Below are 461,373 nucleotides of genomic sequence, written 5' to 3'. Positions count from 1 at the left end.
ACCCATTCATGAAGTCGAAACCAAGCGCTAATATGACTAATAGCGCTACTACCCAAAAAGCTACTTCTGTCGCTGGCAATTTAATTCGCCTTAAGAGTTTTCAAGAACGATGCCTTCAACCAAATTGGCAACATCTTCACATTTATCAGTAACTTCCTCGAGCAATTCGTAAATACGCTGGCACTTAATGAGTTCGCGCACTTCAATATCTTCGCGGAATAATCTTGTAATAGCAGTTGATAGCAAGCGATCAGCGCCAGATTCAAGATGGTCAATTTCATCACAAGTCTTAAGGGCTGCCTTAGCAACCTCTGGATCAGAAATATCCTTTAAGGCAGCAACTGCATTTCTGACGCTAAGGCAGCACTAGTTACATAACTCAGCCATCTGCAGCATTTCAGGAGTCGTTTGCTTGACATCGTACAAATGCATTGCTTCTGTACCATTCTGCAATAAGTCAGCCACATCATCCATCGTATTGATCAGTGAAAAAATTTGATCACGATCAATCGGGGTGATGAATGTTTTATGTAGGCGGCGATGTACTTCTTTCACTACATCATCACAGGCATGCTCTGCCTTATCCACCTCTTGCGTGTACTTTGCACGAAGGGCTTCATCGTTATAGTGTTCAACAAACTTTAAAAAAGATTCTGACGCTTCAACAATACTGTTAGCGTGCTGATTGAACAGCTCGAAGAAATTACCATCGTGAGGCATTAACTTACTGAAGAACATAAATCACGATCCTTTGGGAACAAAAAATACGGGTTTTGTTAGGTTTGCTGACATTCTAAACAAAAGCTTAATTAGTAACGGGAAAGCCGGCATCTGTTATAAGCTGGCTGGCCTGGGCCTGGGATAGAGTGGTATCAAGGGAGACGGTCTGAGTAGCTAGATCTGCTTGAACCTTGGCGCCTGGGTCCTGGGCTTGAATCGCCCGAGTAACAGCATTAATACAGCCCCCACAAGTCATTCCAGATACTTTTAAACTCAACATATAAGCCTCTTATTAGTGAATAGGGTCGTATGGAGTAGATTATCTTCTATATGAACACCCAAAAAGAGATCAATTCTGAGTTATTTACTCTAGATATAGGCGGAATGACCTGCGCATCCTGTGTGGGTAGGGTTGAAAAAGCGCTAGATAAGATCCCCGGGGTTGAAGCTGCAAGTGTCAATCTAGCGACTGAACAGGCCAGAATTCGTCTGAATGCATCATCGCCGACAAAAATTGAAGAAGTCATTGCGGCAGTACAAAAAACTGGTTATGAGGCCCAACTAAGCAGCTCTCACGCAATTGCTGCAGGCAAGCCCTCGCAATCTTTTTGGGGCAGTGATGGCCTGGGAAGGGTGTTACTAGGTTTTGCTCTTTCGGCCCCATTATTTTTACCAATGCTTCTCATGCCGTTCGGGATTCATTGGGCGCTCTCACCAAAATGGCAATTACTATTAGCAAGTCCAGTGCAGTTCTTTTTAGGGTGGCGCTTTTATAGAGCCGGTTTTAAGTCCCTCATGTCTGGCGCTGGCAATATGGATCTACTAGTTGCACTGGGAACTAGTGCTGCCTATGGTTTAAGTATTTATCAAATGCTAGCTTCAACCCATGCAGCACATGAACTGTATTTTGAGGGATCAGCAGTCATCATTTGTATGGTCCTTTTGGGCAAGTGGCTAGAGGCTCGCGCCAAACAACAAACCAGTGAAGCCATTCGAGCGCTTCAAAAGCTATGGCCAGAGCATGCCAAAGTTCTCAACCCTAACATCGAAGTCGCAGAGGGTGCCCCACTAGATCAATATCGCGACCTACCACTAGAGCAGGCCTTTCCTCAAGATCGTGTGTTGGTATTACCAGGCGAACGGATTCCAGTGGATGGTCTAATTCTGCTTGGTAGTAGCCATGTAGATGAATCACTGCTGACTGGTGAAAGTGCTCCCGTCAAAAAATCCATTGGCCTCAAAGTCATCGGCGGATCCCTTAATGGTGAAGGCGTCCTAGTCATTGAAGCCAAAGCTGTCGGCGTTGAAAGCGTCCTCTCTAAAATTATCTCTTTAGTAGAGGATGCGCAAACTCAGAAAGCACCAATTCAAAAATTAGTTGACCAAGTCAGCGCAATTTTTGTGCCGAGTGTCATTGTGATTGCCATCATCACAGGATTAGTCAATTGGTTTTATTTGGATTCTGCATCAATCGCAATCTTAAGAGCAGTGTCTGTGCTGGTGATTGCTTGCCCATGCGCTCTTGGTTTAGCAACACCTGCGGCAATTATGGCGGGAACTGGCGTTGCGGCACGCTTTGGTATTTTGATTAAAGATCCCCAAGTACTTGAACTTGCGCATCGCTTGAACATTATTGCCTTTGATAAAACAGGAACACTGACGATTGGCAAACCCAGACTTCTCAATTTAATCTCATTTACCAGCTCGATTGATGATGACACCATCTTAGCTAGCGCTGCAGGTTTGCAATTAGGCAGTGAACACCCTTTGGCTAAAGCCTTGCTAGATGCAGCCAAGCAAAAAGGAGTGAGCCCCATCCCACCTTCAGAAAGCAAAGCACTACCAGGCATAGGCATTAGCGGCAAACCTGGTACTGGACCATGGGCTGGTCAAAACCTCTACTTACAAAGCATTGCGTCACTAGAGGCAAATCCCAATCAGGCGAGCATTATCCAAAAAGCTCAAGCTTGCTTTGAGGCGGGGCAGACTGTCTCTGTATTAATGAATGAATCCACATCAACACCAATTGCGATTATCGCTTTTGGCGATGAGCTTAAAAGTAATGCCAGCGAGTCCATTGCTACCTTACATAAACTACACATTCGTACCGTCATGCTCTCTGGAGACAATACTGCAGCAGCAAATCGAGTGGGTCACCTCATCGGTATTGATGAAGTCTTTGCGCAGGTCATGCCAAATCACAAAGCAGACATTATTCGTCAATTACAAGCATCTGGAAAGAATGGTCAACAACATTGGGTTGCAATGGTGGGTGATGGTGTAAATGATGCACCTGCTCTTGCTACAGCAGATGTTGGCATGGCGATGTCTACTGGCACAGATGTTGCCATGCAGGCCGCAGGAATTACTTTGATGCGTGGAGACCCTAGCTTAGTTGCTGATGCTATTGATATCTCCAAACGCACTTGGAAAAAAATTCAGCAAAACTTATTTTGGGCTTTCATATTCAACTCCACTGGAATTCCCCTTGCTGCTCTAGGCTATCTATCGCCAATGCTGGCAGGAAGCGCCATGGCACTTTCCAGCTTTTGCGTACTCAGCAATGCATTGCTACTAAAACGCTGGCGCCCCGCTCACCCCTAAGAAATCTTTATTTAGAATTTTTGCGAATGAGTTCAATATCGCCGTAAATAGCGCGCGCTTCTGATTTCGTATTATCGGTATCAGTCAACAAGGCGATTCCAATAATCTCGCCCGGAGCTTCGCCATAAGCTAGTTTGTAATCAGCAGCAAGATCACGCTGATGTTTGTGCCAGCTGCCTAAATTTTCCCAACCAGAGTCGACCACAATCATCTTGATGCGCGAGGTGTGCGCATTGGTAATAATGGTATCTACCGGAGATTTACCAGACCAGATATACATTAGCGTTGCATAAGGCATCTCTTGACCGCTAATGAGGTTGGCCATTTCAAAGTTCATTTTTTCTTTTAAAGGCAACTTGGATTTATTGCCATCAAACGCCACCAGAATTCTGAGAGGTGCATCATCATGGTAACGCTCTGAATTGTCTGCTTCGGGAATAGCGCTCAATGCTTTCCACTCCCACTGTAGCCATAAATTATTTGCTTGCCTTGGACGCAGCTTTACCGCCAAACCTGATGCAGATGTTTTCGAATTAGCGCTTAGAACAGTCCTACCTTGATAATTCTCGAGGCGGTAAACGGTATTCTTTTTATGGGGTGCTATACGATAAAAATTCCAGCCATTTGGGATGCCAGCACGAGCAGTCTCAGCAGAAAATTTAGGCAACTCATCCTGCGCTGTAAGCTTATTAGAATCAAAAGCCTGCCCAGACTCATCTTGAACTGACCCGCCGCCAAAACCGGCACAGCCAGCCAAAGCTAGCAGCACAGAGAGCATCAAGAGAGATAAAACACGTTTGATCATATTGTTAATTGTCCCAAAGAATTCCCTGAGTAAGTCTAAAATCGGTTTATGCGTCATCAATCACCTTCAAGCTGGGCCGCAATCTGCATTTGCCTAGCAGCGCTAGTGCATTTTGCCCTGGGTTTCTCAATTGAATTCTCAGTTGATGAAGCGCACTACGCCTTATATGCTCAGCATTTAGCTTGGAGCTATTTTGATCACCCGCCATTGGTAGGCTGGATCCAGTGGCCACTGGTTGCCCTTACCTCATCGGAGGGCTTAATTCGCTTAGCGCCTGAATTTCTCTGGGCACTCGCCTGTTTTTTGGTTTACCAAGTCACATTAGAAATTCACCACTTCATCCAAGGTAGAAACTCGGGCTATCTCACCAGCGCACTGCCTTCTGCCAACACTTGTGGTCTGATGGCTGTTCTAACTATTATTGCTGCGCCAATGCCTCATGTTCTGGCAATTGGTTTGTTACCAGATACTTTGTTGGCACCCTTAAGTCTTGGTCTGATGTTGATGGCACTGCGTTGGTTAATTCAAGATCACTTCACGATTGGCGATTGGCTCTTGACCGGCGCATTACTTGGATTAGCTGGTCTAAGCAAATACACCGCCATCTTTACCGCCTTTGCTCTTCTACTGGTATTTGTTAGCGCTCGTCGAAAGCCTTGGATTGGAAAAATAGGGTTTTGGCTAGCCGCCCTTCTAGCCCTACTCTTCATTGGTCCTGTCCTGTATTGGAATTGGGTCAATGACTGGGTTTCATTCAAATACCAGATCGCTCATGGTAGCGGTGGTGAATGGTTGTGGCGCAGATTAGGTGCATTCCTTGGCATCCAGATTATTGCGTTTGGCCCACTACTTATCGTGGGTAGCTACGTCTTTCTCAAAGACTGTATGCATACAACCAAGCTTTCTTTACTGTCTTTGCTTGGATTCTTCTTTATTCCTTTTATTATTTTTGCAAGTCTTTCTGGTGGTGGTGGACTACCCCACTGGACAACTCCTGCATGGTTTTGTTTGGCGCCATTTGCCGGCATTGGTTTAGCAAAGGCGTGGTCCATTCAACATCGCACCGTCATACGTCTTTTATTGATATTGCAAATTACGCTTTGCCTAATCGGCTTTGCATTTGTCTTATCTGGCGGTATTAGCTCAGCATCCATGAAATCCAATCCAATTGCCGATCTTTATGGTTGGAAAAGCGCGGGGCAAAAAGCAGCTGAATTAACTCAAGCTACTAAAGCAGATGGCATTGCCGTACAAAACTGGACATTGGGCAGCCGCGCTGCCTGGTACGCAAAACCGATCCCGGTATTTGTGCTTGATCAAAGAAAAGACCAATTTGATCTCTGGTTTGGACAACTTCCTTCGGGAGCAAATATCCTGCTAATCAATTGGTCTGGCATGGCGTTTTCGCCCCCCATTGCTCAGAAAGCAGGCTTTGAACGCTGCGAGCCTCTAGATAGCCTAGAAATCCAGCGCTTTGGCCAGGTATTGTCCAAATTTGACTTTAGCCTGTGCAGTAATTGGCAAGGGCCGTCCACAACAGAGTAATTCCCCTCAAATTCAGGACCTTAGGCGCCCAAGGCATTATCCTTACGCCTATGAGTTCAATACCGCAATCCACCCCTAAAACCCCTTCCGGGTGGAAATCAGTTCTTAAGCGCGCATGGCCGACGATCCGGATTTTGCTTTCAATTGCACTTCTTTGGAAGGCAACTAGCGGAATTGATTGGCATGCTCTTTTAGATTCAGAAATCAAAATGGAGCCAATTTGGTTTTTAGCTGCTCTGGCTAGCATGATGACCGCCTTTGTTTGTGGTGGTTACCGCTGGGGATTATTTATGCAGGCAGTCGGATTTCCACGTCGTATTCATTCCTATATCGGCCTGTATTTTGCAGGTGGATTAATTAACCAAGGCCTACCAAGTACATTGGGCGGTGATAGCTATCGCGCCATCACAGCAACCCATCTTACAAGCTCAGGAAACTTCAGTGACCGCAAAGAGTTGGACGAAGAGCTTCATCATGCAGTTGATCTGGGGCATGCAACCCCTAAACTCCGCCTAAGCTTTGCAATGACTTTAGTTGATCGCCTTTTGGGTCTAGCTGGAAATAATTTATTAGGTGGTATTGGTTTAATCATAGGCGGCGCAACTCTTGCTGCCTGGGGTCAAGATTTAGGCTATGCCGTCTTAGGCATCATGCTTTTGGCAGGAGTCCTGATCGCCTTCATCCTGGCATGGTCCAAAACCAGACAGCTATTACAAACAATGTTAGACCGTCTGCAAATGAGTAATGCAATGCCGGGCATTCGACTGGCATTTTCTTGGCCAACCAATATTGCACAGGCCTTTTTAGCTGTTGGAATTCACTGCCTGACCATTCTGACGCTATTGTTCTGCATGAAGGCCTATGGAGTTGATGCGCCAATTGAGGGTTTGATGATTGGCCTACCGGCATTGAGCCTGCTACTCATGTTGCCCATTAGCATTTCAGGATGGGGCTTGCGGGAAGCGACTCTTTCCTCTGTATTAGCACTATGGGGTGTTAGCCCCTCATTAACAGTGTTGGCGTCTATTAGCTATGGTGCAATTACTGTTTTATCAGTGCTACCTGGCGCATACTTTTTACTAAAACGAAAATAATTTCTTTAGAGCAAAACTATGACTATTAGCGTCAACACCATGCGTGCAATCGATCATTGGGTCGGTGTGCCGCTCTGCGCAATCGCTAGTCCTCTAGTCGCTGTCATGGATGGAGTAAAGAATATCTTTGGTAGCGAGCCGGAGACTCCCAAGAAATTACTTTTTATTGAACTCTCAGAAATGGGCAGTGCAATTTTAGTTGACCCGGCTATGCGTAATGCGCAGGCCCGTGGCGCTGAACTTTTCTTTCTCATTTTTAAGAGTAATCGCGCCAGCCTAACTCTACTCAATACTGTCAAACCAGAAAATATTTTTACGATTGATTCCTCTAGCTTGGGTGGCTTGATTAAAGACACCTTACGTTTTTTAATCATCGCCCGACGTCATCGCATTGATACTGTGATTGATTTAGAACTATTTTCACGTTTTACTGCCCTACTAACTGGCTTATGTGGCGCCAGACGTCGCGTGGGTTATCACATCTTTCATGGTGAAGGCTTGTGGCGCGGCTTTATGCTTACCCGTAAGGTGCACTACAACCCACATATTCACATTACTAAGAACTTTCTTTCTTTAATTCATGCTGCTTTTGCGAAACACATTGAAGTGCCATTTAGCAAAATTCAGATCCCAGATTCTGAAGTGCGCTTAGAGCAAGCCGTGATCAACCCAACAGTCCTTGAGAATGTTCGAGAGCGAATTGAAAAATTAGCTAATGAAGCTGGGGTTGAATATATTCCTGGCAAGAATCGCTTAATTCTGATTAATCCCAATGCTAGTGATTTATTACCACAACGCCGTTGGGCACAACAGCGCTTTTCAGAATTGATTCAAGGAGTTCATCAACAATATCCGAGTGATCTCATTTTGATCACAGGATCTCCTGCTGAATTTGCTTATGTTGAAAAAGTTCGCACAGTCGCTAATGTCAAAAATGCCCTCAACTTTGCTGGTCAAGTGAGTTTTGCAGAGTTGCCGCCGCTTTATACCCTTTCAGATGTTATGGTGACGAATGACTCTGGCCCAGGCCACTTCTCAGCAGTGACGCCATTAAGAACAGTTGTTCTCTTTGGACCGGAAACCCCAGCTCTATATGGCTCCATAGGAAATTCTATTGCAATCACAGCCAACTTAGCATGCTCTCCATGCGTCAGTGCTGCAAATCATCGCAAAACACCCTGTCACGATAATGTCTGCATGCAAGCGATTACCGTTGCTCAAGTTTTAGAAAAAGTTGCCATTCAATTACAAGATGCAGATCAGGCTAAGGGTCGCTAAGCAGGATGGGTAAAAAGGCAATTCCAGCATTAGCTTGGTTCATTCCATTAGCCCCGCTAGCACTCGCATTTGCAATCTATTTTGGTGAACTCCAAAACAGTAGCTTTCTATTTCTGAATCAGTTAGCAAGATCGCTGCCAGATACACTTTGGGCATGGCTGACATTCTTGGGTAATGGATGGGGGGTATTTGCGATTGCATTTCCGCTCCTTTTGCTGGCACCTCGTGCATTGAGTGCAGCAGTTTTTGCCGGCGTTCTCAGCGCCCTTACCAGTCCACTGCTAAAAAATTATTTTGCCCTCCCAAGACCTGCTGGAGTTTTAACGGAGGGTAGCTTTTACCGCCTTGGGGAGCCACTGCTTCATAATGCATTCCCCTCTGGCCACACTATCACTGCTTTTGCTACGGCCACTGCACTATATTTTTCTTGCGATAAAGACAAACGCAAACCGGCATTGCTCCTCTTTTTTATTGCAGCTCTTGTTGGTTTATCTCGTAGCGCCGTTGGGGCTCACTGGGTAACGGATGTATTGGGTGGCGCAGGATTTGGGATGTGGTGCGGGATGCTCGGGGCTTTATTGGCCAGCCGCGTCCCTGAAAAATACCTCTCTCCTCAAGGCATCTGCTTACGCATTGTGGCGATTGGCGGCATTGCTGCCATCTATGCCCATCTCACGCAAATCATGGATCATCAGCTCAACCAGCCGCTGCAATATGCCTCCGTGGTCATTTTGCTCATAACCTTGGTTTTATTTATTAAAGCTCAGTTTAATAAATCGCCCACTCGCTCAGAGTGATTCACTATGTTTAGCTACCGACATGCGTTCCACGCCGGCAGTCACGCCGATATTCTGAAGCACCTCACACTGATTCATTTGGTTGAATATCTTCAGGAAAAACCTGGTGCCCTAACGATTGTTGATACCCATGCTGGTGCCGGAATCTACAGCTTAAAAGATGGCTTTGCTGCTGTGAGTAATGAGGCTGAGGGTGGAATATTTCGACTACTCAAATTTATTGAAGCAGGCAATCCAGCTGTAGAGAGTATTCGCAAGTATTTGGAGTTTTTTTATGCAGAAAATGTGGATGGCGAACTTGCTACCTATCCAGGCTCTCCTTTTATCTTAGCTCGCCTACTTCGGTCACAAGACCGGCTCAAGTTATTTGAACTTCACCCCAAAGAAATTGACATTCTTCGGCACAATATTGGCGAGCTAGAGCAAGCTAAGCAAATCGATGTTTATGCCGCAGACAGCTTTAGCAGACTCAAAGGTTTGCTTCCGCCGCCCAGCAGGCGTGGGCTAGTTCTGATTGATCCTTCTTACGAAGACAAACAAGACTACCGTTATCTTGAAGCGGCGATGGAAGAAGCTCTGCAACGCTTTGCTACTGGCTGTTATGCAATTTGGTATCCCATTCTCTCTAGGAGAGAATCGGCAGCACTCCCAGATCGCATGAAAAAAATTGCTGCGAGCCATAAACGCTCATGGCTTCATACGGAGTTGAGGGTTGAGAATGCACCTGGTGAGCGACGTCTTCAGGCAAGCGGCATGTTCATCATCAATCCACCCTGGACCCTAGAAAAACATTTATCAGAGGCTCTCCCCATTCTGACTAAAGCATTAGGGGTAGATGGTGGCGCTCAATTTTTACTGAAAAGCTTCGAAGCTTAGAGAATTCACTACAAGAAGTTGCTAGTCGCGAATATCAATCATGATTTCATTGCGACGCATAAAAGGTATCGACCAGGGTGGGTTATAACGAGCAAATCTCGGAACGCCAACTGCTTGAAGATTTTTACTCCGCATCCACTCTTCTAGCTCTAATGTTTTTTCAGCGACCTTATTCTCACTATTAAAGCCAGTAAACATAATCACTGCACGCTTTACAGCTGGGATCTGACGCAACTGAACTCTCGGATTCAGAGGCTTTGGCAGGCTTTCCATGGTGTATTCAGATGGCATTACAAATGAAACGGTCCATTTGCCAGCATTTGATTCAATATTCACCGGGGCTGTCATGGCAATCTTTGCACTCTTAGGCGCTTGCTCTTCAACCGCCACTGGTACGGTCATCGCAATTTTTTCACTGACCTGATTCTGCCCAAAGATATAGCCAGCAATCAGTCGAAAGCCCTGACTTGAGGCCTCGTCTAAGCTGCCTTCTGTTTGCGCTTCAGCCAATATCATTGGCGCATATGACCTCAGTTCAAATGGAGGTGTTTTTTCTAAAACAGAATATTTAGGCTCTTCGATTGCCATTACAGCCCCCATAAAAGTCAGCGCAATAGCGCTTAGAATAATTCTCGAAAGAAGCGATCTTAAGCACATTTACCAGGTTGCTTTAATGGTAAATCCGCTAGGACTGTAATCAAGGGTTGCTTGAGCACCCATAGGTAATGTGAGCTTGTTGGCTTGATGACCAAATGGTAGATCCGTCAGCATTGGAATACTCTCCGGCAAACGCTTACGGATTGCCTCAATTGCACTCTCTAATGAATACTCTTTGTCGTTATCGTATAAACGATAAGCAGAGAAGCCCCCTAGAAGGATGGCTGATTGGTTACTGAGTATGTTGGCATCCAGTAACTGCATCAGCATGCGCTCTATACGATAAGGATGCTCATTCACATCCTCTAAAAATAAAATGCCATTCTGGGTTTGCTGCTGAGATGGTAAATAGGGAGTTCCCACGAGACCAGCTAAGACCGTCAGGTTGCCACCCCATAACATCCCTGTAATTTTGCTGCTACCGGAGTTCGCCAGAAATGATTGTGATACAGATACGCTGCAATCGAGTTTTCGCTCTTGAATGGAAGATTGAAAGTGTTGCCACATAAAGCCATCAGGCTCAATTGCCTTGCCAGCCTCATCAATCTTGCCAAAATCAAAATTTAGCATTGGTCCGGATAAAGTGATAGCGCCGGTTTTAGCCAACAAACCCAGTTGAAATGCTGTGAAATCACTGTGCCCGCAAATTTGCAATCCGCTGGCAATTGCTTTAGAAATACCAGCCCAATCAATCCTGGGAAGCAAGCGATGAATACCATAACCACCACGCATCGCCATTACTAGAGTCTGAGGATCTAGAGTCACGAGATTATTCAAATCACTTAAGCGCACCTCGTCGCTTCCTGCAAAACGCTCATGTACACGCTTCACACATTCTGCATTCTCAATAGCGATACCTTGACGCTTTAGCCAGTCGATCCCAGCTAAAGGACTTTTATCATCGAGACTTGCTCCAGAAGGAGCAATCAAGTGAATAGCTTTCAACGTCGCTCCTTAAAGAAATCACGTAATAATTGACCGCACTCCTCACCCATCACCCCACCCTCAATAGCAGTCTGATGATTGATTTGTTTGGATGAGAATACATCTAAAACACTACCAGCGGCACCTGTTTTTGGATCCGCAGCCCCATACACAATACGGTCTACTCTAGCATGCAGCATGGCACCAGCGCACATTGTGCAAGGCTCCAAGGTGACATAAAGAGTGGTCCCCGGTAAGCGGTAATTTTCTTCAGATAAAGCCGCTTGTCGAAGCGCTAACATTTCAGCATGGGCGCTAGGATCATGATTGGTGATGGGCTTATTAAATGCTTTAGAAAGCACTACTCCATTACGCACGATGACAGCACCCACAGGAACTTCACCAGCAATGGCAGCTAACTGAGCCTGCTCTAGAGCCTGCTCCATAAATTGGCGATCAAGCTCTGCTTGTTTCATTTAAGGGTGATGTACATCAGCCCAACAATTGGGGGTCTCGTATAAACGGAGAGCAGAAAGCTCAAGGCGCCCACCAAAAGCCTTACTAAAAACTGGCTGCAAAATACCAAAGGCGGCATTGGCTAAATTTTCAACAGTAGGAACATGCTCCATCACTACGGTCTTGTGATTGGGTAATGTTGACAAAAATGCAACCAAACCTTCATCCTCTTTGGCCACCAAAAATGCATGGTCCCAAAGGTCAACAACGTATTGATTGGTGAGGCGCTTGATATCCCCAAAATCGAGGACCATACCATCATCAGCTTTGCCAGGATGGTCTGCAACTTCCCCGGTTAGAGTGACTTCAATCGCATAACGATGCCCATGCAAATGCCTACATTGCCCATCATGATTGGGAATGCGATGTCCTGAGTCAAATTCAAGACGCCGGGTAATGGAAATTGCAGGTTGTTTACTTGTCATTCAGGTCTAATCAATACGTTACTGGACTTAGCTAGATTATCGAATACTTTAGCGAATACCGATGAGTTTATGGGATTGGAGGCTTAATCTCCAAAGCGGACGTTTTTGACAGAGGCTAATGGCTAATTCAGTATTCATTTTGAGGTTTGGCCCATCCATGGGCTGTAAGAAGCGATTGCGATAGTCCATCTTCTCAAAACGAGCCAATAACTTCTCCAATGAGTCTTGTCCTTCTTGGGGAATTACTAACTTAAGCTCATTCGCCTGAAGAACAATTAAGTCAGAACCTGCTTTGGGGCTGACACAAACCCAATCAACCCCTTTGGGAACCTTGATGGTGCCGTTTGTTTCAATTGCAATTTCAAAGCCTTTTTCATGCAGCTCTGCAATGAGCTCGTCATCTAACTGCAAAAGTGGCTCTCCGCCTGTAAATACGACATAGCGCTGCTGAGGTCCTGCTGAAGTACTTTTCCACGCAGACTCAATTGCATTTGCGAGATCAATAGCAGATTCAAACTTTCCACCGCCATCACCATCGCTACCTATAAAGTCGGTGTCGCAAAATTTACAGATGGCAGTCGCCCGATCCTCCTCGCGACCACTCCATAAATTGCATCCAGCAAAACGGCAAAAAACGGCAGCTCGTCCAGTGTGGGTGCCTTCGCCCTGAAGCGTAGGAAAGAGTTCTTTAACGGTATACACAATGCCTCTATTTTAAGCGCATTGTTACTTCCAGGAGATTAGCTCCCATTGGAGATAATCTTCCCAGTAAGCAGTGGTCCAAAAGTCACCAGACATTAAATAGCGTCCATACCCTCTGCGTATGACCCAGCGCCCAATTTCGGGGGCAAGCCATAGATCCTCTTGACGATAACTTGCCATCCTAAAGACGTCATCACTTTCAAAAGAAGGTATTTCATTATGGTATTGAATCGTCAGAAACTTTCCTGCTGGAACTTGGATTTGCTCCCAATTATTCGCCACCATGCTTAGCCCCCAATAATAATTAGCGTTTGGGTAATTCAGCACTTGATACTTGGTGTTATAGAACCGAGACCAACCTACTTGTAATTGCTCCGGCCAAAGAGGGATTCCTTTTTGAAATGTCTGGGGAGGATTCCAATGGGGATCTTGCAAAATGACGCCCCAAGGCGATTGGATTTCATCTGGTAGTTGACCGGCATTCATTCCCGATCTTGCAATACGAACTTCATTACCAACCGAGACAACTCTCTCAGTTACGGTATCAATAATGGCTTGATTAAATACATTGCGAACCTGATATACCCATTCCTGCCCAACTTTGGGCGCCCTAACGACAGGTGGAGATGTTGGCTGCGCTACGTTCACGCCCTCAGGAAATGGTTGCGCAGATATACACCCCGCCAAAATAATTGGCAGGAGCAAAACTAGAAATTTTCGTAAGCGGTCTGTTTTCATTATTTATAAGAGCTTAGTTGCCACTGATAACTACCCTCTTGAAACACAGCACCGATTGAACCTGCTATTTGATAGGAGCCTGATGCCTCTCTTGCGACCCAACGGCCAATTTGAGGAGCAAACCAAACTGTTTCTTTGCGAATGCAATCAACGATATTCGGATCCGAATTTTCAAAATTGATCAGAGTTTGAAAACGGAGTGCAATAAAAACTCCTGCAGGAACTGTAATCTGCTCCCAGCCCTGCACGCTCATATACTCCTGCCAATTCATTCTTGACTCAGAAAAACCAGGAATACTGTACTTGGTAGTAAATTGCTTGCTCCAAGCAGTTGAGAGTTCAAGCGGCCATAGCGGTAATGAGGGGCTAAAGTTCAGCAAGCGTGGCCATTGCGTATCAGTAGCCACCATGCCCCAAGAGGTTTGAATCTCACTAGGGAGCATCGCACCATCTGCAGAACTGCGATCGAGGACAATAGTCGAGCCAATTTTTGAAATACGCTCCGTAATAATCCCAAGAGTCTTTCCATTAAAAACATCTTTCTTGATGTATGTCCACTCTTGACCAATTTGTGGAGGACGAATCATCGGAGTCGGCTTGGGAGAAGCAACGGGAAGACCCCTCTCATAGGATAGAGGCACGCCACATGCTACCGGAGCTAATGCGGCCGATGCAATGAATGTTCGACGAGATAAATTCATATATTCTCCAGACGTTTTCTAATTATGTTCCAAGTAGACTTAATTCTTCAGTAGTAAATCCTGCTTCCTTGCGAGCCTCTAAATTAAATGGCCCCCTTAATGCAGGAGCACGATAGGCTTTAGCTAAATCTTTATAGGCTTTGATTGGCGATAGCCCGTCCTTGACGCATAAGAAATTAAACCATTGATTGCCAATCAACACATGCCCCACTTCATCTCTTAGGATAATTTCTAAAATCTCAACAACTTGAGCATCCTTAACTTGTTTAAAGCGATCACGAATAGCAGGCACCGCATCCAAGCCTCTGGCCTCCATAGTCCTAGGGACCAAAGCCATTCTGGCAATGACTGCATCTGCAGTCCTCTCAACCATCTCCCACAAACTATTGTGCGCAGGAAAATCACCGTAAGCAACACCGACAGATTGCAAATGATCTTCTATCAAACTAAAGTGGTAAGCCTCTTCCTTTGCGACCTTCAGCCAATCTGCGTAGTATTGCGTTGGCATATCAGGAAATCGCCAGATTGCATCCAGCGCAAGATTCATCGCATTAAATTCAATGTGGGCCAGTGAGTGCAGCAAAGACAGCCTGCCTTCAACGGTATCCATCTTTCTTTTGGGGACGGTTAATGGAGGAACTAACTCCGGCTTTTGCGGGCGCCCAGGAAGCATGAGATCTTTTGAATTTAAAGCAGCAGAAACATCCAGAGCAATGTGCTGTTGATCATAATCATCAAATAGTTTCTGAACCCGAGAAACCTTCGTTTTCGGATCTGTGATAACTAATATTTCAAGGGCGGTTTGGCGTAGCTCCAACATTTACAACAGATATCTCAAATTCAATGGGGGAAAACAAAAGTGCACAAGGCTGACTAGTGCAATTTTACAATTGAATGTGTTCTACGATGAATCAATCGACTTAGGGTGTCTAGAAAAACCTTAAACCAACCATGCAAAGCTAACTGATGTAGCTTGTAGAGGCTGATATACATCAATTTGGCGAATAATCCCTCAACCATCAGACTTCCGCCAATGAGACCGCCCATCATGCTCCCCACGCTGCTGTACTCCCCAAGCGAAACCAAGGAGCCAAAATCTCGATACTGATAAGGTTTTAGGGGTTGATGATGAATAATTCGGTTGATTTGTTTATAGAGGTGCGATGCCTGTTGATGGGCTGCTTGGGCCCGCGGCGGCACAATACCTCCCTTGCCATTATTTGCCTCAGGCCAAGGGCATGCAGCACAGTCGCCAATAGCAAAAATATTTTCATCTAAAGTAGTTTGCAATGTTGGTAAGACTAAAAGCTGATTGACGTGATTAGTCTCTAAGCCGCCTATACCTTTTAGAAAATCGGGGGCCTTCACTCCTGCAGCCCAAACAATCAGCTCAGCTGGTATCTCCTGACCATCGGCAAGCACTACCTTATCTGCTTGAACTTGTTGCACCTTGGCATTTGTCATTACCTTCACGCCAAGATCAGTCAATAGTTTCTCTGCCGCAAGCGAGATCCGCTCTGAAAGGGCTGGCAAGATTTTAGGAGCGGCTTCGATGAGGACTACTTTCAGATCTTTTTCAGGATCAACTCTATCCATTCCGAAAGAAATGATGGCGCGCGTTGTGCGATGCAGCTCGGCCGCAAGCTCAACGCCAGTAGCTCCTGCTCCAATAATCGCAACCTTTAATTGATGCGGGGCTAATGCGCTAGTTTGAGCTTGGGCCCTTAGGCAAGCATTCACTAGGCGAAGATGAAAACGTTTAGCGTCGCCCAAGGACTCTAGTCTTTGAGCATATTGCTCAACACCCCGAGTTCCAAAGTCATTGGTGAGGCTACCAATTGAAATGACTAGTGTGTCATAAGGAATGGCTTGGGTAGGTGTAACCAACTCACCCGACTCATCTATATAGGGCGCTACCTGAATTTCTTTCTTTTCCCTATCGATGCCAACTAGCTCACCCAATCGAAACCTGAAATGGTGCCAATGGGCTTGAGCAATGTAATCTAGCTCTTGATCGGCAAGATCCATCGATCCCGCTGCTACTTCATGCAGCTTTGGTTTCCAGATATGCGTTCTATTTTTATCAACTAGGGTGACGGCTATCTTATCGGCACTATAGCTATCGCCCAACTTGGTGGCTAATTCAAGCCCACCTGCCCCACCACCTACAATCACTATTCGATGCGCACGAGACATATTAAGATTTTGAACTAGCGCAATCGCTCAACGTAAAAAGTGGCTTTCTCCAGCGCATCCTCAGCATCCATTCCCACCATATCTGCGCCGAGATCATCGATGAGCTCAGGAAATTGATTAAATACTGGGCTGCCTATGATGACACCTACATTGGGATTCTTTGATTTAGCTTTGATGCTCTTAATCAACTCTTTGAGTTGCGGAAATTGCTCCCGAACGCTGGCTGATAAACCTACAACATCAAACCATTCATTGGCAGCCATCTGAATAATTTCTTCTTCTGTCGCAGCCAACTCGCCCCAAATTCGCCATCCAGCTTTGGCAAAGAATTCAGAAACCATAAACAGGCCTAAGTTGTGCTGAGAGCCAGGCAACGGTACCAACATAATGCTAGAGCCCGTTTTATTTTGCTCAGCATACTGTTGGAATATCGGACTTAAGTCATACATCAACTGCTTAATACGCCAAAGTCCTATGGTCACATCTGTAAAACTGGATTCATCCTCCTCCCACATTTCCCCGAGCTTTCGAGCAACTGGGGTTAGCAAGAGCAAATAAATATCTTCTAAGCTTGTTCCTGAGGCATGAATCTCTTTTACGAAATTAACGGAGGCACGCGCATCCTCCTGGAGGACTAAAGCAGTTAACTCAGCAATAATTTTTTCATCGGCAATTGCCTTTGCTTGCAAATCCTCAGGAATGGAAGACTCAAGATGCTGCTCAATGATATGGGGCAGTATGTTGCCCTCAATCGTTTTGACTAGGGACTCGAGATACTCACTTTCTGTACAAGCTTTTTCAAGCGGGTGGATATCTTGCTCTTTTTTAAAAGTTGTCTGCGATGGCGCATTAGATACCAGGCAATCTTCCCACATCCTATCTGATGTCTTTGATGACTGTTGTTGGTCCAACTTAAAGTCATCCCGCTTGGATTTCTTTATAAACCCTGCAATGCTCACCAGCCTAGATAAATTCATGAACATCACCAGATCAAGTCACGGTCTCAAAAAGACTTTTGAAAATTACCGTGGCTGCCTAAGAGCCTATTAATTAGAATCCTTACGTTATAAATTCTTTCTGAGAAATTCACAAACACTTAACTGTAGGTGCTTTCCCTAGAGTCCTTGATTTCATCGTTTCTAGGTTCTAATCCGTACTTCCGGACAACTTGCCAAACATGACTTGGCACCATATTCTTAATTTTGTGCGGCGCAATATTACGCAAATGAATGACGGACTCAATAGCCTTCATTTCAACTCTCGCTTTTGCAAACTCCAGACCACGAGGTCCAAATCTCGGCATCACCCAGGCAAAAATACTTCTCATAAAGTTAGGCATTCGTTGCAGGGGTAAGCCTCCAGCAGCCAACTCGACATTCTTCATAAAGCCTTTTACTGGTCCCAAGCGGTTTCCGGCTGACTGCAAAGCTTCAAGATGGATTTCCAGGCCCAATAACTTGGCAAGTTCCTGGCCGCGCGCATTCCGTACAATTAACCACTGCTCTCCTGTGCCGGCCATATACCCAACCGTAATATCCGAAAGCGAATTGACGTAGTCAACACAGGTCTTACAAGTGGTCGGGAAAAAATCACCTGGCAAATCTGAAAGTGGCAGCTTCAAAAAAGGAATCTCCTGAATACGTCCATCTGCAAAACGTAACTCGACGTGGTAATCGGCTCTAAATTCTAAGTAAGTGATTTCTTCTGGCTTCTGAGATAGCAAGCCTAAAAAATGGTGAAAATTTTCTGTGGTTGTGTTGTCCGAGCAAGGTGAGCCAATAATGAATAATTTTTCAAAGCCCAATTCTTTCTCAAGCGCTCTGGCGGCGTAAACCTGGCACGGTATGCCAACCATCGCAACCCTTTGGTGACCCAGCTCTTTGGCTTGTTCGAGGTATTGAACAATGGGTGCGTAACCCATTTTCATTCCCCTACAAAGCTTCATATCCTGAGCGCGATTAATAATCACTGGTTGAGGTCGCCATTTATCCTCTGGATCGGATGCCATCGTGATCACCGCATCCACAAGGCCCCGCTCTAACAATAGCTCACATAATCGAGTAATAATTCCAGTCCACTGAGCACCTTCTAAAGGTTGATTTAATCGGGCCCTATACATCTGTAGATAAGTACCAAAAAAGACTTCATCTGAGTCTCCAGCATTGCGAACTCTGCCATGTGTCGAGATCTCAAATTGTGGGTAATTTGGTTGAATAAATTGACAAGCAGTGGCACAACGCTTTGGTTGTTTTGTTCTAGATACTCCGCAGTCAGTACACAACTCGCGAAATGGGGCAATCTCAATGGACTCCATTGTCGATTAACTCTTAGAGGAATCGAGCTGCAACTCTTTGCTTCATTTTTTCGGATGAGAGCCCATAGAGATCTAATAAGAAATTGACATCGCCATGTTCAACATACTCATCGGGCAAGCCCATTTGTAAAGATTCAATTTGAATATTTTGATCGGCCAGGACCTCAAGGCAGGCGCTACCTGCTCCGCCCTTCACAGCACTGTCTTCAACAAACACTAAGGCATCGTGAGTACGGGCGATATCACACAGTAAACCCTCATCCAAAGGCTTCACGAAACGCATATCAACAACGGTTGCATTGATCTCTTTTGCAACTGATAGAGCGTTATAAAGCAGCGGCCCAAAGCAAATAAAGGCAATCTTTTTCTGAGGGAGAAGTTGTTCAGATATTGACCTGACAACGAGGCCCTTACCAATTGGCAAAGACTCTAATGCTTGGCCAGAAGTCTCAAGTCCGATGCCAGATCCGCGGGGATAGCGGACAGCCGCAGGACCATCATGCTCAAAGCCGGTTGTGAGCATTGCTCGGCACTCTTGCTCATTGGATGGTGTCATGAGAACTAAATTAGGCAAGCAACGCAAAAAGGCGACATCAAATGCGCCTGCATGCGTTGCGCCGTCTGCGCCAACCATGCCAGCACGATCAATTGCAAATACTACTGGTAAGTTTTGCAGAGTGACATCGTGGATTAGTTGATCGTAACCTCGCTGTAAAAAAGTCGAGTAAATAGCAACGACCGGCTTTAATCCTTCACAAGCAATGCCCGCTGCGAATGTCACAGCGTGTTGCTCTGCAATGCCTACATCAAAATATCGCTCAGGAAAGCGCTTTTCAAATTCCACCAATCCGGAGCCTTCACGCATCGCAGGGGTAATGGCCATTAATCGCTCATCTGCCTCACCCATATCGCATAGCCACTCTCCAAAAACCTGAGTGTAGGTTTTTTTGCTAGCAGGCTTAGCTTGTATACCGACGATTGGATCAAATGGGCTTGGGCCATGATAAGCAATAGGATCGGCCTCTGCTAGCGTGTAGCCCTTGCCCTTTTTGGTAATGACATGAAGAAACTGTGGCCCTTCTGTTTGAGCAAGAACCTTAATATTTTCTAGTGTAGATACCAAAACATTCAAATTATGTCCATCAATAGGACCGTAGTAATCAAACCCAAACTCTTCAAAAATCGTTGCTGGCCCCAACATGCCCTTTGTATGGCCCTCAAGTCTTTTGGCAAACTCACGAATCGGCGGAGCTACAGAAAGAACTTTATCTAACCCTCTCTTCGTAGCAGCGTACATAGAGCCAGAAATTAATTTCACCAAATAGCGATTCAATGCTCCCACCGCCGGGGAAATCGACATCTCGTTATCATTAAGGATCACAATGAGGGGAACTTTTTTATTGACGCCAGCATTATTCATGGCCTCAAATGCCATGCCGGCACTCATCGCCCCATCACCAATAATGGCTACGACATTGCGCTGCTCATTTTTATTTTTTGCCGCTACTGCCATACCCAAAGCAGCTGAAATACTAGTAGATGAGTGAGCCGTACCAAATGCATCGTACTCACTCTCACTTCTCTTAGGAAAACCTGAAATACCGTCAAACTGGCGCAGTCCCGACATTGCCTCTCGGCGACCCGTCAATATTTTATGGGCATAACTTTGATGACCTACATCCCAGACCAGGCGATCATAAGGCGTATCAAATACGTAGTGAAGCGCTAACGCTAATTCCACTGTTCCCAGGTTTGATGAGAGATGTCCGCCAGTGCCCGAAACAGAAGTTAATATGAAATTACGCAGTTCTTGAGCAATTTGGGGGAGCTTGGAAACCTCTAACCCCCTTAATTCATCGGGGGCTGATATGGTCTCAAGGAAGTTTGTCATTTTTAGCATAGCAACCTCACTTCGATGAGTAGATTTTGGAAATAATTTTTTTATATTCTTCTAAATTTTCATCAGAAGACTGCTTCAAAGCATGAATTGGGGCATGCATAAACTTATTAGCAAGCGCTATAGCCATATGGGAGAGAACCACCATCGGATCATCGCCATTTGCAATTCTTCTGCTTGCCTTTTCTAGCTCAATCTTTTGATATTGCTCACCTACATCTTGGATTGACCTAATGATGGGCACTACTGCCCTCTTCTCCAGAGTTTCATAAAACTCTATGACCCCTTTTTCAATAATCTTTTCTGCCTCACCGATTGATTCAAGTCGGTTAGCCTTTCCAGCATTGACGATTTCACCGAGATCATCGATGGAGTAGAGATAAGCATTTTTTAAACTCTTAATTTCAGGCTCAAAATCTCTTGGCACCGCCAAATCAATCAGGGCTATCGGGCGAGACTGCCGGGCTTTTAGTGCGGTTTTGACCATTCCCATGCCTACAATCGGCAAGGAGCTCGCCGTACAGGAGACCACCACATCATATTGATGCAAGTGTTGAGGCAATTCAGCCAAAGGAAAGACTTCGGTCTGTAAATTTTGGCTGGCAAAGGTCTGAATTAATTCACTACCGCGATCAATGGTGCGGTTGGAGATCGCAATCTTTTTAGGATTTTTACCTGCAAAATGATTTGCGCACAAGCCGATCATCTCACCGGCGCCAATGAATAAAACATTGCATTCACTAATTGGTCCAAAGATACGCTCCACTAACTTGATAGAGGCGCCTGCCATTGAAACAGAATTCGAACCTATTTGCGTATTTCCGCGAACCACTTTTGCTACAGAAAATGTCTTATCAAACAGCGGCTTTAAATAGGTTCCTAAAGTCCCGACTTGGTTTGCATTCTCAATCGCTTTTTTCATTTGCCCTAGGATTTGAGTTTCACCTAAGACCATCGAATCCAAGCCACTACCTACTCTGAAAGCATGCTTGACTGCATCACTCTCCTTGGCGGAGTAAATATAAGGACGCAGCTCATTTTTATGCACATTGTTCTGAGCAGCCAGCCATTCAAAGGCACGACTCTCTAAATGATGATCCTCGTAATCAACATCATTGGCAGCACAATAGATTTCCATGCGATTACAGGTAGAAAGAATTGCCACCTCTGGCTGATGCTCTGCATTCTCTCTGTGCAAGTACTTACGTAAGTCAATTAAAGAATCTTGCAAAACTTCAGGCGCAACTGCCACACTCTCCCGAATATCAATTGGGGCAGTATGATGATTCACGCCGAGGTTGAGCAATTTCATGCTTGGCATATGCTTAGTAGGCCCCAGGGTTCAGGACAAGTGTTTCCCAATTGAGGCACATGGCAATCGTTACCCAAATTAAGTACGGGAACATCAGGTATGCAGCGAGTCTACGAATTGGCCACATCACGAAAATAATGGCGAGTACAGATCCCCATAGGAAAAATGCCTCTATCAATGACCAATCAGGATGCTGCATCCGGAAATATAGGACGCTCCAAAGCACATTGAAAAAGCCATTCAACCAAAAAAGAATGGTGATTTTGTTTTTCTGAGACTGACTAGCGCCACCATTGAAAGCAATCATCCATGCTAATGCAGAGAGAATGAAAATAGTGGTCCAGACGATACCAAATGCCCAATCTGGTGGTTTCCAAGGTGGCTGAATCAAGGAAAAGTACCATGGCCCCAACTTCGTGGCCAAGCCACCCAAGACTGAAGTGGTCACCATCCAAGCTGCAATTAGCCAGAGATACTTCTGTTGAAAAAACATCGTCATACTTTAGCTAGGCCCAATAGATGCCCCATATCCTTAATAAAGATTTTGAGATGCGCCATTGGCTTCTTGCGAACGAGCTTTTTGTTCATATAAGACTCAAATGTGAGTTTTTGAACGTCTTTGTCCTCACACATCTTGACGAAACTCTCACGTCTTTTATCGGTCGAGTACCAAAAATATTGCATGATGCCCAAAACAATAAAGGTCATGCGATGCTCTTTCATGAATCGCTTGCGAGCCAACTTCAGTTTTGCTGGATCATTGCTTTCTACAAATTCAGCAACAGCTTCACCAGCCAGTTGACCACCAAGCATCGCGTAATAAATACCTTCGCCAGATGCTGGAGCAACTACTCCAGCAGCATCACCTGCTAAAACTACTTGCTGGCCGTCATCCCATTTTTTTAAAGGCTTCATTGGTAATGGTGCCCCTTCATGCCGAATCAATTCAGCGCCTTCTAAGCCAATATCAGCACGTAACTTTGCTACCGCATTTCTCAGAGAAAAGCCTTTATCAGCACTTCCAGTGCCGATGCTGATAGTGTCGCCATGAGGAAAGACCCAACCATAAAAATCAGGGGAAACTGGCTTTTGATACAAAACATCGCAGCGACTTGCATCAAAAGAATTTGGCGCATTAGGTGGGGTTTTAATAATCTCGTGATAGGCGAACACATAATTTGCCTCAGCACATCCCTGCACGCCTGCACTTCTTCCTACCTGAGATTTAGCGCCATCGGCACCAATGACTGCTTTAGCCAAAACACTCTTTAAGCTGCCATGATCGCCATCGCGAGCACCTCGTGTGCGATAGTAAATGCGGGCATAAGGACCTTCTCTGGTGAGACTCTCAAATAAACCATCCTCGCGAGTCGCTCCTGCAGTAACTGCGCGCTGTCTTAACCACTCATCAAAGTGAGATCGATCGACCATCCCTACAAAGCCGTTCTCAATAGGTATATCCACTGTTTTTCCTAATGGAGATACCATCCGGGCGGATTTTGCTTTCGCTACCAGCAACTCATCTGGAATCTGAAAATCTTTGATTAAACGCGGAGGAATCGCACCGCCGCACGGTTTAATACGCCCACGCTTATCCAGCAGCAAGACCTGCTTTCCTTTTTGCGCAAGTGTTTGAGCCGCAGTAGCCCCAGCAGGACCACCACCAACAACTACTGCGTCATAAATAAATTCAGTTGTCATGTTTCACCTCACTCCACTAGAACTACCAGTTTTGCTCTCAACTTGAGATGCCATATATGCAGAAGCAACAAACAGAATTGCTTCAATGAAAAAAACAGATGCGTATGCGTATGCAGGGCTTGTAAAAATAGATCGCGCAAGATCACTAGCGCCAGCGCCTAGAAGACCACCTAAGCCAAAAGCAATTGCTTGAGCTCCACCCCAAAGGCCAATCCTGACGCCCTCTTTTCCGCCTCCACCCACAACTGCTAAACGCATCATTGAAGCGATGGCAGCGATAGAGAAAGCGCCGTTCGCTAATCCCAAAATAAATACATTCAGCTTTAATGGCCAATTGCCTTCCAAGATTCCAGCAATCACTAAGCCAAACATTGCTAGCGCAGAGGCGAGGCAGCCATAGATCATCCAAGATCTCAGGGACCCAAAGTAAGGCCGCAATCTGCTGGAACCACAAACTGCCACCAATAGCATTCCGGTGAGCACTCCTGAGTGCTGAATGCCAGATAGGCTAGTTGTCTCACCTAAAGAATAGTTAAAAATCATTCCAGCAAAAGGTTCCAAAATCAAATCCTGTGCACTAAATGCAAACATGGATAGGAAAATGAAGATGGTGAATTTCTTAGTATCGGAATCGGCCAAAATATCGCTTAGCGCCTTTCTGAAAGGCACCTTTTGAGCGTTACTTGCTGAGGTATTTTGTAGCTCGCGCCCCTCTAATTTATAGAGTGCTACTACTGTAATAAAACACGCTATTGATGAAATGATTCCTGAAATGAGAATGACTTTCTCTGGCGAGTAAGGGTCAAGAAATTTACCTGCAATACCACTCGTAAGAGCAAAGCCAAAAATCATCATGAGCCATACAGTGGTTGCTGCTGCAGCCCTTCTCTCATCGCTAACACCCTTTGCCAACAGCGCTAGTAAAGAAGTACCACTCATACTCACGCCGATACCAATGAAGAAGAAGGCAACGATTGCTGCTGCAATACCAAGGATTAAGTGAATACCCATGAGTGATGTGGCAATAGCTGCACCAAATCCACCCAGAGCTAGTAAACCTACGCCGCCAATAATCCATGGGGTTCTTTTGGCTCCGCTATCAGACTCAAATCCCATCCGCGGTCTAATCACTTGCACAAAATAATGAATTGCTACTAACAAGCCAGGCAGACTGGCAGGCAGCGCTAACTCAACCACCATGATACGATTTAAAGTGGAGGTCGTCATCACGACTATGGCGCCAATGCATGCTTGCACTAAGCCAAGACGCACAATACTGAGCCAACCAAAGGTTGATGACTGATAGAGTGACTGTGTCATAGCAATACTCATGACTCAATCCCCATGCCATTGACTGCAAATGCGGCCACCATCATTCCGGAGACCAAGATTGGAACGCCAAAGCCGCTATAAAAGAGAGCTTTCTCAACTGGTCTTTTGAGGAAGTCTCTTAATAAAACGATTTGTCCTAATATCAATCCACCAATCACCATTGCGTAGATAGGCTTACCCCACATCAGCAGTAAAGCCAATACGATCACTTGTGGGATCAACATAAAGGCTGCAGATACTTGGGCCGCTTTCATTGCGCCGAGTTGCACGGGCAAGGATCGCACACCCATTTGTCGATCACCTTCAATCGCCTTGAAATCATTCAAGGTCATGATTCCATGTGCACTAGCGCTATATAGACCAGCAAGTAAGAGTGATGGCTTGCTTGGTAGCACTCCTCCGGAGAGTAAAGTTGCTCCAGTAATCCAAGCTAAACCTTCATAACTTACACCGCACGCAAGATTGCCAAACCAACCGTTATTTTTAAAACGCATCGGTGGCATGCTGTAGAACCAGGCCAACACTAAAGCGAGCAAGGTAGCCAGAAATCCAATGGGGCCCAAGTAAGTTCCGACCCACAATGAAATCAGTGACCACAGTATTGCGATATAGAGACCCCATCGACCAGGAATACGTCCTGACGGAATGGGTCGATTAGGTTCATTAATAGCATCAACATGTCTGTCGTACCAATCATTTACCGCCTGACTGGAAGCACACACAAGAGGCCCAGTAAGCAATAAACCGAGGAAAAAGATTGGCAAATTTTCAGCAATCTTGTCAGTACCAGTGATAGATCCGCAGGCAAATGCCCACATTGGCGGAAACCAAGTGATCGGCTTTAAAAGCGTCAAAATTGCTCGTGGCTCTGGCAGATTCATGTAAATGATTTTGTCATTGACATATTAAAGTGTCAATTAAATTTGACACTTTTAAGCCTGATTTTTACCAGTGAAAACCCTTATATATCAAGGGAAAAGGCGAATTTAGGGGGTTTAGGCCGCTTCCAGCAAACCCTTAGGGAGGGAAAAATTCACGATTTCCTCAATCCCTAGCATTGGGACTACTGAACCCCGATAAAGACCGTTGATTGCCTCAATTATTTGGGCTGTCAAAGCCTCAGGTGCAGATGCGCCCGCCGTGACCCCAACGCTATTCATCGATTGAAACCACTCAGCCTGAATCTGCTTTGGATCATCAACCAAATACGCCGGGACATTCATGCTACTTGCTAATTCTTGTAGTCGCTTTGAGTTGGAGCTATTTTGACTGCCAACTACAACGACCACATCCACATGGGGAAGCATCGCCTTAACAGCATCCTGGCGATTCTGAGTGGCGTAACAAATATCCTGACGCTTAGGCGCATGAATCTGTGGATACTTCTTCATCAGGGCAGCAGTAATTTCTTGTGTCTCATCAACGGATAATGTTGTTTGAGTGACATAAGCAATTAATTCATTCTCATCAAAAGAAAGTTTATCGACATCTTGTACATGCTCTATCAGATGAATTGAGGAATCAACCTGTCCCATAGTGCCCTCAACTTCTGGGTGACCACGATGTCCAATCATAATGATCTGATAGCCACGTTCTTTTAAACGGACGACTTCTGCATGGACCTTGGCAACCAATGGGCAAGTGGCATCAAATACTTGGAATTGGCGTTCATCTGCTTCATATCGAACGGCCTTAGATACGCCATGTGCACTAAAAATCAGAATTGCGCCCTTAGGCACCGCATCTAGCTCATTAATGAAGATGACGCCACGCGACTCAAAATCTTTCACGACATAAGCATTGTGAATAATTTCATGTCTGACATAAATTGGAGCGCCATATTTCTTCAGCGCCTCCTCAACGATGAGAATGGCCCTCTCTACTCCCGCACAAAAGCCGCGCGGCTGGGCTAGATAGATAGTTTTATTCGAACGCATAGATTCTGATTGCTCAACGATGGTTCTTATAACCCCACTTCCACAACAACTCACTAGGAAATGGCATGATCAAGAATAAATGCTCTAACAATCCAAGCGCCAATAGCGTACCAAGCAATGCTGATGAGGTCATCTCATAGACTGATGACTCAGATGCTGCATGCGACCAAATGGGCACTAAGAAAACTACTGAAACCAAAATAGAGAATGGCATCAGCAAATTCATTGCCTTACGTCTGAAATAAGTAATGAGATATTTCAAATGCTGAGGCAAGAAGGCTTCATTGAAATTCAAGACGCCTAAGAAGATATTGATTTTGGTGCTTTGGCGCATTCCCCAGAGGATGATGTAAGTCCAAAAACCAGTCTGATTGACGGCTTCTAGATTCATCAAGAACAAGACAATACCGAGACTGAGCAAAGTCAGCTCATGGTAATTAATAGTTTGGAATGCATACCAAGCACGCCTCATTCCACTCAGGCCATGAGGGCAATCCGAACGTCTTGATCCAGTAATGTAGCCTAGTAAAAAAGCAAGCTCTTGCCAACCCCAAATCACAATTGCACAAGTGAAGGAGCAATAGGCTCCTGCAACCGTGGCTTGTTGACTCGAGATTTGTAATCCCCAAAACGCCATCAATAAGACGCCAATCGAAAGCGCAAAGATTGCCTTAAAGTAATGTCTTGGCAAGCTATTAATTTTCAGAATAAAGCCCGTACTAAACCACCACACAAAGATGGTAAAGATTAAGGGGCTTATCCAAAAATACATGAAAAATTACCAAACAGGCACTAAGCGAATATCTGTTGGCAGCTCATTTGGAACGACTGGCAATAGATAAATACGCAAGAAGGTGGTAGCCGCAGCAACCGCTAATCCACCACGCTTAATCGCAGACAGAACTCCACCCCTCTGCTTAAGTTCTTCCACCTCATCCGATATCTTTCTCAGTTTTTCAAAGCCTTCCCAAACTCTTGGATCATCCAGATTAATGGTGAAGGGGAATACTTGCTTAGAAATATCAGAGGTGATTTGTAGAACTTGACGGTCATAGTCTGTTGGAGAAACGCCTAATGCCTTATGAAATTCTGGTCTGGAATGATCGCGAACATACATCGTTGCGTAAACAGCGATCAGGAAAAAACGGATCCACAGACGATTCACACCACTGAGCAACTTCGGATTAGAGCGCATTAGCAATGCAAATGCTTCGCCATGACGGAATTCATCATTGCACCATTTTTCAAACCACAAAAATATCGGGTGAAAACGCAACTCAGGTTTCTTTTGAATAATGCGATAAATCATGATGTAGCGTGCATAACCGATCTTCTCAGAAAGATAGGTTGCATAAAAAATAAACTTAGGCTTAAAGAATGTATATTTTTTGGTTCTCGCTAAAAATCCTAAATCCACGCCGATACCAAAATCCTTAAGCCATTGATTGATGAAGCCAGCATGTCTACTCTCATCCCGGGCCATATAGGTAAATAGGCTTTTCAGTTCTGGATTATTGATGGATTTCTTAATCTCTGAATAAAGTACACAACCTGAGAATTCAGAAGTAATCGAGCTAATTAAAAAGTCTAAGAATTCTTGATAGAGACCTTCTGGAAGATGCGAGTAGTCCTTAGACATATCTTCAGGACGCTGAAAATGGGCTTGATTAATATCTTGGTCAAATTCCTGCATTAAGCGATCCCACTCTGGCTTCACAGAGGAGATATCAAAACGGTCCATTTCATCAAAGTCAGTTGTATAAAAGCGCGGACTCAGAATGGTATTTTCAAGGGCCCGGTCAGTTGACTCGTTAATAGGACGTCCCATTGGCATGGTTGGCGCATTTGCACTCATACCTTCACTCCTTCATTCAAAATAATTGGGGCAATTTCTTGACTAGGTGCTGGGCGAGGATATTTCTTAGCCTTACTAAATCGGGTTGTCGAGAAACTTACCTCATACAGCATAGTGACCTCTAATCTTGCAGTGAGGTACACCCAAAGACGTGAAAAAATACCTGCTTTAGAAACAGTGGCGGTTCTGTCGTAACTCAATACTTCGCCAAATGAGATATCGGTAATAGGGTCGTGAACCAGAACTTCGTCTCCCGGTCCTACTTGAACCCCATTCAAGTCTACGTGAGCGTATAGAAACTCAGAGGTATTCGACATATCAACGTGACATTGAACCTTTTGCTTTGACATAGTTATCTCGCGCTAGTTAAAAAAGCAGCAAACTCAGCTGCGTTATCTTTTCCGAATGACTCCAAATCAATTCGATTATTTGTTGCTAAATCAATCAAGGTCAACCTTCCATCGGAACGACTGACTAATTCAAACGCATCATCACTAGAAATCTGACGAATCCGACGATCACGAGCTAATGCTCTCAAAATTCCCCTCACAAAGCCAGCCTGACCTTCAACCTGGGCAATCATTTGTCCATTATCCGCAGAAATCACGCCAACCGCACCATTCGGAAGGTCTCTAAAGTGCAGGGTTTTCTTGGTAATTACAGCAGCATCAACCTGAGGCTCTAACTTTCCAGACTGAACATAATTTGCGATCAACAGAATGATTGCCATCAACAATGAAGCAATAAACAATGCAATATAGTTTTGCATCTGAGTGGCATTCATACGCAAAATCATGCTGTTTCAATTCCTGAGTAAGGACTCTTTGAATTTACTTCTTTTGACTCATTCTTCTGTACTGTGCGAGCAATGACATTATTTTGGGCTGCCCATGCATCTACCAAGATCTGAGCTACTTCAGAGCAATTCTTAATACTTCTAAAGGTTGGCTGAGGGACGGTCCACTTACCCGGTCTTGCGTGAGGCCATAAGTGGAAAATTGCAATTTTGGTGCCCTTGCTTAACTTGAGATAAATATCGCCAGAGCCCTGCTTGGCGACACCACAATCCGCTGATTCAATCATCTTGAGCGGAAAATTAAAGGTCATATTCAGCACAATTCCAATCCGCATCACAACGCGCTTATTGGTAATCGTATAAATCGCTGTTGAAGCCATTAAATAGGCAATGAGTGCAACCAAACCCAAGCCCAAACCTGAGAGAGCCACAATATTGAGGGCGGCAAACAGAATTTCAGTGAAGGCTTCACCCTCACTGAAACCAGTTATCAAGCGATAAGCCAATAGCAGACCAAAATAGATGCCTAACATTTTGAAATGAAAGACTCTAAACAGGAGCGCCTTAGTATCAGGCGATCCTTGCCACAAAATACGCTCCCCCTGCGGCAATCTTTCTGGAAGACCTAGCTCAGGTTCGAACTCATGCTCTGGACTGTTATGGATATCGAGACTCATGCCAATGGCTCCTGACGCTCAGGTGTGGCATACAAAGTACCTGCTCCAAAGTAAGCCATGATTTTTTCTTCTTCCAGCAAAGTAACCTCTTCTGGATGCTTGGTTTTTGGTACCAGTGCAAATTGATCTGACAAGATCGATTGCACCTGAATATCATGCTTACCAATACGTGAAAAGTTAATTGGTAACAGTACCTTATTACCATTTGCATCAAGCTCAAGATAACGAATCATCATTTCCATATGGTCTACCCATACGTCAGTTACCGTGCCGCCTTTATTACCATCTGCGCCAATAACATCCAGACCAATCGGATTGATATCGATGGTTGAGATGGCAATATGCGGAAGCTTGCGCAATGGTCGAATACGGGCATGACCCTCTAAGTCATAATCCACATGATCTGCCCGATTTGCATAGGAGCCAGGACCAACACCTGCCAACAATGGATTGCCGACTGGAGATAAAGGCGCGCCATTCCATGGATGAATAGGAACTGCAGAGACTTTTTCTGGCTCTGGAGGAGTTTGAAGCGGAGCGTAATATGTTTTACCAAACTCCGTCACAAATTTTTTCACTCTTGGCATACCTAAAATGCCGTCTTCACAACGCACTTGGCCATAACGCTCGGTTTCCAATGGAAATCCTTCGCGCTTACTTTCTAGTGTTAGATAGATAATCAATCCAACAAAGAAAAGTAAAAATATATAAAAAACGACTTGAGCCACGTCGATATATTGTGTAATTGCACCCGTACCCATATTTCTCCCCTTCCTTAAAAACTAGCCTGGAAAATCAGCTAGGCCAAACTTACCGATTTTTGAAACCCCTAAACTTGTCCTTATTGCAACTAAAGGACCTAATGCAATCAAAGTAATAAACAACAAATAAATCTCAATGTGATAAACAAAGCTATAACCAATGGCTGGACTCATTAAGGCGGAGCCAATTGCTCCACTCGTTGCCAATTGACCTACGAGATCCCGAATGCCACCGCCCAAGGACATACCAATACCTGAACAAGTGGCAGTAACGGCGCCCCAAGCACCTATTACCATGCCACTCATATTGTCTTGTTCCATACTCATTGCGATGGTTAGAGTGCTGACAGCAAATAAGCCTCCACTAAAGCCAATCAAGAGCGCACCCAATCTAAATAGATTTGGGGAGCCTAGTGGCTCAGAAAAAATCACCATACTGAATGCGATTAAACCCAGCAATAGACCTAATGCAGCAATTCTGTGTGCGTTGTGACCACGGCTTAGCCATCTTGCTGAAAGTGAAAAAGCCAATAAGGATCCGAATGCAATGAGGGCTGTTAAAAAACTGGTTGCAGAAACATCAAGCTGCAATATCTCACCGCCATATGGCTCCAAAATAATGTCTTGCATGCTAAAGGCGGTTGTCCCGAGACCCAGCATGACTAAAAACCGACGTACGTTCGGCTTTCTGATGAACTCATGCCAGCTCTCGGTAAATTTAGGCTGAGGAATTTCGGGAGAGGTATTTCTTGGCTGCCGAGCTTCTTGCTTCCACAAAGCAAAAAGATTGAGTAATAAAGTGAGGATAGCTACACCCTGTATCACCCTGATTAATTGCATTGGGCTAAAGGGATTCAAAAATACACTGAATAGAATTCCACTAAACACCATACCCACTAGCAACATGACATACATCATGGCAACAACGCGGGGTCTATTTTTCTCATCCGCTAAATCAGTTGCTAAGGCCAAACCAGCAGTTTGAGTAGTTTGCATACCTGCACCAACTAGCAAAAACGCTAAAGTGCTGCCAAGGTAACTGAACCAGATAGGCCAGTGGGTATCGCCAGATAACAAGATGAGGGCAAATGGCATGATGGCAAGCCCGCCAAACTGTAACCAAGTACCAATCCAGATATAAGGAACTCTTCTCCAACCCAATATCGAGCGGTGAGTATCAGACTTATGACCAATCAAGGCTCTAAATGGGGCAAAGACCAAAGGTAAAGCCACCATTAAGGCCACTATCCATGCGTCTATGTTCATCTCAACAATCATGACTCGATTGAGTGTGCCAACTAGTAATGAGGTAGCCATACCAACAGATACCTGAAACAAAGATAGTCTGAGCAGGCGCCCCAAAGGTAAGCTAGGAGTCGCCACATCGGCAAAAGGCAAATAACGAGGATTAATCCTCGTCCATGCTTTGGCGATCTTGAACATGCCCATCATGATTTCTTTTGCAACTCCATCAATTGAGATTTATAAAACCCACTTGAAACTAGATGTGTAAATGGCACTTCCCAATCAACAAACCAAGGGGACTCCTTGATTGCTTGATGCAACCTAGTTTGGCTAATAGGCTCAATGAATGGAGCCCTATCTCTTCTTGGAAATAGGCGACCAACCCGAATCATGAGCTCAAGCGGCAATGTGCTTGGGGCAAAGGTAAAGAGAATTTTTTCACTAACGCGTGAGGATAATTTCTCTAGTACTACTTGCATATCCTTGGCGCAGTAATGAATCATAGAATCCATGCCGATGACATAATCAAAGTCACCGTAAGCCTCATCCAACATGTCGCCAGCATAGAACTGAATGTTCTGGCGATCGGATTCAGGAATTCTGCTTTTTGCAAGTTCAATGAGATTAGGCGACAGATCAACTGCGGTAACTAAAGCCCCCTTATTAGCAAGCTCAAGCGCTACAGCACCAGTTCCACAACCCGCATCTAGGACTCTTTTACCTGTGAGATTTTCGGGTAATCGACTAATAATGCTGTTACGCATTTGGTCGCGCCCTGCTCTCACAGTAGCCCGAATGCCACTAACTGGAGCATCTGATGTCAGCTTTGCCCAAGCGTCGTTAGCAGTACGATCAAAATAGTCCTGTAACTTACTGCGTCTAGTTAAATAAGAAATAGCATCCATGATTAATCAAATCCTAGTAAGTCAAAGATTTCACGGTCTTTTAGAGATTCCATCAACAAAGGATCGTCATCTAAAAGTAGACTAGCTGCTAAGCGGAGATACTCCTCTTTCACCGCCTCAATTTCAGGCGTAGACTCCATCTCAAATATTGTGCATTTCTTTAAACGGCTCTTACGAATAGCATCTAGATCAGGGAAATGAGCCATTTTCTTCAGGCCAACTCGATCATTGAATTTATCGATCTGATCGGTATCTTGGCTGCGATTGGCAATCACACCGCCTAAGCGAACGTTATAGTTTTTTGCCTTTGCGCTAATTGCTTGAACGATACGATTCATCGCAAAGATGGAGTCAAAGTCATTTGCGGCCACAATCAGTGCGCGGTCAGCATGCTGTAATGGAGCTGCAAAACCACCGCACACAACGTCACCTAGCACATCAAAAATGACAATGTCGGTGTCTTCTAGTAAATGATGCTCTTTTAAGAGCTTTACAGTTTGACCGACTACATAACCACCGCAGCCAGTTCCTGCTGGAGGGCCACCAGCCTCAACGCACATTACGCCGTTAAAGCCTTCGTAAACGAAATCTTCAACACGCAACTCTTCAGAGTGAAAATCAACCGACTCTAGAATATCGATCACTGTTGGAACCAACTTTTTAGTGAGCGTAAAGGTGGAGTCATGCTTCGGATCGCAACCAATCTGAATAACCCGTTTTCCTAACAAGGAAAAGGCTGCAGAGAGATTAGAAGAAGTTGTACTTTTCCCGATCCCACCTTTGCCATAAATCGCGAATACCTTCGCATTGCCAATTTTCTCGTTTGGATCAAGGTGAACTTGCAAACTGCCCTCACCGTCCAATGGCTTACTTCGAGAATTAATTGAAGAAATTGGTACGTTAACAGTTTCCATTAAATAGGTACTCCCTCATATACACCTTCAAGTCGATCTTCAAAGTCATTGGCAACGCGACGTAATGTCTCTAATACCGATGGCTCTGGCTTCCAATAATTTCTTTCTGATGCTTCTAATAAACGGCTCGCTACTTTCGCCGATGATGCAGGGTTAAGACTCATTAAACGCTCACGCATTTCTGGATCTAATATGAATGTTTGGGTAAGGTGCTGATATACCCAAGGCTCGACTTGCCCGGTGGTTGCAGACCAACCTACCGTATTTGTAAGATGACTCTCTAATTGGCGCACGCCTTCGTAACCATGCTTCAACATGCCCTCATACCATTTAGGATTGAGCATGCGTGAGCGAGTCTCTAATGAAACCTGCTCATTTAGGGTCCGTACTACTGCATCGCCCTTAGTCTGATCGCCGATATATACCGGCGCTGCTTTGCCACCCTTTGCTCGGCGTACAGCACGACTCACGCCACCTAAGGTATCAAAGTAGGTATCAATGGTTGTTACGCCTAATTCAATTGAATCAAGATTTTGATAGGTCAACTCGACATCCGCAAGAATGGAATTTAATAATTCACTTTGAACTACCGGCCTACCAGATCTTCCGTAAGCAAAGCTTTTACGACGGGTATAGGTTTCTGCTAATTCATTTTCGTCTTGCCACAAGCCGTTATCAATCATCATATTGACGTTGGCACCATAGGCACTTTCAGCATTACCAAATACACGCAACGCAGCTGTTTCAAGATCACAGTTATTGCTAGCTTGATAAGCAAGAGCATGCTTGCGAATGAAATTCTGCTCAATTGTCTCATCAGCCGCTGCCGCTAAATAAGCGGCCTCAGCCAGAATCTTGATTTGCAATGGCATGAGGTCTCTGAAGATTCCAGAAATTGACACCATCACATCGATCCGTGGACGACCTAACTCTTCTAGCGGCACAAGTTGAGCGCCCGCTAATCTACCGAAGCTATCAAAACGTGGTTGTGCGCCCATTAAGGCAAAGATTTGCGCAATTGGGCCGCCCTCTGTTTTTAGGTTATCAGTACCCCAAAGAACCATAGCGATCGATTCTGGCAATGGATTTCCATCGGCTTGATATCTTTCTAAAATTTTATTGGCCTGGTATTCACCATCCTTCATCGCAAACTTACTAGGAATGCGGAATGGATCAAAGCCGTGAACATTTCTACCAGTAGGAAGTACTTGAGGATTTCTGAGTACATCGCCGCCTGGTGCAGGACGGATATAGCGACCCTCCAGCGCTTTCAGAATGCCTTGCATTTCGCTATCGGAATGTAGGTCACGATACATATTCAATACCTGGTTTAGCTCCTCTTGCAAGCTAGACGTCAAGGTAAGCTTTTGCTCTTTAGCAAGCTGCTCAATACTTTGGCAGTGAATCAGTGCACTCATCGACTCTCTAGACAAATCTTGAATCTGCCCTTCCTGAACAGACGCATAGCTCATCAACATATCCAGGCTTTGATCTTCACTCATTTGGCCGCCCAGTATGTGCAAGCCATAAGGAATCAATGTGTACTCTAATTCCAGGATTTGCTCGCTTAAATGCATCACTGCTTTATTGACTGTGTCTGCATCCAAAGTTTTCCATACCGGCTCAGCAGATACAAACTCCAATTCGACCGCCTGTGCTTGGAGAGAATCCAACAGTTCCTCTGCATTAGCATCCCAAACTTGAGTATTAGCTTGGCCATCGTCCTTAGGTACTGCTTTACGCCAATGTTCGACAGCCTCTTTGAGCTCTAACAAGCCTTGATACAGACCTGCCTGAGAAACGGGTGGAGTTAAGTAACTGATGAGTGTTGCACCAGCACGTCTCTTCGCAATCGCTCCTTCTGAGGGATTGTTTGAGGCGTAAATATATAAATTAGGTAAATCATTAATGAGGCGATCTGGCCAGCAAGAACCGGACATACCAGATTGCTTGCCTGGCATAAACTCAAGCGCACCATGCGTACCAAAATGCAAGACTGCTGAAGCAGCAAAATCTTCTCTTAGATAACGATAAAAGGCTGAGAATGCATGAGTGGGCGCAAATCCCTTTTCATAAAGTAATCTCATTGGATCGCCTTCATAGCCAAAGCCAGGCTGAAGTGCCACAAACACATTACCAAATTGTTTACCCAAGACAAAAATGGATGATCCATTGGTCAGGAGTTTTCCTGGAGCTGGACCCCATTGAGCCTCAATCTCTTTTAACCAAGGCTCGCGCTTAATATGATCATCAGTACTAATTTGGCTATGCACATTCGCATCTGTGCCAAATTGCTTAGCATTTCCGATCAGAATCTGATCCCTGAATTCGTCTAAAGAGTTAGGAATATCAACTGTATAGCCTTCTGCTTTCAAGCTCTTCAGCGTATTGAAGACAGATTCAAATACACTTAAATGTGCAGCTGTTCCAACTCTTCCTGCGTTTGGTGGGAAATTAAACATTACTAAAGCCACCTTACGATTAGCGCGCTCAGATTTACGCAATGCAATGAGTTTGCTAACACGTGCCGCCAACATCGCAGTACGCTCTACACAAGTGTGCATGTCGTGGCGATTAATACTGGCTTCAAATACACATGCTTTATGACATCCTGTGCACTGTACATCTGCCTCACCAGCACGACCACCAAATACCATTGGGACAATCGCGCCATCCAACTCCGGAATCGCGATCATGAGAGTGTTCTCAACTGGCAATAAGCCACGATCTGAACCACCCCAATCATTTAAGGTTTGGAACTCAAGAGGTTGCGCCGCAAGATAAGGCACATCCAGTGAAGCCAATACCTCTTCTGCAGCCTTCGCATCGTTATAAGCAGGACCGCCCACTAGAGAAAAACCGGTCAAGGAAACCACAGCATCTACTGTATTTTTTCCGTTTTGGAAAAAGAATTGCTCAATCGCCGGTCTTGCATCTAGGCCGACTGCAAAAATCGGTAACACTTGTAGGCCTTGAGCCTCTAGAGCAGCAATTGCTGAATCATAGTGAAGAGTGTTGCCAGCCAAGATGTAGGATCTCAACAATAAAAGACCTACTCTGCCTTTGGATTTCTTATCACTTACGAGCTTTGGTAAATCAGCTAGCGATTCACTCATGCGACCCTGTAGGCGTGGATGATAAATACCATTGTCTGGATAGATTACTGGCTCAACTAACTTCTCTTTAGTTTTAAATACCTCACGCTCACCAGTAGCGTAACGATTCACTAAATTCTTGACCATGTGGTATAGATTCTCTTCGGAACCACCCAACCAATATTGCAAGGTTAAGAAATAGGCTCTGACATCTTGAGCGCCACCAGGAATAAACCTTAAAATTTTTGGCAAACGACGCAACATTCTCATTTGCGCTGCACCACCAGTTTGAGATTTTTCTTTATTTCCTCTGAGTCGCTTAAGCAAACCAAGTAGGCCGCTAGCAGGTTTACCCATGTCAAAGCCACCCATGCGGGTTAGACTCACCACCTCGCCTGCTGACATTGCACAAACCATTGCATCACAATGGTCACGCCTTGCTTTGAGCGCTTCGATCACTGGTTTAAAGTGGTCTTCCATAAAGAGCATGGTCACAATCAAGATATCGGCTGATTCAATATCCTCAATACAGCTTGCTAAAGCTTTGCTATCTACTGTCCAACTTGATGCCGCATGAATTGTTAATTCCAGACCAGGCATTTTCTTTTTGAGAGCATAGCGAGCCCGCTCGGTCGCGCTAGCCAAGTGCGTATCCATAGTCACGATAGTGACTCTCATTGAAATACGCTTATCTGCCATAGTGAGCCTTTGCGTCATAGAGAGTTTCGATCGTAATTTGACTAATGCCATGCTCTACTGCAAATTTTTCAGTATTACGTCGCGCCTTACCTCTCACAAAGAATGGAATCTTTCCCAATTCTTTTTCAGCAGCAGCATCCCAAAGATTGGCTGGATTACCACCATTAAAGACTTCAGCATTGACTTGGGCTGATTGAGCGGGAACTGCATTGTTAGTGTTTGCTACAGCCGGAGCATGCTCTTTTACACTAGGGCTTCCGTGACCCAAGTGAGATGGAGCTGCTTTAGCAGTAAATTCAAAGTCATCCCGGAACATCATGATGAGATGCTCTTCCAAGCCCATCATGAGAGGATGAATCCAGGTGTCAAATAAAACATTGGCGCCCTCAAATCCCATTTGAGGAGAGTAGCGTGCAGGGAAATCTTGTACGTGTACTGGAGCTGAAATCACTGCGCAAGGAACGCCTAATCTCTTGGCGATGTGGCGCTCCATCTGAGTTCCCAAAACTAAGTCTGGACTTAACTCGGCAACCTTTTGCTCAACTTCTAAATAGTCATCTGTAATCAGCGCTTCAACATCGTAAGTTTTTGCAGCTTCACGGACTTCACGTGCAAATTCACGACTATAAGTTCCCAGACCAACTACTTTGAAACCAATTTCTTCTGCGGCAACCTTTGCTGCTGCAATGGCATGGCTGGCATCGCCAAAGATGAATACTCGCTTATCGGTTAAATAGGTTGAGTCAACTGACTTGGCATACCAGTGCGCTCTTTCTTCTTGAGCTGCTAGCGTAGCTTCAGGATTGAGATTAGCAAGCTGTGCCACCTCTTGAATAAATGCCTTAGTTGCCTTGGTGCCAATCGGAATAGTCTTTGTGAATGGCTGACCGAAAGTTTTAGTGAGCCAAGTACAAGTCAACTGGCTAATTTCAGGGTAAAGCGATACGTTGAAGTCGGCTTCTGTGATCCTAGCGAGATCAGATACGGATGCATTTAATGGTGCTACTACCCTCACCTCTATGCCCATAGATTCAAGTAAGCCGCGAATCTCCTGCACATCATCACGATTCCTAAAGCCTAAGGCTGTTGGCCCCAAGATATTGCAGCTGGGTTTTTGGCCTTCTTGCTTGCTCGCAACACGCTTCTCTTGATACTGCTGTGCTGAAATGGATTTATCAACACTCACCAAGCCACGAACAATGTGATAGAAGGTTTCTGATGCTCCCCAGTTTTCCTTTTTCTGATACGAAGGCAATTCCAAAGGAATAACTGGAATAGGCAGGCTCAATGCTCTTGCCAAACCACCTGGATCGTCTTGAATCAATTCAGCAGTACATGAGGCACCAACAATCATTGCCTTTGGTTGAAAACGCTGATACGCATCATTCACGGAGTCTTGGAATAATTGCGCTGTATCACCACCCAAGTCTCTTGCCTGAAAAGTAGTGTAGGTAACTGGAGGACGCTTGCGTGAACGTCCAATCATCGTAAATAAAAGATCTGCGTAGGTATCCCCCTGAGGGGAGTGCAGAACATAATGCATATCTGTCATTGAAGTTGCAATGCGCATTGCTCCAATGTGAGGAGGTCCTTCATATGTCCACAGAGTTAATTGCATAGGATTCCTTAAGCAGCCAATCTCATACTGCGATTCAAAGGACGTGCAAATAGCTCTGCTAAGTCTGCAGCCTGCTCATAGCCGTGCACGGGACTAAACACCAACTCAATCGACCACTTGGTTGTAATGCCCTCTGCTTCCAGTGGATTGGCCAGCCCTAGACCACAAACCACAATATCGGGCTTATCACTACGACATCTATCTAATTGCTTCTCGACATCTTGGCCTTCCACGATTCTGGAATGCTCAGGCAATAATTCCAACTCTGCTTCAAGATGCTGTTTATGCAGATAAGGTGTTCCAATTTCCAGCACCTTCATGCCACATTCTTGTGACAGAAAACGTGCCAATGGAATCTCTAATTGAGAGTCCGGGAAGAAAGAGATACTTTTGTTTTCCAACATTGGTAAATAGCGCGCCAAACTCTTTCTAGCGCGCTCTATTCTGGCTTGCGTGACCTGCTCGAAATGGGATGAAGTAATACCCCACTCATTCGCTGCAGCCTTTAACCAAGCGGTAGTTCCCTCAACACCAAATGGGAATGGTGCAGAGATTCTTTTAGCGCCCCGCTCTTCAATTAATCTGGCTGTTTCAGCCAAAAATGGCTGTGCAAGCAAGTATTGTGTATTGCCATCAATCTCAATTTTTTGCTGAGAATTTTTAGGCGGGAAAAATGAAACTTGACCAATACCAAGCTCAGTAAATAGACGCTGAAATTGATCTTCCACAACATCTGGCAAACAACCGACAACCAATAACTTTTTCTCACCCACTGCCGTTGGTTTTGGAATCTCATTCACCAAAGAGGCCAAGCATGCATCCTCTCCTTGGGTAAAAGTGGTTTCAATACCGCTTCCTGAGTAACTCAAGATGCGACAGTGATTTAAAAACTCTTTGTTTAATCGTTGCGCAGCCCTTGAGAGGTCTAACTTAATGACCTCAGACGGACATGAACCTACTAAAAACAGCATTTTGATATCAGGACGACGTGCAAGTAAGGCCTTCACAACCCGATCTAATTCTTCATGTGCATCCGCAATTCCAGCAAGATCACGATCATCAATAATGGCAGTAGCAAAACGTGGCTCAGCAAATATCATCACGCCAGCAGCGGATTGAACCAAATGGGCACAGGTGCGAGAACCCACTACCAGGAAGAATGCATCCTGAATCTTGCGGTGCAACCAAATAATTCCGGTAAGCCCACAAAACACTTCTCTTTGTCCGCGCTCTTTATAGATAGGAATATTTTTTCCCACTAAGCCCGTGTGATCTTTTGGTAAATCTACGATGGCATTCATGCGGCAACCCCTTTATTCATCTGCAAACGAGCGATGCGCAGTTTGTAAATGAATTGACCTGCATTAATAAAGTAAGAGGCGTAGGCTGCCAAAGCAAGATACATCAAGCCACGCTGACCCATATCTCCTAAGATAAGGAAATAGAGATAGAGGGTATGCAGAAAAATAACCAACATACTAAAAACATCTTCCCAGAAGAAGCTTTCTGCAAAAAGATATTTTCCAAAAACTACTTTCTCCCAAATACTTCCTGTAAGCATGATTAAGTAGAGAAACACGGTCTTAATCACTACGGAAATAGTTGCCAATTCATAACCATTTCCAGTAACGAGATATCTCAGCACCAAACAAAGACTCACAAGACAAACTAAAAACTGAATTGGGGCCAGAATTCCCTGAACTAATGTCCAGATAGTGGCATCGCGTCTTGCGCGTTGTTCTGGGTTATATAGGGGCTTACTTGTCTTCATTTTTTGAGGCTGCCTTGTTGGCTTTGTGTAAACAAAACTTTACGCCAAAATTGCCTTACAAAAACTAGTATTTACCCTGATATTTATAGGTATAAACCCTATTTTTAGCAAAATAATTGCCTTATTCTGATTACAAGTGTAATAATTATTTTACATTTTCATTATCGCTCATGACGCAATTACTATCCTAAGGGCTATTTAGTGAATAGATTAGCTAAGAAAGAACTGATCAGGGAAGTGGTCAGCACTCAATTACCAGTCTTAATTGGGGAGATTGAACGCAAAGTAGACGGCTCAGCGTCTAGGACCTCCTCTAATCAAAATTGGCTTCAGGCCCCATCAGATAAGCATGGCAAAGCCACCAACGCTCTCGATGAAGAAGAAGTTAATAGAATCGCCAACCTTTTACTCAATGCTGAAGAAGGAGCATTTGAGCTGGCGATCACAACCCATAAAGCCCATGGGGTAGCAATTGACTACATTGTTTTAGAGCTGATACCAGAGCTTGCTCGAAAACTAGGAAAGCACTGGGAGGAAGATAGCCTGAGCTTTGCGGATGTATCCATTGGCGTCAATAAGCTCGAAAGAGTTATTTACAAATTAGATTACCTATTTCAGGCAAATCAGCTAGAGCGGCAACAAAATAAATCCATCTTTATCTCTGGCTGCCCTGGCTCTCAGCATTCGCTTGGCACGCTCATCTTCGCTAACTTTCTGACATATTCTGGCTGGCAGGTGCATCGACCAAATAAAGTCAATATTGACTCCATGGTTGAAGGAGTCGAGTCAAAAATATATCAGGCGCTTGCGATCTCAGTTTCGACGAATGAGCAACTTGAAGAACTTCCAAAGTTGATAAATTTACTCAGACAAAAATCAAAGAACCCAAAAATCGTTGTTCTCATTGGGGGGCCGCTTTATAATAAGGCGCCCGATACGTTTGATCATATTCAGGCAGATATAAAGGCTTGTAGTCCTGAGGAATCGGTTTATCAACTTGAGCAGTATCTCAGCCAATTAGAACAAAAAACTTAGATGAATAAGTAGAAGACACTGTGACCAAAATTTATCATTCAGATTCTTCAAAACTAAATAATATCGATATTCATTTAGCGGCTGAGCTGCTTGCCTACTCAGTTGACATAGCACTCATCATTGATAAATCTGGCGTGATTGAAAAAGTAATCGATGGTGCCAAACCCATTTCTAGCAATACAGCATCTTTAACCAATAAAAAATGGCTAGATACCGTTGCCATTGATAGTCAACCAAAGATTAACGCTCTTCTCAAAACTAATGAAGATCGTGACGAGCAAAAATGGCGTCAAGTAAATCAAGAAATAGATGGATCTAACTCAATTCCCATTCAATACAGCACCGTCTTTTTCCCGAAAGAAAATAAGTTAGTTGCGATTGGTAAAGATCTCAGCAGTATTTCTACCCTACAGCAGAAATTAGTTGAGTCTCAACAAGAGATTGAGCGTGATTATGCAAATCTTCACGCGATTCAAAATCGTTATCTACAGCTTTTCAATAGCATTGATCAAGCCTATTTAATTGTAGATAGCCAAACTTTAAAAATTATTGAAGTCAATAAATCAGCCGGTTTTTTAGTGGGTGATCTGAAGAAAATTCAGGGCAAACTCTTCGTCAATTTATTTCCTGCAAAAGATCATGAAGCGATTCAAAGCTACTTGCTAGAATCTAAGTCTGGAATATTGCAATCTTCCATTCAAACAACTCTTGAGAATCTAAAAGAGAATGTTGAAGTTTCGAGCGCACTTCTGCGCGAGGGAAATCAAAATATATGTCTCGTATCCATTAAGCCAAAATCTCAAGCTGCCCATCTTGGGACAGTCAATGAGCAGGCAACATTACTTGCCCAAGCAATGGAGGATTTTCAAGACGGCTTTATCGTTTGTAGCACCAATGGGGTTGTGCTTACCACCAACAACACGTTTGTATCGATGTCCCAATCCACCCAAAAAGAGGGCATCTTAGGCAAGTCACTAGAAATATGGCTTGGAAGAGCCAGCATTGATCTCAAGATTATTCTCGGCACAGTGCGTGAATACGGCTCCATCAAAGATTATGCAAGTACGATTACTGCGGATGATGGCAGCTCGCCTTTAGATGTCCGCATTTCTGCTGTAGGTTTTAATAGCGGAAAATTGTCACTCGTTGCAATTGGTATCCATCAATTTTCTAAAGCTTCGAATCAGCCGACCGATAAGCCAGAGAATCTCGGTAAGAACGCTAAAGAATTAACGCAATTAGTTGGCAAGGTACCGCTCAAACAAATCGTTACCGAGACCACCGACATCATTGAAAAACTCTGTATTTTGGCTGCGCTCGACCTCACCATGACAAATAGAGCATCGGCAGCTGAGTTGCTCGGCTTATCACGCCAAGGTCTGTACATCAAAATGAGACGTTTCGGTATTGTTGACAGCAATGCCAACGATGATGCTGACGCCTAAGATCGAATGAATGAGCAGACAGCAGTATTAGGCTTAATTGATATTGCTCCCAATGCCAGAGGATGGGGATTTTCTCGGTACATCTTAGGTAAACGCCCCTTTAATCACATTCCCGGTTTGCAATTTTGTAAAGTGCTGGGCTCCGGCATGAATGGTGGATTTAGCACCACACCTAGCCTTACTAAACAAGGCTTCTTCTGTGTCTTTGATTCTGCGCAAAATGCCACACGGTTTGAGGAATCATCATCGATTCTGAAGGCCTATCAAGATCATGCTAAAGAGTTTTTTCTGACCTCGGTTCAGCCCTACTCTAGTCGTGGCTCTTGGTCTGACTTCTCCTTATCATGCTCAGACCCAAATCCTCCGGCATTAGGTCCCATTGCATCCTTGACCAGAGCCTCTATTAGACCAAGTAAAGCAATGCAATTTTGGGCAAAGGCAAAACCAGCAGAAGATGCTATTAATCTTGCTTCAGGAAAAATTCTGACAGCGGGAGTTGGTGAGGCCCCGTACTTTCGTCAGGCCACCTTCACTATTTGGGATAGCGCTCAGTCGCTTGATCAATATGCTCAGCAAGGCGCGCATCTATCAGCAATTAAAGCGGCTTATGGACAGGCATATTTTTCTGAATCAATGTTTACAAGATTCAGGGTAATTAAGGCGCAAGGTATTTGGCAAGGTAAATATGTCCAAATCTCCTAAGATCCTTGTTGTTGGGGCAGGTATTGGTGGACTCACTGCCGCACTTGAGCTTGCGCATCGCGGTCTTGATGTCACTGTATTGGAAAAAAGTAATGCTCCCGGAGGAAAGATTCGGGCCATTAAAGTAGATGATGCACCGATTGATTCTGGGCCCACCGTATTTACGATGCGCTGGATCTTCGAACAACTCTTTGCTGACTGCGGTGAAAGTTTTGATGCAGAGTTTGAATTAGAGGCGCTGGATATTCTGGCTCGGCATAGCTGGGGAGATGCACCACTTGATCTCTATGCGGATACTCAAAAAAGCGCTGATGTGATTGCTCAATTCTCCAGCCCTAAGCAAGCTCAGTTATTTTTAGAGTTTTGCAAGACAGCGAAAAAAGTGTATGAGTCACTAAAAGATCCGTTTATTGAATCTCCGCGTCCAAACTTACTCGGCATGATGTCTGCACTAGGTATCCAAAAGAGCAAAGTACTTTGGGATATTGGGCCGTTTAGTAATCTTTGGTCTGCGCTTGCAAACTATTTTCCAGATCCGCGTTTACACCAATTATTTGGTCGCTATGCAACCTACTGTGGCTCATCCCCCTATCTGGCACCAGCTACCCTCATGCTCATTGCTGAGGTAGAAATGAAAGGAGTATGGTCCATTAAAGGTGGCATGACTAAAATTCCGGAGGTTATAGCCCGTTTAGCAGAGAAAAAAGGGTGTCATTTTCAATATGGCGCTGAGGTTCAATCGCTCCAATTTTCGGGATCCAAGATAAGCGGCGTTCAACTCACTTCTGGCGAGGTAATTGAATGCGATTATCTGATCTTTAATGGCGATATCAACGCCCTGCAACATGGCTTACTGGGTAAGCAGGCAAATGCTGCCATTCCCCAGAATTTAAAGCAAACCGATTCACTTTCAGCAGTGACCTGGTCTATGCGCGTCAAAGCATCAGGCTTTCCACTGGTAAGACATAACGTATTCTTTAACCAGCCCTACCAAAGTGAATTTACCGATATTTTTGAAAAGAAAAAATTACCTAGCAATCCTACTGTCTATATTTGTGCTCAAGACAGAACGGACTTTGCAAGTGAAAATAATGACTATGAAAGAATTTTTTGCTTAGTCAATGCGCCTGCTAATGGCGATATTCAATCTGATGATGAGGAAATAGAACGATGCGAACAAAAAGCTTTTTCACTCATGCGCCAGTATGGCCTTCAACTGCAGGATGCGCAGATTACGCGAACCTCACCCCAGCAATTTGCCAAACTCTTTCCGGGGCGAGGTGGAGCTCTTTATGGCCAAGCAACCCACGGTTGGATGAGTTCCTTTCAACGATTAGGTTCTCAGTCTCAAATTCAGAATCTACTTCTAGCAGGGGGCAGCACTCATCCGGGTCCGGGAGTGCCAATGGCAGCTATGTCAGGACGACTGGCGGCCGCAACCTTAATGGAACGCCTCGGTTTGATCAAGCAGTAGATCCTGGCAACTATCTCTGGTGGTATATCGACGGCCTCAGTGATGATGGGCTCTATGGATTTAGCATTATTGCTTTTGTAGGCAGTGTCTTTTCACCCTACTATGCCTGGGCTAACAAAACAAAACTGGCGCCTGCAGATGATTACTGCGCAATTAATGTAGCGCTCTATACCCCCACAAAAAAATACTGGACCATGACTGAACGTGGTCAAAATGCGATTGATAGAAAAGCTCATCAATTTACTGTTGGGCCTAGTCATTTGCGCTGGGAAAATGATGTTTTAACTATTCAGATTGATGAACGCGCTCCTCTATTAGGGACAAAAGTTCAAGGAAGCATCAAAGTATTCCCCGAGCAACTCTTTAATCATGTTGTAGCACTTGATGACCATCAAAAGCATCGCTGGGGCCCTATCGCGCCGTCAGCAAGAGTGGAGGTTTCCTTTACAAACCCCTCTCTTCAATGGCAAGGAAATGCCTATTTTGATTCTAATGAGGGTGATGAGGCCATCAGCAAGCCTTTTAGTGAATGGGATTGGTCAAGAGCCCATCTCAAAGATGGCAGTACAGCAGTCATCTACGATGTGAGACAAAAAAATGGTAACGAGCGCATCATTGCGAGCAAATTTAATCCCAACGGGACTATAGAGTCCTTTGAGCCACCAGCAAGAGTGTTGCTTCGAAAAACAGGTTGGGGCATTAAACGCAATATGCGCTCCGAGCAGCCCGGGAAAGAACCCGCCGTGACTCTTTTGAATACCTATGAAGACACGCCCTTTTATGCACGCTCAATGATCAAATCCCACTTACTAGGTGAGGAGGTCGTTTCTATGCATGAGACGCTCAATGTCAAGCGCTTAGAGTCCAATATTGTGCAATTTATGCTGCCCTGGAGAATGCCCAGAAACCCAACTCGCCTGTTTTAATTAGCAGTGTGGGAATGTTGTTAATGCTGGGCTAGGGAGTTGTAGGACTGCACTTTGCGACGCTCTATCTTTTCCATCAGCCCAACAACCCAAATCAACCGATCTTCTACTGAACCACTGTAGTGAGCATAAGGCTCTTCAGGCTCAACCGCATCTACCAGGAATTGAATTGATGGAATTTTGCTGAGGCTATGATTTAATTTTGAGCTGTAGATAGTCGATTGCAAAGACTTGAGCAATAGCAATATTTTTTTCTGCTTAGAAACCACCGCCCTATTGCTAATACTATCAAGCCCTTGCCGCTCAATTTGTCGACTAATCTCAGAGTAAATTAAGCTAGCAGCAGAAATGGCGGAGCGACAATTGCGTGGTAAGCCAACGATGCCATATGAGGCACGCTCATACATTTCATCTGCGTGCGATATGAGTCTTTGAATCACTCTGGATATCGCATCGTTAAAGACTGGATTTTGTAACCAAGTATCTGGATCAATATTTTCAGCCTCAAGCCACTCTCTTGGCAAATATAAGCGATGATTTCTGGCATCCTCGCCGACATCTCGAGCAATATTAGTGAGCTGCATTGCTAAACCTAACTCACATGCACGCTCTAAGATATCGCGATCACGAACACCCATGATGAGCGTCATCATTGCGCCCACTGTCGAGGCAACTCTTGCGGCATAGTCACAGAGCTCATCAATTGTTTGATACTGACGTCCGCTGCGATCCCATCTAAACCCCTCTACTAAGGCTTCTAATATCTCACGGGGAATTAAAAACCGTGAGACCACAATTGCTAAGGCTCTGTCAGCCGGAATATCTACTGGATTTTGTGCATAGATACGATCAAGACGATATTCGATTTGTTTAATCACATCTTCAGGAGCATGCTGATCATCCACCATATCATCAAGCATGCGACAAAATGCATACAAGGCTATGGCTGAATCACGAATCTTCGTTGGCAGTATTCTGGCTGCAGAAAAAAAGGATTTAGAACCATCCCGCATCAGATTCTCGCAAGTCTCTAGATCAATCTGAAACCCATACTCAGAGGTAATAGCCCTATCTAGCATGATTGGATACCATTTTTGCCGGGGTAATGAGTGAATCTAATGCTTTTGCTGAAGATAAGACTCCCGGAATTCCGGCGCCTGGGTGTGTGCTTGCACCAACCATATAGAGGCCTTCAATATCTTCACTGCGATTGTGAGGTCGGAACCAAGCACTTTGTGTCAGGAGCGGCTCCAGGCCAAACGCAGCGCCTTTATAAGAAAGGAGTCGATCCTGAAAGTCTTGTGGTGTCATCACAAATGATTCCACTAGATTCTCTTCTAAACCAGGCAGAACCGTTTCGCCAAGCATCTTAGCAATCGCTTTTCTGTATGACTCGGCCTCTTCGCTCCAATCAGTTCCGCTATCCAAATGTGGCACTGGTGACAAGACATAGAAAGTATCGCAACCCTCTGGAGCCAAACTAGGGTCTGTAGCAGTAGGACGATGCAAATAGAGGCTGAAGTCTTTTGCCAAATGATGGCGCTTAAAGATATCCTCTAATAGTTCTTTATAGCGCTCACCCAACAACATCATATGGTGCGGCACTTGAGGATATTGTTTTTTAGTCCCGAAGTACCAAACAAATAAACTCATTGAGTACTTGCCATTTTCAATTTTTTTATCTGTCCAAACTTTACGATATTCAGGATCAATCAGATTCTTATAGGTCCAAGCAGTATCAGCATTTGACACCACTTTGTTGGCATATAAAACATCGCCATTTTCTAAGGTCACACCAGTGACTTTGTTCTCAACAATATTAATTTTCTTGACAGTACTTGCATAACGGATGGTGACGCCTAGGCTGTTTAATAAACCAACCATACCTTTAATAATGGAACCTGTCCCACCCATTGCGGAATGAACTCCCCATTTACGCTCTAGAGAATTGATTAACGCATAAGCAGAGCTGACAGAAAAAGGATTGCCGCCAATCAATAGAGGATGAAAACTCATTACTTCACGTAATTGAGGGTCTTTAATATACTTTGCTACCACGCTATACAAACTCTTCCAGGCGCGCATCTTAACCAAATTGGGCATGGCTTTTACCAAGTCCTTAACATTATCAAATGCAACATCGCCCAAATCTTCAAAAGCCAGCTTGTAGCAACTCTCTGCCTCATCTAAAAATCGGAGATAACCAGGCAAATCTTTGGGGCTAAATTTAGCGACTTCTTCTTTCATGCGCTCTAAATCGCCGGTGTAGTTAAAAACACGTCCATCAGCAAAGCGAATTTGGTAGAAAGGATCCATTGCCCGAAGGTCAACGTCATCTGACATTTTTTTACCGCACATATCCCATAGCTCCTCTAGCAAGAATGGTGCAGTAATGATGGTTGGACCCGCATCGAATGTAAATCCATTCCGACGATGAACGTATGCACGCCCACCTGCGCTGCCGAGCCTTTCAAGGACCTGAACATCGTAGCCTTTGAGTGCTAACCGAATTGCTACCGCAAGGCCACCAAATCCTGCGCCAATCACCAAAGCGCGCTCAGAATTATTGACATGGCTGTAAGCCACTACATTTTCTGGAATCTTAAAATGATCGACCTTTTGGTCCATCAGGTGCCCTTTAAATTAAACCCCCATCGATCTAATCGATGGATGGGGGTTTGGTCATTAGTTTTTTGCAACTTGATTACCGTCTTTTGACTTGTTATTGCTTGGAGCCAAGAATGGGTAATCTGGCAACATACTCTTGCCTAAAAGTGGCTTATTAACGCCCTGGTGACAAGTGGCACAGTTTGCTTTACCAACATCCCCATCAGGTCCCTTGCGATGAGCAGGGGATATAGAAGCCAGAGGTGAGATAAAGGTTGTGTTGACATCTTTCAGCATCTGAATACCGTGCCAAGCCTGGATACGCTGTGGAGTACTCTCCTCCCAACTATTAAATGCACGACTGTTATGACAGTAGGTGCAATTCACCCCAAGAGAATGCGACATATGCGACATCACACCATAAACATTCTCGGTGCTTTGCAAGGAGCCCTTATTGCCTGTGGGCAATGCAGTATCTCCGATGATGCGAGCGGCACCAGCATTTGCTACAAAGTAACTTGAAAAGGGTTGATTAGGCAATGAAGAGTAGCCGTTCGTTTTTTGCGGATCATTTTGACCATTGGCATTGCCCAGCATATTGCCACCCCGTTTTTCAACGGTATTAAACCAAACATTTTGCGGGATGTTGTTACCACGGTGGCAGGTATAGCAGGTTACACCAGTAGTCTTAACGTGATCACCCCAATTGCCATTAATGCTTTGATTCATCTGAATCATTCTTCTCGCAACGTTTTTGGTGTAAAGCGAGTCATCAGCAAAATTTTGGACGTTGTGACAGTAGGCGCAACCTTGCTCAGGAGCAACCCAAGAGGTCATAGTCACCATAAAGTTAGTAAATTGTGCGGTACTTAAATTATTTAATACCTTGACATTTTGATATACCGCACCAGCTCTAGGGCCATCAGCTGAGGCTGGAATCCCGGGAGGTATTTCATTAATTTTTTCGAGTTGCGCTTGTGTCCGCGGATTAATGATTTGATCCATACCAGTTCCACGATAGCCTGTTTGCTTTGCATCTATCGGCGGTCTCTCGCAGGCAGTCAATGTCACCATTGCAAAGATACTCAATGCAATCGAAATTTTTTGAGTCAAATTTTTCATTTTTTGTCCCCTTTAGCTACTGGGGCTGTCGGCGCTTTTAAAGCTGGGTCAGCTACAGTCCCATAAATCGCTGGATAGGCAGGAGCAATATTGTGTTTCACTCCCCACAAATACCAGTTGTCCACTACCGTACCGGTTAACAAAATTCCAATACCACCGGTTAATGGGGTTAAGACTGCAAACCACCAAGCCCAGCGATGGATAGATTCCATGGTTGCATTAAAGCCCATAGTCCATCTCCAGAACAATGCAGCTCTTTCAGATGCAGTTCCACGATCAACAATCTGTTCAATCTCTCTTTCACCACCAAAGCGACTTACCGCAAGAATGGTAGCGCCATGCATTGCAAACAACAGCACTGAACCGTAGAGGAAAACGATTGAGAGCATGTGAAATGGGTTGTAGAACAGATTTCCGTAGCGAATGGATAAAGCGGATGTCCAATCTAAGTGAGAGAAGATTCCAAAGGGAACGCCCTCACTCCAACTACCCATCAATACCGGACGGAATAAACCAAGCACTAAAAATAGCCAAATTGCGGAGGCAAATGCCCAAGGTACATGAGTACCCATTCCCAATGCTTGTGCCCTACGGAATGTACGCAGCCACCACAACATAATGGAGATTGTGGTGAATAAACCAACAATCAACCACCATCCCCCCTCATTCATTGGCGGAAATGTCAGCCCATATTTTGGCGCTGGTGCATCAAGTGATAACCAGAATAGTTTTTTTACAAACTGCAGTGGATTCCAGTTCACTTGCGCCAGCATATTCATGCCAATAATGAAAAAGGCAGTCATGCCAAACATCAATGACGCGACGCCAAGACGTCCAAGATAGATAGGGCCTAGTTGCGCATTGCCGATTCGCCCCATGAGATGACTAAAACCAATGGTCTTAGTTCTTTCGCGCATATCGTATGCGTTAATTGGAACGCCATGACTAGCGGGGCCGGTTACTTGCGTTTGTGTAAATAGATTTTGATATTCCATCATGCTCTCCGCATTTTCAATTGAGCTAAAACTATCCCCAGATTGGTAAATTCAACCACCATGTCCACCATTCTGGCCATCCTTTAGTCCAGAATGGTCCACTAATGACGATACATACTGCGCTCCAAAATACTGCTGCTAGAGCTAGAAATAAACCTAAGCGATGGATACCCAAGGTGCCAACAGAGTAGCCCACAATATCCCTAAAGAATGTGTCTTCGTGCTCAGGCGTTCTAACCGTGTGTCCAGGCTGAGGATTGGTTGACGACAAGATCAATGCGCCATGCAATGACAGTGCTAATGTTGTTGTAAAGAACAATGTCACTGCAATCATATGTGCAGGGTTGTAATGAAAGTGCAGATACTGATAACCCGTATTCGATACCCAGTCTAGATGACTCAAGATTCCATACGGAAAACCAAAATGCCATGCACCCATCAAAATTGGTCTGATGACTACTAGAGTGAAGTAGGCAAAGATCGCCATACTAAAAGCAGCAGGTACATGTAAGCCCATGCCTAATTTGCGAGAAATCTCAACCTCACGCATTGCCCAGGATCCAAAAGCGCCTAAGGCACAGATGGTGATGAGCTGCCACAGTCCACCCTCCATTAATGGCGCTACCCCTAGTCCATACTTAAGATCTGGCGGAGCAATATTGATCTGCCAAATATTCCACACTCCCATTTGAGAAGTGCCCCATAAAATCATCGCGGTACCTAAGAATGCGAAAAATATGGTTGTTACACCAAAAAATCCAACATAAAAAGGACCTACCCAGAAATCAAAAAGATCTCCACCAATAAGGGTTCCACCGCGAACGCGGTATTTCTTTTCAAAGTTGAGCATGGCCATTTTGTGCTCCTAACATGATGAGAATTTTTCTCAAAATAAATTAATCGTACGTAGACGAATGGCTATTTCTAGATATTCGTCTACGGTTTTCACTTCTAATTACTTCTTCGCTGCTGAGATTGCTGCTTTGTACTGCTCTTGACTCATTCCATCCAACCATTTGTATTGAACTGTGCTCAATAAAATGAGATGAATCATGGCCGCCAAAGCAAAAAGAAAAACGCCCTGTGCAACCATCGCACGTAACGGGTCGTATAACTTCCATACTCTCCACATAATATTTCTCCTAATTTAAGTAAGACATAAAGCTGTAAACGCCTGACTCAACTGACTTTAAAAATGATGCGCCGTCAGATTCAGAAAATAACCAACTTTTCTGAGAGGAAGGCAACACAACCAAAATGAGGGCAACGATAAAGATCACCACATAACTAACTAAGAAAATGAACTTGAAGGACATGGTGTCCTGAAAATCATTTTTATTCATTAAATCTGTATTGGTCTTCATATTCACTACTCCTTTTAGCTGCGCTATTTACTATGTACTTACTACTGCATCAAAAGAACCATGGACGCCATGCCCATACAAGTATGTGCGCGACGACTGCGATAGCAACAAACCCTAAAAGACCTTGCACATAAAATGCATGGAATTCTTGAGCCTCTGCATCGGTAAGCCCAGATATAGATCTGTTTTCACTCATGATGACAACTCCTTGAAACTGACCTTGCGGTCTTTTCTACATCACCCCTGTAGATTTGAGGATATGACCTGGAAAAGTCATATTGGTTTAACCCTTGATCAGGGTAATTTCTTTGTGCTGAGCTCATACAACCTCTCCTGCTGTAATGGAGAACGATGACTTCTGCACACAATCTACTGTGACTCTTTCGATATTCTGTTTACGTGCCTCAAGCTCTGCCTCATCTCGCATTCTTTTCGCTGCAGAGATTTGCGTAAGTACAGGTTGATTGCTAATTAACTTATTAAGTAGAGCCTGGGCTTCCTGCTCCCAAGGCATTGTCTTGATCGAGCTTTGTACTTTGGCAGGTGTTTTATCAACCTTATCCATCTCCGAGCCTAGCGGGAGAATATTGAATAAGGCATCAAACAGAGAGTTACAAACTTCTTGGATCAAGTAGACGGAGCCTCCATAGCCCATGAAGGGGGTGCCAGTATGTCTACGAATAATTGCCCCGGGTAATGAAGCAGGAATGTAGGAGAAGCGTGCGCCGATTTCACTGCCATACATGCGTTCGTTATAACTTCCAAACATGACTAGCGGTGTTTTCTTCTGCACTAACTCACGAATCTCAACGTTATTCGTTTTATTCCCTGGCATTCTAGAAACTGCGAAATTACAAGGAAGTCCCATTTCCTCTTCGAGGAAATTTCGAATTCCTCGGGTATAGGTTTCATTAGCAACAATGGCAAAACTGGCAGTGCCAAAAAAGTCTTGAGTAACAGAGCGCCACAAATCCCAAATGGGCTTGAGTGTGGTGTGTTTTTCTTTTTCAATAAACTCCTCTACATCGAGTTCACAGAGCTCTCCTAACTTTCTCAGGAAAGCCGTTGTGGATTGCATACCAATTGGGGCTTGTAGATAAGGGCGTTCTAAAGTTTCACAAAGTAAACGTCCATATTCGCGATACATGCAAACATTGACATCAGCATCAGCTAGCTTGGGAACATCGGCAAGATGCGATCCAAGCGGGAATACCATATTGACTTCTGCGCCGATGCCCTCAATCAAGCGTCGTATTTCGGCTAAGTCACTATATAAATTAAAGCTGCCATAGGAAGGGCCAATAATATTGACTCTCGGTTTTTCGCCGGCAACTCTTTTACGTTCTGGGATTTTTTTAAGACCGTACTCTGTCCATAACCAATTCATTGCACGATTTGCACATTGCCACTGGTCTTCATCAATGGTTCTTGGTAAGAAGCGCTTAATCCCTGTGCCCTCTGGAGTCACGCCGCCGCCAATCATTTCAGCGATCGATCCTGTGACTACTACCGCTGGCAAATCCGGATCCAATACTTTATGGGCACGCTTCATTGACTCTTCTGTGCCCTCTCTACCTAACTGCTCCTCAGCTAAACCTGTTACTACGATAGGCAGCTCATGGGGAGGTAAAGCATCGGTGTAATGCAATACGGATGTCACAGGCAAGTTTTCGCAGCCAACAGGACCGTCAATCACCACCTGTAAACCCTTCACAGCGGTGAAAACATATACTGCGCCCCAATAGCCGCCAGCGCGATCGTGATCAAGAACTAGCATTAGCCCATCTCCTCAGCTTTTTGCTTGGCCTTCGCTTTTTCCATGCGACGCCTTACATCCGCTTTAAATTCAGGACGATCAACGGGCACAGACTCCCAAACACCCGTTGCATGCTCTTTCCCAACACCTTCAAAGAAAGAGTTCATCGCATCAAAGCGATTTTGATTTGCTAAGGCAGCATTGATGACTTGAGCTAATGAGCCAGCTCCAGCTGCACCCATTAATGGTCTTGCAGAAATCAAGTTCGTGAAATATAGAGAAGGGATTGCCAATTCTTTGGCTTTTTGTACAACCGGCGTTGTACCGATCACCAGATCTGGCTCAAACTCTTTCATAGCAGCAAGATCTTGCTCGAGAGAGGCGCGATACTCTACATGCACACCATGCTGCTCTAGCCAATCTAGGTCGCTACTACTCCAAGCTGTTTTTGGACATGCGCTACCAACATAACGAACATCCGCTCCACTCTCAACCAATAAACGGGCTACCAATAACTCTGAACCTTCGTAGCCACTAAGCGTGATCCTACCTTTGATCGGCTTAGCTTTGAGCGCTGCTTGGATCATTGGCAGGAACTTATCTTTTGCATTCCCAATTTTTGCTGTACTGACACCAGAGGCAGCTCCGATATTCTCGAGCCACTGCGCTGTACCCTCATATCCAATTGGTGCCGATCCGACGATCGCGCGACCAGCACTTTCAAACTCACGAATGCTAGCGGTATAGAAAGGATGTATTGCAGCTACTACTTTGGAATCCATGGCTTGATAGAGTTCACGCCATTCTCTAGTAGGCACTACAGGACCAACTGCTAAATCCATTGGTTCTAACATCATGCCGATACTGATTGGGTCAACTGGGAACATCTCACCTAACAAGGTGATAGTAGGCTTATCGGAAACTCCATTACGTGGCGCGGAAACTGGGCCACTTTCAATTTCTGTGCGGGCATAGCGCAACATCGCACTTGCTAAAACATCTTTTGCTTCCGCATGAGTTGGAACGCCGAAGCCTGGAACATCAATACCGATAATACGTACGCCATTAATTTCTTTTGGCAACAGCTGCAATGGAACACCACTAGCAGTTGGAACACAGAGATTGATGATGACAATCGCATCATAAAGCTCTGGATTCGCTTCCTTGTATACCGCATCTCGAATATCTTCGAAGAGTTTTCCTGTCACCAAAGACTCGGAGTTAAATGGCACATAACCAACGCTACGGCGCGCACCATAAAAATGGGAAGTAAAGGTCAAGCCATATACGCAACAAGCGGATCCCGACAAGATCGTTGCTGTACGACGCATTCTCAAACCAACGCGCAATGATCCAAATGCTGGACACATGCTTTGCGGCTGATCATGCGGACCTTTTGGATAGTCTTTAGCGTACTGACCTAAGATTTCACTCTTATTCGCTGATTTAGCGGCAGCTAATAAATCCTCCGCCCCCGAGTGGCAGGAAATCCCAGACGTATTATTGGTCTGGTCTTGTATCGGGATGACTTTATTGGATTTCACGATGAGTTCGCTCTTTACGCTTTGTCGTAAATCACTTCGAGGGTTGGCTTAATAACTTCATTTTTGCCAACCATGTCAAAAATCGTTGCAGGCTCGAGAACTACGTCTCTACCCACTTGATTGGCCGCAAACAAACCTAGCAAGTCATCTGGAGTCATCGGCTTAGGTCTAACAGGCGGTGCCGCAGCAACATTACTTGCCAAACCTTCGAAAAGAGGTCCCCATTGAGAATCAGGCTTGCCAATAATTTCGTAGCTCGCACTCTTTCTTCGAATGTCATCATTTGCAGGAATCACAGAAAGAACTGGAATACCAACTTGCTCTGCAAAGGCTGTTGCCTCACCAGTACCATCATCTCTATTGATGACCATGCCTGCCACGCCCACATTGCCGCCTAATTTTCGGAAATATTCGACTGCAGAGCAAACGTTATTGGCAACATATAGGGATTGCAGGTCGTTACTAGCAACGACAATCACTTTTTGACACATATCTCTAGCGATAGGTAATCCAAAACCGCCGCAAACTACGTCGCCCAAGAAGTCGAGCAAGACATAATCAAAGCCCCAATCATGGAAGCCTAGTTTTTCTAAGGTTTCAAAACCGTGGATGATTCCGCGACCACCACAGCCCCTACCAACTTCTGGACCACCAAGCTCCATCGCATACACGCCATCTCGCTTAAAGCAAACATCCCCAATCTTGACTTCTTCTCCAGCCAATTTCTTTTTAGAGGAGGTCTCGATAATGGTTGGGCAGGCTTTACCGCCAAAGAGTAATGAGGTGGTATCGCTTTTCGGATCGCAACCAATGAGCAGTACTTTCTTGCCCTGTTGAGCCATCATGTAGGACAAGTTGGCAAGCGTAAAGCTCTTACCAATTCCGCCCTTGCCATAAATGGCAATAATCTGAGTCTCTTTTTTGATTTCGCCGGTATGAACCTTATCAGGTTCAATTGCAGCCTCTTTTTTCAATTGTGCAAATTGAATTGTGATTTCTTTTGGGACATTTGGCGCATTCATAATGCTTCTCTCCAATCAACAACCATTTTGAGACAGCTAGGATCTTCAAATGCAGTCCGATAAACTTCATCAATTGAAGACGGCTTGCGATGATGGGTAATCAAGCCACTGAGACTTAACTTTCCATGTGCAATAAGTTGTTTTACATCTAGTAAATCTTGAGGGGCCCACTGCGCAGCAATCCGGAATTTGGCTTCCTTCATAAATGCTTTGGGGAAATTAAACTGAATATCTTTGTCGTAAAAACCTGCGAGAGCAATCTCGCCACCAAATTGCAATTGGCTAATTAATTTATTCAAGACGCTTACTTGTCCGCTAGCATCACAAATATTTTTATATTTATTTTCTTGATCATCGCTAGGATGCAGAACTGTGTAACCTTCCGCACCACCCATACGATCTGTATCGATCTCCCAAACTACGGGCTTATGCCCCAATAGCACGGCGATTCTGGCTATGAGTCTTCCCAATACGCCATGACCTACTATGAGATCAGGCTGTAATGCTTTTTTACCTTGAGTGACGTGATAGGCTGTTGCTGCTAGTGCCAATAACACGCCCTCTTCACCAATGGCTTCCGGGAGTGCAACCACTCTGTCACCCGGCACTACAACATGAGATGCAGCTCCACCAAATAAACCTTTGACATCTCCAAAACATTTGGCGCCGGGCACAAACACTCGTTGATGAAGATCTAACTTAGAATTTTTCCCGGCTCGAGTCACTCTTCCGACCGATTCATAACCAGGTACTAAGGGGTAACCCATTCCTGGAAAATCTGGCATCGTTCCATTCCACAGCATCTTTTCAGTTCCTGTGCTGATGCCACTCCATTCAATTTGCACGACTACATCCGCATCTGTTGGTTCATCCAACAAAAGACGTTTAAGCCTGAGCTCCCGGGGGGACTCAAGCAAAACTGCGGTTGAATGTAGTTGACTAAGCATATGTATATTTTAATTTACTCTCTTTATGTAAACTAATTTATACACTAATAAAGCTCTAGTCATTAGTAATTACCCTGATTTATTTGCTAATTAGCAAAACTTGGGCATTAATTGGCATGCTGCAGCGCAATACTTCTACCCCCTTAAATCCAGCATGTACCGCTAAATTGCTTATTTCTTGAATGGTTCTAGGCCTACCCCTGCCCATGGCTAGCAAATAGAAGCCAAAATAGGCATGTCCCATGGCGGGATGCTCGGGTGTATCAGCCATCGGCTCTGCTACCAATAACTTGCCACCTGCTGGCAAAGCCTCAAATATTGACTTCAATAGAATTTTGACTCGCTCATCATCGTGGTCAAAAATCACACGAATTAAGGTAATTAAATCTGCGCCAGTTGGCAGTGAGTCTTTGAAAAAATCCCCTGAGTGCACTTCAATACTCTGATGATCGGGAGCAACCAAAAAATTATCTTTAGCCAGGTTAGCAACGCCTGGAAGATCAAATAGTTTTCTTTGCAGTTGTGGAGCACTTGAGAAAACCCGCTTTAAAAATGTTCCTTGTCCACCACCAACATCCATTAAGCATTGATGCTGAGAAAAATCATATGCATCTACTACTTGGTCTGCCACTAATGGCAAAGAAGCTGACATCAAATCAGAATAATTTTTGACACGCTCTTTATCTTTCAATGCCTCTTGATCTTGTTGGTCAGGAGAAACGTAAGGCCAAAACTTCTCCATCCTCTTAATCTCAACATCACCAGAGAGAAGCAATAGTGGATCACGCAGGTCTTCATAGAGAACGGTATGGTGTTCGATCATGGCTGATAGCGCAGTGTTACCCACCATCGGTGCACCTAATTTACCTAAACCATATCGTTGTTGCGAACGCATCTCCAATAATTGAATCGAGGCAGCTGCATCCAATAATTTTTTTAAAGGGATCGCATCAAGACTGCAACTCTTTTTGATATCCGCTAAATCTAATGGACCATCTTTTAAAAGATTAAAGAGATTTAAACGTACGCATGAGAGAAGTATTTGTGTGTACACAAATCCAGCCATGACATCAAATAATTGATTGGCTCTTTTTTTGGCAATATTTTTTAAGAAAGGAATTTTTGCAACACGATTTTGAAATCGCGTATCTGCAATTAACCGATCTCTAAGAATGCAAAGTCGCTCCCAAAGACTGTAGTCGTGTTGACTATCTGGAATCGACAGAGATTGAGTTTGAGCCATTCTTACAAAGTATTTGTTTTAAGCTGCTTGTCTTTGAACGGCAATCGCGACTTGTCTTTCTCCGCGCTCAAACCAAGAGGAAGGCAATAATCTTTCAGCTTCAAAAGTAACGAGTTTCTTTAGATAGCCATCACCCGGACAATTAGGAATGGAGCCAATTGCCTTGCTAACGAGATGATCAAAATGTTCGACGGCGCCATTTAAGCCCAACTCTTTAGCTGAGCTTGGGCGATGATGTTCTTGATCTTGTCCAGAAGGCTTTCCAAGAAACTGTGCATCACCGAGTACATCGCGAATGTCATCTGCAACTTGGTACGCTTCTCCAAGCCACTCACCTAAACCTTTCCAAGTTTCGGCGTCTGATCCTGCTGCTTGAGCACCCGCTGCCGTTGCTGCGGAGAATAATGCGCCCGTCTTAGCTCTCTGATAATCACTCAGAACTGCTTGATTCTCACACTCCCAAGCCTGTCCAGCGATGATTCCAAACGGAGCACCAACCCCCTGTGAAATGGTTTGAATGATCGGCGCTAAGCGCTGTGAGGATCTTCTTGAGGCTGCGGCAATCGTTTGATACGCCATCACAATGAGCGCATCGCCGGTGAGTACCGCCAATCTTTCGCCATATTCTTTATGGACAGAAGTTTGACCACGACGCATGTCTGCATCATCAAAACAGGGCAAATCGTCATGTACTAGAGAGGCGCAATGAATCATCTCCACCGCAATCGCACTAGCCATCGACAGCTGTGGATCATCATTGCCACAAGCTTGGGCTACTGCTAAAGTGAGCTGAGGTCGAATGCGCGCACCCCCCGGAAAAACGGCGTGCCGAATCGCTTTACTCAATAGCGCTGGACCCTTGGCGGATTCATGCGACTTCAAGGCGTGCTCAAGAGCTCTCTCTAAATGCTTGATGGGTGACATGACTTTTACCCCTTTAAAAGAAATAGGTTTCTTTGTCTAATTTAAAATACAATTTACTATGTAAAAAAATATAGACACTATTTCTGTCACTGTCAAACCAAAATACAAGGGTTTACCCTGATAAAAAATGGTTTTTAAAGAAGATGATTACTGGAATACCAGAAAATTGGCCCAATAGATCCTTCAGCCGCAATATTCAGACTGGAGATTTATCTTGGCACGTGCAAATAGCAGGTAACTCACCTGTTCACGTACTTCTTCTTCATGGCACCGGATCCTCTGCTCATACCTGGGGAAATTTATTTACCGATCTGGCAAAAAATTACACTGTAATTGCGCCAGACCTGCCGGGTCATGGATTTACCAAAAATCATGGCAAGAAAGATCTCAACCTAGATGCTCTAGCTGACAAACTCTCAGAACTCAGAGAGGCTCTCAAGATTGAGTATTTCGACCACATCATCGGTCACTCAGCAGGAGCTACCTTAGCTCTGAGTTACACGCTCAAAAAAAAGCAAGCAAAGACCATTGTGGGCCTAAATCCATCGCTCATTAGTTTGCCGAGTTTTTATCATAAATTTGTCGCGCCATTTTTAAATCCGATAGTGACATCCTCATTCTTTACTGCCGTACTGAGTGATCTCCTGCCTCACACCAAAATGATCGATAGCCTCATTGACTCAACCAATACCAAGCTGGATGCTGAGAAGCGAGAGAGATACAAAACCTTATTTAAGAATGCTCATCATCTCAATGGATCTATGAGCTTCATGGCGGGCACGGATATACCAGGCTTACTTGAGAAATGCAGTCAAATTAAATCTCAACTGACGTTCATCTTGACTGAGGATGATGGCTGGATTCCAGCGCCAGCTTTACGCCAAGTGATTCAGGAGTCTTTCAATCAAGCAAAGATAATTGAAATTAAAGGGGGGCATATGTTTCATGAGGGGAATGAAAAACTTGCTCTTAAATTAATTAAAGAAGCTTTACATGAACAAGGAGGAAGCCATGTCCACAGTAGTTAATATCTTGTTGGGTTTAGGTGTACTTGCTGGCTTGGGACTTTTTGCCAATGCTTATTTCAGAGGTCAAAAAGTTCTTAAAAAATTATCGCAAAAGAAAATACATTAATAATTTGCCAGCTGAATCGCTGCCTGCGATATTTTTTTACCAGAGCTAGTAAATGGCAACGGAAAATATTGTGCAGCCATAGCACTGGATAATTCTTGAGCTAACACCTCGGGCTGAGGCGAAGTATCGACAAACAAGAGTCGATGTTTTTTAATGCGTAGTTCTTTGGCCGCCATCAAAGCATCGCTGTGAGCGCCCGCCCTTCCTCCAACACCATTGAGATTCACATTGGCTTTGCCATCACTCATGATGACAATAATGGGCGTTAAACCTTTGCGCTCAAGTGAAATGGCCATCTCATTAGCGACTCGAAAACCTGCAGCTAGAGGTGTACCGCCCCCGCCTGGAAGGGTCGCTAAATTCCTTTTGGCCCTAGCAAGTGATCGTGTGGGTGGTAGAACAATTTCTGCCTTGGCACCGCGCATTGAAACCATGGCAACTTCATCGCGCCGGATATAGCACTCAGCTAATAATTCTTCTAAGGCGCCTTTGGCTTCAGCTAAACGCTGCGTTGCAGAAGACCCAGAAGCGTCAACCAAGAAAATAGTGACGGTCCCTCGTCTTCTTAAATACTGCTTAATGTGGAGATCTTCTGATCTAAAGTCGATCTTGCTGCGGACTGTTTTCTGATGACTATCACTAAGCGCCATACCTCGTAATCGCTGCCAAGGTATAGCCGCTCTAATGCTTTTAAGAATATCGAGGCGCCTGCCATCATTAGGCCTGCCCTTGCAGGAAGTGAGCGGCCTCCCACTGAAGAAGCTTTTCTGAACAGCTCCCGACTTTCCTGAGCTGTTTGAAGCAGTCTTACCAGACCGCGTGCTTTGCTTGGCTTGGCGTAAAAACTGAGGCGGAATTGAAGCCTTAACAGCCTCCACAATAATATCCTCCAAATCTTCTTTAGATGGCTGCTCCTGATTCTGCTCATCCGATGTCTCTGGCTCGTTTTGAGAATCTTCAGGTTGATTATTCGAATCGCGGCCATCTTGATGATCATCAGCATTTTGATCCGCCTGATCATTCTGCTCCAGCTCGGGAGGAATTTGCATACGTTTAGAGGGGGTGTATACCAAACGTGCAGCATCAATCACTTCACTCTGACCAACCTCCTGCAAACCTCTCAATGCGGCCAAGGTTTTTGCCGTCTCTAGTGCAAATAGATTGGCCCTTAAGGAGATCACGCCAAGACTAAGACCTGCTTTTGTCATTACCTCGACATACTCGTCATCACACTTGACTGAAGGCAAAAGTTTTCTTGCCTCATGAATATCTTGCGCATCAACCTCAAGAGATTGACTGATATCAGCCATCGAAAATTGGTCTAAGTAAAGCTCAAAGGCTAGCCTGTCTAAGAGTCGTGGACTAATAAGCTCATCCGCACTATCCGACTCATCAAATGCAATGACTCCAAAATGCTTATCTGCATCAACAGCATTTTTTTCATCAAGGGCTTGGGAGATCAGCGCTATTACCTGTAAATCCATGCGCTCTACCATGGGGAGCAAAAGGAGATTACCTTCTACCCTCTCTAAAAGACCCTTACTCATGATTAATGAGCCTGCCTGTAGACTGGCCTCAATATCCAATGCACCCATGAGTTGCTCAGCCGAAATATTGGCGGGAGCTTTGAGTATTTGCATGCCGCACGCTGCAGATAAATCCTTTGCATACCCAAGCCACGCATCTCTTATTGGGCCAAATTGACTTTTGACCGCAACTCCCTTGAGACCCCTGGGATTAATTGCCACCAGAATGGCAATTAAATTTGCATCAAACCAAGCTGTTTGATCTGGTTTCACTTTGTTGCAAAGAACTCTTGCATAGCACGATCAATACGTGCTCCTGAAGAACTATCATCAAGTGGATTACGTCGTAATCGGTGACCGAGAGCAAGGGGAGCAATTTTTTTCAGGTGCTCGAGATTGGCTTTCTTCTTGCCCTCAAATGCCGCTAAGGCTCTAACACCTCTTAATAGCGTCAACTCACCCCTTAAGCCATCAGTTCCTAAATGGGCGCAAAGCTTGGTAGCAACCTCTAGCAAGCTATCATCTACCTCCACCTTGTCTAACAGTTTTTGAGACTTCAGAATTTTTTTCTTGAAATCTTCTTCTGCATTGTTCCACTTGGCAATAAAGAGCTCTGGATTTCTTTCAAATTCATCGCGTCTTTTAATGATCTCTACTCGCTCTTTAAAGTCACTGGGTGTCCTTACTTCGGTAGATAGACCAAAGCGATCTAGCATCTGCGGGCGCAACTCACCCTCTTCAGGATTGCCACTGCCAATCAATACAAAGCGTGCAGGATGACGAATACTTAAACCCTCGCGCTCAATAATATTTTCACCGGAAGCGGCTACGTCAATCAATAGATCAACCAAGTGATCTTCGAGTAAATTGACTTCATCGATATATAGATAACCACGATTGGCTTTTGCAAGAAGCCCTGGTTCAAAAGATTTAATACCTTGTGTCAGGGCTTTTTCAATATCCAATGCGCCGACTACTCTGTCTTCTGTCGCACCAAGCGGTAAGTCTACGACCGGCACAGCAATGCTCTCCACTTTTAACTTAATACCCTGCGCTTTTTTAGCCTCACACTCGGTACAAAGATTTTTTGATTCTGGGTTGCAGTGGTACTGGCATCCGGCAATCGATTTCATGGAAGGTAACAGTGCCGCCAGGGAACGAATAGTGGTGGACTTTCCAGTTCCGCGATCGCCAAAGATCAGAACGCCACCGATCAAGGGATCGATTGTGCAGAGCGTAATCGCTAGCTTCATTTCCGCTTGTGAAACAATTGCTGTAAAAGGAAAGTTCAGGGGCATTGCTATTCCAAGACAAATTAATATTGAAGATCAAATTTAGTTTAGTCTAACTAAATGTTAATGTTTCAATTGCTTATTAGTAATATCCTCTAGATTTAGAAAAAAAATTAGTGATATTTAATTAAATGCTATGTCCCAAACCCTAAATTCCCCCTCTGGCACTACCCCTGCGGCCCCCAAGCGCCTAGTCATTGCCTCCCGCGAAAGCCGCCTAGCCATGTGGCAGGCCCAGCACCTGCAAGCCTGCCTGCAAAAGCTCTATCCAGGCTGTGATGTCCAGATTTTGGGGATGACCACCCGGGGGGACCAGATTTTGGATAAGGCCTTATCTAAAGTGGGTGGTAAGGGTCTGTTTGTCAAAGAGCTCGAAACTGCCCTAGAAGACGGCAGAGCGGATTTGGCAGTCCATTCCTTAAAAGATGTACCCATGGTCATGCCAGACGGTTTTGATTTAACGTGCGTGATGGCTAGAGAAGATGCCAGGGACGCCTTTGTTTCTAATGACTATGCCAGTCTTGAAGATCTTCCAAAAGGTGCCATTGTGGGGACATCGAGTCTGCGCCGTGAGTCAGTGCTGCGAGCAAAGTTTCCCCATCTAGTGATTGAGCCACTACGCGGTAATTTAGATACCCGCATGGGTAAGCTAGATCGTGGTGAGTACCAAGCCATTATTTTGGCAGCAGCTGGCTTAAAGCGTTTAGGCCTTGCCTCTCGCATTAGAGCCTTCTTGCCGTACGATCCCTATACCCCAGCTGCTGGCCAAGGCGCCCTAGGTATTGAGACTCTTACTGCCCACCCGCATATCAAAGACTGGTTGGCCCCCTTAAATGACATGCCAACGCTGTTGGCAGTGTCTGCCGAGCGGATGGTCTCTCGCCAGTTAGGTGGATCTTGTGAAGTGCCCTTAGCTGCTCACGCTACTTGGGATCAAAACCAACTACAAATCCGCTCTTTTGTGGCTAGTACCGATGGCAAAGCCATTTGCCTCGCCCATGGCAAAGGAGTGGTGCAATCGCTTGCTGATGCAGAAGCACTAGGCTTAGCTGTTGCCCAAGACTTACTCGCGCAAGGTGCGGCGGATTTGATTCCGAAGCCCCTATAAAATCGCTAGAATTAAACCTATGTATCAACTTTGACTCACCCCAACATCAAGAGGTAGACATGTTCTCCAAAACAATTATTAGCCTTGCGTTTCTGTTCATCATGTTGCTCGGTCTCATCCTAGCGATACGAGATCAGGAATATACCCTCTTTGTTATTGGCCTAGGTGGGTATTTTCTGTCTGCTATCACTCCAAGTTTATGCAAGTGCTACAGAAAATTAAACTCATCTAATGAGTAGTTGACAGCATGAGCAATACCAAAAATAAATTTCATTTTTGGCGCTTCATTCCTTACTTGCTTGCCAGCATTATTGGGTTTGGCTATGGGTTTAAGTTTGGTTACGAAATCAGTGGAACAGGTCTCGCCGTTCTGACCGGCATAGTCACCGCACTCATTTGTAATTTCATGATGGAGTATGTGGTGCACAAAATATTCGGCCCACAATAAACACCTCACATATCAATATGAGGTGTTTCAAGTAAATCTTTTACTTGTATTTGCTAGTGAGGCCTTTTGCCATTGATGCAATAGTAATAAGGCAAACAATTACCCAAGCTGTTAATAAAATTCCAGTTACATTCATCTCTGTCTCCTCGAATAAAACGCATACTTCATAAAATAGATACAACGCCTAAAGAGGATTTTATTTCCTCTTCGGCAAAAGCGTTGCCATAGAAAAAATTGTAGCAATCAATAGACCAATTTCCAAGAAATATACAAAAGAATAGCCTGTGGCTGGGCCTATTACCCCCTCAGGGAGCCAATTTGTGGCGCCAATTGCAACAACAATATCCCGAATTACCCCGCCCAGGCCAATTGCAATCCCGGCTGCGGTTGCCTGTACCGCGCCCCATGCCCCCAATGCAAGCCCCCTTTGATTAGAAGGAGCCAACTGCATCGTTGCAGTTAAAGTCCCGTGACTGAAAAGACCGCCACCAAAACCAATCAAAAAAGTACCTAATAAGAAGAGCGCTGTCATAGCCAGTGGTGCAGACAACGCAATCAATAGAAATGCTGGAATACCCACTAGTGCGCCCATAGTGGCCATATAGAACGGATCAGTGCCTTTACCAAGCACACGAGATGCCCAGCTAAATCCAATTAATCCCCCAAGCGCTAGGATTGCAGTGAGCATGGTGGTATCACTCACACTCATACCTAAAATCTGCCCACCATAAGGCTCAAGTAGAACTTCATTCATACTAAAAGCCATTGTTCCAAACCCAACAGCAACCAGCCTTCTCTTGGCATTACCCCCTTGCGCAAAAGTGTGCCAAGAATCTAAGAACGAAGGCTCTCTAGAAGATTTCTTTTCTACTTGACCTCTAGGCTCTTGTTTCCATAAGGAGATGACATTCAGTAGTAGCGTAATAATCGCAGCTGCTTGAATGACCTGAATTAATTTGCCGGGGCTAAATTCATTTAAAGCCAAACCAAATACCAAGGCACTCACAATCATGCCCAGCAGTTGCATCACGTACATCAATCCAACTACTTTAGGCTGATCGACTTCAGGGGCTAAATCTGTCGCTAAGGCCAATCCTACTGTCTGAGTAATATGGATGCCAGCGCCTACTAGCAAAAATGCCAGGCCAGATGCAGCCCAACCAATCCAAACTGGCGCTTGTGCAGATTGTCCAGCACCCGATAAAACCAGCAATGCGAACGGCATAATGGATAGTCCGCCAAATTGAACTAAGGTACCCATCCAGATAAAGGGCACTCTTCGCCATCCAAACGCAGATTTATGGTTATCCGAACGAAAGCCTATGAGAGCTCTAAAAGGGGCAAAGATGATTGGCAATGAAATCATCACCGAAACAATCGAAGCTGGCACATGCAGCTCCACAATCATCACGCGGTTTAAGGTGCCAACCAGTAAAACCAATGCCATCCCTGAGGAGGCCTGAAAAAGAGAGAGTCTTAGTAATCTTGATAGAGGTAAGTCATCTGAAGCAGCATCCGCAAAGGGAAGATATCGAGGCCCAAGATTAGACCAGGACTGCATGAGCATTTTTGTCACTCGCTTCATTTAATAAATTCTACCTTAGTGACCTAGAAATATATATATGAAGTAATGCTGATGATTTTATGTAAACGTAGAAACTAAAAAGGCTGGTGTTAAGCCAGCCTTGATAGTGGTCTAAAGCGTTTTACTTTTTAACCGGTGCCGCGGGTGCCGTTGCTACTGCCGCCGTCTTGGCGCCACCCTCTAAGAAACCACTAACCCAAGTTGTATGAGTCAAGATTGCTAAGTGCACACTAAAAGAACCGATTGCCACTGCTGCTAGCATGATCGGAACTCCAACTGTAGGCTTCACTACCGTCCACATTTTTCCGTAAATCATATTGATCTCCCTTTCCCTTATTTAAGCCAAGGCGAATAAATATAAGCAAGCAAATGTGCTAGTGCTGCAATCATCCCAAAAAACTGGGTCCCCTGAATCAGATTCCGATGCAACTCCTCTGATTGTTCCTCCGTCAGGCCGGTAAGGCTAATTTTTCCATCTGACATAGTTTGCGTCTCCCTATAGAAAAGACTAACTAAACGTGCAACCCCGCACGCAGGGTAGTGACCAAAATCACTGCTTCCAATTACTACATGTGTAATCTATTAAATACACTTAGAATTGTCAAGGTTAATATACATTCTTAATTTAGAATAAGTAATTTATCTATAAAAATCAGTTACTTATAGAACAATTAAATTTCTAATTGATTTTTGATTGTTGTAAAAATATATACAAAATTAGTATTTACCCTAATATAAAAATCGTCAAGATTTCTATAGCGATAAATGACTACCTATGGCAAATGGCCATAGCTTTGTAACGATTGGGGAAGGACTTACAGCCGCGCTTCGTAAATCTGAAGATAAGCTGCGTGACTATTCGCTGAAGTCACAATTCGTTGGACTGAAGCCAACAATGAATATCAAGAAGTCTTTAGATAATTGCCAAATGCAAATACTGAGTTTGGACCTAAGCGTGGCTTGGTCTTCTTCAACTCTTTCTTCTTCTGTGGAGCAGTAAAAACCTGAGTAGATGGACTAGGTTTGGCATGGTTAAAGCCTTTTGTGCCTTGCTCAATGGTAATGAATGACTTTTGCATCGCCTCAGATAAAGTCATCTGCTGCATCTGAATACTCATATGCTTATCAAGATCGGACCAAAAAATGGAGCCCAAATCCTCACGAGTACTTTCATTTCCTCCCATTAGGCATACAACGTCATACAAAGAAATATCCTTTGACTCTTTACTCAAAGAGTAACCGCCCCCTGGACCACGGTGACTTCTAATCATCCCAGCAACCCTCAATTGGGAGAAGATGGTCTCTAAATAAGAATGGGATAGTTTGTGCCGATGACACATGAGCGGAATAGAAATCGCACGGCCATGCGCAGTATGGGCTGCAATGTCCAAAAGAATTTGGAAGGCAATTTTGCTTTTACTAGAGATTCTCATGCTTTCAATATACCTCCAATAGACTCAAAGTAAAACCCCCACTATTTCAGCAGGGATTTGTTTAGATCAAAAATCTGGCCAGAGTAAAAAAGGTCATTCCCAATAATATGGTCGCCAAGATACTGTTGGTCACTAAAAATCCAATCGCCCCACCAATGGCTCCAAATAACTGGGGTGAATACAGGTTTAATTCAAATAATTGTGTTGCTGGATCTTTTACAAACAGCACATCTGGTAGAACAATCGCAATCAGCGCCGCAGTAGGTGCATAGCGCAAGAACTCATGAACAGTTCTGGGAATGGGAAATTTAGAGCCCACTAAAAGAAAAGAGCCTCTGCTCAGTAAGCTAACGAGCATTAAGCCAAAAAAAGCAATCCAAAGTTCTACTGTATTCATATGCTCTTCTTTTGAGATTGTTTATCCACCAATACTGCAGCCATCACACCCGCAATCACTGAGCAAACAATCGTTAAGCGATACGGCAAATTAATTGTTAAGACGCAAGTGACAGCTGCTGTTAGCGCTGAGATAACAGCGGTTTTATGTTTAATGGCAGGAATGATCAAGGCGATCAATGCGAGAGGCCCAGCAAACCCAAGACCCCAAGAGCTCGGAATGTAGGATCCACCAAAAATGGCGATCAATGCACCGATCTGCCAAAAAAACCAATGCGCTAAAACCATCCCCATGAAATAGAGCAGTTGAACCTGACTCCCCTGGGGATTTTCTGGTGAAGGAAACTTTTCTATGAATTTCGCAAAACTCATATCCGTGTTTAAGCCTCCGATACCCAACCTTTGCCAGAAAGAATAACGTTGGAAGTGTGGCTGAATGACTGCGCTAAAAATAACAAAGCGGGACATCACAATTAATGCTGTTAACCAAACAGTCCAAAACGGATAATCTCCAGCAATCAATGGCATCACAGCCAATTGTGAAGACCCAGCGTAGACCAAAATATTGAACCAGAATGTATTAACCGGGCTAAGCCCCGCACTCAGCAGACTAATACTCGTAACTAGCGACCAAGCGATGATCCCCGGAGATGACTCGAGCATCACTTTGAAGCCCTGAATAAAAGGGGGTTGCTGGAAAAATTTCAAGGGACTTAATGCTTTTTAGCGGATTGGATGGTGACTCAGTGGCGAGTATCTATTCCAACTCAATAGTTGCAGTCGCCAAAAGGAGTGCGTACAACTTTTGTGTAACTTGACTGAGTTGGGACTGTTTGTAATAGAGTAAAGTCCTATTCCTTTTCAATGCTTTATTCTAACGCTGTTAAACAGGTTGAAAAACTACATGAAAGCTTTCTTTTCAAAATATTAGGAGGATTAATTTATATTAAAAATCAATTACTTGTTGTGTAAAAAATTTTTGTTCGTATTGAGAAATAGAATTAAAAGCATCAAATTGAATTTTTTGTTTTAACGAATTATCTTTAATAAGCTTCAGACAACTATCAACCAAATCTTCATACTTTGAGGGGTAGATACCCTCCTTATATAAGCTACTAATAGATGTTGAATCATTGACTTCACCAACAACTGCTATAGAGTTACTTAATAAATAAAAAACTCTTACAATTTCAAAAATATGCGAATTATAATAATGATGATTCAGAACTATTTGTGACCTTCCAATCCATTCATCACGCTCTTTTCCATAAACACCAAATAAAGTCTTGACTCTCAGCCCCCTGTTTATAAGCCCATTAATTATTTCAGCCCTTCTTTCATTTATTGACCCATAAAATAAAACATCAATATCTTTATTCGTTGACATATTAATTCTACGCAGTTCTTTTTGATACCCAATCTTAAGCAACTTAACTCTATCAACACCTAACGATTTGAGTTTTTCAATATTTAATTCGCTGTAATCCCAAACTTCAAAATTTTTAACCCATACAAAAATATTACTATTCCAGCTAGTTGTATCGTTATATATTTGTTCAGTATTTACAATAATTGTGGATTTAGGGACTTGCTTTATATAACTGGGATCCAGCAGATGACATCCTATAAGGATATTCTTAACATTAAACGTTAAGTTGTTAAATCCGATTGAAACCTCATAGCCAAGTTCTTTCAATGAAAAAAAAATCAACTCCCCTAACTCAATAAAAGCATAAGAATGAATATAGTCATCAGGCTTGACCATACATATATTTATTTTTTTCATATTATTTCGAATGGCGCCTAAAGTTTGAATTTTAAGAAATAGCCAGTAGGCTAATTTTAAAATTCTGCCCAAGAAATCTAAAATTACTTAAAGCTTCCTTCACTCCCACTCAATCGTTGCAGGTGGCTTGCCACTGATGTCGTACACCACTCGATTGATGCCACGGACTTCATTGATGATGCGATTGGAAACTTTACCTAATAACTCATGGGGTAAATGTGCCCAGTGCGCCGTCATAAAGTCTTGTGTTTGCACTGCCCTGAGCGCAACAACATATTCGTAGGTTCTGCCGTCACCCATCACACCAACTGACTTGACTGGGAGAAATACTGCAAAAGCCTGACTCGTTAGGTCATACCAAGACTTTTGGCTGTCCTCATCAATCGTGTTGCGTAACTCTTCAATAAAGATCGCATCAGCACGTTGCAAGAGGCTTGCAAACTCTGCCTTCACTTCACCCAATATACGCACACCCAGACCTGGGCCCGGGAACGGATGGCGATAAACCATTTCACGCGGCAAACCCAATGCCACGCCGAGTTCACGTACTTCATCTTTGAAGAGCTCACGCAATGGCTCTAGTAACTTGAGGTGCATATCCTCAGGCAAGCCACCGACATTGTGATGGCTTTTAATAGTATGCGCGCCCTTTTTGCCTTTACCAGCAGACTCAATCACGTCTGGATAGATGGTGCCTTGGGCAAGCCACTTGGCATTTTGAATCTTGCCAGATTCACTCTGGAAAATTTCTACAAATTCTTTACCGATGATCTTGCGCTTTGCTTCAGGGTCAGAAACGCCTGCCAACTTACCCATAAAGGTATCTTTTGCATCTACCCGAATCACTTTGACACCGAGATTACGAGCAAACATTTCCATGACCATATCGCCCTCGTTCAAACGCAGTAGCCCGTGGTCAACAAATACACAAGTTAATTGATCCCCAATCGCACGATGAATCAGAGCAGCAGCAACGCTGGAGTCAACGCCGCCTGATAAACCCAGAATGACTTCTTCATCACCCACTTGCTTACGAATATTTTCAACAGCTTCGCTGATGTAATCACCCATCACCCAGTCAGGCTTGCATTTGCAAATCTCATGTACAAAGCGCTCAATAATTGCAGTGCCTTGGATGGTATGGGTAACTTCTGGATGAAATTGGAATGCATAAAAACGGCGATATTCATCTGCCATTCCAGCGATAGGACAAGACTCAGTGGAAGCCATCAACTTAAAGGCTGGAGGCATAGTGGTAACAGAGTCACCGTGGCTCATCCACACCTTGAGGATGCCATGCCCTTCGCTGGTAGAAAAATCCTGAATGCCTTTGAGTAAATTAGTATGCCCATGAGCACGCACTTCTGAGTAACCAAATTCACGGGCCTTACCGAGTGACTCCGCAGAAGCTACTGCACCACCCAATTGGGTTGCCATTGTTTGCATGCCATAGCAAATACCTAATACAGGAACACCTAATTCAAAAACAATTTGGGGCGCCCGAGGGCTGCCAGCCTCTGTTACCGAACTTGGACCGCCAGAAAGAATGATTCCTTTGCCGCCCTTTTCTTGGATAAATTGACGAATGAATTCTGGATCGCAATCGTAGGGATGAATCTCCGAATAGACTCGTGCATCACGCACACGCCTAGCAATTAATTGAGTTACCTGTGAACCAAAGTCGAGAATCAGTATTTTGTCGTGCACGAAAGAAACAGCCTTAATCAATGTGGTAATTCGGCGCTTCCTTAGTGATCTTCACATCATGAACGTGTGACTCGCGTACACCTGCTGAAGTGATTTCCACAAAATTGGCTTTTTCATGTAACTCGTCAATCGTTTTGCAACCGAGGTAACCCATCGAAGAACGAATGCCTCCAGTGAGTTGATGCAAGATTGCCAGAACGCTACCCTTATAGGGCACTTGACCTTCAATACCCTCTGGAACGAGCTTCTCCGCATTGGCAACGATGTCGCTCTGGAAATAGCGATCGGCAGAACCATCAGCCATCGCGCCCAAGGAACCCATGCCACGGTAACTCTTGTATGAGCGTCCTTGATACAGGAACACTTCTCCAGGGGCTTCTTCAGTGCCAGCAAACATACCGCCCATCATGACAGAGCTTGCGCCAGCAGCGAGTGCTTTTGCAACGTCACCGGAATAACGTACGCCACCATCTGCAATTAATGGAATGCCTGTGCCTTTGAGTGCATTAGCCACATTCACGATCGCTGTGATTTGCGGAACGCCGACACCCGCAACAATTCGGGTGGTACAAATTGAACCAGGGCCAATACCCACCTTCACACCATCAGCACCATGATCAGCTAAAGCTTTAGCCGCATCACCGGTAGCAATATTGCCACCAATCACTTGAACATGAGGGAAGGTTTTCTTTACCCATTTAACGCGATCGAGAACACCTTGGCTATGACCGTGCGCAGTATCCACGACGATTACGTCAACACCTGCACGAACTAACAATTCAATACGCTCATCATTATCAGGACCAACGCCAACCGCTGCACCTACGCGCAGCTTACCTTCGCTGTCTTTGCAGGCATTAGGATGCTCGGTGGCCTTCAGAATATCTTTAACAGTAATCAGGCCACGCAATTCAAATTTGTCATTGACAACCAATACGCGCTCTAAGCGATATTGACTCATCAAACGCTTTGCTTCTTCTAACGAGCAACCCTCTTTAACGGTTACCAAACGCTCACGTGGAGTCATCTTCGTTTTTACTGGAGCATCTAAGTCTTCTTCAAAACGCAAATCGCGGTTAGTAATAATGCCGACGACTTCTTTGCCAACCAATACTGGGAATCCAGAGAAACCATGTTCGCGAGAAAGCTGAATCACTTGGCGCAGAGTCACTTCTGGCGCAATCGTAATTGGATCGCGCAAAACGCCAGATTCATAGCGCTTTACTTTTGCTACTTCGCGCGCTTGCTCAGCTGGCGTTAAGTTTTTATGAATGATTCCAATACCACCTTCGCTGGCCATGGCAATTGCCAAACGACCTTCAGTCACAGTATCCATAGCAGCAGATACCAGCGGTGTATTAAGAGAAATTTCTCGAGTTAACTTACTTGCCAGACTGGCATCTCGAGGGAGTACCGAAGAATAGGCCGGTACGAGGAGCACATCGTCAAAAGTGAGTGCTTTTTGAATGAGTCGCATGCAAAACCCCTAGTCGCAAAAACAGATTATAGCCTCCTAGCCTTTCTTTTAGCTGCGGCAGCCTGGAATTTGGCATCCTGGTTCTGATTAGCCTTCTTACGCCTAACGCTCTTAGGGTCTATTAATAGCGGGGAATAGAGCTCTAATCGATCTCCCGAGTAAATTGGGCTATCCCAGTCCTTGCGCTTCCCAAAGACCCCAAAACAGCCTTTTCTAGCCAGAGCTGGATCATCCTGACCAGTAGCAATCCCAGCTTTCACCAAAGCCAAACCTACGGTAGGAAGCTCACCATCCTGCAGAATTAACTGAAATGGACTCAGAACTGGCTCACCCTTCCTGGCATCGCATAGTAGGAGATCTAGACTATGGCTGGCCATCAAGATCCTCTGCTCTTTTTACAAAGCAATCTACAAAGGTCCCAGCAATATGCCCGAAAACTGGGCCAATGATCTTATCCAGAATGGCGCTCTTAAATTCCCAATGCAGCTTAAATTCCACTTTGCAGGCATCCTCTTTTAGGGGAATGAAATTCCATTGCCCGGAAAAATGCTTGAATGGGCCATCGACGAAGACCATATCGATGGTTTCTGGGCGGTGATTGACGTTGCGGGTATGAAAGAACTGATTAATACCCTTGAAATTGATATTGATTTTGGCATCCAACACGGTCTCGGTCTGCTCAAAAATTTCCACCCCGCCACACCAAGGCAAAAACTCGGGGTATCGGGCCACATCAGTTACCAGACCATACATTCGGTCGGCTGATTGGCCAATTAAAACGGTCTTGTGGACGTCTGCCATAATCGATCTTGGAAGCTAAATAACTATGAGTATCGTCGATAACAAAAAAGCCTTCTTCGATTATTTTATCGAGGAACGCTTCGAGGCAGGGCTTGTTCTGGAGGGTTGGGAAGTCAAAGCCATCCGCGCAGGCCGCGTGCACATCAAGGAAGCGTATGTCGTCATTCGCAAGGCGGAGCTTTTCCTCATCGGTTGCCATATCACCCCCCTGCTTTCAGCCTCCACTCATATCGTTCCTGATAGCACTCGCACCAGAAAGCTTCTACTCAATGCCATTGAGATTCGCAAGTTAATTGGCAAGGTCGAGCAAAAGGGCTACACCCTTGTTCCCCTCAACCTTCATTTTTCCAAAGGGAATGTGAAGTGCGAAATTGGGCTAGCAAGAGGTAAAAAACAACATGACAAGCGAGCTGCCACCAAAGAGCGGGAATGGGAAGTTCAAAAAGGCCGCATTGCGAGAGGCGATTTAAACGCCTAGTAGGCCAAACTCTGGGGTAGACTGCCCATAGCATCAATATCTGAGCATATATGCACTTTTATAGTGCAATACAGCACCAAGCCGCTTCAAATCCCCAAATCCAATCTTTTTAAAGGCATTAGTTTTATAACTATGAAATTGCCTTTTGATGAAATGCTCGACGCTGCAGGTAAAGCACGTCCCCACTACCAAATTTTTCATAATTGGTTAAAGCAGCAGAGCGATTCCCTGATGGGTCTGAAGCGCGCTGAGGCCGATCTCATCTTTAGACGTGTAGGCATTACTTTCGCGGTCTATGGTGATGACCTTGGAGCAGAAAGAACTATTCCCTTTGATCAAGTGCCTCGCATCTTTACCGCCAAAGAATGGGAACAGCTAGAAGCCGGCTTGCGTCAACGGGTTAAAGCACTTAATCGATTTATCTATGACGTTTATCACGACGAAGAAATCATCAAGGCAGGCATTGTTCCGGCTGAACAAATTTATAACAATGCGCAATACCGCCCAGAAATGCGCAACGTTAATGTGCCACGTGATATCTACGCACAAATTGCTGGCATTGATATTGTTCGTGCAGGTGAAGGTGAGTTCTATGTATTAGAAGATAACTTACGTGTTCCATCTGGCGTGTCATACATGGTTGAAGATCGCAAGATGATGATGCGACTCTTCCCAGATCTCTTTCAAAAATATCGCATCGCTCCTGTTGAACACTACCCAGATCTTTTATTGGAGTGTTTGAAATCGGTTAAGCCCAACGACATTAAGAAACCAAACGTAGTGGTTCTAACACCAGGGATGTATAACTCCGCATATTTTGAACATAGCTATCTCGCACAACAAATGGGGGTTGAACTCGTAGAGGGCAAAGATTTGTTTGTAAAGAACGAACAGGTCTTTATGCGGACAACTCAAGGCCCTGAGAGAGTGGATGTGATCTATCGGCGTGTAGATGATGACTTCTTAGACCCGCTTGCGTTCCGATCTGACTCCACCCTGGGGGTTGCTGGGCTTTTGTCAGCGTATCGTGCTGGGAATGTGACATTGGCCAATGCAATTGGTACTGGCATTGCCGATGACAAATCGATCTACCCATACGTTCCAGAAATGATTGAGTTTTATCTTGGTGAAAAACCGATTCTGAATAACGTACCAACCTTTCAATGCCGTAAGACTGATGATCTTGCCTATACCTTGGCTAATTTAGAAAAGCTTGTTGTAAAACTCACTCATGGTGCAGGCGGCTATGGAATGTTAGTTGGGCCTGCATCCACCAAAGCTGAGATCGAAGAATTCAGAAAGCATTTGATTGCCAATCCCGATAAATATATTGCCCAACCCACTCTAGCTCTCTCCACCTGCCCTACTTTTGTCGAGTCTGGTGTTGCCCCAAGGCATATTGATTTACGACCTTTTGTGCTCTCTGGCAAAACCATCAAGATGGTGCCAGGCGGATTAACTAGGGTTGCCCTCAAAGAAGGATCTTTGGTCGTGAACTCCTCCCAAGGCGGCGGAACTAAAGATACCTGGGTACTAGAAGCGTAGAGGGATAAGAAAAAATGTTAAGCCGTACCGCTGATTGTCTCTACTGGATGGCCCGTTATACCGAGCGCGCAGAAAATACTGCCCGCATGCTCGATGTGAATCATCAAACCTCCCTGTTGCCACAACCCAAAGAGTTCCTTGAGCAAAGCTGGAAGAAATTACTCACCATCTCCAAGCTAGAAGATGCTTTTCTGAGTAAATATGATGTTGTGAATCGTGAGAATGTTTTAGATTTCATGATTTATGAAACCAGCAACCCATCGAGCATCGTTTCCTGCCTCTATGCTGCCCGTGAAAATGCCCGTGTGATTCGCGGCAAAATTACTTCCGAAGTTTGGGAAACCCAAAATACCACTTGGTTAGAGTTGCAACGCATTCTCGAAGCTAGACATCAGGCTGACCATAGTAGACTTCTTGAGTGGGTGAAACACCGCTGCCACCTCTTCAGAGGGGTGTTGCATGGCACGATGCTGAAAAATGAAGCCTTCTACTTCATTAATGTAGGAACACTCTTAGAGCGGGCTGACAATACTGGCCGTATTCTAGAAAACAAATATGAAGATCAAGCAGCGCTTAAAGTTCTCAATCCCAAAAAAGGTGCTGATGATGGCAGCGATGGTGAGTTCTTTGATTTCTATCACTGGGCTGCACTACTGCGCTCCGTTTCTGCTTTTGAGATCTACCGTCAAATCTATTCTGATCAAGTAACTCCTAAACAGGTTGCCGAACTACTGATTTTCAATAAACAAATGCCGCGCTCATTAGTCTGCTGTGTGAATGAACTCATTCCCTTAATTTCTGAAGTAAAGAATCAGCAATCGAAAGAGATTGAGCGTTTATTGGGCAAGCTCAAGGCTAGTCTAGACTTCTCCGATATTGATGAAGTCTTTGAGCAAGGTTTAGAGGAATTTATTGAAGTCTTTCTAGAGCGCATCAACCATATCGCCGATGAGTTTAGCAATGCTTATCTCATCCCATTAGCAACTAACTAAGAGTTAGTAAAACATGCGCTTAAAAATTCGTCATCGTACTGAATACCGTTATGAGACTCCCGTACGTTATTCCATCCAGGAGTTACGTCTGACCCCGCCATCCACTAAGGGTCAAGAGATTGATAAATGGAAGGTGAGCACCCCCATTAAATCTGCAAGCTCAATCGATACTTTTGGAAATGTGTGCAACGTATTTGTTCAAGAGAGTCCCTACACCTCAATGATGATTGAAGCCGAGGGTGAAGTCCACACTCAAGATGCCTTTGAGTTTATTGATGATGCTAAGGCAGTTTCACCCTACTATCTGTTACAGCAAACCCATTTGACCGAACCTACCGAAGAGATGCTGAAATATTTTTCAGCCAGCCTTCCAAAAATAAATTCTGTGGATGAGATTTTGAAGCTAGCTGCTGCGGTCCAAAAAACTATTGAATATTCACCAGGGCAAACAAACTTTGCCACCACTGCCGCTCAATCGTTTGCTATGAAATCGGGTGTATGCCAAGATCATGCGCACATCATGCTTGGACTATGCCGTGCATCCAACATCCCAGCGCGTTATGTCAGTGGATATTTCTTTGCTGAGGAGTCCCCCAATCTTGCGAGCCATGCTTGGATAGACTTTTGCAGTGATATTGATCGAGGTGTTTGGATCAGCGTTGATATTACTCACGCATGTCTAGTGGATTCACGCCATATTCGATTGGCTATTGGCCGTGACTACTACTCTGCAGCACCAGTCAAAGGCGTTCGATCTGGCGGCGGTGGAGAGGAGCTCAGTGCCAGCATCTCTATTCAACAAGTCACCTAGCAGCTCTATCGAGATAATTAAGGGATAATTTCAGAAAATGATAAATAAGGGCTAGGGTATGACGTACTGTATTGGACTTTGTCTAAAAGACGGCTTGGTTTTTCTCTCAGATACCCGCACTAATGCCGGCGTAGACCAAATCGGCACCTTCAGAAAAATGAGCATTTTCCAAAAGGGGAATGACCGTTTCTTTGTAATGATGAGCGCCGGTAATCTAGCAATCACCCAGTCCGTTAAAGAGATACTGCTGCAAGGACAACTATTTAAAGGCAAGAATCTCTGGACTGCCAAAAACTCCTATGAAGCAGCGGTGGTTGTGGGTGATGCTATCAAGCAAGTTTATGACCGTGATCATGTGGCACTTGAAAAAGCCGGTCTTGAATTTAATTGCAATATGATTTTTGGCGGCCAGGTAAAGGGTGAGGCGCCACGCCTATTTAATATTTACTCGGCTGGTAACTTTATTGAAGCTACCCCAGAGACCTGCTACTTCCAAATTGGCGAGTCCAAATATGGCAAGCCGATCTTGGATCGAGTACTCAATTTCACTACGCCACTAAACCTTGCAACTAAGTGTGCCTTGATTTCGATGGACTCCACTCTGAAAAGTAATATTTCAGTAGGGCTGCCTTTAGATATGCTGGTTTATGAAAAAAACTCTCTCAAAGCAACCAAGCTTGTTACTCTAGATGATAGAAATCCCTATTTCGCCATGATTCATCAATCCTGGGGCGAGAAGTTGCGTGAGGCCTTTAATTCGATACCTGAGCCCAGCTGGAGTGGCGCACATAAATCAAGTGCTATCTCTATTCCTGCAAAGAAAATAGGGGCTGTTCCAATTAACCATCCGCCATCAAAATCAAGGGCAAAGACTACAACCAATAAACCTACTCAGAAAGTAGCAAGCAAAAAGGTAGCCGCTAAGAAAAAGTAAATTTAATAGAGCTAATAAAAAAGCCTAGATTCAATCTAGGCTTTTTTATCACTATCGCTTACTACAATTTGCTTAGGCTTTTAAACTCTTACCCAACATTTCCCAAGTTTCGACTACGCTATCTGGATTCAATGAGATGGAAGTAATACCTTTCTCAACTAGCCAACGCGCAAAGTCTGGGTGATCTGATGGGCCTTGGCCGCAAATACCCACGTACTTGTTTTGCTTACGGCAAGCATCAATAGAGCGTGCAATCATAAACTCCACTGCTGGATCACGCTCATCAAAATCAATTGCCAGCAATTCCATGCCGGAGTCACGATCCAAGCCTAGGGTAAGCTGAGTCATGTCGTTAGAGCCGATAGAGAAGCCATCAAAATACTCAAGGAACTGATCGGCCAGAATTGCATTCGATGGAATCTCGCACATCATGATGAGACGCAAGCCATTAACACCACGCTTGAGGCCCAATTTCTCCATCATATCGATCACACGCTTCGCCTGATTGATAGTGCGAACAAATGGAACCATGATCTCTACGTTATCAAGGCCCATATCTTCACGCACACGCTTCATTGCTGCGCACTCGAGAGCAAAGGCTTCGCCAAAATCCTCGGATACGTAGCGTGATGCGCCACGGAAGCCCAGCATTGGATTTTCTTCATCAGGCTCATAGCGTGAGCCGCCAATCAACTTCTTGTACTCATTGGACTTGAAATCAGATAAACGCACAATCACTGGCTTTGGATAGAAAGCCGCCGCAATCGTTGCTACACCCTCAACTAATTTATCTTCATAGAACTGGCGTGGGCTGGCATAACCACGAGCCACACTCTCCACTGCGCGTTTCAGATCTGGATCAATATTTGGATACTCCAGAACCGCACGCGGATGAACGCCAATGTAGTTGTTAATGATGAATTCGAGACGAGCAAGACCTACACCTGCATTCGGAATTTGGCAGAAATCAAATGCCAACTGAGGATTACCAATATTCATGGTGATCTTCACTGGAATCTCTGGCAATACACCACGAGATACTTCGGTCACTTCAGTCTCGATTAAGCCATCATAAATATGACCTTCGTCACCTTCAGAACAAGAAACGGTTACCATCATGCCATCCTGCAAATGCTCAGTGGCATCACCGCAACCTACAACCGCAGGTACACCTAATTCACGCGCAATAATTGCAGCGTGGCAAGTACGACCACCACGGTTAGTAACAATTGCTGAAGCACGCTTCATGACTGGCTCCCAGTTAGGATCGGTCATATCAGCCACTAAAACATCGCCTGGCTGAACGCGATCCATTTCGCTTGGGTCACGAATAATGCGCACTGGGCCCGCGCCAATCTTTTGACCAATTGCGCGACCTTTTGCTAATACCTTAGAGCTGCCCTTGAGCTTATAGCGCATCTCAACTTGACCAGCCGCCTGACTCTTCACAGTCTCAGGACGGGCTTGCAGAATGTAGATACGGCCATCTTGGCCATCTTTACCCCACTCGATATCCATTGGGCGACCGTAGTGCTTCTCAATAATGACTGCATACTTAGCCAACTCAGTAATGTCAGCATCTTCCAAAGAAAAACGATTGCGCTTTTCTGGAGTTACGTCGACTGTTTGCACTTTCTCGGCAGAACCTTTAGGTGCAAATTGCATCTGAATGAGTTTAGAGCCCAAAGAGCGACGAATGATTGCTTTTTTATCTTGGGCTAATGTGGTTTTAAATACATAAAACTCATCAGGATTTACCGCACCCTGAACCACTGTCTCACCTAAACCGTAGCTTGAGGTGATGAAGACTACATCTTCAAATCCAGATTCGGTATCTAGAGTAAACATCACGCCTGCAGCGCCAAGATCAGAACGAACCATGCGCTGAATACCAGCAGATAAGGCTACTTCGGCATGGGCAAAGCCCTTGTGGACACGGTAGGAGATTGCGCGATCGTTATAAAGAGAGGCAAACACTTCGCGAATCTTCTTTAAAACATCCTCAATGCCTTCGACGTTTAAGAAGGTTTCTTGTTGTCCAGCAAAAGAGGCATCGGGCAAGTCTTCTGCAGTAGCAGATGAACGTACCGCAAATGAACCTTTACCAGAATCATCCAATACGGCAAATGCCTTACGAATTTCTTCTTCAAGCTTTGGCTGAAATGGCGCAGTCTCAATCCAATTACGAATTTCAGCACCAGCTTCAGCCAATGCGCGCACATCATCAATATTTAAACCTTCTAAACGCTTTTGAATGCGCTCTGTCAGGTTGCTATGCGTCAGGAAATCACGAAACGCCAATGCAGTAGTCGCAAAACCTGTTGGGACACGAACTCCCGTGGAAGCTAATTGAGAAATCATCTCACCTAATGAAGCGTTTTTGCCGCCGACGGACTCAACATCCGTCATGCGAAGCTGCTCAAAAGGCAAAACATAGGCATCTGCCATACTGCTATTTTGTTGCTGTTGGTTGGACATAAAATACTCTCTAAGGATGGGAAAACTGGTCAGGCAGCCACTCAAAATGGGGCATACTTCAATAAATCCTATTGTAGTGCTGACCCCGACCCTTAGACCAAAACCATGTCCACCGAAACCCGTATAGTTTTTATTGTTTCTGACGGAACCGGCATCACCGCCGAGAACTTCAGCCAGTCGATTTTGGCCCAATTTGAGGCTAGTTTTAAGCACATCCGCATCCCTTTTGTGGATAGCGTCGATAAGGCTCATGAAGCCGTTAGCAGCATTAATCAAGCATTCAATAAATATGGGGTGCAGCCTATCGTATTCACCACTTTGGTGAATACAGAACTCAACAATATTGTCGCTAAGGCGAATGGCCTCATTTTGGATATGTTCCAAACTTTTGTGGCGCCACTTGAGGCTGCCTTGGGCCTGAAATCTACTCACGCCATGAATCGGCTACACCACAATGCCGATACCGATGCCTACAAAAATCGTATTGAAGCCATCAACTACTCCTTGGCTCACGATGATGGGCAATCGAATCAAAATCTTGCAGATGCTGATGTGATTCTGGTTGGCATCTCACGGGTTGGAAAAACACCGACCAGTCTTTACTTAGCAATGCAATATGGATTAAAAGCCGCAAACTATCCATTGATTCCCGAGGATTTCGAGCGCGGCCAGCTTCCTAAAGACTTGATACCCTTCCGGCAAAAGATTTTTGGACTCATGATTGATGCCGAAAGACTTTCAGAGATTCGCAATGAACGACGTCCGGGCAGTAATTACGCCAAACTTGAAAACTGTCGCTATGAAATTAATGAGGCGACTGCGATGATGAAAAAACAATCCATTCCTTGGGTTTTAACAACAAGCAAGTCAATTGAAGAGATTGCAACTACCGTTTTACAGGCCATCAAATCCGATAAAACAATACTGGGTTAGCTTTACTTAGCTGCGCCTGACACGCATGGTCTCAAATAAGCAGACGGCCGCGGCGGTAGAAACATTCAGGGATTCAACTCTGGGGTCTATGGGAATAGATACCCCTTTGGCTTGAGCTAGAAGATCTTCAGAGACTCCTTGACCCTCGCTACCCATAATCCAGGCAACTGGGTGAATTAAATCTTTTTTGAGCGAGAAGAGTTCTTGTTCTGCATCTGCAGTGGCTGCCAACATCGGCGCAGTTACTGCGCTGAGTGCTTGCTGATTAGACCAGCCTTCATACAAATCCAATAAACGGTGTGCGCCCATACCAGCACGTAAAACTTTGCTCGACCATAAATGTGCGCAACCCGTTGTAGCGATTACTTGAGTAAAACCTGCAGCAGCTGCAGTACGCAATATGGAACCTACATTACCGGCATCCTGAATGCGATCCAAGATCACAACATCACCCTCCAATGTCGCAATCGATTGCGGTGGAGTCAAGCACGATTTTGGAAGATCAAGAAGGCCTGCGATATGCGGAGCATTCACTAGATCACTTAGTAAATCCCATAAGGCGCTATCTAGTTGATAAACTTTAGTATCTGGGCATATTTCTATATGTTCATAGACTGCCTGTGAGATTTCTACATTCTTGAGACCAAGCTCAGAGGTAAGGAGGGTTTTCAGAGCAGGATCACCAACCCAAGTCTGCACAAGATGAATACCCTCTAACAAAGCCTGACCACCAGCCAGCCTTGCTTTCTGGCCCTTAGAACCGGTTGCTTGGAGATTACGAATCTCCTTAAATAAAAGATTCTCTTTGGAGGTAATGAGGTCAAAGCTCATGCTAGTTCACCATACCCTCAAGAACTTTTCGTACAGGAGAAAAGCTTCTACGATGCTGATCACAGACACCAAACTCCTTTAAAGCTGCAAAGTGAGCTTCAGTTGGATAGCCCATGTGCTGTGCAAATCCATATTGCGGATAACGATTGTGCAATTCTTGCATCTGGTGATCACGCGTTACTTTTGCAATGATAGATGCCGCCGAAATTGCCTGCTCTTTAGAATCCCCTTTAATGATTGCCTCAGAAGGTATTGGCAACTCAGGGCAACGATTACCATCAATCAGAGCTTTGTCTGGCCAAGCGCCTAGTCTGGCAGTTAAATCCTCAACAGCACGACGCATCGCCAACATCGTGGCTTGCAAAATATTAATATCGTCGATTTCTGCAGGACTGGCCTCACCAAGACCCCAGGCTTTTGCCTTTTCCATGATCTGCTCGTAGAGAAAATCGCGGCGTACAGCAGTCAGTTTTTTGGAGTCTTTCAAACCTGCAATTGGATTACTTGGGTCTAGCACTACTGCGCCTGCCACAACCGATCCAACAAGTGGCCCACGCCCTGCTTCATCAACACCACAGATCCAAATCAGACTCACGAGCTCACTCTTTTCTGACGGCTATTTGCAATGGTTTGAGCAACCGCTTGTGCGACCAAAAGACCAGTTGGTCGGCGAAGTGTTTCATGCATTTGAGCAAAGCGTGCTTTTAGTTCAGCAACTTTACCGGGATTATCTAGCCACACTTGCAGTGCCTTGGCCAATTTTTGAGGAGTAGCATCATCTTGCAACAGCTCTGGCACCACAAACTCACCACATAAAATATTTGGCAATCCCACATAAGGCAAATAGCCTTGGCGCTTCATGATTTGCGCAGTAAGCCAAGGCACCTTATAAGAAATCACCATTGGTTTTTTCCATAAAGCCGCTTGTAAAGTGGCTGTACCGCTGGCAATTAACACTACATCAGAGGCTTCCAATACTTCATCAGCCATACCATCGAGTAAATGAATCTGAATATCTGGATTTTTGGTTTTGGTTTTGATGAGAAGCTCTTCAAGTGGCGTACGCAGTCTTGGTGTTGCTACCGGAATCAAAAAATGAAGTTTTTGACCCTTGAGCTGCTCTACTATTAGTGCCATCGTTTCAAAAAACACCGGCGCTATCAGTTCAATCTCTGAACTACGACTACCCGGTAAAACTGCAATCACAATTCCATCAAGCGCATTACTAGGAAGCTTTTGTAGATTCGTAATTTTTGCTCGAGCTTGATTTACATTTGGCTCAGGCGGAATTTCGCTTGCAAGGGGGTGGCCTACATAGGTTGATGCCACACCTGCACGATCATAAATTTCTGTTTCGAATGGAAAAATACAGAGCATCCGCTCGACAGCCTGAGAAATTTTCTTGATACGCCCGGCTCTCCACGCCCAAATGGATGGAGACACAAAATGTAAAGTCGGAATACCTGCTTTACGTAAGTGAAGCTCAACACCTAAATTAAAATCCGGCGCATCTATTCCCAAATAAACATCGGGGCGCCCCTCGCCCGTTAGATTTTGGATGAGCTCTTTGCGAAGCTTGAGAATGGCAGGAAGCTGTTTGATTGCCTCAACATAACCTCGAACACTCAAGGTCTCCATGGGCCAATCAGAACGCATGCCTTCCGCTTGCATACGAGGACCACCGATGCCATAGACCTCTAGGCCAGCCATATCCGGAATTTGATTTAAGGCACTGAGTACTGGTGCAGCAAGCAAATCACCAGAAGGTTCGCCAGCTACACAAGCTAACTTAGGCAAAGCGGAACCTTACCGAATGATGCCGCGCGTAGAGGCGGCAATGAAATCATGAAACTGGGTCAGTTTTTCTGCAGTAGCAGTATCAGCCGTATTTGCAGTAATCATTTTTTTGATTTCTACCTTAGCATCCTCAAAACTTAAGCCATCTTTGTAGAGAACTTTATATGCCTGACGTAATGCAGAAATTGTTTCACTGGAGAAACCACGGCGCTTCAAACCTTCAACGTTGATGCCATGTGGGCTGGCCTTATCACCAGCCGCAATCACAAATGGCGGGATATCTTGCACTAAAGCAGATGCACCGCCTAGCATGGCGTGTTGACCAATGCGAACAAATTGGTGAACGCCAGACATGCCACCCATGATTGCCCAGTCTTCAACTTGGACATGGCCCGCAATTTGAGCATTACTAGAGAAAATAGTGTGATTACCAACTTGGCAGTCATGCGCAATATGCACATATGCCATGATCCAATTGTCATTACCAATACTAGTAATACCTAAGTCTTGGGATGTACCGGTATGGATCGTAGTGAACTCACGAATGGTATTGCGATCGCCAATTATTAACTGGGTTGGTTCACCACGGTATTTCATATCCTGTGGAGCGCCGCCAATTGCAGCGAAATGTGCAAAATGATTGTCTTTACCAATGGTTGTGTAGCCCTCGATGACGGTATGTGAGCCCACCTTCGAACCGGCACCAATTTTCACGTTAGGCCCAATTACAGAATACGGGCCAATCTCAACATCGCCAGCTAACTCGGCTTTACTATCAACGACAGCTGATGCATGAATTCGATTCATTACGCGCCTTTCGAACGAACTGCACAGGTAATATTTCCCTCAGCAGCAATCTCACCATCTACAGTTGCCTGAACAGCAAATTTATAGATGCCTGCACGTCCACGCTCTAACTTGGCAGTCATGATCAACTGATCGCCCGGCAATACCGGCTTTTTAAAACGAGTCCCATCAATACCAGCAAAGTAATAAATAGCGTCTTCTGCACGCTCTTCTGAAAATGTCAGCAAGGCAGCAGTCTGAGCTAGCGCTTCAATAATGAGAACGCCTGGCATTACTGGGAAATCTGGAAAATGTCCCTGAAAAAATGGTTCATTCATCGTTACATTCTTGAGTGCAGTAATCGTTTCACGTGGAGTGATTTCAAGTACGCGATCAACCAATAAAAACGGGTAGCGATGTGGCAATAACTTCAGAATCTTATTGATATCGATTGCATTAGCTTTGCTCATAAATTACCTACTTAAAAGTGAATATTAAATTGCCAAGAGCTCTATGACTCTGAATGCTTGCCTTTATCCAACAAACGCAAACGTTGACGTATTTTATCTAGGCCGCGCAGTATGGCAGCATTTTTCTCCCAGGCAGCGTGTGGCATTGAGGGATAAACCCCCGTGAAATGCTGTCCTGGCTCGTTAATAGAGCGAATAATAGAGGTGTTACCCGAAACGGTAGTTCTATCGGCGATAGTGAGATGCCCTGCAAAATTGGCTGCCCCACCAATGATGCAGAAATGGCCGATTTTTGTACTACCTGAGATAGCAGCGCAGCCTGCAATTACGCAGCAACGGCCAATAGTGACGTTATGCGCAATTTGTACTTGATTGTCTATTTTTGTTCCAGCACCAATCATGGTGTCACTCATAGCGCCACGATCAATCGTAGTGGAGGCGCCAATCTCAACATCGTCACCAATGATCACCCGACCCGTTTGGGGAATCTTGACCCATTCACCACCGCTAGCAGAAAAATCTGGGGCGAACCCAAAGCCATCGGCACCAATCACGGCACCACTATGAATGATGCAGCGTTCGCCAATTTGGGTCTCATGATAAATCGACGCCGAGGGATAAATCAGGGTATCGTTTGCAATCTCGCTATTCATTGCGACACTGGTATTACCCAAAATCGCCACGCGCTCACCTAGCTTTACTCCAGCGCCAATCTGTACAAAAGGGCCAATGTGGCATGAGGCGGGAACAATTGCTGTGGCATCTATTGCAGCACTTGGATGGATTCCTGGCGCATATTTTGGCGCACTTGCTTTTGCAAAATACTGAGCCATTCTGGCAAAAGTTGCGTAAGGATTTTTAGAAACAAAGTAAACCCGTTTTGCAGTATTCGCGCCCGGGTTTGCTTGCAAAAACTCTAAATCCGCTTTGCTAACAATCAATGCGCCAGCTGCACTATCACTTGCCTGCTGACGATACAGTGGATTGGAAAGAAAGGAGATTTGCTTGGACTGCGCCCGCTCTAAAGGGGCTAGCCCATCAAATGCTGAGGATGCTTCCCCCACCAAGCTTGCTTGAAACTGTTCGGCCAGCTCGATGGCGGTGGGCATAAAACTTACTTAAGACTATTCAAAGCCTTGATGACATCATCAGTTACGTCGGCCTTAGGGCTGACATAAGCTGCTTCTTGAACAATGACGTCAATTTTTCTTTGTTCAGCAATTTGGCGCAACACTAAGTTTGCTTTTTCAGCGATCTTAGCGCGCTCTTCAAATGTACGCTGGTTGAGATCTTCCGTGAATTCCCGTTGCTTGCGTTGCAATTCGCGATCTTGATCTGCTAGCTCACGTTGACGACGAATACGCTCTGCCTCATTCATGACAGCAGCATCACGATCTAACTTTTCAGCTGCAGACTTAATTTTTTGCGCGCTGTCACGCAAGTCATTCTGACGCTTAGTGAACTCGTTTTGTAAACGGGTTTGCATTGCCTTTGCCAGATTGGACTCATTAAATACTTTTTCAGAGTTCACAACTGCTACGCGAGTACCTGCATCTTGAGCATGCACTTGGGCAGCAAAGATTGTTGCTACTGTAGCAACACAAGTGATTTGAATCCATTTTGAAAATTGACTGAACTTCATAAAACTTTCCTCAAACAATTAAAACGCTGTACCGACCTGGAACTGTAAACGCTGCACGTTAGCTGATGGATATGGCTTATACGGAATACCGTAGCTAAACTTGAGTGGTCCCAAAGGTGAAATCCATGATATACCCAAACCGTAAGAATAACTCAAAACGAGGTTGATATTTTCCCCAAAAGCATTACCGCCATCTATAAACGCAAAAGTACGCAATGTCTTATCGATACCTGACCCAGGGACTGGAACGGTATATTCCACATTGGTTACGATCTTAGATTGCCCACCAGTTGGCTGATTGCGGCCAATGACTGTGTTGTAGTACTGCGGGCCAAGCGATCCAGGCGCATATCCACGAACTGAACCAATACCGCCCACATAGTAGTTTTTGGTAATCGGGAATGGGTTATTTCCGTAAGCCTCGCCATAACCAACCTCACCATTAAAGGATAGGATATTTCCTTTAGAAAATGAATGGTACTTTTGATACTGGCCATATAAACGATAGTAGGTCATGTTGCCAGCGGGAGTGCCCACTTCAGCAGACAGTTGCTGCAAAGAACCAGTAGATGGAATTAAGGCGCTGTCACGACCATCTCGAGACCAACCTGCAGTCAAGGGAATGTTATAGGTAGTTAGAGTTGCAGGATAGCCTGGTGGCGCAATGCCATAGCTCTCAGCATAATTTAAATAAGGCTGAGGAGTATTTGATGAGGTTTGAATCTGATAAGCCTCAATACCTGTTCCAAAGAAAACTCGGTCCACTTCAGTATAAGGAACGCCAAACTTAATATTTGAGCCAACTGACTTAATTTGGTAATTTGTATCACCAACGTAATACAAAGGCTTTGAAGACCGGTAGTACAGGTCGGTATAGCGGCTAATGCCATCTTCAGTGAAGTATGGATCGTAATTGGATAAGGTGAGATTTTGATTAATCTTGCCTAAAGAAAAATTTAAGCCGACTGCTGTACCGGTACCAAATGCATTCTCTTGATTAATACCCGCTGAAAGAATCAACTTTTCCGTGGATGAAAAGCCAGCACCAATTGTTACAGCGCCAGTAGGCTTTTCAGTAACCTTCACTTTTACATCTACCTGGTCAGGAGATCCGGGGACATCCTCGGCGGTAATATCGGTTTCAGTAAAGTAACCCATACGGCCCAAACGCTTTTTAGATAAATCGATCTTGTCGCTGTCAAACCAAGAGCTTTCAAACTGACGCATCTCTCGACGAATAACAATGTCACGAGTTTTTGCGTTACCAGAAATATCTACCTGACGAACATAGATACGGCGTCCTGGATCAACTACTAAGGTTAAATCAACCTCTGCCTTATCGCGAGCTACGTCTGGCTGCGGATTAATCGTTGCAAAAGCGTAGCCATATGAACCTAGAATCTCGGCAATTGCCTTAGTGCTTTCGGTCAACTTGGCAGAAGAAAAGGTGTCACCAGACTTTAATGTGACCAACTGCATTAACTCAGCCTCTTTACCCAAAGCATCGCCAGCAATACGAACATCTTTTACTGTGAATTTTTTACCCTCATTAATACTGATAGTCAGGTAAATGCCTTTTTTATCGGGAGTGATCGATACCTGAGTAGATTCGATAACGAACTCGAGATATCCACGATTTAAATAATAAGAACGAATGGTTTCTAAGTCAGCAGTCAGTTTTTGCTTGGAATATAAGTTGTCTTTGCTATACCAAGATAACCAACCGCCAGTTTTAAGCTGCATCTCTCCCTTTAGCGTGCCCTCACTAAATGCTTCGTTGCCAATGAGACTGATTTCTTGGATTTTGGCAACAGGGCCTTCGTCAACATTGAAATAAACAGCTACTTGGTTACGCTCGATCGGGGTTACTGTAGCAACTACCTCGGCAGCATACATACCCTTACCAACATACTGACGTTTTAGCTCTTGCTCAGCCTTATCAATTAATGCCTTGTCATAAAAACGCGCTTCTGACACGCCCACAGCCTTCAATGACTTTCGTACAATCTCTTGATCAAACTCTTTCATTCCCGTAAATTCAATACGAGAAATTGTTGGGCGCTCTTCAACGATCACAATGAGAACATTGCCCTGAGCCTGAATTTGTACATCTCTAAAAAAGCCAGTGCTATATAGAGACTTAATTGCTTCTGCGCCCTTTTCTTCTGTGAAAGTATCTCCAACTTGCACAGACAGATAGCTAAATACTGTTCCTGGCTCTACGCGCTGCAATCCTTCAACACGAATATCTTTAACAACGAAAGATTCAGCCGCATAGACATTCAAGCTGAGTGCGGCAGAAAACACCAACAAAAGCTGAGCAACTAAACGAGCAGATATGCGAAGGGATGAGGTCAAAAAATTCAAGGCGAAAAATAGCGTTGTAAATCATTAAACAAGGCCAGCAGAGACAGAGAAATCAGCAGTAGAAAGCCCACTTTTTGGAACTGTTCTTGCAGCGAAATCGATATCCTCTTACCAGCGACCAACTCCCATGCATCATACAGTAGCTGACCCCCATCAAGCATCGGGAAAGGCAGCAAATTCAGCAAGCCAATGCTAATACTTATAAGTGCTAAAAATGCAAAAAATGGCTGCCAACCTACCTGGGCAGACTTGCCTGCCATATCCGCAATACTTAATGGCCCTCCGAGCTGCTTTAGGGAGGCATTTCCAGTAAATAGTGCAGCCATGAGCCTTACCGAGACTTTAGTAATTAGCCAGACCCTTTCGGCTGCAAACCCTAAGGCATCAACCGGCCCCAATTTCAACTCATTCCACTCTGCAAGGGGTGTCGACTTAGGCAGCACACCAAGAGCTAACATGGGGTCAGTTTCCGGGCCTGCCTGCGGCATATCCGAGGCTAAAAAGGTCTTCACGTGACTACCGCCTGAAGGGCTTTGCATTTCCAAGGCAAAGCCAGACTTAGCGGTCAACGCATCCAAGAGAATCCAGCGTAATGCATTCCAACTTGGTACAGGCTCAAATTCACCAGAAAGGGGCGCAGAATTTGAATTCGATAGACTCTGCCAACCAATAACACGATCCCCTTCTAAAACACCTAATTTGGCTGCCACTGAATTTTCAGGGGGTGCCTTCAAGATCGCAGGCAATTGTGGCGCACCAGAAACGTAAATCACAGCGAATAAAACTACCGCCAAGAAAAAATTGGCAAATGGACCAGCCGCAACAATGAAAGATCTCTGCCACAGTGGTTTGCAATCAAAAGATTGGGGCTGATCTGCAAAAGTAATGGTTTGCTCACGGTCTCGCCCATCGAGCAACTTCACATAACCACCCAAGGGAATGGAGGCGAGAACCCACTCAGTTTTATTGTTCGCAACATAGGTAAATAAGGGTTTACCAAATCCAACCGCGAATCGTAGTACACGAACACCACACAAGCGCGCTGCTAAAAAATGTCCAAACTCATGAAAGCTTACCAGCACGCCGAGGGTGACTAAAAATGCAGCAAGAGTAATAAGTGCCTGCAAATAAATTCCTAGTAACTTTTTAATTAAGAGTTGAGAGTTTTGATGAAATCACGCGCTACTTTTCTAGCCTGCGCATCAATCTCCAAAATAGATTCAATTGAACCTGCATCTGACATTGGCATTGTATTTAATACTTTCTCAACAACTGCAGAGATTTGCAAATAAGGCATTCCTTCATCCAAAAATGCTGCCACCGCAATCTCATTGGCTGCATTCAGAACGGTAGGTGCTGTACCTCCTACTTTTGCGGCGGCAAATGCCAAAGACAAACAGGGGAAGCGAGCCAAGTCTGGCTCGTTAAAACTCAACACTGCTAATTGAGTCAAGCTTAATGGCGCAACACCCGCATCGATGCGCTCGGGCCAAGCTAAACCATAAGCGATTGGAGTGCGCATATCAGGTTGACCTAATTGAGCAATCACAGAGCCATCACGGTAGCGCACCATGGAGTGCACTACGCTTTGCGGATGAATTAATACTTTAATTTTTTCTAAAGGCAAACCAAACAACCAAAAAGCCTCAATCACTTCGAGACCTTTATTCATCATTGTTGCTGAATCAACTGAAATTTTTCTGCCCATTACCCAGTTTGGATGAGCGCATGCTTGCTCAGGCGTGATGCTTCGTAATTGCTCCAATGGGGTATTACGAAATGGACCGCCGGAAGCAGTTAACCAAAGCTCCTCAACACCCAGTCCTGGTGCTGGCGCTTTCGTAAATTGATTCGGTAGGCACTGAAAGATGGCATTGTGCTCACTATCGATTGGGAGTAACTCGCCACCACCCTGCTTCATGGCTTGCATAAAGAGATTGCCAGACATGACTAGAGCTTCCTTATTGGCCAGTAAGACTCTTTTTCCTGCTTCAGCTGCTGCTAAGGTAGGCACTAAGCCTGCCGCGCCCACTATGGCAGCCATGACGGTATCGCATCCAGAGTCCGTCACTGCAGTTACTAGAGCCTGGGGGCCATATAGGACTTGTGTATTGATTTTCTGATCGCGCAATAACTTCTCTAGCCGAGCTGCGCCATCAGCGTCGGCAAGTACTGCAATTGCAGGCTTAAATTCTATGCACTGCTGTGCCAATAGATCTACTTGCTTACTCGCTGTCAGTGCAGCTACTTTAAATCGCTCTGGATGTGCACGAATCACATCTAATGTATTCACACCGATAGATCCTGTAGAACCCAGAATGGCAACTTGCTTTACTGTCATCAGACAAATCCCGCTAATAATGCTGCAATCGGCATGGTTGGAATTAAGGCATCTACACGATCAAGCACGCCACCATGGCCCGGCAACAACTGGCTGCTATCTTTAACTCCGGCCAAACGTTTTAACTGAGACTCGAAGAGATCTCCAAAGATACTAAAAGCAGTCAGTACAGTAACCATCACAAACATGGGTACCCAACCAAAACGAATCGCCCAAGCACCAAACAAGGTAGATTCAAGAGGTAAATAAATGACGCAGAGTAAGGCATAACCATAACAAAGCACTAGACCGCCGATGGCGCCTTCAATTGATTTGCCTGGACTGATTTGTACAGCCAACTTATGTTTGCCAAATGCTTTACCAACAAAGTAAGCGCCAATATCTGCTACCCAAACCAAAGCGATACTAGTCAACAGGAATGCCAAGCCTAGCTCACGCAAGAAGACCAATGAAAACCAGGTTGCTGGCAACAGAATCAAGCCAATCACCACATAGAAGGGGCGCAACTTCTGCAAAGAAAGATTCATGCCCTTTGCCAAAAGAAATGGGGCAATAAAGAACCAGAAGATGACTGCTAAAAGTAGCAATCCAAATTGCCATGATGCATTTTGCATACCCAGCAAGAGCAAAATAATAGCCAAGCAAAATAATGCATACAGCCAAGCTGCCCGGCCTGTCTCTGGTGTCAATAAGCGACCCCACTCCCAAGCGGCGGCTAGTAAAGCGACCAGGAAGAAGGCGCCAATATATACCGCGGGCAATAAGAATAAGGTCGGCAGAAATACTGCCAATAAAACAAGGGCAGTAATTATTCTGGTTCTTAACATTTTAGATAGCTTGAGTAATTAAACCGGATCGCAAAGGACTTGCGATGCAAGTTGAGCGCTAGTGCGCCCAAAACGACGCTCACGTTGACCAAACCAATCAAACGCCTTATGAAGCTCCGCTTCATCAAAGTCTGGCCACAAAACATCAGTGAAATATAACTCTGTATAAGCCAATTGCCACAATAAGAAATTACTAATACGCTGCTCACCGCCAGTGCGGATAAATAAATCTGGCTCTGGGGCATAAGCCATTGAAAGATGGGGTTGCAATAAATCCTCACTGACATCTTGAGGCTTTAAGTTCGGGTTAGCAGCCAAGCACTTACTCATTGCCTGCAGAATATCCCAGCGACCGCCGTAGTTCGCTGCAATGGTCAGAGTCAGCGCTTTACAACCTGCAGTCTTTTCTTCTGAAAACTGCACCATTTCCTGAATAGCCCCATCAAAACGACTTAAATCCCCAATTAAACGTAAGCGAATATCGTTTTCAGCAAGGCGTGAAACTTCACCCTTGAGCGATTTGAGAAACAACTTCATGAGAAAACCAACTTCTTCAGGCGGACGACGCCAATTTTCTGAACTAAATGCAAACACCGTTAAGTATTCAACACCAATTCGACGACATTCCTGAACAATTTTACGAACAGCACCCAAGCCTTCTGAGTGACCTGCAACACGCGGCATCAAACGTTTGCTAGCCCAGCGACCATTACCATCCAGGATGATCGCCACGTGGCGAGGAATGGCGCTTACCTCTGGAATATCCTTGGTTGAGCTAAGGTGTTGAGTCATAAGAAGCAAAAATTCAATCGGGTCCTTAAACCGTCATGATCTCTTTTTCTTTTTCAGAAATGATCTTATCGATATCAACAACTGCTTTGTCTGTCATCTTCTGAATATCATCAGTCGCACGACGCTCATCATCCTCAGAAATTTCTTTATCTTTAGTGAGACGCTTTAAATGCTCATTAGCATCGCGACGCAAATTGCGAACTGCAATCTTTGCATCTTCACCTTCACTTTTCACTACTTTGGTGAGCTCACGACGACGCTCTTCAGTCAAAGCAGGCATTGGTACGCGAATTACAGTGCCTTGTGATGCTGGGTTTAGGCCCAAATCAGAATCACGAATTGCCTTTTCGACCACTGCGACCATTGTTTTTTCAAATGGCTGAACATTGATGGTTCGAGCATCAGCTAAACCCAAGCTAGCCACTTGACTCAAAGGAGTAGGGTTACCGTAGTACTCCACCTGAATGTGCTCCAAAATTCCTGGGTTAGCACGTCCCGAACGAATCTTTGCCAAACTACTCTTCAAAGACTCTAGAGACTTTTGCATCTTTTGATCAGTTGTGGATTTAATTTCTGCTGCAGACATCAGGCCTCCTATTAAACATGTACCAAAGTACCTTCAGACTCGCCCTGTACTACCCGCATGAGAGCGCCCGGCTTGAGTATTGAAAATACTTTGATTGGTAGCTTGCGATCACGACACAATGCAAATGCAGTTGCATCCATAACCTGTAAGTTTTTGATGATTGCTTCATCAAAGGTAATAGTCTTATAAAGCGTAGCTGTTGGATCTTTTACTGGATCCGCACTATAGATACCATCAACCTTAGTTGCCTTAAGCATGACATCAACGCCCATCTCAGCACCACGCAGAGCGGCTGCAGTATCGGTTGTAAAGAACGGGTTACCTGTGCCAGCTGCAAAAATGACGACCTTACCTTCGCTCATCGCACGAATAGCGCGCGGACGAATATAAGGCTCAACTACTTGATCCATACGAAGTGCGGATTGCACGCGAGCCTCAACCCCTTTTTGACGCAATGCATCTTGTAACGCAAGGGAGTTCATCATGGTCGCCAACATACCCATATAGTCTGCAGTAGCGCGATCCATACCTGCGGCACCGCCGGCGACACCACGGAAAATGTTTCCGCCACCAATCACAATTGCCAATTCCACACCGCTACTAACTACCTGTGCAATTTCTGAAACCATGGAATCAATAGTGACTGGATTGATGCCAAAAGCATCATCCCCCATCAGGGCTTCACCAGATAATTTGAGGAGGACACGTTTGTAGGCTGGCATGTTTTTATTTTTCCGTAATTTGCCAAGTAATTTGCTTACTTAGCTTATTGATCTTTAAGCACTTTTTAATATCTCCGCCAAATTATAAAGGGCTTGAGAAAGATCAAACAAAAGGGCATAGAAACTAAGGTTTCTATGCCCTTTTGGGTATTACTGACCATCCGGGGACAACCCCAAAACGGCTAATTACGCGGTAGCTTTTGAGGCAGCAGCTACCTGAGCAGCAACTTCAGCCGCAAAGTCGTCTTGACGCTTCTCAATGCCCTCGCCTACAACAAACATGGTGAAGCCCTTGATTGTTGTATTTGCAGCCTTGAGCATTTGCTCAACAGTTTGCTTATCGTTCTTCACGAAAGCTTGGTTCAATAAAGAAACCTCTTTAAGATACTTCTGAATTGAGCCTTCAACCATCTTCTCAACGATCTCTGGTGGCTTGCCAGATTCAGCAGCTTTCTGAACAGCAACGCTACGCTCAATCGCAATAGATTCAGCAGGAACATCAGCTGTAGATAAAGCCACTGGCTTCATCGCAGCAATGTGCATTGCCACATCTTTAGCGGCAGTTTCGTCACCTTCGAACTCAACCATTACACCGATACGCGTGCCGTGGAGGTAGGAAACCAACTTGCTACTTCCAGCAAAACGCTTGAAGCGACGTGGCATGATGTTCTCACCGATCTTACCGATCAATGCGCTACGAACTTCATCAACTGTTTGACCATTCATTGGCAATGCCAACAAAGCGGCGACGTCAGCTGGATTCTTTTCAGCAACCAACTTCACGCACTCGTTTGTAAATGCTAAGAAATCATCATTCTTAGAAACGAAGTCAGTCTCGCAGTTCACTTCAAGCAAAGCACCAGTAGTGCCATTGATAGATGAAGCAACGATACCTTCAGCAGTTACACGAGAAGCAGCTTTACCAGCTTTACTGCCAAGCTTTACACGCAGAATTTCTTCTGCACGTGCCATATCACCATCAGCCTCGGTCAATGCTTTTTTGCACTCCATCATTGGAGCATCAGTTTTGGCGCGTAACTCGCCAACCATTGCAGCGGTAATAGCGGCCATTATTCAGCCTTCCCTTCTTCAACAAACTCTTCTTCACCCTCTTTAACAGCGGTCAAGATTTCTTGAACAGAGTTTGCTTTGCCTTCGAGGATTGCATCAGCAATACCACGTGCATAGAGGGTTACAGCCTTGCTAGAGTCATCGTTACCAGGGATAATGTAATCAACACCTTCTGGTGAGTGGTTGGTATCTACAACGGCGATTACTGGAATACCAAGCTTATTAGCTTCAGTAATAGCAATCTTGTGATAGCCAACGTCCACTACGAAAATCGCATCAGGAACGCCGTTCAAATCTTTAATACCGCCAAGTGCTTTTTGCAATTTATCGAGATCACGGTCGTTAGTCAAAGCTTCTTTCTTGGAAAGCTTTTCCCAGTCGCCAGCTTCTTTAGCAACTTCCATATCTTTCAAACGCTTGAGGGAACCTTTAACAGTTTTGAAGTTGGTGAGCGTACCGCCCAACCAACGGCTGTCGATATAAGGCATACCAGCACGAGTTGCTTCTTCAGCAATGATCTCGCGTGATTGACGCTTAGTACCAACAAACAAAATCGTGCCACGATTAGCAGCAACTTGTTTTGCAAATTTCAGGGAGTCCTGAAACATTGGCAATGTTTTTTCCAAGTTGATGATGTGGATCTTATTGCGATGACCGAAAATAAATGGGGCCATCTTTGGCGACCAGAAGCGTGTTTGGTGACCAAAATGGCAACCGGCTTCCAGCATTTGACGCATAGTTACTGACATAACTTCTCCTAAGGGTTGGTTCTGAAGTTGAGTCCTAGCTGCGCTAAAAAACGCCACCCTGGAAGGCTCAACTCGCGATTTCAAGTCCAAAATAGACCTGAGATCAAAATTATAGCTTAAATATCAATGATCTAGCTAGCCCAGCCCTAGATTTGAACTGAGGACACAAAGCTAAAAATGCCACTGGGGACCCTTAAAAGGCGGTAATTGCCTAAATATTAAGCAGTCTTACTCACCCAAAACTGCCCAAGTCGTTGATAATCAAGGCATGAACAGTGTATTTACCGCAGAAAAAGACATCCTTGGGATGCGAGAAGCTGGCCGCTTGGCTAGTGAAGTTTTGGATCATGTAGCGCCCCACGTTAAACCTGGAGTCACCACTAGCGAATTAGACCGCATTTGCCACGACTATATGCGTGATGTTCAAAAGACTATTCCTGCACCGCTCAACTATCAGCCTCCAGGCTACCCCCCATTTCCTGCATCCATTTGCACCTCCGTAAATGATGTGATTTGTCATGGCATTCCCGGTAATAAAGTTTTAAAAACCGGTGATGTCGTGAACTTAGACATCACGGTCATTACTCCCGATGGCTACTATGGCGATACAAGTCGTATGTTTATGGTGGGTGAAGTTTCTGTCATGGCAAAACGCCTTACCCAAATTACTTTTGAATGCATGTGGCTTGGCATTGCTCAGGTTAAACCCGGCGCGTCTCTTGGCGATATTGGTCACGTGATTCAAACGCATGCTGAAAAAGCAGGCTACTCTGTTGTACGTGAATATTGCGGCCATGGAATTGGAAAAGTATTTCATCAAGATCCACAAATTCTTCACTATGGAAAACCTGGCACCGGTGAAAAGCTTGTAGCCGGCATGACATTCACAATCGAACCTATGATTAATGCTGGTAAGCGTGATATTCGTACGATGCCTGATCAATGGACTGTAAAAACCAAAGATCGCAGCTTATCCGCTCAGTGGGAACACACTCTGCTCGTTACGCAAACTGGTGTGGAAGTCCTAACCTGGTCAGAAGGTAGTAACCCCCCACCTGATTGCGTCCAAGGTCTTTCTTTCAGGCCAGTACTAGCAAGCGCATAAATCCATGAGCGATTTGCAGCAAGCGCCAAACAAGATTACCGATGCAGCAAGTCTGCGCGCTGCGCGAGAAATTGCATACGCTGAGTTCAAAAAAACCCAGGCTGTTGGCAAACTCACTAAGCAGTTAAGCAAAGTCACAGATCAGCTTCTCATTCAAATTTGGAATGATTGTGATTTAAATAATGACGCTACCCTAGTTGCTGTTGGCGGATACGGAAGAAGTGCTTTATTTCCTTATTCCGATATTGATATTTTGGTTTTATTGCCTGCCGAAGAGGATTTAGCACGCACAGCATCAAAGAAGGTGGAGCAGTATGTTGCAAATTGTTGGGACACCGGTCTAGAGATAGCATCTTCTGTAAGAACAGTGGCTGAATGTATCTCGGAGTCAGAACAAGACATTACCGTACGCACCTCCTTACTTGAAGCACGTTTTTTGTGCGGTAAAAAACAACTCTTTAAAGAATTTGCCAAGGCATTCGAAGGCGCCATGGATCCCAAGGCCTTCTTCCAAGCCAAGCTTGCAGAACAAATACAACGTCACTATAAATATCAGAACACGCCCTACTCCTTAGAGCCTAATTGCAAAGAGAGTCCCGGTGGATTGCGTGACCTACAAGTGATTTCCTGGGTTAGTAAAGCAGCGCTTCTTGGCAATACCTTTAAAGATCTAAATGAAGCAGGCTTAGTTACCCAGCGTGAGTTGACTGAGCTCAACCGCAATCAGCGCTTTCTAGAAACACTCAGAGCCAATCTCCACCTACTCGCTGGAAGAAGACAGGACGTCTTAGTGTTTGACTTGCAAACCGCTTTAGCGAAAACGATGGGCATAGAGCAAGAGTCCTCGCGCGAAGCTAGTGAGGCAATCATGCGTCGCTACTACTGGGCAGCTAAAGCTGTTACACAGTTAAACGATGTACTTTTGCAAAACATTGAAGCGCTTCTCTTTCCTCAGGAATCAAAAACGACACACCCGATTCCAGGCGAAGGCAATGAGCATTTCATTGAGCGACAAGGTGTTTTAGATATCACTGATCCCCAGCTTTACCAAAAACATCCTGATCAGATTCTGCGTACCTTCTTAGTGTTTGCCCAAACATCTAACGTGAAGAGTCTTTCAGCAACCATTTTTAGAGCGCTTTATAACGTGCGCCAGAAGATGGACAGTAAATGGCGTGCTGACCCTGTGAATAAAGCGCTCTTTATGGAGTTACTCAAGCAGCCAGAAGGCGTAAGCCGCGCATTTCACTTGATGAATCGTAGTAGCGTCTTGGGTCGCTACCTTCCGGCCTTTAGAAGAATTGTTGGTCAGATGCAGCATGACTTATTTCATGTATACACAGTTGATCAACACATCTTGATGGTATTGAGGAATGTGCGTCGCTTCATGGTGGTTGAACATACCCATGAATTTCCATACTGTAGCAGTCTGATTGCCCACTTTGAAAAGCCTTGGCTACTAGTTATTGCAGCACTCTTCCATGATATTGCTAAAGGACGTGGCGGAGATCACTCACAACTTGGTAAAGCAGACATGAGAAAGTTTGCTAAAGACCATGGCTTAGATAAAAAAGATACTGAATTATTAGTGTGGTTGGTTGCTGAGCATCTCAATATGAGTCAGACAGCTCAGAAGCAAGACATCACCGACCCAGATGTGGTTAAAGCATTCGCCAAAAAGGTAGGTGATGAACGTCGTCTCACTGCCCTGTATTTATTAACTGTAGCGGATGTCCGTGGTACCAGCCCCAAAGTCTGGAATGCCTGGAAAGGCAAGCTCCTAGAAGATCTCTATCGCGCCACATTACGTGTCTTAGGTGGCGCCAAACCTGATGCCTCTTCAGAACTCGCACAACATCAAGAGGAATCGAAAGCGAAATTACGCCTCTATGGCATTACCGATGAAGCTTATGAGGATTTATGGAAGCAGTTAGATGTCGCCTTCTTTTTAAGACAGGATTCATCAGACATTGCCTGGTTAACTCGCCATCTGTATAACAAGGTGAATAGCGATCAACCTATAGTGCGTGCAAGGCTGTCGCCAATTGGTGAGGGCTTACAAGTCGCCGTATACGTTAAAGACCAAGAAGATCTGTTTGCCAGAATTTGCGCCTACTTTGAAAAGCATGGATTCTCAATCTGGGATGCACGTATCCACACAACGCGCCATGGTTATGCTTTAGACACCTTCCAAATCTCGGGAAGTAACTTAGTGGATGAGGGCGGCAGCTATCGCGACATCATTCAGCTGGTGGAATTTGAATTAAGTGCAGCTTTAACGAATGCCGATCCATTACCCAATCCAAGCATGGGTCGTCTATCGAGACAGTCGCGCACCTTTCCGATTCAGCCTCGCGTCCATATGGTTCCTGACGAACGCGGCAGATATTACACGCTTGCACTATCTGCTAGTGACCGCACTGGCCTCCTCTACACCATCTCGAGAGTACTAGCGAAACACCAAGTATCGATACATACTGCCCGAATCAATACTCTGGGTGAGCGAGTGGAAGACGTGTTGCTGCTTGATGCAGCGAACCTAGGTAAGAATCCAAAACTACAAATCCAGCTAGAAACAGAGTTGCTTGAAGCCTTAGGGGCTTGATCTACTTCTAAGATTTAGAGCTGGGGTAGTGCTTAAATGAATGCCATCTCTTGATGAGACTGCTCATACTTGCCCATCCAAGCTAGGCCTGCGGCAGTATTCTTTAGAGGCTTGTATTCACAACCAATCCAACCCTTGTAACCGATCTTATCTAAGAATCCAAATAGGAAGTCATAGTTAATTTCGCCAGTGCCAGGCTCGTTACGTCCAGGATTGTCTGCTAACTGAATATGCCCAATTCTGGACAAGTATTTTTGCATGGTGTTTGCAAGCTCACCTTCCATACGCTGTGCATGATAAATGTCGTATTGCAAGTAGAGATTATCTGCACCCACCTCATCCATGATTTCAATTGCTTGCTGAGTTCTTGATAAATAGAACCCAGGGATATCATAGGTATTAATCGGCTCGATTAGGAGATTCAGGTTTGCTTTTTTTAACTTCTCAGCTGCATACCTTAAATTACCGACAAAAGTATCGCGCAGTGTTTGAGCATCAACGCCAGCAGGCGCCTTACCTGCCAAACAATTTAGCTGGCCAACATTTAAAAAGGTAGCGTATTCAATAGCCTTATCTACCCCAGCACGAAACTCTGCTACGCGGTCAGGATGACATGCAATACCCCTCTCGCCCGCATCCCAATCGCCCGCTGGTAGGTTATGCAAAACCAATTTCAATGCATAAGTATCTAAGCAAGATTTAATCTCTTCCTTAGAAAACGCATAAGGGAATAAAAACTCGACAGCCTTAAAGCCACCAACCCGAGCAAGCGCAAAGCGGTTTAAGAATGCATCCTCTGTAAAGAGCATGCTAAGGTTGGCTGAGAAACGAGGCATTCGATATTCCCTATTTAATAATCAAATTACGATTGCAAAACTGCTACTGGTGCGTCTTCGATAGATTTAGCTACAGGCTCAAATTCGTTAACGCTATCGATCTCTGTACCCATCGCAATATTAGTAACTCGCTCAAGGATGACCTCTACAACTACCGGCACTCTAAATTCAGCGATCCATGCCTCCGCTTGAGCAATTGCTGGAGCCAACTGGTCTTCACGCTCTACTCGAATCGCTTTGCAACCAAGGCCTTCAACTACTTTCACGTGGTCTACGCCGTAACCCTTAACAATGCCAGCGCTTTCTGGAATATTGACGTTATCAAAGGCTAATTGCACGCAGTAATCCATATCAAATCCACGCTGCGCTTGACGGATCAAGCCAAGGTAACTGTTGTTTACCAAGATTTGGATGAACGGCAATTTAAATTGCGCACCAACGGCAAGCTCTTCAATCATGAACTGGAAGTCATAGTCACCTGAGAGGGCAACGATCTTACGAGTCGGATCAGCTGCACGCACACCTAATGCTGCTGGAACTGTCCAACCCAATGGGCCAGCCTGTCCACAGTTAATCCAATGACGTGGCTTAAATACTTTTAAGAATTGAGCGCCAGCAATCTGTGACAAGCCGATCGTGCTCACATAGGTAACGTCTTCACCAAATGTTTGAACCATCTCTTGATACACACGCTGTGGCTTCATTGGAGATTCATTGAAGTTTGTCTTGCGCTGATAGTCGATAGAATTTTTTCTACCCAAGCATTCAGCTGCCCAATCTGATCTATTTTTGAGCTTGCCAGCTTTTTTCATTTCTGTCGCAACTTCAATGAATAGATCTAATGCAGCTTTCGCGTCGGACACGATACCAAAGTCAGGAGTAAAGATTCGACCGATTTGGGTGGGCTCAATATCTACGTGAATAAACTTGCGGCCCTTACAGTAAACCTCAGTTGAACCTGTGTGACGGTTTGCCCAACGGTTGCCGATACCAAGAACAAAATCACTCGCCAACATTGTGGCGTTGCCATAGCGATGTGATGTTTGCAAACCAACCATACCAGCCATCAAAGGATGACTATCCGGGATTGAGCCCCAACCCATCAAGGTTGGGATCACAGGAATACCAGTGATTTCTGCAAACTGAACTAATTGATCTGAAGCATCAGAGTTAATCACGCCGCCACCAGAAACAATTAATGGACGCTCTGACTCATTGAGCATTTCGAGCGCTCTTTCAATCTGCTTGCGAGTTGCCTGTGGTTTATAGGCAGGCAATGGCTCATAAGTATCGATATCAAATTCAATCTCTGCCATCTGCACATCAATCGGCAAATCGATCAATACCGGTCCAGGACGACCTGAACGCATTAAATGAAATGCTTGCTGAAAAACTCTAGGCACTAATGCTGGCTCGAGAACAGTGACTGCCATTTTGGTTAAAGGTTTAGCAATCGAGGCAATATCCACCGCTTGGAAATCTTCCTTATGCAACTTAGCGCGTGGTGCTTGACCGGTAATACATAAAATTGGAATACTGTCTGCCTGTGCGGAGTACAAGCCGGTAATCATGTCAGTGCCGCCTGGGCCTGATGTACCAATACATACGCCGATATTTCCTGGGGCAGCTCTGGTATAGCCCTCTGCCATATGAGAGGCGCCCTCTACGTGCCGAGCCAGTACGTGTGCAATCGATTGACGCTCACGCATTTGGGCATATAAGGGATTAATTGCAGCTCCTGGTACGCCAAAGGCTTGAGTAACGCCTTCTTTTTCCATCACCAAAACTGCTGCCATTGCTGCCTTCATCTTTGCCATGAATCTTCTCCTCGTATAGGTATGAACGAATCATCCTCAAATTCAGCAAAATTGAGAACCTCACCAAATCTATATCTAGTATTCCGCCATGGAATAGTGTAAAAATCAGGTATCGCCACTGGAAAACCCCTCAATGGATCGCGTACAAGGCATATCCCTCTTTATTCGAGTAGTGGAAACGGGCTCATTTAGCAAGGCTGCTGAAGACCTTGGCATTACTCAGCCTACAGCCACCAAATTTGTTGCATCGATGGAGAAGCGTCTGGGAGCATTATTGCTGCATCGCAGCACGAGAGGAGTAACCCCCACCGAAATTGGAAAGATTTACTACGAAAAATGCAAGTTGATTGCCCGTGAGATTGAAGAGGCTGATGACATTGCCTCATTGATGCAATCAAAAGTGCGCGGGAAATTAACGATAAGCTCGTCTGTTGCTTTTGGGCGTCGGGTTCTAACACCCTCGATTCTCGAATTCATGTCTCAACATCCGGAGCTGGAAGTGAATCTCAATATGGATGATCGATATATCAATCTAGTTGAGCAAGGTGTTGATTTAGCAATTCGCATGAGGCGGCTACCGGACTCCTCCTTGGGCTCCAGATTTTTGGGGACCAATCCCTGGGTCCTGGTAGCTACACCGCAATATCTGAACGAGTATTCTGTGCCCCAGGCACCGGAAGATATTCAAAGGCACCGAGCGCTCATCTACTCCACTGTGCAAGCTGACCATCGCTGGAATTTCACCGGAAAATCAGGCCAGTCTGAATCTATTGAGGTGAAAGGGCCCTTTACGTCCAACAACCTCTCATCGATCTTATCTGCAGCAAGAGCTGGAATGGGCTTAGCTGCCCTACCCTCGTACGTCGCTCATCAGTCCATCAAAGATGGAGTACTGAAACCTATCCTTGAGGATTGGTCCTTACCAAGCCAAGAAATTCATGCGGTGTTCTCCTCCCCCAAGCATGTACCAACTAAAGTGAGTCGATGCATCGATTGGCTACAAGGCCAATTCAAAGGAGAGTGGTGGAAGGGATTGCCTGCAGGCAAGTCCGAATAAAAAAAATCCCGTCACGAAGACGGGAAAACACAACATAGGACTACAGAACTTCTTTAGAACTAGTGCTCGAGAGCAAGCTCGGGTAGAGCTAATCTACCTTGCGAGGTTTGAACCTTGGTATTTAACAGCTTCGTTAAGGCAAATACAGTACTCAAACAAGGCATTGGGGTCTTGGTGATGTGTCCGAGCTCAATCACAGAGCCAAGCAATGCATCAATCTCTAAGCTATTACCAGCCTCAAGATCTTGAAGCATCGATGTCTTATGCTTGCCAACCTTTTCTGCTCCAGAAATACGTCTCTCAATATCCACACGAAATACAACACCCAACTTTTCAGCAATGGTCTGAGCCTCTTGCATCATGCAACGCGCCAAATCCTTGGTCAGAGGATTTTTGCAGATACCTTCAAGATGCTCATGGGTGAGTGCACTAATCGGATTAAAAGTCATATTGCCCCAGAGCTTGAGCCAAATTTCTGAGCGAATATCTTCCAAGATAGGAGACTTAAAGCCAGCATCGGCCATCATCTGGGAAATTCTTTGAATGCGTTCAGACTGAGACCCATCAAGCTCACCCAATGGAAAACGATTGCCTTCAACGTGACGAATAACCCCTGGAGATTCAGCGTAAGTAGCTGGATACACAACGCAACCGATCACATTGCGTGGATTAATTTTTTTCATAATCTGCCCACCAGTATCTACAGTCTCCACTGGTAAGTCTTCAAATGGGCCAGGTAGATTTTGGAAATACCACCAAGGAATACCATTCTGCATCGGGATGACAATAGTCTCAGGGCCAACGATGCTCGCTAAGTCATCTACGATCGGTTCGATTTGATGGGCTTTAACTGCCAAGATAACGACATCTGGTGTACCAGCATCACGAATTTTTTCTATTGCGGTGACACGAGCAACAATCGGACGTGGCTCATCCTCCATAAAGAGGGTTAGGCCATTTTTTTGGATAGCTTCCAAAGTTTTGCCTCTGGCTACAACCGTTACCTGATTTCCTGCTCTAGCCAACCGAGCGGCTAAATAACCGCCGATTGCACCACCACCCCCAATGACGCAGATTTTCATACAGCCCCCTCAGAAATAAAAAATTAGATTAGGGGCATCTTGCGCAAAGTCTTCAGTGTTGTGAATACCAGGGATGCAATATGACATATTCCAATCAGGAATATCTGCGCTTTTAATAGCTAGGAATCACTCCATAATTTTCCTGCTGTTGCCCAGTCAGACTTTTTGACATCTTGATAGATGACATCAACTGATGCTGCAGTGCAACCCATAATTTTTACCGCAGCCTCTGTGATGGCCTTGGCATATTCCCGCTTAACGTCATCGCTGCGGCCCTCGAATAATTGCACCTGAATTAATGGCATGCTTTTCTCCTCTTAATTAGCTAACAAAATTCTTTGATATGCAGGCCACTCAAGCTGACCCTCATCATCACCATCACTACAAAGCTGTTTATAGGTTAATTCACAAATCTTTTGAGATGGATGGACCAAATTTGCACTCAATCCAGCTAAAACTTGAATCTTGGAAGCTTTATCTAAAACATCCATCAGATAAAACGCTTGCTGTACAGAAGACCCGCACACAATGCTGCCGTGATTATGCAAAAGAATTGCTTTTTTATTACCTAAACTTTGCACTAAATGCACTTGCTCATCTGAAGATAGTGCCAGACCTTGATAGTGGTGATAGGCAATATCTTCATAAAAACGTAATGCATGCTGTGAAATTGGCAAAAGGCCTTGTATTTGGGCTGATACAGCTATCACTGAATCTATGTGCAGATGGAATACACACTTCGCATCAGGTCGTGCAGCATGAACTGCACCGTGGATTGCAAAGCCTGTCTGATTCACAGGGCCCTCTCCAGTCAATATCTGACAATGAAGATTTACCTTTACTAAATTTTGCGGAGTCACTTCATTAAATCGCAAACCAAATCGATTCAGCAGATAAGCGCCATCTTCGCCTGGGACTGCAGCTGAAATATGCGTATAAATTCCATCATCCCAATTTTTTAAATACGCCAATTGATAAGCAGTTGCTAAATCAATTCGCACTTGCTTCTCTTGATCAGAAATCGGGCTTAAGTCCGCCCATTGTTCTGAATTGAAATGAAATGCTTGCTTAAATGAACTCATATCAAAATACGATCTATTTCAATAAATCAAGCATTGCCGCTTCATCAATCACCGGCACACCCAACTCTTCAGCTTTAGTTAGCTTACTACCAGCATCTGATCCCGCTACAACATAGTCAGTTTTCTTGGAAACAGATCCGGCTACCTTAGCTCCCGCCTTCTCTAGGAGATCTTTAGCCTCATCCCTTGTCATCGTCGGAAATGTACCAGTTAATACAAAGGTCTTGCCTGCTACTGCTGCACTAATCACTTTCTCCTCTACTGCGAGCTGCATTCCTGATGCCAGGAGCTGCTCAATCACTTCGCGGTTATGTGCTTCTTGCATAAAGCTAGTAATGGAATCTGCCACGACTGGGCCAACATCCTTGACTGTAAGCAAATCCCCTATACTGGCATCCATCAATGCGTGCATAGATTGGTAATGATTGGCTAGATCCTTTGCGGTAGTTTCGCCAACATGACGAATACCCAGGGCAAAGATAAATCTAGCTAGGGTGGTGTTTCTGGATTGGTTGATTGCCTGAATCAGATTGTCAGCAGACTTATCGCCCATACGCTCAAGATTAGCTAGAGCCGTAAATCCTAATTTGTACAGGTCTGCAGGCGTTCTCACCAGATTCTGATCAACCAATTGATCAACTATCTTTTCTCCTAGACCTTCGATATCGAGCGCCCTTCTGTGAGCAAAGTGAATTAATGCCTGCTTACGCTGTGCCCCACAAAATAGTCCACCACTACAACGTGCGACTGCTTCATCCGCTAAACGCTCTATATGGGAATCACATACTGGGCAGCTTGTTGGCATTACAAACTCCGTTGCATTGGCAGGTCTGCGATCTTTGATTACCGAAACCACTTCTGGGATCACATCACCAGCCCTTCGAACAGAAACGGTATCACCAATACGAACATCTTTACGCTTGACTTCGTCTTCATTATGAAGGGTGGCATTAGTAACAGTAACCCCACCTACCTCGACTGGTGAGAGTCTGGCAACTGGAGTAATTGCCCCTGTGCGACCTACTTGCACATCAATACCTAAAACAGTGGTGAGCGCTTCTTGCGCCGGATACTTATGCGCTAGTGCAAAGCGTGGTGCCCGGGATACAAAACCTAACTTAGCTTGCTCTGCAAATGAATTGACTTTGTAAACAACGCCATCGATATCGTATGGGAGAGCATCCCTCTTTGAACCAATCTCATTATAGAAATTGAGAATCTCTTGTATGGAGTTCAGCACTCTGCGCTCTGAGCAAACAGGTAATCCCAGTTCTACATAGGCATTCAGTAACTCTTCATGGGTTTTGGGTAGCCAGGATTGCGGCTCAAGAGCACCTAAGCCATAAGCAAAGAAAGAGAGCGGTCTTTTTGCAGTGATCTTCGAATCTAATTGGCGCAAGCTACCAGCTGCAGCATTGCGGGGATTGGCAAATTCTTTTTCTCCCAGCGCCGCTGCCTGTCTATTCATTTTTTCGAAGTCTTTCAGATACATAAAAACTTCGCCACGAACCTCTAAGACCTTGGGAATATTTTTACCAGTCAATTTCAGTGGAATAGCACGAATAGTTTTGATGTTAGCCGTGACATCTTCGCCACTAGCACCATCACCCCGAGTTGCTGCCGTGACTAAGGAGCCATTTTCATAACGCAGCGAGATAGCTAAACCATCAAATTTCAACTCACCAGCATAAGCCACGTGATCTAGATGCAAGCCTTCGCGACAGCGACGATCAAAACCAACCAGCTCTGCATCTTCGAAAGCGTTATTCAGAGAGAGCATAGGTACCTCGTGGGTTACCGAATCAAACTCTTTTAGAGCAGTGCCGCCCACCCTTTGGGATAAAGACTCTGGAGTAATCCACTCCGGGTGCGCTACTTCAATATCCAATAACTCACGATAGAGACGGTCATATTCAATATCGGGCAGGAGCGGGTTGTCTAGAACGTAGTAAGCGTGCTCTAAGCGAGCGAGCTCTGCCTGCAAGAATGCGTAACGCTCCGCTAAATTTGTCGGACTGGTGGACGACAAGGTGATTTCCTAGCTAAATAGTCTGCTAGCTGTAGAAGACCCAGCAGGAATGCCGGATTTCTCAAGATTGGCATAAAGGATATCGAGGTGCTGACGAATACTCACCACTGCAGCTTCACTCAAATTAATTCCATTGTCATCTACTAAACGACCATGAGCGGCCTGAGAAATCTCAACGCCTTCTCCCAGCATTCTTTCGAATGCACGCTGCTCTTGAGCAACCAATGGAACCTCAAGCAATAAAGTCAATTGCGATACAGATAAATTGGGATCTAAATCAGCACTATTGAAAATGAGTACGCCATTACTATAGAACTCATATTGCCTGCCATTACGAGCCAGCTTGAAGCCACGTTGACGCATCAAAGCATCAAAGTTGCCCCATGGACAAGGCTCATCAAATAAAACGTTAATACTCAATTGGATATCGCTATCAGCTGCCAACAAATCCAACTCTTTAGCACTCTCAAGCATCGTGTTCACACTCGGCATATCAATCTGAGATCCTAATGTTTCAGCAAGTGCTTGTGCACGTGAACAGAAATCAGATAACTCAAGAACCCCAATTGCCCCACGACGACTTGCCAACTGAACTGCCAACTGCAGCTCTGTATAGGAAGAATTAGACTTAAGCTCCTCCCAACTCTCAGCAGCATCTTGATCTGCGTTTAATCCCTCGCAAATCCATCTTGCATTGGCCTGTACCTGAGAGTCAGTCCAGTCATTTAGCTCCTCTAAGATCTCTGATCCAGCGATGGCCTCGTCAAATCGAAGAGTAATGACACAATCAATGCGAGGGTCAATCGTAAATTTCTCTAGTGAAGCACTTACTACTGAGGCAGCCCCGAAGCTTGGCTCAGTTCGCTCTGCATCTAGATCAGCAAAACCAGGTTCGCGACGAGTGCGATCATCGGAAAATTCAGCTTGCTCATTCGCTTTGCGGCGAGCGCGGGCGTATTTAAAATTCAGAATGGCTACTGATATCAAAATCAGCAGCCCAATTACGGCCAGTGCGAATTGCAAATCAGACAAACCCAACGCTGTCATGATTTGTTCTACGTACACTTAGGCGGCCTCCACCATCGATACAGCGGATGAAATATCTACCGCCACAATTCTGGATACACCCTGCTCTTGCATGGTGACGCCAATCAGTTGATGAGCAATTTCCATGGTGATCTTGTTGTGTGAGATAAACAAAAACTGGGTCTTATCTGACATTTTGGCAACTAGCTGCGCATAGCGCAAGGTATTTGCGTCATCCAATGGTGCGTCCACCTCATCTAGCAAGCAGAATGGTGCCGGATTCAAAAGGAAGAGTGAGAAAACTAAAGCAATCGCAGTCAAGGCTTTCTCGCCACCTGAGAGCAGGTAAATAGAGCTATTCTTCTTACCTGGAGGCTGAGCCATCACCTGAACACCGGCGTCCAAAATCTCTTCGCCCGTCATGACTAGCTCGGCGTGTCCACCACCAAACAATTCTGGGAAGAGTTTGCCGAAGTGGCCATTAACCTGGTCAAAAGTGCCCTGCAATAAATCACGTGTCTCAGCATCAATCTTGGCAATCGCATCCGTCAAGGTTTGCATTGCTTCATTCAAGTCGGCAGATTGCGCATCCAAGAACTGCTTACGCTCTCTTGAGCTAGCCAACTCATCAAGAGCCGCCATATTCACAGGGCCCAATGATTGAATTTCAGTATTCAAGCGATTCACTTCAGTTTGCAGTGCGCCTACTTTCAAGTCTGGACTGAAATTGGCCTCGAGTGCACTGAGATCAGCCTCTGCATCCGATAGCAGAGTTGCAAATTGCTCAAAGTTCAAGCGGGCAGCTTGTTCACGTAACTGCAAATCAACAACTCTGTCGCGCATTGGCTGCAGGCCGCGCTCAACTTGCATGCGAGCCTCATCAGCCTCACGCAACTGATGCAACAAAGCATCTTGTTCTGTACGGGCATTTGCCAAAGCAGCCTCACGGGCACTGCGTGCCAAGAGCAAACCTTGTAATTTATCTTGCGCTTCTTCATCACTCAAAGTTGCTAATTCTTGGGTAGCTAAGTCATGCTTATCCTGAATCTCCATGATCTGAGTACGTGCTGTACTTTGATCACGTTGCAAATCCGCAATGCGTTGCTGCAATGAGCGTGTTGCAAATGCTGCCTCTTGTGCAGCCATCTCAGCAGCACGGAGAGATTCGCGTAAGCGATCACGCTCTTGCGTGGAAAGTTCTAATTTTTCTTGAGCTGCCTGAAGAGACTCTTGAAGACCCTGCTTTGATTGTTCTGCTTGAGTCAACTCAGCAGCAGACTGCTCTTGATTTGTGCTGAGCTGAGCCATCTGCTGACGCAACTCTGACAACTCACCTTGGATTTGAGCAGCGCGTTGGCTATATTGCTCTTCAGCCTGGGTAAGCTGCATTCTTTCGACTTCAAAGCCATGGGCTTCTTGAACAGCATGCTCAGCATTGATGCGTGCTTGCTCTGCCGCTTGGTGCGCAGCTTGATAGTTTGCAGCGCATTGATCTAATTCGCCCTGCAACTCGCTTTGCATGAGCTTTTGTGCGCGCAATTGCTTTTCAAGACTCTCCATCTCTTGAGCGCGAGCCAACATACCAGCCTGCTCAGAGTCTGCAGCATAGAGTTGAACACTGACGCGGCTAACTAGGTGGCCTTGTTGAGTTACAAAAGCACCGCCTGCTGGTAATTTCTCGCGACGATGTAAAGCATCTTCTAAACTACTAGCAATATAAATATTATCCAACCACTCTTGTAATACAGAAGTGAGGCGTGATGCACCAGCACTTTGAACACGAGTGAGTAATGGCGTGAAATCTGCTGGAACTACCGTGTGTGCAGGCGTAATTTCTTCAGTCAACAAAATTGCCAAACGACTTGGCGGGGCATCATTAGCTAAAGCTAATGTCTCTTGAACGCTCTTTGCAGTCACCGCAGCTAAACGCTCACGCAATACAGACTCCAAAGCAGCTTCCCAGCCGCTCTCAACTTTGAGCTCTTGCCAAAGGCGCTTACTCTCTTTGAGCCCCTTGCTCTCTAGCCATGGGCCGATCTTGCCTTGAGCCTGAACACTGGCCTGCAAAGCGGTTAACGCAGTCAGCTTCGCTTCAGTTTGGGCTAGATCCTGATTGGCAGTCTGAATCTTTTGTTGTGCGGCATTTCGTGCCTCATCAGTAGCGGGTACGCGTTGCTGGGTATCGGCCGCACGCTGTTTAGCCTCATCCACTTTGCGCTGAGCCATAGCCTGACGATCAATTGCCATTTGTAAAGCTTGTGCATCTGGCCTACGCATGCCATCTAATTCACTTGTGAGGCGAGTCTCGCGCCCTTTTAATTCATCTGATTGGGCAGACATCGCACGAATACGCTCACCCAAACTTGCTAAACGCTGTTCAATCGATGCCAAGCTATCGCGCGCATTATTTAATTCACGAGCAGATGTTTGGTAAGAATCTTCACGGCCTGGCATTTGCTCTTGTAAGCCACTGAGATTAGTCAATAAAGATTGTTCTTTTTCTGCTGCTTCGCTAAGCTCATGCTCAGTAGTACGTTGTGCTTGTGCAGCATCAGTCTCTTGAACAGTCCAGCGTTGTAACTGAGCTTGCAGGTCTTGAGTTTGCTGTTGCAAACGTTGACGCGCCTCTTGCACATAATGAATCTGTGATTCAACCTGACTAACATCAGAGTTCGTTTGATACAAATCACCCTGCGCTTGAGAAACTTTATCTTGTAAAGAGTATTGCTGCGTGCGCATAGTTTCTAATTCAGCTTCGGCATGACGCAGCTTCGCCGTCTGCTCTTCCAGACTTACCTGGGTGTCACGAATACCGTTGGCATGGCGCTCTTGCTCTTTACCAGCCTCGGTCTGACGTACAAACCAAAGTAACTGTTGCTGCGATTTCATTTGCGTAGATAACTCTGCATGGCGCTCAGCAACCGTTGCCTGTTTCTCCAAGCGAGTTAATTGCTGATCAAGCTCGCGCAAAATATCTTCAACACGTGTTAAGTTTTCTACAGTGTCTTCTAAACGTGATGCAGTTTCTTTGCGACGCTCTTTGTATTTAGAAACACCAGCCGCCTCTTCCAAGAAAACGCGTAATTCTTCTGGCTTTGCTTCTAAGATGCGGTTGATAGTGCCTTGTCCAATGATGGCGTAACCTCTTGGACCCATGCCCGTACCCAAGAAAATATCTTGGATATCTTTACGACGCACTACTTGATTGTTGACGTAATAGCTTGAGTTACCGTCACGAGTTAAAACACGTTTAATTCCCAATTCTGTAAAAGCACTCCACTGACCCTGAGCACGTCCTTCAGAATTATCAAAAATGAGTTCTACACTGGCACGACCAGATGGCTTACGCAAACCAGAGCCGTTAAAAATAACGTCTTGCATGGATTCGCCACGTAATTCGCTGGCACGGGATTCACCCAAAACCCAGCGGACGGCGTCAATAATGTTCGACTTTCCACAACCGTTAGGCCCTACAACGCCAATTAATTGGCCAGGCATTTCAAAATGGGTTGGGTCAACGAAAGACTTAAAGCCGGAAAGTTTGATGGATTTCAGTTGCACGGCGTACTTTGCAGGGAAAAAAGAGGTTTAAATAAGGGGTAAATAATTAAAGCTAAAGTGGGAAGATGATAGCAAGCTTGGGGCTCCTTAGACGTGTTTTCTCCCCATCGATATAATGATAAATCTACCTCCAGGGACAAAATCCCTTAACAATCTGATAGTTAACTAAAAAGCATGAGCCAATCACCACAAAGCATCATTGAACAAGCCTGGGAAAACCGCGCAAACCTTTCTCCTGATAGCGTCCCTGGCGACGTCCGCGGCGCTGTTAATGCCGTCTTAGAAGGCCTTAATAACGGCACTATTCGCGTTGCTGAACGCCGTAGCGTTGGTAACTGGGAGGTAAATCAGTGGGTTAAGAAGGCTGTTTTGCTTTCTTTCCGGCTAGAGGACAACATTCCTATGGGTGCTGGCGGCTATACCCAGTTCTACGACAAGGTGCCGAGCAAATTCCAGAACTACACAGCGGCTGATTTTGCTGCTGGCGGCTTTCGGGTTGTACCCCCAGCCGTAGCCCGTCGCGGCTCATTTATTGGCAAAAATGCGGTTTTAATGCCCTCTTACGTGAATATTGGCGCTTACGTTGGTGAGGGCACCATGGTTGATACCTGGGCAACCGTAGGGTCTTGCGCTCAAATCGGTAAAAACGTTCACCTTTCCGGTGGCGTAGGTATCGGCGGCGTTTTAGAACCTATCCAGGCCGGCCCAGTCATTATTGAAGATAACTGCTTCATTGGAGCTCGCTCCGAAGTGGTTGAAGGTGTGGTCATTGAAGAGAATGCAGTGCTCTCTATGGGTGTCTATATCGGCCAAAGCACCAAGATTTATGACCGTGAAACTGGTGAAGTTCACTACGGTCGAGTTCCAGCAGGCTCTGTAGTCGTTCCTGGCTCTCTGCCTTCTGCTTGCGGTAAATACAGCCTGTATGCCGCGATCATCGTGAAGAAGGTTGATGCTCAAACTAGAGCCAAGACTGCTATCAACGAATTACTTCGCGACTAAATTTCGATGAGCGCCACCCTTGAGCTGACAGAAGCTCTGATTGCCTGCCATTCCGTTACCCCGGCTGATGGTGGCTGCCAAGAATTAATCGCAACACGCTTACAAGCTCTCGGCTTTCATACTGAGAGTATTGTGAGCGGCCCTGACAACTTTCAAGTCACCAACCTGTGGGCAATTAAAAAAGGGAAGTCTGGCGACCAAGGCAAAGTACTCATGTTTGCTGGTCATACAGATGTTGTGCCCACTGGTCCAGTAGAAAAATGGACCAGTAACCCATTCACCCCAACCATACGTGATGGCATGCTCTATGGTCGTGGCGCAGCGGATATGAAAACCTCCCTCGCTGGATTTGTTGTTGCTACCGAAGAGTTTGTTACAGCCCACCCCGACCACCAGGGTTCGATTGCTTTTCTCATCACTAGCGATGAAGAAGGTCCCGCGAATGACGGTACAGTCATCATGTGCGAACGCTTGCAAAAGCATGGTCAACGCCTGGACTATTGTGTGATTGGTGAGCCTACCTCGGTAAATCAACTCGGTGACATGATTAAGAATGGACGCCGCGGCTCTTTATCTGGCAAGCTCAAAATTAAAGGCATTCAGGCGCACATCGCCTACCCACATTTGGGTAAAAATCCGATTCATCTTTCTGCTCCTGCGATTTCTGCGCTAGTAGAAACTGAATGGGATAGAGGCAATCAATATTTTCAACCGACCAGCTTTCAGATCTCCAATATTCATGCGGGTACCGGCGCAAATAACGTCATTCCCGGCGAATTAACCATCGACTTCAACTTCCGCTTCTCAACAGAGAGCAAGCCCGAGCAATTGCGTGAGCGTCTTGAAAAGATTCTCAAAGATGCTGGGCTTGAATTTGAAATTGAGTGGGTATTGGGTGGTAGCCCATTCATTACGGGCGATGGCGATTTAGCGGGAGCGCTGCGCACAGCCATTAAAGCTGAAACTCAGATTGATACAGAGCTATCAACCACTGGTGGAACCAGCGATGGTCGTTTTATTGCGAAGATATGCAAAGAAGTAGTAGAGTTTGGCCCCCTGAATGCTACTAGCCATAAAATCGATGAGTGCGTCATCATTGATGATGTAGAGCCGCTCAAAAATATTTATCGCAAAACGCTTGAGCAACTCATTGCTTAATTGCGAATAGATTCTTTCTACTACAACTAATCCATCATGGACCCTGAGCCTCAGCAATCATTGACAGTCGATCAGTGTATCAATCAGATTGCACAAAAACTGGAAGCTACCAACTTACATTATGGGCATGGCGCAATTGATGCACGAAGCGAGGCCTTGTGGCTCGTCAGTAAGCAGATCAATTTAAGTCCAACTGATGCACTAGATCATTTAGAAGATCTCATTACAAGAGAGCAGCAGCAAAAAGCGATCGCGGTTGCCGATACAAGAATCTCCACACGCAAACCACTCGCCTATATTTTGGGTGAAGCCTGGCTTATGGGCGTACCTTTTTTCTGTAGCGAGCAAAGCATCGTTCCCCGCTCATGGATCGCGGAACTGATTGTGGATGGCTCGTTAGAGCCCTGGCTACCGGCAGATGGTAAAGCGCTTGATTTATGCACCGGCAATGGCTCACTAGCAGTGCTACTAGCACTCTCTTGCCCTGATATTCATGTGAGCGCTTGTGATATCAGCATGCCTGCCTTATCTATTGCCGCACGTAATGTGGATCGGCATGGCTTGAGCTCTCAGGTGGAGTTATTCGATGGTGATTTATGGGATGCACTACCCGAACCAAACGAAGACAACCTATTTGACTTAATCATTTGCAATCCACCGTATGTCAATGCGAACTCAATGAGCATACTTCCCATTGAATATCATGCTGAGCCAGCTTTAGCATTGGCAGGTGGAGATGATGGCATGGACCTCATCAGAAGAATTATTGCGCATGCGCCTGATTACCTATCAGAGCGTGGCGCCATCCTGATTGAGATTGGCAATGAATATGAAAACTTCAAGAAAGCCTTCCCGCAAATTCCAGCGATTTGGATGGAGGTCTCTGCTGGTGAAGAGCAGGTCTTATTAATTCAGGCAGAAGACCTGCGCTAACAAGTAATCAGCTTAATTCTGCTGCTGCAGCAATTGCCTGATCAATTCTCTCCACTGGAATAACTTTTAATCCAGGAATCTTGGTCTTCGGCATGTTGGCCTTCGGAATAATGGCTACCGTGAAGCCGAGCTTAGCTGCTTCCTTTAAACGCTCCTGACCACGAGGGCATGGACGAATCTCGCCAGCCAAACCAACCTCACCAAATACGATCAGCTCTTTAGGTAGCGCGCGATTTCGAATCGATGACTGTATTGCTAGTAGTACTGCCAAGTCAGCCGCAGGCTCTGAGATTTTGACCCCGCCGACTGCATTTAAAAACACATCTTGATCAAAGCAAGCAACCCCAGCATGACGATGCAATACAGCCAAGAGCATTGCCAAGCGCGCTTGCTCTAGACCAACAGCTAAACGCCTTGGGTTAGGAACATGCGCCGTATCTACTAGCGCCTGGATCTCTACTAACAATGGCCGACTGCCCTCTTGGGTCACCAATACACACGCGCCCGGAACCATCTGCTCATGCTGCGATAGGAAAATGGCTGAAGGATTCGTAACACCCCGAAGACCTTTTTCAGTCATCGCAAATACGCCCAACTCATTGACGGCGCCAAAACGATTTTTAATTGAGCGCACTAAGCGGAATGAAGAATGTGTATCACCTTCAAAGTACAGAACCGTATCAACAATATGCTCAAGGACGCGAGGGCCAGCTAAGTGGCCATCTTTAGTAACGTGACCCACCATCAAGACACAAATACCGCTTGACTTTGCAGCCCTGGTTAATTGCGCAGCACACTCACGAACCTGTGCCACAGATCCCGGAGCGGAACTGAGTACCTCAGAGTACAAAGTTTGAATGGAATCCACCACCAACACTTGGGGCTTAACCGTATCCATAATTGAAATCAGTTTCTCCAACTGAATTTCCGCTAAGACCTCCAATTGGGGGGCATCTAATGCAATTCGTTTTGCACGTAAGGCAATTTGGGCCGCTGACTCTTCACCACTGCTGTAAAGCACATTCATACCAGCAGCGCTCATCTCAGCTAGAGCCTGTAAAAGCAATGTAGATTTGCCAATACCAGGATCTCCACCTAAAAGCACTACACCACCGGGGACTAAGCCGCCACCCAAGACGCGATCAAACTCCTCTACACCCGTGCTAAATCTCGGTAAATCCTCTGCAGTAATCGCAGAAAGTTTTTGCCGAGGTAAGGATTGTGCCAAACCCTGAAAACGAGAGTTCGATGTAGTTTCTGGCAAGCCCTCTTCCATCGTGTTCCATGCCTGACAAGATGGACATTGGCCCTGCCACTTTGCAGAGGTGCCGCCACAAGATTGGCAGATATAAACCGTTTTGACTTTTGCCAAGAGTTACCTAGTAATGAAGTTATAAAAAATATGGGTTGAGTAATTAATCTAGCTGGGTACCAGCTTTATTTTCTTGTGCACGTTTAGGTGCATCCTTACGGCGTTGCTCTAGATCCGCAGCTCTTGCAGCGGCCGCTTTTTGCTTTTCTTCAAATTCACGCTGATTATCTTTACGCTCAGCAGCCTTCACAGGCGAAGCACGCTCTGCAGCACGCTTAATATCTTCTTGATCTTTTAGACTCTTACGTAATTTACGCTGCTCCTCATGCAATGCTATCTCTTGCTGGGTAATTGGGTCTATCTCTTTGCGATATTGAGTTCTAGCACTACTAATACAGTAGTTGACCCAATACTTTTGATGGCATTCAGCTTGAGCCTTGCCCCATCGATACTTTGCCCACTCGCGCTGAAGCTCAAGCTCCTGCTCAATCTTATTTAATTGCTCGAGCTCAGCCTCTTCAGCAAGAGTCGCCAAGACAGGACTAGCAATAGAACAAGCCACTAAAAAAATTCCGAGGAATATTTTTGAGTGCATAAGAAGAGCTCTCAAATTTCCACCTTCGCGCCCAATTCCACAATTCGATTGGCAGGGATCTTGAAAAAGTCAGACTGGCGTCCAGCATTTTGATACATCCAGCAGAACAAACGCTCACGCCACAGTGCCATACCAGGGATAGCAGAAGGAATAATGGTATCGCGCGACAAGAAGAAAGAGGTATTCATCATGTCGAACTTCATATTGAAGCTAGTCTCAATCAAGTTAATGATTGTTGCCATATCAGGAGTCTCTTTGAATCCGTAGATAGCTCTGACTACAAATATATTGCCGCCCAAATCTTTGAGGGTAATACGATCCTTATCATTTACATAAGGCACATCCCAAATGCTCACCTTCAAGAAAAAGACTCTTTCATGGAGGACGTGGTTATGCTTCAAGTTGTGCAAAAAAGATACCGGCAAATAATCTACGTGTGCAGTCAAAAATATAGCTGTACCCTCAACTCGATGCGGAGGATGTGAAAGCAAGGCGCCAATAAAGCTACTGAGCTCAATACCGCCCTCCACTGCACGCTGGCGCAAAATTTGACGGCCACGGTACCAGGTAATCAAGCAAGTAAAGCAAAGTAAGCCAAGAGCTAATGGGTACCAACCACCATCTTTAATCTTAATCAGATTCGCAGTCCAAAAAGCAAAATCGACGAGGAAAAAGGCAGCTGTAATTAGAGCCACCAATACCGCATTCATCTTCCATTCACGGAACATTACTACCGCTAGCAAAATCGTGGTGATGAGCATTGTTGATGTTACGGAAATGCCGTATGCAGCCGCTAAATTAACAGACTCTCGAAACTCAATAATGGTTACAACCACCATAAACAATAGAGCCCAATTGACAATCGGAATATAAATTTGGCCCTGTTCAGAATCAGAGGTATGCAAAATATTCATGCGTGGCATAAAGCCCAATAAAATTGCTTGGCTTACCAATGAATATGCCCCAGAAATTACAGCCTGAGATGCAATCACAGTGGCAGCCGTAGCCAAGCCTACTGTTGGCCACAGAGCCCATTCTGGAACCATCAAGTAAAAGGGATTCTTAATTGCTTCGGGGTCTGAGAGCACTAAAGCCCCCTGACCAAGATAGTTAATCAAAAGACTTGGCAAAACAATGAACAACCAGGCATATCTCACTGGAGTACGCCCGAAATGCCCCATATCAAGATAGAGCGCTTCAACACCAGTCACCACAAGAACAACTGCGCCCATCACAATGTATGCAGTAGTTGGATGTAGTCTGATGAAATCGATTGCGTACAAAGGATTAAAGGCGGCAATAATCTCCGGGGCATCGCCAATATTCCAGATACCCAATACAGCAAGTGTTAAGAACCAAGCAAGCGTGATGGGTCCAAATAATTTTCCGACTGCAGCAGTGCCGTATTTCTGGATCAGAAATAAAGCCACCAAAATAATGAGCGAAATTGGAATAATGAATTTATGCAAGCCTGGTGCAGCGATCTCAATACCCTCAACCGCAGACAAAACAGAAATAGCTGGGGTAATAACCGATTCACCTAAGAGCATGCAAGCACCCAGCATGCCCATAATCATAAAAAAGAAGTAGCCTTTTGATTTGCTGTCAAAAGAACGTAAAGCTAAGGCCATTAAAGATAGGACGCCGCCTTCGCCTTTATTATCTGCACGCATCACAAACAACACATACTTAACAGTCACAACCAAGATAAGGGCCCAAATCATCATTGAGATGACGCCAAATAGAGCTTCTGGGGTATACGCAATGCCATGATTGGCATCGAAACACTCTTTTAGGGCATAGAGTGGGCTAGTTCCGATATCGCCGAAAACTACGCCAATTGCTGCGAGCATCATTACGCCAAGACTTTTTTTATGCTCACCACCAGGACCACTAACTTCTACTGGATTCAGAAGTGTTGAACTGGAAAACTCTGGATTACTAATTGACATCTCATAACCTTAAGGTATGTTGCGTAGCAATATGTTACTCCTTATAAGGCGCCATTAAAGCAGGAATAAAGCCCTCAAAAACCGCTTTTTTATATTCCTTTTACAGGAAAACCTCGACAGAGACCCCCAAAAAATGGTAGAATTTCAGCTTCAGACGCGGGGTGGAGCAGTCTGGCAGCTCGTCGGGCTCATAACCCGAAGGTCGTAGGTTCAAATCCTGCCCCCGCAACCAAGATTTACGTACTAAGCCCTTAATTTTTAAGGGCTTTTTGCTTTTTTGGTCCAGGCTAGACCAGTAATCACTTAAAAAACTATTTCTTTGGTCCGTCAACAGCCTTCAAGTAACCCTGAAGGTACTGAGCTGGTACAAACAAATCGCTGCTCACCCCAGTTTTTGAAGAAATAGTGACCTGAAATCCCTTATCCATTTGCTCGCGTAAAAAAGCATCTGTTAATTGAATTGCCATCAACTCTTTAAAAACACAACCTTGAGGCTCACAAACACCAGCCTCTCGTGAAAGAACCTTAAAAGTACTTGCAGGTTTATTCAGCAAGTTAGCCGATTCATAGTAACGCCATGGAGCGAAGTAAGTGAGATGAACTAGGAGCTCATATGTTTTAGCGCCCTGCGTAGTTTGCTCAGCTCTAAGATTAAACATCTCAAAGGTATTAGCGGCATCCATGGTATTAATTGGAGGGCCTTGATAAATTTTTGCGCCATTACTTGGATTAGAGCTAATGATGGTGGAACGATAAACATCGTTTACCTCCCAAGCGCTAACGACTTTATCGTTGCCTCGACACGCCACTAAACTAAGACTAACTATGATTAAAGCAATAATTCTGTACATATCTAAATCCCCTTAAGTCCGGAAATCATACTATCGACCAACTAAAGAGGGGTTTAGTGTCGCCAAAGAGACCAGCGATCAGCATTTCCTTTTTTAGCCTCAAGCTATAGTAAAGGTTTAATTCAAAACCTTATAACCTCTACCACTCAAGCAGCGCTTCACAACCGCCTCCTGGGCTTGATTGCCTGTAAAAGCTCCTCCTGCACCACCTATCACTGCACCAGCACCGGCAGCTTGAACGATGCCAGTCTTATTGCCGCCTGTAACAAGTCCTAGTAAGCCTCCAACTACAGCACCTGCACCAGCACCTTTTGCAGCCGTCTCACCCATGCCAGACTGCTCCTTTGCATACGCTTGGCACTCCTGCAGGTCTTTTTCATAGGCAGTCTCATTAACGCCCTTCATATCCACGAGTGGGCGAACATCGGCACCAGCACAGCCAACAGCTGTAATCAAAACCAAAGAACATAATGCAAATAGCTTATTCATATTCATTACCTTTTTTACTGAATCAATTTGAGAACAAAGAATTAATCCTTAATACTCCTATGCCATAGACGATTTATATCATGCCGCCAAAATTGTGTCGAAAACTCAGCATTATTTTTAAAGGTCCAAACTTGAGCACCCGTTTTCGGTGTTTGATGAAAGGGAATTTTTAAATCTCGATAGCGAGCACTTACAGTTGGATGCGGATGACCATATCGATTACGGTAGCCATTTTGTGCAAATGCTTGATCAGGCTCCAAAATTTTGAGCAGCTCAAGCGAGGAAGAGGTCTTGCTTCCATGGTGTGGCGCCATAAAAATAAGTCGCTTATCAGATAGCCCCTGAAGTCTGGGTTGATTAAGTCGTTCCACCATATCAGCTTCGCCCTGTTTTTCAACATCACCAGTTAACCAAAAAGAAGCCGTCTGATTACGCACCTCAAGAACACAACTCATTTCATTTGGCTTTCTAGAGTATTGCTCCTCAAAAAGCGTTTCTTCATGTGGATGCCACACCATGAACTCCACATCATCCCAAATCCAGCGCTGTCCAAATCGACAAGGAATGCTTGGGATTTTTCTAGCTTGAAGGTTTTGAAATAGTGGATTATTGCTAGGCAGAGAACCCATCATTGCATCAAACTGTATTTGTTTTAATAGTGAAGCTGCTCCACCGATATGATCACTGTCGCTATGACTGATGACCATACGATCTATTTGCTCAATTCCCCTACCACGCAAATACGGTAGGATCACGCGCTGACCTGCATCATCCGTCCTCCCTTGAGTTGGCCCCGTGTCATAAAGTAATTTCCTGTTCGCAGTTTCCAATAAGACCGCTGTGCCTTGACCAATATCCAGAACGGTTGCCCTAAATTCACCAACAGCTAAAGAAGGGTAATTCAAATAGCTCAATTGTGGAATAAACATTGCTATGGATAGCGACAAAGCTAGGGTGCGTAATTTCCAATCATCCATCAATCCTCCTGGACGTATGGCATAGACAATTCCAACACCAGATAACAGCAAACTCCACCACTCTGGTTGTTTAGACCAAACTATCGACCAACTCCAGCTGGCCATCCAATCTAATACGATTGCTAGATACTCCATCGCCATATGCGCAGGTATTAGCAACCACTTGCCAATAAATTCTGGCAATAAAGCTCCTGGGATTGCTAGGGGAGTTACAACATAGCTCACCAATGGAATTGCAAGAGCATTAGCCAAGGGTGAGACTACCGATGCTTGATAAAACCAATACAAAGTAAATGGTAGCAATGCGATAGTGACAACCGCCTGCACTCGACAAGCTTCGCGCAAAGCTTGTGTTAGGCGATCAGCCCAGCGGACCTCCAATTCCTTTCCAGTCGGAATTCCCAATAGACCACTGGAATCACCCATGGCATACAAAATTGCTGCAACCGCACCGAACGATAGCCAAAAACCTGGGGTATAGGGTGCCATAGGATCTATTAGCAAAACAAATGCCAATGCCCACCACCAAATATCAAATGATCTTGGATTTCTGCCAGACCAAAGTGCAAATGCAACGACACCAACCATATACATAGTTCTCTGTGCTGGAATCTGAAAACCTGCTAACCATGCGTAGATAAATGCTGTCAAAAACCCAGCACTTGCAGCTACTTTGCCTACAGGAATTAGTAGAGGCCAAGAACGACGTCGCCAAATGAATGTGGCTATTGTGGCACCCACCCCTGCCAACATCGTCACATGCAATCCTGATATTGAAATTAAATGTCCGATACCCGTAGCATTAAATATCCGCCAGTCATCTTGATCAATCGCATTTTGATCGCCCATCACTAAGGCAATAATTACCCCTGTATAACGAGCATCTTCCGGTAATAGCTTTTGAATCTTTTTACGCAGGCTCCAGCGCGCTAACTCCATACGTAATTCAAATTCTGCTAACCCAATGTCTTTTGAGAGTAAGAGCTCTCCTGACCTTACCGAGCCACTGGCTCCAAAGTCTTGATGAAAAGACCAACGCTCAAAATCAAATGTAAATGGGTTGAGAGATCCGTAAGGTCGCTTCAGCTTTACCTTGAATCTCCAACGCTGTCCAGGAGCGACTTCGGGGATTGCTTGCGGATTTCTCCAGGCTGGCTGCCAGCTCAAATAAATGCGCTTAGGAAGATGATTTACAGACTCATCAATTTCAAATGCAAATTTAGCCCCTGCAGAATTACCCTGAGGTAGTGCAACTACGCGGCCTTCTATCGTTAAGTCTTTGCTCTCCATTTCTAGCGAAAGAACATTACTCAATCGATTCTCGGCATAGCGTGCATTCCAAGCAAAGCCAAGCACGAACATCAAAGAAAGAATTGCTAATTGACGAAGAAAGCTTGATGACTTTTGGATACAGATGAAGAGCAAGCACAGCGCTCCGATCAATAAACATCCGGTCACCCAATAAATAGGGATCTTTGGCAAAAATAAAAGAAATGACCCCCCGGCGATGAACGCCGTAATGGCTAAGCGCAAGTGATTAAGAGGCTAGTTTAGAGTTTGAAGGGGCCGCACAAAGCGCAGCCCAACGGGGCAATACCTGCATGGCGTTGCGCCATACTGCAGCTGAAAACTCAGCCTCATTTATTCCGCGGATTGATGCAAGCGACCTAGCAATCCGAGGCAAGAAGCCGGGCTCATTAAACGCGATTCCTTCTTTCCTTAACCATGCGGGAGGAATATCAGGCGCATCTGTTTCAGTGACAATGCTATCAATAGGCAACTCAGTCAAGAGTCTGCGAATTTGCAAAGCGCGCTCATAAGTAGCAGCGCCGCCAAAGCCCAACTTAAATCCCAACTCAATAAACTGCTCGGCCTGCTGAAAGCTGCCATTAAAGGCATGTGCAATACCGCTCGGTATTTTGCGAAGACGCAAAGCTTTCAAAATAGCGTCTTGTGATCGACGTACATGCAAAATGACTGGCAGCTTAAACTGCTGTGCTAGATCTAATTGCGCATTAAAAAAATACTCTTGCTTGTGTGGATCTAAGCCTTCTACAAAATAATCGAGGCCAATCTCACCAATACCAACAAACCTGGGATCAGAGAGGGATTGGGTAATTTCTTTCTCAAGAATGGAGATATCACCCTCCTTAGCTTGATTGGTATATAGAGGATGAATCCCAAGCGTATAGACCAAGCCTGGAATCTGCTGGCTATATTGATTTGCAAGTGCGCGAACTGGTTGGCAATCGTCCGCTTTTACAGCAGGCAATAAGATTGCCTGAACATTGTTGTCAACTGAAGTCTGAATGACCTCAGGTAAATTCTTTGCAAACTCTGGGGCATCTAGATGGCAATGGGTATCAATCCACATTGGATGAGCACTCATTGTGAAAAAGTCTTTAATACTCCACGCTCTAAATGCAAAATACGATCACAACGTTTGGCGCGGACCGGATCATGGGTCACAATCACAAATGCAGTGCCCTGATCGCGAGCGATATTCAACATCAAGTCAAAAACACCATCTGCAGTTTCAGTATCTAAGTTACCGGTTGGCTCATCTGCCAAGACACATGAAGGGTTACCCACCAAAGCTCTTGCAACTGCTACGCGTTGGCGCTCACCACCAGATAACTCACCTGGGGTATGTAATTCACGTGCAGATAAGCCAACCGCTTTCAACATCTTGCTAGCGCGCTCCATTGACTCATCATTACCTAAGCCACGAATACGCAAAGGCAGGGCAACGTTCTCAACAGCGCTAAATTCATCTAAGAGATGATGGAACTGATAAATAAAACCAAGACTTTGATTGCGTAATTGATCTAACTTTTTGACAGACAACTGATTCAGATTAGAGCCCGCCAGAACTACTGAGCCCGAACTTGGAGTATCCAAACCGCCCAAAAGATGCAATAAGGTGCTCTTTCCAGAACCAGATGACCCCACAATCGCAACCTTCTCTGAGGGTGTGACATCTAGGTCAATTGCCTTGAGCACCTCTACCGCTGTTGGACCTTGACCGTAAGTCTTAGCTAAACCGCGAACCATCAAAACTAAATTGGCTTGATTACCTATAGCCTCATTCATATCGTAAGGCCTCCGCAGGTTGAACCTTGGCAGCACGTCGACTTGGATAGAGAGTTGCCAGTACAGACAAGCCAAAAGCCATTAATCCGACTGTAACTACGTCACTCAATCTGACATCCGAAGGCAATTCACTAATAAAGTAAATCTCGCGGGGCAAGAAACGGACACGGAAAATCGCTTCAATAGCTGGAACGATGACATCAATATTGAGCGCAATTAACAAACCCAAACCTACGCCAGCGAGAGAACCGAGTATGCCAATGGCCAGACCTTGAATTAAAAATATTCTTTGAATTAAACCAGGGCTCGCACCCATCGTTCTCAATATTGCAATATCAGCTTGCTTCTCGTTTACAGTCATCACCAATGTAGACACAAGATTGAATGCTGCTACTGCAATAATCAATGTCAGGATGATGAACATCATCTTCTTTTCGGTTTGAACTGCAGCAAACCAATTGCGATTTGAGCGAGACCAATCGGTTACCCACATAGCTTGCGGCACAACAGCGGCTAACTGATTAGCGATTTCTGGTGCACGCTGCATATCATCCACCTTGACACGCAAGCCAGACGGATCTCTGAGGCGCAGTAAAGCCGCAGCGTCTTTCCAATGCATGATGGCTAAAGAGCTGTCGTATTCATAATGGCCACTATCAACAATGCCAACCACCTGGAGGGTGCGCATCCTTGGCATTGCACCAGCTGGCGTTAAATCACTTTCAGGAACAATTAAATTAATGCGATCACCCACATGAGCGCCAACAAGTGCTGCAAGTTGTGCGCCTAAGGCAACGCCAAAGCCGCCGGGCTTCAGATCATTAATGCTGCCAGCAACAAATTGCTTTGGCAGATCAGAAACTTTTCCCTCTTCGCTTGGCGAGATTCCCCGAATGGCTACGCCACGCATGACATTCTCACGGCTAAGTAGACCTTGAGAGCCGACCATCGGTGCAACGCCTACGACATGTGGTTGCTCGGCAACCTTAAGTGCAAGTGGCTCCCAGTTTGCCAACCCTTCTGGTGCAGTAATTTCCACATGAGAGAGAACGGACAACATGCGGTCACGAACCTCTTTTTGGAACCCATTCATCACCGAAAGCACCACAATCAAGGAAGCAACGCCTAAGGCAATACCGGCGGTCGAAATTCCAGAGATAAAGGATAAAAAGCCATCACGCTTGCCCACCGTCTTGCGACGCTTGGATCGGGTGTAGCGCAGGCCAATTTCTAGCTCTATAGGAAGTCTCAACATAGCCACAGTTTAGTGAATTACCAGGGCAAACGAATGGAATACTCAAATGCCACCTAAAATCAGGGGAATGACTGCAAATTCTGCCACCTCTCTAGCCAAACAGAGCAATCTACGGCGCTTTACCCTGATGCTGTCAGGCGAGGACGCCTTTGACTCCGAGGAAGATGACCGTCCAGTAAAAGGACTCCCCCATGAGCGTTTTTTACTAGGAAATCTGGTGCCGCTTGCCCCAGTTTTACTATTGGGCCAAACATCACAAGCAGTTAACCCATCAGAAGTCATCGCTTGCCTTCAGCCCGTCCATCTGCACGCGACACGTGACCACCTTATTTTGATGGGACAAAACCAGATCGATCTGACACAAACTGAATCTACCGAACTTCTAAAAACTGCACTGCCATACATCGAGGAAGATTTTCAAAACCCGATTCAGTTTCAGGGACAGTACTACTGGTTTATTGCAGCGGGCCCATTTGCAAGCCTAGCTAGCTATAGCATTGATCAAGCACATGGTCGCAATATTGATTGGTGGATGCCACGTGACACTCATGAAGAAGGTATCGCGAAGCGTTGGCGAAAACTCCAAAATGAAATTCAGATGCTCTGGCATATTGGCTCCGTTAATGAAACACGAGAGCAACGTGGCATGCCGAGCATTAACTCTTTATGGATCAGCGGTATCGGCAAATTGAGTGATGTACAGGCACCAAAAGTGATTCAACAATCCAATCATTTTTATGGCTCGCATCCTTTGCTGGCCGGGTTAGGAAGGCTATACAACATTTCTCATTCAGAGGAACTAAACACCCAAGAATTGGCAGGATCTTTTGCATGGCTAGATAATCCTGAATCGGCATGGCCAACATTAAGTGCGGCATTGAACGATCAAGAATTAGATGAAGTTCTCATCATTGACTTTCCTAAAGGCAAAACTCGCGAACGCCTCTACAAAGCTAAAGATCTGTCTAAAAAAACCTGGGCTTTCTGGAAGAAAGTACAGCTACTCACCTGGAAAGAAATCATTTCCTCATGAGTCTCTTTTCTCAACGCCCTTTTTCTGAGCGCACCGCCACCTGGTTACAGCAAAGTGGTCTGCATCCTTTGCTTGCGAGACTGTATGCAGCACGAGGCCTCGAATCTCCTGAAGAACTTTCGCTCGACTTAAAACAATTACTCTCGCCAACCGAACTCAAAAATTGCATCAGCACGGCCTCCCTGCTGGCAGACATTCTCGAGAGAAAAGAATCTATGCTTATCGTTGCAGACTACGACTGCGATGGTGCTACTGCTTGTGCTGTTGGCCTGCGGGGCTTGCGTATGTTGGGCGGCTCAGAGACCCCCATTCAGTTTCTGGTGCCTAATCGCTTCACGATGGGCTATGGACTCACGCCTGAAGTAGTTGAGCTTGCCGCCGCACAAAACCCTAAACCCAAATATCTCATTACGGTTGATAACGGTATCGCAAGTGAAGCTGGAGTAGATCGTGCCCGCGAACTTGGTATGGAGGTCATTGTTACTGATCACCATTTGCCTGGCGATCAACTTCCCAAAGCAACTGCCATTGTTAATCCCAATCAGCCTGGATGCACTTTTCCAAGTAAAGCACTTGCTGGGGTTGGTGTGATGTTTTATCTATTAGTAGCGCTACGTGCAGAGTTGCGTAATCGTGGAAAATTTACGAATGAGACACAACCTAAATTAGAGAACCTCTTAGATCTTGTTGCCCTAGGTACTGTTGCCGATGTAGCGCAACTTGATCGCAATAATCGCGTACTTATTTCTAATGGTTTAAAACGTATTCGTGCTGGCATCTCTCAACCCGGAATGCAAGCTTTGTTTCAAGCGGCAGGACGAGATCCCCGTAAAGCGAATACCTTTGACTTAGGCTTTGCTATTGGCCCGCGCCTCAATGCCGCTGGGCGCTTAGCCGATATGACTCTAGGCATTCGTCTACTGCTAACCGATAGTACAGATGAAGCAATGAGGCTTGCACAAGAACTTGATCGCATCAATCGCGAACGTCGTGTGATTGAAACCGGCATGCAAGAAGCAGCTCTCGCGCACCTTGCAGAAGATCAACTGGCCGGGACGATGGCACAACGTACCAGCATCTGTCTTTGGAATCCGGAGTGGCACCAAGGTGTCGTCGGAATCGTAGCCTCACGCCTGAAGGAACGCTTTAATCGTCCAGCTATTGTTTTTGCTCCTGATGGCAACACTGGAGAAGAGTTGCGTGGATCCGGTAGATCATTGACGGGCTTTCATTTAAGGGATGCTCTAGATTTAGTATCCAAACGCGAGCCTGGACTCATCCTCAAGTTTGGTGGCCATGCGATGGCAGCTGGTTTAACGATTCGCAAGGGTGACTTTGAAAAGTTTGATGCCTGCTTTCAGGAGGTTGTAAATAGCTTATTAAATGATGAAATCTTGGAGCGCCGACACCCTCACGATGGGTCTCTACAGCCCTCAGAATTCACCCCCGAAATCGGCGACCTGCTTGCCGAAGAAATCTGGGGCCAAGGCTTTCCTCAACCTGTCTTTTATGGGGAGTTTGAGGTTTCCCAGCAAAGTCTCATGAAAGAAAAACACCTGCGCTTAATGCTGCGTCCAACTGGCTCAGCGCCAGGCAATAAACCGATCACAGCGGTTTGGTTCAATCGTACCCAAAGCCTCCCAGCCCAAGCCAAATTGGCCTACCGGCTGGTCACCGACCGCTATCAAGGACAAGCTCGTGTCCAGTTGATGATTGAGGCGCATGACGAGAGCGCCGGGACCTAAAGGTCAAGTGCAATAACCCCCTTATAATTGGGGAATGGAAGCTGAACAACTAAACACTATTTCAAATACCTTGTCCGATCTGCTCACCCGTGAGCAAGCTCTTCGGGGGTATCTTTGACTTCGAAGTAAAGTCACGTCGCCTTACTGAAGTTAACTCGATCCTGGAAGATCCCACAATTTGGGATGACCAAAAGAAAGCGCAAGCGCTGGGCAAAGAAAAAAAATTGCTCGATGGCGTAGTTGCCACTCTCACAGATTTAAACACCAACATTACCAGCGCTCTTGAGCTGTTTGACATGGCCAAAGAAGAGGATGATTTCGACACGATTGCTGCTATTGAGCAAGATGTTGAGAATTACAGCAAGATCATCGGTGATCTAGAGTTCCGCCGCATGTTCCACAACGAGATGGACTCATGTAATTGCTTCATTGATATTCAAGCAGGCGCAGGTGGTACCGAGGCATGCGACTGGGCAAGCATGCTCTATCGTCAATATCTCAAGTATTGCGAACGCAAAGGCTACAAAACAGAAATTCTGGAAGAATCTGATGGTGACGTTGCCGGCATTAAGAGCGCAACGATTAAAGTGGATGGTGAGTATGCCTACGGTCACCTTCGTTCCGAAACTGGCGTACATCGCTTAGTACGTAAGTCACCTTTTGACTCTTCCAATGGTCGCCACACTTCCTTTGCATCCATCTATGTCTACCCAGAGATTGATGACTCTATTGAGATTGAAGTGAATCCTGCCGATATTCGCACAGACACTTACCGCGCTTCCGGTGCGGGTGGTCAGCATATTAATAAAACAGACTCTGCGGTACGCCTCACGCATATTCCAACTGGTATCGTGGTGCAGTGCCAGAACGATCGTAGCCAACACCGCAACCGTGCAGAAGCAATGACGATGCTGAAGTCACGTTTATACGAACATGAGATGCAAAAGCGTCGTGCGGAACAAGATAAGTTAGAGGCAAGCAAAACCGATGTGGGCTGGGGTCACCAGATCCGCTCTTATGTTTTGGATCAAAGCCGCATTAAAGATTTACGTACTAACGTTGAGATCTCCAACACTCAAAAAGTTTTGGATGGAGATCTTGATGCCTTTATTGAAGCCAGCCTGAAGCAAGGCGTTTAATTAACGACGAATATGAACGATAAAACCAATCCACCAATTACTGAAGCGGTTGATGAGAACCACATCATTGCGGAACGCCGTGAAAAACTCGCCAAGCTACGCGAAGGGGGTGTTGCATTTCCGAATGATTTTGTACCTACCCATTTAGCCGCTGATTTACATACTCACTACGATAGCCTCACTAAAGAAGAGCTGGCTGCAAAGAAAGTTCATGTCAAGGTAGCTGGTCGTATGGTCCTCAAGCGCGTGATGGGCAAGGCAAGTTTCGCAACCATTCAGGATCGCAGCGGTCAGATTCAGTTTTATATCAGCGATGAACTCAGCGGTGCTGATACCCATGGCGCCTTTAAGCATTGGGATATGGGTGACTTTATCTCCGCCGAAGGAAACCTCTTTAAGACCAATAAAGGAGAGCTTTCTGTTGAATGTAGCAACTTGCGTTTGTTGAGCAAGTCTTTACGTCCTTTGCCAGATAAATTTCATGGACTCTCTGATCTGGAGACCAAATATCGCCAGCGTTATGTAGACCTCATTGTTAATCCAGAAAGTCGTAATACGTTTAAAGCGCGTAGCAATGCGATTGCCTCACTGCGTCGCCATATGCTTGATGCCGACTTTATGGAAGTGGAAACACCGATGCTCCACCCGATTCCTGGTGGCGCTGCAGCTAAACCCTTTATTACGCACCACAATGCTCTCGATATGCAAATGTTCTTGCGTATTGCTCCCGAGCTCTACCTCAAGAGATTGGTAGTTGGTGGATTTGAGCGCGTTTTTGAAATCAATCGTAACTTCCGCAATGAAGGTGTCAGTCCACGTCACAACCCAGAATTTACTATGATGGAGTTCTACGCGGCGTATACGGATTACCGTTGGCTGATGGACTTTACTGAAGGCTTGATTCGTGCAGCAGCAATGGACGCTCAAGGTACAGCAGTATTGACTCATCAAGGTCGTGAGTTAGATTTGAGTAAGCCGTTCCAGCGCCTCACAATTACTGAAGCGATCCTCAAGTATTGCGGTCAATCCGGTAAGAGCTATGAAGCTGCTCAATTAGAAGATGCGACCTTCATTCGGACTGAACTGAAAAAAGGTGGTGAGAATCCCGATGCCCCAACATTAAAAAATGCTGGCATTGGCGCTTTGCAATTAGCTCTGTTTGAATTGGTTGCTGAAGAGCATCTCTGGGAACCAACTTACATTATTGATTACCCAATCGAAGTGAGCCCCCTCGCTAGAGAATCTGATACCCGTCCAGGCATTACTGAACGTTTTGAACTCTTTATTACTGGTCGGGAAATCGCCAATGGCTTCTCAGAACTGAATGACGCTGAAGATCAAGCCAATCGCTTCCGCAAACAAGTAGAGCAAAAAGAAGCTGGTGACGAAGAAGCAATGTACTTTGACCATGACTTCATCCGCGCCCTTGAATACGGCATGCCTCCAACCGGTGGTTGCGGTATCGGTATTGATCGCTTGGTGATGTTACTGACAGATGCACCAAACATTCGTGATGTCATTCTCTTCCCGCACCTGAGACGCGAAGAAGAGTAATGAAGCTCTAAAAATCCTCAGGTTAGTATTGAGGACAAAGCAAAAGGCACCCTAGGGTGCCTTTTTATTCGCCAGAAATTGATGCCTAATAAGACGATAGTTTTTCAAAGTCTTGGAGATCATGCTTTAGCACTTGTTGAGCAATTAACAAAATTCCAGCAAAGAAACTGAAGCAAACCAATAGTGCAAACGCATGATATTGGTTAAGGCCACTCTGATTTAGAACCTCAAGATAAGTATCGCTTTGCAAAGCAAGATGTGTCGATAAGGCAAGTAAAGCAAGCCCAGCGATCACTTGTGCTGTAGCAAACAATGAGGCTTTACCGATGATTCGCGAATTGTTCTGAAAGTGCGTCATAAAAGGTCCTTAATCTCTTGAGTAAGGAAGATCTTATGGGTATGGTTTATATTTGTAAAAGAAGTACTTTTCATACCTTAACTACTTTTAGGTATAAGGCTGACCCCCTCTAATAAACGGCTCTTATTGCTAAAAATTGGGTACATATCACTATTTAGTCCTATTTACAGGCTAATAAGCGCGAATTTAGGCCCCTGAGAATGGGATAATTAATCATTCTTTAAAACTTAGTCTTTAATTTACAAGCATTTATGGCTGCATATCACACCGAAACTGTTCTCACCGTTCATCACTGGAACGACACTCTTTTTAGCTTCACTACTACCCGCAATAAAGGTTTGCGCTTTCGTAGCGGCCATTTCCTCATGATCGGCCTTGAGGTTGATGGCAAGCCATTGGTGCGCGCCTATAGTGTTGCTAGCCCCAACTACGAAGAGCATTTGGAATTTTTGAGCATTAAAGTACAAGATGGTCCATTGACATCCCGTCTCCAAAAAATTCAGGTTGGCGACCCCATCCTGGTTAGCGAAAAGTCTGTTGGCACCTTGGTCTTGGATGACTTAAACCCAGGTAAACATCTCTACTTATTTAGCACTGGTACTGGTCTAGCTCCATTTATGAGCATCATCCGTGACCCAGAAACTTATGAGAAATTTGAGAAAGTAGTTTTAATTCATGGCGTGCGTTTAGTTAGCGAACTTGCCTATGGTGACTACATAAAAAATGAACTTACTCAAGATGAGTATCTTGGCGAGCTTATCCGCGAAAAATTGATCTACTACCCAACCGTCACTCGTGAAGCATTCAAACATACCGGTCGCTTGACCACAGCAATTGAATCTGGCCAACTATTCCAAGATATTGGCTTACCACCCCTGGATCCTGCGGTAGATCGCGCCATGATTTGTGGCAGCCCCTCAATGCTGAAAGAAACTTCAGAGATGCTCGACGCCAAAGGCTTCAAAGTATCCCCGAGCCTTGGCCAAATGGGTGACTACGTCTTTGAACGCGCATTCGTAGAGAAATAAACAGACCGTGTATTTATATCTAAAAGTAATTTAGATATCGCTTTACAGTTGTTGTGGAGATATAGCATTCTTGATGAATTCTTCCTAAGAAGATGTTTATTAAGGAATAGAGATGTCACCCATACGCGAGTTCTACAACCCCATCATTACCAACCTCTTAAGGGAGCATGATCGTCTTCCTCATGACAAAGTTGAGGAACGTAAGAGTTTTCAAAGACGCATTCTCTTTTTAATGACCACCATTAAGATGGAAGAATTTTCCAATACCCCAGCTTAAAGACTTAGCTTTGGGAAAGAATAAATACGAGCCCAAATGCAGCAATAAAGAGGGTTTCTGCTACCAACATGAGCACTGGCTGCCAACCTAACTTAGCCAGCTCCTGGAAATTGGTTTTTAATCCTGCAGCTGCAATCGCAATGACCAGCATCCAACGTGATAATCCACCAATTTGATGGTTAACCGAGGCGGGCAAAATTTGCATTGATGCAACAATCGAAAGTGCGACAAAGCCTAATAGAAAGGTTGGGATTAAACGTAGGCTGCCCCACCCTAATTTATTGGTATTTTTTTGTGACCCAAAAAAAATGGAGATTACCAAAACCACTGGGAGTAACAGAGCCACTCTAAATAACTTCACCACGGTGGCGACATCACCTGCCTCTGGGCCAAAAATCATACCTGCGGCCACTACCTGAGCTACATCATGAATAGTAGCCCCGATAAAAATTCCTGCCGACAGCGCGCCAATCTCCAGCATCTGCAATGCAAATGGATATACCACCATTGCAATGGTCGATAGCACAGTAACACCAACAACCACTAACAAAGTAAATTGCTCGTTTTCTTTTGACTTGGGCAATACAGAGGCGACTGCAAGAGCAGCAGAGGCACCACAAATTCCAACTGATCCGCCCGCTATCAATCCAAAATCTGGAGAAAGCTTTAAAAGCTTGGCAAGCAAAAAGCCTAAGCAAACAGTTGCAGCAACTGCCAAGATCACCATGAAACCAGTATTAATACCAATCGCACTAATATCAGCAAAGGTAATGCGGATCCCCAAAAAGGCAACGCCTAGACGGAGAATGGTTTTTGCACAGAAATCGATACCTGGCCTTACGGATTCATTTTGATACAGGAAATGGAGAGATAAGCCCAATAACAAGGCATACAAAAGTTGCGGTCCGCCATAGTTTTCAGAAAGAAAGTTAGTGGACATGGCGATTAGCAAGCAGACTAATAGCCCCGGTAAATTACGCTTACTGGTGTTGTACATGTAAGCCTAGACCACTAACTCACTAAAGTATTCGTGTTGACTGGTATTAAGTGTAGAAACACGCCATTCCAAGGGCTCATCCTGAATTCCAAGCGCAACTCTTCGAATAATCAAGACTGGAGAGTCTGGCTTTAAACCAAGCCACTCAGAATATTGTTTGCCAGCCAAGCCTGCGCGTAAACGCTCACTACTGCGAACTACCGTCTGGCCATACTTCATTTGGTATAGCTGATAAATACTACCTTCGCGATTAATAAAATCCACTCGCGTTAAATTATTAAACCGCTTTTTATCCAAAGTAATATGGTCAATCATGACGCATTTATCTTCCAGATAGAGACAATTGACGAGGCGCCATACTGCTGCGCCTTCCTTAATATGAAGCTTGCTTGCCTCTTCCTTGTTTGCGGTAGCACTTGTCAATGAAACTAGCTCAACTCTAGGGTTAGCTTTTTTATCGGCATCATGCTTTACAACATGGAAAAAGTAATACAGCAGACGTTTAAGGTCATGCTCAGCAACATAGGTACCCCTGCCTTGGCGACGAACCACAATACCTTCAGCTACTAACTCGTCCACCGCTTTGCGCAGGGTTCCTATAGATACATCCAACTCTTTTGATAAATCCTTTTCAGCAGGCAATGCCTGTCCCATCGGATAACGACCCCTGACCAGATCCTCGGTGATCTTTTGCTTTACCTCTTGATAAGCAGTCAGGGATCTCATACTCAAATACTTACGCTGATTCGTACAAACGAGTTAATACGAATTCACGATGACCGAGAATTTCAGAGGCAGTTAATTCACCATCAGCAGTACGCAAGAGGCACTCTAATAACTTATCGCCAGCCTGATCCATATTCTCTTCGCGACGTAAAAGTCCTGATACATCGACGTCAATATGCTCACCCATCGTACGAACTGTTTTTGGATTAGCGCAGATCTTAATCACTGGAAGAATTGCATTACCAATCACATTTCCTTGTCCAGTAGGGAAGAAATGGGCAGCAAATCCAGCGGCAGCACATAAGGTGACCATTTCAGCAGCGGCTGAAGAAGAGTCCATAAAGTGCAGACCTGGGATCTTAGGCTCTTCACCTTTATCCAAGACGCTATCAACGATACATTTCTTACCAATCTTCTGAATATTGCCCAGGGCTTTTTCTTCGATTGTTGTCAAACCACCGGCAATATTGCCTTTAGTTGGCTGCGAGTCAGACAAATCGCTTGTCTTATGGCGCTCAATCACATCCTGATAGCGATCAAACATCTCGCGGAACTTTTTCTTCACTTCTGGAGTGCGGCAACGAGCTTCTACCAAATGCTCTCCACCAGTTAACTCAGTAGTCTCGCCGAATACCAAAGTAGAGCCAATGCCGTAGAGCTTGTCAAATGCATCGCCAACGGTTGGGTTTGCGCCGCAACCAGAGGTTGTATCAGACTCACCGCATTTAGTAGATACCCAAAGTTCAGATAATGGTGCTTTAACGCGTTGCTGTTTTGATGCATGCTTCATCATTGCATAGGCAGCTTTACTAGCTGAAGCAATAGTAGCGGTATCGCCATTACCCTCAATCCAAAAACCTTCAACCGGCTTGCCGGATGCTTTGATGCCATCAACTACGATTTTTGTCCACTGCGGCTCGATACCAATTACCACTACAGCTGCAACGTTTGGATTGCTACCAGTACCGATCAATGTACGGAAGTGTAATTCCAAGTCAGCGCCAAACTGCAAACGCCCATAGGAATGAGGAATAGCCTGAGTTCCCTTGATGTTATTTGCAACTGCTTCGCAAGCAGCATTAGATAAATCATCTAAAGGCAAAATTAGCACGTGGTTACGAATACCCATGCGGCCGTTCTCACGGCGGTAACCCATAAAGGTCGCGTCTTTCAAATTAATCATTTTTTTCTTTCTCAATGAATGTGTGAATAAAGGCTTGGATTACCAGCGCTTAGTTTTAACGTTCTGAACGTGAAGATGCTCACCTTTTTTGATGGGAGCAACCACTTTGCCAATATCAACGCCATACTTCATCACCGTATCACCTGGCTTAAACTCATTCAAAGAAATTTTGTGGCCAATTGGAATATCACTCTCAGACTTCATATTGAGAGTTAAGTCTCCATCCATCACCCAACCAATCAAATCGTCTCCGGCTTTCACGCCTTCAACTACTACTACACCTACGCCATCTCCTGGCTCATGCACGACAAAATGGATCATGATCTCTCCTCTTTAATCCTATTAATTAACTACTAGTTCCATAATTGGCTGATACCAGCCCGAATCTCTTCTACAACGACATCGGAAACATTAACGCCCTCTTTAAAGCCTGTAGCACGTTGCTTAAAACGTCTTTGCCCAGGAATACGGGTTCCGGAGTCAGATGCCAGAGTTTTTAATAACTCTTGCATCTTGCGGGCAAATACTTGGCTACCCGCTAACCCTGGGTCAATCGTCAGCAACAGCTGGCCGATACGCGGGCGATTACCCTTGGCATCAAAAAATGAGTCTGCTTCATAAGAGAAGCGGCTCCCTGATAAGCCAACAACCAATAATTCAATAATCAGAGCAAGCAAAGCACCCTTATCTCCACCAAGAGGAACCATCAAGCCTTTCAGTCCTTCATTCGGATCTGTTGTTGGCTTGCCCTCTGCTGTTAATGCCCATCCCTCTGGAATCGACTCTCCTTTTTTCGCTGCAACCAAGAGCTTGCCTCGAGCTACAGCTGAGAGCGACATATCAATCACCATAGGATCACGATTTGCAACTGGAAATGCTGCCGCCAAAGGATTAGTACCGAATATGGCTTTACTGCCACCTACCATTGGCATAGCTGCCGGGGTATTTCCAAATAATAGGGAGATATAACCTGCGCGCGCAGCCGCTTCAGCAAAGTGCCCAGCAACTCCAAAGTGGTGACTATTGGTCACTGCAACCAGGCCAACCCCGGTCTTGGATGCCAAATTCACAGATAAGTCCGTCGCAAACCGTAGCGCTGGAAAGGCAAGTCCATCACAAGCATCCACTAATGCCGCAGATGTTTTAAAAGGTCGCACCTTAATTTTTGGTGCTAGCTCAATACGACCATTTTTGGCGTGCCCAGCATATTGTGAAACGCGCGCCAAGCCATGGGATGCCAAACCATCAAGTTCAGCAAGCGCTAAAAATTGTGCGGTCTCAAAAGCTGCTTTTTCTCCGATACCTGCTGCTTGCAATCCAGATGAGGCTAGCTCAACCATCTTTTGATAAGACAAATTCACCTTATGCTCCTAAAAACCGATTTACTTCATCGGCAATCATTTGACTAACGCGCTCATTGCTTTCATGCGTAACTCCTGCAATATGCGGAGTCAAAATGAGATTCTCAATTCCCTCGAAGTGACTCAAATCTTTGGCTGGCTCACCCTCAAATACATCAATTGCTGCACCACCTAAATGACCAGAGCGTAAACGCTCTACCAGCGCCTTCTCATCCACGATACCGCCGCGAGCAGTATTAATCAGACAGGCACCAGTTTTCATTTGGTCAAGCGTAGAAGCGTTAAATAAGTTCTTTGTTTCTGGCAAGAAAGGAAGGTGCAAGGTAATCACATCACTGTTTGAAAGCACTTGATCCAAGGGGAGCAGCGGTACAGTAAAGCCATCCAAATCAATCGAAGACTGTGTAAGCATTGGATCATAGGCAAGGCATTTCAATCCGAATGCATTTGCCTTCTTGGCGACTACTCTGCCGATACTTCCAAAACCAACAATGCCTACGGTCTTTCCTAAAAACTCATGGTAAGTCGAGAAACGTGGACGAGGCCACTCGCCTTTCAAAGTTGAGATCGTTGCCGGAATAAATCCTCTTGTTAAGGCAACTGCAGCACCGACAACATATTCAGCAACAGACTCAGCATTTGCACCAGTAGCAGGAATAACTTTGATATTGCGTTTTGCGCAAGCAGGCAACTCAATATTTTCTAGACCAACTCCAAGACGGCCAACTACCTTTAGCTTTGGAGCGCCAGCCAAGATCTCCTCATTAACCTGAGTCAGGTTGCGAACAACGAGTGCATCAATATTTTGCAATGCAGCAATCAAAGCTGGGCGGTCTTTATGCAGCTCAGGCTCATAAACCACCGTATGTTTAGAACGCAGGGTTTCTAGGGCTTGACTTGTAATGAACTCAGAGATCAGAATAGATGACATATCTAGATCATATAGATGATTTAGATATCCTGCAATACCCACTTGTTGTGCAGTGCAATTAGAAATTCAATTGCATAAATCAATCGCTGGGGGAGACACTAGTAACGCATAAGCTTATAACTATTAAATAGGGGTTCGTTTTATTTTTGCATCAAATCAAAGATAAGATAGTCAGATTGAATTAACACTGGAGAATAAAAGAATGTTTAAGCAATTAATCGGTAGTCTCAGCACCAAAATTGCATTGGTAGCTGGAGCATTATTGTTAATTACCTCGCCAATTGCCAGCGCACAAAATTGGCCAACAAAACCTATCAAACTCATTATTCCTTTTGCTGCAGGCGGCACTACTGATATCTTGGGTCGCTTATTAGCACAACAGCTATCTAAGGACTTAGGGCAAAACGTAGTCGTGGAAAACAAGCCTGGTGCTGGAGGCAATATCGCTGCTGAATCTGTAGCGCAATCTCCTGCTGATGGATACACCATCATGCTTACCTCCGGAAGCATGCTCACCGTTAACCCAAATCTCTATAAAAAACTGCCAGTAAATTACGCTAAAGACTTTGTCTACATTACCAATGTAGCAACTGGACCGATGCTTTTATCTGTAAGCAATAAGATCCCCGTAAAAAATGTCGCAGAATTCATTGCCTATGCAAAAACCAAAGATCTGAACTTTGGCTCGGCTGGTATTGGCAGCCAGGTTCATATGGCAGCTGAAAACTTGACCTACTCAGCAGGTATTCCAGCAACCCACATTCCCTATAAAGGTGAGTCTGCAGCGATCAATGATTTAGTGGCGGGTCAAATTGACTTCATGGTGGGTAACCTCACAGCAGCGACAGGCTTTGCAAAGGCGGGTCAAATTAAACCCTTAGCAGTGACCAGCTTGAAGCGTTCCAAGCAATTACCAGATGTGCCAACTGTTGCTGAATCAGGCATTCCAGGATTTGAATCTACTGGCTGGTTTGGACTGGTCGCGCCAGCAAACACCCCTAAGGTAATCACCGATAAAATTTATGCAGCCACCGTTAAGGCCGTTAATTCAGATGCATTACGAGCCAGCTTAGATTTAAATGGGCTCACTGCGGTAGTCAACAACCAAAAAGATTTTGAAACTCAAGTAAAAGCAGAATCAGTTGCTTGGGAAAAAGTGATTAAGGGCAGAAATATTAGCGCCCAGTAAGAAATTACATCATCAATAAAAAGGCGAAGACAAAATCTTCGCCTTTTTATTTTAAAGCTGACGAATCAACAACATCGTTCCTGCAAAAATCAGAATCGATCCATAGGCCACTCTCATGGCAGCATTACTTAATTTTGTATGGACGTGGGTACCCAGCCAAATTCCTAAAAAGGTAGGTGGCATAAGGCAGATAGCCAATCCAACGACTGGCCAGCTCAGAATCAAACCGGTAACCAGCATTAAAGTGAGGCGCAAAAAGGTCAACATGAAGATTGCAAAGGCCATGGTGGCGCGCAAAGCTTTGGGATCATTAATGCGTAAACCTAAGTAGGAGACATAGATTGGTCCACCAGTAGCAAATAATGCAGTAAAGGTGCCGCCGAAAAATCCAAATGGTGCAGCCCACCACTTACTAATTGGTTCACGCATTTCTGTATTTCTTTGCCAGAGTACGCGAGCACCATTGAGAGCAGCAAAGCAGCCTAAAGTAATCAGTAACGGCTCACTTGGTGCCTTCACCAACAGAAATATTCCTAAAATCATTCCGATAAGGCTAAAGGGGAAGAGCCATTTAAGTTCCTTGAGGTTGGCGTCTCGAGAAGATTTTCTGCCGATATACAAAGAAGCGCATATATCAATAATCACCATCATCGGCACTACTGATTTCAATGGATACATTTGTACCAACAAAGGTACAGAAATGATTGATGAACCAAATCCTGAGATGCCAAAAATGAAATAGGCGATGAAAATAACCAGCGTCGCCAATAAAAACTGAGTGGGTTCGATCAGATCAAAAATAATTAAGCCTCTACCAGGATAGTCTCACCTGGCTTAATCATCGTAAATTGCACGGGACGATTTTCAATCTTCAACTCTTGATGGTTGAAATTAACGGCCGTGTAATAAGAGTCTTCAAGAGATCCTGGCTCTGGGAAATCATCGCGATAGTGAGCGCCCCTAGAATTCTCGCGAGCAATAGCTGCCTCAGTAACAGCCTGACTCACCAAAATCAGATTTTGTAAATTCATCCAATCTTGCCAAGTATTGCTATATTCCCGTTGAATATCACCCACACCAATTTGATTTAGTTTTGAGGCTAATTGCTTGAGAGTTTGACGTGCACGCAATAAGCCCTCCTGGTTTCTTGAGATACCAACGTCATCCCACATGCACTCTGCGAGCTCATCTCGGATTCCCTCAATATCGCCAGGCATCTTCTTCAATGGCGCTTCATGCTCATGAATACTTGCTGCTACTTCATCCATATTGCATTCACTCAGCTGCTGTGAAGCAACCCAACGAGCCATTGACTCTCCGGCAATGCCGCCAAATACTGTTGAGTTGGCAACGCCATTGCCTCCCAAGCGATTAGCGCCATGCACTCCACCAGTATCTTCGCCTGCTGCAAATAGACCCGGAAGATCAGTGCTGCAATCTTTCTTAAAAACGAGACCACCCATCATGTAATGGGCTGTTGGTACAACCTCCACTAAATCTCTAGTGAGATCAAAGCCGCTATCAGCGCAACGTTCAACCATACCTTTAAATAGTTTACGGACATTCTCTGGGCCTAAATGGCTCATTTGAATATAGACGCCACCATTGGGAGTTGCACGTCCAGCACGAATTTCTGAGTTGATGGATCTAGAAACAATATCCCGAGTGGCACGTTCGTTGCGTGGATCATAGTTGCCCATAAAGCGCTCTTGATTGCCATTCAACAAATAACCGCCCGCCCCACGTAAGCCTTCTTCTATGACCGTCCCTGTCATGCGAGTTCCCGGACCAGCCAATAAGCCAGTAGGATGGAACTGCACCATTTCCATATCCCGCAAAATGAGGCCAGCACGTAATGCCATTGCCAAACCATCACAACTCTTATCACCTGATGGAGTGTGGTATTTGTACATTGTTGGTCCGCCACCAGTGGCCAGTAAGACAGCCTTGGCACGCACTAATACAAATTGACCACTTTGCATATTGAGCATCAAGACGCCTGCAAGTGATTTTCCATCCTTGCTATGAATTAATTCAATTGCGCGATGCTCTTCAAGACGATTAATACCTCTAGCCCACACTTGCTCTGCTAAGCGATTAATAATCTCAATACCAGTTAAGTCACCCTTGTGGACAGTGCGATCAAATGTTTGACCGGCAAACGCTTTTTGATGAACCGTACCATCAGGATTGCGATCAAAAAAACATCCAAGTTCATTTTCTAGCTCATGAATTCGCTCAACCGCTTTACAGACTAGCGTCCAGGCTAGATCTTGATCAGAGAGCCATTTGCCACCTTCGATTGTGTCCATAAAATGGCGTTCTACAGAATCACCTTCTGCCAAAGCGACATTATATCCACCCTGCACCATCCGCGTACAGCCACATTTACCCAATAAGCCTTTGACAGCGATCGTGATATTTAAATTAGGGTTTGCTTGATGTGCATGCAGGGCAGCAAAGAGGCCTGCTCCTCCTGAACCCAAAATCAAAATATCCGTATCGATTGTTGGAATAGTGCTCATGAAATAATCCCAAGACTTTTGAGTACTGCTTCTTTTTTACTAGCGACATCACTCTTTACTTCCTGATAGATGCTGCCACCATGGCTATCCATTGCAACTAGTAATGGGCCAAAATCTCTAATCTTGAAGCGCCACAGGGACTCTGGATTGAGATCATCCATGTCGACATCTTCAATCTGCTCGATCCAAGTTGTTTCTAGGGCAGCGGTACCACCAATAATCGCTAGATAAACGCCGCCCAACTCTTTGAATGCTTCTGCTGAGCCTTCGCGCATACCCCCTTTGCCCACAATCATGCGCACACCATTTTGAGTCATCAAGGGGCGAGTAAAGCGCTCCATACGATCTGAAGTGGTTGTACCAATACAAATAGGTTCATATCCCGCAGGAAACTCTGTGCTTACTGATACTTTGCGAACGTTCGGCGCAGTATGGATGACTGCATGACCACTCAAATCAAAACGCGTCTTCCGCCCATGATCAAACATATGAATTTGGGTCGCATCTCGGATACCAAACAATGTATTTTGCAAAGTCACGGTATCGTTGATACGTAGCTTGCGAATATCTGCTTCGCTCACTGGCGTTGCAAGGTTGTAATGTGCCATCGTCGTTTCCTAAAATCTGTAGGTAACGCCAGCAGGCGTAAAAGTTGCACGCGCTCTACGAGCGGAGTGGCACTGCATATTGACTGCTACGGGGTTCAGGGTAATGTGTGTGTGAGCCAGCTCAACTTGAACCGCAAATGCAGTTCCATCACCACCTAGACCTTGCGGACCAATTCCGAGTTGATTGACAGCGGCGCTTAACTCCTTCTCTAATTTGGCGCCCTCTTCATCGCCGCATACACTGCCTAATTGCCGAGTCGCTGCTCGTTTAGCCATGGCAACACATTGATCAGACGTTCCACCAATCCCAACGCCGACAATGGTCGGCGGGCAAGTCTTACCTCCAGCAGAGACAACACTGTCAATCACAAATGCTTTGACACCATTAATACCATCTGCAGGTATTGCCATTTTTAAAAAGGAATTATTTTCTGAACCACTTCCCTTTGGCACCATTTCAATTTCAACTGAGTCTGCTTTATCAAAGAAGTCAATGTGGATTGCTGGCATATCAATGCCGCAAGAGGTGTGGTTATTTTTGCGAGTAATAGGATGAACCACTGAGGATCTCAGCGGATACTCTTTAGTAGCGCGCTCACAACCTTTACGAATTGCTGCCTTTAATGCCATGCCATCAAATTGGACATTACTACCAATCTTCACGTTATAGATCGGCAGACCTGTATCTTGGCAAAGGAGATTATCTTCACGTTCTGCCACTGAGATATTGGTGATCATTGTCTTTAGTACCACCTGAGCACGTGAATCTGTCTCAGCTTTATCCAGCCTATCAATACCGGCTTTAATATCATCAGGCAAAACTTTCAAGGCTCGAATGTAGAGCTCTTTACAGGCCTCTTCGACTAAGTTCATTTGTAATTGCATATCAGCCTAATCAATTAGCAAAATATAAAAATAAGAGTCCGCAAGCAATCGCGAACAAAATCGAGAGCTGAATCCAGCCCTTACGTAAACCTTTCCATGGGCCAAACTCAATCATTAGCAGACGTATGCCACCCGCCAAATGAACTGCCAATAAAATTACCAAGGCCCACTCGCCAAACTTAAATACCCACATATCAGTCAAAGCGAGCGATTTTTCAAAGCCCTCACTACCTCGCAAGGATTGAGATAGCATCAGAAAGTGCAGTGGGATAAAGCATGCCAATAACAAGCCAGAAAAGCGATGACATGCATAAGCAAAATAAGATAGGTGACTTTTAGCGCGGTAATCCAATTTTGGTCTGGAGCTCATATCTGACCTCCTGTAAAGACACCCAGGACAGCTGTAGTGCCAAGAACCAAAATTAATAAAGCCAAAATCCAAGACAGAGGCCTAGCCAAACCACTTTTTGGAAAAGTCTCTTGCAATATATTGGCAAGACCAATTGGCGCATGCACAAAACATGCAAGGACAAATACTTCATAAAAAATGGCAAACAACACATTACCTTGTGTGCGACCTAGTATCTCTTGCGCACTTAAACCACCTCTGATGGCATAAAAAATAATCAGTAAGTGGATCGCAACACAAATCCCAAGCACCATAGCACTAATTCTCTGTGCGTACCAAAGCTTTGCCTGCAATACTCCAGTGCTCATAGCTTGCCCCACTTGCTTCCGCGAATGGCGGCCTTGGCAACCAGCTTTTTCAAGCCAGCAATACTTGCCGTTGGCTCGATAGCCTTAGGGCAACGCTCAGTACAAGATCCTTGCGTATGACATGCGTGGCAACCGGCATCACCCGCTACTGCATGCATACGTTCTAACTGTTGAACATCCCTGACATCATTTGTTAAGGTCCAGGCACGATTAAGCGCTGCAGGTCCAAGATAATTTGGTCTAGATTCAACTACCTCACAAGAGGCATAACAAACGCCACAACCGATGCACTCAATTCCGGCATTAGCTAGTTGGCGCTCTTCAGAGCTTGGCTCCACCTTTGCAAAATCGTCATGACGTGTTTTATCTCCCTTAAAGAATCCAACCGCCCCTTTCCATTTATTAAAAAACTCTCGCATATCTGTTGCGAGATCTTTAATAACGGGTAAATTATTTAAGGGAGCAATTTCTAATGAATCTCCCTCGAGAATTTTGGAGACATGCGTACGGCAAGTCCAACGAGCGACTCCATTAACAGTCATCGCACATGAACCGCACATGCCAACTCGGCAAGCAAAGCGATAGCTCAGGGTAGGGTCAAGCTTTCTTTGGATATACGTCACCACATCCAAAACTGTTTGATTAGGATTGCGTGGCACTGAGTACTCCACGAACTCCCCTTCTTGGGAGCCACGCCATACCCTTACTTTTAGATCAGTATTAGACATTTCCACATTATATTGATAGATAGTAAAAAATAAATCGAATTAATTTTTCTTTGAGATAAAGAAATTATTTATAATAGAGTCTATGTCCAGTATCAAAACCCTCAAAAACTTTTTGGCAATTACGCGTCATAAAAGCGTTGCAGCTGCAGCCCGAGAAATTGGCCTTACTGCAGCAGCAGCGGGCCAGCAATTACAACAGCTAGAAAAAGAAATTGGTCTCGAGCTATTTGATCGAACTAAGCGATCCCTCACCTTAAATGCTCAGGGCAGATCCCTGATTGAACCTATCCAAGAAATTGTGGCTCGTTATGAAGGCCTTCGCTCCAATATGCAATCCAATCTCAGCGGAACCATTGTCTTGGGCGCCTTGGTTTCTTCGCTAATGGGCGCATTTGGAAAAACTTTAAACGAGATTAAACAGAACTATCCAGAGATAGAAATTAAATTAATAGCAGGCTTATCCAGTAATTTTTTAGATCAACTTCTTGAAGGTACTCTTGATGCAGCAATTGTGACTGAGTCACCTTATGCCCTGCCCCAAAGCCTCCAGTGGACCGAGCTCTACAAGGAGCCCATGATTTTGATTTATCCAAATACAGCATCAAGCAGAAATAAAGATCTCAAAAATATCGATCCTAATCTGCCATTTATTCGCTTTGAGAGAAATACTTGGACTGGTCATCTTGTCGACCAAACTATCAAGTCTAATAAACTGTCTATTCAAGATGGCATGGAATTGAATTCTGTAGAGGCTATTATTGAACTAGTGAGACAGGGTCTTGGCTACTCCATCGTTCCACAGTTAGCCAATATTTCATGGTCCAATGATCGACAGCTCCGCATTCAAAAGCTCCCAGGGAAAACCATCTACAGGAAAGTTGGTCTTCTTGAGCGTAAAAAACACATACGACAAAACGTTACGCTAGTGATCAAACAGCACTTCTTAAAAGATGGATCAAAATCACTGAAGCCCTAAAGAAAAAGCCACCCCGAAGGATGGCTTGCAAGAGATTTTTGGAGGTACTACTTAAAGAACAAACTACAAGTTCATATTAGTCTTCTCAAAATCTCATCTTTATACTGATTGCCTCATTAAGAGCCATATTGCTCCAATTTGGTGCATTAATGATTCTCTTTGGCATGGTTGATTGAATATTTGGGTATTTCAATCACTAAATCTTGTTTAGCAACAATGGCTTGGCAAGATAAACGGGACTGGGGATTGAGACCCCAAGCGCGATCGAGCATATCTTCTTCGTTCTCATCTGCTGGGTTCAAGCTCTGAAGCCCCTCTTTGACAATGACATGGCAGGTCGTACAAGCACAAACCATATCGCAGGCATGCTCAATTGGAATGTCATTCTCTAGCAGTGCTTCGCAAATCGATGTACCTGGTGCAACTTCAACCACTGCACCTTCTGGGCAATACTCACTATGCGGTAAGACAACAATTTGCGTCATGATTCTTTTCTATTAATTTAGTATTGATTGTGTATTGATTTTTTTAGATCTCTGCAACATTCTTGCCAGATAAAGCTTTTTGAATGCTGGCATTCATGCGCATTTGTGCAAACTCATCGGTAGCCTTAGCAGCATGATCAACCGCCTTACGGACAACCGCACTATCTGTTTCTTCATTCAAAATCTTTTGCAAAGTTGCCATTTCTTGATCAATCGCAGCTTGCTCTTCTTTATTCAGTAATGCACGGTCGCTAGCAAGCGCTGTCTGTACCTCATCTAATAAGCGCTGCGCATTAACCTGCTCTTCACGTAACGACCTCGCCAAGAGATCCTCTTTTGCTGAAGCAAAGCCATCTTGCAACATGCGAGTAATCTCACTATCCGTCAAACCATAAGACGGCTTAATATCAATGGAAGCTTGGACACCAGAGCCTTGTTCCATGGCGCTGACAGACAAGAGACCATCTGCATCCACCTGAAAAGTCACCCGTATACGTGCTGCACCCGCAGCCATTGCCGGAATACCACGCAATTCAAATTTACCCAAGGAGCGACAGTCTTGCACAAGCTCGCGCTCACCCTGCACTACCTGAATTGCTAATGCAGTCTGACCGTCTTTAAAGGTAGTGAAGTCTTGAGCTCTAGCCACTGGAATTGGTGTATTGCGTGGAATAATTTTTTCCACTAGACCGCCCATGGTTTCAATACCAAGAGAAAGTGGAATCACATCTAATAAAAGCCACTCATCGTCTTTGCTTTGATTGCCAGCGAGGAGGTCCGCCTGCATGGCAGCACCAAGTGCAACCACTTGATCGGGGTTTAAATTATTAAGTGGTTGAGTGCCAAATAACTCGCCGACAGAACGCTGAACATTTGGCATGCGGGTGGAGCCTCCCACCATCACCACACCTTTAACATCTTCAGGCTTGAGACCAGCATCACGCAAAGCCTTTTTACAGGCCGTCAAAGTCTTAACAACGAGATTCTGAGTAATCTCAAAGAACTGCGCCTGGCTCATGCCAACATTGACTACCGTACCGTCTGCCAAAGTCACATGAACTCGGGCCAAGGGGTTATGACTAAGCAATTCTTTTGCATGCTTACAAGCTTGCAAAAGGGTGCGATGGTCATGAATGGAGAGTGGAGGTAATTTCGCCTGCTCGATGACCCAGCAATACAAGCGATGATCAAAGTCATCACCGCCCAGAGCAGAATCACCACCCGTTGATAAAACCTCAAAAACTCCTCTACTCATTCTGAGAATAGAGATATCGAAAGTACCACCACCTAGATCGTATACGGCATAAACACCTTCAGAGGCATTATCCAAACCATAGGCAATCGCAGCTGCGGTTGGTTCATTGAGCAATCTCAGCACTTCAATGCCCGCTAACTTAGCTGCATCTTTAGTGGCTTGACGTTGCGCGTCATCAAAATAAGCAGGTACTGTAATAACCGCACCAACAATCTCATCGGATACAGAATCTTCCGCCAACTGACGCAGGCGTGCCAAGATTTCTGCCGAGACCTCGATGGGGCTTTTATCACCAGCAGCGGTTCTCAGCTTAAGCATCCCGGGCTGGTCAACAAAATCATAAGGGGTACTCTCAATATGATCTACATCTTGCACGCCTCGCCCCATAAAACGCTTTACAGAAACAATCGTGTTCTTTGGATCAATAACGACACTCTCAAGCGCTTCGAAGCCAGCCTCTGTTCTACCATTTGATAGGTAGCGCACAACAGATGGAAGTAATTCTCTTCCCTTGGCATCAGGCAACACTTTAGGTAATGCATCTCGCACGATAGCGACCAGTGAATTGGTAGTACCCAAATCAATACCGACGGCAATCCTACGCTGATGGGGTGCTAGTGATTTACCGGGTTCAGAGATTTGTAATAAGGCCATAAGAGTTCAATTTTAATGCGAGTACAGACTAGGCCAAAGCCGCTATAGCGTCATCAAGCTCGATAGCAAACTTATCGATAAAGAGTAGACCCCTTAGCAATTCAGCTGCACGTTGGTAATTTTTAGCGCCATCGATCGCTTGCGCAATTTCAGATAGGGTTTCTTGCTTGGAGGCATCTACCTCATCCATCAGCTTTTCTAGGGATGGCAGATCTTCAGCTTGCTCATCAAGATTCTCGCGCCATTCCATTTGCTTCATCAGAAAAGCGGCAGGCATTGCGGTATTCGTTTCGAGTTTGGCATCTACGTTGTTGAGTTGGCAGATATAGAGGCCACGTTGCACTGGGTTCTTGAGAGTTTGAAAAGCAGTATTTGCTAAGGTGGCCATTTGCATTGCCAAACGTTGCTCTGAATCACTACCGCGCGCATGGCGGTCAGGATGAACTTCTTTCTGGATTGCAAGATAAGCCTGTTCTAAGGCAGGCAAATCGATTTTGAATTGCTGATTTAGACCAAAGAAGCGAAAGTAATTGTCAGACGCGGAAAGATTCGCCACAACCACACTCATCTTTTACGTTTGGATTTTGAAACTTAAAGCCTTCGTTCAAACCCTCACGTACAAAGTCTAGCTCTGTCCCATCCAAATAGGCTAAGCTCTTTGGATCAACAAATACCTTAATGCCATTAGATTCAAATACTTGATCCTCGGCTGCGGGCTCATCAACATATTCCAATTGGTAAGCCAGACCAGAACAACCTGTAGTGCGAACACCCAAGCGCAAGCCACACCCTTTACCGCGCTTTTCTAAATTACGGTTAACGTGTGCAGCTGCTTTATCGGTTAAGGTAATTGCCATAGTTTCTATTTAGCCGGATGCTTTTCTTTGTAATCAGCAACTGCTGCCTTAATAGCATCTTCAGCCAAGATGGAGCAGTGAATCTTTACAGGTGGCAAAGCTAACTCTTCAGCAATTAAAGAGTTCTTAATTTCTAAGGCCTGGTCCAAAGTTTTACCTTTTACCCACTCAGTTACCAGCGAGGAAGAAGCAATTGCCGAGCCGCAACCATAAGTCTTGAACTTAGCATCTTCAATCACGCCTTGGTCGTTGACGCGGATTTGTAATTTCATGACGTCGCCACAAGCTGGCGCACCAACCATGCCTGTACCTACACTTTCGTCGCCCTTCTCAAAAGAACCTACGTTGCGTGGGTTTTCATAATGGTCGATTACTTTTTCACTATATGCCATGGTATTTCCTCTTTAATCCTTCAAATCCTTAATGTGCTGCCCACTGAATCGTGCTTAAGTCGATTCCGTCTTTAAACATTTCCCACAATGGTGAGAGTTCACGTAATTTAGCAATCTTCTCTTTCACCAGCTTGATTGTGAAATCCACTTCTTCTTCAGTCGTAAAGCGGCCGAGGGTAAAGCGAATTGAGCTATGAGCCAATTCATCATTACGACCCAAGGCACGTAATACGTAAGAAGGCTCTAATGAGGCTGATGTACAAGCAGAGCCTGATGAGATCGCTAAATCCTTGAGGGCCATCAACATTGACTCGCCTTCAACATAGTTAAAGCTGATGTTGAGGTTATGGGGTACGCGATGATCCATATCACCGTTTACATAGACCTCTTCAATATCTTTCAAGCCTGCTAAGAGACGATCGCGTAAAGCGCGGATACGCTTATTTTCTTCAACCATCTCAATACGAGCGATTCGGAATGCCTCGCCCATGCCAACAATTTGATGAACAGCTAGGGTTCCAGAACGCATACCGCGCTCATGGCCACCACCATGAATTTGAGCTTCGATCCGGATGCGAGGCTTACGACGCACAAACAATGCGCCAATCCCTTTAGGACCATAAGTCTTATGAGCAGAAAAACTCATCAGGTCGACTTTAGTCTTCTCTAAATCAATTTCTACTTTGCCAGTAGCTTGCGCAGCATCCACATGAAGAATCACGCCGCGCGAACGGCATAACTCACCAATAGCGGGGATATCTTGCACTACGCCGATTTCATTATTGACATACATCACTGATGCCAAAATTGTGCCGGGCTTCATTGCGGTTTCGAGCTGCGCAAAGTCAATTAAGCCATTTGGCAAAACATCTAAGTAAGTGACCTCATAACCTTCACGCTCAAGTTCGCGACAAGTATCTAAAGTTGCCTTGTGCTCGGTCTTAACAGTAATAATGTGATTGCCACGATCTTTATAAAAGTGCGCCGCACCCTTCAAAGCCAAATTAATACTTTCAGTAGCACCGCTAGTAAACACAATCTCCCTGGAATCTGCATGTACGAGTTGTGCAACTTCTGAACGCGCCCATTCAACGGCTTCTTCAGCAGCCCAACCATAAGCATGACTGCGTGATGCCGCGTTGCCAAACTGCTCACGCAGGTAAGGCAACATTTTGTCGACTACACGTGGATCAATCGGTGTTGTAGCTGAGTAGTCCATATACACTGGGAAGTGCTTAGGACTAAACATCGGAACCGGCTGCATAGGAAGGTCTTGTGGTGCGTTCATTATTGACTTATTTTTAGGTATTACTTTATTAACTTTGGCGCGCCAAATTAAATACAGAATTAATTAATGGAGCTTTAGGAGCAACTTCTTTTTTCGCAGCAAGTGCTGGTGCTGTTTTTTCAGCCTTAGCACTTTCAACTTTGATTTTCTTTTGACGCATATCTTGAATAACTACGCCGCGACCTTCTTGTTGCTGAACTAAATTCAGCAAAGTCACGGAGCTGAGATATTCAACCATCTTGAGATTCAGATTGCTCCAAAGATCATGAGTCATACAGTGACCATGCTGATCTTCGTCACTATGACAGTTTCCTTTGCCGCCGCACTGAGTCGCATCCAAAGGTTCGTCTACGGCAACAATAATGTCGGCAACACTAATTTCATGGGCCTTGCGCGCGAGTGTGTACCCGCCTCCAGGACCACGTGTGCTCTCGACAATGTTGAAGCGACGCAATTTGCCAAACAATTGCTCTAAATAAGAAAGGGAGATTTTTTGTCTTTGGCTAATTCCAGCCAAAGTTACAGGGCCATGCGCTTCGCGCAGGGCTAAATCGATCATTGCGGTTACTGCAAAACGGCCTTTAGTTGTAAGTCTCATATGTCACCTTGGTAATGGATTGTTATGGACAGCTCATGGTCGGCAGGGTAATACCCGACCATTCCACTCAACTTTACCATAATCCCTATCAAATTGCTCAGGAATTATCCCAAAAAACCTCAATGTAAGTCAGGAATTAGCTGATTGAGCCCTCAAACCCCATCTCGAGACCTAGCCCCAAATGCCATTTCTTTAACCTTGGTCAGCCTATCTCGAGTACTAGCAGCCTTCTCAAACTCCAGATTTTTAGCTTCGGCATTCATTTGCTTCTCTAGACGCTTGATTTCACCAGCTAGATCTTTCTCGCTCATATCCTCATAGCGAGCCCGCTCCTGCTCCACCTGCATCTCCTGGCGCTTCTCTTTGACGTCATAGACGCCATCAATAATGTCCTTAATGCGCTTTTGAACCCCTTTTGGCTCGATACCATGCAGCTTATTAAAGGCAATTTGCTTAGTACGGCGTCTTTCCGTCTCCCCCATGGCGCGCTTCATCGAATCGGTCACCCGATCGGCATACAAAATCGCCTTGCCTCGAACATTTCGGGCTGCCCGTCCAATGGTCTGAATCAAGCTGCGTTCAGAGCGCAAGAAGCCTTCTTTATCGGCATCCAAAATTGCCACAAGGGAAACTTCTGGGATATCCAAACCTTCGCGCAGTAGATTGATACCCACCAAGACATCAAAGACACCTAAGCGAAGGTCACGCAAAATTTCAACACGCTCTACCGTATCAATATCGGAGTGCACATAACGCACCTTCACGCCATTATCGGAAAGATAATCTGTTAATTGCTCTGCCATACGCTTAGTCAGAACCGTTACCAAAACACGCTCGCCTACTTTGACACGCTCATGAATCTGACTCAGCAAATCATCAACCTGTGTGCTTGCTGGTAAGACCTCAATTTCTGGATCAACCAATCCAGTAGGTCTAGCAACTTGCTCAACTACTTGGCCTTGATGAGTATTCTCATAATCGGCTGGCGTTGCAGAAACAAAAATGGTTTGACGCATCTTCGTTTCAAACTCGGTAAATTTGAGTGGGCGGTTATCCATTGCCGAAGGCAGACGGAAACCGAATTCGACCAAGGTATGTTTGCGCGATTTATCGCCGTTATACATAGCATTGAGCTGTCCAATCAGGACGTGACTCTCATCCAAAAACATCAGCGCATCATTGGGCAAATAGTCCACTAGAGTAGGCGGAGCATCGCCTGGGGCGGCGCCTGAGAGGTGACGGGAGTAGTTCTCAATACCCTTACAGAAACCCAATTCGTTGAGCATCTCTAAATCAAAACGGGTACGCTGTTCTAGGCGCTGTGCTTCAACTAGTTTTCCATCTTTGACAAACTCATCTAAGCGAGTTCGTAACTCTGTCTTAATTGTTTCAATCGCTTTGAGAACAGTTTCTCGCGGAGTGACATAGTGCGAACTTGGATAAACAGTAAAGCGCGGAATTTTTTGGCGAATCCTGCCAGTGAGTGGATCAAAGAATTGCAAACTCTCAACCACATCATCAAATAACTCAACACGCACTGCTAACTCATTATGTTCGGCGGGGAAAATATCGATCGTATCTCCGCGCACTCGAAATACACCACGCTTGAAATCGGTTTCATTGCGATCGTATTGCATGGCGATCAGTCGCATCAGAATATCGCGCTGACTCATTTTGTCGCCAGGACGCAGAGTCATCACCATACTGTGATAGTCGCCAGGGTTACCAATACCGTAAATGGCAGATACGGTTGCAACAATGATCACATCGCGACGCTCTAACAAACTTTTCGTCGCAGACAAGCGCATCTGTTCAATATGCTCATTAATGGATGAGTCTTTTTCGATAAAGAGGTCACGCTGAGGAACATAGGCCTCAGGCTGGTAATAGTCGTAGTAACTAACAAAGTACTCCACCGCATTTTTGGGGAAAAACTCCCTAAATTCGCTATAAAGCTGTGCTGCTAGAGTCTTATTTGGGGCAAAAATAATCGCTGGACGGCCAGTTCTGGCAATCACATTAGCCATGGTGAAGGTCTTGCCAGATCCCGTCACCCCCAAGAGGGTTTGAAAGGTCAATCCATCCTCAATACCCTCTACCAAGGCTTCAATGGCCTGTGGCTGGTCCCCAGCAGGGGCAAATGGCTGATAGAGCTGGTACGGAGAATCCGGAAAGCTAACAAATTTGGCCGGATCTAGGTCGTGGCCTGCCTCGCCCAAAGGGTCAGCAATCGGCTTTTTTGTATCTTCTTTAACCGCAGAATTCGAGGCAGTTTTGGGGGACTTAGGGGGCATCTCGGCTATCATTTCATCTGTGAGCTTTCTTCACAGCGAATTTTGTACAAACAATGATTTTGCCGTTTTTATTAAGAAATAGTTGATTCCGGCCCGCAAAACCGACAATTAAGCTCAATTTAACGTCATTAATTAGTAAAAATATCCTTAAACCTCACTTTTCGACCTCAAATGACCCTGTTTGCCTCCGTCCAGCTAGCCCCTAAAGATCCTATTTTTGGCCTCACAGAAGCCTATGTTGCAGACCAACGTCCTGACAAAGTAAACCTCGGCGTTGGCGTCTATTACACAGACGAAGGCAAGGTGCCTTTGCTCAAAGCAGTGATCAAAGCGGAAGAGGCGGTAGTTGCAAAGCAATCACCTCGTAGCTACATTCCGATTGAAGGTCCAAATCCCTACAACAGCGCAGTGCAAAACTTATTATTCGGAGCGGACTCTGCGTTGATTAAAGATGGTCGCGTTGTGACTGCTGAGTGTTTAGGCGGCACGGGTGCATTGCGGGTTGGCGCTGACTTTATTAAACGCCTCAACTTAAATGCGCCTTGCGCCATTAGCAATCCAACCTGGGAAAACCACCGCGGCATTTTTGAATCTGCTGGTTTTGAAGTAGTTGAGTACTCCTACTTCGATGGCAAGACACGTGGCGTTGATTTTGATGGCATGGTCAAGTCTTTAGAATCTTTCCCAAAGAACACAACCGTTCTTTTACATGCCTGCTGCCATAACCCAACTGGTGCTGATATTACTGAAGCTCAGTGGCGTCAAGTCATCGACATCTGTAAGAACAAAGGTTTAATTCCGTTCTTGGATATGGCCTACCAAGGCTTTGCGTCTGGGATTGAGCAGGATGGCATCGCTGTTCGACTCTTTGCTCAGTCCGGCATGTCCTTTTTCGTCTCAAGCTCTTTCTCCAAATCGTTTTCACTTTATGGTGAGCGTGTTGGCGCGTTATCAATCGTGACTCAAAGTAAAGATGAGTCCACACGCGTGCTTTCACAATTAAAGCGCGTTATCCGCACCAATTATTCCAATCCTCCAACTCACGGCGCTGCAATTGCTGCAGCCGTTTTGAACTCTCCAGAATTGCGCAAGCTCTGGGAAGATGAGTTGGCTCAAATGCGTGACCGCATTAAAGCAATGCGTCATGGTCTTGTTGAAAAACTCGCTGCTGCTGGTGTCAAGCAAGATTTTGCTTTTATAGAACAGCAACGTGGAATGTTTTCTTACTCAGGCTTAACTGCTGAGCAAGTTGAACGCTTACAGAAGGAAGATGGCATTTACGCTCTTTCTACTGGACGCATTTGTGTAGCGGCCCTTAATACTAAAAATATTGATAAAGTGGCCAAAGCAATCGCCCGCGTTTTAGCGTAATAAGCGGTTATAGAGAATTACAGGGGGTAACATGCTTTATCAATTACACGAATTTCAAAAAGCCTTACTTCAACCCATGAGCTCATGGGCACGTGCAGCTTCTGAGGCCTTTATCAATGCCTCTAACCCTGCATCAATGGTTCCAGGCTCTGAGCGTTTAGCTGCTAGTTATGAACTTCTGTATCGATTGGGCAAAAACTATAAAAAGCCGGAGTTTGGCATTCGCTCTGTACAAGCACATGGCCAGGAAGTTGCCATCCATGAAAGAACTATCGTTGCAAAACCTTTTTGTAATTTAGTTCGCTTCAAACGCTTCTCGGATGATGTAGAAACCATCAAGAAACTTAAAGAAGATCCTTCTGTTTTGGTAGTGGCTCCTTTATCTGGTCACCACGCAACTTTGCTTCGAGATACTGTGCAAACGCTTTTGCAAGACCATAAGGTTTACATTACCGACTGGATCGATGCTCGCAATATTCCCGTTACAGATGGTGAATTTGGTCTTGATGATTACGTTCACTACATTCAAGAATTTATCCGCGCAATTGGCGCAGAAGACTTACACGTTATCTCTGTTTGCCAACCAACTGTTCCAACTTTGGGCGCTATCTCCTTGATGGCGAGTGCCGGTGAAGTAACGCCAGCATCGATGATCATGATGGGTGGCCCTATCGATGCCCGTAAATCACCTACGGCTGTTAATAACTTAGCCGAGCAAAAATCACACGAGTGGTTTGAGAGCCACGTGATTTACAAAGTGCCGCCAACCTATCCTGGCGCAGGTCGCCGTGTTTATCCAGGCTTCCTGCAGCACACCGGCTTTATTGCCATGAATCCGCAAAACCATCTGCAATCTCATTGGGACTACTTCCAAAACCTCGTGCGGGGCGATGAACAAGATACCAATGCACACATCCGCTTCTATGACGAATACAACGCTGTTCTTGATCTAGATGCGAAGTTTTACCTCGATACCATCAAGACGGTTTTCCAAGACTATGCTTTACCTAATGGCACCTGGGAAGTGGCTGGCGATCTTGTTAAACCCCACGACATTCAACACACCGCCCTACTGACCGTAGAGGGTGAGCTCGATGATATTTCCGGAAGTGGTCAAACCCGCTCTGCTCACGGCTTATGCACCGGTATCCCTAAAGAACATAAAGATCACTACGAAGTTGCTGGCGCAGGTCACTACGGTATCTTTTCTGGACGTCGTTGGCGCAATAAGGTTTATCCAAAAATTAAATCCTTCATTCGCGAACACCAAGTCGTCCATAAAAAAAGTAAAGCAAGGCCTCCTAAATTAGAAGGTTCTGACTAGGCACTAATGAGTGGGGGCTGAGACCCTCACTTTTTTTAGTTAATATCCAGCAATGAAAATCACACAAGCGAATGCACTCTCTGATCGCTTGGAGGATATCCTTCCTCAAACCCAGTGCACTAAATGTGGCTATCCAGATTGTCGTGGCTATGCCGAAGCAATGGCTACTGGGGAGGTCTTACCAAACCGTTGCCCGCCAGGCGGCATCGAGGGGATCCATCGACTTAGCAGGATTCTGGTGCCGATTTATCCACAAGATGCATTCGATTTACATCCCACCATTGATCCTGAGTGCGGAGTTGAACGTCCCAGACCAGTAGCCTTTATTGACCCGCAGAAATGTATTGGCTGTACGCTATGTATTCAGGCATGTCCGGTCGATGCTATTGTGGGCGCATCCAAACAAATGCATGTAGTTTTAACTGAGTGGTGTACGGGTTGTGATCTATGCATCCCTCCCTGCCCAGTTGACTGCATCAGCATGATTGATGTCACAGAAAATAAAACCGGTTGGAATGCCTGGTCACAAGATCTAGCCGATATCTCACGTCAGCGCTACCACGACCGAGAGCAGCGCCTCGATAGAGAGCAAAAAGATAACGATGATCGCTTGGCCAAAAAAGCTGCAGCCAAGCTAATTGCAGTCAATGCCGATAAGCCAACATCAGATGAACAGCTAAAAGAACAAGAGCGTAAACGCGCCATCATTGCCGCTGCAATTGCACGTGCCCAACAAAAGAAATGATGAACCCCGAAAAACGGCGCGCTTTCTTTGAGCAACTCAAAGCAAATAATCCCAAACCGACTACAGAGCTTGAATACAGCTCACCATTTGAGTTACTCATCGCAGTATTATTATCCGCCCAAGCAACTGACATATCAGTCAATAAAGGTACTCGTAAGTTATTCAAGATTGCCAATACCCCTCAAGCCCTCTTAGATCTGGGCGAAGAAGGGGTCAAGCCATATATTCAGCACATTGGTTTATTTAACTCTAAAGGCAGACATATTCAAGAGACCTGTCGCCTCTTACTGGAAAAACATCAAGGCAGAGTTCCACAAACTCGCGAAGAACTAGAAGCCTTACCAGGTGTTGGTAGAAAAACTGCCAACGTCATTCTCAATACTGCATTTGGGCAACCTACTATTGCTGTTGATACGCATATCTTTAGAGTCTCGAATCGTACCGGCTTAGCTCCCGGCAAAGACGTTCTTAAGGTTGAGGAGCAGCTATTGAAGCGTGTTCCGAAGGAGTATCTATTGGATGCTCATCATTGGCTTATTTTGCACGGTAGATATACTTGTAAGGCACGTAATCCAGATTGCGCCCAATGTATTGTTGAACCTTTCTGCGGCTTCAAACAAAAAACAGGAAAAGGAAAAGTTCGTGGCGATATTTAATCCAACTCGAGAAGAAGTTCGTCGCTTTTTCTGCGACACTTGGCAAAAGAAAACTGCAGGCCACATTTTGGATTCAATGGAAACCCTTGCTGGAGATTGGATGGTAGAACATCCCGAATACCATCCATTACTTGCCGATCCTGAAGGCGCATTAGCCCAAGACTACTCACCTGAGCGCGGTGAGACGAACCCTTTTCTCCATCTTTCAATGCATCTTTCGATCAGTGAGCAAATCTCCATTAATCAGCCACCTGGTATTAAAGAAGTAGCAGAAAAGCTGACTCAGAAAACGGGTTCAAAGCATGAAGCGCAACATCTCATCATGGAATGCTTAGGGCAGTTGATGTGGGAGGCGCAACGCGAGGGTGGACAACTCAGCCCTGACAAATATCTCGAGGCGTTAAAAAAGCTCGTTTAAATCAGAGATGCAATTTCGGCTTTGATTGAATCTGGCAATTGGGCCGCTTTTCTTTTGCGCTCCAGTAATACAGATTCTGGGGTTTCTTGCATCCTCTTGGACCAAGCTGAGCCGGGATAAAAGGCATCATCCTTGTATCTGGGAATCACATGCCAATGAATATGTGGCACGATATTACCTAAGGCGGCAAGATTAACTTTATCTGGATGCATCACATGTCGGATCGCCTCTTCTACAGCAAAGACTAGCGTCATGAGATGCTCGCGCTCACCGTAAGTTAGATCAGTCATTTCAGCAACGTGTCGATTCCAAATTACCCTACAAAATCCAGGCAAGTCAGGATCATTTACGAGAACGATCCGGCAGTCATCTCCGCGCCAAATTAACTGCCCTTCTTCGAGCTTTAGGTCTTCTTTACAAAGTATGCAATTTGCCATGAGGAGAATGTATACGAAAACGGCATCTAAGTCACCCTTGTGGGGTAATTTAGATGCCGTGGCAGTAATGAGTGCTACTGCTACAACAAACTACTTAGGGATCTATCAAGGATTAATGGAACTGCTCTTCTTCGGTAGAACCGGTCAATGCTGTTACAGAAGACTTGCCACCCTGAATGACGGTAGTCACATCATCGAAGTAACCAGTGCCAACCTCTTGCTGATGTGAAACGAATGTGTAACCACGGTCACGAGCAGCAAATTCTGGCTCTTGAACTTTCTCAACATATGCCGTCATGCCACGCTTAGAGTAGTCTTGCGCCAAGTCATACATGTTGTACCACATAGAGTGGATACCAGCCAAGGTGATGAATTGATACTTGTAACCCATTGCACCTAATTCGCGCTGGAACTTCGCAATGGTTGCGTCATCCAAGTTTTTCTTCCAATTGAAAGATGGCGAGCAGTTATAAGCCAACATCTTGCCTGGGAACTTCGCACGAATCGCTTCAGCAAATTTTCGAGCGAACTCAAGATCAGGTGTGCCTGTCTCGCACCACACCATATCAGCGTAGGCAGCGTATGCCAAGCCACGTGAAATAGCTTGATCCAAGCCCTTGCGTGTTTTGTAGAAGCCTTCTGGAGTGCGCTCGCCAGTTAAGAATGGCTTGTCGTTCTCATCGTAATCAGAAGTCAACAAGTCTGCAGCTTCAGCATCTGTTCGAGCCAAAATGATGGTTGGAACACCCATGACGTCCGCAGCCAAACGCGCAGAGATCAATTTTTGTACAGATTCAGTAGTTGGCAACAATACCTTACCGCCCAAGTGACCGCACTTCTTCACAGAAGACAACTGGTCTTCGAAGTGAACGCCAGCAGCACCTTGTTTGATCAAAGCTTTGCTTAACTCGAATGCATTCAATACACCACCGAAACCGGCTTCAGCATCAGCAACAATCGGAGCAAAGTACTCAATGTAACCTGCGTCACCTTTATTAATGCCTTTAGCAGTTTGAATTTCATCAGCGCGCTGGAATGAGTTGTTAATACGCTCAACCATCTTAGGTACTGAATCTACTGGATATAAAGATTGATCTGGATACATAGCAGCATAAGAGTTGCCATCAGCAGCAACTTGCCAACCGGACAAGTAGATAGCTTGGATACCAGCCTTCACTTGCTGCATTGCTTGACCACCAGTCAAAGCACCTAGGCAGTTTACGTAAGCTTCATTGTTTACCAATTCCCAGAGACGCTCTGCGCCATGCTTTGCTAGAGTGTGCTCAATCTTTAATGAACCACGCAGACGTACAACGTCTTCTGCTGTGTAGCCACGGGTAATCCCTTTCCAACGTGGATTGGTATCCCAATCTTTTTGTAGTGCTGCGATTTCTGCTTTGCGATCTGCCATGTTTTTCTCCCTAAGTTAAACAAGTACTTCAAATTTTTGGACCCTGAAGACTTCTTCAAGTCTTATGTCTTATGTCTTATGTAAGAGTTTAGAGTCTTAGCAAAAGCAAGCAAGTGATATTTCAGAAATTTATGAAAATAATTAAATCATTAAAAACAATGACTTAAATTTGTTTTTTTATAATGCGGAATATTATTTTGCTGATTGAAATGCTTTAAGCCGCAAGATATTGCAGTGCATTTTACGCAGCGTAATGACTTTTCATATTATGAAAAGAAATGGGCAGATTAAGCGGGTTTAGCCTGGCCCAGAGTGGAGACCTTGAATCCAATCAAAATAATCATCAGCTGTAGCAGGGCAACGCCAATAAATAAAAGTTTTGGCAAGTTGATGTCTAACAAGATTCCAAACAATAAGGGGCTTAGGGCGGCACCTAAGTCAATTCCTGAATAAACAATCCCATACACCCTACCCGATGAACCAGAGGGGGTAGCGTTTCGAATCATCAGATCGCGCGATGGAGCAGCAATACCCAAGCCCAGACCAATCACAATAAAAGCCACCACAATAATTTCCACTGGCACTAAGCCGGTAGCCAAGAGAAGGCCCATCACAATATTGACAGTAAAGCACATGGTAATGATTCGCTCTGGCACCTTCAGACGTGTAGCGAGATAAGCACCTAACAACATCCCTCCTGCACCACCCATCGACATTAGAGTTAAATAGTAGTTACCAGAACTAACAGCAATATCGTAAATTTTAAAGAGTGCAGTAGGTGCAAATGATTGCAAGCCAGTGGTTGCACCCATGCTAAAGAAAAAGAAAATCCAACACAGCCAAACTGCCGGCAATCTCATAAAGCCAAAGGTGCTCATCGGCGTGCCGCTTGGATTATTGGCAGCATGATGGGTTTCTGATTCTTGTCGTCTTGCCTGCACATCATCAATCAAGCGATTCCGTCCGAGCCAGAGTGTTAAAAGAATAGTCGCTTCAAGTGCTGCCGCTGCCAAGAAGGCAATACGCCAATCAAAGATGGTAGTAATGGCCACCATAAAGGCTGGTGCAGCTGCCCAACCTAAATAGCCGGTAACGCCATGGATTGAATACGCATAAGGTAAATTGACTGGTGCAATTTTATGATTAATGAGTGTGTAATCTACCGGATGAAAAATACCGTTACCGCAACCAGCAATTACAGCGCCAAAAACTAACATGGCATAACCAGTGCTTTGCGAATAAGTTAGCGCCGCCAGCGCAAGCAGTCCTACTCCAGCAAATAAAACAGGTCGAGCACCAATACGATCAACTAAAAATCCAGAGGCAGCTTGAACAATGCACGAGACCACAAAGAAAATGGTCATGAGTAAACCGAGCTCAGCATAGTTAAAGCCAAACTCTGCCTTGAGCCATGGGAACATGGGTGGCAGTATTAAATGAAAGAAGTGGGAGCTGCCGTGAGCTAGGCTAATAAGACCAATAACCCGGACATCACTGGCGCGCCTACTTGTGAGCGCAACAGTCATGTACCGAGTTTACTGGCGCAGGAAGATTCCTGCAAAACTATCTGTATTGCTACCGAGCAATTCCTTAATGAACCTGGCGTGTGAAGCTAAAGTCACCTTTTTTATCCACATCTACAGGTACTACATCCTTAGGCCCGAACTTACCTTCCAAAATCATCTTGGAGACAGGATTCTCGATATGTTGCTGAATCGCACGCTTGAGTGGTCTTGCGCCAAAAACAGGATCAAAGCCAACTTCAGCAATCTTGTTCAAGGCTGCATCACTAACTTCTAGCTGCATATCGACTTTTGCCAAACGATCAGACAAGTTCTTCAGCAAGATCTTCGCGATATTAGCGATATTGCCTTTATCTAGACCATGGAACACCACAATCTCATCGATACGATTCAAGAACTCTGGACGGAAATGATTCTTAAGCTCTTCAAATACAGCATCTTTGATTTCTGATTGCTTCTTATCGGTCATCGACTGAATCAAATGTGAACCGATATTACTGGTCATCACAATCACCGTGTTCTTAAAGTCGACAGTACGTCCTTGACCATCGGTTAGGCGGCCATCATCCAATACCTGCAAAAGAACGTTAAAGACATCAGGGTGTGCCTTTTCAATTTCGTCAAACAAGATCACGCTATAGGGGTGACGACGCACCTGCTCGGTTAGGTAACCGCCTTCTTCGTAACCAACATAGCCTGGAGGTGCACCAATCAAGCGTGCAACGCTATGCTTTTCCATGAACTCGCTCATATCAATACGAATGAGATGATCTTCGCTATCAAATAGGAAGCCAGCCAGCGCCTTACACAGCTCTGTCTTACCGACACCAGTAGGCCCTAGGAATAAGAAAGAGCCATAAGGACGATTCTCTTCGGCTAAGCCAGCCCGGGAGCGACGAATCGCATCCGATACCGCACGAATAGCCTCATCCTGACCAACTACACGCTTGTGTAACAACTCTTCCATCTTGAGTAACTTGTCGCGCTCTCCTTGCATCATCTTCGACACCGGAATACCAGTAGCCCGAGACACTACTTCGGCAATTTCTTCTGCGCCAACTTGGGTACGAAGCAGTTTATTCTTCACAACACCATCTTTACCACCCTTAGCTTCAGCTGCGGCAGCAGACTTGAGCTTAGCTTCAAGCTCTGGCAATTTGCTATATTGCAACTCAGCAACTTTCTCAAGCTTGCCTTCACGCTGCAACTTCACGATATCAGCGCGCACTTTTTCAATCTCTTCTTTTAGATTGGCAGCCCCTAATACAGCGCCCTTCTCGGCTTTCCAGATCTCTTCTAAGTCAGCATATTCCGCACCCAAGCGCTTAATCTCATCCTCGATCAAACCAAGACGCTTTTGAGAAGCCTCATCTTTTTCTTTCTTAACTGCTTCACGCTCAATCTTGAGCTGAATGAGACGACGCTCTAATTTGTCCATTACCTCTGGCTTGGAATCAATTTCCATCCGAATGCGCGAACCAGCCTCGTCAATGAGGTCAATAGCCTTATCCGGCAAGAAACGATCAGTAATATAGCGATGCGACAACTCTGCAGCAGCCACGATCGCAGGATCGGTAATCTCAATACCATGGTGAAGCTCATAACGCTCTTGCAAACCACGCAAGATCGCAATCGTTGCCTCAACACTAGGCTCTTCAACCATCACTTTTTGGAAGCGGCGCTCTAGTGCAGGATCTTTTTCAATGTACTTGCGATATTCATCTAAAGTGGTTGCACCGATGCAATGCAATTCACCACGAGCCAAAGCAGGCTTCAGCATATTGCCGGCATCCATTGCACCATCGCCTTTACCGGCACCCACCATCGTATGAATCTCATCGATAAAGATAATGGTTTGGCCTTCGTCTTTTGCAACATCACTCAAAACAGCTTTGAGACGCTCTTCAAACTCGCCACGATACTTAGCTCCAGCCAACAACAAGGCCATATCCAAGACAAGAACACGTTTGTTCTTAAGGGTTTCTGGAACTTCGCCATTCACAATGCGTTGAGCCAGACCTTCAACAATGGCGGTCTTACCAACACCAGGCTCACCAATGAGCACGGGGTTATTCTTCCCCCGACGCTGCAAGATCTGAATGGTGCGACGAATCTCATCGTCACGACCAATCACAGGATCTAACTTACCCATGCGAGCACGCTCGGTTAAATCGACGGTATATTTTTTGAGGGCTTCACGTTGACCTTCAGCATCTGCACTATTCACTGATTCTCCTCCGCGCACTAAATCAATAGCCGCCTCTAACGATTTACGATTTAACCCATTTTCACGAGCAACTTTACCGAGCTCACCCTTGTCATCAGCTACTACTAGCAAAAATAATTCGCCAGCAATGAATTGATCATTACGCTTGTTGGCTTCTTTTTCACAGAGATTGAGCCAATTACTTAAATCACGGCCAACTTGAACCTCACCGCTAGTACCTTGTACTTCAGGCAAATTGGCAATGACCTTCTCAACGCCTTTTTCCAGGCCTGAGACGTTAACGCCAGCACGGGTTAATAAACTCTTGGCGGCGCCATCAGAATCACGCAACATCGCCAGCAATACATGAGCCGGCTCAATATATTGATTGTCTTTAGCTAAAGCGATACTCTGGGCCTCACTTAAGGCCTCTTGAAATTTAGTGGTTAACTTATCTATTCTCATTTTTGCACTCCATATATCTATCTATAGAATATAAGGGCAATATGATGGATTTCAAGGCTTTTACACCCACTTTTTAAGCGAATTTACACCCATTTTGACCTGGCTTGTTTACCTCCTCGAATGCGCTGATGGCACCTACTATGCCGGCATTACAAACCGCCTAGAGCATCGGCTAGAAGCTCATAATTTGGGGCAAGGTGCTCGCTATACAAGAGCTCGTAGGCCAGTTGTCCTATTGGCAACCCAAGAGCACCCCGATCGATCAGAGGCATCCAAGGCAGAAGCAAGATTGAAGCAACTTCCCAGGTCTGAGAAGTTGGGATTTTTTAAAAAAGTTAAATAGACTTCTTCGACCAGCGTGCCATGGCGGCATCGTCAGTCACGCGGGCATCGACCCAGCGGGCCCCTTCAGGGGTGTCTTCTTTTTTCCAAAATGGGGCTGCAGTTTTGAGGTAATCCATGATGAACTCACAAGCTGCAAATGCTTCACCCCTGTGCGCACTAGTGACCACCACTAAAACAATTTGATCTTCCGGCAATAAAGGACCAACTCTATGAATAACCAATGTTTGATAGATGTCCCAACGAGCCTTTGCTTGATCCAGAATTTCTTGTAAGGCCTTTTCAGTCATGCCGGGATAATGCTCTAAGGTCATTCCCTTGACTTGGCTACCGTCATTGATATCGCGCACAGCACCCAAGAAAGTCACTACAGCGCCAACTCTTGGGTCACCCTTACGCAGCGCCGCTATTTCAGCGCTGATATCAAAATCATTTTCTTGTATGCGTATTGAGCTTGACACATCAGCCCCCGGTCACCGGTGGGAAAAAAGCAACCTCAGCATTTTCTTGTAAGGGTGTGCTTGCATCAACCATGACCTGATTCAGAGCGCAGCGCAATACTTTGCTCTGCGCCAATACTTCAGCCCAAGGATTGCCGCGCTCAACTAGGTGAGCCCTGAGATCGGCAATTGTCTTGACGCTATCAGGTACGACGATACTTTCCTGAGAAACGCCAAGGGCTTCTCGCAAAGAGGCAAAGAATCGTAATTCGAGTTTCATAAAGGAATCGTAAACCGATTATTTAAGCAGTGCATCAAAAGGAATGTACTTCACCAGGTCACCAGATTGAATGGGCTGATTTGGCGGGCAATCCACCAATCCATCACCCCAAGAGGCGCTAGTGAGTACCCCGGAGCTTTGGTTGGGAAATAAATCTAAGCCACCATTGCTATTGAGCTTAACCCGCAAGAATTCATTACGACGATCGGCTTTTAACCAATCAAAATCCGCACGCATTGTGTAAGGCTGCGGTGGAGTGCTGTTTCGTCCCTGTAACTTCAAAATAAATGGGCGCACAAATAACAAGAAAGTTACAAAACTGGAGACCGGGTTGCCTGGCAACCCAATAAACCAAGCTTCACCATCTTTTGGCTCATCTGATTTACGAACTGCGCCAAATGCCAAAGGCTTTCCAGGTTTAATGGCAATCTGCCACAGATCTAATCGACCTTCAGCAGTAACCGCAGGTTTGATGTGATCTTCCTCGCCAACTGATACACCACCAGACGTAATAATCAAATCATGATCTTTGCTTGCTTTACGCAATGCGGCTTTCGTTGCATCTAAACGATCAGGAACAATTCCTAAATCCGTTGCATCACACCCCAATGATTTAAGGCAAGCTAGTAAGGTATCGCGATTAGAGTTGTAAATTCCGCCCGGCTTAAGTGGTTCACCAGGCAGCGCTAACTCATCACCAGTAAAGAATGCAGCCACCTTCACTCTGCGCCTCACGTTTAGGTGGGTTAAGCCAGCAGATGCAGCAACCCCCAACTCTTGCGGGCGCAAAAAGGTTCCGGCAGTTAAGGCTGTTTTCCCGGTTGTTAAATCTTCGCCTCTACGACGTATCCATTGCCCTACTGTAGGAGCTACATTGACCTGCACTTGATCAGTCGATCCCTCAGGGATGGCGCAATCTTCCTGCATCACTACAGCATCAGCACCAGGAGGAACTGGTGCACCTGTAAAAATTCTAGCAACAGTACCAGGCTGCAACTGTGTTCCAACCGAACCCGCCGGAATGCGTTGGGCAATTTTCAGAATACTTCCGGAAGTTTGCGTATCCGCCGTTCGTACTGCGTAACCATCCATCGAAGTGTTATCAAGTGGCGGTACATCAACTAGGCTGTTGACGTTTTCTGCAAGCACGCGACCTAATGTCGCCTGCATGGCAATGCTTTCAGTCTCGACAACGGGCTTAGCATGAGAAAGTAAATGATCCAAGGCCTGCTGGGCAGTCAACATTGGAGGCTTAGTCATGGCGAATAGCTTCTGTTTTAACTCAGATGCGTTGTGATAAATGTTTTGACCTGATTAACATCAGCATCAATATTTTCTACACGCTGCGGCTTAGATTTGATATCTTTAAATGCAGACGGGCATTCAGCGGGACGGCCCAAGGCTTCTTGAATGGTTTCTTCAAACTTAATTGGCAACGCAGTCTCCAGTACCAACATCGGAATACCAGCTTGCAAATGCTCACGCGCCACTTTGACGCCATCCGCAGTATGAGTATCAATCATGACGCCATAGCGTTTGTCGATATCACGAATAGTCTCGAGGCGGTTGTCATGAGTACTGCGACCTGATTGGAAGCCATACTTGCCGAGCTCTTTAAAGACGGCATCCTTAGAAATATCAAAACCGCCAGTCTCATCTACTTTCCTGAACATGGCAGTAGTGGCTTTGCCATCCTGACCCATGAAGTCAAATACAAAGCGCTCAAAGTTACTTGCCTTAGAGATGTCCATTGATGGACTAGAAGTATGTAATGTCTCGGCAGATTTACGTGCGCGGTATACACCGGTCCGGAAGAACTCATCAAGTACATCGTTTTCATTGGTTGCAACAATCAAATGCTCGATTGGCAAACCCATCATACGAGCGATATGACCAGCACACACATTACCGAAGTTACCCGATGGGACAGTGAATGAAACTTTCTCATTACTCGACTTAGTGGCTAAGAGATAACCCTGGAAGTAATACACCACCTGGGCAACGACCCTACCCCAGTTAATGGAGTTCACGGTACCAATTTGGCTCTTGGCCTTGAAGGCATGATCATTGCTTACTGCCTTAACAATATCCTGGCAATCATCAAACACGCCAGCAACTGCTAAGTTGAAAATATTGGGATCTTGCAAGGAATACATCTGTGCAGATTGGAATGAACTCATCTTGCCGCGTGGAGAAAGCATAAATACTTTTACACCCTCTTTACCGCGCATGGCATATTCAGCGGCACTACCAGTATCACCAGAGGTAGCGCCCAAAATGTTTAACTTCTGACCAGCGCGCTTTAATGCGTACTCAAATAGATTACCCAACAATTGCATAGCCATATCTTTAAAGGCTAAGGTGGGTCCATTTGACAGACTTAAGAGGCCTATGCGTGTGCCATGCTCTTCACCCAACCAATGCAAGGGGGTGATGTCTTTCGCATTATCTTGAGGACGCCCGTTACAGTAAACCTGCTCGGTATAAGTTTTGCGCAAGAGTGCACGTAAATCAGCCTCAGGAATGTCATCGCAATATAGACTCAGGACTTCATATGCAAGATCAGCATAAGATAAACCTCGCCAAGAATCTAACTGTGCAGGAGTAACTTGTGGATACTGCGTTGGCAAATACAGGCCGCCATCTGGCGCCAATCCACCCAGCAGAATTTCCAAGAATGATTGTTGTGGACTATTGCCACGAGTAGATTGGTAACGCATCAGTTTTACTTAAGACAGATTTTCTAAACGGATCTTCACCACTTCGCCATCTACTGTTTTGAGATTTTGAATCTCTTTGATAGCGGCAAGCATGTTCTTCTCTTTAGTCTCATGGGTTAAAGCAACCAAATCGGTTTGGCTTTCACCTTCATCAGCTTCTTTTTGCAAGAGCGCATCAATCGATACACCATGTGCAGCCAAGATCTTGGTGATGTCAGCCAATACACCCGCTTGGTCAGCCACACGCATACGCAAGTAGTAGCTCGTAGTAATCTCGCCGATAGGCAGTACTGGGGTATTTTGAACGGCATCAGGTTGAAAAGCCAAATATGGCACACGATGCTCGGGATCCGCGCTCAGTAAACGAGTGATATCCACCAAGTCAGCAATCACAGCGGATGCAGTTGGTTCGGAGCCAGCGCCCTTACCGTAATACAAGGTAGTGCCTACTGCATCACCAAATACTTGCACAGCATTCATGGCGCCTTCAACGTTCGCAATCAAGCGCTTTGTAGGAATTAAAGTTGGATGTACGCGCAACTCAACACCAGTTGGGGTTTTCTTAGCAATGCCCAATAACTTGATGCGGTAGCCCAATTGCTCTGCATAACGAATATCGATTGCAGCTAATTTAGTAATGCCTTCAATGTGAGCCTTATCAAATTGCATTGGAATACCAAAAGCAATCGCACTCATGATGGTTGCTTTATGAGCAGCATCAACACCTTCAATATCAAATGTCGGATCTGCTTCAGCGTAACCAAGACGTTGAGCTTCCTTGAGAACCGTCGCAAAGTCCAAGCCTTTATCGCGCATCTCAGAGAGAATGAAATTGGTTGTACCGTTAATAATGCCGGCGATCCATTCAATCCGATTCGCTGTTAAGCCTTCACGCAAGGCTTTAATAATGGGGATACCGCCAGCAACCGCAGCTTCAAATGCAACCATCACGCCTTTAGCGTGAGCTGCTTTAAAAATCTCGTTACCATGCACTGCGATCAGGGCTTTGTTAGCCGTAACCACATGCTTACCTGCGGCAATAGCCTCTAGAACTAAGTCTTTGGCGATGCCGTAGCCGCCAATAAGTTCAACGACGATGTCAATCTCAGGATTATTGATCACAGCGCGGGCGTCATTGACGATCTGCGCACGATCTTTCACGATTTCTTTGGCGCGCTCTACATTGAGATCAGCAACTGTATTGATGCGAATGCTGCGACCAGCACGGCGGGTGATTTCATCTTGGTTACGCTCGAGAACGGTGAATACTCCACCACCAACGGTGCCAATACCTAATAGACCTACTTGAATCGGTTTCATGATGCCTTTACTGCAGTTGAAGAAGCCTTATGGCCATGCTTATTACGATAACGCTCTAGAAAACGGGCAAGGCGACCAATCGCCTCAGTCAGCACATCTTCATGAGGTAAGAACACTACGCGGAAGTGATCAGGCTTGCCCCAATTAAAACCAGAGCCCTGCACTAACAATACTTTTTCTTCTTTGAGAAGATCAGCAACAAACTGCTGGTCATCTTTAATTGGATAAACCTCAGGATCTAACTTTGGAAATAAATACAAAGCAGATTTTGGTTTAACGCAAGTCACCCCAGGAATATCAGTGATGAGTTTCCATGCAAGATCGCGCTGCTTTGCCAAGCGACCACCTTCACCTACCAAGTCGTCAATACTTTGGTAACCACCTAGCGCTGTTTGAATCGCGTACTGACCCGGCACGTTTGCGCACAAGCGCATCGAAGCCAACATATTGAGGCCCTCGATATAGTCACGTACCATTTCTTTATCGCCTGAAACCACCATCCAGCCTGCGCGGTAGCCGCAGGAACGGTAGTTCTTAGATAGGCCATTAAAGGTAATGGTGACTACATCAGTAGACAAGGATGCAAGCGAAATATGTTTCTCTGCGTCATACAACATCTTGTCGTAGATCTCATCAGCAAACAAAATCAAACCATGCTCACGAGCGATTTTCACCATCTCTAGCAATACTTCTTTGGAATAAATTGCGCCGGTTGGATTGTTTGGATTAATCACCACAATCGCTTTGGTACGCGGCGTAATTTTTTTGCGCAGATCATTTAAGTCTGGCGCCCAATCTTTTGACTCATCACATAAGTAGTGAACTGGAGTACCGCTAGACAAACTCACTGCAGCAGTCCACAGCGGATAGTCAGGGGCAGGAACCAAGACTTCATCACCATCGTTCAATAATGCATTCATTGAAAGTACGATGAGTTCAGAAACACCATTACCGGTATAAACATCATCTAGCGCTACACCTTGAATGCCCTTTTCTTGGCAATACTGCATGATGGCTTTGCGAGCAGCGAAGATACCTTTGGAGTCAGAATAGGCAGAGGCATTACTCAAATTACGAATCATGTCCAACTGAATTTCTTCGGGAGGATCAAAACCGAAAACCCCTACGTTTCCGATGTTTAATTTGATGATTTTGTGGCCCTCTTCCTCCATGCGCTGAGCGAGCTCAAGCACCGGCCCACGAATGTCGTAACAGACGTTGTCGAGTTTTTTGGACTTTAAGATGGGTTTCACAATAAATTAAAGGGTAAGTTCTTGAAATCTTGGAAAAAACAGCTAGCTATAATCCACATTATTATGACAGAGAGTCCACTTGAAGCTTCAATCTGACCCCCATTCTGGAGCCAATACGATCACCGGCTATGGAGATGGCTATGTCGAGATCAACCAGACCCCATATGCCCATGCTGTCTTATTGAGCTCTGACGGGGCAATTTCTGAGTGGCCAGTCCAGTCATTTGAAGGCCTAGATGCATCCCATTTCGCCCAAATGGTTGATCTCAAGCCTGAATTAATTCTGATTGGAACGGGCAATAAACAGCGCTTTCCTAAGCCAGAACTCCTCAAATCTCTGATTTTGGCCAAAATTGGCTTTGAAATCATGGATTCACAGGCCGCCTGCCGAACCTACAACATTTTGGTGGGTGAAGGACGTCAAGTTCTGCTGGCCTTAATCGTGGAGCCAAGCTAATGCAGTTTGGACAAATTCGACAGTCTTCTGCCCTACATCCCGGCAAAATTTTATTACTTCTCATTATTTATGCCTTGCTATGGTTTGGCACACTTAACTATCGCCACCTGATTCCATCCGACGAGGGGCGTTATGCAGAAATAGCAAGGGAGATGTTGGTCACTGGCGATTGGGTAACGCCGCGCTATAACGGCTATAAGTATTTTGAAAAACCACCGCTCCAAGCTTGGGCAACTGCAGCAGCATTTCAACTATTTGGTATCGGCGATTGGCAAGCGCGTTTGTGGACTGCACTTACTGGCTTTCTAACGATATTACTCATCGGCTTTACCGGAGCCCGCATCTACAGTGCTAGAGCAGGATGGTTGGCTGCTGTTGTTCTCGCATCAAGTCCGATGTGGGTTATTAGTGGCCACTTTAATTCCCTTGACATGGGGCTCTCCTCTTTTTTAGTAGCAGCGCTCTGCAGCTTATTGTTAGCGCAAAATGCAAGCAATAAATCTAGTTGTCGAAATTGGATGTGGACATGCTGGATCTTTATGGCACTAGCAACACTTTCCAAGGGAGTGATTGGTGCTGCCATTCCTGCAATGGTCTTTGTTGTATATTCCATTAGCACTTGGGATTGGAAAATCTGGACGCGTTTACGCTTGTTCAGCGGTACGATTTTGTTTCTAGTGATTACGGCTCCATGGTTCGTCTTGGTGGCGCAGCGCAATCCTGAATTCTTAGAGTTCTTCTTTATTCATGAGCACCTCCAACGCTTTACTCAGGATGCTCATAGCAGAACAGGCCCCATTTACTACTTCGTACCATTGCTATTGATCGGCATACTGCCTTGGGTGCTGCAAATCCCAGGCTCGATTGTGCAAGCATGGAGTGAACGTCGGCGCGACTTCTCAAGCGGTTGGTTATTGGTATGTTGGTTTGCTGTGATCTTCGCCTTTTTTAGTGTTTCACGCTCTAAGCTACCGGGCTACATCATTCCTATTTTTCCAGCTCTCGCATTATTAATTGGTAATCGTCTAGATAAATTGCTGGCACACACTAACTCCATGGAGCTCCCTTGGAGGTTGCAAACGATCGGCTTTGCAATCTTGGGCTGCATTGGATTTTTCTTTTTGACTGATATCGGCAAAGAAGCAAGGCCAGATGAGATTGAGGCATATGCTCAATATACCTACTGGGTCATTGCTGCTTTAATTGCGCTCATTATGTTTAGCGCATTTGCAGCATGGCAAAGTAAACGAAATGGTATTCAAAGTATTGTGAGTTTTGCTTGTGGATTTTTTCTGTGCGCCATCATCGCTGGAACAGGCCATGAAACATTAGGTCGCGCGGTTTCCGGTATTGATCTTGCCAATCGAGTAAAAGCATCCATTCCAGAAAACGTAAATTTCTATTCTGTTCGCCTCCTAGATCACACTATGCCCTTTTATCTTGGTAGAACGATGATCATGGTTGAGTCTCCAGATGAGCTTGAGTTTGGCGTCAATCGGGAGCCTGAGCTGTGGATGCCGACTCTAGATGCCTTTATTACTCGCTGGAAAGAGGATCCAACTGCCTACGCCTTAATGGTTCCTGAGCAGTATGTTGCGCTCCAAGAGTTAAATCTGCCCATGCAAGAAGTAGATCGTGATTCCCGCAGAGTGATTGTGAAACATCCTGATACAACGAATGTGACGCGGTAAGATAGAAGCACATGTCTGACTTTATTCCCTTCACCCGCCCCAGCTTTAATCAAGAAACAATTGATGCTGTTTCAGAAGTATTGCGCTCTGGTTGGGTAACCTCAGGACCCAAGTTAGCAGAGTTTGAAGCAAGCTTAAGTGAATACTTTGGCGGCCGTACTGTGCGCTGCTTTGCAAACGGCACAGCAACAATGAAAATTGCATTACAAGTTGCTGGTATTGGTGCAGGCGATGAAGTCATTACCACGCCGATTTCTTGGGTAGCTACCTCTAATGTCATCTTAGGGGTTGGTGCAAAGCCTGTCTTTGTTGATATTGATCCCATTACACGCAATATTGATCTCAAGAAAGTTGCGGCGGCAATCACTCCTAAAACACGAGGGATCATGCCCGTGTATTTAGCTGGCTTACCAGTTGATATGGATCAACTCTACTCGCTAGCGAAGCAGCACAATCTGCGCGTTATTGAAGATGCTGCTCAAGCCTTTGGCTCCCAATGGAAAGGGAAGAGGATTGGTAGCTTTGGTGACTTGGTGAGCTTTAGCTTCCAAGCCAATAAGAATCTCACCACTGTAGAAGGTGGCTGTCTAGTTCTGAATAACGCCGATGAAGCTAAGCTTGCTGAAAAATTTCGTCTGCAAGGCTTAACTCGTCAAGGCATGGATGGTATGGACGTTGATGTACTTGGTGGGAAAGATAATTTGACTGATGTAAATGCGGTGATTGGAATTCAGCAATTAAAGCAATTACCTGCCTATCAAACACGTCGTGCAGCGCTTGCTCGCCAATATTTTGATTTTATTCGTGCAGAGTTGAAATCAGCTGGATTAGAAAATCTCAAATTAGAGTTGCCTGTTGAAAACTTCACTGACAGCAATTGGCATATGTTTCAGGTGGTATTACCACTGGAGCAATTGAATTGTGATCGCGCCCAAGTAATGACTGAACTAAAAGATTTGGGAATTGGTACGGGAGTGCACTACCCCGCGATTACTGGATTTACCCTTTATAAAAATCAAGGCTACAAAACAAGTGACACGCCAATAGCAGAACGTATTGGCCGCTCTATTCTTACCCTGCCACTTTTTCCAGGCATGGCGGACGAAGATATTGGTCGCATAGCCAGTGGATTGCTTGGAATCCTCAAGAAACACTGCAAAAACTAGCCTAATTAGGCCAAGCCCGAAGAATCAGGCAAAATTGCAGCATGACTGCACATTTAGTTGCCAACCCAAAGCTCAGTATTGTTATTCCCGTTTATAACGAGGAAGACGGCCTTCAAGCCTTGTTTGATCGCCTTTACCCGTCCTTGGACGGCCTAGCTGCCAAGCGCAATATTTCCTATGAAGTCGTTTTTGTAAACGACGGCAGTAAAGATCGCTCAGCAGGAATCTTGGCCAAGCAAGTTGAACTTCGCCCTGATGTTACCCGCGCCGTTTTGTTCCACAGTAATTTTGGTCAACACATGGCCATCATGGCGGGTTTTGAATACGCTAAAGGTGAATACATCATCACTTTAGATGCAGATTTACAAAACCCCCCTGAAGAAATAGATGCTTTAGCTGAGCAGTTATTAAAAGGTCATGATTACGTTGGTACCATTCGCGCAGATCGCCGTGATAGCTTCTTCAGAAAATTTGCTTCACGCGCTATGAATGGCTTACGTGAAAACATTACCCGCATCACAATGACGGACCAAGGCTGCATGTTGCGTGGCTATAGTCGTCGTATCGTCGATTTAGTTCGTCAGTGCGATGAAAACAATACCTTTATTCCGGCGCTTGCTTATACCTTTGCAGCTAACCCGATTGAAATTACTGTCAAACACGAGGAGCGTTTTGCTGGTGAATCTAAATATAGTCTCTATCAACTCATTCGCTTGAACTTTGATCTGGTGACTGGCTTCTCCATCATGCCTTTGCAGATCTTCTCCATTCTGGGTATGTTGTTATCGCTTGCTGCCGGCAGCCTGTTTGCCTATCTCCTAGTCCGTCGGTTTGTGCTTGGCGCTGAGGTTGAGGGAGTCTTTACCCTCTTCGCGCTAACCTTCTTCCTGATTGGCGTCATGCTCTTTGGTCTTGGCCTCCTGGGCGAATATATTGGCCGAATCTATCAACAAATTCGCAATCGCCCACGTTATGTTGTGCAAACTGTTTTAGAGAAAAAATAATTGCACGCAGTCGTCTTCGCTTATCACGATGTTGGTCTCAATTGCCTCAACGCTTTATTAACTGCAGGCATCCAAGTTGATCTGGTGGTTACCCATCAAGATAACCCCAATGAGAATGTTTGGTTTGGTAGCGTTGCCAAGCTCTGCCAAGAGAAAAGTATTCCTTACATCACGCCTAGTGCAACTGAATTGGTTGAATTAGCTGCAAAACTACAAGCACTATCGCCAGACTACATTTTTTCTTTTTACTATCGCTACATGATTCCTGCGCAGATTCTGGCTTGTGCCAAGATTGCTGCCTTAAACATGCATGGATCGCTACTGCCTAAATATCGTGGTCGCGCTCCAGTGAACTGGGCAATCTTGCATGGAGAAACACAAACCGGCGCAACTTTGCACATCATGGAAGCTAAACCGGATGCCGGCGATATCGTTGGTCAATCTGCAGTGAGTATTGGGCCGGATGAAACCGCTACTGATGTATTTAGCAAGGTGAGTCAGGCGGCAGTAGCAGTCATCAATGCGGCCCTACCTAGTTTGATGAAGGGTAATGTACCCCGCAAACCCAATGAACTCCAAAAAGGCAGCTATTTTGGCGGTAGAAAACCTGCGGATGGGCAAATTCATTGGAACCAGAAGGCAATTCAGGTGCATAACCTAGTGAGGGCTGTCGCACCCCCTTATCCAGGGGCCTTTACAGACTACCAAGGGCAAACAATGACGGTAGCGCGAACCAGCCTCAAAGGGCCTTTCCCAGCCAATCTGGATCTTGGTGCCCAAGGCATCCAAGTGGTTGATAATCGGGTATTCGGTATTTGCGGTGACCGCCAGGCAGTTGAAGTCTTGGAATGGTTCCCAGCCAACAAATAAATAGCAACATACATTAGATTAAAACGAGGCAGTAGAGATGAAAAAAGTACTCATTCTTGGTGTTAATGGCTTTATTGGTCACCATCTTTCCAAGCGTATTCTGGAGACAACCGATTGGGATGTCTATGGCATGGATATGCAAAATGATCGCCTAGGTGATTTAGTTAAGCATCCACGCATGCACTTTTTTGAGGGTGATATCACTATCAACAAAGAATGGGTTGAGTATCACATTCGTAAATGCGACGTCATCCTGCCTTTAGTTGCCATCGCAACTCCTGCAACTTATGTTCAGCAACCATTGAAAGTTTTCGAGCTCGACTTCGAAGCCAATCTTCCAATCGTTCGCTCTGCTGTTAAATACAAAAAGCATTTGGTGTTTCCATCAACCTCTGAGGTTTATGGCATGTGCGAGGACAGCGAATTTGATCCCGCTAAATCTAATATGGTCTATGGTCCAATCAATAAACCACGTTGGATCTATGCCTGTTCTAAACAGTTAATGGACCGCGTGATCTGGGGTTACGGCATGGAAGGTTTGCGTTTTACCCTCTTCCGCCCATTTAACTGGATTGGCCCTGGTTTAGACAGCATCTACACACCAAAAGAAGGTTCATCCCGCGTAGTAACTCAGTTCTTGGGGCACATTGTTCGCGGTGAGCCAATCAACTTAGTGGATGGTGGCGCCCAGAAGCGTGCCTTCACTTATATAGATGATGGTATCGATGCATTGATGCGCATCATCGACAACAAAGATGGTGTTGCAAATGGCAAGATCTATAACATTGGCAACCCAAAGAATAATCACTCTGTTCGCGAATTAGCCAATCAAATGCTCGAGATTGCACGCAGTATTCCTGAATATGCGAAGACTGCAAACGCTGTGAAGATTGTGGAAACCACTTCAGGCGCGTATTACGGCGAAGGCTATCAGGACGTTCAAAACCGCGTACCTGCCATTGACAACACAATGAGTGAGCTGGGTTGGAAGCCAACTACTACGATGGGCGATGCTCTCAAGAATATTTTTGAAGCCTACCGCCAGGATGTAGAAAAAGCCCGCTCTTTAGTTGATAAAGAATAAGTAATCATCTCAAGGGTTCATGGCTAAGATTGCTCTCAAGGTAGACGTTGATACCTTACGCGGTACTAAAGAAGGCGTACCCAATTTAGCCCGCACCCTCGAACGTTTTGGCCTCAAGGCTACCTTCTTATTTAGTCTTGGTCCCGACCATACGGGCTGGGCTCTCAAGCGCGTCTTTCGCCCAGGCTTTCTGAAAAAAGTGAGTCGCACCTCAGTTGTAGAGCATTACGGTATCAAGACCCTGCTCTACGGAGTTCTCATTCCTGGTCCAGATATTGGTAAGAAAGCAGCCGCAGAAATGCGTGCGATTGATCAAGCTGGTCATGAAACTGGCATTCATACGTGGGACCATGTTGCTTGGCAAGATGCAGTACGCACTCAAGATGCCCAATGGACTAAAGCAATGATGCAAAAAAGCTGGAATCGCTTTCTAGAAATTTTTGGTCATCCACCAGTAACTTATGGCGCTGCTGGTTGGCAAATGAACGCAGCAGCATTTGAACAGCTTGATCAATGGGGCATTACTTACTCCTCAGATGGCAGAGCTGAACCGAATCTAGTGCCTTATCGATTAGCCTTGCCATCGGGTAAAGCGAAGCACGTCCAATATCCAACTACACTGCCAACTTTTGATGAACTGATTGGCATTGACGGCGCAGATGAATTTGGTGCAGTGAAAAAGCTCCTAGCAATCACTCAAAGCAACCCAAATGACCAAGTCTTCACTCTGCATGCTGAACTTGAGGGTCAGAAGCTATTGCCAGCATTTGAACAGCTATTAGCTGGATGGCTAAATCAAGGCCACGACCTCGTTACTATGGGTGAGCTACACCAATCTTGGAAGGCCACCAATCAACTCGATAAAATAGCCGTACTGCCACTGACTTGGGGCGAGATACCTAATCGCAGTGGTGAATTGATTATTCAGAATCACGCAGCAAATTAATAAAACCTAGAGACAATAACAAAGGATCATCATGACAGTAGCTATCGGTCAATCTATGCCTCAGTGCGCTATTCCTGCAACATCGGGACTGACCTTTTCTCCAGCTTCAGCCAAGGGTAAAAAGTTAGTTCTTTACTTTTATCCAAAAGATATGACTCCTGGCTGCACAGCAGAGTCTGGTGAATTCAGAGACAACATTGATGCATTCACAAAAGCCAATACGCTGGTGGTAGGGGTTTCCCGAGATAGCCTCAAGTCTCATGACAACTTCCGCAGCAAATTACAACTTCCTTTTGAACTTGTTGCCGACACTGAAGAGAAGCTCTGCCAGATCTTTGGGGTCATGAAAATGAAGAATATGTATGGCAAACAAGTCCGTGGCGTTGAGCGCAGCACTTTCCTATTTGACTCCTCTGGCAAGCTCGTTAAAGAGTGGCGCGGCCTCAAAGTCCCAGGTCATGTAACAGAAGTATTACAGGCGGCCCAAGCCACTAAATAATTTTTACAAGAATTTGTTCTGAGGTGCTTGCAAACCCCAAAATTTGGGGTAAAGTAAAGTCATATGCACCGTAAACGACGGGAAAGTCTGACAATCCGTTTGAATCAGAAACCTGAATATTTCAGAACAGGTTCGGGGAGTAACCCCCTCCGTTTTTTAGACCTCAATACAACTAGTTTCGTAATAAACCGTCAACGCACTCCGCTTGGCGGTTTTTTCTTTTAGGAGAGTCCATGCCACTGCCACCCATCCCAACTCAAATTGCTGATCAAGTAAAACTCAGTCGCAAAGATGCTCCGGATTTAAAGAAACGTCCTGCACCAGCAAAACCAGTAGTGATGGAAACCTCAGATTGGGCCAATGATGCAGAAGAGGATTTATCTGCAGCAGAGGTAGCTCTTGAAAAAATTAAGGCAGATCGCGCATCGGTTCGCAATGACAGTAAGGCAGCAAGTCCAGCCAAACCAAAGCGTGTAATCCGTACCGGGCCTCCAAGCCTTTTCGTATTGGATACAAACGTGCTTATGCATGATCCTAGTTCTTTGTTCCGCTTTTCAGAGCATGACCTTTTCTTGCCAATGACCACGCTTGAAGAGCTGGATAATCATAAAAAGGGAATGACTGAAGTAGCTCGTAACGCTCGTACTGTCAGTCGCTCCTTGGATCAATTGGTTGCAGGCACCAGCGGAACCCTAGATGAAGGCATTCCACTAAACAAGCTTGGCAATCAAGATGTTTCAGGTCGCCTCTTTTTCCAAACAAAACTATCTACCCAAGCATTGCCAGAAGGACTTCCTGAGGGCAAGGGCGATAACATGATTTTGGCGGTTGTTAGTGAGTTACAAAAGACTCGCAGTGGCCAAGAAGTGGTTCTGGTATCTAAAGATATCAATATGCGCATCAAAGCGCGTGCACTGGGCTTACCTGCTGAGGATTACTTCAACGACCAGGTATTAGAAGACCGTGACTTGATGTACTCCGGAGTGATGGCTTTATCAGCTGACTTCTGGCCAAAACATGGCAAGGATATGGAAAGCTGGTCAGACTCTAAGTCTGGCACGATGTTCTATAGAGTCACTGGGCCTGCAGTACCTAGCATGCTAGTCAATCAATTTGTTTATCAAGAAAATCCTGACGGCTCAACACCCTTCTATGCACATGTGCGAGAAATCAATGGCAAGACTGCCCTCTTGCAAACTCTGCGGGATTTCTCACACCAGAAAAATAATGTATGGAGCGTTACAGCACGTAACCGTGAGCAAAACTTTGCCATGAACTTGCTGATGAACCCAGATGTAGACTTTGTCACGCTACTAGGCCAAGCCGGTACTGGTAAGACCCTCTTGGCTTTGGCAGCAGGCCTTGAGCAAGTGCTTGATAGCAAACGCTATAACGAGATCATCATTACTCGCGCCACCGTTCCGGTTGGTGAAGACATCGGCTTCCTACCAGGAACCGAAGAAGAGAAGATGCAGCCATGGATGGGTGCGTTTGATGACAACCTCGAAGTTCTGCAACGCAACGATGATGCTGGTGAATGGGGTCGTGCAGCAACCCAGGAACTCATTCGTTCACGCATTAAGGTAAAGAGCATGAACTTTATGCGCGGTAGAACTTTTGTGAGCAAGTTCGTGATCATTGATGAGGCGCAAAACTTAACACCAAAGCAAATGAAAACCCTGGTAACCCGTGCGGGCCCAGGAACCAAAATTGTTTGCCTTGGCAATATTGCGCAGATTGATACGCCTTACCTCACTGAAGGCTCATCCGGTCTGACTTATGTTGTGGATCGCTTTAAAGGTTGGCGTCATGGTGGCCACGTTACCCTGGCGCGCGGCGAGCGCTCACGTCTTGCGGATCATGCTGCTGACGCACTCTAAGCAATCCCTCTCATGCCGCACTCTAATTGGGTGCGGCATTTTTATTTGCGCCCTAGCAATCAGTGGGTGCAGCACCCTTGGCACTAAATCAAGTACTTCTAAAGTAGCGCAATTTAAGCAAGACACGAGCGTAGGCACAGAAGATATTTCTATTGCGGCGGTTGGTTTGGTAGATGTACCCTATCGCTATGGCGGCAACACCCCTAAGGGTGGGTTTGATTGCAGTGGGCTCATTGTGTATGTCTATAACAAAGCTGCTGGCATTAAGTTACCGCGGACTATTCAGCTAATGAGCACTAAAGGTCAAAGCATTGAGGGTCAGCCGCCCGCACCGGGAGACTTGGTGTTCTTTAATACCACTGGGGAAAAATATTCACACGCTGGAATCTACGTAGGCCAAGGAAGATTTGTTCATGCCCCCAGCGCAGGTGGAACCGTACGTCTTGACTACATTACCTCGCCCTATTGGGCTGCCAAATTTACTGAGGCGAGACGCTATCAATAAACATTCACCTTGGGGTACATAGCATTTGCCCTAGATTCACAAGAAGGAAAGATTTAATTACAGTAGATCCAGAGAAGTATTTTTAATGAAATTTTTAATAGAAGGGGTTCACATGAAAAGAATCATTCTTGCTCTAGGCCTTGCCTTCACACTAGCAGCGCCAGCATTTGCGCTATCTCAAGCCGAATGTGAAACAAAAGCTGTCAGCAAAGACGGTAAGCCTATTTATGGTGCTGCCAAAGAGGCTTCTATAAAGAAATGTATGAGTGAAGCAGCTCCTGATTCTGGCTGTGCTGCTAAGGCGCTCAGTAAAGATGGCAAACCTTTATATGGTGCAGCTAAAGATTCATTTATGAAGAAATGTGAAGCAGATGCAAAGAAGTAGTTGTCTTTGACTCAAATAAAAAGCCTCGCGATGCGAGGCTTTTTATTTATCTTTAGTAGCCAGCTGATTAACTACTTCAGTTTTTTCCTAGAACGGCTCGTAACCGCCAGAAGAATATCCGATTGAGCCCATCGCCAAGTTATCAAACTTGGTATACGGGCCTTGCCAACTTAATCTGACTGTGCCAATTGGACCATTACGCTGCTTGCCGATAATGATCTCAGCCATACCCTTGTCAGTTGTCGTATCCGGGTGATATACCTCATCACGATAGATAAACATAATCAAGTCGGCATCTTGCTCAATCGCGCCTGACTCACGCAGGTCAGACATGATTGGTCGCTTATTTGGACGTTGCTCTAAGCCACGATTGAGCTGAGAAAGCGCTACTACTGGACACTGCAATTCTTTTGCAAGTGACTTGAGGGAGCGAGAGATTTCAGAAATCTCCGTTGCGCGGTTTTCTGAACCAGAGCCACTCATCAACTGCAAGTAGTCAATCACCACCAAACCAAGAGTGCCGCCAAAGTTTCTGGCGATACGGCGTGCGCGTGCACGCAACTCTAGGCTTGATAAAGAACCAGTCTCATCAATCAAAATTTGGGTATTACTTAAACGGGCAATAGCATCAGTAACACGTGGCCACTCATCATCTTGCAGCTTACCAGTACGCATCCGACCTTGGTCAACGCGCCCTACTGAACCCAAAAGACGTGATGCTAATTGCTCACCTGACATCTCCATGGAGAACACCACGACCGGCAATCCTTCTGCAAGTGCAACGTTCTCTGCAATATTCAATGCAAAAGCAGTCTTGCCCATTGAGGGACGACCAGCAACAATAACTAAGTCACCTTTTTGCAAGCCACTCGTTTGTTTATCAAGGTCAATGAAGCCTGTGGCAATACCAGTGATGTCACTGCCACCTTGGCGGTTGTAAAGCTCATCAATACGAGCAACAACTGAGCGCAAGAGCGGTTCGATCTCGAGGTAATCTGCTTTGCGACTACCCTCTTCACCAATTTGCAAAATACGAGACTCTGCTTCATCCAACAGTGTTCTTACAGAACGTCCTTCTGGAACAAAAGCGGAGTTAACAATATTGTCGGAAACTTCAATCAAGCGACGCAAAATACTGCGGTCACGAACAATATCGGCATAGCCTTTGATATTCGCGGCACTAGGAGTATTTTGGGCTAATGAATTGAGGTAATCAACGCTCACTAAATCACCACCCTGTTCAGATTTAATTGCATCATGAACAGTAATGACGTCAGCAGGATGATTATCGCCAACCAAACGTGCAACGACCTTATAGATCAAGGCATGTTCAGGGCGATAGAAATCTTTATCAGTTAACACGCCACCAAGGCGATCCCAGGCGGTGTTATCGATCAGTAGACCACCAAGCAATGATTGCTCGGCTTCTACAGAATGCGGCGGGACTTTTAAAGCCTGCACGACTGCATCCCCAGAACCCATCATGCCGGGATTCAGCGTAACGGAACGTGAACGGGATTCAGCCATGAGGCTAGTTTACAGATTTAAAACTTAAGCTTGCTCGCCAACCACACGAATGGTGATATCACTCACTACGTCGGTATGAACAGCAACCGCTACAGGGTGATCACCAACCATTTTCAACGGGCCAGTAGGCATACGAATCGAAGCTTTCTCAATCGTAAAACCTTTGGCTTTAAGAGCATCAGCAATATCGTGATTGGTTACAGAACCAAACAAACGACCGTCAACACCTGCTTTTTGACCGATTTCAAGAACCAAGTCTTTAAGCTTTGTGCCAACCACTTGCGCAGCAGCCAATTTCTCAGCAGCCAATTTTTCTAGCTCAGCACGACGAATTGCAAAGTCAGCAATAGCTGCTTCAGTCGCACGACGGGCTTTACGTTGTGGGATTAGGAAGTTACGAGCGAAACCGTCTTTAACGCGTACTACGTCGCCGAGGTTGCCCAAGTTTGTTACTTTTTCTAAAAGAATGATTTGCATTGAGGGCTCCCAATTATTTCTTATGTTGATCGGAGAATGGCAATAAAGCCAAGAAACGAGCACGCTTGATAGCAGTGTCTAACTGACGCTGATATTTTGCTTTTGTGCCTGTCAAACGAGCAGGAGTGATCTTGGCATTCTCGCCAATGAAGTCCTTCAATGTATCTACATCTTTGTAGTCGATTTGCTCAACGCCACCAACTGTGAAACGGCAATAACGCTTACGCTTGAACAATGGGTTCTGAGCTGGTTTCTTTTTGAAATCGGGTTTCTTTCCAAACGCCATGATGATTTCCTCTTTAATTTTTCAATTGAATATGGTTAATGTGGAAAACCAGTCTTTGATTACGTAGAGTCTTCGGTGCTAAGAACCCTTCAAATACTGCCTCAGTTCCTAAGTCCATTTGCTCTAGATCCTTTTGTATTGGACCGATTGCTATGGCTTCAACGCTCATCTGAATTTTCCTTGCCACTCCTACCTCGTTTGCCTGGCCGCTATGTTCTAGCTGACAATGCATCACCGGTATTCCTGCTGGTGTAAATCGAATCGCGTCTTTAGATACCAAGATCGCAGTGAGGGTGAAATGATTCAACGCCGCTCCGCTTCTCTGATACGTTTTCTAGTCTGTGTATTCCTCTTCAAATTTCTAACTTATTCCGCAGCTACAGGAGCTTCGGTTTGGGCTGATTTGCGCGCTTCTTCACGTTGCACTTCTTTCATCATGATGGAAGGCTCTGTTTCAGCTTTCTTAGTCTTGATGATGAGGTGACGCAAAACAGCATCGTTAAATTTGAACGCATGCTCGAGCTCTTCCAGAGTTTTCTGGTCGCACTCAATGTTCATGCAAACGTAGTGGGCTTTAGCAAGTTTGTCGATCATGTAAGCCATCTGACGACGGCCCCAATCTTCCATGCGATGGATTTTGCCGCCCGCAGCTGCTAATGTAGCTTTGTAGCGATCGATCATCGCAGGCACTTGCTCGCTTTGGTCCGGGTGGACGATAAAGACGATTTCATAATGACGCATCTAACACTCCTTAAGGATAAAGTCACCTGGGCGTCTTGCTAACTTTCGATGGTTTTTAAAGTTAGCGCCAGTGTGACAAGGTAGTAACAAATTGTAGGTACTGCTACAACACTTTTAAAGCCGCTTTTCAGCGCTTACCTAAATTCAGGCAAGACCGCCATTCTAGCAAAAAAATCCTGCCAAGTCAGGGATTTATCTGCTTTTGCGGCATTTAATGCTAACTGCAGAGCAATACGCGCCCGAGGAGCAGAAAGACTGCCAGCAGCCAAAACACCTCCAGAATCACCCCCAAGCGCTCCAGCACCAGTTCGGGATGTTTTCACTAGTGCTATTCCCTTATCAGCAGCTTGTTTTAAGGAGCTGCCCCAGGCCTGATGAAGCCCTCCCAAGCCAGTCCCAGCCAATACCAAGCCTTTCACACCTGAATTTGTCAGAAGCTCTAGAAGCTGAGATCTCGCGCCAGCATGGCTAGTCACAATCTCCACCCACGGCCATTGGCCTTCAGGAATGGGCACATCCTCACCTGATGCGGCTTCAACCGCCCTTATGCGGGATAGCCAAGAAGGGTTAATGAGACCCAAAGGACTACAAGGAGAATCCATTAAAGGGGCATTAAGAGCTGAGGTATGGCGCTTTGCCAAGTCTCGCGCCAGGCAAGCCTTGCCCGCAAATACGGCAAATATCCCACCTGGGCAATTTTCTGGAGCGGTTGCGGCCCATTTGAGGGCATCAAGCAGATTTAAAGGGCCATCGGCCTGGGGTGCATTTGCTGGCAGCATGGCGCCCGTCACAACTACTCTTTTGCCTAATTTTTCAGCAAGCTTGCCGCAGGTGGCGGACAAGAAGAATCCGGCCTCTTCAACAGTGTCCGTGCCATGGGTGATGACAATCCCTTGAACGTTTGGATCACGCAGAGAAGTCATAACGGTATTGCCTAGAAGGGTTAGTAGATCTTCACTTAAATCACGACTATCGATGTTTGCCAGCTGTTGAGCAACTAGCTTTAAGTCCCCTGGAATAGCCTCTTGAATCTTCGCTAAAAGGGTCTCAATACCCAATTCCCCCGCCTGATAGGACTTTGGGTCGCCCTCTGGATTTGGGGCTAAACCTGCAATGGTGCCGCCCATTCCCAAAACCAAGATATGGGGTGATTTTTCCAGCGGATTTAGTTTGGAGCTCATCCCTCCATTATCCCCCGAGCAAAAGTGCTTGAATTATCAAATAGTGCTGTATACAATCCCAGTATGGACATAAATACAGTCGATTTTCCAGAGGAGCTGACTGCCCTCCCCAAACTCACTTCACGCCAGAATGAGATTTTGGAATTAATCACCAAGGCCATCGATGAGAGTGGCTCACCACCCACTCGTGCAGAGATCGCCGCTCAACTTGGTTTTGCATCTGCTAATGCCGCTGAAGAGCACCTTCGTGCATTAGCGAAAAAAGGTTACATCGAACTAACGCCTGGTACATCTCGCGGTATTCGTATTCCACAGCGTTTTAATCAAACGCATCACACCAATAAATATCGTCAGATGTCATTACCATCGGGCGCATTACAACAACTCACTCTTCCACTCATCGGACGTGTTGCTGCTGGCTCACCAATCATGGCTGTAGAGCATATTGAAAAACAAGTTCCTATTGATCCAAGCTTGTTTAGTAAAGGTGCAGACTACTTATTGAAAGTGGTTGGCATGAGTATGCGTGATGCTGGAATTTTAGATGGCGACTATTTGGCCGTCAGAAAAACTACTGAAGTTCGCAATGGCGATATTGTGGTTGCACGCCTTGATGATGAGGTTACCGTGAAGCGTTGGCAACAAAAGAAAACTGCTAATGGTATGGTGATTGAATTACAAGCCGAGAATCCTGAGTTCAAGAACATTCTGGTAGACGGACGCCAACCCAACTTTGCTATTGAAGGTCAAGCTGTTGGCCTGATTCGGGCGGGAGGTTTGTAAGCTAGCGCCCTTAAAGCAAAAGGCCTCCAGTGGAGGCCTTTTTTATTTTTTCATAATGCTTTTCTAAATTACTTACGGCTTGGTGCAACTACGTTTGCATTCTTTGGCGAGGAGGTAATAGTAATAATCGTTTTTGGCCCAGTCAATGAGCCCTCATTTAATTCAACTGTAGCCGTACGATCGCCCTTCGTAAAAACCAAAATACTCGTTTTGGATTTTACAGCACTGACAGTCGTCCATCCTGCTCGTGGGTACTCAGACTGAAAGAAAGCATAAATATCTGTTGGAGTTTGGACACCAGACAACACTACCCGGCCGACCCAGTTATCACCGCGACCAATGATTAAGGAATCTGCACCAATAATTTTTGAGGCAGCTGGTAATGGCATGTCACCTAGCAGCTGAGTCTGAATCTCCTGAACTTCATTTGCAGTCCCAGTAGGAGAGTCTCCAGAGCTAGCACATGCGCCCAATAAAGCAGAGAAGAACAATGCAAGTGTTCCGACTTTAAGGGTATGAATATTGATCATTTTTCGCTTTATGTAGTTAATGAGTTTTGCTTACATTACTTGAAAGTATTTTAGGGGATGCCCCTATTTCGTCAAGCGAAATTACTGGAGGCGCGTGAGGGAATCGAACCCCCGTACGAAGCTTTGCAGGCTCCTGCCTAACCACTCGGCCAACGCGCCAGATGCTTTAATCAAAAATGGGAAGCTTTTGAGGGCTTCCCATCGAACTTGGAGCGGGAAAGGAGGTTCGAACTCCCGACCTATACCTTGGCAAGGTATCGCTCTACCAGCTGAGCTATTCCCGCATAACAGGGCGACAGTTTAACAAACAATCGAAGAGAAAGCATTATTCCCCCTCAAAGCTAAAAATGACCCAAATGAAATCACCCTCAAAACCCTATCTAGCTGGGCTTTTTCAGATTTAATCGATTTTGCCCACCAATTGCGGCAAAGCCTTTTGCATGTAATAGAACATTGACCAAAGCGTTAAAAATGAAGCCACCCAAATCAGCCAAGTACCGATTCTGGCGCAGTCTAGCCAACCAAATAAAGTGTCGTTGAGTAGCAAAAATGGAATTGCGACTAACTGTGCAGTTGTTTTTAATTTCCCAACCATATGCACCGCCACACTTTTGCCGGCACCCAATAAAGCCATCCACTCGCGCAAAGCAGAGATCGTAATTTCACGGCCAATGATGATGAGGGCAACCCATACTTGAACGCGATCCATATTCAACAAGACCAATAATGCGGCTGCCACAATCAGTTTATCTGCCACCGGATCTAGGAATTGCCCAAAGGCAGACTCTTGATGCATTCGTCTCGCCAAAAATCCGTCTAACCAATCTGTCAGCGCAGCAAATACAAAGATGACAGTTGCAATGACATTCTTCTCAAATGGAGTTAACCAGGTGCCAGGTAGATAAAAGATTGCTACCAGCAGTGGAATTGCTGCAACACGCAACCAGGTCAGGGCAATAGGAAGATTAAACGGCATACATCAAGCATAAACCAAGTGAGTGACTAGCTTACTAATGCAGTTGACGATAAATTTGCTCAGCAAGAGTGAGTGATACCCCTTCTACGCTAGCGATCTCTTCAATGCTGGCATTAGCCACGCCTTTGAGGCCGCCAAACCGAGCTAAAAGCTTTTGACGTCTTTTGGCTCCAATACCTTCGATTTCTTCTAAACGGGATACTGTTCTTGCCTTGGCTCGTTTAGCACGCATACCTGTGATTGCGAAACGATGAGCCTCATCCCGAATCTGGGCAACTAACAATAAAGCAGCGCTATCAATGCCAAGCTCTAAGGCTGGTCGTCCATCAGCAAAGATGAGTGTTTCCAAGCCAACCTTACGACCCTCGCCTTTGGCTACACCAACAATCAATCCCACATCCATGCCAAATTCAGTAAGAACTTGTCTTGCCATCTCGACCTGACCCTTGCCGCCATCAATCAAAATAACTTGAGGAATTTTGTCTACCGGAAGCTCTTGAAAATTTGCATAACGTCTTTGCAGTACTTGACGCATAGCAGCGTAGTCATCACCCGGTGTAATGTCACTGATATTGAAGCGGCGATATTCACTGGATTGCATCGCGTTCTTGGTATACACCACGCAGGATGCTTGAGTAGCTTCACCAGAGGTGTGGCTAATATCAAAACACTCAATGCGCAGTTGCTCAAGACTTTCTAAATCGAGCGCCAAAATATCTGCTAAAGCACGAGCTCTTGCCAATTGGCCACCAGTCTCTACTAAGCGTTTCGTTAAGGCAATCTTGGCATTGCCTTCAGCCATCGCCAGCCAATGACGACGCTGACCTTGCGGCTGATGCAAGAAGGTAATTTTTCTTCCGGCTTGCGCATTTAATAGCTCATGTAAGTCTTCCGGCGGGGCATCACTTAGCTTAGAGACATCATCGCTAGTCGATTGCAAGGCATGGTTTAGAACCAATACTGGCGGAATTAAATTCGTTGTTACGCCAGTCGCTGACTCATCAACTCCCTCTTCTAAATAATGTTGCGCAATAAAAGCTTCCAGAATTTCCGGGGGTGCTGGCAACTCACCAGAGGTGGTCCGCAAACCCTTAGGGAAGTAAGCCCTATCGCCGAGGTGGCGTCCGCCACGGATCATGGCCAAATTCACACAAACCATTCCTTCCATTTGCGCGACAGCAATCACATCTACATCACCCTCACCTTCGGCAACAGTATCCATAGACTGTTGCTGCAAAACACTTGAAAGATCCGCAATGCGATCACGTAATACTGCCGCCATTTCAAATTCCATGGCTTCGCTATGGGCATGCATTTCTTTTTCGAGCTCTGATAGCACGCGACTATGATCGCCCTCTAGAAAGCGCGTTGCCTGAGCTACATCTTGACCATATTGCTCTACGCTGAGTCTGCCAACGCAGGGAGCACTACAACGATGAATTTGATGAAGTAAACAGGGGCGACTACGATTCTTAAATACAGAGTCTTCACAAGTTCTCAGACGAAATACTTTTTGCAAAATCTGTACGCTATTGCGTACCGCCCAAGAATTCGGAAATGGCCCAAAATAATGATTACGCTTATCTACTTTGCCACGGTACGATGCCAATCTTGGGAACTGATGGCCCGTCAACATCACATAGGGATAAGACTTATCATCTCTAAATAAAATATTGAATGGCGGAGCCAACTCTTTGATGAGATTGTTCTCTAGAATGAGGGCTTCAGTTTCAGACCGTGTTACTGTTGTTTCATAGCGGGCAATTTTGCCCACCATGAGTGCTATGCGTGGTGAAAGTTGTTTGTTTTGAAAATAACTAGAGACGCGTTTTTTGAGGTCGCGTGCTTTGCCAACATACAGAATATGCCCCGCTTCATCAAAGAAGCGATATACCCCCGGCAATCCGGGTAGCCGTTTAACGTCTTGCTGAAGGTTTTCAAAAGAAGAATTAGTCATGCGTTGGGATATTTTCTGCCAAATCGTAGATAACTATGGTGATGCTGGTGTTTGCTGGCGTCTAGCCCGAAGCTTATCAAGTCTTCATGACCAACAAGTCCGTATTTTCTGCGATGACTTACCAACCCTTAATTTACTCGCTTCTGGCAGTGATGAAGCGCTAGGGCACAAAATTGATATTCAACCCTGGGAGGCTAGCTACAGTAATGCCCGACACCCAGTTGAAGCGCCAGATGTCGTGATTGAGGCCTTTGGCTGTGATTTACCAGAGCGCTATCTGGCTGGACTGTTTATTGCGGCCATCAAGCCCATCATCATCAATTTAGAGTATCTCAGTGCTGAACCCTGGGTCACAGAATTTCATGCAAAAGCATCACCACAATCTCACGGCATTCCTAAGTATTTTTTCTTCCCAGGATTTCAGGATGATGTTGGTGGCTTGCTATTGGATCCGATCCCTTTAGAAGGCAGACAAGTTGCCCATCTCATTCCCAAGAGTCTGAAGTCCATCTGGTTAAAGCTTAGACCCGGAGCAAAACGCATCAGTGTTTTTTGCTACCCTGGAGCCCCCTTGGGCAAATGGCTTGAGGACTTAGCTAGTATTGGCGAGAGTGTCGATGTGCTATTGACGCATGGTCATGCTGAGCTTCTTAATCTCTATGGTGAAAAAACCATAGAGCTACCCTCAAACATACAACTTCTTTCCATGCCGTTTGTGTCGCAAGATGAATATGACTGGGTACTCTCACAATGTGACTTCAATATTGTTCGTGGTGAAGATTCATTCGTTCGCGCTCAACTAGCAGGCAAACCATTTATTTGGCATATCTATCCTCAAGAAGATCGGGCCCATGAAGTTAAATTGGCCGCTTTCTTAGATTTATATCTAGAGAATGCCAGCCAAGAACTCAGATTGGCCACTATTGCTGCTATGACCTGGGCCATGCCCAGCGAATGGCTGAAATCCCTAGAATCCTGGAATGGCCATTCCAAGGCGTGGCGTGCCCACATACTCAAAACACAGGGGGATGGTGGTCTAGCCGCACGCCTAGTGAGCTTTATAGCCTAAGCCCTGCAGTAAAGGCCTGCGGGCGGTTACAATCTTGTTTTTGATAAAACCGCAGAAAAATAGCTCTGCACCCAGGAATAGCAAGATGAAAACAGCACAAGAACTCCGCGTTGGTAACGTAGTAATGATCGGCACTGATGCCATGGTCGTTTTAAAAGCAGAATACAGCCGATCAGGCCGCAACTCATCTGTTGTGAAAATGAAATTTAAGAACTTGTTAACCGGCGCACCAAATGAAGGTGTTTACAAGGCTGATGATAAGTTTGATGTTGTGATTCTTGAGAAAAAAGATTGCACCTACTCTTATTTCGCTGATCCTATGTATGTATTTATGGATGGCGATTACAACCAATACGAAGTTGAAGCTGAGTTCATGGGTGATGCATTAAATTATCTCGAAGAAAGCATGCCATGCGAAGTAGTGCTCTACGAAGGTAAGGCGCTTTCAGTTGCAATGCCAAACTCGCTTGTTCGTGAAATTATTTACACAGAACCAGCAGTCAAGGGCGATACCAGCTCCGGTAAAGTATTGAAGAATGCAAAACTGGCTACTGGCTATGAATTGCAAGTGCCTTTGTTCTGCAACACTGGTGACAAGATCGAGATCGATACTCGTACCGGTGAATACCGCAGCCGTGCTAACTAAGCAAAGCTGACTAGTAAGCTCAATATAAAAAGCCCGGTACGCCGGGCTTTTTTATTTTTACATTCAGCAGAGCCTTAAATAATCAACTTCATTTGCTTCAGTAAACCTTTAGCATGTTGATACTCTGCTTCACCTTGCAGTTCATCCCAGGATAAAGCGGACGACTTTGGCATCAAGCGATTCAAACGCGTAGCAGACTCAGATTGCTTGGCCTTAGTAACCTTGAGTTTTGCAAGTAATTGATCGGCCAAGTCTGGACGATTACAAATCAGAACCGCATCACAGCCAGCATTGAGGGCCATCTCAGCACCCTTCACTACAGAGCCCGCAACGCTAGCACCCTCCATCGAGAGGTCATCACTAAAGATCACCCCCTCAAATCCCAATTCTTGACGCAAGATAGAGTGCAACCAAATCTGAGAAAAACCTGCGGGATTGCTATCCACCTTTGGATAAATCACATGGGCTGGCATCACTGCCGCCAAACTGAGATCTAGCCACTCATATGGCTTGGCATCATCATTCAAAATTTCAGATAAAGAACGCTCATCTACTGGAATGGCAACGTGAGAATCCGCTTCAGCCCAACCATGACCTGGAAAATGTTTGCCACAGTTAGCCATATCCGCTAAACGCAGACCTTCATTCAAGCTTTTCGCCAAGGCAAATACAATTTGCGGATCACGACTAAAGGAACGATCGCCAATGACGCCGCTTCGACCAAAATCCAAATCCAGCACTGGTGTAAAACTAAAGTCCACGCCGCAAGCGCGTAACTCGGCAGCTAAGACATAGCCACATGCAGTAGCGGCTGCCATGGCAAGCGCTGCAGACTCCGCAGCATGAGTTGAATTACTCTTAACACCCCAAAGCTCGCCTAACTTGCGCATTGCTGGAAGATGGGTAAAGCCATCTGTTTTACAGCGCTGCACTCGGCCACCCTCATGATCAATAGAGATCAAAACATCGGGGCGTAACTTTTTAATATCAGTAGTGAGTTTGGTGAGTTGTTTACGATTGGCAAAGTTTCTACCAAACAAGATGACACCACCAGTCAAAGGATCAAGGATGCGACGACGATCTTCGGCATTTAAGGCCTGGCCAACCACATCCAATGTCACTGGTCCTGGGTTCATAGCGGCTTTACTCATCTCTTCCTCTTAATCAATTCTATATTTCTGACTATTGCTTTTGAGTAACGATGACATGGGCGATCGCCATATCTTGCTCATCACTCACGGTAACGTGTGTTTCCCAATTCTTTTCTTCCATAAATTTGGCGAGCGCGCCCAAATAGGAAGTCACAGGCTTTCCGCTAGGCTCATTTAAGGTTTGCAATGAACGCCAAGTCATCGGCATACGCATCCCCAAACCAATTGCTTTGGAGAATGCCTCTTTAGCAGCGAAGCGAGTTGCTAAGAATGCAATCCCCCGCTTGTGATTTCTGGAAAGACGGTGCTTAAAGACCAACATCTCATCTGGCCCCAGAATTCTTTCAGCCAAGCGGCCATTAGTCCGATCATAAGCAGCTTGTAAGCGCTCAATCTGCAGAATATCTGTACCAATACCAATGATCATTTGTTGTATTTACTTTATACGTTTTTTCGACCCTGAATCATCAGAGTCTTCATATCGGCAATTGCTGTTTTCCAACCTTTAAATACTGCCTCAGCAACAATAGCATGACCAATATTGAGTTCAGATAATTCGGTAATAGCAGCAATGGGCATGACATTACCTTCGTGCAAGCCATGACCGGCATTCACTCTTAAACCAATACTCTTTCCAAATTGAGCTGCCTTACGAATGCGCTCCAATTCTTTTGTCTGATCTGGACCAGATAAATCAGCGTAACGCCCAGTATGCAATTCCACCACGGTAGCACCAACATCCTTTGCGGCTTGTAATTGCTTTTCCTCGGGATCGATAAACAGTGATACCCGAATGCCAGCATCCTGCAATTGCTTGGTAGCTACTTTCACTACAGAAAAGTGACCGATAACATCTAGCCCACCTTCAGTCGTGACTTCTTCCCGCTTCTCGGGGACCAAGCACACATCGTGCGGCTTTACTTTGCAAGCAATATTCAACATTTCAGGAGTCACTGCACACTCGAGGTTCATACGCGTTCTAATGAGTGGGCGCAATGCTAATAAATCAGCATCTTTAATATGTCGACGATCTTCACGCAAATGCAGAGTAATTAAATCAGCACCAGCCTCTTCTGCTAATAGTGCAGCCCTGATTGGATCTGGATAGACTGTCCCACGGGCATTACGCAAGGTGGCTACGTGATCGATATTGATACCGAGTTCTAGGGCTTGGGTTGTCATAGCTGTAGATTACTAGATTTTTTTGAGATCAATCAGAATTTGCCTGGTGGTCAAAACCTGATCTTGTAGATGCAAGCCCAGCAGGAAACGCATCAATTGCTTACTCTCTGACAATGTTTCTGGGTCTGAAAAATCCCCGACTGCAATTGCAAGTAGTGATTTACCAGTCAATACTGGCCAATGGCCAGGATCATCACCTTGCACTGGGCGGACACCACGTTCGGGCTGATAGACATATTGAGTCTTGGCATCTGGTAGATCATTGGTTTCAACACAGCGGTCCAAGGCGGCTGCATAACCCGTCTCTTGCAAAAGTGATAACTCAAATGGGCGCAGAATTTCTTCTAGACCTTTGGATTCAAATTCAAGATTCGATAAGGCATTAATAGTTTCGGTATAGCGATCGTAGAGTTTTTCGTAGTCATCTTCACGTGCTAGGAATTTGACTAATAGCTCATTGAGATAAAAACCACAAAGTAGGGCATCACCAACCAAGGAAGGCATTCCCCCAACCCACTCGGACTTCGTTAAGGTACGCAATTCTGATTTACCGCTCCAAGAAACCAGTAGTGGTTGAAAGCGTTGGAGGACGGGACGCAATGTAGAGTGTGGACGCTTTGCACCTTTGGCAATCAAGGCCATACGGCCATACTGCCGAGTAAAGACGTCCAGAATTAAGCTAGTCTCTTTATAGGGAATGCTATGCAATACAAAAGCAGGCTCGTCAGCAACGCGAATCGAGGCCATGAGAATCTATTCCAGGCCCTGCGCCCGTAATTCAGCGCGATCATCTGCCCAACCACGTTTCACTTTGACCCAAGTCTCCAAAAAAACTTTTCCATCAAAGAGCTTTTCCATATCAATCCGTGCATCTGTTGAAATCTTTTTAAGACGCTCACCTTTTTGCCCAATGATCATGGCTTTATGGCTGTCGCGATCCACTAAGATGGTTGCAGCAATACGGCGCATCTTGCCATCCATCTTGAACTGATCAATCACCACTGTAGAGGTGTAAGGCAACTCCTCACCCGTAAAACGGAAGACCTTCTCACGCAGAATTTCAGCGGCAAGAAAGCGTTCGCTACGATCAGTAATAGTATCGCCATCGTAGACAGCCTCTGCTTCAGGTAGATAACCCTCTAAGACATCTAAGAGTCTTTGTACGTCACCAGGACTTTTAGCACTCATCGGTACGATTTCTGCAAACTCACACTTCTGATCTTCGTGGCCACCCAACTCACTCCATGGCCGCGCCATGTCTTTAATAAAATTGAGTAATGCCTGATCACGTTCGGAAGGAGTCTGAAAACGACTATTAAAGAGATCGAGCTTATTGAGAACCAGCACTACCGGCAAATCGTCAGGCAGCAGTTTTAAAACTTTCTTATCATCCTCACCAAAATAACCTGCCTCAACCACAAAGCAAGCAACATTAACGTCTTGCAGAGCAGTTGTCACCGTGCGGTTTAGCGCCTTATTCAGTGTGTTCATCAAGCGCGTCTGAAAGCCTGGTGTATCAATAAAAATAAATTGCGCCTCTTCGCGATTCTGAATCCCCAAAATACGATGGCGCGTTGTTTGCGCCTTACGGGAAGTGATGCTGATCTTTTGACCAACCAGTGCATTTAGTAGTGTTGATTTGCCCATATTGGGACGCCCAACAATGGCGATAGTGCCGCATCTAAACACGATTAGTCCTTCAGCTTAAGATTTAACTGCTCTTCGGCGACTTCTTTTTTGGCTGCTTTTTTCTTAGCCGACCGAGTTTTCTTGGGTTTACGAGATTCTTGTGGCAATGCTTTGAGAACGGCTAGTAAGGCAGTCTTAGCGGCAGATTGCTCTGCAGCTCGGCGTGAGGCGCCTTCACCTTTTACTGAAACTTTCAAGCTCGGAATCAAGCATTCCACTTCAAATTGTTGGTTATGCGCAGCGCCAGTAGTACCAGTGACGTTATAGGTCGGCAAAGGTAATTGATAGCTTTGCAAACATTCTTGCAAAAGTGTTTTGTCGTCTTTACCTAAAGTCTTTGGATCAACTTGCGCCAGAATTGCTGAATAGAGTTTGCGCAAGCATGTTTTTGCAGCATCAAATCCGCCATCTAAAAAGATTGCCCCAGTAACTGCCTCTAAAGTGTCGGCCAAGATTGAGGGGCGGCGAAAGCCACCACTCTTGAGCTCACCCTCACCCAAACGGAGATAGTCAGAAAGAGACAAAGTTTGTGCAATCTCATATAAAGCCTGTTGCTTCACGAGGTTGGCGCGCACACGAGAGAGATCGCCCTCATCCAAATCGGAGTAACGCTCATAAAGTAAATCAGCAACTACGCAATTCAGAATCGAGTCACCCAAGAACTCCAAGCGCTCGTTATTCTTTTTGCTATGACTACGGTGGGTCAAAGCTTGATTCAAGAGCTCAAGCTTTTTAAAGGTATAACCAAGCTGCTCTTGCAAGGGTGCAGTTTCAATAACAGCGCGCGCGTTCATGATCTCTTACTCAAAGCCGCCAATGCGACCTAAGTTGCCCAAATTCAACCAGACAAAGAAGGCTTTGCCCACAATATTCTTATCAGGCACAAAGCCCCAATAGCGAGAATCGGCACTGTTATCGCGGTTATCGCCCATCGCAAAGTAATGGCCTGGCGGAACCTTACAAGTGAGACCAGATTGCTGGTACTGACAGAAATCTGAACCTGGAAAACGCTCTGTCGGAAATACTGTTGCGGGGCGATCTGGGTCATTCAAAATCTCATGACGATTACCACCTAAATCCGCAGGAAAAGATTCCATAAAGCGCTTGGCATAGCGCATATTCTCTGGATCAAGATAAGAATCACCACCGCTGTATTGCAATGGCTGACCATTTACTGTGAGACGCTTGTCTTGATAGGTGATCACATCACCAGGCAGAGCCACTACACGCTTGATGTAATCAACGGACTCATCACGCGGATAACGAAAGACCACCACATCGCCACGCTTTGGAGCGCCAAGGTCAACTACTTTTTGATTAATCACTGGCAGACGAATACCGTAGGTAAATTTATTTACCAAAATGAAGTCGCCAATTTGCAAGGTTGGGATCATTGATCCAGACGGAATCTTGAAAGGCTCAACAATGAATGAGCGCAACACAAATACCGCACAAATCACCGGAAAGAAACCGGCCGTATATTCCAGCCATAAGGGCATACGATCATTACCAGCCAAGCGTCTTTGTGGGGCAAAGTACATCCTGTCAGCAACCCAGGCAATGCCCGTCAAGACAACCAAGATCAACAGAATCAGAGCGAAGTTCATTAATCCTCCACCTGCAAAATAGCCAAGAACGCTTCTTGTGGAATTTCCACATTACCTACTTGCTTCATGCGCTTCTTACCTTCTTTTTGCTTCTCTAACAACTTACGCTTACGAGAGATATCACCGCCATAGCATTTAGCCAAAACGTTTTTACGCAAAGCTTTCACGTTTTCACGGGCAACAATATTGCTGCCAATAGCCGCCTGAATGGCCACATCGAACATTTGACGCGGAATGATCCCGCGCATTTTCGAAACTACCTCACGACCACGGTGTTGACTATTGCTTCTATGGACAATCACCGATAGAGCGTCAACCTGATCGCCGTTAATCAAGATATCGACCTTGACTACATCAGCTGGACGATATTCCTTAAATTCATAATCCATCGAGGCATAGCCGCGAGAGATTGACTTTAGCCTGTCAAAGAAATCCAACACAATCTCTGCCATCGGTAATTCATAAGTGAGCTGCACTTGGCGGCCCAAATAGTTCATCCCCGTCTGAATACCCCGCTTACCAACACATAAGGTAATTACTGAACCCACATACTCTTGAGGCATATAGAGGTTCACCGTCACAATCGGCTCCATGATGGTGTCGACCTTACTGGTCTCAGGCATCTTTGATGGGTTATCGACCATCAAGATCGTGCCATCCGATTGCTGGACCTGATACACCACGGTTGGAGCTGTAGTGATGAGATTCATACCGTACTGGCGCTCCAAGCGCTCTTGTACGATCTCCATGTGGAGCAAACCTAAAAAGCCGCAACGGAATCCAAAGCCTAAAGCTTGAGACACTTCTGGTTCATACAAGAGAGAAGCATCATTGAGTTTTAACTTCTCAAGTGATTCACGCAGTTGATCGTACTCACTTGCCTCAACTGGATACAGGCCAGCAAATACTTGCGGCTTCACTTCTTTAAATCCAGGCAGAGGTGCAACTGCTGGAACTCGACCTTGCTGTCCTGGAGAGTGCGTTACTGTGTCACCAACCTTAGCGGCTTTTAATTCTTTAATGCCAGCAATTACAAAGCCTACTTGTCCAGCAGATAGCTCTGGGCGATCTACTGACTTCGGGCTAAAAACACCGACGTGCTCAACTAAATGGCTAGAACCGTTTGCCATTAAGGTGATTTTTTCTTTTGGCTTTAGAGTGCCGTTCACAACCCGTATGAGCATGACAACACCAACATAGTTGTCAAACCAAGAGTCAATAATTAATGCTTGCAATGGATCTGCCGCATTGCCTTTTGGTGGCGGCACCTTAGCAATCATTTCTTCGATGACATCCGCAACACCCATGCCTGTTTTAGCTGAGCAAGTTACGGCTTCTGAAGCATCAATACCAATCACATCTTCAATTTCTTTTTTGGCGCGATCCGGATCGGCTTGGGGCAAATCAATCTTATTGAGCACGGGAACCACTTCAACACCCAGCTCAAGGGCCATATAACAGTTCGCTACCGTCTGCGCCTCGACGCCCTGACTGGCATCCACCACCAATAAAGCACCCTCACAAGCAGACAAGGAACGACTCACTTCGTATGAGAAGTCCACATGCCCTGGGGTATCAATCAGATTGATGTTGTAGATCTTGCCATCTTTAGCTTTGTAATTTAAAGCTGCAGTTTGGGCTTTAATAGTGATGCCGCGCTCACGTTCGATATCCATCGAATCGAGAACCTGGGCTTCCATTTCACGATCTGAGAGACCGCCACATAGTTGAATAATGCGATCCGCAAGCGTAGATTTGCCGTGATCAATGTGGGCGATGATAGAAAAATTGCGGATTAAATCCATAGCGTCTTAATAGGTCATTCAAAAAAACGCCTTGTCAGAACGCACCACAATGATGCGCTGCAAAAAGCCGTCTTAAAGTGATTGTAATGGGTGGCGCCCAAAAGGCGCCAAACCCCATTCTTTTACCTAAAAAGGGCTTATTTTGGCCTTACTGGGATGATCAAAGTACCGTCAGAACGACGGATAAAGACTGGAACAGCCTTATTGGCATCCAGGCCTTTAACCAGGGTCTCAAACTGCTTTACCCCAGTGATGTCAGCATCAGCAATCCGAATGATCACATCGCCAGGGCGAACTCCAGCCCTAGCCAAAGGGCCATCACTCAAACCGCTAACCTCAACGCCACCCTTGATATTGAGATCCTTCTTTTTGGTATCTGACAGGTCAGTCACTGCTACCCCAAAAGCATTTGCACTATTCCCAGTATTAGCGGGAGCATCTGACTTTTTAACGGCCGCTTGGGTTGAGTCTGTATCAATCACTGTGACAGTGACTTCACGTGTGCTGCCCTTGCGCCAAACTTGCACGCTAGCTGTAGTACCGGGTTTAGTTTCACCAACAATACGCGGCAAATCTGTAGACTTATTAATTTCGCGACCATTAAAGCTCAGAATCACATCGCCCGCCTCAATACCGCCAACTGCTGCAGGACCGTTGGTCTCCACGTTGCGCACATACGCGCCACGAGGTTTACCCAAACCTAAACTCTCAGCAACCTCTTTTGTCATTTCACCTAAGGCAACACCAATACGACCACGCGTCATTTTTCCATTGGTACGCAACTGCTCAGCAACACGCATTGCCTCGTCAATCGGAATTGCAAAAGAGATTCCCATATAGCCACCAGAGCGGCTAAAAATTTGTGAGTTAATGCCAATAACTTGGCCAGCAGTATTTAACAGTGGGCCACCAGAATTACCGGGATTGACCGCTACGTCAGTCTGGATAAAGGGCAGGTAATCGCCAGTATCACGGCTCTTCGCGGAAACAATGCCTGCTGTTACGGTGTTCTCAAGGCCAAAAGGTGAGCCAATGGCGAGAACCCACTCACCCACTCTCACTTTAGAAGAATCACCTAATGGTAATTTTGGTAAGTCGCGCGCTTCAATTTTGACTACCGCTACATCAGTACGTTTATCCATCCCCAAGAGCTTGGCTTTGAACTCACGCTTATCAGTCAAAGTGACATAAATCGTAGTAGCACCTTCAACAACGTGTGCGTTTGTGAGAATCAAACCATTGGATTCAATAATGAAACCAGAACCCACTCCACGATCAGCCTCTTGAGGTTTACCGGAATTAGGTTGCGCCTGTTTTGGTCCATTCGGAATACCTGGAATAGGCACTCCAAAGAAACGACGAAAGAACTCTGCTTGATCCTCAGGCATTCCTGGGATGCCGCCTTGAGCTTGTTGCACCATGACTTTTTCAGTTGTCCGAATATTCACTACAGCGGGACTGGCACGCTCAACCAAATCTGCAAAATCTGGAATCGTTACCCGAGGATTTTGTGCAGAGGCATTTGGAACAAATGCAGTTTGCCCAAGACTCAAAATAGCCAAGAGCGCAATAAAGTACTTTTTCATGATGCTATGGACCTACTTGGTAAAAACCAAAAAGTGGAGATAAAGAGAATATTAGGTCAGCTTACCAAAAATCAAGGTGCCGTTAGTACCACCAAAGCCAAAGTTGTTTTTGACTGCGTGGTCAATCTTCACGTCCCTAGCGGTATTGGCGCAGTAGTCCAAGTCACACTCAGGGTCTTGATTGAAGATATTGATGGTGGGTGGAGATTTCTGGTTATGAAGAGCCAGAATAGTGAAAACAGACTCCAAGCCGCCTGCGCCGCCTAAAAGGTGACCAGTCATCGACTTGGTGGAGTTAATCAGGGCTTTTTTAGCGTGATCGCCTAGAGCCGCTTTAATGGCATCGGTTTCATTCTTATCACCCAAAGGTGTGGAAGTACCATGTGCATTGAGATACTGAATTTGATCAGGATTTAAGCCTGCATCACGCATGGCATTGACCATGCAACGACGAGGACCATCCATATTCGGTGCAGTCATGTGATACGCATCACCGCTCATACCAAAGCCAAGTAGTTCACAGTAAATTTTTGCGCCGCGGGCCTTTGCATGCTCATACTCTTCAAGCACGATCACACCAGCACCTTCACCTAGAACAAAGCCATCACGGTCTTTATCCCAAGGACGTGAAGCAGTCGCTGGATCATCATTGCGAGTTGAAAGTGCCCTTGCCGAAGCAAAGCCACCAACACCTAAAGCAGAAATAGTTGACTCAGCACCACCGGCCACCATCACATCAGCATCTCCGTACTGAATTAAGCGCGCAGCCAAACCAATGCTGTGCAAACCAGTAGTACATGCTGTGACTGCAGCAACGTTTGGACCTTTAAGACCAAACAAAATACTCAGATGCCCAGAAATCATATTAATGATTGAGCCTGGCACAAAGAATGGGGAGATGCGACGAGGGCCACGAGCTAAGAGCTCTGCGCCTGTTTCCTCAATCATTGGCAAGCCGCCAATACCCGAACCCACCATGACGCCTACGCGCTCGGCATTTTGCTCGGTAATCTCTAGACCGCTATCGCGAAGTGCTTGCGTGCCAGCAGCGATGCCGTAATGGATAAAGGTATCCATATGGCGCGCTTCTTTGGCAGAAACATATTCTTCAACATTGAAATCTTTCACCTCTCCAGCGAAATGAACGCTAAGTGGAGCGTGGTCGAATTTGGTGATGGTAGCAATGCCTGATTTGCCCGCAAGCAAATTAGACCAAGCTACATCAACTGAATTACCAACAGGTGAGATGAGACCAAGGCCGGTAACTACTACCCGGCGTCGGCAATTTGATGCTGACACAGTAATACCTAAGCTAGGGAATTAACCCTGAGCTTTTGATTTAGCGAAGTCGATCGCGAGCTGAACTGTGGTGATCTTTTCGGCTTCCTCATCAGGAATTTCGATACCGAATTCATCTTCCAATGCCATTACCAGCTCAACAGTGTCAAGAGAGTCAGCGCCCAGGTCATTCACGAAAGAAGATTCATTCTTGATATCTCCTTCAGCGACGCCTAATTGCTCAGCGACGATTTTCTTAACGCGTTGTTCGATGTTGTCCATTAATTTCCCCAGGGGTTGTAAAAAACGATGAAAAGGATTTTATCAGTTTGGTGGACCGAATTAGCAAATTCGCCCAAAAACGACCAAATCCTTGCTTTGCCGTTAGGCTAGATAGAGTCCGCCATTGACGTGTAGGGTATTACCCGTAATATAGCCAGCCGCCGGAGAGGCCAAAAATGCCACTGCCTGGGCCACATCCTCGGGACTACCCAATCTGGCTAGTGGAATATTCACTTTGAGGGCATTTTGCTGATCTTCGCTCAGGGCGCGGGTCATATCGGTATCAATAAATCCAGGGGCTACGCAATTGACGGTGATATTGCGGCTGCCAATTTCGCGGGCCAAAGCACGGGTCATTCCAGAAACGCCTGCTTTTGCAGCGGCGTAGTTTGCCTGTCCTGCGTTACCCATGTGACCAACAATGGAGGTGATGTTGATGATGCGGCCACCACGTGCCTTCATCATGGGACGCAAAACCGCCTGAGATAAACGAAACACTGAACTCAAATTAGTATCAATTACATCAGTCCACTCCTCGGACTTCATGCGCATTGCCAAGTTATCGCGAGTAATACCAGCGTTATTGACCAAAATATTGATGCCGCCATGATCCTTCACAATCTGATCAATAATTTCTTCGCAAGCATTTGGTGCAGTGACATTCAAAACCAAACCACAACCACCTGAAGGCTTTAAGCGTGCATTAATTGCTTTAGCACCATCAGCCGATGTAGCTGTGCCAATCACCTTGGCGCCACACTTGACTAATTCATCTGCAATCGCCTGACCAATACCACGCGAGGCACCGGTCACTAAGGCAATTTGTCCGCTTAAGTCGAGGTTCATATTTGTCTTCCGCTATTTCGATTGGTTCTTGTATGAATACTTATTTTAAAGTTGCTAGCACTTCATTCAGGCTGGCATCATCAAATACGGGCACGCCCGTTACTTGATCATTGATGCGCTTAGTTAAGCCTGCCAACACTTTGCCAGGACCGCACTCCACCACTTGGGTAATACCCTGTCCAGCCATTGCTTGAATAGTTTCTTGCCAGCGTACAGGTTTTGCAGCTTGACGCACTAATGCATCTTTAATGGCGGTAGGATCATTCAAGATTTGGACATCAACGTTATTAATCACGGAGATTGTTGGTGTTTTGAATTCAATGTTTGCAAGATAGCCTTTGAGTTTTTCAGAAGCAGGTTGCAATAAAGAAGAATGAAATGGTGCAGACACAGGTAAAGGTAATGCACGTTTAGCACCAGCAGCTTTCAGTAGCTCGCACGCCTTCGTTACAGCATCACTTGCACCTGCAATCACCACTTGTCCTGGTGCATTGAAATTGACGGCCTCTACAACACCGCCAGAAGCAACGCTGGCCTCTGCACAAACTTTAATCACAGTCGCATCATCTAAACCCAAAATAGCAGCCATACCACCCGTGCCAACTGGGACTGCGCTTTGCATTGCTTCTGCACGAAAGCGCACCAATGGAACTGCATCTTTAAAAGAAATGACGCCAGCAGCGACCAAGGCTGAGTATTCACCGAGGCTATGACCTGCCATCACCTTAGGAGCCGATCCACCTGCCGCCAGCCAAGCGCGGTAAAAAGCCACGCCAGCAGTCAGCATCACTGGTTGAGTATTGGTTGTTAAGGACAAGGCCTCTGCAGGACCTTCAGCAATTAATTTGGCAACATCCTCACCTAAAGCTTCAGAGGCTTCTTGTAATGTTGCGCGCACTTCAGGACGCTCAGAAATCGAATTGAGCATGCCGACAGATTGAGAACCTTGGCCAGGGAATACGAATGCAAATGTCATATTATTAATTCACTAAAAAATAAACTCTTAGTACTTGAGAACTGCTGCGCCCCAAGCGAAGCCACCACCAACACCCTCTAGTAAAAGATGTTGGCCACGTTGAATTTGACCGGAGCGCACACCCGCATCTAAAGCCAATGGAATTGATGCGGCAGAAGTATTGCCATGCTCATGCACTGTCACAATCACTTTATCCATGGACATGCCCATCTTCTTGGCAGTGCCCTCCATGATGCGAATGTTGGCTTGATGTGGCACTAACCAATCAATTTGTTCAGGCTTGAGATTGGCCTTCTCTAAGGCTTCGTGCGCTACTTGCTCTAATACTTTTACGGCTAATTTAAATACTGCTTGACCATCCATTGTCATGAATGGAGAGCCATGCACTTCACCATTACCAGCACGGCCAGGCACACAGAGAATGTCGCGTTGACTACCATCAGCATGTAAGGCTGTTGAAAGAATGCCAGGCTCTTTGGAGGCTTCGAGCACTACCGCACCAGCACCATCGCCAAACAAAACACAAGTACCGCGATCTTGAAAATCCAAAATGCGAGAGAAGGTCTCGGCACCAATCACCAGTACTTTTTTAAATGAACCAGAACGAATGAAGGCATCTGCAATAGCGAGAGCGTAAGTAAAACCAGCACAAACCGCTTGCACATCAAATGCGGCACAGGCGGTATGAGCGCCCAATTTATCCTGCACTACACAAGCGGTACTTGGAAACCCGCCCAAATGATCCGGCGTAGAGGTTGCCAAAATAATGAGATCCAGATCTGCGGAGGTAATCCCAGCGCTTGTTAAAGCTGCTTCAGCAGCTTTCACCGCTAAATCACTGGTTAATTCATTTTCGGCAGCAAAGTGTCGTGCAGAAATCCCGCTGCGAGTCGTAATCCACTCATCACTAGTCTCTAGGCCTGTTTTAGCGAGGCGCTCTACTAAGTCTTGATTGGTTAAACGCTGCTCGGGAAGATAGCTTCCAGTACCAGCGACTCTTGCAAAAATACTCATTCTTTTGTCTCCACCACAAAGGCTGCGGCAATGCGCTCAACCATACGATTCTTGGCAGCCTCATATGCGCGCTCTAAAGCAAAACCAAAGGCAAAGCGATCGGCGGAGCCATGACTCTTAATCACACAACCGCGTAGACCTAACAACACTGCACCGTTATAGCGACGATGGTCTACGCGCTTACGCACTCGCAGCAGTGGGACCATGGCGCAGATTGCCATCAATCTCGTCATCAGCGAGCGCTTAAATTCTTCACGAATCATGCCGCTCATCATTTTTGCTAAACCTTCACTAGCCTTGAGAACGACATTACCTACAAAACCATCGCACACGACGATATCGGTAGTGCCTTTAAAAATATCATTGCCTTCTACATTTCCGTAAAAGTTTAAATGAGTTTGACGCAACAACTCGCTGGTTTGTTTGACAACCTCATTACCCTTAATCACCTCTTCCCCAATATTGAGAAGCCCAATTGAGGGATTTTTCTTGCCATCAACCACCTGAACCATGACGTTCGCCATTTGGGCAAATTGCACCAAATGCATCGGTTCACAATCCGCGTTAGCACCCAGGTCGAGCATGGTTGTACCGCCCCCCAATTCATTTGGGATAGCAGTTGCAATAGCTGGACGATCAACGCCTTCAAGGGTTTTTAGGATGTAGCGAGAAATCGCCATGAGTGCGCCAGTATTGCCGGAGGAAATGACAGCATCAGCTGCACCCTCTTTGACTTGCTCAATAGCAACGCGCATAGATGAATCTTTTTTGCGACGCAAAGCAACTTCGATGGGGTCGTCCATCAACACCACTTCGCTTGCAGGAATAATATGAATACGATCTGCGTGAGCTGTCGAAGATTTATCTAAAACTTGCTTGATTAAATCAGGATCACCCACCAAGGCAATCTTCACATCGGCATGTTTTTCTAGAAAATCGCAGGCAGCAGGAACCGTAACGACGACTCCATGATCTCCGCCCATGGCATCAATAGCTAGAGTAACGCTCATAAACTCATTGATTGCTGCAAGTGATTTATCTAAGAAAAAAGCGGCTGTTTTGTGAGCCGCTTCGATCTATTTAGACTAAAAGAATTAGTCGTTTTTTGTTTTAACAACTTTACGGCCACGATAGTAGCCGTTTGGTGAAATGTGGTGGCGCAAATGAGCCTCACCAGTTGTGGCTTCAACAGCCGTAGCAGGTGCGGTCAAAAAGTCGTGCGCACGGTGCATGCCACGTTTGGAAGGTGATTTTTTGTTTTGTTGAACGGCCATATTGAACTCCTAAGCAAGGCGACATTCTAGCATGAAAAAGTGGCTAAATGCTTGATTTTTCGATAGAGATTACTTAAAACAACAAGGATAAAAGCGCCTGATTTATGAGTTTTTCTTCATATTTTTCAATATGTTAAAGGGATTTTCACGCTCATCAACCACCTCATCCTCATCATCCACCCCAAAAACAGAGGCGTGGGGCTCACAAAAGCCCTCTGGATGCTTTGGAATCAAGGGTAAGGACAATAAAACCTCATCCTCAATGGTTTCTAAGAGGTTGAAATGCTGGCTGGCCACCAAAGGCTCCTGCTCCTCATCCTCCATCGGGAAATCATCAGCCTCAGCCTCAGTGGCAAGTAGAACAAAACGGCGTTTTTCATCCAAATCTACAGCGCAGTCTTGCAAACAACGCTGACAAACCAAGTGAAGGCGCCCTTTTAGAGCTAATTCCAGGATTTGGCGAGGCTCACTGCCAGGTGAATCTTCAAAATGGGTCTCCATTTGCCAATTAAAGCCATCTCCTGGATTAATGGCGGAAGCCTCTTCAGCCAGCCTAGGCATATCAGAAATAGCCAAAAAGCCGGCTCCTTGATAGGACTGGGGAGCGCAAAAATCGACCTTTTTTAAAGCGCTTGGTTCGGCCGATAACTGGACTTGAGGTAAAACTTGATTACGATTCATGGCATCAGTCTAAATCAAGGCCTCTTCGAAAGTCAGCAGCAATGAGTAAATCAATCAATCCGCCCCTCATCCTGGCATCGACCTCGGCATATCGCCGCGAGCTTTTGGGGCGTCTACGCATTCCTTTTGAAGTCGTTTCCCCTAAAGTCGATGAGACACCACTCACTGGTGAAAGCACTCTCGAATTGGCCTTACGTCTTGCCGCTGCAAAAGCTGCAGCGGTTGCTAAAAATCATCCCAATGCATGGGTGATTGGCTCTGACCAAGTTGCAGATTTGTGTGGTGCTGCAATTGGTAAGCCTGGTAATTTTGAAAGAGCTCTCGCTCAACTACAACTCATGCGTGGTCAAACGGTGACTTTTCATACGGCGCTTTGCTTAATGAAAGGTGATCAGCAAATAACCTTAAACGTACCCACTGAAGTGACCTTTCGAAAACTCTCGGATGATGTTTTAGAAAGTTACTTGCTTGCAGAAGAGCCTTACGACTGTGCCGGTAGCGCTAAGTCTGAGGGTCTTGGCATTAGCCTTTTGGAGTCCATTCAAAGTGATGACCCAACAGCCCTCATTGGCTTGCCACTCATTGCTTTAACCGGTTTATTACGTGATGCTGGTTTTGTAATTCCATCCAAGAATTAAGAGATCAACTCAATTTATTTATGTCAAAGTTAGGCACACTCTACCTAGTTCCCAACACACTGGGGGACGATGCGCGCATTGAGCAATTGCCACATGTATTGCCTCATGAAACGCTTTTACAAACTGCCAAACTCAAACACTGGATTGTTGAAGATGCGAAAACAGCACGCGCACTATTAAAAGCGGTTGATAGTGTTGCTCCGCTTGCTTGCACTATTCAAGAAATGCAAATGAGTGAGTGGCGTGGTGCAGCTCGCAATGCAAAGTATGGTGATGCCGTGAAACCTGCTGACTTACTCAAACCATTGCTTGCTGGCAATGACATGGGTTTAATGTCCGAAGCTGGCGTGCCAGGTGTCGCCGATCCAGGCGCAGAACTTGTTCTAGCGGCACATTGCTTAGGTGCCCAGGTAAAGCCTTTAGTGGGTCCAAGCTCTATTTTGCTGGGTTTAATGGCTAGCGGTCTAAATGGTCAACGCTTTGCCTTTCAGGGATATCTGCCACATGACACCCATGAGCGCAGTGCTAGGTTGAAACAACTCGAAGTAGAGTCTCGCAAATTACAGCAAACTCAGATTTGGATTGAGACGCCTTATCGCAATACCGCAATGTTGATGGCGTGCTTAAATTCTCTAGCACCACAATCTTTACTGTGCCTAGGCGTTGATCTCAGCCTCCCTTCAGAAATGATCACCACGCTATCGATTGCAGAGTGGCGCAAGCGCTATCCAAATGAGGCTGCATGCGCTTCCTTACAAAATAGGCCAACGGTATTTCTACTGTTGGCCTAAGCGTTGACGCTTTTTCCTAGCTCAGGAATTCATTCTTACTTGAGATCTGGTGCCTTTACTAAAGCTTTGCCAGCAGCCGCACCTGCCTCAGCACCAAAGCGCTTGGCTACACGCTCAGCAAAGTTTTCTTTCATGGTGTAGTCCAAAATATCTGGGGCTTTGAAGATATCGCGCGCTACGGACTCAACTGTGCCGTAACCATCAGCCAAACCAATTTTGACAGCCTGTTCGCCATTCCAAATACGTCCGGAGAATAAATCTGGGACATCTTTTAAACGCGCCCCGCGACCCTCTTTCACTACAGCAATAAATTGTTGGTGAATCTCATCAATCATGGTCTTCACCATTTCAACTTGCTTGGGATTCTCTTTGCTAAATGGATCAAGCATGCCTTTATTTGATCCTGAAGTAATCATGCGACGAGTTACGCCCAGCTTATCCATCAGACCGGTAAAGCCAAAGCCTTCCATGATCACGCCGATTGAACCAACCAAACTAGCCTTATCCACCAAGATCTGATCACCAGCTACTGCAACGTAGTAGCCGCCCGAAGCACAAATATCTTCAACCACCACATAAAACGGTTTGTTTGGATAGAGCTTGCGCAAGCGATGGATCTCATCATTAATCATTCCGGCTTGCACCGGCGAGCCGCCGGGACTATTAATACGCAGAACCACGCCGGCACTATGTTCATTCTCAAATGCAGAAAGCAGTGAAGAGTTGATATCTAAAGCATTGGCCATTGAGCTCGATGAAATCTCACCCTCCAGCGTCACCATAGCAGTGTGCTTTTCTCCTGCCATACCACGCCCCGGCAAATGAAAATCAAACACTGAAAGAATCACCCCAACGATCACAACCAAAGTCAGTACTCGCAGTACAGCTTTCCAACGACGAGCTTTACGTGTCTCTTTCAAATTCTCGAGGAGCAAATGCTCAAGAGCTTGACGTTCCCAGTTTGGATTTGGATTGTTTTCCATCTTGATTCCTTAGTATTACTTATTGTGATTTACAGATTTTGCTTGAGCCATTGTGACAGCTGTGCCACATCATCTATATGAGCCAATGAAGGGGATGTTTTTAAAGTATCCAGAGGATGCGCGCCGTAGGTCACTGCAACAGCATCTACGCCAGCATTGGCTGCCATATCTAAATCGTGCGTAGTGTCCCCAATCATCAACATGCGACGCGTAGGCACCTGAGTCACATCAGATAACTCCAGCAACATTCCTGGATGGGGCTTTGAGAAGGATTCATCAGCTGTTCGTGTTTCATGAAAGAGATGGCCAATTTGATGGTGTTTTAAAGAACGATCTAAACCCACTCTGGATTTACCTGTAGCAACACCCAATAGATATTTATCTTCCCGTAAATTCTCGAGCAGCTCACGAATGCCTACAAATAAATCAAGTTCATGATCTTTGGCTAGGTAGTGATAACGAAAGCGATCTGTCAGTTTTGGAAAGTGTGCCGGCTCAATCCAGGGGACCGCTCTTCGTAATGAATCCTGAATACCCAAGCCAATGACTGAACTTGCCAATGCATCATCAGGTTCTTTAAAACCTAAATCGCGACAAGCCTGCTGAATGCAATACACGATGGTTGGCGTGGAATCCATAATAGTTCCATCCCAATCCCACACAATCAGGTCATAGCGGCGATCGGGTTTATCTCCGAATGTACTTTTTTGGGTCATTACGCTTCTATTGGTTCAAAATTTTTCATCATCGCCGCAAACTCAGCTGGCAGTGGGGACTCAATCCGCATCTTCTCACCAGTACGCGGATGTGTGAAGCCCGCAAGATGGGCATGGAGATAAAGTCGCTTGGATTTAATTACTTTGTCTTGATCTTCAAAGCCATATTTGTCATCGCCCAAGATTGCATGACCCAGTTTCTGAAGATGTACACGGATCTGATGAGTGCGGCCTGTTTTTAACTGAGCCTCAGCCAAAGTAATCGCAGCATCTTCACGCTTCATGGTTTTGGTCACGCGCAAAGCTGTGTGGCTTGGCAAGCCCTCAGGATCAACTCGCACTCTACGTTCGCCATTAGCCAAGAGGTATTTGTGCAATGGATACTTTAGTTGCATCACTTGCGCACCCTGCTGAATTTCTCCATGGGCTAGCAAGTAGTAACGCTTATCTGTTTGGCCTTCACGAATTTGACGGTGCAACTCCACCAGAGCACTACGCTTCTTAGCAAGCAGCAATACACCAGAGGTGTCTCGATCCAAACGGTGAACTAATTCCAGGAACTTCAATTCTGGGCGAGTGATACGCAACGTCTCAATCACCCCCAGAGCAATTCCAGACCCGCCATGTACAGCTAAGCCAGGTGGTTTATCTACTATTAGGAGAGCCTCATCCTCAAAAAGGATGGGCATTTTGTCTGAGTAACCATGGGCTCTAGATTTGGTTTGAGCACTATTGACTGCTGCCATTTGGGCAGGCTCAGCAATTCTGACTGGGGGAAGGCGCACAACATCACCCTCAATCAGTCGGGTGGTTGGCTCGGCTCGCTTTTTATTGACCCGCACCTCGCCCGAACGAATAATCCGGTAAACGTGACTTTTAGGAACGCCCTTGGCCCAACGGAGCAAATAGTTATCCAAGCGCTGACCAGCCTCTTCAGGACCAATAGTCTGAAGATGCACTGCAGCAGGCGCTGAAGAAGCAGGCGTTTTTACCTTTAAAGGCTTGGAAATGGGTTCAGATTTCATGATTTATCTCTCTTATCGCCTCGTTCTGAGACGATAAGGGACTTAACAATACCCCATTGTCATTCAACTTGTGCCGTATAATCAACGCTCTAGCCAATTTATTGGCCCGATATGAGCCTGAGGTCAGGTTTAAATCGTGGAGCTTGGAGTCGCCCTTTAAAAGACTCCCGGGGTTGCCCCTCCCCCGTTGTAATGAGGCGCAGGGTTGGTGTGCCGTATGCCGCGACCCGCGATTAGAAGACAGTTTTCAGGCGCGCGCCTGCATTGATGACCTAAAGGAGGTCTCTGCGGCGATCGTCAAGTGTGGCACCAATTTAACCAACCGTTAACTTGGTGAACTGGGTAATAAATGCCTAGATTTGCATGATCCACACTCTTAAACCGCCATTGGCTATGCCTTAAGCGGTATCTAACTTGTCCCCTAACGCAGCGCGCAACGACATCCTCCCCCATAGGAGAGTGTTATGAAACGCATGTTGTTTAATGCAACTCAACAAGAAGAGTTGCGAGTTGCCATCGTTGATGGTCAAAAACTCATCGATATTGATATCGAAGCCGCCGGTCGCGAACAACGCAAAGGCAATATTTACAAAGGTGTTATTACCCGCATTGAGCCTTCCCTGGAGGCTTGCTTTGTCAACTATGGTGAAGAGCGTCATGGCTTCTTGCCATTTAAAGAAGTTGCCAGAACCTATTTCAAAGAGGGTATCGATGTTCGCAATGCCTCCATCAAGGATGCGCTACGCGAAGGTCAAGAAATCATTGTTCAAGTAGAAAAAGAAGAGCGTGGCCAAAAAGGCGCCGCTTTAACTTCTTTTATCTCCTTGGCTGGCCGCTATTTGGTATTGATGCCAAATAACCCACGTGGAGGCGGCGTTTCCCGTCGCATTGAAGGTGAAGACCGTCAAGAACTCCGCGAAGCCATGGCTCAATTAGAAGTGGCTGATGGTATGAGCATCATTGCTCGTACCGCCGGTATTGGTCGTGATGCTACTGAATTGCAATGGGACTTAAGTTACCTAATGCAGTTGTGGAAAGCGATTGATGAAGCTGCCAAAGGCAATTCAGCCCCATTACTGATTTATCTCGAATCTAGCTTAGTGATTCGCGCCATTCGCGATTACTTCCAGCCAGATATCGGCGAGATCCTTATCGATACCGATGACATCTACGAACAAGCTGCAGCATTTATGTCAGTAGTGATGCCGGACAATTTGCCACGAGTAAAGCGCTATCAGGATGATGTGCCTTTGTTCTCTCGTTTCCAAATTGAGCATCAAATCGAAACTGCATACTCACGCACAGTGCCACTGCCATCTGGTGGCGCCATTGTGATCGACCACACTGAAGCCTTGGTTTCTGTGGACGTGAACTCTGCACGTGCAACCCGTGGTTCTGATATTGAAGAAACCGCAACCCGCACCAACTTAGAAGCTGCTGATGAAATCGCCCGTCAAGCACGTTTACGTGACTTGGGTGGTTTGATCGTGATCGACTTTATTGATATGGAGTCGAGCAAAGCGCAGAAAGATGTTGAGAATCGCCTCCGCGATGCTCTGCGCCATGACCGCGCTCGCGTTCAGATGGGCAAGATCTCCAAGTTCGGCTTGATGGAAATGTCACGTCAGCGCTTGCGCCCTGCCCTTTCTGAGGGAAGCCATGTAACCTGCCCACGTTGTAATGGCACTGGTCACATCCGTGATACCGAATCTTCAGCATTGCAAGTTCTACGCATCATTCAAGAAGAAGCAATGAAAGAGAACACAGCGGCGATTCATACCCAGGTACCAGTCGAAGTGGCTGCATTCCTCTTGAATGAAAAACGTGCTGAAGTGATCAAGATTGAAACTCGCTTCAAAGTGAATGTCTTGATGGTTCCAAATAAGCATTTGGAAACTCCACATTACAAGTTAGAGCGTTTACGTCATGACGATCCACGTTTAGATGATCAAAAGGCGAGTTATGTGATGGCGGAAGAAGCTGCACGTGAGCTTGAGACCGATACTACTGTGAGCCGTAAGGACGCTGATGTGAAGGCGCGTCCTGAAGCAGCTGTTAAAGGCATTACCCCAACTCAACCAGCACCAATTAGCCAACCTCGTCCAGCACGTACCGAAAAAGCACAAGCTGAAAGCTCTGGTGGCTTCTTTGGATTTATTAAAAAGATGTTCTCATCTTCTCCTGCAGCTGAAGAGAAGCCAGCACCAAGCAATGTGCGTGGTCGTAACCAAGGCCGCAATGGCAATGGTGGTGATCGCAACCGTGGTCGCAATCGTCGTGGCGAACGTAATGGTGAGCGTACAGAGCGCCCAGCAGCAACTGCTGCTGAAGGCACTGCTGAAGCGAACAACAATCGCAACGGCAATCGCAACCAAGGCAATAACCGTAACGGTAATCGCAATGGTCCAAAACCAGAGCGCCAAGCAAACCCAGCTGCAGTAACGCCTGCAACCGAAGCTGCTCCAGGCGAGGCTGCACCAACTGCTGATGGCGAAGAGCGTCGTGGTCGTGGTCGCAATCGTCGTGGTCGTGGTCGCAATCGCAATGATCGTGGCGAACGCGCAGAGAATGGTGAAGCATCTACTTCAGCAACAGCAATGACATCAGCAAGTCCATTTGCAGGCCCCCCTGTAGGTATGGCTGGCGCATCTGCATCAATGCCGATTCAGAATCTTGCTAATAGCTTTGGTAATGCAAAACCTGCTGCGCAAAGACAAGAGAGAGCACCACGCCCTCCACGTCAATCTAATCGTCCAGCGCAAGGCACTCAAAGTACTCCAGCTGCAGCTCCCGTTACAGCAGTGGCAGTAGTAGCCACTTCAACTGTTGAAGTAATTGCTAAGCCTGCACCAGAGCTTCCGAAGGTTGCTTTCCAGGCGCTTGAAGAAACTCCTTTACATAGTGTTGTGCAGTCTGCCGGCATGATCTGGGTTGCTACTGATGCCTCTAAGCATGCAGAAGCCCAAAGCCAGATTCAACCTGAGTCAACCAACTTGGGCAGAACGCCTAAGCCTGCAGCAGCCCGACCAGAAGGCCCAATGGTTTTAGTTGAAACCGGCGGCCAAGAAAAAACGGTTTAACGCTATCTAACAGTTTTCTCCAGACCGTCATTTATCCCAAAAGGATATTTGGCGGTTTGGCAGAAACACCGTTTCACAGCCATAATTGCGAACATGGTTGACAAAGCAATCCCAAAGGTAATCCCCATACGCATCGACGAAGGCAGCGGCCTTATGCCGTCTATTGGCGCGCAACTCCATGCACCTCATGGCAATACCCAAGATAAACGCGGTCGCATCTTACGTGATCTCCGCATTTCGGTAACGGATCGTTGCAACTTCCGCTGCACCTATTGCATGCCTAAAGAAGTCTTTGATCAGAATTACCCTTACCTCTCACACAAAGAACTGCTGAGCTTTGAAGAAATCACTCGCTTAACTTCAATCTTTGCTAGCTTAGGCGTTGAGAAGATTCGTTTAACTGGTGGTGAGCCGCTACTGCGCAAAAACTTAGAAGTGCTGATCGACATGTTGGCACAAGTGCGCACACCTGATGGCAAACCACTGGATCTCACCTTAACAACCAATGGCAGCATTCTGCGCAAGAAAGCTGCTGCTTTAAAAGCTGCTGGCCTACAAAGACTCACTGTGAGCTTAGATGGCTTAGATGATGTCATCTTCAAAGAGATGAATGATGTTGACTTTCCAGTAGCGGATGTTTTGGATGGCATTGCCGCCGCTCAAGAAGTTGGCTTTGAAAATATCAAAGTGAATATGGTGGTTAAAAAAGGTACAAACGATCATGAAATCGTCGCGATGGCAAAACACTTCAAAGGTAGTGGCGTCATCTTACGCTTTATTGAGTTCATGGACGTGGGCAGCTCCAATGGCTGGAATATGGCAGAGGTACTGCCCTCCAAAGAAGTGATTGCCAGAATCAATGAAGTATTTCCATTAGAAGCAATTGAAGCAAACTACTCAGGTGAAGTTGCGCAGCGCTGGCGCTACAAAGATGGCTCAGGCGAAGTCGGTGTGATCTCTAGCGTGACGCAAACTTTCTGTCACGAATGTACCCGCGCGCGTATTTCTACTGATGGCCAGATGTATCTCTGCCTCTTTGCAAATGAAGGTTTTGATTTCAAAACCTTATTACGTTCAGGTAAAAGTGATTTAGAGATTGCCAATGCCATTATGAATACTTGGGCAGCGCGTGATGATCATTACTCTGAAATCCGCGGCTCCAATACTGCAAATCAATCGACTGGTTCTCGTAAAGTCGAAATGTCTTATATCGGCGGCTAATGATTTCTTCCGATCAAATTACCGGTCTGATCCTCGCTGGTGGACGCGCCCAGCGCATGGGCGGTATAGATAAAGGATTAATTCCGTTTCTCGGCAAACCCCTCATTGAATCAGCCATTACCAGACTGAAGGACCAAGTGGGTCCAATTCTGATTAATGCCAATCGCAACATTACGAAATACGCCATTCATGGCTACCCCGTCATCATGGATGAGACCCCTGACTTCTCAGGGCCACTAGCCGGTTTTTCTGCAGGCCTCAAGGTTTGCAAAACTCCTTACATGCTGACTGCACCTTGTGATTCGCCTTTGCTACCCAAAGATTTGGGCGCTAGGCTAGCATCTGAAATGGCCCACGGCGACTTTGAATTGGTATATGCCTCAAGTAAAGAAGTGGATGGCAAAGTATGGGCGCAACCCGTTTTTTGTTTAATGCGTACTAGCTTGCAAGAGTCATTAGAAAAATTTTTACAAAAAGGCGATCTCAAGATCGATCGTTGGTTTAAAGAATTGCGCAGCAGCACTGTAGTGTTTGATGACGCGCAAGCATTTGCCAACGTCAACACCCCAGAAGAATTAAAAGTATTAGAAGGGGCCTTCGCATGAAGCACTCACCCAATAACCCCATTCTTCTCACTTCATCGCTGCATGTGGATGAAGCCCGTAAAGCCATTGCACAATTGGTGAATGAGCTCATTGCAGAATCCAATGCAATTGGTGATGCGAGTGATACTGAAACTGTTTCTTTAGACCAAGCAATCAACCGCATTCTTGCTGAGGATTTACTCTCGCCAATTGACGTTCCTGCGGCTGACAACTCAGCGATGGACGGCTATGCCTTTGACGGCAAGTGCCTTGGCACGGAGGATGCTACGGTCTCCCTCAAAATCATGGGTACCGCATTTGCGGGCAAGCCTTATGAAGGCAAGATCAATCCCGGTGAATGTCTCAAGATTATGACTGGCGCCGTCATGCCAGCCGGTTGTGACACCGTCATTCCACAAGAATTCACTAGCGCTCAAACCGATACGCACATTGAGTTTCCTCAGAATCAATTGAAGCCCGGGGAAAATCGTCGCTTGCGCGGTGAAGATTTACAACAAGGTAAACCCGCGATTAGCGCAGGTCGTTTATTGCGCCCTTCAGATTTAGGCTTAGCAGCATCTCTCGGGATAGCCTCTCTTAAAGTGAAGCGCAAACTCAAGGTAGCGATTCTATCTTCTGGAGATGAGTTGCGATCACTAGGCCAAACATTAGACGCGGGTAGTATTTATGACAGTAATCGGTATAGCCTTACCGGCTTACTCAATCGCCTCAATCTAGAAATCATTGACTGTGGGATTGTGCGCGATGATCCAACATCTCTTAAAAAAGCATTTATTGATGCCGCTAGCAAAGCGGATGTCTTAATCTCTTCCGGTGGCGTCTCTGTTGGTGAGGCTGACTTCACTAAGCAAATCATGCAAGAGCTGGGAGACGTCGGCTTTTGGAAAATTGCGATGCGCCCTGGTCGCCCAATGGCTTTTGGAGTGTTGAAACCCATTCCTGGAAAGTCACCTGCTCGCAAAACACTGTTCTTTGGATTGCCAGGCAATCCAGTAGCAGTCATGGTGACCTTTTACCAGTTTGTTCGAAGCGCGCTCTTGCAACTCAATGGCGCAAACCAGACTGAACCGCCCATTACTCAGGCAATCTCTGAAGCGCCAATCCGCAAGAAACCCGGTCGCACAGAGTTTCAACGCGCCATCTTGGGACGCAATGCCGATGGCCGTCCAACTGTCAGACTCACCGGCAGTCAAGGTGCTGGCATTTTGCGCTCCATGAGTGAGGCAAATTGCTTTGTCATTCTTGCTCATGACCAAGGAAATATTGCTGCTGGGGACTGGGTAGATATAGCGCTTTTTGATGGACTGCTTTAAGATTGCGTCATCATGAAACTTAGCAAAAAAGAACTCGTCTTTCTGGACCCAATGCACACTGCCAAAACGCTCGTTTTGGTTTATCTCTGTTTCTCCGTTCCGATCGTCTTACTGGCTCTTTTTGTAGCCTTCATTCGTGACGGTGCCATTCCAGGATTTACAGTGTTATCTGCTCTCATTCTCAATGCCTTGTTAGGCTTTGGCTTGCTGTGGATTGCCTGCAAGGTTTATAACTGGGTTGCTGGCAAATTCGGTGGTATCGAATTAGCGCTGCGCGACTTACCAGAAGAGATTGAAGCCGAGTAATTAAAAACTTCAGTGACTAAAAATGAATAAAGCCGAGCAATGCTCGGCTTTATTTTTTTACCATCTTAATAATTTACTAATGCAAACTAGATTCGTTTTTAAGCCTTGAATGCTTCTTTATTAATCAGACTTGGAGGTTGCTTACCTGCTATTGCAGCACGCAAATTCTCCACTGCTAAATCGATCATCGCTCGACGCGTCTTCTCAGTTGCGCTAGCAATATGCGGAGCTAAGACAACATTGCTTAATTTCAATAGCTCTGGATGAACTTTAGGCTCGCCCTCAAACACATCTAAGCCAGCAGCAAAAATTTTCTTCTCTTTGAGCGCTTGCGCTAGTGCTGCATCGTCCACAATACCGCCCCGAGCAATATTCACAAGGGTTGCAGTCGGTTTCATGAGGGCAATTTCTTTTGCACCAATAGTGTGATGATTTTCTGCTGTGTATGGCAATACCAAGACAACGTGATCAGCAGTACGGAGTAATTCTTCTTTGGATACATAGCTCGCACCGCATGCTTTTTCATCAGCTTCAGGCAAACGACTACGATTGTGATAAATCACATTCATTCCAAAACCTAAGGCGCGCTTTGCAATTCCCTGACCAATGCGGCCCATACCAATAATGCCTAGCGTACTGTGATGTAAATCCATACCCAGCGGATTTGTGATGATGGACCACTTATCCCACTTGCCATCTCTGATCCAAGTCTCAGACTCGGTTACGCGACGTGCTGTTGCCATTAATAATGCAAAACCAAAATCGGCTGTGGTGTCAGTTAATACGTCCGGGGTATTCGTTGCCATCACGCCAGCTGCAGTAATCGCAGGCACGTCAAAATTGTTATACCCCACTGAGATATTGGCTACGATCTTGAGGTTTTTGGCATTGGCTAGCGCGGCTGCGTCAATACGCTCACTACCAGTCACTAGCGCACCCTCTACGTTTGCCAATTCCTTTTGTAGCTCCTCTGGCGTGAAGACTTGATCGGCTTGATTGGAGCGAACGTCAAAAGATTCTTCCAATTTGGCAAGTAAATCCGGGAATATCGCTCTTGCCACTAAAATTTTTGCTTTGTTACTCATCTGCGTCCTTGTATTTATCTGCTCACCGGCACCCCGGGGATCCCGTATATTAAATTGATCTTGCAAAAAATGATGGCAGAATTTTGATGCACTGCACAATAAAAAGACCACTTTATCGAGGGGAAACCCTCAACCCTATTTACCCCGATTTAGAATATTCTCTTTGTAGGATTTGTTTCATCCAGTAGTTAATTTTATAAAAATGACCTTAGGAGATTTTTGATGTCAGATACGAATAAGACTAGCCCACGCCGTAAGTTTCTAAAGAACGCTGCAGTTGGCAGCGCCGGCGCAGCTGCAATGGGCTTCCCAATGATTTCTACAGCGCAAACTATTAATTTGCGTTTCCAATCAACTTGGCCAGCTAAAGATATTTTCCATGAGTACGCCAATGACTATGCAACTAAAGTAAATGCAATGTCAGGTGGTCGCCTCAAAATTGAAGTGCTTCCTGCTGGTTCAGTAGTGAAGGCATTTGATATGTTGGACGCAGTTTCCAGTGGAACATTGGACGGCGGCCATGGCGTTTTGGCCTACTGGTACGGCAAGAGCCCAGCCCTAGCGCTTTGGGGATCTGGTCCTGCTTTCGGTATGGACGCTAACACTCTCCTGTCCTGGAACCAATACGGTGGTGGCCAACAGTTACTCAATGAAATCTACAACGACCTCAAGCTCGACGTAGTCTCATTCCCTTATGGCCCAATGCCTACACAGCCATTAGGCTGGTTTAAAAAGCCAATCGCTAAGACTGATGACTTGAAGGGCTTGAAGTACCGTACTGTTGGTCTCTCTATTGAGATCTTCACAGATATGGGTGCATCAGTACAAGCATTGCCTGGTGGCGAGATCATCCCAGCAATGGACCGTGGCGTTCTCGATGCAGCTGAGTTCAATAACGCAACTTCAGACCGTATCTTGGGCTTCCCAGACGTTTCTAAAGTCAACATGCTCCAGAGTTTCCACCAGTCTTCAGAGCAATTTGAAATTATCTTCAATAAGAAGAAATTCAACTCCTTGCCAGCAGACCTCCAGGCTATCCTTTCATACGGAACCCAGGCAGCTTCTGCAGATATGTCATGGAAGGCGATTGATCGCTACTCCAAAGACTTCGCTGAACTCCAAACTAAGGACAAGGTCAAGTTCTACGCTACACCGAAGTCCATTTTGGTAGCCCAGTTGAACGCTTGGGACAAGATTATTGCCAAAAAGGCCTCTGAACTCCCAATGTTCAAGAAAGTCCTGGATTCCCAGAAAGCCTTCGCTCAGCGCGCAGTTCGCTGGGATTTGCTAGTTAACGTTGATATGAAGATCGCCTACGACCATTACTTCAAAGGCTAAAATGCTTTTATAATACTGGCAGTATGCATCTTGACCGGACGGCATCCCCGTCCGGTTTTTTTATATTTCCCCCTGGTGAAATAGATAGTTAGAAAGTTGTTTTAGGAGATTAGTTATGGATAAATTCATGCTAAGAGTAGACGAGATCAGCACCTTTGTAGGTAAGGCTGCTGCTTGGCTTGTAGTTCTACTAATGCTGATGGTCTTTACAGACGTTGTGCGGCGCTATGCATTCAATTCCCCATCCGCATGGATTGGTGAATTATCAGTGATGGCATACGGCACTCTATTTATGATGTGCGGCGCGTATACCCTGGCACAAAATGGCCACGTTCGCGGCGACTTCTTATACGGGTCAATGAAGCCACGCACACAGGCAACCTTAGATTTGATTTTGTACATCACCTTCTTCCTTCCAGGAATCACCGCTTTGGTTTATGCCGGCTATACCTATGCCGCAGAATCCTGGCGCATTGGTGAGCACACCACTCAGATCGCAAATGGTCCTCCGCTCTATCCATTCAAAACGATTATTCCAGTCGCTGGAGCTTTTGTACTCTTGCAAGGCGTTGTGGAAATCATGCGTTGCATCATCTGCTTGAGAACCGGCGAATGGCCAGCACGCCTGAAAGATGCTGAGGAAATCGATGTGATTGAGCAGCAATTAGCCTCCTCAACTCACGTTGACGAAGAAGCACGTCAACAAGCAATTAAAAACGCCAAATCAATCGATGAAGCAGCACACCATCGTATTGGCCAAACTAAAGAGATTAATCATGAGTGATCCAATTCTTGGCTTAGTAATGCTAGGCTTGATTATTGTTGTAATCATGCTGGGCTTCCCAACAGCCTTTACCCTCATGGGTCTGGGCATGATGTTTGGTTTTGCAGCCTTCTATGATCCTTCCCAAAGCTGGACTGCAAACAAAGTATTTACCCTGATGGTGCAAAGAACGTTCGGAGGTATGACGAATGATGTCCTGCTATCTATTCCGCTCTTTGTCTTAATGGGTTATGTGATGGAACGAGGGGCACTGGTAGACAAGATGTTCTACAGTATCCAATTAGCATTCCGTCGTTTACCAGCTTCATTAGCAGTAGCTACTTTGATTGTTTGTACCTTCTGGGGTATTGCAAGCGGTCTCGTTGGCGCTGTTGTGGTTCTCATGGGCGTGATTGCCATGAAGCCGATGCTCAATGCAGGCTACGACACCCGTTTGGCTGCTGGCGTTATTACTGCCGGCGGTACCTTGGGCATCTTGATCCCGCCTTCAGTGATGATCATTGTGTACGCAGCGGTTGCAGGCCAATCTGTGGTTAAGCTCTATGCTGCTGCAATGGTGCCAGGATTCTTCCTTGCATTCTTGTATTTGGTTTACATCATTGGTTGGGCTTTAATTAATCCTAAAGTAGCTCCTAAGCTGCCTGCTGAGCAACTGATCGTGCCAGTTCCTGCGCCGATTCATTTCTTGCGTGAGAACTATTCACACAATATGTTGGTTGCCACATTTAAAGCTTTGTTTTCACCAGCCAAGCTCATGAATGCGCCTGCTGATGCAAGACTTTCTTTTGGCAAAATTTTCAAGAACGTATTGGCTGCATTAACACCATTCCTCTTGGTGGCTGTCACGATGTGGGGCGTATGGTGGTATGTGATCATTCATCAGCAAGCTGAAAAAGATGCGATGAACGTGGTTCCAGTTGCAACTCAAGTTGCTAAAGCTTCTACTGCGGCGGCCGAGCCAGTTGAAGAAGAATTGGTATCTATTGATGCTACCTCTAGCAAAATTAAATCTAAAGAAGTTGAAGAGGATACTCCTTTGGTTGCTTTAGATGCTGCCGCCGGAGATGACCCGACTGCAGCTGGTGCCACACCAGAAGCTGCTGCTGGACCACCTGAAAACTTTGAGTTGTACTTTGCCTTAACTTGCGTCCTTTTCGGTCTGCTATTGATTTACTACTACATCAAGTTTGATGAAGAGCAGTTTGAGATTCTCAAGCTGTTGATTGAATCAGTGATGCCGTTAGGTGTTCTAACACTCTTAGTTTTGGCAGTGATCTTGCTGGGTATTACTACCGCTACCGAATCTGCGGCAGTAGGCGCGTTGGGTGCTTTCATTCTGGCGCTTCAAGCAGGCACTCTCGACTTCGAACGTACTAAGCAGGCGGTATTCTTAACTGCCAAGACAACCTCGATGGTGTGCTGGTTATTTGTAGGCTCAGCGCTGTTCTCTGCTGTGTTTACTATTTTGGGTGGTCAGTCGATTATCGAAAAATGGGTGCTCATGCTAGACCTAACACCAATTCAGTTCATGCTGCTCTCTCAAGCAATCATCTTCTTCCTTGGATGGCCTTTAGAGTGGACTGAAATTATTGTTATTTTCGTTCCGATCTTCTTGCCAATCTTGGCTCACTTCAATATCGATCCACTCTTGTGGGGAACATTGGTGTTTGTCAACTTGCAAGCAGCATTCTTGTCACCACCGGTTGCAATGTCTGCCTTCTACCTGAAGGGTGTGTCGCCACCAGGCGTCACGCTCAACCAGATCTTTGCAGGCATGATGCCTTACATGTTCATCGTGATCGCTTGTATGGCCTTCATGTATGTCTGGCCAGGAATGACATTGTGGCTACCAAGATTCCTCTACGGAGGTTGATTGAGGTAGTTCTAGTAAAAGAAAAAGCGCTCCAAACGGAGCGCTTTTTTTATATCTACTAGTTGAACTAATTGACCTGCCTAGGCGACCTGGTTCAATAACTCACTATTGGTTTTGCCCAAAGCAACTGTAAACAAACCCTGCCAGTAGTTAAATGCAGTGAGCTCGTCTTCGTCTAACTCCATCTCAATAAAGGCGGGATGGCGAATTAAAGAAAGCCAGATTCGGCAAAACATTTTGTCTTCCAGAGTGGAGGGTTTGCTGACAAAAGGAATTTCTTCCAGGTTAGGAATCATTTCATAAACGCCTTCCTTGTCGACCATCCCGTGCTTATCACGACTCAAGCGCATCATTTCGAGCATTACCCTGCCCAGCTGATCGTAATGTCCACTCCAGCATAAAGGGGTACCTGCAATCTCTTTAGTGCTTTCTAAATACTTGCGTGCAAATTCGCTCCAGGCATATGCCAAATCAAACTCGGTCTTCACCTTGGCATTTTGTAATGGGGTAGGCAGATGGGTAGACTTCATTTGCTCCAGACTACGGTCACCCCCAAAGGTGTAATCAATAATCAATAGTGGTTTTGCTGTTTTATCGATCTGTAGCCGATACTCTTCCATAATCCATTCTTTCCTAGTGGGTTTTATTAATGCCAATTCTTAAAGTGTAATCAATTGAGCTTTATATTTGGAAATGTAAAGTCTAGGGAAAGCCCTTGCTTAGAGTCTATTTTTGCTCTCCACTGCCATATGGGTATAGGCGACTTTTAATAGAGGGCAGTCTATCGACTTTAAATCTGCAAAGCCAATCAAATCGCCTAGGATATGCTGATGCTCATCCCTCTTGCCAGCAAGCAAATCCCTCAACATTGAGGCGGTAAAAGGTGATCCTTCCTTGGTGAGGATTTCTTGGGAGCTAGCCTGTGAAGGCTCGGCAATCGCATATCCACAGCCAGCAGCGATAGCACAGGATTCCGCAAACATACGCTTACTAAGATCTTTTCCGTAGGGAGTAGCTGCAATATCTCCAATTGAGCCACGACAGATAGTTGTCATGCCTGCCAAGGTCGCCAAAAATACCCACTTATCCCATAGAGTCTGTTCAATATTCTCCTTATAAAAGGAATCGAAATCGGCTTTTTTGCACAGCGCAAAAAATTCCTGACTCAATGATTCCTGCGCTGGAGTTCTCGGACCTATTGTGAATGAGCACAGTTCAGTAAGCTGCTTTACAGATCCGGACTCAGAAATAGTTGCCGCAATATGCGCTACGCCACCCATCACACGATCTTTGCCGAATTGATGGTCTAAGGTGTCAAGATGGGTAAGTCCATTCAAAAATGGCAGGATGAGCCCTTTTGAACTTGCCTTGGCAATTGACTCCAATGAGTCACTCAAATCAAAGGCCTTGCAAGCCAAAATAATTAAGTCGTAAACCGGCTCTAACTGATTGGCCAAGACCGTTTTTGGATGGATTGTGAAGCTGGCCTTAGGCGTCTCTATGACAAGCCCCTGCTGTTGAATCAGCTTTTGCCGCTTCTCACGCAATAGATAGGTGATGTCTGCGCCAGCCTGGTGAAGTTTGGCGCCAAAAAAGCCACCGATTCCGCCCGCCCCAACAATGAGTATTTTCATAATAAATGCCTTTTTGCTTAAATTTCACCCCTGAGGATAGTTCTAATTTTCCAAAGCCGCCAAAATGGTCTTTGGGCTAAGAACTTGGCTATTTCGGCTAAAATTGAGCTTTTATAACTTAGCAGCCCCAGTTTTAGGGCTATTTAGAATAAACGCCATGACTTACGTTGTTACCGAATCCTGCATCCGCTGCAAATACACCGACTGTGTAGATGTTTGCCCAGTTGATTGCTTTCGCGAAGGTCCTAATTTTTTAGTCATCGATCCAGATGAGTGCATTGACTGCGCCGTCTGCGTTCCAGAATGTCCAGTAAATGCGATTTATGCTGAAGATGACGTTCCTGGTGATCAACAGTCATTTATCAAACTCAATGCTGACCTTTCCCCAACTTGGACTTCTATCACCAAGTCCAAGGGCGCTCTTCCTGATGCGGATGAATGGAAAGATGTAAAAAACAAACTCGATCAGCTCGTAAAGTAATTCTTTAATAGCCTTTTCGAGAATTCGTGTTGCACTCACCTACACAAACCGACGCTGTCATCATTGGCGCCGGACCTGTGGGTCTTTTCCAAGTCTTCGAACTTGGTCTTCTAGAAATCAAAGCCCATGTGATTGACTCCCTTCCCGAAGCTGGCGGTCAATGCATCGAACTCTATCCAGATAAACCTATCTACGATATTCCAGCGATTCCGGTTTGTACTGGACGCGAGCTCACCAATAACCTACTGAAACAAATTGAGCCATTTGGTGCGCAGTTTCATTTAGGCCAAGAGGTTACCCAGCTTGAGAAACAAGCTGATGGGCGCTTTCTCATTAGTACCTCTAAAGACAATCATTTCTTGAGCAAGACTGTCTTTATTGCCGGCGGCGTAGGAGCCTTCCAACCCCGCACTCTCAAGCTTGATGGCATAGAGGCTTTTGAAGGTAAGCAGGTTTTCTATAGCGTTAAGCATCCAGAACAATTTAATGGAAAAAAGATTGTGATTTGCGGTGGTGGAGATGCTGCATTGGATTGGGCACTGCATTTTGTAGATAAAGCTGCCAGTGTCACGCTCATCCATCGACGTGATGACTTTAAAGCGGCACCAGCATCAATTGCCAAAATGCGCGAGCTTTGCAAAAACAAACAAATGCAACTATTGATTGGACAAGTGACAAGCTACGAAGTTGAGCATGATCACATTTCAAAAATAGTTGTGACTAATATTGATGGTCAAGATCAAAAGATAGCGGTAGATGATCTCCTCATCTTTTTTGGACTGTCACCTAAATTAGGACCAATTGCAGATTGGGGTTTAGATATCGAGCGCAAGCAAGTCACCGTCGATACCGAGAAATTTCAGACGAGCATTCCCGGAATTTATGCCGTGGGAGATATCAATATTTACCCAGGCAAGAAAAAACTCATTTTGTCAGGCTTTCATGAGGCGGCTTTGGCAGCCTTTGCTGCAGCCGCTTATCTCAACCCAGAAAAGCCTATCCAGCTCCAGTACACCACCACCTCACCAAAGCTACATAAGGTTCTTGGGGTGAGCCCGCCCACATTCGAGTAAGCTATCCCTAATCACTCATTTTTGCCAATATTTATATGCGCCAATATCACGATCTCATGAAAGAAGTCCTTGCCAAAGGTGTCCAGAAGTCCGATAGGACCGGCACAGGCACTATCTCCGTATTTGGTCACCAGATGCGCTTTAACTTGGCTGAAGGCTTTCCGATGGTGACCACCAAGAAACTTCATCTCAAGTCCATCATTTATGAATTGCTCTGGTTCCTCAAAGGTAGCACTAATAACAACTGGCTTAAAGAGCGTGGTGTATCGATTTGGAATGAGTGGGCAGCTCCCGATGGTGAGCTTGGCCCCATTTATGGTTATCAATGGCGTTCATGGCCAGCGCCGAATGGCAAACACATTGATCAGATTTCTGAGGTAGTTGAGACGATCAAGAAAAATCCGGATTCACGTCGCATCATTGTTTCCGCTTGGAACGTGGCCGATATTCCCCGCATGGCTTTAGCGCCTTGCCATGCTTTCTTTCAGTTTTATGTTGCTGATGGGAAGCTCTCTTGCCAACTCTACCAACGCAGCGCTGATATTTTCTTAGGCGTGCCATTCAATATTGCTAGCTACGCTTTGCTCACACACATGATGGCCCAACAATGCAATTTAGAGGTGGGTGACTTTATTTGGACTGGCGGTGATTGTCATTTGTATAGCAATCACTTGGAGCAAGTAGATCTGCAGCTATCCAGGGATTTCTTCCCATTACCAAAACTCAATATTTTGAGAAAGCCGGATTCTATTTTTGATTATGAATTCGAAGATTTTGAAATCCTGGGCTATGAATCACACCCACATATCAAAGCTCCAGTAGCTATTTAAGAACAAGAGAGTATTGATGACACAACCTGCTATTTCTATGATTGTTGCGCGCTCGCGCAATCACGTTATCGGTCGCGACAACCAAATGCCTTGGAAGATTTCTGCAGACTTGCAATTCTTTAAGCGAGTAACTATGGGCCATCCGGTCATCATGGGACGTAAGACCTGGGAATCCATTGGCCGTCCACTTCCCGGCCGTCGCAATATTGTGGTGAGTCGTAATGCGCAGTTCCAGCCTGAAGGTGGAGAGCTTGCAGGATCGCTAGACGAAGCCCTGAACCGCTTAAGCGAAGCACAGAGAGTATTTGTGATTGGTGGTGAGCAGCTCTTTACCCAGGCCTTTGCTCGAGCAGATCGTCTCTACATCACTGAAATCGATATCGATGTGAATGACGGGGATACTTTCTTTGAGGTCCCCGATGCAGCCTCTTGGAAAGAAGTCGAGCGCACCCCAGGATCCGAAGGTGATATTACTTTTCATTTTGTAACGCTTGAGCGCAAATAAGAATGTTTGCAGCCAATTAGCAAACAACAAAAAAGAGCTCCATAGAGCTCTTTTTTCATCACTGAAAGTGTATCTTACTGAATGATGATCTTAGATTCTTTAGCGACCTGAGATAAAAACTCAAATTGTTTTCGTTGTGCCAAGCCATTACGAATCGCAGCCTTAGCCTGATCAAATGTAGGCGGCTTACTAGATCTCTTATCTTCCAGCTTCACCAAATACCAGCCTTGCTGAACTTGGATTGGAGCTTGAGAGACTTGCCCCTTAGATAGATTTACCAATACTGCTGAAATTTGTGGGGGGAGCTGCCCTGCCTGAACCCAGCCAACAGCGCCGCCTTGAACTCTATTTGGCGCAAGAGAAACACTCTTCGCTACCTTATCAAAGGGCTCGCCCCTTTTAATACGACTCAATACTGCTTGCGCATCCGCTTCACTAGCGGTCGCAATATCGCTCACCTTATATTCAACCAACATGCCTTGTGGACCCAGTGAGGCAATTTCTTTGTTGTACTCAGCCTGCACATCAGCATCACTAATTGGGTTTTGCGCCATAAAGGTGGATAACTCAAGATCCGCCAAGTAATTTTGACGAATCAACATCAATTGCGTGTTTGCTTTTTCAGAGTTCGCCAAACCATCGCGTTCTGCACGCTGCGATAGCATCAACACTTCAATGTATTTCTGAACAACTGCTTGTCGCAACTCAGGACTATCTTTCTGTCCTTGCGAAATCGCCATCTTGATACCCTGCTCAACCATATCATTGGTAATAATGGTGCCATTTACCGAAGCAGCAGCATTAATTGGTAAGCCACTTTGCTGAGCTTGCGCGCCACTGATCAGTACCGCAGAAAAAAGACTGGCAGCAAGCAATACATTGCACTTGGATTTAAATAACTGAATAGCTGGATTCATAAGGCTAGATCTTTCTCAAAATGAGCCTCAATGGTAACAGCAGCCTGGCACTAGAACCGATAAACGGGGGTACTTGGCATATAAGGATCGGCCGATTGGGTTTCGATGGCCTCTGCTTCTTGCTCGCCCTGCGGCTGACTAAAGTATTTTGAATCTTCGGCCGACTGTTTGCTCAGCCCCTGTTTTTGGGGTGGGGTATCCACCGGACCAAAAGGCCCTTCAGCAAATGCAACAGGTTGATTGTTAAATTCTCTCAATTGCTCAGGAGAATAAGCCGAGGAAGTTTGTGATCCCTTTGGCGGTGGCCCTTGCTGTGCTGTTGAGCACCCCACCAATACAAAACAGAGGGCGAGCCTTAGGGAGATTTTCATGAGCCCATTGTATGGGAGTCGCAGATGAAATACCGACAATTTGATTACAATCCCTGAATGCAGATTTTCCGTCTTCTTCTCATTGCTCTCGTGATGCAGCCAGTGATTTCGTTGGCCATTGACTTACAACCTAACGATATTGTTGCGCCATTGCCCGATAAAAATCATGCAATGATCAGTTACGTCAACACCGATAACACAAGCTATTATCGAAACGGCTCTGTAGTCAGCGCTAGGCCGTATGGCAACCCAGATATTGGTACTCAACTGGTAAACCTTCGCCTAGTTACCTCCTATACCTTTCAGGGCTTGCCGGCAGTCTCTTATCTTCAACTGCCATACGGAACAATTAAGCCAGGGGGCTCCTTAGCGACATACCCCACTGCTACTGGCATTGGAGATCTCACGCTTGCTAGCGCATTTTGGCCCTACTCAGATAGAGTTAATAGGCGCTATTTGGGTGTCGCGGGCTACCTAACCCTTCCGACAGGAAGTTATAACAGCCAGCAGCCCTTTAACCCTGGTGAAAATCGATATAAATCGGATATTCAGATGGGTTATCAGCAACCAATTGCCGGCAACCTCGATGGCATGGTTGCAGTCGATACCATGTGGTTTGGGGGGAATAGTCAGTGTGCGGCAGCATGCAATTCACTAAGCAATACTTCATTAAATCAAAAGCCATTGACTTCAACTCAATTGGGACCAATTTATAAAATCAATCAGACCTACACTGTTGGCGCCTCTTACTTTTATGTTGCCGGAGGTGCAACTACTATTGGTAATAGCTATCAAAATAACGTCGTCAATACACAACGATTTTTACTGAGTGGTTTAGCCTACTACCCATTTGGCAGAATTAGCATGCAATATGGTCGTGATATGGAAATCAAAAATGGTTTTGTAGAAACGCGTCGTTTTATTCTTCGCTATACGACTGAGTTCTAAAAATCAGAGGTTTATTTTCTGAAGGCGCACCCTTAACCAAGGCAAGCGACATAGTAGCAATAGCAAAATGATCGACCCGTAGATAGAGACCGTCTGCAAATCATTCTTACCGGCCTTATGCCACCAATAATGTATTACTGCTGTACAAGCAATCACATAAACTAATTTATGAAGCAGGCTCCAGCGCCTGCCTAGAGAACGCACAGCCCAGTTATTCGATGTAATAGCCAAAGGAATTAAGAGCACAAAGCTTACAAAGCCCATAGTAATAAATGGGCGCTTTAGCACATCAGCCCACATTGTCTGAAGATCTAAATTTTGGTCAAGCCAGAACCAAATAGAAAAATGAATGCAAGCATAGAAGAAACAAAAGAGCCCGAACATACGACGCCACTGAATCCAAGCAGACCAACCAGTAATGAGGCGCATTGGTGTCATGGCGAGAGTGATACATAAAAATACGAGTGCCCAGGTGCCAGTGGAGCGAGTAATAAACTCTATTGGGTTGGCGCCTAAATCATCATAAGAGCCAAGCCATATCAAGCGACCTAATGGCAATAGGGATGTGAGAAACAGAGCGCTCTTTAAATACTTCATAAGCGCATATTAAACGACCCACCGTTTAAAGGATGGGTCGTTTAATCAAGACTTCGAACTACTGGTGCTTTACTGAACTATGCCAAGCTCAGACCCTCTTTGCTCAATGGGAAGCTTCTCACTGGCCTACCAATGGCTGCAGAAATGGCATTGGCAACTGCAGGCCCAACCACACAGATCGTTGGCTCGCCTACGCCGCCCCAAAAGTCATAACTAGGGATGAGAACACTTTCGATTCTGGGGGTTGAAGATAACTTGAGCAATGGATAGGTATCCAGATTTTGCTGCTTAATTCGGCCATTCTCAACCGTGATCTCGGGATTAAAAATTGCCCCCAAGGCCATCGCAACAGAACCTTCTATCTGCTCACGGGTCAAATAAGGATTAACCACATGACCACAATTTAATGCAAAGACCAAGCGGTTAATATTGACAACATTGTTCTTGACTGAGACCTCAGCAACGCAAGCAGAATAACTGGCGTAGCCCATGAACTGCGCAACGCCACGATAAGTTCCAGCCGGCAAAGGTTTATCCCATTCAGCCTTCTTAGCAGCTGCATTCAAAACGCCAAGATGCTTAGGATGGCTTTGCATTAAGGCTTGACGAAATTGCACAGGATCCTTGCCTGCTGCCTTGGCACATTCATCCATGAAGCACTCCATGAACAAACCATTCTGATTGGTATTCACTCCACGCCATGGACCTACAGGCACATGCGTATTTTTCATGACATATTCTGTCAGGAGTGTTGGGAAGGTGTATCCCAACTGCGCGTCTGGCCCTTTCTCATAAAACCCTTGCAGCTGACGCTCATCTTTACCATTTTTAATAGCAGTTGGTGCAAGGGTAGCGTTAATAGACTGACCGGATACTTTGATATGCATCCCAGTTACATTACCGCCAGCATCGATACCAGCAGACATCTTTGCCATCGCAATGGGATGATAAAAGTCATGCGTCATATCTTCTTCGCGACTCCAGATTGCCTTGATAGGAACGCCTGGGAATTTTTGAGCAATTTTGGCTGCATAGGTTGTGAAATCTTGAGTAGACCCGCGGCGACCCAAGCCACAGCCAGAATCCAATTTAAAGACCTCGCAATTACTCAGCGGAATACCAGTTGCTTCCGATAAAGCTGCAAGAGACCCTTCGCCATTTTGGGTTGGAACCCATGCTATCGCGCGATCCCCAACAATTTTGACGGTTGCATTCATCGGCTCCATAGTGACGTGAGCTCTAAATGGTGTGTAGTAGATAGCCTCCACTTTTTTCGCAGAAGTCTTAATGGCTTCCGGAGCATCACCAACTTTACGCTGCCAAAAATCACCTTGCTCTTCAAGACCAGCGCGCAACATTTTTTCAATACCTGCTTGCGATGTGCTCGCACCTGCACCCTCATCCCAAACAATTGGTAAGGCATTTAAGGCTGTATTAGCATGCCACCAGGTATCTGCAACGACAGCAACAGTACTGTCATTAATTTTGACTACGCCTTTAACACCGCGCATGCTTGCGATCTTCGCTTCGTCATAACTGACTAACTTGCCACCAAATACAGGGCAGGCTTTAATGGATGCACAAAGCATGCCAGGAAGTTGCAAGTCAACTCCATAGACTTTAGTGCCATTTACCTTAGCCGCCGTATCAATACGAGCATAAGGCTGTCCAGCCACCTTCCACTCTCTAGGATCTCGCAAGGTAATCGATTTAGGATCAGGAGGAGTCAAGGTGGAGGCTAATTCAGCTACCTTGCCATAAGTGGTTTTGCGGCCCGAGGGGATGTGGGTAATCACACCTTTATCAACTTTGAGTTCACCGACAGCAACGTTCCATTGCTTGGCTGCCGCCTCTAGCAGCATGATGCGAGCCGCAGCGGCGCCACGACGGACATAGTCTTCTGAAATTCGGATGCCACGGCTACCGCCAGTGCCATGCTCACCCCATACTCTTTTACGAGCTAGACTTTGGCCCGGTGTAGCTGATTGGGTTTTTACTTTTCGCCAATTGCACTCTAACTCTTCGGTGACAAGTTGAGCCAAACCAGTGCGCGTACCCTGCCCCATTTCTGAGCGGGCAATTCTGATCATCACAGTTTCATCAGGCAGAATGCTGACCCAGGCATTTACCTCAGCTTCGCCGTACTTGGTTGGGGAGTTTGGATCATATTGACTGCCTGCTTGTGCAAAAGCAAGTTCAGGTATAGCGCCGACCCCAAGCATCAAACCACCGCCAACTAAGGTGCCTTTGATAATAAAGTCGCGACGAGAAACATTCTCTAGTGAGACGTTTTGATTATTAGATGTCATCTCGCTCTCCTTAACCGCGTGTTGCAAGAGAAGCATCGTACTGCGCCAGGACATCTGCCAATTTCTTCTGGCCAGAAGCAACATGAATACCATCGCGAATCTTTTGATAGGTACCGCAACGACATACGTTGGCCATGGCACTATCAATATCAGCATCAGTCGGTTTTGGAATTCGCTTTAATAGAGCAGCTGCAGCCATTACCTGACCAGATTGGCAATAGCCGCACTGGGGAACGTCTAATGCAATCCAGGCTTTTTGCACTGGATGAGAATTGTCTTTTGAGAGCGTCTCAATCGTGGTGATCTTGGCAGAGCCAACTGAAGAAACCGGTATTGAGCAAGAGCGAACGGGTTGCCCATTCAGGTAGACCGTACAAGCGCCGCACTGCGCAACACCGCAGCCATATTTAGTACCCGTCAGGCCAACTACTTCACGTATTGCCCATAACAAAGGCATATTGGATTCGACGTCAATATTATGAATTTGACCATTCACATTAAGCTGCATGCTGCCTCCCGTTTTTTATTATGAAATCACTATAAATGATTATTTACTTGCTGCAATAGCACAAGGATTTCACCAAATGAAAAATCGAGCCAGCCTAGGGCCCAAGCAAAACTGAGGGGTCCGTTTGGGATCGGTCAAAAACCACCGAATATCACGGTAATTTGCTATCCTGAAGGCTCATTTAAGGATAAATATGACTGACAACGACCAAAACCAAAATGATGAAGATTTTGACTATGGCTGCGAATGCGCAATGACCTTGCTAAACGAGCCTACAGAAGATTGTCTGAATGACTTAATTGACGAGCTCGATGAAGATGGCATGATTTCAACTGAAGTGGTTTACGGCCTACTCGCAACGATCTTAATGAGCATCAATGAAGAAGATCACGAAGGTGACGAGCATTAATTTGTAAGTGCTGCCTTAGCCGATAACTTCTAATGCAAATGCGTCCATCGCTTTAGCCATCTGAATATCCAAGTCCGTCAAACCCTTGCTTGAGTGTGTAGTTAAATGTACTACCACTTTATTCCAAGAGTTTGACCAATCGGGATGATGATCAAGCTCCTCAGCATATTGAGCACATAAGCTCATAAATCTAAAGGCCTGCTGAAAATCTGCAAAGACAAACTCTCGATAGATGGTGGTTTTAACTTCATTGAGCATCCACAGAGGGAGATTTTTCTGAAAATCAAAATCACTTGCTATTAATGATGGTCTCATAGGATGTGCTGGATTTAAGAGCTTACGCTTTGTGAGAGTTGCTTTAAGTCACCTGGATAAAGCCAGCGCCATTGGCCCTCCACGAGATCTGTAGGCATCACATATGCCCCGATTTCTACGCGATGGAGTTTAGCAACATGATTACCAACTGCAGCCATCATGCGCTTAACTTGGTGATAGCGCCCTTCAACAATTGTCATCGCAAGTACATTGTCTGAAAGCTGCTGACATGCTGTAGCAAAACAAGGCTTTGGATCATCATCCAATACAACACCATTTAAGAGGTGCTCTATTTGTCCTGAGGTAATTGGATCGGGGGTAGTGATTTCATATACTTTGCCGATATTCTTTTTGGGTGTTGTCATTTTATGAATAAACTGACCGTCATCTGAAATCAATAAGAGGCCAGTAGTATCAAAGTCTAAGCGCCCTACGCATTGCAGACCGCGCTCCACAAACGGCGCTGGCAACAAACTATACACACTGGGATGATGGGTTGTTTTATGAGAACACTCGTAATTGGCTGGCTTATGAAAAGCAATATAGGCCTTTTCGTGATACTCCCAATCTTGCCCGTGGACATTTAAAACTAGTCCCTCCGTGGCAATACGCTCCTCGGGATCTTCGGCTAGAACACCATTTACCTTCACTAACTCGGCATAGACCAGATCGCTGCAGTAGCGACGTGTTCCAAAGCCTTGGCTAAAGAGAATTTTCTCGAGGGAAATAGGTTTTGCCATATGTTGCAGAGAATACTATAGAGAGCTCATGTTTTGGGCATCCGGTCTCCTGCGATCTCAATTCATTATGATTGAGTATTCTCAATAACCACCAACATCTGCCATGCTTTCTGAACCAAAACCACGTAAGCCGCTACACAAACGCGAAGTCACTTTTAATGGCTACTCAAGAGAAGATGGTCTGTGGGATATTGAAGGGCACCTGAAGGATACCAAGTCACACCCCTTTGTTACAGGCTCAAGAACTTGGGCCTCTGGAGAGGCGATCCACGATATGTGGGTGAGAGTCACGGTAGATGATGAGCTCACCATAAAGATATTGAAGTCGCAATGGATAGCCACCCTCACCCCGAATGTCCACTCGTCATTCCACCAATGGATGCATTAATTGGCGCACGTATTGGCAAGGGTTGGCGCAAAACAATCGAGACTCACCTTGGCGGAATTAAAGGTTGCACTCACTTGCGCGAACTCCTCAATAACATTGCCACTGCGGCTTATCAATCTATTCCTGGCGCACTCTTTGACCCTGATGAAAATAAACCGCCTTTATATTTAGGGAACTGCAAGTCTTGGGATTTTGATGGCCCAGTAGTCATGCGCGTTTATCCTCAGTTTTATCAGTGGAAAAAATAAAGAGGCAGCATTAAGCCGCCTCCATTATTCATAACTCTCCGCGATGGATTGTAGTTCCAGCAAATGATTGCTGAATAGGCATAATTTCAACAGCGTTGATATTCATATGCGCAGGTAAAGTTGCTGACCAGAAAATTGCCTCAGCCACATCATCAGAACTGAGAGCTGCAACGCCCTCATACACTTTTTCAGCCTTTGCATCATCACCCTTAAAGCGAACATTAGAGTACTCGGTTCCCGAACTCAAACCAGGCTCTACACAGGTGACGCGTAAACGAGTACCTATCAAGTCAGCCCGCAAGTTCAAGCTAAATTGCTTTACGAATGCTTTAGAAGCCCCATACACGTTGCTACCAGGATAAGGGTAGAGTCCTGCGACAGAGCCAACATTAATCACGTGACCACATTTACGCTCAACCATGCCGGGTAAAAAGGCGCGAGTCATATGAACAAGGCCTTTAATATTGGTATCGATCATTTGATCCCAATCAGCAATACTAGTTTGATACGCCGGCTCCAAGCCCAATGCAAGCCCAGCGTTATTGACGAGAATAGTTACCTTTGAAAACTCCAAAGGTAAAGATGATGCTAAAGAATCAACCTGAGCGCTATCACATACATCCAATACCAAGATATGAAGCTTCTTTTGCTGCTCTATCGGCAGTGATGCTTTGAGTGCCTCTAAGCGCTCGCCTCTTCTGCCAGCAGCGATGACCTTATGACCATGTGCCAAAAAACGTCTTGCAGTTGCTTCACCAAATCCAGCGGTTGCGCCTGTTACTAAAACGGTATGTTCCATATCTCTATTAACTCCAATGATTTAAGCTAGGTCTATTAATTTCTGATCTTCAAGCTTAGCAGCTCCCGACTTTACCAAAGCCTGGGGCAGCCATTTGATGAAATCCTCTAAATCCATATTCAATTGCTTGGCAGCACTCTTTAATGCTGGCGTGCTCGCAATCCAATGATTCACTTCGTCAAGGCCCTTTGTACGCCACTCTATCAACTTGTATTTCAGCAAGACTTTTGCGCCGTGACGGGCATTTCGATCGGGGTTAGAGGCCAAATAATCCAATCTTGATCGCGCCGTGGCGATGGATTTGGCAGTATCTAAAAAGGGTTTGCCATGCCCCGGAATCACCAGATTCACCGGTAACGCCTCAATCAGGTCTAAGGTCTGCGCAACTTCTTCAAAGCCAGGCTCACCCCAGAGCTCGGGGAAAATGACGCCAAAGCCCTCTTCCCATAGCGCATCGGCAGAAATCAGAATGCGATGATCTGGCTGATAGAGCATGACCGAATGGTGATCGTGCCCTGGAGCCGCCAAAACCTGCCAAACGTAGCGGCCCAGTAATATTTCCTGGCCAGGAATAAGTAATCCATCATGAGTAAAACGTGGACACTCTTGCCCTAGATTTTGATAACTTAATAAATCTTCATTCCAATTGCTCACTGCCTTTTCTTCCGCAACTGGAATCAGTATTTCACAATCAAATGCTTTGCTAAGAGCACTATTACCGCCGCAGTGATCTGAGTGGAGGTGCGTATTAACGACCTTATTCAATCGCGACAATGAATTCTGATTGAGCGCATTGCGTACTAAATCAATCGTGAGACTTTGATGTGCGCAATAGCCTGTGTCTACAAGCGAAACATCTTTATCACCAAAGTGAAAAATATTATTGGCAGAAAGCCAGCCTCTTTCAAAGACTTCAATCCCTGGAGGTAATAAACGGGTGGACACTTTAATTTTTAAAGCTTGCTTGCGGGGTAAGCTCTAACTTACGAACATCAAACTGCTGACTTTGTAGTCTTTGCAAAAGATCGTCATAGGCTTTTTTATCTAACTGCGGTGTTCTAGAAAGAATCCATAGGTATTCACGTCTTGGATCACTTACTGCAGCGACCTGATACTGCGGATCCAAATCAATGACCCAGTAATCACCCCACACCATAGGCAAAAAAGAAAGCCATGCTGGGGCAAATCGCACTTCGAGCTTGGGGGAGTCTTTGGCACCAATTTGCCGTGCTGTACCTTCAGCATCCAAGAGTTCACCATCAGCAGCTTTGCAGCTATTGAGGACCTTTAAATTTCCATCAGGTCTTACTGAATAAACTGCTTTGGTATTACTAACGCATTTCCTCTGAAACCAGTTTGGAAACTTGGCAATCTCATACCAAGCACCCAAGTACTTTGGTACGTCCAAAGCTGGAATAGTCTTTACTGAATCATCGTTTGCTTGACTATTGCTTTGACTATAAGCAGGCAAACAAATCAAGAGGAGGAGGCTGAATAAAGCACCTTGTATTTTTATCATGGCTAATAGTACTTCTTCAGATCCATGCCAGCGTACATGCTGGCAACTTGCTCGCTATAGCCATTAAACATCTGAGTTTTAATCTTCGGTGCAAACATACCCTTGGCATCACCTATCCGTCGCTCAGTTGCCTGACTCCAACGTGGATGATCTACCTGAGGATTCACATTGGAATAGAAACCATATTCGCGCGCATCAAACTGGCTCCAACTTGTTTTCGGCATTTCTTCTGTAAACCGAATTTTTACAATGGATTTAGCGCTCTTAAAACCATATTTCCATGGAACTACGATGCGTACTGGTGCACCGTTCTGCTTTGGCAGTACTTCACCATACAGGCCAAGGGTCAGCAGTGTTAAAGGATTCATGGCCTCATCCATACGTAAGCCTTCACGATAGGGCCAATCAATAATATTGCTCTTAAGTCCTGGCATTTGCTTGCGGTCAGCCAGAGAAATAAATTCCACATACTTTGCAGAACCTAGAGGCTCTACTTTATTAATGAGTTTTGATAATGAGTAGCCATCCCAAGGGATCACCATTGACCAACCCTCAACGCAGCGCATGCGATAGATACGTTCTTCTATTGGTGCCAGTTTTAATAACGCATCAATATCTAGCGTGACGGGTTTTTTAACTAAGCCCTCAATCGAAATAGTCCATGGGCGAGTTTGCAAGGTATGCGCATACTCAGCTGGATCAGCTTTATCGGTGCCAAACTCATAGAAGTTGTTATAGCCCGTTACATATTTATAGGGAGTTAACTCATCTTTGGGTGCATAAGCCTGATTGAGGGCCGCACTTAGCTTTTCTGAATTGGCAGCCAGGGCCTCTCTTGAAAACCAAGGGGCTAGCGCCATCCCGAAGCTGCCTGCTGCCGCAGCCTTAATGAGATTGCGACGGTTCTCAAAAATAGCTTGCGGAGTGATGTCGCTCGGAAGAATAGTCTTGTCAATAAAGCGCATGGGATATCCCCGTTAATGTAATTAGCTTATTTTGCTACTGATAACAATTTATTGCTTGCCAGTTTTATTGCGCCCAAAAGCAAAAGGCAAACCCGAAAGTTCGCCTTTTCACTGTGTCACTGAATAAGTCTCACTGACCCATTAAGCTCTAACCGCCTTCAAAGCTGCATTAAAAGTAGCGCTAGGGCGCATTACTGCCTTGCACTTTTCTGAGTCAATTGCAAAGTATCCACCGATATCCGCTGGCTTACCTTGAACTGCCTGGAACTCACTCACAATTTTCTGCTCGTTTGCCTGTAAAGATTTAGCTAAAGGTGCGAAGTAAGCTTGCAATTCTTTGTCTTCAGTCTGAGCTGCCAATGCTTCTGCCCAATACATCGCCAAGTAGAACTGGCTGCCACGATTATCTAATTCACCGGTACGCGGAGAAGGTGACTTGTTGTTATCCAACAATTTACCAGTGGCCTCATCCAAGGTGCGAGCCAGAATCTTCACTTTAGGATTGCCTGTCTTATCACTAATATCTTCTAGAGATACCGCTAAAGCCAAAAACTCACCCAGTGAATCCCAGCGCAAGTGATTTTCTTCAACCAACTGTTGAACGTGCTTAGGAGCAGAACCACCAGCCCCAGTTTCAAAGAGACCGCCACCTGCCATTAAAGGCACGATAGACAACATCTTGGCACTAGTGCCTAGCTCCATGATTGGGAACAAGTCGGTGAGATAGTCACGCAAGATGTTGCCAGTGACAGAGATCGTGTCTTTGCCACGAATCACGCGCTCAAGCGTGTAACGCATTGCGCGAGTCTGGGACATGATCTGAATATCCACACCTTTAAGATCGTAGTCTTTGAGGTAGGTATTGACCTTCTTAATGAGCTCAGCTTCGTGTGGACGGTACTCATCTAACCAAAATACTGCTGGAGTATTAGAGAGGCGCGCACGATTAACGGCCAACTTCACCCAATCACGAATCGGTGCATCTTTGACTTGGCACATACGCCAAATATCACCCTCTTCTACATGCTGTTCGAGCAATACAGTACCGTCATCAGCAACGATACGAGCTACGCCAGCCTCCAGGATTTCAAAAGTCTTATCGTGTGAACCGTACTCTTCGGCCTGCTGGGCCATCAAGCCGACGTTAGGCACAGTGCCCATCGTTGTTGGATCAAAGTTACCATGGGTCTTACAGAAATTAATGATTTCTTGATAGATACGCGCAAAGGTACTCTCTGGAATCACTGCCTTGGTATCGTGCAAGCGTCCATCCGCCCCCCACATCTTGCCACCAGCACGAATCATTGCTGGCATAGAAGCGTCAACGATCACATCACTTGGAGAATGGAGGTTGGTAATGCCTTTAGCAGAGTCCACCATTGCTAATGCTGGGCGGTGCTCATGACATGCATGTACATCTTGAATGATTTCTTCACGCTTTGACTCTGGCAGAGTCTTAATCTTGTCGTAAAGACTACTCATACCATTATTGACATTGACACCCAATTCTTCAAAAAGCTTGCCGTGTTTCGCAAAAGCGTCTTTGTAGAAAATCTTCACAGCATGACCAAACACGATTGGATGGGAGATCTTCATCATGGTTGCCTTGACGTGCAAGGACAACATTATGCCTGTCTTATAAGCATCTTCGATTTCTTTTTCATAGAACTCGCACAATGCCTTCTTGCTCATATACATGCTATCGATAATCTCGCCAGCCAGTAAAGAGACTTTTGGCTTGAGCACAATAGTCTTGCCACTCTTAGTAACGAGGTCCATCCTCACATCACAGGCTTTGGTCATCGTCATTGACTTTTCACCAGCGTAGAAATCACCGCCGTGCATATGAGATACGTGAGTACGGGATGCTTGACTCCACTCACCCATTGAGTGCGGATGTTTACGCGCAAACTGTTTCACAGCGTTTGGTGCGCGACGATCGGAGTTACCTTCACGCAAGACTGGATTTACTGCACTACCTAAGCATTTAGAGTAACGAGCACGAATGGCTTTTTCTTCATCATTCTTAGGATCATCTGGGAAATTAGGGATTTTGTAGCCCTTGCCTTGCAATTCTTTAATCGCCGCAAGTAACTGGGGCACTGAGGCACTAATGTTCGGCAACTTAATAATGTTGGTATCTGGCATCAAAGTCATTTTGCCGAGCTCAGCCAGGTTATCAGCCACTTTTTGTTCAGCCGTTAAGCAATCAGAAAACTCAGCCAAGATACGGGCAGCAACAGAAATGTCGCTCTTCACAATCTCAACGCCCACAGGTGCCGTAAAGGTACGAATGATTGGCAGAAATGCACAAGTCGCCAAAAGTGGCGCTTCATCTGTCAGCGTGTAATAAATCTTTGATTTCTCTGAAGCCATTAACGTTTCCTCAATTTTGAAAAATTTACAGGGTTAGGTTTTTAACCAACCAGCCTCACATCCGCATTTTGCAGGCCGCTTTTAGCGCGCCCATTGCCAGCGAAGGGAGCTCTCTATTTTAAATCATCGGGGTTGGCAAAATTGCCAGATTTACAGCCAAAACCTGCCAATAAGGCCCTATTTAAGGGAATCCACCAAGGCAACCAAAGGTCTGAATTCGCCGTAAACTCCATCTCATGCCCAACAAGCACCCCTTACTCAATAAAAATTTGGTGCTTCTCATTATTTGCCAGGGCCTATTCCTGACTAATAACGTCACCTTTATCGCCATCAATGGTTTGGTTGGCTTCAGTCTGGCGCCTGCTGCCTGGATGGCCACTTTGCCGGTAATGGGCTATGTAGTAGGCGCCGCCTTCTCCACCTCCATTGTGGCGAAATCCCAGAATTACTTTGGCAGGAAGGTTTCTTTTCAGCTGGGGCTATTAGTAGCAATGCTCTCCGCCCTCTTATGCGCCTATGCAGCCATTAGTCAGAATTTTTGGCTCTTGGTAACGGGCACTTTCATTGCCGGTTACTACAGCGCAAATGGACAGCTCTATCGTTTCGCCGCTGCCGAACTCACTGAAACTAGCCAGCGCGATAAAGCAGTCTCCTGGGTTTTAGCAGGCGGCATTTTAGGGGCAGTCGTGGGACCCAACCTTGCATCGTGGACCCGTGATGTATTTGATACCGCCTTTTTAGGAGCCTATCTCACTCTATCTATTGCCGCCTTCATTGGCATCTTTGTGATGCAGTTCATTCACTTTCCAGAAGAATTCAAAACTTCGCATGCACTTTCAGATGGGCGTGCCCTCAAGAGCATTCTGCAACAGCCCGTATTTATGGTTGCCATTATTGGCGCCGCTCTTGGTTATGGCGTCATGAATTTACTGATGGCGGCAACCCCGCTAGCAATGCAAATTTGTGGGCTTCCTTTTTCAGATACAGCCCTTGTTCTGGAGTGGCACGTGATTGGCATGTTCGCACCGGGATTTTTTACAGGCTCGCTCATTCAGCGTTTTGGTGCCCTCAAAATTATGGGCGTTGGAGTGGCTCTCAATTTAATTTGTATCCTGATTGCATTAACCGGTACAGATCTTCATCAATTCTTCATCGCACTTTTCTTGCTAGGGGTTGGTTGGAACTTTTTGTTTACCGGCTCCACCTCTTTAGCAATGACTGCCTACAAACCCAACGAACGAGACAAAGCTCAAGCTGCTATTAACTTCTTTGTCTTCGGGACGATGGCATTCACCTCGTTTGGATCTGGCGCTCTCATTACCTCGCAAGGCTGGAATATCCTCAACCTAGGCTCACTCATTCCTGTCTTTGTGACTGCGGCGGCACTCCTCTGGCTGGCTAGCCAAAATCGGAAAGTAAAAAATGCTTAGAGACTTAGGAAGCTTTTGCGAGCGGCAAGTTAAACAAGAGATTTTGAGGTTTTAACTTGAGTTGCTGCTGCTCATTCATGGCGATTGCCATATAGACTGGCTTACCTGCCTGCGCCTTAGCCACAGCGGCCTCATCCACAAAGTCTAGGCGGAATAAACAGATGACTTTCTCTAGCTCATCAGCCTCGACTGTTTCCTTGTTGTAAAGCTTATTGAGTATCTCTGTCGCCGCGGCATCTAAGCCCACATGCCATGACCACTTGGGATCACTAATTTGTTGCATTGGAGTAATGCGTACTTTTGCCCCCAGAAAATGCTCAATCCACTTTTCCAGAGCACGGCAAAAATGATTGATAGGCTCATGACCGAAGTTCAGCTGTACCGCAAAATCAAAATCAGTATTTCGAGCCCAGTACTCGGTAGCGTTTTCTTCATGCAAGACATCCAAGTCTGCCGACCGCATCGTCATGGATTTACCTTTTAATAAATCCATGATGTTGCCGGTATCGCCTGCTTGGGCATTACGAGAGACTGTTTCCTCGTCTGCACCCATCACAATGGAATCCTCAAGCACTGTAATCTTTTGGGCCCTAAAGAACAGCTCGCCCATGCGTGCCTCCAAAGGATGAACTTCATCTCCCAAAATATGTCGCACAAAGATCTGTGCCAGTTGAGTCACAAACAAGGGGGGAACATCAACACCCTCACCTCTAAACAAGCTCATATAAAAACTCTCTAAAGAGCTAGCTGCCAACAAGCGGGCTCTGTAACGCATCCAAACCCGATAGTTCTCCTGAATATCCTCATCGGCCATAGTGGCAATTTCAGAGTCGGCAATCTCAGCACGAGGGTTCTGCATCAAACGCTGATGCAGGGCTTGCTCAATGGCGCAGGACTCTGGAACCAAGCTGAGTTCTGGCCGGAGCAGGTAGGTACGTAAAAAGTCGTCCGTGACCAACAGCTGCCGGTCTGGGCTAATTAAAAGGGTATTGTATGCGGAATTGGGCCAATAATTTGTCATGTCATAGAGCCACATGAGGCTCACCATCAAAATCAATAAGGCTCAGAATATACTAGCCGATCAATTTGCGTGAAATAGGAAAACATGATGAGTGAACTCAAGAAAATCGATACCGTTGTAGGCGACGGCAAAGAAGCGGTAGCTGGTAATCACGTTGATGTGCATTACACAGGCTGGCTCTATGACGAAAATGCAGAAGACCATAAGGGCCAGAAGTTTGATAGCTCATTAGATCGCGGCCAACTGTTTAGCTTCCCCCTTGGGGCTGGTCATGTCATTAAGGGCTGGGATGAAGGTGTTGCTGGCATGAAGATCGGTGGTAAACGCACGCTGATTATTCCTTCGGATATGGGCTATGGCCCTCGTGGTGCAGGCGGTGTTATTCCACCAAATGCAACATTAGTATTTGATGTTGAATTGCATGGCGTAAATTAATTTCTATTAGATTCGCTCTGATGGAATGCAAAAGACCACCCTAGGGTGGTCTTTTTATTTGTCCGGTACTTTACTCAAATTAAGAGCGCACATCCTTGCCGTTTGAAGTCAAACGATTTGCAGGACGGGTTTGGCATAGACTGATGATGCGATTTCTTTCGGCCATGACTTTATCAGCATAACCGCCATCATCTTCAGCATTAGCAGCGCCAACGTAGTACTTCAAACCATTACGCAATGAGCCTGCGGTGGCGATGAGGTATTTCAGAATATAGGCACCGACACGAATATTCACTTCAGGCTTAACGGCTTCTGTAGTGCCGCCATATAAAGCGTACTTATCTTTATGTACTGATGTCATCACCTGCATCAAACCTTCAGCACCAGCATGACTCTTGGTGTTTGGATTGAAGTTTGACTCGATAGAAATCACAGCCAATAAGAGAACTGGATCAATATTGACTTCTTTAGCAATCAAAATCGTATTCGATACATACTCTTCAATCTTGGCGCGATCGAGCTTGTATTTCTTCTCAAAGAAATCAGCAACTGCACGTTGATTTTGAATAGAGCCCATCAAGTTGCCATCCAAAGCTTGTGGATCAATCTTGGATGTCGGAATGCGATCGGCTAAATGAGAAATGGATTTCACCTGCATCTGCGCAACGGAAGGCATCAACAACGCAACTGTCTGCTGCTTGGCGCCGTTGAAACCAGCAAAGTGGGAATTCGATTTACTATAGATCACCGCGGCGATTTCAGAATCTGCCATCTGGGTAGAACTATCGTTTGCAGTTTTGTATTGCTCGAGCATGCCAAAGCCATTGCTCCAAACAATATGGCGGGCTTCATCCGGAACTAAGATGCGGGCCAAATCAAAAGCGCCGGCATTGGTACCGTTACCAGAAAGCCATAGACCGACCACCATAAATACGCTAACAACGAGGATGCCATTGATCACACGGTAAACCGGAGCCATGGCATGCGTCAGCAGATCTTTAGCGGCCAGGATTGCTGGCTGCTGATCTTGCGTCTCGCTCAAATTGTTCGTTAAACATTTACTCATCTATTTATTTGCGTTACCCATAAACCCCAGCTACTGATTTATGTTGCAGCGCAATATCTAAAAAACATGGGTCATCCTAAAAAGGTTCTTATATCAAGTCAAGAATAACAAAGATGATTTCAATAACTTTTTGATCTCAAAATACGGGATCTCCCTTAGAAGCTTTCCAGTAGTGATATTTAATCTATTTAAATCAATCACTTATAAAAGTTAGGGGGCACTAATTTCACACTGTAAAAAAATGGCTAAATTCGGACTTTTTTGCGATTTGAGATAAAAAAATGGACTCAAAAACCATATATCTAGTGTTTCAGCCTGCCCTAGTTTCTACCGGTAGTAGCTATACCAAATTGTTGCAAGGCATTATTTCTAAAGCATTTCTGATTCAATACAGTCAGATAAACAGATGCTGAGCTCTCTGATTGGGGCAATTTCTCATTAGCTGCATGGCTAGCTTTGGTAAAAATTGGGCGAGGATGTTGATGGCTCGCCCTACACTTACATCCTATGAAATCCCTTCGTCAGTTTCTTGTCCTGGCAGCACTACTTGGTCTTCTAAACCCACTCAGTGCCTTTGCCTTATTCGAAGATTGCAAGGATCTATTTCCGGGGCAGAAAATTCCGAGCACCCAGCAAGCAGGGCGTGACCTCTGCTTTGATAGCTTTGCGATCTATTACTCGCCCTCAGACAAAAAGCCTATCTACACAGTAGAGAAGTTAAGTAGAGATCAGTTATTGGCTCCTCACCCCAAAAGAAGCAACCAATTTTATGAAGAAGCGAGATTGCCGTTGGCCGAGCGCTCACTCCTTTCCGACTACCGCGGGAGCGGTTATGACCGCGGCCATAATGCCCCGGCTGGAGATATGACGAATGAAAGATCAATGGCTCAGTCATTCTCATTGGCAAACATGATGCCCCAAGCAAGACAAAATAATCAGGGCATTTGGGCTAAGAATGTGGAAGAGCCGACCCGGCTTTACGTTAAAAGAGCAACGGGCGATGTTTATGTCTTTACCGGCTCAACTGGTAATAGCGGAAGTATCGGCAGTGGTCGTGTCACCATTCCAAGCCATCTATACAAACTGGTTTACGACCCAAGCAAAAATTTGGCATGGGCTTATTGGATTGAGAATACCAATGAGGCCGCCATGACTCCACCGATCTCCTATCAGGATTTGATTCAGAAAACAGGGATTGATTTTCAGCTACCACTCATGAATACAGGCGCAGCTGCAACTATAGTCACTACCACAGAGCCCAGGCCAGCTAAGGCGATGGTGGGCGGCTGGTATCCGATCTTCTTTGATGAGTACTCATCCATCAAGGTAGATCAACTTATCAAGAGTATTAAAGAAGGTCGTGTAGCGAGTATTGAAATTCAATACGACCGCAATAGTGATCTGGCTAAAAAAATTGCCGCTCAAATTGGAGCGCAAACATCTATTACTCCTAGCCTGCTTCACAGCAGCCCGCCAGATTCGGCAATGGTGACTTACGAACGAAACCGAGTTACTGCAATCGTTCGCTCACAGTAATTACGGTCTAGTTTTTAAACCATGCGCCCGCTGTATGGGTGCCAACAGTCCACGCAAGCCATTGTGATCGAGCGTATGCATCAGCTCTAGCAACTGCCCCAACTCCCCCTTGGGAAACCCCTCTCTTGCAAACCAGGCTAAGTAATTTCCTGGCAAGTCTGCTAGAGCACGCCCAGCATGTTTACCGTAAGGCATTTTCATTAAGACAAGTTTCTCGAGGTCTTCTGCATTCATTGAATGGAAATCTTACAAGCAATACGGAAAAGTCTTACAAGAAACGCCATTTATCAGAAATGGGTCATTTTTTATTTGAGAATCATTCTCATTTAGTGGTATATTGAGAACCATTCTCATTTAGACTTTATCCACCACTGACCTGATACGACCATGAAAATAACCATCAAAAGACTGATTGCCTTTAGTTTCATCATCGCAAGCGCCCTTCATTTCTCTTTTGCCAATGCCGGCGAAGGAGTATTCGGCTGGATCTATACGCTAGATCTTCAGCCCAAAGGGAAGTTGGAGTTTGAACAACGCCTACAGCTCAATCAACAACAGGCAGCTGGAACTTATGAGGCATGGACTGCCCGATCAGAATTGGAGTACGGCTTAACAAATGATTTACAAATTGCGGGCTATATCAATTCCTACTACACCAATGCAAATCAGAACTACACCAATCCTGAAGCATGCGGCGATGCGCCAAGCTGCACTGGCGGCTATGCAGTACCCTCCTCGCATAATCCTGCATCAGCATATAAGAAGGGTGGCATTGAGGGTGTCTCCCTTGAAGCCATTTATCGACTCACCAATCCAGTGACCTCCCCTGTTGGAGTGGGATTCTATTTGGAACCTACCTGGGGTAAAAATAAAGATGAGCTCGAAGCTCGACTCTTATTGCAGTCCAATTTTATGGATGATCGCTTAATCCTTGCTGGCAACGTTGTTGTGGCAAATGAACGCTTGAAATTTATTGAGAATGGCAATGTCCCCGAATCAATGCTTGATTTTTTAGTGGGGGCTAGTTATCGCTTCGCCCCTAAGTGGTCTGCAGGTGTAGAGGCGCGCTTTCATAACGATTACTCAGAACTCAATCTGCGTAACCAGGTACAACGTGCCACCTTTGTAGGGCCTAACTTGCACTATGCCTCCAAAGACTGGTGGGTAACCGGTGCCTGGCGCTATCAACTGGCGGGCGGTAACTGTATGGGCGGCGGTGAAGCTGAATGTTCTAACGCCCGGGTATGGGATAGCCACACCGTAAATGAATTCATCCTCAAAGTGGGTTTTCCACTGAACTAAAGATAGAGATATCAAATGAACTGGAAACCCAACCCATTTGCAATAGTTGGCTTAGCAATGATAAGCGCGCCCATTATTGCTCATGCAAAGATTTATGTCACAGCAGATCAGGTACAGAAAATTCTGTTCCCCAATAAGCAGCTCACAAAAGCACCCATCATCATTACCGATGACCTCCAAGAAAGAATGCGAGCGGCATCTAGCATTCGCCATCCTTTTCAAGGAGATCGGATCTGGAAAGCATCTGATGGTAGCTGGCTAGTCATTGATGAAGTTGTCGGCAAACATGAAATGATTACTTACGCCGTGGGGATCGCTCCCAACGGCAGTATTTTAGGTATCGAGATTTTGGAATACGTAGAGTCTTATGGCTACGAAGTTGCAGAACCTCAGTGGCGTAAACAATTTGTAGGTAAATCTGCCAAAGACCCAATCAAGCTGAATCAAGATATCCAGAATATTGGCGGAGCAACTCTTTCTTGCAAACATATCACCGATGGAGTCAAGCGAGTAGCAGTCTTATATGACTTAGCTTTGAAGGCTAAATGACAATGCGTTGCCAAGCTCTTTTGGGAACATTTGTAGAAATCACCATCGATCAAGAAAGTGATAAGGCAATCAATCAAGCATTTACTGCGATAGGGCAAGTTCAGAACTTGATGAGTTTTTACGATCCCTTGAGTGAACTCAATCAAATAAATCGCTGGGCCCATCAAGTATCACTAGTAGTTCACCCCTGGACCGCTGAAATTATTCAGATTGCCCAAGAAATTTATCGACAATCAAATGGTTTATTTAATTGCGGCATTGGACATCGATTAGTCTCTGCTGGATTATTACCTCGCCATATTGATTTATCTCCATATGAGCTAGGCGGCATTGAAGATATTCACCTGATAGACCCACAAACACTCAGAGCCTCTAAGCCCTTATGTTTGGATCTCGGGGGGATTGCTAAAGGCTTTGCAGTTGATAAGGCGGTGGAGAGTTTGATAGCAAGCGGCATCAAATCTGGCTGCGTTAATGCAGGCGGTGATCTACGAGTATTTGGAGCGCCAAGATCAATTCAAATTCGAAATCCAAGCCTACCAAACCAATTAATCGACATTGGCGCCTTACAAAATGGGGCTATCGCTACAAGTGGCTTGTACTTTTCCAATCGTGATCAAGAGCAAAGTCACATCATCAATCCCTTTGCGCAAGATGAATCTGAGGCTTATCTCCATTTCTCAGGCTCTTGTTCTGTATTGGCCAGTAAATGTGTTTATGCAGATGCCCTTACTAAGGTCCTTGCACTCTCGGGGACCCATGATCATGCTTGCTTTGATCACTTCTCAGCAAAGGCCATCAGGATTGCCGCATGAGTCGTTTGGGAAAAATGCCTAGCTGGCAAAGATCGTTTGTGATTGGCGGCATGCTTGCCTGCTCTATTAGCGGCACCCTATATTTACTTGGCCATGAGTTTCAAATTCAAAGAGCGGCTTTAGGAAATCACAACATACTGGCTTTACATGGGGTCTTTGCGATGATTGCAACTCTCGCCTTGGGATCAGTGCTGCCTTTTCACTTAAAGGCTGGGCTTAAATCCAAACAAAAATGGTTGAGTGGACTTAGCCAGCTGGGCTTCTTAGTGGCGCTACTACTTACTGGGGCCTTGCTGTATTACGGGCCCGCTGAAATGCGAGACGAGGTTATTAGTACCCACTGGATCTTAGGGCTGCTGTTCTTTGCTATTTTTTTATTGCATAGCCTTATGAGAATCAGCCTATTACCTACCTTCATAGCAAAGCTACTACGGTCTACTAGTGTCCGTGAGCAGCAGGCATTGCACCATCAACGGCGTGCGCAGTACCTTGATAGCCCAGCAAACCAGGATCCAACATACCGCTAATCATTGCTACGTGACCAAATACTAAAAATAATGCGACACAGATTGCATGGATCTTGAGCTTACCCTCTTGATTTAGGCTTTTATTAACCAGGCCAAACTCTTGCAATGCAATCCAAATCAAAGGTAAGCCACCAATCAGATAGGATCCAACCGCTATCACATCAATCACAGTTCTCCATTGACCGGCTTGCGTAATTGGAACAACTGCCGTGGTCATTAAATAAATAATGACTCCAATAAAGTAAAGGCCAACAGCTGCGCCAGAAAAACGATTGAGACCCCAAATAAAGCCGTGGAATCTTCTTGTAAACAAAATATAGAGCTCAGTGATCGCCAAAGTTTCTGCAAGCACAATGGGTATCGCCATAAATAGCATTAAATTCCAAGGCTGATTGTCAGCCAACAATTGCATGTAATGGGTCATGTTCATTTGGAACTCCTAAGTACTTACAAGAAAGAAAAACAAAGAGATATTTTTAGAATGTATCCCTTTGTTGCAAGGCGCTGATTACTTTTACTTGGAGCCAGAACTCTTATCGGAAGATACTCCGCAAGAATTCACACTAAGCAAAGTATAGGCCGGGCAAAAACGAAATAATCCTGTTGCTAAAGGAATCACGCCCAACCATCCCCACAATCCAATAACATTACTCGCCGCAAGTGCCACCAACAATGCACCAACTGCGATTCTTAAAATACGATCAATACCACCGACGTTGCATTTCATAGTTAGCCTCTTCTTTTGATAAAACGTTCTACTTCTTACAATAGTGCTTATATAGCAATCCCATGACTGCTATTGCTACCTGGCTAGCCAGTGAGTAGTAGATTTGTTTGCCATCTCTACGAGTCTTCACTAGTTTTTCTTTTCGTAAAACGGTTAACTGTTGTGAAAGCGTTGGCTGATGAATATCTAGAGCAGCCTCTAGTTCACCAACACATTTTTCACCTTGGCCAATCTCACATAAGAGCATCATGCGATCACGATTTGAAAGGACTTTCATGAGCTTGCAAGCATCTTCTGCAGATGCTTGCATTTTTTTGAGTTCCGCTTTTGAAATGGGGATATTCATATTAGAGAGTATTCAGTGGGATTTTGAGATAGGACTTGCCATTCGCCTCAGGCTCAGGAAAGTGGCCTGCCCGTATATTGACTTGGATCGATGGCAGGATGAGATGAGGCACTTCTAAAGTAGCATCGCGCTTACTACGCATTTGTACAAATGCATCTTCAGTGATGCCATCATGCACATGAATATTATTTTGCTTTTCTTGCCCCACAGTGGTCAGATGGGCCGCCGGTCGATTGGTTGGCGGGTAATCGTGGCACATATACAGCTTGGTTTCATTGGGATAGCTCAAGATTTTCTGAATCGATTGATATAAAGCCCTCGCATCTCCACCCGGGAAATCACATCGCGCCGTGCCAACATCCGGCATAAACAAGGTATCACCCACAAATAAGGCGCCCCCAATCTCATAAGCCATACAAGCCGGGGTGTGGCCCGGAACGTATATTGACCTTAAAGAGAGTTCGCCAAAAGCCAGCGATTCACCATCTCTCAGCAAGCGATCAAATTGCGAACCATCAACTGCAAAGTGCTCGTCTAAGTTGAAGATGCCCTTGAAAACATTCTGTACATTGGTAATGTGATCACCAATCACAATCTTGCCGCCAAGCTTGTTTTGTAAATACGGGGCCGCAGTGAGATGGTCTGCATGTGCGTGGGTTTCTAATATCCAAGCTAGCTGCAACTTTTTCTCAGCAATAAATTGCACCACCATATCTACAGATTTGGTGGTGGCTCGACCTGACTTGGGGTCATAGTTCAGAACGGAGTCAATCACTACACAAGCACTGCCCTCACCCGCATACACTACATAGGTGAAAGTCCAGGTTTCTGGATCAAAAAAGGATTTAATGTCAGCGTTTACTTTTAGGTTCACAATGGTTTTTCCATGATTGCTCTAGCTAATTAATATATATATTTATATACTATCTTAATATAAAATAAATTGCAATGGATTACTCAATATTGATCAGCCCGGCCCTAGGCGTGCTCGTAGGCCTCCTCATGGGGCTTACTGGCGCTGGCGGCGGAATTTTGTCTGTCCCATTGCTGGTTTTTGCTCTGCACTTATCGGTAGCAGAAGCTGCGCCGGTCGCTTTATCTGCCATAGCACTTGCTGCTGGCGTTGGCGCACTATTAGGACTGAAAAACAAAATATTGAGATATAAAGCTGCTGGATTTATGGCGGTCTTTGGATTGCTGCTTTCACCAGTAGGTCTTTGGTTGGCACAGCGCGTACCCAATGGGCCACTATTAATTTTATTTAGTTGCACACTCTTTTACTCATCCACCAATCTCTACAGACAAGCCAGACGAGAAATTTTAGGCATAACCGATAGCGCTAGCAAACCTCCACCCTGTTTATTGGACCCATCGATTGGTAAATTGGCTTGGAATATTCCTTGCGCAAGAGCGCTCATGTTTTCAGGTGGAATAGCAGGCTTTCTGTCGGGGCTTCTCGGGGTTGGGGGTGGCTTTGTGATTGTTCCTGCACTAAAGCGCTATACCGATTTACCAGTTCAATCAATAGTGGCAACTTCTTTAGGCGTACTTGCGATTGTTTCAGCGGGTGGTGCTGTATTTTCTGCTGCTGCAGGAAATCTAGATTTACTCCTGGCAGCGCCATTCTCTTTGGGGGCTCTCACGGGGCTTTTGATTGGAGGGGCATTTGGTAAAAAAATGAGTGGCCCACGCTTACAGCAAATTTTTGCAGTTCTCACTTTTACGGTGGCCATTAGCCTCATGGTTAAAGGTCTCAGCAGCTACTACTGAGCCATGAAAAAGCCTCTCTATTCCTTGCTCTTTATACTGAGCTTGAGCCTTTTAGGAGTTTTACTGATGACTGTTAGCAAGCCAAGTACATTCTTATCGACATCACTGCATGCCATCTCAGGCACGGTCGGCAATCTGAATCATGAGTTACTGGAATACGTCAATCCAGAAAAGCCAACGCATGATCATTCATCCATTTATTACACGCGCTTCTATATATCCAAATTCAATTTAGGCGATAAGGCAATTGAAGCAAAATTCTCCACCCCTATGAAGATTGCTGATGGTGACACATTAACAGTATCGGGCTACCCTAAAGGCGATACTTTTCAGGTACTTGCTTACCAAAATACTACTCAGCAAGTCAGTGGTTATGAAAACTGGATCATGCTGGGTCTGGGCGCCGTATTCTTTGCTGCAGTTGCTCTTGGATTGCTGAATAGCGAGTTAGTTGCAGAAGGTGCGCTGATTCCCAAGCTATTCTTATTTGGCTTTACTTTAGTAGCGATCTATATGGGATATCGCGCCCTCCTCATTCGGGAAGCCATTAAACTTTTATCGGCTTAGCTTTCTGAAGAACTTTTCTAGGTTTGGCCAAAATAAGTTGACGATAAGTCCAGCAATCACCAAGCCAGCAGCCAACAGTTTCCATAAAGGTAATGGCTCGCTCAAGAAATAAGCCGAAGCACCCATTCCAAAGATAGGCACCAATAGTGGAGCCGGCGCTACTACTGCGGCAGGATGTCTTGAGAGCAGCCAGGCCCAAGCAGCGTATCCAAAGACGGTGTTGCCCCATGATTGCCAAAACACACCAGCCCATGCACTCATCGGTGCAGAACCGATTGAAGAACTCATCTGCTGCCAGCCACCTTCAAAAATCCAAGAGATTAAAAAGAGTGGCGGCAATGAAAATCCGCTTGCCCAAACTACATAAGAGAGCATATTGATAGAGCCAGCGCGCCGACTCACTGTATTACCAATCCCCCACGAAAGCCCGGCGATGACTACCAAAGCGATTCCTAAAAAAGTAGTACTTGCATCGGTATGGAGCGCAATAACTCCAAGGCCAGTCATCGATACTGAGACAGCAACTGCTTGATAAAGTTTCAAACGCTCTTTTGCAAAGAACATGGCAAAACCAATGGTGAAAAATACCTGTGTCTGCACCACCAAGGAGGCTAAGCCTGGAGAAATCCGCCCATCAATTGCAAAAAACAAGATGCCGAATTGTCCAACCCCAATAGCAACACCATATGCGCACATATTGGTCCATGAGACCTTGGGCTTGGGTATAAAAAATACTAAGGGTAAAAACGCAAAGGTATAACGTAGTGCTGCAAACAAGAATGGTGGAAAAGCATCCAAGGAGAGCTTGATCACTACAAAGTTGGTACCCCACACAGCCACAATTGCTAAAGCGAGAAGAAGATGGCTTAAGGGAAGTTGATTGCTTTTATGACTATTCACCAGCGAGTAACTCCGCAACACGCTCTGCAATCATCATCGTTGGAGCGGCGGTATTACCCGAAGTGATTGTGGGCATAGCAGAAGCATCAACCACGCGCAGATGATGAATACCTCTCACTCGCAATTGAGAATCTAGTACTGCCATCGGATCATCTGCACGACCCATTTTGCATGTGCCAACCGGATGAAAAATAGTAGTGCCGATATCACCTGCAGCTTTAACCAGCTCTGCTTCAGTTTGGTACTGTACGCCGGGCTTGTATTCTTCTGGTGAGTAGGGCTGGAGTGCTGGACTTTGCACAATCTTGCGCGTTAAACGCAAAGACTCCACCGCAATTCTGCGATCTTCCTCAGTGGATAAATAATTTGGGGAAATGACTGGTGGCGCCTCAGGATCGACAGAATGAATATGCACACTGCCGCGGGATGTGGGTCGTAGATTGCAAACGCTAGCCGTGAAAGCATTAAATGAGTGGAGGTCTTCACCAAATTTTTCTAATGAGAGCGGTTGTACGTGATATTCAACATTGGCACTCTTTTGCAATGGTGAGCTATAGGCAAAAGCACCCAACTGGGAAGGTGCCATCGACATCGGCCCAGAGCGTTTGAAGAGATATTCCAAACCAATCATCATCTTGCCAAACCAAGAGTTGGCTTTGGTATTGAGTGTCTTAATTCCATCGACTTTGTAGATCATGCGCAGTTGCAGATGATCTTGTAGATTCTCACCAACCCCTGGCAAATCCGCTATTACCGGAATGCCTAATGCAGCAAGATGTGCAGCAGCTCCAACTCCAGAGCGCTCCAGTATTTGTACGCTACCAATAGAACCTGCGCTGAGCAACACTTCACCACCCCGCTCAATTGCACACAAAGCCTCACTGAGAACGCCATCCTTGCGATACTCCACGCCATAGCAATTCTTGGTGGCGGGATCAATTTTGAGCTTAGTGACCATTGCTTCAGTGATCACCGTGAGATTACTACGCTTGGCCGCATCTTTTAAAAAAGCTTTAGCAGTATTTAATCGTAAACCAGCGCGCTGACTAACATCAAAGTAGCCCACTCCAAAGTTATCACCGCGATTAAAGTCATCCGATGCAGGGATGCCAGCTTCTACAGCAGCCTCTCTGAATTTATCCATAATGGGCCAGCGTAAGCGTTGCTTGGATACTGTCCATTCACCACCTTTGCCATGCCACTCATTAGCAGCGCTGTGATAATCCTCAAACTTTTTGTAGCGGCCTAGTGCGTTTTGCCAAGACCATGCATCGTCACCAGTAGCCTCTACCCAAGAGTCATAATCACCAACTTGGCCACGCATATAAATCATGCCGTTAATCGAAGAGCAGCCGCCCAGAACTCTGCCGCGGGGATAAATTAATGAGCGGCCATTAAGACCTGTTTCAGAGGCGGTCTTAAAACGCCAATCCGCCCTCGGGTTATCAATGCAGTACAGATAACCCACCGGAATATGAATCCAAATGTAGTTATCACTCTTACCCGCCTCAATCAGTAAAACCTTCTTTTGGGGGTTTTCAGTCAAACGCTTGGCCAACATACAGCCAGCGCTGCCTGCCCCAATAATGATGTAGTCGTAGGTATTTGCTTGAGTCATATGCTTTGCTGCCTATTATTTACCAATACAAAAAATCGAGTATTTCTTGTCACTTTTGTTGATTTGTTATAGAATCAATTTTGATCTAATATTAGATCATGAGAACTACCTTTAAAAAAGCTTTTGCCCAATATGTAAAAAAAGCCTCTAAGCCTTTGCAGTTAGCAATTGAAATCAGAGTTACTGAAGTTTGCAATAACCCCAGGATAGGCCAACAAAAGCATGGGGATCTCCAGGGAGTATTTGTTTATAAATTTCGCTTTAATACACAGGAATATTTGATGGCTTATCAATATGATCACTTTGAAGGTGCTACCGAAATAACTTGGATAGAATTTTCCAAAATCGGACCTCATGAAAATTTTTATACACAATTAAAAAAATCTATGCGATTCAAATGATAAGTTCAAGCCACTTCAATACAGAAAGTGAGGTCTATATATGACTCAATACATGAGTGCAGAAGATTTATTTGCTCACGTTCAAAGGATGCCGTCAAAAGAACGTGTTAAGTTTTTTTCTTTAATTGCGATAAATGCCTTCCAGGAAACTGAATATACGCATGAACAAGTGTTTGGGCATCTAAGAAATGCGACCTTTTCAGCAGAAGAGGCTGCAGAATTTTTAGAGGTCTCACTTCCAACCTTACGCAGATATGTTCAGGCGGGTAGATTAAAACCCACATCGATTATTGGAAGAAGCCAATTATTTTCTAGTGCCGATCTGAAACTACTGAAGCAGAAAATCAACAAAGAATAGCCAAACTCCAATACCCGTCTAAAATAGTCATATGCATATTAATGAGAAGAATCGCACACCCAAAGTTGTTGAGGCTGATGAAGGCCCTAGCAAGTCTGAGCTAAAGCGCCAAATGACGGAACGCCAGAAATTGGCGGAAGTCTTGGCGGCCTTAAGTAGCGATGCCCTCAAAACCATCCCCTTAGATGAAGCCATCAAAGTAGCGATTGCAGAAACCAACAAGATCAAGAGTTTTGAAGCGATTCGTCGCCACAAACAGTATCTTGGCAAGCTCATGCGTTTTTTGGATGAAGAAGAGTTAGATGCCATTCAAAAACGTTTAGATGCCATTCAAGGAGTGAGCAAGGCAGAGACTGCCAAGCTGCATTTTTTAGAAAGCTATCGCGATAGACTCATTGCTAACGATGACGCTTTCACCAAAATGATTGAGCAGTATCCTGATATGGATATTCAGAATATGCGCACACTTATTCGAAATGCCCGTAGAGAAAAAGAGCAAAACAAGCCGCCTAAGGCTTATCGCGAGATCTTCCGTGTTTTAAAGGACATGGGACTCTAGATAACGTAAGTCTAGAATTAGATCTTCAGGCGCAGTGCTGGAACTTCAACGGCGCGATATAAATAATTAGCGGCAATCGTGCTGCACCCCACTACCCCCAACATGAATGCAATTGCTAGTGCTCCACTTTCATGGGCATACATTCCTGTCGCTATATATAGGGTGTTGGCGAGCAAGATAAATGCAAAGTGAATCAGAAATGCACAGTAGGAGCGCTGGCTACCCCAGGTGACCGCCCTCAAGAAAGCGCTTTTGCCCTCGCCCATAGATTGATAGGATTGATTTCCCCAAAATAGCAATGCCATCGCAACAAACCACGCCAAGAAGTTTCTGAGCCAAATTTGCTGGAACGAAGAAATAGCAATGATCAACCCGATCAGCAATAACGCAATCTTAGCTAAGCGATTGACGCCCTGGTTCTCAAAGGACTTAGCCAGATAAACCAAGACTCCCAAGCCATAAGAGCCGATAAAGTAAATGAAGTAAGCCTCATAAATTCCTGAGCGATTGAAAAATAAAAGTGAACTCACTGCTAGCACACTAATAACCCAAATGACCGCTTGATATCTTGGAAAAGAAATCAGCAAAATAGCTAAGACTGAATACAGCTGCCAATCAATTGCGATATACCAAGCGCCTGCCGAGATAGAATCCAAACCCAAGATCCCCTGAATAAAAAAGAGATGGGCTAAAAATTGTGAGAGCGTTTCTGATTCGCCCACGAATTCATCATTCACCCAAAAACGAGCGATGTAAGCACAAGCCATCGTCAAGATTAATGCCGCAGCATAAGGAGTAAAGAGACGTAGATAGCGATTGAGGATGACCTTGAGCAAGCCTTGAGCGCTAAATTTGACGTTAGCATAGCGAGTTAATGACTGGGCAGCCAAGTAGCCCGCCATCACCAAGAAAATTTGCACAGCATAACGACCATACTCAAACAGCCAATTCATCAGTCCCGGCAATACAGTAAGTGCGTCTTGCGCTATTTGTCCATAGCTTGATAAATGATGAAGAATAATTAAAAGGGCTGCAAAGACCCTTAAGAAATCAATCAGAAGAAATGGTGAGGATTGCTTCAAGAGAATTACTTTGCTTTTTTCTTGCCCATTAAAGAAGCTAGCATCGGGTTTGCCTCTGCTAGCTCTTTTTTAGTTTTCGCTTTTGCTTCAGCAGCCCCAAGTTTAGGAGTCTTGGCAGCATTTTTCATACGCTGAGCAGTAGTTAAGGCTAGGTTCTTATACAGATCCGTTTTTTTCATTGCCATGATGGCTACTCTTGATAACTTGTGAAATTACTTAGTAAATGACTTTGCTACCGACTTCGCTGCCAAGCCCAGGAATAGTAGGGACCAGCCTTGCAATATTAATTCAATAGCGATGAGCAGACCTGGTAGCCATAAGCTTGATGCTGGATAGCTATTCATAATAAGTACACCCATCAAGATCGACAGCGCAGCAGAAAGTGCCAACCAAATCCATTCATTGAAATGGCGATGTTGAAATGCAGCAATTAAACGCAGTACACCGGTTGCAAAGAAAATCGCTGCCATCCATAAGGTAATGGCCTCCAATGCAGGAATCGGAAATGCCCAGGTAAAGATTGCAGCGGCTATATACAAAATAGCCAGGAGCATTTGTACGCCCACACTCTTCCAGCCTTTGGACTTCATTGCATGCAATGCTTGTAAAACACCGCCAGCAAACAAAAAGATGCCCAACACATTAATGGATACAAATGAGAAGAGTGTTTGTCCAGCAACGCCAATCATCCCCAGTACGACAAACAAGATTCCCAGACCAATGAGCGCACCAGGCACCTTTGCGGCTGCGCCCAATACTTGTGTGCGGATCTCTTGTATTTGAGTGCTAGATAGTTCGGTCATGGGTGCTTTCTAAAGTTAATGCGATTAAATTTCTGAATAAATATTGGGTCTTACAAAGTCTGATCTACAGAGTCCATGAATTCTCGTACTGTGCGATTAAATGCGGCAGGCTGCTCAATATTAGATAAGTGCGCTGCATCTTCCAGCACCACCATCTTAGAGCCATCAATGAGGCGATGCAAAACAGTGCCCTGATCTACTGTACAGGCTGGATCATGCCTGCCTGAGAGAACCAAAGTAGGTGTTTTAATCTTGAGAAGCATCGTGCTTTGCGCCATATCGCGCACGGCACTGCCGCAACCCATATAGCCATCCACATTAGTAGCCAAAATCATTTGACGTACTTTTTCAATATCACCTGGAGCACGCTCGATGAATGGTGCAGTAAACCAACGCTTGATCGTGCCATCAACCAAGCCAGCAATACCTTGTGTACGTGCAATCTCAAAACGCTCTTCCCACAAACTGCGTGGTGGCATTTCAGAGGCGGTGTTACAAAGTGATAGGGAGTAAATACGCTCTGGATAACGAGCGCCTAATTGCTGACCAATCATGCCGCCAATAGATAAACCCATAAAGTGGGCTTTTGCAATTCCGAGTGCATCTAATAATCCCACCGCATCATCTGCTAATTGAGCAATCGTGTATGGACCGGGGCTGACTGCCGATTGTCCATGCCCTCTTTTGTCATAGCGCAGTACGCGATAGCGATCAGCCAATGCCGGCACATTCCAATCCCACATACTGCCATTGGCCATCAAACTATTTGCTACCAATAAAACGCGGCCATCTTTGGGGCCATCAAATCGGTAGGCGATATCTACCCCATTTACCTTGACGGTCTGGGCATCATGCATTTGTGTCATTTGTCTCCACCTTCTCTATTTCTACTAGCTTCTATTTATCTATTGACTAGAGCATGTTAGATTATCCGATGAAACTATAAAAAACGATAAAAACTCCAAGGAGACATGATGTTTACATTACCTAATCAGGGTCAGGGCGCCCTCAAGCTTGGAAAAGCCTTCTTGGCCTTGAGCTTTCTTACGCTAGCAAGTCTTAACCAGCAAAGCCATGCGCAAAACTATCCTAACCGCACCGTCAAAATGGTGGTGCCATTAACTACCGGCTCTGGCGCGGATATCGCTGGTCGGGTAGTTGCAAAAAGTCTTTCTGAAACCTGGAAGCAATCGGTCATTATTGAAAATCGCCCTGGTGCGGGCGGATTAATTGGCACTGGTGTGGTCGTGAACTCGGAGCCCGATGGCTATACCTTACTGGTGCAATCCGCATCGTATGCAGCCAATCCAGCGATTTATAAGAAGCTACCTTATGACCCACTCAAGAGCTTGGTTGATGTCGCCATTCTTGGGCAAACTCCTTACGTGATGATTACCGCAGCAGATGGCCCTTATCAAAGTATTCGAGATTTGGTGATTGCCGCTAAATCCAAACCAGGAGAAATTACCTTCGCTTCTGCTGGGGTTGGTAGCTCTACCCATTTAGCTGCTGAGTACTTTAATCAAGTGATGGGTATCAAGCTGATTCATGTGCCATACAAAGGATCCCCAGAAGCCATTGCTGACACCATGTCTGGTCGCACTGCTTTTTATATGGCGCCACTCGATACTGCGATTGGTCAACTTAAGGGCGGCAAAGTGCGAGCATTAGGCGTGACGAGCAAAACTCGTAATGCCGCAGTTCCAGAGATTGCTAGCATTGCTGAGCAAGGCTACCCTGCTTTTGAAATCGGTCTTTGGTTTGGTGTGTGGGCTCCCGCAGGCACTCCAGCTGCGGTAGTGAAAAAGATCAATACTGATATTAATCAATCGATGCAAGATCCCGAAGTCAAAACTGCTTATGAAACCAAAGGCATCAAAGCAACTCCAATGAGCCCTACTGAATTTGCTAAGTTTGTTCGTGAAGAAATGGCCAAGTATCAAAAGATTGCCAAAGAAGCGAATATCGAACCGCAATAAAGTAGTAGAGCTCATTTTGAATCAAGCTATTTTTGCACCACTGTGCCAAGCCCCTGATTACGAAATACGATCTCCCAAAATCGTATTTCCATCCGGGGCGGTGGACTGTCATGCCCACGTTTGTGGGCCAGCTGGCCAATATCCGTATGCGCAAGAGCGCATCTATACACCGCCTGATGCCACACTAGAAAGTTACCAAAACTTACTCAAGATGCTGGGGGTAGATCGCGCAGTGCTAGTACAACCCAGTGTGTACGGCACAGACAATCGCGCGATGCTTGCTGCACTCAATAGCCATCCTGAGCAATTGCGCGGGGTTGCAGTGATTCCGAGCAATCCTCAAGAAATCACTGATGCCTACTTAGAAGAACTGCACAGTGCTGGCGTCCGTGGCATTCGCTGCAATATTGTTGATGTTGCCGATAAATCTGCTGGGCTACCCATTAAAAATTTAAAAGATTTGGCCAACCGCATCAAACCTTTTGGCTGGCATCTAGAGTTACTGATGCATGTGAATGAATATCCCGATCTCGCTAAAGTGTTTGAAAACTTTCCGGTAGATTTAGTCTTTGGGCATTTTGGTTACTCCCATGCAAAACATGGTGTTAAAGATGAGGGTTTCTTAGGGCTTTTAGAGCTTCTCAAAAGCAACCATGCTTGGGTCAAAATGACGGGGCCTTATCGGATTTGCGATGGTGATCTTCCCTACGTAGATATGCGCCCATTGAATGACGCTGTGATCAAGGCAAACCCCAGTAGGCTCGTTTGGGGAACCGATTGGCCCCATGTCATGGTCAAGAAGCAAATGCCCCATGATGCCGATCTATGTGATCTATTGGGATCCTGGGTTGTCGATGAAAATCTTAGAAAATCGATCCTGGTCGACAACCCCTGTATCCTGTATGACTTTGCAGCACCGAATTCATAAACAAGCGCTAACCAAACAGTACAAACAGTATTTAGTAAGAAAGAAATCAACTGATGGATAACACCCTCACCATTATTTTTGGCATTGTTGCCATGCTCCTGCCGCTAGTAGTGGGACGCCTGGTTTGGAAACGTTTTGATCGCTGGTTTGGTCGTAACGATGAAGCCTATATGGATACCCTAGAATATTTTCTCAAGAAAATTGGCCTCACCATATTGGTTGCCTTTATCCTGCTGTGGCTTGGGATGACCTTAGTATTTAATGGTAGCGGCTCTTAAAAGAGTTATTCATCATGAATAATCAGCTCAAAGAAATGATTATTAAAGCAAAGTTGAACTTTGCTATTTTGGCTGGCATCCTGGCATTAGCCGTTATTGGAAAATTTACCCACCCTGAATTTACCAACACGGTATTCGTTACAGCAGATCAACTCGTCTCAGACTTATATATTGTCTTTATCGCCATTACTTTGGGTGCTTTTATTCCGAACTTTAAGCTTGTAGCTTTGGGGTCGATTGCCGCCTTTGTCGGCATTGCAATCCTCATTCAAATGGGCATCTTTACTTACCTAACGATTGATTACGTCTTTTCAATCTTGATCGTCATTCTGGGCTTTGCATCGATTGCCAACCTCTATAGGCACTATCGGGAATTTCGGTTTTAAGTCTTTCTTGCTTTTGATTAAGTAGCCATCTGGAACACACGTATCCTAGGCTCTATTTCCTTTTGTAGCGTTCTCTTTGCTATTCTCATATCGTATTCTGACTGAAGGTTGAGCCAAAAGCGGGGCTCCATAGAGAAAAATAATCCTAGTCGTAAGGCTGTATCAGCAGTAATTGGTCGAGTTCCATGAACAATCTCACTAATGCGACTTGGAGAGACATCTATGTCGGCAGCTAATTGACGCGCAGTGATGCCCATAGGCTTCATAAAGTCCTCTAGCAGAATTTCTCCTGGGTGAATTTCATCGAGTAATTTTGTCATCGTCATATGCCTTAGTGATAATCCACAATCTCTACACTGTATGCGCCATCTTCTTTCCAAATAAAACAAATGCGCCACTGGTTATTAATTCGAATACTGTGCTGGCCCTTCCGATTTCGATGTAAAGACTCCAACATGTTTCCGGGCGGGATACGCAGATCTAATAAAACAGTCGCAGCATGAATTTGTAATAACTTTCTTCGAGCCAGCCTCTCAATACTTCTAAATCTGACTGATGGCTTTGCTATGAAATAGGGCTTCAGTCGCTTTACATGAGAAAGAGTGGATCATCACCCATAATATTCTGCATAACAGATTCTGTCAAACGGAACTTTTGTTACTTTTCCAAAGAAGGGGGTTTAGGCAGGCGAATCAATACCCCGTTATATATCTAAATCGCTATATGGAAACGACTTTTAAGTATTTGTAGCAATATCAAAAGCCCTAGACAATCGTCTCCTATGTATAGATATGACCATATTGACCAAACCCTGGTAGATCAACGGGTTGCCCAATTTAGAGACCAGGTTGCTAGGCGCCTGAATGGCAGCTTAGCTGAGGAAGAGTTTCGTCCACTGAGATTGCAGAACGGTCTTTATTACCAGCGCCATGCCTACATGCTACGTATTGCCATTCCATATGGTCTATTTAACTCCAAACAATTGCGCACCCTGGCGTTCATTGCTGACAAATATGATCGTGGCTATGGGCACTTCACTACCCGACAAAACATTCAGTTCAACTGGGTTACCTTAGAAGGTACACCCGATATTTTGGCTGAACTAGCCAAAGTCGAAATGCATGCTATTCAAACATCCGGCAATTGCATCCGCAATATTACAAGTGATGCATTTGCAGGGGTGGCCGCTGATGAATATGTAGATCCACGCCCCGTTTGTGAGCTGCTACGTCAATGGTCAACGCTCCATCCGGAGTTTGCTCACTTGCCTCGTAAATTTAAGTTTGCAATCAATGGTGCTAAAGAAGATCGCACGATTTTGCTTTGCCACGATGTGGGTATTGAGCTTAAAAAGAGCAATGGTGAGTTGACTGCAGATATCTACGCTGGTGGCGGCATGGGTCGTACCCCAATCTTGGGCTCACTTATTAAAACTAACTTGCCATGGCAGTTACTACCCAGTTACCTCACTGCCCTCTTACGGGTATATAACCGCTTTGGCCGCAGAGACAATCTGTATAAGGCCCGCATCAAGATCTTTGTCAAGGCCCTGGGACCAGCAGAGTTTGCGCGCCAGATTGAAGGCGAATGGCTCCACAACAAAGCAGGTGATGACAACTTCACTCAAGCAGAGTGGGATCGTGTTGCCAAACACTTTACTAAGCCCAATTATCAGACTTTGCCCAAGCTCTCTGACGAGCAAGTCATTAATACGGCAAATGAAGCAGAAAGAGCGGCATTTGCAAGATGGCTGGAGCGCAACGTCAAAGCCCATCAAGTGCCGGGCTATGCCAGCGTCATTCTCTCACTCAAGCCTCATGGCACAGTAGCGCCTGGTGATGCCACTACTGCGCAGATGTTGGCTATTGCAGATCTTGCAGATCAATATAGCTTTGGTGAATTGCGGGCAACCCATGAACAAAACCTAGTGCTAGCTGATGTAGAGCAATCTAAGCTCTACAAGCTTTGGCAAGAAGCGAAAAGACAAAAAGTAGCATTACCTAATATTGGCCTACTCACTGACATCATTGCCTGCCCTGGTGGTGACTTCTGCTCTTTAGCTAACGCCAAATCACTGCCCATTGCCAAGGCGATTCAGGAGCGCTTTGATGATCTGGACTACCTATTTGATCTAGGTGATATCAGCTTAAACATTTCAGGATGTATTAACTCTTGTGGCCATCACCACGTGGGCAATATCGGTGTTTTAGGTGTCGATAAAGACGGTGAAGAGTGGTATCAAATCACTCTTGGTGGAGAGCAAGGCAATGAGGCTGCGATCGGCAAAGTAATCGGCCCCTCTTTCTACGCTGATGAAATCCCCGATGTCATGAGCAATATCATCAACACCTATGTAAAGCAGCGCAATGAAGATGAATCCTTCATTGAGGCTTATCGTCGTCTTGGGGTAGCACCATTTAAAGAGGCTGCCTACATAAATGCCAAGAAGAAAGAGAAGGCTGAAACAGTAGGAGATGTAGCATGAGCTTGATAACAAATATCATTGCAGCGCATGATCAGATTTTGCATTTTCCTAAAGGTGGCAAACCCAGTTTAGCTACTAATGAGTGGTTGATTTGGGGTGGTGATCAGAATGCAAACAAAGATGAAGGTGGTGATTTGACGCTGCCCGACCTGGAACACAGCAAACAGAAAGTACTGGTGCCATTTGCCTGGTGGCTGAGTCAACTGGATTCACATCACCATGAGTCTGACATCCGAGCTAAAGCAAAAAATAGCCAAATCGGTGTTTGGTTTGCGGCGGATGATGACATTCTCAAGCATGCAGAGGTGATCGAAGCTGGCAAGCAAGTATGGCCTTTGGTAGTAGCGCACTTCCCTATCTTCAGAGATGGTAGAAGCTTTAGTACTGCAGCCCTCTTGCGTGATCGCTTTCAATGGACTGGTGAGATCCGCGCGATTGGTGATGTGCTGATTGATCAACTCCTACAAGGTGCCCGCGTTGGCTTTGATAGCTTTGCATTGCGCCCTGATCAAAATATGGATGTTGCCTTAAAGCAGTTTGATTTATTTAGCGTGACAACTCAAAACAGCTGGCGTGATAAGCGCACTGTCCAAACTTTGCAGAGCGCCTAAGCACCTCTTATGAATACCCATTCACCTCTTGGCAAAGTCTATTTAGTTGGTGCTGGTCCTGGTGCAGCTGATCTCATTACTGTGCGTGGTGCAAAACTATTAGCACAGGCTGATATTGTTTTTTATGATGCTTTAGTTGGCCCTGAAATGCTCGATCTTTGTCCGCAAGCTGTTCAAGTGGCAGTTGGCAAGCGTTGTGGCAAATTATCTTCTGCTCAGCACTTTATTAATAAACGCTTAGTCGATGCTGCACAAAAATACCAAACAGTTGTCCGTCTGAAGGGTGGTGACCCGATGCTCTTTGGTAGGGCTGATGAAGAAATCACTGCCCTTAAAGAGGCGGGCATTGCAGTTGAAGTGGTTCCCGGCATTACTGCTGCTCTAGCTGGCGCAGCAAGCCTCCAACAATCACTTACCTTACGCGGAGTGAGTCGCAGTGTGGCCTTTGTGACTTTAGCTCAGGGTACTGAGAATACCCATGGTGATTTGGAGGCTATTGGGTCTGCTGTCACATCTACTACTGGACCGATGCAAAATCCCTCAGCGGATACCTTGGTGTATTACATGGGTCGCAAAGATGCTGCGCGTATTGCAAAGCAGCTAATTGAATCCGGAGTTAATCACACTGCAGATACCCCCGTCCATATTCTGGAGGCTGTTAGTACCCCTAAAGAGCGTCACTGGTCGAGTAATCTTGGTGGGTTAGCTCAAGGTAAAGCAGATGACTGGTTTGATAGCAGCTCACCAGCGCTGATCATGATTGGCGAGGCCTTAAGAGAAAACTCAGAGAGCCTTAGCAGCGAAATCGACAATGGCTTGCAAGACAGCATCATTCTCGCCAACAGCCAGCGTTGTGCTTAATTGAATTTGTGGGTATTGAGTACGACACTCTTCTAGCAGTATCGGAAAGTCATTTCGAAGATGGCCACCTTGGCCAAAAAAGACAGGCACTACAGTAATCTGATGAACACCTTGGCTTGCTAAATCACCAATAGCGCTAGATAAGCTAGGCTCCATCATTTCTAAGAAGGCGAGTTGCACCAATACCTGTGGATGTTGCGCTTTCCAAAGAGCAGCCAAGCGATCAAACGGCTCACGCCAGCGGGCATCACGGGCACCATGCCCAAATAAAATAATGGCTTTCATGGAAGGCTATACACTCTCATTTATATAGATTATTCATCAATAGATCCTGCTAGCTTAAACCAATCCAATACTTTTCACTGATAGCTGATATGACTGACCTTCTGAGCCAAACTTGGTTTATTGCCATCATGAGCATTACCCTCATTGGGGGCGTTCTATCGGCTGTTCACCACGCTGAAGTCATTGCCCATAAAACGGGTGAGCCCTATGGCGCTTTAATCCTCGCCATTAGCGTCACTATCATTGAAGTGTCCTTAATCATTTCCATGATGCTCTCAGGCCATGAAGGATCGCAATTTATTGCCAGGGATGCCGTGTTTGCAACTGTCATGATTGTTCTCAATGGCGTGATTGGTCTATGTATTTTTATTGGCGGCTTGCACCATCATGAAATGAGCTTTCGTAATGAGGGCACCAACTCTGCTTTGGCAGTTCTGACTGCCTTGGCTACCTTTATTTTGGTCATGCCGATTGTGACCGTGAGCACCCCTGGCCCAGACTTTACGAAAAGCCAATTGGCTTTTGCGGGGATTGCTTCTTTTGTGCTGTACGGCGCATTTTTATTCTTTCAGACAGTCAGTCATCGCGACTACTACCTGCCAAAGACCGAAGAGAAAAAAACCGATATTAATTTTCATGCGCCTAAGCCGAGCAATCTCAAGACTACAGTCAGTGCTTTATTGCTGATTGCTTCTTTGATTGTGGTGGTAGGGCTTGCTGAGTTACTGAGCCCAGCCATTGAGGCAGGAGTAAAAGCTGCTGGTGCGCCTAAGACCATTGTTGGCATTGCCATTGCAATGCTAGTACTTCTTCCAGAAGGCTTTGCAGCTGTGCGGGCAGCTAAGGCTAATCGATTACAAAGTAGTCTGAACTTGGCCTTAGGGTCAGCACTAGCAAGTATTGGTTTATCTATTCCAACGATTGCAGCCATTGCGATCTTCTTTGATTTACCGCTCAGTCTAGGCATTAGCAGCCTCAATGTCACCCTCATGTATCTGACCTTCTTTATTGGCGCACTCACGCTGGCCATTGGCAGAACTACGCTATTACAAGGGGTGGTACATCTCATTATCTTCTTTGAGTATTTGTTCTTGAGCTTAGTGCCTTAAGGTCTAGATATAAAACAAAGACAAGTAGAGCAAGACAACATAATTAAAGCAATAAAAATAGAAAATAGTTACTTTTCTGTATTTGCTTTACTTGACGATTTTGAGAATACTCAAGACCTGCCAGAACAAAATAATCACAGCCAAGACACTTACCATTAGCAAGCTGAGCTCAAGTCGAAATAATTTGGCGCGTTTATGGGTATATTCAATTGAAAGCATTGAGATCTCCTTCTGTTGTTTTAGAGAAAGAGCGTAAATACTGTCTGACCCTATCTGTGAAAGCTAAGCTTGATAGAGGTGAAAGAAGCTACTGAAAAAGTAGGAGATGCGGATGAAGGTATTTAGTCTGAAGACTTGATACAACAACTTACTGCAGAGACTAACTACGAACACTAATTGCTGTTGCGAATACGTATCCACTCGGGAGCCTTAAAGCGCACAATGCTCCAATAGATCCAGACATAGGTAATGGCAAATAGAACAGCAAAAGCCTTTAAGACAAGGTGATAGCGCCAAAACAGAATTGCCGGAATCACAGATAAAGCCGCTAATACCCATAAATAAGGTGAAGTCATGGCATTACGTTGGGTGGTTGGTAAACCATCTTCACCGCCTATAGACCAGCGCACAATGCGCATATAAATCAATTGGTGCAAGTGAGAAGCATCAGGCATGCCTGGATGAACTCTTTTGAGAATGACGCGGCGATAGATCGTAAAGAGTGTTTCAAAGATGGGGTACAAGCACAGCAGTAGCGGAAACCATTTTGATACTTCAGGATGGCGTGAAGTGAGTAAAACTGAGAGCTCCGCAATCCAGAAGCCGACAAAGTAAGCCCCGCCATCACCCAAAAAGATTAAGCCACGTGGGTAGTTCCATACTAAAAAGCCCAATAAAGCACCAATCATGGCTAGCGCTGCAATCATGATAAGGAAGTCACTTACCTGAAAAGCAACATAAGCAATACCAGACAGAATAATCACGGCTACCATTGCAGATAAGCCGTTATATCCATCAATGATATTGAATGCATTGGCTACGCCACCTACAGCAAAGCAAGTAATGGCAATCGCTACAAACGGGTAGGCCAGCATCAAATTATCAATACCCAAGATCTGCACGCTACTGAGCCAAGCATTTAAGAAGTAGCCGGCTAGTCCTGCAGAAGCAACGGTGGCCAAGAGGCGTACACGCACGCCCACTCTCTTAGTGAGATCCTCAATTAAGCCCGATAGAAAAGCCGGTAAGGATGCGGCGATCAGAAGCAAGCCAAAAGTACCTACCTCTGAGTTCTGAAAATAACGCATAGACAACGCAAGCAATATACCTAAGAAAATACCAATACCGCCCACACGAGGAACAGCAACAGTATGAAACTTTTGCACACCAGATAAATCAGAATCAGCCGTCAAATGAGAATGTAAATGGCTATAGCGAACCACCCACAAAGTGACCAGAAGTGAAGTTAGAAATGAGGCAATTAATGCAGACATACTTCGATTCTAGACTAATTCAGGGGGCTTGCTCATTTACTTTCTGAGGAGTATTAGCGCTCTTAGCTCTCTATTCCACCACCAAATCCATTCTCTTTTTCAAATACTTTTACCCCATAAAAAGAAGAGATTTAACCAAAGATACAAAACTCCCCAAGAGATAATTAACCACATCAGTAGCCACACCATAAGCGTTGGGCAATCCAGGATCTTCTGAGGTCTGGAGATAGCTTGGCTGCAATCATGAGCAGAGGGCACAGGTCAAAGACGGATACGGCGACGGACTATTTAAAAGGGGTCAATCCAAATTAATAATTATTTCGACTTTTCATAGATTAAGCGTTGATATAGAGATTTATAGCTTTGACACATTTTGTCCGCAGTAAAAAACTTTTTATATCGAACAAAAGCATTCAAACCCATCATACTTGCAGCTGTTTTGTTATTCCATAAATAAACCATTGCCGCATGTAAATCTTTAGGGGAGGATGGCGGAATAACGATACCTGTCTCGTGGTCGCTATTAATGAAAGAGGTACCAGTCCCAATTTCGCTAGATATCATGGGCTTACCAAACATTGCTCCCTCTAAAAGAGAGATGCCAAATGCTTCAGACCGCAAATGCGATGGAAACACTATTGCATAAGATAAGTCAAGTATGGCAATCTTATCTTCTTCAGATACCCGCCCTAAGAAAATAATATTTTTTAATCCCAACGAAGCTGCTTTAAGTTTTAATTCTAACTCTATGGGACCCGCGCCAATAATGACCGTAGGCAGATCTCCCAAGGCTAATGCATCCAGTAAGATATGTAAGCCCTTATAATATCTAAGCACCCCTATAAAAAGAAAAAATTTACCTCCCAATTTATTTTGCCAAAATTTCGACCTTTCAACATTCACAGATGGATATAAACTCTTATCAAGTCCAATTGGAATAACTTCGACCTTATCTCTATAAAACTGCAAAACATCACTTGTCTCCAAATAATTTGGGGAAGTAGCAACAATTGAACCGACACTTTTAAGAAATTTATTTTTTAATGGTCTATAAAGTTTTACTAGATTTTTTTGCTTAACAATATCAGAGTGATATGTAACGATCGATGGCTTTTTTATACCTAATAGTAGATGCACTAAATCCATAAATGGCCATGGAAAATGATAATGAACAATATCAGCATTTTTTACTAACTCATTGAAGCTCCAAAAAGCGCTCAAAGAAAAATCAGTGGAGGCCAGCTTGAAATTGCTATAGCAACGTACAACCTTATATCCGCCTACCTCAATAATCCTATCATCTCTTTTGGGGGTTAAAGATAAGATAGTTGTCTCTACTCCCAAAACGGCTGATCCATGCGCTAATTGATGGATAACCTGCTCGACCCCGCCAAATGAATCTGGGTAGCAAGTCTTATAAAAGTGTAAAACTTTCATTTAAAACGAAATCCAAGAAAGATCATATTTAACTTTTGTATACACATAACCTGATAACTAAATTAATTTCAGAAAAACACATCATTGAATTAAAGTAAAAGGGGCGCTTAAATGATTCATTCCATTCTAAAAAACTTGTAACATATATTTTTCAAAGATTTAAACCAGATCGAATAAGGCTGCAGTAACCACCATTTGATAGGCAAATAACCATTGTATTTTTTTACAATTTTCATAGCCTCTACATAATGCTTTAATCTAAAATTTTTAGTTTTAGTTTCTGAATGCTCACGATTTACCGCTACTAATTTATCAATATATTTCAAGGGGCCTATTGTTATAAATAATCGCCACCATAAGTCATAATCCATTGCCATAAATAAGCTTGCGTCAAGTCCATTTACCGCCTCCCATGCAGAGCGACGTATCAAAGTTCCAGGCTGAGAAATAATGCATCGAATAGATAATCTATTTTTTGAAAATTTCTCAACCCATACATAATTTTCTTTGCCAGAGTTTTGGTGATAACTCAAAACTTGACCGTAAACTGCTGGGGAAGTTGGATTAGCATCCAATGCTCTAATAAGAACCTCCAATGATCCCGGCAACATCCAATCATCACTATTAATCCAGCATACGTAAGGCGCCCTACCCCATGCAACCCCCTCATTAATGGCTGATGACTGGCCTAAATCAGGATAACTTCTCCATCCTGAAATTCTATCTTCCCACCTGTTAATTATGCTTAGAGTTTCATCAGTTGAACCCCCATCAATAACAAAAACCTCAACTGGAATGTTTTGAGAAAATATAGAATCAAGCGCTTTCTCAAGGAAGCGCCCTTGATTCATTGATGGAATAACAACGGTCACCAGCGGCGAATAAAATGGCAGCATTACTCTAGCCACTTCACGGGCGGGCAACAAAAATCTGTACCACCACTTAAACCGCAGAAGTCCATCACTTGAATAAGTCGGCCGATAAATCTTTTGGAGACGTTACCTTCATCATATAATCTAGCATCCACCAGATCTATATATAATATAGATATATTAAATAGCGATTTAATGGTCATTAAGTCTCAAATTATTTTCGGACATATAGGTAAATATTTCCCTGGCCGGCTGGAATTATTTCTAGAAGTTTAAAATTGTTATTATGCTTAACCAAAGATAGGGTTAACGGAAGAATTTTATTTGATGGCATCCCCGAAGAAGAAACTGACGCACCTTCTGATGCAGCAATCACAATATCGGCTCTATCAATAGCGCGGCCAAATACCTGGTTAGGATCTTCTTCTTGTGGTCTAAAAAACCAAGAGTCGATCTTCATTGAACTAATTCCTTGCTTCAGAAGACCATACAACAAAACATCTCGATTTAAAAATCCTGTAAAAGTAATGAAGACGGTTTTTGGGTGACTATTTTTATTCGAGAGAATTGCCAGCCTATCTATAACGGTAGCAACTACATTGTTGATAGACTGAGTTTGCGCTGAATTTTTAAATCCCCAAAACCCGGCAGGCTGTATAGAAAGCAGGCTGATAGAAACCAAAAAAGTCATAAGCAACCTTATCGTCCATATTTTTGATTGCCTCATGAGGTCGCTAAAAACAAGTAACGAAAAAATTAATAGTAGCAACTGAAAACTAACCCCAAGAAAGTGGGTTTTCACTGAATTAACTGTAACGACTATGTACCCAACAAGTATTACGAAAATTAGGATAAAAAAACGTATCCGCTGCAGTGGATTAGCCCATCGACACATTATCGCAATTCCAATCGATAGCATGGCTGCCCACACATGCAATCCCATCATAAAACGCCCACCTTGGCCAAAAAGATAAAATCTTACGTGTGTACCCCAATCCATGTCGATGGCCCAGATAGACTTATCGCGTACGATAGCATCCCAGGTATATTCAATCACTCTATGACCGGCCAAAAGATAATATGGTGCTGACAGCACAGCTCCAATTGCTAAAATTACTGCAGCACGTTTAAAGCTTTGAACTGAAAAATATCGTGAATTTACACTAACAAATATAAAGGAAAGAATCAAACCAAATGTCATTAGCCCTAGGGTATATATAAATGCTGAGGGTTTTGCCCATAAGGCGCACCCAAAAATTAGCCCGCTCCATGTGACTTGACGAATTAAAATGCCTCTCGCTTTATCAGTTACTCCGTATATAGCCATTGTTACGGATATCGCCGTAAGCATTCCCGCAGCAATGTCAGGACGAAATTCAACTACAGCAGCACCTAAGGCCGGGGCAGTTAAGATATAAAGAAATAATATCCAGCGACCCATTGCAATTCCACGTATTACTGTCGCCGCACCCAATAATGCAAAGAGAAGAATCCAGATATTAGTAACATAGGGAGCCCAATCATTAACGCCAAACACCATATAAGAAAAAATAGCTTGAAGAGCAATAATTGGGGCATGGGGAGGATTGGCAACCGCATCTAGAAAAACCAAGAAAATATCGCCATTAATAAATTTAATATAGCGGGTCAACGCATCCAGGAAATAACTAACATCGTCATATGTAGGTATAAATGCCAGCCTTCCGAATTCAAACGAGTTTTTCAAATTCCAAAAAAGTAGGGCGAATGCTCCACATAAGGAATAAATGAACTCTCTCTTGCTCCAGTAAAACCCTACCTTATTGAACTCCATGATTAATACCTCACTCTACTGAGAATTGCAACAAAAAGAAGGGTTAATGGTGGCCAAAGAAATAAATTTATTCAAGCAGCAATAACCCGTCTATTGTCTTGCTAATCTGATTAAATTGGCTTACGAAGAATATAAGCTTGAGTCCATAGCACCCAATTCAATGGCGAACTTTTTATGAGCCTCTCTATAGTTGCTATTCTTCTGCCTCCCCATGCACCGCCAAACTCAGCCAAAAATGGTAAATAGAGGCCGAATTTATCTTCACTCAGAAACTCAAATCCACAATCCGCTATAGAGGTGCGAAGTTCCGTCGCCGTTCGTAAACTAATGTGCCCCATCTCTAAAATAGGCTCGCGATAAATTTGACGAACAAGTTGGATCACACCTGGCAAGAAAGCAATTTTTGAAAAAAGTTCCATAAAGCTGAAACGTTGTGGGGTAGTTAGAATTAAAATTCCACCCGGACGCAAAATCCGATAGAGCGTATGCAATGCGAGCTCAGGGCTAGGAACATGTTCCAAAACCTCAGTACATAAAACCAATCCAAAGCTAGCATCTTCTAGTTTGGATTCTTGAATATCATCAACCAATATTTGCAAATTTTCAAATTTATCCAATAGACGCTCAATCCCAGAAAGATAGGCTGGCTCAATATCAGCCCCAATTACATCGGCACAATCCTCAGCCAAGACCCCAAGATAAATTCCTGATCCAGGCCCATACTCAATTGCTCGTGAGATTGGAATTTGTGGCGCATATGCCTTAATGGCTGCACTTACCCATCGCAATCGAATTTGATGTAGCCGACGTCGAGTATAGTTGCTGGAGAAATAAATTGTTTCTTGTAACTTTAATAATGAATCCTCTGAGGTTGTCATTACTTATTTTCCAATCTACCATTTGCATGCACTTCTCTAACGATATATTTTGGGCGACGTTTACTTTCTAAATAAATTCTACCGATGTATTCACCAAGCACCCCAATTCCGACAAGCTGTATTCCACCCAAGAAAAGAGTCGAAACAATTAAGGATGCATAACCAGGGACTTTAATACCGAATATTATTGTTTTAAACGCAATAATAAGAGCATAAGACATGGAAATCGAAGCAACAATAATGCCAAGGTAAAGCCAAACTCTTAACGGCGCAGTAGAAAAGGAGGTAATGCCCTCAAGCGCAAAATTCCAGAGTCGCCAACCGTTAAATTTACTTTCTCCTGCGACTCGCTCATCACGCGTGTATTCAATGATTTCTGTCTTAAAACCAACCCAGGCAAAAATACCTTTCATAAAGCGCCGAGACTCTGGAAGATCTTTAATAGCTTCAACAACTTTACGATCCATTAACCGAAAATCTCCTACATTCTCGGGTATCGGACTCTCTGAAAGCATATTGTGAATGCGATAAAACATCAAGGCGGAACTTCTCTTTGCCCAAGTGTCAGAACGGCGATCTCGTCTTCTTGCTAAAACCACCTCAGCGCCACCACACCATACTTCAATCATCTTTGGGATCAGCTCAGGTGGATCCTGCAGATCTACGTCAATCGGAATTACAGCTGAGCCAGAGGCATAATCCAATGCCGCAGTCAACGCAGCCTCTTTTCCAAAATTCCGTGACAAATCTATAATAACTAATTGCTTATGAATTTTAGACTGCTCCATAAGTTTCATTAACGTAAGATCTGTACTTCCATCATTAACACATATCACCTCAAAAGGATTTTTAATAGCATTCAGCACGGGAATAAGGCGTGTGAAAAATTTATCTACCAACTTTTCTTCATTAAAAAAAGGACAGGCTATAGAAATCATTTCATGCGATTTTGTTCGCTCATGATGCTCCATTAATTTTTCCTTGGAAGATAATTTTTTACACTATTTATAAAATCATATATTCTTGTTTTTATTCTGTAGCACATATCTACTATCAAATGTTTAAATAAGTAAGGATAAATAGCTCGCCTCACCTCTTCGTTGCTAGGCTTTTTAAGAGTGGTACGAATTCGAATGCGGTTCATCTCCTCCATTCCGGCATCATTAATTATTACAGAGGTCTTCTGAGCATCATGAATACGAAATGCCCCAAGAAAATTAGAGATATGACCAAATTTGGCACCGGCATCCCTAAATCGAATCAATAAATCCCAATCCATAGCAAAACGAAATGACTCATCAATATGGCTATCGACTCTATTCCAAATCTGTCGACGCCAGAATAATGTTTCTTGGGGGATATAATCAGCCCAAGATAATACTTTGCTATCATGCCCTGGCAGAATCCATCTACCGATCTCCATATCATTTTCATCAATCAGTAGCCGATTACCATAGACTACATCAACATCGGGGTGTTCATCGAAATACTGTGCTACCAAATGTAATGCGCCGGGCAACATCAAATCATCTGAATTAAGCCATCCCATGATTTCACCTGTCGTTTTCGCAAAGGCAATATTCAGAGCATGAGATTGGCCGCCATCTCTACATGAATTCCAACCCGATAGTCTCATCTCATGCCGCCGGAGGACATCTATCGTGCCATCACTAGATCCACCATCTTGAATGTAATACTCCAATTTTGGATAGCCCTGATTCAAAACGCTTAATATTGTTCTTTCGACAAAATTACCCTGGCCATATGATGGTGTAACTATTGAGATTAAAGGAAAATGAGACATTGAATCTTTTGCCGAATTTTTCTCGAGAACCATCGGCCGCGGAACGTATTGATTAAGATTTCCCAAGCGAGGCTTAATAATTTCATGAATGCGACGCATCACACGCGCAACTAGACCAAGTAGAGGCACTGACCCGTAGGCAAATCGATATGCTTTTATTGCACGATTCTGCTCTTTAATGCAGGTATCCTTTAAGGATATATCGTATAAAAGCTTCTGAATTACCGATTCCTTTTCCTCCGCAGCAAACTCCCAACCGGCACCTTGAAAAGCTTTAAACCAATCCACACCATAGTTATGTGCATAATTTTCCATGGCTTCTTTAGCAATTTTGGGATAGTAAACAATTACATCATTAATAACCATTAACTCATGATCATTACTCAGCAAAAACAAGCTTGATATCACCTGTTGCAGGTTGGGCCAATGAGATATTTCATGTGGTGAAGGTGGCGGAGAAAGAAAAAGGCGAGCATCATCAATAACAATCGCAGAGTCTTGATTCAACTTATTTATAGCAGCCAACTCATCAAGCAAAGGACATTGAGAAGTTTTCCCCTCCACATTAACGGCTAAGCACCAGTGCGCATCTAAAAAATAAAGAATTCCAATCTCACTTAAGTTATTTGTTAACTCCTCCAAAATACAAGGGGAATCCCCCTGATGCAGGTGCACATTTGTAACCCTATTAAACTTTTCAATAGCTGCTTTATGATATTCATGAGAAAGCTCAATAGAGTGCAGCTCCTCAAAAAAAGAATGTAGATTTTCAATAGCTTGGCCCTCAAAGGTGCCAGTTTCCACAAAAACCTTTAAAGGAAGAGTGGACATGAGCGCACTTACTAAATTTTTATCCAATGAAAAATGAATAGCGCCCATATCATTCATCCCGGATTAATTGAAATGTAGCTGGAGAAAAAAACTCATCTCCCAGATGCCATTGCCTGTCCGCCAAATCACGCATTTTAATAATTCGAGCAGGCACCCCAGCCACAACCGCTCCAGCCGGTATATCTTCAACAACAACTGCGCCGGCAGCAATAATTACATTATCGCCAATCACCAAAGAGCCAACAATTCTGGCGCCATTGCCAATCCAGCAGCCTCTACCTATTACAAGGGGTCCAGAAAACGGCTCGAGTGAACTTATGTTATGTCCGCCATTAACCAATGTAGAGTCAGCAGCAAAATGACAAAAGCTTCCAACATTAATATGATTAAAATTCCAAAATTTCACTCCATTCCCAATGGCAACGTAATCTTCGATATTTATAAATTCCTCTTGCCCAATCAAATAGTCAAAATCACGATCAATGGCGACATGATGGCCAATCCTCATGCCAGTGTGACGCAATATCCTACATTTACGATCCCAAAGTCTATAGTCATGCCTAGTTGGCGTAAGAAAATTTGACCACCATTTAAGAAATCTCCTGAGAAGGGGGGTATTTGAGCTTAAGGTATGCATAGGAACGCTAGTTACATTGAGTCGGCTAGATTAATTTTTACTGGTAAGCCGAACATGCCATAAAAAAGTGGAGTTTCACTAGAATAATCCCATGTTACGTTTAGAGGCCCAAGCCATGGAGTCTCGTCAAGAGTTACTCCTTGATTCAACTGCGAACCAATAATACCCAAACTAAACATAAACGAGTACTGCCCAGACTCAATCATCATCTGTATATTTATTGAGAATATTTTTCCTTGTGATCCAGTTTTATAAGGCATTTCAATACCCAGATTATGAGTGCTCGTACAATTAATTACTTGATCATATCGATTTTTTATAACAATAGAACATTGAACCGGATCAGATTCTTGGCAGCAGTATAACAATTTAAATTGACAATAATCTCCAATCTCAAAATTTTCTTTTGATTCATTTCTGGAGTCCTCAATCCATATTGCCAAAATTTTTGTCGCTTTATCTTGAAAGGTTTTTTCACACTGCCAATAGGGTGCTTTTTCAAAAGACAAACTTTTTGTAATTTGAGTTTCAATTTGATCATCTTGATCAGACGGCTGCAATCTAACTATGCCATGCTTAAAATGATCTTTTAAATAACTTTGAATTACAGAATTAACCTCGCCACTTAAATTTAAGCAACCATCTCTCAAATAAATTGCCGAGCTACACAAATCCCTTACCGCACTCATGTCATGGGAAACAAATAATAAAGTAACACCTTTAGCATGTAGATTACGAATATAAGAAAAGCATTTTTGCTGAAAGAAAAAATCGCCAACACTCAGCGCCTCATCAATAATCAAAATATCGGGATGACATAAAACCTGCACGGCAAATGCTAAGCGCATCATCATGCCGCTGGAATAGGTTTTTACCGGGCGCTCTATAGCTGCACCAATTTCTGCGAATGCTTCAATCTCAGCAAATCGATTTACTATTTCATCCTTAGATAGGCCCAATAACAGCCCATTGAGTATTACGTTATCTCTTCCCGAGTACTCGGGATTAAACCCGCTACCCAGCTCTAATAAAGCAGATACCCTACCATTGACTTGGACGGCACCAGCTGTTTGAGTTAGCGTGCCAGTCAAAATCTCTAGCAAAGTGCTTTTACCTCCACCATTACGCCCAATAATGGCAACAGCTTCACCTCGCTTAATTTCAAAATTAATATCTTGAAGCGCCCAAATCTCTTCCACGCCGCCTGTATACATAGGAAAGATGGCATGCATTAAGCGTGATCTTTGATTCTCAAATACGCGATAGCATTTGCTAACACCGCTCACAGAGATGGCTATATCGGTCATGGGCTACACTAAATCTGCAAAACTGGGGCGCAAACGCTGAAATAAAATAAAAGAGGCCCAAGAAAAAAGACCTGTCAGAAAAAAATAAATGGCTAAATCTTTTGGAGCTGGGGCTTGTCCATAAAATAAAATGAGACGAAATTGTTCGACAATGAATGTTAAAGGGTTGAGCATTAGTAACTTTTGAAGTAATGGTGGCGCTGCCTCAATACTATAAAAAATGGGGGTTAAAAAAAGAAGGGTGTGATTGAGTATGCTTGTCAATTGACCAATGTCTTTAACCGCCACTCCAACGGAAGATAGTAACCACCCCATTCCTAATAATAAAGGGATTAGACAAATTAAAATCAAAGGAAAGAAGAGTACCGTTACTTTTGGGACACCAATAAAAAGTGTATAACCAATTAACCAAACAACAACACAAATCAGCGCATGAATCAATGCCGTGGTCACCGTTACTACCGGCAACATCTGCAGGGGAAAAACCACTTTTTTTACGAAGTTGGGATTATTAGTTACCAATGTGGTCGACTTGATGAGCACTTCAGAAAACGCATTAAAAACAATCAAACCTGCAAATAATATAAATGCATAGTCAGCCGTATTGCCGGCGAACCCCCAGCGAGCCTTTAGAATTACTCCAAAGGCCATGGTGTATACCGAGAGCAAAAAGAGTGGTTGGGCGAAAGCCCAGAAAATACCTCCAAATGAACCGCGATATTTCGCAGAAAACTCACGCTTGATTAGCTCAAAAAATAGACTACGATTACGCCAGGCGGACTCGATCATACAGAGATGAACAGATTATTCTCCACAACCCCCCCCGCTATTGCCAAATAAGATGACTTATTGATTATTATTAACTTATTATAATGGGTCAACAACAGATGTTATGTACGCTAAAGCACATAACATCTGTTGTTGACCAAATTTAAGGGGCTAGAGCGCTAATGCTTTTTATGAAATCTTCCAGCTTATTCAATAGTGTTTCCAAAACTGCTTTATTTTAGACAAATTTTTTAATAAAACCGTTCCAAGCCCCCCCACTTCATTCGCCCTTGCAATCCTCAAGTCCTCCAAGGATTTACGGAAGATTGTTGAAAAGGAACGATTGCTGATACCCCCCAACCTCATTCTTACCAACACTTCAGGTATATAAGCGGCATTAAATGATCCAGTTGTTAAAAAGCGTAGGATAGAGTCATAGTCTGCGGATATACGATAATTTTTATTAAAGCCTCCATACTCCTTATAAAGTGTACGCCTAACGTAGAAAGTTGGGTGTGGCAACATCCAACCCCGTGAAATATTTAGCTTACTATAGCCGCCCGCACGCCAATATCGAACAATCTTATTTATATTGTCTTGACGAACATAAACTAGATCCCCATAAACAGCATCAATCTGGGGATCTAAGAAAACTTCCGCTATTTTTTTTAATGTATCTTTAGAATCAAAAACATCGTCAGCATGCAAAAAACCAATGACATCGCCCGTTGAGTATTGAATGCCTTTATTTAGCGCGTCATAAATACCATCATCACGCTCTGATCTAAAAATAATTCTAGGGTTTTTGCATTTCTCTATAAGAGCAATTGTTTGGTCGCTTGAATTCCCATCGATGATTAAATGCTCATAGTTTTGGTAACTTTGACTGGAGACAGACTGCAGAGTTGGGGCTATAGTATGCTCACTATTAAAGCAGGCTGTGATTACGCTAATTTTCATTAATATCACCAAAATTATAAGGTACCAACTTACATTCTACGAATTTTTAGACTCAATACTAAGCCTCTCCAAAATTAATATTGTCTTCTCCATTATTTTCATCTACAACAAGCCCGGTCATACAAAATAGCTTTTGCGGATGGTGACAATTCCTTTGGTTGCATGGGCGGCATGGCACATTCTTTTTTTCAACAATTTCTACATTAGCACCCAGCGGGCGAACTAACTCAGAGTTATTAGATCCAAAAATAACCGTTGTACGAATACCTAGTGCAGCAGCAATATGGGCCGGACCACTATCCATTAAAAATAGTCTTTTTGCCCTGCTTAGCATTACAACAAAGTTTCTAAGACCTCCAGACCATAAAGCGAGATTTTTTGAAAGCTCAACCGGAAGACCTGAAATCAATTGATTTAACCGATCAGCATCCCCAGGAGGGACAAACAAAACGACTGGCACATCTTTTTTGAGCCAATGAGTCAATAACACTAATGATTCTCTGTCTGGAAGACGTCTAAGAGGCAAGGAAGCGCCAAAGTGGAATCCAACATAGGGAGGAATTTTCTTTGCCTCTCTGATTTCAGAATCTTTAAGAATAAGTTGAGGCAAATATTTCTTTCCAACTGGCCAAATCCCTAAAAATTCAGCAATTCTTTGGTGATGATTGGCCAAATGTGCGTACGAGCCGTCATCAGGCACAACATCTGATAGCAATTGCTTTCCGCCTGTAAAAGCAAAGCCTACTCGACGTATAGGACCACATAAAGAAAGTAGCAATATTTGACGTACATCCCCACGGATTTCAATGCCAAGATCCCAGTCTATTGTTTTTAGGCGGCGGATCAAACCAAGGCAATTCATCAGCCCTTTGTAAAAGCCTGTTTTAATAACCCATGGCGCCGAGAAAAATATAATCTCGTCTACTAAATTATCACCGACAATATCTCGCGACCATGGCCCCGCAACAAGCACTATTCTAGCCTGAGGGTAACAACTTCTTATGGCAGCAAGAAAGGGCTGGAGAAGAACAATATCTCCAATTAAATGGAAGTCAAAAATCAAAATTGATTTGATCGATAATTTATTTTTTTTGCTATTAGGGCTAGCATATAAATATAAGCCTAGTAACCACCAAAACGGGCTAAGTAATTTTGAAGCTGTTGCCAAGCGCTTATTAATTAATTTCACTAATTTGCATCTTTATAATTTAGAACAATTACAGTTTTAGAAATTACTATGTTTTCCGCGCAACAATACATACACCCCACGTATCACAAGAGGGTACATTGCCTGTTAACCATTCCTCCATGTGAACCCTGGAAAAATTATTATGTGACATCAATTTATCAAGCTCTGAAATAAATAGGTATCTCAAAGAGTGTCTTTCATTTACTTGAAATATTTCACTATCGCCACTTCTATGTCCATAAATTGAATAGTTAACATCCACTACATTTCTAGTGTCATCAATTACTGGCTCAGCAATTCTAGTTAAATTAAGCCCATTGCCTTGGTATCGCTTAATCCGCATTGTTGGATGCTGCCAAAGGACCGCCGGGCCATACCAAAAATCAAATATAAATAGTCCGCCAACCTCTAAATGCAAGGCGGCAGTTTGAAAAGTATCATTTAGATCATCATCAGTTGTTTGATAGCTTAAAACATGAAAAAGCGAAGTAACAATATCAAATTTTTTGTCGACACGATATGTTCTAACATCTGCGTTAAAAAACTCTAAAGGTCTGCTTAGGGAAAGTTGTTTTGAGCGCTCACGCGCTAGATCAAGCATTTGCTCGCTCAAATCTACTCCCATCACACTTAATCCCATTTGATTAAGCAATTGTGCATGCAAACCAGTTCCACAACCTAGCTCAAGCAATGATTTGGCAGGCGCATAGGCATATTTTTTTATAAGGGAAAAAACATAATTTGCCTCAGCAGCATAATTTTTTTCATTATTTAATAAATCATAATACTGAGAATATTCGTAGAAATTTTTCATCAATTTTTAAATAAATAGTGATTTAAATAATCTGTAAGTAACCACGCAAGTTATCTTAAGATGAATAGGATTAATTATTTTTGATAGGTAGCTCCCCACATTAGCTAATACAAGCCGCCTATATGAAAGATAAAAATTATTTGAGGTAGAGATTCGCGTATGTTTACCAATGTTAATCTTAGAAAAGATTTCAGCATTGATCAGAATAGAATTCTTAAACGGGTACATTCTTAACCACAAGTCCCAATCTTGAAGAGATATAAAGGCTTGTCGCATACATCCAATTTTGAGAAAAAAATCTACCCTAATAAGGGTTCCTGAGAATGTAAATGGGTTATTAATCAACAAGCCCTCAGAAAATGAATTTTGGTTTATACGCCTATAGGAAATTATCCGATCTTCTTGGTAAACAATCGATGAACTCAAGATGGCTTGATTTTCTGGTTCGGCATTCTCAATGTTTCTTATATCGGAACACAATTCATCATCATCATCTAAAAACAAAACCCAGTCCGACTGACAAAAAGATACGCCAATATTTCGCGCAAGTTGACTTCCAATAAAGCTCCGTGTTCTTATATATCGAATACGCGGATCAGTATATTCAATTTTTGATGGTTTATCACCATTATCTACAACGACTAACTCGGAAAAATTAGTTGCATATTTTATAACTGAATTTATTGCCCTATTAACCTCAGTGAGCCGATTACAAGTAGTTATAACTACACTAAAATTTTGGTTAAACATAGTCAATTCTTAACTTAAATTGACCAGCTATACCCAGTCTTGCAAAATAGTAAGATGTAAGATTTAATACGCGCCTCAGAATTGGGCCACGAGGAGAAATTTCGCTCTTGTACAAAATATTTTTTGAATAACCGCTGTAATCAAAAATATTCTGAAAAAATTTTGGTATTGGCTGGGAGCGGTACCATGACACGCAATTTTTAGTCCCTAGCTGACCATATTTCGGTAAAAATCTAAAATGCAAAATCCAACTTCCAACCTCATCTCGAATATACGGCTTAAAACACCAATTCTTATCTACCTGAATAAGATTATTAAATCTAATTTTTAGTGCTCTTCCATCGTTCAAGTTAAAAATTATAAAATCTCCACTATTGAGCGATGGATACATATACTTATTAGAATTTTTATGGGTAAGATTACTACCATTGATTTCTACATTCCTAACATAACTAGAGGCTAACTTCACTCTAATCACAAAATCCATTGCCATCTCGATACTTCCGCTTACTACTGTATCAAATATGCAGCCTGTATTTTCATCATCAAACTCTAAAGAAGGATTTACTAAAACCTCACCTGTTTTTAGGGTTATACGAATAGTATTACCCTCTTGAGCAAATGAAGAGTTGAGGCACATGCTCTCCTCGGGATTACAAAATGAATATTTATCGCCAACTTCATGCGATATGGATATAATTTCACTTAGTAAAGTCAAGCCAAATCTCCATGCATTCTAAAAAATACTTTATAGTTTGGGATCGATACTCTCTTCTGATTCTGCGACAATGCTTTTAAATGTAGCCAGAATTGATAGTGAGTATCGGCATAAAAACTCCAATTGGCTTGCCTTAAAAAATCAGATCTCTTTTCATGGTATTGAAGCAAATGCATTAACTTTGATTCAAATTCTGGCTGATTAGTAAACTTATAGTTACTCAATAGACCAAATTCGTCATGCCACCCGCCATCAGCAATAAATACACTTTTATCACGTGTAAGAGCGTCCATAATAAACATAGACCCCTCATCAAAACCTAAATACATTGCATAGTCACAGTCGCGTAGCTGAACATCGTATATTTCAGAATTAAATTTTGGATAAACTATAAAATATTCGGAAATATCTTGATATTTTTCTACGAATTCCAACCAACCTTCTCCCATTACATTAAATTTATAGGAGCCTGGGAACTTTCTAATGTACTGAGCAATCCAGTATTCATTTTTTCTACCATCGTCATAAAGATTGGTAGAAATAAAAAAATTGACTAACCTCTCATTACTTTGCTTTGTCACAGAGGATAGCGCAGGAATGTATCCTGTAATGAGTCTATCTTCAGCCCACCCACACATTGCGGCCAATATTTTAAGATTATTGGACATGCACACCAAACCATCCATTTTTCTTGCATGATTTAGTAAAGCCATCCTTTTTCTTACTGTATCTATATGTGCTAGCAAGCCAGTATTGATTGAGTTCGGAACATAATCGTTTCCTAGTGCCCCAATCCAGTGATAGATATCATAATTTTCTAAAGGGGCCTTGGTTTGTGCTGTCTCTACCCCTATTAGCACTAGAGAATGCGAGAGTTTTTGCCCTATATCTCTTAAAACCCATGATTCTTGAGGTGTGACTATATTTACCTTAAACATAATCAATATGACCTTTCAAATTTCGCATTTTTAGTCCGAAAAAAATTTAATTTATAGCCTGAAAAGCAACGTCTAACTTTTCTAAGGACATGTTGCAAATTCTGGGTGGTTGACTGCGGCCAACCGGCGCCTGATAAGGAGTAAGAGCATCAGATTTTCTTTTATCAATGAACTCAAGAACCAGAATCAACCTATTGCTTGACCCCCTATAAACCCCCCGATGTATTAAATTAGTATCAAAAATGAGGCAATTGTCAGGAGAAGCTTGAATTGTTTTGATTCTTAATCCATAAAACGCATGCACTAACAGATTCTGCAGCGAGACCGAGAAATATCTTAGATACCCTAATAGTCTCGGCCTATATAAAAAATGATGTGTCCCGCGTATATATTGTGTTTTTGTTATGCCATCAGATGACTTTAAACTTGGTAGCCCAATAAAAATCTTTATTCTTCTTCCCACATTATCATCATGCCAGCCCCCGGAAATATCAGAGGTTAGGTTTCCATCGATTACTTTATTCCATATATAGGCATCATCTAAGATAACCCCATTTCCTATATAGTCGATAAGGTCAGATTTAATATTATTATTTTTAATTAATGATGAGATGAATGAAATAATCCTATCTTCAAAAAAGTTTAAATAAGTATCGCCATTAGTGGTATTAACCCAAAGCTCCCGCTTCTCCAGAAAGTAATCTCTAAGGATCGATAAATTAGCATCTGCAAGTTTAATCGCCTTTACTCCAGACCGACCTAAAGCAGAGACTTTAGATTCACCATGCGATCTATCAATTTCTCTTACAAGTTTTGCGTACTGCCACTTTACTAGGAAGTCCTTCATATTCTTATAAATCTCAATTTAAATGGATGAATAGAAATACCTATGATCAATTTCTTAAACTTCAAACCAATTCTAAATCGGCTAAATAATGAGCGTATTGGCTTATCTATTGGGATAGCTAGTGAATCACATACATCAGTAAAACCATCCACCGTGCCTAGGCCAAAATGCATAAACTTTTTACCGATGACAATGGGCTCAAATAGTGAATAAAAATTTTGGATCAGACCTGCTTTTCTCTCTAAATTGAAATCTAGCTCAAGCTCCCTGGTAATTTCCTTTGAGACTGATGGTTCGCGCTCTTTCATTTGCAATTCTTTTATGGATAGCTTTAAAAAATACCAGCTAAAAAAGAAATAGTCTATATATGAATTATATTGATACCACCCGCTATTTGGCACTCCAATCCCGCTTTGAAATGGCTTCAAATTTCCACCCAAGACCAATTGAATGCAGTCGCCAGACAGTCTTTCCTTTAAATTTCTAATAATATCGGAAACTTGCACTCGCTCTTCGACACTAAGATGATAAAAACAAAGCGCAGACCAATAAATGAAGAGAGCATAGCCAAAAATTTGCTTTTTCCCTCTGCCATACCAATTGCAGTCATAGGATGCAATATATTTTAGATTTTTTCTGTATTGTCCAACTAGGGGTACATAAGCGTCTTGCAGAAAATGCTTTCTAATAATTTCAAGCAATACATATGAGAAAATGCTATATTGATTTGAGCATACTAAACTTGAATCCCAAATAATTGATCCATGCAGTCTTTTTTTAAGAACGGCATTAATGCCGTTAAATAAGTCATGTGCAGATCCCTTTATTAGGTACTTATTAAATTCAAATAATATTCTCCAGTTTGTTGTTTTATTTTTAGGCTCTACTAAAAAATTAGGATTCTGTCCGCTCAGATATTTGCTTAACTCGATAAAAGTTGAATGGTTTTTGGGCTCTTCAATTTCCGCCTCAATATCAATCATTCTCTTCTGAATTCTGCAATCATTTAAAAAAGAATCGATAGATGTACAGCCAAGTCTTTTTAAAGCAACCGCAAAATAATTTCCATAAGAAGACTTCTCGATCTCCTTGGAGGTTAAGTGCTGTAAACCAGTTTGCATAGTACTTGAATACATCACGTCGATAATTTCTAACTCACTAATCATTTAATAATTTTTTGAGAGCTAACCTAGAAAGGGCGTAAATATAAATTACAGAATTCTTAACATACGAATCACTGATTTTTTTTGACTTAATCACTTTACGATGACGATATAAAAAAATTAATGTGTCTCGAATGGAATAAAAATAAAAAACATATCTATTAACTCTCTGTCCGCCGACCCTGACATCCTTTCTAGACATGTGCGCAGCATAAATGTTGGGCAGCAAAACTATGCGTCCACCGTTTGCCTGTATGCTCATTTGTAAATCGCTCTCCTCCCTAAAGCCTATTGCTTTTGAGTAACCCTCATAAAACATCAGGGATGCATGCTCATCCCTATTGAACATGAAAAGTGCATGGGTTAATGGAACAATCTCAGGTGATCGCAAACGAAAATCATGCGATATAAATAATAACTTCTTATTAAAATAAGAAGATTTGTCATAGCTATTAAATCCCACCAATCGATCTGCGACGTCATCAAATCTCTCTGTCGGCCTCATGTCAACCAAAGGTCCGCTTACGGCATCTTTAGGATTTACAAGCAAGTATTGTATGGAATCTTTTATATAGCTCTGGGATAAAAAGGCATCATCTTCCCCAAACAATATATAGTGATTCCTGGCCAAATTTAGACCAATATTTCGACTTGCCGGTGCGCCAATTCTGCCCGCAGTACTTACTATTTTAATTAGTGGTGATAATGTTCCCAGTTCAGAATAGTCCTCATTAATGGAATCATTTACTATGATCAATTCATCAATGTAATCCTGGGACAAATACGAAGGAATTACCCCTTTTAATATGTTTAATCGATTTGCACTTGGGATAATTACAGTAACACTTCTAGATTGCGTCATGTATCGCCTTAATTTTTTGATCCAGCCTTAAGTAGTCCTCTTTTAGAACACTCAAATTATTATCATTTAGGGCGGAAATAAGATTCGCAACCTCTTTGGAGTAAATCAAATCATTTTCTTCTAAAACTAATACTGATCTCAGACCAGAAAATATGTTTGACCATTCTGATTTTATGACGATGCAATTACAAGACATACTTAAGGCCTGTAATACAACCAATGGCAAACCCTCATACCTACTTAAATGAATTAATACTGATCCAACTTTATTCAGCTCGTGAATCTCGGTACTTCCCAATCTACCTAAATAATTCAAGTTACTAGATATGCTATCGACAGAAATTCCAGCTACATCACATTTCAAATGGTATGAATTTACAAAGATCTGCAATCTATCCAATCCTTTTGCATATACAGCATTTGAAATAACTGCAAAATATTTCACGCTAGGCTTTATATACTCTACAAAATGATACTTAGTTGAATGGTTTACAAATACCTTTTTACTTGACGGTAAAAAAGATTTAAATGATTCTTTGACATGCTCTGAGACAAAAATTATCTTTTGTGAAAAATAGATTGAAATCAAGTCGGCGAAATAATCACAATATGCCAATACAATAGATCGAATCCTTAATTTACGAGCTAACGAGCTAGCTTTATAAAAATAGTCTAGGGGATGACCGTGAATAATCAAGATATTCGGCCTAAATAAAGCAATTAATCCAAACTGGCCATGAGAAATTACAACATCATTTTTACGAACAATTTTTAAAATTTTTCGTAAATTAATCACGTAATGGAAGATCGTTTTGCCAGCCGAAAAATCATCTAAATACAATAATTTCACTTGTTTCTTTTCCGCCAACATTTGATCGTAAAGCTCTAAAGAGTAACTCTCAACGCCACCACTCTGCCTTTCTGGAATTAATAACTTATAGTTAATATGAGGCATTTAATTTAGTACCAACCGCTTGATTAATGAGATTTTTTTGGGCGCAAAAAAATCACTAATTATTGCAGCCATTAGAACGAGAACCCCAATTAGAAGGCTCGCCTTCATATACCCAAAAAAATGAATAGAGAAAATAATGAGCGCAAGAATTATCATCTCATTACGGGGCAATTTCTTAAGATAAATTTTGACGATAGCTAATATCGCTGCCATACAAATAAATATTCTAATATTAAAAATTTGCTCTATGGAATTAAAAAAGTACCCAGTAGTAAATATTATTAATGATGTGAAGATCATTAATAAAAATTCAAGTAGCACCCCATATCTTATCCTTAAATAATCTCCCAATACCCCCATTTGATACATGACAGACTTTAGGCATACACATATAACAATGTAATAAGCTACATTGTTCCATTGCTTATCAATTGCCTCAGCCAATAAAATTGCTACTCCAAGTACATACAACAATAAGTTAAAGGTAATATTGACTGAGCTTCTCAGGAAGTATTCAAAATATTTTTTAATTTTTGTTGGGTGAGTTGAGAATGCCTTGCTGTAAATAGGAACAATAGAAGCAAGCCCAATCGCCTGTATGGTGATGGCAATATTATTTGCAAGGCCATATGATCCCATATCACTTGAACTAATTTTTTCTCTTAAGATAGTTAAATCTAAATACTGAATAGTCCACGCAAAAATACCAGTTAGCGTAGTCACGCTACAATAAAATAAAGCGCTTTTATTAAGCGATATGTTTTCATTAAATTTCAGTTGAGTTGCCATAGAAGCTAATAGTATTAGCGAGCTTGTTAACATCGAAACGAAGTATGAAGTGGCTCCTAGACCAAAAAATAATGCCAGCAAGAATCCCGTGAATGATGCCGCTGAACTTGCTAACTTTAATTTGGCGAAATATTGAATGTTGCTATTAATTGTTGTCTGATGCAGATAACTTATTAGTGGCAATGTATATATCAACAGACCAGATAAAAAAAGACCTAAATAGCCAATTAAGATAACCTCTTTATATGCCAATAGACAAAAAACCGTTAGGAGCAATGTAGACATTATGCAGATTGATTTGATAAAGCTTTTGCTTACACCATCAATGTTTTTAGATTGCTGATACCGCCCAAATGAAAACTCAGACAAGACTTGAATAAATAAAATATAGCTAATTGATAAATTAACCCTTGAGAAATCTTCGGGCTCTATAACCTTTAATGTAATAAAGATTTGGACTGCATTAAGCGCTTTACCAAGCAGCTCATATTTAAATAATTTACCTAGCATTAGCTAAAAATATGTCTCGAAGTTCGCTTGATACTCTTTCAATTTCAGAAAGCTTCAAAGCTAAACCACTTGGTACATAAAATCCTTTGTTATATAAATTTTCAGCTACTGGGTATGATTCCCCATCAAAGAGACCTCTATTTTTTAGTACGGGCTGCATATGCATGGGGTAAAAGAATGGCCTTGACCCAATACCTCTTTTTGCCAACTCCACCATCACCCCCTCGGGAGTTAAGGCGCAATTTTTTTTAATCAAAACCCCATATACCCAGTAAATACTTTGTGCATAGCTGGTCTTTTCCAACGGTAGCTCAATATACCCTTCCAGGTCTTTTAGAAGGGCTGTATATTTTGCGCCCATTTCTCTTTTAATTTTTACAAACTCATCTAACCTTTCTAGCTGCGCCAAACCAATGGCGGCCTGAATATTTGTCATTCTTAAATTCCAGCCAAGCCGATCATGAACAAATCTTTTATCTTGCTTAAAGCACAAATTTCGAATGCTTCGACACTTTTCGTCTAATTCTGGAGAATTAGTAACTACCATACCGCCTTCACCAGTAGTTATATTTTTATTTGAATAAAAACTAAATGTACTAATATCCCCAAAACTACCACACGGTAAATTTTTATATTCTTGGCCATGCATTTCCGCTGCATCTTCCAAAACCTTAAGGCTATATTTTTTTGCCAACTCTAATACCGGATCAATATCCACTGGAAGTCCGTAGATATGAACGATCATAATTAACTTAGTTCTTGGCGTAATTTTTTTCTCGATTTGCTGGACATTCATATTCCAAGTATGTGGATCGCTGTCTACCAAAACTGGGACTGCTCCAATGCGGATTATTTGGTTAATGCATGAGATAATGGTGAATGCAGGCATAATGACTTCATCTCCCGCTTTTATTTCCAAGGCCTCAATTGCTAAATCAATTGCAGCCGTACCATTTGATACAGCTATTCCATAAGCTCTATCAACTTTATTTGCAAATTTTTTCTCAAATTCTTGTACAAAAGGACCCTCTGAAGATATCCAACCCGTATCAATGCACTGGTTAAGATATTTTTTTTCATTTCCATTTAGCAAAGGGGTATTTACGGGTATAAATTCACTCATTTCGATTCCAAATTTGGGGAAAATCTTGTTTTGTCGCCTTCTCCAGCATAAGGACCTTGCTTCACTTCGATAATTTCAGATGTCTCGAGCATTTCAAATCCATGACCCCCATGAGCCAAAAGAATTACATCTCCAGCTCGTAACTCTCTGCTTTCGATAAAAATGTGGTCAGAATCGTAAAAATCGACTCTAACTAATCCGGATTTAATGAATAGAACCTCATTTGTAAAGTCAACCGATCGATTTACTTTATTGTGAATGTGTGGCTGTATCGAGTATCCACCCTCTCTCTTCATATACCCAAGTTGCTGAGAATAATCTCCAGGGGTAAAAAATTGGATTCCATCAAAGGAGAAATCCTTGCGCAGAATGATGGCAAACAACTTGTCACCATGGTTAATATACTCAATCACATTTATTTTCCTTCAAGATTCTGCCACTTCCATGCACTTTTAAATGCATCGCTTAAATCTCTCTTCGCGCTCCATCCCAATTTCTTTTTTGCAAGATCGGCTTTTGCAAAACACACTGCTACATCTCCGAATCTACGCCCCACTATTTCATAGGGAATTGTCTTTTTTGATGCAACCTCGAAACCCTTAATGATTTCTAGCACGCTACTTCCTTTTCCGGTTCCTAAATTAATTGCTTCAAACCCAGTCTGCCGACATGCATAGGCTAAAGCAGCAAGATGGCCTTCTGCTAAATCCATTACATGAATGTAATCCCGGACACCAGTCCCATCCAGTGTCTGATAGTCGTCACCAAAAACATACACTTTAGCCAATTTACCAATTGCTACTTGCGCAAGATATGGCATTAAATTGTTGGGTATACCTTCTGGATCCTCCCCTATCAAGCCTGACTCATGTGCGCCAACTGGGTTAAAGTAGCGCAAACAAACAATACTCCAACTTTGATCTGAGATTGCTAGATCCTGTAGGATTTTTTCAATAAAGATCTTGCTTCGTCCATAAGGATTAGTAGCGCTTAGCGGATACTCTTCGTCAATAGGGGAATATTTCGGAGCGCCGTACACAGTGGCGCTAGAACTGAAAATTATCTTTTTTACCCCTGTGGCCTGCATAGCCTGCAACAGGGATATGGTTCCTTGCACATTGTTTGCATAATATTCAAGCGGCTTAGCATTTGATTCACCAACAGCCTTCAAACCAGCAAAATGAATAACGGCTTCTATCTGATTTTTTTGAATCGCATTTTCCAACAATGCAAAATCACAAATATTTCCCTCGATGCATACTATTTTTTTATTTAGGATATTTTCTAAGCGGCTGATTACAGATCGACTAGAATTTGAGAAGTTGTCAAAAATAATAACTTCATGACCTGCCTGCGATAGGACAACAGCCGCATGACTTCCAATATATCCAGCGCCGCCGGTTAGCAAAATTTTCATTATTTTATAAAAGTTGATTTAGCAATTAAATTCATTTAAAAATGCGAACTAAACTCACTAGAAATCATTGCATCATAAGCTCTTTCTAGGCCTTGAAATAGGTCGACTTTCGGATACCAGCCCAAACTATTTAATCGGTCAGAGTTAATCCATTTTCTTGGGGCTCCATCTGGTTTGGTCGGATCAAATACAATATTCCCTTGATAGCCTGTTACCTTAGCAATTGCCTCGACTAACTCTTTAATTGTCACATCAGTACCAAAACCAACATTTAAGTAGCTTTGCATAGGTTGGGTATGAGACTGATATGCTAATTTATCTAAACTCATTAGGAACACGCATGCAGCGGCCATGTCATCTACAAACAGAAATTCGCGCCTAGATGTTCCGGTACCCCAAATAATCACCTCTCTACTATTGCTTAGTTTTGCCTCGTGAAATCTTCTGAGGAGAGCGGGAATAACATGGCTATTTTGGGGATGGTAATTATCCCCAGGACCATATAAATTAGTCGGCATAATTGAACGGTAATCAAGATCATGTGAATCGCCATATTGACGGTTGTAACTCTCACACATCTTGATGCCAGCAATTTTTGCTATGGCGTAAGGCTCATTAGTTGCCTCCAATTTTCCGGTAAGTAAAGCATCCTCAGACATTGGTTGAGCTGCTAGCCTTGGATATATGCAACTTGAACCTAAAAATAAAAGTTTTTTTACTCCACTTTTAAATGATTGATGGATGATGTTGCTTTGTATAACCAAATTACTATAAATAAATTCTGCAGGAAAATTATTGTTAGCATAAATACCGCCAACTTTTGCTGCGGCTAAATAGACCTGATCTGGGCGTTCATTTTCAAAGAAATTTTTTACGGCCGCTTGGTCCGTTAAATCTAACTCACTATGAGTACGAGTAACGATGTTTGAGTGTCCCCTGTCTTTCAAATTTCGTAAAATAGCCGATCCAACCATTCCACGATGACCTGCAATAAAAATTTTTGGGTTTAAATCAGCTGACACACTATTATCTTTCAGAGTTAATTCTCTATACCCACAACCACTGAGTGCCCATGTTTTAGCAACAAGGCATGCTGTCTAGCCTTATCTAAATCATTCGCCACCATTTCTACAATCATTTGATCCAGTGTCACTTCGGGAACCCAGCCTAGCTTTTCTTTAGCTTTTCCAGGATCACCCAGAAGAGTCTCGACTTCAGTGGGGCGATAGTATCGAGGATCGATACAAACAATAACATCACCCACTTTTATGGCAGGTGCCTTACCTCCATCAACAGCTATGACGGTTGCTTTCTCATTTTCAGCCACCCCTTCAAATTTAAGAGTTATACCTAACTGCTTAGCACTGCGGATGATAAATTCACGTACCGTGTACTGTACGCCGGTAGCAATCACAAAGTCTTCAGGCTGAGTCTGCTGAAGCATCAGCCATTGCATCCGGACATAGTCCTTTGCATGACCCCAATCACGTAATGCATCAATGTTACCCATGTATAGGCACTTTTCTAGGCCCTGAGCAATATTAGCTAAACCGCGAGTCACTTTACGAGTGACGAAAGTTTCACCACGTCGCTTTGACTCATGATTGAATAAGATGCCATTACAAGCATACATTCCATATGCTTCACGATAATTGACTGTAATCCAATAAGCATAGAGCTTAGCCACTGCGTAAGGACTTCTGGGATAAAACGGGGTAGTTTCTTTTTGTGGTATCTCTTGCACTAAGCCATAAAGCTCAGAGGTTGAAGCTTGATAAAAGCGGGTTTTTTTCTCCAAACCTATAATACGAATTGCCTCTAGCATCCGCAGTGGTCCGATTGCATCAACATCAGCGGTATATTCTGGTGACTCAAAAGAGACGGCTACATGGCTTTGTGCGCCCAAGTTATAAATCTCATCAGGCTGACACTCTTGGATGATACGAACTAAATTACTGGTATCCGTCAGATCGCCATAGTGCAGAATGAGATCGCGATGATTCACATGGGGATCTTGATACAAATGATCAATACGGTCGGTATTAAAAGAAGATGCTCTTCGTTTGATTCCATGAACGATATAACCCTTCTCTAGCAAAAATTCTGCTAAGTAAGATCCATCTTGACCTGTAATACCGGTAATTAATGCTACTTTTTGCTTAGTTGTCATATCAATTAGCTTCTTCCGTACGTATCTTCTATGCGAATAATGTCATCTTCACCCAAATACTCACCAGACTGCACTTCAATAATTTCTAGAGGCGTGCCTCCGGGGTTTGTAAGTCGATGAGTTTGTCCTTTAGGAATATAGGTACTCTGGTTCTCTTTAAGGGTAATCACTTGATCGCCATTGGTAATCTCAGCAACACCCTTGACTACAACCCAGTGTTCAGCACGATGGTGGTGCTTCTGCAAAGATAAGCTAGCCCCAGGCTTCACTTGTATGCGCTTTACCTTGAAGTTCTCACCCTGGTCAATACTGTCGTACCAGCCCCAGGGTCTAGAAACCTTGCGATGTAAATCTTTTAACTCATCATTTTTTGTGCCTAATTGTGCAACGATATTTTTCACATCTTGGCTCTTGGATTTATCCGCTACAAGTAGCGCATCAGACGTCTCGATAATGACAATACTTTCCAGCCCTACTGCGCCCACCAAACGACTACTGGAGTAAACAAGGCAGTTTTTAGAATCTGAAAGTACCACATCACCAGAAACAACATTTTTGCCCTCGTCTTTATTGCCTACTTGCCAAACAGCCTCCCAAGCACCAAGGTCATTCCAACCAGCATCAAGCTCAACCACCTTTACTAAGAACTGAGAACCTGGACATCTCTCAATAACAGCATAATCAATGGATTCACTAGGTATATTTTTAAATTCATCCCTGCCTGGACGAACAAGCCGAATCGAACTTGCGCTATCTTCTGAATTAGCCTGCCAAGCCTTTTGTGAAGTCTCGAATATATCAAGACGAAACTCTTGAAGCGCAGCAAGCCACGTGCTTGCACGCAATACAAATATGCCAGCATTCCAAAGGTAGTTACCGTCCTCAAGATAGGTCTGCGCTGTATTAGTGTCAGGCTTTTCTACAAAGCGTTCAACGGTATATGCATTATGTGAATCCTTAAGGCCAAAGCGTTTTATATACCCATACCCTGTTTCTGCTGAAGTAGGCTTGATGCCTAAGATTGCAATTACCACCTGATTCCCTTCAATAACTTGAATGCAATCTTGCAAAGCTTTTGTAAAAGCTACTTGGTTTTGTATTGTCTGATCTGCGGGAGTAATCACGAGAATCGGATCATCCTCGGATGTTTGAATTGCATAAAGAGCGGCTAAACTCAAGGCTGGTGCAGTATTTCTGCCAACAGGCTCAAGCAATAAAGTAGCGCTGATCGATTCAAGCTCTCGCAATTGATCCAATACTAAAAAGCGATGCTCTTCATTTGTAACGATTATCGTTGAGCCGAGATCTATCTCGCCACCAGGCTCTTTGGATTTAGCAATGATATTCACTCGCGCAACAGCTTCTTGAAACAAGCTTTGATTACTTCCGCCACCAGACAAAACTAAGAATTGCTTAGGAAAACCAGCTCGCGATAAAGGCCACAGTCTGGTGCCAGACCCGCCACAAAGAATTACTGGTGTAACTAGAGTCATATACAGTATGGATAAGCTTTGTGCTTTTATAAGTAAAAGATGATTTTAAAGGGTTTATTAGACTATTTTCTAAATACTAAAAATTTATTAAAGTCTCTCCCTCGCATCTAATAACGCAAGCCTAAAAACACGAGAAACTAATCATGACCACATCTTAGGCCCCAACCATAAAGGTGCGCAACTCGGTTATTGAGTGCGCCCAATCGCTCCGGAAGGAAAATGCTGGTAAATTCCATAATTACGGCATTAAAGACTGTATTGCCTCTATTGCAGCAAGCAAAATTAAATAAGGCCTAGGGCTTGTTAGGGTAGCTCTTGCCTGTGAGATTGCTGTAGGCAGCCCCAACCAATATAAGTAATATTGAATCTACCATTACCGGAAAGAATGCATACCGATAATTACTAGTTTGACTCAAAACTGCTATCACTGCCACGGCAGCTGCAGGTGGATGTAAGCAGCACAGCATAAACATTCCTAAGATCGACAATGATGCAGCCATTGGAATTGCAAACAGAGGCTGATCAACAAAATGAAAAGTAGTGACGCCAACTAGGGCTGACAAGGTATTCCCAGCAATCACTGCCCAAGGTTGAGACATCGGACTTTGAGGAAGAGCAAAGACCAATAAAGCGCTGGCTCCCAGGGATGCCATCAGCCACTCATCAATACCACTCAACTCACCCAGAAACTTAGCAGCAATAACGACCAGAAGCAGGCCGATAAAGGCTCCAACACTCGACCTCAATCGTTCACCCCAAGCAACCCAGGGTTGGTCGCCACCCAAATAAAAGGAGTAGCGCCTAAGAAAAGTTTTGAGTTTTGATTTCAAAATGATTTATGTGAGGGGAAATAAAAAAGACTGCTCACGCAGTCTTTTTTAAAACTTGGCAGCCAGAAAAATATTAGGCTTTCTTGGCCCAAGCACTGCAATGACCCTTAGCAGCTACTTGCTTACCAGCAAACAAAGAGCAGCCGCCTGCAGCAGAATCTGCCTTACCTTGGTAAAGAGCACAATTGGCGCAATTCTTGCCAGCAACTTTAGAGACTGCAACATATTGCAAAGCCTTCGCTTGTGGATCAGTTTCAGCAACCATTGCTTGAGCTTGAACTTTGCCGTTCAATGCCAATGTACAGGCACCAGCAGCAGACAAAATCATAAATTGGCGACGACTATTTTTCATGGATTCTCCAAAATAAAACTGTTAAAGATACAAATCAGATGCGGATAAAAATTGGCCGGATGCACATTCTTTAAAACACAAATAATGCACATCATTGAAACTAGAAACGATCATAGTGGAGAAGAATTGAGCCTGCTAGCTAGCTCGTAAGTATCTGATTTATATACAAATATAGATGAGAATTGTTCTCAGTACATTGCTGGATGTGGTTTAGCCCGATTACTGCCAACCCTTGAGGGCAAGACATCCTTGCCACTGTCGATAGTGCACCCCAGAACTTACTTCTGGATAACTCTCCTGGCAATCCTTTAAGTCTTTACGAAAAGTGGCTTGATTATTTTTGGCAGGATCTTTGTTTTGATCTGGCAACTTGGATGCGCATGCCGTTAAAGAGATGAGCGATGCTGTAAGTATTGCTAACAATACTAAGTTTGAAAAAGTGCGCACTGAGTAAATTTACTTACAGTTACTTCAGCTTACTTGCGATCAATCAAAGCTAAAAACTCTCTGCGCAAATTGGAGTCTTTTAAGAATGCGCCACGCATTACGCTGTTGATCATTTTGGAATCACGATCTTTTACACCGCGCCATTGCATACAAAAGTGATCGGCATCCATCACAACCGCTACTCCAATCGGTTTAATTTTTTTCTCGAGCATGTCTGCTAATTCCACCACAGCCTCTTCCTGAATTTGTGGTCTACACATGACCCATTCAGTTAAGCGGGAGTACTTGGATAAACCAATCAGGGCTGATTCCTTATTGGGCAGAACACCAATCCAGATGCGGCCCATGATGGGGCATAGATGATGAGAGCAAGCGCTGCGCACAGTAATTGGCCCCACAATCATGAGCTCGTTTAAGCGACTGACATTGGGAAACTTCGTTAAGATTGGCTGCTCAACATAGCGGCCATTAAAGACTTCGTTTACAAACATCTTGGCTACGCGTTGGCTAGTATTTTTGGTATTGTGATCATTTTTAGTATCAATGACCAAGCCCTCTAATACCGCCTGCATCTTTTGTGCAACTTCATCAACTAAACCCTCTAATTCACCGGGCTTGATGAAGCGGGCAATATTGTCATTGGCATGAAAGCGTGCTTTTTGCGCTTCAATGCGACGACGAATCACTACAGAGAGCGGTATTCCAGTAGCTTCTGTTTTGCTTGCATCTTTTTGCTTTTGAGTAAGCGCTTTACCTGCTGGCACTTTGGCAACAGAGCTCTTGGCCACGGTCTTCGTCTTAATGGGTGCTTTTTTAATGGTCATAACACTCAGTGTATTGGGTTTTGATGAATTCAGGTTGCTTGTGGGGCCTAGATCTGCAGAAAGATCGCCACTACGCAGGCAAGGCCAGCCGTCCACACAATCGATCTGCTTGTGGGCCAATTCGCGATGTAGCAAAGCAAATATGCAATCCGGGCTGCTACAAAACCTAAGGCCAGTAAATCTACTCTGGCTTGTGGTGCATTACTGATGCTCGCGATAATCACCGCAGCAAAAAAAAGAGGGAGGGATTCAAAAAGGTTGGTCTGAGCTGCATTAGCTCTCGCTCTAAATCCTGTTTGCTGCGCTAGCCATTGTCTTGGCATGCTGTTGTCGTAGTTCTCAAATCCTTTTTTGGCAATACCAGCAGCAACATAAGGAAAGAGGCCCATAAACAGAACACAGCCAAATGCAATAGTCATGATGATTCCTTAGGAGTCTTTTTAGAACCAATACGGCTTTCAGTGCCATTCATGAGATTACGAATATTGCTACGGTGCCGCCAAATAAGAAGTAAGCAAACCACGAAGAGCGCAATACCCATGGGCTGAAAGCCAAACAAAAATACAAAATAGATCGGGCCAAAGATCGCTGCTGCCAAGGCCGCTAAAGAAGAGTAGCGCAGGAAGGTTGCTACGATGATCCAAGTACTCAGAGTAGCGATTCCTAAAATGACATTCACGCCAAATAAAATTCCGCAAGCAGTCGCTACACCCTTGCCACCTTTAAAGCCATGAAAGATCGGAAACAGGTGTCCTAAAAATACGGCAAGTACAACACCGCATAAGACCCAAGAGCTTAGTGTTGAAGTTAAGGATTCATCACCCAAGATGATGCGCGCCAGCATCACTGCAAAGTAACCCTTTAGTGCATCACCAATTAATGTCAGCACTGCTGCTGATTTATTGCCAGTGCGCAATACATTAGTCGCACCAGGATTACCAGATCCGTATGTATGGGGATCTGGTAAACGCATGCATTTACTTACAACTACCGCAAATGAAATGGAGCCGATGAGATAGGCAATGGGAATTAATAAGATATTGGGATGAAAGCTCATTACGCTATCTTAAACACTTATGAACCACGAGGATGGTGCTGCTGATGAATCGATTTAAGCCGTTCTCTAGCCACATGGGTGTAGATCTGGGTAGTGGAGATATCAGCATGCCCTAAAAGGAGCTGCACCACTCGTAAATCAGCCCCGTGATTGAGCAAATGGGTGGCAAAAGCATGTCTTAGGGTATGTGGCGATAAAGCTACGGAGATATTGGCAACGGTTGCATAGCGCTTAATCAAAGCCCAAAAAGCCTGCCTGGTTAATCCAGTGCCAGTATGGCGCCCCACAAAAACCGCATCGGAAGTTTTGCCTTCGAGCAAAGGTGTTCTGGCTTCCGCCAGGTAGCGTCGCAACCACTGCCCTGCTTCACCACCAAATGGTACCAAGCGCTCTTTACCGCCCTTACCATTGACCACCCTCACTACACCTTCATTTAATCCGAGAGCAACAGTCTTGAGTGAAACGATTTCTGAAACGCGCAAACCACTGGCATACATAAGCTCTAACATCGTGCGATCGCGCAGTCCCAAAGGGGTCTCAATATCCGGCGCATTGAGTAACGCGGTAACTTGATCTTCGCTGAGTGTTTTTGGAAAACGCAACGCCTGCTTAGCAGCGCGAAGCCCAATACAGGGATCACTCTTGACTAAATTAATCCGCAGAGCATGACGATAAAAACGTTTGAAGACGGTTAAGCGTCGATTGGCAGTGGTCGCTTTATCTGCACGTCGATGTGCAATATATGCCGTGAGATCTTTTTCTGTCACGCCATACAGATCAGAAGAATGATTTTTGTAGAGCCACTGCGCTAGCAGCAATAGATCTCTGCGATATGCCGCCAGACTGTTCTGGGCCAAGCCATCCTCGAGCCAGCAAGCATCACAAAAGCGCTCAATGGCTTCTTGGCTTGCTGGAGCTATCGCAGCAGTTTCTTGGGTGGCTGCATTAGTCACGGAAATTATTAAAGCCCAATGGCGCTTCTGTTACTTCCTTTTTCAGTAATGCCATCGTTTCTTGCAAATCATCGCGCTTGCCACCAGTGACACGTACTGCATCCCCCTGAATACTCGCTTGTACTTTGATCTTGCTATCTTTGATGATGCGCACTACTTTTTTAGCCAGGTCTTGAGTAATCCCTTTTTGGATCTTCATAGTTTGCTTACGCTTATCACTGCCAATCGTTTCTTTTTTGTCATCTTTGAGATAACGCACGTCCACATTGCGCTTGGCCATCTTGCCAAACAAAACATCGCGTACTTGACCTAATTTAAAGTCATCATCGCCGAACAAAATGAGTGTTTCATCTTTTTGCTCTACGCGGCTATCAGAGCCCTTAAAGTCAAAACGATTGCTAATCTCTTTATTCGATTGCTCAATCGCATTCTTTAGTTCCACCATATCAGGTTCGCAAACTACGTCAAATGAGGGCATCTTTTACTCCTTCTCTATTTCTATGAACTATGGGGTGATTTCATTCGTATTCTGGCAATTATCTGCGGATTTGGCAGACATTCGAATAAGATTGTGGCATGAACTCCCCGCAACCTGCGCCTGCACCTGCAAAAGTGACGCCTAATTTAGGTTTAAAGGACCGCAATACCTTTGGCCTAGATGCAAGTGCCCAGCTCGCCTACGAGATTGACTCTGCAGCGCAAATTCCGGAAGTGATGCGTCAGATTGCACAGCAAAATCTGCCCTGGCGCGTATTGGGGGGTGGAAGTAATGTAATTTTGCCCAAAGTGTTACCGGGAGCTACTTTACTCATCAACATCGCTGGACAGGAAATCCTTTCCTCAGATAGTCAGGCAACTTTGATTGGGGTCGGAGCTGGCGTAAATTGGCATGAGTTCGTTACCTGGACCCTAGAAAATAATTTACCGGGCTTAGAAAACTTAGCACTTATTCCGGGAACGGTTGGCGCTGCGCCCATTCAAAACATCGGAGCATATGGTGTTGAACTTGCTAATTACATTGATCACATCGAGGCGTTTGATGTAGAAAAGCAAGCCTTTGTCACTCTGAGTAATTCAGAATGCCGATTTGCTTATCGCGATAGTTACTTCAAGCAAAATCCCCACCGCTTTATCGTGACAAAGGTCGTTTTTAGAATTCCTAAAACCTGGCAAGCCAAGATTCATTACGCCGATTTAGAAAAACAGTTTGAGAGTAATCCCATTCCTAGTGCTGAAGAAATCTTTCTGGCGGTCTGCAAAATTCGCACTCATAAATTGCCTGACCCTAAAGTCATTGGTAATGCGGGTAGTTTTTTCCAGAACCCAGTAATCCCTAATGAGCAGTACGAAATACTTCTCAAGAAATATGCGGGTCTAGTGTCTTATCCAGATGCTCCTGGCAAACGTAAGCTCGCTGCAGGTTGGCTGATTGACCAATGCGGCTTTAAAGGCCAGCGTATGGGAGAAGTCGGTGTTTATGAAAACCAAGCCTTGGTTTTGGTTAATCATGGCAATGGCACTGCGCAAGATATCTTAGGTTTGGCTAAATGTATTCAGGTCAAAGTGCGCAAAGAGTTTGGTGTGAGCTTGGAGATTGAGCCTAATATTTTTTAGAGCATCAATCGTAGTGAGTCCACATTCGCAATATTCGCACAGTTTTCTCTTTACGAAAGACTTCATACACCAGGCGATGTTGGATATTAATTCGCCGAGAATACGCGCCCTTAAGGTCTCCAACCAATTTCTCATAGGGTGGTGGATTTTGCAGTGGATCTAATTCCAAAATATCCAGCAAAGCTTGGGCTTTTTCTTTTAATCCAGCAGCTGATAATTTTTTTGCATCCTTTAATGCGTACTTGGAAAATACTAAATTCCAAGTCACCATTTTAAGGCCCTTTTACTCTTGGCAAGAGGTTCTGCCATAGCGTCTTTAATTGACTCTCGCATACCAGGTATCGCCATAAGATATAGCGTCTCCTGAATTGCGCTCCAGTCCTCTTCGGAAATCAAAACGGCGTTAGCTCGCTTTCCAGAAATCATCACTGGCTTATGCGACTCAGCAGCCTGATCAATCAAGCGATAAAGGCCTGCCCTAGCTTCACTTGCGGTTAATGTTGTCATAAATCCCTCCATGGCTTATAGTACGTAAAAACGTACGTTATGTCAAGCTTGAATTTATAACCCTTTACTCGCCACCTCGGCAAACGTCACCTCTGCCTGACCTTCTGCTAATTGCACTTGATAACTCTGCGCTGTTGTGAGTTCACTAGGTTTACGCACTGCCTGCAGTTGCTCTTTTTCCCCGCTACTTCCTTTACTCAGAATAACGGCATAGCCTCGCTCAAGCGTTCTTTGCGGATTAAGCATCTCTAGTTGTGATTGATAGTGAGATTGATTGCGCTTCCAGTTCTCCATGCGTACTGACCACGCTTGATTTAAGCGTAGTTGCCAGCTGGTAATTTGCTCACGCATCCGATCAGGGTTTGGTAATGCATGGTTCAGTCTTAAAGCTAATTGATCTAGGGTTTGCGCTTCACGCTCTACACGTTGATTAATACGTTGTAGTAATGCCTGCTGGATCGCATCTAGCTCTTGTAAGAGTTGATCTTTACGTGGGGCCGCTAGCTCTGCCGCGCCCGTTGGGGTTGGTGCGCGCAGGTCTGCCACAAAATCGGCAATCGTGAAATCCGTTTCATGACCAACGCCACTGACTACCGGAATAGTTGAGTTAGCGATGGCGTAAGCAAGTTGCTCATCATTAAAGGCCCATAGGTCTTCGATGCTGCCGCCGCCCCTCACTAGCAAAATGACATCAACTGCATTTTCTGCATTTTCTTTATTGGCCGCTTTGAGTGCCGCAATTAAACCTGCAGGTGCATCAGGTCCTTGCACTAAGGTTGGGTAAATCACAATCGGAATATGTGGCGCGCGTCTTGCTAAAGTAGAAAGAACATCTTTTAATGCTGCAGCTTGTGGTGAAGTGATGATGCCAATTGAGCGTGGGTGAGTTGGTATCTCGCGTTTACGCTCTTCATAAAATAAACCTTCTTTGGCTAGTTTCGCTTTGAGCTTTAAGAAGGCCTCATACAAACCACCCATGCCTGCACGACGCAAGGTTTGAATCGTGAGTTGAATGTCGCCTCTGGTGACATACATTCCTAAGCTGGCGCTCACCTCGACTAAATCGCCTGACTGCGGCATAAAGCCAACTTGACCATTGCGACCACGGAACATCACGCAGCGAATCTGCCCTTCTTCGTCCTTGAGTGAGAAATACCAATGCCCACTGTCATAGGCCTTGAAGTTGGAAATCTCCCCGCTAACCCAAACAGTATCGAAATGATCCTCTAAAGAAGCAGCAATGGCGCGGTTTAGATCGCCAACACTGAGTATTTCCCTTGGAATTTCCGACATTTTTTCTCTTTATTCACAGAGCCATCTGACTTAGACGGCAATAAATATCCACAGAAGCATATTCGCTCTTGGTCTAGTAGCTAAAAGTAAGTAATTACTGACCCAAAACGTCTCATAAATCCAACAACTAAAAATTAAGTCCTTGATTTATATAGGTATTAATTTGGGGGCCTGCAAGCACTTTTAGGCCAGTTCCCACCCGTTTTACCATCAATCAAGGACTTAGAGCACCATCCCAAAAAAGTTTTGCACAGAGTTATCCACAGGCTAGCTTTCTGAAAGGGGCTTTTTAATTCAGCTAAAGTACTGAGCTTATGTACTCAATCTTACTATCCGCTGGCTGGCCTATTTGGCCTCTTCTACTGATTTCCATTATTGGCCTAGCTATCGTATTAGAGCGTAGCTGGTATTTACGCCAAATTCACATATTCCCCAAAGACTGTTTAGAAACCGCATTTAGTCTTTGCAATCAAATGCTTAAAGACAATAAGCCCTCAGATGCTCAAATCACTGAGCTAGCTCAACTATCTCCAGCAAGCCCCTTACTGGCCTGCGTTTTAAAAGAGAAACTCAATGGCAGCAGTTCTGAAACGGCACTAGAGGAACTCCAAGCAGTAGCACAGATGACTTGGTTCAAATTGGATCGCTATCTTGGTATTCTGGCAACGATTGCCACCATCGCACCCTTATTAGGTTTATTTGGCACTGTCGTTGGCATGATCGAAATCTTTGGTAGTCAAGGTGCGATCAATGGCGCTGGCAGTCCACAACAACTGGCCCACGGAATTTCAGTTGCGCTCTACAACACTGCATTTGGATTACTGATTGCTATTCCTGCACTAGCAGCATGGCGAGGATTGCGTGCGCTTGCAAATGAGCGTCAACGTGAATGTGAAGAGTTCACGCGTCAGTTATTTAAAAAGCTCTACTCTCACCAATAATGAGTTGGTTAAGCCTGCGCTCGTCAACGAAGAGAAGTTTTTCTCTAGGAAGCACGCCAGTTTCTGCTGAACCAGAAATCAACCTCATTCCCTTTATTGATGTTTTGTTAGTAGTGCTGATCTTTTTGATGATCTCTACTACCTTTACCCGCTATCAAGAATTAGCGATTACCTTGCCAACTGCTAATGGCAGCGAGAGCGTGGCAGACAATAAACAAGTGCATATTGCTGTCAGTCGTGATGGTCGCTTTGCGATCAACGGTAAGGTCACTGATCGCAGCGGGCTTAGTGGCGCTTTAACGCAACTCAGCAATCAAAGCGGAAGTAAAGATGGCGGCAGCAATATTCAAGTCAATATTGATGCCGATGCCAGAGCGCCGCACCAAGCCGTGATGAGCGCTCTAGAGGCTGCGCGTGATGCCAATCTATCGAATATCGTATTTAGTAGCCAAACCAAAAAGTAAGCCCAGAGAAAATCACTTTCATCATGGCAAGTTCTTTTTTCCGTAAAGCCCCCAAATTTTGGGAAAGACGCGGACCTACCGCTCTCGTGCTTTGGCCACTGTCTTGGATTTATGGCTTAGCTCTACGCATACGCAAACTCATTCAAGATTTAGGGCTAAGTCATCGTCAAGCCGCGCCCGTGCCCATCATCATCGTTGGCAATATTCGGGTGGGCGGTACAGGCAAGACGCCCATTGTGATTGCGCTTGCGCAGCGCTTGGCGCAACTCGGATGGAGGCCAGGCATTATCAGCCGAGGTTATGGGTCTACTCAGACATCCCCCACACAAGTTCTTAGTGACTCAGATCCGCTGCAGGTTGGTGATGAACCTGTACTGATTGCCAAGCGCACTCATGATCAATTTCCGATTTGGGTTTTTGCTAAACGTCAGCAAAGCATTAAAGCAATGCTCAAACAATCGCCTGAAGTGAATGTCATCATCAGTGATGATGGCTTACAACATAGCGGTCTACCCCGTTGGCCCGCAAGAGAAGGTGGGCGTGATATTGAATTTGTAGTGCGCGATGGTCGTGGCGAGGGCAATGGCTTTTTATTGCCAGCCGGCCCCTTGCGTGAATCTGCTGAGCGGGGACGTGATGCGACTTTATTTACTGAGCCAACTGGCAGTAATAAAGGGGGTTTATTAGAAGAGTATTTTGTTGGTCGCCGCGCATTTACCTTGCTGGGTACTTTAGATACCCCATACCAACTCAATCACCCAGACAACACCCAAACACTGGCGCAGATTACTAAGCAATATTTACCAGACCAAATTACTGGCATTGCCGCGCTTGGCAATCCCCAGCGTTTTTTTGATGCCCTCCAAAAACAAGGCATCACTGGCAAGTGGATGCCATTGCCAGACCATGCAAGCTATACCCAGGAATTTTTTAATGGCATCAAGGCTCAATGCATTCTGATGACTGAAAAGGATGCGGTTAAATGCAGCTCTATTAGCGATGAACGTATTTGGGTGGTGCCAATGAGCTTAAATCTACCTGATCACTTGGTAGACTGGATGCAATCAATTTTGCAGAGACCTGATCCCCATCGCTACAACCTGTAAAGCTGCTTTGGCGTTCAATTGATGAAAGCGCTAAACTGAGAACAATCATGGATAAACGTTTACTCGAAATTTTAGTTTGCCCTTTATGCAAAAGCCCTTTGCATTTAGATGCTGCCAAACATGAACTGATTTGCAAGGCTGATCGTCTGGCTTACCCCATTCGTGATGATGTGCCGGTCATGTTGGTAGATGAGGCGCGCCCTCTTAATACCAATGAAGTTCTCTAAAGAATTGATCAAAGATCTTCTGGTATGAGTACTCATCACAATTTAAGTAACACGCCAGATTTTTTAGTCGTCATCCCAGCCAGACTGGGATCAACCAGATTGCCCCGTAAACCACTGGCTGATATTGGTGGTAAACCGATGGTGGTTCGAGTAGCTGAGCGTGCTAAGCAATCACGTGCGCAAAGCGTCGTAGTTGCAACAGACTCCCCAGAGATTGCATCAGCTTGTAATGAACATCGTATTGAATGTTTGCTCACGAGCCCCGATCACCCTACTGGTACCGATCGTCTTGCTGAGCTTGCACAGTTACTCAAACTTCCAGCTAGCACCTTGGTAGTCAATGTGCAAGGTGATGAACCACTCATTCCGCCAGAACTCATTAATCAAGTTGCTCAAACTTTGGCGAGTAATGCTCAATGCGCTATCTCCACCATTGCAGTGCCTATTAGTGATCTATCTGAAATTGAGAACCCCAATGTTGTCAAAGTGGTACTGAATCGTGCGGGAGAGGCTTTGTATTTTTCAAGAGCGCCGATTCCGTATGTCAGAGATCCGCAAAGTACTCCAAAAACAGAGCATCTGCGCCATTTAGGCATTTATGCCTACCGAGCTGACTTTTTACAGGCATTTGCCCATTTAGAGCCCGCACCCCCAGAAAAAGCAGAAGCCCTAGAGCAGTTACGCGCCCTCTGGAATGGCTACCGAATCGCGGTTCATATCGCTACAGAGGCGCCTCCAGCCGGTGTAGATACTCCAGAGGACCTAGAACGGGTTAGGCGCTTACTGGGCTGCTAGGGCTCTCGGGGATAATCCTAGTCATTGGCTATCAAGCTTCCCAACAAAATACGGGACAATGACAGCTCTTCTAAGGGGAAAAACATGCGGTTGATTCTGCTCGGTGCACCTGGTGCTGGTAAAGGCACACAAGCTCAGTTTATTTGCGAGAAGTTTGCTATTCCACAAATTTCTACCGGCGACATGTTGCGCGCTGCGGTGAAAGCGGGAACAGAGCTTGGCGTTGCTGCTAAAAAAATTATGGATGCTGGTGGTCTTGTGTCTGATGAGATCATCATTGGCTTGGTAAAAGATCGCTTAACGCAACCAGATTGCAGCAAAGGTTATTTGTTTGATGGTTTCCCAAGAACCATTCCTCAAGCACAAGCCATGAAAGATGCTGGTGTGCCAATCGACTACGTACTAGAAATCGATGTGCCATTTGATGCCATCATCGATCGCATGGGCGGTCGTCGTGTTCACCCAGCCTCAGGTCGTACTTATCACATCAAATTCAACCCACCAAAAGTTGCTGGCAAGGATGATGTGACTGGCGATGATTTGATTCAGCGTGACGACGATAAAGAAGAAACTGTTCGTAAACGTCTACAGGTATATGACGACCAAACGCGTCCACTCGTTGATTACTACTCTTCATGGGCTGCTAAGGCCAATGCTGCAGATAAATTAAAAGCGCCTGCGTATCGCAAAGTGAGTGGTACTGGTAGCGTAGATAACATTACTGCTTCGATCTTCGCTGTATTGAAGTAATTGAATGAAGTAGTTAATTGAGGCAATAAAAAAGGACTGCATTGCAGTCCTTTTTCTTTTTAGCTTGACCAGTTTTACTTGAGCTCTTTGAGCGCACTCTCGAAAGACTCAATGTCAGCAAAGCTTCTATAGACCGAAGCAAAGCGGATGTAAGCCACCTTATCAAGACGCTTGAGCTCACGCATGACTAGCTCACCAACGCGCTCACTCGGGATTTCTTTTTCGCCAAGACTGAGTAGTTTTTCTTCGATCCGAGCAATCGATTCATCTACAGAATCTGATGAGACTGGGCGCTTTCTCAGAGCCAGCTTGATAGAGCCAGCCAGCTTATCGTGGCTGTACTCTACCCGGCTACCATTCTTTTTGACAATGGCCGGCAAGGCCAGCTCAACGCGCTCATAGGTTGTAAAGCGCTTATCGCATTTAGCACAACGGCGGCGCCGGCGAATGGTATCGCCTTCATCCGATACCCGAGTATCGAGAACCTGGGTATCGTCGTTATGGCAAAAAGGGCAGCGCAATGTGGGCTCTTTTCTTTAGAGTGTTAGATTAACTGTACACCGGGAAACGCTTGGTGAGCTCAGAGACTTGAGCGCGCACTTTAGCAATGTTTGCTTCGTCATTCGGGTTATCCAAAACATCCGCAATAAAGTTACCCACTTGTCTTGCTTCAGCTTCTTTAAAGCCACGCGTGGTCATCGCTGGTGAACCCAAACGAATACCGCTAGTCACCATTGGTTTTTCTGGATCATTTGGAATGCCATTTTTATTACAAGTAATGTGTGCCTCGCCTAATACGCGCTCAGCCTCTTTGCCAGTCATTTTCTTGGAACGCAAATCTACCAACATCACATGTGAATCTGTACCACCAGACACAATGCGCAGACCACGAGAGATCAAGGTCTCTGCCAAGGCCTTGGCATTAGCAATCACTTGCTTTTGATAATCCTTAAAGCTCGGTTCTTGCGCTTCTTTGAACGCTACCGCTTTAGCAGCAATCACGTGCATCAAAGGGCCACCCTGCAAGCCTGGGAAGACTGCAGAGTTAATGGCTTTTTCATGCTCAGCCTTCATCAAGATGATGCCGCCACGAGGACCGCGCAAACTCTTGTGAGTCGTTGAAGTGACGATGTCTGCGTGCGGCACTGGGTTTGGATACACACCAGCGGCGATCAGACCAGAGTAATGCGCCATGTCTACCATGAAAATAGCGCCAACTTCTTTTGCCAACTTACCAATACGCTCCCAATCGATTACAAGAGAGTAAGCAGATGCGCCAGCAATAATGAGTTTTGGTTTGTGCTCACGCGCTAAACGCTCCATTTGCTCATAATCAATCGCTTCGTTTTTATCGAGGCCATAGGAGATGGGATTAAACCACTTACCACTCATGTTTAATGCCATACCGTGAGTCAAGTGACCGCCTTCTGCCAAACTCATCCCCATGAAGGTATCGCCAGGTTTTAAGAATGCCAAGAACACTGCTTGGTTCGCAGATGCGCCACAATGGGGCTGAACGTTAGCAGCTTCAGCACCATAGAGCGCTTTAACGCGATCAATCGCCAATTGCTCAGCGACGTCCACAAATTCACAGCCACCGTAATAACGCTTGCCTGGATACCCTTCGGCATACTTATTGGTCAATTGGGAGCCCTGCGCCTCCATCACTGCTGGTGAGGTGTAGTTCTCAGAGGCAATCAGCTCAATATGGTCTTCTTGGCGCTTATTTTCCTTCTGGACGGCTTCCCACAACTGGGGGTCGGTTTTGGCTAAATTGTTTTGACGGTCAAACATGGTGATAATCCTGATGAAGTTGGATTGTTGAGTTAATTAACTTAGTAAAATCAACCTACATCATACAAAATCCACCATGACCACTACACAAGACCTCTCCTTTCTCTCCCTAATCCTCAATGCCAGCCTATTAGTCCAGCTGGTAATGTTGTTATTACTAGGGATGTCCATTGCCTCTTGGACCATCATTTTTAAGAAAACAGCGGTTTTGCGTGGGGTTAGACGCGATACAGAGCGCTTTGAGCGCGACTTTTGGTCTGGCAGAGACCTGAGCACCCTTTTTACGGCCGCTCAGCGTAATACTCGCAGCGCCGCCGTCCTTGAGCATATTTTTGAGGCGGGCATGCAAGAGTTCATGAAAGTTCGTGAAATTGATGCTGCTCGTCGTGCCATGAAAGCAACCTACCAACGTGAAATGGATATTCTTGAAGCGAACCTGCCTTTCTTAGCTTCCGTTGGCTCTGTGTCGCCTTACATTGGTTTGTTTGGTACCGTGTGGGGAATCATGCATGCCTTCCGCGGTTTAGCGAATGTTCAAAACGCGACCTTAGCAGCAGTGGCGCCTGGTATTGCTGAAGCGCTAGTCGCAACAGCGATTGGTTTGTTTGCTGCGATTCCTGCGGTGGTTGCTTACAACCGCGCCGCTACCGATGTCGATCGACTCTCGATTCGCTTTGAAACATTTATCGAAGAATTTACGAACATCTTGCAACGTCAAGGCTTAGGAAAATAAGCATGGCTGGATCCTCTCTAAGGAGAAGTACTAAACGTAGAGTCATGGCCGACATTAATGTCGTTCCATACATCGACGTGATGTTGGTGCTGCTCGTGATCTTTATGGTTACCGCACCAATGGTCAATCCTGGTGTTGTTAACTTACCGACCGTTGGTGGCGCTAAGGTGCAATCATTGCCACCCGTCTTTTTAACCATTGATGCCAATGAAAATGTCATCGTGCGCAAAGATGGTGAGCCTGTTCAGACGCTGAACCGCTTTGAGCTTGGTGCATTTGCTAGAGCGCAAGCAGAAAAGTCTGGCGACCAACCGGTGGTTCTGGCAGCTGACAAATCCATTAAGTACGAAGTGGTAATGGATGTGATGTCTAAGCTCAAAGAAAACGGTGTCAAGCTCGTTGGCCTTGCAGTCAAGAGTCAATAAGGCAAGGGTAGAGCTCTCTTTATTTGCCCATGAATAGCGCCCAAAGCTTACAACCAGATCTCCCTCCCTTTAAACGGGGGCGCCTCACAAAAGAAGAAAGTACGAAGCGTGCATTTAGTCTTTCACTGATTGCACATTTAGGTCTGGTCGCTTTTTTAGTAATCGGCATTAGCTGGAATAACAGCACCCCTTCTGGAGTTGAGGTAGAGCTGTGGGATTCTGTGCCGCAAGTACAAAGCACACCAGAACCAGAAATGAAAACGGTGGTCAAAGAAGAAGCTGCTGATATTGCGGTGAAGAAAAAGAAAGTAGAAAAAGAGCCTCCTAAAAAAGAAGCGGTGAAGGAAACCCCAAAGACGGTAAAGCCTCCTCCACCGAAGGAAAAGGAGCAGCCCAAAAAAGCTGAAGCTCCTAAAGCGCTCTCCCCAGCAGAAGTAAAAGCAAATGCTGCAGCTGAAAAAGTACGCGCAGATCAATTAGCTCGTCTTCGCGCAGCAGCAGGCGCTGAAGGTGGCAGTGGCGGTACAGTTGGCAGCGGTGTGGGTGGTGGCGGTAACGCGCCCCCAGGCTGGACCGATAAAGTCATTAAAAAAGTAAAGCCGCTCATTGTGTTTAATGCGGAATCAGTAAGTGGCAACCCTGCAGCAGTCATTCAGGTGACCCTAGCTCCTGATGGGGCCATTCTGAGCACTAGCGTCCTGACATCAAGCGGCAATTCCGCCTGGGATCGAGCTGTATTGTTAGCTCTATCTCGTGCAGAAAGCTTGCCAAAAGATGACAATGGCAAAATCCCACAACGGGAAGTAAAGCTGACCTTTAAACCTAAGGACTAATGCATGTTGCAGTTGATGAAAAGAATTGTTTTGAAATCGCAACTATTGATTGCAGCCGTCAGCGCTGTATTGATTGGCGCATCGACTCCAGCAGTAGCCCAAATGAATATCGAAATCACTGGTGTTGGCCAATCGCTTTATCCGATTGCGGTGATGCGCTTTAAAGATGAGCAAAAATTACCAGTCAACATTACTGAAATCATTCGCCAAGATTTAGCACGCAGTGGTTACTTTAAAAATACTGAAAATGGCAATGTTGTTGAAAGCGATGAAGGTACACCGAATTACAAATCTTGGGCTGCCCGCGGAGCAGATGCTTTAGTAGTGGGCTCTGTTGTGCAATCTGGTGGAACACAGTTTGAAATCCAATATAAATTATTTGATATTCGTAAGTCTGAAAGTTTGGGTGGCTTAAAGCTCAACTCCAGCGCTGACAATTTACGTGCAGTAGCCCACAAAATTGCTGATGACATTATTCTCAAATTATTGGGTGAACGCGGTGTGTTCTCGACCCGCCTGTCATATGTCATCAAGGATGGTAAGCGCTATCGCTTAGTGATTTCCGATGCGGATGGTCAAAATATTCGCAATGCCATGAATAGTGGCGAGCCCATCATCTCTCCATCCTGGTCGCCTGATGGCAAGAAAGTGGCTTATGTCTCTTTTGAAGATCGCAAGCCGGTCATTTATGTTCATGAGCTAGCAACTGGTCGTCGCATTGCCCTCTCCAATCAAAAGGGTAATAACAGTGCGCCAGCCTGGTCACCCGATGGTAGAAAGCTCGCTATCTCACTTTCAAAAGATGGCAATACCCAAATCTATAGCATTAATGCTGATGGCACAGGCTTACAGCGCTTAACGCGTGGTTACACCATTGATACCGAGCCACAGTACTCCGCTGATGGTCGCTACATCTACTTCACGAGTGATCGTGGTGGTAATCCACAAATCTATCGCATGAGTGCTGAAGGTGAACAAGCTGAAGGGGTGAAGAGAATTACCTTCAAGCAAGGTTTTGTAACTTCACCACGCATCTCTCCGGATGGAAAATATTTGGCCTACATCGCTAACATTGGTGGCGCCTACCGTCTCTATCTTCTGAATTTAGCAACTGGTGATGCGCAAGCTTTAACTGATGGTACAAGCGATGAGTCTCCTTCTTTTGCCGCTAACGGTCGCTATGTGCTCTACTCCACCAAAGTCAATGGCAAGCGCGTGCTAGCCGCTGTCTCTGTTGACGGAAACTCCAAACAGGTTCTCAGCATTCCAGGCTCTGACGTCCGTCAGCCATCCTGGGGTCCGTTTATGGATTAAGCGGATTAAGGTTTACTCGGCCCTAATCCATAAATCCTTTCTGGCATCCCCTTTTTAGGCGAAATCGTTACTTTTCATACTCTTAGAGGCATAATATTGGCTATAGGCTCAGATATTGACTGGGTTGTTTAGTTAGCTTGTAAGAAAAGGAAAGACCATGAAGATTTCTCTCGCACGCCGTGCTGCTACGTTTACCCTGATTGGGGCAACCGCATTGTTGCTAGCCGCTTGTTCTAGCGTGAAATTGGATGATGTTAATGGCGCTGGCGGTAGTGGTGGCAGCGGCAACTTTGGCTCACAGCCATGGAATGATCCAAAGAGCCCGCTCTTTGAGAAAAGTGTTTACTTTGGCTTTGACGAGTACACCGTGCAGACTAAATATCAAAAAATGTTATCTGCCCACGCAAGTTACTTAAAGGCGAACCCAGCTCAGAAAATTATCATTCAAGGTAACACTGACGAGCGTGGTACTGCCGAATACAACTTGGCACTCGGTCAACGTCGTTCAGATGCTGTACGTAAATCATTGAACTTGATGGGTGTATCCGATAACCAAATGGAAGCCGTCAGCTTTGGTAAAGAAAAGCCAAAAGTAGAGGGTGACAATGAAGCAGCTTGGGCAGAGAACCGCCGTGCTGACATCGTTTACATCACGAACTAAATGAAGATGCTTTTCTCTTCTGCAAAACAAACGCTCTCACGAGCGTTTTGTTTAAGTGCTGCGCTGATTTGCTTGGGTGCATCTAACAGCGCATGGGCACTCTTCTCTGATGATGAGGCGCGCAAGGCAATCTTAGATCTGCGCAAGACACTAGCCACGACCCAACTGGAGTTACAGGGCCAAATAGAAAAGCTCAAGGCAGACAATGCAGAGCTTCGCGGCAAGATTGAAGATCTAGAGAAGCAAAGCGAAGATATCAACTCTAGTCAAAAAACCTACTATCAAGATTTAGATAATCGTCTTGGTAATTTTGAGCCACGGACTGTCACGATTGAAGGCGTGAGTGGCACAGTTCAGCCCAATGAGAAAAAAGCCTATGACGACGCACTCAAAGCGTTTCAGGCAGGCAGCCTCAAAAAGGCCGATGAGAGCTTTACAGCTTTTGCAGCCAAGTTTCCGAAAAGTCCTTATCTGCCACTGGCTCTCTACTGGAGTGGCAATAGTAAATATGCCAATAAAGACTATGCTGGTGCAATTAACCAACTACAAAGTCTCATTAAAAAATATCCGAATCATCCACGTATTCCTGCAGCGATGGTCACTTTAGGCAATGCGCAATTAGAGAGTGGTAATAAAGCAGCTGCCAAGAAGACTTTTGGTGAGATCGTTGCCAAGTATCCCGATACTGAAGCAGCTAAAGATGCGCAGCAACTTCTGACTGCAATCAAGTAATCAATGTCTAAGTTGTCGGCAGCATTTCAGAATCTAGCACCACGCAAGCCTGGCGCCCCTGCCGTTATCTTATTTTCTGGTGGTCTAGACTCCACAACTGTTCTTGCTTTAGCCAAAGACCTAGGCTACTCACCATATGCACTTTCAGTGGGTTATGGCCAGCGCCACTCTTCTGAATTAGCTGCAGCTAAACATATTGCGAAACAAATTGGCGTCATTCGCCATGAAGTAGTCAATCTTGATCTCACGCGTTTTGGTGGCTCTGCATTAACAGATTCCTCTATTGCTGTTCCAACTACTCCAGGAAAAGATCAAGAGATTCCGATTACTTATGTGCCGGCACGCAATACGATTCTTTTGTCACTAGCTTTAGGCTGGGCTGAATCATTGGGTGGCTTAGATGTGTTCTACGGTGCCAATGCTGTGGATTACTCTGGCTATCCGGATTGCCGCCCTGAGTATGTTGCCTCTTTTGAGCACATGGCTAACTTAGCTACTAAAGCCGGTGTAGAAGCCATCAATGATCAGAATCGCTTCAGAGTACACGCACCCATCATCAACCTGACGAAAGCACAAATCATTGAGCTTGGCAGCACTATGGGCGTGGATTACTCACAAACAGTTTCTTGCTATCAAGCGAATGATTTAGGTGAAGCTTGTGGTGAATGTGAATCTTGTCGTCTAAGACAGGCAGGCTTTAAACAAGCCAATGTAAGCGATCCAACTCGCTACCGTAAGAATAAATAATCCAAAAAAACTAAAGCGCTAAATCCATAGGCCCTAGAGGCCTGATTTTGTCATGGTTGACTTGTTTTAAAAAGTGCATAATAATGCACTAAATTATGGGCAATTTATTATGACTATTACACAAACAATACACGCCAAAACTACTGTTAGCATGACGGACTTAAGGAGAAATCCTAGCAAAATCATGCAGATAGCCGGGGACCTACCAGTTGCGGTGTTAAACCACAATAAACCTGAAGCCTATCTTCTATCAGCTAAGGCCTACGAGGCTCTACTAGAATTAATTGATGACGTTTCACTGATTAAAACTATTCAATCCCGCAAAGGCGGAAAAACGGTAAAGGTTAAGCTTGACGATCTTTAATCTTGAGTTTCATGTACTTGCTTTAAAGGAATGGCAAAAGTTAGATCACTCTGTAAAAGATCAATTCAAAAAGCAGCTAGAAAAACGGCTCTCTAATCCAAGAGTGGTATCAGCCAAGCTCCATGGAGATCTAGACAACTTTTACAAAATCAAATTGAGAAGTGTTGGTTACAGACTGGTATATGAGGTAATTGACCACAAGCTTGTGGTTATGGTGATTGCAGTAGGCAAAAGAAATCAAGAAGCAGTTTATAAAAAAGCTGCTAGTCGAAAGTAACGCTAATTTATATTTAGCATGCGCGCCACATAACGCGCAATAAGATCAATCTCAAGATTCACAGCATCACCTTGTTGCAACTTACCCAAGGTGGTGCTTTGTAAGGTGTGTGGAATCAAATTGATGTCCACAATGCAAGCGCTTGGACTATCTTCTGTTTTATTGACTGTCAATGAAACGCCATTCACAACAATCGATCCCTTATAAGCTAGGAACGGGGCTAATTCTTTGGGCGCCTCAATGCGCAGCAGCCAAGAGCCATAGGCATCATTAGCTACTTGTGAAAAATGCGCCACTTTACCCACACCATCTACGTGCCCACTAACCAAGTGACCGCCCAGACGATCATTCAAACGCATTGCCTTCTCAAGATTTACAGGGCCTACTTTATCTAAGCCAACTGTTTTATTGAGTGACTCGCGAGAGATGTCTAAGGCAAATGTATTGTCTTTAAATTGCGTTGCAGTCATGCAAGCACCCTGAATAGCAATGCTATCGCCCAAGGTAACGTCATCCAAATATCCTGCTGGTACCTCAACTACCAATTGCATGCCATCGCCCTTCGCTTGAGCGCTTGTAATTTGACCAACAGCGGTAATGATTCCAGTAAACATGGGATGATTTTAGTTCTTAATTAATTGTGTAGCTGAATTTTTAATGAGGCGCAGTCTTAAATCAGAGCCGAACAAGGACTGATCAATGGCTTTCCAATTCTTGGGCGCATCTAATGTGGGCAAGATTGGTACATTTGCCATACCAACACCCTCGCCCATAAAAAATGGTGCGTAGTAAAGCAACAACTCATCAACGCAGTCTTCGCGAAGCATTGATCCATTGAGCTTGAAGCCAGCTTCAATATGAATCTCATTCATCTGCCGCTCTTGGGCCAAATACGAGAAGAGTTTGGGTAAATCCACCTTACCAAATGCATTAGCCATAGCAATCACTTCAATACCGCGCTCCTTAAAAGCTTTGGCCTTCTCACGATTACCAGGCGACTCTAATTCCGCACACACAATTAGAACGCCCGATTGATCAAGTTGATTGAGAATCTTGGAGTTTGGCGGTGTCTCTAATTTAGAGTCAATGATGATTCTCATCGGTTGACGCTGGGTGACGACATCTCTCACGTTTAATGAAGGGTCATCTTCTTTGACAGTGCCAACACCAGTAATGATTGCGCAAGCTTGTGCACGCCAGTGATGACCATCTGCTCTTGCTAACGGGCCAGTAATCCACTGACTCTTGCCATTGGGTAATGCAGTCTTACCATCGAGGCTAGCCGCGATTTTTAGACGCACCCAAGGAAGACCTCTTGTCATCCGCGAAACAAATCCGCGATTCAGTTCCTGGGCTTGGGCTTCTAATAGACCGCAATGCACTTCAATGCCAGCCGCTTTTAATCTTTCTAATCCCTTGCCAGCCACTAAAGGATTTGGATCACTCATCGCAGCAATCACTTTGGCAGGCCTTACGGCAATTAAGGCATCAACACAGGGCGGCGTTTTACCAGTGTGATTACAAGGCTCGAGCGTCACATAGATAGTGGAGCCTGCAGGATCTTTGCCTTTAGATTGCGCATCGGCCAATGCTTGCACCTCTGCATGGGCTGCGCCCACTTTTTGGGTAAAACCACGACCAATGATTTCGCCATCTTTGACAATGACACAACCTACCCGAGGATTAGGGTTGGATAAATAAAGTGCTTTTTGAGCCTCGGCCAAAGCCTCGCCCATAAACTGGTGGTCAACTGCGCTGTACATGCATCTATTAAACCATTCAATCCATTCACTGACAGCGCTTTGCATCTCTAGCCGGGTCACAGATTCTCCAGCGGCCCCCACTGCCCAAAATCAGCTGCCGCTCAAGACTGGGAGCCCTGTGGTGACCCAAGATCAGACGGTTAGCCACAAACCCGCCTTGGCCAGTTTTAGCAGCCCCAGCAGCATTAAACAAAATACCTCTTTTTTGAGAATGGGGATCTACAAACTGTTTGCCACCACCCTTGAAATAAATCGGATCTATCGCACCCTGAGAAAACCAATGCTGAGGGGTGCAGTTTGATTGCACCCTTTTAGCAATACAACCACTTTGGATAAGCCAGCCATTATCCCAACCACCTTGACTAGCTGGCGCTAACAACACTCGCTCTCCTAGATACAAAGCTTGCTGTCTCGCAAAATGCGCATGCGCAATAAATCGTCTTGCAACTGAATCGATTTCTCGGGCAGCAATTTGATTTTGTAGAAGTGGCATGGTGCTCATAGCAATGATGGCCACAATCACGATCACCACCATTAACTCGAGCAAGCTACCGCCAGAGGATTGATGATAATTATTCATCAAATGACTGTCGCCAATTTAAGCGTCTCGTAGTACCAGACTTTTCATCCAGAAAAACATGAACTTGTATTCTTGGTTTTTGTTTACTCGTAATTAACCAAATATTTTTGGAGATTGGCTGAATAAAACAATTATTTTCGCTTAATGCTGAAAGCGTACCGAGGTTTTGCTCACAATCTAATAGCGCTTTTTCTACAGCTATAAAATGTTGCTGTGCGAGTGCAATTGTTTTGACTTCAATGATGCGCAATGCAGTCAAGCGCTCCAGATGAACTATCAAAGAGACGCAGAGAAGCAATAATGAGAGTACCCAAGCCAAAATCATGGCAGATTTCTAGTGCTAAAGGTACGCATTAGGTCTAGGTTTAATAAGGCCCCATCGGTCATTTGCAGACTCACCTGATAGAGTTTTTGTGTAGGTGATTTTTCTGAGGTATTCATCTCTTCGATCGCTAAGTAGTTCACACCGTTCATCAGGGTTGTGTTTTGTAAACGACCTTGCCGATCGAGTGATTGGCAAATTAACGATCCGCCATTTACTTTTGCACCTTTTGCAATTCCGGCTTGTCTATCTACCAAAAATCCTTGGCGTGCTAGCCCATATTTTGTGCGCTCTTTCGTTAACGCATTACCAATGCAATCAAAATCGATTGCACTAGAGATCTCATGGTGAACCGTAACAGAATCAGACCCTCGAAATCCGGATTTTTTCTGAACCAAAATCCATTGCTCTGCTTGTTTGTACCGCTGCTGAGAATCAATATTGCGATAACCAGCCATTCTGATAGCACGCCCAATGAGCTCAAATGCACGCTCAGCTTCGGCGGTGAGCGATTGTCTTTTTTCATATTCGATTTGTTTGGCCACTAAATCAGCGCTTGTTTTGAGAAGGGGGTTGAGCAGCAGCATGCTGAGTGCGATGGCGACGAGACATTCGAGAAGATTCATGGTTTTGGCCTTTGGTGTTTGTGCTGCCCCTTAGCCTGAGTTGCTCACCAACTTCAAAAGCATCAAACTCTCTTCTGAGTTGAGTTCTTTTACTTTCTACTTGAGCAGTGCGTAAGGCTAAGTTTTGATAAGCACCAAGCAAAGCCATCCACGAGCCCAAAATTAGACTCATGGCCACAATGACCTCCAATAAAACAAAGCCTTGGGAACCTTCCATTTGATGATCTGAAAGGTCTCTATAGGTAACTTGGCATGGCAGGCGCATTGAGGCATTTTCAGGGGGTCTGTAGGCCGTTAAAAGGCATTACCAAAGCTCTTGCTGTCCGAAAGCCGGCATATTCTTGTAGGACCTAACAGCAATTGCCTGCTCAGCTTAAAATAGAGGGCTATGCCAAATACCCTCGCCTCCACAGAAGAAATCATTGCCGACCTGCGCGCCGGCAAGATGGTCGTTCTCGTTGACGAAGAAGATCGTGAAAATGAGGGCGATCTTGTTCTGGCAGCCGATCACGTCACAGCTGAAGCAGTCAATTTCATGGCCAAGCATGGTCGCGGCCTGATTTGCCTCACCCTTACTCGTGAGCGTTGCCAGCAATTAAACCTGCCACTCATGGTGCGCGATAACGGCACCTCGATGGGCACCAATTTCACAGTCTCTATTGAAGCTGCTTCTGGAGTCACCACTGGCATCTCTGCTGCAGACCGGGCTTTAACGATTAAAACTGCTGTCGCTCCCAATGCTAAGCCCAGCGATTTAGTACAACCTGGCCATATCTTTCCTTTGATGGCTCAACCAGGTGGTGTACTGATTCGCTCAGGTCACACAGAAGCCGGTTGCGATCTTGCCGCAATGGCTGGTTGCTCACCCACTTCCGTGATTTGCGAAATCATGAAAGATGATGGCAGCATGGCTCGTCTGCCAGACCTTCTCGAGTTTGCTAAAGAGCATCAACTCAAGATTGGCAGCATCGCTGATTTGATTAAGTACCGCAGCCAACACGAAAGTATCGTGGTGCGCGAAGGTGCCCGTGAATTTATTACGCCTTGGGGCAAGTTCGAGGGGATTATCTATCGCGACACTCCAAGCTCATGCGTACATATCGCCTTGGTGCATGGCAAGCCATCTGAAACTCAAGAGACATTAGTGCGAGTTCACGAACCGGTAACAGTATTGGATTTCTTGGACTCGCAGGTCAGCAATCATTCCTGGCCGCTCGTGCAAGCACTGCAACAAATTGCTGCCGCTCCAGCGGGTGTTGCAGTGCTTCTGAATGCTGCAGGTATCGCAGCCCCGAATGATCAGGATTGGTTAGCGCAGTTTCAAAAACTTAATCAACCTAAAGATGCTGTGAAAAAACCGTTGTCACGTAAAACGGATTTCAGAAGCTATGGCATCGGCGCTCAAATTCTGAAAGATATTGGTGTTGGCAAAATGCGTTTACTTGCCAATCCAAACCCAGTACCAAGCTTATCTGGCTATAAGCTAGAAGTGACAGGCTACCAACCTTATAAACCAGCTACCCCGTAAACTCTTCAGTAACTTCTTTAGAAAAACATCATGACTAGCTCTCACAATGACTTTGTAGGCGTACTCGAAGCAGACCTCAATGGTCAAGACCTTCGAATTGGCATTGTGCAAGCGCGCTTTAATGAAGAGCATTGTGTAGCTCTCACTAATGCCTGCATTGAGGAGCTCATTGCTTTAGGAGTTGCGCAGGCTGATATCAAACTGGTTACCGTGCCTGGTGCACTGGAGATTCCATTTGCACTCCAAAAACTGGTTGAGACTGGTGAGTTTGATGGCTTAGTAGCTTTAGGCGCTGTGATCCGCGGTGAAACCTATCACTTTGAACTCGTCTCCAACGAATCTGCTGCAGGCATTACACGCATCTCGATTGACTCAGGTCTGCCAATCGCAAATGGCGTGTTGACCTGCGATACCGATGAGCAAGCGCAAGTGCGCGTGCAAGTTAAAGGTGCTGATTGCGCTAGAGCCGTAGTAGAAATGGCGAACCTGGCTTTAGCACTCACCCCCGATATTGATATCGAAATCAACCCCAGCGAAGAAGAGTAATTATTCTCATGCCTAAACCTAGCCTTAACTCTTCTAGTCCTGCAGCCACAAAGGAAGTCAAGTCAGTAGCCCCTAAGCGCTCGCTTACTCCGCGTCGTCGCGCTCGGGAATATGCTTTGCAAGGCGTCTACCAAAGTCTTGTGGTGCGTCGCGCAGGTAGCTTGCCTAATAGCGCAGCGATTGCCAAACAATTGGCTGAAGATCCAGCGTTTCGTCGCTGCCAACTTGATTTGTTCCAAGGTATCTTTGAAGGCGTTTTAGATCGTGCAGATGAATTAGAAGCGCTTATCACACCAGCATTAGATCGCCCAATCAATGAACTCTCTCCGGTAGAGCACGCTGCACTCTTAATTGGTACTTATGAATTAGCGGCAGATCTTTCTGTACCCTACAAAGTTGCGATCAATGAAGCAGTAGAGTTAGCCAAAACCTTTGGCGGTACCGATGGTCACAAGTATGTGAACGGTGTACTGGATCTGCTCGCTCAAACATTACGTAGCGCTGAGACCAAAGCAAGTTAAAACACGTAGCTTGATTTAGCTGCCAGGACTTACTTTTTCCGGTAAACCAAATCCCAGACACCATGCCCTAGTTTGATGCCACGGGTTTCAAACTTGGTAATGGGTCGATACGATGGTCTTTCAACATAACCCAGATGCTCTGAACCCAGTTGCTCAAGTGAGGGCTTAAATTCATTCGCAATTTCACCTGGCTTGGCAGCATCTTCGTTGGTAAAGGTTTCTACTTTGACTCTATTAGTCGAAGTATTTTGCAAATCAGCCTGGGCATTCAAGACCAGTAGCATCTGCTCGGCGTAGTTATGCCAATCGGTTGCCAGATGAAGATAGGCGCCTGGTTTTAATTTAGAGATTAATAAATTCACAAATGGTTCTTGAATCAGGCGACGCTTGTGATGGCGCTTCTTATGCCAAGGGTCTGCAAAATAGATATGAATGCCATCCAAAGAGTTTGGAGCAATCATTTGCTCCAAGACCTCAACTACATCGTGACGTATGAGACGCACATTAGTGAGATTGTTCTCGCCAATGAGTTTGAGAAGCGCACCTACGCCAGGCGTGTGGACTTCAATTGCTAGAAAATCGTCTTCGCGGCGCAGCCCCGCAATCTTTGCGGTCGTCTCCCCCATACCAAAACCAATTTCTAAAATTTTGGGGTTTGTCGAGCCCTTGAATGCAGTCTTCAGATCAAGTAGCTGATTCTGAAAAGGAATGAGATATTGTGGGCCAAGCTCATCAATGGCGCGCTGCTGTCCAGAGGTTGTCCTGCCGGCCCTCAATACAAAGGAACGAATGCGCTCAGTTCTCAGCATTATTTAAACTGAATTCCAGGCGTACTCCAGCCAGCAGAACGATAAGCAAAAACAATCTCTGTCAACACAATGCACAGAGAAGTCATAAAAGAAATTAAACCCAACACAAAGGTCCAGATGACATAGGTTGTTTGCATAGAGCGGACAGCACCAGCTTGAAAGAAAAAGAGCTCTAGAACTGTTAAGGAAATAAAAACGCCACTTAGAACAACAAAAAAGATTGCCGCCGTACAAAGACGTCCACGCATCTTTGCCTCCTGAGCCTCTTTAGTGAGATGTAGAAGAGCTTCCTGATCTTTTACATCCCCTTGGTAAATCAGCCTCTGAATGGCTCGCATCCGATCGACTGTTCTAGCTAGGCGAGTAGAGATCGCATTGATCATAGTAGCCACTGCAGTGAGTAAAAAGACTGGTGCCAGTGCTAGCTGAATATTATTGGTAATTGCGTCAATTGATGAGTCCATCTTGGGTTCCGTATTCTCTAGATTCTTAATATTGTTAATGTGACCAAGCAATTAAGCCAGTATATGAAGTAATCAAGACCAAAAGTCCAAAGGCAATTCGGTACCACGCAAATGGAATGAAGTTATGGTGTGCTACGTAATGAATTAACCAGCGCACACAAATAAATGCCGAAATAAACGCCGCAACAAAACCGACTACAGTCGCAAGCGCAAAATCTCCTGAGAATGCTACCGGTTCCTTCCAAAGCTTGAGTAACTCATATGCGGTAGCCCCGCCAATTACTGGAATTGCCAAGAAGAAAGAGAATTCTGTGGCAACTGCGCGCGGCAAACCAAATAACATGCCACCAATAATGGTTGCACCTGAGCGTGAGGTACCCGGTATTAATGCAGCACACTGCGCTAAACCAACCTTGAGGGCATCCAACGGTGAAAGATCGTCAACTGACTGGATATGACTCTTAGCAAAAGAGATTTTTTCTTGACGACGCTCTGCCCAGAAAATAATTAAGGCGCCGACAATAAAAGCGCTTGCTACCGGTATTGGCGAAAATAAAACTGCTTTGATGTGCTTGCCAAATATAAATGCCAAACCCATTGCCGGAACCGATGCGATTAATAAATTAAGAACAAAACGGCGGGAGTTAGCGCTACTCGTAACTGAGAATGCAACTTTGAATAGCTTGGCACGAAACTCCCAGCAGACTGCCAAAATGGCGCCGAACTGAATAATGACCTCAAAGGCCTTGCCCCGATCATCATTGAAATCAAGTAAATCCCCGACCAATATCAGATGACCGGTACTAGAGATCGGCAAAAACTCCGTTAAGCCCTCTACCACCCCCAAAATAACTGCCTTCAATAACAAAAGTAGATCCATAGGCAAATTTTATAGGCTTCAGGGAAAAGCATGGGAATTTGGCAAAATAGCTGCTTAATAGGCACTTTGGATGAATTGGCCTTAAACTTCATGGCACATTGAACAGTATCCGAATTAGATGACCCAAGCCCGTTTTCGCCGCTCCCAAATCAGCACTATTGGTTTAATCCTAAGCCAGGCGTTCGGCCTTAATTTATTGGCATTTGATGCTTTTGCCCAAAACCCGAATGGTGCGGCAAAACCGGCTTTGCCAATTCCAATGAGCGCATCCAGTCTGGTTAGTCTAGAGCAGCCGCCTCAGTTTGTCGTGCCATCGAAAGCGGCTCTACCTACTACTCCTGCACCGTCAAACGTCACGGGTAATGCAGCCAGTAACGCTCAAGGTCAATTGGTTGATTTAATCCAGCTATACCAAGAGGCTGCGTTTAGCGACCCAGTATTAAATGCAGCACGCTTTAATTACCAGGCTAGCAAAGAACTCTATTGGCAAGGCTTATCACTATTGTTGCCACAAGCCAATGCAACTCCTACTGGCACCCGTTATTACCAGCATGGAGCAAGCGCTACCAATGTATCGCCCACCTCCGGAAATTCTCGTGTATTTGATCAGAAGAGCTACACAGTCACATTAACGCAACCCGTATTTAATGTAAGCGCTCTAGAGGCATTTAAACAAGGTGATCTCAATACCAAGATTGCAGATATGCGCTTTTACTTGGCGCAACAAGATCTCATCATTCGCGTTTCTCAAGCTTACTTTGATGCACTCACGAGCCAAGATAACGTTGCGCTATATCAAAACAAAAAAGGCTTGATTAAGCAGCAGCTCGATATTGCTCAAGCAAAGTTTGATGCGGGTCTGGCAACCATTGTTGATGTTAATACTGCGCAGGCCGCCTTAGATTTGGCGAACTCACAAGAAATCGCTGCGCAAGCTGATTTGATTGTGAAGCGTGGAGTCCTAGAACAATTGGTTGGCCGACCTGTCGGGCCATTAAAACCTCTCGTGAAGGAAGCCAAAATTGATGGGGTTCTCAAAGATCCGCGCTCTAAAAGTAAAGATAGCAAGGGCAATCCTATTGCAGAATCCGTCAATCCTCAATTACCTCCCGGACAAACCATTGAGGACTGGATTAACCAAGCAGAAGCAGCAAACTTTAATGTCTTAGCCACTCAACTCACCGTTAGCCTTGCAGAAAGCACTTATCGTGCTGCACAAGCGCTCAATTATCCATCGGTCAACTTTGTAGGTAGCAGTGGCTATAACACGTCTAACGGAACGCCAAATAGCTACACGCCATCCAATACGAATGTGTATAACAACACCATCGCATTACAAATGACTATTCCACTAGTCTCTGGTGGATTTAGCAGTTCGGTCATTCGTCAAAATGCTGCACTGGTAGATCAAGCCAAAGCAAACTATGACAACGCTCGACGTACCGCAGCTCAAAATACTAAAGCTGCGTTTACTGGGTTCTATGGCGGACTAGCCAGCGTGAAGGCCTTTGAGGCTGCTGAACGCTCATCGAGCTCTGCGCTTGAGTCAAGCAAATTAGGATTCCAAGTGGGGACCTTAATCAATATTGATGTCTTGATTGCGCTGGATACTTTAATTACCACTCGATCCCAGTTACAGCAAGCACGCTACAACACTATACTAAATGCCATCAAATTAAAAGCGCATGCTGCGGCCTTAACGGATGAAGATTTAATCTCTATTAATACCTTGCTACGCTAAGCCAAGTTAACTTAAGGCAGTAAACTCATAGAGGCATCAACCACCTCTGAAGCACTCGGTGGCGCTCCAATATCACCCACGTTACAGATGTTTTTTGCCCAATAGCCTTCAGTCTTCCAGCGTGGCGAATCACAATAGATTTCCACGGTTGGCTTACCCAATACGGCAGCTAAATGTGTCAGGCCAGTATCTACTCCAATCGTGAGTGCAGTATGAGCAATCACAGAGAAGGCGTCTTCAATAGAAAATGCTGGGGGCACGAGAGCCTGCGGTATCTTCTGAGCAAGCATCTCACTGACCGCTCTTTCGGCAGGATTGCCCCAAGGTAAAACGACTTGGTAACCACGGCTTGCTAGCGCCTGCCCCAATACAATCCAGTTTTGATTTGACCAACGCTTAGCTTCTCTTGCAGTTGAATGAAAACACAATACATAGGGCTTTTTTAAACCTGCAATATTCTTTTGAGCGAATGATTTAGAAAATGATTCCGCATAGAATACTGGTGCATTGGTGCGATCAATGAGTGGCCAATCTAGTGCAGAGCACATTACCCTCCGAGAGCGATCAACTGCATGACAATCGGTTGGCACTTGTACGTTACGGTTATAAAACCATCTTGCAATCGGCTCATATCCTGAGTATTGGGTCGCATTGGCAAGCCCTGCAACGACTGCGTCTTTTGATTTTTTAGCCAATGCACAGACTAATGCTGACTTTAATAAGCCCTGCGTCTCAATCACATAGTCATATTGCACTGTCTGCAGCTGGGCTTTAAAAGAAAAAAATTGCTTCCAAGTTTCTAGTTTGAAAAGATTCTTTTTCCAGCGCCGCAATCCAAATGGAATGATGCGATCGACACCTTTAAATTCACCTTTACTCAAAAGTGGTTCTAGGAGATGCACATAGCCTTCCTCAACCACCCAATCGATGCGTGCATCTGGTAAACGCGCACGCAAATCCCAAACGATCGGCAGGTTATGCAACACGTCTCCTAGCGAGGAGAGCTTCACCAATAGGATATTTGGAGAGGAAGTGGGATTGCTGGTTGGTAAATTGCTCATAGGAGCTTAAAACTTTGGCGCTGCATCCCAAGACAAGCCAGCCGCATCTTTAGCATTCATATTCGGCGAGATTCCCGCAGGTAACGGCCACTTGATGCCGACAGTTTGATCATTCCACAAAAGGCAGGCCTCACTTTTAGGAAGGTAATAGTCTGTCGTTTTATATAAAAACTCAGCAGTCTCTGAAAGTACCAGAAAACCGTGGGCAAGTCCTGGTGGGATCCACAATTGCTTATGGTTCTCCGCGCTTAACTCCACACCAACCCATTTGCCATAAGTCGGTGAATCTTGACGAATATCAACCGCTACATCAAATACGCTTCCCGATACGACTCGCACCAATTTACCCTGAGTTTGCTCCAGTTGATAGTGCAAGCCCCGCAAAGTCCATTGACGAGAAAAAGAATGATTGTCTTGAACAAAAGAAATGTTGGACCCAATAGCATTTGCAAAATCAATAGCATTAAATGATTCAGTAAACCAGCCACGCTCATCACCGAACACCTTTGGCTCGACGACAAATACATCATGAATGTCAGTAGGAGTTAGCTGGAGCTTAGATGGATTCATTTGCCAAGTTTTTTCGCAGATAGTGAGACTGGCTGTGCCGCATTATTCAGCTCATTGAGTATTTTCTTTAAATACTGACCGTAACTATTTTTACTGAGTGTAGATGCCACCTTCAAAACGGCTTCGGCATCGATCCAACCCTGACGATATGCGATTTCTTCTGGGCAGGCGACCATTAGGCCCTGTCTCTTTTGCAAAGTAGCAATAAAACCCGCAGCATCCAATAAAGAATCATGCGTGCCAGTATCTAACCAGGCAAATCCTCGACCCATGATTTCAACGCTCAGCTCATTTTTCTCTAAATAGACTCGATTCACATCCGTAATCTCGAGTTCACCACGAGCGCTTGGTTTAATCGAACCTGCAATATCACATACTTGATTGTCGTAAAAATACAAGCCTGTAACTGCATAGTTACTTCTCGGTGTTGTGGGCTTCTCTTCGATCGAGAGCGCCTTGTAGTCTTGATCAAACTCCACTACGCCGTAACGCTCGGGATCATTGACGTGATAGGCAAATACAGTTGCACCAGTAGTTCTGTCGTTGGCGCTATTGAGCTGGTCAACTAACTCATGTCCATAAAATATGTTGTCACCTAAAACAAGCGCGCTTGGATTATTACCAACGAAATTTTTTCCTAAGGTAAATGCTTGGGCTAAACCATCTGGTGATGGCTGAACACAATACTGAATATTCAAGCCCCACTGGGAACCATCACCAAGCAACTCAGAAAAACGAGGTGTGTCATGCGGAGTAGAAATTAATAAAATGTCACGAATGCCGGCCAACATCAGAGTGCTCAATGGGTAATACACCATTGGCTTGTCGTATACAGGCATCAACTGCTTTGAAACGGCCTGAGTAACTGGATACAGACGTGTACCAGATCCGCCCGCCAAAATAATTCCCTTCCGATTTACCGCCATACATTTAACCTTTAAATAAGTCCATCTTTAGCGAGCTGAGTGACGTAACCCTGAACCTCTTGGTCCCACAAGCTATTGCAGTGCTGCAATTTTGACATATCGCCAGTCTGTTCTATGGCTAAGCGCAATTTTGCTCTATCCATACGTGAGTTAGCAGGCCTAGGAGCTGGGAGTGGATAGTCGACTGCCGGGATAGGCTTGATAGCCTCAGGACCCACTTTTAGAGCAATGCCTGCATGAATAGCAGCTTGAGTAACCAGTTTTGCCAAGTCATACCAAGTTGTTTCCCCAGCTGGAACCGCATGATAGATGCCAGAAGAAAACTTTCTCAAGTTGAGCTTTTCATCTAATACTAAATCGAGGCTAACCCGAGCTAGCCATGCAGCACTAGTAGGTACGCCATGCTGGTCATGAATCACTTTCAGCTCATCTCGCTCTTTTGCCAAGCGCAAAATTGTGCGAATAAAGTTATTACCGTCTCCATAGACCCAGCTTGTCCGAAAAATTGCATATTGCCCTTGATCAGAATTGGAAAAAACGTCTTCAATCGCTTTCTCCCCCTTGGCTTTGCTAGCTCCATAAACGCCTAATGGATTGCGAGAGTCGCTCTCAACATAAAAGCCGGCCTTGCTGCCATCAAAGACATAATCTGTGGAGTAATGCAAAAAGGTGGCGCCATGCTTCACGGCATAGCTTGCCATGATTTCTGGTGCTTTCGCATTGATATCAAATGCTACATCTCTATCAGTTTCGGCTTTATCTACGGCCGTATATGCAGAGGCATTAATCACTAGATCTGGCTTGAAGTGATCTAGATGATGAGTAATTGCTGCACCATCCAGCAGATCGCACTGCGATCGCCCAAGATACTCAATATGATGCAAACGTGAAGCACCCGTTTGATCAAGAACTTCTCGAAAGGCTTTTCCTAGCTGACCATCCTTACCAAATACGAGAATTTTCATTCGCTTATCTTTTGGAATCAGTTGTATTGCTTGTGCAACCAGTCACGATAAGAGCCGCTCACTACGCCCTTAATCCAGTCTGGGTTATCTAAATACCACTGCACTGTTTTACGGATACCTGTCTCAAAAGTCTGCGCTGGACGCCAACCTAGCTCGCGCTCAACCTTACTAGCATCAATGGCATAGCGACGATCGTGACCAGGGCGATCCTTAACAAAAGTGATTTGCTCTGCATAAGATTTTCCATCGGACCGTGGCTGCAACTCATCCAAAATACTGCAGATGGTTTTCACAACCTCTATATTGGCTTTTTCGTTCCAGCCACCGATGTTATATGTCTCACCCAGCTTACCTTTAGCCAAAACCTCGCGAATAGCTGAGCAGTGATCCCCAACATACAACCAATCTCGAATCTGTTGCCCATCACCATATATCGGCAAAGGTTTGCTATTGAGCGCATTCAAGATCACTAAGGGAATGAGTTTTTCTGGAAAGTGATAAGGGCCGTAATTATTAGAGCAATTTGTAGTTACCACTGGAAAATGATAGGTATGAAACCATGCGCGCACTAAATGATCAGATGCGGCCTTAGAAGCAGAGTAAGGACTATTAGGCTCGTAAGGATTACTTTCAGTAAAGGCAGGGTCTGTTGCGGACAATGAGCCATAAACTTCATCAGTGGAAACATGATGAAAGCGGAAGCTTTCTTTTTCAGCTTCAGCCAATGCGCCCCAGTATTCGCGAGCACACTCCAGAAGATTAAAGGTTCCCAGTACGTTTGTATCAATAAACTCAGCCGGTCCGTGAATCGAGCGATCGACGTGGCTTTCTGCTGCGAAATTAATAATGGCGCGGGGCTGATATTGCTTTAGCAATTTACCAACCAACTCTTTATCACCTATATCGCCATGGATAAAAACATGCCGTGGATCATCTTTCACAGATTCTAAATTTGCCAGATTACCGGCATAGGTCAGCTTATCGAGATTAATAATGCCCTCAGCAGCAGGATTAGCAAGCCAATCAAGAACAAAGTTACTGCCAATAAATCCAGCGCCGCCTGTTATTAAAATCATGATTCACCAATAAATGTAATACGATAAGCGTATAAATGAGGCAATTTGATGCCAAAACCCTTGATTACTCAAAATACCGAGTGCTGATATATTTTAACAAACCACTATCGACCTTCTCTATTGACCTCTAATTGTGAATCCAAATAAATATAGCCTTACATTTGCCTGCTATAACTCTGTTGAATACACCAAAATGTGTGTTGAGAGCATGTTAAAGCATGGAACTCCACTGGATAGGCTAGTGGTGGTCGATAACTGTTCTACGGATGGCACGCGCGATTATCTTTCAAGCCTCCCCTTAGGCGGGCGGATTTTTAATTCAGAAAACTTGGGATGTGGCACTGCGTGGAATCAAGGCGCCCTCGCTTTGCAAAGTGAATGGAGCATCATTATGAATAATGATGTTTTAGTTTCACCGATGTGGATTGAAAATCTCATTCATGCAGCAGAATCTAACCACCTGAAAGTGATTAGCCCCGCTCTGATTGAAGGTCCACTAGATTATGATTTTGATTCTTTTAATCTAAAAGCAGTTGCAGAAATGAAAGATGTCAATCGCTTTGGCAGCAAGCATGCAGTATGCATCGCTATCCATCGCTCTGTATGGATGGATGTTGGCTACTTTCAGCCCATCCCAAAACTGTTGGGATACGAAGATACTTTATTTTTTAATGAACTGAAGAAGTCAAATATTCAAACCGCTATTACTGGGGCATCTTGGCTTCATCACTTTGGATCGATCACCCAAACTGCGATGAAACAAGAAAGAGGGCTGTCAGAAAAAGATGGTTTAGCAAATCGCTATAACTACAAGCTACTTAATCAAAGCTGGCTTGAAAGAAAATGGGCTAAATACCAAACTAAACAGCATCAACTTCAAGCCAGTAAGGCTGAGCTTGCAGCACATGGCATGTCCGTGCATGGCCTAAGGAAAAACAATCAGTTTGTGTGGATTTAAATCAGGCCTAGCAAGCCAGTGGTGTTGGCTTCTAAGGAAAACTTATTTTTCACATACTGCTTTCCTTCCCTGGCCATTGCTTTTCCAGCGCTAGCATTGGATAACATCCAAACAATCGCTTCAGCCCACTGCTCTACGTCACCAGACTGAACGAGTAAAGCTGTTTTTTGATCTAGCAGCGTCTCCGGAATGCCTCCGATATTGCTTGCAATCGTTGGAACCTCCAAATACTGGGCTTCAATCTGGAACATCCCTAAAGGCTCAACCAACGATGGCAGTACGGCCACATCACTTACTTTGAGTAAAGGGGCAATCTTTTGCAAAATGCCTGTTAGCAAAACATTGTCCTGAAGATTCAATGCCAAGATTTCTGCCTCAAGTAGTGGCCTATCTTGCCCCTCACCGGCAATTAAATAGCGCACATTCGGAAAAAATTTCTTAACCTGCACTAAGGCTTTCAGAAGAACGCTATGGCCTTTTTCACCCCGGAGAATCGCACCATGCGAAATCACTTCACCTGGATGAGCATCTAACCAAGTCAGAACATGCGGTGGCAATGCATCAACACCATTATCTAATCCAGAAAAATCAATTCCCGGATAAAGCACTTGTATTTTTTGAGGATGAATTGATTGATTGACTAAAAATTTTTCTCTTAAGAATTGGCTTGGGGTGATTGTTTTTGAAAATAGGTAGTTATAAGCAAATGACAGTGGATAGCCATGCTGAAAAGTTTTGACACGAAGCACTGGGATCGATTTGCTACTAAACCATTTTGCAAGCTTGCCTACTAGGGCGCAAATGAGGGCATCGTGACTACCATGGCAAATCATGGCATCTGGTCCCTTACTTTTGATGATGTTCCAGATTTTTAAGAGGCTAGGAATATGGAAAGCATTCCGAAAAGGGACCTCTAGCACCGCCAGGCCCTGAGACTTTGCGCGCTCTAAGATGGCACTCCCGGGCTTCGCTAACAAGAGTGTTTGATGCCCTACATGATTCAATGAGCGCATTTGCTGGAGTGCTTGTAGCTCCTGACCGCCAATATTTTTAGATGAATCTGAAAATATGATGAACTTTGAATCAGTCATTGGGCAATAAAACTTCTGTGATTACCCGCGAAAAAGATTGTGATTTTTAGCTGAAGCTTGACAAAGCACTTGGGCTAAAAGAGTTGCGATCATCAACCCATAAAACGTACACAAATACTTTAGAGAAAGTTGCTCATTGGATAAGCCAGCGATAAATACTCCTAAGATGTAATAAAGGCCTATTCTCGAAGATAATTTTTTATCTGAACTCTGAGAATTACGATGTTGCCAAAATAAATAGAAAGGCCCAGCTAATAACAACAGATAAGCAGCAAGGCTAATAATTCCACCAGAAAGTAATTTACTCAGAATGTCGCTATGAGGACCCGTCAAAGCCATCGTATTAATGGCAGCTTCATTAGCCAAAGTATTGAGTGGACTACCCTGAAGCACTTGCATCATATTTTTCTCTTCCCCATAGCCAAATAACAAACTTTCATTGGCAAACTGAAAAGAGAATTTCCACATGCTTAATCGAGTTCCTGCAGAGGTATCTAAATTAGCCCCGCTGAACCAATTATAGATTTCAAAATAACCTCCAATAATTCGCTCGGAAAGCTTATCCGAGATGATAAATACAATTATAAAAACAGTGATGCTAGAAATGATAAACACGCTTGTCTGTAGCCACATTTTTCTCTTTTGAGCTTGATCTGCGTGAGAAATATCACCATACCTTAGCAAGATGATCAGTAAAAAGATGAATGGTGTGATAAGCCAACCACCGCGCGATCCGGCGCCAATAGAGATATATAAACCAAAGATTCCTCCGGTTACCTGGAGCACGCTAAGGACTTTAGATTTATTTTCACTCCATTGAGTCATCAGAAATGACAGTAGACCAAGAATGAAGGCCTGCGACCCCAAAGTGTTTGGGTCTACAAAATACATGGAGTACCTACCCATCCAGTGGGGATCTAAAGGGCTTGAAACTATGATAATAAAAATACAAATCAATGCCGCCGGAATCGCAATACTTAATATTTTTATGTAGGGAATATTGAGTTGTTTAAGAAATAGAAATACTACGCCTGCAAATAAAATCCGGGATGGGCCGTCAAATGCTGCGAAATGAATTGCGCCGCGAAATAACTGGGATAGAAATACCGAGACAAATAATCCTGAAAAAATTAAGAGAATGAGGAAATCCCGGGGATAATCAAATTGAATATTTTTTGTTTTGACTCGCCAAAATTGATAGACAGCCATCAGAAGTAAGGCAAATAAAGAAGCATGCACTCCATGACGCACCGTTAAGAAGGTGAGGGGAAACATGAAAATAGCCAAAATTACAAACCAATCTAGCTTGGTATAGGCACGATCTAAGTTATTTTTCATTATTATTGTAAAAATTTAGTGTAATCATCGGCCAATGAGGATTATTATTTACGAAGAATATCTCTTAAATAATTTATTTTTTGCTCCGCGAGCGCCATTTCATAGAGAATACCACTAGTACCTCAGCAGCACTTTACTTTTAATATCAAGAAGAATATGAAGACAATTTTGGTCACCGGCGGCACTGGCTATATTGGCTCGCATACGGTAGTTTCGCTCCTTGAAAATAATTACAAGGTTGTCATTCTTGACAACTTATGCAATAGCAAAATTAGCACTCTAGCTCGTATTGAAAAAATATCATCCAAGACTCCTGATTTCTATCAGGGCGATATTCGAGATGCCACTCTACTTGCGTCTATCTTTAAGAATCATCCAATCTCTGGAGTGATTCATTTTGCAGGCCTCAAAGCTGTTGGTGAATCTCAAAAAGAACCTCTGAAGTATTACGAGAACAATGTAACCGGCAGCATCACCCTTCTCAATGAGATGTTCAAAGCAAACGTGAAGACTTTTGTCTTCTCTTCATCAGCTACCGTCTATGGCGAACCCGGCAGCACCCAATACGAAGAAGGTATGAGCACCATACCGATTAATGTATACGGGCGAACCAAGTTCATGATTGAGGAAGTGTTGCGAGACTGCGCTCAAGCAAATCCGGATTTCAGCGTAGCGTGTTTACGTTACTTCAACCCGGTTGGGGCGCATCAGTCTGGGCTAATTGGAGAAAATCCCGTAGGTACACCAAACAACCTGATGCCCTATGTAGGGCAAATCGCCATGGGCAAGCTGCCGATGCTAAAAGTTTTCGGAAACGACTATCCAACCCCTGATGGAACTGGGCTAAGAGACTATATTCATGTGGACGACTTAGCTAAAGGTCACGTTCTGGCTTTAAGCTATCTAGAGAAAAACTCAGGCGCATTAACAGTTAATCTTGGCACCGGAAAGCCTTATAGCGTTTTAGAAATGATTGCCGCATTTGAAAAAGTGAGCGGAAAAAATATTCCTTATGAATTTGTGGATCGTCGATCTGGCGATTTAGCAGAGTATTATGCTAATCCAAGCCTAGCCAAAAAGTTACTATACTGGCAAGCAGAGCATGGCATCGAGCGTATGTGTGAAGATACGTGGCGTTTTTACCAACAAGTAGAGCTTTCACATTCTTAAACAATGTCGCATAGAAACCGCCTACAATAAATGCAAAAATATAAAAAGATATTAGTCGTTTGTCCTGCTGGAGCAGTAACCGGTGGTCCAGAGGCGCTACATCAACTGACTGCGCATATGAATAGCTTGGGTTTACCCGCTTATATGTGCTACTTACCATTTTCAGAAACAGCTATCCCTCCAGCGCCCTATACGCGATATAACACCCAGTCTGCCCCCTATGAGGATGTAGCTGGCAATTTAATTATTTTTCCAGAAGTAGACCCAATGCTCGCCCTGAAGGTAAAAAATGCGCAAGCAGCCTTGTGGTGGCTCTCGCTTGAAAACTTTTTAGAGCGCAGACATATTTGGTCACTCCATGATCGCGTCCGCTATCTGAAGCGAGTAATCCAAGGACGCAGGCCTTGGGGTGGCGCAAAGAATCTCAAGAGCCTTTTACATTTCTCCCAAACAGAGCATTCCACCCAGTACCTCAAATCTTGCGGAATCGAGCCAATTCCTTTAATTGATTCCATCAATGAAGACTTTCTGACCGATAAATACTTAGATCGCATTGATCACAAAGAAAATATCATTTTGTATAACCCAACAAAAGGCTGGAAGGTTACACAGCAATTAATTGCGAAGTATCCCCAGTGGCAATTTCTTCCGCTCAAGGGCCTGAATCGAGATCAACTCTCAGAAAAACTCTATAAAGCAAAACTCTATATTGACTTTGGGCACCACCCTGGTAGAGATCGCATGCCTAGAGAGGCTGCAATGCATGGCTGCTGCCTCATCACCGGTAAATTGGGCTCTGCAGGCAATGATGTTGACCTCCCTATTCCAGCGCAATATAAATTTGATAGCTCTGCGCCTGATTTTGTAGAGCAGTTTGGCAAGCTTACAAAAGATGTCATGGATCATTTTCCGCAGCATTATGCGGCACTCAATCCCTACCGGAAATGGCTACAAGATGAGCCTAGAATTTTCAAACAACAAATCGCCGATTTCTTTTGTAAATAAGTGATTAAGTTAAGTTTCTCGCTTAAAAAGTGACTTGAAAATATTCTTACGACCTAGTGTCGGAGCCTTCACTAATTGCAATGCGAAGGATTTCACGGTTCCAATGAATGACTGCATAAAACCTAGCTCCTCCAAGTAAATAGGCAGCTTGTGATGCATCGACATTGAATAAGCCAAGCGCATCAGATCCTCCGTAGAAAAAGTATTTCTACTTGTCTTAATAAAAATGGATTCATATGGATGAGCGCTCCTTCCAAAGTAAGAATGCTCAAATCCACTATCTCCCTCGCGTGATGCAGGATTTAAATCGGTAAGCACTTCACGGTAATCAATCTGATTATATTCAGGCAGCATACAGCGTAAATTCAAACCCATATCTAAAAGAAGTTGTGAGAGTCGAATTTCATAGTCTCTTACTGTTTCATCCTTATTGAGAGCTTCATTCACTTCATAAAAGCCAGCCTTGATAAGTCGCCCTAATACCTGCTGGCTTAATACATAACAAGTTGTTTGTACATGCCCGAGGAACTGATGATTTCTTTCAAGCTTTCCATATTTATCATGATACATTTTTGCAATTGAGTGCTGAGAGGGTGTAATGCTAATAGCAGCGCCAACAATACCAACATCGGCCGATATTTGATCAATAAAGAGATCAGCCCATTTTTGGGCGCAGTAGGCTGGGGCAAAGGGGCCGCGAACGGAGGAGTTCACAAAAAAATAAAAATCATATTTTTGCCATATGGATAGCTTACTAACTGCTTCACAATAGCCACCATAGTCAAAATTTTTGTTCTCAGTAAAAAGATACTGGATGTTATCCAGGGCAGGGAAATCAATTGTGTATTCACCAGCAACAATAATGAGATAACTTAGATCTGCATCATATCCAAACCTTAAGAAATGAGAAAAATTGTCGATATAAGACTTGTCTTTTTCATAGTAATGATAGATTACTAGAGTCTTTGATTCTCTAGTGATATCCCTCTTGCTCTGAGTAACCATTTTTATCACTCTTATAAAAAGCTTATTGAACTTAATCTGCTAATTTGATTGATATTTTTATCGAACTAATTCATTGTAAAATTATACGATCTCTACCACCAAGACTTCGCTTTCTCCATGACTCGTATTCTTATTATTTATCAAGCCGTACCAGTGATCACGCCTGGTCTCGTGCGGGGTTTTGAAAACGTCGGCCTGGAAGTTTCTACCTTCCTGGCCAATGAACATCATCACTGGGTGGATAAGTATGTTTTCCATGCAATTAACAAGTGGGTGCATAACCTACGCATTCTGAAAAAGGGCAAGTTTCTTTTTCAGAAACACCCATTGACTCATTGGAACTACCTGAATACGAAGCTGGTAGATTTTTACGAGAGGGTTAAGCCTGATTATGTTTTCTTTATTCATGGCATTCATTACTCTGAATTCACCATCTCTAAGATAGGTTGTCCAAAAATTGCTTGGTTAGTTGACCCCGTTCAGGATCCTCAGAAGCTGCTGCTTTTTATCAATCAGCTCGATTGGTACTTCTCTTATAGCAAGCAGGCTATTTCACTTTTAAATCAACAAGGCCGAACCAATGTCAGCTACTTGCCCCATGCAGTTGATCATCAAGAGTTTTGCTATCTGCCGGGTACTAAAAAAGTAACCGACATCGCTTTTGTTGGAAAACATAGCGTTCACCGTGAAAAATTTATCTTGGCGGCGCTAGAAGTCACAAAAAATATCAGTATCTATGGATCGCGTTGGCTTTCTCCTGCCATGTCTCATTTTTCTTTACTGCGCTCGATTAAGGGCAAAAGTTGTTACGGCACAAAATTGAATACGCTTTACAACTCCTCAAAGATTGTTTTAAGCATCATTGCGAAGCCGGAGGATTCAGGCAAGACTCAAAGTGGAATTAATATGAGGCCCTATGAAATACTTGCATCGGGGTCTCTTTTATTCTCAGATAACTATGAAGAACTACATCCTGAATTAGTCAATCATCAAAATCTCATTCTTTTTAATAACCTTGATGAGTTTAAAAGCTCACTTCAGAAAATTCTGAGCAATAATGCAGAAATCGAAGAGATTTCCGCCAAAGGCAGAGAGTTTATTCAGAACCGATTTTCATACGACGAAATGGCTAGAGTGATCTTAGAAAAGTTCCAAGAAGTCCAAGGAAAATCCTAAGCTGCTGAAGAGTTGAGCAGAACTAAATCTCTAGTTGCCAGCAACAATCGACATCACTGCCATGCGAACTGCAATACCAAAGGTGACCTGATTCAGTATCACTGACTGCGGCCCATCGGCGACTACTGAATCGATTTCTACACCACGATTCATAGGCCCCGGATGCATCACAATCGCATCTGATTTAGCCAAGGCTAAGCGGGCAGGCGTTAAACCATACTGCTTAAAGAAAGCATCCCCTTCAGGCACTTGCCCAGCTTCCATACGCTCTTTCTGAATACGCAATGTCATCACGACATCAGCATCCTTTAAGCCCTCTTCCATGCTGTGATAGACCTTGACGCCCAACATATCCAGATTGCTTGGCAATAAGCTTTCAGGGCCAATAGCGCGAATCTCCTCACAGCCCAATGTAGTCAGCGCATGAATATTTGATTTGGCTACACGACTATGAACAATGTCGCCAACAATCGCCACCTTTAAGCCTTTGAAATTCTGCTTAAAGTGGCGCATCGTGTACATGTCCAAGAGGCCTTGGGTAGGGTGTTGGTTACTACCATCTCCTGCATTCACCACGTGTACATGGGAAGGTACATGGTTCGCAATTTCAATCGGCGCCTTAGACGCGCTGTGTCGCACCACAAAAATATCTGCCTGCATCGCTACTAAGTTATCAATCGTATCGAGAAGACTTTCGCCTTTTGCGGTTGATGAAGTGGAAATATCTAAATTAATAACATCTGCAGATAGGCGCTTAGCAGCAATCTCAAAAGTGGTTCTGGTGCGTGTCGAGTTCTCAAAAAAGAGATTGAAAACGCTCTTGCCGCGCAGCAAAGGAACTTTACGAACCTCTCTAGAGGGGTCAGTAACGCTGACAAACTGCTTGGCGGTATCCAGAATATGGAGAATTTGCTCTTTAGGCAGATCCTCCAAGGTCAGAAGATGGGTTAACTCACCGGCAGCATTAAATTGATTCACCGCGTTCATTATTCACGCTCCTCAAGCTGAAAGCTGAACTTGCCAGCCGCATCTTTTTCTAAAACTAAAATTTGTTGATCGGGAACCTCAATCACTTCCCCTACAAAATTTGCAGTGATAGGTAATTCACGCTTGCCCCGATCAGCCAAGACCATTAATTCCACCTGTGCGGGCCGACCAAAGTCGAATAACTCATTCAAAGCTGCCCTCACAGTTCTGCCCGTGAGCAAGACATCATCAATCAAAATGATATTTGCTCCGTTCACATCAAAAGGCAGCTGAGTGGGCATGCTATCTGCCGTTCTCAAGGCAGTCATCCCTTTTTCTGCGTAATCATCGCGATGAAAGGCAACATTAATCACGCCAAAATGGGGCAGATTTAAATCTTTTGCTAGACGCTCCGCAATCCATGCGCCACCTATAGCCAAGCCAGCCAGCTCAAAAGGTCCACATTGCATCCTGCTTTGCAGATTTTCTAGTAATTTTTTATATAAGGATTCAGCGTTCATTCTTTAATTCCGGTGCTATTGATATTCTGTAAAATATTGCTCCAAAATGAGCGCAGCAGAATGCGCATCTAGATTGTCGTGCATCTGAGGATCTCCCTCCAAAACTGCCGATGTATAGCGCTCATCCACCCAAGTGACCGGTAAATTGAAGCGCCCGTTGACTTGGTTGCCAAAACGCTTTGCCCGAGCAGTCATCTCATGTTCAGCGCCGTCAGGGTGGGTGGGTAGCCCCACTACGATCTGATCGGGTTGCCACTCTTTTAGAAGGCTTTCGACTTCTCTAAACAGCCCGTCTGCATTTGTAGCAGCAATAGTCTTCAACGCCTGACTTGCCTTTGTCTCTGTATTACCCACTGCTACGCCAACCCGTCGCGTTCCATAATCAAAAGCCAGTATCGTCATCGGCTTCTTGAGTGGATCAGGCATGTCCTGCCTCCCCAGATAAGTGCGAGGGATCAAAGCCCAAATGACTCATTGCCTTTTCATAGCGCTGGCTTGAGGGGGTATCAAAAATAATATTGATCATTTGTTGACACGAGAGGGGCACATTCATCCACCCATTTAAGGTGATCTCCTCCTCAAGCTGGCCAGCACTCCAACCAGCATAGCCCAAAGTCATCAAAAACTTGCGGGGGCCATTCCCAATCGCAACATCCTCTAGAACATCCTTAGAGGTTGTCATTGTTAAGCCACCTGGAATAATTAATGAGGAGCTATAGGATGGACTGGGACTCGATTCATGCAAAACAAAGCCGCGCTCTACTTGCACTGGCCCACCAAAATATACGGGCTGCTCTAGTAAAGGAGCGATCTCTAATTTCAGTTCAATCTTGTCAAATAAAGTGGCTAGATCCAACTCAGTTGGTCGATTCACGACCAAACCCATCGCACCTCTCTCGGTATGCTCAAAGAGATAGATCACAGAACCTGCAAAATTAGGATCGACCATGCCAGGCATGGCAATCAGAAACTGATTGGCTAAATGATCGGCTGAAAAAGAAATTAAAGGCTCGGATGCAGACGCTGGGTCTGAAGCAGGGGGTGCTTTTTTGGCCGAACTCATATGATGCTATTTTACAGAAATTAGCCCACTATCAAGCAGTTTTTACCAATACGCCATAAGATAGGGGCTATGCAAAAAGCTCTGGTTTGGCTCCGTCGCGATCTTCGCCTATATGACAATGCCGCACTTTCCCACGCCCTAAAGGAGGCCAAACAGGTCTGGGTAAGCTTCATTTTTGATACTGACATTCTGAAGCCACTGATTCAGGGCGAGCTAGATGCCAAGGGTTTAAAACACGAGCGCCGCGTTGATTTTATTTGGCAAGGTCTCAAGCAAATCGATAAAGAGCTACGCACCATGGGCGGAGGTCTCATTGTTCGCTTTGGTAAACCCCTCGAATGCATTCCCCAGATTGCTAAAGAATTGGGTGTTGATACTGTCTTTGCTAATCACGACTATGAACCATCTGCAATTGCGCGAGATGAATCCGTGAAAGCCGTATTAGGAAAACTCAATATTCAGTTTGAAGATTTTAAAGATCAAGTAATCTTTGAGAAAAAAGAAATTCTCACCAACTCCAATACTGTTTTCTCCATCTTTACGCCGTATAAAAATAATTGGCTCAAAACACTACAAGAAAAAGATTTGGCTACTCATGAATGCAATGCTAAGCCAGGCCAATTTGCAGCCATTCCCAAAAAGCTAGACACTCCATTCCCCTCTCTGGAATCGATGGGCTTTTGCCCCACTGGTATTGAAGCCTATTTGCCGCCAGGCTCTGAAGGTGGGCAAGCATTTTTAGAAGACTTTCTTTCCCGGATTGACCAATACCAAATTGGCAGAGATTTTCCTGCCATTAAGGGCGTCAGTTATTTATCAACCCATTTGCGCTTTGGCATGCTCTCCATTAGAGGCCTAGTGCGAGAAGCGCATCGTCGCATGCTCGCTGGAAGTATGGGTGCCACGATTTGGTTAAGCGAACTCATTTGGCGTGATTTTTATTTCATGATTTTGGCTAATCACCCAAGACTTGCACAAGGCGCCTCATTTAAACCAGACTATGACAACATCGTTTGGGAAAGTGGTGCCAATGCAAAAAAACTTTTTGCAGCCTGGTGTGAAGGCAAAACAGGTTACCCGCTAGTTGATGCAGCTATGCACCAACTCAATCAAAGCGGGTATATGCACAATCGTCTGCGTATGGTGGTGGCTAGCTTTCTGACGAAAGATCTGGGTATTGACTGGCGTTGGGGCGAAGCCTATTTCGCCGAACACCTCAACGACTTTGAGCTCTCATCTAATAATGGGGGCTGGCAATGGGCCTCTTCTTCAGGTTGCGATGCTCAACCCTATTTCCGCATCTTTAATCCCATCACTCAATCAGAGAAATTTGATCCCGAAGGCAAATTTATTCGACGCTATTTACCGCAACTGGAAAAGCTCTCAAAGAAGTCGATTCATGCGCCCTGGAAAGCGGGGCATATTGAGCTTGAAGCTGCTGGCGTAGTCTTGGGTAGAGACTATGCCTTGCCCGTTGTTGATCACGACGAAGCACGCAAACAAACTTTAGTGCGTTACAGCGTAGTAAAAAAAGTGAGCGCCTAATCGTCTAGCGGAGGCTTTTCCACTAAGATAGGGGATGAGCAAAATTTATGCTGTGGGCGATGTCCAAGGATGCGCCCCCTCACTGAAAGCCCTAGTAAAAAATCTTCCCAAAAAATCAAAAATGATTTTTTTAGGAGATTTAGTAAACCGCGGCCCCGACTCTCTTGGCGCCCTAAGGCAACTGAAATCTTTACAAGAATCTGGCCAGGCTGAATGCATTCTTGGAAATCACGATCTTCACCTATTAGCAATAGATGCGGGACTTCGCAATACCAAAGGTTTAGATACGGTTGATGGAATTCTCAAGGCACCTGATCGCAAAGAACTCATGGACTGGATACGTAATCGGCCTATGGCTCTGAGTAATGGCAAGGTACTCACAGTACATGCCGGCGTTCTTCCGCAATGGGACTTACAACAAACGATTGAATGTGCACAGGAAGTTGAAAAAGCTCTGCGCAGTAAATCCTATAAGCAATTTTTAGCGAATATGTATGGCAATACCCCTAACAAATGGAGTAACTCTCTAAAAGGTTATGAGCGCCTACGCGTCATAACCAATGCGCTCACCCGCATGCGTTTTTGTACGCCGAGCGGACAGATGGAATTTGATAGTAAAGAAGGCTTAGAGAATGGTCCCAAGGGTTACATTCCCTGGTTTAAAGTACCGAAACGCAAAACTGCTAACACCCTTGTTTACTTCGGCCATTGGTCAACCTTAGGATTATTACGACGCAATAATGTGATTGGCTTAGATACTGGCTGTGTTTGGGGCGGCAAATTGACAGCCCTAGAAATTGCAGACTCCAATCAAGATTCAAAGGGCCTTGAGATTATTCAGGTGGATGGATATGACCATCCACTCAAAATGTAATTGCTACTTAAAGCTTCTTAAAGGAGCTCTCAGCTGCAGCAATAATGGCATTGACGACTTCATTGTCATGCGCAATCGAGGTGAACCCAGCCTCATACGCCGATGGCGCAAGATACACACCCTCATCTAGCATCAGATGAAAAAATTTCTTGAATGCTTCAACATCTGATTTAGTCACCGCTTCGTAGGAAGTTGGAACCTGACTCGCAAAATAGAAGCCAAACATACCACCTTCGCTATCGACTGAAAATGGAATATTTGCCTTATCTGCCGCCTGCTTCAAACCAGTCATGAGCTTTTGAGTTTGCCCACCTAGGCATTCATAAAAACCATCTCTAGAGATAATCTCTAGACTCTTCAGACCTGCCGCCACAGCCACTGGATTACCAGATAAAGTGCCTGCTTGGTATACGCTGCCTAACGGTGCAAGCTTAGACATGATTTCTTTTTTCCCACCAAAGGCTGCCATAGGCATACCACCACCCATCACTTTGCCCAAGCAAGTCAGGTCAGGGGTGATGTCCTGCAAAGACTGAGCGCCGCCTAGGGCAACCCTAAAGCCTGTCATCACTTCGTCGTAAATCAATACACTGCCATACTGATTTGTGAGATTACGAATCGCCGATAAAAATTCTTTTGAGGGCTTAATCAAATTCATATTGCCCGCAATAGGCTCCAAGATCACTGCTGCAATTTGGTCACCTTGCTTCTTAAAGACTTCCTCAATCGCGGCCACATCGTTATAGGGCAATACCAAGGTGTGCTTTACCAAGTCTTGCGGAACGCCACCAGAAGATGGTGCATTTTGAGTAGAGTCAGCAAAGGTTAATAAACCAGAGCCTGCCTTCACCAGGAGGCTGTCTGCATGACCGTGATAGCAGCCTTCAAATTTAATAATTAAGTCACGACCGGTATAGCCACGTGCAAGACGGAGCGCGCTCATCGTCGCCTCCGTACCACTCGACACCATGCGGACTTGCTCAACGCTCGGCATTACAGCGCAAATACGCTCCGCTAATTCAATCTCGCCCTCTGTGGGAGCGCCATAACTAAAACTGGTTTCTGCTGCTTTTTGCACTGCCTCTACAACCTCTGGGTTTGCATGCCCAACAATCATGGGACCCCAGGACATAATCAAATCGATATAACGCTTATTATTGGCATCCCAAAAATACGGGCCTTTGGCTTTAGTAATAAAACGGGGTGTACCACCCACCTGACGAAAAGCACGTACTGGAGAATTCACTCCACCAGGGATCGTCTTTTGAGCACGCTCAAATAAAATCTCGTTTTGATCTACCTTTGCCATCATGAGTTCCTAATTAAATCGCCATCATTTCAAAATCATCTTTGCGGGCACCACATTCTGGACAAGTCCAATTCATTGGCACATCTTTCCAGAGAGTTCCTGGGGCAATGCCCTCATCAGGCAAGCCAGCAGCCTCATCATAGACCCAGCCACAGATCAGGCACATATAGGTTTTAAATTCCATTTACTTGCTCTCCGCTCGATTTCTTTAGGATTTAATCACTAGTATCTTTATTTTAAGGGGCTTAGTCTTCAGTTGATGAAGAGCGCTTTGAATGCATCTCAAACTTAAATAAACGGCACTCTAGCGGGCCGTTAAATAACGGGGTGCGCTTAGATTCCTTAATGCGCAACTGCCCAGGCAAAGCCATATCGGCAGTTAATACAAAGACATTCCACCCACCAAAAGCATCTTTCAGGTGCTGGCCAAATTGGCGTAAAAACTCCACAAATTTAGGGTCCTGCTCCTCTTGGGCCTGAAGTTTTTTCAAAGACTCGCGACTAGAGCGCTTCGCGCTCTGACGGCCCGTCTCTAAATTCATCTCAAAACGATTCTCTGGCTCATCATACTCAGCATCACTTGAGTCACGATCCTGTGCACCACCACCTCTGCCACCTTTAATGACAAGACGTTCACCATAAGGTGGGTTTAATAACATCACACCCTCTTGAGCATTCGTTGGGGGCTTGCTTGCTAGAGCGTCAACCTGACGGACCAGCGGTTGATCTAGCAACTGTGCTCTCTGCCAATTGCCTCTAAACATGGAAACCAATTTTTCATTAATATCTCCGCCGCTAATTCTTAAGGAATCTACATTTGGATATTGCTGACGCTTGTCTAGTATTTGTGCCAAGGCAGCTTCTTTTAAATTACCCCAGCGCTTTTGCTCAGCAGCTTCATTAAAGGGCTTCAATCTCTGAAAGCCAAAGCCGTTTGCAGATGTGATGAGTGGGCGATAAGCTAATCTACTGGGCTTGGCATCATCGCCATACATCCCTGCCCGAATTGCTCCTGGTGGAATAGAGAGCGCCATCTGAGCAGCTTCAATCAAGAAAGTACCACTACCGCACATCGGATCAAATAAAGACTGGCCTGGCTTCCAACCCGTGATCGACAAGATGCCAGCAGCCAAGTTTTCTTTGAGAGGCGCATCGCCCTTCTCATCACGCCAGCCGCGCTTAAAGAGAGCCTCGCCAGAAGTATCTAAGTAAATGGTGATTTGGGTCGCAGTTAAGTGCGCCTGAACTCGCACATCTGGGAACGCCGTATCAATACTAGGGCGATCGCCAGTAACATCGCGTAAGCGATCTACGATGGCATCTTTAATTTTCAGCGTCGCAAAGTTCAAGCTCTTTAAGGGAGAGCGATGGGCAGTAACATCAACCCGCAAAGTTTGTTTAGAGGTAAACCAATCTTCCCAGGCCAAGCCGCTAGCCAATTTATAAAGATCTTCCTCTTGTCTATAGGGCGCTTGTGCCATCTGCAATAAAACGCGACTAGCAATTCTGGAATGTAAATTCAAAGCCATTGCTCCAGAAATCGGCGCTGCAAGACCAATTCCGCCTGTTGGACTAGTTGGCGTTGGATCAATCACCCAAGCCCCCAACGCTTTAGAATCCGGACGCGCCGCAATCTCTGCAAGCTCCTGAGCCAGCGGCACTTCTAAACCGCCTGGACAAACAACAAAAAATCTCATGAGGCTAACAATCTAAAAAGGGTAATCAGGAAAAGATAGGGTCGTACTTAGGGCTTAAATAGCACCAGCGCAACAACAATCACTAGCAAAATAACTGGCACTTCATTAAACCAGCGATACCAAACGCCAGACTTGGTATTCAGGCCAGCACGAAATTTCTTGAGCAAGCCAAAGCATGCATGGTGGTAGCCGATAATCAGCAAGACAAAAAATAACTTCGCATGCATCCAGACATCACCGGCACCAATACCAAAATACAGCCAGAGTATTAAACCCAGCAGAACAGCTGGCACAGCCAAGATGGTCATAAACCGAAAGAGGCGATCGGCCATACCTATAAGACGCGTATAAGCATCTACATTTTTCTCATCCGCCAAGTTCACAAAAATACGTGGCAGATAGAACAAACCCGCAAACCATGAAGTTATCAAGACAATATGAAAAGTTTTAATCCAGAGATAAGAGTTCGTCATATTTTTTAAGTGCGAATCTCGCCATGACCCATGACGATATATTTCAGTGAAGTTAAGCCGTCTAGACCTACTGGGCCACGGGCATGTAACTTGTCATTAGAAATGCCAATTTCTGCGCCCAAGCCGTACTCAAAACCATCCGCAAAACGGGTGCTGGCATTCACCATTACGCTCGCACTATCGACTTCGCGCAAGAAACGATCTGCTTGAGCTTTGTTATTGGTAATAATTGCATCGGTATGCTTGCTACCATAACGCTCGATATGATCCATGGCTTCCTCGATATCAGCGACTGTCTTGATTGACAAAATGGGTGCTAAATATTCTGTTTGCCAATCTTCTTCCGTAGCATCGACTAAGTTCTTGAAACCATTTTCTTCAAGTGTTTTGCGTGTTAAACCATCAACACGTAACTCTACACCCTTGTCTTGATAAATCTTACAAAGCGTAGGTAGCACCTTTTGCCCAACAGCCTTATTCACTAAGAGTGTTTCCATCGCATTGCATGGTGCATAACGCTGAGTTTTAGCGTTATCACAAACCTTCACTGCCATCGCAATGTCTGCATCGGCATCAATATAGGTATGGCAGATGCCATCTAGATGCTTGATCATTGGCACACGTGCTTCGGCCATCAAGCGTGCAATCAAACTCTTGCCGCCCCGTGGCACGATCACATCAATGTATTGAGTCATCGTGATCATTTCGCCAACGGCACTTCGGTCTGTCGTAGTAACCACTTGAACAGCGTCTTTAGGGAGATTTGCTGCTGCTAAGCCCTCTTGAATAATGTGAGCCAACAAAGTATTGGAATCAATTGCCTCGGAGCCGCCTCGCAAGATCACGGCATTACCTGATTTCAGACAGAGCGCAGCTGCATCAATCGTGACGTTTGGGCGTGACTCATAGATGATGCCAATAACGCCTAGTGGAACACGCATTTGACCAATTTCAATACCAGAAGCTTGCTTTTGAAAAGCAGAAATTTTGCCAATCGGATCATCTAGTGAAACGATTTGCTCAAGACCTAAAGCCATTGTTTCAATAGTCTTTGGAGTCATCGTGAGGCGATCTACAAATGCAGCATCTTGACCATTTACTTTTGCGCGCCCTACATCTTGTAAATTGACTTTCTCAATTTCACTGGCTTTTTGACGCACAAGCTTTGCAATATGTAGGAGAGCTTGATTCTTTTGTTCAGACGATGCACGCGCCATCGCACGCGATGCGCTACGTGCACGCTTGCCGATGTCTTGCATCATCTCTTGAATATTTAAAGTTGTCCCTGCACTCATATTTCTAGCTTCCTAAACCATTACCGCAATAAATTCCCCAGCAAACGTAAACCATCCCATGGGTCTGCTGGCAACTCTGCTGCATGTAGACCCTTGGACTGTCGATCTAAGCCTGCAGCAAGCTGCATTGCTCTGCGCAACTTGAGAGGTTGCACTCTTCTAATAGCAGCCGGGTATAAACGCTCTTTGTTGCCCCAAATCCGGTTGGCCCGCATGAGCTGTTGGACAGACTCCCCAGCATCACTCGCAGCCTTTAATTTAGATAGTAGCCTAAGCTCTTCGGTTACGCTCCACAAAATCAATACCAAAGGCTCGCCCTCACCTTTTAAGCCATCTAACATGCGATTTAACCTTGGCAAATCACCAGCAAGCATAGCTTCGGTTAATTCAAAAACGTTATAGCGCGCTACCTTCAAAATAGAGGATCGAATTTGCTCTTCCGTTAACTTACCTACGGGGTATAACAAACCCAATTTCAATATTTCTTGGTGGGCAGCAATCAGATTACCCTCAATCTGATCGGCAATAAACTCCAGAGCGCGCTGACCCTCAGGTCCAGCCTCAACTTCTTGATTTTGCTTCTTGAGTCGGCCAGCAATCCATGATGGCAAGTGACTGCGATCCAAGGTATCCACCTGAATAGCCATCCCGGCATCGTCTAGAGCAGTAAACCACGCAGAGGTTTTGGTTTTTCCATCTAACCTAGGTAGCACAATACAAACCACCGTATCAGGACCATTGGCACCATCTTGTTGTGAAGCGATTTGCGCAGCAAATTGTTTTAAAGCATCCGCCCCATCTCGACCTGGCTTACCAGTTGGAATGCGGAGTTCTACCCAGCGCTTATCACCAAACAAGGACATCGTTTGGCCGGCATTCATGAGAGCACTCCGGTCAAACCCGCGCTCCTGCACAAACACTTCGCGATCAGTAAATCCCAATTTTTTGGCAGTGGCACGCAACTGGTCCATTGCTTCCATCATCAATAGCGGCTCATCACCACTAAAGACATAAAGTGGCAACATAGCAGCGCCAGAACTTAATGATTTGAGATGCGTTTGTAAGGCATCAACTTTCACCATGGCAGGTCTCTATCTGTCTTTAGAAAGATCTTGCTTGTGGATTTTTAGCTGCAGCTGCAATACGACGCAAAATCTGCACAGCCAGATCTTTGCGCATCAATGTCAAGAACTGCTGCTGCTGAACATCCGTTGCCAAAACAGTGGTATTCGAGAAGTCCATATCCCTAGTCATATAGATCTCACTTTCAGGAACAACATCTCCACCGGTAATATCATAGGCTCTAAAGGTAACGCGAATATTTAAGCGATATGCAGAGATCTGGCCATTGGAGTTATAGGCCAAAATTTCTCGGCCATTAAGCTCATTGCCAACTTCTAAAATTAAATCCGCATCTTTAGGATTAATCGCAACCTTGACATCAGTACCAGTCAAAATGGCAGTTTGTAAATCAGCTCGCAATGGAGGCGAAGGATTGCCGGTAATCGCGATTGCTTTAAAGGGTACGTCAACCATTCCGCGCATGCGATAACCGCAAGCTATCAATCCACCCAAAGGTGCCGTAACAACTAAGCCAATTAATGCACGTCGAATCTGATTTGCGCTCATGTAGTTATTTTCTAGTTAGGCCACTATATTGACTAGACGTCCTGGAACAACAATCACCTTCTTCGGCATGCCACCATTGAGTGCCTTCGTTGCTGGCTCACTTTGCAATGCCAAAATTTCGATCTGCTCCTTACCAGCATCTGCTGGCACGCGAATATCGCCCCGCAACTTGCCATTAATTTGTAGCATCAAGGTGATTTCAGTTTGAACCAATGCAGCTTCATCAACTTCAGGCCAAGGTGCATCTAGGAGGGGGCTAAAGGTCTTGGCGTAACCCATTTCCTTCCACAGTACATGGGTTAAATGCGGAACCACTGGATACAGAATTCTCAACAAGATACTTAAACACTCACGCAGCACTGGTGCAGCAATAGCAGCATCTTGACCTAACTTAATTGGCTCAAGCACGTTGAGCATCTTCATCGCCGCAGAAACTACAGTGTTGTATTGACGACGTTGATAGTCAAAGTTAGCCTGCTTCAGAATGGTGTGCACTTCACGACGCAACTCTTTTTCAGCATTGTTCAAATGATTGGGTACAGAATCTTGTGCACTACGAATAGCGTCAGCCTGACTGCTTGAGTACATCCAAACCCGACGTAAGAAGCGAGAGGCTCCATCAACACCAGCACCAGACCACTCCAACTGCTGCTCTGGCGGGGCTGCGAACATGACAAATAAACGTGCAGTATCAGCACCGTAACCATCAATCAGTTCTTGAGGATCAACACCATTATTTTTACTCTTGGACATCTTCTCAACACCGCCAACCACTACCGGTATGTTTGATGCGTCGCCTTTTAATTTAGCGCCTTTGGGTCGACCTTTTTCATCCAGATCCAATTCAACATCTAAAGGATTTAACCAAGTCTTTTTGCCAGAAGAATCTTCAGAGTAATACGTTTCATTGAGCACCATGCCTTGAGTCAATAGATTCTGGAATGGCTCATCAAAAGTAATAAGTTTGAGGTCGCGCATGACCTTAGTCCAGAAACGCGCATAGAGTAAGTGCAAGATGGCATGCTCAATACCGCCGATGTATTGATCCATTGGCATCCAATACTCATTACGCTCATCGACCATGGTTTTTGCATTGGGACCGGTATAGCGCATGAAATACCAAGAAGAATCTACAAAGGTATCCATCGTGTCAGTCTCACGGCGTGCAGGCTTGCCGCACTTCGGACACTTCACATTAAGAAAATCTGCACGCTTATTTAATGGATTACCGCTACCGTCTGGAACACAGTCCTCTGGCAATACCACTGGTAAATCAGATTCTGGAACAGGCACAGCACCGCAGCCAGGATTTGCATCATCGCCACAATGAATAATCGGAATTGGAGTACCCCAATAGCGCTGACGAGAAATTCCCCAATCACGCAAACGATAGGTGGTCTTTATTTCACCAATACCCATCTTTTCTAAATCTTGAGCGACTGCACTGACAGCCTCTTCATGTGAAAGACCGTCGTATTTGTCGCTATTGAAACAAATCACACCTTCTTTTTGGGCATACCAATCTTCCCAACGGCTTGCATTAAAGATAGGCGACTCACCCTTCAGCGCAATGACTTGCTTGATTGGCAAATCGTACTTGAGTGCAAAAGCAAAATCGCGCTCATCGTGAGCAGGAACGCCCATCACAGCGCCATCGCCATAAGACATCAAGACATAATTACCAACCCAAACAGGTACTGGCTCATTCGTTAAAGGATGTGTGACATAGAGACCGGTGAACATCCCCTCTTTTTCTTGAGTGGCTAGATCAGCCTCAATCACGCTACCGGTTTTGCATTTCTCAATGAAAGCAGCGAGCGCTGGATTATTAACAGCCGCTTTTGTTGCCAATGGATGCTCTGCAGCAACTGCGCAGAAAGTAACACCCATAATGGTATCGGCACGGGTCGTGAATACATAAAGCAAGCCATCCTGAATAAAGTTGCCATGGTCATCAGCAACCTCATGCTTAAACGCAAAACGGACGCCACGACTTTTGCCAATCCAATTTTGCTGCATGGTTTTGACACGCTCAGGCCAACCCAAACCATCTAAACCAGAAAGTAATTGCTCTGCGTAGGCAGTAATGTTGAAGTAATAACCTGGGATTTCGCGTTTTTCAACCAATGCGCCGGAGCGCCAGCCACGGCCATCAATCACCTGTTCATTTGCTAAAACAGTTTGATCAATCGGGTCCCAATTGACTACTTGTGTCTTGCGGTAAGCAATTCCTTTTTCTAACATCTTCAGAAAAAGCCATTGGTTCCAACGATAGTAGTCAGGACTACAGGTGGCGACTTCTCGCGACCAATCAATGGCAAGACCCATCGCAGCCATTTGCTTTTTCATATAAGCAATGTTGTCGTAGGTCCACTTGGCAGGAGGCACTTTGTTCTGAATCGCTGCATTCTCAGCAGGCATACCAAAAGCATCCCAGCCCATCGGCATTAAAACGTTATAACCCTGCATGCGGAGCTGACGAGCCATCACATCATTGATGGTGTAGTTGCGCACATGGCCCATGTGCAACTTGCCAGATGGGTAAGGCAACATAGAGCAAGCGTAATACTTTGGCTTTTTCTTGCCAGTCGAATCTACAGCATTCTCAGAAACTTCATAGACTTGCGCACTTTCCCAATCAGCCTGTGCTGCCGCTTCAATACTGCGGTAGTCGTAATCCTTACTCATTCAAGACAACTCTTTTCTTCTATTTTTGGTCATTAGTTAATGCTGGATGCTATTTACGTAAACCTAAAACGTCTTGCATGTCATACAAGCCAGAATTTTGGCTTTGCAAGAAGCGTGCGGCACGCAAGGAACCTTGTGCATAGGATTGGCGGCTAGAGGACTTGTGGCTAATTTCAATACGCTCGCCATCACCTGCAAACAAAACGGTGTGATCACCAACAATATCGCCACCACGAATCGTTGCAAATCCAATCGAACCTTCCTTACGCTCACCAGTATGACCTTCACGGGCATACACAGCGACATCGTTTAACTTTTCACCTAAAGCCTGAGCAATAACCTCGCCCATCTTCAATGCAGTTCCTGAAGGCGCATCTACTTTATGGCGATGGTGAGCTTCAATAATTTCAATGTCATAACCTTGATTGAGCATCTTCGCGGCAATCTCAAGTAACTTGAATGTGGCATTCACGCCAACACTCATATTAGGAGCAAACACAATCGCCAACTTGGTAGATGCCTTTTTGAGGCTAGCAATTTGCTCGGCACTCAAACCCGTTGTACCAATAATCATTTTGGTGCCCGTTTTTTCTGCAACCGCTAAATGGGCCATCGTGCCTTCAGGCCTAGTGAAGTCAATTAAAAATTCAGCACCCGCTAAAACCTGGCCTACGTCAGCCGAAATCATGACGCCAGTTTTTTTACCCAAGAATGCGCCAGCATCCTCGCCCAACTGAGGGGAAGACGTGTGCTCAAGTGCGCCAACCAATTGGGCATCAGAGGTATTGAGCACGGCCTCAATCAACATCTTGCCCATGCGACCAGTTGCTCCAGCAATTGCGATCTTCATCATTTATTTCATCACTTCAAATTAAAGGTAAGTACAGTTTGACTTGGGTACCAATGCAACAATAATTCTTACTTCTTTGCCTCAGTGGCAGGCGGAACATTCATGGTGCCAGGCCCTAAAGTTTCAGGTTGCGATACAGCTTGGCCATCCGATGACTTTGAGGAACCGAATAAATCCCAAAATGCACCTTGATTTGCAGCAGGGGCTGCTGGCACAGCTGCGCCCTTTGGCAAATTATCTGTTGGGCTTGCTACCAGCAACTCTGGTTGTTGTAATGGGGGTGTTACTGGCGGCTTATTAGAGCCCGTCATAACATCCCAGAAAGAACGTTTTGTTTTGGCGTAGTTATCGATCTCAGCAACCAACTCGATTTCTGTTGGCAGTGCATCGCCTTCAAATTTGACTACTTTGTCACCATCAAAAAATACAGTGACATGACGTTCTTTAGCAATACGCTGTCCAGAACGTTTAAATTCAAAAACATAATCCCAGCGATTCGCATGGAAATAGCTGGCTAATAAGGGTGTGCCTAAGATTTGACGAATCTGCTCGCGGCTCATCCCCAATTGCAACTTTGAGTATTGCTCGCTGGAAATAAAGTTGCCCTGAACAACATCTGGAACATAAGGTCTGAACACTTTGTTCATCCAGGCGCGCTGGGTATTATCTACAGCTGAGGTACATGCGCTCAGCCCCAAAAAAGCGGTCACAGCAAAAGCGGCAAGCCCTAGGCGGTTAAAGCTATAAACCCCCGAAAAAAGAGGGTTCAAAAAACGACTAAAAAGTTCGAGGCAATTTTGCATGGCTGGCCGTATCATTAAGACATTGATTTTAGCTCCCAAAGCCATGAATACGAACCAAAACCCTACTCCTGCAGATTTGCGCGACATTGGCCTAAAGGCCACTGGTCCACGCATGAAAATTCTGGATTTTTTTCATCAAAATGGCGGCACCCACTTTAGCGCCGAAGACGTCTTTATGGCCTTGGCAAAAGAGGATCAAGAAATTGGTCTAGCCACGGTCTATCGCGTCCTCACCCAATTTGAACAGGCGGGTTTGCTGCTGCGCAGCCATTTTGAGTCCAGCAAGGGTGATAGCAGGGCAATCTATGAGCTCAATGAAGGCCAACACCACGACCATCTGGTTTGCCTTGATTGCGGCCATGTGGAGGAGTTTGTTGATGAGGCAATCGAGAAAAGACAGCGAGATATCGCCAAAAACCTCGGGTTTAAGCTCCAGGAACACTCTTTAGCAATGTACGGTCACTGCCAGAAGAAAAACTGCCGAAATAAGCAAAAATAGATGATTTTTAAGGCTTTTCAGTAGCCAGGAAATGAAAAAAGACCTCAAATTGAGGTCTTTTCTGCTTTTTAGCTACTTTTACTGAATTTTAGGCACTTTTAATTACTTTACAGCCATTAATGCTTCAGCTGCATTGAGCATCTGCACTGAATAACCCCATTCGTTGTCATACCAAGCCAATACTTTCACCAACTTTCCGTCCGCAGAAACGCGGGTCTGGGATGCGTCATAAATACTTGGGCGCGGGTCATGGTTAAAGTCGATGGAAACCAGGGGCAAGGTATTAAAGCCCAAAATACCCTTGAGCTCACCCTCACTAGCAGTCTTCAGAATGGCATTTACTTCATCCACGCTGGTAGCACGACTTGCCGCAAACGTTAAGTCAACAACGGATACGTTAATTACTGGCACGCGCATCGCAAAACCATCAAAACGACCGGCTAATGCTGGCAACACCAAACCAACCGCTTTAGCAGCGCCAGTCTTCGTTGGGATCATGCTAGTGACAGCAGAGCGTGCCCGGCGCATATCCTTGTGATACACATCAGTTAATACTTGATCATTTGTAAAGGCATGAATAGTTGTCATCAAACCAGATTCAATGCCAATTTTTTCTAACAATGGTTTGACCAAAGGCGCGAGGCAGTTGGTTGTACAGCTTGCGTTCGATACCACTACATCATTTGGCTTTAATACATTTTGATTCACGCCATAAACAATGGTTGCATCCACATCTTTTTCACCAGGAGCAGAAATTAATACTTTCTTCGCGCCCTGCTGAATATGAATCATGGCTTTTTCTTTGGAGGTAAATTTACCGGTGCACTCCAAAACCAAATCTACGCCTAACTCGCCCCAGGGTGTTTCGGCTGGATTACGAGTGCAAAACATTTTGATGCGATCGCCATTCACCACCATGTAATCACCGTCTACGCTAACCTCTGCAGGGAAGCGACCGTGCGCAGAGTCGTACTGGGTAAGGTGGGCATTGATGGCGATGTCACCCATTGCGTTGATCGCAACAATCTGAATATCACGACGTGGCTTGCCATTGATCTGATCTTCGTACAAGGCCCGCAATACCATGCGTCCGATACGACCATAACCATTAATTGCGACACGAATTGTCATTTATTTCCCCTTGCTAATATTGAATTTATTTATTTCGATTTACTTCTTCGAGATGCATTGCTTAACAGTCTTGGCAATGTGATCCACTGTCAAACCAAAATATTCATATAACTGACCTGCAGGTGCAGACTCACCGAAAGTATCTACGCCATGCACTGCTGCACATCCATACTTCCACCAGAAGTCTGTCACGCCTGCCTCAACAGCAATACGTGGAATCTTAGCGGGCAATACCTTCGCTTTATATGCAGCATCTTGCTGATCAAAAGCCGTAGTTGATGGCATAGAAACCACGCGAATACCAAGCCCATCTTTTTGTAAGCGCTCTGCTGTTTGCAAAGCGAGTGCGATTTCAGAGCCGGTAGCAATGATGACTGCATCAATCTTTCCAGATTGTGGATCGCGTAAGACATAGCCGCCACGTGCAATGTCTTTCATTTGCTGGCTATTGCGAGAAACAAATGGGCAGTTCTGACGGCTGAAAATCAAGGCGCTAGGGCCATTCTTACGCTCGATAGCAGAACCCCAAGCTACCGCGCTCTCCGTGGTGTCACAAGGGCGCCAAACCATCAGGTTCGGGATTAATCGCAAGCTAGAAACATGCTCCACAGATTGATGGGTTGGGCCATCCTCTCCAAGACCAATAGAGTCATGGGTGAAAACAAAGATACTCCGTAACTTCATCAGTGCAGCCATCCGTAAAGCATTGCGGCTGTAATCTGAGAAAGTTAAGAAGGTGCCCCCAAATGGAATGTAGCCACCATGTAGAGCAATACCATTCATGATGGCGCTCATACCAAATTCGCGTACACCATAATTTATGTGGTTACCCCATTGGTCACCACGCACTGGCTTACAGGAAGACCAATTGGTCAGGTTTGATCCCGTTAAATCAGCAGAGCCTCCCATGAATTCTGGTAAAGCTGGTGCTAATGCTTCAATCGCATTTTGACTAGCCTTACGAGTAGCAATCGTTTCCGCTTTAGATTGGCAAGTCTTTAAGTACGCATTCAGCGTGGCTGAAAAGTCTTTTGACAAATCCCCTTGCATACGACGTTGTAACTCAGAGGCAAGTTCTGGGAATTTAGTTTTGTATTTCTGAAAATCTTTATTCCACTCATGCTCAGCAGCTTGGCCACGCTTTTTGAAATCCCATGCAGCATAAATATCCTTTGGAACTTCAAACGGTGCATATGGCCAATTCAATGCAACACGAGTTGCAGCAATTTCTGTTGCGCCCAATGGCGAACCATGCACCTTATCGCTACCAGCCATATTCGGCGAGCCTTGGCCAATGGCCGTCTTACAGCAAATGAGTGTTGGCTTGTCGCTCTTTTTAGCCTTCGTAATTGCAGCAGAAACTGCTTCCGCATCATGGCCATCAACATTGCGAATGACATTCCAGTTGTAAGCCTCAAAACGCTTAGGCGTATCTTCGTTAAACCAAGAAACTACCTTGCCATCAATTGAGATACCGTTGTCATCCCAAAGTGCAATCAACTTATTCAGTTTTAATGTGCCAGCCAAAGAACACACTTCATGGCTAATACCTTCCATCAAACAACCATCACCTAAAAATACATAGGTGTAGTGGTCAATGATATTGAGACCGGGACGATTAAATTCTTCTGCTAATAATTTTTCAGCAAGCGCCATACCTACTGCATTGGAAATACCTTGACCAAGTGGACCAGTAGTTGTTTCAACGCCAGGTGTAATTCCATACTCAGGATGGCCTGGGGTTTTACTGTGCAATTGACGGAAATTTTTTAACTCTTCAATCGGTAAGTCATATCCGGAAAGATGCAATAAGGAATACAGCAACATCGAGCCATGACCATTGGACAAAACAAAACGATCACGATCAATCCAATGGGGATCAGTTGGATTGTGTTTTAGATGTTCATTCCAAAGCCCAACAGCAATATCAGCCATTCCCATTGGCATACCAGGGTGACCGGAATTTGCCTGTTGAACAGCATCCATGGATAAAGCACGTATGGCATTAGCCATGCGAATTTGAAGGTTTGACATCGTAAAAGTGCTCTCGAGGAAAATAAATTGGCTATATTTCAGTAATGCCTCAATTTTATCTTCCCGGGCCATGGGAATCCCAAAAGCCAACTACCCTCACCGCTGAGGTCGCCCATCACTTACGAGTTCGGCGTATCCAGAGCGGGGAATCCTTTCCCGTATTTGATGGTAAGGGGCAGGTAGCCCAGGCCGAACTGCTGTCTTTAACCGGAAAAACAGGTCAAGTTCAACTCAGCGATATCCGCAATGACACCCACCGCGAGACCCCTTACTCCATTACATTGGCCCAAGGCTTGGCTGGCGGCGACAAAATGGACTGGATTGTCGAGAAAGCCGTTGAAACTGGAGCCCAAGTTATTGCCCCCATGCAGTGTGAGCGCTCCATCTTAAAACTCACCCGCTCAAGCGATCAGGAGCGCGCCCAAAAACGTCTTAGCCATTGGGAGGGAATTGTTCAGGCAGCCTGCGAACAATGCGATCGAACAGTATTTGCCTCAATAGAACCTATTCAAACTTTTGATGCCTATTTAAAGTCGAATTCAACACCGGCATTAAAGCTACTCTTAAGTCCTGATGCCACGAAAAGTATGTATTCCGTTCTCATAGAAAATACTCCTCAAGATATTGTTCTGATGATCGGACCAGAAGGTGGTCACTCACCAGAAGAAGAGGCTCAAGCTCAAGCTGCGGGCTATCAAATTGTTTCGCTTGGAGAGCGTGTACTCAGAACAGAAACTGCGGGAATCGTTGCTATTACAACCGTCCACAGTATCTGGAACCCTGAAATGCAAAATCGCCTCAGATAGAGGCGATTCGTGGGTTTGCAGTCTGCTAGCGATTAAGCAAAAGAATAGAAAACCCGATATGGTGTGCGGCGCTCAGCCCAAAAATCAACAGCATCACGGAAAACATCTAAGAGGGTTTCACGCGCTTCTTTGTCAAATTTCTGTGTGCATGGCAAGCCTTCGAGAACAACGACAAATCCAGGTTGTTGACCTGCTTTATCTGTAGTTGTAGTCAATGCATCCAATAAAGGATCAAAGTTTTTGGCTTGTTGCTTTGTAAAGGTGTAAGCAATTGCAATTGCTTCGAGAACCTCACCCTTGGTCATTGCATTTGTGCAATTGGCGTAGATGAAATGTTGACCGAGTTCAGTTGCTGCTTCCTGTAAATCTGGAGTACGAAAAGCACGAATTGATTGCACAATATTAGTGCGCACACTGCGCAACATTGCCGGCGGTCCGGCATCGCGAACGGCCAAAGCGGCACGCCAAGAAGCTGTCACTTTTTTCCCCGAAACTTGATTTGCTGCATAGGTTTGTAAACGAGATAAACCGCCTTGGGCATAAACATTGGCAGCGGATGATTCAGTTTCTAGTCGATCATTACTGTCCCAACTTTCAGCGCGGCTATGTTCTTCGAAGCTGGCTAAATCGGTGTTTTCAATGCGATTATTCATGATGGGTGTTAGGTTACCCGTAACACGCCATCAAATCAAGCCCAAATACAGTGCATTTTATATAAACCATTGATTTATATAGGATAAATATATGTAAGCTATTACTAACTTACATATACCCAAATGGCTTAGGAGATGCCTCTCGCGTTGCCAGCAGCCTCTACTACTGCCAAAGTTGTCACATTGACGATCCGGCGAACCGTGGCTGCTGGAGTCAGAATATGGATTGGTTTAGCCACACCCAGCAACAATGGACCGATTGCAATACCGTTACCCGCAGCCGTTTTTAACAAATTGTAAGAAATGTTGGCAGCGTCAATATTTGGCAGAACGAGAAGATTTGCATCCCCCTTCAGCGGCGAAGAGGTCACGGCACCAGCGCGAATCGATTCATCTAAAGCGCTATCGCCATGCATTTCACCATCAACTTCTAAATCAGGTGCTGCTTTTTGAATTAATGCCAACACTTCACGCATTTTGACTGCAGAAGGTGCATTACTGGAACCAAAGTTCGAGTGGGATAGCAATGCTACTTTTGGCACAATGCCCAATTTACGCATTTCACTGGCAGCCATCAAAGTCAATTCTGCCAACTCTTCAGCAGTTGGATCAATATTGATGTGTGTATCTACCAAAAATACTTGGCGCCCCGGAAGAATTAATCCAGACATAGCACCATAGACATTTGCGCCAGGCTCACGACCTACTACCTCATCAACATATTTCAGATGTGTTGCGGAATTACCGATCGTTCCACAAATCATGCCATCCGCCATGCCTTTGATGATCATGATTGAGCCAATCAAAGTATTGCGACGACGCATCTCCAGTTTGGCAAAAGACTCAGTAACACCTTTGCGCTCGGTCAAATCTAAATAGGTTTGCCAGAAATCACGGAAACGCGCGTCATTTTCTGGATTAACAACTTCAAAGTCATCGCCCATCTTCATACGCAGACCAAACTTATCAATGCGGTGCTCGATCACTGCGGGACGACCAATCAAAATCGGGGTGGCAAGGTGCTCGTCAATAATGATTTGGACTGCACGTAATACGCGCTCATCTTCACCCTCAGCAAACACAATCCGTTTTTGATTTGGGGCTACTCGCTTCGCAATACTAAAGAGCGGCTTCATCAAAGTACCAGAGTGGTACACAAACTGTTGCAGCTGATTGCGGTAAGCATCGAAATCTTTAATCGGACGCAAGGCAACGCCGTCATCCATAGCAGCCTTTGCTACTGCGGGAGCAATCACCGTGATCAAACGTGGATCAAACGGCTTCGGAATTAAATACTCTGGACCAAAAGAGAGGTTCTCGATGCCATAAACAGAAGCTACAACTTCGCTCTGCTCTGCTTGTGCCAACTCTGCTACAGCCTTTACCGCTGCGACTTCCATGCCACGAGTAATTGTTGTGGCGCCCACGTCCAACGCACCGCGGAAGATGAATGGGAAGCACAAAACGTTATTTACTTGATTTGGGTAATCAGTACGACCCGTTGCCATCACTGCGTCTGGGCGAACTGCTTTTACTTCTTCAGGCAGAATTTCTGGGGTTGGGTTTGCCAAGGCATAAACCAATGGCTTCGGCGCCATCTTCTTCACCATGTCTTGCTTCAATACACCGCCAGCAGAAAGGCCTAAGAAAATATCAGCACCTTCAATTGCTTGATCTAAGGTACGTAATTCTGTTTCTTGGCAGAACGGCTCTTTCTCTGGATCCATTAATTCTTTACGGCCCTTATAAGCAACGCCAGCTAAATCGGTTACCCAAATATTTTTACGTGGAATGCCAAGATCAACCAAGAGATCTAAGCAGGCCAAGGCAGCTGCGCCTGCACCAGATGTCACAAGCTTTACATTACTCACATCCTTACCAACAACCTTTAAGCCATTCAGGATGGCCGCTGCAACCACAATCGCAGTACCGTGCTGATCATCATGAAAGACCGGAATCTTCATGCGAGCTTGTAACTTGCGCTCGACTACAAAGCAATCTGGCGCTTTGATATCTTCCAGGTTAATACCGCCAAAAGTTGGCTCTAATGCAGCAATGATTTCAACCAACTTATCGGGATCATTTTCATTGACTTCGATATCAAACACGTCAATGCCAGCAAATTTCTTAAAGAGAACCGCTTTACCTTCCATGACTGGCTTACTTGCCAATGGTCCAATATTTCCTAAACCCAGAACAGCGGTACCGTTCGTAATCACGCCAACTAAATTTCCGCGCGCGGTGTATTTGAAAGCATTGGCGGGATCTTTAACAATCTCTTCACAGGGTGCAGCTACACCTGGGGTGTAAGCAAGGGCTAAATCGCGCTGATTAGTTAATTGCTTAGTTGGGGCAATCTCAATCTTGCCCGGGGTCGGAAACTCGTGATACTGGAGAGCAGCCTCTCTTAAGGCTGCAATTTGTTGCTCTTTATTGTTTTCTTTGCTCATCAGCGTGCTCTTTGGTAAGACGGATTTAAGTGTTCAATTCTATTCCTCTCGAGCGCTTACCTCCCAAGAGCCATAAAATGGGATATGCATTCTGAATCCAAGCCTCTCGGTGAATTTGATCTGATCCAGCGTTTCTTTAAAACGGGTGCAGATCAGATGCGCTCAAATAGTGATCAAACCATTGCCCTGGGCATTGGTGATGATTGCGCTCTATTAAAGCCCGCCCCCGGAGAAGAAATTGTCATTACCAGCGATATGCTGGTGGAAGGCAGACACTTTTTTATGGGAGCAAATCCTGCGCTTTTAGGCCGCAAAGCCCTAGCCGTCAACCTTTCTGACCTTGCCGCGATGGGTGCTAAGCCACTTGGATTTACTTTAGCCATTGCTCTACCGAAGGCTGACACAGCCTGGCTTGAAGCCTTTTCCAAAGGGCTGTTTGATATTGCGAATCAATATTCCTGTCCGCTGATTGGCGGCGATACCACTGCTGGCCCCCTCACCATTTCTATTACGGCATTTGGTAGCGCTCCATCTGGAAAAGCCATTCGCAGGTCAGGGGCAAAAGCCGGCGATGAGATTTGGTTATCCGGTTCAGTTGGTGATGCAAGACTTACTCTTGCTGCACTGCGTCAAGAAATTAATTTATCCGATAACGAGCTAAAACAAATTGAGCATCGCATGCATGATCCAGTCCCTCGTATAGAACTTGGCATCAAACTGCGCAGCATTGCCAGCGCTGCCTTAGACATATCAGATGGCCTACTTGGCGACCTCAAGCACATCCTCAATCAATCGCAAGTTGGAGCCGAAGTATTTTTAGATCAACTTCCAAAATCTGCAAGCTTACAAAAACAAAGTGAAACCATTCAAAAGCAATTTGCCGCTTGTGGTGGCGATGATTATGAAATCTGTTTTACCGCGCCCACTGAGCACAGAGATGCTATTGATGTAATTAGCAAAGAATTACATTTGCCGATTACTAGAATTGGACGCATCACAGCAAACACTGGACCAACTGAAACATTGCAACTACTAAACAATGGCAACTTACTCAGTAATACCGAAACGGCCAAACTGCTCAAGTCTTTCGATCACTTTGCAAAATGAATGGCTCCAAAGATACCTACTCAGTAACGCCCACATTTAAATGGGTACGACAAACCGCCAGTCGTACTATCGCCTTTGGCTTTGGAAGCGGCCTAAGCCCCGTCGCACCTGGGACTGCAGGCACTCTCTGGGCCTGGGCAGCATTCTTAATAGGCGAGTACTTTTTATCTACAGAGGACTTTTTTTGGATCATTAGCGGCGGTCTTCTTCTGGGTTGCTGGGTCTGCGGTCATGTCAGCGAAGAATTGGGCAAGAAAGATTTTGGGGGCATTGTTTGGGATGAAATCATTGCCTTTTGGATTGTTCTGATTTTGATCATGCCTACTCCAATCTGGATGCAAGCAATTGCTTTTGGACTCTTCCGCTTTTTTGATGCTGTTAAACCAGGCCCCATTGGAATGATCGATCGTCACTTTAAAAATCTAGAGAGCAACAGTGAGGAATCATCAAGCATGCTACAAATTATTTGGCGTGGGTTTGGCATCATGGCGGATGATCTTGCTGCAGCCTTCTTCACGCTCTTAGCGATTGCGTTAATTCAAAAAATCATTCCACTATGAATTCGATTGATCACGCCAAAATACTGGCACTCCTTTTGCTGGCGAGAGGCTGGAAAATAGCACTCGCTGAATCTTGCACGGGCGGAATGGTATGCGCCACCTTGACAGAATTATCTGGCTCAAGCGAGTGGTTCGAGCGTGGCTACATTACTTACAGTAACCAGGCTAAAACCGAATGTCTAGGCGTTCCAGATGCGCTAATACTGGCCCATGGGGCAGTCAGTGAGCCGGTGGCAAGGGCTATGGCTCAAGGCGCTCAGCGCAATGCGGGGGTTCATGTAGGCGTTTCCATTACGGGGATTGCTGGGCCAACTGGAGGTACAACAGAAAAGCCCGTGGGCACAGTTTGCTTTGGGTGGACCATACCAAACGCTGCTGGTGAGTATGTCACCACCTGTCAAACCAAATTATTTAGCGGAGATAGGAAATCAATACGAGAGCAAGCAACTGAATATGCCTTAGTGGGTTTACTTCAATTGCTCAACAACTAATTACTTCATCCAGCCTTTGCTATAGAAATAGCCCAGTGGAATAACGGCTGAAATAATCATTGCAGCAATTGCCATTGGATAACCCCAAGTAGCATCTAGTTCTGGCATATGCTTATAGTTCATACCCCAAACACTTGCTAATAAAGTAGGCGGCATTAAGGCAACAGATACCACCGAGAAGATTTTAATAATCTTGGATTGGTTCAAGTTAATGAAACCAACAGTAGCATCCATTAAGAAGTTAATCTTATCGAATAAGAATGCCGTATGGTTCTCAAGAGAATCAATATCGCGCAAAATTTGACGCGCCTCTTCTTGCTGCTCATCAGATAACAACTTGCTGCGCATCAGGAAAGATAAGGCTCTGCGGGTATCCATCACATTACGACGAATACGTCCGTTGGTATCTTCTTCCTTCGCAATCGTCTCTAAAACCTCTGCAGCATCGGCATCATTAATGCTGTCAGATAACACTCGCTTACCTGCTTGTTCGAGGTTTTCATAAACCTCTTCCAAGGCATCAGCAGAGTACTCAGCATCGGTAGAGTACAGATCAAGCAAGACATCTTTTGCATTACTCACTGAACCAGGGCGCAAACGAGCACGCAGTCGTACCAAGCGGAACACTGGCAAATCTTCATCATGAATAGAAAACAATACTTGCTTAGTCAGGACAAACGCGACTCGTACGTTACGAGAAGTTTCTTCTTCATCCAATAAGAAATCAGTACGAATATGGAGATGGCCATCGTCGGCTTCAAAATAACGAGCAGAGGCTTCTAAGTCACCTAAGTCATCCAACTCAGGCAAAAGTACGCCAAATGCCTCTTTAATCCAAATAAGTTCCTCTTCCTCTGGATCAACGACGTCGATCCAGATAGGATTAGCGTATTGCAACAATTCATTGCGATCTTCGACTTGCTCTTGAGAGAGGCGGCCATTTTGCAGGACGAACAAGTTGATCATGGTGAACTCCTAAGGAATGTGCGCTAGTTTATCCTATACAACATGACAGTTTCACTAAAATAAGCCAAATCCAATGAACTCTCGCTCAAATACCTTTAACCAGCAACTCCAGTCTGCATGGGCTTCACAAGGCAGCATGCTGTGTGTTGGTTTTGACCCAGATCCAAAGCGCTTGCCCCAATGCCTCCAAGGCAAACCCGAGGGGATCTTTGAGTTCTGCCGTGACATTGCTGATGCCACTGCAGACTTAGTCTGTGCGTTTAAGCCCCAGTTTGCTTACTTTGCCTCCCAAAGAGCCGAGGCCCAATTAGAAAAGCTCATCAGGCACCTCAAGGATAAATACCCTCATATCCCCGTGATCTTAGATTCCAAGCGCGGCGATATTGGCAGCACAGCAGATCACTATGCTCTTGAGGCCTTTGAGCGCTATGGAGCAGATGCGGTCACCGTTAACCCTTATATGGGCTTTGACACTATTGAGCCCTACCTGAAGCATGCAGGCAAAGGTGTGATTGTGTTGTGCCGCACCTCGAATCCTGGTGGCTCAGATTTGCAATTTCTGAATATTGCCTCTGGAGAACCCCTCTATTTGCATGTGGCCAAACTGGCCGCACAAAAGTGGAATGGCTCGGGTCAGATTAGTCTCGTTGTAGGCGCCACATACCCTGAAGAAATCGCCAAAGTGCGTGCCATTGTTGGCGATATGCCCTTACTGATTCCAGGTATTGGCGCTCAAGGTGGTGACATCGATGCAACAGTGAATGCGGGTCGGATTGCAGGTGCTCCTGGCACCGGAATGATCATCAACTCCTCTAGGGCTATTTTGTACGCAAGCACTGGCAATGATTTTGCTCAGGCGGCAAGAGTGGTTGCACAAACCACACGTGACGCACTTAGGGCTGCAGCAAAATAAGCTGACACCCTAAAGATTTATTTCCTTATTTACTGCTTTTAGGCGCTGGGTAAGGCGCTAAAGCCACTCGATCCATATTTTCCAAAATGAAATCTTGGCGAGTGGGAAAATGAATATTGGACTTGCGGCAATACGGTGGTTTGTCAAAACATTTTGGCGAAGGTAGTGCGGAACCTAAGGCAGCAGCCTGATCGCGCCCCAATGCAGCTGGAGTTGTTGCGTAATAGTAATGAGATGCAGCTCCAATACCAAAGATGCCCTCACCCCATTCGACTGAATTGAGATAGATCTCAAATAAGCGCTCTTTAGAAAGGGTGAGCTCCAGAAGTGCAGCAATGATGAATTCTTGTCCTTTGCGCAAATAATTTTGCTCTGAAGAAAGAAATAGGTTTTTAGCCAACTGCTGGGTAATAGTTGAGCCGCCACGCAATGCAGTCTTAGAGCTACCTGCCGCCTGAGCCTTTTGCTGATTCTTTTCCCAAGCTTTTTTCATATCCTCAATCCGAAAGCCTTTGTGCTGAAAAAAGATATCGTCCTCGCTGACCAATACTGCGCGCTTGAGGTTATTAGAAATTTGCTTATAAGGTGTCCACTCGGAATAAACCGGACAGGACCAATGCCATGAGCACAAACGCCAACGTTCAGCCCTTTGAAACGAAGTGCTAGAAGGATTAAACACAATCCATAGGGCAATCTGAAGCGCAAAGTAAATCTGCATTGCCAAAAAACCAGCGAGCAGGCATTTGACTAAATAAGTGAGCCAACGCATCAGAAATTATGCTCAGCGGGTAAGTTAACTACGAAGCTTAGCCAATACTGCGCGGGGATCAATAGCTGTGGCTAAGGCTTGACCTCGCCACAATAAAAAAGCATCGGCAGCCTGTTCAACCAACATGCCTAAGCCATCACTAACACGCGCACCTTTTTGTAAGGCTTGTTGCATAAAGGCAGTCGATTTTCCGTAAACCATATCGTATGCAAATGAGCTTGGCACAAAAATATTAGCTGTAGCAGCGGGGGTCAGTGGAGATTCATCAACCAATCCAGCAGCAGTAGCATTAATCACCAAATCAAATGGATATGGCGTTCTTGTAGCATCCTCCAGCTCAACCAAAACTCGAGACTCAAGCGCTACTTCTTTTGTAGCTGCAAGATCAGCAAATAGCTTTACTAACTCTTCCGCCTTTGAGCTAGATCGATTGGCAATCACCAAACACTTGGGTGATTGCTCCAACAAAGGCCCAATCACACCTCGGGCTGCACCGCCTGCTCCTAGGAGCAAAATTCTGGATTGCTGAATCGAAATTCCTTGCGCCAATAAATCACGCACTAGCCCAGCACCATCAGTATTGTCACCATAAACCTTGCCGTCTTTCATCCATAAGGTATTAACAGCTCCAGCCAACTGAGCACGCGAACTCAATACGTCAGCAAACGCTTGTGCATCTAATTTAAACGGCACGGTGACATTCATGCCTTTGCCACCAGCAGCGAAGAAAGCTTTTGCCGCTATTGCAAATGCATTGATCTCAGGCTGTAATCGGCCATAGTGCATTTTTTGCTTAGCCTGCTCTGCAAAGTGCTGGTGAATGACAGGCGACTTGCTGTGGGCAATTGGATTACCAGCTACGGCGTACACATCCATCCCAGAAAATGCACTGGGATCGGTATGCAGCTCGGCTGAGTAAGATGAATTCATGATGACTAGAGAATAAGCGAATTTACGAACTATTTTTCAAAATTAATGACGCAACTCTAGACGGTCAGCGCCGTCCCGCGTGAACTCAAAGGTAGAAATCCAATCCAGTATGTCGATCTGATTGCGCATTTCCGAGGGGAATGGTCCAAAGGGTGCTGAAGCACGCACGATTGCGATCGCCTGCCGGTCCAATTCAGGATTGCCTGAGCTACGACCGATTGATAAGCCATCTTTACCCTGAGCATTTGTAGTAATTCGCCCCTGGGCATCCACGCTGACCACAATCACTAGACTGCCATATAAAGGACGGCCATTAGCGCGTGGGAAAAATGCACTCCCATACGCCTCAATTTTTTGACGCATCGCATCGTAGTAATGTGCAAATGTCACTGCTTTGGCACTGGTACCAGTTAAAACTTTACGACGGGGTTCGCGACCATCGGCCTGCAAACGCTTGGCTAACTCAGCTTCAAGTGAATTGAGTTGTGGTGTCATCTTCTGATCATCCCCACTCTTACGTCCACCTGAACGAGCCCGCTGCTCATCTAGCTTTGCCAGCATTTGCTTCTGCTGCTTTTCTAAAACCTCAAGGCGAGCCTCTGCTCCCAAGCGAGCACGGTGTAATGCAGTTGCATCTTGATTACTGGTTTTGCCGCCGCCCTGTAAATCTGCTTGCGCTAATTTGTCAGCCTCTTTCGGTGGAATTTTATTGCTGGCATTTACCAAGACAACACTCAGAGGGGTATTAAGGCGACGATTCTCAATCTCTCCAAATCCCCAACGTACCGATAAAAAAATAATATGAATTAATAGTGATACACACAGTGCCAAACGAAAAGGATGATGACGCCAAGCAGTCTGAAGGTAAAGGACGGCTTTGTGCAATGTTGCAGGCATCGCCACCTCCGTCAATTTAGGCCGCGCTACCATCTTCATCGGCACTCACTTGGGGCACCTCGATCTTGGCTTCGACCTCTAGCACCCTGATAGCGGCACTTAATTGCAATAAATCGACATCTGTTAAAACTACTTCAGCACGAGTCATACGTGGGTGGCTTGCTAATTCTGGAATCGGGAGATGTAGTGGTACCAACTCCAGTCGAGACATACCTTCTTTTAAATGACGTACATGCACATTCTTAGACTCACCATCTTGACTAACCCAACGCAGACACCAGTATTTTTCTAACCTATCTTGGTATTCACCATAGGTTTGATAGGAAGATTCAAAGTCAGCTGCAATACCCATTAAAGCTGCATCACGCGGCGGAAAGGGCGCTACCATCTTTGCGGTTACACCATGTTTAGCTAAGGCAATGAGTTGCCATTGGTTTACTAAATCAGAATAGCGGCGCAGTGGCGAGGTGCACCATGCGTAGTAATCCAAACCAAGACCCTCATGTGGCCCCGGTGTTGTTTGCATGCGAGTACGCAAAGGACCCCAACCTTTCTGGGTTCTGAATAAACCAGGCAAACCATGATCGGCTAAAAGCTGGCCGGAAGCGCTATTACAGAAAATCATCCACTCCGCAACAATCGTATCGAGAATAGAGCCGCGCTGACGGGGAACAATCTCAACACGCTGCACTCCATTGGCATCCTGAATCTGAAAATGAAAATCTCTCGCTAAAGCATTTGGATCAATTAAACCTAACTGCTCAGCGCGCAGGCCATTAGCAACTCTTTTTTCTTGACGTGCAGCATGCAGATGCTTAGCAGCCATCCATAAAATAGCAAGCTCTTTTCGATAAGGATAGCTAGCGCCCTCATCTTGCAAACTCTCTTCGCTGACGAGATGCTCGATATCCTCTAAGCGCAAATTGGCTGCCATGGGCACCATCTCAGCGCGCATTTGTAACGAATCTCTATTTGCAAGTCCTTCAGCATCAATATCCACATAGATCGACAGAGCTGGCCTCGGCGCGCCCTCATCCAAAGAAAATTGCTCAATCACTGAGTCCGGCAACATCGTGATTTTGTCACCCGGAAAATACACAGTGGACATGCGAGCCCGTGCCACTTGGTCCAAGGGATCATCTTTAGAAATCGCCAAACCAGGAGCAGCGATGTGAATGCCGATACGATGACCGCCGTCCTCTAGCTCCGTCACCGAGAGCGCATCATCTATCTCGGTGGTGCCTGCGTCATCAATAGAGAAAGCTTTTACGTCTGCAAGCGGTAACTCTGCAATAGCAGCCGCATAGGCAGCTTGATCAACCCCAACACTTTGACTGTGTGCAGCACCATTTGGGAAATGTGCCTTAAGAAACATTCCTTGGTGATACGCCAGAGGTGAATCAATTGCAGCACACCGAATCATTAACTGCGCAGGAGACTCCCCAGTCTCAGTGCACGCAGCCATCAATGCTTTATAGGCGGTAGTATTTTTATCGGGTGAAAACAATAACTGCTGAGCAGATGATTTGAGCGTTTCTGGGAAAGTACCAGCGACCAATTCTTGTTGCCATGCAGACTGCTGCTCCAGCTCTTTTTGCTTACGCTCAAGCGCAGCTAAACCAGCCTGTAATTGTTCAAGTGGTGCCCTCTGAAAACGGCCGCGCCCCTTACGACGGAAAAATACCGGGGCTCCTTGCAAAGCAATTCCCAACGAAACCTGCTGTGGAATAGTTGCTTGCGCACCAAAGTATTCATGAGAAACATCGACTAACCCAAACTCTTCTTCCGGAGCACAGTCCCACAGCAGTTGCAAATCGATATCTTTCGATAAAGCAGAGGCCTCATCCATGACGGCCTGGGCTTCAGGCTTTTCAAAGCGTAACCAAACTTCCTTAGCTTTAAGCTTGATCTTTTTTCCAGAAAGGCTAGTAGCCTGCCAAGACTCAGTATCGCCCGAGCCTGATGCAGACTGCACTGTGGCAATCTTGATATCGCCACCTTCTTCATATAAAAGATTCATGCTTAGAGAGAGATTCCGCCGCTAGCCTCTAAAGCAACACCATTGACATAGCTAGCCTCATCACTAGCCAAGAATAGATAGACATTAGCCATTTCTTCTGGAGTGCCAAGACGCCCAAGCCAACTGCGCCTTTCAATGTCTTGCAAAATATTTTCTGGCATTGCTTTCACCATCTCGGTTGCAATAAATCCAGGACAAACCGCGTTCACACGAATGCCTTTAGGGCCAAGCTCACGCGCCCAAGTCTTGGTAAAGCCAATGACGCCAAACTTAGTCGCCGAGTAATTGGTCTGACCAAAATTACCGTACAGACCGACAACGCTAGAGGCATTCACAACTGCGCCTGACTTAGCCTCCAACATATGCGGAACAATTAACTGAGTGCAGTTAAATACGCCCTTTAAATTGACATCAATCACCGTATCAAACTGTGCCTCTGTCATCTTGACTAAGCGAGCATCTTGCGTAATGCCAGCGTTATTAATAAGGATATCGATGCGACCATGTTTTTGCATCACTTGATCCACAACTGCCTGAATACTGGCGCGATCTGTCACATTCATGGCGTAGGCTTCCGCATTTGGAATTTGTGCGGCAGCGCCTTTTACGAACTCTAGATTCATATCCGCAATGATCACAATTGCACCCTCTTGGGCAAAGCGCTGGGCAGTAGCAAAACCAATTCCTTTTGCAGCACCCGTGATGATTGCTACCTTATCTTTTAATCTATTGCCCATGATTTACTCTCTGTATTTAGATTGATTCTGATCGCGCCTGTTAAACAGTAATCGCTTTTAATATTTTTTGATGAACGCCACCAAATCCACCATTGCTCATAACCAAAATATGATCGCCAGGTCTTGCTTCTTTGACAACTGCATTCACTAAAGCATCCAGATCATTAAAAGCTTGCGCCTTACCTTGTTCTGTTGCATTGAGTGGAGATAAAACCTCCGCTAAATCCCAGCCCAGAGATTCCTTACCAGTCTCGGCGCCATAGGCAAAAACGACATCAGCTTGATTAAGGCTACCAGGAAGCTGGGCCTTCATGACGCCAAGCTTCATCGTATTGGAGCGAGGCTCTAATACGGCCAGAATGCGCGCCTTACCAACACGACGACGCAAACCATCTACAGTGGTTGTGATAGCAGTTGGGTGATGCGCAAAATCGTCATAAACAGTAATGTCATTTGCAATTCCGATCGTTTCAAGACGTCGTTTGACGTTTTTAAATTCTGCTAAAGCGCGCGCAGAATCTGCAGGTGAAATACCGATGTGATTTGCTGATGCAATGGCTGCTAACGCATTAAGTTGATTGTGTCGACCCATCACCCCTGAGTCTGAAGCCCAGTTCACCTTCGCGACTTCTTTGCCGGACTGACGCACAATAAATCCGTCGCCATCTTGAGAAATGAATGACCACTCATTAGTAGACTCATGACCAAAATGTTCAACTGGTGCCCAGGCGCCCCTGGTAATCACACTAGCCAGGGCAGGCTCTTCACCATTGACCACCAACAAACCATCGCTCGGAACGGTACGCACCAAATGATGAAACTGAGTCTCAATGGCCGCCAGATCAGCAAAAATATCGGCATGATCAAACTCCAAATTATTTAATAAAGCAGTGCGTGGTCTGTAGTGGACAAACTTGCTCCGCTTATCAAAGAAGGCAGTGTCATACTCATCGGCCTCGATCACAAAATATTTACTCTCACCCAAACGTGCAGACACCGTGAAATTGAGTGGTACTCCGCCAATTAAATACCCCGGCTTGTAACCATTAAATTCTAGAATCCAAGTAAGCATGGCAGATGTAGTTGTCTTGCCATGGGTGCCGGCAACCGCTAAAACATGCCTGCCGTATAAAACTTGTTCACCGAGCCACTGTGGACCAGAGATATAAGGGAGTCCTTGGTTAAGGATGGCTTCCATCAATGGATTTCCACGTGAAACCACATTGCCGATTACAAATAAATCAGGCATCGTCTCAAACTGCAATAATTGATCTGGTGAAAATCCTTCAATCAGTTGGATACCTTGAGCCTCGAGTTGAGTACTCATTGGTGGATACACGTTAGCATCACAACCAGTTACACGATGTCCGGCTTGCCGAGCAATTGCGGCAATGCCGCCCATGAAAGTACCGCAGATGCCCAAGATATGTATATGCATCCACGAATTTTAGCGAAGGACTTGCAATGAACCGAAGACAATTAATCACCATCTGCGGAATTAGCCTCATAGCCTTGCTTGGCGGCATCTTTACCTCGCAATGGATTTCTAAAACTGGCTTGGCTAGCGAACCTTCAGTAAAAGCCTTTTTTGCTAACCCTTGGCAAACTCCAGATGGAAAAGCTGCTAATTCAGCCGAATGGCAGGGAAAAGTCCTGGTAGTGAACTTTTGGGCCTCCTGGTGCCCCCCGTGCGTTGAAGAAATGCCTACTTTGGATTTACTTCAGCAGGAGTACTTACAGCAAAATGTCTTATTTGTCGGTATCGGCATCGATTCACCATCTAATATTCGTGAATTTCTGAAAAGTACCCCTGTTTCATATCCAATCCTCATTGGCGGACTTGAAGGCAGCAATCTATCCAAGCAAATGGGCAATACCCAAGGCGCCCTACCTTATACCGTCATTATTGATACTAAAGGTAAGTCAACTTATACAAAATTAGGAAAGATAAGCGAAGATGAGCTCAGAAAGGCAATTAAAGCTGCTTTATAAGTAATTTTATTGATCTTTGCAGCTAGCAGCTTACCCCCTTATTGCACAAAAATGTGGCAATAAAGCTGATTTCCTATAAATAACATGGTCCAATAGCCCCCAAAATTCCTATTTTTAGATTATTGAGCGGGTATACTGCTGGCATAGTATGTGAAGCAATTAACATCTAACTGCCTCTAAAAACAGGGATCTATGTCGAAAAAAGCTTCAATTCTCGTAATTCAGGGCCCAAATCTCAATCTGCTGGGTACTCGTGAACCAGAGGTTTACGGGAAAACTACCCTGGCAGACATCCATCAAAAACTAGAAGATCTGGCTAAGGCCCAATCTGTAGACCTAAGCACTTATCAAAGCAATCATGAAGGCGAGCTTATTGACCGCATTCAAAAAGCCAAACTAGACGAGGTTGATTTCATCATCATCAATCCAGGTGCATTTACCCACACTAGCGTTGCTTTGCGTGACGTTTTGGCTGGAGTTGCCATCCCCTTTGTGGAAATCCACTTATCCAATATTCATCAGCGCGAAGAGTTCCGAAAGCACTCCTATCTGTCTGATATCGCAACCGGGGTGATTTGTGGCCTTGGCGCAATCGGTTATGAATTAGCACTGCAGGCAGCCATTGCCCGTTTACAAAAATAAATTTATTTAAAGAATTACAAGAGAGGAAGTACTCGCATGGATCTAAGAAAATTAAAAACCTTGATCGACCTAGTTTCTGAATCAGGCATTTCTGAGCTAGAGGTTAATGAAGGCGAAGACCGTGTACGCATTGTTAACTCTGGCTCTTCAGTTCCTACTGGACAGGTAGTTTATGCAACTCCTGCGCCTGCACAAGCTGCGCAAGCTGCTCCTGCTGCCGCACCTGCTCCTGCTACAACTCCAGCAGCCGAAGCTCCTGCTGCTGAATCTGGTTTTGTTGCTCGCTCCCCGATGGTGGGCACTTTCTACCGCGCACCAAATCCGGAGTCTCCGAATTTCGTCAACATTGGCGACACTGTAAAAGTAGGTCAAACACTTTGCATCATCGAAGCGATGAAATTACTCAATGAGATTGAGTCAGAGCACGCTGGGGTAGTGAAAGAAATTCTTTGCGAAAACGGTCAAGGCGTTGAATTTGATCAGCCACTCTTCATCATTGCTTAATCCATTCCTACCTAACTTAGAGCTGACATGTTCGATAAGATTCTGATCGCCAATCGGGGAGAAATTGCTCTCCGTATCCAACGCGCATGCCGTGAGTTGGGAATTAAAACTGTCGTGGTGTATTCCACTGCAGACAAAGAAGCGAAATATGTGAAGCTAGCTGATGAAGCCGTCTGCATTGGGCCGGCGCCTTCTCCACTAAGTTATCTCAATATGCCTGCAATTATTTCTGCAGCCGAAGTAACCGATGCCGAAGCAATTCACCCTGGTTATGGCTTCCTTTCTGAGAATGCCGACTTTGCTGAACGCGTTGAGAAATCAGGCTTTGCCTTCATCGGACCAACTGCTGCATCAATTCGTCTCATGGGCGACAAAGTATCAGCAAAACGCGCCATGATTAAAGCGGGTGTTCCTTGCGTTCCTGGATCTGAAGGTGCCCTTCCTGATAACCCAAAAGAAATTGTTGCTACTGCAAAAAAAGTGGGTTACCCAGTCATTATTAAAGCTGCTGGCGGTGGTGGTGGTCGAGGCATGCGAGTTGTTCATACTGAGGCAGCATTGATTAATGCTGTCAATATGACCAAAGAAGAAGCTGGTCGCGCGTTTGGTAACCCAGAGGTCTATATGGAGAAGTTTTTAGAAAAACCTCGCCACGTAGAGATTCAAATTCTGGCCGATACCCATGGCAATGCAATTTGGCTTGGCGAACGTGATTGCTCTATGCAACGTCGCCATCAAAAAGTCATTGAAGAAGCTCCAGCACCAGGCATCGATCGTCGCTTGATCGCCAAAATTGGTGAGCGCTGCGCAGAAGCCTGCCGAAAAATTGGTTACCGTGGTGCAGGTACGTTTGAGTTCCTCTATGAAAACAATGAATTCTTCTTCATTGAGATGAATACTCGCGTTCAAGTTGAGCATCCTGTGACTGAGATGATTACCGGCGTAGATATTGTTCAAGAGCAGATTCGGATTGCTGCTGGCCTCAAATTAGCCTATCGCCAAAAAGATATTGTGTTCCGCGGCCATGCAATTGAATGCCGTCTGAATGCTGAAGACCCGTTCAAGTTCACACCAAGCCCGGGCAAAATTGGCTCTTTCCATATGCCAGGCGGCCCCGGAATTCGTGTCGACTCTCATGCCTATAGCGGTTATGTGGTTCCTTCAAACTACGACTCGATGATTGGCAAATTAATTTCCTATGGCAATACTCGCGAACAAGCGATCCGCCGTATGCAAATTGCCCTGTCGGAGATGGTGATTGATGGCATTACGACTAACGTACCCTTGCACCGTGAATTAATGCTAGACCCTAACTTCATGGAAGGCGGCACCAGTATTCACTATCTAGAGCATCGCTTAGAAGAACAAGCCGCAAGTCGCGGAAAACCTTAATTAATGCGAGTGCCTTATGTCTTATCGTGAACTGATCTTCACGGTAGTTGCTGAAACAGCGGAACCCTTAGGCGATGCGCTACTGGAATTGGGCGCACTATCTGTCACCGTAGAGGATGATGCGGCTGGTGGGTACGATGAGAATCCACTCTATGGAGAGCCCGGCCTATCCCCTGAAGTGCAAGCCTGGGATAGATCTTCAGTTACCGCGCTCTTTAATCCCGACATTGATGATTCAGCTAGCGCAGAATTTATTCCTGAATTACTTGCCTCTCTAAAAGAGGCTGGCTTTAAGTTATCAGCCCCCCAAGAAAGAATTGTTGAAGAGCAAGATTGGGTAAGACTGACCCAAAGCCAATTTGCCCCCATCCCAATTGGTAAACGAATTTGGGTCGTACCCTCTTGGCATGATGCCCCCACCGATCCAAATGCGATCTGTTTGGCCGTTGATCCAGGCTTAGCTTTTGGCACCGGTAGCCACCCTACTACCCATTTGTGTTTGTTATGGCTCGAAGAACAGAGCAAACTAAGCAATCAAAGTTTGCTCGATTACGGTTGTGGCTCCGGCATTCTTGCCATTGCGGCCGCAAAACTTGGCTGCAATCCTGTTGTTGGTACTGATATCGACCCTCAAGCGATGGTTGCCGCACGCAGCAATGCACAAATTAACAATACCGTTATTCAGTTTGTTCTACCTAATGAAGATGCGCCAGAGCTTGCTGCGCAGACTAAGTACGAGATCGTGATGGCTAATATCTTGGCTAACCCGCTTCAAGTACTCGCTCCAGCATTGGTCAACAAAATGCGTCCAGGCGGACAAATTGTTCTATCTGGAGTTCTTGCTCGCCAAGCAGACGAGGTGATTGCCACCTACAGCCAATGGCTAAAGCTCTCTGTTTGGAAAGATAATGACGGATGGGTTTGCTTGCACGGAACTTTATCGACAGACATCCACAAAACAACTGTTTTTGCTGCGCCTGCGCAAAAAAAAAGCGTTAAGTTAGCTCTATTAGCCTGCCTTTTTGTTCTGCTGCTGGTATTTGGTGAGCATCTTTCGAGAAATTCTTTGCTTCCAGCATTAGCACCACGCATTGACGGCACATCAAATTCTTTTTTAGTCAGCGCATTTTCAGTTTTGCAGCATGTTGATGAAAAATTGTGTCGCGTACTAGGCTGCGTAAATCGCTCTGTAAGCGATTTTGCTGCGTGGAAAATAACTTCAGCCGCCCTGTCGCCTGAAAACGCGCGAGAGGGCCTTAAAAGCGGCGCAAATCAATCGATACTGCAAGTTGAAATACAAAATCGTCTTGCGATACCTGTTTTAGCCCCAAATTTAGAAATTTCTCTCACTGATGCAGAAGAGACTGAGATCAAATCGATCCAACTCTCTCCAAAAGAATGGTTACCTACTGCTTGGCAAGAGTCTCATCCTGATTTTTTGCGCACGGGTATCGCCTCCGGGGAGCAAATCCAAACCGCCTTACCAATTCAATTGCCGCAAAATGCTGCAGGCTATCGAGTGCGGGTGGTTTACCCCTAAGACTAATCCTATTTTTCTTTATTTTTGACCCTGATGCATCTTCATCCCTTTACAGAAAGTAATTTATGGCTAGCTTGATCTGCGGCTCTATCGCCTACGACACCATCATGAACTTTGAAGGCAAATTTGCCGACCAAATCCTGCCTGAGCAGATTCATATCCTGAATGTGGCCTTCTTAGTGCCCACTATGCGCCGAGAATTTGGTGGTTGCGCAGGTAATATTGCGTATAACCTCAAGCTTTTAGGTGGCGATCCCATCATCATGGCAACTGTTGGCGGCGATGCTACCCCCTACATGCAGCGTCTTGAGCAATTGCAGATTGATGCTAGCCACATTCGTCAAATTGACCAGTCCTTTACTGCTCAGGCCATGATCACAACCGATCAAGCCAATAATCAAATTACCGCCTTTCATCCAGGCGCCATGGCTGAATCCCATCTCAACCAAGTTTCTGCGGTCATTGCCGAACGCAGCAAAAACTCTAAGGGCGTAGCTCAATTCGGAATCGTGGCTCCGGATGGTCGTCAAGGAATGTGGGAGCACTGCCATCAATTGGCAGAAGCCAATATTCCTTTTATCTTTGATCCAGGCCAAGGCTTGCCAATGTTTAATGGGCCAGAACTTCTTGAGTTAGTTGATATCGCTAGCTACCTAGCGGTAAATGACTATGAAGGCGAAATGCTTTCCCAAAGAACAGGGCTTAGCCTAGCAAAAGTCGCTGAACGGGTAAAAGCATTGATTGTGACCAAAGGCGCTGAAGGCGCGGACATCTACTCCGAAGGTAAATGTATTTCTATTCCGCCAGTACCTGCAGCAAAAGTAGTAGATCCCACTGGATGTGGCGACGCATTCCGCGGTGGATTACTTTTTGGACTAGAAAGTGGCATGGACTGGGAAACCACTGGTCGCCTGGCTAGCTTGATGGGCTCTATCAAGATTACCCATCAGGGACCACAAAATCACCAATTAAGCCAAGCTCAGATTGCTGAGCATTTCAAGACGGCATTCGGCTTTAGCTACTAAGCGCCCTCCAGAAATTCCAGGCAATAAAAAAGGGGTCTCATTAGAGACCCCTTCTAATAACACCCGTCTGATTAAGGACGTGTGCCAGTTGGGAAGGGCCAAGCAGCGGCAGTTGATGCTATTGCAGCTTTCTTAGCCGCGGGCTTTTTTACAGCAGAGCCCGCTTTCTTCGCAGCAGGCTTACTTACTTTTTTTTTGCTACGCGCTTTTTAGCAGCTGGACGCTTCTTAGCGGCTGGCTTCTTTTTAGCGGCTTTTTTAGCAGCAGGCTTCTTAGCAGCAGCTTTTTTCTTAGCAGCTGGACGCTTCTTAGCAGCAGGCTTCTTAGCAGCAGCTTTTTTAGCAGCTGGACGCTTCTTAGCAGCTGGCTTCTTTTTAGCTACTTTTTTAGCAGCTGGTTTCTTAGCAGCTACTTTTTTCTTAGCAGCTGGTTTCTTTGCAGCAGGTTTTTTCTTTGTTGCCATGTGTGTTACTCCTTCACGTGAGGATTAGTACAAACTACATTAAGAAGACCCGACCATCTAATTCCGCCTGGTTTTGCAACCTTTTGGAGCTGACGAGCGAGCCATTCATCGGCGCGCGGCTTGATGCTAAGTGCTGCACGCTAATGAATCCTGGAAAAAAAGCCGTGGCCCCGAAGGACAACGGCTTCTTAAATGTGCTGGAAAAAATAGAGAGAATAGCCCAGGCACCCTTGAGCAAGGGTTTTCGGATTTGAGTCTGTTTTTGCTGACTTCTTAAACTATCCAACCGTCTAATCTCCAATTTAACCGGCTGTGCGCTTACTTACTGCCAACTACTCCCAACTTAGCGCACCACCAGTTTGATACTCAATAACGCGTGTCTCAAAAAAGTTTCGTTCTTTCTTAAGATCAATCATTTCTGACATCCATGGAAATGGATTCTCTTCATTTGGGAACATCGCGTCAAGTCCTATTTGCAAACATCTGCGATTACAAATGTATCTTAGGTATCCTTTGAACATCGGAGCGTTCAATCCGAGCACTCCCCGAGGCATCGTATCTTCGGCATAACGGTACTCTAATTCGACTGCTTTTTCGAAGATGGATTTAATCTCGTCTTTGAACGCGGAAGTCCATAACTGCGGGTTCTCCAGCTTGATTTGGTTAATCAAATCGATACCAAAATTGCAGTGCATTGACTCGTCGCGAAGGATGTATTGATACTGCTCAGCAGCACCCGTCATTTTGTTCTGACGACCCATTGCAAGTATTTGCGTAAAACCAACATAAAAGAACAAACCTTCCATTACGCAAGCAAAAACAATCAGCGAACGAAGTAATTTTTGATCAGCTTCTAATGTGCCAGTCTTGAAATTTGGGTCAGTTAATACATCGATAAAGGGGATCAAGAACTGATCTTTGGCACGAATTGACTCAATCTCGTTATACGCATTGAAGATTTCGGACTGGTCTAGACCCAAAGATTCCACAATATATTGGTAGGCGTGGGTATGAATTGCCTCTTCAAAAGCCTGGCGCAATAGGTATTGGCGGCATTCTGGAGCAGTAATATGACGATAAGTACCCAAAACAATATTGTTAGCGGCCAAAGAATCGGCAGTCGTAAAGAAACCAAGATTGCGCTTAATAATGCGGCGCTCGTCTTCTGTCAGACCATTTGGATCTTTCCAAAGCGCGATATCGCGGTTCATATTGATCTCTTGCGGCATCCAATGGTTTGCGCAACCAGCTAAATACTTCTCCCAAGCCCATTTGTACTTGAAAGGTACAAGCTGATTGACGTCAGTCTTAGCATTAATCACGCGCTTATCAGCAGCGTTTACACGCATAGCGGCGCCACCAGACACATTAGCAGCTGCTACTGGAGCAGATGCAGCAGCCTGTGGTGCCATTGCGACTTGATCTGGCTGTGGACGTTGTGGCTCCACTGCAACCGGCTGCGGTGCAATACCAGCTTTCGCTAGTGCTGGAGCAACTTCCTCTTCCCAATTCAACATAACTTTCTCCTAATTCTTCTATTTATGGCCAATAAGCGAATGGCTTATTGGCATGCTTCACATTCTTCAAAGCCAGCATCACCAGGGCGCATTGTGCAAACTGGGCCATCTGCTTCAACCGCACTACCAGCACCTGCAGCAGCGGCTGCATCTGTACCGTTTACGCCGCCACCACTAGAAACTGAGTTCAATTGACCACTAGCAACAGTTGATTTCTCAACGTGGGTAGCTGCCATTGTGCGGAGGTAATAGGTTGTTTTCAAACCACGCAACCATGCCAACTTGTAGGTGTCATCCAATTTCTTGCCTGACGCGCCTGCCATGTAGATATTCAATGACTGAGCTTGGTCAATCCACTTCTGACGACGAGAAGCTGCTTCAACCAACCAGCTCGGCTCAACCTCAAAGGCCGTTGCATACAAATCACGTAAGTCTTGTGGAATGCGATCAATCTTAGACAAAGTACCGTCAAAGTACTTCAAATCCGCAATCATGACTTCATCCCAGAGGCCGCGATCCTTCAAATCACGTACCAAGTACTCATTAACCACTGTGAATTCGCCTGAAAGGTTAGATTTCACGAATAAGTTCTGGAATGTCGGTTCGATACAGGCTGAAACACCAATGATGTTGGAAATCGTTGCTGTTGGCGCAATCGCTACGCAATTGGAGTTGCGCATACCGTGCTGCTTAATGCGAGCGCGCAAACCGCCCCAATCCATAGTGGAGGAATTATCAACCTCTACATAGCCGCCACGCTCTTGGGCTAAAAGTGCCACTGAGTCTTGTGGGAGGATGCCGCGATCCCATAAAGAACCCTTATAAGTGCTATACACACCACGCTCTTCAGCCAATTCGCATGAAGCTTGGTAGGCGTAGTAGCAAACCGCTTCCATCGAAGAGTCAGCAAACTTCACAGCCTCATCGCTAGCGTAAGGAATACGCTGCATATGCAAGCAATCCTGGAAGCCCATGATGCCCATACCAACTGGACGGTGCTTCAAATTAGAGTTACGAGCTTTAGCAACTGCGTAATAGTTGATATCGATTACGTTATCGAGCATACGCATAGCAGTGCGCACAGTCTTCTGGAGCTTCTCGTGATCCAAAATCATCTTGCCGCTAGCATCGGTTGTCATGTGAGCAGTCAGGTTCACAGAACCCAAGTTACAAACCGCAATCTCAGTCTCGTTTGTATTCAAAGTGATCTCTGTACACAGATTTGAGGAGTGAACTACGCCAATGTGCTGCTGTGGGCTGCGAATATTGCATGGATCCTTGAAAGTAATCCATGGATGACCGGTTTCAAACAACATACCCAGCATCTTGCGCCATAACTGCTGGGCAGGGATTCTGCGGAATGGCTTCAACTCACCGCGATCCGCTTTTTGCTCGTAAGCAACATAAGCCTCTTCAAACGCTTTACCAAACTTGTCATGCAAGTCAGGCGTATTAGAAGGTGAGAACAAAGTCCAGTCACCGTTTTCCATAACGCGCTTCATGAACAAGTCAGGAATCCAGTTTGATGTATTCATATCGTGGGTACGACGACGGTCGTCACCAGTGTTCTTACGCAACTCCAAGAATTCTTCGATATCTAAGTGCCAAGTTTCGAGGTAAGCACAAACTGCGCCCTTACGCTTACCACCTTGGTTCACAGCAACTGCAGTGTCATTAACCACTTTTAAGAATGGCACAACACCCTGTGATTTACCGTTGGTACCTTTGATATGGCTACCCAAAGCACGGACGTTCGTCCAGTCATTACCCAGGCCACCAGCAAACTTGGAAAGTAATGCGTTTTCTTTCAAAGCTTCGTAGATACCATCAAGATCATCATCAACTGTAGTCAGGTAGCAGCTAGAGAGCTGTGGACGAGTTGTTGCTGAGTTGAACAAGGTTGGTGTGCTGGACATGAAATCAAATGTAGAGAGGATTTCATAGAACTCAATCGCACGACGCTCACGATCCATCTCATTCAAAGCCAAGCCCATTGCTACGCGCATAAAGAATGCTTGTGGCATTTCAATACGACGCTCTTCAATGTGCAAGAAATAACGGTCATACAAAGTTTGTAAACCGAGGTAGTTGAACTGCAAGTCACGGCTTGCATTCAAGGCTGCAGCCAAGCGTGGCAAGTCAAACTCGCGCATACGTGGATCTAACAACTCTGCAGAGATGCCTTCATTGATGTACTTAGCAAAGTAAGTGCTGTATTCGGCTTGTGTATCACCTTGCAATACTTCTTTACCGAAAATCTCTTTGCGGATCGTGTGCATCAAAATGCGCGCTGTCACTTGACTGTACGCTGGATCTTTTTCAATCAAGGTGCGGGAAGCCAAGATCGCAGAGTCATAGACTTGCGCCATTGGTACGCCATCGTACAAATTCTTAATCGTTTCAGTAATGATTGGTGTGGCATCAATATGATTGCCTAAGCCTTCGCAGGCTGCCTCAATTACAGTGCGCAAAGCAGCCATATCGAGCCACTTCTCAACACCATCATCAGTGACCTTGATACCGGTCTCGCTAGTCTGGTTTGCTACTTGCGTATCTTGAGAAGCCTCTTGCTGGGCAGCACGTTCTTGATTACGCTTCTCACGATAGAGAACATAGGCGCGAGCAACGTTGTGCTCTCCACTGCGCATCAAAGCCAACTCAACTTGATCTTGAATATCTTCAATGTGGAAGGTGCCACCGTTTGGACGGCTACGCAATAAAGCGCGCACTACAGAATGTGTCAGCTGCTCAACTTGCTCACGCACGCGTGCAGATGCTGCACCTTGGCCACCATTCACTGCCAAAAATGCTTTAGTTACTGCAATTGCAATCTTGGATGGCTCAAATGCAACAACAGAACCATTACGGCGAATAATTTTGTAATCAGACAACTGGGTTGCCTGGCTACCACCAACACCACCGGCTACAAAACCGGCGGAAGGAGCTTGATTCATTCCTCCAACAGGACTCATTCCTGGGTTATTGGCACCACTTGGCTGGCCTGCTGTCTGAGGATTGGCGTATGTCATGTTGCTCCTGCTTATATATAGTTATTTGGACAAAAAATCGTTAAAAAACAATGGGGTATTGCTGTATTCAAACACTACATCTAGTGTCTCGAAGCGCATTAGGCACTAAGTATAGGGAAATATTTAGTGTTTGGTAAGCTTTTTCTGGCAATTACTTATTAGTATTTTTACTAAGTTTTACAGTAATTTAGGGGTCATTTTGGTGCGGAATTTTTAGCCCTTTTTAGCTAAAGGCTAACAAAGTGAGCGTATGCTCACATACAAAGATTGAACTAACGAGAAATTAATCCGTAAGGTATTTTTTCTGGCGAAATACCTGTCTCTTTTTGGAACTTTTCCCAATCAAAATATTTTCCGGGATCCGTTTTTCGCTCTGGAGCGATATCGCTATGGCCTGCAAATTGCAAATTGGGGTAACTCTGTTGCAAATTCTGAACAAGCCTTGTTAATGCTCTGTATTGAGCCTCCTCAAATGGGCTATCGCCGTCACCCTCTAACTCAACGCCAATAGAAAAATCATTGCATCTTTCTCTACCCATAAAAGAAGATGCGCCAGCATGCCACGCTCTATCTCGAGTGGAAACAAACTGAATTAATTCTCCTGCACGAGTAATCAGAAAATGGCTTGAAACTTTTTGATCTGCAATCTCTGCAAAATAAGGATGCGCACTTGCATCTAATCTGTTTTGAAAAAAATCGATGATGTGTTGACTAGACTTGCGGCTTCTAAATTCACCGGGCGGCAAACTAATGTGATGAATGACGAATAAATCAGGATTGATATTTTCTGGTCGCGCATCTTGATTGGGTGACATGCGCCAATCTGCGGCACCAATCCAACCTTGCTGATCGAATGTATTGAGGTGCTCTTTTGAGCAATAGAACCGGTTGTCATAAACAATGGCATCAGGTTTTGGTAAGTGGACTTTGCAACACTGACATTGCACCATTACCTCAGGCTCTGTTGGGGTCTGAGCCTTGTTGGCTTTGGTGTTAGCCGATTGCTTCTGATTAAATTTGGCTTGCTTTTTTCCCTTCAGCCAAAAATACAAAAGACCCGCTCCAACAAATAGTAAAAGCCACTTAAGCAAAGGTCATGCTCTCTGAAGAATTACTTCCAACACAAAACGGCTGCCAACATATGCGAGCAGCAAAGCGGTATAGGCGCTTAGCACCCAACGAATCGCAGCTCTACCTCGCAAGCCAACCCTCCAACGAGCGATCAGTAAGCTGACAAATAAGAACCAAGAAATCAATGCAAAAATTGTTTTGTGATCAAAGATAAAAGGTTTGCCAAATAGCGCCTGGGAAAATAACAAGCCAGAAAATACTGTCAGGGTTAAAAGCGCAAAGCCAACATACAGCAAGTTGAATAAGAGACTCTCCATTGTCATGAGTGGAGGAAGCTCCTCTAACCAATGAGCAGCACGACTGTTTGGAACAAAAGCAAACTGGCGATGTAAGGCGCGGTCTTGAACGCTCATCAATAAGGCGTGCATAGCAGCCAAGCTTAGTAAACCAACAGCAATTGTTGCTACGATGAAGTGTCCCTTGAACCAAGGATCCGAGACTGCTTTAGGTGAAATCAAAATTCCCGGAAACAGGTTCGGCAGCAAAGTGCATACGCAGGCAAAGAGCAAAGCCATCCAACGCAAACTAGAAATGGGCAAAAACCAGGACTGAAACCAATAAAAGGCAAGGCCAACCCAGGCAATGAGCGATAAATCCTGCGCAAAGCCAAAAACAAACCCTTGATCTGTGAAGACTGAGTCGTGGAGTTCAACGGCATGAACCAGTAAGGCCAGGAAAATACCTGCCTGCACAAGCCCAGCGAATAAGGGGGAATCCACGCTGCCCTTGGCTCTCGAGCCCAAAATGAGCAAAAGAAACAAGTAAAGGGCAGACGGGAGCCATCCCGAACTTGAGTAACCTAAAATATCCATCTGGAAAGTCTAATCGATAAATGCTAGAGAACCTCACCGACCGTCTTTCACGCGTTGTTAAAACGATGCGGGGACAAGCCCGCCTGACTGAAGACAACACTGCAGAAATGCTGCGGGAGATCCGTCTAGCCTTGCTCGAGGCCGACGTAGCCCTCCCAGTTGTCAAATCCTTACTAGAACAAATTAAATTTAAAGCCCTTGGTGAGGAAGTGGTTGGCAGCCTGAGTCCAGGTCAAGCTCTGGTTGGCGTAGTGCAGCGCGAACTCACCCAAGTGATGGTGGGGGACACCAATCAAAGCGGTGAGCTCAATTTAGCCACTCAACCCCCAGCCGTGATTTTGATGGCGGGCCTACAAGGTGCAGGTAAAACCACTTCTGTTGGTAAGCTGGCCAAATGGCTCCAAGAAAAGAAAAAGAAAAAAGTTCTGACGGTTTCTTGTGACGTCTATCGCCCTGCTGCTATCGAACAGTTAGAAACGGTCACCAAACAAGTCGGCGCAGAATTTTTCCCGAGCAACGTTAATCAAAAACCAAACGACATTGCTCTTGCAGCCTTAGATTGGGCGCGCCGTCATTACTTTGATGTAGTTTTAGTCGATACCGCGGGTCGCTTAGGCATTGATGAAGCACTCATGCAAGAGATTAAAACTTTGCATGCAAGCTTAAATCCAATCGAAACTTTATTTGTAGTTGATGCCATGCTCGGTCAAGATGCTGTCAATACAGCTAAGGCCTTCCATGAAGCATTGCCACTAACTGGTGTCATTCTTACTAAGCTAGACGGCGACTCACGCGGTGGTGCCGCCCTTTCCGTGCGTCAAGTCACTGGTGTACCACTCAAATTTATTGGCGTCGCTGAGAAGATGGATGGCCTTGAGGCCTTTGATGCACAACGCATGGCCAATCGCATTTTGGGCATGGGCGATATTTTGGCGCTGGTTGAGCAAGCCCAACAACACGTTGATGTTGCTAAAGCTGAAAAGCTCGCTACAAAAATTTCTAAAGGTGGATTTGATTTAGAAGACTTCCGTGATCAACTCATGCAAATGCAAAAGATGGGCGGCATGGCGAGCTTGATGGATAAACTGCCAAGCCAAGTTGCTCAAGCAGCCTCCAAAACAAATCTGAGTAATGCAGATAAACAAACTACGCGTATGCGTGGGATTATCGATAGCATGACACCGCGTGAGCGTAGTAAACCTGAGTTACTGAAGGCTAGTCGCAAACGGCGCATTGCCGCAGGTGCTGGGGTGGAAGTGCAAGAAGTCAATCGGCTACTAGCTCAATTTGAGCAAATGCAAACCATGATGAAGCAATTCAAGGGCGGGAAAATGGCTCGTACCATGGCAAGCATGGCTGCAAAAGGAGCCGCCAAAGGTATTGGCGGACTCTTTAAAAAATAACTTATTAAATTGAGCTCTTCGCTGCCTGAACAGCAGCAATCACTTTTGCCTTGATCTCTGTTAGCGGAATGTTTTGCGATTCTGCATCGGTGCGACCTTTAAATTCCACTTCTGCATTCGCTAAACCACGATCACCGATCACCACGCGGAATGGCGCACCAATCAACTCCCAGTCAGCAAACATAGCGCCTGGACGCTCATTGCGATCATCCAAAATCACATCAATGCCAGCAGCAAGCAAATCATCATGCAATTGATCGCAGGCGGACTTCACTGCCTCAGATTTGTCGTAACCCATTGGACAAATGACCACTTCAAATGGCGCCATCGAGATTGGCCAAATAATGCCGCGCTCATCATGACCTTGCTCAATGGCAGCGCCTAACAAACGAGTCACACCAATACCGTAGCAACCCATCACCATGGGCTGTGCTTTACCTTGTTGATCAAGATAGGTGCAGCCCATTGCCTCTGAATAACGTGTGCCCAATTGGAAGACGTGACCCACTTCAATGCCGCGGCAAATATCCACAACACCTTTGCCATCCGGAGAAGGGTCACCAATCACTGCATTACGAATATCCAAAATGAGTGGCTCTGGTAAATCACGCCCCCAGTTCACTCCTGTCAAATGGTGTCCGGCATCATTAGCGCCGCATACAAAGTCAGACATATTGGCAACCGTACGATCTGCCACGACAGTCACATCGGCGCTTATGCCTACAGGGCCTAAGTATCCTGCTGGAGCATTACATGCTTGCTTAATCTCAGCCTCTGTAGCAAAGCGTGACTCGGCCATACCTGGAATCTTGCTGGCCTTCACTTCATTCAAATCATGATCGCCACGAACTAGCAACATGAAGAGTTTGGCTGGACCTTTTTCTTGGTCGGCAGCAAACAATAAAGTCTTTACCGTTTTTTCCAATGGAAGATTGAGAAACTGGGCGACATCAGCACAAGTGCTCCGATTAGGCGTTGGAACTTTAGTCATAGTGGCGCTTGCTGCAGCCCTTGCTGCTATCAATGCAAGGGATTCTGCTGCCTCTAGGTTTGCTGCGTAATCAGAGTTTGGGCAATACACGATGGCATCTTCACCAGTGTCTGCAATCACGTGAAACTCTTGACTACCAGATCCGCCAATGGCGCCGTTATCCGCTGTGACTGCACGGAACTTCAGACCCATACGCTTGAAGATGCGAGTGTAAGCATCAAACATGATTTGATACGACTTCTTTAGACCTTCAGTATCGCGATCGAATGAGTAAGCATCTTTCATACTGAACTCGCGACCGCGCATGATTCCAAAACGTGGGCGACGTTCATCGCGGAATTTAGTTTGGATCTGATAGAAATTCACCGGTAGCTGTTTGTAACTCTTAATTTCATTACGAGCTAAATCGGTGATTACTTCTTCAGAAGTTGGCTGAATCAAAAAATCTCTATCGTGACGATCTTTAATGCGCAGCAATTCAGGACCCATTTTTTCCCAGCGGCCCGTCTCTTGCCATAATTCAGCAGGCTGGATCATTGGCATCAGTAATTCAATTGCACCAGCACGATTCATTTCTTCGCGAATGATGTTTTCAACCTTACGAATCACCTTCAAACCAAGCGGCAAATAGTTATATACGCCAGCGCTAAGCTTGCGAATTAAACCTGCCCGCACCATGAGTTTGTGCGAAACCACCTCTGCGTCAGAGGGCGCTTCTTTTAGCGTGGCGAGAAATGATTGTGATGCTTTCATGTATGGATATAATCAAATCATTGATTTTAAAGGATTTGAGGCACGATCATGCTTGACCGTGAAGGGTATCGCCCCAATGTCGGCATTGTCCTCCTTAATGGCCGCAACGAGGTTTTCTGGGGAAAACGCGTTGGGCAGCATTCGTGGCAGTTCCCACAGGGTGGGATTCAGCATGGTGAAAGCCCTGAGCAGGCCATGTACCGCGAATTGCATGAGGAAGTTGGCTTGCTGCCGGAGCATGTCCAAATTATTGGACGAACTAGGGATTGGCTTCGTTATGACGTCCCTGAGGAATACTTGCGCCGTCAACACGCCACTCGCATCCACCGTACCGCCTACCGTGGCCAAAAACAAATTTGGTTCCTTCTGCGCCTAGTTGGCTTAGATAGCGATATTCAATTACGCGCCTCAGACCACCCGGAATTTGATGCTTGGCGTTGGGTGCCTTTCTGGATCCAACTTGATACAGTCATTGATTTCAAGCGAGAAGTTTATGAATTAGCCCTTTCAGAACTAGCGCGTTACCTTTCCAGGGGAATCAGGATGCAGCAGCTTGCTTGGGGAACTCCGCTTGATCTCATTCAGTCTTTCTATACTGGCCATGACGATCAACACAAACCATCTACTAAATCGGATAAAGAAAAATGAATGCTAAGTTACGCAAAATCAGTGCCTACGCGATTAGCATTTCAATTGGAGCAAGCCTGATGGCATGTGCAGGCGACCCTATGCAAAGCGGCCTTGATCCATATGCGCCAATGGTATTTAAGGAAGGTACAACTACCCTACCTTCAAATCCACCTAATAAATCTACTCTGCTACCCTTTTATGTTACCCAAACCACGATTTTCAAGTTTGCAGTAGATACGAACTCTATTGCGATCGGAAAAGATGGTGTTACACGCTATACAGTTGTGATTACCAATCCGAGCGGCGGAATGCAGGTTCAATACGAAGGAATTCGCTGCGACTCTTTTCAGTGGCGTTTGTATGGGACATTCGATAACAACAAGTGGAACGAAAATCCTCTAGGATCATGGGCTGCCATCAAATCGAATATCCCAAATCGCTATCAAGCCGCATTAGCGCAGGGTGCATTTTGCAATTTGAATTCTCAAGAAACGAGCCTGAAGACTGTTTTACAGAGCCTAGATCCTAAGTCTTTTACTGGTGATCCCCCAGCTCCTGCGTTCTGATGCCGCTTAGTTGAGATTAGCCCTCAAAGAAGTGCCAATTTTCTCGCCTCCCAAGAGACGAGTCAGCACATTAGGTTCACGACCAGAGGCGATTACGGTAGTTGTTCCTGTTTGTACGGCAACCTTTGCAGCCAATACTTTCGTCAACATACCGCCCTTACTTAATTCGCTTGCTGCACCACCAGCCATCTTCTCTAAAGCTGGATCTCCCGCAATAGCATCAGTTAAAAGAGTTGCATCCGCATTTTGACGAGGATCAGCAGTAAATAAACCGCCCTGATCAGTCAAAATTACCAACAGATCAGCGTGAACTAAGTTTGTTACCAATGCAGCCAGACTATCGTTATCACCAAACTTAATTTCATCTGTAACTACGGTGTCGTTTTCATTAATAATTGGAACAACGCCCAGCTTTAACAAAGTTTCCAAAGTTGCCTTGGCATTTGCGTTGCGCTCTGTGTTTGCTAGGTCGGCATTGGTTAATAAAATCTGAGCACTGCGTAAATTAAAGCGTGCAAAACAACTCTCATAAACCTGTACTAAGCCCATTTGACCAACTGCAGCAGCAGCTTGAAGTTGATGAATTTCTTGTGGACGCTTGGTCCAACCTAAACGCTGCATACCTTCAGCAATTGCCCCTGAGCTCACCATCAACACTTCATGACCCGATTTCAATAGCGCTGCCATTTGCTCAGCCCACATCCCAATTGCAGAGTGGTCTAGACCCTCACCATTATTGGTGACAAGGCTAGAACCTACTTTGACTACGATGCGTTTAGTTTGTTTGGTGTTCATAACAACTGTGAAATTTGAATGAATACTTTAATCGGGTTTTTTATCTTCTAGCTGATCTTTGTAACGAGGATCTTGAGCACGCTCATCTTGCTCATCACGGTCACGACGCACAGAGTCTAAATAATCTTGCAAAGCGTAACAAAGCTTATCGCAGCCAAGGCCAGTAAGAGCAGAGATCTCAAAGGTAGAACCCTTCCACTTAAACTTTTTCACAAAATCTGCGACCACCTTTTTGCGATCCTCTTCGGGAATCATATCCACTTTGTTTAATACCAACCAGCGTGGCTTTTCCACTAAGGCTTCATCATACTTACGCAACTCATTCACAATCGCATTAGCATCAGCAACGGGATCAATATTTTCATCAAAAGGTGCAAGATCAACTAAGTGCAGGAGAACACCAGTGCGCTGTAAATGACGTAAGAAACGATGACCCAAGCCAGCGCCTTCAGCAGCGCCTTCGATTAATCCTGGAATATCCGCAATCACAAAGCTGCGCTCATTTCCCACACGAACCACACCCAAATTAGGATGCAAAGTGGTAAATGGGTAGTCAGCAATTTTTGGACGTGCGTTAGAAACAGCGGTAATCAAAGTAGATTTGCCTGCATTAGGCATGCCGAGCAAACCAACGTCAGCCAACACCTTTAATTCCAATTTCAATTTACGGCGCTCACCTGGCTTGCCATTGGTCTTCTGACGTGGCGCTCTATTTGTACTGCTCTTAAAGTGAATATTGCCCCAACCACCGACGCCACCCTGTGCAAGACAGAGGCGCTCACCATGGGTTGTTAAATCGGCAATCGGCTCACCAGTGTCGTAGTCAGCAATGATGGTACCAACTGGCATACGTAATTCAATATCATCACCTGCGCGGCCATAGCAATCAGCGCCACGACCAGGTTCACCATTTTTTGCAGTGTGCGTTTTAGCGTAGCGGTAATCGATCAAGGTATTGATGTTGCGATCAGCTACAGCCCATACGCTTCCACCCTTACCGCCATCACCACCATCTGGTCCACCAAATTCAATGAACTTTTCACGGCGCATAGAAGCACTTCCGGCGCCACCCTGGCCGGCTATGACTTCAATACGCGCTTCGTCTATAAATTTCATGAATAAAAAAGGCCTCGCTTAGCGAGGCCTGTTCCTAAGAGTTAAATTCGGAATAAATCTGAATCAAACGAGTCTCAGTCAGGCGCCTTATGAACGAGGCAAGACTGAAACTTGGGCCTTCTTCAAAGCACCCTTTACGCCGAATTCCACTTGACCGTCAATTAAGGCGAACAAAGTGTGATCCTTACCAATACCAACGTTAGCACCTGGATGAACACGTGTGCCACGTTGACGAATGATGATGCTGCCAGCATTAATCTGCTCGCCGCCAAATACCTTAACGCCTAGGCGTTTCGATTCTGAGTCGCGACCATTTCGTGTTGAGCCGCCGCCTTTTTTCTGTGCCATATCTTTCTCCTACCCTGAATTAGGCTTTAATCGTGTTGATCAAAATTTCAGTGAAATTCTGACGATGGCCTTGGTGCTTTTGATAATGCTTGCGACGGCGCATCTTAAAGATTGTCACTTTATCGTGACGTCCCTGGGAGACGACAGTGGCCATCACAGCTGCACCATTAACCAATGGATCACCTAATTTCAGTGAAGCGCCTTCGCCAACGGCGAGGACTTGGTCAAGAGTGATTTCGCTGCCGATTTCCGCTGGTATCTGTTCTATTTTCAATTTTTCGCCTGCAGCAACTTTATACTGTTTGCCACCGGTTTTTATGACCGCGTACATGGTTTGAAACCTCAATTAATATCTACATTTAAGCTAATCCACCCTGGATAAGCTAAGCCCATTATTATATCTTGCATGACGAGCACTGTCAAAATCAATGACTTAAGCCAAATCCTGGCCCCAATTGCCTTAGATTTCAAGGCCTTAGACGGGGTAATTCGTCAGCGTTTGGCCTCAAAAGTCGCCTTAATTGACCAAATTTCCACTTATATCATCCAGGCGGGTGGAAAACGGGTTCGGCCAGCCCTGTTAATGCTGGTAGCCAAGGCCCTGGCTAACACCAAAGAAACTCCACATACCCTGGAAATGGCTGCTGTAGTGGAATTTATCCATACTGCCACCCTGCTCCATGACGATGTTGTTGATGAATCCACCCTCAGGAGGGGGCGAGAGACTGCAAATGCTGCATTTGGCAATGCAGCCAGTGTGTTAGTGGGCGACTTCCTCTATTCCCGAGCTTTCCAAATGATGGTTGCCCCAAATGACTTGCGGGTAATGCAGATTCTGTCAGATGCGACCAATACGATTGCCGAAGGTGAAGTACTTCAACTACTGAACATGAATGACCCTGAAGTGGATGAAGCGAGCTACTTGCAAGTCATTCGCTACAAAACCGCAAAATTATTTGAAGCTTCTACTGAGCTGGGTGCAATCCTAGCTAATGCAACCGATATTGAGCGCGAGCAGGCCGCTGCGTTTGGTCGTCACATTGGTACTGCATTCCAGCTGATGGATGATCTACTGGATTACACAGCTAATGCTGCGCAGATGGGCAAGAATGCTGGTGATGATTTGCGTGAAGGTAAACCAACACTACCGCTCATTTACTTACTGGAAAATGGCAGTAATGAAAATCGTCTTTTAGTGCGCGCCGCGATTGAACAAAATCAAGATTTACCTGAAGATGTATTTACACAAATTTTAAATGCCGTACAAACTTCTGGCGCCCTGGATTACACCCAAGCTGCAGCTAAACGTGAAGCAGACTTAGCTTTAGCATGTATTCAAGACTTCCCAGCAAATGAGGCAACATCAGCACTGCGTGCCTTATGCGAATACTCCCTCGCACGCCAGACTTAAAAAGTCATCAACCTCCAACGCTTTTCATTCTGAGCTCGCGGGCAGTGATGCGAGCCTTCTCCGCCTCTTCACTTAAGCGCGAAACCTCTTCTGGGGATAGCTTTTCTAGGTTCGAATAATCGAATTTCCAACTGGGATCGGTAGACCAAATCAAGGGCGATTGCACTGTCGTGCGGGCCGTAGGGGCACTTTCTAAAAGGCTTAACGCTAATTCAAAGTTCAGCGAGCGGGAACTAGGATCGTTGGGCTTTGCTGCTGCATTACCCAGAGGAAAATCACTAAATAGGAATCTCGGTACACCGCAATATTCAACAATGTCCTTTGCGGCGCCCATCACAACAGTTGAAATACCATTCGCTTCCAAATACCGCGCCAATAAACTTTGGCTCTGATGACATACCGGGCAATTTGGAATCAAGACTGCAACATCGACCTTGTCAGCTCGCAGCATTTCTAAAATCAATGGTGCATCCGTCTCCAAAGTATGACGCTGACTTCGATTGGTTGGTAAGCCATAAAAATGGGGTGATAAAGCTTTCACCCTGCCGGACTGCAACGCATCTTTAGCAGCCTCTAATGGAAACCAACAATGACTATCTTCCATATCAGCATTTTTACGATCAATACCTACATGAGCAATTCTTAAATCAAGATCGCTATTAATGGGTTTTTGATAAGGCTGGTAAAACTTGGCGGCGGCGTTATAGGGAGCACCAGGCCCCTGAGGTCCCTTGCTGGCATCAAAGGGAACTGCTGTAGTAATTAGCCCCAATACGGATTGATTTAGTGGTTTTTGCAAGGGATGAAACGGGGTCTCAAGATAATGAGCCCATACATAGGGGTTTTCGTAACCCAAACCTAAGTAATAGCTGCGAGTGCGCTCAATGTAGCGAACAGGCTGATCCGATTCTGGTGCAAAAACGGGTTCGGAGGTTTTGGACATCAATACATCCCTGTAAGATATTGCAAATAAATATTCACTTCATAGGAACTCATTATGGCTCAATGGCTTAGATTTCAGCATCAAGGGAAAAGCGGGTTAGGACAAGTACAAGGCGGGGAAATCGCGGTTTACTCGGGAGACTTATTTCAGAATCCAAAACCCACCGGTGAAACCCTCCAATTGGCAGATGTCACGATTGATATTCCATGCACCCCATCAAAAATGGTGGCAATGGTTGATAACTTTCACGCCTTAGTAACGAAGCTTGAGCATGCGGTGCCTGCTGAGCCTTTGTACTTCCTTAAAGGCAATAACTCTTTCTTGGCTGCTAATCAAATTATTCGTATGCCTAAGTCCTACTCAGGAAAAGTAGTTTACGAAGGTGAGCTTGGCATTGTGATTGGTCAGAAAATTCATGAGGCTGATGAAGCCCAAGCGGCGAAAGCAATCTTTGGTTACACCTGTATTAATGATGTGACCGCCATTGAGATTCTCAATCGCGATCCTGGTTATGCCCAATGGACTCGCTCTAAGAGCTTCAATACTTTTGGCGTGTTTGGCCCCTATATTACGACGGATGTAGACCCAAGCAAATTGACTATTAAAACTATTCTCAACGATCAAGAGCGTCAAAACTATCCAGTAGCAGATATGATTTTTCCGCCTGCTAAATTAGTCAGCCTGGTTTCACAAGATGTGCCTTTAGAGCCGGGTGACATCATTGCCTGTGGAACCTCAGTAGGCGTCGGTTCAATGAAGCCTGGCAGCAATGTCAGCATCATTATTGATGGTGTAGGTCAATTAGATAATCGCTTCGAATAAAGCAATTGCTCCAAAACAAAACCCCTTGCTATGTTGAGTAGCAAGGGGTTTTTTGATCTCAAAAACGATTAAACGTTGCTGATAGTTTTAGTAACCTGAAACAGATGGCAATGCCAAGCTACCTTTGGAGGCTTGCACGTTCTCATCCAAATACTTTGTCAAAGCAAAAACTGTATTTAAGCAAGGTGTAGGGGTTTGGGTAATCTTACCAAGCTCGATCACAGAACCTAAGAGCGCATCGATCTCTAGGCTACGACCAGCCTCTAAGTCTTGCAACATCGAAGTCTTATGTTTTCCGACTTTTTCAGCGCCTGCGATACGACGCTCAATATCAACCCGGAATGTAACACCGAGCTTTTCAGCAATGGTTTGAGCTTCCGCCATCATATTGCGCGCCAACTCTTTGGTTAATGGATATTGGCAGATGCCTTCCAAAGTTCCATGAGTCAGAGAACTGATTGGATTAAAGGTCATATTGCCCCATAACTTGAGCCAAATTTCAGAACGAATGTCGTCCAGGATTGGTGATTTAAAGCTGGCCGCGCTCATCATCTCAGACATCTTCTGAATGCGCTCAGTAGCCTTGCCATCCAACTCGCCCAAGGGGAAGCGATTGCCTTCTACGTGACGGATCACGCCGGGAGCTTGAGTAAAGGTTGCAGGGTAAACAACGCAGCCAATAATGTTGTTTGGGTTGATTGTTTTTTTCGCAACGCCACCAGCGTCAACTGTCTCGACTGAGTGATCTTGATACTCACCGCCGAGTTTTTGGAAGTACCACCAAGGAATACCATTTTGCATAGGAATCAAAATAGTCTCTGGACCCATGATGGCCGCTAAGTCATCGATGATGGGCTCAACTTGATGCGCCTTGACTGCCAAGATCACAACATCTGGAGTTTCAGCATCCCTAATTTTTTCTACTGCTTTCACTTGGGCAACCAATGGCTCTGGTTGATCATCCATGATCAATGCCAAACCACGCTCCTTGATTGCCGCCAAAGTAGCGCCACGCGCAACAACAGTTACGTCATTGCCTGCTCGCGCCAACATGACAGCTAGGTAGCCGCCAATGGCGCCACCCCCACCGATCACACAGATTTTCATAAGTACCCCGCAAGAATAAAAAATTTTGTATTAATGCAATATTAGAGGAGAACTTTAGAGGAAAACTTATTGCGGTGCAACAATTTTGATTGCCCATTTTTTAAGCAATAGATTGTCTAAACTGCTTTTAAGAGGTCCTTAGACACTAGACTGCCCAAAATCATGCCGGCAATGCTTGCAAATAGGCCCGCTAATTGGGGCGGCAAAATGGCTGTAGGGGCTAAGATTTCGCAGCTAATCCATACGGCTAGGCCTAGTACTACTGACAATAAGCCGCCCAAAGAATTAGCTCTTGACCAGTACACCCCAAACGCTAGGGGCACAAATGCTGCAACCAGAGTCACCTTATAGGCACTCTCAACCATCTTAAAAATAGAAAGCTCAGAATTGATCGCGAAGAAAGTAACAACTACTGCAAAACACAATACCGTGATGCGCATAATTTTGAGCAAGTCTTGATCTGAGAGATGCTTAAAGAATCCTCTCACAATGTTTTCTGCAAAAGTGACTGAAGGCGCAAGTAAGGTAGCGCTTGCACAACTTTTAATGGCTGAGAGTAAGGCGCCAAAGAACATCACCTGTGCAATGATCGGCGCATGGTTCAAGATGAGTTTGGGCAGAATCATTTGGGGATCAGTATCAAGATATTTCTTGACCAGGTCCGGACTAATTAAGGTTGCTGAGTAAGCCAAATACATTGGTACGAAGGCAAAAATAAAGTACAGCACACCACCTAAGATCGCTGCCTGCACAGCAATATTGACATTCTTCGAAGAGGTGATGCGTTGGAAGACATCCTGCTGAGGAATAGAGCCCAGCATCATGGTGCACAGAGCGGCAACAAACCCCAAGATGGATGCAAGATTCATGTCTGGCCAGAAATTACTAAATTGGCCTGCAGCTGCTGCATGCTCAAGCACTACCCCGACACCACCAGTTTGCATGGTCATTTCGCCACCGATATACAGCATGCCAATCACAATGATGATCATCTGAATGAAGTCCGTAATCGCTACAGACCACATGCCTCCAAATAAGGTGTAAATCAAGACGCTACCAGCACCAATCAACATGCCACCTGTTTGAGAAATGCTACCTTCCGATACCACATTGAAAACTAAACCTAGGGCCTTAATCTGAGCAGCAACCCAACCTAAATACGAAACAACAATGCAAAGGGTTACTAACACTTCAACCGTACGACCATATTTTTCACGGAAGAAGTCGCCAATCGTTAACATGCGGCGGTTATAAAGATGGCGCGCAAAAAATAGGCCGACCAAAATTAAACATAAGGAAGATCCAAATGGATCAGATACCACCCCGCCCAAACCCTCCTTGAGGAAAGTGGCCGGAATACCTAAAACTGTTTCAGAGCCAAACCAAGTAGCAAATACAGTGGCGGTTACGATCGGTAAGGGGAGGCTATGACCAGCCGCAGCAAAGTCGGCTGTATTTTTAACGCGCAGCGCAGCCCATAGGCCAATACCCACAGAGACTACCCAGTAGATGATGACAAACCAAATGAGCACGTCCAACTTCCCCCGAAAGAATTTGGTGAAATTATATGGCCTTGTCACTTTTACCAGTAAGGGAATTTGTGTCAACTTAGTGCGCCAGATAACACAAGCCCACTCTGACATAATTCAAGGGTGAATTCATTTCAAATGAGCCAAAGCGAGAATCCAGGCACTGACCTGGCTTATCAAAAAGCCATCCTGAGCTCAGTCTCCCGCACCTTTGCTCTGACAATCCCACTATTGCCCTCCATCATTGAAAAAGTGGTGGGCAATACTTATTTGCTATGCCGGATTGTTGACACCATTGAAGATGCTGCTGAACTAAATCCAAATACCAAACAAAAACTCTCTCAATTATTTTTAGATGCAGTACTTGGAAAGATACCGGTTGAGTTTTTTGTAGAGCCCTGCCTTGAGGCGCTAAACCATTATGGAAATCAAGATGAGCTAGATCTCATCGCACATACTCCAACCGTTTTGAGAATTTTGCACACTTGCTCCAAAGACGATCAACTAGCCGTGAGTCGCTGTGTCTCCATCATGTCAGAGGGAATGTCTTACTTTCACGGAAAGCAGACTCAAGCAGGTCTACAGAATTTGCAGGAATTTGAAAAATACTGCTATGTGGTTGCAGGTGTTGTAGGGGAGCTTCTCACCACCATCTTCAGTAACCACTCCTCTAAATTTGCAAAACGCATCAAAGGTCATGAAGAACTCGCAATTGCCTTTGGTCAAGCCCTACAAATGACCAATATTCTAAAAGACTCACCTGAAGATCGTGCCCGCGGGGTATCTTGGAAGCCAACTGGTATGAGCCAGGAACAACTCTTGAAAATTGCTTATGAAAAGCTTCAAGACTCACTCAACTACATACTCCTGATTCCAAAAGAGGAGCTTGGAATACGCCGCTTTTGCTTCCTGGCTTTTGGCCTAGCGGTAATGACGCTCTCAAAGATTGCCAAGCAAAAAGAATTTAGTGATAAAGCAGAAGTGAAGCTCTCTAGGAACACAGTCATGGCGTTTTATACCTTTACCAAATTTGCAGTCAAAAGTGATGTGCTTATGCAGATTTTCTTTAACCAATTTTCCAAATCTCTCGCAAAAGAAATTTGAGTCTATAGAGCACCTTCATGCTGCAAAAGCCATATCTTGATTTGGCGATATAAACCGGGTGTATTTTCTTTCATGAAGCCGCCAATCCCCTGTGCAGAAATAACACGATGACAAGGCGCAATTAAAGGATAGGGATTGGCACCACATGCTGTTCCGACTGCACGCGGACCACTCTTGATCTTGCTTGCAATCTCGCCGTAGGTTTTGGTTTTACCAACGGGGATCATCTGGATACTTTTCCAAACCCTTTGCTGGTGCTCAGTCCCTGATGGCTTCATGGGTAAATCAAAATGGTGATGAGGATTCTGAAAATACGCTTTAAGTTGTTTCTCAGCCTCCTTAGCCAATTGATTTTTAGGGCTTACTAAAGCTGTCGATATTGGTAAATAATCAATTTTGGACAACATCAAACTGCCATCCACCAGTTCAGTCAAAATCCCCAATCTCCCAAATGGGGCTGCAATCACGCAATATTGAGCACTATCTGAGACAACTTGTTTTTTGGCTAAGGTCATAGGAAGTGATTCTCACATAATTAGGGGCCAAAGACGACAGCCCTTTCTTCCGCATCTATAGCTTGTGAAATGCCACTTTGCTATATTGATTCATCCTTACTTTTTTCAGGCAGACCTTATGGACACCTTTTTTGACGATTGGCCATTTTACGGGCAGGTTGCTCTCGTCCTATTTTTACTGGCTCTCTCTGGCTTTTTCTCAATGGCCGAAACCAGCATGCTCTCATCAAATCGCCATCGTCTACGAGCCATGGCAACAAGTGGCAACTCAGGGGCAGCCTTAGCTGAGCGACTCTTAAAGCGTATTGATTCGCTTTTATCAGTACTCTTAATTTCTAATAACCTCATTAACACCATTCTACCTATTCTAGTAACGGGCATAGCCCTGCATATATTTGGAGATAGTGGGCTCGTACTTTCAATTGCCACTTTAGTAGTGGCTTTGCTGATCATCATTTTTAGTGAAATTACCCCGAAAGTGATTGGGGCAGCCTTCCCAGAAAAAATTGCTTCTAAAGTAGGTTGGTTCATTCTGCCGCTGACTTTTTTACTAAAACCTCTGCTGTGGTTTATCAATAGCTTTGTCTCTGGGCTCATGAAGGTCTCCGGACTGCAGTCTTCTTCAGACAGCAGAACGATGAGTACCGAAGAGTTACGTAGCTTGGTTTTAGAGTCAAACCGTTTCGTCTCAAATCATCATCGCAATATTTTGCTCAACTTATTTAATCTAGAAAATATTACGGTCGATGATGTGATGACCCCAAGATCGAAGATTGAAGTTCTAGATCTCTCGCGACCCATTGATGAAGTGGTTCAACAACTAGAAACCTGTTATCACAACAAGCTGCCCGTCTGTGATGGCGACTCCGAGCGCATTGTAGGCATTCTTTCGGTCAAGAAGGCCCTTTCATTACTAGGCGATACAGACCTAAAACATGCAGACTTTCAATCTTTGTTAAATGAACCTTATTTCATTCCCAGTGGTACGCCAGTACTACAACAGATGCAATTCTTTCAAGACAATCAACAACGCTTAAGTCTGGTTGTAAATGAATATGGTGAGGTCTTAGGTCTCGTTACCTTTGAAGATATTGTTGAAGAGCTCATTGGCGAATTCACAACCTCTTTTTCCAATCTTTCAACCGATCCACGCTGGCTCGCTGATGGCACTTACTTAGCAAGTGGTACTGCATCCCTCAGAGACCTAAACCGCTTGCTGAATCTCAATTTGCCATTAGATGGTCCTCGCACCTTAAATGGACTGATTCTTGAAAAGCTTGAGGCGATACCAGATCATGATGTCAGCATCCGAATTGCGGGCATCGTAATGGAAATTGTGCAGTTTGATGATCAGGGCGTGAAGACCGTCAAACTCTACCGCCCTACCCTTGATCAAGAACAAGATTGAGCAATGCTCATGATGACTCCATCATTATTCGCACCTGGTATGAAATCGCAGTCAATGCGCTTGAATCTAGAGCGAGTGATATCCACATCGAAGCTGGGTCACAAGGTACCCTAGTCCGCATTCGAGTAGATGGCTTGCTACAAGTGCAAGCGCAATTTGATATTGAACTCCATGAGCGGTTAATTACGCGCATCAAAATACTGGCACGACTCGATATTGCTGAAAAGCGCCTACCTCAAGATGGTCGCCTTTTAATTGGGTTTGATTTTGTAAAACCCAATATCGACTGCCGAGTTTCAATCCTTCCGACTCTATATGGTGAAAAGGCGGTCATACGGATTTTACCTAGCTGCGTAAACGAGCTTGGTATCGAGCAGGTAGGCTTACTTCCCGAACAGCTGGAGATATTTAAGGGCGCCCTCAACCAAGCAAATGGTTTGATATTGGTAACGGGCCCTACGGGTAGCGGCAAAACTAGAACACTCTATAGCTGCTTAAGAACTTTGAATCAAAGTCATCGTAATCTTTGTTCTATAGAAGATCCGGTCGAGATTCGTCTACCTGGAGTAAATCAAGTGGCGTATCACCCTCGCTCGGGCTTAGATTTTCCGACAATCATTCGCGCACTATTACGGCAAGATCCAGATGTGATCATGATTGGTGAAATTAGGGATAGCGCTACTGCCCAACTTGCCATACAAGCGGCACAAACTGGCCACCTTGTTTTAAGCACTCTTCATACACGCAATGCTCGAGGGGCATTTAATCGATTAAAGAGTTTAGGGCTAGGCCAAGAAGCCCTCGAATCTTGCTTGCGCAGCGTTAGCTCACAACGCTTAGTCCGCAAGATATGTCGGCTATGTTTAGGTAGAGATTTCAAAGAAAGCATTAAATGCTCAAGCTGCAAAGGATCTGGATACTATGGACGCATTGGTGTGCATGAAGTTTTAAGTGCGGCGCATGTATTTGATCTGTCTTTTCAATACTCAACCATGTATGAAGCTGGACTTCACCATGTAAAAGCAGGGTTGATTAAAGAAGCTGATCTACTGACTGAGGTCGGCACATGGCAGTAAGTAAGTTAGATCAGCTCACCTTTGCTCAACAGCTCTTGTCACTCTTAACTGCCGGTCTTCCACTACTGAATGCGATCGAGCTGATTCGGTTATCCGCCCCACAGCGCTGGCAGGGCTGCTTAAGTAATTTGTGCAGCCAATTAAAACAAGGGGAAAGCTTTTCTCGAGCCTTGCTGGCCGAAAGGAATCGGTTTTCTGCAGAATTTATTAATCTGATTCGGGTCAGTGAGCGTACCGGCAATATTGAATTAGCACTACAAACCATTTGTCGGCAACTTGAAGCACAGCTTGAATTAAGGCGCAAGGTCCAGCAGGCTTTGAGCTACCCCGCTATCACGCTTGCCAGCTCCCTACTGCTGATTCTGGTAATGATGATTTGGGTTGTGCCGGTCTTTAAGGATGTCTTTGCCCACTTTCAAGCTGAGTTGCCAGCACCTACTAAAGCGCTGATTCAAATCTCGACTGTTATTGAATCTTTCTTCTTTGAGATGACCGCTCTGCTTATCGGCAGTGCTGGATTATTTCTATTTGCCTGGGTAAAACTACCTCGCTTACAAAAAAGATGTGATGAGTTCAGTTTTTACATCCCTATATTGGGTAAGTTATTTCGCCTAGCAACCCTAACCCACTGGTGTAGAACCTTAGGGCATTTATTGGACTCTGGCTTAGCCCTACCCGATGCGCTACGCGTAACAGCCCAATCCTCTAACCATTGGCTTAGTCATGATTTAAGTGCAGAGATCTTCAAGCATCTTGCTAGGGGCTGGCCACTGGGCGATGCCTTGATTCGCGCTGACCCTAAACATATCTTATTTGATATTGAAACTTTGCAATTACTGCGTATTGCCTCGGAAAGCGGATCCCTTCCACAAATGCTGGGTAAACGAGCAAATGCACTAGGATCACAACTCAGTAATCGCCTCAATACTTTGAGCCAGAGCTTGGAGCCCTTACTTATTATCTTTGTTGGGATTGTGATTGGCAGTCTTGTCATAATCTTATATCTCCCAATCTTTAATCTAGGACAGATTGTGTAATGGGCCAGCTAGAAATACTCGACCTTATCCGGATTGTTCTGATCCTCGCATTGGCTTATTTGGCCTATATTGACTTACGAACTTTTCGGCTGCCTGATGTCATTACCATGCCCCTCATCTTGGCCGGACTTTGCTTCAATAGTTTCTCAAGCTTAAGATTCATCAGCCCTCAAGAATCTATTTTTGGCGGACTAGTCGGCTTTTTACTGCTTTGGCTATTAAATCGTCTCTATCGATATATTAAGAAACAAGATGGGATTGGTATGGGTGATGCCAAGCTCTTATCCGCTCTAGGTGCCTGGCTTGGTTGGGCGGCCCTACCCAGCATCCTCTTCTTAGCATCCATCTCTGGAATTATTGGTGGCATGATTTGGTTGAGACTAAACAAACAAAATCGCAGCTCACCTTTTCCTTTTGGACCTTTTCTAATCTTTGCTGGCATCATAGAGTTGTTATGGCCACAGCTTCTTCAAAACCTACTACTGAGCAATCTGAGCTAAGCACGCTCAAAGGACGCATAGCCCTGATTGGTTTAACCGGCGGCATTGGCTCGGGGAAAACTGCCGTGAGTGATTTACTAGCTAAGCTTGGTGCCGGCATTGTGGATACCGACTTGATTGCCCATCAAATCACAGCAGCCAATGGAGTGGCAATTTCAGCAATTAAAAAGCATTTTGGCCCCGACTTTATTGCGGCCGATGGTTCGCTCAATAGAGAGAAAATGCGTTCTTTAGTGTTTACAAAACCAGAGGCCAGAAAATCTCTTGAGGCCATCACCCACCCGCTCATCCGTGAAGAAAGCAGTAGGCAGGCCTTAAAGTTAAGTCAAGAAGGGGCTCGATACTTGGTCTTTGTCGTGCCCTTGCTGATTGAGTCTGGATCCTGGATGACTCTTATTGACCGCCTAGTGGTGGTGGACTGCCCTGAAGAGGTTCAAATTAACAGGGTGATGCAGCGCAGCAATTTACCCCGGGAAGACGTGGAGAGGATCCTAATGTCTCAAGCCACTAGAGTAGAACGTCTCAAGCATGCCGATATGGTGATTGAAAACCAAGGAAGTCTTCAGGACTTAGAGGTAGAGGTGCAAAGCTTGCACCAAAAAATCCTACAGATTTAGAAAGATTAGCGCAGTTCGTCATAGAATATGGGCTTGTGATTGTCTACGAATACCCATTTAACGAATTAGTTCGAAGCATGCTTCGACTGGAGTATTTGTTCGCCCGTTTCAATCAGTTTCTTCGCTCCGATGAACCAGAGCTTCACCACAATGCAATCTCCATTTTGTTTGATCTTGGTGATATTGGTGCTAGAGGTGATATCAAGTCTTTATTACTCAAAGAATTTGAGCGGCAAAAATATGCCTTGAATGGCTTGAAGTCATCGCAAAAGGTAGATCAAGAAGCACTATCCCAAACGCTTTCTGAAATTGATTCCGTTGCCAGCAATATCAATCACTCTACTGGCAGACCAAATTCTGCTATTACTGAGAGTGAGTGGTTAAATGCGATTCGTACTCGCCTCAATACTCCTGGTGGAACTAGTCCAATTGATTTACCTAGTTATCATGCCTGGAAAAATAGCCCCTCAATTGAGCGACGTAAACTTTTAGAAAATTACGTGCATCCACTTTTACCGTGGCAAGAAGCATGTCAGTTATTTTTACGCCTATTGCGTCAATCAGGCGAAGCAAAAGATGTGCTTGCTCATAACGGTTCGTTTCAGCAAGCGCCATCTGGTAAGGTGTATCAATTAATGCGCATTACATTAGAAGATGACTCACTTTTCTCGGAAATTAGCGCAAATAAGTATCTACTATCTGTTCGCTTTCTTAAGGCTGATCGGGATAAAAAGGCACAGTTAATTAATGCCGATGTACCCTTCAAACTGACGCTCTGTCAGTTCTAAGTCAAAAACCTTCTAAGGCACTCCAGCATTGGCCAGGCAGCCGGTAGTAAAGGCCCAACACTTGGCGTTTCTGCGCCAATAAGCTCCCAGGATAAAGCTTGCCCCTCACAACCCATTGGGGTACCAGTCCAATTGCGGATGATACTGACATACAAACGAACATAAGCATGTGGATAGTCGTGCTCTAGGACCGTTAACTCTTCACTAGACTGAATATCAATCCCAAGCTCTTCCTGCAGTTCACGCTGTAGGGCCTGAAAAACGGTTTCACCCTTTTCAACTTTTCCACCCGGGACTTCCCAGTAACCAGCATATGGTTTGCCTTCGGGCCTCTGGCCCAAAAGATAGCGATTCTCAGAATCAATCAATATTCCCGCAGCAACAACGGTGATGGGGCGATTTATTTCATTCATCGAAATAAATCAGATTAAGCATGGGTACCTGCCCAATGTTTTGCAAATTGCCAGGCAACACGGCCTGAACGTGAACCGCGCTCAAGAGCCCAAACCAATGCCTCTGAACGAGCAGCCTCAATTTGCGCAGCAGTTAAACCAAAATGATTCAGCCAATGCGCAACGATAGCCAGGTACTCATCTTGCTTAGGGGGATAAAAAGAGAGCCACAAACCGAAGCGCTCCGATAAAGAAATCTTTTCTTCTACCACTTCACCAGGATGAATCTCGCCGTCATCGCTATGAACATAACCCTCGTTGTCTTTCATGTACTCAGGCAATAAATGACGACGATTAGAGGTGGCATAAATCAAAATATTGTCGACTTGAGCAGAAACCGAGCCATCCAGAGCCGATTTCATGGCCTTATAGCCCGACTCCCCATCCTCAAAAGAAAGGTCATCGCAAAAGATAATGAAGCGCTCAGGACGCTCAGCCAATAGCTCAGTGATATCAGCTAAATCGGCTAAATGCTCTTTTTCCACTTCTACCAAGCGCAAACCTTGACTAGCGAATTCATGAAGGCTTGCCTTAATGAGAGAGGATTTACCGGTTCCCCTGGCGCCAGTCAGCAAAATATTATTTGCTGGCTTTTTCTGGATGAAATTTTTAGTATTGTCCCGGATGGCATCCCTTTGACGATCGATATTCTTCAAGTCTTCAAAAGTAATGTCTGAGACATGCTTCACTGGCTGCAGAAAACCAATGCTGCCAAAAATACTATCGCGGCGACGCCATCTAAATGCAGTTGAAGATTTCCACTGTTCGTCACTTAAAGGCTTGGGCAAAAACGTTTCGAGATGACTTAAGAGTCGGTCTAATTTTTCATTCATCAACCAAAAACCTTTATGAGCGATAGTCCGCATTAATGGAAACGTAATCATGAGATAGATCGCAAGTCCACATGGTTTGGGTAGCGTTGCCACGACCCAAGTCAATTTTGACGGTAATCTCAGGGGCCTGCATTACCCTTTGGCCATCAGCCTCTTGATAACAAGGATTGCGGCCACCATCCTTAGCAACCCATACATCACCAAGCCACATCTGCACACGACCCACATCTAAATCAGCAATCCCTGCATAACCAATCGCAGCCAAAATACGTCCTAAGTTTGGATCGCTAGCGAAGAAAGCGGTTTTGACTAAAGGTGAGTGCGCAACTGCCTCAGCAACCAGGCGACACTCCTCTTGAGTCTTGCCGCCAAGCACCTCGATGGTGATGAACTTCGTTGCGCCTTCACCATCACGCACAATCATCTGAGCTAACTTTCTGGCTAGCGCAATCAAAGCGTCTCGCAGTACTGCATAGCTTGGATCTGTCGCTGACTTAATCTGCACGGCAGACTGACCAGTAGCCATAATGATGAAAGAATCATTTGTTGAGGTATCGCCATCAATCGTGATCGCGTTAAAAGAGAGATCGGCGATTTCACGAGTAAGGTTAGTTAATAGACCTTGGGCAAAACCAGCATCAGTGGCAATAAAGCCCAACATGGTTGCCATATTTGGATGGATCATGCCTGCACCCTTGCAGATGCCAGTAATCACAACCGGCCCTGCTGGTGTTGATACCGTCAATGAGCTTGCCTTGGGCTGAGTATCAGTAGTCATGATTGCCTGGGCAGCATCAAACCAATTGTCCTCGCCTAAATTGGATATTGCCTTTGGTAAAGCACTAATAATTTTTTTAATCGGCAAAGGTTCCAGAATTACGCCCGTTGAAAAAGGCAAAATTTGCTCTGGATTAATCTTCAGGTCCTTAGCTAGTGCCGCACATGTCTCTAGGGCATGCTTCATGCCTGATTCACCTGTACCAGCATTGGCATTGCCCGTATTTACTACCAAAGCCCGGATTTCTCCGTTGCGCCCCTCTTGCGCTAAATGATCACGGCAAACCTGAACGGGTGCAGCGCAAAAGCGATTCAGAGTAAATACGCCAGCAACCTGAGATCCAGGCGCTAAGGTCATCACCAATAAATCCTTCCGATTGGCTTTCTTAATTCCGGCTTCAGCGATGCCCATCTCAAAACCTTTAACTGGCTTGAGATCGGCTTTTTGGGGGAGGGATAGATTAACTGTCATAGTCTGACAATTGTAGATGAGGGCTTAAAGGGCTGCTAGCGGGCCGCCCTTTAAATAGCGCTTAGCTTAAGGTGCCGCAGCAATTCTTATATTTTTTACCGCTGCCACACGTACATGGGTCATTACGCCCAATCTTTGGGCCAGTCCGCATAGGCGCAGGAACAAGCTGTATCGAGTCATCCTGGTCACCGGTGGATCCAGCAACTTCTTTCTCGGGATCAGCATGTTGATATTGGACGCCTGCTAATTTAGCCAGGTCATCATTCATGGACTCAGCTGCTTCATCCAACTCGCTCGCGCTTCTGATCTTGACGGTCATGATGCTTTTCACAACATCATTTTTAATCACACTAAGTAATTCACCATACAGCTCAAACGCTTCGCGACGGTACTCTTGCTTTGGATCTTTTTGAGCATAGCCACGCAAGTGAATACCTTGACGCAAATGATCTAAGGCTGCCAAGTGTTCGCGCCAGTGAGTATCTAGACTGTAGAGAAGAACGGAGCGCTCAAACCCGGCAAAAGACTCGCGACCGGATAATTCAACCTTCGCGTCATAGGCTTCTTTAGCAGCTTCCAACACACGATCAATAATCTCAGTGTCATCCACAGTCTCTGCGGCCTCAACCCAGCTACGCAATTCAACCGTCAGGCCCCAGTCACTAGCCAAGACATTCTCAAGCCCAGCCAAATCCCACTGCTCTTCCATAGACTCAAGAGGAATGTAGAAAGAGCAAACTGAGCGCAAGACATCTTCACGCAAATTAGCAATTAAATCGCCAATATCATTGCTTTCGAGCACTTCATTTCTGAGGCGATAAGTTTCCTTACGCTGGTCATTTGCAACGTCGTCATATTCCAATAGCTGCTTACGAATATCAAAGTTACGACCTTCAACCTTACGCTGCGCTGACTCAATCGAACGAGTCACCATGCCAGCTTCAATCGGCTCACCATCAGGCATCTTTAAGCGTTCCATCACAGCACGCAAACGATCGCCGGCAAAAATACGCAAGAGTGAATCATCTAAAGAGAGATAGAAGCGGGATGAACCTGGGTCACCTTGACGACCAGAGCGACCTCTTAATTGGTTGTCAATACGGCGACTCTCGTGACGCTCTGTACCAATGATGTGCAAGCCACCAGCAGCAAGCACATGATCATGAATACCCTGCCACTCATCTTGCAAGGCCTTAATCTTTTTTACTTTTTCTGCGGCTGAGAGTGCAGCATCTGCCTCAATCAATGTAGATTGTTTGCCTACGTTGCCGCCAAGCACAATGTCCGTTCCACGACCAGCCATATTCGTAGCAATGGTGATCATTTTTGGACGGCCTGCTTGCGCAATGATTTCAGCTTCTCGTGCGTGCTGCTTAGCATTCAAAACTTGATGCGGTAATTTACGTTGATCTAGTAATTTAGCAATCAGCTCAGAATTTTCAATTGAGGTAGTGCCCACCAATACTGGCTGCCCACGCTCGTAGCAATCTTCAATGTCTTTAATGACAGCGTCATAACGCTCGCGAGATGATTTGAAGATTTGATCTTGACGATCTTTGCGCTGACTAATTCTATTGGGCGGAATCACCACCGTCTCAAGGTTATAAATCTCCTTGAACTCATAAGCCTCGGTATCAGCAGTACCTGTCATACCAGACAACTTACCGTACATACGGAAGTAATTCTGGAAAGTAATCGTAGCTAAGGTTTGATTCTCATTCTGAATCGGTACACCCTCTTTAGCCTCTACCGCCTGATGTAATCCATCAGACCAACGGCGGCCCTGCATCAAGCGACCAGTGAACTCGTCCACAATGATGACTTCTTTGTTCTGCACAACATAGTGTTGATCGCGGTTGTACAAGCAGTGTGCGCGCAACGCTGCATAAACATGATGCATCAAAGTAATATTTTGGGGGGCATACAAGGAGGCGCCATCATCTAAGGCACCCAACTGCACTAAGATTTCTTCGGCCTTATCGTGACCTCGTTCGGTCAAATAAACCTGCTGTGACTTTTCATCTACCCAGTAATCACCAGGCTTTTCAACACCAGTGCCATCTGCTTTTTCTTCACCAATTTGACGCTCTAAATAGGAAGGAAGGGCATTGATTTTGATATATAGATCAGTGTGATCTTCGGCCTGACCGGAAATGATGAGTGGTGTACGAGCTTCATCAATCAGAATTGAGTCGACCTCGTCGACGATCGCATACGCTAAGCCACGTTGAACGCGTTGATCCAAATCTTGAACCATGTTGTCGCGCAAATAATCAAAACCAAACTCGTTATTGGTACCGTATGTAATATCTGCAGCATAAGCTTCTTGCTTTGTCTTGTGATCCATCTGCGATAGATTCACGCCAACTTTCATGCCTAAGAAGTTATATAAGGTTGACATCCACTCAGCGTCACGCTGAGCCAAATAATCATTCACCGTAACAACATGAACACCTTTACCAGTTAAAGCATTCAAATACACTGGGAGCGTTGCTGTTAAGGTTTTTCCTTCGCCAGTTCCCATCTCGGCAATCTTGCCCTGATGCAGAGCAAGGCCACCCATAATCTGCGCATCAAAGTGGCGCATCTTCATAACGCGAACACTAGCTTCTCTCACTACCGCAAATGCTTCGGCAGTAATATCCTCTAAAGACTCCCCGCCAGCTAAACGCGTCTTAAACTCCGCGGTTTTAGCGGCAAGGGCGGCATCATCCAAAGATTGCAAGCTGGCTTCAAAAGCGCCAACCTTGGCAACAACTTTGCGATACTGTTTTAAGAGGCGGTCGTTACGACTGCCGACCAGGGTTTTAAGAAGACCGATTACCATGGGATATTGAAGAAAATTAAGTCCTTGAGTTTATCACCCGCAACCCCATTTTTTATGAACTTTGCCCGCAAACCATCACGCAATCATTCAGCCCACGACTGGATGGAATACCTGCGAGAGTCCAATGGTCTTGGTGGAATCTTGGCCAAAACGGAAGATCTTGCCAAGCTCAAGGCTAAGCTCCATAAGGCATTGGAATGCTTAGATTTAGGTCACTTAAGCCCAAAAATTGAAGCTGGATGGCGTTCAGGGGCCCAGGATGAGCTTTTTTTACTAGTTAGCAGCGCCAGCATTGGAACCCGCTTACAGCAGATTTTACCGAGCTTAATCAATGAGTTAAGAAAAATTGGACTCAATTGCAAGGCTATTAAGGTCAAAGTAAAGCCAGCAAGCCCAGACTGGGAGGTCAAACCGAGGCCAAACCCCAAAAATGTAGCCCCCAAGGGTTTAAATCAGGTGGCAAAACAGTCATGGCAAGACCTTCTAGAAAAACTACCGCCAGAGTCTGATCTTCGCGAGGCGGTTGAACGTCTCCTACAAAATAAAACTAAGTAGGGCGCTCTAGAAAAAGAGGGGCTGACTTTCTTGAGAATAGGCTTCAGGGGCCTTGGCTTCTGCAAAAGACTCAATTGAATAAGAGCTTGGATCTTCTAAAAGCTTACGCAAAAGAGCGTTATTGAGTGCGTGACCAGACTTTTCGGCTACATATGCACCCACAATAGGATGGCCTACTAAATATAAGTCGCCAATTGCATCTAGAATTTTGTGACGCACAAACTCATCTTCATAACGGAGTTCTTCGTTATTTAAGATGCGGTGCTCATCTAAAACAATTGCATTATCCAAACTACCGCCGCGAGCTAAACCCATCTCGCGTAAAGCCTCTACCTCATGCGCAAAACCAAATGTACGCGCACGACCAATTTCACTACGATATGCATGCTCTGCAAAATCAACAACAAATCGCTGACCTGTTTTATCAACTGCAGGATGTTTAAAGTCGATCGTGAAATCTAATTTAAAACCGAAGAAAGGTTCTAAGCGTGCAAGCTTATCACCCTCGCGAACTTCGACTGGTTTCTTAATGACGACAAATTGACGTGGCGCATCTTGTTCAATAATGCCAGCAGATTCAATTAAAAATAAGAAGGAGGCAGCACTGCCGTCCATGATGGGAACCTCTTCACCATCAAGCTCAATTAATAAATTATCCAAACCCAAACCAGCGCAGGCAGATAACAAATGCTCAACCGTGGAGACTCGCACGCCATCCTTTTGAATGACGGATGCAAGCCTGGTATCGCAGACAGCCAGGGCAGTTGCTGGGACAACCGACTGCTCTGGCGTATCGACACGCACAAACTGAACCCCTGAATTTACCGGTGCAGGCTTAATAGAAATTGTCACCTTACGACCAGAATGCAAACCAATGCCCACAGTCTTGACTGGAGTGGCAATGGTTCTTTGTTTCATCATGGTGATATCTCTAACTTCAGGGGGGTATTAGTTACTGAATGAATTCGAATTACAGTTTTTTCAGAATAGAAGCCGCATCACTTACTTCAAACTTACCAGGAGCTTCGCGATCCAAAGATTTCACTACGCCATCTTCAACAATCATGGCATAACGGTCTGAGCGAACTCCAAAACCACGAGCGGTTAAATCTAACTCTGTACCCATCTTTTTGGTGAACTCAGCGCTACCATCACCCATCATGCGAATCTTTTTACCCACTTTTTGATCGCGACCCCAAGCACCCATCACGAATGGATCGTTCACAGAAATACACCAAATCTCGTCGACACCTTTTGCTTTGATCGCATCATAGTGTTCAACATATCCAGGTACATGCTTTGCAGAGCAAGTTGGCGTAAATGCGCCAGGCAGTGCAAAGATGACAATCTTTTTGCCAGCTACAAGCTTCTCAACTTCAAAGGCATTCGGCCCTAAGGAGCAGCCTTCGCTCTCTTCGTCAAAAAATTCATAAAGAGTAGCGTTAGGTAATTTTTGTCCAACAGCAATCATGACATCTCCAATAAGTAGTTGTTAGTAAGCATGCCAACGCAAGCGCGGGATTCGTCGTCCGGAGGGGCGCCGCGCTGGCATTTCGCAATTACCTATTGTATTGAGCAGTTAGTTAGTCTGCTTGCTTACGTAAAAAGGCTGGAATCTCATAGTAATCAGCCCCTTTATCCAACATGGATTTAGCCTGAGGAGAGCTATCTGCGCCTAAAGTAGGTGCGGGAGTCGCCTCACGGGAACTACGGAATACCCGTGGCAAATCATATTGGCTGTAATCAACACCGCTGCTAGCTGCTGGTTGAGCTGCAACTGATGGAGCACTACCGACACCAGTCAAAGCCATGCCCGCACTAGTACTCAAAGCAGAATCCAAGCCAACCTTGCTCATAGCAGCAGATGCGCTAGCAGGAGCAAAGGTATTGAGATCGGCCATTGTTGGCATTGCATCACTTGTACCAGTAGCTTGTCTCCAAACTACTTCTGGTTGATTTGCTTTACGAGCTTGAGGATTATTCAAGCCAGTAGCAACCACTGTTACGCGTAATGCATCACCCAAACTCTCGTCATACACGGTTCCGAAGATTACAGTTGCATCATCAGCAGCATAGCCACGAATAGCAGCCATTACTTCGCGTGTCTCAGATAATTTCAATGAACGGCTAGCAGTAATGTTTACCAATACGCCACGTGCTCCAGATAAATCAACGCCTTCTAACAATGGTGATGCAACTGCAGCTTCAGCCGCTAAACGAGCACGATCCATACCGGAAACAGTTGCTGTTCCCATCATGGCTTTACCTTGCTCGCCCATTACAGTCTTCACGTCTTCAAAGTCAACGTTAATCAAACCCTGAACATTGATGATTTCAGCAATACCGGAGACTGCGTTATGCAATACATCATCAGCACAAGCAAAGGCCTTATCAAACTCGGCGTCTTCACCCATCACTTCAAAGAGCTTTTCATTGAGCACAACAATCAATGAGTCAACATAAGACTCGAGTTCTGCAGCGCCGTTCTCAGCAACCTTCAAGCGCTTTACGCCCTCGAAATCAAAAGGCTTACTGATTACACCAACTGTCAAAATGCCCATTTCTTTTGCTACTTGAGCAACGATTGGGGCGGCACCAGTACCGGTACCACCACCCATACCTGCAGTGATGAAGACCATATGTGCGCCTTGCAAAGTATCCGCAATACGAGCACGTGCCTCTTCAGCAGAAGCTGCGCCGATTTCTGGTTTTGCGCCCGCACCTAATCCGCTAGAGCCCAGTTGCAAATTCACAGATGCTTCAGAACGCTGTAGAGCGCCAGCATCGGTGTTCATGCAAATGAACTCTACGCCATGTACTCCGCGACGGATCATGTGCTGGACAGCATTACCACCAGCTCCACCGACTCCAACCACTTTAATAATGGTTTTGCCAGCTGTATCTTGATCTAACATTTCAAATTCCATATACCCTCCTAGGTAAATAACTTACTACATTGACGACGACGAAAAACAACTTAAAAATTTCCTGCAAACCATTCCTTCATGCGCGACACAATTCCCTGAAGCGCGCCTGATTGAGAAACACGACGGCCACGCAATAACTGTGCCTGTCCCTCCATCAACAAACCAATGCTGGTGGCATATCTAGGGCTACGCAATACTTCATGTAAGTGCCCGCGATATTCGGGTGTACCAATTCGAGCCGGCCTCAAAAAGACTTGCTCGGCCAACTCAACCATGCCCGGCATTAGTGAAGTACCGCCAGTGAGCACAATTCCTGAAGAAACCATGTCCTCATACCCAGAATCACGCACTACCCCTCTCACTAAAGTAAACAGCTCTTCAACGCGCGGCTCAATCACTGCGGCAAGGGCTTGCTTAGACATTGGACGCGGCTCACGATCCCCAACACCAGGCACATCAATCATGGCCGCTGAATCAGCCATATCTTGACGAGCAATTCCATGCGCAATTTTTAAATCTTCTGCATCCAGAGTGGGCGTGCGTAAGGCCATTGCAATATCGTTAGTAATTTGGTCACCAGCAATTGGAATTACAGCGGTATGACGAATTGATCCTTGGCAATAAATGGCGATATCAGTAGTGCCGCCACCAATATCAACCAAAACAACGCCCAGCTCTTTTTCATCATCAGTAAGGACGGCTAAGCTCGATGCCAAAGGTTGCAAAATGAGGTCATTCACCTCTAAACCACAACGACGTACGCACTTCACAATATTTTGCGCAGCACTAACAGCGCCAGTAACAATATGAACCTTCACTTCTAAACGTAAGCCACTCATGCCAATGGGCTCGCGGACATCTTCTTGGCCATCAATGATGAATTCCTGAACCAAGATGTGCAAAATTTGTTGATCGGTTGGAATATTGATTGCTTTAGCAGTTTCCAATACGCGCTCAACATCACCTGCACCCACCTCTTTGTCTCGTATTGCAACCATGCCGCTCGAGTTAAAGCTCACAATGTGATTTCCAGCAATACCAGTAAATACTTGAACAATCTGGCGGTCAGCCATCACCTCAGCCTCTTCTAAGGCCTTCTGAATCGACTGAACAGTTGCTTCAATATTGACTACAACGCCCTTCTTTAATCCCTTTGAGGCTGTTTGACCAACGCCAACCACATTGAATTGGCCGTCAGGCGCAAGCTCTGCTACTAAGGCAACTACCTTAGAAGTCCCAATGTCTAAACCTACCAATAGGTCGCGATTATCTTTACTCATTGCCATTCCTCATTGCTTCAGCTCACTTTTTTTGCCGTCTACATCATTCTTTTTTGCGCTTCCAGATGCAAGATGCACTGCGAAACCATTTGCATAGCGTAGATCTACTGCATCAACTCGATTCGCCCATTTCTCTTGTACCTGAGGCCAATACTTAAATAAACGTGCAACCCGTTCTTCCGTTAAGTTTTTGTCAGAGCTCTCTTCGTCTCGTCCAAATTCGACTTTCATACCATTGGACAGCTTGACGTGCCAGGCATAGCGCTCAGTTAATGCCAAGCTCACTACTTCAGCATTCCAGGGTTTAAACCAGTTATTAGCTTTTTCATAAAGACTCATAACTTCTTTTCCAGCATCATCTGGACCAGAGAAATCTAACAAGCGCTTTTCATCAGGCAGCTCTGAAACGCGACCAGTAAATAGCTCACCATGGGTGTTCATTAAGGTATTGCTACTCTCACCGTCCCAAGTCGCAAAAGCTTTTTGCTCTTCAATGCTCACTATCAAGCCATTTGGCCAAACGCGACGAACATTAGCGTGGCGCACCCAGGGCATACTTTCAAAGCCACGCTTCACATCTTCTAAACGGACACTGAAGAAGTTACCTTGCACGGTCTCCATTACCTGACGCTTCACAAGTGATTTATTAATGTGTTTGAGTGTTTGACCAGCAACGGGTTCAACCTGAATTTGTCTTAAAGTAAAAACCGGTCTCTGACTTAACCAAACCAAAATCCCAACCACCAACATCACAGCAAAACACCGCATCAAGAAACGGCTAAGCCTTTGCATCCGCTCTGGATGATTCCAAAGTGGAGACATGATGACGGAGAAAATATCTCCGAAGCGGTCTAAGAGCGTGTTCATATCGCCGCACCCTCTTTTGATTGCAAAGTTTGACTTAGCAACCACAACACCAAATCCGCATAGCTAACACCGGCAGCCTTAGCCGCCATCGGTACCAAAGAGTGAGAAGTCATACCTGGCGAGGTATTCATTTCCAATAAGTAGGGTTTGCCTGTTTTGTGATCAAGCATGACATCGGCACGGCCCCATGTGCGGCAACCTAAGGCCTTGTATGCAGCCAGAGCCAATTCTTGAACGCGCTCGTTAACCTCATCAGCAAGTCCGGTTGGGCATAAGTATTGAGTCTCATCTGAGAAATACTTGTTATGGAAGTCGTAATTAGCCTGTGGCGGAATAATTTTGATCACAGGCAATGCCTCTGCAGTATCGCCCTGACCAACTAATGGACAAGTGAGTTCATCCCCAATAATGCAAGTCTCAGCAATGACTTTTTTATCTAATCCCGCAGCAAGCTTATAGGCTGCCGGCAATTCATCTACAGATTTCACCTTAGTTAAACCAAGCGAAGAGCCTTCATGTGCCGGCTTAACAATCAGAGGAAGACCTAGATGCTTGACGACCAAGTTCCAGTCGCTATTTGCAGTTAGCTCTTCAAACTCTGGGGTTGCTAGGCTATTACTAATCCAAACTTGCTTAGTAACAATCTTGTCGATTGCTAAAGCAGAAGCCAAAACACCACTGCCGGTATACGGCAATTCAAGTAAATCTAATAAGCCTTGAATCGTTCCATCTTCACCGTAACGACCATGTAGGGAAATAAATACGCGATCAAATTTTTCTTTTGCTAGCTCTGTTGGGCAACGTAAGCCAGGGTCAAAAGCATGTGCATCTACCCCTTTAGAGAGCAGGGCCTCTAAAACACCATTACCCGACATCAGAGATATTTCTCGCTCACCAGAGCGCCCGCCCAATAGAACACCAACCCGACCAAGCGATTTCATATCTAACTTAGATAGCTGAGACTTCACACGATCACCCCACATGCCGAGGTTTGCATCTAACTTAGACACTCTTTGCCTCCGCCAAGGTATGTGGCAGCGCGGAGATTGATCCCGCACCCATCGTAATTAAGACATCACCGTCTTTTAATACTTGAGATAACTTTTCTGGCATCTCTGTAATATTTACTGCAAAGATCGCTGCGGCAGAATTTAAGGAGCGGTTTACACTCTTCTCTTCTGCAAGCGCTGCCTTCATCAAGCTCTTACCGTCTGCACCCGGAATCTTTGCCTCACCGGCTGGATACACTTCAGTTAACACTAAAGCATCAAAGTTTCGGAGTACTTGCACAAACTCTCCAAAACAATCTCGTGTTCTTGTAAAGCGATGCGGCTGGAATGCCAGCACTAAACGACGATCTGGGAAGGCGCCACGTGCTGCAGCCAAAGTGGCCGCCATCTCAACTGGATGATGTCCATAATCATCAATCAATGTAAAGCTGCCGCCAGAGGCAAGGGGAATCTCACCATAACGCTGGAAGCGACGACCAACACCACTAAATTCAGAGAGTGCTTTGGTAATAGCCTCATCGCCAACACCTAGCTCTGTAGCAATACCAATGGCAGCTAAAGCATTCCGTACATTGTGCAAGCCAGGCAAGTTCAGTGTCACATTGAGAGGACCAGGTTTATTACCATGCCTGCGAACGGTGCGACGATCCACTGTAAAGTGCATACGCGTTCCATCAGCACGCACATTGCTAGCTCTAATATCTGCATCTTCCGAGAGTCCATAACGCAAGACGGGCTGAGATACAAATGGGATGATGTCGCGCACATTAGCGTCATCAATACATAACACTGCTACACCATAAAACGGCATACGCTGAATAAACTGTACAAAGGCTTGCTTCAATCTCGCCATATCATGCTGATAGGTATCCATATGATCAGCATCAATATTGGTAACTACTTCCATTGCTGGGAAAAGCTGCAAGAATGAAGCATCAGATTCATCGGCTTCAACGACAATAAAATCGCCGCGACCCAAACGTGCATTAGCGCCAGCGGAATTCAGTTTTCCGCCAATCACAAAAGTAGGATCCAAGCCGCCTTCAGCAAGAACTGATGCAACTAAACTGGTTGTAGTGGTCTTGCCATGCGTACCAGCAATAGCGATACCTTGTTTTAGACGCATCAACTCACCCAACATGACTGCTCGCTGAATCACAGGAATCTTTGCAGCGCGTGCTGCGAGTACTTCGGGATTATTTCCAGCTACTGCTGTAGAAATAACTACTGCTTCTGCAGTACCAATATTTTTAGGATCATGGCCAATATGAATGACTGCGCCCAACTCTTTTAGGCGCTTCGTTACAGGACCTTCAGCCAAATCAGACCCGGATACCTGATAACCCAAATTCAATAAAACTTCAGCTATGCCGCTCATACCAGCACCGCCAATACCAATGAAATGGATTTGCTGAACGATATGCTTCATACGCCTACCCCCGCACAATCAGCGCAAACCTCAGCTACTCGCTGGGTTGCATGTGGTTTAGCCAAAGCATGCGCACGCAAAGCCATTTGCTTTAAGTCCGCACGATTAAAGCTTTGAATCATTAATGCCAAATCTTGCGGATTTAGATCTTGCTGAGGCAATAAGATTGCAGCATCTGCATTAGACAAAAATTTTGCATTAGCTGTTTGATGATCATCAATTGCATATGGGAAAGGAATTAAACAAGAAGCAACGCCACAAGCAGCTAATTCTGAAACTGTCATAGCGCCAGCACGGCAAATCACAAGATCTGCCTGCGCATATGCAGCAGGCATATCGTCAATAAATGGGCGAATATCGGCTTCAACATCGTACTCCTGATAGCGCTTTTGCAGATCGGCCAGATGCTTATCGCCCGCTTGATGAATTACCTTGGGACGCATGTCCCTAGAGAGCAGTGCCAAAGCTGCGGGAATATTTTCATTCAAAGCGGCTGCACCTAAACTACCGCCTACGATTAATATAGATAAAGGTCCTTGGCGCTGTTCATAGCGCAATGCTGGCGCAGAAATATGATCAAACTCTTCGCGAATAGGATTGCCAACCCACTCAGCATTTATCATCGCGTTTGGAAAACCAGTCAATGTGCGCATAGCAATTTTGGCAAGCGCACGATTTGCACTACCTGCTACAGAATTTGATTCGTGCAGTACTAAGGGGCGGCTTAATAACTTAGTTACCAAACCACCCGGGAAGGAAATATAGCCGCCCATCCCTAAGACCACAGAGGGTTTTATGCGACGCATAATCTTCCAACTTTGAATGCAAGCGCGCATTAAATTAAATGGCAACAGCAATTTAGCCTTGAGGCCTTTGCCACGCAACCCGCCAAACTCAACAACCTCAAATGGAAAATCGCAAGATTTCACTAAGCGATATTCCATGCCATTTTGGTTACCTAACCATGACACATTCCAACCACAAATCCGCAGATATTCAGCGACAGCAAGGCCTGGGAAAATATGCCCGCCAGTACCGCCAGCCATCACCAAAATTGAGGGTCTTGTCACAGCTTCCCCCCGCGCATCAAAATACGATTCTCATAATCAATGCGAAGTAGCATCGCAACCGCTACTGCATTCATCAAAATTCCGGATCCACCGTAGCTCACCAATGGCAATGTCAAACCTTTAGTTGGTAATAAACCCAGATTCACACCCATATTGATAAAGGCTTGCCAGCCAATCCAAATTGCCACGCCCTTAGCTGCAAGACCAGCAAAGCTACGATCCAATTGCAACGCTGTACGGCCAATTAAGAAAGCGCGTCTTACGATCCAATAAAACAAAAAGATCATCACAACTACACCAACAAAACCAAGCTCTTCACCAATCACTGCCATGATGAAATCGGTATGGGCTTCAGGCAGGTAATGTAATTTCTCTACGCTGCCGCCAAGTCCAGTGCCAAACCACTCACCACGGCCAAAGGCCATCAAGGAGTGTGTTAATTGATAACCTTTATTTGCAGCGTTATCAACTTGCCATGGATCCATAAAGGCGAGCATGCGGCCACGACGGAATGGTGAAAGAGCAATCATTGCTGCTCCACTCATTAAGCCAACAGCAATCAAACCACCAAACAACTTGGCATTAATACCACCTAAGAACAAAATGCCAAATGCAATTAAGGAGACCACTACAAATGCACCCATATCAGGCTCAGCCATTAACAGACCTCCAACCAAGGCGACCGCAATCCCCATGGGCAACATACCTTTAACAAATGAGTGCAGATACTCTTGACGTTGAACTGTATAGCTTGCAGCAAAAATGACGGCGGCAAATTTCATTAACTCGGATGGCTGAAAGTTCATTAGACCCAGTGGAATCCAACGCTTAGCTCCATTGACGCCCTTACCAACGCCAGGAATAAGTACTGCAATCAAGAGTAAAACGGTAAACCCGAAAATCAAGGGTGAATAGCGATCCCACATCTTGGTCGGAATCTTAAAGACCCAAATACCAACCCCAATTGCAATTACCAATGAAATCATGTGGCGAATTAAGAAAAAGTTGCTGCTGTAATTAGCGTACTTAGGGCCATCTGCCAAAGTAATCGATGCCGAATACACCATTACCAAACCAATCAACATCAGGGAAAGAACTGCCCATACGAGCAACTGATCGTATTCCATCATGCGCGAGCGAGTTTGCTCAACTCCTGAGACAGCATCTCTTAAGCCAGTTCGGAAGTTATCAATCCCACCTCTAGAAAAATTCCAGAAGCGATCTAGACTTAAACGATTATCAGGAAAAAATTTATCTTTTAGATTCACGCCTGAACTCCTTCGAAACGCATTCCTAATTCTTCAACTTCTTCAACAAATACTTGGGCACGCGCAACATAATCTTTAAACTGATCAAAGCTTGCGCAAGCTGGGGAAAGCAAGACCAAATCGCCAGACTGGGCTTGTTGTGCAGCTGTCTTAACAGCGTCCACCAAGCTACCGCTCATCGTGCAAGGAACATCTTTGCCAATAGCCTCACCAATGGCAGCACCATCTTTACCAATCAAGAAAACGCCCTTAACAAAACGTAAGGCTGGCTCGCGTAATGGGCCAAAGTCTTGCCCTTTGCCATCACCTCCAGCAATTAACCAAATTCTCTTGCCAGATTCATTGCTTCCAAGGCCATTTAGGGCCGCTACTGTTGCACCAACATTGGTACCTTTACTGTCATCGATATACTCAACGTCATTCACAACTGCGATGCTCTGAACACGATGAGGCTCACCGTGATAATCACGCAAGCCATGCAGAAGAACATTCATTGGCAAGCCAGCCGCTCTTGCTAATGCCAGCGCAGCTAATGCATTCAATGCATTATGGCGACCACGTATTCTGAGAGCATCAGCTGGAATTAAGCGCTTCAATCGCAGCGGCTCATCCTCTTCAATTGCAGTTGATTTACGACGACGCTTGGGCTTTGGCTCAAGATCTTCATCTACCTCCGCCCATACAAGCCAATCAATTCCGCCAGCACGCAAATCATGCTCAATACCGAAGGCGCCTTGCTCATCCGGCTTATTCGAACCAAAAGTCACAATCGACTTTTCTGCTTTTTGCTCATCAGAGAGCAAACCCATCACCAAAGAGTCGTCACAATTCAGAATGCAAATTGTGTCTACGCCAAATATCTTTGCTTTCGCATCTGCATACGCCTGCATATCGCCATGCCAATCTAAATGGTCTTGGGTGATATTCAGCACAGTGGCAGCAGTTGCATTGAGGGTATACGTATAAACCAATTGGAAACTGGATAATTCAAGCACCCAAATATCTGGCATATCTTCAATTTGGTCGGCCTCATTAAGGCAGCTCATCAACTTGTCTAATGCAGCAGGGCTAATGTTTCCAGCTACAGCAACTTTTTTCCCAGCGCGCTCACAGAGTTGGCCAGTTAATGCGGTAGTAGTAGTTTTTCCATTGGTCCCGGTGATCGCCAATACTGCCGCCTCATAACTTGATGCAGCGGTCTGAGCCATACGACCTAATGAAGCAATTGCGCGTGCAAAAAACTCGATCTCGCTCCAAACATCAATTCTGGCTTTTCTAGCCTTAGCCAAAAATGATTGAGTAGGCTCCAGAAATGGAGATAGGCCAGGACTAATGCCAATCACATCGATATCAACCAATAACTCATCGTTGAATGGCCCAAACTGAATGTCTTTCAATCCATCAATCTTTAATTCAGCCAGCCAAGCATTCTGACGCTCAGAAAATTGAGATTGATCGCGTGTATCTACTAAACGAACAGCGGCACCATTACGTAGGCACCACTTAGCCATAGCAACGCCAGACTCTCCTAGACCCATAATCAAAAAGCGGTGGGGAGCTTGATAGCCTGCATCGGCTATGAAAGCAGGATTAGCAAAGGTATTTTCTAGATTCAACATATTTACTTTTGGCTCACCGTAATTTCAGGCTAGATAAGCCAATCAATACCAATAGGATGGTGATGATCCAGAAACGCACAACCACTTGCGTCTCTTTCCAACCACCTAATTCAAAATGATGGTGCAGTGGGGCCATGCGGAAAATACGACGCCCCTCACCAAAATATTTCTTGGTTAACTTGAACCAAAATACCTGCAACATTACAGAGATAGTTTCTGCAACAAAAATTCCACCCATCACAAAGAGCACTATCTCTTGACGCACAATCACCGCAATCGTTCCAAGCGCGCCGCCCAAAGCAAGCGCGCCAACATCGCCCATGAATACTTGCGCTGGATGCGCGTTGTACCAAAGGAAAGCTAAACCTGCTCCGCCCATGGCGCCACAAAAGATCAATAACTCACCAGCACCTGGAATATAGGGAAACAACAGGTATTTGGCATAGATGGCATTACCCATCACGTAGGCAAACGCACCTAACGCTGCTCCTACCAAAATAACGGGCATGATTACCAGGCCGTCGAGCCCATCAGTTAAGTTCACTGCATTACTGCTGCCAACAATCACCAAATAGCTCAAGATGATGAAGCCCATCATACCCAGCGGATAACTCACCTCTTTAATAAAGGGCAATAACAAGTTCGTTTTTGCTGGCAGGTCTAAAGCCAAACCGCTCTTGAGCCATTCGTAGAAGAGCTGGAGCACCTTGAGGTTATTAACCTCAGAAACTGAGAATGCTAAATAGATCGCCGCAAATAAACCAATCAGGGTTTGCCAAAAGAATTTTTCTCTTGAGGCCATTCCCTTGGGATCTTTTCTAGCTACCTTGCGATAGTCATCTACCCAGCCAATCGCACCGAAACCAAATGTCACGATCATCACAATCCAAATAAAGCGATTACTTAAGTCTGCCCATAACATGCAGGACACAAAAATACCGATCAAAATCAACACTCCACCCATTGTCGGAGTGCCAGATTTAACTAAATGGGTTTGTGGTCCATCAGTACGAACGGCTTGACCCATTTTCAAATCAGTTAATTTACGAATAACCCATGGACCTGCAGCCAAACCAATTAACAAGGCTGTTACCGTTGCCATAACAGCTCTAAAGGTGATGTAGTTAAAGACTCGGAAGAATCCAAAATCATCTTGCAACCATTGCGCCAAAATTAAGAGCATGTTTTAGCCTCCTCTAACAAGGCCTGCACTACACGCTCCATGCGCATAAAACGTGAACCCTTAACCAAAATATTTAAATGCTCATTGCTACCAGTTGACTGGGCATGCAATGCATCTCTTAACTGCTCAATCAAACTATCCATTTCAGAGAAATGTTTTGCGCTAGCAGTGGGCAATCCATTTTTCTGGGCATCATCGAATCCCTGAATAGCAAATTGACATTGCTCGCCAAGCGCAAATAATTTATTAACGCCTTGCTCAGCAGCATAGGCACCAACCTCACGATGAAACTCAGGCCCCTGATTGCCTACTTCGCCCATATCGCCTAAAACTAACCAAGATTTATTGCCTGACTGCTTGAGAGCATCGATTGCAGCTCTCACTGAATCAGGATTAGCGTTATAGCTGTCATCAATTAAGGTGTGATTAGGGTCAATTTTCTTGGCCTGCATACGCCCATTAACTGGGGAGAACATCTCTAAGCCCTGCTTAATTTTTTCAAGAGTAATTCCAGCTGCCACCGCAACAGCACTAGCAGCCAATGCATTACGTGCATTGTGGCTACCCAAAGTATTTAACTGAACTTCTATAGAGCCCAACTCTGTTTGCACTTGCACGTGGCCGTTATTTAATAAGCGCCCCGTTACTGCAGCTTGCAGTGTTGACTGACCAGACTGCAAAACAAAATCAATTACCTTTCGTCCAGCTGCAGCTTCATGCCAAACGCTTGCAAATTCAGAATCTGCAGAAAATACGGCTATGCCATCTTTGGGTAAGGCTCTAATGGCATCAGAGTGCTCCTGCGCTACTGCTGCTACCGTCGCCATGAACTCTTGATGTTCACGCTGCGCATTATTAATCAAGGCAATATTTGCCTGAGCAATATCGGCAAGTTGCGCAGTCTCACCAGGATGATTCATTCCCAACTCAACTACGGCAAGTTGATCTGTCGAACGAAGCTTTAATAATGTCAGTGGGAGGCCAATATCATTATTTAAATTGCCTTTAGTTACTAAGGTATGTGCATCGCCAACTGCAGCTCTAAAAATAGAGGCAATCATTTCTTTCACTGTAGTTTTGCCATTACTGCCAGTCACCAAAGCTAGCGGAATAGGATGATTGGCGCGCCAGGCTTTTGCAAATACTCCCAGGCTAATACGGGTGTCAGCAACGCAAACCGCGGGCAAACTTGCAGGGCATTTATCTTTGTTACTAATTAAAACTCCAGCCGCCCCTGCTTTAGCAACGTCTGATAGAAAGTCGTGAGCATCAAAACGATCGCCCGTCAAAGCTACAAATAATTCTTTAGCATCAATCTGCCGACTATCACTTCCAATTCTGGAAATATTTGCTAACTGTGCATCTTCTGCAGAAATATTGAGCAAAGCACTTCCAGGCAGCATGGCATGCACTTGAGCAAGCGTTGTCATAACAGACATCAAAATATTCCTCCGGCAGCTAAACGAATATGCTCTTGATCGGAGAAATCAAATTTCTTGCCATTAATATCTTGGGTAGTTTCGTGACCTTTTCCTGCCACCAAAACAATATCTTGAGGGGCAGCATGACGAACAGCAGCCATAATGGCCGCTGCACGATCAACAACCATCTGAACATCTGAAGATTTCTGTTCAATACCTGCGCGAATCATTTCCATGATTGCGTATGGCTCTTCAGATCTTGGGTTATCACTAGTAATAATGATTTGATCAGCAAATTTTTGAGCCACTGCACCCATTTGCGACCGCTTACCAACATCACGATCACCGCCGCACCCAAATACACACCAAATTTTGCCACTGCGTTGCTCTGCAATCGGACGCAAGGCTTGTAAAGTTTTCTGAAGAGCATCAGGCGTATGGGCGTAATCAACTACCACTAATAAACCTTCTGATTTTTGCTGCTTACCCACCTGAATTAATTCCATGCGGCCAAGTACGGGACGCAAATGACTTACTCGTTTGCTTGCCTCATCACAACTGAAGCCTTGAGTTAGTAATACGGTCCATACAGCGAGGGCATTACTTAAATTAAATTCACCTAATATAGGAATATGTAGGGTATTGCTACCAACTCCCTCATATACAAACTGGGAGTCATATCCTGCGCCATTGAGTACGCTATTTTTTGCATAAATACGATGCAAACGATCACCAAATTTTTCAAATCCCCTCAGGGAATCTTGATTTAAGGTGAATGCCCAAATCTGAATGTCACCTTTAGCCAAAAGCTTTATGGCGATCTCGCGACCAAAGGCATCATCTAAATTAATAACGGCATGCTCTAAGCCGGCTAACTCAAATAGCTTTGCCTTAGCTTCAGCATAGTCGGCCATACTGCCGTGATAGTCCAAATGATCTTGCGTCAGATTTGTAAATACAGCGCAGTTGAGATGAGTACCTAATACTCGGCCCTGATGCAAAGCATGCGAAGACACCTCCATCGCTACTTGCTTGGCGCCAGTATTGAGCAACTCTTTCAGTTGGGTTTGCAACTTCGGTGCATCTGGAGTGGTATATCCAGTTTGCACTAAAGAGTTTGGAAAGCCAGTACCCAAGGTACCTAGAACCGCTGTTCGATGGCTGGTCTCATCCAGCGCTTGAGCTAACCACTGCGTAATACTCGTTTTACCGTTGGTCCCTGTTACACCAATCACTTTTAATTGCTTGCTTGGATAGCCATACCATTGTGCAGATAACTCACCAACCTTTTCTGCAAGGTTTTCAACTGCAATACATTGTGGATGATCTAGATATTCAGAACCAGATCCAGCAGGATCAAATACTACAGCTGCCGCACCCTTCTTCAATGCAGCATGAATAAACTGACGGCCATCTCTTAATGCGTTTCCATGACCAACAGGATAAGCAAAAAAGATATCACCAGATTCAATCTGGCGACTATCGGCACTTACCTTAGCAGTGCTGTTTGCTAGACTGTGCAAGTGGTCAATCAGATGATTGGGATCTATATTCAATGCCATCCTCATCGTTTTAAAACCACATGCTGAGTCTGTACATTTGCAGTTCGAATCTCTTCAGGACTCTTGTCTTGCAAAACCATTTGCTTCACTTTGTTATCAGGCAGCACATTGAGAGTATTGAGTGTTTCACTCACAATGGTTGAGAACACTGGTGCAGCAACCTCACCACCGTAGTGACCACCAACGGTTGGCTCATCAATCATGACTGCAACCACAATCCGTGGAGCACTGATCGGCGCTAAGCCAGCAAAGTAAGCGCGATATTTGTTGCCATACCCTTTACCAACTAATTTATGCGCTGTTCCTGTCTTGCCACCAACTCTAAAGCCTTCAGCCTGCGCCTTGATTGCAGTGCCACCAGGCTCGGTTACAGTCTCAAGCATGCTACGCATTTCAATTGCAGTCTTTGCAGAAAGCACTCTCGTGCCTGGTTTGAAATTGGGGCTACGCTCAATAGTGAGTGGCACTAATTCACCATCACGCGCAAATACTGTGTAAGCCTGTGCTACCTGAAAGAGTGATGCCGAAATGCCATAACCAAATGCAATACGGGCTTGATCCGTCGGCATCCACTTTTTGAATGGATGCACTGTTCCAGCAACCGCTCCTGGGAAGCCAACTTTTGGCGACTGCCCAAAGCCAACCGCAGTATAAAAATCCCACATCTCTTCTGCTGAAAGGCTGTTGATTGCAATTTTTGCAGTACCGATGTTGCTAGACTTCTGAATAATCTGTGCAACGGTGAGGTTGGCATATGGATGTGTATCGGTAATCGGCTTTGGACCAACTAAATACTTGGCGCCAATCACCATATTGGTATCAGGCTGGATGACGCCTTTTTCTAAGGCAATTGCAACTGTTAATGGCTTCACTGTTGAGCCAGGCTCAAAGGTATCTGTTAATACGCGGTTACGTAGCTGCTCACCCGTGAGAAATTTACGATCATTTGGGTTATAGCTTGGGTAATTTGCCAAGGCTAAAATTTCACCAGTTTGCGTATCTAAAACTACTGCGCCACCAGCTTTTGCACGATGTTTTTCAACTGCGTCTTTGACAGCGTTATAAGCCAAGAACTGAATCTTGCTATCAATCGAAAGATTTAAATCTTTACCGTTTTGCGGTAACTGCAGAATTGCCATTTCCTCAACAACACGTCCCAAGCGATCAACCACTACGCGTCTTTGACCAGGATGACCCGCAAGCTCTTTCTGTCTGGAGAGCTCCATACCCTCTTGACCGCGATCTTCCACATTGGTAAAGCCAACCACGTGTGCCATCGCCTCGCCTTCTGGATAGAAGCGGCGATATTCATTATTCAAACCGATACCCGGAATTTCTAATTGCTTAATTTGCTGTGCAATTGCCGGCTCAACCTGACGCTTTAGGAAAATCTGCTTGCGATCTTCCTTGAGTTTTTTTCTAAGTTCAGATTCGCTAATTTGCAAAAGGCTAGCGAGTTTTTTTACCTTGTCGGCAGCCAAGTCATCTGGAACTGTGTCGTTATAAGCAATCACAGACTTCGCTTCTAGGCTGGTAGCGATTACTTGACCATTGCGGTCCAAAATTTTTCCACGGCTTGCTGGCAACTCTAGCTCTCGCTGAGTTCCACGCACACCCTTCGCTTCATAGAATGCATTCCCGGGACCTTGAATCCAAAATGCACGTAGCAATAGCATCATGAAAACGAAGAACAAAAGGAATAGCATTAAGCGTGACCGCCACATTGGCAGCCGTAATACTAAATTTGGCGTAGTAGAAAAACCAACCGGCCTCATTTAGCCTCCTTTAGGTACAAAGTACGTTCAGGAGAAATTGGAGACATCCGCAATTGATTGCGTGCAACATCACGTATACGTGCTGACTTTGAAAGATTGCGTTGCTCATACTCCAAGCGCAACCATTCTTGATTTAATTTACGCTCTTCAATCTGAGCGCGCTCTTGGGCAATAAATAATTTACGCGCACGTTGTTGAGCTGCTACCAGCGATAAAGCGCAAATTAATAACAAAGCAAGTAGGGTCAAGGTGGCGCGATTCATGTAGGCGCTCCGATCCGCTTTTCTGCAACACGCATGATGGCTGAACGGGCTCTTGGGTTTTCCAAAATTTCTACATCACTTGGCTTAACGCGGCCAATGATTTCTAATGCGCTTTGGGGTAAATCTTTTTCACGGACTGGCAGGCCGCGAGGCACATCCACTTTTGCATGCGCCTGAAGAAACTGCTTCACAATGCGATCTTCCAAGGAATGAAAGCTAATCACTGCAAGTCGTGCACCCGGCTTCAGTAAATTCATAGCAGCTTTTAGGCCAAGCTCTAAATCTTCTAATTCGCGATTTATAAAAATACGCAATGCCTGGAATGTTCTAGTGGCAGGATCTTGACCAGCCTCACGTGTACGCACCACGCTAGCAACCAAGCTTGCGAGTTGAGTCGTCGTTTTTGGGGACAGGCCTTCTTCTCGCTTTGCCACAATGGCTTTAGCAATCTGAAACGCAAAACGCTCTTCTCCGTAAGTCTTAATCACGCGCGTGATTTCCTCCTGCGGCGCCTGCTGCAGCCACTCTGCAGCTGTCATTCCTTGATCTGTATTCATCCGCATGTCTAGCGGACCTTCGCGACGAAAGGAGAAGCCCCGATGTGCTTCGTCCACTTGCGGCGAACTGATTCCCAAATCCAACAAAATTCCATCGGCTGATTCTGCTTGCGCATACTGATCCATGTTTGCAAAACTGTCGTGCACGATAGTTAAGCGTGGATCGTTGATTTGTTGCGCTACTGCAATTGCATCCAAATCCTTGTCGAAAGAAATCATGCGTGCGGATTGAGGAAGCTGTTTGAGTAAAGCTTGTGCGTGACCGCCGCGCCCAAATGTTCCATCGATCACCAAAATATTGTTTGCTACGTTTTGTGTTTGAATGAGCGGGCCACTGATTAGCGCCGTCACCGCCTCGGCCAGCAACACTGGGCGATGAGTTATTTTCATAGCACCCTGTCATCAAAAATTAAATTGCTTGAGTGCTTCAGGCATGCCTAGTGCAATAGCAGCCTGTTCTTTTGCGGCGTATGTAGCTGCGTCCCACAACTCCAAGTGACTACCCATACCAAGCAAGATCACTTCTTTTTCAATTCCAGCTGCTGCACGCAATTCTGGGCTAACCAAAATTCGACCGGCATTATCTAAATCAATTTCTGCAGCATTACCTAAAAAAATTCTGCGCCACCAATGTGCGTCCATAGGAAGCTGAGCAACTCTTGCTCTAAAGCTTTCCCATTCCGGTCTTGGGAATAGCAAAAGACAACCATCTGGATGTTTTGTGAGCGTGAGGCGGCCATCACCTTGAACTAACAAGGCGTCACGATGCTTTGCCGGGACTGACATTCGGCCTTTTGCATCTAAATTGAGAGCTGACGCACCTTGAAACACCATTTACCCCACTTTTTCACACTTCCTCCCACTTTAGAGGATCGCAATAAGAGGGTCAAGTGTTTTTGGGGTTTTTTTTGGGAAATTCTCTAATGTTTACAAACACTTAGCGTAATGTGTTCAGAAGATGGTGATAATAAAATAGCTACTTGAAACAAAGGCTTGGAAAATATACTTAAGAATAGGTCTTAGCTATAGAGCTAGATAATGCCTAAATATACTGTAATTAAAAACAGTACTTATCAAAAAATATATCAAAAATTAATCTGAAACTGATTTTCTGGATTTATTCAAACTAAATCCTCGGTATCCATTTTAAATTTTGTAAGCAGTGCTTGTCATTACCTTTGACATGGCTTGCATGATTTTTTGAATTGGCTCAGGCAAAGTAACTCCACCTGCATGTAAAGCTGCTTGTCCATGTTCGATTTCATCAATGCGCATTTGATCCACAATTGCACGTGAACGATGATCTTCTTCTGGCAATTTTTTGAGGTGGCTCTCAAGATGATTCTCAACTTGTTTTTCAGTTTCAACAACAAAACCTAAACTCCACTTGTCACCCGCTAAGCCAGCTGCCAAGCCGATTGCAAAGGATCCTGCATACCAAAATGGATTGAGATAACTAGTATGAGATCCCAGTTCTTTCAAACGAGTTTCACACCAAGCCAAGTGATCTAACTCTTCTTGAGCAGAGTGATCAAGCATTTCTTTTATTTCAGAATTTCTTGCAACTAATTTTTGCGATTGATACAAAGCTTGCGCGCAAACTTCACCAACATGATTGATGCGCATTAAACCTGCGGCGTGCTTTCGCTGTTCAGAATCTAATGCAAAATTTGCACCAGACTCAGAACCTGGGGTTGGTCTTTGAGCATTTGCCCCGCCTACAACCGAACGAAGTGCGGTATCAAATTCAAGAATCAAGCGGTCAACTGGAGTCATAGGCAAAGAATTAGACTAAAACCTCGGCTTTAGAGCTTTGCTTGGTCTTTAAACCCAGTTCTGCGAGCAGCTCACGGTCTTGTTCCGCCTCTGGATTGCCGGTAGTGAGTAGTTGCTCACCATAGAAAATCGAATTGGCGCCAGCCATGAAACACATGGCCTGCACAGCCCTTCCCAATTCTTGGCGACCGGCAGATAAACGCACGCGCGCCTTAGGCATCGTGATGCGAGCAACTGCAATGGTGCGAACAAACTCAAGGGGATCTAATGGCTTCTGATCGGCCAAGGGGGTGCCTGCAACAGGCACTAAGTGATTAATCGGAACAGACTCAGGGTAAGGGCTCAAATTGGCCAAGCGAGCCAAGAAAGCAGCGCGCTGCTCACGGGACTCGCCCATTCCCACAATACCGCCGCAGCATACAGACATACCGGCCGCACGAACATGAGAGATGGTATCTAGGCGATCTTGGTAACCGCGTGTCGAAATTACTGAGCGGTAAAAATCTTCGCTGGTATCAAGGTTGTGGTTATAAAAATCGAGACCAGCCTCTTGAAGTGCTAGAGCCTGATCAGCCTCTAGCATTCCCAAAGTTGCGCAGGTCTCAAGGCCTAAAGCCTTCACACCCTTGATCATGGCAGTTACTTTTTCAATATCGCGATCTTTAGGCTCACGCCACGCAGCGCCCATACAGAAACGGTTTGAGCCGGCAGCTTTAGCAGCTTTAGCGGCCTCTAAAACCTCCTCTAGGCCCATCAACTTCTCAGCCTTCACATCGGTGTCATAGCGCGCAGCTTGAGGGCAATAACCACAATCCTCAGGGCAGCCACCAGTCTTAATGGATAACAAAGTAGCAAGCTCTACATCACCCTCGGGAAAATAGGCTTTATGCGTCTCCTGGGCTTTGAGCATTAATTCATTGAAAGGTAGGTCAAAAAGTGCCTCAATCTGAGCAACAGTCCACTGGCCAGAGGCATCGACCTCTTTACGTAAACTCGTCTTAGATTTGACTAAGGTAAGCGGTTTTTCAGCAGTTTGGGCGTCCAACATGGGCAAATTCCAGAAAATAGATCAATTCAAGCCATAAACATAACAGATACAAGCCTGAAATTGGAAAAACTAGTGGTCAAATATCAAACATGAAGGTTATTTCTGATTTAAATCAAGCCACCCTTGTTGATCGCAGCTTGGCTGCCGTGTGGCACCCCTGCACTCAGATGAAACATCATGAGTCTTTTCCGTTAATTGCCATCACCAAAGGGAGAGGTCCCTGGCTTTATGACGAAAAGGGGAACGCCTTACTCGACTCGATCAGCTCTTGGTGGACGAATTTATTTGGCCACTCCAATCCGCAGATTAATCAAGCGATCACTGCTCAGTTAGAAAAAATTGAGCACGTCATGCTCGCCGGATTTACTCATCCACCAGTAGTTGAATTATCCGAAAAACTTTCTGCACTCACAAATGGTAATTTAGGACATGTCTTTTATGCGTCAGATGGTGCATCTGCAGTAGAGATTGCGTTGAAAATGAGTCATCATTTTTGGCAAGTCAACGACAAACCAAACAAGAAAAAATTCGTCTGCCTAGAAAACGGATATCACGGAGAAACGCTCGGCGCATTAGCGGTGACGGATGTTGCTATTTTTCGTGAAGCCTATGGCTCACTCCTGCAAGAGGTTTATACCGTCCCGTCACCTGATTCGCGCAAAGCAAAAAATGGTGAGAGTGCAGAAGAGGTTGCAAGGCATGCAGCAGCCGAACTCGAAAAACTATTTAAGAAAGAAAACCAACACATTGCAGCAATCATCATTGAACCGCTAGTCCAATGCGCAGGCCAAATGGCAATGCATTCACCAGAATATCTGCGCTTAGTCAGAGACTTATGTAACCGCTATGACATACACCTAATAGCCGATGAGATCGCCGTAGGTTGTGGGCGCAGTGGCAAGTTCTTTGCCTGTGAACACGCTGGTATTTGGCCAGACTTTCTCACCCTATCCAAAGGCATTAGCGGTGGCTATCTCCCTCTATCGCTTTGCATGACCACCGATGAAATTTATCGTGCGTTCTATAGTGATAAAACCCAGCAAGGGTTCTTACACTCACACTCATACACAGGAAACCCATTAGCTTGCGCAGCGGCACTTGCTTGCTTGAATATTTTTGAAACAGAAAACGTTTTAGAAAAGAATATAGTTCGCTCACAAGATTTAGCAAATGCATTTGCATGGGCAAAAGCAGATTCTCGAATCGAGCACTGGCGTCAACAAGGAATGATTCTGGCATTCGATGTTAAAAATGCACATCTCAAAAATGTAAGCGCCTTTCCCCGTGAAATGTTTGCCAAAGGACTTGAGGAAGGCGCTCTCATTAGACCAATTGGTAATACGATATATGTCATGCCTCCCTATATCTTGTCGACCGAAGAAACAATGCAAATGGGTCATGCTATTGAACGCGCCCTTGGGAAGGCTTTGGCATGAGCGGCCCATTTAAAGCCTTAGAACTCGCACAAGAGGGTATTGCAGATTTAGATGTCCAACTACTCAGACGCAAATTACGCGTCACCCAATCGCCTTGCGATACCAACGCAACTGTTGAGAATAGACAACTCAAGGCTTTTTGCAGTAATGACTACCTTGGTCTTGCCAATCACCCTAACTTAGTGAATGCCTTAGCAGAGGGCGCTAAAAATTATGGGGTTGGTAGTGGCGCATCCCATTTAATCAGCGGTCACAGTGCTGCACATGAGTTACTTGAAAAAAAATTAGCGTCTTTTCAAGAGCAGCATATTCAAAATGCTCGCGCCCTATTTTTTAGTACCGGTTACCTTGCTAATCAAGCTGCCATCACAGGCTTAGCCAGACTTACCGAGCGCGGCGATCTCAGTATTTACTCGGCTAAGCTCAATCATGCCTCGCTGATTGATGGTGTTCGCTTGGCCGCCGCGCAGATGAATGCTACGGTCAACTTATTCGATCACGCGCAACTCACTTCATTAACTGACGCCCTTAAAAAAGATACTAAGTCTCTTAAGCTTATCGTGACTGATGGCGTTTTTAGTATGGATGGCGACGTAGCTCCCGTTAAAGAATTACTTCAAATAGCAGAGCAATACGATGCACTATTGTTAGTTGATGATGCGCATGGCTTTGGAGTACTGGGTAAGCAGGGGCATGGCATCTTGGAGCAAGGCGGAATTCAATCTCACCGCATTATTTACATTGGCACCTTAGGCAAAGCTGCTGGCGTCAGCGGTGCTTTTATTTGTGCGCAAGACTCGTTTATTGAATGGCTGATTCAAAAAGGGCGTCCCTATATTTATAGTACGGCAACCCCTCCAGCTATTGCACATACCTTACTCAAAAGTCTTGAGATCATTGAAGGTAATGAGGGCGTAAAACGTCGATCACACCTCAATCATCTGATTCAAATTTGGCAAGATGAAATGCACTTTATCAACTGGGAAAAAGTGTCCTCTTGTACGCCAATTCAGCCGGTTATTTTAGGAAGCAATGCCAATGCACTTATGGCAGCAAAGCTACTAGACGAGGCGGGCTATTGGATTCCGGCAATTCGCCCCCCTACAGTCCCTCTTGGCAGTGCACGTTTACGAATTACCTTTTCAGCAAATCATAGTGTTGATGATTTACACAAACTCATCACGACCTTGAAAAAGATCGAGCAAGAAGTAAATCAAAAGGTAAATCATGAATAAGCTCTCAGGCTTGTTTGTGACTGGTACCGATACTGAGGTTGGTAAAACCCTGGTGAGTGGTGCGCTGATTCTAAAACTCCGCGAACAAGGCAAGAAAGTATTGGGCTTTAAACCTGTCGCTGCTGGAACATACCAAAATACCAATGGTGATGTTCTCAATGAAGATGTAGAGGCTTTACGTATTGCCTCTCAACTTGCACCAGGTCAACTAGAGTTGTACTCTTATGTTTTAGACATGCCGGTAGCACCCCACCTGGCTGCTGAAAATAAGGGGGTTACTCTTGAGCTTAATACCATCATGCAAGCACTTAGCAAGATTCAAACGCAGAGTGATTGCCTTGTGATTGAGGGGGCTGGTGGGTTTTTGATTCCCTTGAATCCTCAAGAAGATCTAGGTGATTTTGCACAGCAAATCAATTTGCCAATCATTTTGGTAGTCGGCATGAGGTTAGGTTGCATTAATCACGCCCTACTCACTCAAGAAGCGATCAAAACTCGTGGATTAAAAATTGGCGGGTGGATTGCCAACTCCTTAGCAACTGAGATGCTTCTACTCAAAGAAAATATTGCCACTTTGCGAGCAAGAATAGATGCGCCTTTTTTAGGGCACATCCCTGCGCTACCAAAAGAACTTCAAAAAGCAGATAACAGTCCATATTCAATTGAAGCACTTCGTTTTGCTGCAGAGCACATCCAAATACCAAGTCAATAAAACCCCTAAAGCAAGTCCTACAGTGCAACTGGCGGGACTTTCAGATAAGATGAAGGAATGCATTTACTACCTGAAATACTTGATTCTGCAGAAGCTATTCAAGATATTCGTCGCAACATTCATGCTCACCCTGAATTGCGCTTCGAAGAAAATCGCACATCTGATTTAGTTGCAGAGGCACTTTCAAGCTGGGGCATCACTGTTTATCGCGGCATGGGCAAAACAGGTGTAGTCGGCCGTCTAGATGGCGATTTAGGCCCTGGAAAAATGATTGGCCTACGGGCTGACATGGATGCGCTTCCGCTGCAAGAACATAATAATTTTGAACACACCTCACGCAACGCTGGCAAGATGCACGCTTGTGGTCATGACGGTCACACTGCAATGTTGTTGGGCGCGGCACAGTATCTGTCGAATCACCGCGATTTCAAAGGCACCGTGATTTTCATATTTCAGCCTGCTGAAGAGGGTGGCGCTGGTGCAAATGAAATGATTAAAGATGGGCTCTTTAAACAATTTCCTTGTGATGCTGTTTTTGGTTTACACAATTGGCCCGGATTAGCCGAAGGTCACTTTGGTGTTACTGCTGGGCCCATGATGGCCTCAAGCAATACTTTTGAAATTACCATTACCGGCAAAGGTGGTCACGCCGCCCTCCCCCACAATAGTGCAGACCCGGTTCTTACAGGGGCGCAAGTAGTGTTGGCGCTGCAAAGCATTATTACCCGCAATAAACGCCCTATTGATGCAGCCGTACTATCAATTACGCAATTTCATGCAGGTGAAACAAGTAACGTCATTCCTGACAGCGCTTTCATTGGCGGCACCATCAGAACCTTCACCCTAGAAGTATTAGATCTTCTAGAGCAACGTCTTCGTGAAATTTCGCACAGCGTTGCAGGGGCATTTGATTGCCATGCAGAAATTTCCTTTTCCAGAAACTATCCTCCATTAATTAATCACCGTGCTGAAGTTGAGTTTGCAAGTGAAGTGATGAGTGAGTTAGTGGGTAAACAGAACGTCAATACCAATATTGATCCCACTATGGGCGCGGAAGATTTTGCTTTCATGTTGCTCGAGAAGCCGGGATGCTATGTATTTTTAGGTAATGGTGATGGCGATCACCGTGCTGTAGGTCACGGTATGGGCCCATGCCACCTACACAATCCCTCTTACGACTTTAATGACGCCTTAATTCCAGTGGGCGTAAGCTACTGGGTAAAGCTAGCTCAACGCTACCTAGAAAAAAACTAAGGCTGTTTTCTTAAGAGTTAGTAAATTTCGCTGGGCGTTTTTCCATGAACGCAGCCATACCTTCTTTTTGATCATTGGTTCCAAAGCAGGTATGGAATAAGCGACGTTCAAAATGAATACCTTCTGATAGCGTAGTCTCATACGCAGCATTCACCGCCTCTTTCACCATCATCGCTGTCAACAGTGGCATATCGGCAATCTCTTTAGCAATGGCTTTCACTTCTTTCAGTAGATCTGCCTTTGGAAAAACGCGTGATACCAAACCAGAACGCTCTGCTTCTGCAGCATCCATCATGCGACCAGTTAAAGCTAAGTCCATGGCCTTCGCTTTGGATACAGCTCGTGGCAAACGTTGTGTACCGCCAGCGCCTGGAATAATTCCCAGCTTCACTTCTGGTTGGGCAAACTTAGCACTATCTGCAGCCATGATGGTGTCGCACATCATAGCCAACTCACAACCACCACCAAGCGCATAACCAGATACGGCCGCTATCACTGGCTTACGAACTTTTCTAATTTCTTCCCAATTACGGGTAATGAAATCACCCCGATAAACATCTTTTAAACCATACTTCGCCATTGAAGCGATATCGGCTCCAGCAGCAAAAGCCTTCTCGCTACCAGTAATGATGATGCAACCAATATTGTCATCAGCATCAAAACCGAGTAACGCAGTACCAAGCTCATCCATTAATTGATCATTTAAGGCATTGAGAACCTCGGGACGATTTAAGGTAATAGTGGCAACCTTGCCTTCCACTTCGGTCAAAATTGTTTTGTAGCTCATCAATTTCTTTCTATCCAAGATCCATCAATTAACGTGGTAACAATAACCACATCTTGCCATTTTGTTTCATGCGCCCTGCAATTTCACCTGCAGCCTCGCCTGAACCCCAATAATAATCAGCCCTGACACCACCCACAATCGCTTTTCCTGTGTCTTGTGCCATTACGAGCTTTTGCAAAGATTGATTACTTAAAGGCTTAGTCGTAGCCAAAAATACTGGTGCGCCTAATGGCATAGCCTGTAAATCAACCGCAATACTGCGCTCTGCAGTTAAAGGAACGCCAAGTGCGCCATTAGGACCTAGGTCTGGATCCACATTACTAGGTAACTCTTTAAAGAAAACAAAACGTGGATTTGCATTGAGCATTTCATTAACGCGATCAGGATTTCGTTTTGCCCATTGCGAAATTCCCTGCATACTTGCCTCGCCACGTGTCATCTCTTTGCGATCTATCAACCATTGCGCAGATGATTTAAATGGCTGCTCGTTAGTGCCCGCAAAACCGAGGCGAAGAATGCGGCCATCCTGCAGACGAATTTTTCCTGAACCCTGAATTTGCATGGATGCAGCGGCAACAGGATCTTGCACCCAAGCAATTTCAGATCCTTGCAATATTCCTGAGCTCATGAGTTCAGCACGAGTGGGGCCTGGATTAGGTCGCGATTTTTTCCAAGCATTTGGGTAGGCATAGAGTGGCACGTTATAAGTACTGGTGCGAGTTTGCGAGCCATTCATTACAGGCTCGTAGTAACCGGTAATTAAACCTGTTTCGCTACCAGCGCTATTGCGAATTTCGTAGGCTTGAAAGTTGCTCTCAAAATATCGACGAATAGCTGGTGTGTCACGAGCAGATATGCTGCTAGTCTGTGAACAAACTTGGCGCCAATTGATTTCGCCGCTTCGCTTACGCAATACCTCACAGCTTTTGAGCCATGCAGGCCAAGCTTGAGATACATCATCATCCTGCCAGCCTGGTAAGGCCTGCCAAGCAACCGCATTGAAACTCGCAATTGAGGAGCTATAAGATGAGGGAGGCGCACCAGAACTGCTAGCTCGATAGCCAGTACCTCTAGTAGGCGGAGTAGAGCATCCAACCACTAAGCTAGCAATCAGAATAGCGAATACACTTACTTGAAATAATTTAAATTTAGAAATCATGATTGCCAATTTACTTGATGAATACCCAATGCTGCTCTTTGTCATTGAAGGTGCTATCGCCTTGGGGCTCTTGCTGTTTATTGTCCTATGGACGGGCAAGGGGAAAAAATAACTTTTCGAAACGCATGGCCCTAATGCAGGGTCCGCGGCATCACTAGTGCAAATTCAGGAATGGGTGCCTGAAAAAACTGGGCTTCCTCGGTAACGCAAAAGTACTCGCCCCGCATAGTTCCTGCTGGGGTAGGCAAAGTAGCCCAGCTGGTGTATTCAAATTGCTCACCAGCACGCAACAAAGGCTGTTGCCCAACCACCCCTAAACCACGCACCTCCTGGACATCATTGTCCCCATCGGTAATGAACCAATGGCGGGCAATGAGCTGAATGCTGGCGGTACCCGTATTGCGAATGGTGACCGTATAGGCAAAGGCAAATTGGCGATTATCGGGGTCAGATTGCTCAGGAAGGTACTGGGCTTTGACCGAAATGCTGATTTCATGGGGGTTCATGCTCGAATTCTGCTCCATCCTAAGGCCAACTGCAAGCTAGAATCTAGGGATGGAAAGCCAAAAATTACCCTCAAATCGTCAATTGGTCATCGCCCCCTCCATTTTGTCGGCTGACTTTGCCTGTCTTGGCAAGGAAGTTCAAGATGTTCTGACGGCGGGTGCCGACTGGATTCACTTTGATGTGATGGATAACCACTACGTTCCCAACCTCACAATTGGCCCGCTAGTTTGTGAGGCTATTCGTCCGCACGCTATGAAAAATGGCAAGCCTGCAGTGATCGATGTTCACCTCATGGTTGAGCCCGTAGATCGCATCGTTCCCGATTTTGCAAAAGCGGGCGCCAATCTGATTAGCTTTCATCCTGAGGCAAGTCCGCACGTCAATCGCACTCTGAATTTAATTCGCGATCAAGGCTGTCAAGCAGGTCTTGTGTTTAATCCTGCAACACCGCTTGATCATTTGGATCACACCTTGGAATTGCTCGACTTAGTTCTATTGATGTCAGTGAATCCGGGATTTGGTGGTCAATCTTTTATTCCAAGTACTCTCAATAAGATTGAACAAGTACGTGCACGTTTAGATCGCTACGAAGCTGAGACTGGCCGCCACATTCGCCTTGAGGTTGATGGTGGAATTAAGGTGGATAACATCGCACAAGTAGCTCAAGCGGGTGCCGATACCTTTGTTGCCGGCTCAGCCATTTTCGGAAAAGACAATTACTCGCAAGTGATTGAGTCAATGCGAACTGAATTAGGAAAGACTGGAAAATCCTAATGCAGCGCGAAGAATTTAATGCCCTAGCAAAACAGGGTTTCAATCGTATTCCTCTGGTTAAAGAGGTACTTGCCGATTTAGAGACACCGCTATCGCTTTACGTCAAACTCAGCCAAGCGTTTGGCAAGAAAAATACCTACCTCTTGGAATCTGTTTTAGGTGGTGAGCGCTTTGGGCGCTTCTCCTTTATTGGCTTGCCTGCCAAGACGCTCATTCGTACAGTGGGCACCCCATCTCAACCCGTGAATGAAGTCATCGCTGATGGTAAGGTGGTCGAGACGAACACTGATAATCCGCTTGATTTCGTAGATGCCTATTTCAAGCGCTTTAAGGTTTCGGTAGAGGCTGGTCTACCGCGTTTCTGTGGCGGTCTTGCTGGCTACTTTGGATATGACACCGTTCGATACATTGAATCACGCTTAGCCAAACATGATTTACCAGATGAGCTTGGTGTGCCCGATATTCAACTCATGCTTACCGAAGAGTTAGCAGTTGTTGATAACGTCGCTGGCAAGATTTATTTGATTGTCTATGCAGATCCAGGCAACGCTGATAGCTTTGAAAAAGCGCAAGATCGCCTCAAAGAATTGCTGACTTGTCTTGGCAAACCAGCGAATATGCCTGCATCATTGCCAAGCACAAAAACGGATCTCATTCGTAAATTTAAGGCGGCAGATTTTGAAGATGCAGTCCGCAAGACCAAAGAATATATTTTGGCTGGTGATTGCATGCAGGTTGTGATTGGTCAGCGCATTAGCAAACCATTTACCGATTCGCCATTAGCGCTATACAGAGCACTTCGCTCCTTAAATCCATCGCCTTATATGTACTTCTATGACTTTGGCGATATGCAAATTGTGGGCTCCTCCCCAGAAATCCTCGTGCGCCAAGAAAAACGGGCTACAGAGAAAATTGTGACGATTCGCCCTCTGGCTGGTACCCGTCCACGTGGCGCCAACCCAGCGGAAGATGAGCGCCTAGCCAAAGAATTACTAGCAGACCCCAAAGAAATTGCCGAGCATGTCATGCTAATTGATCTTGCTCGCAATGACGTTGGCAGAATCGCCAAGACAGGATCAGTCAAAGTTACAGACTCTATGTCGATCGAAAAGTATTCTCACGTGCAGCACATTGTGAGCTCAGTAGAAGGCGATCTTTTAGATAACATGAGCAATATGGATGTCTTACGAGCAACCTTTCCCGCAGGCACTCTCTCTGGCGCACCAAAAATTCGCGCAATGGAAATTATTGATGAGATGGAAATTGTCAAACGGGGAGTTTATGGTGGCGCAGTGGGATACCTTTCTTTCTCAGGCGATATGGATGTTGCGATTGCAATTCGCACCGGGGTCATCCGTGATGGCATGCTGCACTCTCAAGCGGGCGCAGGTGTTGTAGCCGACTCTGATCCTACCGCTGAATGGAAAGAAACCGAAGCCAAGGCCCGTGCAGTATTAACAGCCGCTGAATTAGTACAAGGAGGACTCGATGCTCCTAATGATTGATAACTACGATTCGTTTACCTACAACCTTGTTCAGTACTTTGCTGAGCTGGGTGAAGAAGTAAAAGTGTTTCGGAATGACGAAATTACCGTTGAAGATATTGCGAAATTCAAGCCCGCACGCATTTGCATTTCTCCCGGACCCTGCAGCCCTGCAGAAGCTGGCATCTCAGTGGAGACCATCAAACGCTATGCAGGACAGATTCCGATCCTAGGTGTATGTCTTGGCCATCAAGCGATTGGTGAAGCATTTGGTGGCAAGGTAATTCGCGCCCAGAAAGTCATGCATGGCAAGACTGACTTGATTCACCACACAGGTGTAGGTGTTTTCAAAAATCTACCAGACCCATTTAAGGTCACACGTTACCACTCACTCGCCATTGAGAAAAGCTCCTTACCTGCAGTGCTGGAAGTAACAGCTACATCCTCCGATGGAGAGATCATGGGCGTACGTCATCGTGAACTCGCAGTTGAAGGCGTGCAATTTCATCCCGAATCCATTCTCTCTGAGCATGGCCATGCCCTGCTCAAAAATTTCTTACTTAATCCGTAACTCAGTAAATCGATATGAGCGCTACGCCAATTACTCCTCAAGAAGCATTGCAACGTTGCATTGAACACCGCGAACTCTTTCATGATGAAATGACGGCAATGATGCGACTCATCATGAGTGGAGAAATGTCGCCTGAGCTTGTGGCCGGCCTGTTGGTTGCTCTACGTACCAAAAAAGAGACTGTTGGAGAAATTGCTGCAGCAGCACAAGTTATGCGTGAATTTGCAACCACCGTTCATGTGGATGACCGCACACATCTAGTAGATGTTGTGGGTACAGGCGGTGATGGAGCGCACACTTTTAATATTTCCACTGCAGCGATGTTTGTTGCTGCAGCAGCTGGAGCAAAAATTGCTAAGCACGGCAATCGCAGTGTGAGTAGCAAGTCTGGCAGTGCTGATGTGCTCGAAGCGTTAGGCGTAAATCTAGGTCTTTCTGCAGAGCAGGTTGCTCAATGCATCTCCACTGTAGGCGCTGGCTTTATGTTTGCCCCCAATCACCACCCCGCCATGAAGAACGTTGTGCCAATTCGCAAACAACTGGGTGTTCGGACTATTTTCAATATCTTAGGGCCACTGACTAATCCCGCCGATGCCAAACGCATCTTGATGGGAGTATTTCATCCTGATCTTGTGGGGATTCAGGCTCGGGTGCTGCAAGCCTTAGGTATGGACCACGCCCTTGTGGTTTATGGTCGCGATGGTTTGGATGAAATCTCCTTAGAGGGCCCAACCCTAGTCGGCGAACTCAAGGACGGCGTTGTCCATGAATATGAAATTCATCCAAAAGACTTTGGATTAAAGACCGCCCTCACCAATAGCTTCAAAGTAGCCAATGCAGAAGAATCAAAAAAAATCGTATTGGATGTCATTGATAACAAACCAGGTGCCGCGAGCGATATTGTGTGTCTCAATGCAGGCGCAACTCTCTATGTTGCTGGTGTAGCCAAAGATATTGCCTCTGGCGTAGAAATGGCCAAAGCAGCGATTGCATCTGGCGCTGCACGTCAGAAATTAGACGCATTTGTTGCCGCAACTCAATCTAAATAAATCTTATGAGCGATATCCTCGACAAAATTGTTGCAACCAAGAAAATTGAGATTGCCCATGGCCTTAAGCAAGTCTCTCTTGGCAATCAACGCGATATTGCCGAGTCAAATAACAAAGATGTCTTACTAAAGCCGCGCGGCTTCATTCACGCAATTCAAAATAAAATTGCTGCTGGTAAGGCGGGTGTGATTGCGGAGATTAAAAAAGCAAGTCCAAGCAAAGGAATTCTGCGGGAAAACTTTAACCCCGCACAAATTGCCCAGTCATATGAAAAGCATGGGGCAGCTTGCTTATCAGTACTGACTGATGTCGACTATTTCCAAGGCTGCAATGCCTTTCTGCAAGAGGCTAGATCTGCTTGCAGCATTCCAGTACTACGCAAAGATTTCACCATCGAACCCTATCAAGTTTATGAGGCTCGTGCGATTGGTGCAGATGCGATTCTATTAATCGTGGCCTGCTTAGAACTCAATCAAATGAAAGAGCTTGAGGCCTGCGCTCATGAGCTAGGCTTAGACGTTTTGGTTGAGGTTCACAATGCCCCTGAGCTAGAGCAGGCATTAGAACTAAAAACACCTTTACTTGGAATCAACAATCGCAATCTCAAGACATTTGAAGTAACTCTACAAACCACACTGTCACTTCTCTCGATGGTTCCAAAGGATAAGACCTTGGTTACTGAATCAGGGATACTTGGTAGAAATGATGTGCAATTGATGCGTGACAATCAAATCAATGCCTTCCTAGTAGGCGAAGCATTTATGCGCGCAGCTGACCCGGGCATTGCCCTTAGCGAGCTGTTTTCCTAACTTTATTCAAAATATCTAAGCTGTATTTGATTAAAGAAATCAGTAGCAAGGAACCAAGTACGTCACCAATAAACATCACTGAAACATGGTCTATACCGCCAGTATTAGCTAGCGCCATCGTTGAAAACCACCACTGATGCAAGACGGCACTCAAAAATGCGTATATCAAAATACAGGCGATTAATTTCTGGAAATTCAGATCGCTTAAGTCAGGTGTTAGCCGGACATTGCTAAGTACAAAAAATCTTGCGAGATAAGGCGCAAACCCAGAAACCAGGCCTATACCAAGGCAAACCACTAAATTCTGAGAGAAGTCCCCGTGGTAACTAATAAAAAATGATGCCAAAGCAATGCCTAACGCACCTGGTAGCCCAAAAATCAAGGTCAGAAATAAACGCAGGCCGGCCGGCAAGTAAATCCAATTCACGCCTAAACTAAAAACAAGTTCGCTTGTTAGCCAGTGATTGGCATAAAACAGAAATGTGTACGCAAGCGCACTAATTAAAAGTGCAAAAAACGTCTCTGAAAAGCTTGTTAAAATTTTAGACATTACATTTATTATGAATGTTTCTTATGTGCATTTCGTTTGAGAAAATCTTCACTAGGGAATACACTGATACTAGCCCTAGAGCTAATAACTATCAACCGGAATAAATATCAACCCATTATGGCAATAACCAAGTCACCATCCTATCTTCGCTTTCTCAATTTGATCGACGCCCTAGATCGAATGAATCCTGGCAAGAAACTAGACTGCATTGAAGAAAATTTGCTAGATAAGATCGTTAACTGCGCACACTCCAAAGAATCTGTATTGGTGGGTGATTTAATTGCACTCTCAGAGCTAGGCTCACAAGCAACATTACATGGCCGCTTAAAAAATCTTAGCGCAATGGGTTACATCAAAATGGTTTCAAATGCTGATGGGCGCAAAAAAGAAGTGTTGCCAACAAAGCTGGCCCTCAAACGCTATGAAGATATTTCCAAGTGCCTCGAGAAAGCAGCTAAATCTGCTTAGGTTCTTTTTACCTTAATAAAAAAGCCCTTTTGATAAGGGCTTTTTTATTACTTAAGCGATGCATCAATCATCACACATTGAATAAGAAGTTCAATACATCTCCATCCTTAACGACATACTCTTTGCCTTCAGCTCGCATCTTGCCAGCTTCTTTAGCTCCAGCCTCACCCTTAAATTGAATGAAGTCATCATAAGCAATAGTTTGCGCACGAATGAAACCACGCTCAAAATCCGTATGAATAACACCTGCAGCCTGTGGCGCAGTATCGCCCTGATGAATAGTCCAGGCACGCACTTCTTTAATACCAGCAGTAAAGTAAGTTTGCAAACCAAGTAGCGAGTATCCAGCACGAATAACGCGATCCAAGCCGGGCTCTTCCATACCCAAGTCAGCCAAGAATTCTGTTTTATCGGCATCATCAAGATCAGCAATCTCTGCTTCAATTGCTGCGCAAACAGCAACAACCGGGGCCTTTTCTTTTGCAGCGTGCTGCTTTACCGCCTCAAGATGAGGGTTGTTTGCAAAACCATCTTCTTTGACGTTTGCCACATACATTGCTGGTTTAGCAGTAATTAAACACAGGGGTTTAATTACAAGTAATTCTTCTTCACTTAAATTGAGGCTACGCACAGGAAGCGCAGAATCAAGATGCGCTTGCACTTTAGTGAGAACCGCTACCAAAGCTGCAGCCTCTTTATCGTTACCCGATTTAGCGGCCTTAGTAGAACGATTGAGGGTTTTTTCAACAGTGGCTAAATCAGACAAAGCCAACTCGGTATCGATCACACCAATATCGGCAATAGGGTCAATCTTGCCCGCAACGTGAATCACGTTTGGATCCTCAAAGCATCGGACAACGTGGGTAATGGCATCCGTTTCTCGGATATTGGCTAAGAATTGATTGCCCAGACCCTCGCCTTTGGAGGCGCCAGCAACCAAACCAGCAATATCGACAAACTCGACGGTAGCTGGCAGGATGCGCTCAGGCTTCACAATCTCAGCCAAGGCGGCTAGACGGGGGTCAGGAACCTCGACCACACCTACATTAGGCTCAATCGTGCAGAAAGGATAGTTTTCTGCAGCGATCCCAGCTTTGGTAAGCGCGTTAAAGAGGGTAGATTTGCCGACGTTAGGCAGGCCGACGATGCCACATTTTAAAGACATGGAGATATTGTAAAGGGGCTGGATTCGATATCATCGAGTTATGTCAGAAGTTCACCAAAATCACCTGCCCAAACCCCCTGTGCAATCTACCAAAATCCGCTCGGTTGACGTTGTGATTGTCGGTGGAGGTATCGCTGGCAAGGCTTGCGCGCTTGGTCTAGCCCAACTTGGTCTACAAACTATTGAGATTGCACCGGATCTGGGGCAGACAGTAGCTGCACCCCAAGGATCACAGTGGGGCCAACGAATCTACGCATTTTCCCCGAGCACCCAAAAACTATTAGCCCATTTGCAAATTTGGGATGCACTAGATCACAGTCGAATGCAGCCGGTACGGGATATGCGAATTTATGGCGACCGTGGTGAACAAAAGGATCAACTCCATCTTTCTGCATTTGAAGCAGGCACACCTCAACTGGCCTGGATTGGCGAATCCAATCTCATCGAACACACTCTTGATCAAGCATCTCGCTTTCAAAATAAATTGGAGCGCATTAGTGACGCCATTGAAAAGATTGAAGTCGATGTAGATGGGGGTACGCTACATTTAAAAAATGGTGGGGCTATTCATGCGCAACTGATTATTGCTGCCGATGGTGCAAACTCTCCCATTCGCTCTGAACTTGGCATTACGACTACCGAAGAAAGCTACTCACAAAGCGCAGTCGTTGCTAACTGGACTTGCACTTATCCCCATCTTGAAACGGCTTTCCAGTGGTTCTTACCTGGGGGCGATATTGTGGCAATGCTGCCCTTGCCTGGTAAGCAAGTGTCAATGGTGTGGTCAACCTCACCCGAGCATGCTGCTGATTTATTAAAACTCAATCAAGACCAATGGCAAGAGCGGTTTTCATCAATTGCAAATGGCGCAATTGGAAAACAATTGGGTGAACTCACACTCAACTCAAGCCCAGCAGCTTTTCCCTTAAGACGAATTCGGGCCAAACGATTCATTGGCCCAGAAACTGCACCCAAGGTTGTCCTCATTGGTGATGCAGCTCATGTCATGCACCCCTTAGCAGGGCAAGGTTTGAACCTAGGCCTGCGTGATGTTGCGGTCTTACTCAACATTCTTGGTAAACGTGAGTCTTTCCGCAAGCCAAGTGATGCTGTATTACTGCGGCGTTACGAGCGTCAACGTCAAGGCGATACTAGTGCGCTGTTATGGGTCACAGATAAACTGAAAAAATTATTTTCTGCAAGCAGCAACACCGAACGACAACTACGTAACTGGGGGCTTGGCCTAGTGAACAAAAGCCACTTTATTAAACAGCGCCTCATTGAACGCGCTTTAGGGGATATTGATTTTGATTAAATTGTTATCAGCGCTAACTTTTATTTGTTCTACTTTTCTTTTTTCTGGGCTAGCTCATGCGCAAGCTGAACAGCAAATCAAAACAGAGATACAAAAGAAGCTTGGGGCAAATGTCAAAGTGAGAGGTGTTTCAGCGGCACCAGTCCCAGGCCTCTACGAAGTATTGGTTGGTAACGAGGTGTTTTATACAGATGCCTCCGGAAAATATTTAATTCAGGGTGAGATTATTGAATTAGCAAGCGGTAAAAATATCACCGAGCAAAGGCAAGCCGATTTAAATCGAATCAAGTGGGCAGACTTAAGCCCAGCTAATGCCATCAAAACGGTGCGCGGCAACGGCAGTCGGCAGCTAGCCGTGTTTTCAGATCCTAATTGTGGTTACTGTAAGCGTTTAGAAAAATCGTTGCAGCAGTTAGATAACGTGACTGTTTATACATATCTCATCCCTATTTTGGGCGCCGACTCAGTCCAAAAATCAAAACAAATCTCATGTTCATCAGATCCCTATAAGGCCTATATCGATTGGATGATTAATGGGATCGCCCCGAGCGGAAAAAGTGATTGCAGTACTCCTCTTGATAAAAATGTCGCGTTTGCGAAAACCTACGGCATCACCGGAACGCCTACTCTTTTCTTTATCGATGGCAGTCGCTTCCCAGGCGCAGTTCAAATCACTGATATTGAAAAGAAATTTAGCTCTCTGAAATAAACATCATGAATACAGCAGATCTTCCAGCAATCCAGTACACCGTATGGCCGGCAGACCTTCATGGTCATCGCTATCAAGTGAAGTTACATATTGCAGCTCCAAATCCTAAGGGCCAGGTATTGCAGATGCCAGCATGGATTCCGGGAAGCTATTTGATTCGGGACTTTAGCAAGCAGATTGAATCAATTGAGGCTTATTCAGTTGGCGCAAAGAAAAAGCTTCCTCTTGAGAGAATCAATAATGATCAGTGGCGCTTACCAAAAACAAATAGCGCAATTGAAATAATCACAACGGTATATGCCTATGATTCTTCTGTGCGCGCAGCCTATCTTGATACTGAGCGTGGGTTTTTCAACGCAAGTAGTTTGTGTCTCGAAGTCATAGGTCAACATGATTTGCCTTGTTCGCTTGCTATTGCACCGCCTGAGGCTAGTTTTGCTGATCACTGGTCAGTACAAACTGGTTTAAGGGCAGTCAAAACAGATAAGCGTGGTTTTGGTTTTTATCTTGCTCAAAATTATGATGATCTACTCGATCACCCGGTTGCTATGGGCGAGTTTCAGATCGTTCACTGGATATCAAATAATGTCCCCCACAGCATGGCAATTCAGGGGTGCATCAATTCCGTTGATGTAAAACGTCTTGCGCAAGATTTAGAGGCGATTTGCACCTGTACGATCAACCTCTTTGAGCCAAAGACTAAGCAAGCTCCTTTTAGGGACTATCTCTTTTTAGTAAATGCCGTACTGAATGGTTATGGCGGTCTTGAACATCGCAACAGCACGGCATTGCTCTGCCGTCGCGACCAAATTCCACAACAAGATGCCCCGTTAGATGAGGCTGCGTATCGAGAGTTCTTAGGCTTATGTAGTCATGAGTATTTTCATGCATGGTTAGTCAAGCGCATTCAGCCAAAAGCATTTCAGCCCTATGATTTAAGCAAGCGCAACCATACTCGTTTGCTTTGGCTATTCGAGGGCTTTACAAGTTACTACGATGATCTTCAGTTATTTCGTAGCAAACGGATTGATCTCAAAACTTATTTAGATCTAGTCTCTTCTAATTGGAATGGCATCTTCCGAGGACCAGGAAAAAACAAGCAAAGCTTGGCAGATAGCTCATTTGATGCCTGGACCAAGTACTACCAAGCCGATGAAAACACTCCAAACGCAGTTGTGAGCTACTACGGTAAGGGCGCCCTACTGGCTCTAGGTTTGGATTTACAAATTCGGGCATTTTCAAAAAATAAGCAATCTTTAGATGGACTCATGCGCCTAATCTGGCAAAAGCATGGTGTCACGCTTAATGGTATTGCCGAAGATGGACTAGATGAATTAATTCTTGAGTTACTTGGATCGGGCTTTTCGAAAACCTGGAATGATATGAAAGCGCGTTACATTTTTGGCGCTGAAGATATTCCGATTCAGAAATGGATCACTTCTAAATTCATTTCGGTGAAACCCAAGGCACACTCGAAATTAGAGAAGATTAAGCTGCAGCTGGCTATGCGACATACAGATGCCAATGGATGGTTAAAAATTACCCATGTTTTAGATGGTGGCGCAGCACAGCAGGCAGGGCTTGCGCCTGGTGACCTACTGGCCAGCATCAATGGCCAACGCATTACTAGCGCTCGTCTAGATAAGGTTCTAGCCAGCCTTACCGAAGGGCAGCATATCTACTTTTGCTTCTATCGCGATGACTTAGAACATGAGCGCATGGCAAGTTTAGAGATGAGTCAACTACCAATGCAGTTTGAGCTAATCGCTCACTCCGCAAAATCGTAATAAACAAACTCTCTTCAATAGATGCCAGCTTTTTCTAAAGAGGATGTTCCCGCTGATTGGCGCAATTTACTGGGTGACTATTTCGATTCTTCCGCTTGGCAAGACTTAGAACAGAATTTACAAGCTGCTCTTGATGTTGATGCAAACCATATTCGGCCAGAGCCAAGTAATTTCTTTAAGGCACTGAAGTTAACCCCGGTTGAAGCGGTTAAGGTTGTAATTCTGGGACAAGACCCTTATCACTCTCCAGGTCTAGCGCAAGGTTTAGCGTTTTCTATTCCAGCAACCATTCCCACCAACTCTCGTGCATTTCCGAGCTCTCTGCGCAACATTAGCAAAGCCCTTGCTCTTGAAGGGTTTGGCCAATTACCCAACGGTGATCTGCATGCTTGGGCCGAGCAAGGAGTTCTCCTTCTCAATACAGCCTTAAGCGTCAAATTAGGCGAAGCAGGAAGTCACGCTAACCTTGGTTGGAAGAGTTTGATTGATCGACTCATTTCTGCTTTGGCTGCACAAAGACCCCAGTTAGTTTGGATGCTCTGGGGTGGTCATGCGCAATCTAAATTACCTTTAATTGAATCCGGCTTGGATCAATTCATTTTGCAATCCTCCCACCCCTCCGGTTTGGGTGTTTACAAAACAGATAGGCCTTTTTTAGAGCCAGGGGCAAAAGCCAGTTGTGGGCATTTCAGCAAAACCAATGAATGGCTAATTCGGCACCACTTAAGCCCTATTCAATGGACCAGAACCTCCAACTCCTCAGAGCAATTTAGCCTTCTTAACTAAAGGGGCATACCGTAAGTTACATGTAACGAATATTTTGGTCTAAAATGTTACATGTAACTAACTTTTAAGGGCTCTAAATGCCTTCAAATTCTGCTTCGAGAGTACAAAAACATCGAGACTCGTTGAGAAACTCAGGATTAAGACCAATCCAAATTTGGGTTCCCGATACCCGTGCTCCTGGGTTTACTGAAGAGTGCCGCCGCCAATCAAAAGTTGCAGCAGCAGCTGACCAAAAAGATAAGCAACTTATGTCGTTTATGGATCAAGCTTTATCTGATTTGGATGACTTATGAAGCGGGGTGATTTAGTAACCATTGCAATGCAAGGTGATTTTGGTAAGCCAAGGCCCGCTCTCGTTCTTCAGTCTGATGTATTTAGCAATATTCATGAGACCGTAAGCGTTGCCTTGCTCTCAAGCAATCTGATCCAAGCGCCAATTTTTAGACTGAATGTCACACCAGACGATCGGAATGGATTGACAAAAGAATGTCAAATTCAAATAGACAAAATTATGTCGATTCGAAAAGAAAAGATTGGCAAAGTTATCGGGACTCTTGATGACACAATATTGGTGCGCGTAAATAGAGCCCTGGCATTGTGGCTGGGGCTAGCCTGAGAATTAGAGCTTCACTTAGCTAGGGCAGTAAAAATACAGCCCACTAAGCAAGCAGCAAAAATAGCACTCAGCCACTCCAGCATCTGGCCAGACTGAAAGAATCCCAAGTACTGGCCCAGATAAGAGCTAGTAAAGGCGACCACAAAGCCCAAAAATACTGCTAGCAGCAGCTTTACCGGCTTTGGTCCCTTGGATTGGCCGGGGTAAAAAATCCAGGCTGAAGCCCCGGAAATACCCCCAATCACCAGAAAAGCTAAAAACCCCATTGATACCCCCATTAATGCTGTCATCAAATCTATAATCGCCATTATGAAGTTGTTGACACTCGGCATCAATCATCACACAGCGCCGGTCGCCATTCGGGAAAAGGTCGCCTTCGATCCTGAATTTCTTCAAGAAGCGTTGCATGATTTACGCCAACATTTGCTTGGCGCGAATCAGGCCGGGCTGCCTGAAGCCACAATTTTGTCAACCTGCAACCGCACCGAGGTCTACTGCGCGGCGAATGATGCCAGCGCTGCCGGTCTCTTGCATGAAGCCACTTTTGATTGGTTAGCCAAAACGCAACAGCTTGCCCCTAGCAGTCTTCAACCCCATATTTATTCTTTACCCCAATCTGATGCAGTACGTCATGCTTTCCGAGTGGCTTGTGGATTAGATTCTATGGTGATTGGTGAGACCCAGATTTTGGGGCAAATGAAAGATGCGGTTCGTACTGCAAATGATGCAGGTGTTTTGGGCACCTATCTCAATCAACTCTTTCAGAAAACATTTTCAGTTGCCAAAGAAGTTCGGGGCTCTACTGAAATTGGTGCGCATTCCATTTCTATGGCGGCAGCGTCGGTTCGTCTTGCAGAGCGCATCTTTGAAAAGATCTCTGATCAGCGTATTTTGTTTATTGGCGCTGGCGATATGATTTCTTTATGTGCCACACACTTTGTAGCACGCAAACCTAAAAATGTTGCAATTGCTAATCGCACGATTGAACGTGGTCAAGAGTTAGCCGACTCCATTTCCATGCAAGACCTTGAGGCCGAGTCATTCAAGCTTTCAGAGCTTCCGGGGCGCCTGCATGAATTCGACATTATTGTTTCTAGCACCGCCTCATCACTACCCATCATTGGTTTGGGCATGGTTGAGAGCGCCCTCAAACTACGTCGTCATAAGCCGATGGTGATGATTGACCTTGCCGTTCCTCGTGACTTTGAACCAGAAATTTCGCGACTTGATGATGTCTATCTCTATACAGTTGATGACCTGGGCATCATGATTCAAACGGGCGCTAGTTTACGCCAAGCAGCAGTTAGCCAAGCTGAGGCGATTATTGAAGATCGGGTTGGTAACTTTATGCACTGGATGCAAGGACGCAATGCCGTTCCTATCATTCAAGATATTCAGACTCAAGGCGAGCGCTTAAGACAACTTGAGTTAGAGCGCGCGATGAAACGTTTAATGCGTGGTGATGATCCACAAGAAGTTCTAAATGCGATGGCTCAAGGATTAACGAATAAATTCTTACATGGCTCACTGCATGCACTACAACACTCCAATGGGGCAGAGCGTGACGCCCTCATTAAGCTCCTACCAAAATTATTCTCCTCCCACACTAAGCCAGAAGATCATTAGATGAAGCCCAGCATGCGGGCTAAGCTAGAACATCTAGACACGCGCTTAGCCGAACTCAATTCCCTTTTAACCTCTGAAGAGGCAACCAAAGATATGGATGCCTATCGGAAGCTCACGCGTGAACATTCTGATATTGCTACCGTTGTTGAGCAATTTGGACTTTACAAACAAGCTGAAGCAGACGCGCAAGCCGCTGAAGAGATGCGCAAAGATCCAGAGATGAAGGACTTTGCCGATGAAGAGCAAAAGCAGGCTTTAGCCACCATGGAAGAACTTGCAGGAACTCTGCAAAAGCTCTTGCTACCTAAAGATGAGAACGATGAGCGCAATGTCTTCCTAGAAATCAGAGCTGGCACTGGTGGTGATGAAAGTGCGCTCTTTGCAGGTGACTTATTGCGTATGTATACCCGCTTTGCAGAACGACAAGGCTGGAAAGTAGAGGTCGTTAGTGCTGCTGAATCCGATTTAGGGGGCTATAAAGAGGTTGTACTTCGCTTGGTTGGTCAAGCCGTGTACTCACGCCTGAAGTTCGAGTCGGGCGGTCACCGTGTACAGCGCGTTCCTCAAACAGAAACTCAGGGGCGTATTCATACATCGGCTTGTACGGTAGCGGTAATGCCAGAAGCAGATGAATTAGAGGCTGTCAAAATCAATCCTGCTGAGCTGCGCATCGATACCTTCCGCGCCTCTGGTGCTGGCGGTCAACACATTAATAAAACTGACTCTGCAGTGCGTATTACTCACTTACCAACTGGTACCGTTGTTGAGTGCCAAGATGATCGCAGCCAGCACCGCAATCGTGAACAAGCCATGAAAGTTCTAGTTTCACGCATCATGGATGCACGCGAACGTGAGAAACATCAGCTTGAAGCCCAAACCCGCAAATCTTTGATTGGCTCTGGCGATCGTAGCGACCGTATTCGGACCTATAACTTCCCACAAGGACGAATTACAGATCACCGCATTAATCTAACGCTCTATAAGATTGATGCGATGATGGATGGAGACATTGACGACCTCTGCAATGCCCTAGCCTCAGAGCATCAAGCTGAACTGCTCGCTGCCCTGGGTGACAACTAAAGTTTGATGAACCCAGATTTAAGCCTGCGCTCTTTACTCAGTAGCTCACCACTTCCTGCCAGCGAAGCACGCCTATTAATGGCGCATGTACTTGATAAACACTATCAACTGCCCCGCTCAGCATTACTATCACGCGATGATATGACGCTCAGCTTGGAAGCAAACGTAACTTGGCAAGAATTGCAATCCAAAAGAATGGCTGGAGAGCCCATTGCTTATCTCATTGGTAAAAGAGGCTTTCACAATATTGAATTATTTGTTGCACCGGGTGTACTCATACCTCGCCCAGAAACCGAACTCCTAGTTGAAATAGGGCTTCGAGAAATTCAGCGGCTTGAAACAGAAATTTCATCTGCCAATCTGCTCGATCTAGGAACTGGCTCTGGGGCCATCGCTCTCGCTATTGCACATGAGTCCTCCAGCGTGATGGTGCGCGCAACCGATCAATCATCAGAGGCTTTAGTCATTGCCGCTACTAACGCTAAACATTTGGGTCTTGAGACTCGCGTCCAATTTGCGCAAGGTAGCTGGTATGAAGCTTTGGGTGATGAAGTCCTTTTTGATGTCATCTTAAGCAACCCTCCGTATATCGCCAATCAAGATATCCACCTCACTCAAGGCGATCTACGCTTTGAGCCCATCTCTGCGCTTACGGATCATGCGAATGGACTCAGCTGTCTTGAGGTCATTATTGAGGGGGCTAGCCAACACTTAAAACCCTTGGGTCTGCTTGCGGTTGAGCATGGATTTGATCAGTCAGAGGCCGTGGTCAGTCTGATGAAAGCCGCAGGATTAAGCGATATTCAAACCCACCAAGATTTGGCTGGGCATCAGCGGGTAGTATCTGGCAGAAAATAAGATCCGAAATTACCCTTTTTTGCATTAAGTCTTAAAATCAATGCAACAGCATTTCTAAACCTTTTTTACCGCTTTATTGTTTTTCTAGAAAGAATTTATGGATACACAAGCTCAAATCAAAGAAATCGTTACTAGCCATCCTGTTGTTCTGTTCATGAAAGGAACAGCGCAATTTCCTCAGTGCGGCTTCTCTGGCAATGCCATTAATATTTTGCGCGCCAGCGGTGTTGAAAAACTTCATACTGTTAACGTATTAGAAAGTGCAGATATTCGTCAAGGCATCAAAGAATTTGCGAATTGGCCAACGATTCCTCAGCTCTATATCAACGGTGAGTTCATCGGCGGATCAGACATCATGACTGAAATGTTCGAGTCTGGTGAGCTCCAAAAACTAGTCAAAGCTTAATTACTTCAATTTAGCTCTGTGACTTTTGATCTCAGTTCGCTGCTGCTATTTGGCCTGCCATTTGCTCTGTGTGCAGGCCTTTTAGTTTATGCGCTGAACTTACGCTCGGCAATATCACGCACGGGGCAAGAAGCACAAACGCACGCTGCACTTGCAGCCAGTCTTCGCAGCGAGCGAGACCAAGCTCTACAAACCGCTATTCGTCTTGAAGCAGAGCTAGATTCTGAGCGCAAACAAGGCCTAGGAAGAATTGAGTCTCTCAATGAAGCCAAAGAGGCCTTAACAAACCAATTCAAGAATTTAGCCAATGAGATTTTGGAAGATAAATCGAAGCGTTTTACCGAACAAAATGCTGCGAGCTTAGATGCCCTTCTCAAACCATTGCAAACTAAGCTAACTGAATTTAAAGAACAGGTCAGCACCTCTTATGGCAATGAAGCGCGCGAACGCTTTGCCCTTAAAAGTGAGATCGAGCGTTTAGCCAATCTCAATCTGCGTATGTCTGATGAGACACGCTCCTTAACTCAGGCCCTTAAAGGCGATTCAAAAGTTCAAGGCAATTGGGGGGAGCTGGTTCTAGAGTCAATTCTAGAGTCTTCCGGTTTACGCAAAGGCGAAGAGTATGTGGTGCAAGATAGCCATACTCAATCGGATGGATCTCGCTTACAGCCTGACGTTGTGATTAAGCTACCTGAAGGCAGAAGCCTGGTGGTAGATAGCAAGGTCTCAATCACGGCATATGCAAGACATGCTGAAACAACCGATCCAATCGTTGCAGAACAAGAGCTGGCAGGCCATATCCAATCTTTGCGTCAACATATTCAAGGCCTATCCGGAAAAAACTACAGCTCCTTATATGGCGTTGGCTCTGTCGACTTTGTGTTGATGTTTGTGCCAATTGAGCCAGCATTCTTATTGGCGTTGAAGACTGCGCCTAATCTCTATCAAGAAGCTTTAGCCAAAAATATTGTGTTGGTTTGCCCAAGCACTTTGATGGCAACCTTACGTACCGTGGCTCATCTGTGGAGACAGGATCAGCAGAACCGTAACGCTCTCGAGATTGCCAAACAATGCGGCAGCTTGTATGACAAGTTCGTAGGTTTTGTAGAAGATCTAGAAAAGTTAGGTCAACGCTTAGATCAAGCTCAAACGAGTTATCACGATGCCTTTAATAAACTGAAGTCTGGCAAAGGCAATCTTATTCGTACCGCTGAAAAAGTTCGTGAGCTCGGTGTTAAGCCTAGCAAAAACTTATCTACGCCATTAATCGAATCTTCTACTGATTCAGAATAAAAACCCCATCAAGAAAAAACCCCGCTTAGCTCATGCCAGGCGGGGTTTTATTTTAAAGCTTACCTCTAAATCGAATTCAATTAAGCAGATTTGCGTGCACGTGATGCAGGTGTAGCAGCTTTCTTAGCTTGAACCATTTGACCTTGAATAGAGTCAATTGCTTGATCAGCGGTTTTTTCTACAGTAGCAAAAGCTTCTTTGCTAGCAGCGCGGAACTGTTCAAAACCTTGCAATGCGCTACCATATACAGTCTTGAATGAAGACAAAAATGCGTCAGAGCCAGCTGGTGCATTAGCAGCAACAGTGTTAATCCAATCCTGGAAACCATCTTGCAACTGGTCGATGCTTGCATCAACAACGTTTGCCAATTCTTTATTGCCATCACGCAATACTTTGCTTACTTTCTTTTGATATGCAACTGCTTGGGTACCGGCAGCTTGCAATGACTCAACATTGAGCAGTTCAGTAACTTGCTTTGGATCTTTTGCTGTCAAAACTTGTTGAATGCCATCTTGAGCATTTACCAATACATCTTTTGAAGCAGCGTAGTTCAACTCAGCCAATTTCTGAGCATTTTCCAAAGCAGCTTCGCTCAAAGAAAATGAAGCCTCGAGGCCTTTGCTATTAATTTGGGACAATTTAGCGGTGATTTGATCTTGGTTCATGTATTTCTCCAGAAATTAAGTGGTACAACTAGTCAATTAAGCGCACGATTTAAGAGATGGAAAACTTCAGATACCTTAAATATTGCACTGCACCATCAAACTGTAACTGAACAAATATGACAAATCAAGAACTTTTTGCTGCTTTGCAACAAATACTTTGTAAAAAGATTTAAATTGAATAAAATCAATAACTTAGAAAAAATAGTGGGCGCTCACTCCTACCGAAAAGTAGCGATTGCAGCCTGCTTTGGGACCTTTTTAGAGTGGTATGACTTTCTCACCTTTGCCACTTTGGCAGTCGTTTTTGGCCCCCTGTTCTTCCCGTCGAGTGATCCAGGCGCCGGCCTATTAGCCAGCCTAGCGACTTTTGGTGTTGGGATGGTAGTGCGCCCTATCGGAGCTGCCATATTTGGCTCTATGGGCGATAGTATTGGCCGTAAGCCTGTATTTATGATCACCATTGCCCTCATGGGGCTAGCCACTATTTGCGTAGGTTTTTTACCCACCTACGCCCAAGTAGGTATCTGGGCCCCGATTTGCCTTGTTAGCTTGCGCCTGCTCCAAGGCTTATCTGCTGGCGGAGAAATTGGTGGCAGTGCCGTATACCTGGCTGAACATGCAGGGAGCGCATACAGGGGCTTCAAGACCAGTTTTCTGCAACTGATGGGGCCTCTTGGGATTTTGTTTTCCACCTTACAAATCGCTCTTCTCAGAATTTATCTTTCTCCAGAAGAATTTGAATCATGGGGCTGGCGAGTGCCATTTTGGATCTCAATCATCTTATTAATCATCGCATTTAAAGCTCGCATGGCTTTGGAAGAAACGCCTGTGTTTTTAGAGCTCAGTAAAAGCAATCAAAAAACTGATCATCCTTTGCTCAGTAATTTTCGAGACCCCCAAACACGCAAGCGAATGTTTTTACTTTTCTTCTGCATCTCCGCAGGCGGAGCAGTGCTCTTTTTCTGTGTGCAGGTTTATACCTCCATCTTTCTGAAGGTCTCTGTCAAACTAGCGCCAGCAGTTGTTGATCAACTCAGTGTTTATGCGACCTTAGCACTGTTTCCACTAACCCTATTTGCTGGCTGGCTATCAGATAAAGTTGGTCGTAAGCCTGTTGTGATTGGCGGTCTTTTATTGGGGGCTATTTTTATACAGCCTGCATTCCAAATACTTCAAGACTTGGGACAACAGTACCTACAGGCACCAAATGCCACTAGTCCGCTGATATTGATTGGGCTACTTTTAACTGCTCTATCCCTATCTCTTGCCTTAGTGGTTGGCCCTCAAACAGCGCTCTTAGCTGAGCTATTTCCTGCCAAGACCCGCAATAGTGCTGCAACTCTTCCACACAACCTAGCGGCAGGATGGATAGGCGGACTTTTACCACTCATCGTGACTTGGCTAAACCAACAATGGGGAAATGATCTTGCTGGACTTTGGTACCCAACAGTCTTTTTAGCTAGCGCTGCAGTGATCGCGGTTTTATATTTACCAGAGACAAACAAGGTTAATCTCAATCTCTAGCAGAGCAACAAAAGAAAAAAGCTTCTAAGGCATTTAACTTAGAAGCTTTGGAATATTTGGTGCCCCTTGTCCGACTCGAACAGACCACCTACTGATTACAAATCAGTTGCTCTACCAGATGAGCTAAAGGGGCAATGGTGATATTTTAGCCTATTTCGCAATCTCCAAGGGTGCCAAAGGGCCGCATCTAAGCGACTCGCTTACACAAGCTCGATCAACTCTTCGGAACATTCACAGCCTATAAAGGTCTTTTAAGAAATCCAAAATGGGTGCTGAGGAATTTGCGCCACAGTGATGAGGCAAAGCCCCAAAGTAGAAATGGTTGAGGTGTCGCTTAAAAACGACATGAGAAGCGCAATTCATTTAACAAATCTTCATTCCTTAGTCTTTGGAGATTTAAAGAATGAAAAAATCGCTATTAGCAGTTGCAGCTATGACAGCTTTTGCTGGCGCAGCTCAAGCTCAGTCCTCAGTGACTGTTTACGGAATTATGGATGTTGGTTATACCAATGGTAGTGCTAGCTTCACTAGTGCCACCGCCACTAACAAGCAAAACGTTAGCCGTATCAGCAACAGTATGGAATCTGGCAGCCGTATTGGTTTCCGTGGCACTGAAGATCTTGGTGGCGGTACTTCAGCAAACTTTGTATATGAGTTAGGTATCCAACCTGCCGGTAATGCTGGTTCGAACGCTTCTGGCGAAACAATTGCAGCTCCTACAGCTAGTTCAGGTTCAAACGCTGGATCACCAAATCAGGTTTTCAACACTCGTCAAGCATATGTTGGTTTAGTTAAAAAAGGTTTGGTTGATGTACGTATTGGTACACAAAACACCTTTAACTGGGAACAAGCTGGTAGTAACACTACTGGTCAGTTGAATCAAACTTTAGGTAGCATGTTAGCTCCTACAACTGACGGCGCTTTCTTTAATAGTGCCTCTGTTCCTTCCACTGCTACTGCAGCACTTAACGGTTCTGCTTATGGCGCATTTACCAATAGAACCACAAACACGATTACCGCTCGTTCCGATAGAATGGCTGGCGTACAAGCTAAACTTGGCGCTGTCTTGAGTAATCAAGATTCCACTAGAACATCTGCTACTAATGGTGGAAACTCTAACCAGTTTGGCTGGATGGGTGCTTTGGATTGGAATATTCAAAAAGCAAATATCCAGGCTTCATACCAAGTGTTCCATTCCGAGGCTCCAGTAGGTGGCGCAGCAACCTATACAACTACCCCAGCAGCTTGGGGATCAGGTACACAGGGTAATAACGTTATTGATGGACAAGCTTTGATCACAGGAAGCTATGACTTTGGTATTTTGAAGGCCTACGCTGGTTGGGTAAACCGCAAAGTTCAGGCGGACAACAATCCTAGCCTATTCCTTAAGCGTTCAGCTCAAGAAATTGGTGTACGTAGCTTCATTACACCAACCATTGAAGGTTGGGCATCTGTTGGTAACGGTCGCTACACTTCATATGGAGTTGGCGCACCTACTGCTAACATTATTGGCTATCAGTTAGGTGGAAATTACTGGCTAAGCAAGCGTACAAACTTGTACACAATCTATGG

At 45.1% G+C, this 461,373-nt stretch carries 477 protein-coding genes, 4 tRNA genes and 4 pseudogenes (1 of these 485 only partly in view); 167 read left to right on the top strand and 318 right to left on the bottom strand.

Features of this window, described 5'->3' with window-relative positions; all coding sequences use genetic code 11:
- The 3 genes and pseudogenes from ICN13_RS02410 to ICN13_RS02400 form a co-directional block, all read right to left on the bottom strand.
- A protein-coding gene (locus ICN13_RS02410) for an anion permease (protein WP_370622955.1) crosses the window boundary here: on the bottom strand, positions 1-10 show its start. Its footprint begins 932 nt before the window's first position; the window shows 10 of its 942 coding nt (coding positions 1-10); its start codon is at positions 8-10; the stop codon falls past the left edge of the window.
- An 80-nt stretch (positions 11-90) separates the two neighbouring features.
- Positions 91-738: pseudogene (locus ICN13_RS02405) on the bottom strand (DUF47 domain-containing protein).
- A gap of 67 nt (positions 739-805) precedes the next feature.
- Positions 806-1,000, bottom strand: coding sequence for a heavy-metal-associated domain-containing protein (locus ICN13_RS02400; protein WP_216138797.1), 195 nt, complete (start codon positions 998-1,000; stop codon positions 806-808).
- 50 nt (positions 1,001-1,050) lie between these two features.
- Between ICN13_RS02400 and ICN13_RS02395 the strand changes: the two genes are divergently transcribed.
- Complete coding sequence (locus tag ICN13_RS02395; protein ID WP_216138796.1) at positions 1,051-3,324, top strand: cation-translocating P-type ATPase; 2,274 nt, start codon at positions 1,051-1,053, stop codon at positions 3,322-3,324.
- A gap of 7 nt (positions 3,325-3,331) precedes the next feature.
- On the opposite strand, the gene ICN13_RS02390 is transcribed toward ICN13_RS02395, so the two are convergent.
- Positions 3,332-4,129, bottom strand: coding sequence for a DUF3047 domain-containing protein (locus ICN13_RS02390; RefSeq protein WP_216138795.1), 798 nt, complete (start codon positions 4,127-4,129; stop codon positions 3,332-3,334).
- Positions 4,130-4,177: 48 nt separating this feature from the next.
- On the opposite strand from ICN13_RS02390, the gene ICN13_RS02385 reads away from it, so the two are divergent.
- From ICN13_RS02385 to ICN13_RS02365, 5 genes are read left to right on the top strand one after another with little or no spacing between them, the layout of a single operon-like run.
- Positions 4,178-5,674 carry a glycosyltransferase family 39 protein gene (locus ICN13_RS02385; protein WP_216138794.1) on the top strand — a complete coding sequence of 499 codons (1,497 nt, stop codon included), beginning with the start codon at positions 4,178-4,180 and terminating at the stop codon, positions 5,672-5,674.
- A gap of 50 nt (positions 5,675-5,724) precedes the next feature.
- On the top strand, positions 5,725-6,768 hold the full coding sequence (locus ICN13_RS02380) for a lysylphosphatidylglycerol synthase transmembrane domain-containing protein (RefSeq protein WP_216138793.1): 1,044 nt from the start codon (positions 5,725-5,727) through the stop codon (positions 6,766-6,768).
- Between the two features lie 18 nt (positions 6,769-6,786).
- On the top strand, positions 6,787-8,046 hold the full coding sequence (locus ICN13_RS02375; RefSeq protein WP_216138792.1) for a glycosyltransferase family 9 protein: 1,260 nt from the start codon (positions 6,787-6,789) through the stop codon (positions 8,044-8,046).
- 5 nt (positions 8,047-8,051) lie between these two features.
- Complete coding sequence (locus ICN13_RS02370) at positions 8,052-8,843, top strand: phosphatase PAP2 family protein (RefSeq protein ID WP_216138791.1); 792 nt, start codon at positions 8,052-8,054, stop codon at positions 8,841-8,843.
- Between the two features lie 6 nt (positions 8,844-8,849).
- Positions 8,850-9,719: a 23S rRNA (adenine(2030)-N(6))-methyltransferase RlmJ gene (locus ICN13_RS02365; protein WP_216138790.1), complete on the top strand. Its 870-nt coding sequence runs from the start codon at positions 8,850-8,852 to the stop codon at positions 9,717-9,719.
- 21 nt (positions 9,720-9,740) lie between these two features.
- Here the strand turns inward: ICN13_RS02365 and ICN13_RS02360 are convergent, their stop codons facing one another.
- The 31 genes from ICN13_RS02360 to bchF form a co-directional block, all read right to left on the bottom strand.
- Positions 9,741-10,307 carry a heme-binding protein gene (locus ICN13_RS02360; RefSeq protein ID WP_216138789.1) on the bottom strand — a complete coding sequence of 189 codons (567 nt, stop codon included), beginning with the start codon at positions 10,305-10,307 and terminating at the stop codon, positions 9,741-9,743.
- 69 nt (positions 10,308-10,376) lie between these two features.
- Positions 10,377-11,321 carry an LD-carboxypeptidase gene (locus ICN13_RS02355; protein WP_216138788.1) on the bottom strand — a complete coding sequence of 315 codons (945 nt, stop codon included), beginning with the start codon at positions 11,319-11,321 and terminating at the stop codon, positions 10,377-10,379.
- Positions 11,318-11,776 carry a tRNA adenosine(34) deaminase TadA gene (gene tadA / locus ICN13_RS02350; RefSeq protein ID WP_216138787.1) on the bottom strand — a complete coding sequence of 153 codons (459 nt, stop codon included), beginning with the start codon at positions 11,774-11,776 and terminating at the stop codon, positions 11,318-11,320. The genes ICN13_RS02355 and tadA overlap by 4 nt, the downstream gene beginning before the upstream one ends.
- Entirely contained in the window at positions 11,777-12,241 is a 465-nt protein-coding gene (queD, locus tag ICN13_RS02345; RefSeq protein ID WP_216138786.1) for a 6-carboxytetrahydropterin synthase QueD, read from the bottom strand.
- A 48-nt stretch (positions 12,242-12,289) separates the two neighbouring features.
- Positions 12,290-12,946: a 7-carboxy-7-deazaguanine synthase gene (queE, locus tag ICN13_RS02340; RefSeq protein WP_216139267.1), complete on the bottom strand. Its 657-nt coding sequence runs from the start codon at positions 12,944-12,946 to the stop codon at positions 12,290-12,292.
- A gap of 21 nt (positions 12,947-12,967) precedes the next feature.
- A complete protein-coding gene (locus tag ICN13_RS02335; RefSeq protein ID WP_216138785.1) occupies positions 12,968-13,681 on the bottom strand; it encodes a hypothetical protein in 714 nt (237 codons plus the stop codon).
- Positions 13,681-14,382: a hypothetical protein gene (locus tag ICN13_RS02330; protein ID WP_216138784.1), complete on the bottom strand. Its 702-nt coding sequence runs from the start codon at positions 14,380-14,382 to the stop codon at positions 13,681-13,683. Before ICN13_RS02330 ends, ICN13_RS02335 begins: the two co-directional genes overlap by 1 nt.
- A 22-nt stretch (positions 14,383-14,404) precedes the next feature.
- A complete protein-coding gene (locus ICN13_RS02325; protein ID WP_216138783.1) occupies positions 14,405-15,202 on the bottom strand; it encodes a ferritin-like domain-containing protein in 798 nt (265 codons plus the stop codon).
- A gap of 53 nt (positions 15,203-15,255) precedes the next feature.
- Positions 15,256-16,578 carry an NAD(P)/FAD-dependent oxidoreductase gene (locus tag ICN13_RS02320; RefSeq protein ID WP_216138782.1) on the bottom strand — a complete coding sequence of 441 codons (1,323 nt, stop codon included), beginning with the start codon at positions 16,576-16,578 and terminating at the stop codon, positions 15,256-15,258.
- Between the two features lie 14 nt (positions 16,579-16,592).
- Positions 16,593-17,561 (bottom strand): B12-binding domain-containing protein, encoded by a 969-nt coding sequence (locus ICN13_RS02315; RefSeq protein WP_216138781.1) that lies wholly within the window; start codon positions 17,559-17,561, stop codon positions 16,593-16,595.
- A 113-nt stretch (positions 17,562-17,674) separates the two neighbouring features.
- On the bottom strand, positions 17,675-18,892 hold the full coding sequence (locus tag ICN13_RS02310; RefSeq protein WP_216138780.1) for a Coenzyme F420 hydrogenase/dehydrogenase, beta subunit C-terminal domain: 1,218 nt from the start codon (positions 18,890-18,892) through the stop codon (positions 17,675-17,677).
- 13 nt (positions 18,893-18,905) lie between these two features.
- Positions 18,906-20,783 carry a 1-deoxy-D-xylulose-5-phosphate synthase gene (gene dxs, locus ICN13_RS02305; RefSeq protein WP_216139266.1) on the bottom strand — a complete coding sequence of 626 codons (1,878 nt, stop codon included), beginning with the start codon at positions 20,781-20,783 and terminating at the stop codon, positions 18,906-18,908.
- Positions 20,784-20,799: 16 nt separating this feature from the next.
- Positions 20,800-22,101 carry a glutamyl-tRNA reductase gene (gene hemA, locus ICN13_RS02300; protein ID WP_216139265.1) on the bottom strand — a complete coding sequence of 434 codons (1,302 nt, stop codon included), beginning with the start codon at positions 22,099-22,101 and terminating at the stop codon, positions 20,800-20,802.
- Between the two features lie 13 nt (positions 22,102-22,114).
- Complete coding sequence (locus ICN13_RS02295) at positions 22,115-22,600, bottom strand: TspO/MBR family protein (protein ID WP_216138779.1); 486 nt, start codon at positions 22,598-22,600, stop codon at positions 22,115-22,117.
- Positions 22,597-23,802, bottom strand: coding sequence for a geranylgeranyl diphosphate reductase (locus ICN13_RS02290; protein ID WP_216138778.1), 1,206 nt, complete (start codon positions 23,800-23,802; stop codon positions 22,597-22,599). Before ICN13_RS02290 ends, ICN13_RS02295 begins: the two co-directional genes overlap by 4 nt.
- Before the next feature lie 3 nt (positions 23,803-23,805).
- Positions 23,806-25,122, bottom strand: a complete 1,317-nt coding sequence (locus ICN13_RS02285) for a BCD family MFS transporter (protein ID WP_216138777.1) — start codon at positions 25,120-25,122, stop codon at positions 23,806-23,808.
- A gap of 8 nt (positions 25,123-25,130) precedes the next feature.
- Complete coding sequence (chlG, locus tag ICN13_RS02280; RefSeq protein ID WP_216138776.1) at positions 25,131-26,015, bottom strand: chlorophyll synthase ChlG; 885 nt, start codon at positions 26,013-26,015, stop codon at positions 25,131-25,133.
- A gap of 114 nt (positions 26,016-26,129) precedes the next feature.
- The gene (gene ispH / locus ICN13_RS02275) at positions 26,130-27,071 is read right to left on the bottom strand and encodes a 4-hydroxy-3-methylbut-2-enyl diphosphate reductase (protein ID WP_216138775.1); all 942 of its coding nucleotides are present in this window, start codon (positions 27,069-27,071) and stop codon (positions 26,130-26,132) included.
- 13 nt (positions 27,072-27,084) lie between these two features.
- Positions 27,085-27,843 (bottom strand): putative photosynthetic complex assembly protein PuhE, encoded by a 759-nt coding sequence (gene puhE / locus ICN13_RS02270; RefSeq protein WP_216138774.1) that lies wholly within the window; start codon positions 27,841-27,843, stop codon positions 27,085-27,087.
- A 6-nt stretch (positions 27,844-27,849) separates the two neighbouring features.
- Entirely contained in the window at positions 27,850-28,926 is a 1,077-nt protein-coding gene (acsF, locus tag ICN13_RS02265; protein WP_216138773.1) for a magnesium-protoporphyrin IX monomethyl ester (oxidative) cyclase, read from the bottom strand.
- On the bottom strand, positions 28,923-29,276 hold the full coding sequence (locus tag ICN13_RS02260) for a hypothetical protein (protein ID WP_201721486.1): 354 nt from the start codon (positions 29,274-29,276) through the stop codon (positions 28,923-28,925). Before ICN13_RS02260 ends, acsF begins: the two co-directional genes overlap by 4 nt.
- Before the next feature lie 2 nt (positions 29,277-29,278).
- Positions 29,279-29,722, bottom strand: coding sequence for a photosynthetic complex assembly protein PuhC (gene puhC / locus ICN13_RS02255; RefSeq protein ID WP_216138772.1), 444 nt, complete (start codon positions 29,720-29,722; stop codon positions 29,279-29,281).
- Positions 29,719-30,399 (bottom strand): photosynthetic complex putative assembly protein PuhB, encoded by a 681-nt coding sequence (puhB, locus tag ICN13_RS02250; RefSeq protein WP_216138771.1) that lies wholly within the window; start codon positions 30,397-30,399, stop codon positions 29,719-29,721. The genes puhC and puhB overlap by 4 nt, the downstream gene beginning before the upstream one ends.
- Positions 30,396-31,160: a photosynthetic reaction center subunit H gene (gene puhA / locus ICN13_RS02245; RefSeq protein WP_216138770.1), complete on the bottom strand. Its 765-nt coding sequence runs from the start codon at positions 31,158-31,160 to the stop codon at positions 30,396-30,398. The genes puhB and puhA overlap by 4 nt, the downstream gene beginning before the upstream one ends.
- A 21-nt stretch (positions 31,161-31,181) precedes the next feature.
- On the bottom strand, positions 31,182-32,603 hold the full coding sequence (locus tag ICN13_RS02240) for a BCD family MFS transporter (protein ID WP_255534001.1): 1,422 nt from the start codon (positions 32,601-32,603) through the stop codon (positions 31,182-31,184).
- A 5-nt stretch (positions 32,604-32,608) separates the two neighbouring features.
- The gene (gene bchM / locus ICN13_RS02235; RefSeq protein WP_216138768.1) at positions 32,609-33,310 is read right to left on the bottom strand and encodes a magnesium protoporphyrin IX methyltransferase; all 702 of its coding nucleotides are present in this window, start codon (positions 33,308-33,310) and stop codon (positions 32,609-32,611) included.
- Between the two features lie 2 nt (positions 33,311-33,312).
- On the bottom strand, positions 33,313-34,224 hold the full coding sequence (gene bchL / locus ICN13_RS02230; RefSeq protein WP_216138767.1) for a ferredoxin:protochlorophyllide reductase (ATP-dependent) iron-sulfur ATP-binding protein: 912 nt from the start codon (positions 34,222-34,224) through the stop codon (positions 33,313-33,315).
- Positions 34,224-38,069, bottom strand: a complete 3,846-nt coding sequence (locus tag ICN13_RS02225) for a magnesium chelatase subunit H (RefSeq protein ID WP_255534000.1) — start codon at positions 38,067-38,069, stop codon at positions 34,224-34,226. The genes bchL and ICN13_RS02225 overlap by 1 nt, the downstream gene beginning before the upstream one ends.
- Positions 38,008-39,636, bottom strand: coding sequence for a ferredoxin:protochlorophyllide reductase (ATP-dependent) subunit B (bchB, locus tag ICN13_RS02220; protein ID WP_216138766.1), 1,629 nt, complete (start codon positions 39,634-39,636; stop codon positions 38,008-38,010). Before bchB ends, ICN13_RS02225 begins: the two co-directional genes overlap by 62 nt.
- Positions 39,637-39,644: 8 nt before the next feature.
- Positions 39,645-40,937: a ferredoxin:protochlorophyllide reductase (ATP-dependent) subunit N gene (locus ICN13_RS02215; RefSeq protein ID WP_216138765.1), complete on the bottom strand. Its 1,293-nt coding sequence runs from the start codon at positions 40,935-40,937 to the stop codon at positions 39,645-39,647.
- Positions 40,934-41,407 carry a 2-vinyl bacteriochlorophyllide hydratase gene (gene bchF / locus ICN13_RS02210; protein WP_216138764.1) on the bottom strand — a complete coding sequence of 158 codons (474 nt, stop codon included), beginning with the start codon at positions 41,405-41,407 and terminating at the stop codon, positions 40,934-40,936. Before bchF ends, ICN13_RS02215 begins: the two co-directional genes overlap by 4 nt.
- 201 nt (positions 41,408-41,608) lie before the next feature.
- Here bchF and ICN13_RS02205 point away from each other — a divergent pair, with 201 nt between their 5' ends.
- The 5 genes from ICN13_RS02205 to ICN13_RS02185 all read left to right on the top strand — a co-directional run bounded on the left by ICN13_RS02205 (position 41,609) and on the right by ICN13_RS02185 (position 46,989).
- Positions 41,609-42,442 (top strand): B12-binding domain-containing protein, encoded by an 834-nt coding sequence (locus ICN13_RS02205; RefSeq protein ID WP_216138763.1) that lies wholly within the window; start codon positions 41,609-41,611, stop codon positions 42,440-42,442.
- A gap of 20 nt (positions 42,443-42,462) precedes the next feature.
- Entirely contained in the window at positions 42,463-43,887 is a 1,425-nt protein-coding gene (gene ppsR / locus ICN13_RS02200; protein ID WP_216138762.1) for a transcriptional regulator PpsR, read from the top strand.
- A 6-nt stretch (positions 43,888-43,893) separates the two neighbouring features.
- Positions 43,894-44,589, top strand: coding sequence for a spheroidene monooxygenase (locus ICN13_RS02195; RefSeq protein ID WP_216138761.1), 696 nt, complete (start codon positions 43,894-43,896; stop codon positions 44,587-44,589).
- Positions 44,573-46,063, top strand: coding sequence for a 1-hydroxycarotenoid 3,4-desaturase CrtD (gene crtD / locus ICN13_RS02190; RefSeq protein ID WP_216138760.1), 1,491 nt, complete (start codon positions 44,573-44,575; stop codon positions 46,061-46,063). The genes ICN13_RS02195 and crtD overlap by 17 nt, the downstream gene beginning before the upstream one ends.
- Positions 46,064-46,257: 194 nt before the next feature.
- A complete protein-coding gene (locus tag ICN13_RS02185; protein WP_216863983.1) occupies positions 46,258-46,989 on the top strand; it encodes a carotenoid 1,2-hydratase in 732 nt (243 codons plus the stop codon).
- A gap of 20 nt (positions 46,990-47,009) precedes the next feature.
- On the opposite strand, the gene ICN13_RS02180 is transcribed toward ICN13_RS02185, so the two are convergent.
- The 14 genes from ICN13_RS02180 to ICN13_RS02115 form a co-directional block, all read right to left on the bottom strand.
- The gene (locus tag ICN13_RS02180; RefSeq protein WP_216138759.1) at positions 47,010-48,068 is read right to left on the bottom strand and encodes a phytoene/squalene synthase family protein; all 1,059 of its coding nucleotides are present in this window, start codon (positions 48,066-48,068) and stop codon (positions 47,010-47,012) included.
- Positions 48,058-49,617, bottom strand: coding sequence for a phytoene desaturase (locus ICN13_RS02175; RefSeq protein ID WP_216138758.1), 1,560 nt, complete (start codon positions 49,615-49,617; stop codon positions 48,058-48,060). Before ICN13_RS02175 ends, ICN13_RS02180 begins: the two co-directional genes overlap by 11 nt.
- Before the next feature lie 57 nt (positions 49,618-49,674).
- Positions 49,675-50,718, bottom strand: a complete 1,044-nt coding sequence (gene pufC / locus ICN13_RS02170) for a photosynthetic reaction center cytochrome PufC (RefSeq protein ID WP_255533999.1) — start codon at positions 50,716-50,718, stop codon at positions 49,675-49,677.
- Complete coding sequence (pufM, locus tag ICN13_RS02165; protein ID WP_216138757.1) at positions 50,715-51,716, bottom strand: photosynthetic reaction center subunit M; 1,002 nt, start codon at positions 51,714-51,716, stop codon at positions 50,715-50,717. Before pufM ends, pufC begins: the two co-directional genes overlap by 4 nt.
- Before the next feature lie 28 nt (positions 51,717-51,744).
- Positions 51,745-52,569, bottom strand: coding sequence for a photosynthetic reaction center subunit L (gene pufL / locus ICN13_RS02160; RefSeq protein WP_087909630.1), 825 nt, complete (start codon positions 52,567-52,569; stop codon positions 51,745-51,747).
- Between the two features lie 99 nt (positions 52,570-52,668).
- On the bottom strand, positions 52,669-52,845 hold the full coding sequence (pufA, locus tag ICN13_RS02155) for a light-harvesting antenna LH1, alpha subunit (protein WP_087909629.1): 177 nt from the start codon (positions 52,843-52,845) through the stop codon (positions 52,669-52,671).
- A gap of 10 nt (positions 52,846-52,855) precedes the next feature.
- Entirely contained in the window at positions 52,856-53,077 is a 222-nt protein-coding gene (locus ICN13_RS02150; RefSeq protein WP_216138756.1) for a hypothetical protein, read from the bottom strand.
- A gap of 49 nt (positions 53,078-53,126) precedes the next feature.
- Entirely contained in the window at positions 53,127-53,273 is a 147-nt protein-coding gene (gene pufB, locus ICN13_RS02145; protein ID WP_087909627.1) for a light-harvesting antenna LH1, beta subunit, read from the bottom strand.
- A 123-nt stretch (positions 53,274-53,396) separates the two neighbouring features.
- On the bottom strand, positions 53,397-54,854 hold the full coding sequence (gene bchZ / locus ICN13_RS02140; protein WP_216138755.1) for a chlorophyllide a reductase subunit Z: 1,458 nt from the start codon (positions 54,852-54,854) through the stop codon (positions 53,397-53,399).
- Positions 54,854-56,377, bottom strand: coding sequence for a chlorophyllide a reductase subunit Y (gene bchY, locus ICN13_RS02135; protein WP_370622936.1), 1,524 nt, complete (start codon positions 56,375-56,377; stop codon positions 54,854-54,856). The genes bchZ and bchY overlap by 1 nt, the downstream gene beginning before the upstream one ends.
- Before the next feature lie 14 nt (positions 56,378-56,391).
- Positions 56,392-57,399 (bottom strand): chlorophyllide a reductase iron protein subunit X, encoded by a 1,008-nt coding sequence (locus tag ICN13_RS02130; RefSeq protein ID WP_087909621.1) that lies wholly within the window; start codon positions 57,397-57,399, stop codon positions 56,392-56,394.
- Complete coding sequence (bchC, locus tag ICN13_RS02125) at positions 57,396-58,346, bottom strand: chlorophyll synthesis pathway protein BchC (protein WP_216138754.1); 951 nt, start codon at positions 58,344-58,346, stop codon at positions 57,396-57,398. Before bchC ends, ICN13_RS02130 begins: the two co-directional genes overlap by 4 nt.
- 79 nt (positions 58,347-58,425) lie before the next feature.
- A complete protein-coding gene (locus ICN13_RS02120; RefSeq protein ID WP_216138753.1) occupies positions 58,426-59,589 on the bottom strand; it encodes a methyltransferase in 1,164 nt (387 codons plus the stop codon).
- An 18-nt stretch (positions 59,590-59,607) separates the two neighbouring features.
- Positions 59,608-60,513: a polyprenyl synthetase family protein gene (locus ICN13_RS02115; RefSeq protein WP_216138752.1), complete on the bottom strand. Its 906-nt coding sequence runs from the start codon at positions 60,511-60,513 to the stop codon at positions 59,608-59,610.
- Positions 60,514-60,656: 143 nt separating this feature from the next.
- Between ICN13_RS02115 and ICN13_RS02110 the strand changes: the two genes are divergently transcribed.
- Positions 60,657-61,541 (top strand): alpha/beta fold hydrolase, encoded by an 885-nt coding sequence (locus ICN13_RS02110; protein WP_216138751.1) that lies wholly within the window; start codon positions 60,657-60,659, stop codon positions 61,539-61,541.
- Entirely contained in the window at positions 61,525-61,647 is a 123-nt protein-coding gene (locus ICN13_RS10115) for a hypothetical protein (RefSeq protein WP_255533998.1), read from the top strand. The genes ICN13_RS02110 and ICN13_RS10115 overlap by 17 nt, the downstream gene beginning before the upstream one ends.
- Here ICN13_RS10115 and ICN13_RS02105 read toward each other — a convergent pair.
- Together ICN13_RS02105 and bchI are read right to left on the bottom strand one after the other, a co-directional pair.
- The gene (locus ICN13_RS02105) at positions 61,644-63,446 is read right to left on the bottom strand and encodes a magnesium chelatase subunit D (RefSeq protein ID WP_216138750.1); all 1,803 of its coding nucleotides are present in this window, start codon (positions 63,444-63,446) and stop codon (positions 61,644-61,646) included. The two genes, ICN13_RS10115 and ICN13_RS02105, sit on opposite strands and share 4 nt — an antisense overlap.
- The gene (gene bchI / locus ICN13_RS02100; protein WP_216138749.1) at positions 63,443-64,471 is read right to left on the bottom strand and encodes a magnesium chelatase ATPase subunit I; all 1,029 of its coding nucleotides are present in this window, start codon (positions 64,469-64,471) and stop codon (positions 63,443-63,445) included. Before bchI ends, ICN13_RS02105 begins: the two co-directional genes overlap by 4 nt.
- A gap of 130 nt (positions 64,472-64,601) precedes the next feature.
- Between bchI and hemC the strand changes: the two genes are divergently transcribed.
- Together hemC and ICN13_RS02090 are read left to right on the top strand one after the other, a co-directional pair.
- Complete coding sequence (hemC, locus tag ICN13_RS02095) at positions 64,602-65,573, top strand: hydroxymethylbilane synthase (protein ID WP_216138748.1); 972 nt, start codon at positions 64,602-64,604, stop codon at positions 65,571-65,573.
- Between the two features lie 247 nt (positions 65,574-65,820).
- Positions 65,821-66,021 (top strand): hypothetical protein, encoded by a 201-nt coding sequence (locus ICN13_RS02090; protein WP_216138747.1) that lies wholly within the window; start codon positions 65,821-65,823, stop codon positions 66,019-66,021.
- 196 nt (positions 66,022-66,217) lie between these two features.
- Here the strand turns inward: ICN13_RS02090 and ICN13_RS02085 are convergent, their stop codons facing one another.
- From ICN13_RS02085 to ICN13_RS02035, 11 genes are all read right to left on the bottom strand, one after another.
- Positions 66,218-67,606, bottom strand: coding sequence for a PucC family protein (locus tag ICN13_RS02085; protein ID WP_255533997.1), 1,389 nt, complete (start codon positions 67,604-67,606; stop codon positions 66,218-66,220).
- 121 nt (positions 67,607-67,727) lie between these two features.
- The gene (locus tag ICN13_RS02080) at positions 67,728-67,922 is read right to left on the bottom strand and encodes a light-harvesting protein (protein ID WP_087909596.1); all 195 of its coding nucleotides are present in this window, start codon (positions 67,920-67,922) and stop codon (positions 67,728-67,730) included.
- 17 nt (positions 67,923-67,939) lie between these two features.
- Positions 67,940-68,089 carry a light-harvesting antenna LH1, beta subunit gene (gene pufB, locus ICN13_RS02075; protein ID WP_216138746.1) on the bottom strand — a complete coding sequence of 50 codons (150 nt, stop codon included), beginning with the start codon at positions 68,087-68,089 and terminating at the stop codon, positions 67,940-67,942.
- A gap of 419 nt (positions 68,090-68,508) precedes the next feature.
- A complete protein-coding gene (locus ICN13_RS02070; protein ID WP_216138745.1) occupies positions 68,509-69,039 on the bottom strand; it encodes an Rrf2 family transcriptional regulator in 531 nt (176 codons plus the stop codon).
- 61 nt (positions 69,040-69,100) lie between these two features.
- Positions 69,101-69,436 carry an AzlD domain-containing protein gene (locus ICN13_RS02065; protein ID WP_216138744.1) on the bottom strand — a complete coding sequence of 112 codons (336 nt, stop codon included), beginning with the start codon at positions 69,434-69,436 and terminating at the stop codon, positions 69,101-69,103.
- Positions 69,433-70,098, bottom strand: a complete 666-nt coding sequence (locus ICN13_RS02060; RefSeq protein WP_216138743.1) for an AzlC family ABC transporter permease — start codon at positions 70,096-70,098, stop codon at positions 69,433-69,435. The genes ICN13_RS02065 and ICN13_RS02060 overlap by 4 nt, the downstream gene beginning before the upstream one ends.
- 283 nt (positions 70,099-70,381) lie before the next feature.
- On the bottom strand, positions 70,382-71,293 hold the full coding sequence (locus ICN13_RS02055) for a hypothetical protein (protein ID WP_216138742.1): 912 nt from the start codon (positions 71,291-71,293) through the stop codon (positions 70,382-70,384).
- Positions 71,294-71,320: 27 nt separating this feature from the next.
- Positions 71,321-72,928, bottom strand: a complete 1,608-nt coding sequence (gene guaA, locus ICN13_RS02050) for a glutamine-hydrolyzing GMP synthase (protein WP_216139259.1) — start codon at positions 72,926-72,928, stop codon at positions 71,321-71,323.
- 13 nt (positions 72,929-72,941) lie between these two features.
- Complete coding sequence (gene guaB / locus ICN13_RS02045; protein ID WP_216138741.1) at positions 72,942-74,405, bottom strand: IMP dehydrogenase; 1,464 nt, start codon at positions 74,403-74,405, stop codon at positions 72,942-72,944.
- A 26-nt stretch (positions 74,406-74,431) separates the two neighbouring features.
- A complete protein-coding gene (locus tag ICN13_RS02040) occupies positions 74,432-74,782 on the bottom strand; it encodes an RnfH family protein (protein WP_216138740.1) in 351 nt (116 codons plus the stop codon).
- The gene (locus ICN13_RS02035; RefSeq protein ID WP_216138739.1) at positions 74,769-75,206 is read right to left on the bottom strand and encodes a type II toxin-antitoxin system RatA family toxin; all 438 of its coding nucleotides are present in this window, start codon (positions 75,204-75,206) and stop codon (positions 74,769-74,771) included. Before ICN13_RS02035 ends, ICN13_RS02040 begins: the two co-directional genes overlap by 14 nt.
- A 25-nt stretch (positions 75,207-75,231) precedes the next feature.
- Between ICN13_RS02035 and smpB the strand changes: the two genes are divergently transcribed.
- The 5 genes from smpB to ICN13_RS02010 all read left to right on the top strand — a co-directional run bounded on the left by smpB (position 75,232) and on the right by ICN13_RS02010 (position 79,966).
- Positions 75,232-75,684 carry an SsrA-binding protein SmpB gene (smpB, locus tag ICN13_RS02030; protein ID WP_114638281.1) on the top strand — a complete coding sequence of 151 codons (453 nt, stop codon included), beginning with the start codon at positions 75,232-75,234 and terminating at the stop codon, positions 75,682-75,684.
- Positions 75,685-75,816: 132 nt separating this feature from the next.
- Positions 75,817-77,229: a circularly permuted type 2 ATP-grasp protein gene (locus tag ICN13_RS02025; RefSeq protein ID WP_216138738.1), complete on the top strand. Its 1,413-nt coding sequence runs from the start codon at positions 75,817-75,819 to the stop codon at positions 77,227-77,229.
- A 14-nt stretch (positions 77,230-77,243) separates the two neighbouring features.
- Entirely contained in the window at positions 77,244-78,221 is a 978-nt protein-coding gene (locus tag ICN13_RS02020) for an alpha-E domain-containing protein (RefSeq protein WP_216138737.1), read from the top strand.
- Positions 78,222-78,234: 13 nt separating this feature from the next.
- Positions 78,235-79,032, top strand: coding sequence for a transglutaminase family protein (locus ICN13_RS02015; RefSeq protein WP_216138736.1), 798 nt, complete (start codon positions 78,235-78,237; stop codon positions 79,030-79,032).
- Between the two features lie 58 nt (positions 79,033-79,090).
- On the top strand, positions 79,091-79,966 hold the full coding sequence (locus ICN13_RS02010) for a peptidase (RefSeq protein WP_216138735.1): 876 nt from the start codon (positions 79,091-79,093) through the stop codon (positions 79,964-79,966).
- A 72-nt stretch (positions 79,967-80,038) separates the two neighbouring features.
- Here ICN13_RS02010 and ppsA read toward each other — a convergent pair whose 3' ends face one another.
- Positions 80,039-82,444: a phosphoenolpyruvate synthase gene (gene ppsA, locus ICN13_RS02005; RefSeq protein WP_216138734.1), complete on the bottom strand. Its 2,406-nt coding sequence runs from the start codon at positions 82,442-82,444 to the stop codon at positions 80,039-80,041.
- 105 nt (positions 82,445-82,549) lie between these two features.
- Between ppsA and ICN13_RS02000 the strand changes: the two genes are divergently transcribed.
- Positions 82,550-83,377 carry a pyruvate, water dikinase regulatory protein gene (locus tag ICN13_RS02000; RefSeq protein ID WP_216138733.1) on the top strand — a complete coding sequence of 276 codons (828 nt, stop codon included), beginning with the start codon at positions 82,550-82,552 and terminating at the stop codon, positions 83,375-83,377.
- A gap of 6 nt (positions 83,378-83,383) precedes the next feature.
- Here ICN13_RS02000 and ICN13_RS01995 read toward each other — a convergent pair whose 3' ends face one another.
- The 16 genes from ICN13_RS01995 to rpsB all read right to left on the bottom strand — a co-directional run bounded on the left by ICN13_RS01995 (position 83,384) and on the right by rpsB (position 98,358).
- Positions 83,384-84,208, bottom strand: a complete 825-nt coding sequence (locus ICN13_RS01995) for an RNA methyltransferase (protein WP_216138732.1) — start codon at positions 84,206-84,208, stop codon at positions 83,384-83,386.
- A gap of 1 nt (position 84,209) precedes the next feature.
- On the bottom strand, positions 84,210-84,803 hold the full coding sequence (rnhB, locus tag ICN13_RS01990; protein WP_216138731.1) for a ribonuclease HII: 594 nt from the start codon (positions 84,801-84,803) through the stop codon (positions 84,210-84,212).
- Positions 84,800-86,005, bottom strand: coding sequence for a lipid-A-disaccharide synthase (gene lpxB, locus ICN13_RS01985; RefSeq protein ID WP_216138730.1), 1,206 nt, complete (start codon positions 86,003-86,005; stop codon positions 84,800-84,802). The genes rnhB and lpxB overlap by 4 nt, the downstream gene beginning before the upstream one ends.
- Positions 86,006-86,014: 9 nt before the next feature.
- Positions 86,015-86,812, bottom strand: a complete 798-nt coding sequence (gene lpxA / locus ICN13_RS01980; RefSeq protein ID WP_216138729.1) for an acyl-ACP--UDP-N-acetylglucosamine O-acyltransferase — start codon at positions 86,810-86,812, stop codon at positions 86,015-86,017.
- Positions 86,812-87,261, bottom strand: a complete 450-nt coding sequence (fabZ, locus tag ICN13_RS01975) for a 3-hydroxyacyl-ACP dehydratase FabZ (RefSeq protein ID WP_216138728.1) — start codon at positions 87,259-87,261, stop codon at positions 86,812-86,814. The genes lpxA and fabZ overlap by 1 nt, the downstream gene beginning before the upstream one ends.
- A gap of 41 nt (positions 87,262-87,302) precedes the next feature.
- Positions 87,303-88,370: a UDP-3-O-(3-hydroxymyristoyl)glucosamine N-acyltransferase gene (gene lpxD / locus ICN13_RS01970; RefSeq protein WP_216138727.1), complete on the bottom strand. Its 1,068-nt coding sequence runs from the start codon at positions 88,368-88,370 to the stop codon at positions 87,303-87,305.
- Between the two features lie 5 nt (positions 88,371-88,375).
- Positions 88,376-88,903, bottom strand: a complete 528-nt coding sequence (locus tag ICN13_RS01965; RefSeq protein ID WP_216138726.1) for an OmpH family outer membrane protein — start codon at positions 88,901-88,903, stop codon at positions 88,376-88,378.
- Between the two features lie 18 nt (positions 88,904-88,921).
- Positions 88,922-91,261, bottom strand: a complete 2,340-nt coding sequence (gene bamA, locus ICN13_RS01960; protein ID WP_370622935.1) for an outer membrane protein assembly factor BamA — start codon at positions 91,259-91,261, stop codon at positions 88,922-88,924.
- A 5-nt stretch (positions 91,262-91,266) separates the two neighbouring features.
- Positions 91,267-92,397, bottom strand: coding sequence for an RIP metalloprotease (locus tag ICN13_RS01955; RefSeq protein WP_216138724.1), 1,131 nt, complete (start codon positions 92,395-92,397; stop codon positions 91,267-91,269).
- Between the two features lie 23 nt (positions 92,398-92,420).
- The gene (ispC, locus tag ICN13_RS01950; RefSeq protein ID WP_216138723.1) at positions 92,421-93,611 is read right to left on the bottom strand and encodes a 1-deoxy-D-xylulose-5-phosphate reductoisomerase; all 1,191 of its coding nucleotides are present in this window, start codon (positions 93,609-93,611) and stop codon (positions 92,421-92,423) included.
- Positions 93,611-94,438, bottom strand: a complete 828-nt coding sequence (locus tag ICN13_RS01945; RefSeq protein WP_216138722.1) for a phosphatidate cytidylyltransferase — start codon at positions 94,436-94,438, stop codon at positions 93,611-93,613. Before ICN13_RS01945 ends, ispC begins: the two co-directional genes overlap by 1 nt.
- A gap of 18 nt (positions 94,439-94,456) precedes the next feature.
- The gene (gene uppS, locus ICN13_RS01940) at positions 94,457-95,230 is read right to left on the bottom strand and encodes a polyprenyl diphosphate synthase (RefSeq protein WP_216138715.1); all 774 of its coding nucleotides are present in this window, start codon (positions 95,228-95,230) and stop codon (positions 94,457-94,459) included.
- Between the two features lie 25 nt (positions 95,231-95,255).
- On the bottom strand, positions 95,256-95,816 hold the full coding sequence (frr, locus tag ICN13_RS01935; RefSeq protein ID WP_216138713.1) for a ribosome recycling factor: 561 nt from the start codon (positions 95,814-95,816) through the stop codon (positions 95,256-95,258).
- Between the two features lie 11 nt (positions 95,817-95,827).
- Positions 95,828-96,538, bottom strand: a complete 711-nt coding sequence (gene pyrH / locus ICN13_RS01930; protein WP_087909531.1) for a UMP kinase — start codon at positions 96,536-96,538, stop codon at positions 95,828-95,830.
- A 186-nt stretch (positions 96,539-96,724) separates the two neighbouring features.
- Positions 96,725-97,609 (bottom strand): translation elongation factor Ts, encoded by an 885-nt coding sequence (tsf, locus tag ICN13_RS01925; RefSeq protein ID WP_216138711.1) that lies wholly within the window; start codon positions 97,607-97,609, stop codon positions 96,725-96,727.
- On the bottom strand, positions 97,609-98,358 hold the full coding sequence (rpsB, locus tag ICN13_RS01920; protein ID WP_087909529.1) for a 30S ribosomal protein S2: 750 nt from the start codon (positions 98,356-98,358) through the stop codon (positions 97,609-97,611). Before rpsB ends, tsf begins: the two co-directional genes overlap by 1 nt.
- Before the next feature lie 268 nt (positions 98,359-98,626).
- Here rpsB and map point away from each other — a divergent pair, with 268 nt between their 5' ends.
- Positions 98,627-99,463: a type I methionyl aminopeptidase gene (gene map / locus ICN13_RS01915; protein ID WP_216138709.1), complete on the top strand. Its 837-nt coding sequence runs from the start codon at positions 98,627-98,629 to the stop codon at positions 99,461-99,463.
- A 4-nt stretch (positions 99,464-99,467) separates the two neighbouring features.
- Positions 99,468-102,068 carry a [protein-PII] uridylyltransferase gene (locus ICN13_RS01910; RefSeq protein ID WP_216138707.1) on the top strand — a complete coding sequence of 867 codons (2,601 nt, stop codon included), beginning with the start codon at positions 99,468-99,470 and terminating at the stop codon, positions 102,066-102,068.
- A gap of 32 nt (positions 102,069-102,100) precedes the next feature.
- On the opposite strand, the gene hyi is transcribed toward ICN13_RS01910, so the two are convergent.
- A complete protein-coding gene (hyi, locus tag ICN13_RS01905) occupies positions 102,101-102,904 on the bottom strand; it encodes a hydroxypyruvate isomerase (RefSeq protein ID WP_216138705.1) in 804 nt (267 codons plus the stop codon).
- A gap of 26 nt (positions 102,905-102,930) precedes the next feature.
- Positions 102,931-104,721 carry a glyoxylate carboligase gene (gcl, locus tag ICN13_RS01900; protein ID WP_216138703.1) on the bottom strand — a complete coding sequence of 597 codons (1,791 nt, stop codon included), beginning with the start codon at positions 104,719-104,721 and terminating at the stop codon, positions 102,931-102,933.
- Between the two features lie 133 nt (positions 104,722-104,854).
- Between gcl and ICN13_RS01895 the strand changes: the two genes are divergently transcribed.
- Positions 104,855-105,778: a LysR family transcriptional regulator gene (locus ICN13_RS01895; RefSeq protein WP_216138701.1), complete on the top strand. Its 924-nt coding sequence runs from the start codon at positions 104,855-104,857 to the stop codon at positions 105,776-105,778.
- 59 nt (positions 105,779-105,837) lie between these two features.
- Here the strand turns inward: ICN13_RS01895 and ICN13_RS01890 are convergent, their stop codons facing one another.
- The 6 genes from ICN13_RS01890 to smc form a co-directional block, all read right to left on the bottom strand.
- Positions 105,838-106,860 carry a 2-dehydropantoate 2-reductase gene (locus tag ICN13_RS01890; RefSeq protein ID WP_216138699.1) on the bottom strand — a complete coding sequence of 341 codons (1,023 nt, stop codon included), beginning with the start codon at positions 106,858-106,860 and terminating at the stop codon, positions 105,838-105,840.
- 119 nt (positions 106,861-106,979) lie between these two features.
- A complete protein-coding gene (locus ICN13_RS01885) occupies positions 106,980-107,165 on the bottom strand; it encodes a 4-oxalocrotonate tautomerase (RefSeq protein ID WP_215296516.1) in 186 nt (61 codons plus the stop codon).
- Positions 107,166-107,177: 12 nt separating this feature from the next.
- Positions 107,178-107,942, bottom strand: coding sequence for a class II aldolase/adducin family protein (locus ICN13_RS01880; RefSeq protein WP_216138697.1), 765 nt, complete (start codon positions 107,940-107,942; stop codon positions 107,178-107,180).
- A gap of 13 nt (positions 107,943-107,955) precedes the next feature.
- Entirely contained in the window at positions 107,956-109,971 is a 2,016-nt protein-coding gene (ligA, locus tag ICN13_RS01875; RefSeq protein WP_216138695.1) for an NAD-dependent DNA ligase LigA, read from the bottom strand.
- 9 nt (positions 109,972-109,980) lie between these two features.
- The gene (locus ICN13_RS01870) at positions 109,981-111,036 is read right to left on the bottom strand and encodes a cell division protein ZipA C-terminal FtsZ-binding domain-containing protein (RefSeq protein ID WP_370622934.1); all 1,056 of its coding nucleotides are present in this window, start codon (positions 111,034-111,036) and stop codon (positions 109,981-109,983) included.
- Positions 111,037-114,558: a chromosome segregation protein SMC gene (gene smc, locus ICN13_RS01865; protein WP_216138687.1), complete on the bottom strand. Its 3,522-nt coding sequence runs from the start codon at positions 114,556-114,558 to the stop codon at positions 111,037-111,039.
- 174 nt (positions 114,559-114,732) lie between these two features.
- On the opposite strand from smc, the gene dapD reads away from it, so the two are divergent.
- Genes dapD through prmB form a run of 3 tightly spaced genes read left to right on the top strand, consistent with a single transcriptional unit; the run spans position 114,733 to position 117,651 of the window.
- Entirely contained in the window at positions 114,733-115,560 is an 828-nt protein-coding gene (dapD, locus tag ICN13_RS01860) for a 2,3,4,5-tetrahydropyridine-2,6-dicarboxylate N-succinyltransferase (RefSeq protein WP_216138678.1), read from the top strand.
- A gap of 6 nt (positions 115,561-115,566) precedes the next feature.
- Positions 115,567-116,718 carry a succinyl-diaminopimelate desuccinylase gene (gene dapE / locus ICN13_RS01855; RefSeq protein ID WP_216138676.1) on the top strand — a complete coding sequence of 384 codons (1,152 nt, stop codon included), beginning with the start codon at positions 115,567-115,569 and terminating at the stop codon, positions 116,716-116,718.
- Positions 116,719-116,754: 36 nt separating this feature from the next.
- Positions 116,755-117,651 (top strand): 50S ribosomal protein L3 N(5)-glutamine methyltransferase, encoded by an 897-nt coding sequence (gene prmB, locus ICN13_RS01850; RefSeq protein WP_216138674.1) that lies wholly within the window; start codon positions 116,755-116,757, stop codon positions 117,649-117,651.
- Between the two features lie 7 nt (positions 117,652-117,658).
- Here prmB and radA read toward each other — a convergent pair whose 3' ends face one another.
- From radA to ICN13_RS01835, 3 genes are read right to left on the bottom strand one after another with little or no spacing between them, the layout of a single operon-like run.
- A complete protein-coding gene (gene radA, locus ICN13_RS01845) occupies positions 117,659-119,023 on the bottom strand; it encodes a DNA repair protein RadA (protein ID WP_215348679.1) in 1,365 nt (454 codons plus the stop codon).
- A gap of 43 nt (positions 119,024-119,066) precedes the next feature.
- Positions 119,067-119,558, bottom strand: a complete 492-nt coding sequence (locus ICN13_RS01840) for a hypothetical protein (RefSeq protein WP_216138672.1) — start codon at positions 119,556-119,558, stop codon at positions 119,067-119,069.
- Positions 119,559-119,569: 11 nt separating this feature from the next.
- Positions 119,570-121,411, bottom strand: a complete 1,842-nt coding sequence (locus ICN13_RS01835) for a potassium transporter Kup (protein WP_255534042.1) — start codon at positions 121,409-121,411, stop codon at positions 119,570-119,572.
- Positions 121,412-121,665: 254 nt separating this feature from the next.
- On the opposite strand from ICN13_RS01835, the gene ICN13_RS01830 reads away from it, so the two are divergent.
- Positions 121,666-121,742: transfer RNA gene (locus ICN13_RS01830), tRNA-Met, on the top strand.
- 79 nt (positions 121,743-121,821) lie between these two features.
- Here ICN13_RS01830 and ICN13_RS01825 read toward each other — a convergent pair.
- The 6 genes from ICN13_RS01825 to ICN13_RS01800 form a co-directional block, all read right to left on the bottom strand.
- Entirely contained in the window at positions 121,822-122,361 is a 540-nt protein-coding gene (locus ICN13_RS01825) for a hypothetical protein (protein ID WP_216138668.1), read from the bottom strand.
- A gap of 117 nt (positions 122,362-122,478) precedes the next feature.
- Positions 122,479-122,850, bottom strand: coding sequence for a glycine zipper family protein (locus tag ICN13_RS01820; protein ID WP_216138666.1), 372 nt, complete (start codon positions 122,848-122,850; stop codon positions 122,479-122,481).
- A 41-nt stretch (positions 122,851-122,891) separates the two neighbouring features.
- Complete coding sequence (locus tag ICN13_RS01815; RefSeq protein ID WP_216863981.1) at positions 122,892-125,309, bottom strand: DNA internalization-related competence protein ComEC/Rec2; 2,418 nt, start codon at positions 125,307-125,309, stop codon at positions 122,892-122,894.
- Positions 125,310-125,364: 55 nt separating this feature from the next.
- Complete coding sequence (locus tag ICN13_RS01810; RefSeq protein WP_216139256.1) at positions 125,365-126,201, bottom strand: TatD family hydrolase; 837 nt, start codon at positions 126,199-126,201, stop codon at positions 125,365-125,367.
- Between the two features lie 11 nt (positions 126,202-126,212).
- Positions 126,213-126,920 carry an ABC transporter ATP-binding protein gene (locus ICN13_RS01805; protein WP_216138664.1) on the bottom strand — a complete coding sequence of 236 codons (708 nt, stop codon included), beginning with the start codon at positions 126,918-126,920 and terminating at the stop codon, positions 126,213-126,215.
- The gene (locus ICN13_RS01800; protein ID WP_216138662.1) at positions 126,913-128,175 is read right to left on the bottom strand and encodes a lipoprotein-releasing ABC transporter permease subunit; all 1,263 of its coding nucleotides are present in this window, start codon (positions 128,173-128,175) and stop codon (positions 126,913-126,915) included. The genes ICN13_RS01805 and ICN13_RS01800 overlap by 8 nt, the downstream gene beginning before the upstream one ends.
- A gap of 67 nt (positions 128,176-128,242) precedes the next feature.
- Between ICN13_RS01800 and ICN13_RS01795 the strand changes: the two genes are divergently transcribed.
- The 4 genes from ICN13_RS01795 (at position 128,243) to lysS (ending at position 133,646) form a co-directional block, all read left to right on the top strand.
- Positions 128,243-129,208: a hypothetical protein gene (locus ICN13_RS01795; protein WP_255533989.1), complete on the top strand. Its 966-nt coding sequence runs from the start codon at positions 128,243-128,245 to the stop codon at positions 129,206-129,208.
- Positions 129,205-130,953 (top strand): single-stranded-DNA-specific exonuclease RecJ, encoded by a 1,749-nt coding sequence (gene recJ, locus ICN13_RS01790; RefSeq protein WP_216138658.1) that lies wholly within the window; start codon positions 129,205-129,207, stop codon positions 130,951-130,953. The genes ICN13_RS01795 and recJ overlap by 4 nt, the downstream gene beginning before the upstream one ends.
- 34 nt (positions 130,954-130,987) lie before the next feature.
- Positions 130,988-132,092 (top strand): peptide chain release factor 2 gene (gene prfB, locus ICN13_RS01785; RefSeq protein ID WP_216138656.1). Its coding sequence is split into 2 segments (ribosomal slippage): positions 130,988-131,059 and positions 131,061-132,092, totalling 1,104 coding nucleotides; the frame shifts between segments, so codons are not numbered across the junction.
- Positions 132,093-132,104: 12 nt separating this feature from the next.
- Positions 132,105-133,646, top strand: a complete 1,542-nt coding sequence (gene lysS, locus ICN13_RS01780; protein ID WP_216138654.1) for a lysine--tRNA ligase — start codon at positions 132,105-132,107, stop codon at positions 133,644-133,646.
- A gap of 85 nt (positions 133,647-133,731) precedes the next feature.
- Here the strand turns inward: lysS and ICN13_RS01775 are convergent, their stop codons facing one another.
- Positions 133,732-134,004, bottom strand: a complete 273-nt coding sequence (locus ICN13_RS01775) for a hypothetical protein (RefSeq protein ID WP_216138652.1) — start codon at positions 134,002-134,004, stop codon at positions 133,732-133,734.
- A gap of 251 nt (positions 134,005-134,255) precedes the next feature.
- On the opposite strand from ICN13_RS01775, the gene ICN13_RS01770 reads away from it, so the two are divergent.
- Complete coding sequence (locus ICN13_RS01770) at positions 134,256-135,032, top strand: ferredoxin--NADP reductase (RefSeq protein ID WP_216138650.1); 777 nt, start codon at positions 134,256-134,258, stop codon at positions 135,030-135,032.
- A 112-nt stretch (positions 135,033-135,144) separates the two neighbouring features.
- Positions 135,145-135,309, top strand: a complete 165-nt coding sequence (locus tag ICN13_RS01765) for a hypothetical protein (RefSeq protein WP_216138636.1) — start codon at positions 135,145-135,147, stop codon at positions 135,307-135,309.
- A gap of 4 nt (positions 135,310-135,313) precedes the next feature.
- Here ICN13_RS01765 and ICN13_RS01760 read toward each other — a convergent pair whose 3' ends face one another.
- The 6 genes from ICN13_RS01760 to ICN13_RS01735 are packed head-to-tail and all read right to left on the bottom strand — an operon-like array spanning position 135,314 to position 140,507.
- Positions 135,314-136,306 carry a YeiH family protein gene (locus tag ICN13_RS01760; protein WP_216138634.1) on the bottom strand — a complete coding sequence of 331 codons (993 nt, stop codon included), beginning with the start codon at positions 136,304-136,306 and terminating at the stop codon, positions 135,314-135,316.
- A 6-nt stretch (positions 136,307-136,312) separates the two neighbouring features.
- Positions 136,313-137,032 carry a GntR family transcriptional regulator gene (locus ICN13_RS01755; protein WP_216138632.1) on the bottom strand — a complete coding sequence of 240 codons (720 nt, stop codon included), beginning with the start codon at positions 137,030-137,032 and terminating at the stop codon, positions 136,313-136,315.
- Positions 137,033-137,042: 10 nt separating this feature from the next.
- Positions 137,043-138,215 carry a UxaA family hydrolase gene (locus tag ICN13_RS01750; protein ID WP_216863980.1) on the bottom strand — a complete coding sequence of 391 codons (1,173 nt, stop codon included), beginning with the start codon at positions 138,213-138,215 and terminating at the stop codon, positions 137,043-137,045.
- A 39-nt stretch (positions 138,216-138,254) separates the two neighbouring features.
- Positions 138,255-138,536, bottom strand: a complete 282-nt coding sequence (locus ICN13_RS01745; RefSeq protein ID WP_215367250.1) for a flagellar biosynthesis protein FlgA — start codon at positions 138,534-138,536, stop codon at positions 138,255-138,257.
- Positions 138,537-138,568: 32 nt separating this feature from the next.
- Positions 138,569-139,576, bottom strand: a complete 1,008-nt coding sequence (locus ICN13_RS01740; protein ID WP_370622933.1) for an Ldh family oxidoreductase — start codon at positions 139,574-139,576, stop codon at positions 138,569-138,571.
- A gap of 1 nt (position 139,577) precedes the next feature.
- Positions 139,578-140,507: a hydroxyacid dehydrogenase gene (locus ICN13_RS01735; protein WP_216138630.1), complete on the bottom strand. Its 930-nt coding sequence runs from the start codon at positions 140,505-140,507 to the stop codon at positions 139,578-139,580.
- A 202-nt stretch (positions 140,508-140,709) separates the two neighbouring features.
- On the opposite strand from ICN13_RS01735, the gene ICN13_RS01730 reads away from it, so the two are divergent.
- Positions 140,710-141,696, top strand: coding sequence for a tripartite tricarboxylate transporter substrate binding protein (locus tag ICN13_RS01730; RefSeq protein WP_216138628.1), 987 nt, complete (start codon positions 140,710-140,712; stop codon positions 141,694-141,696).
- A gap of 51 nt (positions 141,697-141,747) precedes the next feature.
- Here ICN13_RS01730 and ICN13_RS01725 read toward each other — a convergent pair whose 3' ends face one another.
- Genes ICN13_RS01725 through ICN13_RS01695 form a run of 7 tightly spaced genes read right to left on the bottom strand, consistent with a single transcriptional unit; the run spans position 141,748 to position 147,159 of the window.
- Positions 141,748-142,464 (bottom strand): sulfite exporter TauE/SafE family protein, encoded by a 717-nt coding sequence (locus ICN13_RS01725; RefSeq protein WP_216138626.1) that lies wholly within the window; start codon positions 142,462-142,464, stop codon positions 141,748-141,750.
- A 35-nt stretch (positions 142,465-142,499) separates the two neighbouring features.
- Positions 142,500-144,221, bottom strand: a complete 1,722-nt coding sequence (locus ICN13_RS01720) for an L-aspartate oxidase (RefSeq protein ID WP_216138624.1) — start codon at positions 144,219-144,221, stop codon at positions 142,500-142,502.
- Positions 144,218-144,829, bottom strand: coding sequence for a fumarate hydratase C-terminal domain-containing protein (locus ICN13_RS01715; protein WP_216138622.1), 612 nt, complete (start codon positions 144,827-144,829; stop codon positions 144,218-144,220). The genes ICN13_RS01720 and ICN13_RS01715 overlap by 4 nt, the downstream gene beginning before the upstream one ends.
- Before the next feature lie 9 nt (positions 144,830-144,838).
- Complete coding sequence (locus ICN13_RS01710) at positions 144,839-145,702, bottom strand: fumarate hydratase (protein ID WP_370622932.1); 864 nt, start codon at positions 145,700-145,702, stop codon at positions 144,839-144,841.
- Positions 145,703-145,724: 22 nt separating this feature from the next.
- Positions 145,725-146,084 carry a succinate dehydrogenase, cytochrome b556 subunit gene (sdhC, locus tag ICN13_RS01705; RefSeq protein ID WP_216138606.1) on the bottom strand — a complete coding sequence of 120 codons (360 nt, stop codon included), beginning with the start codon at positions 146,082-146,084 and terminating at the stop codon, positions 145,725-145,727.
- Positions 146,081-146,431 (bottom strand): succinate dehydrogenase, encoded by a 351-nt coding sequence (locus tag ICN13_RS01700; protein ID WP_216138604.1) that lies wholly within the window; start codon positions 146,429-146,431, stop codon positions 146,081-146,083. The genes sdhC and ICN13_RS01700 overlap by 4 nt, the downstream gene beginning before the upstream one ends.
- Entirely contained in the window at positions 146,428-147,159 is a 732-nt protein-coding gene (locus ICN13_RS01695; RefSeq protein ID WP_216138602.1) for a succinate dehydrogenase/fumarate reductase iron-sulfur subunit, read from the bottom strand. Before ICN13_RS01695 ends, ICN13_RS01700 begins: the two co-directional genes overlap by 4 nt.
- Positions 147,160-147,241: 82 nt before the next feature.
- Between ICN13_RS01695 and ICN13_RS01690 the strand changes: the two genes are divergently transcribed.
- Positions 147,242-148,135, top strand: coding sequence for a LysR family transcriptional regulator (locus tag ICN13_RS01690; RefSeq protein ID WP_216138600.1), 894 nt, complete (start codon positions 147,242-147,244; stop codon positions 148,133-148,135).
- Positions 148,136-148,281: 146 nt separating this feature from the next.
- Here ICN13_RS01690 and fdx read toward each other — a convergent pair whose 3' ends face one another.
- The 8 genes from fdx to uvrB all read right to left on the bottom strand — a co-directional run bounded on the left by fdx (position 148,282) and on the right by uvrB (position 155,970).
- Positions 148,282-148,620, bottom strand: coding sequence for an ISC system 2Fe-2S type ferredoxin (fdx, locus tag ICN13_RS01685; protein ID WP_216138598.1), 339 nt, complete (start codon positions 148,618-148,620; stop codon positions 148,282-148,284).
- 43 nt (positions 148,621-148,663) lie between these two features.
- On the bottom strand, positions 148,664-150,529 hold the full coding sequence (gene hscA / locus ICN13_RS01680; protein WP_216138596.1) for a Fe-S protein assembly chaperone HscA: 1,866 nt from the start codon (positions 150,527-150,529) through the stop codon (positions 148,664-148,666).
- Positions 150,530-150,557: 28 nt separating this feature from the next.
- Positions 150,558-151,085, bottom strand: coding sequence for a Fe-S protein assembly co-chaperone HscB (gene hscB, locus ICN13_RS01675; protein WP_370622931.1), 528 nt, complete (start codon positions 151,083-151,085; stop codon positions 150,558-150,560).
- A complete protein-coding gene (gene iscA / locus ICN13_RS01670) occupies positions 151,063-151,386 on the bottom strand; it encodes an iron-sulfur cluster assembly protein IscA (protein ID WP_012357505.1) in 324 nt (107 codons plus the stop codon). The genes hscB and iscA overlap by 23 nt, the downstream gene beginning before the upstream one ends.
- A 5-nt stretch (positions 151,387-151,391) precedes the next feature.
- Positions 151,392-151,778, bottom strand: coding sequence for a Fe-S cluster assembly scaffold IscU (gene iscU, locus ICN13_RS01665; protein WP_072583083.1), 387 nt, complete (start codon positions 151,776-151,778; stop codon positions 151,392-151,394).
- Between the two features lie 28 nt (positions 151,779-151,806).
- Complete coding sequence (locus ICN13_RS01660) at positions 151,807-153,066, bottom strand: IscS subfamily cysteine desulfurase (protein ID WP_370622930.1); 1,260 nt, start codon at positions 153,064-153,066, stop codon at positions 151,807-151,809.
- Positions 153,067-153,094: 28 nt separating this feature from the next.
- The gene (locus tag ICN13_RS01655; protein WP_216138592.1) at positions 153,095-153,664 is read right to left on the bottom strand and encodes a Fe-S cluster assembly transcription factor; all 570 of its coding nucleotides are present in this window, start codon (positions 153,662-153,664) and stop codon (positions 153,095-153,097) included.
- A 152-nt stretch (positions 153,665-153,816) separates the two neighbouring features.
- Positions 153,817-155,970: an excinuclease ABC subunit UvrB gene (uvrB, locus tag ICN13_RS01650; protein ID WP_255533988.1), complete on the bottom strand. Its 2,154-nt coding sequence runs from the start codon at positions 155,968-155,970 to the stop codon at positions 153,817-153,819.
- A gap of 159 nt (positions 155,971-156,129) precedes the next feature.
- Between uvrB and ICN13_RS01645 the strand changes: the two genes are divergently transcribed.
- From ICN13_RS01645 to ICN13_RS01625, 5 genes are read left to right on the top strand one after another with little or no spacing between them, the layout of a single operon-like run.
- Positions 156,130-157,329, top strand: a complete 1,200-nt coding sequence (locus ICN13_RS01645; RefSeq protein WP_216138590.1) for an amino acid aminotransferase — start codon at positions 156,130-156,132, stop codon at positions 157,327-157,329.
- A 31-nt stretch (positions 157,330-157,360) separates the two neighbouring features.
- Positions 157,361-158,653: a polyhydroxyalkanoate depolymerase gene (locus tag ICN13_RS01640; protein WP_216138588.1), complete on the top strand. Its 1,293-nt coding sequence runs from the start codon at positions 157,361-157,363 to the stop codon at positions 158,651-158,653.
- Positions 158,654-158,705: 52 nt separating this feature from the next.
- Positions 158,706-159,398: an electron transport complex subunit RsxB gene (rsxB, locus tag ICN13_RS01635; protein WP_216138586.1), complete on the top strand. Its 693-nt coding sequence runs from the start codon at positions 158,706-158,708 to the stop codon at positions 159,396-159,398.
- Entirely contained in the window at positions 159,398-160,054 is a 657-nt protein-coding gene (gene nth / locus ICN13_RS01630; RefSeq protein ID WP_216138584.1) for an endonuclease III, read from the top strand. Before rsxB ends, nth begins: the two co-directional genes overlap by 1 nt.
- Positions 160,047-160,472 (top strand): DUF1841 family protein, encoded by a 426-nt coding sequence (locus ICN13_RS01625; RefSeq protein ID WP_216139251.1) that lies wholly within the window; start codon positions 160,047-160,049, stop codon positions 160,470-160,472. The genes nth and ICN13_RS01625 overlap by 8 nt, the downstream gene beginning before the upstream one ends.
- Here ICN13_RS01625 and ICN13_RS01620 read toward each other — a convergent pair.
- The 4 genes from ICN13_RS01620 to clpB all read right to left on the bottom strand — a co-directional run bounded on the left by ICN13_RS01620 (position 160,469) and on the right by clpB (position 166,514).
- Positions 160,469-160,909, bottom strand: a complete 441-nt coding sequence (locus tag ICN13_RS01620; RefSeq protein WP_216138582.1) for an HIT family protein — start codon at positions 160,907-160,909, stop codon at positions 160,469-160,471. The genes ICN13_RS01625 and ICN13_RS01620 overlap by 4 nt on opposite strands.
- A gap of 112 nt (positions 160,910-161,021) precedes the next feature.
- A complete protein-coding gene (gene aceA, locus ICN13_RS01615; protein WP_216138581.1) occupies positions 161,022-162,320 on the bottom strand; it encodes an isocitrate lyase in 1,299 nt (432 codons plus the stop codon).
- Between the two features lie 287 nt (positions 162,321-162,607).
- Positions 162,608-163,846 (bottom strand): MFS transporter, encoded by a 1,239-nt coding sequence (locus tag ICN13_RS01610; protein WP_216138578.1) that lies wholly within the window; start codon positions 163,844-163,846, stop codon positions 162,608-162,610.
- A gap of 64 nt (positions 163,847-163,910) precedes the next feature.
- Positions 163,911-166,514 (bottom strand): ATP-dependent chaperone ClpB, encoded by a 2,604-nt coding sequence (clpB, locus tag ICN13_RS01605; RefSeq protein ID WP_216138576.1) that lies wholly within the window; start codon positions 166,512-166,514, stop codon positions 163,911-163,913.
- A 94-nt stretch (positions 166,515-166,608) separates the two neighbouring features.
- Between clpB and ICN13_RS01600 the strand changes: the two genes are divergently transcribed.
- Positions 166,609-166,857 carry a GIY-YIG nuclease family protein gene (locus ICN13_RS01600; RefSeq protein WP_216138574.1) on the top strand — a complete coding sequence of 83 codons (249 nt, stop codon included), beginning with the start codon at positions 166,609-166,611 and terminating at the stop codon, positions 166,855-166,857.
- On the opposite strand, the gene moaE is transcribed toward ICN13_RS01600, so the two are convergent.
- The 6 genes from moaE to ICN13_RS01570 are packed head-to-tail and all read right to left on the bottom strand — an operon-like array spanning position 166,850 to position 172,869.
- Positions 166,850-167,317: a molybdopterin synthase catalytic subunit MoaE gene (gene moaE, locus ICN13_RS01595; protein ID WP_216138572.1), complete on the bottom strand. Its 468-nt coding sequence runs from the start codon at positions 167,315-167,317 to the stop codon at positions 166,850-166,852. The two genes, ICN13_RS01600 and moaE, sit on opposite strands and share 8 nt — an antisense overlap.
- 1 nt (position 167,318) lies before the next feature.
- A complete protein-coding gene (moaD, locus tag ICN13_RS01590) occupies positions 167,319-167,576 on the bottom strand; it encodes a molybdopterin converting factor subunit 1 (RefSeq protein ID WP_216138570.1) in 258 nt (85 codons plus the stop codon).
- Between the two features lie 18 nt (positions 167,577-167,594).
- Positions 167,595-168,821, bottom strand: a complete 1,227-nt coding sequence (glp, locus tag ICN13_RS01585; protein WP_216139250.1) for a gephyrin-like molybdotransferase Glp — start codon at positions 168,819-168,821, stop codon at positions 167,595-167,597.
- A gap of 32 nt (positions 168,822-168,853) precedes the next feature.
- Complete coding sequence (gene thrC / locus ICN13_RS01580; protein WP_216138568.1) at positions 168,854-170,296, bottom strand: threonine synthase; 1,443 nt, start codon at positions 170,294-170,296, stop codon at positions 168,854-168,856.
- A gap of 9 nt (positions 170,297-170,305) precedes the next feature.
- Positions 170,306-171,616: a homoserine dehydrogenase gene (locus tag ICN13_RS01575; protein ID WP_216138566.1), complete on the bottom strand. Its 1,311-nt coding sequence runs from the start codon at positions 171,614-171,616 to the stop codon at positions 170,306-170,308.
- The gene (locus ICN13_RS01570; RefSeq protein ID WP_216138564.1) at positions 171,613-172,869 is read right to left on the bottom strand and encodes an aminotransferase class I/II-fold pyridoxal phosphate-dependent enzyme; all 1,257 of its coding nucleotides are present in this window, start codon (positions 172,867-172,869) and stop codon (positions 171,613-171,615) included. The genes ICN13_RS01575 and ICN13_RS01570 overlap by 4 nt, the downstream gene beginning before the upstream one ends.
- 79 nt (positions 172,870-172,948) lie before the next feature.
- Here ICN13_RS01570 and ICN13_RS01565 point away from each other — a divergent pair, with 79 nt between their 5' ends.
- The 11 genes from ICN13_RS01565 to ICN13_RS01515 all read left to right on the top strand — a co-directional run bounded on the left by ICN13_RS01565 (position 172,949) and on the right by ICN13_RS01515 (position 183,356).
- Positions 172,949-173,326, top strand: a complete 378-nt coding sequence (locus ICN13_RS01565; protein ID WP_216138562.1) for an Mth938-like domain-containing protein — start codon at positions 172,949-172,951, stop codon at positions 173,324-173,326.
- The gene (locus tag ICN13_RS01560; RefSeq protein WP_216138560.1) at positions 173,326-175,017 is read left to right on the top strand and encodes a glycosyltransferase family 39 protein; all 1,692 of its coding nucleotides are present in this window, start codon (positions 173,326-173,328) and stop codon (positions 175,015-175,017) included. Before ICN13_RS01565 ends, ICN13_RS01560 begins: the two co-directional genes overlap by 1 nt.
- An 11-nt stretch (positions 175,018-175,028) precedes the next feature.
- Positions 175,029-176,183 (top strand): DegT/DnrJ/EryC1/StrS aminotransferase family protein, encoded by a 1,155-nt coding sequence (locus ICN13_RS01555; RefSeq protein ID WP_216138558.1) that lies wholly within the window; start codon positions 175,029-175,031, stop codon positions 176,181-176,183.
- A gap of 41 nt (positions 176,184-176,224) precedes the next feature.
- Positions 176,225-177,187, top strand: coding sequence for a glycosyltransferase (locus tag ICN13_RS01550; RefSeq protein WP_216138556.1), 963 nt, complete (start codon positions 176,225-176,227; stop codon positions 177,185-177,187).
- The gene (locus ICN13_RS01545; RefSeq protein ID WP_216138553.1) at positions 177,188-178,057 is read left to right on the top strand and encodes a formyltransferase; all 870 of its coding nucleotides are present in this window, start codon (positions 177,188-177,190) and stop codon (positions 178,055-178,057) included.
- 37 nt (positions 178,058-178,094) lie between these two features.
- Positions 178,095-179,141 (top strand): bifunctional UDP-4-keto-pentose/UDP-xylose synthase, encoded by a 1,047-nt coding sequence (locus tag ICN13_RS01540; protein WP_216138545.1) that lies wholly within the window; start codon positions 178,095-178,097, stop codon positions 179,139-179,141.
- A gap of 19 nt (positions 179,142-179,160) precedes the next feature.
- Positions 179,161-180,087 carry a polysaccharide deacetylase family protein gene (locus ICN13_RS01535; RefSeq protein WP_216138542.1) on the top strand — a complete coding sequence of 309 codons (927 nt, stop codon included), beginning with the start codon at positions 179,161-179,163 and terminating at the stop codon, positions 180,085-180,087.
- A 31-nt stretch (positions 180,088-180,118) separates the two neighbouring features.
- Positions 180,119-180,586 (top strand): peroxiredoxin, encoded by a 468-nt coding sequence (locus tag ICN13_RS01530; RefSeq protein ID WP_216138540.1) that lies wholly within the window; start codon positions 180,119-180,121, stop codon positions 180,584-180,586.
- Between the two features lie 233 nt (positions 180,587-180,819).
- Entirely contained in the window at positions 180,820-182,466 is a 1,647-nt protein-coding gene (locus ICN13_RS01525) for a PhoH family protein (protein WP_216138538.1), read from the top strand.
- A complete protein-coding gene (locus ICN13_RS01520) occupies positions 182,447-182,971 on the top strand; it encodes a C40 family peptidase (protein WP_216138536.1) in 525 nt (174 codons plus the stop codon). Before ICN13_RS01525 ends, ICN13_RS01520 begins: the two co-directional genes overlap by 20 nt.
- A 112-nt stretch (positions 182,972-183,083) precedes the next feature.
- Positions 183,084-183,356 (top strand): homogentisate 1,2-dioxygenase, encoded by a 273-nt coding sequence (locus ICN13_RS01515; RefSeq protein WP_216138534.1) that lies wholly within the window; start codon positions 183,084-183,086, stop codon positions 183,354-183,356.
- A gap of 87 nt (positions 183,357-183,443) precedes the next feature.
- On the opposite strand, the gene dnaB is transcribed toward ICN13_RS01515, so the two are convergent.
- The 6 genes from dnaB to ICN13_RS01485 form a co-directional block, all read right to left on the bottom strand.
- The gene (gene dnaB / locus ICN13_RS01510) at positions 183,444-184,883 is read right to left on the bottom strand and encodes a replicative DNA helicase (RefSeq protein WP_370622929.1); all 1,440 of its coding nucleotides are present in this window, start codon (positions 184,881-184,883) and stop codon (positions 183,444-183,446) included.
- A 24-nt stretch (positions 184,884-184,907) separates the two neighbouring features.
- Positions 184,908-185,360, bottom strand: a complete 453-nt coding sequence (rplI, locus tag ICN13_RS01505) for a 50S ribosomal protein L9 (RefSeq protein WP_216138531.1) — start codon at positions 185,358-185,360, stop codon at positions 184,908-184,910.
- Positions 185,361-185,373: 13 nt separating this feature from the next.
- A complete protein-coding gene (rpsR, locus tag ICN13_RS01500; protein WP_028819198.1) occupies positions 185,374-185,646 on the bottom strand; it encodes a 30S ribosomal protein S18 in 273 nt (90 codons plus the stop codon).
- Between the two features lie 13 nt (positions 185,647-185,659).
- On the bottom strand, positions 185,660-185,953 hold the full coding sequence (gene priB / locus ICN13_RS01495; RefSeq protein WP_087909119.1) for a primosomal replication protein N: 294 nt from the start codon (positions 185,951-185,953) through the stop codon (positions 185,660-185,662).
- A gap of 59 nt (positions 185,954-186,012) precedes the next feature.
- Positions 186,013-186,387, bottom strand: a complete 375-nt coding sequence (gene rpsF / locus ICN13_RS01490) for a 30S ribosomal protein S6 (protein WP_087909118.1) — start codon at positions 186,385-186,387, stop codon at positions 186,013-186,015.
- Between the two features lie 134 nt (positions 186,388-186,521).
- The gene (locus tag ICN13_RS01485; RefSeq protein ID WP_216138529.1) at positions 186,522-187,568 is read right to left on the bottom strand and encodes an asparaginase; all 1,047 of its coding nucleotides are present in this window, start codon (positions 187,566-187,568) and stop codon (positions 186,522-186,524) included.
- A gap of 63 nt (positions 187,569-187,631) precedes the next feature.
- Here ICN13_RS01485 and lexA point away from each other — a divergent pair, with 63 nt between their 5' ends.
- Positions 187,632-188,351, top strand: coding sequence for a transcriptional repressor LexA (gene lexA, locus ICN13_RS01480; RefSeq protein ID WP_216138527.1), 720 nt, complete (start codon positions 187,632-187,634; stop codon positions 188,349-188,351).
- Positions 188,352-188,419: 68 nt separating this feature from the next.
- On the opposite strand, the gene ICN13_RS01475 is transcribed toward lexA, so the two are convergent.
- The 5 genes from ICN13_RS01475 to uvrC form a co-directional block, all read right to left on the bottom strand.
- Positions 188,420-188,881, bottom strand: a complete 462-nt coding sequence (locus ICN13_RS01475; protein WP_216138525.1) for a hypothetical protein — start codon at positions 188,879-188,881, stop codon at positions 188,420-188,422.
- An 85-nt stretch (positions 188,882-188,966) separates the two neighbouring features.
- Positions 188,967-189,040 (bottom strand) — tRNA-Cys (locus tag ICN13_RS01470).
- A 49-nt stretch (positions 189,041-189,089) separates the two neighbouring features.
- Positions 189,090-189,165 (bottom strand) — tRNA-Gly (locus ICN13_RS01465).
- Between the two features lie 116 nt (positions 189,166-189,281).
- Entirely contained in the window at positions 189,282-189,857 is a 576-nt protein-coding gene (gene pgsA, locus ICN13_RS01460; protein WP_216138523.1) for a CDP-diacylglycerol--glycerol-3-phosphate 3-phosphatidyltransferase, read from the bottom strand.
- A gap of 34 nt (positions 189,858-189,891) precedes the next feature.
- Positions 189,892-191,814 (bottom strand): excinuclease ABC subunit UvrC, encoded by a 1,923-nt coding sequence (gene uvrC / locus ICN13_RS01455; RefSeq protein ID WP_216138521.1) that lies wholly within the window; start codon positions 191,812-191,814, stop codon positions 189,892-189,894.
- Here uvrC and earP point away from each other — a divergent pair.
- Positions 191,813-192,883 carry an elongation factor P maturation arginine rhamnosyltransferase EarP gene (gene earP, locus ICN13_RS01450; RefSeq protein ID WP_216138519.1) on the top strand — a complete coding sequence of 357 codons (1,071 nt, stop codon included), beginning with the start codon at positions 191,813-191,815 and terminating at the stop codon, positions 192,881-192,883. The two genes, uvrC and earP, sit on opposite strands and share 2 nt — an antisense overlap.
- Before the next feature lie 85 nt (positions 192,884-192,968).
- A complete protein-coding gene (gene efp, locus ICN13_RS01445) occupies positions 192,969-193,529 on the top strand; it encodes an elongation factor P (protein WP_216138517.1) in 561 nt (186 codons plus the stop codon).
- A 74-nt stretch (positions 193,530-193,603) separates the two neighbouring features.
- On the opposite strand, the gene nagZ is transcribed toward efp, so the two are convergent.
- The 17 genes from nagZ to ICN13_RS01360 form a co-directional block, all read right to left on the bottom strand.
- Entirely contained in the window at positions 193,604-194,680 is a 1,077-nt protein-coding gene (gene nagZ / locus ICN13_RS01440; RefSeq protein WP_216138515.1) for a beta-N-acetylhexosaminidase, read from the bottom strand.
- Between the two features lie 31 nt (positions 194,681-194,711).
- Entirely contained in the window at positions 194,712-195,107 is a 396-nt protein-coding gene (gene acpS / locus ICN13_RS01435; protein WP_216138513.1) for a holo-ACP synthase, read from the bottom strand.
- Positions 195,108-195,121: 14 nt separating this feature from the next.
- The gene (gene pdxJ, locus ICN13_RS01430) at positions 195,122-195,862 is read right to left on the bottom strand and encodes a pyridoxine 5'-phosphate synthase (protein ID WP_216138511.1); all 741 of its coding nucleotides are present in this window, start codon (positions 195,860-195,862) and stop codon (positions 195,122-195,124) included.
- Positions 195,863-195,874: 12 nt separating this feature from the next.
- Complete coding sequence (gene recO / locus ICN13_RS01425) at positions 195,875-196,609, bottom strand: DNA repair protein RecO (protein WP_216138509.1); 735 nt, start codon at positions 196,607-196,609, stop codon at positions 195,875-195,877.
- A 6-nt stretch (positions 196,610-196,615) separates the two neighbouring features.
- Positions 196,616-197,509 carry a GTPase Era gene (era, locus tag ICN13_RS01420; protein ID WP_216863999.1) on the bottom strand — a complete coding sequence of 298 codons (894 nt, stop codon included), beginning with the start codon at positions 197,507-197,509 and terminating at the stop codon, positions 196,616-196,618.
- Between the two features lie 44 nt (positions 197,510-197,553).
- Entirely contained in the window at positions 197,554-198,345 is a 792-nt protein-coding gene (rnc, locus tag ICN13_RS01415; protein ID WP_216138505.1) for a ribonuclease III, read from the bottom strand.
- Positions 198,346-198,351: 6 nt separating this feature from the next.
- Complete coding sequence (gene lepB / locus ICN13_RS01410) at positions 198,352-199,158, bottom strand: signal peptidase I (RefSeq protein ID WP_216138503.1); 807 nt, start codon at positions 199,156-199,158, stop codon at positions 198,352-198,354.
- Positions 199,158-200,963 carry a translation elongation factor 4 gene (gene lepA, locus ICN13_RS01405; protein WP_216138502.1) on the bottom strand — a complete coding sequence of 602 codons (1,806 nt, stop codon included), beginning with the start codon at positions 200,961-200,963 and terminating at the stop codon, positions 199,158-199,160. The genes lepB and lepA overlap by 1 nt, the downstream gene beginning before the upstream one ends.
- A 137-nt stretch (positions 200,964-201,100) precedes the next feature.
- On the bottom strand, positions 201,101-202,549 hold the full coding sequence (locus ICN13_RS01400) for a DegQ family serine endoprotease (protein ID WP_216138500.1): 1,449 nt from the start codon (positions 202,547-202,549) through the stop codon (positions 201,101-201,103).
- 51 nt (positions 202,550-202,600) lie between these two features.
- On the bottom strand, positions 202,601-203,848 hold the full coding sequence (fabF, locus tag ICN13_RS01395; RefSeq protein ID WP_216138498.1) for a beta-ketoacyl-ACP synthase II: 1,248 nt from the start codon (positions 203,846-203,848) through the stop codon (positions 202,601-202,603).
- A gap of 21 nt (positions 203,849-203,869) precedes the next feature.
- Positions 203,870-204,109 (bottom strand): acyl carrier protein, encoded by a 240-nt coding sequence (gene acpP, locus ICN13_RS01390; RefSeq protein ID WP_028819177.1) that lies wholly within the window; start codon positions 204,107-204,109, stop codon positions 203,870-203,872.
- 102 nt (positions 204,110-204,211) lie between these two features.
- The gene (gene fabG, locus ICN13_RS01385; RefSeq protein ID WP_216138496.1) at positions 204,212-204,955 is read right to left on the bottom strand and encodes a 3-oxoacyl-ACP reductase FabG; all 744 of its coding nucleotides are present in this window, start codon (positions 204,953-204,955) and stop codon (positions 204,212-204,214) included.
- 40 nt (positions 204,956-204,995) lie between these two features.
- The gene (gene fabD, locus ICN13_RS01380; RefSeq protein WP_216138494.1) at positions 204,996-205,931 is read right to left on the bottom strand and encodes an ACP S-malonyltransferase; all 936 of its coding nucleotides are present in this window, start codon (positions 205,929-205,931) and stop codon (positions 204,996-204,998) included.
- Between the two features lie 27 nt (positions 205,932-205,958).
- The gene (locus tag ICN13_RS01375; protein ID WP_216138492.1) at positions 205,959-206,945 is read right to left on the bottom strand and encodes a beta-ketoacyl-ACP synthase III; all 987 of its coding nucleotides are present in this window, start codon (positions 206,943-206,945) and stop codon (positions 205,959-205,961) included.
- The gene (gene plsX / locus ICN13_RS01370) at positions 206,942-207,955 is read right to left on the bottom strand and encodes a phosphate acyltransferase PlsX (RefSeq protein ID WP_216138489.1); all 1,014 of its coding nucleotides are present in this window, start codon (positions 207,953-207,955) and stop codon (positions 206,942-206,944) included. Before plsX ends, ICN13_RS01375 begins: the two co-directional genes overlap by 4 nt.
- An 84-nt stretch (positions 207,956-208,039) precedes the next feature.
- Positions 208,040-208,219, bottom strand: a complete 180-nt coding sequence (gene rpmF / locus ICN13_RS01365) for a 50S ribosomal protein L32 (RefSeq protein WP_011902241.1) — start codon at positions 208,217-208,219, stop codon at positions 208,040-208,042.
- Positions 208,220-208,321: 102 nt separating this feature from the next.
- A complete protein-coding gene (locus ICN13_RS01360; RefSeq protein WP_216138487.1) occupies positions 208,322-208,900 on the bottom strand; it encodes a DUF177 domain-containing protein in 579 nt (192 codons plus the stop codon).
- Positions 208,901-208,941: 41 nt separating this feature from the next.
- Here ICN13_RS01360 and ICN13_RS01355 point away from each other — a divergent pair, with 41 nt between their 5' ends.
- Positions 208,942-209,538: a Maf family nucleotide pyrophosphatase gene (locus tag ICN13_RS01355; protein WP_216138485.1), complete on the top strand. Its 597-nt coding sequence runs from the start codon at positions 208,942-208,944 to the stop codon at positions 209,536-209,538.
- 20 nt (positions 209,539-209,558) lie between these two features.
- Positions 209,559-210,329 (top strand): SAM-dependent methyltransferase, encoded by a 771-nt coding sequence (locus ICN13_RS01350; protein ID WP_216138465.1) that lies wholly within the window; start codon positions 209,559-209,561, stop codon positions 210,327-210,329.
- 35 nt (positions 210,330-210,364) lie between these two features.
- Here ICN13_RS01350 and ICN13_RS01345 read toward each other — a convergent pair whose 3' ends face one another.
- From ICN13_RS01345 to ICN13_RS01335, 3 genes are read right to left on the bottom strand one after another with little or no spacing between them, the layout of a single operon-like run.
- Entirely contained in the window at positions 210,365-211,312 is a 948-nt protein-coding gene (locus ICN13_RS01345; RefSeq protein WP_216138457.1) for a S49 family peptidase, read from the bottom strand.
- Between the two features lie 29 nt (positions 211,313-211,341).
- Entirely contained in the window at positions 211,342-212,028 is a 687-nt protein-coding gene (locus tag ICN13_RS01340; RefSeq protein WP_216138454.1) for an HAD-IA family hydrolase, read from the bottom strand.
- Positions 212,028-213,053, bottom strand: coding sequence for an RluA family pseudouridine synthase (locus ICN13_RS01335; RefSeq protein WP_216138453.1), 1,026 nt, complete (start codon positions 213,051-213,053; stop codon positions 212,028-212,030). The genes ICN13_RS01340 and ICN13_RS01335 overlap by 1 nt, the downstream gene beginning before the upstream one ends.
- A 464-nt stretch (positions 213,054-213,517) precedes the next feature.
- Between ICN13_RS01335 and ICN13_RS01330 the strand changes: the two genes are divergently transcribed.
- From ICN13_RS01330 to ICN13_RS01310, 5 genes are all read left to right on the top strand, one after another.
- Positions 213,518-216,133, top strand: a complete 2,616-nt coding sequence (locus ICN13_RS01330) for an Rne/Rng family ribonuclease (RefSeq protein WP_216138451.1) — start codon at positions 213,518-213,520, stop codon at positions 216,131-216,133.
- Positions 216,134-216,286: 153 nt separating this feature from the next.
- On the top strand, positions 216,287-217,354 hold the full coding sequence (gene moaA, locus ICN13_RS01325; protein WP_255534040.1) for a GTP 3',8-cyclase MoaA: 1,068 nt from the start codon (positions 216,287-216,289) through the stop codon (positions 217,352-217,354).
- Positions 217,354-217,959 (top strand): molybdenum cofactor guanylyltransferase MobA, encoded by a 606-nt coding sequence (gene mobA / locus ICN13_RS01320; protein WP_216138447.1) that lies wholly within the window; start codon positions 217,354-217,356, stop codon positions 217,957-217,959. Before moaA ends, mobA begins: the two co-directional genes overlap by 1 nt.
- Complete coding sequence (glp, locus tag ICN13_RS01315; RefSeq protein WP_216138445.1) at positions 217,956-219,272, top strand: gephyrin-like molybdotransferase Glp; 1,317 nt, start codon at positions 217,956-217,958, stop codon at positions 219,270-219,272. Before mobA ends, glp (ICN13_RS01315) begins: the two co-directional genes overlap by 4 nt.
- Before the next feature lie 12 nt (positions 219,273-219,284).
- On the top strand, positions 219,285-219,578 hold the full coding sequence (locus ICN13_RS01310; RefSeq protein ID WP_087909084.1) for a hypothetical protein: 294 nt from the start codon (positions 219,285-219,287) through the stop codon (positions 219,576-219,578).
- A 98-nt stretch (positions 219,579-219,676) separates the two neighbouring features.
- Here the strand turns inward: ICN13_RS01310 and ICN13_RS01305 are convergent, their stop codons facing one another.
- Positions 219,677-220,663 carry a D-glycerate dehydrogenase gene (locus ICN13_RS01305; RefSeq protein WP_216138443.1) on the bottom strand — a complete coding sequence of 329 codons (987 nt, stop codon included), beginning with the start codon at positions 220,661-220,663 and terminating at the stop codon, positions 219,677-219,679.
- 222 nt (positions 220,664-220,885) lie between these two features.
- Here ICN13_RS01305 and ICN13_RS01300 point away from each other — a divergent pair, with 222 nt between their 5' ends.
- The 3 genes from ICN13_RS01300 (at position 220,886) to ICN13_RS01290 (ending at position 224,658) form a co-directional block, all read left to right on the top strand.
- Positions 220,886-222,001, top strand: a complete 1,116-nt coding sequence (locus ICN13_RS01300; RefSeq protein ID WP_216138441.1) for a TRAP transporter substrate-binding protein — start codon at positions 220,886-220,888, stop codon at positions 221,999-222,001.
- 115 nt (positions 222,002-222,116) lie between these two features.
- Positions 222,117-222,785, top strand: a complete 669-nt coding sequence (locus ICN13_RS01295) for a TRAP transporter small permease subunit (RefSeq protein ID WP_216138439.1) — start codon at positions 222,117-222,119, stop codon at positions 222,783-222,785.
- Positions 222,778-224,658, top strand: coding sequence for a TRAP transporter large permease subunit (locus ICN13_RS01290; RefSeq protein WP_216138436.1), 1,881 nt, complete (start codon positions 222,778-222,780; stop codon positions 224,656-224,658). Before ICN13_RS01295 ends, ICN13_RS01290 begins: the two co-directional genes overlap by 8 nt.
- Positions 224,659-224,738: 80 nt before the next feature.
- Here the strand turns inward: ICN13_RS01290 and ICN13_RS01285 are convergent, their stop codons facing one another.
- Both ICN13_RS01285 and ICN13_RS01280 read right to left on the bottom strand, forming a co-directional pair.
- Positions 224,739-225,278, bottom strand: a complete 540-nt coding sequence (locus tag ICN13_RS01285; RefSeq protein ID WP_216138428.1) for a hypothetical protein — start codon at positions 225,276-225,278, stop codon at positions 224,739-224,741.
- Between the two features lie 99 nt (positions 225,279-225,377).
- Positions 225,378-226,292 (bottom strand): 2-dehydropantoate 2-reductase, encoded by a 915-nt coding sequence (locus ICN13_RS01280; RefSeq protein ID WP_216138426.1) that lies wholly within the window; start codon positions 226,290-226,292, stop codon positions 225,378-225,380.
- A 157-nt stretch (positions 226,293-226,449) separates the two neighbouring features.
- On the opposite strand from ICN13_RS01280, the gene fdxA reads away from it, so the two are divergent.
- Genes fdxA through ICN13_RS01260 form a run of 4 tightly spaced genes read left to right on the top strand, consistent with a single transcriptional unit; the run spans position 226,450 to position 229,181 of the window.
- Entirely contained in the window at positions 226,450-226,773 is a 324-nt protein-coding gene (fdxA, locus tag ICN13_RS01275; protein WP_087909078.1) for a ferredoxin FdxA, read from the top strand.
- A 26-nt stretch (positions 226,774-226,799) separates the two neighbouring features.
- The gene (locus ICN13_RS01270) at positions 226,800-227,846 is read left to right on the top strand and encodes an FAD-dependent oxidoreductase (protein ID WP_216138424.1); all 1,047 of its coding nucleotides are present in this window, start codon (positions 226,800-226,802) and stop codon (positions 227,844-227,846) included.
- A 35-nt stretch (positions 227,847-227,881) separates the two neighbouring features.
- Positions 227,882-228,676 carry a thymidylate synthase gene (locus tag ICN13_RS01265; RefSeq protein WP_216138422.1) on the top strand — a complete coding sequence of 265 codons (795 nt, stop codon included), beginning with the start codon at positions 227,882-227,884 and terminating at the stop codon, positions 228,674-228,676.
- Between the two features lie 16 nt (positions 228,677-228,692).
- A complete protein-coding gene (locus tag ICN13_RS01260; RefSeq protein ID WP_216138414.1) occupies positions 228,693-229,181 on the top strand; it encodes a dihydrofolate reductase in 489 nt (162 codons plus the stop codon).
- A 74-nt stretch (positions 229,182-229,255) separates the two neighbouring features.
- Here ICN13_RS01260 and ICN13_RS01255 read toward each other — a convergent pair whose 3' ends face one another.
- Both ICN13_RS01255 and ICN13_RS01250 read right to left on the bottom strand, forming a co-directional pair.
- Complete coding sequence (locus ICN13_RS01255) at positions 229,256-230,098, bottom strand: peptidyl-prolyl cis-trans isomerase (protein ID WP_216138412.1); 843 nt, start codon at positions 230,096-230,098, stop codon at positions 229,256-229,258.
- 50 nt (positions 230,099-230,148) lie between these two features.
- Positions 230,149-230,469 (bottom strand): hypothetical protein, encoded by a 321-nt coding sequence (locus tag ICN13_RS01250; protein WP_255533986.1) that lies wholly within the window; start codon positions 230,467-230,469, stop codon positions 230,149-230,151.
- Between the two features lie 57 nt (positions 230,470-230,526).
- Between ICN13_RS01250 and ICN13_RS01245 the strand changes: the two genes are divergently transcribed.
- A complete protein-coding gene (locus ICN13_RS01245) occupies positions 230,527-231,417 on the top strand; it encodes a transporter (protein ID WP_216138410.1) in 891 nt (296 codons plus the stop codon).
- Positions 231,418-231,420: 3 nt separating this feature from the next.
- Here the strand turns inward: ICN13_RS01245 and ICN13_RS01240 are convergent, their stop codons facing one another.
- From ICN13_RS01240 to ICN13_RS01230, 3 genes are all read right to left on the bottom strand, one after another.
- A complete protein-coding gene (locus tag ICN13_RS01240; RefSeq protein WP_216138409.1) occupies positions 231,421-232,014 on the bottom strand; it encodes a sulfite oxidase heme-binding subunit YedZ in 594 nt (197 codons plus the stop codon).
- Between the two features lie 77 nt (positions 232,015-232,091).
- Complete coding sequence (locus tag ICN13_RS01235; protein WP_216138407.1) at positions 232,092-234,323, bottom strand: molybdopterin cofactor-binding domain-containing protein; 2,232 nt, start codon at positions 234,321-234,323, stop codon at positions 232,092-232,094.
- 10 nt (positions 234,324-234,333) lie between these two features.
- On the bottom strand, positions 234,334-234,831 hold the full coding sequence (locus tag ICN13_RS01230) for a (2Fe-2S)-binding protein (RefSeq protein WP_216138397.1): 498 nt from the start codon (positions 234,829-234,831) through the stop codon (positions 234,334-234,336).
- Positions 234,832-235,024: 193 nt separating this feature from the next.
- Between ICN13_RS01230 and ICN13_RS01225 the strand changes: the two genes are divergently transcribed.
- Complete coding sequence (locus tag ICN13_RS01225) at positions 235,025-235,240, top strand: hypothetical protein (RefSeq protein ID WP_087909072.1); 216 nt, start codon at positions 235,025-235,027, stop codon at positions 235,238-235,240.
- 15 nt (positions 235,241-235,255) lie between these two features.
- Here the strand turns inward: ICN13_RS01225 and ICN13_RS01220 are convergent, their stop codons facing one another.
- Together ICN13_RS01220 and ICN13_RS01215 are read right to left on the bottom strand one after the other, a co-directional pair.
- Entirely contained in the window at positions 235,256-235,555 is a 300-nt protein-coding gene (locus ICN13_RS01220) for a 4a-hydroxytetrahydrobiopterin dehydratase (protein WP_216138389.1), read from the bottom strand.
- 14 nt (positions 235,556-235,569) lie between these two features.
- Complete coding sequence (locus ICN13_RS01215; RefSeq protein ID WP_216138387.1) at positions 235,570-236,295, bottom strand: pseudouridine synthase; 726 nt, start codon at positions 236,293-236,295, stop codon at positions 235,570-235,572.
- A 103-nt stretch (positions 236,296-236,398) separates the two neighbouring features.
- Here ICN13_RS01215 and ICN13_RS01210 point away from each other — a divergent pair.
- A pseudogene (locus ICN13_RS01210) lies at positions 236,399-236,931 on the top strand (DUF2889 domain-containing protein).
- Between the two features lie 28 nt (positions 236,932-236,959).
- Here the strand turns inward: ICN13_RS01210 and ICN13_RS01205 are convergent.
- The 5 genes from ICN13_RS01205 to ICN13_RS01185 form a co-directional block, all read right to left on the bottom strand.
- A complete protein-coding gene (locus ICN13_RS01205; protein WP_216138385.1) occupies positions 236,960-237,730 on the bottom strand; it encodes an SDR family NAD(P)-dependent oxidoreductase in 771 nt (256 codons plus the stop codon).
- Between the two features lie 21 nt (positions 237,731-237,751).
- Positions 237,752-238,675, bottom strand: coding sequence for an MBL fold metallo-hydrolase (locus ICN13_RS01200; protein WP_216138383.1), 924 nt, complete (start codon positions 238,673-238,675; stop codon positions 237,752-237,754).
- 1 nt (position 238,676) lies between these two features.
- Positions 238,677-239,249 (bottom strand): lipocalin family protein, encoded by a 573-nt coding sequence (locus tag ICN13_RS01195; RefSeq protein WP_216138381.1) that lies wholly within the window; start codon positions 239,247-239,249, stop codon positions 238,677-238,679.
- 2 nt (positions 239,250-239,251) lie between these two features.
- Positions 239,252-240,214: a protein-methionine-sulfoxide reductase catalytic subunit MsrP gene (gene msrP / locus ICN13_RS01190; RefSeq protein ID WP_216138379.1), complete on the bottom strand. Its 963-nt coding sequence runs from the start codon at positions 240,212-240,214 to the stop codon at positions 239,252-239,254.
- A gap of 141 nt (positions 240,215-240,355) precedes the next feature.
- Positions 240,356-242,590, bottom strand: coding sequence for an NADP-dependent isocitrate dehydrogenase (locus ICN13_RS01185; protein ID WP_216138370.1), 2,235 nt, complete (start codon positions 242,588-242,590; stop codon positions 240,356-240,358).
- 236 nt (positions 242,591-242,826) lie between these two features.
- Here ICN13_RS01185 and ICN13_RS01180 point away from each other — a divergent pair, with 236 nt between their 5' ends.
- Positions 242,827-244,020 carry an MFS transporter gene (locus tag ICN13_RS01180; protein ID WP_216138368.1) on the top strand — a complete coding sequence of 398 codons (1,194 nt, stop codon included), beginning with the start codon at positions 242,827-242,829 and terminating at the stop codon, positions 244,018-244,020.
- Positions 244,021-244,024: 4 nt separating this feature from the next.
- On the opposite strand, the gene ICN13_RS01175 is transcribed toward ICN13_RS01180, so the two are convergent.
- On the bottom strand, positions 244,025-245,041 hold the full coding sequence (locus ICN13_RS01175; protein ID WP_216138366.1) for a DUF6352 family protein: 1,017 nt from the start codon (positions 245,039-245,041) through the stop codon (positions 244,025-244,027).
- Positions 245,042-245,128: 87 nt separating this feature from the next.
- Between ICN13_RS01175 and ICN13_RS01170 the strand changes: the two genes are divergently transcribed.
- Complete coding sequence (locus ICN13_RS01170; protein ID WP_216138365.1) at positions 245,129-245,476, top strand: FKBP-type peptidyl-prolyl cis-trans isomerase; 348 nt, start codon at positions 245,129-245,131, stop codon at positions 245,474-245,476.
- A gap of 79 nt (positions 245,477-245,555) precedes the next feature.
- On the opposite strand, the gene ICN13_RS01165 is transcribed toward ICN13_RS01170, so the two are convergent.
- Positions 245,556-246,542 (bottom strand): transglycosylase SLT domain-containing protein, encoded by a 987-nt coding sequence (locus ICN13_RS01165; protein WP_216138359.1) that lies wholly within the window; start codon positions 246,540-246,542, stop codon positions 245,556-245,558.
- 507 nt (positions 246,543-247,049) lie between these two features.
- On the opposite strand from ICN13_RS01165, the gene ICN13_RS01160 reads away from it, so the two are divergent.
- Positions 247,050-248,078 carry a DNA/RNA non-specific endonuclease gene (locus tag ICN13_RS01160; protein WP_216138357.1) on the top strand — a complete coding sequence of 343 codons (1,029 nt, stop codon included), beginning with the start codon at positions 247,050-247,052 and terminating at the stop codon, positions 248,076-248,078.
- On the opposite strand, the gene ICN13_RS01155 is transcribed toward ICN13_RS01160, so the two are convergent.
- Positions 248,079-248,312: a DUF3820 family protein gene (locus ICN13_RS01155; RefSeq protein WP_216138348.1), complete on the bottom strand. Its 234-nt coding sequence runs from the start codon at positions 248,310-248,312 to the stop codon at positions 248,079-248,081.
- Between the two features lie 153 nt (positions 248,313-248,465).
- On the opposite strand from ICN13_RS01155, the gene ICN13_RS01150 reads away from it, so the two are divergent.
- The 3 genes from ICN13_RS01150 to ICN13_RS01140 are packed head-to-tail and all read left to right on the top strand — an operon-like array spanning position 248,466 to position 250,744.
- The gene (locus tag ICN13_RS01150; protein ID WP_216138346.1) at positions 248,466-249,380 is read left to right on the top strand and encodes a DUF6662 family protein; all 915 of its coding nucleotides are present in this window, start codon (positions 248,466-248,468) and stop codon (positions 249,378-249,380) included.
- 15 nt (positions 249,381-249,395) lie between these two features.
- The gene (locus tag ICN13_RS01145; RefSeq protein WP_216138344.1) at positions 249,396-249,929 is read left to right on the top strand and encodes an FMN-binding protein; all 534 of its coding nucleotides are present in this window, start codon (positions 249,396-249,398) and stop codon (positions 249,927-249,929) included.
- Positions 249,926-250,744 carry an FAD:protein FMN transferase gene (locus ICN13_RS01140; protein ID WP_255533984.1) on the top strand — a complete coding sequence of 273 codons (819 nt, stop codon included), beginning with the start codon at positions 249,926-249,928 and terminating at the stop codon, positions 250,742-250,744. Before ICN13_RS01145 ends, ICN13_RS01140 begins: the two co-directional genes overlap by 4 nt.
- Before the next feature lie 438 nt (positions 250,745-251,182).
- On the opposite strand, the gene ICN13_RS01135 is transcribed toward ICN13_RS01140, so the two are convergent.
- From ICN13_RS01135 to ICN13_RS01120, 4 genes are all read right to left on the bottom strand, one after another.
- Entirely contained in the window at positions 251,183-251,701 is a 519-nt protein-coding gene (locus ICN13_RS01135; RefSeq protein WP_216138342.1) for a DUF6803 family protein, read from the bottom strand.
- 84 nt (positions 251,702-251,785) lie between these two features.
- Positions 251,786-251,998, bottom strand: coding sequence for a DUF2892 domain-containing protein (locus ICN13_RS01130; protein ID WP_216138340.1), 213 nt, complete (start codon positions 251,996-251,998; stop codon positions 251,786-251,788).
- Between the two features lie 28 nt (positions 251,999-252,026).
- Positions 252,027-252,308 (bottom strand): metalloregulator ArsR/SmtB family transcription factor, encoded by a 282-nt coding sequence (locus ICN13_RS01125; RefSeq protein ID WP_255533983.1) that lies wholly within the window; start codon positions 252,306-252,308, stop codon positions 252,027-252,029.
- A 37-nt stretch (positions 252,309-252,345) separates the two neighbouring features.
- Complete coding sequence (locus ICN13_RS01120) at positions 252,346-253,218, bottom strand: MBL fold metallo-hydrolase (RefSeq protein ID WP_216138336.1); 873 nt, start codon at positions 253,216-253,218, stop codon at positions 252,346-252,348.
- A 74-nt stretch (positions 253,219-253,292) separates the two neighbouring features.
- On the opposite strand from ICN13_RS01120, the gene ICN13_RS01115 reads away from it, so the two are divergent.
- Complete coding sequence (locus ICN13_RS01115; protein WP_216138335.1) at positions 253,293-254,114, top strand: sulfite exporter TauE/SafE family protein; 822 nt, start codon at positions 253,293-253,295, stop codon at positions 254,112-254,114.
- A gap of 66 nt (positions 254,115-254,180) precedes the next feature.
- Entirely contained in the window at positions 254,181-254,681 is a 501-nt protein-coding gene (locus ICN13_RS01110) for a hypothetical protein (RefSeq protein WP_216138333.1), read from the top strand.
- On the opposite strand, the gene ICN13_RS01105 is transcribed toward ICN13_RS01110, so the two are convergent.
- Both ICN13_RS01105 and ICN13_RS01100 read right to left on the bottom strand, forming a co-directional pair.
- Positions 254,670-255,581, bottom strand: a complete 912-nt coding sequence (locus ICN13_RS01105; RefSeq protein ID WP_216138331.1) for an EamA family transporter — start codon at positions 255,579-255,581, stop codon at positions 254,670-254,672. The two genes, ICN13_RS01110 and ICN13_RS01105, sit on opposite strands and share 12 nt — an antisense overlap.
- Entirely contained in the window at positions 255,574-257,199 is a 1,626-nt protein-coding gene (locus ICN13_RS01100) for a GMC family oxidoreductase (RefSeq protein WP_216138329.1), read from the bottom strand. Before ICN13_RS01100 ends, ICN13_RS01105 begins: the two co-directional genes overlap by 8 nt.
- A gap of 98 nt (positions 257,200-257,297) precedes the next feature.
- Between ICN13_RS01100 and ICN13_RS01095 the strand changes: the two genes are divergently transcribed.
- From ICN13_RS01095 to yjgA, 3 genes are read left to right on the top strand one after another with little or no spacing between them, the layout of a single operon-like run.
- Positions 257,298-257,600, top strand: a complete 303-nt coding sequence (locus tag ICN13_RS01095) for a type II toxin-antitoxin system RelE/ParE family toxin (protein ID WP_216138327.1) — start codon at positions 257,298-257,300, stop codon at positions 257,598-257,600.
- Between the two features lie 52 nt (positions 257,601-257,652).
- Positions 257,653-257,958, top strand: a complete 306-nt coding sequence (locus tag ICN13_RS01090) for a helix-turn-helix domain-containing protein (RefSeq protein ID WP_255533982.1) — start codon at positions 257,653-257,655, stop codon at positions 257,956-257,958.
- A 31-nt stretch (positions 257,959-257,989) separates the two neighbouring features.
- A complete protein-coding gene (gene yjgA, locus ICN13_RS01085; protein WP_216138323.1) occupies positions 257,990-258,517 on the top strand; it encodes a ribosome biogenesis factor YjgA in 528 nt (175 codons plus the stop codon).
- Between the two features lie 17 nt (positions 258,518-258,534).
- Here yjgA and ICN13_RS01080 read toward each other — a convergent pair whose 3' ends face one another.
- Genes ICN13_RS01080 through pcaD form a run of 4 tightly spaced genes read right to left on the bottom strand, consistent with a single transcriptional unit; the run spans position 258,535 to position 261,268 of the window.
- Positions 258,535-259,599 (bottom strand): acyltransferase, encoded by a 1,065-nt coding sequence (locus tag ICN13_RS01080; RefSeq protein WP_216138316.1) that lies wholly within the window; start codon positions 259,597-259,599, stop codon positions 258,535-258,537.
- 5 nt (positions 259,600-259,604) lie between these two features.
- Positions 259,605-259,784, bottom strand: a complete 180-nt coding sequence (locus ICN13_RS01075; RefSeq protein WP_216138314.1) for a hypothetical protein — start codon at positions 259,782-259,784, stop codon at positions 259,605-259,607.
- 27 nt (positions 259,785-259,811) lie between these two features.
- On the bottom strand, positions 259,812-260,402 hold the full coding sequence (locus tag ICN13_RS01070; RefSeq protein WP_216138312.1) for an HdeD family acid-resistance protein: 591 nt from the start codon (positions 260,400-260,402) through the stop codon (positions 259,812-259,814).
- Between the two features lie 50 nt (positions 260,403-260,452).
- The gene (gene pcaD / locus ICN13_RS01065; RefSeq protein ID WP_216138310.1) at positions 260,453-261,268 is read right to left on the bottom strand and encodes a 3-oxoadipate enol-lactonase; all 816 of its coding nucleotides are present in this window, start codon (positions 261,266-261,268) and stop codon (positions 260,453-260,455) included.
- Positions 261,269-261,376: 108 nt separating this feature from the next.
- Here pcaD and ICN13_RS01060 point away from each other — a divergent pair, with 108 nt between their 5' ends.
- From ICN13_RS01060 to ICN13_RS01045, 4 genes are read left to right on the top strand one after another with little or no spacing between them, the layout of a single operon-like run.
- A complete protein-coding gene (locus ICN13_RS01060; protein WP_216138308.1) occupies positions 261,377-262,381 on the top strand; it encodes a tripartite tricarboxylate transporter substrate binding protein in 1,005 nt (334 codons plus the stop codon).
- A gap of 16 nt (positions 262,382-262,397) precedes the next feature.
- Complete coding sequence (locus ICN13_RS01055) at positions 262,398-263,309, top strand: amidohydrolase (RefSeq protein ID WP_216138306.1); 912 nt, start codon at positions 262,398-262,400, stop codon at positions 263,307-263,309.
- Between the two features lie 53 nt (positions 263,310-263,362).
- Complete coding sequence (locus ICN13_RS01050) at positions 263,363-263,587, top strand: hypothetical protein (protein WP_087909039.1); 225 nt, start codon at positions 263,363-263,365, stop codon at positions 263,585-263,587.
- A 14-nt stretch (positions 263,588-263,601) separates the two neighbouring features.
- Positions 263,602-263,973 (top strand): hypothetical protein, encoded by a 372-nt coding sequence (locus tag ICN13_RS01045; RefSeq protein WP_216138304.1) that lies wholly within the window; start codon positions 263,602-263,604, stop codon positions 263,971-263,973.
- A gap of 17 nt (positions 263,974-263,990) precedes the next feature.
- On the opposite strand, the gene ICN13_RS01040 is transcribed toward ICN13_RS01045, so the two are convergent.
- Entirely contained in the window at positions 263,991-264,293 is a 303-nt protein-coding gene (locus ICN13_RS01040; RefSeq protein ID WP_216138302.1) for a HigA family addiction module antitoxin, read from the bottom strand.
- An 11-nt stretch (positions 264,294-264,304) separates the two neighbouring features.
- The gene (locus tag ICN13_RS10210) at positions 264,305-264,451 is read right to left on the bottom strand and encodes a type II toxin-antitoxin system RelE/ParE family toxin (protein ID WP_370622954.1); all 147 of its coding nucleotides are present in this window, start codon (positions 264,449-264,451) and stop codon (positions 264,305-264,307) included.
- A gap of 303 nt (positions 264,452-264,754) precedes the next feature.
- On the opposite strand from ICN13_RS10210, the gene ICN13_RS01030 reads away from it, so the two are divergent.
- From ICN13_RS01030 to cobA, 3 genes are read left to right on the top strand one after another with little or no spacing between them, the layout of a single operon-like run.
- Positions 264,755-266,458, top strand: coding sequence for a nitrite/sulfite reductase (locus ICN13_RS01030; protein WP_216138300.1), 1,704 nt, complete (start codon positions 264,755-264,757; stop codon positions 266,456-266,458).
- The gene (locus tag ICN13_RS01025) at positions 266,455-267,069 is read left to right on the top strand and encodes a DUF934 domain-containing protein (RefSeq protein WP_216138292.1); all 615 of its coding nucleotides are present in this window, start codon (positions 266,455-266,457) and stop codon (positions 267,067-267,069) included. The genes ICN13_RS01030 and ICN13_RS01025 overlap by 4 nt, the downstream gene beginning before the upstream one ends.
- A 9-nt stretch (positions 267,070-267,078) precedes the next feature.
- Entirely contained in the window at positions 267,079-267,930 is an 852-nt protein-coding gene (cobA, locus tag ICN13_RS01020) for a uroporphyrinogen-III C-methyltransferase (RefSeq protein WP_216138291.1), read from the top strand.
- On the opposite strand, the gene ICN13_RS01015 is transcribed toward cobA, so the two are convergent.
- On the bottom strand, positions 267,853-268,215 hold the full coding sequence (locus ICN13_RS01015; protein ID WP_216138289.1) for a sirohydrochlorin chelatase: 363 nt from the start codon (positions 268,213-268,215) through the stop codon (positions 267,853-267,855). The two genes, cobA and ICN13_RS01015, sit on opposite strands and share 78 nt — an antisense overlap.
- Before the next feature lie 89 nt (positions 268,216-268,304).
- Between ICN13_RS01015 and ICN13_RS01010 the strand changes: the two genes are divergently transcribed.
- Entirely contained in the window at positions 268,305-269,324 is a 1,020-nt protein-coding gene (locus ICN13_RS01010) for a calcium:proton antiporter (protein ID WP_255533981.1), read from the top strand.
- Between the two features lie 87 nt (positions 269,325-269,411).
- On the opposite strand, the gene ICN13_RS10110 is transcribed toward ICN13_RS01010, so the two are convergent.
- The 36 genes from ICN13_RS10110 to ICN13_RS00835 form a co-directional block, all read right to left on the bottom strand.
- Entirely contained in the window at positions 269,412-269,543 is a 132-nt protein-coding gene (locus ICN13_RS10110) for a hypothetical protein (protein ID WP_255533980.1), read from the bottom strand.
- Positions 269,544-269,716: 173 nt separating this feature from the next.
- The gene (locus tag ICN13_RS01005; RefSeq protein ID WP_216138287.1) at positions 269,717-270,817 is read right to left on the bottom strand and encodes a glycosyltransferase; all 1,101 of its coding nucleotides are present in this window, start codon (positions 270,815-270,817) and stop codon (positions 269,717-269,719) included.
- 315 nt (positions 270,818-271,132) lie between these two features.
- The gene (locus ICN13_RS01000; RefSeq protein ID WP_216138286.1) at positions 271,133-272,254 is read right to left on the bottom strand and encodes a glycosyltransferase; all 1,122 of its coding nucleotides are present in this window, start codon (positions 272,252-272,254) and stop codon (positions 271,133-271,135) included.
- Positions 272,255-272,370: 116 nt separating this feature from the next.
- Positions 272,371-273,180, bottom strand: coding sequence for a glycosyltransferase family 2 protein (locus ICN13_RS00995; RefSeq protein ID WP_255533979.1), 810 nt, complete (start codon positions 273,178-273,180; stop codon positions 272,371-272,373).
- 160 nt (positions 273,181-273,340) lie between these two features.
- Positions 273,341-274,939 (bottom strand): hypothetical protein, encoded by a 1,599-nt coding sequence (locus ICN13_RS00990; RefSeq protein WP_216138284.1) that lies wholly within the window; start codon positions 274,937-274,939, stop codon positions 273,341-273,343.
- 110 nt (positions 274,940-275,049) lie between these two features.
- Positions 275,050-275,817, bottom strand: a complete 768-nt coding sequence (locus ICN13_RS00985) for a class I SAM-dependent methyltransferase (RefSeq protein ID WP_216138282.1) — start codon at positions 275,815-275,817, stop codon at positions 275,050-275,052.
- A complete protein-coding gene (locus tag ICN13_RS00980) occupies positions 275,817-276,788 on the bottom strand; it encodes a glycosyltransferase family 2 protein (protein WP_255533978.1) in 972 nt (323 codons plus the stop codon). The genes ICN13_RS00985 and ICN13_RS00980 overlap by 1 nt, the downstream gene beginning before the upstream one ends.
- Entirely contained in the window at positions 276,788-278,500 is a 1,713-nt protein-coding gene (locus ICN13_RS10105; RefSeq protein WP_255533977.1) for a glycosyltransferase, read from the bottom strand. The genes ICN13_RS00980 and ICN13_RS10105 overlap by 1 nt, the downstream gene beginning before the upstream one ends.
- A gap of 1 nt (position 278,501) precedes the next feature.
- Complete coding sequence (locus ICN13_RS00970; protein WP_255533976.1) at positions 278,502-278,975, bottom strand: acyltransferase; 474 nt, start codon at positions 278,973-278,975, stop codon at positions 278,502-278,504.
- 125 nt (positions 278,976-279,100) lie between these two features.
- Positions 279,101-280,396 carry an ABC transporter ATP-binding protein gene (locus ICN13_RS00965; RefSeq protein WP_216138278.1) on the bottom strand — a complete coding sequence of 432 codons (1,296 nt, stop codon included), beginning with the start codon at positions 280,394-280,396 and terminating at the stop codon, positions 279,101-279,103.
- A gap of 3 nt (positions 280,397-280,399) precedes the next feature.
- The gene (locus ICN13_RS00960; protein ID WP_216138276.1) at positions 280,400-281,185 is read right to left on the bottom strand and encodes an ABC transporter permease; all 786 of its coding nucleotides are present in this window, start codon (positions 281,183-281,185) and stop codon (positions 280,400-280,402) included.
- Between the two features lie 189 nt (positions 281,186-281,374).
- Positions 281,375-282,124, bottom strand: coding sequence for a glycosyltransferase family 2 protein (locus ICN13_RS00955; RefSeq protein ID WP_216138267.1), 750 nt, complete (start codon positions 282,122-282,124; stop codon positions 281,375-281,377).
- A gap of 58 nt (positions 282,125-282,182) precedes the next feature.
- Complete coding sequence (locus tag ICN13_RS00950) at positions 282,183-283,313, bottom strand: glycosyltransferase family 9 protein (protein ID WP_216138266.1); 1,131 nt, start codon at positions 283,311-283,313, stop codon at positions 282,183-282,185.
- Between the two features lie 46 nt (positions 283,314-283,359).
- Positions 283,360-284,127 (bottom strand): class I SAM-dependent methyltransferase, encoded by a 768-nt coding sequence (locus ICN13_RS00945; RefSeq protein WP_255534038.1) that lies wholly within the window; start codon positions 284,125-284,127, stop codon positions 283,360-283,362.
- A gap of 6 nt (positions 284,128-284,133) precedes the next feature.
- Positions 284,134-284,877, bottom strand: coding sequence for a glycosyltransferase family 2 protein (locus ICN13_RS00940; protein WP_216138262.1), 744 nt, complete (start codon positions 284,875-284,877; stop codon positions 284,134-284,136).
- Positions 284,870-285,595, bottom strand: coding sequence for a hypothetical protein (locus ICN13_RS00935; RefSeq protein ID WP_216138260.1), 726 nt, complete (start codon positions 285,593-285,595; stop codon positions 284,870-284,872). The genes ICN13_RS00940 and ICN13_RS00935 overlap by 8 nt, the downstream gene beginning before the upstream one ends.
- Entirely contained in the window at positions 285,592-286,533 is a 942-nt protein-coding gene (locus ICN13_RS00930) for a hypothetical protein (protein ID WP_216138258.1), read from the bottom strand. The genes ICN13_RS00935 and ICN13_RS00930 overlap by 4 nt, the downstream gene beginning before the upstream one ends.
- 46 nt (positions 286,534-286,579) lie before the next feature.
- Complete coding sequence (locus tag ICN13_RS00925) at positions 286,580-287,380, bottom strand: hypothetical protein (protein ID WP_216138256.1); 801 nt, start codon at positions 287,378-287,380, stop codon at positions 286,580-286,582.
- Positions 287,377-288,546 carry a hypothetical protein gene (locus ICN13_RS00920; RefSeq protein ID WP_216138254.1) on the bottom strand — a complete coding sequence of 390 codons (1,170 nt, stop codon included), beginning with the start codon at positions 288,544-288,546 and terminating at the stop codon, positions 287,377-287,379. The genes ICN13_RS00925 and ICN13_RS00920 overlap by 4 nt, the downstream gene beginning before the upstream one ends.
- Entirely contained in the window at positions 288,539-289,405 is an 867-nt protein-coding gene (locus ICN13_RS00915; RefSeq protein ID WP_216138252.1) for a glycosyltransferase, read from the bottom strand. Before ICN13_RS00915 ends, ICN13_RS00920 begins: the two co-directional genes overlap by 8 nt.
- On the bottom strand, positions 289,392-290,360 hold the full coding sequence (locus tag ICN13_RS00910; RefSeq protein WP_216138251.1) for a hypothetical protein: 969 nt from the start codon (positions 290,358-290,360) through the stop codon (positions 289,392-289,394). Before ICN13_RS00910 ends, ICN13_RS00915 begins: the two co-directional genes overlap by 14 nt.
- Entirely contained in the window at positions 290,361-291,659 is a 1,299-nt protein-coding gene (locus tag ICN13_RS00905; RefSeq protein WP_216138249.1) for a hypothetical protein, read from the bottom strand.
- The gene (locus tag ICN13_RS00900; RefSeq protein ID WP_216138247.1) at positions 291,649-292,782 is read right to left on the bottom strand and encodes a DegT/DnrJ/EryC1/StrS aminotransferase family protein; all 1,134 of its coding nucleotides are present in this window, start codon (positions 292,780-292,782) and stop codon (positions 291,649-291,651) included. The genes ICN13_RS00905 and ICN13_RS00900 overlap by 11 nt, the downstream gene beginning before the upstream one ends.
- Complete coding sequence (locus ICN13_RS10090) at positions 292,779-293,195, bottom strand: hypothetical protein (RefSeq protein ID WP_216863978.1); 417 nt, start codon at positions 293,193-293,195, stop codon at positions 292,779-292,781. Before ICN13_RS10090 ends, ICN13_RS00900 begins: the two co-directional genes overlap by 4 nt.
- Positions 293,196-293,197: 2 nt before the next feature.
- Positions 293,198-294,199, bottom strand: a complete 1,002-nt coding sequence (gene galE / locus ICN13_RS00890; protein WP_216138245.1) for a UDP-glucose 4-epimerase GalE — start codon at positions 294,197-294,199, stop codon at positions 293,198-293,200.
- Positions 294,200-294,234: 35 nt separating this feature from the next.
- Complete coding sequence (locus tag ICN13_RS00885; RefSeq protein ID WP_216138243.1) at positions 294,235-295,221, bottom strand: NAD-dependent epimerase/dehydratase family protein; 987 nt, start codon at positions 295,219-295,221, stop codon at positions 294,235-294,237.
- 17 nt (positions 295,222-295,238) lie between these two features.
- Positions 295,239-296,369, bottom strand: coding sequence for a GDP-mannose 4,6-dehydratase (gene gmd, locus ICN13_RS00880; RefSeq protein WP_216138241.1), 1,131 nt, complete (start codon positions 296,367-296,369; stop codon positions 295,239-295,241).
- 5 nt (positions 296,370-296,374) lie between these two features.
- On the bottom strand, positions 296,375-297,862 hold the full coding sequence (locus ICN13_RS00875) for a mannose-1-phosphate guanylyltransferase/mannose-6-phosphate isomerase (protein ID WP_216138239.1): 1,488 nt from the start codon (positions 297,860-297,862) through the stop codon (positions 296,375-296,377).
- Between the two features lie 293 nt (positions 297,863-298,155).
- Entirely contained in the window at positions 298,156-298,692 is a 537-nt protein-coding gene (locus ICN13_RS00870; RefSeq protein ID WP_216138237.1) for an HPP family protein, read from the bottom strand.
- Positions 298,693-298,765: 73 nt separating this feature from the next.
- On the bottom strand, positions 298,766-299,044 hold the full coding sequence (locus ICN13_RS00865) for a high-potential iron-sulfur protein (RefSeq protein WP_216138235.1): 279 nt from the start codon (positions 299,042-299,044) through the stop codon (positions 298,766-298,768).
- 219 nt (positions 299,045-299,263) lie between these two features.
- The gene (locus tag ICN13_RS00860; protein WP_216138234.1) at positions 299,264-299,491 is read right to left on the bottom strand and encodes a hypothetical protein; all 228 of its coding nucleotides are present in this window, start codon (positions 299,489-299,491) and stop codon (positions 299,264-299,266) included.
- Between the two features lie 29 nt (positions 299,492-299,520).
- Positions 299,521-300,315 (bottom strand): GTP cyclohydrolase I, encoded by a 795-nt coding sequence (gene folE / locus ICN13_RS00855; RefSeq protein WP_216138232.1) that lies wholly within the window; start codon positions 300,313-300,315, stop codon positions 299,521-299,523.
- A 47-nt stretch (positions 300,316-300,362) separates the two neighbouring features.
- A complete protein-coding gene (locus ICN13_RS00850; protein WP_216138230.1) occupies positions 300,363-300,734 on the bottom strand; it encodes an MAPEG family protein in 372 nt (123 codons plus the stop codon).
- Positions 300,731-301,372 (bottom strand): glycerol-3-phosphate 1-O-acyltransferase PlsY, encoded by a 642-nt coding sequence (plsY, locus tag ICN13_RS00845; RefSeq protein WP_216138221.1) that lies wholly within the window; start codon positions 301,370-301,372, stop codon positions 300,731-300,733. Before plsY ends, ICN13_RS00850 begins: the two co-directional genes overlap by 4 nt.
- 17 nt (positions 301,373-301,389) lie before the next feature.
- Positions 301,390-302,325: a site-specific tyrosine recombinase XerD gene (xerD, locus tag ICN13_RS00840; protein WP_216138219.1), complete on the bottom strand. Its 936-nt coding sequence runs from the start codon at positions 302,323-302,325 to the stop codon at positions 301,390-301,392.
- Entirely contained in the window at positions 302,318-302,803 is a 486-nt protein-coding gene (locus ICN13_RS00835) for a YajQ family cyclic di-GMP-binding protein (RefSeq protein ID WP_216138216.1), read from the bottom strand. Before ICN13_RS00835 ends, xerD begins: the two co-directional genes overlap by 8 nt.
- Before the next feature lie 98 nt (positions 302,804-302,901).
- Between ICN13_RS00835 and murB the strand changes: the two genes are divergently transcribed.
- Complete coding sequence (gene murB / locus ICN13_RS00830; protein ID WP_216138214.1) at positions 302,902-303,939, top strand: UDP-N-acetylmuramate dehydrogenase; 1,038 nt, start codon at positions 302,902-302,904, stop codon at positions 303,937-303,939.
- A gap of 4 nt (positions 303,940-303,943) precedes the next feature.
- Here murB and ICN13_RS00825 read toward each other — a convergent pair whose 3' ends face one another.
- From ICN13_RS00825 to xseA, 3 genes are read right to left on the bottom strand one after another with little or no spacing between them, the layout of a single operon-like run.
- Positions 303,944-304,207 (bottom strand): Txe/YoeB family addiction module toxin, encoded by a 264-nt coding sequence (locus ICN13_RS00825; RefSeq protein ID WP_216138212.1) that lies wholly within the window; start codon positions 304,205-304,207, stop codon positions 303,944-303,946.
- Positions 304,204-304,446 carry a type II toxin-antitoxin system Phd/YefM family antitoxin gene (locus ICN13_RS00820; RefSeq protein WP_216138210.1) on the bottom strand — a complete coding sequence of 81 codons (243 nt, stop codon included), beginning with the start codon at positions 304,444-304,446 and terminating at the stop codon, positions 304,204-304,206. The genes ICN13_RS00825 and ICN13_RS00820 overlap by 4 nt, the downstream gene beginning before the upstream one ends.
- Before the next feature lie 54 nt (positions 304,447-304,500).
- Positions 304,501-305,739: an exodeoxyribonuclease VII large subunit gene (gene xseA / locus ICN13_RS00815; RefSeq protein WP_216138207.1), complete on the bottom strand. Its 1,239-nt coding sequence runs from the start codon at positions 305,737-305,739 to the stop codon at positions 304,501-304,503.
- 314 nt (positions 305,740-306,053) lie between these two features.
- Here xseA and ICN13_RS00810 point away from each other — a divergent pair, with 314 nt between their 5' ends.
- From ICN13_RS00810 to adk, 6 genes are all read left to right on the top strand, one after another.
- Complete coding sequence (locus ICN13_RS00810; RefSeq protein WP_216138205.1) at positions 306,054-306,680, top strand: MotA/TolQ/ExbB proton channel family protein; 627 nt, start codon at positions 306,054-306,056, stop codon at positions 306,678-306,680.
- Positions 306,680-307,144, top strand: a complete 465-nt coding sequence (locus ICN13_RS00805; RefSeq protein ID WP_216138203.1) for a biopolymer transporter ExbD — start codon at positions 306,680-306,682, stop codon at positions 307,142-307,144. The genes ICN13_RS00810 and ICN13_RS00805 overlap by 1 nt, the downstream gene beginning before the upstream one ends.
- Positions 307,145-307,167: 23 nt before the next feature.
- A complete protein-coding gene (gene lpxK, locus ICN13_RS00800; protein ID WP_216138195.1) occupies positions 307,168-308,250 on the top strand; it encodes a tetraacyldisaccharide 4'-kinase in 1,083 nt (360 codons plus the stop codon).
- A gap of 47 nt (positions 308,251-308,297) precedes the next feature.
- Positions 308,298-308,477 (top strand): Trm112 family protein, encoded by a 180-nt coding sequence (locus ICN13_RS00795; protein ID WP_216138193.1) that lies wholly within the window; start codon positions 308,298-308,300, stop codon positions 308,475-308,477.
- 24 nt (positions 308,478-308,501) lie between these two features.
- The gene (gene kdsB / locus ICN13_RS00790) at positions 308,502-309,272 is read left to right on the top strand and encodes a 3-deoxy-manno-octulosonate cytidylyltransferase (RefSeq protein ID WP_216138185.1); all 771 of its coding nucleotides are present in this window, start codon (positions 308,502-308,504) and stop codon (positions 309,270-309,272) included.
- A gap of 84 nt (positions 309,273-309,356) precedes the next feature.
- Positions 309,357-310,022 carry an adenylate kinase gene (gene adk, locus ICN13_RS00785; RefSeq protein ID WP_216138183.1) on the top strand — a complete coding sequence of 222 codons (666 nt, stop codon included), beginning with the start codon at positions 309,357-309,359 and terminating at the stop codon, positions 310,020-310,022.
- 74 nt (positions 310,023-310,096) lie between these two features.
- Here adk and nrdR read toward each other — a convergent pair whose 3' ends face one another.
- Both nrdR and glyA read right to left on the bottom strand, forming a co-directional pair.
- Complete coding sequence (nrdR, locus tag ICN13_RS00780) at positions 310,097-310,543, bottom strand: transcriptional regulator NrdR (RefSeq protein WP_087908982.1); 447 nt, start codon at positions 310,541-310,543, stop codon at positions 310,097-310,099.
- A 28-nt stretch (positions 310,544-310,571) separates the two neighbouring features.
- Entirely contained in the window at positions 310,572-311,816 is a 1,245-nt protein-coding gene (gene glyA, locus ICN13_RS00775; RefSeq protein ID WP_216138181.1) for a serine hydroxymethyltransferase, read from the bottom strand.
- Between the two features lie 76 nt (positions 311,817-311,892).
- On the opposite strand from glyA, the gene tolQ reads away from it, so the two are divergent.
- The 9 genes from tolQ to ICN13_RS00730 all read left to right on the top strand — a co-directional run bounded on the left by tolQ (position 311,893) and on the right by ICN13_RS00730 (position 317,902).
- Entirely contained in the window at positions 311,893-312,549 is a 657-nt protein-coding gene (tolQ, locus tag ICN13_RS00770; RefSeq protein WP_216138178.1) for a protein TolQ, read from the top strand.
- Between the two features lie 2 nt (positions 312,550-312,551).
- A complete protein-coding gene (locus ICN13_RS00765) occupies positions 312,552-312,974 on the top strand; it encodes an ExbD/TolR family protein (protein ID WP_216138176.1) in 423 nt (140 codons plus the stop codon).
- A 29-nt stretch (positions 312,975-313,003) separates the two neighbouring features.
- A complete protein-coding gene (locus ICN13_RS00760; protein ID WP_216138175.1) occupies positions 313,004-313,807 on the top strand; it encodes an energy transducer TonB in 804 nt (267 codons plus the stop codon).
- Positions 313,808-313,810: 3 nt separating this feature from the next.
- Positions 313,811-315,121: a Tol-Pal system beta propeller repeat protein TolB gene (tolB, locus tag ICN13_RS00755; protein WP_216138173.1), complete on the top strand. Its 1,311-nt coding sequence runs from the start codon at positions 313,811-313,813 to the stop codon at positions 315,119-315,121.
- Positions 315,122-315,278: 157 nt separating this feature from the next.
- Positions 315,279-315,782 carry a peptidoglycan-associated lipoprotein Pal gene (gene pal, locus ICN13_RS00750; RefSeq protein ID WP_216138171.1) on the top strand — a complete coding sequence of 168 codons (504 nt, stop codon included), beginning with the start codon at positions 315,279-315,281 and terminating at the stop codon, positions 315,780-315,782.
- Positions 315,783-316,514, top strand: coding sequence for a tol-pal system protein YbgF (gene ybgF, locus ICN13_RS00745; protein ID WP_216138169.1), 732 nt, complete (start codon positions 315,783-315,785; stop codon positions 316,512-316,514). It begins immediately after the preceding gene.
- A gap of 3 nt (positions 316,515-316,517) precedes the next feature.
- The gene (gene queC, locus ICN13_RS00740) at positions 316,518-317,261 is read left to right on the top strand and encodes a 7-cyano-7-deazaguanine synthase QueC (RefSeq protein ID WP_216138168.1); all 744 of its coding nucleotides are present in this window, start codon (positions 316,518-316,520) and stop codon (positions 317,259-317,261) included.
- Between the two features lie 109 nt (positions 317,262-317,370).
- Positions 317,371-317,625: a type II toxin-antitoxin system prevent-host-death family antitoxin gene (locus ICN13_RS00735; protein ID WP_087908974.1), complete on the top strand. Its 255-nt coding sequence runs from the start codon at positions 317,371-317,373 to the stop codon at positions 317,623-317,625.
- Positions 317,612-317,902, top strand: coding sequence for a type II toxin-antitoxin system RelE/ParE family toxin (locus tag ICN13_RS00730; RefSeq protein ID WP_216138166.1), 291 nt, complete (start codon positions 317,612-317,614; stop codon positions 317,900-317,902). The genes ICN13_RS00735 and ICN13_RS00730 overlap by 14 nt, the downstream gene beginning before the upstream one ends.
- A 2-nt stretch (positions 317,903-317,904) precedes the next feature.
- Here ICN13_RS00730 and ICN13_RS00725 read toward each other — a convergent pair whose 3' ends face one another.
- The 6 genes from ICN13_RS00725 to ICN13_RS00700 are packed head-to-tail and all read right to left on the bottom strand — an operon-like array spanning position 317,905 to position 321,458.
- Positions 317,905-318,516, bottom strand: coding sequence for a riboflavin synthase (locus ICN13_RS00725; RefSeq protein ID WP_216138164.1), 612 nt, complete (start codon positions 318,514-318,516; stop codon positions 317,905-317,907).
- Positions 318,517-318,525: 9 nt separating this feature from the next.
- Positions 318,526-319,665 (bottom strand): bifunctional diaminohydroxyphosphoribosylaminopyrimidine deaminase/5-amino-6-(5-phosphoribosylamino)uracil reductase RibD, encoded by a 1,140-nt coding sequence (gene ribD / locus ICN13_RS00720; RefSeq protein WP_216139241.1) that lies wholly within the window; start codon positions 319,663-319,665, stop codon positions 318,526-318,528.
- 25 nt (positions 319,666-319,690) lie between these two features.
- Positions 319,691-320,245 (bottom strand): GspH/FimT family pseudopilin, encoded by a 555-nt coding sequence (locus ICN13_RS00715; RefSeq protein WP_255533974.1) that lies wholly within the window; start codon positions 320,243-320,245, stop codon positions 319,691-319,693.
- Positions 320,238-320,570: a hypothetical protein gene (locus tag ICN13_RS00710; protein ID WP_216138162.1), complete on the bottom strand. Its 333-nt coding sequence runs from the start codon at positions 320,568-320,570 to the stop codon at positions 320,238-320,240. The genes ICN13_RS00715 and ICN13_RS00710 overlap by 8 nt, the downstream gene beginning before the upstream one ends.
- Positions 320,567-321,193, bottom strand: coding sequence for a hypothetical protein (locus ICN13_RS00705; protein WP_216138160.1), 627 nt, complete (start codon positions 321,191-321,193; stop codon positions 320,567-320,569). The genes ICN13_RS00710 and ICN13_RS00705 overlap by 4 nt, the downstream gene beginning before the upstream one ends.
- On the bottom strand, positions 321,117-321,458 hold the full coding sequence (locus tag ICN13_RS00700) for a hypothetical protein (protein ID WP_216138158.1): 342 nt from the start codon (positions 321,456-321,458) through the stop codon (positions 321,117-321,119). The genes ICN13_RS00705 and ICN13_RS00700 overlap by 77 nt, the downstream gene beginning before the upstream one ends.
- Positions 321,459-321,581: 123 nt before the next feature.
- Between ICN13_RS00700 and ribBA the strand changes: the two genes are divergently transcribed.
- The 3 genes from ribBA to nusB are packed head-to-tail and all read left to right on the top strand — an operon-like array spanning position 321,582 to position 323,788.
- Positions 321,582-322,721, top strand: coding sequence for a bifunctional 3,4-dihydroxy-2-butanone-4-phosphate synthase/GTP cyclohydrolase II (gene ribBA / locus ICN13_RS00695; protein ID WP_216138156.1), 1,140 nt, complete (start codon positions 321,582-321,584; stop codon positions 322,719-322,721).
- A 30-nt stretch (positions 322,722-322,751) separates the two neighbouring features.
- Positions 322,752-323,267 (top strand): 6,7-dimethyl-8-ribityllumazine synthase, encoded by a 516-nt coding sequence (gene ribH, locus ICN13_RS00690; protein WP_087908968.1) that lies wholly within the window; start codon positions 322,752-322,754, stop codon positions 323,265-323,267.
- Positions 323,268-323,275: 8 nt separating this feature from the next.
- Positions 323,276-323,788: a transcription antitermination factor NusB gene (nusB, locus tag ICN13_RS00685; protein ID WP_216138154.1), complete on the top strand. Its 513-nt coding sequence runs from the start codon at positions 323,276-323,278 to the stop codon at positions 323,786-323,788.
- Positions 323,789-323,817: 29 nt separating this feature from the next.
- Here nusB and trmB read toward each other — a convergent pair whose 3' ends face one another.
- Genes trmB through ICN13_RS00670 form a run of 3 tightly spaced genes read right to left on the bottom strand, consistent with a single transcriptional unit; the run spans position 323,818 to position 325,941 of the window.
- Entirely contained in the window at positions 323,818-324,597 is a 780-nt protein-coding gene (gene trmB, locus ICN13_RS00680) for a tRNA (guanosine(46)-N7)-methyltransferase TrmB (RefSeq protein ID WP_216138152.1), read from the bottom strand.
- Positions 324,597-325,061, bottom strand: coding sequence for a DUF2721 domain-containing protein (locus ICN13_RS00675; RefSeq protein ID WP_216138150.1), 465 nt, complete (start codon positions 325,059-325,061; stop codon positions 324,597-324,599). Before ICN13_RS00675 ends, trmB begins: the two co-directional genes overlap by 1 nt.
- A gap of 34 nt (positions 325,062-325,095) precedes the next feature.
- Positions 325,096-325,941, bottom strand: coding sequence for an undecaprenyl-diphosphate phosphatase (locus ICN13_RS00670; protein WP_216138148.1), 846 nt, complete (start codon positions 325,939-325,941; stop codon positions 325,096-325,098).
- 118 nt (positions 325,942-326,059) lie between these two features.
- Here ICN13_RS00670 and ICN13_RS00665 point away from each other — a divergent pair, with 118 nt between their 5' ends.
- The gene (locus ICN13_RS00665; RefSeq protein WP_216138146.1) at positions 326,060-327,682 is read left to right on the top strand and encodes a TolC family protein; all 1,623 of its coding nucleotides are present in this window, start codon (positions 326,060-326,062) and stop codon (positions 327,680-327,682) included.
- Positions 327,683-327,693: 11 nt separating this feature from the next.
- Here ICN13_RS00665 and waaC read toward each other — a convergent pair whose 3' ends face one another.
- The 5 genes from waaC to rfbB are packed head-to-tail and all read right to left on the bottom strand — an operon-like array spanning position 327,694 to position 332,280.
- Positions 327,694-328,743, bottom strand: a complete 1,050-nt coding sequence (waaC, locus tag ICN13_RS00660; RefSeq protein ID WP_216138144.1) for a lipopolysaccharide heptosyltransferase I — start codon at positions 328,741-328,743, stop codon at positions 327,694-327,696.
- Between the two features lie 6 nt (positions 328,744-328,749).
- Positions 328,750-329,313, bottom strand: a complete 564-nt coding sequence (gene rfbC, locus ICN13_RS00655; RefSeq protein ID WP_216138135.1) for a dTDP-4-dehydrorhamnose 3,5-epimerase — start codon at positions 329,311-329,313, stop codon at positions 328,750-328,752.
- Positions 329,310-330,239 carry a glucose-1-phosphate thymidylyltransferase RfbA gene (gene rfbA / locus ICN13_RS00650; RefSeq protein ID WP_216138133.1) on the bottom strand — a complete coding sequence of 310 codons (930 nt, stop codon included), beginning with the start codon at positions 330,237-330,239 and terminating at the stop codon, positions 329,310-329,312. The genes rfbC and rfbA overlap by 4 nt, the downstream gene beginning before the upstream one ends.
- 11 nt (positions 330,240-330,250) lie before the next feature.
- Complete coding sequence (gene rfbD / locus ICN13_RS00645; RefSeq protein WP_216138131.1) at positions 330,251-331,204, bottom strand: dTDP-4-dehydrorhamnose reductase; 954 nt, start codon at positions 331,202-331,204, stop codon at positions 330,251-330,253.
- Positions 331,205-331,221: 17 nt separating this feature from the next.
- Positions 331,222-332,280, bottom strand: a complete 1,059-nt coding sequence (rfbB, locus tag ICN13_RS00640) for a dTDP-glucose 4,6-dehydratase (protein WP_216138130.1) — start codon at positions 332,278-332,280, stop codon at positions 331,222-331,224.
- A gap of 133 nt (positions 332,281-332,413) precedes the next feature.
- Between rfbB and ICN13_RS00635 the strand changes: the two genes are divergently transcribed.
- Complete coding sequence (locus ICN13_RS00635) at positions 332,414-333,238, top strand: glycosyltransferase (RefSeq protein ID WP_216138128.1); 825 nt, start codon at positions 332,414-332,416, stop codon at positions 333,236-333,238.
- Here the strand turns inward: ICN13_RS00635 and ICN13_RS00630 are convergent.
- Complete coding sequence (locus tag ICN13_RS00630; protein WP_216138126.1) at positions 333,235-334,329, bottom strand: glycosyltransferase family 4 protein; 1,095 nt, start codon at positions 334,327-334,329, stop codon at positions 333,235-333,237. The genes ICN13_RS00635 and ICN13_RS00630 overlap by 4 nt on opposite strands.
- 21 nt (positions 334,330-334,350) lie before the next feature.
- On the bottom strand, positions 334,351-335,667 hold the full coding sequence (locus ICN13_RS00625) for an O-antigen ligase (RefSeq protein ID WP_216138124.1): 1,317 nt from the start codon (positions 335,665-335,667) through the stop codon (positions 334,351-334,353).
- A gap of 156 nt (positions 335,668-335,823) precedes the next feature.
- Between ICN13_RS00625 and galE (ICN13_RS00620) the strand changes: the two genes are divergently transcribed.
- Both galE (ICN13_RS00620) and ICN13_RS00615 read left to right on the top strand, forming a co-directional pair.
- Positions 335,824-336,837: a UDP-glucose 4-epimerase GalE gene (gene galE, locus ICN13_RS00620; RefSeq protein ID WP_216138122.1), complete on the top strand. Its 1,014-nt coding sequence runs from the start codon at positions 335,824-335,826 to the stop codon at positions 336,835-336,837.
- Between the two features lie 30 nt (positions 336,838-336,867).
- A complete protein-coding gene (locus ICN13_RS00615) occupies positions 336,868-337,842 on the top strand; it encodes a hypothetical protein (RefSeq protein ID WP_216138120.1) in 975 nt (324 codons plus the stop codon).
- A 9-nt stretch (positions 337,843-337,851) separates the two neighbouring features.
- On the opposite strand, the gene ICN13_RS00610 is transcribed toward ICN13_RS00615, so the two are convergent.
- Complete coding sequence (locus tag ICN13_RS00610; protein WP_216138119.1) at positions 337,852-338,847, bottom strand: hypothetical protein; 996 nt, start codon at positions 338,845-338,847, stop codon at positions 337,852-337,854.
- A gap of 117 nt (positions 338,848-338,964) precedes the next feature.
- Here ICN13_RS00610 and ICN13_RS00605 point away from each other — a divergent pair, with 117 nt between their 5' ends.
- On the top strand, positions 338,965-340,023 hold the full coding sequence (locus ICN13_RS00605) for a glycosyltransferase (RefSeq protein ID WP_216138118.1): 1,059 nt from the start codon (positions 338,965-338,967) through the stop codon (positions 340,021-340,023).
- Between the two features lie 30 nt (positions 340,024-340,053).
- On the opposite strand, the gene ICN13_RS00600 is transcribed toward ICN13_RS00605, so the two are convergent.
- Genes ICN13_RS00600 through ICN13_RS00585 form a run of 4 tightly spaced genes read right to left on the bottom strand, consistent with a single transcriptional unit; the run spans position 340,054 to position 342,513 of the window.
- On the bottom strand, positions 340,054-341,010 hold the full coding sequence (locus tag ICN13_RS00600; protein ID WP_216138117.1) for an aspartate carbamoyltransferase catalytic subunit: 957 nt from the start codon (positions 341,008-341,010) through the stop codon (positions 340,054-340,056).
- Positions 341,010-341,510 carry a bifunctional pyr operon transcriptional regulator/uracil phosphoribosyltransferase PyrR gene (pyrR, locus tag ICN13_RS00595; protein ID WP_216138116.1) on the bottom strand — a complete coding sequence of 167 codons (501 nt, stop codon included), beginning with the start codon at positions 341,508-341,510 and terminating at the stop codon, positions 341,010-341,012. The genes ICN13_RS00600 and pyrR overlap by 1 nt, the downstream gene beginning before the upstream one ends.
- A gap of 15 nt (positions 341,511-341,525) precedes the next feature.
- Positions 341,526-341,936, bottom strand: a complete 411-nt coding sequence (gene ruvX, locus ICN13_RS00590; RefSeq protein ID WP_216138115.1) for a Holliday junction resolvase RuvX — start codon at positions 341,934-341,936, stop codon at positions 341,526-341,528.
- Entirely contained in the window at positions 341,929-342,513 is a 585-nt protein-coding gene (locus ICN13_RS00585; RefSeq protein ID WP_216139239.1) for a YqgE/AlgH family protein, read from the bottom strand. Before ICN13_RS00585 ends, ruvX begins: the two co-directional genes overlap by 8 nt.
- Before the next feature lie 129 nt (positions 342,514-342,642).
- Here ICN13_RS00585 and ICN13_RS00580 point away from each other — a divergent pair, with 129 nt between their 5' ends.
- Positions 342,643-344,118, top strand: a complete 1,476-nt coding sequence (locus tag ICN13_RS00580; protein ID WP_216138114.1) for a deoxyribodipyrimidine photo-lyase — start codon at positions 342,643-342,645, stop codon at positions 344,116-344,118.
- A gap of 34 nt (positions 344,119-344,152) precedes the next feature.
- Positions 344,153-344,992 carry a symmetrical bis(5'-nucleosyl)-tetraphosphatase gene (locus tag ICN13_RS00575; RefSeq protein ID WP_216138112.1) on the top strand — a complete coding sequence of 280 codons (840 nt, stop codon included), beginning with the start codon at positions 344,153-344,155 and terminating at the stop codon, positions 344,990-344,992.
- A gap of 7 nt (positions 344,993-344,999) precedes the next feature.
- On the opposite strand, the gene hemL is transcribed toward ICN13_RS00575, so the two are convergent.
- The 10 genes from hemL to ICN13_RS00525 form a co-directional block, all read right to left on the bottom strand.
- On the bottom strand, positions 345,000-346,301 hold the full coding sequence (gene hemL, locus ICN13_RS00570; RefSeq protein ID WP_216138106.1) for a glutamate-1-semialdehyde 2,1-aminomutase: 1,302 nt from the start codon (positions 346,299-346,301) through the stop codon (positions 345,000-345,002).
- Positions 346,302-346,314: 13 nt separating this feature from the next.
- A complete protein-coding gene (locus tag ICN13_RS00565) occupies positions 346,315-346,485 on the bottom strand; it encodes a rubredoxin (protein WP_068947854.1) in 171 nt (56 codons plus the stop codon).
- Positions 346,486-346,546: 61 nt separating this feature from the next.
- Positions 346,547-347,998: a class I SAM-dependent RNA methyltransferase gene (locus ICN13_RS00560; RefSeq protein ID WP_216138104.1), complete on the bottom strand. Its 1,452-nt coding sequence runs from the start codon at positions 347,996-347,998 to the stop codon at positions 346,547-346,549.
- Between the two features lie 47 nt (positions 347,999-348,045).
- Positions 348,046-348,471, bottom strand: a complete 426-nt coding sequence (locus tag ICN13_RS00555; RefSeq protein WP_216138102.1) for a CopD family protein — start codon at positions 348,469-348,471, stop codon at positions 348,046-348,048.
- 5 nt (positions 348,472-348,476) lie between these two features.
- The gene (locus ICN13_RS00550; protein WP_216138100.1) at positions 348,477-349,766 is read right to left on the bottom strand and encodes a glutamate-5-semialdehyde dehydrogenase; all 1,290 of its coding nucleotides are present in this window, start codon (positions 349,764-349,766) and stop codon (positions 348,477-348,479) included.
- A 20-nt stretch (positions 349,767-349,786) separates the two neighbouring features.
- On the bottom strand, positions 349,787-350,848 hold the full coding sequence (holA, locus tag ICN13_RS00545; protein WP_216138098.1) for a DNA polymerase III subunit delta: 1,062 nt from the start codon (positions 350,846-350,848) through the stop codon (positions 349,787-349,789).
- A 19-nt stretch (positions 350,849-350,867) separates the two neighbouring features.
- A complete protein-coding gene (gene lptE / locus ICN13_RS00540; protein WP_216138096.1) occupies positions 350,868-351,395 on the bottom strand; it encodes an LPS assembly lipoprotein LptE in 528 nt (175 codons plus the stop codon).
- A gap of 15 nt (positions 351,396-351,410) precedes the next feature.
- Complete coding sequence (gene leuS, locus ICN13_RS00535) at positions 351,411-354,083, bottom strand: leucine--tRNA ligase (RefSeq protein WP_216138094.1); 2,673 nt, start codon at positions 354,081-354,083, stop codon at positions 351,411-351,413.
- A 49-nt stretch (positions 354,084-354,132) separates the two neighbouring features.
- Positions 354,133-354,933, bottom strand: a complete 801-nt coding sequence (dapB, locus tag ICN13_RS00530) for a 4-hydroxy-tetrahydrodipicolinate reductase (protein ID WP_216139238.1) — start codon at positions 354,931-354,933, stop codon at positions 354,133-354,135.
- Between the two features lie 68 nt (positions 354,934-355,001).
- On the bottom strand, positions 355,002-355,580 hold the full coding sequence (locus ICN13_RS00525; protein WP_255533972.1) for an outer membrane protein assembly factor BamE: 579 nt from the start codon (positions 355,578-355,580) through the stop codon (positions 355,002-355,004).
- A gap of 199 nt (positions 355,581-355,779) precedes the next feature.
- Between ICN13_RS00525 and fur the strand changes: the two genes are divergently transcribed.
- The gene (gene fur, locus ICN13_RS00520; RefSeq protein WP_216139237.1) at positions 355,780-356,235 is read left to right on the top strand and encodes a ferric iron uptake transcriptional regulator; all 456 of its coding nucleotides are present in this window, start codon (positions 355,780-355,782) and stop codon (positions 356,233-356,235) included.
- A gap of 102 nt (positions 356,236-356,337) precedes the next feature.
- Here the strand turns inward: fur and gap are convergent, their stop codons facing one another.
- The gene (gene gap, locus ICN13_RS00515; RefSeq protein ID WP_216138091.1) at positions 356,338-357,366 is read right to left on the bottom strand and encodes a type I glyceraldehyde-3-phosphate dehydrogenase; all 1,029 of its coding nucleotides are present in this window, start codon (positions 357,364-357,366) and stop codon (positions 356,338-356,340) included.
- 39 nt (positions 357,367-357,405) lie between these two features.
- On the bottom strand, positions 357,406-359,400 hold the full coding sequence (gene tkt, locus ICN13_RS00510; protein WP_216139236.1) for a transketolase: 1,995 nt from the start codon (positions 359,398-359,400) through the stop codon (positions 357,406-357,408).
- Between the two features lie 44 nt (positions 359,401-359,444).
- On the opposite strand from tkt, the gene ICN13_RS00505 reads away from it, so the two are divergent.
- Positions 359,445-360,206, top strand: coding sequence for a 16S rRNA (uracil(1498)-N(3))-methyltransferase (locus ICN13_RS00505; RefSeq protein ID WP_216138089.1), 762 nt, complete (start codon positions 359,445-359,447; stop codon positions 360,204-360,206).
- Between the two features lie 32 nt (positions 360,207-360,238).
- On the opposite strand, the gene ICN13_RS00500 is transcribed toward ICN13_RS00505, so the two are convergent.
- Complete coding sequence (locus ICN13_RS00500) at positions 360,239-360,859, bottom strand: barstar family protein (RefSeq protein ID WP_087908935.1); 621 nt, start codon at positions 360,857-360,859, stop codon at positions 360,239-360,241.
- A gap of 128 nt (positions 360,860-360,987) precedes the next feature.
- Positions 360,988-363,309 (bottom strand): NADP-dependent malic enzyme, encoded by a 2,322-nt coding sequence (locus ICN13_RS00495; RefSeq protein ID WP_216138087.1) that lies wholly within the window; start codon positions 363,307-363,309, stop codon positions 360,988-360,990.
- A gap of 84 nt (positions 363,310-363,393) precedes the next feature.
- On the opposite strand from ICN13_RS00495, the gene thiL reads away from it, so the two are divergent.
- From thiL to ICN13_RS00480, 3 genes are read left to right on the top strand one after another with little or no spacing between them, the layout of a single operon-like run.
- Positions 363,394-364,416: a thiamine-phosphate kinase gene (gene thiL / locus ICN13_RS00490; protein WP_216138085.1), complete on the top strand. Its 1,023-nt coding sequence runs from the start codon at positions 363,394-363,396 to the stop codon at positions 364,414-364,416.
- A complete protein-coding gene (locus tag ICN13_RS00485; protein ID WP_216138083.1) occupies positions 364,413-364,976 on the top strand; it encodes a phosphatidylglycerophosphatase A in 564 nt (187 codons plus the stop codon). The genes thiL and ICN13_RS00485 overlap by 4 nt, the downstream gene beginning before the upstream one ends.
- Positions 364,973-365,467: a CinA family protein gene (locus tag ICN13_RS00480; RefSeq protein WP_216138081.1), complete on the top strand. Its 495-nt coding sequence runs from the start codon at positions 364,973-364,975 to the stop codon at positions 365,465-365,467. The genes ICN13_RS00485 and ICN13_RS00480 overlap by 4 nt, the downstream gene beginning before the upstream one ends.
- On the opposite strand, the gene corA is transcribed toward ICN13_RS00480, so the two are convergent.
- Positions 365,468-366,433, bottom strand: a complete 966-nt coding sequence (gene corA, locus ICN13_RS00475; RefSeq protein ID WP_216138079.1) for a magnesium/cobalt transporter CorA — start codon at positions 366,431-366,433, stop codon at positions 365,468-365,470. It abuts the gene before it with no gap.
- A 73-nt stretch (positions 366,434-366,506) separates the two neighbouring features.
- Between corA and pyrF the strand changes: the two genes are divergently transcribed.
- Positions 366,507-367,346, top strand: coding sequence for an orotidine-5'-phosphate decarboxylase (gene pyrF / locus ICN13_RS00470; RefSeq protein ID WP_216138077.1), 840 nt, complete (start codon positions 366,507-366,509; stop codon positions 367,344-367,346).
- A gap of 25 nt (positions 367,347-367,371) precedes the next feature.
- Here the strand turns inward: pyrF and mtgA are convergent, their stop codons facing one another.
- From mtgA to mpl, 6 genes are read right to left on the bottom strand one after another with little or no spacing between them, the layout of a single operon-like run.
- Positions 367,372-368,115, bottom strand: coding sequence for a monofunctional biosynthetic peptidoglycan transglycosylase (mtgA, locus tag ICN13_RS00465; RefSeq protein ID WP_216138075.1), 744 nt, complete (start codon positions 368,113-368,115; stop codon positions 367,372-367,374).
- A gap of 24 nt (positions 368,116-368,139) precedes the next feature.
- Complete coding sequence (gene aroE / locus ICN13_RS00460; protein WP_216138073.1) at positions 368,140-369,045, bottom strand: shikimate dehydrogenase; 906 nt, start codon at positions 369,043-369,045, stop codon at positions 368,140-368,142.
- A 42-nt stretch (positions 369,046-369,087) separates the two neighbouring features.
- Positions 369,088-369,942, bottom strand: a complete 855-nt coding sequence (locus ICN13_RS00455; RefSeq protein ID WP_255533971.1) for an energy transducer TonB — start codon at positions 369,940-369,942, stop codon at positions 369,088-369,090.
- Between the two features lie 16 nt (positions 369,943-369,958).
- The gene (locus tag ICN13_RS00450) at positions 369,959-371,962 is read right to left on the bottom strand and encodes a ribonuclease catalytic domain-containing protein (RefSeq protein WP_216138071.1); all 2,004 of its coding nucleotides are present in this window, start codon (positions 371,960-371,962) and stop codon (positions 369,959-369,961) included.
- A 2-nt stretch (positions 371,963-371,964) separates the two neighbouring features.
- Positions 371,965-372,699: a 3-oxoacyl-ACP reductase FabG gene (gene fabG, locus ICN13_RS00445; protein WP_216138069.1), complete on the bottom strand. Its 735-nt coding sequence runs from the start codon at positions 372,697-372,699 to the stop codon at positions 371,965-371,967.
- Positions 372,700-372,739: 40 nt separating this feature from the next.
- The gene (gene mpl / locus ICN13_RS00440; protein ID WP_216138067.1) at positions 372,740-374,137 is read right to left on the bottom strand and encodes a UDP-N-acetylmuramate:L-alanyl-gamma-D-glutamyl-meso-diaminopimelate ligase; all 1,398 of its coding nucleotides are present in this window, start codon (positions 374,135-374,137) and stop codon (positions 372,740-372,742) included.
- Between the two features lie 26 nt (positions 374,138-374,163).
- Between mpl and ICN13_RS00435 the strand changes: the two genes are divergently transcribed.
- From ICN13_RS00435 to ICN13_RS00410, 7 genes and pseudogenes are all read left to right on the top strand, one after another.
- Positions 374,164-374,691, top strand: coding sequence for a TlpA disulfide reductase family protein (locus tag ICN13_RS00435; RefSeq protein WP_216138064.1), 528 nt, complete (start codon positions 374,164-374,166; stop codon positions 374,689-374,691).
- Positions 374,692-374,883: 192 nt separating this feature from the next.
- Complete coding sequence (aroQ, locus tag ICN13_RS00430; RefSeq protein WP_216138063.1) at positions 374,884-375,333, top strand: type II 3-dehydroquinate dehydratase; 450 nt, start codon at positions 374,884-374,886, stop codon at positions 375,331-375,333.
- 36 nt (positions 375,334-375,369) lie between these two features.
- Positions 375,370-375,837 carry an acetyl-CoA carboxylase biotin carboxyl carrier protein gene (accB, locus tag ICN13_RS00425; RefSeq protein ID WP_216138061.1) on the top strand — a complete coding sequence of 156 codons (468 nt, stop codon included), beginning with the start codon at positions 375,370-375,372 and terminating at the stop codon, positions 375,835-375,837.
- A 27-nt stretch (positions 375,838-375,864) separates the two neighbouring features.
- Entirely contained in the window at positions 375,865-377,229 is a 1,365-nt protein-coding gene (accC, locus tag ICN13_RS00420) for an acetyl-CoA carboxylase biotin carboxylase subunit (RefSeq protein WP_216138055.1), read from the top strand.
- 16 nt (positions 377,230-377,245) lie between these two features.
- Positions 377,246-378,166: pseudogene (gene prmA, locus ICN13_RS10100) on the top strand (50S ribosomal protein L11 methyltransferase); the annotation flags it as partial.
- Positions 378,155-378,769, top strand: a complete 615-nt coding sequence (locus tag ICN13_RS10095) for a DUF3426 domain-containing protein (RefSeq protein ID WP_255534036.1) — start codon at positions 378,155-378,157, stop codon at positions 378,767-378,769. The pseudogene prmA and the gene ICN13_RS10095, both read left to right, overlap by 12 nt.
- Before the next feature lie 65 nt (positions 378,770-378,834).
- A complete protein-coding gene (locus ICN13_RS00410; RefSeq protein WP_216138051.1) occupies positions 378,835-379,794 on the top strand; it encodes a carbohydrate kinase family protein in 960 nt (319 codons plus the stop codon).
- A 184-nt stretch (positions 379,795-379,978) separates the two neighbouring features.
- Here ICN13_RS00410 and ICN13_RS00405 read toward each other — a convergent pair whose 3' ends face one another.
- The 5 genes from ICN13_RS00405 to ICN13_RS00385 form a co-directional block, all read right to left on the bottom strand.
- Positions 379,979-380,257, bottom strand: coding sequence for a hypothetical protein (locus ICN13_RS00405; protein WP_370622928.1), 279 nt, complete (start codon positions 380,255-380,257; stop codon positions 379,979-379,981).
- Between the two features lie 332 nt (positions 380,258-380,589).
- A complete protein-coding gene (locus ICN13_RS00400; RefSeq protein WP_216138048.1) occupies positions 380,590-381,774 on the bottom strand; it encodes a ribonucleotide-diphosphate reductase subunit beta in 1,185 nt (394 codons plus the stop codon).
- A gap of 44 nt (positions 381,775-381,818) precedes the next feature.
- Positions 381,819-384,746: a ribonucleoside-diphosphate reductase subunit alpha gene (locus ICN13_RS00395; protein ID WP_370622953.1), complete on the bottom strand. Its 2,928-nt coding sequence runs from the start codon at positions 384,744-384,746 to the stop codon at positions 381,819-381,821.
- 329 nt (positions 384,747-385,075) lie between these two features.
- A complete protein-coding gene (gene ampD / locus ICN13_RS00390; protein WP_255533970.1) occupies positions 385,076-385,894 on the bottom strand; it encodes a 1,6-anhydro-N-acetylmuramyl-L-alanine amidase AmpD in 819 nt (272 codons plus the stop codon).
- A 3-nt stretch (positions 385,895-385,897) separates the two neighbouring features.
- A complete protein-coding gene (locus ICN13_RS00385; protein WP_370622927.1) occupies positions 385,898-386,653 on the bottom strand; it encodes an inner membrane protein YpjD in 756 nt (251 codons plus the stop codon).
- A gap of 113 nt (positions 386,654-386,766) precedes the next feature.
- On the opposite strand from ICN13_RS00385, the gene ffh reads away from it, so the two are divergent.
- On the top strand, positions 386,767-388,149 hold the full coding sequence (gene ffh, locus ICN13_RS00380) for a signal recognition particle protein (protein WP_216138035.1): 1,383 nt from the start codon (positions 386,767-386,769) through the stop codon (positions 388,147-388,149).
- Between the two features lie 4 nt (positions 388,150-388,153).
- Here ffh and ICN13_RS00375 read toward each other — a convergent pair whose 3' ends face one another.
- Positions 388,154-389,893: a proline--tRNA ligase gene (locus ICN13_RS00375; protein WP_216138033.1), complete on the bottom strand. Its 1,740-nt coding sequence runs from the start codon at positions 389,891-389,893 to the stop codon at positions 388,154-388,156.
- A 48-nt stretch (positions 389,894-389,941) separates the two neighbouring features.
- Here ICN13_RS00375 and ICN13_RS00370 point away from each other — a divergent pair, with 48 nt between their 5' ends.
- Entirely contained in the window at positions 389,942-390,541 is a 600-nt protein-coding gene (locus ICN13_RS00370) for an RNA pyrophosphohydrolase (protein ID WP_216138031.1), read from the top strand.
- Positions 390,538-391,089, top strand: coding sequence for a CNP1-like family protein (locus tag ICN13_RS00365; protein WP_216138029.1), 552 nt, complete (start codon positions 390,538-390,540; stop codon positions 391,087-391,089). Before ICN13_RS00370 ends, ICN13_RS00365 begins: the two co-directional genes overlap by 4 nt.
- Positions 391,090-391,107: 18 nt before the next feature.
- Here the strand turns inward: ICN13_RS00365 and proB are convergent.
- The 4 genes and pseudogenes from proB to rplU all read right to left on the bottom strand — a co-directional run.
- Positions 391,108-391,884: pseudogene (gene proB / locus ICN13_RS00360) on the bottom strand (glutamate 5-kinase); the annotation flags it as partial.
- A 27-nt stretch (positions 391,885-391,911) separates the two neighbouring features.
- On the bottom strand, positions 391,912-393,000 hold the full coding sequence (gene cgtA / locus ICN13_RS00355; protein ID WP_216138025.1) for an Obg family GTPase CgtA: 1,089 nt from the start codon (positions 392,998-393,000) through the stop codon (positions 391,912-391,914).
- A gap of 87 nt (positions 393,001-393,087) precedes the next feature.
- On the bottom strand, positions 393,088-393,348 hold the full coding sequence (gene rpmA, locus ICN13_RS00350) for a 50S ribosomal protein L27 (protein ID WP_087908492.1): 261 nt from the start codon (positions 393,346-393,348) through the stop codon (positions 393,088-393,090).
- Positions 393,349-393,367: 19 nt separating this feature from the next.
- Positions 393,368-393,679: a 50S ribosomal protein L21 gene (gene rplU, locus ICN13_RS00345; RefSeq protein ID WP_011902040.1), complete on the bottom strand. Its 312-nt coding sequence runs from the start codon at positions 393,677-393,679 to the stop codon at positions 393,368-393,370.
- A gap of 75 nt (positions 393,680-393,754) precedes the next feature.
- On the opposite strand from rplU, the gene ICN13_RS00340 reads away from it, so the two are divergent.
- Positions 393,755-394,759, top strand: a complete 1,005-nt coding sequence (locus ICN13_RS00340) for a polyprenyl synthetase family protein (protein ID WP_216138023.1) — start codon at positions 393,755-393,757, stop codon at positions 394,757-394,759.
- A 7-nt stretch (positions 394,760-394,766) separates the two neighbouring features.
- On the opposite strand, the gene ICN13_RS00335 is transcribed toward ICN13_RS00340, so the two are convergent.
- Positions 394,767-395,702 carry a reductase gene (locus tag ICN13_RS00335; protein WP_216138021.1) on the bottom strand — a complete coding sequence of 312 codons (936 nt, stop codon included), beginning with the start codon at positions 395,700-395,702 and terminating at the stop codon, positions 394,767-394,769.
- 54 nt (positions 395,703-395,756) lie between these two features.
- On the opposite strand from ICN13_RS00335, the gene ICN13_RS00330 reads away from it, so the two are divergent.
- Entirely contained in the window at positions 395,757-396,524 is a 768-nt protein-coding gene (locus ICN13_RS00330) for a fumarylacetoacetate hydrolase family protein (RefSeq protein WP_216138020.1), read from the top strand.
- Positions 396,525-396,611: 87 nt separating this feature from the next.
- Here ICN13_RS00330 and ICN13_RS00325 read toward each other — a convergent pair whose 3' ends face one another.
- Both ICN13_RS00325 and ICN13_RS00320 read right to left on the bottom strand, forming a co-directional pair.
- Positions 396,612-397,631 (bottom strand): 2-dehydropantoate 2-reductase, encoded by a 1,020-nt coding sequence (locus ICN13_RS00325; protein WP_216138018.1) that lies wholly within the window; start codon positions 397,629-397,631, stop codon positions 396,612-396,614.
- Positions 397,632-397,747: 116 nt separating this feature from the next.
- Positions 397,748-399,163: a sodium:solute symporter family protein gene (locus ICN13_RS00320; RefSeq protein WP_216139233.1), complete on the bottom strand. Its 1,416-nt coding sequence runs from the start codon at positions 399,161-399,163 to the stop codon at positions 397,748-397,750.
- Between the two features lie 135 nt (positions 399,164-399,298).
- Here ICN13_RS00320 and ICN13_RS00315 point away from each other — a divergent pair, with 135 nt between their 5' ends.
- A complete protein-coding gene (locus tag ICN13_RS00315) occupies positions 399,299-400,264 on the top strand; it encodes a squalene/phytoene synthase family protein (protein ID WP_216138016.1) in 966 nt (321 codons plus the stop codon).
- Between the two features lie 2 nt (positions 400,265-400,266).
- Here ICN13_RS00315 and ICN13_RS00310 read toward each other — a convergent pair whose 3' ends face one another.
- Positions 400,267-400,779, bottom strand: coding sequence for a methylated-DNA--[protein]-cysteine S-methyltransferase (locus ICN13_RS00310; RefSeq protein WP_216138014.1), 513 nt, complete (start codon positions 400,777-400,779; stop codon positions 400,267-400,269).
- Between the two features lie 118 nt (positions 400,780-400,897).
- Between ICN13_RS00310 and ICN13_RS00305 the strand changes: the two genes are divergently transcribed.
- From ICN13_RS00305 to zapD, 6 genes are read left to right on the top strand one after another with little or no spacing between them, the layout of a single operon-like run.
- Positions 400,898-402,187 (top strand): HlyC/CorC family transporter, encoded by a 1,290-nt coding sequence (locus ICN13_RS00305; protein WP_216138013.1) that lies wholly within the window; start codon positions 400,898-400,900, stop codon positions 402,185-402,187.
- On the top strand, positions 402,184-403,263 hold the full coding sequence (locus ICN13_RS00300) for a GspE/PulE family protein (RefSeq protein WP_216138011.1): 1,080 nt from the start codon (positions 402,184-402,186) through the stop codon (positions 403,261-403,263). Before ICN13_RS00305 ends, ICN13_RS00300 begins: the two co-directional genes overlap by 4 nt.
- Positions 403,254-404,300 carry a type II secretion system F family protein gene (locus tag ICN13_RS00295; RefSeq protein WP_216138009.1) on the top strand — a complete coding sequence of 349 codons (1,047 nt, stop codon included), beginning with the start codon at positions 403,254-403,256 and terminating at the stop codon, positions 404,298-404,300. Before ICN13_RS00300 ends, ICN13_RS00295 begins: the two co-directional genes overlap by 10 nt.
- Positions 404,300-404,800: an A24 family peptidase gene (locus tag ICN13_RS00290; protein WP_216138007.1), complete on the top strand. Its 501-nt coding sequence runs from the start codon at positions 404,300-404,302 to the stop codon at positions 404,798-404,800. Before ICN13_RS00295 ends, ICN13_RS00290 begins: the two co-directional genes overlap by 1 nt.
- 17 nt (positions 404,801-404,817) lie before the next feature.
- Positions 404,818-405,417, top strand: coding sequence for a dephospho-CoA kinase (gene coaE, locus ICN13_RS00285; RefSeq protein WP_216139232.1), 600 nt, complete (start codon positions 404,818-404,820; stop codon positions 405,415-405,417).
- A gap of 35 nt (positions 405,418-405,452) precedes the next feature.
- Positions 405,453-406,205: a cell division protein ZapD gene (gene zapD / locus ICN13_RS00280; protein ID WP_216138005.1), complete on the top strand. Its 753-nt coding sequence runs from the start codon at positions 405,453-405,455 to the stop codon at positions 406,203-406,205.
- Here zapD and mutT read toward each other — a convergent pair.
- From mutT to secA, 4 genes are all read right to left on the bottom strand, one after another.
- Positions 406,202-406,618 carry an 8-oxo-dGTP diphosphatase MutT gene (gene mutT / locus ICN13_RS00275; protein WP_216138003.1) on the bottom strand — a complete coding sequence of 139 codons (417 nt, stop codon included), beginning with the start codon at positions 406,616-406,618 and terminating at the stop codon, positions 406,202-406,204. The two genes, zapD and mutT, sit on opposite strands and share 4 nt — an antisense overlap.
- A 14-nt stretch (positions 406,619-406,632) precedes the next feature.
- Positions 406,633-407,490 (bottom strand): ATP-binding protein, encoded by an 858-nt coding sequence (locus ICN13_RS00270; protein WP_216139231.1) that lies wholly within the window; start codon positions 407,488-407,490, stop codon positions 406,633-406,635.
- A gap of 13 nt (positions 407,491-407,503) precedes the next feature.
- On the bottom strand, positions 407,504-408,739 hold the full coding sequence (gene argJ / locus ICN13_RS00265; RefSeq protein WP_216138001.1) for a bifunctional glutamate N-acetyltransferase/amino-acid acetyltransferase ArgJ: 1,236 nt from the start codon (positions 408,737-408,739) through the stop codon (positions 407,504-407,506).
- Between the two features lie 61 nt (positions 408,740-408,800).
- Positions 408,801-411,566, bottom strand: coding sequence for a preprotein translocase subunit SecA (gene secA, locus ICN13_RS00260; protein WP_216137999.1), 2,766 nt, complete (start codon positions 411,564-411,566; stop codon positions 408,801-408,803).
- Positions 411,567-411,590: 24 nt separating this feature from the next.
- Here secA and ICN13_RS00255 point away from each other — a divergent pair, with 24 nt between their 5' ends.
- Positions 411,591-412,121, top strand: a complete 531-nt coding sequence (locus ICN13_RS00255; RefSeq protein ID WP_255533968.1) for a hypothetical protein — start codon at positions 411,591-411,593, stop codon at positions 412,119-412,121.
- A gap of 6 nt (positions 412,122-412,127) precedes the next feature.
- Here the strand turns inward: ICN13_RS00255 and lpxC are convergent, their stop codons facing one another.
- The 19 genes from lpxC to bioB all read right to left on the bottom strand — a co-directional run bounded on the left by lpxC (position 412,128) and on the right by bioB (position 433,176).
- The gene (gene lpxC, locus ICN13_RS00250; protein WP_216137997.1) at positions 412,128-413,042 is read right to left on the bottom strand and encodes a UDP-3-O-acyl-N-acetylglucosamine deacetylase; all 915 of its coding nucleotides are present in this window, start codon (positions 413,040-413,042) and stop codon (positions 412,128-412,130) included.
- Positions 413,043-413,091: 49 nt separating this feature from the next.
- Entirely contained in the window at positions 413,092-413,592 is a 501-nt protein-coding gene (locus ICN13_RS00245) for a peroxiredoxin (protein WP_216137995.1), read from the bottom strand.
- 112 nt (positions 413,593-413,704) lie between these two features.
- The gene (ftsZ, locus tag ICN13_RS00240; protein ID WP_216137993.1) at positions 413,705-415,048 is read right to left on the bottom strand and encodes a cell division protein FtsZ; all 1,344 of its coding nucleotides are present in this window, start codon (positions 415,046-415,048) and stop codon (positions 413,705-413,707) included.
- A gap of 50 nt (positions 415,049-415,098) precedes the next feature.
- Positions 415,099-416,328 carry a cell division protein FtsA gene (ftsA, locus tag ICN13_RS00235; RefSeq protein ID WP_216137991.1) on the bottom strand — a complete coding sequence of 410 codons (1,230 nt, stop codon included), beginning with the start codon at positions 416,326-416,328 and terminating at the stop codon, positions 415,099-415,101.
- 9 nt (positions 416,329-416,337) lie between these two features.
- Complete coding sequence (locus ICN13_RS00230; RefSeq protein WP_216137989.1) at positions 416,338-417,195, bottom strand: cell division protein FtsQ/DivIB; 858 nt, start codon at positions 417,193-417,195, stop codon at positions 416,338-416,340.
- Positions 417,192-418,178 (bottom strand): D-alanine--D-alanine ligase, encoded by a 987-nt coding sequence (locus ICN13_RS00225; RefSeq protein ID WP_216139229.1) that lies wholly within the window; start codon positions 418,176-418,178, stop codon positions 417,192-417,194. The genes ICN13_RS00230 and ICN13_RS00225 overlap by 4 nt, the downstream gene beginning before the upstream one ends.
- A 19-nt stretch (positions 418,179-418,197) precedes the next feature.
- Positions 418,198-419,634: a UDP-N-acetylmuramate--L-alanine ligase gene (gene murC / locus ICN13_RS00220; RefSeq protein ID WP_216137987.1), complete on the bottom strand. Its 1,437-nt coding sequence runs from the start codon at positions 419,632-419,634 to the stop codon at positions 418,198-418,200.
- Positions 419,631-420,680: an undecaprenyldiphospho-muramoylpentapeptide beta-N-acetylglucosaminyltransferase gene (gene murG / locus ICN13_RS00215; protein ID WP_216139228.1), complete on the bottom strand. Its 1,050-nt coding sequence runs from the start codon at positions 420,678-420,680 to the stop codon at positions 419,631-419,633. The genes murC and murG overlap by 4 nt, the downstream gene beginning before the upstream one ends.
- A 20-nt stretch (positions 420,681-420,700) precedes the next feature.
- Positions 420,701-421,897, bottom strand: coding sequence for a putative lipid II flippase FtsW (gene ftsW, locus ICN13_RS00210; protein ID WP_370622952.1), 1,197 nt, complete (start codon positions 421,895-421,897; stop codon positions 420,701-420,703).
- A 71-nt stretch (positions 421,898-421,968) separates the two neighbouring features.
- Entirely contained in the window at positions 421,969-423,591 is a 1,623-nt protein-coding gene (gene murD, locus ICN13_RS00205; protein WP_216137983.1) for a UDP-N-acetylmuramoyl-L-alanine--D-glutamate ligase, read from the bottom strand.
- Positions 423,592-423,604: 13 nt separating this feature from the next.
- Positions 423,605-424,774 carry a phospho-N-acetylmuramoyl-pentapeptide-transferase gene (mraY, locus tag ICN13_RS00200; RefSeq protein WP_216137981.1) on the bottom strand — a complete coding sequence of 390 codons (1,170 nt, stop codon included), beginning with the start codon at positions 424,772-424,774 and terminating at the stop codon, positions 423,605-423,607.
- Entirely contained in the window at positions 424,765-426,213 is a 1,449-nt protein-coding gene (murF, locus tag ICN13_RS00195; RefSeq protein WP_216137979.1) for a UDP-N-acetylmuramoyl-tripeptide--D-alanyl-D-alanine ligase, read from the bottom strand. The genes mraY and murF overlap by 10 nt, the downstream gene beginning before the upstream one ends.
- Positions 426,213-427,757: a UDP-N-acetylmuramoyl-L-alanyl-D-glutamate--2,6-diaminopimelate ligase gene (locus ICN13_RS00190; protein WP_255533967.1), complete on the bottom strand. Its 1,545-nt coding sequence runs from the start codon at positions 427,755-427,757 to the stop codon at positions 426,213-426,215. Before ICN13_RS00190 ends, murF begins: the two co-directional genes overlap by 1 nt.
- A gap of 2 nt (positions 427,758-427,759) precedes the next feature.
- Positions 427,760-429,481: a peptidoglycan D,D-transpeptidase FtsI family protein gene (locus ICN13_RS00185; protein WP_370622951.1), complete on the bottom strand. Its 1,722-nt coding sequence runs from the start codon at positions 429,479-429,481 to the stop codon at positions 427,760-427,762.
- Between the two features lie 47 nt (positions 429,482-429,528).
- Positions 429,529-429,795 (bottom strand): cell division protein FtsL, encoded by a 267-nt coding sequence (gene ftsL / locus ICN13_RS00180; RefSeq protein ID WP_216137972.1) that lies wholly within the window; start codon positions 429,793-429,795, stop codon positions 429,529-429,531.
- The gene (gene rsmH, locus ICN13_RS00175) at positions 429,792-430,742 is read right to left on the bottom strand and encodes a 16S rRNA (cytosine(1402)-N(4))-methyltransferase RsmH (RefSeq protein WP_216137970.1); all 951 of its coding nucleotides are present in this window, start codon (positions 430,740-430,742) and stop codon (positions 429,792-429,794) included. Before rsmH ends, ftsL begins: the two co-directional genes overlap by 4 nt.
- 12 nt (positions 430,743-430,754) lie before the next feature.
- Positions 430,755-431,183, bottom strand: a complete 429-nt coding sequence (gene mraZ / locus ICN13_RS00170; RefSeq protein ID WP_087908461.1) for a division/cell wall cluster transcriptional repressor MraZ — start codon at positions 431,181-431,183, stop codon at positions 430,755-430,757.
- Between the two features lie 315 nt (positions 431,184-431,498).
- Complete coding sequence (gene coq7, locus ICN13_RS00165; protein WP_216137962.1) at positions 431,499-432,128, bottom strand: 2-polyprenyl-3-methyl-6-methoxy-1,4-benzoquinone monooxygenase; 630 nt, start codon at positions 432,126-432,128, stop codon at positions 431,499-431,501.
- Positions 432,129-432,138: 10 nt separating this feature from the next.
- On the bottom strand, positions 432,139-433,176 hold the full coding sequence (bioB, locus tag ICN13_RS00160; protein WP_216137955.1) for a biotin synthase BioB: 1,038 nt from the start codon (positions 433,174-433,176) through the stop codon (positions 432,139-432,141).
- Between the two features lie 89 nt (positions 433,177-433,265).
- Between bioB and bioA the strand changes: the two genes are divergently transcribed.
- Genes bioA through ICN13_RS00140 form a run of 4 tightly spaced genes read left to right on the top strand, consistent with a single transcriptional unit; the run spans position 433,266 to position 437,813 of the window.
- Entirely contained in the window at positions 433,266-434,612 is a 1,347-nt protein-coding gene (gene bioA, locus ICN13_RS00155; protein WP_216137953.1) for an adenosylmethionine--8-amino-7-oxononanoate transaminase, read from the top strand.
- Complete coding sequence (bioF, locus tag ICN13_RS00150) at positions 434,609-435,847, top strand: 8-amino-7-oxononanoate synthase (protein ID WP_216137951.1); 1,239 nt, start codon at positions 434,609-434,611, stop codon at positions 435,845-435,847. Before bioA ends, bioF begins: the two co-directional genes overlap by 4 nt.
- Complete coding sequence (gene bioD / locus ICN13_RS00145) at positions 435,840-436,559, top strand: dethiobiotin synthase (protein WP_216137949.1); 720 nt, start codon at positions 435,840-435,842, stop codon at positions 436,557-436,559. The genes bioF and bioD overlap by 8 nt, the downstream gene beginning before the upstream one ends.
- A gap of 57 nt (positions 436,560-436,616) precedes the next feature.
- Complete coding sequence (locus ICN13_RS00140) at positions 436,617-437,813, top strand: M20 aminoacylase family protein (protein WP_216137947.1); 1,197 nt, start codon at positions 436,617-436,619, stop codon at positions 437,811-437,813.
- Between the two features lie 10 nt (positions 437,814-437,823).
- Here ICN13_RS00140 and ICN13_RS00135 read toward each other — a convergent pair whose 3' ends face one another.
- The 3 genes from ICN13_RS00135 to apaG all read right to left on the bottom strand — a co-directional run bounded on the left by ICN13_RS00135 (position 437,824) and on the right by apaG (position 440,265).
- Positions 437,824-438,600, bottom strand: a complete 777-nt coding sequence (locus ICN13_RS00135; RefSeq protein ID WP_216137945.1) for an enoyl-CoA hydratase — start codon at positions 438,598-438,600, stop codon at positions 437,824-437,826.
- A 28-nt stretch (positions 438,601-438,628) separates the two neighbouring features.
- Positions 438,629-439,804, bottom strand: coding sequence for a murein transglycosylase A (locus ICN13_RS00130; RefSeq protein ID WP_255533965.1), 1,176 nt, complete (start codon positions 439,802-439,804; stop codon positions 438,629-438,631).
- 86 nt (positions 439,805-439,890) lie between these two features.
- A complete protein-coding gene (gene apaG / locus ICN13_RS00125) occupies positions 439,891-440,265 on the bottom strand; it encodes a Co2+/Mg2+ efflux protein ApaG (protein ID WP_216137944.1) in 375 nt (124 codons plus the stop codon).
- Positions 440,266-440,314: 49 nt separating this feature from the next.
- Here apaG and rpe point away from each other — a divergent pair, with 49 nt between their 5' ends.
- Genes rpe through trpC form a run of 5 tightly spaced genes read left to right on the top strand, consistent with a single transcriptional unit; the run spans position 440,315 to position 444,953 of the window.
- Entirely contained in the window at positions 440,315-441,040 is a 726-nt protein-coding gene (gene rpe / locus ICN13_RS00120) for a ribulose-phosphate 3-epimerase (RefSeq protein WP_216137942.1), read from the top strand.
- Positions 441,040-442,545 carry an anthranilate synthase component I gene (gene trpE / locus ICN13_RS00115; protein ID WP_216137940.1) on the top strand — a complete coding sequence of 502 codons (1,506 nt, stop codon included), beginning with the start codon at positions 441,040-441,042 and terminating at the stop codon, positions 442,543-442,545. The genes rpe and trpE overlap by 1 nt, the downstream gene beginning before the upstream one ends.
- Positions 442,529-443,095 carry an aminodeoxychorismate/anthranilate synthase component II gene (locus ICN13_RS00110; RefSeq protein ID WP_216137938.1) on the top strand — a complete coding sequence of 189 codons (567 nt, stop codon included), beginning with the start codon at positions 442,529-442,531 and terminating at the stop codon, positions 443,093-443,095. The genes trpE and ICN13_RS00110 overlap by 17 nt, the downstream gene beginning before the upstream one ends.
- A gap of 14 nt (positions 443,096-443,109) precedes the next feature.
- Positions 443,110-444,144, top strand: a complete 1,035-nt coding sequence (trpD, locus tag ICN13_RS00105) for an anthranilate phosphoribosyltransferase (RefSeq protein WP_216137936.1) — start codon at positions 443,110-443,112, stop codon at positions 444,142-444,144.
- 5 nt (positions 444,145-444,149) lie between these two features.
- A complete protein-coding gene (trpC, locus tag ICN13_RS00100) occupies positions 444,150-444,953 on the top strand; it encodes an indole-3-glycerol phosphate synthase TrpC (RefSeq protein WP_216137927.1) in 804 nt (267 codons plus the stop codon).
- Here the strand turns inward: trpC and ICN13_RS00095 are convergent.
- Entirely contained in the window at positions 444,934-445,503 is a 570-nt protein-coding gene (locus ICN13_RS00095; protein WP_216137925.1) for a hypothetical protein, read from the bottom strand. The genes trpC and ICN13_RS00095 overlap by 20 nt on opposite strands.
- 117 nt (positions 445,504-445,620) lie before the next feature.
- Here ICN13_RS00095 and ICN13_RS00090 point away from each other — a divergent pair, with 117 nt between their 5' ends.
- Positions 445,621-445,971, top strand: coding sequence for a hypothetical protein (locus ICN13_RS00090; RefSeq protein ID WP_216137923.1), 351 nt, complete (start codon positions 445,621-445,623; stop codon positions 445,969-445,971).
- A 70-nt stretch (positions 445,972-446,041) separates the two neighbouring features.
- Here ICN13_RS00090 and ychF read toward each other — a convergent pair whose 3' ends face one another.
- Complete coding sequence (gene ychF / locus ICN13_RS00085; protein WP_216137921.1) at positions 446,042-447,136, bottom strand: redox-regulated ATPase YchF; 1,095 nt, start codon at positions 447,134-447,136, stop codon at positions 446,042-446,044.
- 40 nt (positions 447,137-447,176) lie between these two features.
- Between ychF and ICN13_RS00080 the strand changes: the two genes are divergently transcribed.
- From ICN13_RS00080 to ICN13_RS00055, 6 genes are all read left to right on the top strand, one after another.
- Entirely contained in the window at positions 447,177-448,451 is a 1,275-nt protein-coding gene (locus tag ICN13_RS00080; protein ID WP_216137913.1) for a UbiH/UbiF family hydroxylase, read from the top strand.
- On the top strand, positions 448,444-449,160 hold the full coding sequence (locus ICN13_RS00075) for a DsbC family protein (protein WP_216137911.1): 717 nt from the start codon (positions 448,444-448,446) through the stop codon (positions 449,158-449,160). The genes ICN13_RS00080 and ICN13_RS00075 overlap by 8 nt, the downstream gene beginning before the upstream one ends.
- Positions 449,161-449,165: 5 nt before the next feature.
- Entirely contained in the window at positions 449,166-450,947 is a 1,782-nt protein-coding gene (locus ICN13_RS00070) for a M61 family metallopeptidase (RefSeq protein WP_216137909.1), read from the top strand.
- Between the two features lie 21 nt (positions 450,948-450,968).
- A complete protein-coding gene (locus tag ICN13_RS00065) occupies positions 450,969-451,733 on the top strand; it encodes a uracil-DNA glycosylase (RefSeq protein WP_216137907.1) in 765 nt (254 codons plus the stop codon).
- Between the two features lie 77 nt (positions 451,734-451,810).
- The gene (locus ICN13_RS00060) at positions 451,811-452,026 is read left to right on the top strand and encodes an antitoxin MazE family protein (RefSeq protein WP_216137905.1); all 216 of its coding nucleotides are present in this window, start codon (positions 451,811-451,813) and stop codon (positions 452,024-452,026) included.
- The gene (locus ICN13_RS00055) at positions 452,023-452,349 is read left to right on the top strand and encodes a type II toxin-antitoxin system PemK/MazF family toxin (protein WP_216137903.1); all 327 of its coding nucleotides are present in this window, start codon (positions 452,023-452,025) and stop codon (positions 452,347-452,349) included. The genes ICN13_RS00060 and ICN13_RS00055 overlap by 4 nt, the downstream gene beginning before the upstream one ends.
- Before the next feature lie 11 nt (positions 452,350-452,360).
- Here the strand turns inward: ICN13_RS00055 and ICN13_RS00050 are convergent, their stop codons facing one another.
- Positions 452,361-452,657 (bottom strand): GlsB/YeaQ/YmgE family stress response membrane protein, encoded by a 297-nt coding sequence (locus ICN13_RS00050; RefSeq protein WP_255533963.1) that lies wholly within the window; start codon positions 452,655-452,657, stop codon positions 452,361-452,363.
- Between the two features lies 1 nt (position 452,658).
- Here ICN13_RS00050 and hemA (ICN13_RS00045) point away from each other — a divergent pair, with 1 nt between their 5' ends.
- The 5 genes from hemA (ICN13_RS00045) (at position 452,659) to rmuC (ending at position 457,612) form a co-directional block, all read left to right on the top strand.
- Positions 452,659-453,975: a glutamyl-tRNA reductase gene (gene hemA / locus ICN13_RS00045; protein WP_216137901.1), complete on the top strand. Its 1,317-nt coding sequence runs from the start codon at positions 452,659-452,661 to the stop codon at positions 453,973-453,975.
- Complete coding sequence (gene prfA, locus ICN13_RS00040) at positions 453,976-455,055, top strand: peptide chain release factor 1 (RefSeq protein WP_216137892.1); 1,080 nt, start codon at positions 453,976-453,978, stop codon at positions 455,053-455,055. It abuts the gene before it with no gap.
- A 6-nt stretch (positions 455,056-455,061) separates the two neighbouring features.
- A complete protein-coding gene (gene prmC / locus ICN13_RS00035; protein ID WP_216137891.1) occupies positions 455,062-455,913 on the top strand; it encodes a peptide chain release factor N(5)-glutamine methyltransferase in 852 nt (283 codons plus the stop codon).
- Between the two features lie 97 nt (positions 455,914-456,010).
- Positions 456,011-456,319, top strand: a complete 309-nt coding sequence (grxD, locus tag ICN13_RS00030) for a Grx4 family monothiol glutaredoxin (RefSeq protein ID WP_216137889.1) — start codon at positions 456,011-456,013, stop codon at positions 456,317-456,319.
- An 18-nt stretch (positions 456,320-456,337) separates the two neighbouring features.
- Entirely contained in the window at positions 456,338-457,612 is a 1,275-nt protein-coding gene (gene rmuC / locus ICN13_RS00025; protein ID WP_216137887.1) for a DNA recombination protein RmuC, read from the top strand.
- Positions 457,613-457,692: 80 nt separating this feature from the next.
- Here the strand turns inward: rmuC and ICN13_RS00020 are convergent, their stop codons facing one another.
- The gene (locus ICN13_RS00020) at positions 457,693-458,277 is read right to left on the bottom strand and encodes a phasin family protein (RefSeq protein ID WP_216137885.1); all 585 of its coding nucleotides are present in this window, start codon (positions 458,275-458,277) and stop codon (positions 457,693-457,695) included.
- A 174-nt stretch (positions 458,278-458,451) separates the two neighbouring features.
- On the opposite strand from ICN13_RS00020, the gene ICN13_RS00015 reads away from it, so the two are divergent.
- Positions 458,452-459,801, top strand: a complete 1,350-nt coding sequence (locus ICN13_RS00015; RefSeq protein ID WP_216137883.1) for an MFS transporter — start codon at positions 458,452-458,454, stop codon at positions 459,799-459,801.
- Between the two features lie 57 nt (positions 459,802-459,858).
- Here the strand turns inward: ICN13_RS00015 and ICN13_RS00010 are convergent.
- A tRNA-Thr gene (locus ICN13_RS00010) sits at positions 459,859-459,934 on the bottom strand.
- 270 nt (positions 459,935-460,204) lie between these two features.
- Between ICN13_RS00010 and ICN13_RS00005 the strand changes: the two genes are divergently transcribed.
- Positions 460,205-461,373: porin (locus ICN13_RS00005; protein ID WP_216137881.1), on the top strand; the 1,169-nt coding region annotated here is incomplete at its 3' end.

It is taken from the genome of Polynucleobacter sp. MWH-Berg-3C6, assembly GCF_018881855.1.
In the GTDB taxonomy this organism is placed as follows: domain Bacteria; phylum Pseudomonadota; class Gammaproteobacteria; order Burkholderiales; family Burkholderiaceae; genus Polynucleobacter.
This window is presented reverse-complemented; position numbering and strand designations above follow the sequence as displayed.

Bases quoted from the DNA above. Each gene is read 5' to 3' on its own strand.
- ICN13_RS02400 (WP_216138797.1), bottom strand. From the start codon at position 1,000: ATGTTGAGTTTAAAAGTATCTGGAATGACTTGTGGGGGCTGTATTAAT.
- ICN13_RS02395 (WP_216138796.1), top strand. From the start codon at position 1,051: ATGAACACCCAAAAAGAGATCAATTCTGAGTTATTTACTCTAGATATA.
- ICN13_RS02390 (WP_216138795.1), bottom strand. From the start codon at position 4,129: ATGATCAAACGTGTTTTATCTCTCTTGATGCTCTCTGTGCTGCTAGCT.
- ICN13_RS02385 (WP_216138794.1), top strand. From the start codon at position 4,178: ATGCGTCATCAATCACCTTCAAGCTGGGCCGCAATCTGCATTTGCCTA.
- ICN13_RS02380 (WP_216138793.1), top strand. From the start codon at position 5,725: ATGAGTTCAATACCGCAATCCACCCCTAAAACCCCTTCCGGGTGGAAA.
- ICN13_RS02375 (WP_216138792.1), top strand. From the start codon at position 6,787: ATGACTATTAGCGTCAACACCATGCGTGCAATCGATCATTGGGTCGGT.
- ICN13_RS02370 (WP_216138791.1), top strand. From the start codon at position 8,052: ATGGGTAAAAAGGCAATTCCAGCATTAGCTTGGTTCATTCCATTAGCC.
- ICN13_RS02365 (WP_216138790.1), top strand. From the start codon at position 8,850: ATGTTTAGCTACCGACATGCGTTCCACGCCGGCAGTCACGCCGATATT.
- ICN13_RS02360 (WP_216138789.1), bottom strand. From the start codon at position 10,307: ATGGCAATCGAAGAGCCTAAATATTCTGTTTTAGAAAAAACACCTCCA.
- tadA (WP_216138787.1), bottom strand. From the start codon at position 11,776: ATGAAACAAGCAGAGCTTGATCGCCAATTTATGGAGCAGGCTCTAGAG.
- queD (WP_216138786.1), bottom strand. From the start codon at position 12,241: ATGACAAGTAAACAACCTGCAATTTCCATTACCCGGCGTCTTGAATTT.
- ICN13_RS02335 (WP_216138785.1), bottom strand. From the start codon at position 13,681: ATGAAAACAGACCGCTTACGAAAATTTCTAGTTTTGCTCCTGCCAATT.
- ICN13_RS02330 (WP_216138784.1), bottom strand. From the start codon at position 14,382: ATGAATTTATCTCGTCGAACATTCATTGCATCGGCCGCATTAGCTCCG.
- ICN13_RS02325 (WP_216138783.1), bottom strand. From the start codon at position 15,202: ATGTTGGAGCTACGCCAAACCGCCCTTGAAATATTAGTTATCACAGAT.
- ICN13_RS02320 (WP_216138782.1), bottom strand. From the start codon at position 16,578: ATGTCTCGTGCGCATCGAATAGTGATTGTAGGTGGTGGGGCAGGTGGG.
- ICN13_RS02315 (WP_216138781.1), bottom strand. From the start codon at position 17,561: ATGTTCATGAATTTATCTAGGCTGGTGAGCATTGCAGGGTTTATAAAG.
- ICN13_RS02310 (WP_216138780.1), bottom strand. From the start codon at position 18,892: ATGGAGTCCATTGAGATTGCCCCATTTCGCGAGTTGTGTACTGACTGC.
- dxs (WP_216139266.1), bottom strand. From the start codon at position 20,783: ATGACAAACTTCCTTGAGACCATATCAGCCCCCGATGAATTAAGGGGG.
- hemA (WP_216139265.1), bottom strand. From the start codon at position 22,101: ATGAAATTGCTCAACCTCGGCGTGAATCATCATACTGCCCCAATTGAT.
- ICN13_RS02295 (WP_216138779.1), bottom strand. From the start codon at position 22,600: ATGACGATGTTTTTTCAACAGAAGTATCTCTGGCTAATTGCAGCTTGG.
- ICN13_RS02290 (WP_216138778.1), bottom strand. From the start codon at position 23,802: ATGACAACTGAATTTATTTATGACGCAGTAGTTGTTGGTGGTGGTCCT.
- ICN13_RS02285 (WP_216138777.1), bottom strand. From the start codon at position 25,122: ATGACACAGTCACTCTATCAGTCATCAACCTTTGGTTGGCTCAGTATT.
- chlG (WP_216138776.1), bottom strand. From the start codon at position 26,015: ATGAATCTGCCAGAGCCACGAGCAATTTTGACGCTTTTAAAGCCGATC.
- ispH (WP_216138775.1), bottom strand. From the start codon at position 27,071: ATGCGTTCGAATAAAACTATCTATCTAGCCCAGCCGCGCGGCTTTTGT.
- puhE (WP_216138774.1), bottom strand. From the start codon at position 27,843: ATGTATTTTTGGATAAGCCCCTTAATCTTTACCATCTTTGTGTGGTGG.
- acsF (WP_216138773.1), bottom strand. From the start codon at position 28,926: ATGAGTGCAAATGCGCCAACCATGCCAATGGGACGTCCTATTAACGAG.
- ICN13_RS02260 (WP_201721486.1), bottom strand. From the start codon at position 29,276: ATGTCAAAGCAAAAGGTTCAATGTCACGTTGATATGTCGAATACCTCT.
- puhC (WP_216138772.1), bottom strand. From the start codon at position 29,722: ATGATTTTGCGTATGAATGCCACTCAGATGCAAAACTATATTGCATTG.
- puhB (WP_216138771.1), bottom strand. From the start codon at position 30,399: ATGAGTCTCGATATCCATAACAGTCCAGAGCATGAGTTCGAACCTGAG.
- puhA (WP_216138770.1), bottom strand. From the start codon at position 31,160: ATGGGTACGGGTGCAATTACACAATATATCGACGTGGCTCAAGTCGTT.
- ICN13_RS02240 (WP_255534001.1), bottom strand. From the start codon at position 32,603: ATGTTCAAGATCGCCAAAGCATGGACGAGGATTAATCCTCGTTATTTG.
- bchM (WP_216138768.1), bottom strand. From the start codon at position 33,310: ATGGATGCTATTTCTTATTTAACTAGACGCAGTAAGTTACAGGACTAT.
- bchL (WP_216138767.1), bottom strand. From the start codon at position 34,224: ATGGAAACTGTTAACGTACCAATTTCTTCAATTAATTCTCGAAGTAAG.
- ICN13_RS02225 (WP_255534000.1), bottom strand. From the start codon at position 38,069: ATGGCATTAGTCAAATTACGATCGAAACTCTCTATGACGCAAAGGCTC.
- bchB (WP_216138766.1), bottom strand. From the start codon at position 39,636: ATGCAATTAACTCTGTGGACATATGAAGGACCTCCTCACATTGGAGCA.
- ICN13_RS02215 (WP_216138765.1), bottom strand. From the start codon at position 40,937: ATGAATGCCATCGTAGATTTACCAAAAGATCACACGGGCTTAGTGGGA.
- bchF (WP_216138764.1), bottom strand. From the start codon at position 41,407: ATGAAGACAAGTAAGCCCCTATATAACCCAGAACAACGCGCAAGACGC.
- ICN13_RS02195 (WP_216138761.1), top strand. From the start codon at position 43,894: ATGAATGAGCAGACAGCAGTATTAGGCTTAATTGATATTGCTCCCAAT.
- crtD (WP_216138760.1), top strand. From the start codon at position 44,573: ATGTCCAAATCTCCTAAGATCCTTGTTGTTGGGGCAGGTATTGGTGGA.
- ICN13_RS02185 (WP_216863983.1), top strand. From the start codon at position 46,258: ATGACTGAACGTGGTCAAAATGCGATTGATAGAAAAGCTCATCAATTT.
- ICN13_RS02180 (WP_216138759.1), bottom strand. From the start codon at position 48,068: ATGCTAGATAGGGCTATTACCTCTGAGTATGGGTTTCAGATTGATCTA.
- ICN13_RS02175 (WP_216138758.1), bottom strand. From the start codon at position 49,617: ATGGACCAAAAGGTCGATCATTTTAAGATTCCAGAAAATGTAGTGGCT.
- pufC (WP_255533999.1), bottom strand. From the start codon at position 50,718: ATGAAAAATTTGACTCAAAAAATTTCGATTGCATTGAGTATCTTTGCA.
- pufM (WP_216138757.1), bottom strand. From the start codon at position 51,716: ATGATGGAATATCAAAATCTATTTACACAAACGCAAGTAACCGGCCCC.
- pufL (WP_087909630.1), bottom strand. From the start codon at position 52,569: ATGGCCATGCTCAACTTTGAAAAGAAATACCGCGTTCGCGGTGGAACC.
- pufA (WP_087909629.1), bottom strand. From the start codon at position 52,845: ATGTGGAGAGTATGGAAGTTATACGACCCGTTACGTGCGATGGTTGCA.
- ICN13_RS02150 (WP_216138756.1), bottom strand. From the start codon at position 53,077: ATGAAGACCAATACAGATTTAATGAATAAAAATGATTTTCAGGACACC.
- pufB (WP_087909627.1), bottom strand. From the start codon at position 53,273: ATGAGTGAAAACAGATCTATATCTGGGCTTACCGATGCAGAGGCTCAA.
- bchZ (WP_216138755.1), bottom strand. From the start codon at position 54,854: ATGCTAGTTCTTGATCACGATCGCGCTGGCGGCTATTGGGGCGCAGTA.
- ICN13_RS02130 (WP_087909621.1), bottom strand. From the start codon at position 57,399: ATGAATGCGCCAAATGTCCCAAAAGAAATCACAATTCAATTTGCACAA.
- bchC (WP_216138754.1), bottom strand. From the start codon at position 58,346: ATGCTTAGTCAACTACATTCAACCGCAGTTTTGCTTGAGTCCCCCCGG.
- ICN13_RS02120 (WP_216138753.1), bottom strand. From the start codon at position 59,589: ATGGCTCAAACTCAATCTCTGTCGATTCCAGATAGTCAACACGACTAC.
- ICN13_RS02115 (WP_216138752.1), bottom strand. From the start codon at position 60,513: ATGTCACCCATCAAGCATTTAGAGAGAGCTCTTGAGCACGCCTTGAAG.
- ICN13_RS02110 (WP_216138751.1), top strand. From the start codon at position 60,657: ATGATTACTGGAATACCAGAAAATTGGCCCAATAGATCCTTCAGCCGC.
- ICN13_RS10115 (WP_255533998.1), top strand. From the start codon at position 61,525: ATGTCCACAGTAGTTAATATCTTGTTGGGTTTAGGTGTACTTGCTGGC.
- bchI (WP_216138749.1), bottom strand. From the start codon at position 64,471: ATGCCCCTGAACTTTCCTTTTACAGCAATTGTTTCACAAGCGGAAATG.
- hemC (WP_216138748.1), top strand. From the start codon at position 64,602: ATGTCCCAAACCCTAAATTCCCCCTCTGGCACTACCCCTGCGGCCCCC.
- ICN13_RS02090 (WP_216138747.1), top strand. From the start codon at position 65,821: ATGAGCAATACCAAAAATAAATTTCATTTTTGGCGCTTCATTCCTTAC.
- ICN13_RS02085 (WP_255533997.1), bottom strand. From the start codon at position 67,606: ATGAAGCGAGTGACAAAAATGCTCATGCAGTCCTGGTCTAATCTTGGG.
- ICN13_RS02080 (WP_087909596.1), bottom strand. From the start codon at position 67,922: ATGATTTACGGAAAAATGTGGACGGTAGTGAAGCCTACAGTTGGAGTT.
- pufB (WP_216138746.1), bottom strand. From the start codon at position 68,089: ATGTCAGATGGAAAAATTAGCCTTACCGGCCTGACGGAGGAACAATCA.
- ICN13_RS02070 (WP_216138745.1), bottom strand. From the start codon at position 69,039: ATGAGAATCTCTAGTAAAAGCAAAATTGCCTTCCAAATTCTTTTGGAC.
- ICN13_RS02065 (WP_216138744.1), bottom strand. From the start codon at position 69,436: ATGAATACAGTAGAACTTTGGATTGCTTTTTTTGGCTTAATGCTCGTT.
- ICN13_RS02060 (WP_216138743.1), bottom strand. From the start codon at position 70,098: ATGCTCGAGTCATCTCCGGGGATCATCGCTTGGTCGCTAGTTACGAGT.
- guaB (WP_216138741.1), bottom strand. From the start codon at position 74,405: ATGCGACTCATTCAAAAAGCACTCACTTTTGACGATGTGCTCCTCGTA.
- ICN13_RS02040 (WP_216138740.1), bottom strand. From the start codon at position 74,782: ATGGCCAGCCATAGTCTAGATCTCCTACTATGCGATGCCAGGAAGGGT.
- ICN13_RS02035 (WP_216138739.1), bottom strand. From the start codon at position 75,206: ATGGCAGACGTCCACAAGACCGTTTTAATTGGCCAATCAGCCGACCGA.
- smpB (WP_114638281.1), top strand. From the start codon at position 75,232: ATGAGTATCGTCGATAACAAAAAAGCCTTCTTCGATTATTTTATCGAG.
- ICN13_RS02025 (WP_216138738.1), top strand. From the start codon at position 75,817: ATGAAATTGCCTTTTGATGAAATGCTCGACGCTGCAGGTAAAGCACGT.
- ICN13_RS02020 (WP_216138737.1), top strand. From the start codon at position 77,244: ATGTTAAGCCGTACCGCTGATTGTCTCTACTGGATGGCCCGTTATACC.
- ICN13_RS02015 (WP_216138736.1), top strand. From the start codon at position 78,235: ATGCGCTTAAAAATTCGTCATCGTACTGAATACCGTTATGAGACTCCC.
- ICN13_RS02010 (WP_216138735.1), top strand. From the start codon at position 79,091: ATGACGTACTGTATTGGACTTTGTCTAAAAGACGGCTTGGTTTTTCTC.
- ppsA (WP_216138734.1), bottom strand. From the start codon at position 82,444: ATGTCCAACCAACAGCAACAAAATAGCAGTATGGCAGATGCCTATGTT.
- ICN13_RS02000 (WP_216138733.1), top strand. From the start codon at position 82,550: ATGTCCACCGAAACCCGTATAGTTTTTATTGTTTCTGACGGAACCGGC.
- ICN13_RS01995 (WP_216138732.1), bottom strand. From the start codon at position 84,208: ATGAGCTTTGACCTCATTACCTCCAAAGAGAATCTTTTATTTAAGGAG.
- lpxA (WP_216138729.1), bottom strand. From the start codon at position 86,812: ATGAATCGAATTCATGCATCAGCTGTCGTTGATAGTAAAGCCGAGTTA.
- fabZ (WP_216138728.1), bottom strand. From the start codon at position 87,261: ATGAGCAAAGCTAATGCAATCGATATCAATAAGATTCTGAAGTTATTG.
- lpxD (WP_216138727.1), bottom strand. From the start codon at position 88,370: ATGCCCACCGCCATCGAGCTGGCCGAACAGTTTCAAGCAAGCTTGGTG.
- ICN13_RS01965 (WP_216138726.1), bottom strand. From the start codon at position 88,903: ATGAAGTTCAGTCAATTTTCAAAATGGATTCAAATCACTTGTGTTGCT.
- ispC (WP_216138723.1), bottom strand. From the start codon at position 93,611: ATGACAGTAAAGCAAGTTGCCATTCTGGGTTCTACAGGATCTATCGGT.
- ICN13_RS01945 (WP_216138722.1), bottom strand. From the start codon at position 94,438: ATGTTAAGAACCAGAATAATTACTGCCCTTGTTTTATTGGCAGTATTT.
- uppS (WP_216138715.1), bottom strand. From the start codon at position 95,230: ATGACTCAACACCTTAGCTCAACCAAGGATATTCCAGAGGTAAGCGCC.
- frr (WP_216138713.1), bottom strand. From the start codon at position 95,816: ATGTCTGCAGCAGAAATTAAATCCACAACTGATCAAAAGATGCAAAAG.
- pyrH (WP_087909531.1), bottom strand. From the start codon at position 96,538: ATGCCAGCCTACAAACGTGTCCTCCTCAAATTATCTGGTGAAGCCCTG.
- tsf (WP_216138711.1), bottom strand. From the start codon at position 97,609: ATGGCCGCTATTACCGCTGCAATGGTTGGCGAGTTACGCGCCAAAACT.
- rpsB (WP_087909529.1), bottom strand. From the start codon at position 98,358: ATGTCAGTAACTATGCGTCAAATGCTGGAAGCCGGTTGCCATTTTGGT.
- map (WP_216138709.1), top strand. From the start codon at position 98,627: ATGAACAGTGTATTTACCGCAGAAAAAGACATCCTTGGGATGCGAGAA.
- ICN13_RS01910 (WP_216138707.1), top strand. From the start codon at position 99,468: ATGAGCGATTTGCAGCAAGCGCCAAACAAGATTACCGATGCAGCAAGT.
- hyi (WP_216138705.1), bottom strand. From the start codon at position 102,904: ATGCCTCGTTTCTCAGCCAACCTTAGCATGCTCTTTACAGAGGATGCA.
- gcl (WP_216138703.1), bottom strand. From the start codon at position 104,721: ATGGCAAAGATGAAGGCAGCAATGGCAGCAGTTTTGGTGATGGAAAAA.
- ICN13_RS01895 (WP_216138701.1), top strand. From the start codon at position 104,855: ATGGATCGCGTACAAGGCATATCCCTCTTTATTCGAGTAGTGGAAACG.
- ICN13_RS01890 (WP_216138699.1), bottom strand. From the start codon at position 106,860: ATGAAAATCTGCGTCATTGGGGGTGGTGGTGCAATCGGCGGTTATTTA.
- ICN13_RS01885 (WP_215296516.1), bottom strand. From the start codon at position 107,165: ATGCCATTAATTCAGGTGCAATTATTCGAGGGCCGCAGCGATGACGTT.
- ICN13_RS01880 (WP_216138697.1), bottom strand. From the start codon at position 107,942: ATGAGTTCATTTAAGCAAGCATTTCATTTCAATTCAGAACAATGGGCG.
- dapD (WP_216138678.1), top strand. From the start codon at position 114,733: ATGAGCCAATCACCACAAAGCATCATTGAACAAGCCTGGGAAAACCGC.
- dapE (WP_216138676.1), top strand. From the start codon at position 115,567: ATGAGCGCCACCCTTGAGCTGACAGAAGCTCTGATTGCCTGCCATTCC.
- prmB (WP_216138674.1), top strand. From the start codon at position 116,755: ATGGACCCTGAGCCTCAGCAATCATTGACAGTCGATCAGTGTATCAAT.
- ICN13_RS01840 (WP_216138672.1), bottom strand. From the start codon at position 119,558: ATGCACTCAAAAATATTCCTCGGAATTTTTTTAGTGGCTTGTTCTATT.
- ICN13_RS01835 (WP_255534042.1), bottom strand. From the start codon at position 121,411: ATGCTCGCAGCAATTGGCGTAGTTTTCGGCGATATCGGAACTAGCCCA.
- ICN13_RS01825 (WP_216138668.1), bottom strand. From the start codon at position 122,361: ATGTACAGAATTATTGCTTTAATCATAGTTAGTCTTAGTTTAGTGGCG.
- ICN13_RS01820 (WP_216138666.1), bottom strand. From the start codon at position 122,850: ATGAATAAGCTATTTGCATTATGTTCTTTGGTTTTGATTACAGCTGTT.
- ICN13_RS01810 (WP_216139256.1), bottom strand. From the start codon at position 126,201: ATGTGGATTGATACCCATTGCCATCTAGATGCCCCAGAGTTTGCAAAG.
- ICN13_RS01805 (WP_216138664.1), bottom strand. From the start codon at position 126,920: ATGAATGAGGCTATAGGTAATCAAGCCAATTTAGTTTTGATGGTTCGC.
- ICN13_RS01800 (WP_216138662.1), bottom strand. From the start codon at position 128,175: ATGTTGAGACTTCCTATAGAGCTAGAAATTGGCCTGCGCTACACCCGA.
- ICN13_RS01795 (WP_255533989.1), top strand. From the start codon at position 128,243: ATGACTGCAAATTCTGCCACCTCTCTAGCCAAACAGAGCAATCTACGG.
- recJ (WP_216138658.1), top strand. From the start codon at position 129,205: ATGAGTCTCTTTTCTCAACGCCCTTTTTCTGAGCGCACCGCCACCTGG.
- lysS (WP_216138654.1), top strand. From the start codon at position 132,105: ATGAACGATAAAACCAATCCACCAATTACTGAAGCGGTTGATGAGAAC.
- ICN13_RS01775 (WP_216138652.1), bottom strand. From the start codon at position 134,004: ATGACGCACTTTCAGAACAATTCGCGAATCATCGGTAAAGCCTCATTG.
- ICN13_RS01770 (WP_216138650.1), top strand. From the start codon at position 134,256: ATGGCTGCATATCACACCGAAACTGTTCTCACCGTTCATCACTGGAAC.
- ICN13_RS01765 (WP_216138636.1), top strand. From the start codon at position 135,145: ATGTCACCCATACGCGAGTTCTACAACCCCATCATTACCAACCTCTTA.
- ICN13_RS01760 (WP_216138634.1), bottom strand. From the start codon at position 136,306: ATGTACAACACCAGTAAGCGTAATTTACCGGGGCTATTAGTCTGCTTG.
- ICN13_RS01755 (WP_216138632.1), bottom strand. From the start codon at position 137,032: ATGAGATCCCTGACTGCTTATCAAGAGGTAAAGCAAAAGATCACCGAG.
- ICN13_RS01750 (WP_216863980.1), bottom strand. From the start codon at position 138,215: ATGATTAATTTGAAAGACGCGACCTTTATGGGTTACCGCCGTGAGAAC.
- ICN13_RS01745 (WP_215367250.1), bottom strand. From the start codon at position 138,536: ATGATCCATTTTGTCGTGCATGAGCCAGGAGATGGCGTAGGTGTAGTA.
- ICN13_RS01735 (WP_216138630.1), bottom strand. From the start codon at position 140,507: ATGTCATCTATTCTGATCTCTGAGTTCATTACAAGTCAAGCCCTAGAA.
- ICN13_RS01730 (WP_216138628.1), top strand. From the start codon at position 140,710: ATGTTTAAGCAATTAATCGGTAGTCTCAGCACCAAAATTGCATTGGTA.
- ICN13_RS01720 (WP_216138624.1), bottom strand. From the start codon at position 144,221: ATGAGCACTATTCCAACAATCGATACGGATATTTTGATTTTGGGTTCA.
- ICN13_RS01715 (WP_216138622.1), bottom strand. From the start codon at position 144,829: ATGGCACATTACAACCTTGCAACGCCAGTGAGCGAAGCAGATATTCGC.
- ICN13_RS01710 (WP_370622932.1), bottom strand. From the start codon at position 145,702: ATGAACTTAGTCGAAGAGGCCTGTAAAGAGCTCTACATTCGAGCCTTG.
- sdhC (WP_216138606.1), bottom strand. From the start codon at position 146,084: ATGAGCTCCAGACCAAAATTGGATTACCGCGCTAAAAGTCACCTATCT.
- ICN13_RS01700 (WP_216138604.1), bottom strand. From the start codon at position 146,431: ATGAGCACTGGAGTATTGCAGGCAAAGCTTTGGTACGCACAGAGAATT.
- ICN13_RS01695 (WP_216138602.1), bottom strand. From the start codon at position 147,159: ATGTCTAATACTGATCTAAAAGTAAGGGTATGGCGTGGCTCCCAAGAA.
- ICN13_RS01690 (WP_216138600.1), top strand. From the start codon at position 147,242: ATGTCCAGTATCAAAACCCTCAAAAACTTTTTGGCAATTACGCGTCAT.
- fdx (WP_216138598.1), bottom strand. From the start codon at position 148,620: ATGACGCAAATTGTTGTCTTACCGCATAGTGAGTATTGCCCAGAAGGT.
- hscA (WP_216138596.1), bottom strand. From the start codon at position 150,529: ATGGCCTTATTACAAATCTCTGAACCCGGTAAATCACTAGCACCCCAT.
- iscA (WP_012357505.1), bottom strand. From the start codon at position 151,386: ATGGCAATTACCTTAACCGATAAAGCAGCTGCACACGTTAACCGTAAT.
- iscU (WP_072583083.1), bottom strand. From the start codon at position 151,778: ATGGCATATAGTGAAAAAGTAATCGACCATTATGAAAACCCACGCAAC.
- ICN13_RS01660 (WP_370622930.1), bottom strand. From the start codon at position 153,066: ATGAACGCACCACAAGACCTTCCTATGCAGCCGGTTCCGATGTTTAGT.
- ICN13_RS01655 (WP_216138592.1), bottom strand. From the start codon at position 153,664: ATGAGACTTACAACTAAAGGCCGTTTTGCAGTAACCGCAATGATCGAT.
- uvrB (WP_255533988.1), bottom strand. From the start codon at position 155,970: ATGATAGCCGAGATGCCCCCTAAGTCCCCCAAAACTGCCTCGAATTCT.
- ICN13_RS01645 (WP_216138590.1), top strand. From the start codon at position 156,130: ATGACCCTGTTTGCCTCCGTCCAGCTAGCCCCTAAAGATCCTATTTTT.
- ICN13_RS01640 (WP_216138588.1), top strand. From the start codon at position 157,361: ATGCTTTATCAATTACACGAATTTCAAAAAGCCTTACTTCAACCCATG.
- rsxB (WP_216138586.1), top strand. From the start codon at position 158,706: ATGAAAATCACACAAGCGAATGCACTCTCTGATCGCTTGGAGGATATC.
- nth (WP_216138584.1), top strand. From the start codon at position 159,398: ATGAACCCCGAAAAACGGCGCGCTTTCTTTGAGCAACTCAAAGCAAAT.
- ICN13_RS01620 (WP_216138582.1), bottom strand. From the start codon at position 160,909: ATGGCAAATTGCATACTTTGTAAAGAAGACCTAAAGCTCGAAGAAGGG.
- aceA (WP_216138581.1), bottom strand. From the start codon at position 162,320: ATGGCAGATCGCAAAGCAGAAATCGCAGCACTACAAAAAGATTGGGAT.
- ICN13_RS01610 (WP_216138578.1), bottom strand. From the start codon at position 163,846: ATGACTGTTGCGCTCACAAGTAGGCGCGCCAGTGATGTCCGGGTTATT.
- clpB (WP_216138576.1), bottom strand. From the start codon at position 166,514: ATGAGAATAGATAAGTTAACCACTAAATTTCAAGAGGCCTTAAGTGAG.
- moaD (WP_216138570.1), bottom strand. From the start codon at position 167,576: ATGAAACTCGAATTACGATTCTTTGCCTCTTTGCGAGAAGCCCTTGGC.
- glp (WP_216139250.1), bottom strand. From the start codon at position 168,821: ATGTTGACTGCCCAGCAGGCCTTGGATCATTTACTTTCTCATGCTAAG.
- thrC (WP_216138568.1), bottom strand. From the start codon at position 170,296: ATGCGTTACCAATCTACTCGTGGCAATAGTCCACAACAATCATTCTTG.
- ICN13_RS01575 (WP_216138566.1), bottom strand. From the start codon at position 171,616: ATGAAACCGATTCAAGTAGGTCTATTAGGTATTGGCACCGTTGGTGGT.
- ICN13_RS01560 (WP_216138560.1), top strand. From the start codon at position 173,326: ATGCAGTTTGGACAAATTCGACAGTCTTCTGCCCTACATCCCGGCAAA.
- ICN13_RS01555 (WP_216138558.1), top strand. From the start codon at position 175,029: ATGTCTGACTTTATTCCCTTCACCCGCCCCAGCTTTAATCAAGAAACA.
- ICN13_RS01550 (WP_216138556.1), top strand. From the start codon at position 176,225: ATGACTGCACATTTAGTTGCCAACCCAAAGCTCAGTATTGTTATTCCC.
- ICN13_RS01540 (WP_216138545.1), top strand. From the start codon at position 178,095: ATGAAAAAAGTACTCATTCTTGGTGTTAATGGCTTTATTGGTCACCAT.
- ICN13_RS01535 (WP_216138542.1), top strand. From the start codon at position 179,161: ATGGCTAAGATTGCTCTCAAGGTAGACGTTGATACCTTACGCGGTACT.
- ICN13_RS01530 (WP_216138540.1), top strand. From the start codon at position 180,119: ATGACAGTAGCTATCGGTCAATCTATGCCTCAGTGCGCTATTCCTGCA.
- ICN13_RS01525 (WP_216138538.1), top strand. From the start codon at position 180,820: ATGCCACTGCCACCCATCCCAACTCAAATTGCTGATCAAGTAAAACTC.
- ICN13_RS01520 (WP_216138536.1), top strand. From the start codon at position 182,447: ATGCTGCTGACGCACTCTAAGCAATCCCTCTCATGCCGCACTCTAATT.
- ICN13_RS01515 (WP_216138534.1), top strand. From the start codon at position 183,084: ATGAAAAGAATCATTCTTGCTCTAGGCCTTGCCTTCACACTAGCAGCG.
- dnaB (WP_370622929.1), bottom strand. From the start codon at position 184,883: ATGGCTGAATCCCGTTCACGTTCCGTTACGCTGAATCCCGGCATGATG.
- rplI (WP_216138531.1), bottom strand. From the start codon at position 185,360: ATGCAAATCATTCTTTTAGAAAAAGTAACAAACTTGGGCAACCTCGGC.
- rpsR (WP_028819198.1), bottom strand. From the start codon at position 185,646: ATGGCGTTTGGAAAGAAACCCGATTTCAAAAAGAAACCAGCTCAGAAC.
- rpsF (WP_087909118.1), bottom strand. From the start codon at position 186,387: ATGCGTCATTATGAAATCGTCTTTATCGTCCACCCGGACCAAAGCGAG.
- ICN13_RS01485 (WP_216138529.1), bottom strand. From the start codon at position 187,568: ATGAGCTCCAAACTAAATCCGCTGGAAAAATCACCCCATATCTTGGTT.
- lexA (WP_216138527.1), top strand. From the start codon at position 187,632: ATGGACATAAATACAGTCGATTTTCCAGAGGAGCTGACTGCCCTCCCC.
- ICN13_RS01475 (WP_216138525.1), bottom strand. From the start codon at position 188,881: ATGATCAATATTCATACCCTTAAAGTCGGAACACTTGCATTGTTCTTC.
- pgsA (WP_216138523.1), bottom strand. From the start codon at position 189,857: ATGCCGTTTAATCTTCCTATTGCCCTGACCTGGTTGCGTGTTGCAGCA.
- earP (WP_216138519.1), top strand. From the start codon at position 191,813: ATGCGTTGGGATATTTTCTGCCAAATCGTAGATAACTATGGTGATGCT.
- uvrC (WP_216138521.1), bottom strand. From the start codon at position 191,814: ATGACTAATTCTTCTTTTGAAAACCTTCAGCAAGACGTTAAACGGCTA.
- efp (WP_216138517.1), top strand. From the start codon at position 192,969: ATGAAAACAGCACAAGAACTCCGCGTTGGTAACGTAGTAATGATCGGC.
- nagZ (WP_216138515.1), bottom strand. From the start codon at position 194,680: ATGAGTAAAGCCGCTATGAACCCAGGACCAGTGACATTGGATGTGGTT.
- acpS (WP_216138513.1), bottom strand. From the start codon at position 195,107: ATGATCATTGGTATTGGTACAGATATTCTGCAGATTGAGCGCTTACAA.
- pdxJ (WP_216138511.1), bottom strand. From the start codon at position 195,862: ATGACAACCCAAGCCCTAGAACTCGGTATCAATATCGATCACGTAGCC.
- recO (WP_216138509.1), bottom strand. From the start codon at position 196,609: ATGGCCTCGATTCGCGTTGCTGACGAGCCTGCTTTTGTATTGCATAGC.
- era (WP_216863999.1), bottom strand. From the start codon at position 197,509: ATGGGCAAATCAACACTACTAAATGCACTGGTTGGTCAAAAGATCAGC.
- rnc (WP_216138505.1), bottom strand. From the start codon at position 198,345: ATGAACGCGCGCGCTGTTATTGAAACTGCACCCTTGCAAGAGCAGCTT.
- lepB (WP_216138503.1), bottom strand. From the start codon at position 199,158: ATGAACTTCGCTCTGATTCTGTTGATCTTGGTTGTCTTGACGGGCATT.
- lepA (WP_216138502.1), bottom strand. From the start codon at position 200,963: ATGGATTTAATCCGCAATTTTTCTATCATCGCCCACATTGATCACGGC.
- ICN13_RS01400 (WP_216138500.1), bottom strand. From the start codon at position 202,549: ATGAAAAAGTACTTTATTGCGCTCTTGGCTATTTTGAGTCTTGGGCAA.
- acpP (WP_028819177.1), bottom strand. From the start codon at position 204,109: ATGGACAACATCGAACAACGCGTTAAGAAAATCGTCGCTGAGCAATTA.
- fabG (WP_216138496.1), bottom strand. From the start codon at position 204,955: ATGAACCTCGACTTAAGCGGACAAATTGCCTTAGTGACCGGTGCCTCG.
- fabD (WP_216138494.1), bottom strand. From the start codon at position 205,931: ATGACATTTGCATTCGTATTCCCTGGCCAAGGTTCTCAATCTGTCGGC.
- ICN13_RS01375 (WP_216138492.1), bottom strand. From the start codon at position 206,945: ATGAGTATTTTTGCAAGAGTCGCTGGTACTGGAAGCTATCTTCCCGAG.
- plsX (WP_216138489.1), bottom strand. From the start codon at position 207,955: ATGAGCGTTACTCTAGCTATTGATGCCATGGGCGGAGATCATGGAGTC.
- rpmF (WP_011902241.1), bottom strand. From the start codon at position 208,219: ATGGCCGTTCAACAAAACAAAAAATCACCTTCCAAACGTGGCATGCAC.
- ICN13_RS01360 (WP_216138487.1), bottom strand. From the start codon at position 208,900: ATGAATCGTAATCAAGTTTTACCTCAAGTCCAGTTATCGGCCGAACCA.
- ICN13_RS01355 (WP_216138485.1), top strand. From the start codon at position 208,942: ATGAGTAAATCAATCAATCCGCCCCTCATCCTGGCATCGACCTCGGCA.
- ICN13_RS01350 (WP_216138465.1), top strand. From the start codon at position 209,559: ATGTCAAAGTTAGGCACACTCTACCTAGTTCCCAACACACTGGGGGAC.
- ICN13_RS01345 (WP_216138457.1), bottom strand. From the start codon at position 211,312: ATGGAAAACAATCCAAATCCAAACTGGGAACGTCAAGCTCTTGAGCAT.
- ICN13_RS01340 (WP_216138454.1), bottom strand. From the start codon at position 212,028: ATGACCCAAAAAAGTACATTCGGAGATAAACCCGATCGCCGCTATGAC.
- ICN13_RS01335 (WP_216138453.1), bottom strand. From the start codon at position 213,053: ATGAAATCTGAACCCATTTCCAAGCCTTTAAAGGTAAAAACGCCTGCT.
- ICN13_RS01330 (WP_216138451.1), top strand. From the start codon at position 213,518: ATGAAACGCATGTTGTTTAATGCAACTCAACAAGAAGAGTTGCGAGTT.
- moaA (WP_255534040.1), top strand. From the start codon at position 216,287: ATGCCGTCTATTGGCGCGCAACTCCATGCACCTCATGGCAATACCCAA.
- mobA (WP_216138447.1), top strand. From the start codon at position 217,354: ATGATTTCTTCCGATCAAATTACCGGTCTGATCCTCGCTGGTGGACGC.
- glp (WP_216138445.1), top strand. From the start codon at position 217,956: ATGAAGCACTCACCCAATAACCCCATTCTTCTCACTTCATCGCTGCAT.
- ICN13_RS01310 (WP_087909084.1), top strand. From the start codon at position 219,285: ATGAAACTTAGCAAAAAAGAACTCGTCTTTCTGGACCCAATGCACACT.
- ICN13_RS01305 (WP_216138443.1), bottom strand. From the start codon at position 220,663: ATGAGTAACAAAGCAAAAATTTTAGTGGCAAGAGCGATATTCCCGGAT.
- ICN13_RS01300 (WP_216138441.1), top strand. From the start codon at position 220,886: ATGTCAGATACGAATAAGACTAGCCCACGCCGTAAGTTTCTAAAGAAC.
- ICN13_RS01295 (WP_216138439.1), top strand. From the start codon at position 222,117: ATGGATAAATTCATGCTAAGAGTAGACGAGATCAGCACCTTTGTAGGT.
- ICN13_RS01290 (WP_216138436.1), top strand. From the start codon at position 222,778: ATGAGTGATCCAATTCTTGGCTTAGTAATGCTAGGCTTGATTATTGTT.
- ICN13_RS01285 (WP_216138428.1), bottom strand. From the start codon at position 225,278: ATGGAAGAGTATCGGCTACAGATCGATAAAACAGCAAAACCACTATTG.
- ICN13_RS01280 (WP_216138426.1), bottom strand. From the start codon at position 226,292: ATGAAAATACTCATTGTTGGGGCGGGCGGAATCGGTGGCTTTTTTGGC.
- fdxA (WP_087909078.1), top strand. From the start codon at position 226,450: ATGACTTACGTTGTTACCGAATCCTGCATCCGCTGCAAATACACCGAC.
- ICN13_RS01265 (WP_216138422.1), top strand. From the start codon at position 227,882: ATGCGCCAATATCACGATCTCATGAAAGAAGTCCTTGCCAAAGGTGTC.
- ICN13_RS01260 (WP_216138414.1), top strand. From the start codon at position 228,693: ATGACACAACCTGCTATTTCTATGATTGTTGCGCGCTCGCGCAATCAC.
- ICN13_RS01255 (WP_216138412.1), bottom strand. From the start codon at position 230,098: ATGAATCCAGCTATTCAGTTATTTAAATCCAAGTGCAATGTATTGCTT.
- ICN13_RS01250 (WP_255533986.1), bottom strand. From the start codon at position 230,469: ATGAAAATCTCCCTAAGGCTCGCCCTCTGTTTTGTATTGGTGGGGTGC.
- ICN13_RS01245 (WP_216138410.1), top strand. From the start codon at position 230,527: ATGCAGATTTTCCGTCTTCTTCTCATTGCTCTCGTGATGCAGCCAGTG.
- ICN13_RS01240 (WP_216138409.1), bottom strand. From the start codon at position 232,014: ATGAAGTATTTAAAGAGCGCTCTGTTTCTCACATCCCTATTGCCATTA.
- ICN13_RS01235 (WP_216138407.1), bottom strand. From the start codon at position 234,323: ATGACATCTAATAATCAAAACGTCTCACTAGAGAATGTTTCTCGTCGC.
- ICN13_RS01230 (WP_216138397.1), bottom strand. From the start codon at position 234,831: ATGCAGCTTAATGTGAATGGTCAAATTCATAATATTGACGTCGAATCC.
- ICN13_RS01225 (WP_087909072.1), top strand. From the start codon at position 235,025: ATGACTGACAACGACCAAAACCAAAATGATGAAGATTTTGACTATGGC.
- ICN13_RS01220 (WP_216138389.1), bottom strand. From the start codon at position 235,555: ATGAGACCATCATTAATAGCAAGTGATTTTGATTTTCAGAAAAATCTC.
- ICN13_RS01215 (WP_216138387.1), bottom strand. From the start codon at position 236,295: ATGGCAAAACCTATTTCCCTCGAGAAAATTCTCTTTAGCCAAGGCTTT.
- ICN13_RS01205 (WP_216138385.1), bottom strand. From the start codon at position 237,730: ATGGAACATACCGTTTTAGTAACAGGCGCAACCGCTGGATTTGGTGAA.
- ICN13_RS01195 (WP_216138381.1), bottom strand. From the start codon at position 239,249: ATGATAAAAATACAAGGTGCTTTATTCAGCCTCCTCCTCTTGATTTGT.
- msrP (WP_216138379.1), bottom strand. From the start codon at position 240,214: ATGCGCTTTATTGACAAGACTATTCTTCCGAGCGACATCACTCCGCAA.
- ICN13_RS01185 (WP_216138370.1), bottom strand. From the start codon at position 242,590: ATGGCTTCAGAGAAATCAAAGATTTATTACACGCTGACAGATGAAGCG.
- ICN13_RS01180 (WP_216138368.1), top strand. From the start codon at position 242,827: ATGCCCAACAAGCACCCCTTACTCAATAAAAATTTGGTGCTTCTCATT.
- ICN13_RS01175 (WP_216138366.1), bottom strand. From the start codon at position 245,041: ATGACAAATTATTGGCCCAATTCCGCATACAATACCCTTTTAATTAGC.
- ICN13_RS01170 (WP_216138365.1), top strand. From the start codon at position 245,129: ATGAGTGAACTCAAGAAAATCGATACCGTTGTAGGCGACGGCAAAGAA.
- ICN13_RS01165 (WP_216138359.1), bottom strand. From the start codon at position 246,542: ATGAGTAAATGTTTAACGAACAATTTGAGCGAGACGCAAGATCAGCAG.
- ICN13_RS01160 (WP_216138357.1), top strand. From the start codon at position 247,050: ATGAAATCCCTTCGTCAGTTTCTTGTCCTGGCAGCACTACTTGGTCTT.
- ICN13_RS01155 (WP_216138348.1), bottom strand. From the start codon at position 248,312: ATGAATGCAGAAGACCTCGAGAAACTTGTCTTAATGAAAATGCCTTAC.
- ICN13_RS01150 (WP_216138346.1), top strand. From the start codon at position 248,466: ATGAAAATAACCATCAAAAGACTGATTGCCTTTAGTTTCATCATCGCA.
- ICN13_RS01145 (WP_216138344.1), top strand. From the start codon at position 249,396: ATGAACTGGAAACCCAACCCATTTGCAATAGTTGGCTTAGCAATGATA.
- ICN13_RS01140 (WP_255533984.1), top strand. From the start codon at position 249,926: ATGACAATGCGTTGCCAAGCTCTTTTGGGAACATTTGTAGAAATCACC.
- ICN13_RS01135 (WP_216138342.1), bottom strand. From the start codon at position 251,701: ATGAACATGACCCATTACATGCAATTGTTGGCTGACAATCAGCCTTGG.
- ICN13_RS01130 (WP_216138340.1), bottom strand. From the start codon at position 251,998: ATGAAATGCAACGTCGGTGGTATTGATCGTATTTTAAGAATCGCAGTT.
- ICN13_RS01125 (WP_255533983.1), bottom strand. From the start codon at position 252,308: ATGCAAGCATCTGCAGAAGATGCTTGCAAGCTCATGAAAGTCCTTTCA.
- ICN13_RS01115 (WP_216138335.1), top strand. From the start codon at position 253,293: ATGGATTACTCAATATTGATCAGCCCGGCCCTAGGCGTGCTCGTAGGC.
- ICN13_RS01110 (WP_216138333.1), top strand. From the start codon at position 254,181: ATGACTGTTAGCAAGCCAAGTACATTCTTATCGACATCACTGCATGCC.
- ICN13_RS01100 (WP_216138329.1), bottom strand. From the start codon at position 257,199: ATGACTCAAGCAAATACCTACGACTACATCATTATTGGGGCAGGCAGC.
- ICN13_RS01095 (WP_216138327.1), top strand. From the start codon at position 257,298: ATGAGAACTACCTTTAAAAAAGCTTTTGCCCAATATGTAAAAAAAGCC.
- ICN13_RS01090 (WP_255533982.1), top strand. From the start codon at position 257,653: ATGAGTGCAGAAGATTTATTTGCTCACGTTCAAAGGATGCCGTCAAAA.
- yjgA (WP_216138323.1), top strand. From the start codon at position 257,990: ATGCATATTAATGAGAAGAATCGCACACCCAAAGTTGTTGAGGCTGAT.
- ICN13_RS01075 (WP_216138314.1), bottom strand. From the start codon at position 259,784: ATGGCAATGAAAAAAACGGATCTGTATAAGAACCTAGCCTTAACTACT.
- ICN13_RS01070 (WP_216138312.1), bottom strand. From the start codon at position 260,402: ATGACCGAACTATCTAGCACTCAAATACAAGAGATCCGCACACAAGTA.
- pcaD (WP_216138310.1), bottom strand. From the start codon at position 261,268: ATGACACAAATGCATGATGCCCAGACCGTCAAGGTAAATGGGGTAGAT.
- ICN13_RS01060 (WP_216138308.1), top strand. From the start codon at position 261,377: ATGTTTACATTACCTAATCAGGGTCAGGGCGCCCTCAAGCTTGGAAAA.
- ICN13_RS01050 (WP_087909039.1), top strand. From the start codon at position 263,363: ATGGATAACACCCTCACCATTATTTTTGGCATTGTTGCCATGCTCCTG.
- ICN13_RS01045 (WP_216138304.1), top strand. From the start codon at position 263,602: ATGAATAATCAGCTCAAAGAAATGATTATTAAAGCAAAGTTGAACTTT.
- ICN13_RS01040 (WP_216138302.1), bottom strand. From the start codon at position 264,293: ATGACAAAATTACTCGATGAAATTCACCCAGGAGAAATTCTGCTAGAG.
- ICN13_RS01030 (WP_216138300.1), top strand. From the start codon at position 264,755: ATGTATAGATATGACCATATTGACCAAACCCTGGTAGATCAACGGGTT.
- ICN13_RS01025 (WP_216138292.1), top strand. From the start codon at position 266,455: ATGAGCTTGATAACAAATATCATTGCAGCGCATGATCAGATTTTGCAT.
- cobA (WP_216138291.1), top strand. From the start codon at position 267,079: ATGAATACCCATTCACCTCTTGGCAAAGTCTATTTAGTTGGTGCTGGT.
- ICN13_RS01015 (WP_216138289.1), bottom strand. From the start codon at position 268,215: ATGAAAGCCATTATTTTATTTGGGCATGGTGCCCGTGATGCCCGCTGG.
- ICN13_RS01010 (WP_255533981.1), top strand. From the start codon at position 268,305: ATGACTGACCTTCTGAGCCAAACTTGGTTTATTGCCATCATGAGCATT.
- ICN13_RS10110 (WP_255533980.1), bottom strand. From the start codon at position 269,543: ATGCTTTCAATTGAATATACCCATAAACGCGCCAAATTATTTCGACTT.
- ICN13_RS01005 (WP_216138287.1), bottom strand. From the start codon at position 270,817: ATGTCTGCATTAATTGCCTCATTTCTAACTTCACTTCTGGTCACTTTG.
- ICN13_RS01000 (WP_216138286.1), bottom strand. From the start codon at position 272,254: ATGAAAGTTTTACACTTTTATAAGACTTGCTACCCAGATTCATTTGGC.
- ICN13_RS00990 (WP_216138284.1), bottom strand. From the start codon at position 274,939: ATGGAGTTCAATAAGGTAGGGTTTTACTGGAGCAAGAGAGAGTTCATT.
- ICN13_RS00985 (WP_216138282.1), bottom strand. From the start codon at position 275,817: ATGACAACCTCAGAGGATTCATTATTAAAGTTACAAGAAACAATTTAT.
- ICN13_RS00980 (WP_255533978.1), bottom strand. From the start codon at position 276,788: ATGGAGCATCATGAGCGAACAAAATCGCATGAAATGATTTCTATAGCC.
- ICN13_RS10105 (WP_255533977.1), bottom strand. From the start codon at position 278,500: ATGGGCGCTATTCATTTTTCATTGGATAAAAATTTAGTAAGTGCGCTC.
- ICN13_RS00965 (WP_216138278.1), bottom strand. From the start codon at position 280,396: ATGACCGATATAGCCATCTCTGTGAGCGGTGTTAGCAAATGCTATCGC.
- ICN13_RS00960 (WP_216138276.1), bottom strand. From the start codon at position 281,185: ATGATCGAGTCCGCCTGGCGTAATCGTAGTCTATTTTTTGAGCTAATC.
- ICN13_RS00955 (WP_216138267.1), bottom strand. From the start codon at position 282,124: ATGAAAATTAGCGTAATCACAGCCTGCTTTAATAGTGAGCATACTATA.
- ICN13_RS00945 (WP_255534038.1), bottom strand. From the start codon at position 284,127: ATGAAAAATTTCTACGAATATTCTCAGTATTATGATTTATTAAATAAT.
- ICN13_RS00940 (WP_216138262.1), bottom strand. From the start codon at position 284,877: ATGTTTAACCAAAATTTTAGTGTAGTTATAACTACTTGTAATCGGCTC.
- ICN13_RS00930 (WP_216138258.1), bottom strand. From the start codon at position 286,533: ATGTTTAAGGTAAATATAGTCACACCTCAAGAATCATGGGTTTTAAGA.
- ICN13_RS00925 (WP_216138256.1), bottom strand. From the start codon at position 287,380: ATGAAGGACTTCCTAGTAAAGTGGCAGTACGCAAAACTTGTAAGAGAA.
- ICN13_RS00920 (WP_216138254.1), bottom strand. From the start codon at position 288,546: ATGATTAGTGAGTTAGAAATTATCGACGTGATGTATTCAAGTACTATG.
- ICN13_RS00915 (WP_216138252.1), bottom strand. From the start codon at position 289,405: ATGACGCAATCTAGAAGTGTTACTGTAATTATCCCAAGTGCAAATCGA.
- ICN13_RS00910 (WP_216138251.1), bottom strand. From the start codon at position 290,360: ATGCCTCATATTAACTATAAGTTATTAATTCCAGAAAGGCAGAGTGGT.
- ICN13_RS00905 (WP_216138249.1), bottom strand. From the start codon at position 291,659: ATGCTAGGTAAATTATTTAAATATGAGCTGCTTGGTAAAGCGCTTAAT.
- ICN13_RS00900 (WP_216138247.1), bottom strand. From the start codon at position 292,782: ATGAGTGAATTTATACCCGTAAATACCCCTTTGCTAAATGGAAATGAA.
- galE (WP_216138245.1), bottom strand. From the start codon at position 294,199: ATGAAAATTTTGCTAACCGGCGGCGCTGGATATATTGGAAGTCATGCG.
- gmd (WP_216138241.1), bottom strand. From the start codon at position 296,369: ATGACAACTAAGCAAAAAGTAGCATTAATTACCGGTATTACAGGTCAA.
- ICN13_RS00875 (WP_216138239.1), bottom strand. From the start codon at position 297,862: ATGACTCTAGTTACACCAGTAATTCTTTGTGGCGGGTCTGGCACCAGA.
- ICN13_RS00865 (WP_216138235.1), bottom strand. From the start codon at position 299,044: ATGAAAAATAGTCGTCGCCAATTTATGATTTTGTCTGCTGCTGGTGCC.
- folE (WP_216138232.1), bottom strand. From the start codon at position 300,315: ATGACCATTAAAAAAGCACCCATTAAGACGAAGACCGTGGCCAAGAGC.
- ICN13_RS00850 (WP_216138230.1), bottom strand. From the start codon at position 300,734: ATGACTATTGCATTTGGCTGTGTTCTGTTTATGGGCCTCTTTCCTTAT.
- plsY (WP_216138221.1), bottom strand. From the start codon at position 301,372: ATGAGCTTTCATCCCAATATCTTATTAATTCCCATTGCCTATCTCATC.
- ICN13_RS00835 (WP_216138216.1), bottom strand. From the start codon at position 302,803: ATGCCCTCATTTGACGTAGTTTGCGAACCTGATATGGTGGAACTAAAG.
- murB (WP_216138214.1), top strand. From the start codon at position 302,902: ATGAACTCCCCGCAACCTGCGCCTGCACCTGCAAAAGTGACGCCTAAT.
- ICN13_RS00820 (WP_216138210.1), bottom strand. From the start codon at position 304,446: ATGACAACATTAACCGCAAGTGAAGCTAGGGCAGGCCTTTATCGCTTG.
- xseA (WP_216138207.1), bottom strand. From the start codon at position 305,739: ATGTCGGAAATTCCAAGGGAAATACTCAGTGTTGGCGATCTAAACCGC.
- ICN13_RS00810 (WP_216138205.1), top strand. From the start codon at position 306,054: ATGTACTCAATCTTACTATCCGCTGGCTGGCCTATTTGGCCTCTTCTA.
- ICN13_RS00805 (WP_216138203.1), top strand. From the start codon at position 306,680: ATGAGTTGGTTAAGCCTGCGCTCGTCAACGAAGAGAAGTTTTTCTCTA.
- lpxK (WP_216138195.1), top strand. From the start codon at position 307,168: ATGGCAAGTTCTTTTTTCCGTAAAGCCCCCAAATTTTGGGAAAGACGC.
- ICN13_RS00795 (WP_216138193.1), top strand. From the start codon at position 308,298: ATGGATAAACGTTTACTCGAAATTTTAGTTTGCCCTTTATGCAAAAGC.
- kdsB (WP_216138185.1), top strand. From the start codon at position 308,502: ATGAGTACTCATCACAATTTAAGTAACACGCCAGATTTTTTAGTCGTC.
- adk (WP_216138183.1), top strand. From the start codon at position 309,357: ATGCGGTTGATTCTGCTCGGTGCACCTGGTGCTGGTAAAGGCACACAA.
- glyA (WP_216138181.1), bottom strand. From the start codon at position 311,816: ATGTTTGACCGTCAAAACAATTTAGCCAAAACCGACCCCCAGTTGTGG.
- tolQ (WP_216138178.1), top strand. From the start codon at position 311,893: ATGACCACTACACAAGACCTCTCCTTTCTCTCCCTAATCCTCAATGCC.
- ICN13_RS00765 (WP_216138176.1), top strand. From the start codon at position 312,552: ATGGCTGGATCCTCTCTAAGGAGAAGTACTAAACGTAGAGTCATGGCC.
- ICN13_RS00760 (WP_216138175.1), top strand. From the start codon at position 313,004: ATGAATAGCGCCCAAAGCTTACAACCAGATCTCCCTCCCTTTAAACGG.
- tolB (WP_216138173.1), top strand. From the start codon at position 313,811: ATGTTGCAGTTGATGAAAAGAATTGTTTTGAAATCGCAACTATTGATT.
- pal (WP_216138171.1), top strand. From the start codon at position 315,279: ATGAAGATTTCTCTCGCACGCCGTGCTGCTACGTTTACCCTGATTGGG.
- ybgF (WP_216138169.1), top strand. From the start codon at position 315,783: ATGAAGATGCTTTTCTCTTCTGCAAAACAAACGCTCTCACGAGCGTTT.
- queC (WP_216138168.1), top strand. From the start codon at position 316,518: ATGTCTAAGTTGTCGGCAGCATTTCAGAATCTAGCACCACGCAAGCCT.
- ICN13_RS00735 (WP_087908974.1), top strand. From the start codon at position 317,371: ATGACTATTACACAAACAATACACGCCAAAACTACTGTTAGCATGACG.
- ICN13_RS00725 (WP_216138164.1), bottom strand. From the start codon at position 318,516: ATGTTTACTGGAATCATTACCGCTGTTGGTCAAATTACAAGCGCTCAA.
- ribD (WP_216139241.1), bottom strand. From the start codon at position 319,665: ATGTACAGCGCAGTTGACCACCAGTTTATGGGCGAGGCTTTGGCCGAG.
- ICN13_RS00715 (WP_255533974.1), bottom strand. From the start codon at position 320,245: ATGAATAATTATCATCAATCCTCTGGCGGTAGCTTGCTCGAGTTAATG.
- ICN13_RS00710 (WP_216138162.1), bottom strand. From the start codon at position 320,570: ATGATTTTGGCTTGGGTACTCTCATTATTGCTTCTCTGCGTCTCTTTG.
- ICN13_RS00705 (WP_216138160.1), bottom strand. From the start codon at position 321,193: ATGAATCTTCTCGAATGTCTCGTCGCCATCGCACTCAGCATGCTGCTG.
- ICN13_RS00700 (WP_216138158.1), bottom strand. From the start codon at position 321,458: ATGCGCCTGCCATGCCAAGTTACCTATAGAGACCTTTCAGATCATCAA.
- ribBA (WP_216138156.1), top strand. From the start codon at position 321,582: ATGCCAAATACCCTCGCCTCCACAGAAGAAATCATTGCCGACCTGCGC.
- ribH (WP_087908968.1), top strand. From the start codon at position 322,752: ATGACTAGCTCTCACAATGACTTTGTAGGCGTACTCGAAGCAGACCTC.
- nusB (WP_216138154.1), top strand. From the start codon at position 323,276: ATGCCTAAACCTAGCCTTAACTCTTCTAGTCCTGCAGCCACAAAGGAA.
- trmB (WP_216138152.1), bottom strand. From the start codon at position 324,597: ATGCTGAGAACTGAGCGCATTCGTTCCTTTGTATTGAGGGCCGGCAGG.
- ICN13_RS00675 (WP_216138150.1), bottom strand. From the start codon at position 325,061: ATGGACTCATCAATTGACGCAATTACCAATAATATTCAGCTAGCACTG.
- ICN13_RS00670 (WP_216138148.1), bottom strand. From the start codon at position 325,941: ATGGATCTACTTTTGTTATTGAAGGCAGTTATTTTGGGGGTGGTAGAG.
- ICN13_RS00665 (WP_216138146.1), top strand. From the start codon at position 326,060: ATGACCCAAGCCCGTTTTCGCCGCTCCCAAATCAGCACTATTGGTTTA.
- waaC (WP_216138144.1), bottom strand. From the start codon at position 328,743: ATGAGCAATTTACCAACCAGCAATCCCACTTCCTCTCCAAATATCCTA.
- rfbC (WP_216138135.1), bottom strand. From the start codon at position 329,313: ATGAATCCATCTAAGCTCCAGCTAACTCCTACTGACATTCATGATGTA.
- rfbA (WP_216138133.1), bottom strand. From the start codon at position 330,239: ATGGCGGTAAATCGGAAGGGAATTATTTTGGCGGGCGGATCTGGTACA.
- rfbD (WP_216138131.1), bottom strand. From the start codon at position 331,204: ATGAAAATTCTCGTATTTGGTAAGGATGGTCAGCTAGGAAAAGCCTTT.
- rfbB (WP_216138130.1), bottom strand. From the start codon at position 332,280: ATGATTTTAATAACAGGCGGCGCTGGATTTATTGGCAGTAACTTTGTT.
- ICN13_RS00630 (WP_216138126.1), bottom strand. From the start codon at position 334,329: ATGACTGATTCAAAGTTCATCATATTTTCAGATTCATCTAAAAATATT.
- ICN13_RS00625 (WP_216138124.1), bottom strand. From the start codon at position 335,667: ATGAAAAATAACTTAGATCGTGCCTATACCAAGCTAGATTGGTTTGTA.
- galE (WP_216138122.1), top strand. From the start codon at position 335,824: ATGAAGACAATTTTGGTCACCGGCGGCACTGGCTATATTGGCTCGCAT.
- ICN13_RS00615 (WP_216138120.1), top strand. From the start codon at position 336,868: ATGCAAAAATATAAAAAGATATTAGTCGTTTGTCCTGCTGGAGCAGTA.
- ICN13_RS00610 (WP_216138119.1), bottom strand. From the start codon at position 338,847: ATGGTTACTCAGAGCAAGAGGGATATCACTAGAGAATCAAAGACTCTA.
- ICN13_RS00605 (WP_216138118.1), top strand. From the start codon at position 338,965: ATGACTCGTATTCTTATTATTTATCAAGCCGTACCAGTGATCACGCCT.
- ICN13_RS00600 (WP_216138117.1), bottom strand. From the start codon at position 341,010: ATGAACGCGGTGAATCAATTTAATGCTGCCGGTGAGTTAACCCATCTT.
- pyrR (WP_216138116.1), bottom strand. From the start codon at position 341,510: ATGAACGCTGAATCCTTATATAAAAAATTACTAGAAAATCTGCAAAGC.
- ruvX (WP_216138115.1), bottom strand. From the start codon at position 341,936: ATGCCTGATCCACTCAAGAAGCCGATGACGATACTGGCTTTTGATTAT.
- ICN13_RS00580 (WP_216138114.1), top strand. From the start codon at position 342,643: ATGCAAAAAGCTCTGGTTTGGCTCCGTCGCGATCTTCGCCTATATGAC.
- ICN13_RS00575 (WP_216138112.1), top strand. From the start codon at position 344,153: ATGAGCAAAATTTATGCTGTGGGCGATGTCCAAGGATGCGCCCCCTCA.
- hemL (WP_216138106.1), bottom strand. From the start codon at position 346,301: ATGGCAAAGGTAGATCAAAACGAGATTTTATTTGAGCGTGCTCAAAAG.
- ICN13_RS00565 (WP_068947854.1), bottom strand. From the start codon at position 346,485: ATGGAATTTAAAACCTATATGTGCCTGATCTGTGGCTGGGTCTATGAT.
- ICN13_RS00560 (WP_216138104.1), bottom strand. From the start codon at position 347,998: ATGAGATTTTTTGTTGTTTGTCCAGGCGGTTTAGAAGTGCCGCTGGCT.
- ICN13_RS00555 (WP_216138102.1), bottom strand. From the start codon at position 348,471: ATGACGAACTCTTATCTCTGGATTAAAACTTTTCATATTGTCTTGATA.
- ICN13_RS00550 (WP_216138100.1), bottom strand. From the start codon at position 349,766: ATGAGTGCAGGGACAACTTTAAATATTCAAGAGATGATGCAAGACATC.
- holA (WP_216138098.1), bottom strand. From the start codon at position 350,848: ATGGTGAAAGTTGATGCCTTACAAACGCATCTCAAATCATTAAGTTCT.
- lptE (WP_216138096.1), bottom strand. From the start codon at position 351,395: ATGAGCGCAAATCAGATTCGACGTGCATTAATTGGCTTAGTTGTTACG.
- leuS (WP_216138094.1), bottom strand. From the start codon at position 354,083: ATGAGTAAGGATTACGACTACCGCAGTATTGAAGCGGCAGCACAGGCT.
- dapB (WP_216139238.1), bottom strand. From the start codon at position 354,933: ATGAAGATCGCAATTGCTGGAGCAACTGGTCGCATGGGCAAGATGTTG.
- ICN13_RS00525 (WP_255533972.1), bottom strand. From the start codon at position 355,580: ATGAACAAAGTGTTCAGACCTTATGTTCCAGATGTTGTTCAGGGCAAC.
- fur (WP_216139237.1), top strand. From the start codon at position 355,780: ATGAATACGAACCAAAACCCTACTCCTGCAGATTTGCGCGACATTGGC.
- gap (WP_216138091.1), bottom strand. From the start codon at position 357,366: ATGACAATTCGTGTCGCAATTAATGGTTATGGTCGTATCGGACGCATG.
- tkt (WP_216139236.1), bottom strand. From the start codon at position 359,400: ATGTCAAACCTTCAAATTCGCATGGCTAATGCCATACGTGCTTTATCC.
- ICN13_RS00505 (WP_216138089.1), top strand. From the start codon at position 359,445: ATGCCTCAATTTTATCTTCCCGGGCCATGGGAATCCCAAAAGCCAACT.
- ICN13_RS00500 (WP_087908935.1), bottom strand. From the start codon at position 360,859: ATGAATAATCGCATTGAAAACACCGATTTAGCCAGCTTCGAAGAACAT.
- ICN13_RS00495 (WP_216138087.1), bottom strand. From the start codon at position 363,309: ATGAGCAAAGAAAACAATAAAGAGCAACAAATTGCAGCCTTAAGAGAG.
- thiL (WP_216138085.1), top strand. From the start codon at position 363,394: ATGCATTCTGAATCCAAGCCTCTCGGTGAATTTGATCTGATCCAGCGT.
- ICN13_RS00485 (WP_216138083.1), top strand. From the start codon at position 364,413: ATGAATGGCTCCAAAGATACCTACTCAGTAACGCCCACATTTAAATGG.
- ICN13_RS00480 (WP_216138081.1), top strand. From the start codon at position 364,973: ATGAATTCGATTGATCACGCCAAAATACTGGCACTCCTTTTGCTGGCG.
- corA (WP_216138079.1), bottom strand. From the start codon at position 366,433: ATGATCAACTTGTTCGTCCTGCAAAATGGCCGCCTCTCTCAAGAGCAA.
- pyrF (WP_216138077.1), top strand. From the start codon at position 366,507: ATGAACTCTCGCTCAAATACCTTTAACCAGCAACTCCAGTCTGCATGG.
- mtgA (WP_216138075.1), bottom strand. From the start codon at position 368,115: ATGCGTTGGCTCACTTATTTAGTCAAATGCCTGCTCGCTGGTTTTTTG.
- aroE (WP_216138073.1), bottom strand. From the start codon at position 369,045: ATGAATTCATCTTACTCAGCCGAGCTGCATACCGATCCCAGTGCATTT.
- ICN13_RS00455 (WP_255533971.1), bottom strand. From the start codon at position 369,942: ATGCCTGCAACATTGCACAAAGCCGTCCTTTACCTTCAGACTGCTTGG.
- ICN13_RS00450 (WP_216138071.1), bottom strand. From the start codon at position 371,962: ATGAATCTTTTATATGAAGAAGGTGGCGATATCAAGATTGCCACAGTG.
- fabG (WP_216138069.1), bottom strand. From the start codon at position 372,699: ATGGGCAATAGATTAAAAGATAAGGTAGCAATCATCACGGGTGCTGCA.
- mpl (WP_216138067.1), bottom strand. From the start codon at position 374,137: ATGCATATACATATCTTGGGCATCTGCGGTACTTTCATGGGCGGCATT.
- ICN13_RS00435 (WP_216138064.1), top strand. From the start codon at position 374,164: ATGAACCGAAGACAATTAATCACCATCTGCGGAATTAGCCTCATAGCC.
- aroQ (WP_216138063.1), top strand. From the start codon at position 374,884: ATGTCGAAAAAAGCTTCAATTCTCGTAATTCAGGGCCCAAATCTCAAT.
- accB (WP_216138061.1), top strand. From the start codon at position 375,370: ATGGATCTAAGAAAATTAAAAACCTTGATCGACCTAGTTTCTGAATCA.
- accC (WP_216138055.1), top strand. From the start codon at position 375,865: ATGTTCGATAAGATTCTGATCGCCAATCGGGGAGAAATTGCTCTCCGT.
- ICN13_RS00410 (WP_216138051.1), top strand. From the start codon at position 378,835: ATGGCTAGCTTGATCTGCGGCTCTATCGCCTACGACACCATCATGAAC.
- ICN13_RS00405 (WP_370622928.1), bottom strand. From the start codon at position 380,257: ATGGCAACAAAGAAAAAACCTGCTGCAAAGAAACCAGCTGCTAAGAAA.
- ICN13_RS00400 (WP_216138048.1), bottom strand. From the start codon at position 381,774: ATGTTGAATTGGGAAGAGGAAGTTGCTCCAGCACTAGCGAAAGCTGGT.
- ICN13_RS00395 (WP_370622953.1), bottom strand. From the start codon at position 384,746: ATGAGTCCTGTTGGAGGAATGAATCAAGCTCCTTCCGCCGGTTTTGTA.
- ffh (WP_216138035.1), top strand. From the start codon at position 386,767: ATGCTAGAGAACCTCACCGACCGTCTTTCACGCGTTGTTAAAACGATG.
- ICN13_RS00375 (WP_216138033.1), bottom strand. From the start codon at position 389,893: ATGAAAGCATCACAATCATTTCTCGCCACGCTAAAAGAAGCGCCCTCT.
- ICN13_RS00370 (WP_216138031.1), top strand. From the start codon at position 389,942: ATGCTTGACCGTGAAGGGTATCGCCCCAATGTCGGCATTGTCCTCCTT.
- ICN13_RS00365 (WP_216138029.1), top strand. From the start codon at position 390,538: ATGAATGCTAAGTTACGCAAAATCAGTGCCTACGCGATTAGCATTTCA.
- cgtA (WP_216138025.1), bottom strand. From the start codon at position 393,000: ATGAAATTTATAGACGAAGCGCGTATTGAAGTCATAGCCGGCCAGGGT.
- rpmA (WP_087908492.1), bottom strand. From the start codon at position 393,348: ATGGCACAGAAAAAAGGCGGCGGCTCAACACGAAATGGTCGCGACTCA.
- rplU (WP_011902040.1), bottom strand. From the start codon at position 393,679: ATGTACGCGGTCATAAAAACCGGTGGCAAACAGTATAAAGTTGCTGCA.
- ICN13_RS00340 (WP_216138023.1), top strand. From the start codon at position 393,755: ATGACGAGCACTGTCAAAATCAATGACTTAAGCCAAATCCTGGCCCCA.
- ICN13_RS00335 (WP_216138021.1), bottom strand. From the start codon at position 395,702: ATGTCCAAAACCTCCGAACCCGTTTTTGCACCAGAATCGGATCAGCCT.
- ICN13_RS00330 (WP_216138020.1), top strand. From the start codon at position 395,757: ATGGCTCAATGGCTTAGATTTCAGCATCAAGGGAAAAGCGGGTTAGGA.
- ICN13_RS00325 (WP_216138018.1), bottom strand. From the start codon at position 397,631: ATGAAAATCTGTGTGATCGGTGGGGGTGGCGCCATTGGCGGCTACCTA.
- ICN13_RS00315 (WP_216138016.1), top strand. From the start codon at position 399,299: ATGAGCCAAAGCGAGAATCCAGGCACTGACCTGGCTTATCAAAAAGCC.
- ICN13_RS00310 (WP_216138014.1), bottom strand. From the start codon at position 400,779: ATGACCTTAGCCAAAAAACAAGTTGTCTCAGATAGTGCTCAATATTGC.
- ICN13_RS00305 (WP_216138013.1), top strand. From the start codon at position 400,898: ATGGACACCTTTTTTGACGATTGGCCATTTTACGGGCAGGTTGCTCTC.
- ICN13_RS00295 (WP_216138009.1), top strand. From the start codon at position 403,254: ATGGCAGTAAGTAAGTTAGATCAGCTCACCTTTGCTCAACAGCTCTTG.
- ICN13_RS00290 (WP_216138007.1), top strand. From the start codon at position 404,300: ATGGGCCAGCTAGAAATACTCGACCTTATCCGGATTGTTCTGATCCTC.
- mutT (WP_216138003.1), bottom strand. From the start codon at position 406,618: ATGAATGAAATAAATCGCCCCATCACCGTTGTTGCTGCGGGAATATTG.
- ICN13_RS00270 (WP_216139231.1), bottom strand. From the start codon at position 407,490: ATGAATGAAAAATTAGACCGACTCTTAAGTCATCTCGAAACGTTTTTG.
- argJ (WP_216138001.1), bottom strand. From the start codon at position 408,739: ATGACAGTTAATCTATCCCTCCCCCAAAAAGCCGATCTCAAGCCAGTT.
- secA (WP_216137999.1), bottom strand. From the start codon at position 411,566: ATGGTAATCGGTCTTCTTAAAACCCTGGTCGGCAGTCGTAACGACCGC.
- lpxC (WP_216137997.1), bottom strand. From the start codon at position 413,042: ATGATGAAACAAAGAACCATTGCCACTCCAGTCAAGACTGTGGGCATT.
- ICN13_RS00245 (WP_216137995.1), bottom strand. From the start codon at position 413,592: ATGATTGCTGTTGGACAAAAATTACCTAACGCTACTCTTTATGAATTT.
- ftsZ (WP_216137993.1), bottom strand. From the start codon at position 415,048: ATGGAATTTGAAATGTTAGATCAAGATACAGCTGGCAAAACCATTATT.
- ftsA (WP_216137991.1), bottom strand. From the start codon at position 416,328: ATGAGTAAAGATAATCGCGACCTATTGGTAGGTTTAGACATTGGGACT.
- ICN13_RS00230 (WP_216137989.1), bottom strand. From the start codon at position 417,195: ATGAACACGCTCTTAGACCGCTTCGGAGATATTTTCTCCGTCATCATG.
- ICN13_RS00225 (WP_216139229.1), bottom strand. From the start codon at position 418,178: ATGTGGGGTGATCGTGTGAAGTCTCAGCTATCTAAGTTAGATATGAAA.
- murC (WP_216137987.1), bottom strand. From the start codon at position 419,634: ATGAAGCATATCGTTCAGCAAATCCATTTCATTGGTATTGGCGGTGCT.
- murG (WP_216139228.1), bottom strand. From the start codon at position 420,680: ATGGCTGGCGGTACTGGCGGGCATATTTTCCCAGGCCTTGCTGTCGCT.
- murD (WP_216137983.1), bottom strand. From the start codon at position 423,591: ATGTTGAATCTAGAAAATACCTTTGCTAATCCTGCTTTCATAGCCGAT.
- mraY (WP_216137981.1), bottom strand. From the start codon at position 424,774: ATGCTCTTAATTTTGGCGCAATGGTTGCAAGATGATTTTGGATTCTTC.
- murF (WP_216137979.1), bottom strand. From the start codon at position 426,213: ATGTCTGTTATGACAACGCTTGCTCAAGTGCATGCCATGCTGCCTGGA.
- ICN13_RS00190 (WP_255533967.1), bottom strand. From the start codon at position 427,757: ATGGCATTGAATATAGATCCCAATCATCTGATTGACCACTTGCACAGT.
- ICN13_RS00185 (WP_370622951.1), bottom strand. From the start codon at position 429,481: ATGTGGCGGTCACGCTTAATGCTATTCCTTTTGTTCTTCGTTTTCATG.
- ftsL (WP_216137972.1), bottom strand. From the start codon at position 429,795: ATGAATCGCGCCACCTTGACCCTACTTGCTTTGTTATTAATTTGCGCT.
- rsmH (WP_216137970.1), bottom strand. From the start codon at position 430,742: ATGAAAATAACTCATCGCCCAGTGTTGCTGGCCGAGGCGGTGACGGCG.
- coq7 (WP_216137962.1), bottom strand. From the start codon at position 432,128: ATGACTCCAGTTGACCGCTTGATTCTTGAATTTGATACCGCACTTCGT.
- bioB (WP_216137955.1), bottom strand. From the start codon at position 433,176: ATGTTGGACGCCCAAACTGCTGAAAAACCGCTTACCTTAGTCAAATCT.
- bioA (WP_216137953.1), top strand. From the start codon at position 433,266: ATGAAGGTTATTTCTGATTTAAATCAAGCCACCCTTGTTGATCGCAGC.
- bioF (WP_216137951.1), top strand. From the start codon at position 434,609: ATGAGCGGCCCATTTAAAGCCTTAGAACTCGCACAAGAGGGTATTGCA.
- bioD (WP_216137949.1), top strand. From the start codon at position 435,840: ATGAATAAGCTCTCAGGCTTGTTTGTGACTGGTACCGATACTGAGGTT.
- ICN13_RS00140 (WP_216137947.1), top strand. From the start codon at position 436,617: ATGCATTTACTACCTGAAATACTTGATTCTGCAGAAGCTATTCAAGAT.
- ICN13_RS00135 (WP_216137945.1), bottom strand. From the start codon at position 438,600: ATGAGCTACAAAACAATTTTGACCGAAGTGGAAGGCAAGGTTGCCACT.
- ICN13_RS00130 (WP_255533965.1), bottom strand. From the start codon at position 439,804: ATGACAAAGAGCAGCATTGGGTATTCATCAAGTAAATTGGCAATCATG.
- apaG (WP_216137944.1), bottom strand. From the start codon at position 440,265: ATGAACCCCCATGAAATCAGCATTTCGGTCAAAGCCCAGTACCTTCCT.
- rpe (WP_216137942.1), top strand. From the start codon at position 440,315: ATGGAAAGCCAAAAATTACCCTCAAATCGTCAATTGGTCATCGCCCCC.
- trpE (WP_216137940.1), top strand. From the start codon at position 441,040: ATGCAGCGCGAAGAATTTAATGCCCTAGCAAAACAGGGTTTCAATCGT.
- ICN13_RS00110 (WP_216137938.1), top strand. From the start codon at position 442,529: ATGCTCCTAATGATTGATAACTACGATTCGTTTACCTACAACCTTGTT.
- trpD (WP_216137936.1), top strand. From the start codon at position 443,110: ATGAGCGCTACGCCAATTACTCCTCAAGAAGCATTGCAACGTTGCATT.
- trpC (WP_216137927.1), top strand. From the start codon at position 444,150: ATGAGCGATATCCTCGACAAAATTGTTGCAACCAAGAAAATTGAGATT.
- ICN13_RS00095 (WP_216137925.1), bottom strand. From the start codon at position 445,503: ATGTCTAAAATTTTAACAAGCTTTTCAGAGACGTTTTTTGCACTTTTA.
- ICN13_RS00090 (WP_216137923.1), top strand. From the start codon at position 445,621: ATGGCAATAACCAAGTCACCATCCTATCTTCGCTTTCTCAATTTGATC.
- ychF (WP_216137921.1), bottom strand. From the start codon at position 447,136: ATGTCTTTAAAATGTGGCATCGTCGGCCTGCCTAACGTCGGCAAATCT.
- ICN13_RS00080 (WP_216137913.1), top strand. From the start codon at position 447,177: ATGTCAGAAGTTCACCAAAATCACCTGCCCAAACCCCCTGTGCAATCT.
- ICN13_RS00070 (WP_216137909.1), top strand. From the start codon at position 449,166: ATGAATACAGCAGATCTTCCAGCAATCCAGTACACCGTATGGCCGGCA.
- ICN13_RS00065 (WP_216137907.1), top strand. From the start codon at position 450,969: ATGCCAGCTTTTTCTAAAGAGGATGTTCCCGCTGATTGGCGCAATTTA.
- ICN13_RS00060 (WP_216137905.1), top strand. From the start codon at position 451,811: ATGCCTTCAAATTCTGCTTCGAGAGTACAAAAACATCGAGACTCGTTG.
- ICN13_RS00055 (WP_216137903.1), top strand. From the start codon at position 452,023: ATGAAGCGGGGTGATTTAGTAACCATTGCAATGCAAGGTGATTTTGGT.
- ICN13_RS00050 (WP_255533963.1), bottom strand. From the start codon at position 452,657: ATGGCGATTATAGATTTGATGACAGCATTAATGGGGGTATCAATGGGG.
- hemA (WP_216137901.1), top strand. From the start codon at position 452,659: ATGAAGTTGTTGACACTCGGCATCAATCATCACACAGCGCCGGTCGCC.
- prfA (WP_216137892.1), top strand. From the start codon at position 453,976: ATGAAGCCCAGCATGCGGGCTAAGCTAGAACATCTAGACACGCGCTTA.
- prmC (WP_216137891.1), top strand. From the start codon at position 455,062: ATGAACCCAGATTTAAGCCTGCGCTCTTTACTCAGTAGCTCACCACTT.
- grxD (WP_216137889.1), top strand. From the start codon at position 456,011: ATGGATACACAAGCTCAAATCAAAGAAATCGTTACTAGCCATCCTGTT.
- ICN13_RS00020 (WP_216137885.1), bottom strand. From the start codon at position 458,277: ATGAACCAAGATCAAATCACCGCTAAATTGTCCCAAATTAATAGCAAA.